430 protein-coding genes, 2 tRNA genes and 3 rRNA genes (2 of these 435 running past the window's edge) are annotated in these 449892 nt (G+C 69.7%); 268 read left to right on the forward strand and 167 right to left on the reverse strand.

The window, feature by feature from the left end:
- Positions 1–221: the end of a YaaA family protein gene (locus tag ACFPJ4_RS02965; protein ID WP_386738796.1), read on the forward strand. 541 nt of this gene lie to the left of the window's left edge; the window shows 221 of its 762 coding nt (coding positions 542–762); its start codon lies beyond the left edge, outside the window; it ends in the stop codon at positions 219–221.
- 6 nt (positions 222–227) lie between these two features.
- Here ACFPJ4_RS02965 and ACFPJ4_RS02970 read toward each other — a convergent pair whose 3' ends face one another.
- A complete protein-coding gene (locus ACFPJ4_RS02970) occupies positions 228–821 on the reverse strand; it encodes a DNA-3-methyladenine glycosylase I (RefSeq protein WP_386738797.1) in 594 nt (197 codons plus the stop codon).
- Positions 818–1372: a methylated-DNA--[protein]-cysteine S-methyltransferase gene (locus ACFPJ4_RS02975; protein ID WP_386738798.1), complete on the reverse strand. Its 555-nt coding sequence runs from the start codon at positions 1370–1372 to the stop codon at positions 818–820. The genes ACFPJ4_RS02970 and ACFPJ4_RS02975 overlap by 4 nt, the downstream gene beginning before the upstream one ends.
- 105 nt (positions 1373–1477) lie before the next feature.
- On the opposite strand from ACFPJ4_RS02975, the gene ACFPJ4_RS02980 reads away from it, so the two are divergent.
- Positions 1478–2431, forward strand: a complete 954-nt coding sequence (locus ACFPJ4_RS02980) for an aldo/keto reductase (protein WP_386738799.1) — start codon at positions 1478–1480, stop codon at positions 2429–2431.
- Here ACFPJ4_RS02980 and ACFPJ4_RS02985 read toward each other — a convergent pair whose 3' ends face one another.
- From ACFPJ4_RS02985 to ACFPJ4_RS03000, 4 genes are all read right to left on the reverse strand, one after another.
- Positions 2432–2989, reverse strand: a complete 558-nt coding sequence (locus ACFPJ4_RS02985; RefSeq protein WP_386738800.1) for a YceI family protein — start codon at positions 2987–2989, stop codon at positions 2432–2434. It lies immediately after the preceding gene.
- A 118-nt stretch (positions 2990–3107) separates the two neighbouring features.
- A complete protein-coding gene (locus ACFPJ4_RS02990; protein ID WP_386738801.1) occupies positions 3108–4577 on the reverse strand; it encodes an NAD(P)/FAD-dependent oxidoreductase in 1470 nt (489 codons plus the stop codon).
- A 44-nt stretch (positions 4578–4621) separates the two neighbouring features.
- A complete protein-coding gene (locus ACFPJ4_RS02995) occupies positions 4622–6022 on the reverse strand; it encodes an aspartate aminotransferase family protein (protein ID WP_386738802.1) in 1401 nt (466 codons plus the stop codon).
- A 6-nt stretch (positions 6023–6028) separates the two neighbouring features.
- Complete coding sequence (locus tag ACFPJ4_RS03000; protein ID WP_386738803.1) at positions 6029–6496, reverse strand: Lrp/AsnC family transcriptional regulator; 468 nt, start codon at positions 6494–6496, stop codon at positions 6029–6031.
- A gap of 124 nt (positions 6497–6620) precedes the next feature.
- On the opposite strand from ACFPJ4_RS03000, the gene ACFPJ4_RS03005 reads away from it, so the two are divergent.
- From ACFPJ4_RS03005 to ACFPJ4_RS03050, 10 genes are all read left to right on the forward strand, one after another.
- Complete coding sequence (locus ACFPJ4_RS03005) at positions 6621–8057, forward strand: gamma-aminobutyraldehyde dehydrogenase (protein ID WP_386738804.1); 1437 nt, start codon at positions 6621–6623, stop codon at positions 8055–8057.
- Between the two features lie 42 nt (positions 8058–8099).
- Positions 8100–8729: an FHA domain-containing protein gene (locus ACFPJ4_RS03010; RefSeq protein ID WP_386738805.1), complete on the forward strand. Its 630-nt coding sequence runs from the start codon at positions 8100–8102 to the stop codon at positions 8727–8729.
- Positions 8726–9616, forward strand: coding sequence for a PP2C family protein-serine/threonine phosphatase (locus tag ACFPJ4_RS03015; RefSeq protein WP_386738806.1), 891 nt, complete (start codon positions 8726–8728; stop codon positions 9614–9616). The genes ACFPJ4_RS03010 and ACFPJ4_RS03015 overlap by 4 nt, the downstream gene beginning before the upstream one ends.
- Before the next feature lie 64 nt (positions 9617–9680).
- On the forward strand, positions 9681–11108 hold the full coding sequence (locus ACFPJ4_RS03020; RefSeq protein ID WP_386738807.1) for a serine/threonine-protein kinase: 1428 nt from the start codon (positions 9681–9683) through the stop codon (positions 11106–11108).
- Between the two features lie 6 nt (positions 11109–11114).
- Positions 11115–17048, forward strand: coding sequence for an Ig-like domain-containing protein (locus tag ACFPJ4_RS03025; RefSeq protein WP_386738808.1), 5934 nt, complete (start codon positions 11115–11117; stop codon positions 17046–17048).
- Positions 17049–17088: 40 nt separating this feature from the next.
- Positions 17089–18060, forward strand: coding sequence for an AAA family ATPase (locus ACFPJ4_RS03030; protein WP_386738809.1), 972 nt, complete (start codon positions 17089–17091; stop codon positions 18058–18060).
- On the forward strand, positions 18057–19400 hold the full coding sequence (locus ACFPJ4_RS03035) for a DUF58 domain-containing protein (RefSeq protein WP_386738810.1): 1344 nt from the start codon (positions 18057–18059) through the stop codon (positions 19398–19400). Before ACFPJ4_RS03030 ends, ACFPJ4_RS03035 begins: the two co-directional genes overlap by 4 nt.
- A complete protein-coding gene (locus ACFPJ4_RS03040) occupies positions 19397–21745 on the forward strand; it encodes a transglutaminase-like domain-containing protein (protein ID WP_386738811.1) in 2349 nt (782 codons plus the stop codon). The genes ACFPJ4_RS03035 and ACFPJ4_RS03040 overlap by 4 nt, the downstream gene beginning before the upstream one ends.
- Positions 21742–22671 carry a zinc-ribbon domain-containing protein gene (locus ACFPJ4_RS03045; RefSeq protein WP_386738812.1) on the forward strand — a complete coding sequence of 310 codons (930 nt, stop codon included), beginning with the start codon at positions 21742–21744 and terminating at the stop codon, positions 22669–22671. Before ACFPJ4_RS03040 ends, ACFPJ4_RS03045 begins: the two co-directional genes overlap by 4 nt.
- A gap of 96 nt (positions 22672–22767) precedes the next feature.
- Positions 22768–25620 (forward strand): FtsK/SpoIIIE domain-containing protein, encoded by a 2853-nt coding sequence (locus tag ACFPJ4_RS03050; protein WP_386738813.1) that lies wholly within the window; start codon positions 22768–22770, stop codon positions 25618–25620.
- A gap of 38 nt (positions 25621–25658) precedes the next feature.
- Here the strand turns inward: ACFPJ4_RS03050 and ald are convergent, their stop codons facing one another.
- Positions 25659–26774: an alanine dehydrogenase gene (gene ald, locus ACFPJ4_RS03055; RefSeq protein ID WP_386738814.1), complete on the reverse strand. Its 1116-nt coding sequence runs from the start codon at positions 26772–26774 to the stop codon at positions 25659–25661.
- 183 nt (positions 26775–26957) lie between these two features.
- Here ald and ACFPJ4_RS03060 point away from each other — a divergent pair, with 183 nt between their 5' ends.
- The 5 genes from ACFPJ4_RS03060 to ACFPJ4_RS03080 are packed head-to-tail and all read left to right on the forward strand — an operon-like array spanning position 26958 to position 32550.
- Complete coding sequence (locus ACFPJ4_RS03060; protein ID WP_386738815.1) at positions 26958–28172, forward strand: ABC transporter substrate-binding protein; 1215 nt, start codon at positions 26958–26960, stop codon at positions 28170–28172.
- Positions 28172–29368 carry an ABC transporter ATP-binding protein gene (locus ACFPJ4_RS03065; RefSeq protein WP_386738816.1) on the forward strand — a complete coding sequence of 399 codons (1197 nt, stop codon included), beginning with the start codon at positions 28172–28174 and terminating at the stop codon, positions 29366–29368. Before ACFPJ4_RS03060 ends, ACFPJ4_RS03065 begins: the two co-directional genes overlap by 1 nt.
- Positions 29369–29396: 28 nt before the next feature.
- Entirely contained in the window at positions 29397–30314 is a 918-nt protein-coding gene (locus ACFPJ4_RS03070) for an ABC transporter permease (protein WP_386738817.1), read from the forward strand.
- Complete coding sequence (locus ACFPJ4_RS03075) at positions 30311–31174, forward strand: ABC transporter permease (protein ID WP_386738818.1); 864 nt, start codon at positions 30311–30313, stop codon at positions 31172–31174. The genes ACFPJ4_RS03070 and ACFPJ4_RS03075 overlap by 4 nt, the downstream gene beginning before the upstream one ends.
- 5 nt (positions 31175–31179) lie before the next feature.
- Positions 31180–32550 carry a transaminase gene (locus tag ACFPJ4_RS03080; protein ID WP_386738819.1) on the forward strand — a complete coding sequence of 457 codons (1371 nt, stop codon included), beginning with the start codon at positions 31180–31182 and terminating at the stop codon, positions 32548–32550.
- Positions 32551–32562: 12 nt separating this feature from the next.
- Here ACFPJ4_RS03080 and gabT (ACFPJ4_RS03085) read toward each other — a convergent pair whose 3' ends face one another.
- Positions 32563–33909: a 4-aminobutyrate--2-oxoglutarate transaminase gene (gene gabT, locus ACFPJ4_RS03085; RefSeq protein ID WP_386738820.1), complete on the reverse strand. Its 1347-nt coding sequence runs from the start codon at positions 33907–33909 to the stop codon at positions 32563–32565.
- An 80-nt stretch (positions 33910–33989) separates the two neighbouring features.
- Here gabT (ACFPJ4_RS03085) and ACFPJ4_RS03090 point away from each other — a divergent pair, with 80 nt between their 5' ends.
- From ACFPJ4_RS03090 to ACFPJ4_RS03100, 3 genes are all read left to right on the forward strand, one after another.
- The gene (locus tag ACFPJ4_RS03090) at positions 33990–34478 is read left to right on the forward strand and encodes an OsmC family protein (protein WP_386738821.1); all 489 of its coding nucleotides are present in this window, start codon (positions 33990–33992) and stop codon (positions 34476–34478) included.
- A gap of 98 nt (positions 34479–34576) precedes the next feature.
- A complete protein-coding gene (locus ACFPJ4_RS03095) occupies positions 34577–34912 on the forward strand; it encodes a helix-turn-helix domain-containing protein (RefSeq protein WP_386738822.1) in 336 nt (111 codons plus the stop codon).
- The gene (locus ACFPJ4_RS03100) at positions 34909–35052 is read left to right on the forward strand and encodes a hypothetical protein (RefSeq protein WP_386738823.1); all 144 of its coding nucleotides are present in this window, start codon (positions 34909–34911) and stop codon (positions 35050–35052) included. Before ACFPJ4_RS03095 ends, ACFPJ4_RS03100 begins: the two co-directional genes overlap by 4 nt.
- Before the next feature lie 43 nt (positions 35053–35095).
- Here the strand turns inward: ACFPJ4_RS03100 and gabT (ACFPJ4_RS03105) are convergent, their stop codons facing one another.
- Entirely contained in the window at positions 35096–36418 is a 1323-nt protein-coding gene (gene gabT / locus ACFPJ4_RS03105) for a 4-aminobutyrate--2-oxoglutarate transaminase (protein ID WP_386738824.1), read from the reverse strand.
- Positions 36419–36527: 109 nt separating this feature from the next.
- Between gabT (ACFPJ4_RS03105) and ACFPJ4_RS03110 the strand changes: the two genes are divergently transcribed.
- Together ACFPJ4_RS03110 and dxr are read left to right on the forward strand one after the other, a co-directional pair.
- Positions 36528–37535 (forward strand): FKBP-type peptidyl-prolyl cis-trans isomerase, encoded by a 1008-nt coding sequence (locus tag ACFPJ4_RS03110; RefSeq protein ID WP_386738825.1) that lies wholly within the window; start codon positions 36528–36530, stop codon positions 37533–37535.
- 29 nt (positions 37536–37564) lie between these two features.
- Positions 37565–38659 carry a 1-deoxy-D-xylulose-5-phosphate reductoisomerase gene (gene dxr, locus ACFPJ4_RS03115; RefSeq protein WP_386738826.1) on the forward strand — a complete coding sequence of 365 codons (1095 nt, stop codon included), beginning with the start codon at positions 37565–37567 and terminating at the stop codon, positions 38657–38659.
- Between the two features lie 42 nt (positions 38660–38701).
- Here dxr and ACFPJ4_RS03120 read toward each other — a convergent pair whose 3' ends face one another.
- Both ACFPJ4_RS03120 and ACFPJ4_RS03125 read right to left on the reverse strand, forming a co-directional pair.
- On the reverse strand, positions 38702–39133 hold the full coding sequence (locus tag ACFPJ4_RS03120; RefSeq protein ID WP_386738827.1) for a hypothetical protein: 432 nt from the start codon (positions 39131–39133) through the stop codon (positions 38702–38704).
- Positions 39130–40359, reverse strand: coding sequence for a serine/threonine-protein kinase (locus tag ACFPJ4_RS03125; protein WP_386739761.1), 1230 nt, complete (start codon positions 40357–40359; stop codon positions 39130–39132). Before ACFPJ4_RS03125 ends, ACFPJ4_RS03120 begins: the two co-directional genes overlap by 4 nt.
- Before the next feature lie 143 nt (positions 40360–40502).
- Between ACFPJ4_RS03125 and ACFPJ4_RS03130 the strand changes: the two genes are divergently transcribed.
- The gene (locus ACFPJ4_RS03130; RefSeq protein WP_386738828.1) at positions 40503–41834 is read left to right on the forward strand and encodes a M50 family metallopeptidase; all 1332 of its coding nucleotides are present in this window, start codon (positions 40503–40505) and stop codon (positions 41832–41834) included.
- Between the two features lie 35 nt (positions 41835–41869).
- On the opposite strand, the gene ACFPJ4_RS03135 is transcribed toward ACFPJ4_RS03130, so the two are convergent.
- Positions 41870–42787 carry a LysR family transcriptional regulator gene (locus tag ACFPJ4_RS03135; protein WP_386738829.1) on the reverse strand — a complete coding sequence of 306 codons (918 nt, stop codon included), beginning with the start codon at positions 42785–42787 and terminating at the stop codon, positions 41870–41872.
- Positions 42788–42870: 83 nt separating this feature from the next.
- On the opposite strand from ACFPJ4_RS03135, the gene ACFPJ4_RS03140 reads away from it, so the two are divergent.
- The 10 genes from ACFPJ4_RS03140 to rbfA all read left to right on the forward strand — a co-directional run bounded on the left by ACFPJ4_RS03140 (position 42871) and on the right by rbfA (position 54701).
- Positions 42871–43647, forward strand: coding sequence for a 3-hydroxybutyrate dehydrogenase (locus ACFPJ4_RS03140; protein WP_386738830.1), 777 nt, complete (start codon positions 42871–42873; stop codon positions 43645–43647).
- Complete coding sequence (locus ACFPJ4_RS03145; protein WP_386738831.1) at positions 43644–44546, forward strand: alpha/beta fold hydrolase; 903 nt, start codon at positions 43644–43646, stop codon at positions 44544–44546. Before ACFPJ4_RS03140 ends, ACFPJ4_RS03145 begins: the two co-directional genes overlap by 4 nt.
- A gap of 34 nt (positions 44547–44580) precedes the next feature.
- Positions 44581–45648 carry an alpha/beta fold hydrolase gene (locus tag ACFPJ4_RS03150; RefSeq protein ID WP_386738832.1) on the forward strand — a complete coding sequence of 356 codons (1068 nt, stop codon included), beginning with the start codon at positions 44581–44583 and terminating at the stop codon, positions 45646–45648.
- Between the two features lie 63 nt (positions 45649–45711).
- Positions 45712–46863, forward strand: a complete 1152-nt coding sequence (ispG, locus tag ACFPJ4_RS03155) for a flavodoxin-dependent (E)-4-hydroxy-3-methylbut-2-enyl-diphosphate synthase (protein ID WP_386738833.1) — start codon at positions 45712–45714, stop codon at positions 46861–46863.
- A gap of 287 nt (positions 46864–47150) precedes the next feature.
- The gene (locus ACFPJ4_RS03160; RefSeq protein ID WP_386738834.1) at positions 47151–48914 is read left to right on the forward strand and encodes a proline--tRNA ligase; all 1764 of its coding nucleotides are present in this window, start codon (positions 47151–47153) and stop codon (positions 48912–48914) included.
- Between the two features lie 60 nt (positions 48915–48974).
- Positions 48975–49484: a CarD family transcriptional regulator gene (locus ACFPJ4_RS03165; protein ID WP_386738835.1), complete on the forward strand. Its 510-nt coding sequence runs from the start codon at positions 48975–48977 to the stop codon at positions 49482–49484.
- Positions 49485–49823: 339 nt separating this feature from the next.
- Entirely contained in the window at positions 49824–50804 is a 981-nt protein-coding gene (gene nusA / locus ACFPJ4_RS03170; protein ID WP_386738836.1) for a transcription termination factor NusA, read from the forward strand.
- Between the two features lie 56 nt (positions 50805–50860).
- Positions 50861–51139: a YlxR family protein gene (locus tag ACFPJ4_RS03175; RefSeq protein ID WP_386738837.1), complete on the forward strand. Its 279-nt coding sequence runs from the start codon at positions 50861–50863 to the stop codon at positions 51137–51139.
- 73 nt (positions 51140–51212) lie between these two features.
- A complete protein-coding gene (gene infB, locus ACFPJ4_RS03180) occupies positions 51213–53972 on the forward strand; it encodes a translation initiation factor IF-2 (RefSeq protein WP_386738838.1) in 2760 nt (919 codons plus the stop codon).
- Positions 53973–54248: 276 nt separating this feature from the next.
- Positions 54249–54701 carry a 30S ribosome-binding factor RbfA gene (gene rbfA / locus ACFPJ4_RS03185; protein ID WP_386738839.1) on the forward strand — a complete coding sequence of 151 codons (453 nt, stop codon included), beginning with the start codon at positions 54249–54251 and terminating at the stop codon, positions 54699–54701.
- A gap of 41 nt (positions 54702–54742) precedes the next feature.
- Here rbfA and ACFPJ4_RS03190 read toward each other — a convergent pair whose 3' ends face one another.
- From ACFPJ4_RS03190 to ACFPJ4_RS03210, 5 genes are read right to left on the reverse strand one after another with little or no spacing between them, the layout of a single operon-like run.
- Positions 54743–54967 carry a hypothetical protein gene (locus ACFPJ4_RS03190; protein ID WP_386738840.1) on the reverse strand — a complete coding sequence of 75 codons (225 nt, stop codon included), beginning with the start codon at positions 54965–54967 and terminating at the stop codon, positions 54743–54745.
- 49 nt (positions 54968–55016) lie between these two features.
- Positions 55017–55895, reverse strand: a complete 879-nt coding sequence (locus ACFPJ4_RS03195; protein ID WP_386738841.1) for an Fpg/Nei family DNA glycosylase — start codon at positions 55893–55895, stop codon at positions 55017–55019.
- Positions 55896–55927: 32 nt separating this feature from the next.
- The gene (locus tag ACFPJ4_RS03200; protein WP_386738842.1) at positions 55928–57256 is read right to left on the reverse strand and encodes an MFS transporter; all 1329 of its coding nucleotides are present in this window, start codon (positions 57254–57256) and stop codon (positions 55928–55930) included.
- Positions 57253–58677, reverse strand: a complete 1425-nt coding sequence (locus tag ACFPJ4_RS03205; protein ID WP_386738843.1) for an RNB domain-containing ribonuclease — start codon at positions 58675–58677, stop codon at positions 57253–57255. Before ACFPJ4_RS03205 ends, ACFPJ4_RS03200 begins: the two co-directional genes overlap by 4 nt.
- A gap of 29 nt (positions 58678–58706) precedes the next feature.
- Positions 58707–59597: an HhH-GPD family protein gene (locus ACFPJ4_RS03210; RefSeq protein ID WP_386738844.1), complete on the reverse strand. Its 891-nt coding sequence runs from the start codon at positions 59595–59597 to the stop codon at positions 58707–58709.
- Positions 59598–59633: 36 nt separating this feature from the next.
- Between ACFPJ4_RS03210 and ACFPJ4_RS03215 the strand changes: the two genes are divergently transcribed.
- A complete protein-coding gene (locus tag ACFPJ4_RS03215; RefSeq protein WP_386738845.1) occupies positions 59634–60293 on the forward strand; it encodes a nucleoside/nucleotide kinase family protein in 660 nt (219 codons plus the stop codon).
- A 39-nt stretch (positions 60294–60332) separates the two neighbouring features.
- Here the strand turns inward: ACFPJ4_RS03215 and ACFPJ4_RS03220 are convergent, their stop codons facing one another.
- From ACFPJ4_RS03220 to ACFPJ4_RS03230, 3 genes are all read right to left on the reverse strand, one after another.
- On the reverse strand, positions 60333–60809 hold the full coding sequence (locus ACFPJ4_RS03220; protein ID WP_386738846.1) for a hypothetical protein: 477 nt from the start codon (positions 60807–60809) through the stop codon (positions 60333–60335).
- 118 nt (positions 60810–60927) lie between these two features.
- Positions 60928–61938 (reverse strand): ketopantoate reductase family protein, encoded by a 1011-nt coding sequence (locus tag ACFPJ4_RS03225; protein ID WP_386738847.1) that lies wholly within the window; start codon positions 61936–61938, stop codon positions 60928–60930.
- Positions 61939–62082: 144 nt separating this feature from the next.
- The gene (locus ACFPJ4_RS03230) at positions 62083–63546 is read right to left on the reverse strand and encodes a DHA2 family efflux MFS transporter permease subunit (RefSeq protein ID WP_386738848.1); all 1464 of its coding nucleotides are present in this window, start codon (positions 63544–63546) and stop codon (positions 62083–62085) included.
- Between the two features lie 82 nt (positions 63547–63628).
- Here ACFPJ4_RS03230 and ACFPJ4_RS03235 point away from each other — a divergent pair, with 82 nt between their 5' ends.
- The 6 genes from ACFPJ4_RS03235 (at position 63629) to ACFPJ4_RS03260 (ending at position 68272) form a co-directional block, all read left to right on the forward strand.
- Positions 63629–64258 (forward strand): TetR/AcrR family transcriptional regulator, encoded by a 630-nt coding sequence (locus tag ACFPJ4_RS03235; protein WP_386738849.1) that lies wholly within the window; start codon positions 63629–63631, stop codon positions 64256–64258.
- A complete protein-coding gene (gene truB, locus ACFPJ4_RS03240; RefSeq protein ID WP_386738850.1) occupies positions 64255–65169 on the forward strand; it encodes a tRNA pseudouridine(55) synthase TruB in 915 nt (304 codons plus the stop codon). Before ACFPJ4_RS03235 ends, truB begins: the two co-directional genes overlap by 4 nt.
- On the forward strand, positions 65166–65528 hold the full coding sequence (locus ACFPJ4_RS03245; protein WP_386738851.1) for a hypothetical protein: 363 nt from the start codon (positions 65166–65168) through the stop codon (positions 65526–65528). Before truB ends, ACFPJ4_RS03245 begins: the two co-directional genes overlap by 4 nt.
- A 61-nt stretch (positions 65529–65589) precedes the next feature.
- Positions 65590–66060 (forward strand): hypothetical protein, encoded by a 471-nt coding sequence (locus ACFPJ4_RS03250; RefSeq protein WP_386738852.1) that lies wholly within the window; start codon positions 65590–65592, stop codon positions 66058–66060.
- A 2-nt stretch (positions 66061–66062) separates the two neighbouring features.
- Positions 66063–67013: a bifunctional riboflavin kinase/FAD synthetase gene (locus ACFPJ4_RS03255; protein WP_386738853.1), complete on the forward strand. Its 951-nt coding sequence runs from the start codon at positions 66063–66065 to the stop codon at positions 67011–67013.
- Positions 67010–68272, forward strand: a complete 1263-nt coding sequence (locus ACFPJ4_RS03260) for an MFS transporter (RefSeq protein ID WP_386738854.1) — start codon at positions 67010–67012, stop codon at positions 68270–68272. The genes ACFPJ4_RS03255 and ACFPJ4_RS03260 overlap by 4 nt, the downstream gene beginning before the upstream one ends.
- Here ACFPJ4_RS03260 and ACFPJ4_RS03265 read toward each other — a convergent pair.
- Together ACFPJ4_RS03265 and ACFPJ4_RS03270 are read right to left on the reverse strand one after the other, a co-directional pair.
- On the reverse strand, positions 68269–69204 hold the full coding sequence (locus ACFPJ4_RS03265) for an ROK family protein (RefSeq protein ID WP_386738855.1): 936 nt from the start codon (positions 69202–69204) through the stop codon (positions 68269–68271). The genes ACFPJ4_RS03260 and ACFPJ4_RS03265 overlap by 4 nt on opposite strands.
- Positions 69201–69341, reverse strand: a complete 141-nt coding sequence (locus ACFPJ4_RS03270; protein WP_386738856.1) for a hypothetical protein — start codon at positions 69339–69341, stop codon at positions 69201–69203. Before ACFPJ4_RS03270 ends, ACFPJ4_RS03265 begins: the two co-directional genes overlap by 4 nt.
- A 64-nt stretch (positions 69342–69405) precedes the next feature.
- On the opposite strand from ACFPJ4_RS03270, the gene ACFPJ4_RS03275 reads away from it, so the two are divergent.
- The 4 genes from ACFPJ4_RS03275 to ACFPJ4_RS03290 are packed head-to-tail and all read left to right on the forward strand — an operon-like array spanning position 69406 to position 73222.
- Positions 69406–69837: an SRPBCC family protein gene (locus tag ACFPJ4_RS03275; protein ID WP_386738857.1), complete on the forward strand. Its 432-nt coding sequence runs from the start codon at positions 69406–69408 to the stop codon at positions 69835–69837.
- 9 nt (positions 69838–69846) lie between these two features.
- On the forward strand, positions 69847–70863 hold the full coding sequence (gene deoC, locus ACFPJ4_RS03280) for a deoxyribose-phosphate aldolase (protein WP_386738858.1): 1017 nt from the start codon (positions 69847–69849) through the stop codon (positions 70861–70863).
- Between the two features lie 11 nt (positions 70864–70874).
- Positions 70875–72368: an aldehyde dehydrogenase family protein gene (locus tag ACFPJ4_RS03285; RefSeq protein WP_386738859.1), complete on the forward strand. Its 1494-nt coding sequence runs from the start codon at positions 70875–70877 to the stop codon at positions 72366–72368.
- Positions 72365–73222 (forward strand): aldehyde dehydrogenase family protein, encoded by an 858-nt coding sequence (locus tag ACFPJ4_RS03290; protein WP_386738860.1) that lies wholly within the window; start codon positions 72365–72367, stop codon positions 73220–73222. Before ACFPJ4_RS03285 ends, ACFPJ4_RS03290 begins: the two co-directional genes overlap by 4 nt.
- Before the next feature lie 393 nt (positions 73223–73615).
- Here ACFPJ4_RS03290 and ACFPJ4_RS03295 read toward each other — a convergent pair whose 3' ends face one another.
- The gene (locus tag ACFPJ4_RS03295) at positions 73616–74968 is read right to left on the reverse strand and encodes a M20/M25/M40 family metallo-hydrolase (RefSeq protein ID WP_386738861.1); all 1353 of its coding nucleotides are present in this window, start codon (positions 74966–74968) and stop codon (positions 73616–73618) included.
- Between the two features lie 38 nt (positions 74969–75006).
- On the opposite strand from ACFPJ4_RS03295, the gene ACFPJ4_RS03300 reads away from it, so the two are divergent.
- Positions 75007–75426, forward strand: coding sequence for a DUF6804 family protein (locus tag ACFPJ4_RS03300; protein WP_386738862.1), 420 nt, complete (start codon positions 75007–75009; stop codon positions 75424–75426).
- Positions 75427–75645: 219 nt separating this feature from the next.
- The gene (locus ACFPJ4_RS03305; protein WP_386738863.1) at positions 75646–77826 is read left to right on the forward strand and encodes a DEAD/DEAH box helicase; all 2181 of its coding nucleotides are present in this window, start codon (positions 75646–75648) and stop codon (positions 77824–77826) included.
- 631 nt (positions 77827–78457) lie between these two features.
- Here the strand turns inward: ACFPJ4_RS03305 and ACFPJ4_RS03310 are convergent.
- The 3 genes from ACFPJ4_RS03310 to ACFPJ4_RS03320 all read right to left on the reverse strand — a co-directional run bounded on the left by ACFPJ4_RS03310 (position 78458) and on the right by ACFPJ4_RS03320 (position 79535).
- Entirely contained in the window at positions 78458–78619 is a 162-nt protein-coding gene (locus ACFPJ4_RS03310) for a hypothetical protein (RefSeq protein ID WP_386738864.1), read from the reverse strand.
- Complete coding sequence (locus tag ACFPJ4_RS03315; protein WP_386738865.1) at positions 78613–78918, reverse strand: pyridoxamine 5'-phosphate oxidase family protein; 306 nt, start codon at positions 78916–78918, stop codon at positions 78613–78615. Before ACFPJ4_RS03315 ends, ACFPJ4_RS03310 begins: the two co-directional genes overlap by 7 nt.
- A gap of 65 nt (positions 78919–78983) precedes the next feature.
- On the reverse strand, positions 78984–79535 hold the full coding sequence (locus ACFPJ4_RS03320) for a LysR family transcriptional regulator substrate-binding protein (protein WP_386738866.1): 552 nt from the start codon (positions 79533–79535) through the stop codon (positions 78984–78986).
- Between the two features lie 96 nt (positions 79536–79631).
- Between ACFPJ4_RS03320 and ACFPJ4_RS03325 the strand changes: the two genes are divergently transcribed.
- Positions 79632–79985 carry a DUF5997 family protein gene (locus ACFPJ4_RS03325; RefSeq protein WP_386738867.1) on the forward strand — a complete coding sequence of 118 codons (354 nt, stop codon included), beginning with the start codon at positions 79632–79634 and terminating at the stop codon, positions 79983–79985.
- A gap of 52 nt (positions 79986–80037) precedes the next feature.
- Here ACFPJ4_RS03325 and ACFPJ4_RS03330 read toward each other — a convergent pair whose 3' ends face one another.
- Both ACFPJ4_RS03330 and ACFPJ4_RS03335 read right to left on the reverse strand, forming a co-directional pair.
- The gene (locus tag ACFPJ4_RS03330; RefSeq protein ID WP_386738868.1) at positions 80038–80949 is read right to left on the reverse strand and encodes an aminodeoxychorismate lyase; all 912 of its coding nucleotides are present in this window, start codon (positions 80947–80949) and stop codon (positions 80038–80040) included.
- Positions 80946–81272: a tryptophan synthase subunit alpha gene (locus ACFPJ4_RS03335; RefSeq protein WP_386738869.1), complete on the reverse strand. Its 327-nt coding sequence runs from the start codon at positions 81270–81272 to the stop codon at positions 80946–80948. The genes ACFPJ4_RS03330 and ACFPJ4_RS03335 overlap by 4 nt, the downstream gene beginning before the upstream one ends.
- Before the next feature lie 109 nt (positions 81273–81381).
- Between ACFPJ4_RS03335 and ACFPJ4_RS03340 the strand changes: the two genes are divergently transcribed.
- The 6 genes from ACFPJ4_RS03340 (at position 81382) to ACFPJ4_RS03365 (ending at position 88551) form a co-directional block, all read left to right on the forward strand.
- Positions 81382–82359: a J domain-containing protein gene (locus tag ACFPJ4_RS03340; RefSeq protein WP_386738870.1), complete on the forward strand. Its 978-nt coding sequence runs from the start codon at positions 81382–81384 to the stop codon at positions 82357–82359.
- Between the two features lie 221 nt (positions 82360–82580).
- Positions 82581–83822 carry a GAF domain-containing protein gene (locus ACFPJ4_RS03345; protein ID WP_386738871.1) on the forward strand — a complete coding sequence of 414 codons (1242 nt, stop codon included), beginning with the start codon at positions 82581–82583 and terminating at the stop codon, positions 83820–83822.
- Between the two features lie 18 nt (positions 83823–83840).
- A complete protein-coding gene (locus ACFPJ4_RS03350; RefSeq protein WP_386738872.1) occupies positions 83841–85190 on the forward strand; it encodes a GNAT family N-acetyltransferase in 1350 nt (449 codons plus the stop codon).
- A gap of 37 nt (positions 85191–85227) precedes the next feature.
- Positions 85228–86010 (forward strand): DarT ssDNA thymidine ADP-ribosyltransferase family protein, encoded by a 783-nt coding sequence (locus ACFPJ4_RS03355; protein WP_386738873.1) that lies wholly within the window; start codon positions 85228–85230, stop codon positions 86008–86010.
- 134 nt (positions 86011–86144) lie between these two features.
- A complete protein-coding gene (locus tag ACFPJ4_RS03360) occupies positions 86145–86900 on the forward strand; it encodes an SDR family NAD(P)-dependent oxidoreductase (RefSeq protein ID WP_386738874.1) in 756 nt (251 codons plus the stop codon).
- A 76-nt stretch (positions 86901–86976) separates the two neighbouring features.
- Positions 86977–88551, forward strand: a complete 1575-nt coding sequence (locus ACFPJ4_RS03365) for an AMP-binding protein (protein WP_386738875.1) — start codon at positions 86977–86979, stop codon at positions 88549–88551.
- On the opposite strand, the gene ACFPJ4_RS03370 is transcribed toward ACFPJ4_RS03365, so the two are convergent.
- From ACFPJ4_RS03370 to ACFPJ4_RS03395, 6 genes are all read right to left on the reverse strand, one after another.
- On the reverse strand, positions 88538–89212 hold the full coding sequence (locus ACFPJ4_RS03370) for a histidine phosphatase family protein (protein ID WP_386738876.1): 675 nt from the start codon (positions 89210–89212) through the stop codon (positions 88538–88540). The genes ACFPJ4_RS03365 and ACFPJ4_RS03370 overlap by 14 nt on opposite strands.
- Before the next feature lie 36 nt (positions 89213–89248).
- On the reverse strand, positions 89249–91063 hold the full coding sequence (locus ACFPJ4_RS03375; protein ID WP_386738877.1) for a DUF2510 domain-containing protein: 1815 nt from the start codon (positions 91061–91063) through the stop codon (positions 89249–89251).
- Positions 91064–91176: 113 nt separating this feature from the next.
- Positions 91177–91485, reverse strand: a complete 309-nt coding sequence (locus tag ACFPJ4_RS03380; RefSeq protein ID WP_386738878.1) for a DUF2510 domain-containing protein — start codon at positions 91483–91485, stop codon at positions 91177–91179.
- A 105-nt stretch (positions 91486–91590) separates the two neighbouring features.
- Positions 91591–91875, reverse strand: coding sequence for a hypothetical protein (locus tag ACFPJ4_RS03385; RefSeq protein ID WP_386738879.1), 285 nt, complete (start codon positions 91873–91875; stop codon positions 91591–91593).
- A 96-nt stretch (positions 91876–91971) separates the two neighbouring features.
- Entirely contained in the window at positions 91972–92922 is a 951-nt protein-coding gene (locus ACFPJ4_RS03390) for a DUF2510 domain-containing protein (protein ID WP_386738880.1), read from the reverse strand.
- 145 nt (positions 92923–93067) lie between these two features.
- Positions 93068–94387: a DUF2510 domain-containing protein gene (locus ACFPJ4_RS03395; RefSeq protein ID WP_386738881.1), complete on the reverse strand. Its 1320-nt coding sequence runs from the start codon at positions 94385–94387 to the stop codon at positions 93068–93070.
- Between the two features lie 229 nt (positions 94388–94616).
- Between ACFPJ4_RS03395 and ACFPJ4_RS03400 the strand changes: the two genes are divergently transcribed.
- Positions 94617–97169, forward strand: a complete 2553-nt coding sequence (locus ACFPJ4_RS03400) for a DEAD/DEAH box helicase (protein WP_386738882.1) — start codon at positions 94617–94619, stop codon at positions 97167–97169.
- 237 nt (positions 97170–97406) lie between these two features.
- On the opposite strand, the gene ACFPJ4_RS03405 is transcribed toward ACFPJ4_RS03400, so the two are convergent.
- Complete coding sequence (locus ACFPJ4_RS03405; RefSeq protein WP_386738883.1) at positions 97407–97733, reverse strand: hypothetical protein; 327 nt, start codon at positions 97731–97733, stop codon at positions 97407–97409.
- A 191-nt stretch (positions 97734–97924) separates the two neighbouring features.
- Here ACFPJ4_RS03405 and ACFPJ4_RS03410 point away from each other — a divergent pair, with 191 nt between their 5' ends.
- Positions 97925–99505: an aspartate ammonia-lyase gene (locus tag ACFPJ4_RS03410; protein ID WP_386738884.1), complete on the forward strand. Its 1581-nt coding sequence runs from the start codon at positions 97925–97927 to the stop codon at positions 99503–99505.
- 27 nt (positions 99506–99532) lie between these two features.
- Here the strand turns inward: ACFPJ4_RS03410 and ACFPJ4_RS03415 are convergent, their stop codons facing one another.
- Positions 99533–102091 carry an ATP-dependent DNA ligase gene (locus ACFPJ4_RS03415; RefSeq protein ID WP_386738885.1) on the reverse strand — a complete coding sequence of 853 codons (2559 nt, stop codon included), beginning with the start codon at positions 102089–102091 and terminating at the stop codon, positions 99533–99535.
- A 58-nt stretch (positions 102092–102149) separates the two neighbouring features.
- On the opposite strand from ACFPJ4_RS03415, the gene ku reads away from it, so the two are divergent.
- Entirely contained in the window at positions 102150–102992 is an 843-nt protein-coding gene (gene ku, locus ACFPJ4_RS03420) for a non-homologous end joining protein Ku (RefSeq protein ID WP_386738886.1), read from the forward strand.
- Here ku and ACFPJ4_RS03425 read toward each other — a convergent pair.
- Positions 102989–103519 carry a DUF6328 family protein gene (locus ACFPJ4_RS03425; protein ID WP_386738887.1) on the reverse strand — a complete coding sequence of 177 codons (531 nt, stop codon included), beginning with the start codon at positions 103517–103519 and terminating at the stop codon, positions 102989–102991. The two genes, ku and ACFPJ4_RS03425, sit on opposite strands and share 4 nt — an antisense overlap.
- Positions 103520–103596: 77 nt before the next feature.
- Between ACFPJ4_RS03425 and ACFPJ4_RS03430 the strand changes: the two genes are divergently transcribed.
- Entirely contained in the window at positions 103597–104514 is a 918-nt protein-coding gene (locus tag ACFPJ4_RS03430) for an alpha/beta fold hydrolase (RefSeq protein WP_386738888.1), read from the forward strand.
- Positions 104515–104535: 21 nt separating this feature from the next.
- Here the strand turns inward: ACFPJ4_RS03430 and ACFPJ4_RS03435 are convergent, their stop codons facing one another.
- The 3 genes from ACFPJ4_RS03435 to ACFPJ4_RS03445 all read right to left on the reverse strand — a co-directional run bounded on the left by ACFPJ4_RS03435 (position 104536) and on the right by ACFPJ4_RS03445 (position 107907).
- Positions 104536–105498: an IS481 family transposase gene (locus tag ACFPJ4_RS03435; protein WP_386738889.1), complete on the reverse strand. Its 963-nt coding sequence runs from the start codon at positions 105496–105498 to the stop codon at positions 104536–104538.
- 94 nt (positions 105499–105592) lie between these two features.
- Complete coding sequence (locus ACFPJ4_RS03440) at positions 105593–106372, reverse strand: glycosyltransferase family 2 protein (RefSeq protein ID WP_386738890.1); 780 nt, start codon at positions 106370–106372, stop codon at positions 105593–105595.
- A 47-nt stretch (positions 106373–106419) separates the two neighbouring features.
- Positions 106420–107907 (reverse strand): DNA-3-methyladenine glycosylase 2 family protein, encoded by a 1488-nt coding sequence (locus tag ACFPJ4_RS03445; protein WP_386738891.1) that lies wholly within the window; start codon positions 107905–107907, stop codon positions 106420–106422.
- Between the two features lie 107 nt (positions 107908–108014).
- Between ACFPJ4_RS03445 and ACFPJ4_RS03450 the strand changes: the two genes are divergently transcribed.
- From ACFPJ4_RS03450 to ACFPJ4_RS03480, 7 genes are all read left to right on the forward strand, one after another.
- A complete protein-coding gene (locus ACFPJ4_RS03450) occupies positions 108015–109421 on the forward strand; it encodes an FAD-binding oxidoreductase (RefSeq protein WP_386739762.1) in 1407 nt (468 codons plus the stop codon).
- 104 nt (positions 109422–109525) lie between these two features.
- On the forward strand, positions 109526–110197 hold the full coding sequence (locus ACFPJ4_RS03455) for an MDR/zinc-dependent alcohol dehydrogenase-like family protein (RefSeq protein WP_386738892.1): 672 nt from the start codon (positions 109526–109528) through the stop codon (positions 110195–110197).
- Positions 110198–110253: 56 nt separating this feature from the next.
- A complete protein-coding gene (locus ACFPJ4_RS03460; RefSeq protein WP_386738893.1) occupies positions 110254–110757 on the forward strand; it encodes a hypothetical protein in 504 nt (167 codons plus the stop codon).
- A gap of 86 nt (positions 110758–110843) precedes the next feature.
- Positions 110844–111632 (forward strand): hypothetical protein, encoded by a 789-nt coding sequence (locus tag ACFPJ4_RS03465; protein ID WP_386738894.1) that lies wholly within the window; start codon positions 110844–110846, stop codon positions 111630–111632.
- A 26-nt stretch (positions 111633–111658) separates the two neighbouring features.
- Entirely contained in the window at positions 111659–112897 is a 1239-nt protein-coding gene (locus ACFPJ4_RS03470) for a PrsW family intramembrane metalloprotease (RefSeq protein ID WP_386738895.1), read from the forward strand.
- A 189-nt stretch (positions 112898–113086) separates the two neighbouring features.
- Positions 113087–114076 carry an NADP-dependent oxidoreductase gene (locus tag ACFPJ4_RS03475; RefSeq protein ID WP_386738896.1) on the forward strand — a complete coding sequence of 330 codons (990 nt, stop codon included), beginning with the start codon at positions 113087–113089 and terminating at the stop codon, positions 114074–114076.
- Positions 114077–114168: 92 nt separating this feature from the next.
- Entirely contained in the window at positions 114169–115449 is a 1281-nt protein-coding gene (locus ACFPJ4_RS03480; protein WP_386738897.1) for a S1C family serine protease, read from the forward strand.
- A 310-nt stretch (positions 115450–115759) separates the two neighbouring features.
- On the opposite strand, the gene ACFPJ4_RS03485 is transcribed toward ACFPJ4_RS03480, so the two are convergent.
- Positions 115760–115888 carry a hypothetical protein gene (locus ACFPJ4_RS03485; protein ID WP_386738898.1) on the reverse strand — a complete coding sequence of 43 codons (129 nt, stop codon included), beginning with the start codon at positions 115886–115888 and terminating at the stop codon, positions 115760–115762.
- 244 nt (positions 115889–116132) lie between these two features.
- Here ACFPJ4_RS03485 and ACFPJ4_RS03490 point away from each other — a divergent pair, with 244 nt between their 5' ends.
- Entirely contained in the window at positions 116133–116627 is a 495-nt protein-coding gene (locus tag ACFPJ4_RS03490; protein WP_386738899.1) for a zinc ribbon domain-containing protein, read from the forward strand.
- Between the two features lie 4 nt (positions 116628–116631).
- On the opposite strand, the gene ACFPJ4_RS03495 is transcribed toward ACFPJ4_RS03490, so the two are convergent.
- Positions 116632–117819 (reverse strand): MarP family serine protease, encoded by a 1188-nt coding sequence (locus tag ACFPJ4_RS03495; RefSeq protein ID WP_386738900.1) that lies wholly within the window; start codon positions 117817–117819, stop codon positions 116632–116634.
- 137 nt (positions 117820–117956) lie between these two features.
- Between ACFPJ4_RS03495 and ACFPJ4_RS03500 the strand changes: the two genes are divergently transcribed.
- A complete protein-coding gene (locus ACFPJ4_RS03500) occupies positions 117957–118478 on the forward strand; it encodes a VanZ family protein (RefSeq protein WP_386738901.1) in 522 nt (173 codons plus the stop codon).
- 168 nt (positions 118479–118646) lie between these two features.
- Positions 118647–119078: a hypothetical protein gene (locus tag ACFPJ4_RS03505; RefSeq protein ID WP_386738902.1), complete on the forward strand. Its 432-nt coding sequence runs from the start codon at positions 118647–118649 to the stop codon at positions 119076–119078.
- 17 nt (positions 119079–119095) lie between these two features.
- On the opposite strand, the gene ACFPJ4_RS03510 is transcribed toward ACFPJ4_RS03505, so the two are convergent.
- The 6 genes from ACFPJ4_RS03510 to ACFPJ4_RS03535 form a co-directional block, all read right to left on the reverse strand.
- Positions 119096–119269, reverse strand: a complete 174-nt coding sequence (locus ACFPJ4_RS03510; protein WP_386738903.1) for a hypothetical protein — start codon at positions 119267–119269, stop codon at positions 119096–119098.
- Between the two features lie 7 nt (positions 119270–119276).
- Positions 119277–120533, reverse strand: a complete 1257-nt coding sequence (locus ACFPJ4_RS03515) for an HNH endonuclease signature motif containing protein (RefSeq protein WP_386738904.1) — start codon at positions 120531–120533, stop codon at positions 119277–119279.
- A gap of 118 nt (positions 120534–120651) precedes the next feature.
- The gene (locus ACFPJ4_RS03520) at positions 120652–121119 is read right to left on the reverse strand and encodes a DUF805 domain-containing protein (RefSeq protein WP_386738905.1); all 468 of its coding nucleotides are present in this window, start codon (positions 121117–121119) and stop codon (positions 120652–120654) included.
- Positions 121120–121198: 79 nt separating this feature from the next.
- On the reverse strand, positions 121199–121726 hold the full coding sequence (locus tag ACFPJ4_RS03525) for a pyridoxamine 5'-phosphate oxidase family protein (RefSeq protein WP_386738906.1): 528 nt from the start codon (positions 121724–121726) through the stop codon (positions 121199–121201).
- 70 nt (positions 121727–121796) lie between these two features.
- A complete protein-coding gene (locus tag ACFPJ4_RS03530; RefSeq protein WP_386738907.1) occupies positions 121797–122639 on the reverse strand; it encodes an alpha/beta hydrolase in 843 nt (280 codons plus the stop codon).
- 110 nt (positions 122640–122749) lie between these two features.
- Positions 122750–122995: a DUF167 domain-containing protein gene (locus tag ACFPJ4_RS03535; protein WP_386738908.1), complete on the reverse strand. Its 246-nt coding sequence runs from the start codon at positions 122993–122995 to the stop codon at positions 122750–122752.
- Positions 122996–123049: 54 nt separating this feature from the next.
- On the opposite strand from ACFPJ4_RS03535, the gene ACFPJ4_RS03540 reads away from it, so the two are divergent.
- A complete protein-coding gene (locus tag ACFPJ4_RS03540) occupies positions 123050–123409 on the forward strand; it encodes a winged helix-turn-helix transcriptional regulator (RefSeq protein WP_386738909.1) in 360 nt (119 codons plus the stop codon).
- A 43-nt stretch (positions 123410–123452) separates the two neighbouring features.
- Complete coding sequence (locus ACFPJ4_RS03545; RefSeq protein ID WP_386738910.1) at positions 123453–125768, forward strand: LLM class flavin-dependent oxidoreductase; 2316 nt, start codon at positions 123453–123455, stop codon at positions 125766–125768.
- A gap of 10 nt (positions 125769–125778) precedes the next feature.
- Here ACFPJ4_RS03545 and ACFPJ4_RS03550 read toward each other — a convergent pair whose 3' ends face one another.
- Positions 125779–126696 carry a hypothetical protein gene (locus ACFPJ4_RS03550; RefSeq protein ID WP_386738911.1) on the reverse strand — a complete coding sequence of 306 codons (918 nt, stop codon included), beginning with the start codon at positions 126694–126696 and terminating at the stop codon, positions 125779–125781.
- A 77-nt stretch (positions 126697–126773) separates the two neighbouring features.
- On the opposite strand from ACFPJ4_RS03550, the gene ACFPJ4_RS03555 reads away from it, so the two are divergent.
- The 3 genes from ACFPJ4_RS03555 to ACFPJ4_RS03565 all read left to right on the forward strand — a co-directional run bounded on the left by ACFPJ4_RS03555 (position 126774) and on the right by ACFPJ4_RS03565 (position 129532).
- On the forward strand, positions 126774–127655 hold the full coding sequence (locus ACFPJ4_RS03555; protein WP_386738912.1) for an N-acyl homoserine lactonase family protein: 882 nt from the start codon (positions 126774–126776) through the stop codon (positions 127653–127655).
- On the forward strand, positions 127652–128128 hold the full coding sequence (locus tag ACFPJ4_RS03560) for a MarR family winged helix-turn-helix transcriptional regulator (protein WP_386738913.1): 477 nt from the start codon (positions 127652–127654) through the stop codon (positions 128126–128128). Before ACFPJ4_RS03555 ends, ACFPJ4_RS03560 begins: the two co-directional genes overlap by 4 nt.
- 180 nt (positions 128129–128308) lie before the next feature.
- Positions 128309–129532: a DNA methyltransferase gene (locus tag ACFPJ4_RS03565; RefSeq protein WP_386739763.1), complete on the forward strand. Its 1224-nt coding sequence runs from the start codon at positions 128309–128311 to the stop codon at positions 129530–129532.
- Here the strand turns inward: ACFPJ4_RS03565 and ACFPJ4_RS03570 are convergent.
- Genes ACFPJ4_RS03570 through ACFPJ4_RS03580 form a run of 3 tightly spaced genes read right to left on the reverse strand, consistent with a single transcriptional unit; the run spans position 129529 to position 132673 of the window.
- Positions 129529–130563: a hypothetical protein gene (locus ACFPJ4_RS03570; RefSeq protein WP_386738914.1), complete on the reverse strand. Its 1035-nt coding sequence runs from the start codon at positions 130561–130563 to the stop codon at positions 129529–129531. The genes ACFPJ4_RS03565 and ACFPJ4_RS03570 overlap by 4 nt on opposite strands.
- Positions 130564–131193 (reverse strand): hypothetical protein, encoded by a 630-nt coding sequence (locus ACFPJ4_RS03575; protein WP_386738915.1) that lies wholly within the window; start codon positions 131191–131193, stop codon positions 130564–130566.
- Entirely contained in the window at positions 131186–132673 is a 1488-nt protein-coding gene (locus ACFPJ4_RS03580) for a hypothetical protein (protein ID WP_386738916.1), read from the reverse strand. The genes ACFPJ4_RS03575 and ACFPJ4_RS03580 overlap by 8 nt, the downstream gene beginning before the upstream one ends.
- A gap of 673 nt (positions 132674–133346) precedes the next feature.
- Between ACFPJ4_RS03580 and rpsO the strand changes: the two genes are divergently transcribed.
- The 3 genes from rpsO to ACFPJ4_RS03595 all read left to right on the forward strand — a co-directional run bounded on the left by rpsO (position 133347) and on the right by ACFPJ4_RS03595 (position 134737).
- Positions 133347–133616 (forward strand): 30S ribosomal protein S15, encoded by a 270-nt coding sequence (gene rpsO / locus ACFPJ4_RS03585; protein ID WP_386738917.1) that lies wholly within the window; start codon positions 133347–133349, stop codon positions 133614–133616.
- 304 nt (positions 133617–133920) lie between these two features.
- Positions 133921–134412 carry an FBP domain-containing protein gene (locus ACFPJ4_RS03590; protein WP_386738918.1) on the forward strand — a complete coding sequence of 164 codons (492 nt, stop codon included), beginning with the start codon at positions 133921–133923 and terminating at the stop codon, positions 134410–134412.
- A gap of 103 nt (positions 134413–134515) precedes the next feature.
- Positions 134516–134737 (forward strand): hypothetical protein, encoded by a 222-nt coding sequence (locus ACFPJ4_RS03595; protein ID WP_386738919.1) that lies wholly within the window; start codon positions 134516–134518, stop codon positions 134735–134737.
- 106 nt (positions 134738–134843) lie between these two features.
- On the opposite strand, the gene ACFPJ4_RS03600 is transcribed toward ACFPJ4_RS03595, so the two are convergent.
- Complete coding sequence (locus ACFPJ4_RS03600; protein WP_386738920.1) at positions 134844–135422, reverse strand: TetR/AcrR family transcriptional regulator; 579 nt, start codon at positions 135420–135422, stop codon at positions 134844–134846.
- Positions 135423–135492: 70 nt separating this feature from the next.
- Between ACFPJ4_RS03600 and ACFPJ4_RS03605 the strand changes: the two genes are divergently transcribed.
- Complete coding sequence (locus ACFPJ4_RS03605) at positions 135493–136887, forward strand: MFS transporter (RefSeq protein ID WP_386738921.1); 1395 nt, start codon at positions 135493–135495, stop codon at positions 136885–136887.
- 23 nt (positions 136888–136910) lie between these two features.
- On the opposite strand, the gene ACFPJ4_RS03610 is transcribed toward ACFPJ4_RS03605, so the two are convergent.
- Positions 136911–137747, reverse strand: coding sequence for a helix-turn-helix transcriptional regulator (locus ACFPJ4_RS03610; RefSeq protein WP_386738922.1), 837 nt, complete (start codon positions 137745–137747; stop codon positions 136911–136913).
- 101 nt (positions 137748–137848) lie between these two features.
- Between ACFPJ4_RS03610 and ACFPJ4_RS03615 the strand changes: the two genes are divergently transcribed.
- The 4 genes from ACFPJ4_RS03615 (at position 137849) to ACFPJ4_RS03630 (ending at position 141617) form a co-directional block, all read left to right on the forward strand.
- A complete protein-coding gene (locus ACFPJ4_RS03615; protein ID WP_386738923.1) occupies positions 137849–138601 on the forward strand; it encodes an SDR family oxidoreductase in 753 nt (250 codons plus the stop codon).
- Positions 138602–138680: 79 nt separating this feature from the next.
- Entirely contained in the window at positions 138681–139127 is a 447-nt protein-coding gene (locus tag ACFPJ4_RS03620) for a hypothetical protein (RefSeq protein WP_386738924.1), read from the forward strand.
- A gap of 167 nt (positions 139128–139294) precedes the next feature.
- On the forward strand, positions 139295–139906 hold the full coding sequence (locus ACFPJ4_RS03625; RefSeq protein WP_386738925.1) for a hypothetical protein: 612 nt from the start codon (positions 139295–139297) through the stop codon (positions 139904–139906).
- Positions 139907–139934: 28 nt separating this feature from the next.
- Complete coding sequence (locus ACFPJ4_RS03630; RefSeq protein ID WP_386738926.1) at positions 139935–141617, forward strand: S26 family signal peptidase; 1683 nt, start codon at positions 139935–139937, stop codon at positions 141615–141617.
- Between the two features lie 199 nt (positions 141618–141816).
- Here ACFPJ4_RS03630 and ACFPJ4_RS03635 read toward each other — a convergent pair whose 3' ends face one another.
- Positions 141817–142164 (reverse strand): ArsR/SmtB family transcription factor, encoded by a 348-nt coding sequence (locus ACFPJ4_RS03635; RefSeq protein ID WP_386738927.1) that lies wholly within the window; start codon positions 142162–142164, stop codon positions 141817–141819.
- A 56-nt stretch (positions 142165–142220) separates the two neighbouring features.
- Between ACFPJ4_RS03635 and ACFPJ4_RS03640 the strand changes: the two genes are divergently transcribed.
- From ACFPJ4_RS03640 to ACFPJ4_RS03655, 4 genes are read left to right on the forward strand one after another with little or no spacing between them, the layout of a single operon-like run.
- A complete protein-coding gene (locus tag ACFPJ4_RS03640) occupies positions 142221–143453 on the forward strand; it encodes an MFS transporter (protein ID WP_386738928.1) in 1233 nt (410 codons plus the stop codon).
- On the forward strand, positions 143450–143887 hold the full coding sequence (locus ACFPJ4_RS03645) for a helix-turn-helix transcriptional regulator (RefSeq protein ID WP_386738929.1): 438 nt from the start codon (positions 143450–143452) through the stop codon (positions 143885–143887). Before ACFPJ4_RS03640 ends, ACFPJ4_RS03645 begins: the two co-directional genes overlap by 4 nt.
- Before the next feature lie 9 nt (positions 143888–143896).
- The gene (locus ACFPJ4_RS03650; protein WP_386738930.1) at positions 143897–144301 is read left to right on the forward strand and encodes a VOC family protein; all 405 of its coding nucleotides are present in this window, start codon (positions 143897–143899) and stop codon (positions 144299–144301) included.
- A 32-nt stretch (positions 144302–144333) separates the two neighbouring features.
- On the forward strand, positions 144334–144513 hold the full coding sequence (locus ACFPJ4_RS03655) for a hypothetical protein (RefSeq protein WP_386738931.1): 180 nt from the start codon (positions 144334–144336) through the stop codon (positions 144511–144513).
- Between the two features lie 11 nt (positions 144514–144524).
- Here the strand turns inward: ACFPJ4_RS03655 and ACFPJ4_RS03660 are convergent, their stop codons facing one another.
- Genes ACFPJ4_RS03660 through ACFPJ4_RS03670 form a run of 3 tightly spaced genes read right to left on the reverse strand, consistent with a single transcriptional unit; the run spans position 144525 to position 147366 of the window.
- Positions 144525–145583, reverse strand: a complete 1059-nt coding sequence (locus ACFPJ4_RS03660; protein WP_386738932.1) for a hypothetical protein — start codon at positions 145581–145583, stop codon at positions 144525–144527.
- Positions 145584–145614: 31 nt separating this feature from the next.
- Positions 145615–146349 carry a potassium channel family protein gene (locus ACFPJ4_RS03665; protein ID WP_386738933.1) on the reverse strand — a complete coding sequence of 245 codons (735 nt, stop codon included), beginning with the start codon at positions 146347–146349 and terminating at the stop codon, positions 145615–145617.
- Between the two features lie 21 nt (positions 146350–146370).
- Positions 146371–147366 (reverse strand): MBL fold metallo-hydrolase, encoded by a 996-nt coding sequence (locus tag ACFPJ4_RS03670; RefSeq protein ID WP_386738934.1) that lies wholly within the window; start codon positions 147364–147366, stop codon positions 146371–146373.
- 32 nt (positions 147367–147398) lie between these two features.
- Between ACFPJ4_RS03670 and ACFPJ4_RS03675 the strand changes: the two genes are divergently transcribed.
- Entirely contained in the window at positions 147399–148370 is a 972-nt protein-coding gene (locus ACFPJ4_RS03675) for an aldo/keto reductase (protein WP_386738935.1), read from the forward strand.
- Between the two features lie 11 nt (positions 148371–148381).
- On the forward strand, positions 148382–148813 hold the full coding sequence (locus tag ACFPJ4_RS03680) for a hypothetical protein (protein WP_386738936.1): 432 nt from the start codon (positions 148382–148384) through the stop codon (positions 148811–148813).
- Positions 148814–148844: 31 nt separating this feature from the next.
- Here ACFPJ4_RS03680 and ACFPJ4_RS03685 read toward each other — a convergent pair whose 3' ends face one another.
- From ACFPJ4_RS03685 to ACFPJ4_RS03695, 3 genes are all read right to left on the reverse strand, one after another.
- Positions 148845–149246, reverse strand: a complete 402-nt coding sequence (locus tag ACFPJ4_RS03685; RefSeq protein WP_386738937.1) for a hypothetical protein — start codon at positions 149244–149246, stop codon at positions 148845–148847.
- A gap of 41 nt (positions 149247–149287) precedes the next feature.
- Positions 149288–149695 carry a thioredoxin gene (trxA, locus tag ACFPJ4_RS03690; RefSeq protein WP_386738938.1) on the reverse strand — a complete coding sequence of 136 codons (408 nt, stop codon included), beginning with the start codon at positions 149693–149695 and terminating at the stop codon, positions 149288–149290.
- A 73-nt stretch (positions 149696–149768) separates the two neighbouring features.
- Positions 149769–150242, reverse strand: a complete 474-nt coding sequence (locus tag ACFPJ4_RS03695; protein WP_386738939.1) for an SRPBCC family protein — start codon at positions 150240–150242, stop codon at positions 149769–149771.
- A gap of 95 nt (positions 150243–150337) precedes the next feature.
- On the opposite strand from ACFPJ4_RS03695, the gene ACFPJ4_RS03700 reads away from it, so the two are divergent.
- Positions 150338–151447, forward strand: coding sequence for an LLM class flavin-dependent oxidoreductase (locus ACFPJ4_RS03700; RefSeq protein ID WP_386739764.1), 1110 nt, complete (start codon positions 150338–150340; stop codon positions 151445–151447).
- The gene (locus ACFPJ4_RS03705) at positions 151447–152079 is read left to right on the forward strand and encodes an FMN reductase (RefSeq protein ID WP_386738940.1); all 633 of its coding nucleotides are present in this window, start codon (positions 151447–151449) and stop codon (positions 152077–152079) included. The genes ACFPJ4_RS03700 and ACFPJ4_RS03705 overlap by 1 nt, the downstream gene beginning before the upstream one ends.
- A 49-nt stretch (positions 152080–152128) precedes the next feature.
- Here the strand turns inward: ACFPJ4_RS03705 and ACFPJ4_RS03710 are convergent, their stop codons facing one another.
- Positions 152129–153013: a LysR family transcriptional regulator gene (locus tag ACFPJ4_RS03710; protein ID WP_386738941.1), complete on the reverse strand. Its 885-nt coding sequence runs from the start codon at positions 153011–153013 to the stop codon at positions 152129–152131.
- A 79-nt stretch (positions 153014–153092) separates the two neighbouring features.
- Between ACFPJ4_RS03710 and ACFPJ4_RS03715 the strand changes: the two genes are divergently transcribed.
- The 6 genes from ACFPJ4_RS03715 (at position 153093) to ACFPJ4_RS03740 (ending at position 162046) form a co-directional block, all read left to right on the forward strand.
- Entirely contained in the window at positions 153093–154319 is a 1227-nt protein-coding gene (locus tag ACFPJ4_RS03715) for an MFS transporter (protein ID WP_386738942.1), read from the forward strand.
- A gap of 95 nt (positions 154320–154414) precedes the next feature.
- Positions 154415–155083, forward strand: a complete 669-nt coding sequence (locus ACFPJ4_RS03720; RefSeq protein WP_386738943.1) for a hypothetical protein — start codon at positions 154415–154417, stop codon at positions 155081–155083.
- The gene (locus ACFPJ4_RS03725; RefSeq protein ID WP_386738944.1) at positions 155080–155673 is read left to right on the forward strand and encodes a hypothetical protein; all 594 of its coding nucleotides are present in this window, start codon (positions 155080–155082) and stop codon (positions 155671–155673) included. Before ACFPJ4_RS03720 ends, ACFPJ4_RS03725 begins: the two co-directional genes overlap by 4 nt.
- Before the next feature lie 125 nt (positions 155674–155798).
- Positions 155799–157826, forward strand: a complete 2028-nt coding sequence (locus tag ACFPJ4_RS03730) for a GDSL-type esterase/lipase family protein (RefSeq protein ID WP_386738945.1) — start codon at positions 155799–155801, stop codon at positions 157824–157826.
- Positions 157827–158176: 350 nt separating this feature from the next.
- On the forward strand, positions 158177–160489 hold the full coding sequence (locus ACFPJ4_RS03735) for a polyribonucleotide nucleotidyltransferase (protein WP_386738946.1): 2313 nt from the start codon (positions 158177–158179) through the stop codon (positions 160487–160489).
- Between the two features lie 474 nt (positions 160490–160963).
- On the forward strand, positions 160964–162046 hold the full coding sequence (locus ACFPJ4_RS03740; protein WP_386738947.1) for an aldo/keto reductase: 1083 nt from the start codon (positions 160964–160966) through the stop codon (positions 162044–162046).
- Between the two features lie 28 nt (positions 162047–162074).
- Here the strand turns inward: ACFPJ4_RS03740 and ACFPJ4_RS03745 are convergent, their stop codons facing one another.
- Together ACFPJ4_RS03745 and ACFPJ4_RS03750 are read right to left on the reverse strand one after the other, a co-directional pair.
- Positions 162075–162410: a hypothetical protein gene (locus ACFPJ4_RS03745; protein ID WP_386738948.1), complete on the reverse strand. Its 336-nt coding sequence runs from the start codon at positions 162408–162410 to the stop codon at positions 162075–162077.
- Between the two features lie 103 nt (positions 162411–162513).
- Positions 162514–163107, reverse strand: a complete 594-nt coding sequence (locus ACFPJ4_RS03750) for a TetR/AcrR family transcriptional regulator (RefSeq protein WP_386738949.1) — start codon at positions 163105–163107, stop codon at positions 162514–162516.
- Between the two features lie 318 nt (positions 163108–163425).
- On the opposite strand from ACFPJ4_RS03750, the gene ACFPJ4_RS03755 reads away from it, so the two are divergent.
- Positions 163426–164781: a M16 family metallopeptidase gene (locus ACFPJ4_RS03755; RefSeq protein ID WP_386738950.1), complete on the forward strand. Its 1356-nt coding sequence runs from the start codon at positions 163426–163428 to the stop codon at positions 164779–164781.
- Between the two features lie 26 nt (positions 164782–164807).
- Positions 164808–165410, forward strand: a complete 603-nt coding sequence (locus tag ACFPJ4_RS03760) for a histidine phosphatase family protein (RefSeq protein ID WP_386738951.1) — start codon at positions 164808–164810, stop codon at positions 165408–165410.
- 78 nt (positions 165411–165488) lie between these two features.
- Here the strand turns inward: ACFPJ4_RS03760 and ACFPJ4_RS03765 are convergent, their stop codons facing one another.
- Positions 165489–165977: a GNAT family N-acetyltransferase gene (locus ACFPJ4_RS03765; RefSeq protein WP_386738952.1), complete on the reverse strand. Its 489-nt coding sequence runs from the start codon at positions 165975–165977 to the stop codon at positions 165489–165491.
- A 48-nt stretch (positions 165978–166025) separates the two neighbouring features.
- Here ACFPJ4_RS03765 and dapB point away from each other — a divergent pair, with 48 nt between their 5' ends.
- On the forward strand, positions 166026–166799 hold the full coding sequence (gene dapB, locus ACFPJ4_RS03770) for a 4-hydroxy-tetrahydrodipicolinate reductase (RefSeq protein WP_386738953.1): 774 nt from the start codon (positions 166026–166028) through the stop codon (positions 166797–166799).
- Complete coding sequence (locus tag ACFPJ4_RS03775; RefSeq protein WP_386738954.1) at positions 166796–167227, forward strand: tetratricopeptide repeat protein; 432 nt, start codon at positions 166796–166798, stop codon at positions 167225–167227. The genes dapB and ACFPJ4_RS03775 overlap by 4 nt, the downstream gene beginning before the upstream one ends.
- Here the strand turns inward: ACFPJ4_RS03775 and ACFPJ4_RS03780 are convergent.
- The 4 genes from ACFPJ4_RS03780 to ACFPJ4_RS03795 are packed head-to-tail and all read right to left on the reverse strand — an operon-like array spanning position 167214 to position 169480.
- The gene (locus ACFPJ4_RS03780; protein ID WP_386738955.1) at positions 167214–168119 is read right to left on the reverse strand and encodes a TIGR01777 family oxidoreductase; all 906 of its coding nucleotides are present in this window, start codon (positions 168117–168119) and stop codon (positions 167214–167216) included. The genes ACFPJ4_RS03775 and ACFPJ4_RS03780 overlap by 14 nt on opposite strands.
- A 2-nt stretch (positions 168120–168121) precedes the next feature.
- Positions 168122–168547 carry an OsmC family protein gene (locus ACFPJ4_RS03785; protein WP_386738956.1) on the reverse strand — a complete coding sequence of 142 codons (426 nt, stop codon included), beginning with the start codon at positions 168545–168547 and terminating at the stop codon, positions 168122–168124.
- A 19-nt stretch (positions 168548–168566) separates the two neighbouring features.
- Complete coding sequence (locus ACFPJ4_RS03790; protein WP_386738957.1) at positions 168567–169037, reverse strand: DUF4395 domain-containing protein; 471 nt, start codon at positions 169035–169037, stop codon at positions 168567–168569.
- A complete protein-coding gene (locus tag ACFPJ4_RS03795) occupies positions 169034–169480 on the reverse strand; it encodes a TlpA family protein disulfide reductase (protein WP_386738958.1) in 447 nt (148 codons plus the stop codon). The genes ACFPJ4_RS03790 and ACFPJ4_RS03795 overlap by 4 nt, the downstream gene beginning before the upstream one ends.
- A 128-nt stretch (positions 169481–169608) precedes the next feature.
- Between ACFPJ4_RS03795 and thyX the strand changes: the two genes are divergently transcribed.
- The 16 genes from thyX (at position 169609) to dapF (ending at position 186834) form a co-directional block, all read left to right on the forward strand.
- On the forward strand, positions 169609–170307 hold the full coding sequence (thyX, locus tag ACFPJ4_RS03800) for an FAD-dependent thymidylate synthase (protein ID WP_386739765.1): 699 nt from the start codon (positions 169609–169611) through the stop codon (positions 170305–170307).
- A gap of 75 nt (positions 170308–170382) precedes the next feature.
- Positions 170383–171360, forward strand: a complete 978-nt coding sequence (gene dapA, locus ACFPJ4_RS03805; RefSeq protein ID WP_386738959.1) for a 4-hydroxy-tetrahydrodipicolinate synthase — start codon at positions 170383–170385, stop codon at positions 171358–171360.
- 20 nt (positions 171361–171380) lie between these two features.
- Entirely contained in the window at positions 171381–173060 is a 1680-nt protein-coding gene (locus ACFPJ4_RS03810) for a ribonuclease J (protein ID WP_386738960.1), read from the forward strand.
- A gap of 72 nt (positions 173061–173132) precedes the next feature.
- A complete protein-coding gene (locus ACFPJ4_RS03815) occupies positions 173133–174143 on the forward strand; it encodes an efflux RND transporter periplasmic adaptor subunit (protein ID WP_386738961.1) in 1011 nt (336 codons plus the stop codon).
- Positions 174143–174883, forward strand: coding sequence for an ABC transporter ATP-binding protein (locus tag ACFPJ4_RS03820; protein WP_386738962.1), 741 nt, complete (start codon positions 174143–174145; stop codon positions 174881–174883). Before ACFPJ4_RS03815 ends, ACFPJ4_RS03820 begins: the two co-directional genes overlap by 1 nt.
- Positions 174880–176103, forward strand: a complete 1224-nt coding sequence (locus ACFPJ4_RS03825) for an ABC transporter permease (protein ID WP_386738963.1) — start codon at positions 174880–174882, stop codon at positions 176101–176103. Before ACFPJ4_RS03820 ends, ACFPJ4_RS03825 begins: the two co-directional genes overlap by 4 nt.
- 156 nt (positions 176104–176259) lie before the next feature.
- A complete protein-coding gene (locus ACFPJ4_RS03830) occupies positions 176260–179031 on the forward strand; it encodes a DNA translocase FtsK (protein ID WP_386738964.1) in 2772 nt (923 codons plus the stop codon).
- A 90-nt stretch (positions 179032–179121) separates the two neighbouring features.
- Positions 179122–179733, forward strand: coding sequence for a CDP-diacylglycerol--glycerol-3-phosphate 3-phosphatidyltransferase (pgsA, locus tag ACFPJ4_RS03835; protein WP_386739766.1), 612 nt, complete (start codon positions 179122–179124; stop codon positions 179731–179733).
- Positions 179730–180236 carry a CinA family protein gene (locus tag ACFPJ4_RS03840; RefSeq protein WP_386738965.1) on the forward strand — a complete coding sequence of 169 codons (507 nt, stop codon included), beginning with the start codon at positions 179730–179732 and terminating at the stop codon, positions 180234–180236. Before pgsA ends, ACFPJ4_RS03840 begins: the two co-directional genes overlap by 4 nt.
- 144 nt (positions 180237–180380) lie before the next feature.
- Positions 180381–180689 (forward strand): helix-turn-helix domain-containing protein, encoded by a 309-nt coding sequence (locus ACFPJ4_RS03845; RefSeq protein ID WP_386738966.1) that lies wholly within the window; start codon positions 180381–180383, stop codon positions 180687–180689.
- A gap of 189 nt (positions 180690–180878) precedes the next feature.
- A complete protein-coding gene (locus ACFPJ4_RS03850) occupies positions 180879–181103 on the forward strand; it encodes a DUF3046 domain-containing protein (RefSeq protein WP_386738967.1) in 225 nt (74 codons plus the stop codon).
- Positions 181104–181397: 294 nt separating this feature from the next.
- Positions 181398–182585, forward strand: a complete 1188-nt coding sequence (recA, locus tag ACFPJ4_RS03855) for a recombinase RecA (RefSeq protein ID WP_386738968.1) — start codon at positions 181398–181400, stop codon at positions 182583–182585.
- A 13-nt stretch (positions 182586–182598) separates the two neighbouring features.
- A complete protein-coding gene (locus tag ACFPJ4_RS03860) occupies positions 182599–183318 on the forward strand; it encodes a regulatory protein RecX (RefSeq protein WP_386738969.1) in 720 nt (239 codons plus the stop codon).
- Between the two features lie 80 nt (positions 183319–183398).
- Complete coding sequence (miaB, locus tag ACFPJ4_RS03865) at positions 183399–184940, forward strand: tRNA (N6-isopentenyl adenosine(37)-C2)-methylthiotransferase MiaB (protein WP_386738970.1); 1542 nt, start codon at positions 183399–183401, stop codon at positions 184938–184940.
- A gap of 67 nt (positions 184941–185007) precedes the next feature.
- On the forward strand, positions 185008–185946 hold the full coding sequence (gene miaA, locus ACFPJ4_RS03870; RefSeq protein ID WP_386739767.1) for a tRNA (adenosine(37)-N6)-dimethylallyltransferase MiaA: 939 nt from the start codon (positions 185008–185010) through the stop codon (positions 185944–185946).
- Between the two features lie 15 nt (positions 185947–185961).
- A complete protein-coding gene (gene dapF, locus ACFPJ4_RS03875) occupies positions 185962–186834 on the forward strand; it encodes a diaminopimelate epimerase (protein WP_386739768.1) in 873 nt (290 codons plus the stop codon).
- A 27-nt stretch (positions 186835–186861) separates the two neighbouring features.
- Here dapF and ACFPJ4_RS03880 read toward each other — a convergent pair whose 3' ends face one another.
- Positions 186862–187515 carry a class I SAM-dependent methyltransferase gene (locus ACFPJ4_RS03880; protein ID WP_386738971.1) on the reverse strand — a complete coding sequence of 218 codons (654 nt, stop codon included), beginning with the start codon at positions 187513–187515 and terminating at the stop codon, positions 186862–186864.
- Between the two features lie 42 nt (positions 187516–187557).
- On the opposite strand from ACFPJ4_RS03880, the gene hflX reads away from it, so the two are divergent.
- The 5 genes from hflX (at position 187558) to ACFPJ4_RS03905 (ending at position 194272) form a co-directional block, all read left to right on the forward strand.
- The gene (hflX, locus tag ACFPJ4_RS03885) at positions 187558–189093 is read left to right on the forward strand and encodes a GTPase HflX (protein ID WP_386738972.1); all 1536 of its coding nucleotides are present in this window, start codon (positions 187558–187560) and stop codon (positions 189091–189093) included.
- A gap of 193 nt (positions 189094–189286) precedes the next feature.
- Positions 189287–190273 (forward strand): methylenetetrahydrofolate reductase, encoded by a 987-nt coding sequence (locus ACFPJ4_RS03890; RefSeq protein WP_386738973.1) that lies wholly within the window; start codon positions 189287–189289, stop codon positions 190271–190273.
- Complete coding sequence (gene metE / locus ACFPJ4_RS03895; RefSeq protein ID WP_386738974.1) at positions 190270–192585, forward strand: 5-methyltetrahydropteroyltriglutamate--homocysteine S-methyltransferase; 2316 nt, start codon at positions 190270–190272, stop codon at positions 192583–192585. Before ACFPJ4_RS03890 ends, metE begins: the two co-directional genes overlap by 4 nt.
- Positions 192586–192695: 110 nt before the next feature.
- On the forward strand, positions 192696–193523 hold the full coding sequence (locus ACFPJ4_RS03900; protein WP_386738975.1) for a DUF4184 family protein: 828 nt from the start codon (positions 192696–192698) through the stop codon (positions 193521–193523).
- Positions 193520–194272, forward strand: a complete 753-nt coding sequence (locus ACFPJ4_RS03905; RefSeq protein ID WP_386738976.1) for an alpha/beta fold hydrolase — start codon at positions 193520–193522, stop codon at positions 194270–194272. Before ACFPJ4_RS03900 ends, ACFPJ4_RS03905 begins: the two co-directional genes overlap by 4 nt.
- A gap of 1 nt (position 194273) precedes the next feature.
- Here ACFPJ4_RS03905 and lexA read toward each other — a convergent pair whose 3' ends face one another.
- The gene (lexA, locus tag ACFPJ4_RS03910; protein ID WP_386738977.1) at positions 194274–194960 is read right to left on the reverse strand and encodes a transcriptional repressor LexA; all 687 of its coding nucleotides are present in this window, start codon (positions 194958–194960) and stop codon (positions 194274–194276) included.
- Between the two features lie 293 nt (positions 194961–195253).
- Between lexA and ACFPJ4_RS03915 the strand changes: the two genes are divergently transcribed.
- From ACFPJ4_RS03915 to ACFPJ4_RS03940, 6 genes are all read left to right on the forward strand, one after another.
- The gene (locus ACFPJ4_RS03915) at positions 195254–195598 is read left to right on the forward strand and encodes a LysM peptidoglycan-binding domain-containing protein (protein ID WP_386738978.1); all 345 of its coding nucleotides are present in this window, start codon (positions 195254–195256) and stop codon (positions 195596–195598) included.
- 110 nt (positions 195599–195708) lie between these two features.
- Entirely contained in the window at positions 195709–196797 is a 1089-nt protein-coding gene (locus ACFPJ4_RS03920) for a histidinol-phosphate transaminase (protein WP_386738979.1), read from the forward strand.
- A gap of 21 nt (positions 196798–196818) precedes the next feature.
- Positions 196819–197421, forward strand: a complete 603-nt coding sequence (gene hisB / locus ACFPJ4_RS03925; protein ID WP_386738980.1) for an imidazoleglycerol-phosphate dehydratase HisB — start codon at positions 196819–196821, stop codon at positions 197419–197421.
- A 1-nt stretch (position 197422) separates the two neighbouring features.
- Entirely contained in the window at positions 197423–198061 is a 639-nt protein-coding gene (hisH, locus tag ACFPJ4_RS03930; RefSeq protein WP_386738981.1) for an imidazole glycerol phosphate synthase subunit HisH, read from the forward strand.
- A gap of 66 nt (positions 198062–198127) precedes the next feature.
- Positions 198128–198874 (forward strand): bifunctional 1-(5-phosphoribosyl)-5-((5-phosphoribosylamino)methylideneamino)imidazole-4-carboxamide isomerase/phosphoribosylanthranilate isomerase PriA, encoded by a 747-nt coding sequence (priA, locus tag ACFPJ4_RS03935; protein WP_386738982.1) that lies wholly within the window; start codon positions 198128–198130, stop codon positions 198872–198874.
- Positions 198858–199625 carry an SseB family protein gene (locus ACFPJ4_RS03940; protein ID WP_386738983.1) on the forward strand — a complete coding sequence of 256 codons (768 nt, stop codon included), beginning with the start codon at positions 198858–198860 and terminating at the stop codon, positions 199623–199625. The genes priA and ACFPJ4_RS03940 overlap by 17 nt, the downstream gene beginning before the upstream one ends.
- 45 nt (positions 199626–199670) lie before the next feature.
- Here the strand turns inward: ACFPJ4_RS03940 and ACFPJ4_RS03945 are convergent, their stop codons facing one another.
- A complete protein-coding gene (locus ACFPJ4_RS03945; RefSeq protein ID WP_386739769.1) occupies positions 199671–200036 on the reverse strand; it encodes a DUF1844 domain-containing protein in 366 nt (121 codons plus the stop codon).
- A 314-nt stretch (positions 200037–200350) separates the two neighbouring features.
- Between ACFPJ4_RS03945 and infC the strand changes: the two genes are divergently transcribed.
- The 11 genes from infC to argF all read left to right on the forward strand — a co-directional run bounded on the left by infC (position 200351) and on the right by argF (position 211845).
- The gene (gene infC / locus ACFPJ4_RS03950) at positions 200351–201058 is read left to right on the forward strand and encodes a translation initiation factor IF-3 (protein ID WP_386739770.1); all 708 of its coding nucleotides are present in this window, start codon (positions 200351–200353) and stop codon (positions 201056–201058) included.
- The gene (gene rpmI / locus ACFPJ4_RS03955; RefSeq protein WP_386738984.1) at positions 201051–201245 is read left to right on the forward strand and encodes a 50S ribosomal protein L35; all 195 of its coding nucleotides are present in this window, start codon (positions 201051–201053) and stop codon (positions 201243–201245) included. Before infC ends, rpmI begins: the two co-directional genes overlap by 8 nt.
- A gap of 33 nt (positions 201246–201278) precedes the next feature.
- Complete coding sequence (gene rplT, locus ACFPJ4_RS03960; RefSeq protein WP_386738985.1) at positions 201279–201665, forward strand: 50S ribosomal protein L20; 387 nt, start codon at positions 201279–201281, stop codon at positions 201663–201665.
- A 104-nt stretch (positions 201666–201769) separates the two neighbouring features.
- Positions 201770–202564, forward strand: a complete 795-nt coding sequence (locus ACFPJ4_RS03965; RefSeq protein ID WP_386738986.1) for a TrmH family RNA methyltransferase — start codon at positions 201770–201772, stop codon at positions 202562–202564.
- A 231-nt stretch (positions 202565–202795) separates the two neighbouring features.
- The gene (pheS, locus tag ACFPJ4_RS03970) at positions 202796–203836 is read left to right on the forward strand and encodes a phenylalanine--tRNA ligase subunit alpha (RefSeq protein WP_386738987.1); all 1041 of its coding nucleotides are present in this window, start codon (positions 202796–202798) and stop codon (positions 203834–203836) included.
- Positions 203836–206340 carry a phenylalanine--tRNA ligase subunit beta gene (pheT, locus tag ACFPJ4_RS03975; RefSeq protein ID WP_386738988.1) on the forward strand — a complete coding sequence of 835 codons (2505 nt, stop codon included), beginning with the start codon at positions 203836–203838 and terminating at the stop codon, positions 206338–206340. The genes pheS and pheT overlap by 1 nt, the downstream gene beginning before the upstream one ends.
- Before the next feature lie 241 nt (positions 206341–206581).
- Positions 206582–207631 carry an N-acetyl-gamma-glutamyl-phosphate reductase gene (gene argC, locus ACFPJ4_RS03980; protein ID WP_386738989.1) on the forward strand — a complete coding sequence of 350 codons (1050 nt, stop codon included), beginning with the start codon at positions 206582–206584 and terminating at the stop codon, positions 207629–207631.
- On the forward strand, positions 207628–208779 hold the full coding sequence (gene argJ / locus ACFPJ4_RS03985) for a bifunctional glutamate N-acetyltransferase/amino-acid acetyltransferase ArgJ (RefSeq protein WP_386738990.1): 1152 nt from the start codon (positions 207628–207630) through the stop codon (positions 208777–208779). The genes argC and argJ overlap by 4 nt, the downstream gene beginning before the upstream one ends.
- Positions 208776–209687, forward strand: coding sequence for an acetylglutamate kinase (gene argB, locus ACFPJ4_RS03990; protein WP_386738991.1), 912 nt, complete (start codon positions 208776–208778; stop codon positions 209685–209687). Before argJ ends, argB begins: the two co-directional genes overlap by 4 nt.
- Entirely contained in the window at positions 209684–210922 is a 1239-nt protein-coding gene (locus ACFPJ4_RS03995; RefSeq protein ID WP_386738992.1) for an acetylornithine transaminase, read from the forward strand. Before argB ends, ACFPJ4_RS03995 begins: the two co-directional genes overlap by 4 nt.
- Complete coding sequence (gene argF, locus ACFPJ4_RS04000; RefSeq protein ID WP_386738993.1) at positions 210919–211845, forward strand: ornithine carbamoyltransferase; 927 nt, start codon at positions 210919–210921, stop codon at positions 211843–211845. Before ACFPJ4_RS03995 ends, argF begins: the two co-directional genes overlap by 4 nt.
- Before the next feature lie 4 nt (positions 211846–211849).
- Here the strand turns inward: argF and ACFPJ4_RS04005 are convergent, their stop codons facing one another.
- Positions 211850–212482, reverse strand: a complete 633-nt coding sequence (locus tag ACFPJ4_RS04005) for a DUF6264 family protein (protein ID WP_386738994.1) — start codon at positions 212480–212482, stop codon at positions 211850–211852.
- Between the two features lie 116 nt (positions 212483–212598).
- Here ACFPJ4_RS04005 and argH point away from each other — a divergent pair, with 116 nt between their 5' ends.
- The 3 genes from argH to ACFPJ4_RS04020 are packed head-to-tail and all read left to right on the forward strand — an operon-like array spanning position 212599 to position 214785.
- The gene (gene argH / locus ACFPJ4_RS04010; RefSeq protein WP_386738995.1) at positions 212599–214008 is read left to right on the forward strand and encodes an argininosuccinate lyase; all 1410 of its coding nucleotides are present in this window, start codon (positions 212599–212601) and stop codon (positions 214006–214008) included.
- Positions 214009–214018: 10 nt separating this feature from the next.
- A complete protein-coding gene (locus ACFPJ4_RS04015) occupies positions 214019–214198 on the forward strand; it encodes a hypothetical protein (protein ID WP_386738996.1) in 180 nt (59 codons plus the stop codon).
- A gap of 5 nt (positions 214199–214203) precedes the next feature.
- Positions 214204–214785 (forward strand): DNA-3-methyladenine glycosylase, encoded by a 582-nt coding sequence (locus ACFPJ4_RS04020; RefSeq protein ID WP_386739771.1) that lies wholly within the window; start codon positions 214204–214206, stop codon positions 214783–214785.
- 21 nt (positions 214786–214806) lie between these two features.
- Here the strand turns inward: ACFPJ4_RS04020 and ACFPJ4_RS04025 are convergent, their stop codons facing one another.
- The 3 genes from ACFPJ4_RS04025 to ACFPJ4_RS04035 all read right to left on the reverse strand — a co-directional run bounded on the left by ACFPJ4_RS04025 (position 214807) and on the right by ACFPJ4_RS04035 (position 217938).
- A complete protein-coding gene (locus tag ACFPJ4_RS04025; RefSeq protein WP_386738997.1) occupies positions 214807–215394 on the reverse strand; it encodes a hypothetical protein in 588 nt (195 codons plus the stop codon).
- Positions 215395–215423: 29 nt separating this feature from the next.
- Positions 215424–216029 (reverse strand): DNA-binding protein, encoded by a 606-nt coding sequence (locus ACFPJ4_RS04030; protein WP_386738998.1) that lies wholly within the window; start codon positions 216027–216029, stop codon positions 215424–215426.
- A 76-nt stretch (positions 216030–216105) separates the two neighbouring features.
- The gene (locus ACFPJ4_RS04035) at positions 216106–217938 is read right to left on the reverse strand and encodes a DUF2207 family protein (RefSeq protein WP_386738999.1); all 1833 of its coding nucleotides are present in this window, start codon (positions 217936–217938) and stop codon (positions 216106–216108) included.
- Positions 217939–218018: 80 nt separating this feature from the next.
- Here ACFPJ4_RS04035 and tyrS point away from each other — a divergent pair, with 80 nt between their 5' ends.
- The 22 genes from tyrS (at position 218019) to ACFPJ4_RS04145 (ending at position 242841) form a co-directional block, all read left to right on the forward strand.
- Positions 218019–219323 (forward strand): tyrosine--tRNA ligase, encoded by a 1305-nt coding sequence (tyrS, locus tag ACFPJ4_RS04040; RefSeq protein WP_386739000.1) that lies wholly within the window; start codon positions 218019–218021, stop codon positions 219321–219323.
- 74 nt (positions 219324–219397) lie between these two features.
- Positions 219398–220396 (forward strand): hypothetical protein, encoded by a 999-nt coding sequence (locus ACFPJ4_RS04045; RefSeq protein ID WP_386739001.1) that lies wholly within the window; start codon positions 219398–219400, stop codon positions 220394–220396.
- Positions 220397–220944: 548 nt separating this feature from the next.
- Positions 220945–222465 (forward strand): 16S ribosomal RNA (locus tag ACFPJ4_RS04050).
- Between the two features lie 494 nt (positions 222466–222959).
- Positions 222960–226074, forward strand: a 23S ribosomal RNA gene (locus ACFPJ4_RS04055).
- A gap of 117 nt (positions 226075–226191) precedes the next feature.
- Positions 226192–226308, forward strand: a 5S ribosomal RNA gene (gene rrf / locus ACFPJ4_RS04060).
- Together the 16S, 23S and 5S rRNA genes form the textbook arrangement of a ribosomal RNA operon.
- Before the next feature lie 565 nt (positions 226309–226873).
- Positions 226874–227665, forward strand: a complete 792-nt coding sequence (locus tag ACFPJ4_RS04065) for a hypothetical protein (protein ID WP_386739002.1) — start codon at positions 226874–226876, stop codon at positions 227663–227665.
- Positions 227649–228686, forward strand: a complete 1038-nt coding sequence (locus ACFPJ4_RS04070; RefSeq protein ID WP_386739003.1) for an HAD-IIA family hydrolase — start codon at positions 227649–227651, stop codon at positions 228684–228686. Before ACFPJ4_RS04065 ends, ACFPJ4_RS04070 begins: the two co-directional genes overlap by 17 nt.
- On the forward strand, positions 228686–228886 hold the full coding sequence (locus ACFPJ4_RS04075) for a hypothetical protein (RefSeq protein WP_386739004.1): 201 nt from the start codon (positions 228686–228688) through the stop codon (positions 228884–228886). The genes ACFPJ4_RS04070 and ACFPJ4_RS04075 overlap by 1 nt, the downstream gene beginning before the upstream one ends.
- Positions 228879–229685, forward strand: a complete 807-nt coding sequence (locus tag ACFPJ4_RS04080; RefSeq protein ID WP_386739005.1) for a TlyA family RNA methyltransferase — start codon at positions 228879–228881, stop codon at positions 229683–229685. The genes ACFPJ4_RS04075 and ACFPJ4_RS04080 overlap by 8 nt, the downstream gene beginning before the upstream one ends.
- Before the next feature lie 41 nt (positions 229686–229726).
- Entirely contained in the window at positions 229727–230683 is a 957-nt protein-coding gene (locus ACFPJ4_RS04085) for an NAD kinase (protein ID WP_386739006.1), read from the forward strand.
- Positions 230680–232386: a DNA repair protein RecN gene (recN, locus tag ACFPJ4_RS04090; protein ID WP_386739007.1), complete on the forward strand. Its 1707-nt coding sequence runs from the start codon at positions 230680–230682 to the stop codon at positions 232384–232386. Before ACFPJ4_RS04085 ends, recN begins: the two co-directional genes overlap by 4 nt.
- Before the next feature lie 63 nt (positions 232387–232449).
- The gene (locus tag ACFPJ4_RS04095; RefSeq protein WP_386739008.1) at positions 232450–234222 is read left to right on the forward strand and encodes a CTP synthase; all 1773 of its coding nucleotides are present in this window, start codon (positions 232450–232452) and stop codon (positions 234220–234222) included.
- Between the two features lie 2 nt (positions 234223–234224).
- Positions 234225–234821, forward strand: a complete 597-nt coding sequence (locus ACFPJ4_RS04100; protein WP_386739009.1) for an NUDIX domain-containing protein — start codon at positions 234225–234227, stop codon at positions 234819–234821.
- Positions 234805–235731: a site-specific tyrosine recombinase XerD gene (xerD, locus tag ACFPJ4_RS04105; RefSeq protein WP_386739010.1), complete on the forward strand. Its 927-nt coding sequence runs from the start codon at positions 234805–234807 to the stop codon at positions 235729–235731. Before ACFPJ4_RS04100 ends, xerD begins: the two co-directional genes overlap by 17 nt.
- Before the next feature lie 63 nt (positions 235732–235794).
- The gene (locus ACFPJ4_RS04110) at positions 235795–236682 is read left to right on the forward strand and encodes a ParA family protein (protein WP_386739011.1); all 888 of its coding nucleotides are present in this window, start codon (positions 235795–235797) and stop codon (positions 236680–236682) included.
- On the forward strand, positions 236666–237514 hold the full coding sequence (locus tag ACFPJ4_RS04115) for a segregation and condensation protein A (RefSeq protein ID WP_386739012.1): 849 nt from the start codon (positions 236666–236668) through the stop codon (positions 237512–237514). The genes ACFPJ4_RS04110 and ACFPJ4_RS04115 overlap by 17 nt, the downstream gene beginning before the upstream one ends.
- Entirely contained in the window at positions 237504–238148 is a 645-nt protein-coding gene (scpB, locus tag ACFPJ4_RS04120) for an SMC-Scp complex subunit ScpB (RefSeq protein WP_386739013.1), read from the forward strand. Before ACFPJ4_RS04115 ends, scpB begins: the two co-directional genes overlap by 11 nt.
- A gap of 10 nt (positions 238149–238158) precedes the next feature.
- Positions 238159–238980 carry a pseudouridine synthase gene (locus ACFPJ4_RS04125; RefSeq protein ID WP_386739014.1) on the forward strand — a complete coding sequence of 274 codons (822 nt, stop codon included), beginning with the start codon at positions 238159–238161 and terminating at the stop codon, positions 238978–238980.
- Positions 238977–240083, forward strand: a complete 1107-nt coding sequence (locus tag ACFPJ4_RS04130) for a prephenate dehydrogenase (RefSeq protein ID WP_386739015.1) — start codon at positions 238977–238979, stop codon at positions 240081–240083. The genes ACFPJ4_RS04125 and ACFPJ4_RS04130 overlap by 4 nt, the downstream gene beginning before the upstream one ends.
- A complete protein-coding gene (gene cmk / locus ACFPJ4_RS04135; protein WP_386739016.1) occupies positions 240080–240793 on the forward strand; it encodes a (d)CMP kinase in 714 nt (237 codons plus the stop codon). Before ACFPJ4_RS04130 ends, cmk begins: the two co-directional genes overlap by 4 nt.
- 14 nt (positions 240794–240807) lie before the next feature.
- Entirely contained in the window at positions 240808–242367 is a 1560-nt protein-coding gene (gene der / locus ACFPJ4_RS04140; RefSeq protein ID WP_386739017.1) for a ribosome biogenesis GTPase Der, read from the forward strand.
- 84 nt (positions 242368–242451) lie between these two features.
- A complete protein-coding gene (locus tag ACFPJ4_RS04145; RefSeq protein ID WP_386739018.1) occupies positions 242452–242841 on the forward strand; it encodes a YchJ family protein in 390 nt (129 codons plus the stop codon).
- A gap of 29 nt (positions 242842–242870) precedes the next feature.
- On the opposite strand, the gene ACFPJ4_RS04150 is transcribed toward ACFPJ4_RS04145, so the two are convergent.
- Both ACFPJ4_RS04150 and ACFPJ4_RS04155 read right to left on the reverse strand, forming a co-directional pair.
- Complete coding sequence (locus ACFPJ4_RS04150) at positions 242871–243596, reverse strand: DNA alkylation repair protein (RefSeq protein WP_386739019.1); 726 nt, start codon at positions 243594–243596, stop codon at positions 242871–242873.
- Positions 243597–243645: 49 nt separating this feature from the next.
- Positions 243646–244287, reverse strand: a complete 642-nt coding sequence (locus tag ACFPJ4_RS04155) for a TetR/AcrR family transcriptional regulator (protein WP_386739020.1) — start codon at positions 244285–244287, stop codon at positions 243646–243648.
- Positions 244288–244321: 34 nt separating this feature from the next.
- On the opposite strand from ACFPJ4_RS04155, the gene ACFPJ4_RS04160 reads away from it, so the two are divergent.
- From ACFPJ4_RS04160 to ACFPJ4_RS04175, 4 genes are all read left to right on the forward strand, one after another.
- Complete coding sequence (locus tag ACFPJ4_RS04160; RefSeq protein WP_386739021.1) at positions 244322–244882, forward strand: hypothetical protein; 561 nt, start codon at positions 244322–244324, stop codon at positions 244880–244882.
- A gap of 61 nt (positions 244883–244943) precedes the next feature.
- Positions 244944–245537, forward strand: a complete 594-nt coding sequence (locus tag ACFPJ4_RS04165; RefSeq protein ID WP_386739022.1) for an MOSC domain-containing protein — start codon at positions 244944–244946, stop codon at positions 245535–245537.
- A 10-nt stretch (positions 245538–245547) separates the two neighbouring features.
- The gene (locus ACFPJ4_RS04170) at positions 245548–246111 is read left to right on the forward strand and encodes a hypothetical protein (RefSeq protein WP_386739023.1); all 564 of its coding nucleotides are present in this window, start codon (positions 245548–245550) and stop codon (positions 246109–246111) included.
- Between the two features lie 35 nt (positions 246112–246146).
- Positions 246147–246220: transfer RNA gene (locus ACFPJ4_RS04175), tRNA-Pro, on the forward strand.
- Positions 246221–246734: 514 nt separating this feature from the next.
- On the opposite strand, the gene ACFPJ4_RS04180 is transcribed toward ACFPJ4_RS04175, so the two are convergent.
- On the reverse strand, positions 246735–247688 hold the full coding sequence (locus ACFPJ4_RS04180) for a CapA family protein (RefSeq protein ID WP_386739024.1): 954 nt from the start codon (positions 247686–247688) through the stop codon (positions 246735–246737).
- Entirely contained in the window at positions 247685–248377 is a 693-nt protein-coding gene (locus ACFPJ4_RS04185; RefSeq protein WP_386739025.1) for a dienelactone hydrolase family protein, read from the reverse strand. Before ACFPJ4_RS04185 ends, ACFPJ4_RS04180 begins: the two co-directional genes overlap by 4 nt.
- Before the next feature lie 104 nt (positions 248378–248481).
- On the opposite strand from ACFPJ4_RS04185, the gene ACFPJ4_RS04190 reads away from it, so the two are divergent.
- From ACFPJ4_RS04190 to ACFPJ4_RS04200, 3 genes are all read left to right on the forward strand, one after another.
- Positions 248482–248883 carry a hypothetical protein gene (locus tag ACFPJ4_RS04190; RefSeq protein ID WP_386739026.1) on the forward strand — a complete coding sequence of 134 codons (402 nt, stop codon included), beginning with the start codon at positions 248482–248484 and terminating at the stop codon, positions 248881–248883.
- 29 nt (positions 248884–248912) lie between these two features.
- A complete protein-coding gene (locus tag ACFPJ4_RS04195; protein WP_386739027.1) occupies positions 248913–249560 on the forward strand; it encodes a TetR/AcrR family transcriptional regulator in 648 nt (215 codons plus the stop codon).
- Positions 249561–249630: 70 nt separating this feature from the next.
- Positions 249631–250494 carry a 3-hydroxyacyl-CoA dehydrogenase gene (locus tag ACFPJ4_RS04200; RefSeq protein ID WP_386739028.1) on the forward strand — a complete coding sequence of 288 codons (864 nt, stop codon included), beginning with the start codon at positions 249631–249633 and terminating at the stop codon, positions 250492–250494.
- A gap of 2 nt (positions 250495–250496) precedes the next feature.
- On the opposite strand, the gene ACFPJ4_RS04205 is transcribed toward ACFPJ4_RS04200, so the two are convergent.
- Together ACFPJ4_RS04205 and ACFPJ4_RS04210 are read right to left on the reverse strand one after the other, a co-directional pair.
- A complete protein-coding gene (locus ACFPJ4_RS04205) occupies positions 250497–251498 on the reverse strand; it encodes a hypothetical protein (RefSeq protein WP_386739029.1) in 1002 nt (333 codons plus the stop codon).
- A 54-nt stretch (positions 251499–251552) separates the two neighbouring features.
- Complete coding sequence (locus ACFPJ4_RS04210) at positions 251553–252584, reverse strand: glycosyltransferase family 4 protein (RefSeq protein ID WP_386739030.1); 1032 nt, start codon at positions 252582–252584, stop codon at positions 251553–251555.
- 191 nt (positions 252585–252775) lie between these two features.
- Here ACFPJ4_RS04210 and ACFPJ4_RS04215 point away from each other — a divergent pair, with 191 nt between their 5' ends.
- Positions 252776–254929: an amylo-alpha-1,6-glucosidase gene (locus tag ACFPJ4_RS04215; protein ID WP_386739031.1), complete on the forward strand. Its 2154-nt coding sequence runs from the start codon at positions 252776–252778 to the stop codon at positions 254927–254929.
- Positions 254930–255092: 163 nt separating this feature from the next.
- Here the strand turns inward: ACFPJ4_RS04215 and ACFPJ4_RS04220 are convergent, their stop codons facing one another.
- The gene (locus tag ACFPJ4_RS04220; RefSeq protein WP_386739032.1) at positions 255093–255719 is read right to left on the reverse strand and encodes a hypothetical protein; all 627 of its coding nucleotides are present in this window, start codon (positions 255717–255719) and stop codon (positions 255093–255095) included.
- Between the two features lie 133 nt (positions 255720–255852).
- Here ACFPJ4_RS04220 and ACFPJ4_RS04225 point away from each other — a divergent pair, with 133 nt between their 5' ends.
- Positions 255853–256305: a universal stress protein gene (locus tag ACFPJ4_RS04225; RefSeq protein WP_386739033.1), complete on the forward strand. Its 453-nt coding sequence runs from the start codon at positions 255853–255855 to the stop codon at positions 256303–256305.
- Positions 256306–256308: 3 nt separating this feature from the next.
- Positions 256309–256668, forward strand: coding sequence for a VOC family protein (locus ACFPJ4_RS04230; protein WP_386739034.1), 360 nt, complete (start codon positions 256309–256311; stop codon positions 256666–256668).
- A gap of 1 nt (position 256669) precedes the next feature.
- Here ACFPJ4_RS04230 and ACFPJ4_RS04235 read toward each other — a convergent pair whose 3' ends face one another.
- Both ACFPJ4_RS04235 and ACFPJ4_RS04240 read right to left on the reverse strand, forming a co-directional pair.
- Entirely contained in the window at positions 256670–257362 is a 693-nt protein-coding gene (locus tag ACFPJ4_RS04235; protein ID WP_386739035.1) for a response regulator transcription factor, read from the reverse strand.
- A complete protein-coding gene (locus ACFPJ4_RS04240; protein WP_386739036.1) occupies positions 257359–258912 on the reverse strand; it encodes an ATP-binding protein in 1554 nt (517 codons plus the stop codon). The genes ACFPJ4_RS04235 and ACFPJ4_RS04240 overlap by 4 nt, the downstream gene beginning before the upstream one ends.
- Before the next feature lie 216 nt (positions 258913–259128).
- Between ACFPJ4_RS04240 and ACFPJ4_RS04245 the strand changes: the two genes are divergently transcribed.
- The 3 genes from ACFPJ4_RS04245 to ACFPJ4_RS04255 all read left to right on the forward strand — a co-directional run bounded on the left by ACFPJ4_RS04245 (position 259129) and on the right by ACFPJ4_RS04255 (position 262026).
- On the forward strand, positions 259129–259986 hold the full coding sequence (locus tag ACFPJ4_RS04245) for an ABC transporter ATP-binding protein (protein ID WP_386739037.1): 858 nt from the start codon (positions 259129–259131) through the stop codon (positions 259984–259986).
- Entirely contained in the window at positions 259983–260855 is an 873-nt protein-coding gene (locus ACFPJ4_RS04250; RefSeq protein ID WP_386739038.1) for an ABC transporter permease, read from the forward strand. Before ACFPJ4_RS04245 ends, ACFPJ4_RS04250 begins: the two co-directional genes overlap by 4 nt.
- 85 nt (positions 260856–260940) lie before the next feature.
- Positions 260941–262026 (forward strand): ABC transporter substrate-binding protein, encoded by a 1086-nt coding sequence (locus tag ACFPJ4_RS04255; RefSeq protein WP_386739039.1) that lies wholly within the window; start codon positions 260941–260943, stop codon positions 262024–262026.
- Positions 262027–262108: 82 nt separating this feature from the next.
- Here ACFPJ4_RS04255 and ppsA read toward each other — a convergent pair whose 3' ends face one another.
- From ppsA to ACFPJ4_RS04280, 5 genes are all read right to left on the reverse strand, one after another.
- A complete protein-coding gene (gene ppsA / locus ACFPJ4_RS04260) occupies positions 262109–264493 on the reverse strand; it encodes a phosphoenolpyruvate synthase (RefSeq protein WP_386739040.1) in 2385 nt (794 codons plus the stop codon).
- Between the two features lie 165 nt (positions 264494–264658).
- The gene (locus tag ACFPJ4_RS04265; protein ID WP_386739041.1) at positions 264659–266224 is read right to left on the reverse strand and encodes an alkaline phosphatase PhoX; all 1566 of its coding nucleotides are present in this window, start codon (positions 266222–266224) and stop codon (positions 264659–264661) included.
- 124 nt (positions 266225–266348) lie between these two features.
- Entirely contained in the window at positions 266349–268151 is a 1803-nt protein-coding gene (locus ACFPJ4_RS04270) for a glycoside hydrolase family 15 protein (protein WP_386739042.1), read from the reverse strand.
- Positions 268152–268212: 61 nt separating this feature from the next.
- The gene (locus tag ACFPJ4_RS04275; RefSeq protein WP_386739043.1) at positions 268213–268638 is read right to left on the reverse strand and encodes a MarR family winged helix-turn-helix transcriptional regulator; all 426 of its coding nucleotides are present in this window, start codon (positions 268636–268638) and stop codon (positions 268213–268215) included.
- Entirely contained in the window at positions 268631–270454 is a 1824-nt protein-coding gene (locus ACFPJ4_RS04280; protein ID WP_386739044.1) for an MFS transporter, read from the reverse strand. Before ACFPJ4_RS04280 ends, ACFPJ4_RS04275 begins: the two co-directional genes overlap by 8 nt.
- Before the next feature lie 101 nt (positions 270455–270555).
- Between ACFPJ4_RS04280 and ACFPJ4_RS04285 the strand changes: the two genes are divergently transcribed.
- Both ACFPJ4_RS04285 and ACFPJ4_RS04290 read left to right on the forward strand, forming a co-directional pair.
- Positions 270556–271314: a dienelactone hydrolase family protein gene (locus ACFPJ4_RS04285; protein ID WP_386739045.1), complete on the forward strand. Its 759-nt coding sequence runs from the start codon at positions 270556–270558 to the stop codon at positions 271312–271314.
- 218 nt (positions 271315–271532) lie between these two features.
- A complete protein-coding gene (locus ACFPJ4_RS04290; protein ID WP_386739046.1) occupies positions 271533–271859 on the forward strand; it encodes an NIPSNAP family protein in 327 nt (108 codons plus the stop codon).
- Positions 271860–271873: 14 nt separating this feature from the next.
- Here ACFPJ4_RS04290 and ACFPJ4_RS04295 read toward each other — a convergent pair whose 3' ends face one another.
- Positions 271874–272890, reverse strand: a complete 1017-nt coding sequence (locus ACFPJ4_RS04295; protein WP_386739047.1) for an LLM class flavin-dependent oxidoreductase — start codon at positions 272888–272890, stop codon at positions 271874–271876.
- A 143-nt stretch (positions 272891–273033) separates the two neighbouring features.
- Between ACFPJ4_RS04295 and ACFPJ4_RS04300 the strand changes: the two genes are divergently transcribed.
- The 5 genes from ACFPJ4_RS04300 to ACFPJ4_RS04320 are packed head-to-tail and all read left to right on the forward strand — an operon-like array spanning position 273034 to position 277994.
- Positions 273034–274308 carry a M20/M25/M40 family metallo-hydrolase gene (locus ACFPJ4_RS04300; RefSeq protein ID WP_386739048.1) on the forward strand — a complete coding sequence of 425 codons (1275 nt, stop codon included), beginning with the start codon at positions 273034–273036 and terminating at the stop codon, positions 274306–274308.
- Entirely contained in the window at positions 274305–275060 is a 756-nt protein-coding gene (locus tag ACFPJ4_RS04305) for a FadR/GntR family transcriptional regulator (protein WP_386739049.1), read from the forward strand. Before ACFPJ4_RS04300 ends, ACFPJ4_RS04305 begins: the two co-directional genes overlap by 4 nt.
- Before the next feature lie 10 nt (positions 275061–275070).
- Entirely contained in the window at positions 275071–275877 is an 807-nt protein-coding gene (locus tag ACFPJ4_RS04310; RefSeq protein ID WP_386739050.1) for an alpha/beta fold hydrolase, read from the forward strand.
- The gene (locus ACFPJ4_RS04315) at positions 275877–277343 is read left to right on the forward strand and encodes an APC family permease (RefSeq protein WP_386739051.1); all 1467 of its coding nucleotides are present in this window, start codon (positions 275877–275879) and stop codon (positions 277341–277343) included. Before ACFPJ4_RS04310 ends, ACFPJ4_RS04315 begins: the two co-directional genes overlap by 1 nt.
- 60 nt (positions 277344–277403) lie before the next feature.
- Positions 277404–277994 (forward strand): nitroreductase/quinone reductase family protein, encoded by a 591-nt coding sequence (locus ACFPJ4_RS04320; protein WP_386739052.1) that lies wholly within the window; start codon positions 277404–277406, stop codon positions 277992–277994.
- Here ACFPJ4_RS04320 and ACFPJ4_RS04325 read toward each other — a convergent pair.
- The gene (locus ACFPJ4_RS04325; protein WP_386739053.1) at positions 277918–278205 is read right to left on the reverse strand and encodes a GNAT family N-acetyltransferase; all 288 of its coding nucleotides are present in this window, start codon (positions 278203–278205) and stop codon (positions 277918–277920) included. The genes ACFPJ4_RS04320 and ACFPJ4_RS04325 overlap by 77 nt on opposite strands.
- A 135-nt stretch (positions 278206–278340) precedes the next feature.
- Here ACFPJ4_RS04325 and ACFPJ4_RS04330 point away from each other — a divergent pair, with 135 nt between their 5' ends.
- Positions 278341–278838 carry a glutathione peroxidase gene (locus tag ACFPJ4_RS04330; RefSeq protein WP_386739054.1) on the forward strand — a complete coding sequence of 166 codons (498 nt, stop codon included), beginning with the start codon at positions 278341–278343 and terminating at the stop codon, positions 278836–278838.
- 15 nt (positions 278839–278853) lie between these two features.
- On the opposite strand, the gene ACFPJ4_RS04335 is transcribed toward ACFPJ4_RS04330, so the two are convergent.
- Genes ACFPJ4_RS04335 through ACFPJ4_RS04345 form a run of 3 tightly spaced genes read right to left on the reverse strand, consistent with a single transcriptional unit; the run spans position 278854 to position 280592 of the window.
- Positions 278854–279231: an RNA-binding S4 domain-containing protein gene (locus ACFPJ4_RS04335; protein ID WP_386739055.1), complete on the reverse strand. Its 378-nt coding sequence runs from the start codon at positions 279229–279231 to the stop codon at positions 278854–278856.
- On the reverse strand, positions 279224–279556 hold the full coding sequence (locus ACFPJ4_RS04340; RefSeq protein ID WP_386739056.1) for a protealysin inhibitor emfourin: 333 nt from the start codon (positions 279554–279556) through the stop codon (positions 279224–279226). The genes ACFPJ4_RS04335 and ACFPJ4_RS04340 overlap by 8 nt, the downstream gene beginning before the upstream one ends.
- Positions 279534–280592, reverse strand: a complete 1059-nt coding sequence (locus ACFPJ4_RS04345) for a M4 family metallopeptidase (RefSeq protein WP_386739057.1) — start codon at positions 280590–280592, stop codon at positions 279534–279536. The genes ACFPJ4_RS04340 and ACFPJ4_RS04345 overlap by 23 nt, the downstream gene beginning before the upstream one ends.
- Before the next feature lie 71 nt (positions 280593–280663).
- Here ACFPJ4_RS04345 and ACFPJ4_RS04350 point away from each other — a divergent pair, with 71 nt between their 5' ends.
- Positions 280664–281167, forward strand: coding sequence for an NUDIX domain-containing protein (locus ACFPJ4_RS04350; RefSeq protein WP_386739058.1), 504 nt, complete (start codon positions 280664–280666; stop codon positions 281165–281167).
- Here ACFPJ4_RS04350 and ACFPJ4_RS04355 read toward each other — a convergent pair.
- Both ACFPJ4_RS04355 and ACFPJ4_RS04360 read right to left on the reverse strand, forming a co-directional pair.
- Positions 281164–281619, reverse strand: a complete 456-nt coding sequence (locus tag ACFPJ4_RS04355) for a hypothetical protein (protein ID WP_386739059.1) — start codon at positions 281617–281619, stop codon at positions 281164–281166. The two genes, ACFPJ4_RS04350 and ACFPJ4_RS04355, sit on opposite strands and share 4 nt — an antisense overlap.
- A 17-nt stretch (positions 281620–281636) precedes the next feature.
- A complete protein-coding gene (locus tag ACFPJ4_RS04360; protein WP_386739060.1) occupies positions 281637–282458 on the reverse strand; it encodes a DUF1295 domain-containing protein in 822 nt (273 codons plus the stop codon).
- 69 nt (positions 282459–282527) lie between these two features.
- Between ACFPJ4_RS04360 and ACFPJ4_RS04365 the strand changes: the two genes are divergently transcribed.
- The 4 genes from ACFPJ4_RS04365 to ACFPJ4_RS04380 all read left to right on the forward strand — a co-directional run bounded on the left by ACFPJ4_RS04365 (position 282528) and on the right by ACFPJ4_RS04380 (position 285031).
- Positions 282528–283130: a CDP-alcohol phosphatidyltransferase family protein gene (locus tag ACFPJ4_RS04365; protein WP_386739061.1), complete on the forward strand. Its 603-nt coding sequence runs from the start codon at positions 282528–282530 to the stop codon at positions 283128–283130.
- Positions 283131–283141: 11 nt separating this feature from the next.
- Positions 283142–283657 (forward strand): FHA domain-containing protein, encoded by a 516-nt coding sequence (locus ACFPJ4_RS04370; protein ID WP_386739062.1) that lies wholly within the window; start codon positions 283142–283144, stop codon positions 283655–283657.
- On the forward strand, positions 283657–284352 hold the full coding sequence (gene ftsR, locus ACFPJ4_RS04375) for a transcriptional regulator FtsR (RefSeq protein WP_386739063.1): 696 nt from the start codon (positions 283657–283659) through the stop codon (positions 284350–284352). Before ACFPJ4_RS04370 ends, ftsR begins: the two co-directional genes overlap by 1 nt.
- Positions 284353–284482: 130 nt before the next feature.
- Positions 284483–285031, forward strand: a complete 549-nt coding sequence (locus tag ACFPJ4_RS04380) for a MerR family transcriptional regulator (protein WP_386739064.1) — start codon at positions 284483–284485, stop codon at positions 285029–285031.
- 177 nt (positions 285032–285208) lie between these two features.
- Here ACFPJ4_RS04380 and ACFPJ4_RS04385 read toward each other — a convergent pair whose 3' ends face one another.
- Positions 285209–286009, reverse strand: coding sequence for a ParA family protein (locus ACFPJ4_RS04385; RefSeq protein ID WP_386739065.1), 801 nt, complete (start codon positions 286007–286009; stop codon positions 285209–285211).
- 122 nt (positions 286010–286131) lie between these two features.
- Between ACFPJ4_RS04385 and ACFPJ4_RS04390 the strand changes: the two genes are divergently transcribed.
- The 3 genes from ACFPJ4_RS04390 to ACFPJ4_RS04400 all read left to right on the forward strand — a co-directional run bounded on the left by ACFPJ4_RS04390 (position 286132) and on the right by ACFPJ4_RS04400 (position 291443).
- Positions 286132–289530, forward strand: coding sequence for a pyruvate carboxylase (locus tag ACFPJ4_RS04390; RefSeq protein ID WP_386739066.1), 3399 nt, complete (start codon positions 286132–286134; stop codon positions 289528–289530).
- Positions 289531–289633: 103 nt separating this feature from the next.
- Positions 289634–290938, forward strand: a complete 1305-nt coding sequence (locus ACFPJ4_RS04395) for a MinD/ParA family ATP-binding protein (protein ID WP_386739067.1) — start codon at positions 289634–289636, stop codon at positions 290936–290938.
- A 4-nt stretch (positions 290939–290942) separates the two neighbouring features.
- On the forward strand, positions 290943–291443 hold the full coding sequence (locus ACFPJ4_RS04400; RefSeq protein ID WP_386739068.1) for a peptide deformylase: 501 nt from the start codon (positions 290943–290945) through the stop codon (positions 291441–291443).
- A 24-nt stretch (positions 291444–291467) separates the two neighbouring features.
- Here ACFPJ4_RS04400 and ACFPJ4_RS04405 read toward each other — a convergent pair whose 3' ends face one another.
- The 4 genes from ACFPJ4_RS04405 to folE are packed head-to-tail and all read right to left on the reverse strand — an operon-like array spanning position 291468 to position 294872.
- Positions 291468–292193 carry a pyrimidine reductase family protein gene (locus ACFPJ4_RS04405; RefSeq protein WP_386739069.1) on the reverse strand — a complete coding sequence of 242 codons (726 nt, stop codon included), beginning with the start codon at positions 292191–292193 and terminating at the stop codon, positions 291468–291470.
- A complete protein-coding gene (gene folP, locus ACFPJ4_RS04410) occupies positions 292190–293068 on the reverse strand; it encodes a dihydropteroate synthase (protein ID WP_386739070.1) in 879 nt (292 codons plus the stop codon). Before folP ends, ACFPJ4_RS04405 begins: the two co-directional genes overlap by 4 nt.
- On the reverse strand, positions 293065–294288 hold the full coding sequence (locus ACFPJ4_RS04415) for an NAD(P)/FAD-dependent oxidoreductase (RefSeq protein WP_386739071.1): 1224 nt from the start codon (positions 294286–294288) through the stop codon (positions 293065–293067). The genes folP and ACFPJ4_RS04415 overlap by 4 nt, the downstream gene beginning before the upstream one ends.
- Positions 294285–294872, reverse strand: a complete 588-nt coding sequence (gene folE / locus ACFPJ4_RS04420) for a GTP cyclohydrolase I (protein WP_386739072.1) — start codon at positions 294870–294872, stop codon at positions 294285–294287. Before folE ends, ACFPJ4_RS04415 begins: the two co-directional genes overlap by 4 nt.
- 82 nt (positions 294873–294954) lie before the next feature.
- Between folE and ACFPJ4_RS04425 the strand changes: the two genes are divergently transcribed.
- Entirely contained in the window at positions 294955–295620 is a 666-nt protein-coding gene (locus ACFPJ4_RS04425; protein WP_386739073.1) for a helix-turn-helix transcriptional regulator, read from the forward strand.
- Between the two features lie 34 nt (positions 295621–295654).
- Here ACFPJ4_RS04425 and ACFPJ4_RS04430 read toward each other — a convergent pair whose 3' ends face one another.
- Entirely contained in the window at positions 295655–297478 is a 1824-nt protein-coding gene (locus tag ACFPJ4_RS04430; protein ID WP_386739074.1) for an AMP-dependent synthetase/ligase, read from the reverse strand.
- Positions 297479–297597: 119 nt separating this feature from the next.
- On the opposite strand from ACFPJ4_RS04430, the gene ACFPJ4_RS04435 reads away from it, so the two are divergent.
- The 3 genes from ACFPJ4_RS04435 (at position 297598) to ACFPJ4_RS04445 (ending at position 300768) form a co-directional block, all read left to right on the forward strand.
- A complete protein-coding gene (locus ACFPJ4_RS04435; protein ID WP_386739075.1) occupies positions 297598–298545 on the forward strand; it encodes an ROK family protein in 948 nt (315 codons plus the stop codon).
- A gap of 55 nt (positions 298546–298600) precedes the next feature.
- Positions 298601–299302 carry a lysophospholipid acyltransferase family protein gene (locus ACFPJ4_RS04440; protein ID WP_386739076.1) on the forward strand — a complete coding sequence of 234 codons (702 nt, stop codon included), beginning with the start codon at positions 298601–298603 and terminating at the stop codon, positions 299300–299302.
- A gap of 134 nt (positions 299303–299436) precedes the next feature.
- Positions 299437–300768, forward strand: a complete 1332-nt coding sequence (locus ACFPJ4_RS04445; protein ID WP_386739772.1) for a class II 3-deoxy-7-phosphoheptulonate synthase — start codon at positions 299437–299439, stop codon at positions 300766–300768.
- Positions 300769–300786: 18 nt separating this feature from the next.
- Here ACFPJ4_RS04445 and pknB read toward each other — a convergent pair whose 3' ends face one another.
- Positions 300787–302748 (reverse strand): Stk1 family PASTA domain-containing Ser/Thr kinase, encoded by a 1962-nt coding sequence (gene pknB / locus ACFPJ4_RS04450; protein WP_386739077.1) that lies wholly within the window; start codon positions 302746–302748, stop codon positions 300787–300789.
- A 68-nt stretch (positions 302749–302816) separates the two neighbouring features.
- Positions 302817–304142 carry a LysM peptidoglycan-binding domain-containing protein gene (locus ACFPJ4_RS04455; protein WP_386739078.1) on the reverse strand — a complete coding sequence of 442 codons (1326 nt, stop codon included), beginning with the start codon at positions 304140–304142 and terminating at the stop codon, positions 302817–302819.
- Between the two features lie 185 nt (positions 304143–304327).
- On the opposite strand from ACFPJ4_RS04455, the gene ACFPJ4_RS04460 reads away from it, so the two are divergent.
- Positions 304328–304669: an Rv2175c family DNA-binding protein gene (locus ACFPJ4_RS04460; RefSeq protein ID WP_386739079.1), complete on the forward strand. Its 342-nt coding sequence runs from the start codon at positions 304328–304330 to the stop codon at positions 304667–304669.
- 7 nt (positions 304670–304676) lie between these two features.
- Here ACFPJ4_RS04460 and ACFPJ4_RS04465 read toward each other — a convergent pair whose 3' ends face one another.
- Positions 304677–305795, reverse strand: a complete 1119-nt coding sequence (locus ACFPJ4_RS04465) for a polyprenyl synthetase family protein (protein ID WP_386739080.1) — start codon at positions 305793–305795, stop codon at positions 304677–304679.
- Between the two features lie 91 nt (positions 305796–305886).
- Between ACFPJ4_RS04465 and ACFPJ4_RS04470 the strand changes: the two genes are divergently transcribed.
- The 20 genes from ACFPJ4_RS04470 (at position 305887) to dnaE (ending at position 329475) form a co-directional block, all read left to right on the forward strand.
- The gene (locus ACFPJ4_RS04470) at positions 305887–306255 is read left to right on the forward strand and encodes a DUF3040 domain-containing protein (RefSeq protein ID WP_386739081.1); all 369 of its coding nucleotides are present in this window, start codon (positions 305887–305889) and stop codon (positions 306253–306255) included.
- Between the two features lie 286 nt (positions 306256–306541).
- Positions 306542–306976, forward strand: coding sequence for a division/cell wall cluster transcriptional repressor MraZ (mraZ, locus tag ACFPJ4_RS04475; RefSeq protein WP_386739082.1), 435 nt, complete (start codon positions 306542–306544; stop codon positions 306974–306976).
- Between the two features lie 101 nt (positions 306977–307077).
- Positions 307078–308043 carry a 16S rRNA (cytosine(1402)-N(4))-methyltransferase RsmH gene (gene rsmH / locus ACFPJ4_RS04480; protein WP_386739083.1) on the forward strand — a complete coding sequence of 322 codons (966 nt, stop codon included), beginning with the start codon at positions 307078–307080 and terminating at the stop codon, positions 308041–308043.
- Positions 308040–308603, forward strand: a complete 564-nt coding sequence (gene ftsL, locus ACFPJ4_RS04485) for a cell division protein FtsL (RefSeq protein WP_386739084.1) — start codon at positions 308040–308042, stop codon at positions 308601–308603. Before rsmH ends, ftsL begins: the two co-directional genes overlap by 4 nt.
- A gap of 18 nt (positions 308604–308621) precedes the next feature.
- On the forward strand, positions 308622–310394 hold the full coding sequence (locus ACFPJ4_RS04490) for a peptidoglycan D,D-transpeptidase FtsI family protein (RefSeq protein WP_386739085.1): 1773 nt from the start codon (positions 308622–308624) through the stop codon (positions 310392–310394).
- Positions 310395–310505: 111 nt separating this feature from the next.
- Entirely contained in the window at positions 310506–312008 is a 1503-nt protein-coding gene (locus ACFPJ4_RS04495) for a Mur ligase family protein (protein WP_386739773.1), read from the forward strand.
- Positions 312005–313456 carry a UDP-N-acetylmuramoyl-tripeptide--D-alanyl-D-alanine ligase gene (locus tag ACFPJ4_RS04500; RefSeq protein WP_386739086.1) on the forward strand — a complete coding sequence of 484 codons (1452 nt, stop codon included), beginning with the start codon at positions 312005–312007 and terminating at the stop codon, positions 313454–313456. The genes ACFPJ4_RS04495 and ACFPJ4_RS04500 overlap by 4 nt, the downstream gene beginning before the upstream one ends.
- Positions 313450–314565: a phospho-N-acetylmuramoyl-pentapeptide-transferase gene (gene mraY, locus ACFPJ4_RS04505; protein WP_386739087.1), complete on the forward strand. Its 1116-nt coding sequence runs from the start codon at positions 313450–313452 to the stop codon at positions 314563–314565. Before ACFPJ4_RS04500 ends, mraY begins: the two co-directional genes overlap by 7 nt.
- Positions 314550–316094: a UDP-N-acetylmuramoyl-L-alanine--D-glutamate ligase gene (murD, locus tag ACFPJ4_RS04510; RefSeq protein ID WP_386739088.1), complete on the forward strand. Its 1545-nt coding sequence runs from the start codon at positions 314550–314552 to the stop codon at positions 316092–316094. Before mraY ends, murD begins: the two co-directional genes overlap by 16 nt.
- A gap of 15 nt (positions 316095–316109) precedes the next feature.
- Positions 316110–317405: a putative lipid II flippase FtsW gene (ftsW, locus tag ACFPJ4_RS04515; protein ID WP_386739089.1), complete on the forward strand. Its 1296-nt coding sequence runs from the start codon at positions 316110–316112 to the stop codon at positions 317403–317405.
- Positions 317402–318508 (forward strand): UDP-N-acetylglucosamine--N-acetylmuramyl-(pentapeptide) pyrophosphoryl-undecaprenol N-acetylglucosamine transferase, encoded by a 1107-nt coding sequence (locus tag ACFPJ4_RS04520; RefSeq protein ID WP_386739090.1) that lies wholly within the window; start codon positions 317402–317404, stop codon positions 318506–318508. Before ftsW ends, ACFPJ4_RS04520 begins: the two co-directional genes overlap by 4 nt.
- A complete protein-coding gene (gene murC / locus ACFPJ4_RS04525; RefSeq protein ID WP_386739091.1) occupies positions 318505–319914 on the forward strand; it encodes a UDP-N-acetylmuramate--L-alanine ligase in 1410 nt (469 codons plus the stop codon). The genes ACFPJ4_RS04520 and murC overlap by 4 nt, the downstream gene beginning before the upstream one ends.
- Complete coding sequence (locus ACFPJ4_RS04530; RefSeq protein ID WP_386739092.1) at positions 319911–320918, forward strand: FtsQ-type POTRA domain-containing protein; 1008 nt, start codon at positions 319911–319913, stop codon at positions 320916–320918. The genes murC and ACFPJ4_RS04530 overlap by 4 nt, the downstream gene beginning before the upstream one ends.
- A 147-nt stretch (positions 320919–321065) precedes the next feature.
- Complete coding sequence (gene ftsZ / locus ACFPJ4_RS04535) at positions 321066–322217, forward strand: cell division protein FtsZ (protein ID WP_386739093.1); 1152 nt, start codon at positions 321066–321068, stop codon at positions 322215–322217.
- 6 nt (positions 322218–322223) lie between these two features.
- Positions 322224–322892 (forward strand): YggS family pyridoxal phosphate-dependent enzyme, encoded by a 669-nt coding sequence (locus ACFPJ4_RS04540; RefSeq protein WP_386739094.1) that lies wholly within the window; start codon positions 322224–322226, stop codon positions 322890–322892.
- Positions 322893–322926: 34 nt separating this feature from the next.
- The gene (locus ACFPJ4_RS04545) at positions 322927–323382 is read left to right on the forward strand and encodes a cell division protein SepF (RefSeq protein ID WP_386739774.1); all 456 of its coding nucleotides are present in this window, start codon (positions 322927–322929) and stop codon (positions 323380–323382) included.
- Between the two features lie 209 nt (positions 323383–323591).
- Positions 323592–324365: a DivIVA domain-containing protein gene (locus ACFPJ4_RS04550; RefSeq protein ID WP_386739095.1), complete on the forward strand. Its 774-nt coding sequence runs from the start codon at positions 323592–323594 to the stop codon at positions 324363–324365.
- Positions 324349–324984: a signal peptidase II gene (gene lspA, locus ACFPJ4_RS04555; RefSeq protein WP_386739096.1), complete on the forward strand. Its 636-nt coding sequence runs from the start codon at positions 324349–324351 to the stop codon at positions 324982–324984. The genes ACFPJ4_RS04550 and lspA overlap by 17 nt, the downstream gene beginning before the upstream one ends.
- Positions 324985–324987: 3 nt before the next feature.
- The gene (locus ACFPJ4_RS04560; RefSeq protein WP_386739097.1) at positions 324988–325908 is read left to right on the forward strand and encodes an RluA family pseudouridine synthase; all 921 of its coding nucleotides are present in this window, start codon (positions 324988–324990) and stop codon (positions 325906–325908) included.
- 42 nt (positions 325909–325950) lie between these two features.
- Positions 325951–329475, forward strand: coding sequence for a DNA polymerase III subunit alpha (gene dnaE / locus ACFPJ4_RS04565; RefSeq protein ID WP_386739098.1), 3525 nt, complete (start codon positions 325951–325953; stop codon positions 329473–329475).
- On the opposite strand, the gene ACFPJ4_RS04570 is transcribed toward dnaE, so the two are convergent.
- Positions 329472–329987 (reverse strand): flavin reductase family protein, encoded by a 516-nt coding sequence (locus ACFPJ4_RS04570; protein WP_386739099.1) that lies wholly within the window; start codon positions 329985–329987, stop codon positions 329472–329474. The genes dnaE and ACFPJ4_RS04570 overlap by 4 nt on opposite strands.
- 44 nt (positions 329988–330031) lie before the next feature.
- Between ACFPJ4_RS04570 and hisD the strand changes: the two genes are divergently transcribed.
- The 3 genes from hisD to ACFPJ4_RS04585 all read left to right on the forward strand — a co-directional run bounded on the left by hisD (position 330032) and on the right by ACFPJ4_RS04585 (position 332934).
- Complete coding sequence (hisD, locus tag ACFPJ4_RS04575; RefSeq protein ID WP_386739100.1) at positions 330032–331339, forward strand: histidinol dehydrogenase; 1308 nt, start codon at positions 330032–330034, stop codon at positions 331337–331339.
- Between the two features lie 68 nt (positions 331340–331407).
- Entirely contained in the window at positions 331408–331887 is a 480-nt protein-coding gene (gene nrdR / locus ACFPJ4_RS04580) for a transcriptional regulator NrdR (protein ID WP_386739101.1), read from the forward strand.
- 24 nt (positions 331888–331911) lie between these two features.
- Positions 331912–332934 (forward strand): quinone-dependent dihydroorotate dehydrogenase, encoded by a 1023-nt coding sequence (locus ACFPJ4_RS04585; RefSeq protein WP_386739102.1) that lies wholly within the window; start codon positions 331912–331914, stop codon positions 332932–332934.
- Positions 332935–332948: 14 nt separating this feature from the next.
- Here the strand turns inward: ACFPJ4_RS04585 and ACFPJ4_RS04590 are convergent, their stop codons facing one another.
- Complete coding sequence (locus tag ACFPJ4_RS04590) at positions 332949–333536, reverse strand: DUF3043 domain-containing protein (RefSeq protein WP_386739103.1); 588 nt, start codon at positions 333534–333536, stop codon at positions 332949–332951.
- Between the two features lie 41 nt (positions 333537–333577).
- Between ACFPJ4_RS04590 and ACFPJ4_RS04595 the strand changes: the two genes are divergently transcribed.
- The 6 genes from ACFPJ4_RS04595 to ACFPJ4_RS04620 all read left to right on the forward strand — a co-directional run bounded on the left by ACFPJ4_RS04595 (position 333578) and on the right by ACFPJ4_RS04620 (position 339060).
- On the forward strand, positions 333578–335008 hold the full coding sequence (locus tag ACFPJ4_RS04595; RefSeq protein WP_386739104.1) for a dipeptidase: 1431 nt from the start codon (positions 333578–333580) through the stop codon (positions 335006–335008).
- A gap of 38 nt (positions 335009–335046) precedes the next feature.
- Complete coding sequence (locus ACFPJ4_RS04600; RefSeq protein ID WP_386739105.1) at positions 335047–335415, forward strand: HesB/IscA family protein; 369 nt, start codon at positions 335047–335049, stop codon at positions 335413–335415.
- A gap of 169 nt (positions 335416–335584) precedes the next feature.
- A complete protein-coding gene (gene ctaC, locus ACFPJ4_RS04605) occupies positions 335585–336439 on the forward strand; it encodes an aa3-type cytochrome oxidase subunit II (protein ID WP_386739106.1) in 855 nt (284 codons plus the stop codon).
- Between the two features lie 2 nt (positions 336440–336441).
- Positions 336442–338184 (forward strand): aa3-type cytochrome oxidase subunit I, encoded by a 1743-nt coding sequence (gene ctaD / locus ACFPJ4_RS04610; protein WP_386739107.1) that lies wholly within the window; start codon positions 336442–336444, stop codon positions 338182–338184.
- Between the two features lie 4 nt (positions 338185–338188).
- The gene (gene ctaF / locus ACFPJ4_RS04615) at positions 338189–338611 is read left to right on the forward strand and encodes an aa3-type cytochrome oxidase subunit IV (protein WP_386739108.1); all 423 of its coding nucleotides are present in this window, start codon (positions 338189–338191) and stop codon (positions 338609–338611) included.
- A 14-nt stretch (positions 338612–338625) separates the two neighbouring features.
- Complete coding sequence (locus ACFPJ4_RS04620) at positions 338626–339060, forward strand: GNAT family N-acetyltransferase (RefSeq protein WP_386739109.1); 435 nt, start codon at positions 338626–338628, stop codon at positions 339058–339060.
- Positions 339061–339444: 384 nt separating this feature from the next.
- Here the strand turns inward: ACFPJ4_RS04620 and qcrB are convergent, their stop codons facing one another.
- The 4 genes from qcrB to ctaE form a co-directional block, all read right to left on the reverse strand.
- Positions 339445–341016 (reverse strand): cytochrome bc1 complex cytochrome b subunit, encoded by a 1572-nt coding sequence (gene qcrB / locus ACFPJ4_RS04625; protein ID WP_386739775.1) that lies wholly within the window; start codon positions 341014–341016, stop codon positions 339445–339447.
- Between the two features lie 68 nt (positions 341017–341084).
- On the reverse strand, positions 341085–342140 hold the full coding sequence (gene qcrA / locus ACFPJ4_RS04630) for a cytochrome bc1 complex Rieske iron-sulfur subunit (RefSeq protein WP_386739110.1): 1056 nt from the start codon (positions 342138–342140) through the stop codon (positions 341085–341087).
- Positions 342141–342195: 55 nt separating this feature from the next.
- Positions 342196–343005 (reverse strand): cytochrome bc1 complex diheme cytochrome c subunit, encoded by an 810-nt coding sequence (qcrC, locus tag ACFPJ4_RS04635; RefSeq protein ID WP_386739111.1) that lies wholly within the window; start codon positions 343003–343005, stop codon positions 342196–342198.
- 58 nt (positions 343006–343063) lie between these two features.
- Positions 343064–343699, reverse strand: coding sequence for an aa3-type cytochrome oxidase subunit III (gene ctaE / locus ACFPJ4_RS04640; protein WP_386739112.1), 636 nt, complete (start codon positions 343697–343699; stop codon positions 343064–343066).
- Positions 343700–343765: 66 nt separating this feature from the next.
- Between ctaE and trpD the strand changes: the two genes are divergently transcribed.
- Positions 343766–344818, forward strand: a complete 1053-nt coding sequence (gene trpD / locus ACFPJ4_RS04645; RefSeq protein ID WP_386739113.1) for an anthranilate phosphoribosyltransferase — start codon at positions 343766–343768, stop codon at positions 344816–344818.
- 21 nt (positions 344819–344839) lie between these two features.
- On the opposite strand, the gene glpK is transcribed toward trpD, so the two are convergent.
- From glpK to ACFPJ4_RS04660, 3 genes are all read right to left on the reverse strand, one after another.
- Positions 344840–346354 carry a glycerol kinase GlpK gene (gene glpK / locus ACFPJ4_RS04650; RefSeq protein ID WP_386739114.1) on the reverse strand — a complete coding sequence of 505 codons (1515 nt, stop codon included), beginning with the start codon at positions 346352–346354 and terminating at the stop codon, positions 344840–344842.
- Positions 346355–346364: 10 nt separating this feature from the next.
- Positions 346365–348065: a glycerol-3-phosphate dehydrogenase/oxidase gene (locus ACFPJ4_RS04655; protein ID WP_386739115.1), complete on the reverse strand. Its 1701-nt coding sequence runs from the start codon at positions 348063–348065 to the stop codon at positions 346365–346367.
- A 77-nt stretch (positions 348066–348142) separates the two neighbouring features.
- On the reverse strand, positions 348143–349420 hold the full coding sequence (locus tag ACFPJ4_RS04660; RefSeq protein WP_386739116.1) for an alpha-hydroxy-acid oxidizing protein: 1278 nt from the start codon (positions 349418–349420) through the stop codon (positions 348143–348145).
- Between the two features lie 81 nt (positions 349421–349501).
- Here ACFPJ4_RS04660 and ACFPJ4_RS04665 point away from each other — a divergent pair, with 81 nt between their 5' ends.
- Positions 349502–349873, forward strand: a complete 372-nt coding sequence (locus ACFPJ4_RS04665; RefSeq protein ID WP_386739117.1) for a TfoX/Sxy family protein — start codon at positions 349502–349504, stop codon at positions 349871–349873.
- Positions 349874–349957: 84 nt separating this feature from the next.
- Positions 349958–351400 (forward strand): argininosuccinate synthase, encoded by a 1443-nt coding sequence (argG, locus tag ACFPJ4_RS04670; protein WP_386739118.1) that lies wholly within the window; start codon positions 349958–349960, stop codon positions 351398–351400.
- 10 nt (positions 351401–351410) lie between these two features.
- On the opposite strand, the gene ACFPJ4_RS04675 is transcribed toward argG, so the two are convergent.
- On the reverse strand, positions 351411–352718 hold the full coding sequence (locus ACFPJ4_RS04675; protein WP_386739119.1) for a hypothetical protein: 1308 nt from the start codon (positions 352716–352718) through the stop codon (positions 351411–351413).
- A 136-nt stretch (positions 352719–352854) separates the two neighbouring features.
- Between ACFPJ4_RS04675 and ACFPJ4_RS04680 the strand changes: the two genes are divergently transcribed.
- From ACFPJ4_RS04680 to ACFPJ4_RS04690, 3 genes are read left to right on the forward strand one after another with little or no spacing between them, the layout of a single operon-like run.
- Positions 352855–353274: a YciI family protein gene (locus ACFPJ4_RS04680; protein WP_386739120.1), complete on the forward strand. Its 420-nt coding sequence runs from the start codon at positions 352855–352857 to the stop codon at positions 353272–353274.
- On the forward strand, positions 353271–354554 hold the full coding sequence (locus tag ACFPJ4_RS04685; RefSeq protein ID WP_386739121.1) for an RNA polymerase sigma factor: 1284 nt from the start codon (positions 353271–353273) through the stop codon (positions 354552–354554). The genes ACFPJ4_RS04680 and ACFPJ4_RS04685 overlap by 4 nt, the downstream gene beginning before the upstream one ends.
- Positions 354555–354593: 39 nt before the next feature.
- Positions 354594–354992: a RidA family protein gene (locus ACFPJ4_RS04690; RefSeq protein WP_386739122.1), complete on the forward strand. Its 399-nt coding sequence runs from the start codon at positions 354594–354596 to the stop codon at positions 354990–354992.
- Positions 354993–354995: 3 nt separating this feature from the next.
- Here ACFPJ4_RS04690 and ACFPJ4_RS04695 read toward each other — a convergent pair whose 3' ends face one another.
- Positions 354996–357344 (reverse strand): ATP-binding cassette domain-containing protein, encoded by a 2349-nt coding sequence (locus ACFPJ4_RS04695; RefSeq protein WP_386739776.1) that lies wholly within the window; start codon positions 357342–357344, stop codon positions 354996–354998.
- Positions 357345–357439: 95 nt separating this feature from the next.
- On the opposite strand from ACFPJ4_RS04695, the gene helR reads away from it, so the two are divergent.
- Positions 357440–359596 carry an RNA polymerase recycling motor ATPase HelR gene (gene helR, locus ACFPJ4_RS04700; protein ID WP_386739123.1) on the forward strand — a complete coding sequence of 719 codons (2157 nt, stop codon included), beginning with the start codon at positions 357440–357442 and terminating at the stop codon, positions 359594–359596.
- A gap of 3 nt (positions 359597–359599) precedes the next feature.
- Here the strand turns inward: helR and ACFPJ4_RS04705 are convergent, their stop codons facing one another.
- Both ACFPJ4_RS04705 and ACFPJ4_RS04710 read right to left on the reverse strand, forming a co-directional pair.
- Positions 359600–360034 (reverse strand): iron chaperone, encoded by a 435-nt coding sequence (locus ACFPJ4_RS04705; RefSeq protein WP_386739124.1) that lies wholly within the window; start codon positions 360032–360034, stop codon positions 359600–359602.
- Positions 360035–360159: 125 nt separating this feature from the next.
- Positions 360160–360645 (reverse strand): MarR family winged helix-turn-helix transcriptional regulator, encoded by a 486-nt coding sequence (locus tag ACFPJ4_RS04710; protein WP_386739125.1) that lies wholly within the window; start codon positions 360643–360645, stop codon positions 360160–360162.
- Positions 360646–360755: 110 nt separating this feature from the next.
- Here ACFPJ4_RS04710 and ACFPJ4_RS04715 point away from each other — a divergent pair, with 110 nt between their 5' ends.
- On the forward strand, positions 360756–361547 hold the full coding sequence (locus ACFPJ4_RS04715; protein ID WP_386739126.1) for an SDR family NAD(P)-dependent oxidoreductase: 792 nt from the start codon (positions 360756–360758) through the stop codon (positions 361545–361547).
- Positions 361548–361614: 67 nt separating this feature from the next.
- On the opposite strand, the gene ACFPJ4_RS04720 is transcribed toward ACFPJ4_RS04715, so the two are convergent.
- Positions 361615–362283 (reverse strand): SRPBCC domain-containing protein, encoded by a 669-nt coding sequence (locus ACFPJ4_RS04720; protein WP_386739127.1) that lies wholly within the window; start codon positions 362281–362283, stop codon positions 361615–361617.
- Positions 362283–362669, reverse strand: a complete 387-nt coding sequence (locus ACFPJ4_RS04725; RefSeq protein ID WP_386739128.1) for an ArsR/SmtB family transcription factor — start codon at positions 362667–362669, stop codon at positions 362283–362285. Before ACFPJ4_RS04725 ends, ACFPJ4_RS04720 begins: the two co-directional genes overlap by 1 nt.
- A gap of 513 nt (positions 362670–363182) precedes the next feature.
- Between ACFPJ4_RS04725 and ACFPJ4_RS04730 the strand changes: the two genes are divergently transcribed.
- Complete coding sequence (locus ACFPJ4_RS04730) at positions 363183–364391, forward strand: MFS transporter (RefSeq protein WP_386739129.1); 1209 nt, start codon at positions 363183–363185, stop codon at positions 364389–364391.
- Between the two features lie 757 nt (positions 364392–365148).
- Here ACFPJ4_RS04730 and ACFPJ4_RS04735 read toward each other — a convergent pair.
- The gene (locus ACFPJ4_RS04735) at positions 365149–366621 is read right to left on the reverse strand and encodes a helix-turn-helix transcriptional regulator (protein WP_386739130.1); all 1473 of its coding nucleotides are present in this window, start codon (positions 366619–366621) and stop codon (positions 365149–365151) included.
- A 463-nt stretch (positions 366622–367084) separates the two neighbouring features.
- Here ACFPJ4_RS04735 and ACFPJ4_RS04740 point away from each other — a divergent pair, with 463 nt between their 5' ends.
- The 4 genes from ACFPJ4_RS04740 (at position 367085) to ACFPJ4_RS04755 (ending at position 372930) form a co-directional block, all read left to right on the forward strand.
- Positions 367085–371203, forward strand: coding sequence for a DUF7507 domain-containing protein (locus tag ACFPJ4_RS04740; RefSeq protein ID WP_386739131.1), 4119 nt, complete (start codon positions 367085–367087; stop codon positions 371201–371203).
- Between the two features lie 64 nt (positions 371204–371267).
- Positions 371268–371708 (forward strand): hypothetical protein, encoded by a 441-nt coding sequence (locus ACFPJ4_RS04745; RefSeq protein ID WP_386739132.1) that lies wholly within the window; start codon positions 371268–371270, stop codon positions 371706–371708.
- Between the two features lie 43 nt (positions 371709–371751).
- Complete coding sequence (locus ACFPJ4_RS04750) at positions 371752–372156, forward strand: hypothetical protein (protein WP_386739133.1); 405 nt, start codon at positions 371752–371754, stop codon at positions 372154–372156.
- Positions 372157–372201: 45 nt separating this feature from the next.
- Complete coding sequence (locus tag ACFPJ4_RS04755) at positions 372202–372930, forward strand: alpha/beta fold hydrolase (RefSeq protein ID WP_386739134.1); 729 nt, start codon at positions 372202–372204, stop codon at positions 372928–372930.
- On the opposite strand, the gene ACFPJ4_RS04760 is transcribed toward ACFPJ4_RS04755, so the two are convergent.
- Entirely contained in the window at positions 372912–373862 is a 951-nt protein-coding gene (locus tag ACFPJ4_RS04760; RefSeq protein ID WP_386739135.1) for a heme-binding protein, read from the reverse strand. The genes ACFPJ4_RS04755 and ACFPJ4_RS04760 overlap by 19 nt on opposite strands.
- A gap of 10 nt (positions 373863–373872) precedes the next feature.
- Positions 373873–374643 carry an SDR family oxidoreductase gene (locus ACFPJ4_RS04765; RefSeq protein WP_386739136.1) on the reverse strand — a complete coding sequence of 257 codons (771 nt, stop codon included), beginning with the start codon at positions 374641–374643 and terminating at the stop codon, positions 373873–373875.
- A 43-nt stretch (positions 374644–374686) separates the two neighbouring features.
- Here ACFPJ4_RS04765 and ACFPJ4_RS04770 point away from each other — a divergent pair, with 43 nt between their 5' ends.
- The 4 genes from ACFPJ4_RS04770 to ACFPJ4_RS04785 all read left to right on the forward strand — a co-directional run bounded on the left by ACFPJ4_RS04770 (position 374687) and on the right by ACFPJ4_RS04785 (position 377551).
- A complete protein-coding gene (locus ACFPJ4_RS04770) occupies positions 374687–375181 on the forward strand; it encodes an NfeD family protein (protein ID WP_386739137.1) in 495 nt (164 codons plus the stop codon).
- The gene (locus tag ACFPJ4_RS04775; RefSeq protein WP_386739138.1) at positions 375181–376170 is read left to right on the forward strand and encodes an SPFH domain-containing protein; all 990 of its coding nucleotides are present in this window, start codon (positions 375181–375183) and stop codon (positions 376168–376170) included. The genes ACFPJ4_RS04770 and ACFPJ4_RS04775 overlap by 1 nt, the downstream gene beginning before the upstream one ends.
- 49 nt (positions 376171–376219) lie before the next feature.
- Complete coding sequence (locus ACFPJ4_RS04780) at positions 376220–376936, forward strand: glycerophosphodiester phosphodiesterase family protein (protein WP_386739139.1); 717 nt, start codon at positions 376220–376222, stop codon at positions 376934–376936.
- 231 nt (positions 376937–377167) lie between these two features.
- Entirely contained in the window at positions 377168–377551 is a 384-nt protein-coding gene (locus tag ACFPJ4_RS04785; protein WP_386739140.1) for an RNA polymerase-binding protein RbpA, read from the forward strand.
- Positions 377552–377592: 41 nt separating this feature from the next.
- Here ACFPJ4_RS04785 and lnt read toward each other — a convergent pair whose 3' ends face one another.
- The 9 genes from lnt to ACFPJ4_RS04830 form a co-directional block, all read right to left on the reverse strand.
- Positions 377593–379317, reverse strand: a complete 1725-nt coding sequence (gene lnt / locus ACFPJ4_RS04790; protein WP_386739141.1) for an apolipoprotein N-acyltransferase — start codon at positions 379315–379317, stop codon at positions 377593–377595.
- Positions 379318–379521: 204 nt separating this feature from the next.
- The gene (locus ACFPJ4_RS04795) at positions 379522–382035 is read right to left on the reverse strand and encodes a DEAD/DEAH box helicase (RefSeq protein WP_386739142.1); all 2514 of its coding nucleotides are present in this window, start codon (positions 382033–382035) and stop codon (positions 379522–379524) included.
- Complete coding sequence (gene tatC / locus ACFPJ4_RS04800) at positions 382032–382826, reverse strand: twin-arginine translocase subunit TatC (RefSeq protein ID WP_386739143.1); 795 nt, start codon at positions 382824–382826, stop codon at positions 382032–382034. Before tatC ends, ACFPJ4_RS04795 begins: the two co-directional genes overlap by 4 nt.
- 3 nt (positions 382827–382829) lie before the next feature.
- A complete protein-coding gene (locus ACFPJ4_RS04805) occupies positions 382830–383102 on the reverse strand; it encodes a twin-arginine translocase TatA/TatE family subunit (protein ID WP_386739144.1) in 273 nt (90 codons plus the stop codon).
- 92 nt (positions 383103–383194) lie between these two features.
- Positions 383195–384220 carry a helix-turn-helix transcriptional regulator gene (locus ACFPJ4_RS04810; protein WP_386739145.1) on the reverse strand — a complete coding sequence of 342 codons (1026 nt, stop codon included), beginning with the start codon at positions 384218–384220 and terminating at the stop codon, positions 383195–383197.
- A complete protein-coding gene (locus ACFPJ4_RS04815) occupies positions 384213–385250 on the reverse strand; it encodes a helix-turn-helix transcriptional regulator (protein WP_386739146.1) in 1038 nt (345 codons plus the stop codon). Before ACFPJ4_RS04815 ends, ACFPJ4_RS04810 begins: the two co-directional genes overlap by 8 nt.
- A 90-nt stretch (positions 385251–385340) precedes the next feature.
- Entirely contained in the window at positions 385341–386324 is a 984-nt protein-coding gene (locus ACFPJ4_RS04820) for an FKBP-type peptidyl-prolyl cis-trans isomerase (protein WP_386739147.1), read from the reverse strand.
- Positions 386325–386401: 77 nt separating this feature from the next.
- Positions 386402–387451 carry a tRNA (adenine-N1)-methyltransferase gene (locus ACFPJ4_RS04825; RefSeq protein WP_386739148.1) on the reverse strand — a complete coding sequence of 350 codons (1050 nt, stop codon included), beginning with the start codon at positions 387449–387451 and terminating at the stop codon, positions 386402–386404.
- Positions 387448–388086: an HAD family hydrolase gene (locus tag ACFPJ4_RS04830; protein WP_386739777.1), complete on the reverse strand. Its 639-nt coding sequence runs from the start codon at positions 388084–388086 to the stop codon at positions 387448–387450. The genes ACFPJ4_RS04825 and ACFPJ4_RS04830 overlap by 4 nt, the downstream gene beginning before the upstream one ends.
- Positions 388087–388291: 205 nt before the next feature.
- Here ACFPJ4_RS04830 and ACFPJ4_RS04835 point away from each other — a divergent pair, with 205 nt between their 5' ends.
- Positions 388292–389158 carry a proteasome assembly chaperone family protein gene (locus ACFPJ4_RS04835; RefSeq protein ID WP_386739149.1) on the forward strand — a complete coding sequence of 289 codons (867 nt, stop codon included), beginning with the start codon at positions 388292–388294 and terminating at the stop codon, positions 389156–389158.
- A 39-nt stretch (positions 389159–389197) separates the two neighbouring features.
- Here the strand turns inward: ACFPJ4_RS04835 and ACFPJ4_RS04840 are convergent, their stop codons facing one another.
- Together ACFPJ4_RS04840 and ACFPJ4_RS04845 are read right to left on the reverse strand one after the other, a co-directional pair.
- Positions 389198–390061, reverse strand: coding sequence for an undecaprenyl-diphosphate phosphatase (locus ACFPJ4_RS04840; protein ID WP_386739150.1), 864 nt, complete (start codon positions 390059–390061; stop codon positions 389198–389200).
- 57 nt (positions 390062–390118) lie between these two features.
- A complete protein-coding gene (locus tag ACFPJ4_RS04845) occupies positions 390119–391420 on the reverse strand; it encodes a M20/M25/M40 family metallo-hydrolase (protein WP_386739151.1) in 1302 nt (433 codons plus the stop codon).
- Between the two features lie 170 nt (positions 391421–391590).
- On the opposite strand from ACFPJ4_RS04845, the gene ACFPJ4_RS04850 reads away from it, so the two are divergent.
- Positions 391591–391673 (forward strand) — tRNA-Leu (locus tag ACFPJ4_RS04850).
- Positions 391674–391762: 89 nt separating this feature from the next.
- Complete coding sequence (locus ACFPJ4_RS04855) at positions 391763–392398, forward strand: DUF1294 domain-containing protein (RefSeq protein ID WP_386739152.1); 636 nt, start codon at positions 391763–391765, stop codon at positions 392396–392398.
- A gap of 16 nt (positions 392399–392414) precedes the next feature.
- Here the strand turns inward: ACFPJ4_RS04855 and ACFPJ4_RS04860 are convergent, their stop codons facing one another.
- Positions 392415–393182 (reverse strand): putative protein N(5)-glutamine methyltransferase, encoded by a 768-nt coding sequence (locus ACFPJ4_RS04860; RefSeq protein WP_386739153.1) that lies wholly within the window; start codon positions 393180–393182, stop codon positions 392415–392417.
- Positions 393183–393260: 78 nt separating this feature from the next.
- Here ACFPJ4_RS04860 and ACFPJ4_RS04865 point away from each other — a divergent pair, with 78 nt between their 5' ends.
- Positions 393261–395003: an aldehyde dehydrogenase family protein gene (locus tag ACFPJ4_RS04865; RefSeq protein ID WP_386739154.1), complete on the forward strand. Its 1743-nt coding sequence runs from the start codon at positions 393261–393263 to the stop codon at positions 395001–395003.
- A gap of 90 nt (positions 395004–395093) precedes the next feature.
- Entirely contained in the window at positions 395094–398807 is a 3714-nt protein-coding gene (locus ACFPJ4_RS04870) for an SCO7613 C-terminal domain-containing membrane protein (protein ID WP_386739155.1), read from the forward strand.
- Between the two features lie 22 nt (positions 398808–398829).
- On the opposite strand, the gene ACFPJ4_RS04875 is transcribed toward ACFPJ4_RS04870, so the two are convergent.
- Positions 398830–399276, reverse strand: a complete 447-nt coding sequence (locus tag ACFPJ4_RS04875) for a hypothetical protein (RefSeq protein ID WP_386739156.1) — start codon at positions 399274–399276, stop codon at positions 398830–398832.
- Between the two features lie 108 nt (positions 399277–399384).
- On the opposite strand from ACFPJ4_RS04875, the gene ACFPJ4_RS04880 reads away from it, so the two are divergent.
- Positions 399385–400197 carry a hypothetical protein gene (locus ACFPJ4_RS04880; protein ID WP_386739157.1) on the forward strand — a complete coding sequence of 271 codons (813 nt, stop codon included), beginning with the start codon at positions 399385–399387 and terminating at the stop codon, positions 400195–400197.
- 230 nt (positions 400198–400427) lie between these two features.
- A complete protein-coding gene (locus tag ACFPJ4_RS04885) occupies positions 400428–400724 on the forward strand; it encodes a DUF1905 domain-containing protein (RefSeq protein WP_386739158.1) in 297 nt (98 codons plus the stop codon).
- Positions 400725–400738: 14 nt separating this feature from the next.
- Here the strand turns inward: ACFPJ4_RS04885 and ACFPJ4_RS04890 are convergent, their stop codons facing one another.
- From ACFPJ4_RS04890 to ACFPJ4_RS04900, 3 genes are all read right to left on the reverse strand, one after another.
- Positions 400739–401200, reverse strand: coding sequence for a nucleoside deaminase (locus tag ACFPJ4_RS04890; RefSeq protein WP_386739159.1), 462 nt, complete (start codon positions 401198–401200; stop codon positions 400739–400741).
- Entirely contained in the window at positions 401197–402639 is a 1443-nt protein-coding gene (locus ACFPJ4_RS04895) for a purine-cytosine permease family protein (protein WP_386739160.1), read from the reverse strand. The genes ACFPJ4_RS04890 and ACFPJ4_RS04895 overlap by 4 nt, the downstream gene beginning before the upstream one ends.
- A gap of 106 nt (positions 402640–402745) precedes the next feature.
- Positions 402746–403192: a hypothetical protein gene (locus ACFPJ4_RS04900; protein WP_386739161.1), complete on the reverse strand. Its 447-nt coding sequence runs from the start codon at positions 403190–403192 to the stop codon at positions 402746–402748.
- Between the two features lie 117 nt (positions 403193–403309).
- Between ACFPJ4_RS04900 and ACFPJ4_RS04905 the strand changes: the two genes are divergently transcribed.
- Positions 403310–404986, forward strand: coding sequence for a DNA polymerase Y family protein (locus ACFPJ4_RS04905; RefSeq protein ID WP_386739162.1), 1677 nt, complete (start codon positions 403310–403312; stop codon positions 404984–404986).
- A gap of 19 nt (positions 404987–405005) precedes the next feature.
- On the opposite strand, the gene ACFPJ4_RS04910 is transcribed toward ACFPJ4_RS04905, so the two are convergent.
- Complete coding sequence (locus tag ACFPJ4_RS04910; RefSeq protein ID WP_386739163.1) at positions 405006–405572, reverse strand: GNAT family N-acetyltransferase; 567 nt, start codon at positions 405570–405572, stop codon at positions 405006–405008.
- Positions 405573–405647: 75 nt separating this feature from the next.
- Here ACFPJ4_RS04910 and ACFPJ4_RS04915 point away from each other — a divergent pair, with 75 nt between their 5' ends.
- The gene (locus ACFPJ4_RS04915) at positions 405648–409043 is read left to right on the forward strand and encodes an error-prone DNA polymerase (RefSeq protein WP_386739164.1); all 3396 of its coding nucleotides are present in this window, start codon (positions 405648–405650) and stop codon (positions 409041–409043) included.
- Between the two features lie 43 nt (positions 409044–409086).
- On the opposite strand, the gene ACFPJ4_RS04920 is transcribed toward ACFPJ4_RS04915, so the two are convergent.
- The 4 genes from ACFPJ4_RS04920 to ACFPJ4_RS04935 all read right to left on the reverse strand — a co-directional run bounded on the left by ACFPJ4_RS04920 (position 409087) and on the right by ACFPJ4_RS04935 (position 414009).
- Complete coding sequence (locus tag ACFPJ4_RS04920; RefSeq protein WP_386739165.1) at positions 409087–410376, reverse strand: aspartate aminotransferase type Ic; 1290 nt, start codon at positions 410374–410376, stop codon at positions 409087–409089.
- Between the two features lie 18 nt (positions 410377–410394).
- A complete protein-coding gene (locus ACFPJ4_RS04925) occupies positions 410395–412203 on the reverse strand; it encodes a DEAD/DEAH box helicase (RefSeq protein ID WP_386739778.1) in 1809 nt (602 codons plus the stop codon).
- Positions 412204–412307: 104 nt separating this feature from the next.
- The gene (dinB, locus tag ACFPJ4_RS04930) at positions 412308–413549 is read right to left on the reverse strand and encodes a DNA polymerase IV (RefSeq protein WP_386739166.1); all 1242 of its coding nucleotides are present in this window, start codon (positions 413547–413549) and stop codon (positions 412308–412310) included.
- Positions 413550–413748: 199 nt separating this feature from the next.
- The gene (locus ACFPJ4_RS04935) at positions 413749–414009 is read right to left on the reverse strand and encodes a GlsB/YeaQ/YmgE family stress response membrane protein (protein WP_386739167.1); all 261 of its coding nucleotides are present in this window, start codon (positions 414007–414009) and stop codon (positions 413749–413751) included.
- A 120-nt stretch (positions 414010–414129) separates the two neighbouring features.
- On the opposite strand from ACFPJ4_RS04935, the gene ACFPJ4_RS04940 reads away from it, so the two are divergent.
- Positions 414130–414912 (forward strand): SGNH/GDSL hydrolase family protein, encoded by a 783-nt coding sequence (locus ACFPJ4_RS04940; RefSeq protein WP_386739168.1) that lies wholly within the window; start codon positions 414130–414132, stop codon positions 414910–414912.
- A gap of 10 nt (positions 414913–414922) precedes the next feature.
- Here ACFPJ4_RS04940 and ACFPJ4_RS04945 read toward each other — a convergent pair whose 3' ends face one another.
- The gene (locus ACFPJ4_RS04945; RefSeq protein WP_386739169.1) at positions 414923–416158 is read right to left on the reverse strand and encodes a D-alanyl-D-alanine carboxypeptidase family protein; all 1236 of its coding nucleotides are present in this window, start codon (positions 416156–416158) and stop codon (positions 414923–414925) included.
- Positions 416159–416230: 72 nt separating this feature from the next.
- Positions 416231–417037, reverse strand: coding sequence for a TrmH family RNA methyltransferase (locus ACFPJ4_RS04950; protein ID WP_386739170.1), 807 nt, complete (start codon positions 417035–417037; stop codon positions 416231–416233).
- Positions 417038–417114: 77 nt separating this feature from the next.
- Between ACFPJ4_RS04950 and ACFPJ4_RS04955 the strand changes: the two genes are divergently transcribed.
- The 3 genes from ACFPJ4_RS04955 to ACFPJ4_RS04965 are packed head-to-tail and all read left to right on the forward strand — an operon-like array spanning position 417115 to position 419101.
- Positions 417115–417966, forward strand: coding sequence for an NAD-dependent protein deacetylase (locus ACFPJ4_RS04955; protein ID WP_386739171.1), 852 nt, complete (start codon positions 417115–417117; stop codon positions 417964–417966).
- Positions 417967–418004: 38 nt separating this feature from the next.
- On the forward strand, positions 418005–418640 hold the full coding sequence (locus ACFPJ4_RS04960) for a histidine phosphatase family protein (protein WP_386739172.1): 636 nt from the start codon (positions 418005–418007) through the stop codon (positions 418638–418640).
- The gene (locus tag ACFPJ4_RS04965) at positions 418637–419101 is read left to right on the forward strand and encodes a YbaK/EbsC family protein (RefSeq protein ID WP_386739173.1); all 465 of its coding nucleotides are present in this window, start codon (positions 418637–418639) and stop codon (positions 419099–419101) included. The genes ACFPJ4_RS04960 and ACFPJ4_RS04965 overlap by 4 nt, the downstream gene beginning before the upstream one ends.
- Before the next feature lie 33 nt (positions 419102–419134).
- On the opposite strand, the gene ACFPJ4_RS04970 is transcribed toward ACFPJ4_RS04965, so the two are convergent.
- Positions 419135–420211: a glycosyltransferase family 4 protein gene (locus ACFPJ4_RS04970; RefSeq protein WP_386739174.1), complete on the reverse strand. Its 1077-nt coding sequence runs from the start codon at positions 420209–420211 to the stop codon at positions 419135–419137.
- Positions 420208–421119, reverse strand: a complete 912-nt coding sequence (locus ACFPJ4_RS04975; protein WP_386739175.1) for an alpha/beta fold hydrolase — start codon at positions 421117–421119, stop codon at positions 420208–420210. The genes ACFPJ4_RS04970 and ACFPJ4_RS04975 overlap by 4 nt, the downstream gene beginning before the upstream one ends.
- A gap of 36 nt (positions 421120–421155) precedes the next feature.
- On the opposite strand from ACFPJ4_RS04975, the gene treS reads away from it, so the two are divergent.
- The 3 genes from treS (at position 421156) to ACFPJ4_RS04990 (ending at position 424970) form a co-directional block, all read left to right on the forward strand.
- Positions 421156–422880: a maltose alpha-D-glucosyltransferase gene (treS, locus tag ACFPJ4_RS04980; protein WP_386739176.1), complete on the forward strand. Its 1725-nt coding sequence runs from the start codon at positions 421156–421158 to the stop codon at positions 422878–422880.
- Positions 422877–423185 (forward strand): hypothetical protein, encoded by a 309-nt coding sequence (locus tag ACFPJ4_RS04985; RefSeq protein WP_386739177.1) that lies wholly within the window; start codon positions 422877–422879, stop codon positions 423183–423185. Before treS ends, ACFPJ4_RS04985 begins: the two co-directional genes overlap by 4 nt.
- Positions 423186–423263: 78 nt before the next feature.
- A complete protein-coding gene (locus tag ACFPJ4_RS04990; RefSeq protein ID WP_386739178.1) occupies positions 423264–424970 on the forward strand; it encodes an NUDIX domain-containing protein in 1707 nt (568 codons plus the stop codon).
- 22 nt (positions 424971–424992) lie between these two features.
- Here the strand turns inward: ACFPJ4_RS04990 and ACFPJ4_RS04995 are convergent, their stop codons facing one another.
- From ACFPJ4_RS04995 to glgA, 4 genes are all read right to left on the reverse strand, one after another.
- Complete coding sequence (locus ACFPJ4_RS04995) at positions 424993–426084, reverse strand: serine hydrolase domain-containing protein (RefSeq protein ID WP_386739179.1); 1092 nt, start codon at positions 426082–426084, stop codon at positions 424993–424995.
- A 110-nt stretch (positions 426085–426194) separates the two neighbouring features.
- Positions 426195–426443 carry a type B 50S ribosomal protein L31 gene (locus ACFPJ4_RS05000; RefSeq protein WP_386739180.1) on the reverse strand — a complete coding sequence of 83 codons (249 nt, stop codon included), beginning with the start codon at positions 426441–426443 and terminating at the stop codon, positions 426195–426197.
- A 69-nt stretch (positions 426444–426512) separates the two neighbouring features.
- The gene (locus tag ACFPJ4_RS05005; RefSeq protein ID WP_386739181.1) at positions 426513–427298 is read right to left on the reverse strand and encodes an ABC transporter ATP-binding protein; all 786 of its coding nucleotides are present in this window, start codon (positions 427296–427298) and stop codon (positions 426513–426515) included.
- Positions 427299–427310: 12 nt separating this feature from the next.
- Positions 427311–428495: a glycogen synthase gene (gene glgA, locus ACFPJ4_RS05010; protein WP_386739182.1), complete on the reverse strand. Its 1185-nt coding sequence runs from the start codon at positions 428493–428495 to the stop codon at positions 427311–427313.
- A 63-nt stretch (positions 428496–428558) separates the two neighbouring features.
- Here glgA and ACFPJ4_RS05015 point away from each other — a divergent pair, with 63 nt between their 5' ends.
- The 3 genes from ACFPJ4_RS05015 to ACFPJ4_RS05025 are packed head-to-tail and all read left to right on the forward strand — an operon-like array spanning position 428559 to position 431010.
- Entirely contained in the window at positions 428559–429797 is a 1239-nt protein-coding gene (locus ACFPJ4_RS05015; RefSeq protein ID WP_386739183.1) for a glucose-1-phosphate adenylyltransferase, read from the forward strand.
- A 34-nt stretch (positions 429798–429831) separates the two neighbouring features.
- Positions 429832–430473: a phosphoserine phosphatase SerB gene (gene serB / locus ACFPJ4_RS05020; RefSeq protein ID WP_386739184.1), complete on the forward strand. Its 642-nt coding sequence runs from the start codon at positions 429832–429834 to the stop codon at positions 430471–430473.
- Positions 430474–430524: 51 nt separating this feature from the next.
- Positions 430525–431010: a GNAT family N-acetyltransferase gene (locus tag ACFPJ4_RS05025; protein WP_386739185.1), complete on the forward strand. Its 486-nt coding sequence runs from the start codon at positions 430525–430527 to the stop codon at positions 431008–431010.
- Positions 431011–431040: 30 nt separating this feature from the next.
- On the opposite strand, the gene fabG is transcribed toward ACFPJ4_RS05025, so the two are convergent.
- Positions 431041–431751, reverse strand: a complete 711-nt coding sequence (gene fabG / locus ACFPJ4_RS05030; protein WP_386739186.1) for a 3-oxoacyl-ACP reductase FabG — start codon at positions 431749–431751, stop codon at positions 431041–431043.
- 61 nt (positions 431752–431812) lie between these two features.
- On the opposite strand from fabG, the gene ACFPJ4_RS05035 reads away from it, so the two are divergent.
- From ACFPJ4_RS05035 to ACFPJ4_RS05045, 3 genes are read left to right on the forward strand one after another with little or no spacing between them, the layout of a single operon-like run.
- Entirely contained in the window at positions 431813–432103 is a 291-nt protein-coding gene (locus tag ACFPJ4_RS05035; protein WP_386739187.1) for a DUF3099 domain-containing protein, read from the forward strand.
- The gene (locus ACFPJ4_RS05040) at positions 432100–432333 is read left to right on the forward strand and encodes a hypothetical protein (protein WP_386739188.1); all 234 of its coding nucleotides are present in this window, start codon (positions 432100–432102) and stop codon (positions 432331–432333) included. Before ACFPJ4_RS05035 ends, ACFPJ4_RS05040 begins: the two co-directional genes overlap by 4 nt.
- A complete protein-coding gene (locus ACFPJ4_RS05045) occupies positions 432330–433178 on the forward strand; it encodes an SURF1 family cytochrome oxidase biogenesis protein (protein WP_386739189.1) in 849 nt (282 codons plus the stop codon). The genes ACFPJ4_RS05040 and ACFPJ4_RS05045 overlap by 4 nt, the downstream gene beginning before the upstream one ends.
- A 34-nt stretch (positions 433179–433212) precedes the next feature.
- Here ACFPJ4_RS05045 and ACFPJ4_RS05050 read toward each other — a convergent pair whose 3' ends face one another.
- The 5 genes from ACFPJ4_RS05050 to ACFPJ4_RS05070 all read right to left on the reverse strand — a co-directional run bounded on the left by ACFPJ4_RS05050 (position 433213) and on the right by ACFPJ4_RS05070 (position 437186).
- Positions 433213–434811: an ABC-F family ATP-binding cassette domain-containing protein gene (locus ACFPJ4_RS05050; protein ID WP_386739190.1), complete on the reverse strand. Its 1599-nt coding sequence runs from the start codon at positions 434809–434811 to the stop codon at positions 433213–433215.
- Positions 434812–434879: 68 nt separating this feature from the next.
- Positions 434880–435242 (reverse strand): CHY zinc finger protein, encoded by a 363-nt coding sequence (locus ACFPJ4_RS05055; RefSeq protein ID WP_386739191.1) that lies wholly within the window; start codon positions 435240–435242, stop codon positions 434880–434882.
- On the reverse strand, positions 435239–435847 hold the full coding sequence (locus ACFPJ4_RS05060; RefSeq protein ID WP_386739192.1) for an energy-coupling factor transporter transmembrane component T family protein: 609 nt from the start codon (positions 435845–435847) through the stop codon (positions 435239–435241). Before ACFPJ4_RS05060 ends, ACFPJ4_RS05055 begins: the two co-directional genes overlap by 4 nt.
- Positions 435844–436560, reverse strand: a complete 717-nt coding sequence (locus tag ACFPJ4_RS05065; protein ID WP_386739193.1) for an energy-coupling factor ABC transporter ATP-binding protein — start codon at positions 436558–436560, stop codon at positions 435844–435846. Before ACFPJ4_RS05065 ends, ACFPJ4_RS05060 begins: the two co-directional genes overlap by 4 nt.
- Positions 436557–437186: a biotin transporter BioY gene (locus ACFPJ4_RS05070; RefSeq protein WP_386739194.1), complete on the reverse strand. Its 630-nt coding sequence runs from the start codon at positions 437184–437186 to the stop codon at positions 436557–436559. The genes ACFPJ4_RS05065 and ACFPJ4_RS05070 overlap by 4 nt, the downstream gene beginning before the upstream one ends.
- 74 nt (positions 437187–437260) lie before the next feature.
- Here ACFPJ4_RS05070 and ACFPJ4_RS05075 point away from each other — a divergent pair, with 74 nt between their 5' ends.
- Entirely contained in the window at positions 437261–437866 is a 606-nt protein-coding gene (locus ACFPJ4_RS05075) for a TetR family transcriptional regulator (RefSeq protein ID WP_386739195.1), read from the forward strand.
- Between the two features lie 28 nt (positions 437867–437894).
- On the opposite strand, the gene ACFPJ4_RS05080 is transcribed toward ACFPJ4_RS05075, so the two are convergent.
- From ACFPJ4_RS05080 to ACFPJ4_RS05115, 8 genes are all read right to left on the reverse strand, one after another.
- Entirely contained in the window at positions 437895–438479 is a 585-nt protein-coding gene (locus tag ACFPJ4_RS05080) for a cation efflux transmembrane domain-containing protein (RefSeq protein ID WP_386739196.1), read from the reverse strand.
- Positions 438479–438808, reverse strand: coding sequence for a metal-sulfur cluster assembly factor (locus ACFPJ4_RS05085; RefSeq protein ID WP_386739197.1), 330 nt, complete (start codon positions 438806–438808; stop codon positions 438479–438481). The genes ACFPJ4_RS05080 and ACFPJ4_RS05085 overlap by 1 nt, the downstream gene beginning before the upstream one ends.
- A 47-nt stretch (positions 438809–438855) precedes the next feature.
- Positions 438856–439614, reverse strand: a complete 759-nt coding sequence (gene sufC / locus ACFPJ4_RS05090) for a Fe-S cluster assembly ATPase SufC (protein ID WP_386739198.1) — start codon at positions 439612–439614, stop codon at positions 438856–438858.
- Between the two features lie 46 nt (positions 439615–439660).
- Complete coding sequence (locus tag ACFPJ4_RS05095; RefSeq protein WP_386739199.1) at positions 439661–439999, reverse strand: non-heme iron oxygenase ferredoxin subunit; 339 nt, start codon at positions 439997–439999, stop codon at positions 439661–439663.
- A complete protein-coding gene (sufD, locus tag ACFPJ4_RS05100) occupies positions 439996–441192 on the reverse strand; it encodes a Fe-S cluster assembly protein SufD (protein WP_386739200.1) in 1197 nt (398 codons plus the stop codon). Before sufD ends, ACFPJ4_RS05095 begins: the two co-directional genes overlap by 4 nt.
- Positions 441193–441226: 34 nt before the next feature.
- On the reverse strand, positions 441227–442645 hold the full coding sequence (sufB, locus tag ACFPJ4_RS05105) for a Fe-S cluster assembly protein SufB (RefSeq protein WP_386739201.1): 1419 nt from the start codon (positions 442643–442645) through the stop codon (positions 441227–441229).
- A gap of 86 nt (positions 442646–442731) precedes the next feature.
- Positions 442732–443724, reverse strand: a complete 993-nt coding sequence (locus ACFPJ4_RS05110) for a COX15/CtaA family protein (RefSeq protein WP_386739202.1) — start codon at positions 443722–443724, stop codon at positions 442732–442734.
- A 10-nt stretch (positions 443725–443734) separates the two neighbouring features.
- Positions 443735–444691 carry a heme o synthase gene (locus tag ACFPJ4_RS05115; RefSeq protein ID WP_386739203.1) on the reverse strand — a complete coding sequence of 319 codons (957 nt, stop codon included), beginning with the start codon at positions 444689–444691 and terminating at the stop codon, positions 443735–443737.
- Between the two features lie 283 nt (positions 444692–444974).
- On the opposite strand from ACFPJ4_RS05115, the gene tkt reads away from it, so the two are divergent.
- The 4 genes in view from tkt to zwf are tightly spaced (at most 35 nt apart) and all read left to right on the forward strand, a layout consistent with a single transcriptional unit that may run on beyond the window.
- Complete coding sequence (gene tkt / locus ACFPJ4_RS05120) at positions 444975–447074, forward strand: transketolase (RefSeq protein WP_386739204.1); 2100 nt, start codon at positions 444975–444977, stop codon at positions 447072–447074.
- 35 nt (positions 447075–447109) lie between these two features.
- Positions 447110–448219: a transaldolase gene (gene tal, locus ACFPJ4_RS05125; RefSeq protein WP_386739205.1), complete on the forward strand. Its 1110-nt coding sequence runs from the start codon at positions 447110–447112 to the stop codon at positions 448217–448219.
- Positions 448216–449823, forward strand: coding sequence for a glucose-6-phosphate isomerase (locus ACFPJ4_RS05130; RefSeq protein ID WP_386739206.1), 1608 nt, complete (start codon positions 448216–448218; stop codon positions 449821–449823). The genes tal and ACFPJ4_RS05130 overlap by 4 nt, the downstream gene beginning before the upstream one ends.
- A 33-nt stretch (positions 449824–449856) precedes the next feature.
- Positions 449857–449892, forward strand: partial view of a glucose-6-phosphate dehydrogenase gene (gene zwf / locus ACFPJ4_RS05135; protein WP_386739207.1) — the 5' end (the start) only. It continues 1503 nt past the right edge of the window; 36 of the gene's 1539 nt are visible here — the first part of the coding sequence; its start codon is at positions 449857–449859; its stop codon lies off the right edge, out of view.

A 449892-nucleotide genomic window follows, 5' to 3' on the forward strand; every position in this document is an offset into this window, starting at 1 on the left:
ACCTTCGGGTCGTCTCCGAGGGGGAGGACGGCCGCCGCCGGGCGCTCAACCACTTCAACAAGAAGGGCAAAGGCGAGTTCACCCGCGCCCTGCTGCTGGCCGGGATCGACCATCCGGACGCCGAGTCGCTGATCTCCTGGGCGGTGAGCATCGGCATCAGGCTCGAGCCGGGTGCGCCCGCGGCGGCGGGGCGGCCCGCGGAGCTCACCCTCGTCGTGTGAGTGCGGTCAGCCGGACGACGCGCGGAAGCACCCCGCCACGTGGTCGTCGACCATGCCCGACGACTGCATGAGCGCGTAGATCGTCGTCGGGCCGACGAAGCGATAGCCCAGCCGCTTGAGCGCCGTGCTCGCCGCCGTCGACTCGGCCGTCACCGCGAGCAGCTCGGACAGGGCGGCCGGGGCGTGGTCGCGTCGCGGCGGGGCGAAGCCCCAGAGCAGCTCGTCGAGCGCGCCCGGTCGGTCGCGCACCAGCTGTTGCGTCACCCGGGCGTTCGAGATCGTCGAGTCGACCTTGAGACGGTTGCGGATGATGCCCGGATCGGCCATGAGGCGCTCGACGTCGCCCGCGTCGAAGGCGGCGACGGCGTCGATGTCGAAGCCGGCGAAGGCGGTGCGGAAGGTGGGTCGACGACGCAGGATCGTGATCCACGACAGGCCCGCCTGAAAGCCCTCGAGACTGAGCTTCTCGAACAGGGGCTGGTCGCCGTGCAGCGGGGTGCCCCACTCCTCGTCGTGGTAGCGCTGGTACTCGGCATCGCTCCCGGCCCAGGCGCAGCGGGGTACACCGTCGTCGCCGACGATGACGGCGGGACGGCTCATGCGGCGGGGATGTCGAGTTCGAGCGTCACATCGACCGTCGCCGCGTCGGGTGCCTTGTGCGCGATGCCTTCGTGTCGGAGCAGCCACGACTTCGTGGGGATCCCCTCGCCGCCGCTGTAGCCCGTGATGCGCCCGTCGCTGCCCAGCACGCGGTGGCACGGCACGATGATCGGAATCGGATTCGACCCGACGGCGCCCCCGACGGCACGACCCGCCGTCTCACGGCCCGTGGCGCGGCCGAGCTCGCCGTAGGACACGACCTCGCCGAAGTCGAGCTCGACGAGCTGCTCCCACACGGACAGCTGGAACGCCGTGCCCGCGAGCGAGAGCGGGAGGTCGAAGTCCTTCCTGTGTCCCGCGAAGTACTGCTCGAGCTGCTCGACGGCTCGATCGAGCACGGGGTCGCTCTGTTCCGGCACCCCGTCCCAGGGGAGCCGGCCCTCGTGCTCGATGGACAGCGAGACGATCGCCTCGCCGTTGCCCACGACCTCGATGCGCCCGATGGGGCTCGCGAGACGACGCAGATGAGTGGGGGTGTCGATGGCGGTCATGGTTCGAGGGTAACCGCCGCCACCGACACATCCTGGCGGAAATCAGACACGGCGCAGAACCTCCGCGCGAAGCGACGGGGGAGGACGGGAGCCTACGCTGGAACCATGGAAACCCGTCAGCTCGGACCCTCGCCCCTGACCGTTTCGGTGGTCGGACTCGGCTGCAACAACTTCGGTCGGCCCATGACGGCGAGCGAGTCGAAGGAGGGCACGCGGGCGGTCGTCGACGCGGCGATCGAGGCGGGCGTGACGTTCTTCGACACCGCCGACATCTACGGGGCCGAGTACGGGCTCAGCGAGACCCGGCTCGGCGAGGTGCTCGGCCGCAACCGCGACCGGATCGTGCTGGCGACGAAGTTCGGGCACACCCAGGTGCCGAGCCCGATCCCCGGCCGTAAGGGGTCGCGGGCCTACATCCGGACCGCCGTCGAGGGGTCGCTGACCCGGCTCAAGACCGACCACATCGACCTGTACCAGCAGCACACGCCGGATCCGTCCGTTCCCATCGACGAGACGCTGGGTGCGCTCGACGAACTGGTGCGCGAGGGCAAGGTCGTCGCGATCGGCAACTCGAACTTCGACGCCGCGCAGCTGGCCGAGGCGGATGCCGCCGCCGAGCGCCTGGGCACTGCCCGGTTCGTCTCGGCGCAGAACGAGTACAACCTGCTCGCCCGCGGCGTCGAGGAGGACGTGCTGCCGGCGGTCCGGTCGGCCGGGCTCGGCTTCCTCCCGTTCTTCCCCCTGGCGGTCGGCCTCTTCACCGGCAAGTTCACCCGCACCGAGCGGCCCGCTGACACTCGGATCATGCGGTCGCGGCCGCAGGTGGTCGAGGACGCGCCCTGGGACGCGATGGAAGCCTATGCCGCGTTCTGCCGCGACCACGGCATCTCGATGCTCGAGGCGACGTTCGGCTGGTTGCTCTCCCGTGCCGGGCTGACGAGCGTGATCGCCGGAGCCACGACGGCTCAGCAGGTGACGCAGAACGCCTCGGCGGGCAACGGCTGGCGGCCGACGCCCGCCGAGGCGGAGGTCATCGAGGGATTCTTCCCTCGGAGCTGACTACTTCTGCAGCGTGAGCTCGAGGTCGAGCGAGATCGTCACATCGTCGCCGAGCGTGAATCCACCCGCCTCGAGAGCGGCGTTCCAGCTCACGCCGAAGTCCTGGCGGTTGATGGTCGTGGATGCCGTGGCGCCGGCCTTCGTGTTGCCGTAGTCGTCGGTGATGATGCCGCCGAACTCGCCTCGGAGAGTCACCGGCTGGGTGACGCCGCGCAGCGTCAGGTCACCGGTGAGGGTGAAGTCGTCGCCATCGGTGACGAGCCCGGTCGAGGTGAAGGTCATCGTCGGGTGCTGCTCGACGAGGAAGAAATCGCTCGAGCGAAGGTGCCCGTCGCGCTGCTCCTGCTTGGTGTTGACGGAGGCGACGTCGATCGTGGCCGTGACGCTGATCTCCGCCGGGTTCTCGGGGGTGACGACGGTGACGTCGAAGGTCTCGAAGGTGCCGCGCACCTTGCTGATCTTGAGGTGACGCACCGAGAAGGCGAGCTCGGAATGCGAGGGGTCGAGCTTCCAGGTGCCGACGAGGTAATCAGGACGGGTCGAGAGGTTTGTTGTCATGTCACCAATCAAGCACATCCGGACGCCCGCCATTCCCGATTTCGGTGAGATGTCACCAAAAATTCGGCGGATTGTCGGTGACGGTGCGCGACGACCGGTCGGGGTCCCGTGTTCGCGGTCAGTGGCCGACGAGCGGACCCATCACCCGCGCCGCGATCGAGGGCCTGCCCGTGACCCGCTCCTCGGCGTCGGCGGCCGACATCGCCAGCATCCCCGCGTTCGAGCCCAGGAAGCGCAGCGGCTCCGGCTCCCAGTCGGGGGAGCGGTGGTTCACCCAGGGCAGCCGGGTCAGCTCCGTGTCGGCACCCGTGAGGAGATCGGCGAGCGTCCGGCCGGCGAGATTGGTGGTGCTGAGGCCGTCGCCGACGTAGCCGCCGGCGGTGGCGATCCGGGTGGACGGGTCGTAGCTCGCGCTCGCGTGCCAGTCGCGCGGCACTCCGAGCGGGCCTCCCCAACGGTGGGTGATCTCGGCCTCGGCGACCGCGGGGAAGAGCTCGATCAGGGCGCGCCGCAGGTGCTCGAACACCCGGGGGTCCCGGTCGTAGCCCGGCCGGATCGCGCTGCCCCAGTGATAGCGCGCCCCCCGCCCGCCGAAGGCGAAGCGGTTGTCGGCCGTGCGTTGTCCGTAGATCAGCAGGTGCCGGAAGTCGGTGAAGGTCTGCCCGTGTGCGAGCCCGACCTCATTCCAGAACGAGTCGGGCAGCGGTTCGGTCGCGATCATGAGCGAGTAGAGGGGGAGCACGCGCCGGTGGGTGGCGCGGAAGGTGGCGCCGTATCCCTCGGTCGCGATCACGACGCGGTCGGCCGTGACCGTGCCGTGCGAGGTGGTCACCCGGCCGGGACCCCATTCGAGCACCTCGGTCTGCTCGGCGATCGTCGCGCCCGCGCGCTCGACGGCGGTCGCGAGGCCGCGCACGAGCTTGGCCGGATGCACGCGGGCGCAGGCGGGATCGAAGACGGCGCCGAGCGCGCCGGCGGCCCGCGCGCGATGCGCCCCCCAGAGCTCGATCCGGTCCACGCCGAAGCCACCCGCCTCGGCGAGTTCGGCGCGCGCGGCCGCGAGTTGCACGGCCGAACGGGCGTAGGCGACGGTCCCGCCCTTCACGTAGTCCGCGTCGACTCCGGCCTCGGATGCCGCTCGCCCGACCTCGTCGACCGTCTCGATCATCGCGCGCCGCATCGCGAGGGCGGCATCCCGCCCGTGTGCCCGCTCGAGCGAGGCGGTGGATCGCGGGAACAGCGCACTGCACCAGCCGCCGTTGCGCCCCGAGGCTCCGAAGCCGGCGATCTGCTTCTCGAGCACGACGACCCGGAGCCGCGGCTCGTGCCGCAGGAGGTACCAGGCGGTCCACAGCCCGGTCAGGCCGCCGCCGACGATGGCGACATCGGCATCCGCGTCGCCGGGGAGGGGTGCGCGCGGGGCGAGCGCGCCGTCCCCGAGCGAGTCGTGCCAGAACGACAGCGCGCGGTAGTCCGGCAGCCCCTCCGGCCGTCCACCCGTCGCCGCTTCAGGAGACACGCCGGTGCCTGTCTGCCGTGCCGGGTCCTGGCTCGGTGTGTCGGCTCCGGCATCCTGATCCGCGGACATCGGGCCGGGCTCCGGGACGGACATCGAGCCGGACACCGCCCGGCTCAGAGCCGGGACCAGGCCTCGGTCAGCACTCCGCGCAGGATGCTCTCGATCTCGTCGAACTCCTTCGGCCCGATCGTGAGCGGCGGGGCGAGCTGCACGACGGGGTCGCCGCGGTCATCGGCCCGGCAGTACAGCCCGGCGTCGAACAGCCCCTTCGACAGGAAGCCGCGCAGCAGGCGCTCCGACTCCGCGTCGTCGAAGGTCTCGCGGGTGGCCTTGTCTTTCACCAGCTCGATGCCGAAGAAGTAGCCGTCGCCGCGCACGTCGCCCACGATCGGCAGGTCGAGCAGCTTCTCGAGCGTCGCCCGGAAGATCGGCGAGTTCTCGCGCACCCGCTCGTTGAGCCTCTCCTCCTCGAAGATGTCGAGGTTCGCGAGCGCGACCGCCGCCGAGACCGGATGCCCGCCGAAGGTGTAGCCATGGTAGAAGCTCGTCGTGCCGTGCCGGAACGGCTCGTAGATGCGGTCGCTGATGATCGTGGCGCCGATCGGCGAGTAGCCGGACGTCATCCCCTTCGCGCAGGTGATCATGTCGGGCTGGAATCCGTAGGTGGTCGAGGCGAACCAGTTGCCGATGCGCCCGAAGCCCGTGATGACCTCGTCGGCGACGAGCAGCACGTCGTACTGGTCGCAGATCTCGCGTACCCGCTGGAAGTAGCCGGGCGGGGGAGGGAAGCACCCGCCGGAGTTCTGCACGGGCTCGAGGAAGACCGCGGCGACGGTCTCGGGGCCCTCGAACTGGATCATCTCCTCGATGCGGTTCGCGGCCCACAGCCCGAACTGCTCGAGGGAGCCGTCGAAGCCCATCTCCTTGGCGCGGTAGTAGTTGGTGTTCGGCACCCGGAATCCGCCGGGGGTGACGGGCTCGAACATCTCCTTCATGCCCGGGATGCCGGTGATCGCGAGCGCGCCCTGCGGCGTGCCGTGGTACGCGACCGCCCGCGAGATCACCTTGTGCTTGGTCGGGCGGCCCTGCAGCTTCCAGTAGTACTTGGCGAGCTTGAAGGCGGTCTCGACGGCTTCGCCGCCGCCGGTGGAGAAGAAGACCCGGTTGAGGTCGCCGGGCGCGTAGTGCGCGAGCCGGTCGGCCAGCTCGATGGCGTTCGGATGCGCGTACGACCAGATCGGGAAGAAGGCCAGCTCCTCGGCCTGCTTGGCCGCCACCTGCGCGAGCCGCTTGCGGCCGTGACCGGCGTTGACCACGAACAGGCCGGACAGCCCGTCGAAGTACTTGCGACCGGTCGAGTCCCAGATGTGGTGACCCTTGCCCTTGACGATGATCGGCGCGCCGTGCTCCTCGAGCACGGACTGACGTGAGAAGTGCATCCAGAGGTGGTCTTTGGCCTTCTGCTCCAGATCGGAGTGGTCGAAGGTGGTGACGGTCTGTTCTGTGGTTGTCATGATTCCCTACCTGGTTCCCCAGTTGTAGAACTGCTTGTGCAGTCGGAGGTAGACGAAGGTCTCGGTGGACTGCACGCCCTCGATCCCGCGGATGCGCTGGTTGAGCAGCTCGATCAGGTCGTCGTCGTTCTCGCAGACGACCTCGGCGAGGATGTCGAAGCTCCCCGCCGTGAGCACGACGTAGTCGACCGCGGGGATCTCGCCGAGCAGTCGCGCGACGCGCGTGGTGTCGCCCGTGACGCGGATGCCGATCATCGCCTGGCGGTAGAACCCCAGCTGCATGGGGTCGGTGACGGCGACGACCTGCATGACGCCCGACTCCTGCAGCTTCTGCACGCGCTGGCGCACCGCGGCCTCGCTGAGGCCGACCGCCTTGCCGATCTCGGCGTACGAGCGGCGACCATCGGTCTGCAGCTGCTCGATGATCGCCTTCGAGACGTCATCGAGAACGAGGGGCTTCGCACGGGCCGACATGTCTCGATTCTGTCAGTCGAGTGCGGGTCTTACAAGCGAATCCGTATCCCTGAGTGCCAGAAAGTGATGGAATCGGTCGAAATCGGCCTGGTTCGATCGGGCCTCGCCACCGTATCCTGGTGGCATGGCTGAACGAGTGCTGCGCAATTTCATCAACGGCGACTACGTGGAGGCGAAGGGCGACCACTCCTTCGAGGTCATCGACCCGGCGACCGAGAAGGGCTACGCGGTCTCGCCGGTCTCGGGCACCGCCGACATCGACGCCGCCTACACGGCGGCCGCCGACGCGTTCGAGCAGTGGGGCGAGACGACTCCGGCCGAACGCCAGCTGGCACTGTTCCGGATCGCCGATGCGATGGAGCAGCGCGCGGAGGAGTTCGCCGATCTGGAGTCTCAGGACACGGGCAAGCCCCGGGCGAGCCTCGTGACGGACGAGATCATGCTCTCGGTCGACCAGATCCGGTTCTTCGCCGGCGCGGCCCGCCTGCTCGAGGGCAAGAGCGCCGGCGAGTACATGGCGGATCACACGAGCATGATCCGGCGTGAGCCGATCGGCGTGGTCGGCCAGGTCACCCCCTGGAACTACCCGCTCAACATGGCCGTCTGGAAGTTCGCCCCGGCGATCGCGGCCGGCAACACCACGGTGCTGAAACCCTCGGACACCACGCCGTCGTCGACGCTGCTGCTCGCCGAGGTCGCCGCCGAGTTCCTGCCCAAGGGCGTGCTCAACGTCATCACGGGCGACCGCACGACCGGCGCCGGAATGGTCGATCACAAGACGCCGCAGATGGTGTCGATCACCGGCTCGGTGCGCGCGGGCATGGAGGTCGCGAAGGCGGCATCCGCCGATCTGAAGCGCGTGCATCTTGAGCTCGGCGGCAAGGCCCCCGTGATCGTGTTCGACGACGCGGACATCGAGAAGGCGGTGGAGGGCATCGCGATCGCCGGCTACTTCAACGCGGGACAGGACTGCACGGCCGCGACGCGCATCCTGGTGCAGCAGGGCGTCCACGACGCCTTCATGGCGGCGATGACCGCGTACGTGAAGGCCAACGTGACGACGGGCGACCCGCACGACGCGAACACCTTCTACGGACCGGTCAACAACGCCGGCCAGCTCGAGCGGGTGATGGGCGTCATCCAGGGTCTTCCGTCGAACGCCCGCATCGAGACCGGCGGCGTGCGCAAGGCGGGCGCGGGGTACTTCATCGAGCCCACGATCGTCTCCGGTCTGAAGCAGACGGATGACGCCATCCAGACCGAGATCTTCGGTCCGGTCGTGACCGTGCAGAGCTTCACCGACGAGTCGCAGGCGCTCGCCTGGGCGAACGGCGTGCAGTACGGCCTCTCCTCGAGCGTGTGGACGAAGGATCACGGCCGCGCGATGCGCTTCGCCAAGCACCTCGACTTCGGCTGCGTGTGGATCAACACCCACATCCCGCTCGTCGCCGAGATGCCGCACGGCGGGTTCAAGCACTCCGGCTACGGCAAGGACCTCTCGATGTACGGCTTCGAGGACTACACCCGCGTGAAGCACGTCATGAGCTACATCGGAGGCTGAGGTGCAGCGGGCCGGGGGCCGCGAGGGAGGACAATGTCCTTCATGACCCGAGATCTCGACGACACCGTCGCCCGCCCGCCGCGCGCGCACACCCGGGTCGTCGAGCTCGTGCCCGACCTGGAGGACACCGTCGAGGTGCGTCCGGGCGGTGCGGGGCGCGCCCGCCCCACGGCGCCTGCCGCGGCGATCGAGCGGCCGGTGCCGTTGGTCGAACCGCCCGGCGCGACGCCGGGCTCGGCGGCGGGCGCCGTCGCCGGCAACGTCTGGGCCGAGCCGGTCCCGCCGCCGCCGAGTCCGTTCCGGTTGCGCCTGGGCGACGGTACCGTGGTGCCGATCGATCACCCCGTCTACCTGGGTCGCCGGCCGAGCGTTCCCCGCATCCATCCCGGTGGCGCACCCGTGCTCATCACCCTGCAGTCCCCGGCACGCGAGGTCTCGTCGACCCACCTCGAGCTGACGGCGATCGGCGGCGTGGTCGTCGCGAGCGACATGCGCTCGACCAACGGATCGATCCTGCGCATCCCGGGAACCCGGGTGCGCACCCTCATCGCGGGCGAGTCGGCCGTCGTGACCCCGGGAACGAGGATCGAGCTCGGCGACGGCAACGTCGTGGAGCTGCTCGCGCCCGATCCGGACCCGGCCCCCCGCGTCGTCTCGGCGGTCGGCGCATGACCCGCTTCGGTGACGACGGCGTGGAAGTGCACGTGCCGGTCGCCGGACACGACCGGGATCTCGTGCTGAGCTGGGCGGCCCGCACCGAGGTCGGGCACCGTCGCGCGGCCAACGAGGACAGCGTGCTCGCGGGGCTCCCCATCTTCGCGGTGGCCGACGGGATGGGCGGCCACGCCGCCGGCGATCGCGCGAGCGCGGCGATCGCCCAGCGGCTCGCGCGCGAACCGGGTCCGTATGCCGAACTCGCCGCGCTCGAGCAGGCGTTCATCGACGCCGGGGCCGAGATCGACGCGCTCGCCGAGGGCATCCCGATCGGGGTCGGCACCACGATCACCGGCGCCGCCCTGGTGTTCGACGCTCCCGATCCCTCCTTCCTGGTGTTCAACATCGGCGACAGCCGGGTCTACCGCTACGAGCGCAACGAGCTCAGTCAGGTCACGATCGACCACTCGGTCGTGCAGGAACTCGTCGACGCCGGCCTGATCGCCGCGGAGGATGCCGAGAACCACCCCGAGAGCAACGTCATCACCCGCGCCCTCGGCTTTCACGACGAGCCGCTGCCCGACATCTGGCGGGTTCCCGTGCGCGCGGGGATGCGGCTGCTGGTCTGCTCGGACGGCCTGACCAAGGAGCTCGGCGACGACCGCATCCGCCTCCACCTGGCCGCGGGCATGCCGGCGGGCGAGACGGCGAGCGCCCTGATGGATGCCGCGCTCGCCGCGGGCGGGCGCGACAACGTCACCCTCATCGTGATCGACGTGATCGACGCACCCACCCCCCTCCCGGCCGCGCGGAGCATCGACTCCGAGACCCAACCCCTGGGTGCCGCGGCGTCCGACACGGGCGGCTCGCGGGGCGGCCCCCCTTCGGGGGGCATGCCGGGGTAGGGCCCCGCACCTCTGCCTAGAATGGAAGGTCCTACCGAGCTGAGGGGGTAGTGTGGCCCGGCGTTTGCCCTCGCAACCCCCTGTGCTGCCGGGGTTCTCGTACGTCCACGTGCTCGGCTCGGGCGGGTTCGCCGACGTGTTCCTCTACGAGCAGAACATGCCGCGCCGGCAGGTCGCGGTCAAGGTCATGCTCAGCGAGGTGGTCAACGAGCAGGTGCGCCAGATGTTCCAGGCCGAGGCGAATCTGATGGCCCAGCTGAGTGCGCATCCGGCGATCCTCACCGTCTATCAGGCGAGCGTGTCGGCCGACGGCCGGCCCTATCTCGTGATGGAGCTGTGCTCGGCGTCGCTCAGTGAACGCTATCGCCGCGAGCGGATCCCGGTGCCGGAGGTGCTGCGCATCGCGGTGAAGATCGGCAGCGCGATCGAGACGGCGCACCGGGCCGGTGTGCTGCACCGCGACATCAAGCCGTCGAACATCCTGCTCACCGCCTACGGGCATCCGGTGCTCTCGGACTTCGGCATCGCGTCGACCCTGGCGACCGCGCGCGAGGAGGACTCCGTCGGGCTGTCGATCCCGTGGTCGGCGCCCGAGGTGCTGCTCGACGAGGTCCCCGGCAGCATCGCCTCGGAGGTCTGGGCGTTCGCGGCGACCGTCTACTCGCTGCTGGCCGGCCGTTCGCCGTTCGAGGTGCCGGGCGGATCGAACTCCTCGAGCGATCTGATGTCGCGCATCGCGCGGGCCAAGCCGCAGCCGATCGGGCGCGCCGACGTCCCCGCGAGCCTCGAGGCGCTGCTGCGCCGGGCGATGTCGCGCCGCCCCGAGTTGCGCCCCGGAAGCGTGCTCGAGTTCATCCGCGAACTGCAGCTCATCGAGACCGAGCTCGGCGTCGCCCAGACCGCGATCGAGGTCGCGATGGACGACTGGGCGCTCGGCACGGTCGCCGACATGGAGGAGCGCACCCGCTTGCGCCCGCTCGCCGGCGGAGCGAAGGCCCCGGTCGGTCGCCGGCGTCGGCGGGTCACCGAGCAGGGCGTCGGCACTCCCTACGCGGGTGTCGGCACGCTGCGCGAGGCCAGCGCACCCGGTGCCCCGGCATCGCACAGCCGTGGCACACGCCCCCCGCGCGTGCCGCAGGCGCTCACCTGGGTCATCGTCGTCGCCTCCGTGCTGGTGGTCGCACTCGGTACGACGGCGCTCGTCGTGCTGCTGCGAGCGGGGAGCGCGTCCGGCGGGATTCCGACCGTCACCGACATCTCGGCCAGCCTCTCCGGCACCTCGGTGCATTTCAGCTGGACGGATCCCGGCCTCGCCGTCAACGACCGGTACCAGATCCAGGTGGTCGGCGGCACCTCGAGCATCCAGTCGAGCCCCAAGTTCGTCGTGGACGCCGCCCCCGGCGACACGGTGTGCATCACGGTCGCGGTCAACCGCGACGGCAAGACGGGCAGTCCCAGCTCCGAGAAGTGCGTCGACGTGACGAGTGGGTGACCGGACGTGATCGGACAGTGGATGGCGGCGCACCGCTCGCTCGTCGCCACGGCGACCAGCGGCACCGTGATCGCGGCCGTCGTGGCGACCCTGGCCGTCGTCTCGACCGGATTCACGGCCCAGAAGGTCGATCTCGGCGACGGCAGCGTCTGGGTGGGCAACAACTCCTCGCAGGTGATCGGGCGCGCGAATCCGCAGGTGCTCGAGCTGAACACCGTCGTGCGCAGCACGGGTGCCGAGCTGTCGGTCGTGCAGTCCACTGCGGAGGTTCTGCTCGTCGACCACACGGATGCGACGGTCTCGATCGTGAACCCGGCCACCTCGACGACGGGCGAGAGCATCGCCCTGCCGCCCCAGCAGCCGGAGGTGTTCCTCGCCGGTGACCGCGCGGTGATCTACGCGGCGGGAACGGGCGAGCTGTGGCTCGTCCCCCTCGCCCAGCTGCAGAGCTTCGATGCCACGACCCCGTCGACCCTGAGCCTGGGGGAGGGCACCGTCGTGCGGGTGTCTCCCGAGGGGACGCTCGTCGCCTACTCGCCGGGGCTCGGCGAGGTCTACCGCCTCGATGCCAGCAGCTCCGACCAGGTCGAGCAGCGCTGGAAGGTCGACCTGGGCGCCGCATCCGATCAGGTGCAGATCACGGCGGTCGGCTCGCAATGGGCGGTGCTGGACGTCACCACGCGCAAGCTGGCCACCGACGGCCACATCTCCGACCTCTCCGGCGTGATCGCATCCGGAGCGAGCCCCGTGCTCCAGCAGGCCGGCCCCGCCTCCTCGCGCGTGCTGCTCTCGACCAGGTCGGGGCTGTACGGCATCCCGTTCGACGGCGGTCAAGCCGAGCGGCTGGTGGACGGGCGCTCGGGCTCGGCGGCCGCGCCCGTGGTGTTGGGCAGTTGCCAGTACGCGGCCTGGACGTCGGGGACGGCCTGGCGGCACTGCGCGGGGGAGGCGTCGACCGGCACCGTGCTGAGGCTCGACTCGATGCCGGGCGGCGCGCAACTGACCTTCGCGGCGAACGGGCGACAGCTCGTGCTCAACGACGCGCGCAGCGGCGCCACCTGGGCCGTGCAGCAGCGCGGTGAGTTGATCGACAACTGGGACCAGCTGATCCCGAAGGACGACTCGCAGCAGGCCCAGCAGAACAACCAGGACGTGCCGCCCACCGTCGATCCCCAGCAGAAGCCGCCCGTGGCCGTCGACGACCAGCTGGGAGCGCGTCCGGGCAAGGCGACGATGCTGCCCGTGCTGCTGAACGACTACGACCCGAACGGTGACGTGCTCGTGATCACGCAAGTCGACACGATCGACGAGACGATCGGGCACATCGACATCGTGGCCCGCAACCAGGAGCTCCAGATCACGCTGGGGCCGACGGCGTCCGGGGTGATCAGCTTCGGCTACACGATCAGCGACGGGCGCGGTGGCACCGCGAGCGCGACCGTACACCTCACGGTGCGCACCCCCGACGAGAACTCCGCGCCGCAGCAGGTCAGGGTGACGAAGACGACCGTCGCCGGGGGCGGCCGGGTCTCGACGCAGGTCATCGGCGACTGGATCGACCCCGACGGCGACCCGTTCTTCCTGAGCTCGGCGACGACGTCCGGGACCGACCACCTGAGCTACCAGCCGGACGGGGTCGTGGTCTTCTCGGACTCCGGTGACGGGGGGCTGCAGAAGTCGGTCACCCTCACCATGAGCGACGGCCGCGCCGAGGGCAACGGCAGCCTCGCCGTCACCGTGAAGCCGCAGGGCCAGGTGCCGATCGTGATCGAACCGTGGGTCGCCCTTGCCACCGCGGGCGAGACGATCACGATCAGCCCGATGTCGCACGTGCGCGGCGGCAACGGCCCGCTGCGCCTGAATGCCGTTCCTGCGAAGGCCGGCACCACGATCGTGCCCAGCTTCGACGCGGGAACCTTCACCTTCACGAGCGAGGTGGTGGGAACCCACTACGTCGACATCACGATCACCGACGGCCAGCAGACGCAGACCGGGCTGGTGCGCGTGGACGTCTCGGCGCCGCCCAGCGCCGGCACCCGGCCCATCACGGTGCCGCAGACCATCTTCGTGTCGACGCTCGGCAGCAACACGATCGATCCGACCCAGACCGACATCGACCCGGCGGGCGGGGTGCTCGTCGTCACGGGACTGCTCGATGTGCCGCCGAACTCGGGCGTCGAGGCCGAGATCCTCGATCAGCACCAGGTGCGGGTCACGCTGAGCAAACCGTTGCAGGGTGCCAACGTGGTGTTCAACTACCGCATCAGCAACGGCCTGGCCGACGCGGTCGGCACGATCACGGTCGTCGAGATCCCTCGGCCGGCCCAGTTGCAGCCCCCGGTCGCGACCGACGACTCGGTGACGGTCCGGGTCGGCGACGCGATCGACATCCCCGTGCTCGCGAACGATCAGCAGCCGGACGGGCAGCCGATCCAGCTGCTGCCCCGCCTCGCCCAGCCCCTTCCGAGCGGTGCGGGACTGCTGTTCGTCTCGGGCGACCGGCTGAGCTACCTGGCACCGTCGACCGCCGGCAACTACTCGGCGGTCTACTCGATCGCGGGGCCGGACGGGCAGACCGCCCAGGCCCGCGTGAGCATCTCGGTGCGCGAGGTCGACCCGGCCACCAACAATCCGCCGGTTCCCCAGCAGGTCACGGCGCGCGTGCTCGCGGGCGAGACGGTCAGCATCCCGATCCCCTTGGCCGGCATCGACCCGGATGGCGACTCCGTGCAGCTGATCGGCGTCGGCAGCAACCCCGAGAAGGGCTCGGTGCTCTCGGTCGCGAACGGATCGATCGTGTACCAGGCCGGCGACTACTCCTCGGGCACCGACAGCTTCAGCTACACGGTCGTCGACGGACTCGGCGCGCGAGCGACCGGGACGGTCCGGGTGGGGATCAGTGCACGCCTCGGGGGCGCCCGCAACCCCGTGGCGAACGCCGACTCGGTCGAGGTGCGGCCGGGCCGCACCGTCTCGGTGCAGGTGCTTGCCAACGACTCCGACCCGGATGGTTCGCCGCTCACGGTGACCGCGGTCGCCCCGAACACCCCCGGCACCAAGGCCACGATCGTCGACAAGACCATCGTCGACATCACCCCGCCGAAGAGTCCGGGCACCTACTCGGTGATCTACACGATCCAGAACGAGTACGGCGGCACGAGCTCGAACTTCGTCACCGTGAAGGTCGACCCCAACGCGCCGCTCGCGTACCCGGTGGTGAACGACACCACGTTGTCGGTGACCGACGTCATCGGGCGGGATTCGGTGGATGTCGCGGTGCTCGACAACGTCTTCTTCGCCGACGGCAGTGTGAACTCCCTGGGCGTCGCCCTCCTGCAGGGCTACAGCGGCTCGGCACAGGTGCTCGCCGACAAGAAGATCCGCGTGCAGATCGGCAACAAGAGCCAGATCATCCCGTTCTCGGTGTCGCATCCCGACGACGACTCGGTCAAGTCGTACGGGTTCATCCGAGTGCCCGGCTACGACGACGCCCTTCCGCAGGTGAACCTCAAGGCGCCGCAGCTCAGGGTCAAGAGCGAGCAGCCGCTCACGATCGATCTGAACCAGTACGTCGTGGCTCTCGGCGGCTCGCGCGTGCACCTCACCGACACGGCCTCGGTCAAGGCAACCCACGCCAACGGCGATCCGCTCGTGGTCGACGACCACACGCTCAAGTACACCTCGGCGGATCGCTACTTCGGGCCCGCGTCGATCACCTTCGAGGTCACCGACGCCGGTTCGGCCGGCGATCCCAGCGCCCACACCGCGATCCTGACGCTGGCCATCGACGTGCAGCCGCGCGACAACCAGCCGCCCTCGTTCATCGGCGGCGTCGTCGACTTCGAACCGGGGCAGCAGAAGGAGCTCGATCTCGTCCGGCTCACGAACTACCCGTATCCGGACGTCAACGAGCTGAGCTACACCGTGCTCGCCCCCGATCCGCCCGGCTTCAGCTACACGCTCAACGGACAGCGCCTCGAGCTGACGGCCTCCGACGGCGCGCAGAAGGGCAGCACGACCTCGATCTCGATCGGCGTGCGCGATGCCGTCAACAACGGACTCGCGGGCACCATCCAGTTGCAGGTCGTGCCCTCGACCCGGCCCCTGGCCAAGCCGGTGCCCGACACCGCGGTCGCGCGCCGCGGGCAGACCACCACGGTCGACGTGCTGAGCAACGACCAGGCCAACAACCCGTTCCCCGGAACGCCGCTGCGCGTCATCGACATCCGGGGCATCGATGGCGCCTCGCTGCCCGACGGCGTGACCGTCGCACCGAGTGCCGACAAGTCGCAGGTCTCGGTGACGGTCAACGGCACGGCCGCGCCGGCCGATGTGAACATCCAGTACGAGGTCGCCGACGCGACAGGTGATCCGGATCGTTACGTCTGGGGCAACGCGACGGTCTCGATCCAGGACGTGCCCGACCCCGTGACGAACTTCCGCGTCACCGAGTTCGGCGATCGCTATCTCAAGCTCTCGTGGGTGCCCGGCCAGTTCAACAACTCGCCGATCACCGAGTACGACGTGACGATGACCACGGCCTCGAGCGGCGCCGTGCTCTCGACCACGGCGTGCACGACGACCGTCGGATGTCAGATCACCACCCCCGGCAACGGCCCGTCGAACGCGGTGCGGTTCTCGGTCGTCGCCGTCAACGCGATCGGACCGTCCAGCGCGCAGACCGCCGGGCCGATCTGGTCGGATGTCATCCCACCGCCGCCCGCGGGCCTCACCTCCCGGCCGCTCGACCACGGCCTTCGCGTCGGGTGGAAGAAGCCGGCCGACACCGGGGGCGGAAGCCCCATCGAGCAGTACGTGGTCGTCGTCGGCGGCATCACGCAGTTCGTCTCCGTGAGCAGTTCCGATCCGGTCGGCACCCAGTACTGGATCAACACCACCTCGGGGTCGATCGCCAACGGGGCCGCGGTCGGATTCTCGGTGAGCGCGCGCAACAGCGCACCGAACTCCCTCGCGACCTGGAACGAGTCCGACGGGACCGGAGTCCCGGCCGGGGTCCCCATCGTGGCGGGCAGCCCGAGCGCGACCGGATCGACGACCGACGGGACGACCGCGAGCGTGTCGTGGCCGGGGGCCTTCAGCGACAACGGCGCCGGCATCACGGACTACTACGTGGCGCTCTACACCGGATCGGCTCCGAGCTGCACGGTGACCGGCGTCGAGAGCGGCTCGCCGGTGCTGTCGGCACCGAGCGGTCCCGGGGTCCAGCACCTCGGCGGCGGGGCGAGCAGCACGAGCTACTCGGGGCTGTCGGCGAACCAGACCTACTCGATCACCGTGTACGCCTACAACGGCCAGGGCTGCACGGCGTCGCCCTCGGTGCAGGTCACTCCCAGGGCCGCGCCGGGCACGGTCACCGGGATCACCGCATCCGGGCCGGCATCGAGCGGGACCGGCACCTGGGACTACAGCATCGCCGGCCTGGCGATCGGCTCCGGCTCGACGGCCTACTCGGGCTACCAGTACCGATACGTCTCCGGCGCCGAGGGGTCGGAGCACGGCTACGTGACGACCGGAAGCGCCCTGCTGACCACCGACGGCTCCCAGTACGGCAACGCGGTGAGCGTCGAGGTCAAGGCCTGCAACGCCTACCCCGGTGGTGTCGTGCTGTGCAGCGCCGACTGGTCGGCGCCCTTCTCCTTGGGCACGCCCGTCGACAACAGTGTTCCCGGCGGGTTGACGGCCACCTCGACCGGCCCCCTCGGGGGCGACTGGACCTGGGGGTCGTCGCCGAGCGGGTCGTACGACTCCCTGCAGTACTCCTGCGACGGCGGCGCCACCTGGACCGATCTGGCCTTCGGCGCAGGCGGAAGCTGCCACACGCTCGGGGTGCCGCAGCCCGCCGATCTGCAGATCCGCATCCAGGCTGACGGGGTGAGCGGCGGCTTTGTGCGAAGTTACTCATGGACGGACTTCAACTGATGACCCGACCGCAGACCCGAAACGAGAGGATCACCCGGCGATGACCATGACCCCGGAACAGGCGTACGCCTTCCAGGAGACCTTCGGCCGCTTGGTCGCCAACGTCGAGCAGGTGCTGCTGGGGAAGACGTTCGTCGTGCGCCTGGGCTTCGTCGCCCTGTTCAGCGAGGGCCACCTGCTGCTCGAGGACTTCCCCGGTACGGGCAAGACCTCGCTCGCGCGCGCGATCGGCCAGAGCGTGTCGGGAACGAGCAACCGCATCCAGTTCACCCCCGATCTGCTCCCCGGAGACATCACGGGGGTGAGCGTCTACGACCAGCGCACGGGGCGGTTCGACTTCCACTCCGGTCCGGTGTTCGCCAACATCGTGCTGGCCGACGAGATCAACCGGGCCAGCCCCAAGACGCAGGCCGCTCTGCTCGAGGTCATGGAGGAGGGGCAGGTCACGGTCGACGGCGAGACGCACCCGGTGGACGCCCCGTTCATGGTCATCGCGACCCAGAACCCCATCGAGCAGGCCGGCACCTACCGGTTGCCCGAGGCCCAGCTCGACCGCTTCCTGCTCAAGGCCTCGATCGGGTACCCCGATCACGCCTCGACGCTGCGGATCCTCGAGGGCGCGGGCGTCAAGGCGCACGACACGACGGTGCCCTCCATCGTGACCGCGGATGCCGTGCTCGAGATGGCCCAGCTGGCCCGCACGGTGCACGTCGACCCGAGTGTCAACGACTACGTCTCGCGTCTCGTGGAGTCCACCCGCAGCGCCAGCGAGGTGCGTCTCGGAGTGAGCGTGCGCGGCGCGCTCGCACTCGTGCGCGCGGCGAAGACCCTGGCGGCGGCGAGCGGACGGCACTACGTCGTCCCGGATGACGTGAAGTCGCTCGCCGAGCCCGTGCTCTCGCATCGCCTGGTGCTCGATCCGGAGTCGGAGTTCGACGGGGTCACCGCCTCCAGCGTGATCGCCCAGTTGCTGCTTGAGACCGCACCGCCGAGTGATCGGCAAGCCGTGTGAGCACCCCCCAGTCCGAGCCGATCGGGCCGAGCAACACCCGCAGCCGGCTCGTGGGCACCCGCGAGGGCGTGCTCGCGGATGCCGTCGTCAACGTCGTCCGCGCCGCCGACGCGCTCCGAACGGCGGCGGCTCGGCTCGGTGCCCGGATCGCCTCCGTGATCACCCCGCTCGGCTGGGTCATGCTCGGGGTGATCCCGCTCGCGTTCGCGGCCGGGTACGTTCTGGGCTGGATGGAACTCGCCGCGGTCGCGTGGGCCGGACTCGTGCTCGCCCTGATCGCCGTGCTCTACCTGGTGGGTCGCTCGCCGTTCCACGTCGGCCTGGGACTGGAGCACCGTCGGGTGGTCGTCGGCGAGCCGGCGGGCGGGGTGGTCACCGTCGACAACCCGGGCCGTCGGCGCACGCTCGGCGTCAAGGTCGAGATCCCGGTCGGCGAGGGACTCGCGGAGCTCGCGATGCCGAGCCTTCGCCGCGACGCCCGGTTCCGTCAGCAGTTCGCCATTCCGACCCGCCGCCGCGGCGTCATCACGATCGGACCGGTCCGCACCGTGCGGGCCGACCCGATCGGGCTGGTGCGGCGCGAGCTGATCTGGACCGACACCGTCGAACTGGTCGTTCATCCTCGGACCATCGGGGTCCCCTCCACCAGCACCGGCCTGATCAGGGACCTGGAGGGGGCTGCCACCCGCGACCTCACCTCGAGCGATGTCGCTTTCCACGCGCTGCGCGAGTACCAGGCCGGCGACGAACGCCGGTACATCCACTGGAAGTCGACGGCGAAGACCGGAACCTACATGGTCCGTCAGTTCGAGCAGACCCGGCGCAGCCATCTGGTCGTCGCGCTGAGCCTCGCGGCACGGGACTACGCCAGCGACGAGCAGTTCGAACTGGCCGTCAGCGCCGCCGGCAGTCTGGGCGTGCGCGCCATCCACGACGGCCGCACCGTGTCCGTCGTGGTGAGCGCCGTGACCGCCGAGTTCGCCAAGCGCACCAACTACGCCGTGCGCTCGCTGGCCACCCACCTCCCGGCGCGCCTGCTCGACGATCTCGCCGTCGTCGAGTCGGCGGCATCGGCACTGCGCATCCGTGACGTCGCCCGGGTCGCGGCCGACGAGGTCGTCGGTATCTCGGTCGCCTTCCTGATCTGCGGTTCGACGCCGACCGCCGCCGAGCTGCGGGCGGCATCCGCCTCGTTCCCGTCCGACGTCGGCGTAGTGGCGATCGTCTGCAACCCGGATGCCCTTCCCGGCTTCCGACGGGTGGCCGGTCTCAGCGTGCTGACGATCGGATACCTCGACGACCTCCGCATCGCTCTCGCCCGCTCGGCGGCCGTGGCATGAGCACGCGTCCCCGTCGCCCTCGGCGCCCGACCCTCGGATTCCTGCTGATCGCGGTCCTGCTGTGCTGGGCGGCGATCGGCCTCGCCGCGGCATCGCTCTGGCCGATCTACCAGACCGAGCGCTTCGTCGTGCTCGTCGCCGTCGCCGCGGTGCTCGGAACCCTCATCGCGGTGCTCGGCGCCTGGTTCCGCTGGCCGTCCTGGGCCCTGCTGCTCGCCGGATTCGCGGCCTTCCTCGCCGTCGGGGTGCCCCTGGCCGTGCCCGATCAGGCCGTCTCGGGCCTGCTTCCCAGCCCCGCCGGCCTGCTCGAACTGCTCTCGGGGATCGCGCTCGGCTGGAAGCAGCTGGTCACCATCAGCCTCCCGGTCGGCGCGTACCAGGCCCTGCTCGTCCCGGCGCTTCTGCTCGTGCTCTCGGTGACGATCGTGAGCGTGAGCGTCTCGCTGCGGGCGACATGGGGCGAGCTCGGGGTCATCGCGCCGGTCGTGCTCTTCCTGGTCGGAATCGCCTTCGGCCCCGACCGCGCCAGCACCCCGATCTGGCTCGTGCTCGCGTTGCTCGCGGTGATCCTGGTCACGCTGAGTTGGCGCCGGTGGCGCCGCCGTCGGGCCTCGATCCGGGCGCTCGCGCGCGCCACGCCGGATGCCGAGGGCCGGCCCCTCGCGACGGCGGCCGACGGCGGGCTCGGGGTTCGCGGCATCCTGGCGGGCGCGGTCATCCTGGCGATCGCCGGTGCGGCCTCGATCGCCGCCTCGAGCGCCCTGCCGCCCACGGGCGACCGCAACGTGCTGCGCACGGCGGTCGTGCAGCCGTTCGACCCCCGCGACTACTCGAGCCCGCTATCGGGGTTCCGGCGCTACCTGCGCGACGACAAGGCGGACCAGGTGCAGTTCACGGTCGGCGGCCTGCCCGCCGGGGCCCGCATCCGCGTCGCCACGCTCGACAGCTACGACGGCGTGGTGTACGCCGTCGGCAGTTCGACCGTCGACAGCGCCTCGGGCACCTTCGTGCGCATCCCTTCCTCGGTCGATCAGTCATCCGTCTCCGGCAAGCAGGTGAAGCTCGGCGTGACGATCGAAGGGTATTCGGGCGTCTGGCTGCCGACGGTCGGCCGATTCGAGTCGGTCGCCTTCGACCCTGCGGACGCGGCCCGGCTGAGCGACGGGTTCTACTACAACAACGCGAGCGGTACCGCCGCGGTGCTCGGCGGCGTGCGCTCGGGGGAGAGCTACACCCTGCGCGCCGTCGTGCCGAACCAGCCGTCGACCGCGGAGCTGGCGAAGCTCACGCCCGGCGCGGCCGTCGTCCCGCGGATCGGCGTGCTGCCGGACGACCTCACGCAGCACCTCGACAGCTACACGGCGGGCAAGACCTCGTCGGGAGCGCGGTTGGTGGCGATGCTCGACGGGCTCAAGAAAGAGGGCTACATCAGCCACGGCCTCGACCCGGCACAGCCTGTCAGCAGATCGGGTCATGCCGCCGACCGCATCAGCGAGTTGTTCACCGACCCCCGCATGATCGGCGACGCCGAGCAGTACTCGGTGGCGGCCGCCCTGATGGCGCGTCAGCTGGGATTCCCGGCCCGAGTCGTGTTCGGCTTCGCCCCCCGGGTGTCCGGATCGACGACCCGGGTGACGGGCGCCGACGTCTCGGCGTGGATCGAGGTCGACACGGCCGAATACGGCTGGGTGACGATCGACCCGTCGCCCGCAGTGCGTCCGATCCCCGCGGAGCAGCCGCAGGATCCGACCAAGATCGCCCGCCCGCAGTCGGTCGTGCCGCCGCCCACCGACAAGGGCGACACCAACGTGAACCAGACGGCGCCCGAGAGCAGTCAGAGCCAGCCGGACGCCCTCGATCCGGTGCTCGCGGTCGTTCTGCAGGTGCTGCGGGTCGCGGGCGCCGTTGCGCTGGTCGTCGTGGTGTTCGCGGCGCCGTTCCTCGTGATCATCGCCGCCAAAGCGCGCCGACGCCGGCTCAGGCGGGCGTCGCCATCGCCCCTTCAGCGAATCCGCGGCGGCTGGGAGGAATTCGAGGATGCCGTGCTCGACCACGGCCTGCAGCCGCCCCCCGCGGCCACCCGCTCCGAGGTGGCTGGCGTCGTCGGCACGCTGCCCTCCCGCGTGCTCGCCGCGGTCGCCGACCGCGCGGTCTTCGCCCCCGACGACACGGACCCGGCGGACGCCGACCGGGTCTGGGATGCCGTCGGCGAACTGCGCGTGGCGCTCGGCGCGGGCCTGAACCGTCGTCAGCGGCTGCTGGCGCTCGTCTCGGTCCGCTCGCTCGGTGGCTATAGTGTTCGAGGTCTGTTCCGGCGCACCGCACGCAAGGAGGGCCGCCCATGATCTGCCGCTACTGTGGCACGGCCCTGCCCCAGGGGGCCATGTTCTGCGGCGAGTGCGGGCGGGCGGTCCACCCCGACGAGTCGCGGAGTGCTCCCGCGCCCACCTCAGGGCTGTCGATCGCAGATCTCGCGTTCAGCTCGCCCGGGGAGACCTCGCCCGCGGGCGATCCCGATGCCCGTGAACTCCCCGACGGGACGCCGGCTCATCCGGCGATCTCCGCGACCGCATGCGCGCAGTGCGGTGAGCCCATGGACGACGGCGATGTCTTCTGCGGAGAATGCGGCTTCGTCGCGCAGTCCGCGACATCCGTGCCTCCGGCGGAGGATCCGGAGTTCGAGGTCGACTCCGGCTCCCCGCCCGCTCCCGTCCTCGACCGGGACGGCACGACCGAGGTCGAACCCCTGAGCGCCGAGTTCGAGGAGTTCGACGCCGTGGCGCCCGCGCCCGACGCCGCGCCCGCGCCCGACGCCGTCGTGGCCCCCGCCCCGCACGGCGGACCCGTGCGGGCGAGGGCGATCCCCGATCCGTTCCCCTGGGGAGCCGCACGAACGGTTCCCGAAGACCACGAGGCGACCCGCCTGGTCGCCGGCGGCGGATCCGGCGCGCGCTTCGTGCTGCAGTTCAGCACGGGCGAGAGCGTGACGGTGACGGGATCCGGACTGATCGGGCGCAACCCATCCATGCAGCCGGGGGAATACGTCGACCAGCTGGTGCCGATCTTCGACGCGGGCAAGTCCGTCTCGAAGACCCATCTGGAGTTCGGACAGGAGGGCGGGCGGTTCTGGGTCAGCGACCGGTACTCGACGAACGGCTCGGTCGTCCGCCAGCCCGATGCCGCGCCGCGCCGATGCGACCCGGGCCGGCGCTACTTCGTGGGGCGGGGCACCCGAGTGGACGTCGGCGAGCAGTTCTTCGTCGTCAGCTGAGCCCCCGCGCTTCCTCCCCGCGCTGCTCGCGCGCCGGTTCTGCGCCGATCGCCGTCCGGCCGCCCGCTCGGCCCGTGCGGGACGTGGACTGGGCGGGTGATCCCGACCACCGCGCCCCGCCGTCTCACACTCCCCGCCTTCGCCCCGCCGCCGTCCCGCACCGGCTTCCCGCTGATGGCAACCCTGGCCCCGGTGGCGATGTCGCTCGCGATCTGGGCGGTGACCCGGTCCCCGTACTCGCTGCTCTTCGCCGCGCTGGGCCCGGTCGTCGCGCTCGGCGGTCTGCTCGACGGGCGGCGGCAGCGGCGACGTGCCGAGCGGCGGCAGACGGCGAAGGCGCTCGCGTCGATCGAACGCCTCTCACAGCGGGTGGCCGACACGCAGCGGGCCGAACGAGCGCGACTGGCCGCGCTGGCGCCCGCGCCGGCGGTGCTGGGCGATCCTGCGCTCGCGATGAAGCGGTGGACGCGCGAATCGGAGGACGCGGCGGACCGGGACGATCAGCTGCCGCTGCCCGTGCTGCTGGGTCGGGCGACCCTGCCCGCCGTGGTCGACCTCGAAGGGGAGCCCGAGGAGGATGAGCCGCCCCCGCCGCTCGCGCGGGCGCTCGAGCGCCTTCGCGCCGACGCCGAGGGCTTAGCTGGTGCTCCGTGGGTGGTCGACGCCCGTGACGGGGTCGCGGTGCTCGGACCGGAACGGCTGGCGCGGGCCGTGGCCCGCTCGCTCGCGCTGCAGCTCGCCGCCGGGCGGTCTCCCGCGACCACCCGCATCACGGCGCCGCGCGACGAACCGTGGACCGCGGGCCTTCCGCACGCCGTGACCTTCCACGACGAACGGTCCTACCGCTTCGAATGCGACGGCAACGAGGTCGCGGCCGTCGGCTGGGCGGACGACCCCAGGGAGCTGCCCGTGGCCGGTCGACTCGCCGTGCAGCTCGACCTGAGCGGGGAGCGGTTGCCGGTCGCTCTTCATGGAGCGACCGGGGAGCCGCAGTACGAGGCCCTCGGCGGCGCGCGCGCCGCCGAGCTGGCCGCCGCGGTGGATGCCATGGCCCGGGCGCGCGGGCTCGATGCCGCCGCGCGGTCCCTGCCCGAACTCGTCCTCCTGGCCGAGCTGCCGGAGCAGTCGTACGGCGAGCCCGACGGGAGCACCCTGCGCGCCGCCCTCGGGCGTGACGCCGACGGGGCCGTCGAGCTCGACCTGGTGCGCGACGGCCCGCACGCCATCGTCGCGGGAACGACCGGGACCGGCAAGAGCGAGCTGCTCGTGAGCTGGGTACTGGCGATGGCGGGACGGTATCCGGTCGAGGCCGTGACGTTTCTGCTCGTCGACTTCAAGGGTGGGGCGGCGTTCGCTCCGCTGGCTGGGCTTCCGCACGTCGTCGGTACCGTGAGCGACCTGGATGCCCGCAGAAGCCGCCGCGCGATCGAGAGCCTGCGGGCGGAGCTGCTGCGACGCGAGCGGCTGCTGGCCGAGCACGGGGCCCGAGCGATCGACGACCTCGATCCGGGGGTGCTCGCGCGTCTGGTGATCGTCGTCGACGAGTTCGCGGCCGTGGTCTCGGGGCAGCCCGAGTTGCACGAGGTCTTCGCCGACCTGGCCGGCCGCGGCCGCTCGCTCGGCCTGCACCTGATCCTGTGCACCCAGCGACCGTCGGGGGTCGTGCGCGACGCGGTGCTCGCGAACGTGACCCTGCGCCTGTCCCTTCGGGTGACCGATCGCGGTGACAGCCTCGCAATGCTCGGCAGCGACGCGGCTGCGCGCCTTCCCCCTGAACCGCGCGGGCGAGCGCTCATCGCCGACGGCTCGGGGCCGACCCGCGAGCTCCAGCTGGCCCTGGCCGACCGTGCGGATGCGGAGCGGGTGTGCGCCGCGTGGGCGGGTGCCGGGCGGGCGACCCGGGCCGCCGCGGTCTGGTGCGAGCCCCTGCCGACCCGGCTGCCGCTCGACTCGCTCCGGCCCGACGGGGCGGCCGAGGGCGACGACCCGGGCATCCCGTTCGGGCGCATCGATCTTCCCGCCGAGCAGCGGCAGCCGATCGCGCGCTACGACCCGGATCGCGACGGGCACCTCCTCGTGCTGGGCGCCGCGGGCAGCGGCAAGACGAGCCTCCTTGCCACGCTCGCGGCCGGATCGAACTGCAGGGTGCTTCCCGCCGATCCGGCCGACGCATGGGGCGCACTCGGCGAGATGCTTGGACCGCCGGCGACGGAGCCCGCGCCGAACGCGCGCACCCTCGTGCTCATCGACGACCTCGACGCGTTGATCGACCGGCTCGACCCCGAGCTGCGGCACGACTTCGTCGACATGATCGGCAGGATCGCACGGGAGGCCCGCACGGTCGCATTCGCCGCCACGGCCCAGCGGCTCTCCGGCGGCGTGCAGCGGCTCGCCGGTCTGTTCGACGAGCGCATCCTGCTGCGGCAGTCGAACCGCGATGAGCACGTTCTGGCAGGCGGCGACGGCCACTCCTTCGACCCCCGGATGCCACCCGGCGCCGGGCGGTGGCGCGGGGCCGACATCCAGGTGGCCATCGGGGCGGCCGCGCTGCCCGCGCCGTCGGGCCCGCGGATCCCGATCGTGCGCGCGTCGGCGGCGCCGCTGGCCGTCGTCGCGGCGCGTCCGCGGGAGGTGGGGCGGCGGCTGGAGTCGGCCGGCATCCGCGTCGTCAGGATCGGGGACGACCCGGCGCCCGACGAGAGCGAGCTGCGGGTCTCGCGAGGCGGCGGCGCGCTCGTGCTGCTCGGCGACCCGGATGCCTGGCAGGCCGAATGGGCGCTGCTGGGTCTGGTGCGCCGCGAGCTGCCCGTGCTGCTACTGGGCTGCACCGCGGCCGAGTTGCGGGCCGTCACGCGGGTGCGCGATGTTCCGCCTCCGCTGGGCAACGGTCTCGACGAGGGCTGGCTCGTCGACGGTGGATCGGTGCGGCGCGCTCGGGTCGAGCCGTGAGCGCACCCGGGGCGAACGGTCTCGAGCCGTGGTCGCGATCAGCCGAGGGCGGCGGCGACCGTTCCGGCCGCAAGCCCCTGCGCCGCGGCGACCGCGGCATTGACGACGGCGCCGCCGTGCACGTTGAGGCCGAGCGAGAGCGCGGGGTCGGCGCGCAGCGCGTCCCTCCAGCCGAGATTCGCGATCGAGCGGACGTACGGCAGTGTCGCGTTGGTCAGAGCGTAGGTCGAGGTGTGCGCCACCGCCCCCGGCATGTTCGCGACGCAGTAGAACAGCGAGCCGTGCACCGAATAGGTCGGGTCGGCGTGCGTCGTCGCGTGGCTGTCCTCGAAGCAGCCCCCCTGGTCGATCGCGATGTCGACGAGCACACTGCCCGGCTTCATGCGGGCCACGAGGGCGTTGGTCACGAGCTTCGGCGCCTTGGCACCCGGCACGAGCACCGAGCCGATCACGAGATCCGCGTCGAGCACGGCCTTCTCGATCTCGAAGCTGTTCGAGGCGATCGTCTGGATGCGACCGGCGTAGTCGGCATCCAGCTCGCGCAGCCGCTGGATGTTGGTGTCGAGCACGGTGACCCGCGCCCCCAGGCCGACGCTGACGCTGATCGCGTTGGTGCCGGCCACCCCGCCGCCGAGCACGACGACGTGGGCAGGATGCGTGCCGGGCACCCCCGGCACGAGCAGCCCCGGCCCGCCGTTCGGGCGCAGCATGACGTTCGCCCCGACGATCGGCGCGAGCCGGCCGGCCACCTCGCTCATCGGAGCCAGCAGAGGCAGGGCCCGATTCGGCAGCTGCACGGTCTCGTAGGCGATCGCGGTGATCCCGCTCGACACCAGGTGACGCGTGAGGGCCGCCTCGGCGGCCAGATGCAGGTAGGTGAACAGAACGAGATCGTCGCGAAAGTAGCCGTACTCGCTCTCGATCGGCTCCTTGACCTTGAGCAGCAGCTCGGCCGTGCTCCACACCTCGTCGGCGGTGTCGACGATCGTCGCCCCGGCGGCGCGGTAATCCTCGTCGCTGATCGACGAGCCAAGGCCCGCACCCGACTGCACCGTCACCTCGTGGCCGTGCGCCGACAGATCGTGCACTCCAGCCGGGGTGATCGCCACTCGGAACTCGTTGTTCTTGATCTCGCTGGGGACGCCGACCTTCATGGGGCCAGCGTAGCCCGGCAAGACCATGGATTCCGCACCGATTTTCGGCAATATGCGCTGATTTCGTGAAATCTATGTTTCGAAATGGGCCATTTGCCCCTCCAACGTTTCGTTCGGCGACGGCGTGTGCCAGGATCGACCAACGGCGGCGACGCCGGTCCGCCTGCGCTGAAGGAGTCCTCCATGCCCCGGTCCCTGCCAGAAGATCCGCTGATCCGCTCGCTCGTCGTTCAGGCGAGGAACGCGCAGCTGACCCGACGCGGCGTGCTCGCGGGAGCCACCGGCGGGGCCGCCGCTCTCGCCCTCGCAGCGTGCGCCCCGACCGGCTCGTCGAAGCCGGCGCCGGCGTCCGACATCTCGTCGAGCGACAAGCGCATGGTCTGGGCGAACTGGCCGCTGTACATGGACACCGTCGACGGCACGGGCGCCCACCCCACGCTCGACGCCTTCACCAAGGCGACCGGCATCAAGGTCGACTACCGGGAGGACGTCGACGACAACAACACCTACTACGCGAAGGTCAAGGACCAGCTCGCGCTCGGCAAGGACATCGGCGCCGACACCGTCTGCCTCACCGACTGGATGGTGAGCCGCTGGATCCGGCTTGGCTACACCCAGAAGCTCGACCACTCCAAGATCCCGAACATCAAGAACCTCAACCCCAACCTGTTGAACATCGACTACGACAAGGGCCGCAACTACTCCCTGCCGTGGCAGGGCGGATTCGCCGGCATCTGCTGGAACAAGGACAAGTTCCCCAAGGGGTTCACGAGCGTCAGCGAGATGTTCAAGGAGCCCGCGCTCAAGGGACGCATCGAGGTGCTCAGCGAGATGCGCGACACGATCGGGCTCATCATGCTCGAGCAGAACGTCGACATCTCGGCTCCGATCCAGAACTACCAGTTCCAGAACGGCCTCGACGAGCTGCAGAAGTACATCAGCGACGGGATCATCCGCAGCGTCAAGGGCAACTCCTACACCGAGGACCTGGTCAGCGGCGACGCGCTCGCCGCGATCTGCTGGTCGGGAGACATCACGGCGACCAACGCCTCGAACGGCGACCACTGGGAGTTCGCGATCCCGGACGCCGGGGGCACGCTCTGGAACGACAACTACCTGATCCCGATCGGCGCCCGTCACAAGGCCAACGCCGAGGCGGTCATGAACTGGTACTACGACCCCAAGATCGCGGCGGAGGTGGCGGCCTACGTCAACTACATCACGCCCGTGGTCGGCGCCAAGGAGGAGGCCGCCAAGATCGATCCGGCGCTCGCCGAGAACAACCTGATCTTCCCCGACGAGGCCACCCTCAAGAAGGCGCACGTCTTCCACACCCTGACGCCGGCGCAGGAGCAGTCGTTCACGTCCGGGTTCCAGAAAGTGCTGCTGGGCGCTTGATGGCCGTCACGCCCGAGGACTCGGGAGCCGATCTCGAGCTGGTGGGGATCACCAAGCGGTTCCCGGGTTTCACCGCGATCGAGAACCTCAACCTCACGATTCCGGCCGGCTCGTTCTTCGCACTGCTCGGGCCGTCCGGCTGCGGCAAGACCACGACCCTGCGGCTCGTCGCGGGGCTCGAGACGCCGACGGCCGGTCGCATCCTGATCGGCGGCAAGGACGTGACCGACACCAAGCCGCACCAGCGCCCGGTCAACACGGTGTTCCAGAGCTACGCGCTGTTCCCGCACATGACGGTGCTTCGCAACGTCGCCTTCGGGCTCTACCGCCGGGGGATCGCCAACCCCTTGGGGCTCGCGCACGAGGCTCTGCGGCTCGTCGAACTCGATCACCTGGCCGGTCGCCGCCCCGCGCAGCTGTCGGGCGGACAGCAGCAGCGCGTCGCGCTGGCCCGCGCGATCGTGAACAAGCCGGCCCTGCTGCTGCTCGATGAGCCACTCGGCGCGCTCGACCTCAAGCTGCGGCGTCAGATGCAGCTGGAGCTGAAGACGATCCAGGACGAGGTCGGCCTGACCTTCCTGCACGTCACCCACGACCAGGAGGAGGCCATGACGATGGCCGACACGGTCGCGGTGATGAACAAGGGCCGCATCGAGCAGATGGGCGCCCCCGAGGAGCTCTACGAGCTGCCGAGGACCGCCTTCGTGGCCAACTTCCTCGGGCAGTCGAACCTGTTCACGGGCCCGGTCGTGGCCTCCGGCGCCGACTCCATCGTGGTCGATGTCGCCGGCGCGAAGATCGAGGTTCCGCGCGAGCGTGCGCAGCGGCACACCGGCGTCGTCACGATCGGGGTCAGGCCCGAGAAGCTGTCGCTGCTCGTCGAGGAACCGGCCGCGGCATCCGGCGTCAACGTGCTCGGCCCCGGTGTCGTGACCGACGTGTCGTTCAGCGGCGTGAGCACCCAGTACCTCGTCGAGATGCCGGGGATCGGCACCGTGACGGTCTTCGCCCAGAACATGGTCTTCGGCCCCGTCGTGAACCGCGGCGCGGAGGTCTGGGTCAGCTGGACGGTCGACCACGGTTTCGGGCTGGCCGACGACGAGGAGCCCGAGCCGCGCTTCGCCCCGGACGACGACACGCGCTCGATCGCCGTGAAGCGACGCGAGGCGCTCGAGGCCGAGCTGGACGAGGCATGATGTCGCGCGATCCGGAGGGCGGCGACTGATGGCCTTCGGCGCGTTCTCGAACGTCGAAACCGCGGTCGCCGAACCGCCTCGTCGGCGCAGTCGCGCGGCGCTCTGGCTACTACTGCCCGGGGTGGTCTACCTCGGGGCGACCTACCTGGCGCCGCTCGTGTCGCTCGTGATCACGAGCCTCAAGACGCCCGACCTGGTCAACGTCGACATCGGGCGCTACCTCTACGCCTTCGACATCGGCAACTACGCCAACGTGCTCGGCGAGTACTGGCCGATCATCCTGCGCTCCTTCGGCTACTCGGCGCTCGCGACCGTCTTCGCCCTTCTGATCAGCTACCCGCTGGCGTACTTCATCGGCGTCGGGCTGCGCCGGTATCCGCTGTGGCAGGCCCTCGCGCTCATCCTCGTGATCGCGCCGTTCTTCATGAGCTTCCTGTTGCGCACCCTGGCCTGGAAGGCGATCTTCGCCGACGAGGGCCCGGTCGTGGGATTCCTGCAGACGCTCCACGTGCTGCCGGCCAACGCGCACCTGAACGGGACGGCGTTCATGGTGATCTTCGGACTCACCTACAACTTCATCCCGTTCATGGCGTTGCCCATCTACGCCTCGCTCGAACGGCTCGACCTGCGCTATCTCGAGGCGGGGGCGGATCTGTACGCCAACCCGGCGACGACCTTCCTGCGGATCACGGTGCCGCTGTCGCTGCCCGGGGTCGTCTCGGGCACGCTGCTGACCTTCATCCCCGCCACCGGCGACTACGTCAACGCGAGCCCCCAGTTCCTCGGCAGCACGCAGACCACGATGGTCGGCAACGTGATCTCGGACACCTACTTCAACCTGTCCGACTATCCGTCGTCGGCCGCGCTGTCGATCATCCTGATGGTGCTCATCCTGATCCCGGTGGCGATCTACCTCTCGCTGACGAAGACGGAGGAGCTGCTGTGAGCCTCCAAGAGGCCGACGTTCTCGGCGAGGTCGAGGCGACCCCGCGCCCGCCGAGGGCACCCCGTGCCCGGCGCGGCAACTGGGGCGTCGGGGTCTACTCGATCGCGATCCTGGGCATCCTGCTCATCCCGATCGTCTACACGATCGTGTTCTCGTTCAACATCCCGGCACGCACCAACGTCAGTTGGCGGGGGTTCTCGCTCGAGAACTGGCTCAACATCTGCAACGACCCGCGGGTCTGCGCGGCGTTCGGCAGCAGCATGCTGGTCGGCACGGTCGCGACGGTCGCGGCCTCCGCGCTCGGAACGGCGATCGCCATCGCGCTTGTCCGCTTCCGCTTCCGGTTCCGGACCGGACTGACGATCCTGTTGTTCCTGCCGATGGCCACCCCCGAGGTCGTGCTCGGTTCGGGCCTGGGATCGCAGTTCCTCAACATCGGCGTCGACAAGGGCATGACGACGACGATCATCGCCCACATCATGTTCTGCATCAGCTTCGTGGTGATCACCGTGCGCGCGCGGGTGGCCAGCCTCGACCCGGCCATCGAGGAGGCGGGCCGCGATCTCTACGCCACCCCGGCGCAGGTCTGGTGGCGGATCACCTTCCCGTTGCTGCTGCCCGGCATCGTCGCCGCCGCTCTGCTGTCGTTCGCGCTCAGTTTCGACGACTTCATCATCACCGCCTTCGTCTCGGGCAACTTCGAGACCCTGCCCAAGTACATCTACACCGCGGCGGTGCGTGCGATCCCGGCTCAGGCGAACGTGTTCGCCTCGATCATCTTCCTGCTCGCGATCGTCGTCGTCGTCGGCACCCAGCTGACCGCGGCGGTTCGACGCCGCAAGCTCGCGCGCGAAGGCTGAGCGCCGTGGCGTACGAGGATCGCGCGCGGCTGGCCGCGTTGTGGGATGCCGAGGTCGAGCTCTTCCGCGCCATGCGCCCCGAGTCCGAGCGGGCGTGGCGCGACGCGCTCGAGCACATGCCCGACGGCGTGCCCATGCTCTGGATGGCGAAGTGGCCGGGGCCGTGGCCGGTGTTCGTCGAGCGTGCGGCCGGGGCGCACTTCCGGTGCGTCGACGGGCTCGATCACGTGGACCTCTGCCTCGGCGACACGGGGGCGATGGTCGGGCACGCACCCGCGGCATCCGTCGCCGCGATCTCGGCGCAGTTGGCCCGTGGCGCGACCCACATGCTCCCGACCCGGGATGCGGCGCTCGCCGCCGGGCTGCTCGCGGAGCGCTTCGGCCTGCCCAGTTGGCAGTTCACCCTCTCGGCCACGGATGCCAACCGCCACGTGCTGCGCTACGCCCGGCAGGCGACCGGTCGCCACAAGGTGCTCGTGATCGACCGCTGCTACCACGGCACCGTCGACGAGGCGTACGCCGAACTCGATGCCTCCGGGCGGGTCGTGTCGCGGCGGGGCAACATCGGGGCGCCGGTGCCGCTCGACGAGACGACCGTCGTCGTGCCCTTCAACGACGTGCCCGCGCTCGACGCGGCGCTCGCCTCGCGCGAGGTGGCGGCGGTGCTCATCGAGCCCGCCATGACCAACATCGGCATCGTGCTGCCGGATGCAGGCTGGCACGACGCCGTGCGCGCGGCCTGCGACCGCACCGGCACGCTGCTCGTGATCGACGAGACGCACACCCTGTGTGCCGGTCCGGGCGGCATGACGGCGCGCGACGGGCTGAGGCCCGATGTCGTGGTCGTCGGCAAGACGATCGGCGGCGGCATCCCCGCCGGGGCCTGGGGGATGCGGCCTGAGCTGGTCGAGCGGGTGCGCGCCAGCCTGGACTGGGACGGTGAGGGCCTCGAAGACATCGACGTCGGGGGAGTGGGTGGAACCCTCGCCGGCAACGCGGTCTCGATGGCGGGGATCCGCGCGACGCTCTCCGAGGTGCTGACGCCCGAGGTCTACCCCGGGATGATCGCTCGGGCGCAGGAGTGGACGGCCGGCGTGCAGGCGGCGATCGACGAGTTCCACGCGCCCTGGCAGGTCACCCGGCTCGGGGCGCGGGCCGAGTACAGCTTCCGCGCGACGCCGCCGCGCGACGGCGCCGAGGCCGCGGCCGCCGACGACTTCGCCCTGCAGCAGTACCTGCACCTGCACGCGCTGAACCGCGGCATCCTGATGACGCCGTTCCACAACATGGCCCTCATGTCGCCCGCCACGAGCTCGCAGGACGTCGAGCAGCACACCGTCGCGTTCCGCGAGGCGGTCGCGTCGCTCTACGCGTAGGACGCGCCGGGCCTACAGGCTCGCGAGCGCGGCGTCGAGCACCGTCACGGCATCCGCCAGCTGCGCGTCGCTGATCGCGAGGCTCGGCAGGAAGCGGATGACGTTGCCGTAGGTGCCCGCGGTCAGCAGCAGCACACCCTGCTGCGCAGCGAACGCGGCGATCCGGCCCGGAACCTCGGCCAGCGGTGCCTGCGTCGCCGGGTCGGTGAACTCGATCGCGAGCATCGCGCCGATTCCCCGCACCTCGGCGATGATCGGGTACGCCTTCTGCAGCTCGAGCAGGGCCGACTTGAGGCTGCGCTCGATGCGGGTCGCCTCGGCCAGCAGTCCGTCGTGCTCGATGCGATCGAAGACCGCGATCGCCGCGGCGCAGGCGACCGGGTTGCCCCCGAAGGTGCCGCCGAGGCCGCCGGGCTGGGAAGCGTCCATGATCTCGGCGCGGCCCGTGACCCCCGCCAGCGGCAGTCCGCCCGCGATGCCCTTGGCGCTCAGCACGAGATCGGGCACGAGCCCGAAATGCTCGCTCGCGAAGTAGCGGCCGGTGCGCGCCATCCCGCTCTGGATCTCGTCGGCGATGAAGACGATGCCGTTCGCGGTGCACCACTCCTGCAGCGCGGGCAGATACCCCTCGGCGGGTACGACGAAGCCGCCCTCGCCCTGGATCGGCTCGACCACGAGGCAGGCAAGGTCGGACGCGCCGACCGTCTTCTCGAGGTACCCGATCGTGCGCGCGGCGGCCTGCGCCCCGGTGAGCCCGTCGTGCAGCGGGTACGAGTTCGGAGCCCGGTACACGTCGCCCGCGAACGGTCCGAAGCCGAGCGAGTAGGGCATGGCCTTGAAGTTCATCGCCATCGTGAGGTTGGTGCGGCCGTGGTAGGCGTGCTCGAGCACGGCGACCCCGTTGCGCCCCGTGTACTTGCGGGCGATCTTGACCCCGTTCTCGACCGCCTCGGCGCCCGAGTTGACGAGCACGCTCTTCTTGGCGAAGTCTCCGGGGGTGTGCTCGGCGAGCAGCTCGGCCACCCGCACGTACTCCTCGTAGGGCGTGATGGTGAAGAGCGTGTGCACGACGTCGCCGAGCTGCTCACGGGCGGCGGCGACGACGGCGTCGTCGGTGTGCCCGATCGTCGTGACGCCGATGCCGGCCCCGAGATCGAGGAAGGCGTTGTCGTCGACGTCGACCAGGATCGCGCCGTGCGCCCGGGTGATGTACACCGGGAGCGCGCTCGAGACGCCGGCGCTCACGACGGCCTGGCGACGCGCCTGCAGGGCGATCGACTTGGGCCCCGGAATGGCCGTGACGACCCGACGCTCGGTGGGAACGGGGGATAGCGTGGTGTCGGGCAGAACATCCGTCATGCTCGCGAGTCTAGCCGTGGGGCGCTGAGCGTGCGATGTGCGGAATCGCGCGAATCAGGTGATCAGATGAAGGGATTCCGATGAACCTCGATCATTCCTTCGCGGTATCCGTCGAATGGCAGGGCAATCGCGGCACCGGCACCTCGGGCTACAAGGACTTCTCCCGCGATCACGTCGTGCGCGTCGACGCCGTGCCGGGCAAGCACGAGATCGAGGGTTCGGCGGCCCGCCCCTTCCATGGCGACGCCGAGCGCTGGAACCCCGAGGAGCAGCTCATCGCCGCCCTCGCACAGTGCCACATGCTCAGCTATCTGCACGTCGCGACCCGGGCGGGCGTCGTCGTCGAGTCCTACACGGATGCCGCGACCGGCACCCTGCACGTCGAGGCCGACGACAGCGGGGCGCTCGTCGAGGTCGTGCTGCACCCGGTCGTGGCGATCTCGGCCGGAGACCCGGCGGTCGCCCAGGCGCTCCACGCGGAGGCGAACCGGCTGTGCTTCATCGCGAACTCGGTGAACTTCCCCGTGCGCCACGAGCCGCGGCTCCTGCTGCTCGATGACGAGCTGTGACGCTTCGCGAGCGTCGCGACGACGACAGGGGTTCCGCTTCCAGCGAATCCGGCCGCGGGACGAGTGACCGCGCCGACGCCCGCGACTAGCTTGGCCCCATGTTGCTGAGGCATGCCGTGGGCGCCGCGCTGCGCCGCATCCGACTGGAGGACGACCGCACGCTACGGGAGGTGGCCGGGGCCGCCAACATCTCGATGCCGTATCTCTCCGAGATCGAGCGGGGCCGCAAGGAGCCGTCGAGCGAGATCCTGGCGGGCATCTGCGCGGCACTCGGCCTCACCCTCGTCGACCTCCTGGGCGAGGCGGCCGACGAGCTGCGGGTGGATCGCACCCCGAATCTCGCCTCGATCGCCTCGTCGCATCCGGCGTCGCATTCGGGCTACCCGGTCGCGCCTCCTGTCCGCCCCGACGGTGCCGTCTTGGCCGCCGCATGACGACGGCCCGCAATCCGATCGCCGGGCTGCTCGGATTGCGACCGGCTGCCGAGTCGGGCTTCTTCCGGCGATGGGTCTCGTTGGGGCTCGTCCGCTTCTTCGGCGTCGCGCTCGAGCTCCTCGCGATCCCGCGCTCATGAGCGTTCCGGCGCTCGCCCGGGCGGCGGGCCGAGGGGCGGGCGGCTAGAGCTTGGCGAGGGCCTCTTCGAGCACGCTCGCGGCGTCGTCGATCAGCGCCTCGCTGATCACGACGCTCGGCATGATGCGCAGCACCGAGTCCCAGCTGCCGGCGTCGAGCGGGATCACCCCGTTGCTCGTCGCGTGCTTCAGCACGGCGGTGAGCGCCTCGGGGTTCGGGTCCTTCGTTCCGGGCCGCACCAGCTCCACGCCGAACATGGCGCCCTTGCCGCGCACCTCTCCGACCACCGGGAAGCGCTCCGCCCAGTCGCCGATCCGCGCCCGCAGGGCGGCCTCGACCCGCTGCGCCTCGGCGAGCAGGCCGTCGCGCTCGATCAGCTCGAAGACCGCGAGGGCCGCCGCGGTCGAGACCGGGTTGCCGCCGAAGGTGCCGCCGATGCCGCCGGGCTGCACGGCATCCATGATCTCGGCCCGGCCGGTGACGGCGGCCAGCGGAAGGCCGCCCGCGATGCCCTTGGCGCTCGTGATCAGGTCGGGCACGACGCCGTGGTGCTCGATCGAGTACCAGGTGCCCGTGCGCCCGATGCCGGCCTGGATCTCGTCGGCCACGAAGACGATGCCGTTCTTCTCGCAGAAGGCCTTGATCGCGGCGAAGTACCCCGGAGCCGGGATGATGATGCCGCCGTCGCCCTGGATCGGCTCGGCGAAGAAGGCGGCGACCTCGCTCGCGCCGATGTGGGTGACGATGTAGTCGATCGTCTTCGCGGCGGCCTCCTCGCCGCTCAGTCCGTCACGGTACGGATAACTGATCGGCACCGAGTACAGCTCGCCCGGGAACGGGCCCATCCCCGCCCGCTCCGGCCAGGGACGGTAGGTCATCGCCATCGTCAGGTTCGTGCGGCCGTGGAAGGCGTGGTCGAGGCTGACGATCGCGCGCCGGCCCGTGTACTTGCGGGCGATCTTGACCGCGTTCTCGACGGCCTCCGCGCCCGAGTTCACCAGGATGGAGTGCTTCTCGAAGTCGCCGGGCGTGATCTCGGCGAGCTTCTCGGCGACCCGCACGTAGTTCTCGTAGGGGGTCACGGTGAACAGGGTGTGGGTCAGCTTGGCGACCTGCGCGCTGACGGCGGCCGCGACATCCGGATGCGCGTGCCCGATCGTCGTGACGCCGATGCCGCAGCCGAGATCGATCAGCTGGTTGCCGTCGACGTCGACCAGCACGGCCCCGGCGCCGTGGTCCATGTAGATGTTGGCGAGCGTGCCGGCCCCGCGCGACACGCTCTTGACGCGCCGTTCCTGCAGGGCGAGGGACTTCGGTCCGGGCAGTTCGGTCACGAGCTTGCGCTCCTGCGGCACGCTGAATTCCATGCGGCCAGCCTAAAGGTCGGCGTTCGCCGGGCAGCGCGCGCCCACACCTCGCCCCAAGCTCGGGTGGGGGAGGATGGTCGCGTCCCCACCGCATCCCGAGGAGTCAGCCGTGCCCCGAATCCCGACCATCCGCCTGGCCGTCGCCGTGACCGCCGTCGCGCTGGGCGTCTCGCTCGCGGGGTGCACCTCGTCCGCCGGCTCGTCGAGCACGCCGAGTGCGTCGGCGTCGAGCGTCAGCGCGGCATGCGTCTCGAGCGGATCGGCCTCCGACTCGGTCAAGGTCAGCGGCGCCTTCGACACCGCCCCCACCGTCTCGTTCGCGGCTCCACTCAAGGTCAGCACGACCCAGCGCACCGTCGTGATCGACGGCAAGGGGGCCAAGGCCAAGCCGGGCAGCCTCGTCGACGTCAGCTTCACGCTCTACAACGGCACCGACGGCAAGACCGTGACCTCGACGGGGTACGGCGCCGGTCGTGCGAGCGCGATCACCGTCGACGCGAGCCAGGTCATCAGCGGGCTGGTCAAGACCCTCAACTGCGCCCAGGCCGGAACCCGGGTCGTCGGAGTGCTCCCCGCCTCCGAGGCCTTCGGCAGCGCCGGCTCGTCGAGCCTCGGAATCGCTCCCAACCAGGTCATCGTGATCGTCGCGGATGTCGTGAGCCTCGTTCCGACGAAGGCGTCCGGTCAGAAGCAGCCCGCCGTCGACGGCCTGCCGACGGTCAAGCTCGCGAGCGACGGCAAGCCGACCCTCGTCGTGCCGAAGGGGTACGCGCCGCCCGCCACGACGACGATCGCGACTCTGATCAAGGGAAAGGGCGCGGTCGTCGGCGCGACCGACACCGTCGTCATCCAGTACCAGGGCACCAACCTGAAGACCGGCAAGATCTTCGATCAGACCTGGGGTCGCAGCCCGTATTCCGGCGCCGTCAACGGCTTCGTGCCCGGGTTCACCAAGGCGATCGTGGGTCAGACCGTCGGCTCGCAGGTGCTGGTGCTGATCGCCCCGGCCGACGGCTACGGACCCCAGGGCGGCAACTCGGGCGCCGGGATCGGGAAGGACGACACGATCGCGTTCGTCGTCGACGTGCTCTCGACCGAGACGCCCGCGGCGGGCTAGCCCGGGCGGGGCGGCGCTACCCTGAGGGCATGCGACGCGTCATCGTTCTGGGTTCGACGGGATCGATCGGGGTGCAGGCCCTCGAGGTGATCGCGGCGAACCCGGACCGTTTCGAGCTCGTCGGGCTCGCGGCGGGCAGCAACCGCATGAAGCTCGCCGAACAGGTGATCGCGACGGGGGTGACCCGCACGGCGCTCGGCGTCGAGCAGGCGGTCGCCCTCGTGCGCGAGACCGAGGCGGATGTGGTGCTCAACGGCATCACGGGCTCCGTCGGCCTCGCCCCGACGCTCGCCGCGCTCGAGAGCGGAGCCACGCTCGCCCTCGCGAACAAGGAGAGCCTCATCGTGGGCGGCGAGCTCGTCACGGCGGCGGCGCGACCCGGGCAGATCGTGCCGGTCGACTCGGAGCATTCTGCGATCGCGCAGGCCCTGCGGGCGGGAGATCGCGGGGAGGTGCGGCGGCTCGTGCTCACGGCATCCGGTGGTCCGTTCCGCGGGCGAAGCCGCGACGAGCTGGCCGAGGTCACCCCCGAGGAGGCGCTCGCGCATCCGACCTGGAACATGGGCCCCGTCGTGACGACGAACTCGGCGACCCTGGTGAACAAGGGTCTCGAGGTCATCGAGGCGCACCTGCTGTTCGACGTGCCGTACGACCGGATCGAGGTGGTCGTGCATCCCCAATCGGTCGTGCACTCGATGGTGGAGTTCGTCGACGGATCGACGATCGCCCAGGCCTCGCCACCCGACATGCGCCTGCCGATCTCACTCGCACTGGACTGGCCGCATCGCGTGCCGGACGTCGGAGAGCCGATCGACTGGAGCCGCGCCCAGAGCTGGGACTTCGAACCGCTCGACGACGACGCGTTCCCGGCCGTTCGGCTCGCCAAGCGCGTGGGCGAGGCCGGCGGCACCTACCCGGCCGTGTTCAACGCGGCGAACGAGCAGGCGGTGCAGGCGTTCCACGCCAAGCGGATTCCGTACCTGAGCATCCTGGCCGTCATCGAGCGCGTGGTCGACGAGCACGAGCCCGCCGCCGGCGCGCTCACCCTCGAGGGCGTGCTCGACGCGGAGCGCTGGGCGCGGGATGCCGCGGACCGCGCGCTGGCGGGGTCGCTCGCCGAATAGCGCCGCAACGGGGGCCGGGTTGCGGCTCGTCGTCGCGCCCGCCTAGTGCTTCGGGCCCTTGCCGTGCCGTGGACCCTGCGGCGGCGTGGGCGTCGGTGTGGGCGTGGGCGTCGGGGTCGGGCTCGGCGAGGCCGCGGACTCGGCCGACTGCAGGTCGGCCCGCACCGCCGCGACGGCCGCGAGGATCGAGCTCAGCCGATCCGAGCTCAGCCGGCCGCGGTCCGCCGCCTGCTGGGCCGTGGCGGCGACGCGGTCGAGTTCGGCGGAGGCGGCCGCCCAGTCGCCGTTCGCGGAGGCCTGGCTGACCGCCAGCACCTCGGACTGGAGCTCGCTCGCGGTCGACGGGTCGTAGGAGGCGCTGCTGCATGCCGAGAGTGCGCCGACGATCGACAGAGCGACGAGGGCGGCGATCAGACGACGTGACCGAGCGGCGCTGCGGGATACGGCGGTGCGGGGCACGGTGCCACGGGTCACGGTGCCACGCTCCGCTGCAGCTCGGCGAGGTGGTCGCCGAGGCTCCCCGTGACCGTCGGATACGGGGTGCCTCCCCCGCTCGGCGCCACCGACGATGCTCCCGGAAGAGAGGACAGGGCCGAGATGCCGACGATCAGCGCGATCGTCGCCACCGCGGCGACGACGCCGAGAGTCAGCCGGCGTCGCGCAACGGCCGACATCGGGGCGCGAGTCGGCGGGGTCGGTCGGTCCGGACGCGAGGGTCGCGGCGTCGGCGATCGGAGCGGCTCGCGTCGGCTCGCCGACGGCATCAGCTCGGTCACCACGTCGGGCGCGGCGGGGGCAGCGCTCGCCGGGGAGGCGGCGGGCAGCAGCAGGGTCTTGGCGAGCTCGTCCTCGGCGGTCGGCGGCGGCACCGCCGCACCCGCGGTCGGCCGGGGGAGGGCGGCGAGCGTGTGGAACGCCTCGGCGGCCGTGAGCCGGTCGGCGGGGCTCTGTTCGGTCATCCCGGACAGCAGGGCCTGCCAGTCGCGCGAGAGATCCTGCGGGACGTCCGGTCGACGGGTCAACCTCGCCACCGCCGATTCGACGGCGCTCCCGGGGAACGGGGCGATCCCGCTCGCGCTCTCGATGAGCACCAGACCCAGGGAGTAGACGTCCGAGGCGGGGCCGGCCTCGTGCCCGCCGGCCTGCTCGGGGCTCAGGTAGGCGGCGGTGCCGATCACCGAGCCGACCGCCGTCATCCGGCTGCCGTCGACGAGCCTCGCGATTCCGAAGTCGCCGAGCTTGGCGAACGGCGCCGAGAGCGACCGTTCGCGCGGCAGCAGGATGTTGGCGGGTTTCACGTCGCGGTGCACGACCCCGCGCTCGTGCATGAAGGCGAGGGCATCGGCGACCGAGACGGCCAGCGAGTGGAGCTGATCGCCCGGCAGCGCCCCCGCCCGCAGCCGGGCCTGCAGGTCGCTGCCGTCGACGAACTCGGTGGTCAGATAGGCCGGGTCGACATCGAGCCGCGCGTCGAACAGGGTGACGAGAGTCGGATGCCCGAGCGCCGCGAGCACGCTGACCTCGCCCCGGCGGCGACTCTCGTCGTTGACGTCGACCATGGCGGGCCGGAACAGCTTGAGCGCCACCTCGCGCCCGAGCTGCTCGTCGTGGGCGCGATAGACGACCGACATCCCGCCCTCGCCGAGGCGGCTCATCACGCGATAGCGACCGTCGATGAGCGTTCCCGGTTCGATGCCCATGATGTCCACCCTGCGATCCTGCCCTCTTTCCGGCGCCGTGCTCGACCCGGTTGCCAGCTTCCTCCCAGCCTCCCGGCGCGTGTGCGGTCGGTGCGCACCTCACCGTCGGCCCTCTCCAAGGGTGGCTGCCGTAACCTGTGCGGGTGGAAACCGTGTTGCTCTACATCCTCGGCGTCGTGATCGTCGTCGTCGGCATCGCGGTGTCGATCGGGCTGCACGAGGTCGGCCACCTGGTGCCGGCGAAGAAGTTCGGCGTCAAGGTCGGGCAGTACATGATCGGCTTCGGCCCGACCCTGTGGTCGAAGAAGTTCGGCGAGACCGAGTACGGCGTCAAGGCCATCCCGCTCGGCGGCTACATCTCGATGGCGGGGATGTTCCCGCCCGGCAAGGTGAAGGACGCCGCCAAGCCCAGCATGGACAGCACCGGATTCTTCAGCGTGCTCGTGCAGGACGCGCGCGACGACAGCGCCGAGACCGTCGATGCCGACGGTGAGGACCGCGTCTTCTACAAGCTTCCGGCGTGGAAGCGCATCATCATCATGCTCGGCGGCCCGACCATGAACCTGCTCATCGCGGTGCTGCTCTACGGGGTCGTGCTGTGCGGCTTCGGCGTGCCGGTCGCGAGCACGACCATCGGCAGCGTCTCGCAGTGCATCTCGACCTCGTCGACCCAGACCAGCTGCACCTCGTCCGACCCGGCGGCCCCCGCGGCGGCGGCAGGCGTGAAGCCGGGCGACACCTTCGTGAGCATCGACGGCACGAAGATCACGAGCTGGAACCAGGCGACCTCGATCATCCGCAAGTCCGCGGGCGACACCCTGACGGTCGTCGTGCGACGCGACGGCAAGAACGTGACCCTCTCGCTCACGCCGAAGCTCACCACGCGGCCGGTCACCGATGCCGCGGGCGCCGTCGTCGTGGACTCCTCGGGCAAGACCGTCACCGAGAAGGTCGGCTTCGTCGGAATCGGCTACGCCACCGTGGTGCAGCAGCAGCCGGTCACCGCGGTGTTGCCGGCCGTCGGATCGAACATCTCGCAGGTCGCGAAGATCATCGTCACGCTGCCGCAGCGCCTCGTGCAGGTCGCGCAGGCCGCGTTCGGCGGGCAGAAGCGCGACCCCAACGGACCGATCAGCGTCGTCGGGGTCGGGCGTCTCGCGGGTGAGATCACGAGCATCAATTCGATCCCGATCGCGGATCGCATCTCGAGCCTGGTGAGCATCCTCGCCTCGCTCAATGTCGCCCTGTTCGTATTCAATCTCATCCCACTGCTGCCCCTCGACGGCGGTCATGTGCTCGGCGCGGTCTGGGAGGCGGTGCGGCGTCGGTTCGCCAAGTGGTTCAAGCGACCGGATCCCGGCCCGGTCGACATGGCGAAGCTCATTCCGCTGACCCTGGTCATCGTCACGATCCTGGGCGCCTCCAGCGCCCTGCTGATCTACGCCGACATCGTCAATCCGGTCACCTTCCAGTAGCCGCTCGGTCGACGCCGATCATCTCCTGAGCCGGGTCATCCCGACCGGCCGGCGAGCTGTTCCCGAACCTCGCGCAGCCGGGCGCGGAGCGCCTCGAGGTACGCCGTGATGAGCGGCTGGCGGAACGCCTCGGGGCGCCCGACCAACCAGTAGGGCAGTGTGCGACCGACCTGCCCGGGCAGCACCCGGACCAGATCCGGATGCCGGTCGGCCAAGAAGCAGGGCAGGAGGCCGAACCCCGCCCCCGCCCGTGTCGCCTCGACGTGGACGTAGACGTTGGTGCTGGTGACGGCGTCGAACATCTCGGGAACGGCCTGACGTGCGTCATCGAGAGCGTCGACGTGCAGCATCGACTCGATGAAGTACACGAGCGGGGCGCCGGCGAGCTCGGCGCGCGATGCCGGGGCGCCGTGCGCGGCGAGGAAGTCACGGCTCGCGTACAGCCCCAAGACGTACTCGGCGAGGTGCATCGCCTCGGCCTGACGCACCTGCGGGCGCCCGACGATCACCTCGAGGTCGGCGCCCGCCCGCTGCTGAGACGCCTGACGTGTGGTCGCCACGACCTCGAGGGACACTCCGGGATGCTCCCGCCGCAGGGCTGCCATCGCGGGCGCCGCCACGAAGCCGCTGAATCCGTCGGTGGCGGAGAGGCGGATCACTCCCGTCAGCCGCGACCCCGACGGGGAGTCACCCGCGGCGGCCACCGCCCGTTCGACGTCCTCCGCGGCGTCCGCCGCACGGCGGCCGAGCGGCGTCAGGGTCCAGCCGGCCGATGACCGCTCGAGCACCCGGCCGCCCAGCGCGGCTTCGAGCGCCGTGATGCGGCGGGCCACCGTGGTGTGGTTGAGCCCGAGTGCGGCTCCGGCAGCGGTGAAGCGCCCGGCGCGGGCGACGGCAAGGAGGACGAGCAGATCGTCGGCGCTCGGGGCCTCGGCGCGAAAGGGAGCATCCACCTGTGCAGTATTGCGCAGTCGAAGCGCATGACGTGGGCATGGCTCTGCAGTAGCGTGCAGTTCGACGTGGCGAGGAGGCGGCGATGGAACGCGGGGTCCAGACCCAGGGAGCAGGCGATGCGCTGGCGGGACGCCGCGCCGTCGTGACCGGCGCCGGCAGCGGGATCGGGGCGGCGTGCGCCTGGGCGCTGGCCGAGCGGGGGGCCCGCGTCGTCGTGGCAGACCGGGATGCCGACGCGGCGCGGGCGGTGGCCGACACGATCGGCGGCGAGGTCTGGTGCGTCGACCTGAGCGACCTCGACGCGCTCGCCGATGCCGCGGTGTCGGCGGACATCCTGGTGAACAACGCCGGGATCCAGACGGTCAGCCCGATCGAGGAGTTCGACCCGGGGCGCTTCCGGCTGATGATCGACCTGATGCTGGTCGCGCCGTTCCTGCTGGCACGTGCCGTGCTGCCGGGCATGTACCAGCGGGGCTGGGGCAGGATCGTCAACATCAGCTCGGTGCACGGACTGCGCGCCAGCCCGTACAAGTCCGCGTATGTGAGCGCCAAGCACGGCCTCGAAGGGCTGTCGAAGACGATCGCCCTGGAAGGGGCGGAGCGCGGAGTGACCAGCAACTGCGTGAACCCCGGCTATGTGCGCACGCCGCTCGTCGAGAAGCAGATCGCCGACCAGGCGCGGGTGCACGGCATCCCCGAGTCGGAGGTGGTGGAGAAGGTCCTGCTGACCGAGAGCGCGATCAAGCGCCTGCTCGAACCGGAGGAGGTCGCCGAACTGGTCGCGTTCCTCTGCGGGTCAAGCGCGGGGATGATCACGGGGGCCTCGTACCTGATGGACGGCGGATGGAGCGCACGATGAGCGACTCGGGGCTTGAACAGAACCTGGTGCGGGTGCCGGTCGACGGCGGTGAACTGGCGGTCGGGATCCTGGGCCCGTCCGATCCCTCGACGCCCACCCTCCTGGCGGCGCACGGCATCACGGCCCACCACCGCTCCTGGCTCGCGGTGGCCGAGCAACTGCCGGGGGTGCGGATCGTGGCGCCCGATCTGCGCGGCCGCGGCCGGAGCAACGCCCTGCCCGGCCCGTTCGGGATGCGCAGGCACGCCGACGACCTGGAGCGCGTGCTCGACCACCTCGGCATCGATCGCGCCCTCGGCGTCGGGCACTCGATGGGGGCCTTCGTCGTGACGACCCTCGCCGCTCGGGCGCCCGCGCGGGTGCCGGCTCTGGTGCTCGTGGACGGCGGGCTGCCGCTCCAGCCTCCCGACGGGATCGACCCCGAGGCGGTGCTCCCCGTGAGCCTGCTCGGCCCGGCCGCCGAGCGGCTCACGATGACCTTCGACAGCCGCGAGGAGTACCGGGCGTTCTGGGCGCAGCATCCCGCGTTCCCGGCGCCGCTCACCCCTGAGCTGCTCGACTACATCGACTACGACCTCGACGGCGAGCCGCCCGCACATCCCTCGGCGTCCGTTGAGGCCGTCGCCGCCGATCAGCCCGAGGTCTTCGGACCCCGCTGGTACCGGGACGCCCTCCGGGCGCTCCGCGTCCCCGTCACCGTGCTGCGCGCCCCGCTCGGCCTTCTCGCCGAGCCGCCCGGCCTGTATCCGCCCGGCGCGCTGGAGCAGGCGCGCGAGCTCGTACCGCAGCTGCGCATCGTCGAGGTCGACGATGTCAATCACTACACGATCCTGATGAGCCGGCACGGCGCGGAGGCGGTCGCCGCCGAGGTCCGTGCCGCGCTCGCCGAACTCCGTTGATGCCGTACACCCCTCTCGAGACGAAGGAGTCCCCGTGCCCAACCCCCTCTTCGACGGAGTCGTCGCGCATCGCGTGACGACCCCGCGCCTGACCGCCAACGTGCTCGAACGGCCCGCCGCCGACGGATCGACGACGGGAATACCCGTGGTCTTCATCCACGGCAATGTGTCCTCGTCGCTGTTCCATCAGCCGACGATGCTCGCGCTGCCGGCCGAGGTGCGCGCCCTGGCGATCGACCTGCGGGGCTTCGGCGACAGCGAGACCCTGCCCGTGGACGCCACCCGGGGCGTGCGCGACTTCTCGGACGACGTGGCGTCGGTGCTGCACGCTCTCGGAGTGGAGCGCGCTCACCTGGTGGGCTGGAGCATGGGCGGGGGCGTCGTGATGCAGCTCATGCTCGATCACCCGGAACTCATCGAGACCGTCACCCTGGAGGCGCCGGTCTCGCCCTATGGTTTCGGCGGCACGGCGGGTGCCGACGGGCACCGTCTCGACGAGGTCGGAGCGGGAACCGGAGGCGGCGCGGCGAACCCCGACTTCGTCGCGCGCATCGACGCCGGCGACACGAGCGACGAGAGCCCCACCTCGCCGCGCACGGTCTACCGCACCGCGTACGTGAAGGATCCGAGCCGCGACACCCACGAAGACATCTGGGTCGAGTCGATGCTCACCACCAAGACCGGCGTCGACAACTATCCGGGCGACTCGGTTCCCACGGACGCGTGGCCAGGGTTCGCCGCCGGTCGACGCGGGGTGCTCAACACCCTCGCCCCGACGAACTTCGACACCTCGGCGATCGCCGGGCTCGCGATCAAGCCGGCCGTGCTCTGGGTGCACGGCGTCGACGACGCGATCGTCAGCGACGGCTCGTTCTTCGACATCAACATGCTGGGCAAGATCGGGGCGATCCCCGGCTGGCCCGGCGACGAGATCGCGCCCCCTCAGCCGATGGTGACCCAGACGCGGGCGGTGCTGGAGCGCTACCGCGCCGCCGGCGGCGCCGTCACGGAGCTCGCGCTCGAGGACTGCGGTCACGCCCCCCATCTCGACCAGGCCGCCGCCTTCGACGCCGCCCTCGCGGCGCACATCGGCGCGGCCTGAGTCCGGCCGAGGACGCCGTGCGTGCCCGGGCGCGGCGGAGTGCTGCCGCGTAGGCTGATGGCCATGCCTGCTCTGAACATCGGGATGCCCAAGCCCCCTCCCGAGACTTTGGCCCCGCGACGCAAGTCCCGCCAGATCAAGGTGGGCAAGGTGCTGGTCGGCGGCGACGCCCCGGTCAGCGTGCAGTCGATGTGCACGACGCCGACCACGAACATCAACGCGACGCTGCAGCAGATCGCCGAGCTCACGGCATCCGGCTGCGACATCGTGCGGGTGGCAGTGCCGAGCCAGGACGACGCGGACGTGCTGCACATCATCGCGGGCAAGAGCCAGATCCCGGTCATCGCCGACATCCACTTCCAGCCGAAGTACGTGTTCCAGGCCATCGATGCCGGCTGCGCCGCCGTGCGGGTGAACCCGGGCAACATCCGCAAGTTCGACGACCAGGTCGGAAAGATCGCCGAGGCCGCCAAGGCGGCGGGCGTCAGCATCCGCATCGGGGTCAACGCCGGCTCGCTCGAACCGACGATCCTGCAGAAGTACGGCAAGGCGACCGCGGAGGCCCTCGTCGAGAGCGCCGTGTGGGAGGCGAGCCTGTTCGAGGAGCACGACTTCCACGACTTCAAGATCTCGGTCAAGCACAACGATCCGATCGTGATGGTCAAGGCCTATCGGCAGCTCGCGGCGCTCGGCGACTGGCCGCTGCACCTCGGGGTCACCGAGGCCGGCCCCGAGTTCCAGGGCACGATCAAGAGCGCGACCGCCTTCGGCATCCTGCTCAGCGAGGGCATCGGCGACACCATCCGGGTCTCGCTCTCGGCCCCGCCCGCCCAGGAGGTCAAGGTGGGTCTGCAGATCCTGCAGTCGCTCAACCTGCGCGAGCGCAAGCTCGAGATCGTCAGCTGCCCGAGCTGCGGGCGCGCCCAGGTCGACGTCTACACGCTCGCCAACGACGTCACGGCCGGGCTCGAGGGCATGACGGTCCCGCTCCGGGTCGCCGTCATGGGCTGCGTCGTGAACGGACCGGGGGAGGCCCGCGAGGCCGACCTGGGGGTGGCATCCGGCAATGGCAAGGGCCAGATCTTCGTCAAGGGCGAGGTCATCAAGACGGTGCCCGAGAGCGAGATCGTCGCCACCCTCATCGAGGAGGCCAACCGGCTCGCGGCCGAGATGCCGGCCGGCGCCGTGGGTGCCCCCGAGGTCGTCACCGCGTAGATCCGCGGCGTACTGCAGCCGTCGCGACGTGTCGTCGTCCCCCGAAAGGGGCGCCAAGACCCCGCGTCCGGGGGCTCACCCGCCGTTCACCCGGCTATTAGCGTCGGGAGTGCCGACCCCCACGTCGGCGTTCAGGCGCTGATCTCAGCGCGACGAGTCGAACGCGGTTCGCCTCGTCGGACCGGCGCCATGGACGAGCCCACGGATCGATCCTGCCCTCCACGATCGCATCCGTGGGCTCTCTCTCGAGGCAGGTCGCCGCCGTGCGCCTCGGTAGGCTGGAGGTCGTGCCCACCCGTCTCAGTCAGCTCTTCGTCCGCACGCTGCGCGAGGATCCGTCCGACGCGGAGGTGACCAGCCACCGGCTGCTCGTCCGCGCCGGATACATCCGCCGTCAGGCCCCCGGGATCTTCGCCTGGCTGCCGCTGGGTCTCAAGGTGCGTCGCAAGGTCGAGGCGATCATCCGCGAGGAGATGGCGGCGGCGGGCGCGCAGGAAGTGCACTTCCCCGCTCTGCTGCCCCGCGAACCGTACGAGGTCACCGGACGCTGGGACGAGTACGGCGACGGCATCTTCCGACTGCAGGACCGCAAGGGCGCCGACTACCTGCTCGCCCCCACCCACGAGGAGGTCTTCACTCTGCTGGTGAAGGACCTCTACAACTCGTACAAAGACCTGCCCCTGGCGATCTACCAGATCCAGGACAAGTACCGCGACGAGGCCCGCCCGCGCGCCGGGCTGCTGCGCGGCCGCGAGTTCTCGATGAAGGACGCCTACAGCTTCGACTACACGGATGCCGGACTCGACCTCAGCTATCAGGCGCAGCGCGACGCCTACGAGCGCATCTTCACCCGCCTCGGGCTGGAGTACGTCATCGTGCAGGCGGATGCCGGCGCGATGGGCGGATCGCGCTCCGAGGAGTTCCTGCACCCCACGCCCGTCGGCGAAGACACCTTCGTGCGCTCGGCCGGCGGCTACGCCGCCAACGTGGAGGCCTTCACGACCCTCGCCCCGCCGAGCCGCGGCTACGAGAAGCTCACGCCCGCCGAGGTGCTCGACACCCCGGGGACGCCGACGATCGCGACCCTCGTCGAGGTCGCCAACGAGAAGCACCCCCGGCCGGACGGCCGGGCCTGGACGGCCGCTGACACGCTCAAGAACGTCGTGCTGGCCCTGACTCACCTCGACGGCAGCCGCGAGGTCGTCGTCGTCGGGGTTCCGGGCGACCGCGAGGTCGACATGAAGCGCGCCGAGGTGGCCTTCGCCCCGGCCGAGGTCGAGACGGCGGGCGACCTCGACTTCGAGCGCACTCCGCTCCTGGTCAAGGGCTACATCGGGCCCTGGTCGCCCACCGGCGCGATCCTGGGCGAGGAGTCGGCCACCGGCATCCGGTATCTCGTCGACCCCCGCGTCGTCGACGGCTCGGGCTGGATCACGGGCGCCAACATCGAGGGCAAGCACGTCTTCGGGCTGGTCGCCGGCCGCGACTTCGGCAACGACGGGACGGCCGAGGTGGCCGAGGTCAAGGCGGGCGATCCGGCCCCGGACGGCTCCGGTCCCGTGGAGCTGGCCCGTGGCATGGAGATCGGCCACGTCTTCCAGCTCGGCCGCAAGTACGCCGAGGCGCTCGGACTGCAGGTGCTCGACGAGAACGGAAAGCTCGTCACGGTCACGATGGGCTCGTACGGCATCGGCGTGACGCGCCTGATCGCGGCCATCGCCGAGGAGTACTCCGACTACAAGGGCCTGCTCTGGCCCCGGGAGGTCGCGCCGTTCGACGTGCACGTCATCGCGACGGGACGGGAGGCGGTCGTCTACGACGTCGCCGAGACCGTCGTGGCGCAGCTGGAGGCCGCGGGCAAGGACGTGCTCTACGACGATCGGCCGAAGGTTTCACCCGGCGTGAAGTTCGGCGATGCGGAGCTGCTGGGGGTGCCGACGATCGTGATCGTGGGTCGCGGCGCTGCAGACGGTATCCTAGAGCTCTGGGACCGGCGCTCCGGCGAGCGCAGCGAGGTCCCGGCAACAGATCTGATCTCCCGCCTCGGCTGACGCCGGACGGATCCCATCGCCCTGTCAGAGGGCGCACCCTCGCAGAGAGCAGGACGCAACGTGGAGTTGTCCGTCGGCAAGACCCTCGTCTACCCCCATCACGGAGCCGTGACGATCACCGCGCTCTCCAAGCGCACCGTGGCCGGCGTCGAGAAGGAGTTCATGACGCTCAACGTCCACACGAGCGAGCTGACGATCATGCTCCCGACCGACAACGTCGAGCTCGTGGGTGTTCGCGACGTGATCGACGGCGACGGGGTGAAGGCCGTGCACCAGGTGCTGCGCGATCCCTTCGTCGAAGAGCCCGGCAACTGGTCGCGTCGCTACAAGGCCAACCAGGAGAAGATGGCGAGCGGCAGCGTGTACCGCGTCAGCGAGGTCGTGCGCGACCTGTGGCGCCGTGACCAGGACCACGGCGTCTCGGCCGGCGAGAAGCGGATGCTGGCCAAGGCGCGGCAGATCCTGATCTCGGAGCTCGCTCTCGCCCAGAAGCTCAGCGAGGAGGACGCGTCGAGCGCCCTCGACGTCGTGCTGGCGAGCGCCGTCCCCTCGGAGAGCCCCGCCGCCTAACGGATTCCGGGCGAGGGCCGCGCGTCCCCTCCGCCCTCAACCCTCCGAGAGTGGTGCGCAATGGCTCTTCCCGCGGCCGGGAGCAGCCATTGCGCACCACTCGTGGGTGGGGAGGCGCGGTGGGCGTGAGCGACCCACTGGCGGGTGGGGATGCTCCGCCCGCGCCGCCCACGGGCTCGGCCGCGGACGGCTCAGAGGGCCGGATGTCGCGCATCCGTTTCACGGAGCCAGCGCGGTCGACCCCGACCTCGGAGGACTGCGCGTGCCGCACCGGCCGGGCTAAGCTGGGCGGATGTCCGGCATCGACCGGACGTCCTATCTCAATATCGGAGGCCTGACGTGGACATCGACCTCACCATGCTGCGGCTCATGGAGCGTGAGCGCGAGATCCCCTTCGAGGAGCTCGTCGGCATCATCGAGCAGGCCATCCTGACGGCCTATCTCAAGCGCACCGACAAGACGCCGGATTCCGGTGCCCGAGTCGAACTCGATCGCAAGACCGGGCACGTGACCGTCTACGTGCCCGAGTTCGACGAGGAGGGCGAGAAGATCGGCGAAGCCGTCGACAGCCCCGACGACTTCGGGCGCATCTCGGCGTTCGCCGCCAAGCAGGTCATCAACCAGCGCCTGCGCGACATCGGCGACGACAAGGTGCTCGGCGAGTTCCGCGGTCGCGAGGGCGACATCGTCGCGGGCATCATCCAGCAGGGACCGAATCCCCGGATGGTGCACATCGACCTCGGCAGCGTCGAGGCGATCCTGCCTCCCGAGGAGCAGGTGCCGGGCGAGGACTACTCGCACGGCACGCGCATCCGCGTCTACGTCACGAGCGTGTCGAAGGGGCTCAAGGGTCCCTCGATCACGGTCAGCCGCACGCATCCGGGCCTGGTCCGCAAGCTGTTCGCGCTCGAGGTGCCCGAGATCGCCAGCGGCCTGGTCGAGATCGCCTCCCTCGCGCGGGAGGCCGGGCACCGCACGAAGATCGCGGTGCGCGCGACGCAGCCCGGCATCAACGCCAAGGGCGCCTGCATCGGCGAGCTCGGTCAGCGCGTGCGCGCCGTCACCGCCGAGCTGCACGACGAGAAGATCGACATCGTCGACTGGTCGGCCGACCTCGCCACCTTCGTGGCGAGCGCGCTGTCCCCGGCGAAGGTCACGAGCGCGTTCGTCGTCGACGAGTCCCTCAAGGCCGTTCGCGCGCTCGTGCCCGACTACCAGCTCTCGCTGGCGATCGGCAAAGAGGGCCAGAATGCGCGGCTCGCCGCCAAGCTGACCGGCGCACGCATCGACATCCAGCCCGATTCGGTGATGGAACAGTAGCGAGCCGAGCGCGGTCGCTTGGGCAGGTCGTACTGCCCGGGCACGAAGGGGGTACCATGGAACCCGTCAGAACCTGCCTGGGTTGTCGGCAGCGTGGTTCCCGTTCCTCACTCGTGAGGGTCGTCGCGCGCGACGGACGAGTCGTGGTGGATGCCGCGGCTCGGCATCCGGGCAGGGGCGCGTGGATTCATCCCACCGTCGAGTGCCTGACCTCCGCACTGAACCGCAAAGCCTTCGGCCGAGCGCTGCGTGGAGACCGGACGCTCGACACCGCCGACCTTCTGGCATTCAGAACAGTCCTCGAAGAACAGGCTGAACGGCACATGGACAACTAATGAGCGGCTCGAAATGAGTTCCGTCTTCAACTAACGTCCGCCCTGCCTGGGCGGACCCCAGACAGGAGAATTTGTGGCCAACCCACGCGTGCACGAGATCGCGAACGAACTCGGCATCGACAGCAAGATCGCCCTTGAGAAGCTCAAGGGCATGGGCGAGTTCGTCAAGAGCGCGTCCTCCAGCATCGCGCCGCCCGTCGCGCGCCGCCTGAAGGCAGCGCTCGAGGCGGACGGTTTCACCGCGCCCGCGGGCGGCTCCGCTCCGGCCGCGAGCGCCACCGCAACGGCCCCGCGCCCCGCGGCGGCTCGTCCGGCACCGGCGAACCCCGCGCCCGCTCCGGCGCCCGCCGCCGCGCCCGCCCCCGCCGCGGCGGCCCCCGCCAGTGCGCCCGCGGCGTCGGCTCCCGCCGCACCCGCTCCGTCGGCGAGCACGGCGCCCGCCGCAGCTCCCGCGCCGGCCGCCCCCGGCGCCGCCGCATCCGCGCCCGCCGCTCCGTCGGCGACCCCCGGCCCGGGCGTGCCCCGCCCCGGCAACAACCCGTATGCCAGCGCACAGGGGATGGCCCGTCCCGGAGCCCCCCGTCCCGGCAACAACCCGTTCGCGGGATCGCAGGGCATGCCGCGTCCCGGTGGAGCCGGTGGCGCCATCCCGCGTCCCGCCGCTCCCCGTCCCGGTGCGCCGCGCCCCGGCGCCCCGCGTCCCGGCGGCCCCGGCACCGGTCGTCCCGGTGCCCCCTTCCAGCAGCGTCCCGGCGGTCCGGGTCGTCCCGGCGGTGCCGGCGGCTTCCAGCGCCCCGGCGGTGCGCCCGGTGGCGCCCCGGCGGGCGGATTCGCCGGTCGTCCCGGCGGAGGCGGCGGCCGTGGCCGCGGTCCCGGCGGCGGCACGGCAGGAGCGTTCGGACGCGGTGGCGGCAAGAGCCGCGCCCGCAAGTCGAAGCGGACGAAGCGTGCCGAGTTCGAGATGCGGGATGCGCCGTCGCTCGGCGGCGTCGCGATCCCGCGTGGAGACGGCAACACCGTCATCCGGATGCGCCGCGGTGCCTCCATCAGCGATCTGGCCGACAAGCTCGAGGCCGTCACCAAGTACTCGGTGCAGCCGGGAGCCCTCGTCACGGCGCTGTTCCACCTCGGTGAGATGGCGACCGCGACCGAGTCGCTCGACGACGCCACCTTCGGCATCCTCGGCGACGAACTGGGCTACAAGATCCAGATCGTCAGCCCGGAGGACGAAGACAAGGAGCTGCTCGAAGGCTTCGACATCGACCTCGAGCAGGAGCTCGAGGACGAGGACGACGAAGACCTCGAGATCCGTCCGCCGGTCGTGACCGTCATGGGCCACGTCGACCACGGTAAGACCAAGCTGCTCGACGCGATCCGCGAGGCCAACGTCGTCGCGGGCGAGGCGGGCGGCATCACGCAGCACATCGGTGCGTACCAGGTCTGGACCGAGCACGACGGCCACGAGCGCGCCATCACCTTCATCGACACCCCGGGCCACGAGGCGTTCACCGCCATGCGCGCCCGTGGTGCGCAGGTGACCGACATCGCGATCCTCGTGGTGGCCGCCGACGACGGGATCATGCCCCAGACGGTGGAGGCGCTCAACCACGCCCAGGCCGCCGGTGTGCCGATCGTCGTCGCCGTCAACAAGGTCGACAAGGAGGGGGCGAACCCGGCCAAGGTGCGCCAGCAGCTCACCGAGTTCGGCCTCGTCGCCGAGGAGTTCGGTGGCGACACCATGTTCGTCGACGTCAGCGCCCTGCAGAAGAAGGGCATCGCCGAGCTGCTCGACGCCGTGCTCCTCACCGCGGATGCCGGCCTCGACCTGCGCGCGAACCCCAACAAGGACGCGCGCGGCGTGGCGATCGAAGCCAAGCTCGACAAGGGCCGCGGTGCGGTCGCGACGGTGCTCATCCAGTCCGGAACCCTCCGCGTCGGCGATCCGATCGTGGCGGGAACGGCGTACGGCCGCGTGCGTGCCATGCACGACGAGAACGGCGACATCGTCGAAGAGGCCTACCCCTCGCGTCCGGTGTCGGTGCAGGGCCTGTCGAGCGTGCCGCGCGCGGGCGACACCTTCCTGGTGACCGAGGACGACCGCACGGCCCGGCAGATCGCCGAGAAGCGCGAAGCCGTCGAGCGCAACGCCCAGCTGGCCAAGGCCCGCAAGCGCATCTCGCTCGAGGACTTCACCCGCTCGCTCGCCGAGGGCAAGGTCGACTCGCTCAACCTCATCATCAAGGGTGACGTCTCCGGTGCCGTCGAGGCACTCGAGGAGTCGCTGCTCAAGATCGAGGTCGACGAGAGCGTTCAGCTGCGCATCCTGCACCGCGGTGTGGGTGCGATCACCGAGTCGGACATCGACCTGGCGACGATCGACAACGCGATCGTCATCGGGTTCAACGTGCGGCCCGACGTCAAGGCGCGCGAGCGGGCAGCTCGCGAAGGCATCGACGTGCGCTTCTACTCCGTCATCTACGCCGCGCTCGAAGACATCGAGAACTCGCTCAAGGGCATGCTCAAGCCCGAGTTCGAAGAGGTGCAGTCGGGTGTGGCCGAGATCCGCGAGATCTTCCGCTCGTCGAAGGCCGGCAACATCGCCGGTGTCATCGTGCGCAGCGGAACGATCACGCGCAACGCCAAGGCGCGGGTCATCCGCGACGGAGTCGTGGTGGGGGACAACCTGCAGATCGACTCGCTGCGTCGCTTCAAGGACGACGTCACCGAGGTGCGGACGGACTTCGAGGCCGGTATCGGACTCGGCAAGTTCAACGACATCCAGATCGGCGACGAGATCGAGACGATCGAACTCAAGGAGAAGGTCCGCGCGTAGCGTGGGGACGCTGGGGACGGGCGGCTTCGCTGCCGAGCCGTCTCCGGCGCCCACCGCGAGCGGCGGTCGCTGCCAGGCCCACCAACGGCTCGGCAGCGAAGCCGCCCGTCACCGGCTGAGTCGGGCGTTTCACCAACGAACAACGAGAGGATTTCGACGGCGATTCTCTTCTCGAGTCATTGGCCGGGCCTGGCGACCGCGCGGCGCAGCCGTGCGGGGGAGATGACTCGAGAAGAGAATCGCCGTCGAGAATCCGAGCACGAGGAGTAGATCAGCATGGCGGGATCGGACAGACCGGCGAAGATGGGCGACCGGATTCGCGAGGTGATCGCGAAGCGGCTCGAGAAGGGGCTGCGCGATCCGCGGATGGGATTCGTGACCATCACCGACGTGCGCGTCACCGGCGATCTGCAGCATGCGAGCGTGTTCTACACGGTCTACGGCACCGACCAGGAGCGCGCCGACACCGCGGCGGCCCTCAAGGCGGCGACCGGGCTGCTGCGCACCGAGGTGGGCAAGAACATCACGACGCGGCTCACCCCGACGCTGGAGTTCATTCCGGATGCGATCCCCGAGAACGCCGCGATCATCGACTCGCTGCTGCGGGAGGCCCAGACCCGCGACCAGGAGGCGGCGGCGCTCGCCTCGCACGCCAACTACGCGGGTGACGCGGATCCGTACGTCAAGCCGCGCGAGATCGCCGAAGAGGACGCCGACGACGAGCTCTAGCCGAGCATCCCGGTCGTGGGGCCGCTGATTCCGGTGGGCGGCTAGCCTCGCGCGCGTCGCGTGAGCGCGCGCAGGCCGAACGCCACCCCGACCAGGCCGATCGCGGCGAAGACGATCCACAGCGCCGCGCGGCCGTCGTGATCGCTGAGCGAGAGCGCGGTCACGCCGCCGCCGCCGAGGGCCAGCACGCCGCCGGCGAGCATCACCATCCAGATGAAGGCCCGATCCGGGGCGGTCGAGCGCGGGGGACGGCGGGAGTCGGTCACGGCTTCAGTATTCGCACCCGAGCAGAGCGTCGGCTGTGCGGCGCGGAACTCATTTGAGAAGACGGCTCAGAACGCGGTCGGCGAGCGGCTTGCCGCCGGTCTGGCAGCTCGGGCAGTACTGGAAGGTCGAATCGGCGTAGATCACCTGTCGGATCGTGTCGCCGCAGACCGGGCAGGGTTGGCCCGTGCGGCCGTGCACCTGCAGGTGGGTCTTCTTCTCCGACTTGAGCTCCGAGGCCGCGACCCCGTCGGCGCGTTCGACCGCGGCGCGGAGGGTGGACTGGATGGCGGCGTACAGGCGAGCAGCGTCATCCGGCGCCATGTCGGCCGGTTTGAACGGCGACATCTTCGCGGCGTGCAGGATCTCGTCGGAGTAGGCGTTGCCGATGCCGGCGATCGTCGACTGATCGCGCAGCACGCCCTTGATCCGCGCGCGTCCGGCTCGGGCGAGGATGCCGGCGAGGACCTCTGGGGTGAACTCCGGCGCCAGCGGGTCGGGCCCCAGCCGGGCGACGCCCGGCACCTCGCGGGGGTCGCGTACGAGCGAGATCGACAGGCTCTTCTTGGTGCCCGCCTCGGTGATGTCGAGTCCGGATCCGTCGTCGAGCACGAGCCGGGCCGCGAGCGGGCTCTTGCCGGGACCGCGCGGCATCGGCGCCGGGGCGGTCGCGCGCCAGCGCAGCCAGCCCGCGCGTGCCAGGTGGATCAGCAGATGCAGCCGTTGCCCGCCGGTGGCGTCGACCGCGAGGTCGAGGAACTTGCCGTGCCGGACGACCTCGGCGATCGTGCCGCCGTGCAGGGCGGTGAGCGGTGGGTCGAAGGTCTTCAGCGCCGCGAAGGCCAGGATGTCGAGGCGGTCGAGCACGCGACCTCCCAGGCGCGCGCCCAGGTCGGTGACGAGCGCCTGGACCTCGGGGAGTTCCGGCACGGCACCAGTCTTGCGCAGACGGGCGGCAACGTTCAGGCGAGGGGGTCCGTGGGCCGGGCCGACTCCGGTTCGGCGCCCGGTTCGAAACTCGAGGCGGGAGGCTCGCCGGCACCCCCGACCCCGTTCGCCGTCGTGGGAAGGGTGCGCATCATCCAGAGGGCGGAGAACACCACGGGCATCGCTCCCAGGAGGTTGCCGACGACCCCGACCCAGACGGTCGGCACGACCCCGATCCAGACCGACAGGAGACCGGAGGCGAATCCGCCGAGCGGCATCACGCCCCAGACGATGAAGCGGATCGACGCGTTCATGCGTCCCAGCAGCTCCGGGGGGCAGATCCGCTGCCGAAAGCTCACCTGCGCGATGTTGTACACGAGCACGGCCGCGCTGAAGAAGAACTCGCTGCCGATCAGCACGGGGATGGCCGCGGGCGTCCAGACGGTGCTCAGGGGCAGCACGAGCATCGCGACTCCGCCCAGCAGGGCGGCGGCCGGGATGGCGTGACCTTCGCCGATCCGGCGGGAGATGCGGCTCGACATGGCAGCGCCGAGCAGCCCCCCAACGGCGCCCGCGGACCCGATCAGACCGTAGACCGCGGGACTGAGGTGCAGTTCGCGGAGGACGAGCACCGGCATCATCGTCAACGCGATCGTCCCGAACAGGTTGCTCAGCGCGGTGCAGAGCACGATACGCACCAGCAGCGGCTGGCGGAACACCCAGACCAGGCCCTCGCGGATCTCGATCGCGAGTGGTCGGCGCTCGGCGGCCGGCTTGGGGGTCTCGGTGTCGGCGATGGTGGTGAGCGCGAAGAAGGAGGCCAGGTAGGTGACGGCCGTGACGGCGAGCAGCAGGGGCGCGGCCAGGATCGTGAGCAGCCCACCGGCCGCAGCGGGTCCGGCGATCCGCGCGATCTGCGCGGTGGTCTCCAGCTTGCCGTTGGCCTCGGCGATCTGTTCCCTTCTCACCAGGGTGGGGATGAAGCTCTGGTAGCCCACATCGAAGAACACCGAGCAGATGCCGACGGCGGTGCCGATCACGAGCAGCTGCCAGAACGCGAGCACCTGCGTGAACCACAGCACGGGCACGAGGGCGAGCAGCACCGCGCGGACGAGGTCGGCCCGGAGCATGACGCGTCGTTTGATCCAGCGGTCGATCCAGGCTCCCGCGGGAAGACCGATCACCAGGAAGGCGAGGGTCTCCGCCGTGTTGAGCAGGCCGACCTCGAACGAACTCGCCCCCAGCACGCTGACGGCGATCACGGGGATGGCGAGATTGCCGAACTGCTCTCCGAACTGGCTCGCGGTCTCGCCCGCCCACAGTCGGAGGAATCCGGGATGCCGCCACAGGGTCGGGCTGCTCATGCGACCGGCTCGAACAGGAGGGTGGCGCTGTCGAGATCGGCCGTGACGAGGCGCACGCGCACCGCCGCGCCGTTCGCCGTGTGACCGGTGCACTCCGCCGTGACGGCGGGGTCGGCCAGCTGCACGACGCTGCCGGTCTTGTTCTGGGCGATGATCACACCGTCGAAGATCTCGCCTACCCGTGGGGCGAGCACGGCCGTCTCGACGGCGTCGAGGGCGCGCCGGTCGAGCTGCCCGGCGAGGTTGCTGCTGTGCGACATCTCGGCGGGCAGCTGCGGCAGCGCGGATCTCGCCCAGTCCGGCACCGGCGCGCCCGAACTGAGCGCCTCGCACACCACGAGACCGAAGCGGTCGACGAGGCGGCGCAGCGGAGCCGTGACGTGCGCGTACGGGGCGCCCACCGCCGACTGCATCGAGTCGGCCGGAACGGTGCCGTCGAAGGGCGTGTAGCCGGCGCCGCGGAACAGCGAGCCGGCCGCGTGCAGGATCGCCAGATGATGGGGGTTCGTGCCGTCGAGCCCGGCCAGGTACTCGCCGTACGGCTGATCCGCCGGCCACGGCGCACCGAGCGCCCGGGTCTGATGGCGGAATCGGTCGACCGACTCCGGGTCGGCGGGCGGCATGGTGCGCAGGATCCCGACCTTGCCCTCGAGCATGATCGTCGCGGCGGCCATGCCGGTGAGCAGCGACAGCTGGGCGTTCCAGTTCTCGACCGGGAGCTGCGCGCGCCGGATCGCGAGGTAGCGGCCGTTCTGCTTGTCGATGTCGACCTCGGGCAGGTTCAGGCTCGCCCCGCCGCGTGCGCGTTCGAGCGCGAGCCGGGCCAGGCCGATCTCCCTCAGCAGGGTCAGGGTCCCGTCGGCGCTCCCGCCGTCGATCGCGGCCTGCACGCCGCCGTAGTCGAGGCGCCGGCGGCTGCGGACGCGAGCCGTGGTCAGGCTCGACGAGGTCACCGCGGCGTTCGCGTCGAGGCCGAACTCCCAGACGAACGCCCCGCGGAGCTGATCGGGCAGCAACGACGCCGCCCCCTCGCTGAGCACGGTGGGGTGCAACGGGATGCGCCCGTCGGGCGCGTACATCGTCTGCCCGCGCTTGTGCGCCTCGGCGTCGATCAGGTGGCCGGGAGCCACGAAGGCGGGCACATCGGCGATCGCGTACCAGAACCGGTAGCCCGCGCCCTCGCGGACCAGCTGGAAGGCCTGATCCAGGTCGGCCGATCCGATCGGGTCGAGTGTCACGAGCTCGAGATCGGTGGCGTCGCGATCCGGCAGCGGTGCCGACCCGGCCGCGGCGGCGGCCTCCGCGAGCACGGCGGACGGGAAGTCCCGCTCGAGCTTGAGTTCGCCCGGCAGCGCGGCCAGCAGGCGCGCGAGCTCGTTGTCGGTGGCCAGCGGGGTCAGGCGCAGCGCCGTCGTGTGCACCGATCGAGCCTACGTCCGGGCTCGCCGGATCAGTGCAGCGGCAGGGTGAAGCCGGATGCCGCGTCGCCGTGGACCAGGCCGTCACGCAGCAGGCCGGTCATGGCCCGCTCGAGTTGGACGGCATCCGGCCAGAGACCCGACAGGGCGTCGATGGGAACGGCGACCTCGGATGCCCGCAGCTCGCGCAGGATCAGCCCCCGCACCTGGCGGTCGGAGCCCTCGTACCTCTTCTGCCGGACCGCGGCCGGCCCGTCGTAGGCGGGGTATCCCGTCACCCGCCAGGCGCAGAGCCGCGCGAGCGGGCAGACGTCGCAGCGGGGTGCGCGGGCGGTGCAGACGGTCTGGCCGAGCTCCATGATCCCGGCGTTGGTGAGCCGTGCGCGCGTCGGCGCGACGGGGAGGATCGCCTGCATCGCCTCGAGGTCGCGGCGGGTCGACGGCGGCCCCGCCTCGGCCTGCCCACCGATCGCCCGGGCCAGCACCCGTCGCGCGTTGGTGTCGACCACGGGGGTGCGCACCCCGTAGGCGAAGGCGGCGACCGCCCTCGCGGTGTACGGCCCGACGCCGGGCAGCTCGAGCAGCTCGTCCACCTCGCTCGGAACCCGGTTGCCGTGCCGCTCGGCGATCGCGACCGCGGCGCCGTGCAGGGCGAGAGCCCGGCGGGGGTAGCCGAGGCGGTCCCAGGCGCGCACGGCCTCACCCGGTGGCACGGCCGCGAGGTCGGCAGCGGACGGCCAGCGCTGCAGCCACTCGGCGAGGCGCGGGATCACGCGCGCCACCGGGGTCTGCTGCAGCATGAACTCGCTCATCAGGATGCCCCAGGCGGGATAGTCCGGATGCCGCCACGGCAGTTCCCGGTGCCCCGCGGCGTACCAGTCGGCGATCGTCTCGCCGACCGCGGTCTCCCGGCTCCCCACCACCCGTCAACCCTATGCGCCGACACTAGGCTGGGCGGCATGGCCAGGTGGGCACCCGAGCGGCGCGACACGATGCGGGCGCTCGCCGACGAACTGCTGCAGCACTACTCCCGCGGCCGTGTCGTGGTCGGTGTCGACGGCACCTCGGGTGCCGACGCCGGCGCGTTCGCCGATGACCTCGCGACCGAGCTTCGGCGTGCCGGTCACGAGGTCTTCCGGGCGTCGATGGACGACTTCCAGCGCCCGCGCGCGGTGCGCGACGCCCGCGGCGCGGACTCCGCCGAGGGTCTCTACCGCGACGGCTACGACGACGCCGGATTCCGACGCGTGCTGCTCGGTCCGTTCCGGCTCGCGGGCTCGACCGGTTTCTCGACGGCGCTGTTCGATCGGGAGCGCGACGTGCCCTTCGAATCGGCCTGGGAGACCGGGCCGGCCGACGCGATCCTCGTGGTGGACGGGCCGTACCTGCTCCGGCCCGAGCTGAGGGGCATCTGGAACTTCTCGGTCTGGCTCGAGGCGCCGGGTCGAGCGGCCGCCGAGCCGGGCGCTGCCTCGCCGACGTCCGAGACGCGCTCGCCGCGCGAGCTCGGCGCGGAGCAGCTCTACCTGCGCGATGCCGCCCCGCGCACCGCGGCATCCGCGATCGTCGACGCCTCCGACGTGGACCACCCGCGTCGTGTCTTCGCCGACAGCTGCTGAGCGACAGCGACGGTCGCGGAGCTACAGGAGCTACAGGAGCTACAGGGGATCCAACTCGAGCCACTCGGCGGCGAGGTAGTCGTCGGGCGGCACCGCGCGCACCCGCGAGCCGAGCAGGAGGTACGGGCCGCGGAACGGGAACTCCGACGCGATGGCCGCCTCGTGAAGCAGTCGCAACCATCGCCGGTCGCGCGAGGTCACCTCATCCGGTCCCGGACGCTCGAAGGTCAGCACCAGAGTCGACCCCTCGAAATCGAGGGCGAGGCAGCGCAGGAAGTCGCTCACGCCCAGCACGTCCTCGGGATCCGGTTCCGGAGGCACGTCGGTCGGCACGAGGATCGGCAAGGGGCGGAGCTCGTGATCGAGCAGCATCACCCACACCTGCCGGCGCAGGCCGTTCTCGAGCATCCGCTGCAGGTGGGGGATCAGCTCGGCGTCGCTCGGCAGCGGGACGTTCCGGATGTCGTGATCGTTCGGTGCCCCACCTGGCGGTCGTCGATTCCGCGGTCGTGTCATGCCCCGATCCTCGCCGTCCGGGCGAACGGGATCGCCGCATCGGCCCGGGTGGTGGAGAACCGAGGAGCGACGGCACCGGCTGCGGACTGGACGTCGTCCCGCTGGCGCCACCGCGCGGCTACAGCGGCAGCCGCCGCACCGTCTCCGCGGCCGTCAGGAAGACCCCGCTGCGCTCCACCTCGTACACGAGTGCCACGATGGCCGCGTTGACGGGGGCGGCGATCCCGTGCTCGGCGGCGGCGGCCACGACCGCACCGTTGAGGAAGTCGATCTCGGTCAGCTGACCCCGCCGGATGCTCTGCAGCGTCGACCCCGGATTCGGAACCTCGCCCATCCGCCGTGCCAGCAAGCGCGGAAGCGCCGATCCGAGCGCGAGCGGAAGCATCCCGACCGCGCCGAGCACCCGCCCGCTCACCCCCTGCACGGTCGCGAAGTGCACACCGATGCGCCGCGCGATCCGCACGGTCTCGCGCATGCTGGCCGTCATCGCCCGGCGCAGCCCGGGATCGGCGACGACCTCCTGCACGCTCAACCCGGTGATCGCGGGCAGCGCGTTGACGTGGTTGATGAGCAGCTTGGTCCACTGCGCGCCCTCGATGTCGTCGGTGACCTCGATCGGCAGGGCCGCCCGCAGCGTCGCGGCGACGCTCGTGAGCACCGTCGCCGCCGTGCCCGGGGCGGCGCCGACGATGAGCGGAAGCGGCGCCGTCACCGTGACCCGGCCGGGTTGGAGGTACGAGGCGGCGAAGAGGGCGAGGCCGCCGAGCAAGGGGGACTCCGGCAGCACGGAACGGGCGAGCTTCAGCCCGCCGAGCCCGTTCTGGGCGATGAGCATGGGCGCCGTGCCGAGGGCGGCGCGGTTGGCGCTCAGGGCGGCCGCGGCATCCTGCGCCTTGGTGGCGAGGATGACGAGCTCGGCTTCGCGTCCCGGCGGCGCGATCGGCAGGGTCTCGGCGGCGCGCACCCGCGCGACGTGCTCGCCGAAGCCGCCGTCGAGCCGCAGCCCGTCGGCCCGGATCGCCGCGAGGTTCTCGCCCCGCGCCGTCACCTCGACCTCGTGCCCGGCGCGATCGAGCAGGGCGGCCAGGGTCCCCCCGACCGCCCCCGCTCCGATCACCGCGATGCGCATGCAACGAGCCTAGGCGCGCGTCGCCGGACGGGATTCAGGATGCCGGGGCCGGCCCCGCCCTCGGGCGTCCTGATCCCGGGACACGGGCGGCACGTCATCCTGAATCCCGAACCCGTGGCGGAGGTAGTGCCGTGCGGCGCCGGCTCAGACGCCGACCGGCTCGACCGCGCCGGAACCCGGCTCGACCGCGGCGGGAGCCGGCTCGGATGCCCGGGTCGGGGCCGCCGCGGCGCGTCCGGCGGGCAGGAACAGCGCCACGATCGCGGTCGCCAGCAGCACGGCGCCTCCCACGAACACGGCGGGGATCGCGGCATCCACGTACCCGGTGGGGGTGAGCTGCCCGCCCGCGCCCGTGAAGACGGCGGTGAGCACCGCGATGCCCAGCGCGACGCCGATCTCGCGCAGGGTCGAGTTGGTGCCGCTGGCCTTCGCGGTGTCGTGCGGGGCGATGTGGGCCAGCACGGCGGTCGACGAGGGGGCGAAGACGAGCCCCATGCCGATGCCGGCCGCGATGAAGGCGGGCAGCAGCGTCGTGTACGGCACGTGGGCGCTCATGGTCGCCGCGACCCAGAACAATCCGAAGGCCTGGAAGAGCAGACCGGCGACGATCAGAGTGCGCGTTCCGATCCGGCCGGCGACGACGCCCGACAGCGGCGCCACGATCATCGGTGCCATGGTCCACGGGGTCGTCATGAGTGCCGCCTCGAGGGGGGTGTGGCCCTGCACGATCTGCAGGAACTGGATCAGGATGAAGACGGCGCCGAACATGCCGAAGCTGAAGCCGAATCCGACCAGGTTGGCCACCGCGAAGCTCCGATCACGGAACAGCCGCAACGGCAGCAGGGGCGAGGGGTGGCGCAGCTCCCAGACGACGAAGCCCGCGAGCAGCACTGCGCCGGCCGCGAGAGCGCCGATGACCTCGGCGCTGTCCCAGCCGACCGGGTTGCCGCGCACGATTCCGAAGACGATGCCGAGCACGCCGAGTCCCGCGAGCAGCACTCCCACGACGTCGGCGCGCACTCGCGCCCCGAAGGCGTTCGGCAGCACGGCGAGCAGGAGCGGGATCGCGACGAGGCCGACGGGCACGTTGATCCAGAAGATCCCCTGCCAGTTCCAGCCCTCGACGACCGCGCCGCCGATCAGGGGACCCGCCGCGACGCCGAGTCCGGCGATCCCGCCCCAGACGCCGATCGCGAGCGGACGGCGTCGCGGCTCGACCGATCCGGCGAGCAGCGAGAGCGACAGCGGCATGATGCCCGCACCGCCGAGCCCCTGGATCGCGCGGGCGACGATGAGCTGGGCGGGATCGGTGCTCAGCGCAGCCGCGGCCGAGGCGACGGTGAAGACGCCGATGCCGACGGCGAAGACGGTGCGTCGGCCGAATCGATCGCCGAGGGCGACCGCGAAGAGGATCAGGCTCGCGAAGACCAGCGTGTAGGCGTTGATGAACCACTGCAGTTGCTCGACCGAGGCGCCGAGGTCCTCGTGGAGAACGGGGAGGGCGTTGGTCATGACGAGGTTGTCGAGGGTCGCCATGAACATCGGGATGCCGGTGGCGAGCAGGACGAGCGCGAAGGGGACGCGCCGCGCGGTGGGGATGAGGGACATCACGGCTCCTGAGATGGCGAGGATAAGAAGTAATCGAATGATTACATCTGGAGAGTAGTAATCGATTGATACCATGTCAAGCATGACGATCCAGCCCCCGGAGACCGCGACCCGGATGCGTTCCGACGAGCGCCGCGAGCTCATCCTCGCGGCCGCCACCTCGGTCTTCGGCGAGCGCGGCTACGTCGGCACGACGACCGACGCGATCGCCCGGGCGGCGGGCGTCAGCCAGCCCTACGTCGTGCGGATGTTCGGCACCAAGGAGGCCCTGTTCCTCGAGGTGCTGCAGCGTGCCCTCGACCGCCTGCTGGCGACGTTCCGCGCGGCGATCGCCGACCCGACGCCGGTCGCCGGCCCCGACGACACCCTGGGCCACCGCATCGGGATGTCCTACGCGGAGCTGCTGCTCGACCGCGGGCTGCTGCTCAGCCTCATGCACTCCTTCCTGCTGGGCGCCGACCCCGTGATCGGGGCCGCGGCCCGGGCGGGGTTCCTGAGCGTGTACCGGCTGCTGCGCGAGGAGGCGGGCTTCTCGGCCGAGGAGACCGACCAGTTCCTGGCCCACGGCATGATGATGAACACGATGGTCGGATTGCGCATGGCGGACGAGTACGCCGACGGCGACCCCTGCGCGAAGGATCTGCTGGAGACCGCGATGCCCCAGAAGCTCGAACTGTTGCTGCGCACGACCGCCGAGAACACGCCCGCGTGAGCGAGGCGGTCGCGCCGGCCGGCGGCATCCTGCTCGTCGACAAGCCCGCGGGCATGACGAGCCACGACGTCGTCGCGCGCGCGCGTCGGGCCCTGGGCACCCGCAAGATCGGGCACGCCGGCACCCTCGATCCGATGGCCACCGGTCTGCTCGTGCTCGGGGTCGGCAGTTCGACCCGGCTGCTGAGCTACCTGGTGGGGCTCGGCAAGCAGTACACCGCGACCATCCGGCTCGGACAGGCCTCCACGACGGACGACGCCGAGGGCGAGCTCGCCGACCCCGTCGACGCGAGCGGTGTGACGCGGGTGGCCCTCGAGGCCGCGCTGGAGCGCCTGCGCGGCCCGATCGAGCAGGTGCCGTCGACGTTCAGCGCGATCAAGGTCGACGGCCGGCGCTCCTACGATCGGGCGCGCTCGGGTGAGGAGGTCGTGCTCGCGGCGCGCGCGGTGACGATCTCGCGCTTCGAGGTGCTGGATGAACGGCGCGTTCCGTCCGGCGCGGATTCCGAGTTCCACGATCTCGATGTGGTGATCGACTGCTCGTCCGGCACCTACGTGCGCGCGCTCGCCCGCGACCTCGGATCGGCCCTCGGGGTCGGGGGGCACCTGACCCGGCTGCGCCGCACTTCGGTCGGCCCGTTCCTGGTGGCGGATGCCGCGGCCCTCGACGGGCTGGGCCCCGACGACCTGCGCCCGCCGGCCGCGATCGCGCGCGAGCTGTTCCCCGCTGTGACCGTGGACCGGGAGCAGCTCGTCGCCCTCAGCCAGGGCAAACGGGTCGCCGTCTCGGCACCCGACGGCGAGGTGCTGGCCACGATCGCGCCCTCCGGCGCGCTCGCGGGCCTGGTGAGCGTGCACAATGGCGTAGCTCGGGTTCTCATCAACTTCCCGACGGAGGAGGCGCTCGCGTGATCTACGGGTTCACGATCGCGCAGGTGATCGTCGCCTGCGCCGCGGGAGTGCTCGCGGTCGTGCTCGGCCTGATCGGCCGCAGGCCGAACGACGTGACACTCGGCGCGCTGGTACTCATCGAGCTGCTGCTGGTCGCGCAGTTGGTGTCAGCGCTCGTCGCGCCCGGCGTCGGCAACCGTCCGACCGGCAGCGTCGCCGAGTTCTACGTCTATCTGGTGACCGCCCTGCTCATCCCTCCGCTCGCGGTGTTCTGGGGTCTCGTCGAGCGCACCCGGTGGAGCACCGTGGTGCTGGGCGTCGGAGCGTTCGCGATCGCGGTCATGGTGTTCCGGATGCAGCAGATCTGGACCGCGCACTGATCCGATCCGCGCGCCGCGGCCCCGGGCACGAGGTCGCACGCCTCGGATAGTCTGGACCGCGATGTCCCGCTCCGATCCTCCGCAGGCCGAGTCCCCCGTGGGCCCGGATGCCGCGCGCTCCGGCGGCGGCGTGGGCCGGGTTCTCGTCGCGGTGTACGCCGTCCTGGCGATCGCGGCGACCGGGCGATCGGTCTTCCAGATCATCGATCGCTTCTCAGAGGCGCCGCTGGCCTTCATCCTCTCGGCGGCGGCCGGGGCGATCTACCTCGTCGCGACCGTCGCGCTCGCCGCGCGGCTGCGTCGGCTGGCCCTCGTGACGATCAGCATCGAGCTGGCCGGCGTGCTGATCGTCGGCACGCTCAGCCTGCTCGCCCCCGGCATCCTCGGGCTGCACTCCCTCGATCCGTTCGGGCGCACCGCGACGGTCTGGAGCGCTTACGGCGCCGGGTACCTCCTGGTTCCGCTCGTGCTGCCGGTGCTCGGACTGCTGTACCTGCGACGCCGGCCGGCCGCGGCCGCCGTCAGAGCCTGACCGTGCGGTTCTTCGACGGCCTCGCCGCCGTGCCTCCGGGATTCGGACCCTCGGCCGTGACGGTCGGGAAGTTCGACGGGCTGCACCTCGGGCATCGTGACGTGCTGCGCCAGCTGCGCGAGCTCGCCGACCAGCGCGGACTGACCGTCACGGTGCTGACCTTCGACCGCAATCCGCTCAGCCTGCTCGCGCCCGAGGCGTGCCCCGAACCGCTCGTGAGCAACGCGCAGAAGCACGAGCTGCTCGCTGCGGCCGGGGTGGACGCCACGCTGATGCTGCGCTTCGACGCCGAGTTCGCGGCGTTGCCGCCCGAGCGCTTCGTCGACGACATCCTGGTGTCGGCGCTGCACGCGAAGCTCGTGCTGTGCGGCGAGGACTTCCGGTTCGGCGCGCGCGGCTCGGGCGACGTCGCCCTGCTGCGCCGCCTCGGGGCCGCGCACGGCTTCGAGGTGGCGATCCTCGACGACGTGCAGCTCGACGACGGGGGAGCGTCACGTCGCGCCTCCTCGACCTGGGTGCGCGAGCTGCTGTCGGCGGGGCGGGTGCGCGAGGCCGCGGCCCTGCTGGGACGGCTGCCGAGCATCCGCTCCCGGGTGGTGCACGGCGAGCAGCGCGGACGCGAGCTCGGCTACCCGACCGCGAATCTCGACGCGAACCTCGAGGGCTTCCTGCCGTTGGACGGCGTCTACGCCACCTGGGTCGTCGTCGATGGCGAGCGCTACGGCGCCGCGACCTCGATCGGCAACAATCCGACCTTCGAGGGCGTGCCGGCGCATCAGGTCGAGACCCATCTCTTCGACCAGCGCCTCGATCTGTACGACAAGCCGATCGAGGTGCAGTTCGTGGAGTACCTGCGGCCGATGAACCGCTTCGAGTCGGTCGACGCGCTGGTCACCCAGTTGCACCGTGACGACGAGCGCATCCGCGAGATCCTCGCGGTCGAGCCCGCGTGAGCGACGCCCGTCCGGGAGCCCGCTGGCGCGGGCGCCTGCTCGCGCTGGCCGGCGTGCTGCTCGTCGCCCTGAGCCTGCGCACGGCCGTCGCCGCGATCTCGCCGATCCTCGATCACATCTCACGCGACATCCCGCTCTCGGCCGTCGTCATCGGCGTGCTCGGCGCGGTTCCCCCCATCGCCTTCGCCGTGAGCGGGCTGTTCGCGCCGGCCATCTCGCGGCGGGTCGGGCTCGACCGCACGCTGCTGCTGGCGATCGGCGTCATGGTGCTCGGTCACCTCGGCCGCGCGCTCGCCCCCTCGGCCCCGGTGCTGCTACTGGCCACGGTCGCGACCCTGCTCGGGGTGGGCGTCGCCAACGTGCTCATGCCGCCGCTCGTGAAGCGCTACTTCCCCGACCGGATCGGGCTCGTCAGCGCCCTGTACATCACGGTGATGTCGGTCGGTTCGGCGATTCCACCCCTCATCGCCGTGCCGGTCGCCGACTCGGCGGGCTGGCGCGTCTCGCTCGCGATCTGGTTCGCGGTCGCCCTCACGGCGGCCGTGCCGTGGATCGGGATGCTGCGGCGCGAACGTCGGGCCCGCCTCGACGACGCGCCCTCGGCATCCGGGCGTGACGACGCCGAGCCGAAGCTCGCCGGACGGATGGCGCACTCGGCCATCGCGTGGGTGCTGGCCGGCGCCTTCGGGGCCGCGGCGTTCGTCGCCTACGCCTCGTTCGCGTGGCTGCCGACGATCCTCGCCGACACGGCGGGCACCAGCCGGGCCCAGGCCGGATCGCTACTGGCCCTGTGGTCGTTCATGGGACTTCCGAGCGGCGTGCTCGCGCCGATCCTCGCCGCGCGATTGCGTCGGGTCACCCCCCTGCTCGTGGCGGGTCTGGTCTTCGTCGTCGGCGGATACGGGGGACTGCTGCTCGCCCCCGCCGCAGCCCCGGTGCTGTGGACGCTCCTCGCGGGCCTCGGCCCCTTGTTCTTCCCCCTCGTACTCGCCCTCATCAACCTGCGCAGCCGGACCCACGCGGGCGCTGTGGGCCTCAGCGGCTTCGTGCAGGGCATCGGCTATGCGATCGGCGCGCTCGGGCCGATCGTCGTCGGCCTGCTCCGGGATGCGACCGGCTCGTGGTTCGTCCCTCTGCTGGTGATGTTGCTCGTCGGGGTGCTGCTTCCGCTTCCGGGCGTGTTCGTGCTGCGGCGGACGCGTTTCGTCGAGGACGAGCTGGCCGCGCGGGCGGAGCGCCGCGGCATCCGGGAGGGCTAGGCGCTCGGCACCAGCTCGGAGCGGTGCACGAGGGCCGCGGCGCCGAGCAGTGGCCCGTCGCCGGACAGCCCCGACGGGACGACGCGCACGGCCCGGATGTAGTCGAACTCGACGCGCTCGGCGATCGGCTCGCGGATGAAGTCGAACAGCTCGGGCGTGACGTGCGAGAAACCGCCCCCGATGGCGACGATCTCGAGATCGACGAGCGAGGTCGCCGAGGCGATCGCGCGACCGATCGCCAGGCCCGATCGCCGGACCGCGAGGATCGCGGCCTCCTCGCCCGCTGCGTAGGCGGCCGCGAGCTCCTCACCGGTCGTGCCGCGGAATCCGCGGGTGCGTGCCCAAGCGACGGTGTGCGGTCCCGAGGCGATCGCCTCGAGGCAGCCGTGACCGCCGCACGGGCAGGGGTCGTCGAAGCCGGCGACTTCGACGTGGCCGATGTGTCCGGCATTGCCGCTCGCGCCCGCGACCGTGCGACCGCCGAGGATGAGACCGCCGCCGACGCCCGTCGAGACGATCATCCCCATCACGTTGTCGACCCCGCGCGCCGCTCCGCGCCAGTGTTCGGCCAGCGTGATGCACAGGCCGTCCATCCGCAGCGTCACCGGCACGTCGGGCACGATCGACTCGAGCTGGGCGCGCAGCGGGTACCCCCGCCAGACCGCCAGGTTGAGCGGCGAGACGGTGCCCTCGCGCACGCCGATGGGGCCGGCGGCGCCGATCCCGACGCCGAGCAGCTCGGCATCGGGGGGAAGGGCGGCGAGCGCGTCGCGCGCCGCGGCATCCACCGAGGCGGCGAGCTCGTCCGAGCTGCGGCTCGGGCCCGTCGGCTGCCGGAAGCGGGTGCCGGGCAGGATCTCGCCGTCGGCGGTCACCAGGCCCGACTCGACCTTCGTTCCGCCGAGGTCGAGGGCGAGGGCGACGGCGCTCACGAGCCGGCCGTCCCGGCCGGGAGGGACCCCGCCGTCGAGCCGGCCGTCCCGGAGCAGCCGGCGGCGGCCAGAACGACCGCGGCCGTGATGTCGACGATCCGGTGCATGCGAGACCGGTCGGGGCGGGCCGTTGTCATACCCGTCAGCGTAGCGACGCCGCGGCAACCCGCCGGTCGCGGTGGCGGGTCCTAGGCTGGCGCCGTGGAATCGACGGTGCGGATTCAGCGGGTCATCGACCTGCCGCGCGTCATCGTGTGGGACGCGCTGATCGATCCCGTGCTCGTCGAGGGGTGGCTGCACCCGGTACTGCGCCTCGTCGGCGGGGAGCCGGAGGTGAGCGTGCGCGAACGCGTCGATCCCGCGCCGGCGGAGGTCGCGCGGCTGCACGTGCACGGCGAGGAGTTCGGCGAGCTGCGGATCTCGCTCGTCGAGATCCCGGGCGGAACCCGTGGCGCATCGACCGGGGTCACGGTCGAGCTGCTCGGAATCGCCGATGTCCGCTTCCGCGGGCCGCTGGTCACGGGGTGGCAGACCCGGCTCGACCAGCTGGAAGACCTGCTGCGCGGGCATCCGGTCTCGTGGACCGAGCTCGAACGACCGGCGAACCCGGCCCGGCGTTCGGGCGCGAACTAGACTCGTCGGATGGATGCGACCAAGCAGGGCGCGGCGCTGGCGCCCGCCGAACGGGCGGTCCGGCTGCTCGGCGGCGACCTCACCGAACGCAGCCTGCGCCTGCACCTCGAGGGCCTCAGCGGCGTCGACGCGGTCGGTCTCGAGCAGCGCGCGGCGGGCCTCGGGACACGCTCGATCAAGACCAGCTCGAAGGCCTGGGCGCTCGACAAGATCATCGAGCTGATCGATCTGACCACGCTCGAAGGCGCCGACACGCCCGGCAAGGTGCGGTCCCTGGTCGCCAAGGCGCTCACCCCCGACCCGTCGGATCTCAGCACACCCCGCGTCGCGGCGGTGTGCGTGTACGGCGATATGGTCCCGGATGCCGTCGCCGCCCTCGGCGCCGCGCACGGCGATCCGGACCTCGGCCAGGTCTCGGTCGCCGCCGTCGCCACCGCCTTCCCCAGCGGACGCGCCTCGCTGCGCGTCAAGCTCGCGGACACGGCCGATGCGGTCGCGAACGGCGCGGACGAGATCGACATGGTCATCGACCGCGGGGCCTTCCTCTCCGGGCGGTACGGCAAGGTCTTCGAAGAGATCGTCGCGGTCAAGCAGGCCTGCCGTCGCGACGACGGCTCGTTCGCGCACCTCAAGGTCATCCTCGAGACGGGCGAGCTGACCACCTACGACAACGTGCGGCGCGCCAGCTGGCTGGCGATCCTCGCGGGGGGCGACTTCATCAAGACCTCCACCGGCAAGGTGTCGCCCGCCGCGACCCTGCCCGTCACCCTGCTCATGCTCGAGGTCGTGCGCGACTGGCACCGCCTGACCGGCGAGCGCATCGGGGTGAAGCCGGCCGGCGGCATCCGCACCTCGAAAGACGCGATCAAGTACCTCGTGACCGTCGCCGAGACAGCGGGGGAGCAGTGGCTGCAGCCCCACCTGTTCCGCTTCGGCGCCTCGAGCCTGCTCAACGACGTGCTGCTGCAGCGGCAGAAGCTCACCTCCGGCCGGTACAGCGGCCCCGACTACGTCACGATCGACTGAAGGCTCCCGACATGAACGACATCGTTCCCGCCTCGACTGCCCCCGGCTTTCTCGACTACGCGCCGGCGCCCGAGTCGACGAGCATCCTGCACCTGCAGAAGAGCTACGGGCTGTTCATCGACGGCGCCTTCGTGAAGGGGCACGGCACCCCGTTCGCCTCGATCTCGCCGGCGACCGAACAGCACATCGCCGACATCGCCACGGCCACGCCGAAAGACGTCGACCTCGCCGTCGCGGCTGCTCGCCGCGCCTACGAGCGCACCTGGTCGAAGCTGAGCGGGGCGGATCGCGGCAAGTACCTGTTCCGCATCGCCCGGCTCGTGCAGGAGCGCGCTCGCGAGCTCGCGGTCGCCGAGAGCCTCGACAACGGCAAGCCGATCAAAGAGAGCCGCGACGTCGACGTCCCCCTCGTGGCCGCCTGGTTCTTCTACTACGCAGGCTGGGCCGACAAGCTCGACTACGCCGGGCTCGGCGCCAACCCGCGGGCCCTCGGCGTGGCCGCGCAGATCATCCCGTGGAACTTCCCGCTGCTCATGCTGGCCTGGAAGATCGCTCCGGCGCTCGCCGCCGGCAACACGGTCGTGCTCAAGCCCGCCGAGACCACCTCGCTGACGGCGCTGTTGTTCGCCGAGATCGTGCAGCAGGCCGAGCTTCCGGATGGCGTGGTCAACATCGTCACCGGCGCGGGCGAGACGGGCGCGACGCTGGTGCGGCATCCGGACGTCCACAAGGTCGCCTTCACGGGGTCGACCGCCGTGGGGCGCGAGATCGCGAAGGCGGTCGCGGGCACGGGCAAGAAGGTCACGCTCGAACTCGGCGGCAAGGCGGCCAACATCGTCTTCGACGACGCGCCGATCGATCAGGCCATCGAGGGCATCGTCAACGGGATCTTCTTCAACCAGGGTCACGTCTGCTGTGCCGGATCGCGGCTGCTCGTGCAGGAGAGCATCCACGAGGAGGTCGTCGAGCGGCTCAAGCAGCGGCTCGCGACGCTGCGCCTGGGGGATCCGCTCGACAAGAACACCGATATCGGGGCGATCAACTCCCGCGAGCAGCTCGAGCGCATCCGGATGCTCAGCGACGCCGGCGAGGCCGAGGGCGCCGATCGGTGGAGCGCGCCGTGCGTGCTGCCCGAGAACGGCTTCTGGTTCGCGCCGACCATCTTCGACAACGTCTCGACCTCGTCGCGGATCGCGCGGGAGGAGATCTTCGGCCCCGTGCTGTCGGTGCTGACCTTCCGCACGCCCGCCGAGGCGATCGCCAAGGCCAACAACACCCCGTACGGGCTGTCGGCCGGCATCTGGAGCGACAAGGGCAGCAAGATCCTCGCGGTGGCCGACAAGCTGCGCGCCGGAGTGATCTGGGCCAACACCTTCAACCGCTTCGATCCGGCGTCTCCGTTCGGCGGCTACAAGGAATCCGGCTACGGCCGTGAGGGTGGCAGGCAGGGGCTCGCCGCCTACCTGGCGAGCGCCGCATCGAGTGCGAAGGCGGTGTCGAAGTGAGTCGGCTCACGGTGCCCAAGACCTACAAGCTCTACATCGGCGGGGCCTTCCCGCGCAGCGAGAGCGGGCGCAGCTACGAGGTCACGACGGCGAAAGGCGCCTTCCTGGCCAACGCGGCGCAGGCCAGCCGCAAGGATGCCCGCGATGCCGTGGTCGCGGCCCGCGCCGCCCAGCCCGGCTGGGCCGGTGCGACGGCCTACAACCGCGCGCAGGTGCTGTACCGGATCGCGGAACTGCTCGAGGGCCGGCACGCGCAGTTCGTCGACGAGCTGCGCGCCGCGGAGGGCCTCTCGGCCGCGGCGGCCGCCCGGCAGGTGGACGAGGCGATCGACACCTGGGTCTGGTACGCGGGCTGGGCCGACAAGTACGTGCAGGTGGCCGGATCGGGCAACCCCGTCGCGGGTCCCTTCTTCAACCTCTCGGTACCCGAGCCGACCGGCGTCGTGGCGATCGTCGCCCCGCAGGGCGCGTCGAGCCTGCTCGGGCTGGTGAGCGTCGTCGCCCCCGCGCTGGTGGCGGGCAATGCGGTGGTCGTGGTCGCGGATCAGGCGCATCCGCTCAGCGCGATCAGCCTCTCCGAGGTGCTGGCCACGAGCGACGTGCCCGGAGGCGTGGTCAACGTGCTCACCGGTTCGCCCGCCGAGATCGTGCCCTGGCTCGCCTCCCACGCCGACGTCAACGCCCTCGACCTCGCCGGCGCCGGGGAGCTCGACTGGGTCGATCTCGCGATCGCGGCGGCCGACACCCTCAAGCGGGTGCTCGACCCGGAACCGGGCGTGCCCGCGCGCAGCCTCGACCGCATCCTGGCCTTCACCGAGACCAAGACGGTCTGGCACACGAAGGCGTTGATCTAGCCCCGCCTCGGCCCGGACACCTCGGCCCCGGCCATCCGGGCGCGGACACCTCCGCCCCGGCCACCTCCGCCCCGGCCACCCGGCCCCCACGTCCCGCCCGTCCGCACCTGCGTCCCACCGGTCTGACGATCAGGACTGCCGGCGCGACACGCCGACGGCGCAACCTGATCGGCGGACCGACACGGCGCGTCATCCTGATCCGCAACCGTGCCTGATCCGCGACCGTGCCTGATCCGCAACCGTGCCTGATCCGCAACCGTGCCTGATCCGCGACCGAGCCTGATCCGCAACCGTCGGGCCGCGTCCCGGATCGTGCATCTCGAGCCGCACCCGGCTCCCGTCCGCCGTACCGCGGCCGCCCCGGCCCTGGCCGCCAGCGCCCCGCCGCGCGGCTCAGAGCACCGCGAGCAGCCGCCGGTAGAACGCGATCCCGCGCAGGAACGTCGACACCCGGATGCTCTCGTCGATCGCATGCAGCGTCGCGCGCTCCGAGGCCCGCAGATCGAACGGCAGGAAGCGGTAGACCCCGTCGCTGATCCGGGTGAAGTGCCGGCTGTCGCTCGCCTGGAGCATCACGTAGGGGGTGACGATCGTGCCCGGGAAGGTGTCGGCGATCGCCTCCGAGAGCAGCTGCCAGGCGGGGCCCTCGCTCGGCGAGACGGCGGAGGGCTCCGAGCCGTAGACGACGCGCACCGCGACCGCCGGGTCGTTCACGGCGTCCCGGATGTCATCGGCCGCCTGCGCGACGCTCGATCCGACCGCGATGCGCACATTCACCATCGCGGTCGCCCGCTCGGCGATGACGTTGTCGCCGGCGCTGCCGCTCAACCGGGTGACGGCCCGCGTCGTGCGCACCATCGCCTCGGTCTCCGGCCCGAGTCGCGCGAACACCGCCGTCAGCAGCGGCCGGAACACGCCGGCCCTCCGGAAGAAGAACCCGAGCGGCTGCCGGGCGTGCGCTCCGAGCGTACGGACCATCGCCATCGTCGGCGCGGGGATCGCGGCCCGAGCCGGATGCCGCTCGAGTCGCAGGATCGCCCGCGCGAGCCGCGAGGTCGCCCCGTCGCGCACGGGGGTCGCCGCATGACCTCCCGGTCGCTCGACGACGAGCTCGATGCCGGCGATGCCCTTCTCGCTGACCCCGACGACCGCGATGGGCCCGTCGACGCCGGGGAAGACCCCCTCGACGACGGCGCCGCCCTCGTCGAGCACGAGGGCCGGGCGCACGCCGCGCGACGCGAGCAGCTCGACGACCGCGGCCGCGCCGTCTCCCGCGGTCTCCTCGTTGTGGCCGAAACTCAGGTAGACGTCGCCGGCGGGACGGTACCCGTCGGCGAGCGCCTCCTCGACGGCCTCCAGGATGACGACCAGCGCCCCCTTGTCGTCGATCGCCCCGCGGCCCCAGACCCGTTGCTCGTCCGCACCATCCGCGCCGTCCGCGTCGCCCACGAGCTCGGCCCCGAACGCCGGATGCCGCCAGCCCGGCTCATCCGCCGGCACGACGTCGTAGTGCGCCATCAGCACGCTCGGCGCGCGCTCGCCGCGCCCCGACCACCGGAACAGCTGGGTGCCGCCGGCGACGGTCTCGAGCTCGAGGCGGGAATGTGCGAGCGGATACGACTCGGCCAGCAGCGCGCGGAATCGCTCGAAGGCGCTCTCGTCGGCCACCTCGGGTGCCGACCGGGACACCGTCGGGATCCGCAGAAGCCCCTGCAACCGCTCGACCGCGGTCTCGGGATGCGCCATGGCTCGATGCTACGCGTGCCGCGATTAGGCTGAGGGCGATGAGCAGATCGCGGGGATCCACACCCGGTGGCCGGTCGGGCAAGCAGGTCCGGCCCGCAGACCGCGACCGCTACGGCGCGCCGAAGGTCCGGCGTACGGCGTTGGCGCCGGGTCTGATCGCGGTGATGGCCTTGCTCATCGGGTTCGCCCTGATCGGCAGCGGCGGATTCGTCGTCATCGAGTTCATCGTCGCGATCCTGGCGCTCATCGTCGCCTGGTTCGCCTTCCAGGCCGGGCAGTGGTGGTGGATCCCGCTGCTGCTCGCGATCGCCGTCGCCTGGAATCCGGTGGTCCCGTTCGACTTCCACGGAGCGCTCTGGTTCGGCGCGCAGTACGTGGCGATCCTCGTGTTCGTGCTCGTGGCCGTGTTCGTCAGAGTGCCGGTCGCCGACGAGCAGAAGCCCGGACGCGTCGGCTGACAGGACGAGGGCGCGTCGGCCGACAACGCGAGTAAGTAAGCTAGACTCGAAGTGCGCCTCTCCCACCGGCCAAGCCGGGATCTGGGAACAGTTCCAAGCACCACACCATCAGGGGCAGCAGTTCACCCGGGAAATCCCTTCCCACCGCTCTCGGCGAACCCGGTTCGCCTGGAGCACCAGACACAGCAGGCGGGGGCCAGCCTCCGCCCGAGGAGCACAATGGCCACATCCGGCCGCAATTCCGGCAGCGGTTCCGGCAACACGAAGTCGGGCAACTCCAGGTCCGGCGCGAGCCGTCAGGGTGCCCGTCGCGGCGCCTCGCCGCAGCGCCGTCGCCAGCATCAGGACGAGGCCGGCGTCATCCCCGTGCTCGCCCGCACGGTGCGTGCGATCGAGAACTCGGCCGAACGCGGCAAGGTCAACCCGTCCAACCGCACCCGATTCCGCGTCGTCGCGGTGCTGGTGCGCGAGGAACGCGCCCGCATCAAGGGCGACACGGCGCTCAGCGACGCCGAACGCACCAAGGAGCTGACCCGTCTCGACGGGATCGCGACGATCATGGCCAAGACGGCGGCGCGCGACACCAGCCTGATCCAGCTGCTCACCGATTCAGCCCCGCTCAGCACCGCCGCGCAGGAGATGCGCCGCTCGATGCTCATGGAGGCCGGAAGCGAGATGAGCCCCGACGACCTCATCGTGGTCACCGAGGCGCCCGTCAAGCCGGCCGATGAGGAGCGCCACGTCATCCCGCAGTCGGTCAAGCAGTACCAGATGTCGAATCCGTTCCTGGCGCCCGACTTCAGCGCGGTCGGTCCGGCGCCCGTGGCCCGCAGCAACCGTCTGGCCAACTGGGAGCTCATCGAGCCCTTGTTCCGTTCCTTCGAGGTCGGCGTCGGCGGCGCCGCGAGCATGGAATTGCCCGACGCGAAGTCGCTCGCGACCCCCGGCGGAACCGAGCTCATGCCGCACCAGGCGCGCTTCATCGAGAGCGCCCGGGCCGGCCACCGCAGCTATCTTCTCGCCGACGAGCCGGGCCTCGGCAAGACCGCCCAGGCCCTGCTGGCGGCCAACGCCACCAACTCGTACCCGCTGGTCGTCGTCGTGCCGAACGTCGTCAAGGTCAACTGGGCGCGCGAGGTCGAGAAGTGGACCCCGCAGCGGGTGTCGACGGTCGTGCACGGCGACGGCGCCGACATCGACGCCTTCGCGGATGTCGTGATCGTCAACTACGAGGTGCTCGACCGGCACGTCGCGTGGCTTTCGCGTCGCGGGTTCAAGGGGATGGTCGTCGATGAGGCGCACTTCATCAAGAACAAGGATTCGCAGCGCTCGAAGAACGTGCTTGCCCTGTCGCGCAGCATCCGGGCCGTGTCGCCGCGTGCCCTGTTCATCGCCCTGACCGGAACGCCGCTCATCAACCAGATCGAGGACTTCCGGATGATCTGGCAGTACCTCGGCTGGATCGACGACAAGAAGCCGCTGGCCGAGCTGATGGCACGACTCGAGGAGACCGAGCTGACCCCCGGTGACCCCGGCTTCTTCGCGGCCGCCCGCAACGCGGTCGTCGACATGGGCATCGTGCGCCGCAAGAAGGTGGATGTCGCCGCCGACATCCCCGCTCGTCGCATCGCCGACATCCCGGTCGAGCTCGACGGCGAGGCCGGTCGCTCGATCCGCGAGGCCGAGGCGGCACTGGTCGCTCGGCTCGTGGAGCGCTACCGCCGTGTGCTCGCCACACGCCCGGAGTCGGATCCGGCCGACCTCATCCGTCTCGTGGCCGCGGCCGAGCTCGAGGAGACCCGCCAGGCCGGGGGAGACGGCTCAGGAGACAACGTCTTCACGATGGTGCGCAGGATCGGCCAGGCCAAGGCCACGCCGGCCGCCGACTACACGGTCAACCTCGCGCGCAACGTGGGCAAGGTCGTCTTCTTCGCCAAGCACATCGACGTGATGGACACCGCCGAGAAGCACTTCGCCGCCGCGGGGCTCAAGACCGTCTCGCTGCGCGGGGATCAGACCTCGAAGGCCCGGCAGGCGGCGATCGACGCGTTCACCAACGATCCGGATGTCGCGGTCGCGGTCTGCTCGCTGACCGCCGCGGGCGTCGGGGTCAACCTGCAGGTCGCGTCGAACGTCGTGCTCGCGGAGCTGAGCTGGACCAACGCCGAGCAGACCCAGGCGATCGACCGCGTGCACCGCATCGGTCAGGAGCTGCCGGTCACGGCGTGGCGCATCATCGCGGCGGGGACCCTCGACGGCCGCATCTCGCAGCTCATCGACGCGAAGGCGGGCCTTGCAGCCCGCGCGCTCGACGGCGAGGCCGCGCTCGAGGCGGCGGAGGGCTCGGTGCAGCTCGAGGCGCTCGTCGCGGTGCTCACCGACGCGGTCGAGCAGCTCTAGCGCCGTGCCGTGGTGGAGGACGACGTGACGGCACGGTGAACGGTGCGCGAACTCTCAACTATCTAGCGAAACTTGACGGGTTGCCGGGCGCGCGCCGCTGAGTAATGTTGGGGTCGCTGGAAGGGTGATCCGCAAGGTGAAGTCGGAAGGCAACAGAAAGACCCTCGGGTCTCGACGAACCGCTCGTGCCGTCCCTTCGGGTGTCGGTGTCGGGTGGAACGCGGAACCGGGGGTCTTTCGTTTGCCCGGTCGCCGCGCGACCCTCGTGCTCCCGAGCGGTGTCCTGCCACCCGCGGAGGCCGGCTGCGGACGCGAACCTCTTCGAGCGATCTGTACCCCGATCTGTCCTCTTTAGCACGGACACCCCCACTGGGGACAGCGGGGACTGTGCCCCGACCCCTATCGTCAGAGGTGCACTAGTTGGGGGACTAGCGGCGGCGGTGGTCCTGTCGGATCGCGTTTCGGAATACGGGGGTAGACCGAAATCGCGGACGGACCGCCGCCGCCAGTATTTTTTAACTCAGGCCCCCATCCGATCGGATGAGCGCCTCGCGCCCCGGTCGGGCCGAGGGCCGGCGATCCCAACCGGTCGGCTCTCGTGTGAGCGCCGCCCATCCATCGGTCGCGTCGTTCAGGCGCGTGCGAGCCGGTGATAGCCGCGCGACGGATGCCACGACTCCACGACCAGGAGGGATGCCGCCTCGTCGACCGTGGTCAGCACGGCCTCGCGGACGTCGAGCTCGAAGCTGAATCCCGGGATCGTCAGCGCCGGATCGTCGAACTCGATCAGCACGCCCGACAGCTTGGCGTCGCCGCCGCCGAGCGAGCCCGGGGGGGCTCGAGCGTGGGGGAGTGGACGGCGACCCGCGGGTCCCGTCGCACGTCGGCCAGCTTGCGGGACTCGGGCATCATGCCGAGGGTCACGCGGACCCCGAGGGGACCGTCGGCGAAGCGCAGCTCGCTGCCGCTGATCCGCGGTGAGCCGTCGGAACGGATCGTGGCGAGCGTCTTGTTGGTGCCCGCGTCGAACGCGCCACGCACGCGCTCGGCGAAGTCGGGAGCGTCGGCGACGATCTCGGACCAGCTGCTCATGACTCCACGGTGACAGCGACGACCGACACCCGGCACCGGACACCCGGCACCCGGCTCACGCATGCTCAGCCCCTGCTGCTGTTCTCGGTGCGTCCGCGGACGATCCCGATGAAGGCCTGCACCTCGGGGGTCGTCCGATCGATCGGCCAGACCAGGCTGATCGTCGTCGGGGCGGTGTCGCGTAGTGGCCGGGCGATCACGTCACGGCGGCTGAGGGCGCGCGCGACCGACTGCGGCATGCGGGCCACGCCCACCCCTGCGGCGACCAGCTCGACGGCGGCGGCATCCTGCCCCTCGAGCACGTTCTCGCCGGCCAACTCCTCGGGCCCCACGCTCTCGCCGGTCCCGAGCGCCGAGAACAGGTGGTCGCGCGCCGCCACCACGACGGGCGCCTCCTCGTAGAGCCGGATGGCACTGAACTCGTCGTCCGCCGGCACGTCGCGCAGGAACGCCGCGCCTGCGCTGCCGTCGCGCAGTGCGGCGAGCGCCTCGGCCGTCGTCGCGGGTCGCAGCTCGAGGCGCTGGCGTCGCATCCGCTCGTTCCAGACGCGGGCCCACTTGCCGGGCGTCACCCCGGCGACGAAGAGCACGGTGAACGGCGGGAGGGGTGCGGGCACGGTGTCAGCGTACGGCCGCGGCGGCCGCCACGGGCTTCGGGCCGCGGTCAGGCTAGCCTTGGGGCCATGGCCGCGAAACCCCAGAAGGCTCAGTCCATGAAACCGGCGACCGCCGCCAAGAAGCTCGAGGTGCTGCTCACGGCGACCCCGGAGGCCTTCCGCGACCACGACATCACCCGGGATGAGTTGGCCGCACTGCAGGCGGACCCGCCGGAGTGGCTCGTCACCCTGCGGCGCGAGGGCCCGCATCCGCGCCCCGTGGTCGCGCAGCGCCTCGGCGTGTCGAACTCCGGCCTCGCCCGTGGCGGCGTCGACGAGCCGCTCACGACCGCCCAGATCGGCGCCCTGCTCGACGCGATGCCCGAGTGGCTGACGATCGAGCGCGAGCGGCAGCGGGCGGTGCGGGCCGAGGAGACGCGCATCCGCCGGGAGCGGGCCGGGCAGCAGTAACCCCGGCGCGACTCACGGGGTGCGTGCGCGACTCACGGGGTGCGTGCGCGACTCAGTGGGTGCGTGCGTGCAGCGCGGCGTTGACGCGCGCGGTGAGCTCGGCGTCCACCGGGCGCTCGCGACCGTCGATCGCGCGGACCGGCGCGGCGTGCCGTCCGCTCGAGACCAGCCACACGGCATCCGCCTCCTCGAGGTCCTGGGGCGTCAGCAGGGCGTACTCGGTGGCGTAGCCGACCGACTCGGCCCAGGCGAACATGTCGACCTGCGTGGTGCCCGCCAGAATGCCGAGGTCGGTGCGCGGGGTGCGCAACGTCTGGCCGCGTCGCAGGACCAGGTTCGAGACGGCGCCCTCGAGCAGGAACCCGTCCGTGCTGACGAACAGGGCGTCGTCGGCCCCGCGCCGGGCCGCCTCGCGGAAGACGCCCCGGTTGATCGCGTAACTGAGGGTCTTGGCTCCGGTCAGCAGCCATGGCGCGGTCTGTGCGATGTCGTGGCGGTAGCCGCGGTCCAGCAGCACGATCCGGATGCCGTCGCGCCGGGCTGCGCCGTGATCGGGGGCGACAGCGCCGAGCACCCACCCGGTGGGGACGAGGGCCCGCGGATCGAGCGAGCCCGAACCGCCCTCCACGCCGCGTGACATCACGATCTTGACGAATCCCTCGTCGACCGGGGCGCCGTCGGCGTCGACGACCAGAGCGGCCACCGCGCGGATCGCCGCCCGCCAGGCCTCGGGGTCGGGGGCGGGAAGGTCGAGCATCGCCGCCGAGTGGGCGAAACGGGCCAGGTGCGGCTCGAGAGCCTGCAGGTGGCCGTTGGCCAGCGAGATGGTCTCGAACACCCCGTCCCCGCGCGTCGCGGCGAGGTCGAGCACGCTGAGGTGCGGCTGGGTGACGTCGGCGAGGTGGTGACCGACGGCGCGCCCGGCGGCGTCGAAGTCGAGCAGGGCGAGGGCCGGCTCGGTCACGACGACCACCGCAGGCGGTCCAGGCGGGCCAGCATGCCGTCGATGGTGCCTCGAAGGCCGGGGTAGGCGTCGGCGATCTCGCCGAGCATCCGGCGATCGCGGGCGTAGTCGGTGCCCGGGCGGCGCCCGCCCTCCGCGTCGAAGAGGTCGGCGCGCAGCAGGAGCACGACGAGCTCGTCGATCGTGGGCAGTTCGTCCATGAACGCCCACGGGTCCTCGCCGCCGTGGAGGCGCTCAGTGACGACGGAGCCCAGCTCGTCCTGGGCTTCGGCGCGCAGCACCTCCAGGCTCGCGCGGCGCAGGGTATCGGCGTTCGACGTCACGATTTCGAGCCTACGCCAGCCCGGGCGCCTCCCTTCGTGGGGCCAGCGCGCCTCCTTTTGGGGGAGGGCGCCCGGGACCGTGCCGTCCGCGGCACGGCACAATGGATGGGTGCCGCCCAGTCCGCTCGCCTCGAGCCCCTACGGGGTGCTCGGCGTCGACGTCGACGCGAGCCAGCACGAGTTGCGCCGCGCCTATCGGCGACGGCTGCGCGAGACGCATCCCGACACCGGCGGCGCCGCCGAGGAGTTCGACCGCGTGCAGCGCGCCTGGGAGCAGGTCGGGACCCCCGAGGCGAGGCGAGCCTACGACGACGGCACCCAGAAGATCTGGAACGTCGACACCCCGGCGCGCACCTGGGCTCCGCCGGCTCCGAGCACGCGGGCCTCGTCCTCCCGCCCGCAGGCGCGCACCTACGGGCATCCCGGTGGGTGGTATCGGGAGCAGTACCTCGAACTGCTGCACGAGTGGGTCGGACGCGGTGTCGCGATCCCCGATCCGTACGACCTGAGCCTGGTCCGCTCGGCGCCGCGCGAGATCCAGCGACTGCTCGCGTCGGCGGTCGCCGAGGAGGATACGGCCGTCGTGCTCGCGAGCCTCGGCATCGGATTCACCGTCTGGAACGACGTGCGCACCGATCCCGTGCGTCGGGGCGTGCAGCAACCGAACGGCCTGACGGCGAGCCCGCAGGGGGCGGCGGGGAAGATCGACCACATCGTGCTCGGGCCGACCGGGCTGTGGGGCATGCTCAGCGAGGACTGGGGCGACTCGGTCATGGCCCGGCGCGGCGACGTGGTCGGTCCCGGTATCCACGCCGACGAGCACCCGATGCACGAACTCGCGTCGCGCGCGCGGTCGTTCTCGAGGCTGGCGAAGGTGAAGTTCTCGGCGCTCGCGATCGTGGTTCCCGATGACACGACTCCCGAGGGGGTCATCGCCCTTGGCGCTGTCCGCGGTGCCCAGACCCTGCTCGTGCAGCGCAGCAGACTGGCCAATCTGGTACGTATCGGCGTTCCGGGGGTGGGGGTCGGGGGGACCGATCTGTTCGAGGTGCGCACGCGGGTTCAGGCGGCGGCGCGCTTCGTGTGAGGGTACAAAGTCGGTCGTTTCCGGCGCGGATCGCCCCGGAAACTCGGTCATCATTCCGGCACGAAGGCAGATCCTGTCGGTAGGATGGGGGACATCCGGGGGGATACTCACCACGTCCTCTCGGCGGCGAAGGCAGGACGCCCCATGAGATGCACCAGAGTCGGCGCACGGCGCGGGCACGGGCGCGCCGAGCCTGCCTTGCTCAGCGCGCGAGGTGGATCATGACCGCCGCCGCCCGACTCGCCTACCGCCTCCGTCGCCCCCTGCTCGCGGCGCTCACCGACGCGTCGATCGAACGCCACGGGGTTCTGCCGCACCCGCCCGCGTCGTCGCACGTGCACGCCATGGGGTCGAATCCGTACCGCATTCTGCTGCTCGGCACGGCGGCCGCCTCGAGCATCGGGGTCGCCTCGCATGAGGTCGGGCTCGGAGGCCAGCTGGCGCGGCGCATGGCGGCGATCACGGGCCATGGTGTCGACCTCGACGTGCGAGCGCGTCAGACCTTGTCGGTGACCGAGGCCACGGCTCTGCTCCGCGGGCTCGACCTCTACCGCTACGACGCGGTCATCCTGATGCTCGGAGCCCGCGAGGCATCCGGATGGCAGCCACGTTCGCTCTGGAGCCGCGAGCTGGGCGAGCTGCTCGCCACGGTGTCACGCTCGGCGTCCTGCGCGACGCAGACCTTCGTGGTCCCGATCGTGAACCTGCCCGATTTCATCGACTACCCCGGCGTCCTCGCGCGTCGGGTGACGCACCAGGTGGGTCAGCTCAATGCGGTGAGCGAGCAGATCTGCCTCTCGCGCGCACGAACCACCTTTGTCCCGTTCTCCCCACCCCCCGCGCCCGGCGGGTTCACGACGACCCCGATCACCATGTTCGAGAGGTGGGCCGATGGGCTCGCGCCCGCCATCGCGGCCGGCCTGATGCTCGCGGGCGAGCGGCCGCATCCGGCGAACGGCGTCGACGAACAGGATCGGCAGCGGGCTCTCGACGAGCTCGGAATCGTGGGAAGCCCTGCGGACGATCGTTACGAGCGGATCGTCAGGATGGCCCGCTCCGCGTTCGGCGTCAGAGGCGCGGCGATCAACTTCATCGACCACGGCCGGCAGTGGACGAAGGCGGCGGTGCCGATGCGCTTCGACGACATCGACCGTATGAACGCCTTCTGCAACTCGACGATCGAGCGCGCCGAGCTTCTCGTCGTCGAAGACGCGACGACGGACCCCGAGTTCGCCGAGCTGCCCTGGGTGACCGGACCGGCGCAGTTGCGGTTCTATGCCGGCTACCCGCTCGAGGCTCCGGACGGGCACCGAGTGGGGGCCATCTGCATCGTCGACCCCAACCCGCGGGCGTTCTCGAAGACCGACGCCTCGATCCTGCGGGAGTTGGCGCTCCGGGCCCAGGAGCTGCTCTGGGAGGGGGCGCGGGTCTCGGCCGGCGAGGGCAAGGGGCAGTCGCGCTGACCGGGATACGCTGAACCGATGACCGGTTCTCCCCGCAGCGCCGACTTCACGACCGCCCCCGCGGATCCGACCTCCCGGGCCCGGCTCGCCGAGCGCGGCCTGCGCTACGCCCTGGTCGACACCGACGACCCGACCGCCTTCGCGGACTGGCTGCGGGCCGATGACCGCGGATTTCACCTCGCCACTCGCGACGACGAGAAGTACGAACGCGGCCGCGCCGGCATCGGCTATCGCCGCACGACCGGCGTCTACGACGACGGGCTGAGCGTCGACCCGCAGATCCCGGTGGCGACGGTCGGCTCCTGGCGCGGCGAGCTCACCGTGCCGGGCAGCACCGTCGAGCACCCGAGCACCCTCGCCGCCTGGGCGATCAGCTCGGTCACGGTGGCGTCGACGCATCGGCGCCGTGGAATCGCGCGCAATCTGCTCGAGGGGGAGCTGCGCACCGCCGCATCGCTGGGCGTGCCGATGGCGATGCTGACGGTGAGCGAGTCGACGATCTACGGCCGGTTCGGCTTCGCTCCGGCGGCCTTCGCCACGAATTGGACGATCGACACACGCCGTGCGAAGTGGAACGGCCCCGCGGTGCCCGGTGCGGTGGAGTTCGTGGGCATCGAGCGCTTCCGGCTCGAGGCGGCCGAGCTGCACGAGCGGGTCCGGTTGACGACTCCCGGCGACATCGACCTGTGGGGGCACCACTGGGACCAGCAGGTGGGCGCCACCGACCCCGATGAGGCGCGCACCAAGCAGTTGCGCGCGGTGCGCTACCGGGATGCCGAGGGGGTCACCCGGGGTCTCGCGCTCTATCGCGTCACGGGCGGCGAGCCCGACTTCAGCCAGCACGTCGTCGAGGTCGACCGGCTGATCAGCGAGACGCCGGATGCCGCATCCGCCCTCTGGCGGTACCTCCTGGAACTCGACCTGGTCACCGAGGTGCGGGCACAGCTTCGTCCCGTCGACGAGGTGCTCCGCTGGCAGATCGCCGACTATCGCGCCGCCAAGGTCGAGACCTGGGAGCATCAGTACCTGCGGGTGCTCGACGTGCCGACGGCCTTCGCGGCACGCAGCTACGCGGCGCCGGGTCGCCTCGCGCTCGAGGTGACCGATCCGCTCGGATTCGCCGCGGGATCCTGGTTGCTCACGGTGTCCGACGACGGTGCCGGAGCGGTGACGACGGCGTCCGCGGTCGACGGCGTGCCGGCCTTGCGTTTGACGGTGAATGAGCTGGCCGCCCTGTACCTGGGCGGGGTCGCCGCGACGACGCTGGTGGATGCCGGACGGGTCGTCGAGGGGACCGTCGGCGCGGCCTCGGCGGCCGATCGGATGCTGCGCACGGCGCGTGCGCCGTGGCTGAGCGTCTGGTACTGAGGCGGCGTGAGTCCCGTTCCGGGCCTACTCTGAACTAATGGCGACAGCAGAGTGCATCCACGGGTTCGAACCGGGCTTCTGCGATCAGTGCTTCCCGCGAGAGCAGGCGGCACCCGTGCGCACGACCCGCGTCGCCAATGCGAAGCTCAGCGCGACGCCGGGAAGCCGCACGCCTCCCTCGTCGCCGCGGAACCGGACGATCGCCCCCTCGGTGCTGCTGGGGGCGCAACGCATCTACCACGTGACCCACGTGCGCAACCTCGAGATGGTGGCGATCGACGGCGCCCTGCGCAGCGACGCGGTGCCCGAGGTGGACGTCAGCTCGGCCACGACGCGCGAACTGCGGCAGACCGTCGAGCTCACCTCCGCCGACGGCAGCACCTCGACCGTTGCCGATCACGTGCCGTTCTACCTCAGCCCGCACGCCAACCGCTGGTTCGAGCTGCGCACCGGTGCGGCGGGCAGCCACTGGTCCGCCGCGGCGCGGGCCTCGTCACCGCTGGAGTACGTGATCCTGGTGAGCGAAGCCGCCGCGGTGGGGCCCGGCATCGTGCTCGCCGACGGGGACGCCGCGGCGCCCGCGACCCGCTTCGCCGCGGGACTCGAGGCCGGAACGGTGCAGCTGCGCCGGATGCGTGCGGTCGACGACGAGTACCGGGATGCCGAGGTGCTCGCGTCGAGCCCCTTCCCGTTCGAGTCGATCAGCCTCATCGGTGTGGCCAACGAGCCGATGCGTGATCGGGTGAAGGCCGTGCTCGCGGAAGCCGGCGGGCACGCACCGCGTGTCGCGGTGTATCCGCCCTGGTTCTCGGGGGAGTGAGCGGCAGGGGCTGAACCGACGGGACCAACGACCCGTCCTCGTCCCGACCCGGCGGCGTAGCCTCGCAGCCGAGCCGACGGCCCCCGCTGCCCCGCGGCTCCCCAGGGATCCGGTGGCGGGGGAACGAGGACATCATGGCCAGCTACGACGTCGCGGGACGCTCGGCGATCGTCACCGGGGGCGCCTCCGGAATCGGCCGCGCCACCGCAGAGCTGCTGGGCGCCAACGGGGCCGCCGTCGTGGTCGTCGACCTGACGAAGGAGCCGGTGGATGCCGTGGTGGCCGGGATCACGGCCGCGGGCGGAACCGCGATCGGCCTGGTCGGCGACGTGACCGATCCCCGGCTCGCCGTCGCGGCGGTCGACGAGGCGAACGCCCTCGCCCCGCTGCGCATCGCGGTCAACAACGCCGGGATCGGCGGCGAGGCGGCCCTCATCGGCGACTACACGCTCGAGGGCTGGCGTCACGTGATCGAGGTCAACCTCAACGCCGTGATGTACGGCCTGAAGGCGCAGCTCCCCGCGATGGCAGAGAACGGGGGCGGCTCGATCATCAACATGGCATCGATCCTCGGATCGGTCGGATTCGCGATGTCGAGCGCCTATGTCACGGCCAAACACGGCCTGCTCGGGCTGACCCAGAACGCCGCGCTCGAGTACGCCGCCCACAAGGTGCGGGTCACCGCCGTCGGACCGGGATTCATCAACACCCCGCTCGTCGCGGGTGCGCTCGACGCCGACACGCGGGCCTTCCTCGCCGCGAAGCACGCGCTGGGCCGCTTCGGCAGCCCGGATGAGGTGGCGGCGCTCGTCGCCTTCCTCGCCAGCGATGCCGCGAGCTTCATCACGGGCAGCTACCACCTCGTCGACGGCGGTTACACGGCGCAGTGACCCCCGGGGCGCCGGGGTGGTCATCGGCCGCCCCGGATGCGAGGATTCACACAGCGTCCCGATCGAAGGAGATCGAATGTTCCGCAGCCCGTATCCCGACGAGGTCATCCCGAACGTCAGCGTCTACGACTTCCTGTTCCGGGATCTCAGCGCCGACGACGCGGCCCGAGTCGCCCTCATCGACGGGCCGACGGGAGATGAGACCAGCTACGGTGCCCTCAAGGCGCAGATCGACCTGCTCGCCGGAGCGCTCGCGGCGCGCGGGATCGGGATCGGCGATGTCGTCGCCCTGCACTCGCCCAACGTGCCGGCGTTCGCGACCGTCTTCCACGGCATCCTGCGCTCCGGGGCGACCGCGACGACGGTCAACGCGCTGTACACGGTCGAGGAGATGGCCCGGCAGCTGCAGGACTCCCGCGCCACGATGCTCTTCACGGTCAGCCCGCTGATCACGGTCGCGAGCGAATCGGCGGCCTTCGCCGGCATCCCCGACGAGCGCATCATCGTGCTCGACGGCCTCGACGGCTACACGGGACTGCGCGATCTGCTCGCCGAGGGCGCGCCGGCGCCCGAGGTGTCGTTCGATCCGGCGACCCACGTCGCCGTGATTCCGTACAGCTCGGGCACGACCGGATTCGCGAAAGGCGTGCAACTGAGCCACACCAACCTGGTCGCCAATGTGGCGCAGTGCGCGCCGGTGCTCGATGTCAGCGACGAGGACCGCATCCTCGCGTTCCTGCCGTTCTTCCACATCTACGGCATGACGATCCTGCTCAACCTTGCCCTCTCGCGGCACGCGGCGCTCATCACCCTGCCGCGCTTCGACCTCGCGCAATTCCTGCAGGTGATTCAGGACCAGAAGGTCAGCTTCGTGTTCATCGCCCCGCCGGTCGCGGTCGCGCTCGCGAAGCATCCGCTCGTCGACCAGTTCGACCTCTCGAGCGTGCGGGGCATGATGAGCGGGGCGGCCCCGATGGACGAGTCGCTCGCCAATGCGGTCACGGCCCGGCTCGGCGTGCACATGCAGCAGGGCTACGGCATGAGCGAGCTGAGCCCCGTCTCGCACGTCATCCCGCCGGATCGCGACGACCTCTCGCGCGGCACGATCGGGTTCCCGATCGCCAACATCGAGTGCAAGATCGTCGACGTCGAGACCGGCGCCGAGCTCGACATGCCCGCCGAGGGCTCCAGCCGGCCGGGCGAACTCTGGGTTCGCGGGCCGAACGTCATGCTCGGCTACCTCGGACAGGAGCAGGCCACGCACGAGACGGTCGACGACGACGGCTTCCTGCACACGGGCGACATCGCGCAGGTCAACCACGACGGCTCGTTCCAGATCGTGGATCGTCTCAAGGAGCTGATCAAGTACAAGGGGTACCAGGTCGCCCCCGCCGAGCTCGAGGCGCTGCTGCTGACGCATCCGGAGATCGCCGATGCCGCGGTCGTCGCCCAGCCGGACCCCGCCGCAGGCGAGATCCCGAAGGCCTTCGTCGTGCGGCGGGAGGGGTCGGCGCTCACCGAGGGTGACGTGATGACCTTCGTCGCCGAACACGTGGCGCCGCACAAGAAGGTGCGCGCGGTGGCCTTCATCGACGCGGTGCCGAAGTCGTCGGCCGGCAAGATCCTGCGCAAGGACCTCAGGGGCCGGTAAGGGGCTCTCCGGTCACGTCGCGGGCCGTCGGGTCTTCCAGCGCCAGACCGCCGAGCGGTTCGCCGGCCCAGCTGGTGACGATCCACCCGCGCGCCGGCGCACCCTCGAGCGCGACGACGCCGGTGTTCTCGAGGTGATTCCGTCCCGGGAACTCCGGAGGGATGTTGCTGGCCCGTGCCGCCGTCCAGACCCGGATCGCGGCGCCGTGGCTGAACGCGGCCACGGTCGCGTCCTCGGCCTGCTCGCCGGCGATCCGGGCGATGTCGGCGTCGAAGCGGCCGTAGAAGTCGTGACCGTCACCCGCGCCCGGCATGCGCGCGTCGAGCTCGCCCGAGCCCCAGGCCCAGACGACCTCGAGATAGCGCCGCACGGCGGCCTCGTCCGTGCGGCCCTCCAGCTCGCCCGCCTCGATCTCGTGGATGCCCGGCAGCACGACACGATGCATCTCGCCGCGCACCCGGGCGAGCGGCGCCGCGGTCTGCTGTGTGCGGACCAGCACCGAGGTGTAGATGCCGTCGATGTCCTCGTCGGCCAGCGCGCTCGGGATCGCGGCGGCCTGGGTGCGTCCCAGCTCGGTCAGCGACGGGCCGGGCGCGGCCGTGTCGAGGGAACCCCGGACGTTCGCGGGGGTCTGGCCGTGGCGGATCAGGAGCAGTCGCATCCCTGCAAGCCTAGGCATGCGCGCCGACGGAGCGACTCAGCTGGTCGTGCCCCCCGCGCTCGACACCCGGAAGGTCATGTTGCCCACCCAGTCGACAACGGTGACCTCGACGAGCGCGGACTGACCGCTGGTGGCGGCGACCGTGGAGGTCGCGGTGCAGGTGAAGACCGTGCCCGAGGCGAAGTTGGGCACGCTCGGGCAGTCCACCTTCACCGGCACCTTCTTGGCGGCGAACTGCTGCGCGATGACCGACTCGACGTGCGCGACGCGCTCCGGCGTCGCGGCGATCAACATCGTGAACGCGCTGACGGCGAAGATCGCGCTCGACAGCACGGCCGACACGAACCACAGCCCGACGGCGACCCCGCCGCCCTTGCCCTGCGAGCTCAGGCGGGAGGCGCGCACGGCGAGGTAGACGATCGGCGACAGCAGGATCCAGAACGGGGAGGCGAGGTCGAAGTACCCTCGTTTGGCGAGGGCGTTCCGGTCGAACTGCGCGGCCCCGATGCTGACGAACCAGACCGCGACGATGACGCCGGCCAGGATGAGATTCGGGCCGATGCCGATGCCTGTACTCGAGAGTTGGAACTGCAGGGCGTAGCCGGCCGCGATGAGCACGGGACCGAGCAGGATCATCCACAGCGCGGCGGTGTAGGTCGATCCGCTCGGACCGATCGGAGCCGAGCCGTACGAGCGCAGGCCCGGTCGTGCCGTGCTGGCCGCATTGAAGGGATCGCGGGAGCTGAACGGGATGATCGGCACCGGTTCGAGGTGCACGGCGTTCGGATCGAAGGGGACGTAGGCCCCCGGGTTCGGCTGGTACTGCGGGGCCGGCTGGTACTGCGGTGCCGGCTGGTACTGCGGCGCCGGCTCGTGCTGCTGCGCAGACCAGGATGCCGGCGACTGCGATGCCGGCGACTGCGGTTCCGAGGGAGGTGCCGACAGCTGCACGGGCTGCGGGATGGCCCGGGCGACGAGCGGCTCGTAGCCCGCCGTGCTCTGCGCGAAGGGTTGGAAATCCGGTGCGGCGGCGATGGGCGGGGCGACGCTGGGTGCCGCGGCGACGGGCGGGGCGACGGGCGGGGCGGGAACCGGAATCGGGGCGACGGGAACGGCCGGCGCCGACGCGGCGGGCTCGGCGGTCGGGACGAGCCCCGGGAACGACTCGCCACTGGGTTGCGGCACGACGGGCTGGGCGACGAGGTGCTGGGCGGCGACCGGCTGCGGCACCACGGGCGGCGGCGGAGGCACGGGCTGGGCGACGAACGCTGGGGCGACCACGGGCTGGACGACCACGGGCTGCGGAGCGACCGGCTCGGGAGCTTCCTCCGGGGCGGCGGGCGTCGCGGGGATCGCGCTCGGACCGGAGAGCGGGAAGAGCTGCTCGATCGGGGCCGCGAGGGGCGCCTCGACGGTCGAGGGCGGCACCGTGACCGGTGTGACCTGCTCCGGCCGCGCGGCGCCGGGAAGGGGGAAGGCATCCGCGGAGACGGGGATCGGAGGCTCCGAGGAGCCGGATTCGAGGGCGAGCTGCACAGGGACGCCGCTCAACGCGATCTCGGGCGTGATGTCGGCGAAACCGGACCACTCGGGAACGTAGGCCTGCTGCCCGGCGTTCTCGGCCATCCGGAACACCGAGTTCGGGGGAATGTACGGTTCGTCGACCGCGACCGTCGGCATCACCGCGATCGGGGTAGGCTCGGCGAACGCGGCGGCGACGGGTTCGACTCGGGCGACCGGCGCCGGCATGGTCTGCTGACTCCAGTTGGCGCCGTCCCACCAGCGCAATTGCGCAGCATCCATCGGGTCCGCGTACCAGCCCCCGGCCGGCGTCAGCGAAGCATTGGACACGTTTCCCCCCTCGAACGTTCCTGGCCCCACAGTAGGGGCGCGCGACGCCGCGGCGGAGGCCCCCGTTCGGGGTCACGCGTCACCCTGGTGCCGAGCGGGAGGATCGCCCGCGATCAGGCGTACGAGAGCGACTCGACCGTGCGCTCGTGCGCGCGTTCCGCGTGGGTCGCGGTCGGCGACGCGGCGTGCTCGGCGAGCCGGATCCGCGGACGGAAGCGCGGCGCCGACGGCGCCTGCCGAGGCACGGGGTGGTCACCCGCGGCGTGGCGGCCGATCGGGAGCGTCGCGGGCTCGGCGGCCACCGGCCGTGCCGGCGCCGACACGTGCTCGGTCCACTTCGTCCCATCCCACCAACGCACTTGGCCGGGCGACTGCGGGTCCGGGTACCAAGCGGCGGCAGGAGCCTCATTCGGGTGTGACATGTCGGATCTCCCCCTCCGTGGGTGCGCGGATCGGGTACCCGCGCGCTCCGACTTCACCCTAGCCAGGCGCCGAATCGCGAGTGAGCCCCCACTTCGGGGTAATCCTCACTCCATCTCGGTGCCGTCGCCCACCAGTCCGTGTTCCACGAGTGCGTCCGGCCGGGCCGGTGACGGGGGCGCGTCGGAAGTGCCCGGCGGCAGGACGTCGAAGTCCACGGTGACGTGGGTGTCCGCCGAGATCACGGCCTGGGCTTCGAGGGGATGGCCCTGCTGCTGCGGCGCCTCCGCCGCATGCCGCGGAGCTCCGGAATCGGCGGCTGCCGTCCTGGTCGCGTCCGCCTCGGCCGCATCGGCATCCGCTGCTGCTTCGTCGTCGACGTGTCGTCCCATCCGCCCACGGTAGTGCGCGCTCCCGCGGGGCCGCCACCCGCCCACAGCCCGCTCGTAGGCAGCACCCAGGCTCGGATGCCGCGGCGACTCAGGCGATCAGAGCGCCAGGGAGTAGGTGAACGAGCCGTCGGGCCCGTCGATGCTCACCCAGATCAGGTGGTGCACGCCCGTGGCCTGGGTCGAATCGCAGGTGTACAGCGTGCCCGGGGTCGTCGCGTCGACGAACGGCGGGCAGTTGACCGACACCGCCTTGCCGTGCGAGATGTAGTCGTTGCTGATGGTGCTCTGGATCTTCAGGGCGTTGCTGAGGGGCCTCAGCTGGCCGAGCGACGCGGCCAGGGGCAGGCTGCCGAAGCTGACGAGCGCCACGATGAGGAACATCGCGATCGGGCCCGTGCCGGGCACCTTGACGCGCCGCGCGATGAGGTATCCGATCGAGCCGAGCAGCGCCCAGGCGGCGCTCGGCGCATCGTAGCCACGCGACTGGAGGGCCCGGCGGTCGCCGACCGCCCACAACAGGCCGAGCAGCACGGGTACGGCGATCGCGGCCGCGAACACTAGCGGCATCGGAGAGATGTAGAAGTACACGTAGGCCGCGACGATGCCGAGTGCGAAGGCGAGCACGGGGGTCAGGGCGATCAGCCAGGCCGAACCGGTTGCCGTGCGGCCCGTGGTCCGTCGGCCCGCGTCGGCCCGCTGCGCGCGGGCGCGGTCGACGGGGTCGGCCTGCGCTTGCGCCGTGCGGTCGAACGCTGCGGTGCTCGCGATGATCTCGTTCTCGGCGGTGCCCATCCCGAACTCGCGCTCGAGCCGGCGAGCGGCGGCGATGCGCTCCTCGGCCGTCTCTTCGGTGGAGGAGTGGATCGACGCGCCCGAGGTGCCGGCGCCCGCGGCGGAGCCGCCCGTGGCCGAGATGGCCGGCTGCGTGGTGGGCTTGTCGCGCACGTGCTCGGTCCAACCGAGGCCGTTCCACCAGCGCACCTGCTCCGACGCCGCCGGGTCCTGATACCAGCCCGCCGGGACGACGCGCGTTGCTTGGTCGGTCACACGCATCCCTCCTGAGCGTTTGACGGGTGGAGCTGGGGCAGTGCGGTTGATGGTGCCTCTGTCAGTGTAGGAGCGGCCTCGCGGCGGTTCCTGACCCCGTTCGGGGTATGTCGCATGGCGGCGTCGCCCCGGGTGCGCCGCCGACTCAGCCCTGGGCCGAGAAGACTCCCCAGTCGTCGACGCGCCAATCGATCCATCCATTGGAGCGCTGCAGGCTGACGGTCACGTCGTAGGTGCCGCCGCCGGGCTTGTGGGCCTGGCAGACGAAGGACTGCTGGGGGATCAGGGGTGGCGTCGTCGGGCACGTCACCGTGAGCCGCGTGCCGAGCGACGACGCATCCTGCATGATGGAGGCCTCTGCCTGGTGGGCGAACGACGCCGGGGCGAGCTGGATGATCAACCCGGGCACCGCCACATTGGCCAACAGCGTCCCCACGCCGAGCACCAGGAAGGTGAGCAGCGGGCCGAAACCGGTGCCGGCTTCGCGGACCGTGCTGGTGAGGCGCGCGATCAGGTAGACCAGCACCGTGAGCACCGACCAGATCCAATGCGCCGGCTCCACGATGCCCGCGCGTTTGAGGGCGCGGTAGTCGAGGATCGAGAACACGATCCCGGCCACGTACGGCACGCCGAACATCAGCACGATCACGACCGGGGTCGGAGTCTGGGCGACCCCCGACAGCAGCAGCAGCAGACCGACGACGAGCGTGTAGAGCGGGATCAGGGTGAGCAGCCAGGCGGGACCGGTGCTCGTCGGCACATCGGTGATGACCCGGGTGCGGGCGAACTCGCCCTGCCACGGTTCGGCGGGGTGACCCGCACCGCGGCGATCGTCGAAACGGGTGTCGGCGAACGACTGATCCGCGGGCCCGCTCTGACGCGGATCGCCCTGACGGACGTCGGTCTGCTGAGGATCGGCACCCCAGCCATGCTCCGCCGGATTGACGGGAACGAAGGAGGTCGCCGACTCGCTGACGTGGGCGAACGCGGAACGCGGAACCGACGCCTCGCCGAGAAGATCGTCGAAACGGGTGTCGAGTTCGTAGGGGGCGCTGGTCGGCGCGTCCTCGAGCTGCCCGCTCGAGGCCAACTGGATGCCGGCCGCCGGGTCTTCGACCGGGATCCGGTCGCGCTCGGGAGCCTCGAGCGACCGCAGGGGGTCGGCGAATGCCGCAGCGGGAGCCGTCGGATCGCGGTCCGCGTCGCCGACCTCGCTGAGCCGCTCGCGCTCGCGGCGCTCGCGACGGCTCAGCTCGCGGTCGGCCTCATCGGCGAAGGGGAGGTCGTCGGCCGGATCGTCGTCGGCGTACGCCAGCTTCGAGGTGACCGTCTCGGTGGCCATCATCGGCTGGCGGGCGTCCGAGATGTGCTCCGTCCAGGCGTGGTTGTCCCACCAGCGCAACTGCGGAAGACCGAGCGGATCGGGGTACCAACCGGCAGGAACGCGAACGTCGTCGTCTGGCACGCCGCGCTCCTTTTGCTTCCGTCCCGGGTCGGATCCCGCTGTTTCCACCTGAATGTTACGGGCAAAGCGGGGCCGTGGGATACTACCCGGTCTCACCCCAACAAGGGGACAAGCCCCGGGAGTCGGGGTACAAACCCGGGGGTCGGTGTCCTCCATCGGGAGGACGAGCGCGCTCGGTTCCGGCTCCGAGGCGCGGACCACGGCCAGGCCGGTAAGGCAGACTCGACGCGTGCCCTCCGAGCTGCAGTTCCACCCCGGGGAGGCCTTCGACCCCGACGCCTTCCTGGGCGACTTCGACGGCTGGGTGCGCGAGCAGGGCATCCGGCTCTATCCGGCCCAGGAGGAAGCGGTGCTCGAGCTCGTCCTCGGGCGACACCTGGTGCTCTCGACCCCGACGGGAACCGGCAAGTCGCTCGTGGCGCTCGCGGCGCACGCGATCGCCCTCGCGCAGGGCAAGCGCAGCTGGTACACGGCGCCGATCAAAGCGCTCGTCAGCGAGAAGTTCTTCCAGCTGGTCGAGACGTTCGGTGCGGCGAACGTCGGCATGGTCACCGGCGACTCGAGCGTCAACCCGGATGCGCCGATCATCTGCTGCACGGCCGAGATCCTGGCGAACCTCGCGCTGCGGCAGGGGGCTGACGCGGCCGTGGACGTGGTGTGCATGGACGAGTTCCACTACTACGCCGACCCCGATCGTGGCTGGGCGTGGCAGGTGCCCCTCCTGCTGCTCGTGCGCACCCAGTTCCTGCTCATGTCGGCGACCCTCGGCGACGTCACCGAGCTCACGGCCGACCTCGAGCGCCGCACGGGTCGCGAGGTGGCGCAGGTCATGGGGGCAGAGCGCCCGGTTCCGCTCGACTACCGCTACGTCATGACCCCCGTGCACGAGACGGTCGAACAGCTGCTCGCCGACGGTCTCGCGCCGATCTACATCGTGCACTTCTCCCAGGCCGCCGCGGTCGAACGCGCGCAGGCGCTCTCGAGCGCGAAGGTCGCCAGCCGGGAGCAGCGAGACGCGATCGCGGAGGAGATCGGCGGATTCCGCTTCTCGGCTGGCTTCGGCGCCACGCTGTCGCGACTCATCCGGGCCGGGATCGGCGTACACCACGCGGGGATGCTGCCCAAGTACCGGCGGCTGGTCGAGCAGCTCGCGCAACGCGGACTGCTCCGGGTGATCTGCGGCACCGACACGCTCGGGGTCGGCATCAACGTGCCGATCCGCACGGTGCTGTTCACCGGGCTCACCAAGTTCGACGGCACGAAGATGCGCCAGCTCACCGCGCGCGAGTTCCATCAGATCGCCGGCCGGGCCGGACGCGCCGGGTACGACACGGCAGGCGAGGTCGTCGCCGAGGCGCCCGAGCACGAGATCGAGAACGCCCGCTCCACGGCGAAGGCCGAGGCGACGGCCGCCGCCGGGGGCAAGAAGAAGTCGGTGACGAAGAAGCGCGCCCCCGACGGCTTCGTCAGCTGGGGTCCACTGAGCTTCGAGCGGATGATCGCCGCGGCCCCCGAGACCCTGTCCAGTTCGATGCAGCTCACCGCCGCGATGCTCATCAACGTGATCGGACGCCCCGGCTCGGATGTGCCGGCCCGGGAACCCGGAAGCGCCTTCGAGAACGTGCGATCGCTCGTCTTCGACAACCACGAGGCACTCCCGCGGCAGCGGGCCCTTGCCCGACGGGCGATCGGGATCTACCGCACCCTGCGGGCGGCGGGAGTCGTGGAACAGCGCGGGGGAGGGTTCGACGGCAGTGCGTCGATCCGGCTCACGGTGCAGCTGCAGCCCAACTTCGCGCTCAACCAGCCGCTGTCGCCGTTCGCGCTCGCGGCCTTCGAGCTGCTCGACCCCGCGGCATCCGGCTATGCCCTCGACATGATCAGCGTGCTCGAGGCGACCCTCGACGACCCGCGACCGATCCTGTCGCAGCAGCAGTTCAAGGCCCGTGGCGAGGCCGTCGCCGCGATGAAGCAGGAGGGCATCGAGTACGAGCAGCGCATGGAGCTGCTCGAGGAGGTGACCTGGCCCAAGCCCCTCGACGAGCTGCTCGAGCACGCCTTCGAGACCTTCGCGTCGAGCCAGCCCTGGGTGCGCGACTTCGCGTTGTCGTCCAAGTCGGTCGTGCGCGACCTGTACGAACGCGCCATGACCTTCGGCGAGTTCGTCGCGTTCTACCAGCTCGGCCGCAGCGAGGGACTCGTGCTGCGCTACCTCTCGGACGCCTTCCGTGCGGCCCGGCAGACGATCCCCGACGACGCGAAGACCGAGGAGCTGCGCGACCTGATCGAGTGGCTCGGCGAGCTCGTGCGTCAGGTCGACTCGAGCCTGCTCGACGAGTGGGAGGCCCTGACCTCGGGGGTTCCCCACCCCGAGCTGTCGATCTCGGGACGCCCCGATGCGCCCGTGCTGCCGCCGGCGCCGCCGAGCGTGCTCACCAACCGGCGCGCCTTCCTCGTGCTCGTGCGCAACGAGCTGTGGCGACGGGTTCAGCTCGCCGCGCTCCAGCGCGACGACGAGCTCGAGGCCCTCGACCCCGACGCCGACTGGCCCACCGCGCTCGACGCGTACTTCGCCGAGCACGACGAAATCGGCACGGGACCGGATGCGCGCAGCTCGGCGCGGATCCTCATCGAGGAGGGCGCCGAGCGCTGGACGGTGCGCCAGATCATCGAGGATCCGGCAGGCGACCACGACTGGGGCATCCGTGCCGAGGTCGACCTCGCGGCCTCGGCCGAACAGGGGATCGCCGTCGTGCGGGTGCTCGGTCTCGATCGGCTCTGAGCCGTCGGCCGGCGCGGTCAGTGCCGGGCAGCGGGTCCCGGAGGCAGCACGGTCGCGACGGCCCGGCCATGGCGCCCGCTCGTGCGGCGGCGGTGGCGGCCGGATTCGCGCGAGACCGGTTCCGGACGCACGGGCTCGCCCGGCCGGTGCTCGCATCCGGTTCCCGTGCAGTGCTGTCCGCTCGCGCCGAGAGCGGTGTGGTCGGAGTGCGGTTTCACGCGGTCGGAGCCGTCGGCGTCAGAAGGCGTCGTCGCCAGCGAGGGCGCGGGTGCGGCGGCGGGCCAGCACGGCCTGCTCGATGTCGGCGTCGTGGCGGGAGGTGCGTCCGGCCTGGATCGCCTCGACGATCCACTGCACGGTCGGCAGGATGCTGACGAGCATGGCCAGGAACCCCAGCGCCGCGAAGCTGATCGCGACCGGCGGCACGTCGTGATCGGAGCACGCAGAGTTCGCCCCGACGCAGCCGTTGGCCCCGGCGATCGACACGTCGACGATCCCGAAGCTCACGGCCGCGACGACGATCGCGCCGAGTGCGACCACACCCAGCACGCGACGCGAGTGCACGATTCTGATCCCCCTGAGAAGCAGCCGAGACCTCGGCTGTGTCAGGTCAGCGTACGAGCGGCGCCGACACCGTCGCGACGCCCAGCTCGGGGGGTATTCGCGCCCGGGGCCCCGGCACGGGCGTGTCGCGCGTACCATCGTTGCGGCGCCCATGAGGCCCGCACGCAGATCGACGATCAAGGAGGATCACGATGCCCGACACGATCGGACTCGACATCTCAGCAACGCTCACGAACCCCGAACAACTGATCATCGGAGACGAGAACGTGACCACGACGGGGCCGGACGACACGCCCGAATACCTCACCGGCGACGGACCGACGCGCACCGAGAGCGACTCGCTGGGGTCGATGCAGATCCCGGCCGGCGCCTACTGGGGCATCCACACGGCGCGGGCCCTGGTGAACTTCCCGATCTCTCGGCGGGCGATCAGCAACTACCCCGATCTGGTGCGGGCGCTGGCCCGCGTGAAGCAGGCATCCGCTCGGGCCAACAAGGAGATCGGCGTGCTCGATCCCGCGAAGGCCGACGTCATCGACGCCGTGTGCGAGCGGATCGTGGCGGGAGAGCTGCACGACCAGTTCGTGGTGGGCGTGATCCAGGGCGGGGCCGGCACGAGCACGAACATGAACACGAACGAGGTGATCGCGAACGCGAGCCTGGAGGCGATGGGGCTGGCGTTCGGCGACTACGCGAGGCTGCATCCGATCGACGACGTCAACCGCAGTCAGTCCACCAACGACGTGTATCCCACGGCGATCAAGCTCGCGATGGTGTTCGGCGTGCAGCGCCTGCTCGAGGAGCACGCCAAGCTGACCAGGAGCTTCGCCGCCAAGGGCGTGGAGTTCGCGCACGTGCTCAAGGTGGGGCGCACCCAGCTGCAGGACGCGGTGCCGATGACCCTCGGCCAGGAGTTCACGGGATTCGCGCACACCCTGCAGGAGGACTACGACCGCCTCAGCGAGGTCGTGCACTGGCTCAACGAGATCAACATGGGGGCGACGGCGATCGGCACCGGCATCACCGCCGACCCGCGCTACGCCGAGGCGGTGCGTCGTCAGCTCGAGGAGCTCACCGGGATCCCGCAGGAGACGGCGCCCGACCTGATCGAGGCGACGGCCGACGCGGGCATCTTCATGACCCTGAGCGGCACGCTGAAGCGCGCCGCGGTCAAGCTGTCGAAGATCTGCAACGACCTGCGCCTGATCTCCTCGGGTCCGCAGGCCGGCTTCGGCGAGATCAACCTGCCGCCGCGTCAGGCGGGGTCGAGCATCATGCCGGGCAAGGTGAATCCGGTGATCCCCGAGGTGGTGAACCAGGTCGCCTTCAGCGTCATCGGCGCGGATGCCACCGTCACCGCCGCCGCGGAGGCCGGCCAGCTGCAGCTGAACGCCTTCGAGCCCGTGATCGCGCACAGCATCCTGCAGTCGCTCGCCTGGATGACGAATGCCTGCCGCACGCTGCGACTCAACTGCGTCGACGGGATCACGGCCAACACCGCCCGCCTGACCATGCAGGTCGAGTCGAGCGTGGGGGTCGTCACGGCGCTCACCCCGTACATCGGCTACGCCGCCTCGGCGGCCCTCGCGCACACCGCCCTGACCACGAGCGCCTCGATCGCCGAACTGGTGGTCAGCGCCGGCCTCATGACCGAGGAGGAGGTCGCGCGGGTGCTGTCGCCCGAACGGCTGAGCGGCGTCTCGCCGGTCACCGGGGTGATCGTGCTGCCGGGAGGCCCGGCGGCCGTGCCACCGGCCCCGCCCGAGGGGTGACCCCGGGGGCGGGCCGGGCGCGGGCCGCTACTGGCCCGGCGCCTCGCGAACGACCTCCGACGGGTCCTTGTCGGGGCGCCAGCCCCGCCACGACGGCGCCCGCAGTCGACCGTCGGCCGTGAGCTCGGCGAACTCGACCTCGCCGACCAGGCTCGGCGTCACCCAGTGCGCGTCGCGCGCGTCGGCGCTCGGCACGTCGAGCAGGGGCGGGGTGGCGCGGGTCATCCCGTCGAGGCGGGCGCGGATCTCGGCGAGCTGCCGGTCGGTGAAGCCCGTGCCGACCCGTCCGACGTAGCGCAGGCCGTCGGCATCCGGGATCCCCAGCAGCAGTGAGCCGATGCTGTCGGCGCGGCTGCCGTTTCCGGGGCGCCAGCCACCCACGACGACCTCCTGCGTCAGCGTGTGCTTGAGCTTGATCCAGTCGCGCGATCGCTTGCCCGCGCGGTACGGGCTGTCGCGGCGCTTGGCGATCACGCCCTCCAGGCCGAGCTTCTCGCTGGTGGCCAGGGCCGCCGCGAGGTCGTCGCCGGCGTCCGGCGGCACGGTGACGGCCCCGCGGTCCGTCACGAGCTCGGCCAGAAGCCCTCGGCGCGTCGCATAGGGGTCGTCGAGGTGCGAGATGCCCCCTGCTGACAACACGTCGAACACGAAGTAGTGCACCGGTGTCGCGAGCCGCCCCCGCTCGACGTCGCGCGGACTCGTCAGGCCCATCCGCTTCTGCAGGGTGCCGAAGCTCGGGCGACCCGCGCCGTCGAGGGCGACGATCTCGCCGTCGAGCACCGCGTCCCCGCGCACCGCCGCCGCGAGTTCGGCGAGTTCCGGGTAGCTCCCGGTCAGGTCGAGTCCGTTGCGGGAACGCAGGGTCACCTCGTCGCCGCGGATCGTCGCGATCGCCCGGATGCCGTCCCACTTCATCTCGTAGCTCCAGTCGGGCCCGCCCGCGAAGCGATCCACTCCGGTCGTCGCCCCGAGGGTCGCCAGCATCGGGTGCAGCGCCGTGCTGGGCACCCGGGATCCGACGATGGTCTTCGTCGGTGCACCGAGCCCCTTGCGCCCGCTCGACACGGTGCGGTGGCCGTGCCACTTCTCGCCCGTGACCCGGTTGACCGGGCCGCCCTCGGCGTCCCAGTCGACGGGATCTTGGCTCTTCATGAGGTGAAGCATCCAGTTCTTCGGGTTGTCGCCCTGCTTGGTCTGGATGAGCGCGAGCCGGTGCGAGCCGTGCTTCTCACCGTGGATCGTGAGGATCACCTCGCCGTCGCCCGGATCGTCGCGCCACTTCTCGAGCTCGTAGCGGCCGCGGTCCCAGATCGCGACCTCGCCCGCGCCGTATTCCCCTTTCGGAATGCTTCCCTCGAAGGTGCCGTAGTCGAAGGGGTGGTCCTCGACGTGCACGGCCAGGTGGTTCTGCGAGGGGTCGGTCGGCACGCCCTTGGGAACGGCCCAGCTCACCAGCACCCCGTCGCGTTCGAGGCGGAAGTCGTAGTGCAGCGAGCTGGCGTGGTGCTCCTGGATGACGAAGTGCGGGTTCTGCGGGTCGGGCTTCCAACTCGGATCGCTGCCGGGCACGTCGCCGAACGGCTCCGGCGTCTTGGACCTGTTCCGCATCCGCCGGTACTCGGCGAGCTCCTCGCCGCCGCGCTCATGCCCGCTGTCGAAATCACCGGATCGGCCCGCCGAGACATCGGCGAGCGGATCTCCTTTCGCCGCGAGCCGCTTCAGCACCTCGCCGAACTCGAGCTGCGCCAATCCCGGGGCGGCGAGCTCGCGCCACGTGCGTGGTGCCGCGACCGTGGGACGGGCCCGTCCGCGCAGCGAATACGGCACGACCGTCGTCTTGGAACCGTTGTTCTGGCTCCAGTCCAGCAGCACCTTGCCGCCCCGCACCGCCTTCTTCATGTCGCTCACGACCAGCTCGGGATGATCGGCCTCGAGCGCACGCGCCAGTTCGTGCGCGACGGCCGACACCTCGTCGCTCGACTGCGTCCCGTCGAGGGCGGCGTAGAGGTGGATGCCCTTGCTCCCGCTGGTCACCGGCATCGGGTCCAGCCCCATGCCCTGCAGGATCTGACGCACGAGTCTGGCGACCTCGGCGCACTCGGCCAGTCCGGCGCCCTCGCCCGGATCGAGGTCGAGCACCATGCGGTCCGGGTTCTTGCGGGCGCCGTTGCGACCGAAGCGCCACTGCGGCACGTGGATCTCGAGAGCCGCCTGCTGCGCGATCCAGACCAGGGTGGCGAGGTCGTTGACGAGCGGGTACTCGTTGACGTGATCGGAATGCTGGATCGGCCGGCGCAGGATCCAGTCCGGGGCGGAACTCGGCAGGTTCTTCTCGAAGAACACCTGGCCGGGCTTCTCGGCGGTGCCGACCCCCGAGACCCAGCGCTTGCGGGTCGCCGGGCGGTCGCGGGCGTGCGTGATGAGGGCGTCGGCCACCCGGCTGTAGTACTCGATGACCTCGGCCTTGGTCGTGCCGGTCTCGGGATAGAGCACCTTGTCGAGGTTGGTCAGCCGCAGCCGGTGGCCGCCGACCTCGACGTAGCTGTCCGGGCCGTCGCCGGCCGACCCTCCGGATGACCGTGCCATAGGGTCACGCTAACCAAGGGGGTGTACATCGTCCACATCTGCAGAGGAAAATGCCAGGATGCGGTCCATCTGGAAAGGCTCCCTCAGTTTCGGGCTCGTCAACGTGCCCGTGAAGCTCTACGCCGCGACCGAGGACCACGACGTGCCCCTGCATCAGGTGCACGACGCGGACGGCGGCCGCATCCGGTACCAGCGCCGTTGCGAGATCGACGGCGAGATCGTCGACTACGAGCACATCGCGAAGGCGTACGTCGACGGCGACGAGACGGTGATCCTCACCGACCAGGACCTGGCGTCGCTTCCGGCTGAGCGCAGCAAGGACATCGACGTGGTCGAGTTCGTGCCGAGCGACCAGGTCGACCCGATCATGTTCGAGAAGAGCTACTTCCTCGCGCCCGACTCCAAATCGACGAAGGCCTACGTGCTGCTGCTGCGCACCCTGCAAGAGACGGATCGCACGGCGATCGTGCAGTTCGCCCTGCGGCAGAAGACCCGCCTCGCCGCCCTGCGGGTCCACGACGACGTGCTCATGCTGCAGACCCTGCTGTGGGACGACGAGGTGCGCGAGGCCCGATTCCCCGAGCTCGACGAGGTCCCCAAGATCACGGATGCCGAACTGAAGATGTCGAAGCAGCTGGTCGAGAGCTTCGCCAGCGACTTCACTCCCGAGAAGTTCACCGACGAGTACCAGGCGCAGCTGCGCACCCTCATCGAGGCCAAGCTCGAGCAGGGGGACGCGCTCGACACCGAGGCGACCTTCGGGCGTGCCGAGGGCCAGGGCGGGGGAGAGGTGCTCGACCTCATGGAGGCCCTGCGGCGCAGCGTCGAGAACAAGCGCTCGGCCGCCGCGCCGAAGGCGGCCGCGAGCAAGAAGCCGGCCGCGAAGAAGAAGTCGGCCTAGCTCGGGGTGCCCGGCCCCTCGCCGGGGCGTTCGCCGGGCCGGGCGAACATCGGCAGCACAAGCCACGCCGCGAGCGACAGCACCGCGGTGGCGACGCCCGCGGCGATCCCGGCCGTCCGCCCGACGACGACGTCGAAGATCAGCAGCGCGGTTCCGCTCAGGGTGATCGCGACGACGACCAGGGCGACGCGCAGCAGCACGTTCGCGACGCCGACCAGGAAGCGCTTCTCGTGCCGATGGAAGAGCGCGCGATGCATCGCCACCGGGGTCAGGGCGAGCACGGTCGCGACGCTCGAGAACGACACGAGGGTGAGGTAGACGGCGAGCTGGGCCGGATCGAGCTGGGTGAACCGCGGCTGGAACGCGATGGCGAGCAGGAATCCGGTGAAGATCTGGGTGCCGGTCTGCAGCACGCGCAGCTCCTGCAACAGCTCCGTCCAGTTGCGGTCGAGGCGCTGCAGCTCGGTCTCGTGGCGGCCGTCGCCGGGCGGGGACTCCTGCTCGGGCAACGACTCGGCGCGACTCATGCCCCGATCGTACGGTCCGGAGGCGGCGCGCGCGCGGCGGCCTGCGTGGGCGGCTGCGCGGGTCATAGGCTTGGCCGGTGACGGTTCGCGAGCCGGAGAGTCTTGACGAGGCGCCCCTCGACGATGCGGCACGCCTGGATGCGGCCCTTCCGCACGACATCGACTGGACGAAGCCGGCGCCGGGCTCGATCGCCTCGCGCTTCGCGGCCCCGAGCGGAGAGATCGCCGTCGTGTCGGTGGGGAACCCGCTGCATCCCCGCGTCGTGCTCGTGCCGGGGGTGTCGGGCTCGAAGGAGGACTTCGTGCTCGTGATGCCGGTGCTCGCGGCATCCGGCTACTACGTGCAGAGCCTCGATCTCGCCGGTAACTACGAGTCGGCCTCCGCCGGCCCCGCCGCCGACCAGCACTACAGCTACGAGCTGTTCACCGCCGACCTGGTCGCCTTTCTCGAGGCCGGATCGCCCGCCCACCTGCTCGGCTACTCCTTCGCCGGCACGATCGCCCAGCTGACGCTCGTGCAGCGCCCGGAGCTCGTGCGCAGCCTCGCCCTGCTCGCGACCCCGCCCGAGCCGGGCAACGGCTTCCGCGGAGTCAAGATCCTCGGCCCCTTCACGTGGATGGCGACCGGCCGGGTCGGCGCGGCCCTGATGACCTGGGGCATCGTGACGAACAAGAACCGGGTTCCTCCTTCGCGTCTCGAGTTCGTGCGGATGCGCTTCGAGTACACGACCCGGCGCAGCATGGAGGACATCATCCGGCTCATGAAGCGCGCGCCCGAACTGCGCCCGCAGTTGCGCGCCGCGCCGATCCCGAAGCTCGTCGCCGTGGGCTCCCGCGACCTCTGGCCGTTGTCCTTGCACGCCGACTTCGCCGAGCGGATCCGCGCGGAGCTCGCGGTGTACGACACCGGGCACAGTCCGTGCGAGACCACCCCGCATCAGCTCGCCCGCGACCTGCTGCGGCTGTACTCCAAGGTCGACGGACCGCGCGGCTGACCGCCGGCGCGGCGGGTGCCGCTAGGTGTAGTTCCCCGTGAGGTTGTGAACGCGGGAGGCTGGTGTTGATCCGCCGATGCCGGTGTGGGGTCGGTGGTGATTGTAGTGATGCAGCCAGGCGGGGTAGTCGGCTGCGCGGGCTTCGTCGGTTGAGTAGGCGGCGGCGTAGGCCCATTCGGTGGCGAGGGTGCGGTTGAAGCGTTCGACTTTTCCGTTGGTTTGGGGTCGGTAGGGGCGTGTCCAGACGTGTTTGATCGGGCCGAGCGCGTTGGCGAAGTCGCGAGATCGGTAGCAGGCTCCGTTGTCGGTCATCACCGCGGTGACCTGGATGCCGGCGTCGGTGAAGAACTTGTTGGCGCGGAGCCAGAACCCTGCGGCGGTGCCTTTGCGTTCGTCGGACAGGATCTCGGAGTAGGCGAGTCGGGAGTGGTCGTCGACGGCGTGGTGCAGGAACGAGTAGCCGCGGCCGGCCTTCTTGTTGTTGTGGTTGCCGATCGTGCGACCGTGGATGCGGTGGCCGCCGCCGTCAGGGATGCGGCCGAGTTTCTTGATGTCGACGTGGACCAGCTCACCCGGTCTGGACTTCTCATAACGGACCGGACGGGGTCGTCTGACCGGCAGCCCGGTGGCCTGGTCGAGGTGCTGCAGCAACGGCATCGAATACCGCCCCAAGACCCGACCGACCGTGGATCGGGGAACCCCGAGGTGATAGCCGATGCGGTGCGGACCCCACCGCTTCACGAATCGCAAAGCGATGATCCGCCGCTCCAGCTGCCGCGAGCTCCGCTGCGGTGACCGGTGAGGCCGTGAGGACCGGTCCTGCATCGACTGGCCAGCGCGGAACCGAGCCGCCCATTTCGACGCCGTCGCAGGCGAGCACTGGAACCGTTCCGCAGCCCTACGAGCCGACCAACCCTGATCAACGATCAGTCTCGCAAGACGAAGCCGCCCCTCCGGGGCGAAGGGCGCATTAACGTGAGTCACGAAGACCTCCGGTTGACGAAGTGAGTGTGGTAACCCACATCGTTCCGGAGGTCTTCGCTAACTCAAACGATCACAACGTCCCGAGGAACTACAGCTAGGCGGCGTGCCCGGGACGGGAGCCCTCGCCCGTCTCGTGCTCCTCCCAGCGGCGCCGTGCCGCGCGCCGGTTCCAGGGGCTGTCGTCCGGCCAGTGATTGCGCAGGGTGGGAAGCACCCAGGAGAGCCGGCGGCGGAATCCGCTGAAGGTCGCGAAGGGGCGCGCCGAGATCTGCACGACGAAGTCGGGGTCGTAGCGCACGGTCATCCAGGGCTTGATGTGCAGGCTCAGATCGAGGTCGTCGTGGATCGTGCGCTGGCTCCGATGCACCTCGGCGCGCAGCTGCCGCCACACCTCGCTGCGCATCACGAAGTTTGACCCGAAGATCGGCGGATGCCCGAGATAGCCGGTCATCGACCAGTACATGCCCCCGAGGTACCAGGCCTTGCCGATGCGGTGCACCAGTTCGCTCGCCCCGTAGAACTCGCCGGTTCCGGTCAGCACCGAGAGCTCGTCGTCGTGGGCGAAGATCGCGATCGCGCGGGCGAGCCAGTCCGGCGGGCAGATCGAGTCGGCATCCACCCGGGCGATCAGCTCGCCCCGCGCGGCGTCGTAGCCCGCCGAGGCGGCACGCGGGATGCCAGCGATCGGCTCCTCGATGACGCGTGCCCCGGCCTCGCGGGCGACCGCGGCGGTCGCGTCCGTGCTGCCGTTGTCGACGACCACGATCTCGACCTCGAGGTCATCCGGAAGCCCGGTCTGCCGTCCGAGGGCGTCGAGACAGCGCGCCAGCATCGGGGCATCGTCCCGTGCCGGAATCACCACCGAGACGATCATCTGCCCACTCCAGAACGCGCGCCTCATGCGGTCGCGCAGTTGCGAGGTTACTCCGGGCCCGGCCGCCGCGGCGAACGTGCCGGGCGGTGCCTCCAGAGTTGCAGGCTCGCGTAGCTGCGCCACGGCGTCCAGGCGGCGGCGCGCTCGGCGAGGGCGCGCGCCGACCCCGGCAGGCCGAGCGCCTCGGCGCTCTGCCTGATCACCAGATCGCTCGCGAGAAAGACGTCCGGGTTGCCGAGCACGCGCAGCGCGAGGTAGTCGGCGGTCCACGGTCCGACGCCCGGCAGCGCGAGCAGCGCGGCGCGCAGCTCGGCGGCGGGCGTCTCGACATCGAGGCGCAGGGCGCCGTCGGCCAGGGCATCCGCGACCCGCAGGATCGTCGCGATCCGGTTCGCCGGTCCGCGCAGCACCTCCGCGCCGTGCTCGGCGATCGCGGCGGCCGTCGGGAACGACCGCGCTCCCGCCGGCCCCGCGCCCAGGGCCTCGACGAGCCGGCCGACCACCGTGCGCGCGGCAGCGACCGAGATCTGCTGCCCGATGAGGGTGCGGAACAGCGTCTCCGCCCCGTCGGCGCTGCCGGGAATCCGGATGCCGGGCGTCGCGGTCACGAGCGGCGCGAGCGCGGCATCCGCGGCGATGGCCTCGTCGATGGCCACGGAGTCGGCGTCGAGATCGAACATCCGCCGTACCCGCGCCGAGAGAGCGGGCACGTCGGAGAGGCGAGCCAGCCGCGCCGTGACGATCAGGCCCGCGCGGTCGGGATTGAGGCGCACCGTGACCTCGGCCCGCCCGCCCGGCAGCTCGAGGCCGCGCGAGAAGCTGTCGGCGTCGCCCCGTTCGAGGCCCACGACGGCGTGGTCGGCGAAGAAGCGCATCAGGCCGGCGCCGTCGAAGGGCGCGCGCGCCGGCAGATGCAGCACGAGCGGGGTCGCCGGGTCCGCGGCGATCGCGTCGCCCGCACGGCCGCGTCGCGCGATCGCCCGGAGTTGACTCGGCGTCGCCCGGTAGACCTCGGCGATCGTGTCGTTGAACTGCCGCAGGCTGCCGAAGCCGGCGGCGAAGGCGATGTCGGAGATCGGCAGCTCGGTCGCGGCGAGCAGGGAGCGGGCGGTCTGGGCGCGGTTCGCGCGGGCCAGCGCGAGCGGGCCGGCTCCCAGTTCGGCGCGCAGCACCCGCGTGACGTGGCGCGGCGTGTAGCCGAGCCGACGGGCGAGACCCTCGACGCCCTCCCGTTCGACGACGCCGTCGTGCACGAGCCGCATCGCGCGCGAGGCCAGGTCGTCGTGCAGATTCCAGTCCGGCGAGCCGGGCACGGCATCCGGTTGGCAGCGTTTGCAGGCGCGCAGCCCGGCCTCGTGCGCGGCCGCGGCCGTGCGGTAGAAGCTCACGTTGCCCGGCTTGGGCGTCATGGCGGGGCAGCTCGGCCGGCAGTAGATGCCCGTGCTGTGCACCCCCGCGATGAACTGCCCGTCGAATCGGGCGTCGCGCGAGGCGAGCGCGCCGTAGCGCTGGGCGAACTGCGGATCGTCGGGCATGGACCCACCCTCGCACGCGCCCACGACCTTGGCCAGCGGAAATCGGACACCACACGGGAGCACTCTCCGACGGCGGGGACGTCATCGGATAGCCTCGCCGGATGAGCATGGAGGCCGCCGACGGGCACGGGGCCGTCCTTCGCGCGCTGCGGTCCGAGCTCGGCGCCATCGTCCGCACCGACGCTGAGGCGCTCGACGGGGCGCGCGTCGACAAGTCCGGCCGACGCGCTCCCGGGCGGCCGCTCGCCGTCGTCGAGGCCACGACGGTCGAGCAGGTGCAGGCGACGATGCGGATCGCCACGGAGCACCGCATCCCCGTCGTCCCGCGCGGGGCCGGGACCGGGCTCGCGGGCGCGGCCATCGGCGGCGAGGGCGAGATCGTGCTGTCGACCCGCCGTATGGACCGGATCCTCGAGATCTCGGTCGACGACGAGATCGCGGTCGTCGAGCCCGGCGTGCTCAACGGCGAGCTGGATGCCGTGCTCGCCGAACGCGGGCTCTGGTGGCCGCCCGATCCGGCCAGCAAGGCCATCTCGACGATCGGCGGCAACATCGCCACGAACGCGGGCGGCCTGCTGTGCGCGAAGTACGGGGTGACCCGCGAGGCCGTGCTCGGGCTCACGGTCGTGCTCGCCGACGGCCGGCTGCTTCGGCTCGGGCGCCGCACCATCAAGGGCGTGACGGGATACGACCTGACCGCCCTGCTGATCGGATCGGAGGGCACCCTCGGGGTCATCGTCGAGGCGACGCTGCGGTTGCGCCCGCTGCCGAGCGGCACCGTCGCCACAATCAGCGCCTCGTTCGCGAGCGTCGAGCTGGCGGCCCGCGCCGCCGCGGCGATCGTCTCGAGCGGGGTCCGGCCGGCGGTCATGGAGCTGCTCGACGCCCACGCCCTCGAGGCGATCGGTGAGCACCTCGGCCTCGATCTGGGCGGTCGCGGCGCGCAACTGCTGGTGCAGACGGATGGTGCCGCAGCGGAGTCCGAGGCCGACGCCGCCGTCTCGGTCATCGCCGAGCTCGGCGGCGACTCCGAACTCTCCAACGACCCGGACGAGGGCGAGCGGCTGTTCGCGATCCGCCGGGCGTTCCATCCCGCCATGGAGGCGCGCGGAACGGTGCTCATCGAGGACGTGGCGGTGCCGCGCAGCGCCTTGGCCGCGATGTTCGACGCGATCGCCCGCATCGAGTCGAAGTACGGGATCTCGATCCCGACCGTGGCCCACGCGGGCGACGGGAACCTGCATCCGAACTTCATCATCGGGCCCCCGACCGCCGGACCGCGCGCGCTCGCCGACGAGCCCGTCGTCGTGCCCGATCACATCTGGGCGGCCGCCGACGAGCTCTTCGTGGAGTGCCTGCGCCTCGGCGGCACCCTGACCGGGGAGCACGGGGTGGGCGTGCTCAAGAAGCGGTGGCTGCGCGCCGAGCTCGGCGACGACTCCTATGCGCTGCAGCGGCAGCTCAAATCGGTGTTCGACCCGCTCGGCCTGCTGAATCCGGGCAAGGTGTTCTGAGCGCTCGAACGCTCGAGCGACCGCGGCTGAGGGTTCGCTGACAGGCGGCTCGACGGAATAGTCATGCATCCGCATCGGTTGTATCGGTCAAGGTGACTACTCAGATGACTACTGCGACGACCACTTCCTCTTCGAGCAACGCGTCCGCCAACGGCAGGCGCGCCGCCGGTGCGCCCCTGACCCGGGTGCCCGCGCTGCCGCGCGACACGCGGACCGGCCGCCCTCTCGTTCCGCGGCCGACCGTGGGCCGATTGCGCCTGCGCCCGACCCGGCGTGGCCGCGGGTTCATCGTCGGGACGGTGGATGCCGCCGGTCCCGACACCAACGGATTCGCCCCGCGAGACCGCGTCGCCTGGCGCGACTCGGGCGAGGAGCTCGAAGAGCTGCTGTTGATCGATCAGGACGACGTGCTCGGCGTCCCCTCCTGGATCAGCGACGAGCAGCTCGTCAGCTACCTCGGCCCCGGCCTGATCGCTCGCGCCCTGGTGCGCACGCGCCCCTTCGCCCGTGGCGACCAGGTGCGCGTCGTCTCGACCGACCCCGTGGTCGCCGAGTTGACGGCGGCCTGGGCCCGCTCGCTGGGCGCGCGGATCGTCGATCCCGCGGTCGAGTCGGCACGGGTGTCGATCCACGACGAGCCGAAGATCCGTCGCACCGTCCTGGGAAGCCACGGCAAGCTGGCACAGGCCGCGGTCGAGGTGTTCCAGGCGATCCGCGCCGGAGTGTTCGACAGCGTGCCCGTGATCGCGGGCGTCGCCCCGAGCATCGCGGCGTAACGAGAGGTGCGCACCGCGCGGTCCGCGGCGTGGTGCGCGCGTCTAGGCTGTGGGCCATGGGATTCCTGGCGCCGCTCGACGACGACGACCTGACTCCGGATGCGGCCGAGGCCGCCCGGCGGTTCCTCGCCGCCCACCCCGGCCCGCTCTCGCCGCTCGACCGCACCCTGCTGGGCTCCGCGGCGGCCTTCGACGCCTACCAGGGCTGGTTCACGCTGCGTGACGAGCTGGTGCCGTACCTCGGGGAGCGCGCCGTGACCCTGTTCAGCTTCGCCATCAGCGACGGCTACCCGGCGCCGTATCCCGCCGGGTTCTTCCGGCGCGAACTGGAGCTCAACGGCGACGACCCGGTCGACCCTCAGGTCACCGAGGCCGAGCGGTTGCTGATCGATTGGGGTCGCGGCCTCGGGGCGGGTGCGGCATCCGTCGCCCCCGGGCTCGCGGCACGCGTCGAGCAGACGTTCCAACCCAAGCTGCGGCTGCTGCTGACGGCCTTCGCAGGGCTCACCGTCGCGGTCTGCGTGTTCACCGTCGCGGGCGGCGTCGAACTCGAGCAGTAGGCGGTACGGCGCCACCCCGGCGCATCGCCCTCGACGCACCACCCTCGACGAAGAGATCGCCCCCGACGGCAGATACAGTCGCTGGTATGGACATCGCGGCCCTGCTCACGAGCGCCCTCTTCGTCGGCGGGGTCGTTCTCGCCCTGCAGATCGCGGATGCCGTCGGCGCGGTGCTCGACGCCCGTCGCCAGCGCCCCGGCCACGACGGCGAGCCGAGCGATCCGGACACCCTGACCCGGCGCCGCGTGCGCGAACTCTCGTGGACCGTCGTCGTCACAGCCGCGCTCGCCGTGCTCGTGGCCTTCGGCGTGGACTCGGCGGCCCGCCTGGTCTGGGACAGGGATCGCCCCGTGGTCGGCGCCCTCATCCTGCTGGGGCTCACCCTGCTGACCTTCGCGATCGGCATCGCGGCGATCGTCGCCGTGGTGCGCCGGGAGCGCCCGACCTACGCCCGGATCCGTCGCGACCTTCGCGACCGTGCCTCGATCACGCTCGATCGCGACGAACTCGCGGAGTTCGACGAGCGCGTCGAGCGCGCCGATCGGCTGCGCGTGCGCCGTTCTCAGGGGGCCAACGTGCTGCGGGCGTTCGGTGTCGCGATCCTGCTGGCGCTCGTGGTGCTCGCCGCCTATCTCTTCCCCGTGGGTGTCACCCTCGGCTTCGTCGCCGCCGCGCTGCTCGGGGTGGCGGCCTTCGTGGTCGCGCTGCGGTCGCACGCCGTTGCCGCGGCCGCCCTGGATGCGGTGCTCGAGGCGCAGCGGGCCGAGGTCATGGCGCTGCTGGAACGGGCCAGGATCCCGGCTCGCGGGCGGGTTCCGGGGCTGGGTAACCGGGTCGCCCGCGCCCTCGCCATCCTGCGCGAGCAGCAGAAGTAGTCAGGTCACTCGATATCGTGTGAGCCATGACGGCTCCGGATCCCGCTGACCTGCCCGCCGACTCGACGCCGGCGACGCTGGCCCCGGAGGCGCCCGCCGAGGTGCAGGCGAGCACGCGGCACCCGGCCCACCCCGCGCTGGGTCGCCCCGCGCCGCACCGCTCGGGGTTGCTGGCAGCGGGGATCGTGGGATACCTGATCGTCGGTGCCGCCGTCCTTCTGGTCGTGGTGTACTTCCTCTCCTTCCTCGGTCCCGGCCTGACCGTCGTGGGTGCGGTCCTCGCGCTCGTGCCGCTCGCGATCGTGCTGCTCGGCATCCGCTGGATCGATCGCTGGGAGCCGGAGCCCTTCGGCATCCTGCTGTTCGCGTTCCTCTGGGGCGCGGGTGTCTCGATCGTGCTGGCGCTGACCGTCGATGTCGGCGTGCAGCTCGCGCTCTCGGCGCGCGGCGGGCCGACCGACACCAGCCAACTGCTGCAGTCGGTCGTACAGGCGCCCATCGTCGAGGAGTCGGCGAAGGGCCTCGGCGTGCTGCTGATCTTCCTCGTCGCGCGGCGGTACTTCGACGGACCGGTCGACGGGGTCGTGTACGCGGCCACCGTCGCGGCGGGGTTCGCGTTCAGCGAGAACATCCAGTACTTCGGCGAGCAGATCTCGAGCGAGGGCGGATTCGACGGCTCGGTGGCGCAGATCTTCTTCATCCGCGGTCTGCTGTCGCCCTTCGCGCATGTGATGTTCACCGCGATGACGGGGTTGTTCATCGGCATGGCGGCCCGCCGGGGCGGCCGACTGGCCGGGGTCGGACTGTTCTTCGTCGGGCTGGTGCCTGCGATCCTGCTCCACGCGTTCTGGAACGGCTCCCTGGCCTTCGTCTCCGACTTCCTCGGGTACTACCTGCTCGTGCAGATGCCGCTGTTCGCGATCGGGCTCGTCGCGGTCGTGCTGCTGCGGCGGCGCGAGGTGCGGCTGACCCAGCTGAGGCTCGGCGAGTATGCGGCCGCCGGGTGGTTCAACGCCGGCGAGCTGCAGTCGCTCGCGACTCCCGTGGGGCGACGCCGTTCGATGAGCTGGGCGAAGTCGAATGGCGTGGGCAGGCTCATGCGGTCGTACATCCGGGATGCCACCCGCCTCGCCTTCACCCGCAACCGGATCGTCACCCAGCGTGACCACGTGGCGGCTCAGGCCGAGGAGGCCGCACTGCTCGCCCGGGTCAGCGCCGAGCGCGGCGCACTCGCCGCCGCCGTGAGCCGGGTTCCCGCGGGCTGAGGGCGACGAACTGCCCCTTAGACGGACGGCCCCTTAGACGAACTGCCCCTTAACAGACTCATCGCCCAGTGGCGGGTGCTAAGACTCCGGCTCTTCTGGGCGATGAGTTGTTCTTCACCCAGAGTGCACCCGTCTCGGCGGCAGGTCAACCCCCGGCCACGGTACGCCCCGGCGGAATACGATGCCGACATGAACCTCGTGGTGCGCTTCTCCCGTTTCGGCGGCCCGGAGGTGCTCGAACTCCTGGACGAGCCGATCGTCGAACCAGGGCCGGGCCAGGTGCGTGTGGCCCTGCGTGCCGCGGGCCTCAACCCCGCGGATGCGAAGCGCCGGGAGGGCGGCCCGCAGTATCCGGTCGCGCTGCCGACCGGGATCGGGCGGGAGCTCGCGGGCGTCGTCGAGGCCGTCGGGCCGACCGCAGTGGATGCCGTCGCGCAGCCGGGAAGGCCGCTCGCCGTCGGCGACGAGGTCTTCGGTACGGTTCCCGATGGCGCCTTCGCGCAGCATCTGGTCGCCGATGCCGGCTACTTCGCACCGAAGCCGTCCGCGTTGCCGTGGCCGGTCGCCGGGGGGCTCGCTCTGGTCGGCCAGACCGCCTGGGATGCTCTCGCCTCGCAACAGCTGACAGCCGGCGACACGATCGTGGTGAGCGCGGCCGCCGGGGGAGTCGGCGGCGTGCTCGCGCAGTTGGCGATCCTGCGCGGCGTGCGCGTGATCGGCAGCGCCTCGCCCGCGAACCACGCCTGGCTGCGCTCCCGGGGAGTCGAGCCGGTCGCCTACGGTCCGGATCTCGTGGCCGAGGTGCGCGCGCTCGCGCCGGACGGCGTCACCGCGGCCTTCGACCTGCACGGCGAGGACGCGGTGCGGCAGTTCCTCGAGCTCGGCATCCCGCCGCACCGCATCAACACCAACGCCACCGACCCGAGTCGCTTCGGCATCCGCCGCGTCGGTCGTGGAGCGACGAACCTCGCGACGCTGACCGCCCTCGCCGAACTGGTCGTCGCCGGCGATGTCGAGCTGCCGATCGAGGCGGAGTTCCCGTTCGACCGCGTCGCCGAGGCCTTCGCCCGGCTGGAGCTCGGGCACCTGCGCGGCAAGATCGTGATCGTCTCGGATGCCCCGCCGGTGCCGGCGATGGCGGCCGACGAGTCCCGAGCGACGCTGCCCGGTTCGGTGTAGCCCCGCCGATCTCAGCGAGCCCCGGGCTTTCTCGGCGCCGACCCGCAGCACGTTCATAGGATGCGCCGAGCATCCGGGTCTGGACTGTGGACATGGATGAGAACGACGCGCAGGGCCCCGAGAACGCCGAGCCGAAGGCCGGCCCCACCAGCACTCCCGCCGAAGCCATGGCAGACACATCGAGTCTCGCGCCGCGGCGGCGGCGTCGCGCGGCCCTGATCGGCGGCGCGACGGCGGTCGCCCTCGCGATCGGCGCCGGGGGCTTCGGTATCGGGACCGTGATCGCCGAGGCGAGGAACGGTTCCACCTCGGCCTCGGAGCAGAGCGGCTCCGGCGCACGGGGCGGGCAGTTCGGCGGCGCGGACGGGAGCGGCCAGGGCAGCAGCGGTCAGGGCGGCAGCGGCAGATATCCGAGTCCCCGCCTGGGCGGCACGGCGGCGCTGAACGCCACCGCCGCGACCAGCGCCCAGAAGGTGGGGGTCGTGACGATCGTCTCGACGCTGAACTACGACAGCCGCTCGCAGGCGGCCGGGACCGGCATCATCCTGAACTCGACGGGTGAGATCCTGACCAACAACCACGTCATCGAGGGCTCGACCGCGACGACCGTCACGGTCGAGTCGACGGGCACGAGCTACACGGCCAAGGTCGTCGGAACCGACGCGACCGACGACATCGCCGTGCTGCAGCTGGTCGACAGCTCGGGCGACGACGTGACGGGGCTCAGCAAGGCCAAGATCGATTCCCAGTCCCTCTCGGTCGGCGCGGCGGTCACCTCGATCGGCAACGCCGAGGGCACCGGCAACCTGGTGGCGGCATCCGGCACCGTGACCGCCCTCGAGCAGAGCATCCAGGTCGCCGACGACACGACGGGAGCGACCGAGAGCCTCTCCGGTCTCATCCAGACGAATGCGGATGTCGTGTCCGGCGACTCGGGCGGCCCGCTGATCGACTCGCAGGGCGAGGTCGCGGGCGTCGTGACGGCGGCATCCAGCGGTTCGCGCACGGTCGCCGGGTACGCCATCCCGATCGACGACGCCCTCTCGATCGCCAAGCGGATCATGGCGGGCGAGGCCAGCTCGACCGTCACGATCGGGCTGCCGGCCTTCCTCGGGGTCGAGCTGGCGACAGCGCAGACGGGTGCCGGGGTGCTGATCAGCGGCGTCGTGAGCGGCAGCGCGGCAGCGGGGTCCGCGCTGACCTCCGGCGACACCATCACGGCGCTCAACGGCAGCGCCGTCACGACCACCGACTCGCTGAGCGCGCTCGTGAAGAGCCACACACCGGGTGACACGGTCACGGTCACCTACACCGACGCGTCGGGGGCGTCGCACCAGGTGGCGGTGACCCTCGCGGGGGGTCCGGCCGCGTAGCGCCGCCCCCGTCAAACCCCCGGTCCGCAGGTGCAAGTGCGGACCGGGGGTTTCGCGTGCCGGCACCTGGTCCCGCCCGCGGGCACTTGTTGACCCGCGCGGTACTCGGCGTCGGGGCACGACGTGTCAGGGTGTCGCGGACGGGGTGTCGGGGAAGGGGTGTCGGGGACAGGGCGCCGGGACGTCAGGGGGGTCAGTGCATCAGGCCGCAGACGCTCGCGGCCGTCCGGCGCGGGTCGGCGGGTCGGCACAGCGGGTCGGCGACAGCGGGCGGCGACAGCGGGCGGCGACAGCGGGCGGCGACAGCGGATCAGATGCGCCCCGTCGACATCAGGACGACCGCGAATGCGGCGAGGATCGTCGCGGCAGCGCCGATGACGCTGGTGATGATCGCGAGAACGAGATCGCGGCGTTCGAAGCGGGAGTTGTAAGCGGACATCCGAGCCCCCTTTGCTCAGCCCGACCCTAGTTCGGGGGATAGACAGGAGCAACCGCCTCACCGGAACCGCTCAGGAGGCGTACAGGAAAGTCGCCACCAGGGCAGGCCTTCACGCGGCCCGCATCGTGACGCGCATCGTGACGCGCATCGTGAGGCGTCGGGTGACGGGCGTCGCGTCCGCGCCCCCTCGACGCTGGGCAAACTCCCACCCCGGCCCGAGCCGAATGTCCCTAGTATGGGGGACATGTCGGTCGCCCCCCACGCCGGCACGGTCATCCCCCTGACTGCTGTCGATACCCGTGTCTCCTGTCAGCTGTGCGGCTCCCGCGTCGCCCTGAGCGCTTCGTTCTGCCCGCACTGCGGTGTCGCGACCGCGATCCCCACCGATCGCAAGGGTCGACCCGTCGACCGTGCCGCGACCCGCAGCCTCCAACTCGCCGCGCTCGTCATCGTCGCGAACATCGTCGTCGGCGCGCTGGCGCTCGGCATCGTCGTCGTGAGCTCGGATGCCAAGAACCTCATCACGGCGGCGCTCGGCCTCGAGCTGTTGCATTTCGTCGTGGTCGGCGGGCTGGTGGCTGCCACGATCTCGTACGGCGTGCGCGGCATCCGGGAGACGAAGGACGGACGGCTCGGCCGCCGCAACTGGGCGGTGCTCAGCGTCGTCGTGGCGTCGCTGGTCGGGCTCGTGCTGGCGGTCTCGTTGTCGGCGACCCTCGCGATGTTCCTCGCGCGCTGAGCGCTCAGCCCTTGACGCAGGGGCCCGAGCTGATCGCGGCGCTGAGTCCCGGCGCCTGACGGACCAGGGGGCTCAGCAGGGTGTCGGTCATGGCGTAGCCGAGGGTGGCATCCGTCGAACTCTTCGCGAAGACGATGCCGGCGATCCGGCCGTTCTCGGCAAGCAGCGGACCACCCGAGTTGCCGGGTTCGATCTGCGCGGCGAGGGTGTACAGCTCGCGCACCGATCGCCCGGAGCTGTAGATGTTCTCGACGTTCTCGTTCGAGCGGGCCAGCACCTGGGCGGCGCCGCTGGTGAACGGTCCGCCGTAGGGGTAGCCGTCGACGACGCCCTTGTCTCCTGCGGCCAAGGGATCGCTCAGTGTGAGGGCCGGTTCGCCGAGTCCCGACACGGCGATCACCGCCAGGTCGTTGTTCGGATCGAAGTAGACGATGCGGCCGTCGAGGGTCTGGCCGTTCGAGGCCTGGACGACGGGCTGCTGCACCCCGGCGACGACGTGGGCGTTGGTCACGATGCGGTTGGGCGCGATCACGAATCCCGAGCCCGACTGGTTCTGGCCGCAGGCGTAGGCGGTGCCGTTGATCCGCACCACCGACTGCGATGCCGAGGCGAGCGCAGCCGTGTCCGTCTTGACCTGGGGGATTCCCGGCGACTTGGTGATGCCCGAGAACCCGCCCGAGATCACCGGCAGGCCCTGAGCGAGCACGGTGGATCGCAGGCGCGCGAGCGCGGCGGTGACCGGCTCGGGGGTGATCGTGTCGATCGTCTGCAGCACCCACGAGCCGCTCACGGCACGCGTCAGCACGGGAACGCCGAGGGAGGCGACGCTGCCGGCGATCAGGGCGGTGATCAGGGCGCCGACCACGAGGTTCGCGAAGGCTCCACCGACCCGATCGAGCGGGCGCAGCGCTGTGCGATCGATGCGGCCCCGGATCAGGCGGCCGATTCCCGCACCCGCCATGCTGCCCAGGATGATCAGGGCGACGGCGACCGAGACCACCAGGAAGGTGCGCCAGAACGGATCGGGCACGATCGTCCCGACCACGGGGATCGCGAAGAATGCGGCGACCGCGCCGACGACGAGACCGAGGATGGCACTGAGACTGCGGATGAAGCCGCTGCGCCAGCCTTCGCCCAGGTAGACGAGCAGGACGAGGACCAGCAGGACGTCCAGCAGTCGAGCAGGCAGCATTCGAACAGTCTGACGGATGATCTCGGGGAAACCGCTTCGAGACCCACCGGCGGGGGAGTCCGAGGCGGCGGTCCTCGTGGGGGAGAGGCTCAGGCGCCATTGGGCGTTCTCACCGGGGGTGGGGGCAGGCTTGAGGGATGTTCCGTCACCATCCCCTGCTCACCGTCATGACGGGGCTGTACCTGGCCGCCGTCGGATGGCTGACGCTCGGACCGCAGCCGCGCGCCCTGGAACGGGCCAGCGGACTCTGGCAGCTTCTCGCCTGGCTGCACCGTCATCCGAGCCTGGAGTGGATCCGTTTCTCGACTCTCGAGTTCTCGGCGAACGTGCTGATGTTCGTGCCGATCGGCGTGTTCCTGCTGCTCCTGCTGGGGCGTCGACGCTGGTGGTTGGCGGTGCTGCTGGGGGTGTTGCTGAGCTGCGGAATCGAGTTCACGCAGCTGTTCCTGCCCGGTCGAGTGAGCGATGTGCGTGACCTCGAATCCAACTCGATCGGTGCCTTCGCGGGCGTCGTCATCGCGCTCGTGCTCACCTGGCCGGCCGCGGTGCGTCGCCGCGCGCAGGCTCGCGTGGATGCGCAGGCTCGCGCGGATGCGCACCCGGTCGCCCGAGCCGGTACCGCTGTTCCTACGCGGTCAGCCTCAACCTCGACTTGGTAAGCGGTCTCCACCTCTGCTGCCGATCCACCCAGGGCGGGCTGAGCAGTTCGGGCAGGCCGCCGTTCATGCGCAACCGGTGCTCGCTCGAGTGCAGCAGATGGTGATGGAACGAGCAGAGCAGCGCCCCGTTAGGCGTGGCACTGTGGAGCTCATCGCTAAGCTTCAGCCATGGCCGGTGTCAAGGTGCCCGCCGCGACTGCGACTGCCGCGATCGCGACCCTCGTCGAAGGCACCGAGTATTTGGTTCGGTTCATTGGCCTGGTCGTGGCCTTTTCCGCGAGCGGGCGTCAGGCCGCTTTGCCTTTCTTGATTCCAGTCGTCGCGATCCCCCTCGCGATGTTCGTGCTGACGGCATTTCTCCTGAGACGCGGAACTCGGTGGGCAACGATCCCCGTAACGATTCTCAGCCTTTGGACCGGCACAAACGTTTTCTTTTACTATCACGACGCCTTGGCCTGGTTCGCCTTGGTCGTATCGACTGTCGCCATAGTCGCCTGCTGGCTTCCGTCAGCTCGGCAGTTCGCGCGCGAAGCAACGTTCCGTCGAAGCTCGTCAGCGGAGGTCCCAGCACCGAGGCCGACCGGGCGTACTAGCGACTAGCCCCGTTTGGCTTTCGCCTATGGCAGCCGCATTCGCCGGAGAATGACGGACCCAACGAGAAGTCCTGCTCCGAACACGAACCATGTCACCGTCGCAGGAGCGCGACCGGAGAGCACGTCGAGTAGCCCGACGAGCACGCAGAGCACGCCGCCGACCAGCAGCACGATCCAGTTGAACCGTCTTGTCCTCATCGGCCCATTATGACGCCGACAATGATGGGGCGTATTTGGAACTAGCGCCGTTGTCGACATCGGTCGGGCCGCCCTGTTCCCATTCCACAACGTGGTGGGCATGGCACCATGACGGCGGTGCCGTGCAGCCGGGCCAGATGCATCCGCCGTCTCGAACCGCCAAGGCGCGGCGCTGCGCGGGCGTGAAATAGCGTTCCCGGCGACCCAGCCAGAGGATCTCGCCCTTCGGCCCCTCGACCTGAACCCGGATGCCGCCATCGCAGACCAGCTCGCGCGCGGTCTCCGCCGAGATGGGCGAGGCGATGTCGTCGATCCAGGCGACTCCGGTGCCCTTCGCGAGGTCGTCGGCGCGGATCACCGCGGTCACCGTCGCGACGCCGTGCAACGAACCGACCACGGCGTTGTCGGCGCGGATGCCGGCCGTCAGCAGCCCGAAGACGACATCGAATGCGCGCTGCTCGCGGGTGCGGGGATCCGTGGGCACGTCGGCGTCGGCCCCCGCCTCGGAGATCGCGTCGGCCATCGCCTCGGAGTCGAGGAACCGCGGCTGCCGCGTCGGTGACGTGCGCTCGGCCAGGGCAGCGCGCAGGATCGCGGCGTGGGCCGGGTCGGCGAGACCGTGGAACGCCGTGAGCCCCGCCACCTCGCGGCCGAGCACGAATCGACGCCGCTCGCGGAGTTCCCGCTCGTGCGGTACGGCGCCGTCGGGATCGAGCACCGCGCACAGCACTCGCGCCTGGATGCCGACGACATCGGCCGTGCCGGTCTCGGCCTCGCCGACCAGGTGCTGCTCGGCCGCGCGCAACTGCTCGGGTGCGGCCGTGCGTGCTGCCTCGCCGAGATGACGGACGATGACGGCCGCGGCATCCAGCCCGATCCGGCCCGAATGCACGGCGGCCCCGACGAGCTCGAACTCGGCGGGAAGCAGTTCGCCGCCGAGGGCGACCCGCGGAGCCAGTGCGCGCCCCAGCCGGATGCGACGACTCGCCTCGCTCTGGGAGGTGCGGGTGATGAGCTCGACCAGGGTCGTGCCATTGGGGCGACCGAGACGTCTGCTGAGGCTCGCGTCGCCGAGTTCGCGCCGCGAACGCGCGTCGACCTCGGCCGCGGCCTGCACGCGGAGGGCGTCGACGAGTCGGCCCACCCGTTCCACATCGTCGAGGTGACGGCACAGCTCATCGTCGGACCAACTCGTGATCTCGGTCGGCGCACCGTCGTGGAGTGCATGCAGGATGCGCTCGAGGAGGTCGCTGATCGGGGTCACCAAGCCAGTCTGACAAGCAAGGGTGGAGAAGTAAATATGCTGATCAGAAGTGGTTTATAACTCGTCGACTTTGCGCCTGTGGAGGAGAGGACGGACCCCGCCCCGGGCCCGCGTCTCCCTACGCCGTGGGCGGAGTCGTCGGCGGAGCGGGCGGCGCGGGCGGCGTCGAAGCGGGCGGAGCCGCCTCTCCCGCGGCACCGGCCACCGGAGCCACCGGCACGCTCCTGTCGCACAGGTGCACGATGAGCACGATCACGCCGGCGATCGGGAGCAGCACCCAGAACAGCTCGGTCCACTTGCGTCCGGCATCCCGGAGCCGCCGCACGGTGACGGCAAGGCTCGGCAGCAGCACGGCGATGCTCCAGAACCCCGAGAGGCTGAACGAGCCGACGCCGTAGTCGTATCCATTGGTGCCCATTCCGTAGTCCCCGAACCGCATGATCCCCAGGGGGATGCTGAGCGCGTTGAGGGCGGAACTGACGAGGGTGCTGAACAGCACCCACCACCAGAACTCGGGACGCGTAGCCCGGCCGGTGAACTCGGCGTACTTGCGGAAGACGGTTTTGATCGATTCGAAGAAGGTCATGTCGGTCATCTTTCAGCTGGTCGGTGGTGTCGAGGGTCGAGGGTCGAGGGTCGGCAGGCTCAAGGGGTCGGCAGGGTCGCTAGAGCGGATATCGGTCGGGCTCCGGCGCCCGGGCGAATCGTCGCCCCGTGATGCTCGTGGGCGTGATGCGCACGTAGCGGTACTTGATGGTCGGAATCCAGGGCACGAGGGGCAGGGCGTCGGCCCGGTCGATGTCGTCCTGGCGATCGAGCTGTTCGGCGGTGCCCTTGACCACGACGCTCCAGGCGCCGTGCTCGGTCCATCCGTCGATCTCGAAAGCGACCGAGCTGCGCACCGTCAGCTCGATGAGCTTGGTGCCCGGCGCGGTCCGGAAGACCAGGGTCGACTCGTCGACGACGTAGTTGACCGGGAAGATGTCCAACTCACCGGCGGCGCTCACGGCCAGCCGGCCGAGCGTCGTCACCCGCAGCAGATCCCACGCCTCGTCCTCGGGCAGTTCGATGACGGGGGTGCCATCCATGTCCATTCCCTCCCGGATGCCGGTACGGCCTCCACTCCACCGCACCTCGGCACGCCCCGGCAGGGTCGAAGGGCCCGCGAGGCTGCTCTCTCCGGGAGGACTCATGGAGGACTCATGGCAGGGGCGCCCCCGGACGGCTCACATCCCGGCCGGGCGCCTCACACTCCGGCCGGCCTCACGGCAGGTACCGCTGCACGAACTCGAGCGCGGTATCCGCCACCTCGCGCCACCCCGAGTCGATCACCAGGGAGTGGCCGCGGCCGGGGATGATCGCCAGCTCGGTGTCGTTCGGGTTCTTCTTCTGGATCTTGTACTCGTTCTCGACGACCGATGGCGGAACGGTGTGGTCTTCGCCTCCGGCGATCAGCAGCAGCGGTCCGCGTTCGTGGTTCTCGGTGTCGACCTTCGTCTCGGCGAAGGGGTTGAAGTTGGCGGTCGCGGCCTGGAAGATCGGCACGCCTGAGGCGGGCACGTGGAACTTCTCGTAGAGCGCTTTGCCTTCGTCCTCGGGCAGCGCATTCGACCAGCCGTAGGCGAACTGCTCGTACGTGAGGGTGACGCCGTGCTTGGTGTGGTTGAACTTGAGCAGCGCGGGCGCGCCCGACTTGAGGGCGGAGACCGGCAGCGCCGTCACCCCCTGGAACTGCGCCGGATCGATCCCGACCGTGACCGCGTTGAGTCCGTCGCCCGCGAGCTTCTGGGCGATCAGCCCGCCGAAGCTGTGCCCGATGACGACGGGCGACTGGGTGAGCCGGCCGATCGCCTCGGCGTAGTGGTCGGTGACCTGCTTGACCATCTTGCCGGCGAAGGCATCGGGGTTGGCTTTCGCCTCCTCGACGGTCGCGGGGTCGTCGGGCCAGCTCGGAGCGAGGGTCGTGTACCCCTCGCCCTCGAAGAGCTCGCGCCAGGGCTGCCAGCTGCTCGACAACAGCCAGAGCCCGTGAATGAACACGACGGGCGTGAGCCCCGAGGCGTTCGCCCGTGCGACCTCGCTCAGTTCGGTCTCGGTCAGAGTCATGCTTCTCCTCGTTTCATCGTCTGCGGTGGATGCCGTGGAGGTGCTCGGCGGCACGAGCGCGCTTCCGAGTTCAGGATGCCCCCATCGGCCCGTGAGGGATAGTCCGGCTTTCAGTCGATGCGCACGGTCTTGATGCGAGCGGTGTGCCCGCGCACGACCCGGACCCGCGATGGGGCCCGCCCGAAGTGAGCCGCCAGGGCCCGCTCGACGGCCTCGTTGGCCTTGCCCTCGATCGCGCGCTCGCGCACGAACACCGTCAGCACCCCGTCGTCGCCCGGCTCGACGAGCGGCCCCTTGCGGCTGCCGGGCTTGACCCGCACCCGGACCTCGCGGGTGGCATCGCCGTGATCGGACATGTACTCAGGGTGGCATCCCGGCCCCTGCCGAAGAAACGGACTTACAATCGGTAAGTGACTTCACTCCCCGCGCAGGACGGATTCGAGCAGATCGACGATGAGGTCTGCCGCGGATTCCAGCGGCATCTCGAGGTGGTCGGCCGTCGGTGGAACTCGGCGATTCTGCTGGCCGGCGCCCGAGGGGCGACCCGCTTCACCGAGTACCGCGCGATGATCGCCGGCATCTCCGACCGACTGCTGACGCAGCGCCTCACCGAACTGCAGGCCGAGGGCCTGGTCGAACGCACCGTACTGCCGACGACTCCTGTGCTGGTGCAATATCGGCTCACTCCGATGGGCCGTGACCTGATGCGCCTGCTTCAGCCCCTGGTCGCATTCGACCGGCAGCACCGCTTACATTCAGTAAGCGACTAATCAGGCGCTTGGCGATCTGACATCCATCGCCGATGCTGGGACCATGCCCGACTATGGCCACGATCTGAGATTCGGCACCTTCATCACCCCGGGCAACAACCCGCCCGACGCGCCGGTGGCGCTGGCCCAGCTGAGCGAGCAGCTCGGCTTCGATCTGGTCACCTTCCAGGACCACCCGTACCAGCCGGCGTTCCTCGACACCTGGACCCTCCTGAGCTGGGTCGCCGCCGAGACCAGCACGATCCACGTGAGCGGCAACGTGCTCAACGCCCAGCTGCGACGGCCAGCCGTGCTCGCGCGCGCCGCCGCCAGCCTCGACCTGCTCAGCGGCGGGCGATTCGACCTCGGGCTCGGCGCGGGCGGCTTCGCGGATGCCGTCGCCTCGATGGGGCAGCCCAAGCTCACGCCCGGTCAGGCCCTCGAGGCGCTCGAGGAGTCGATCACGATCATCCGCGGCATCTGGGATGCCGACGACCGCAGCGTGTTCCGCGTCGACGGGCAGTATCACCGCGTCGACGGGGCGAAGCGAGGCCCGGCGCCGGCGCATGACATCCCGATCTGGATCGGGGCCCTGAAACCCCGGATGCTGCGCCTCGTCGGACGCGCCGCCGACGGCTGGCTGCCGTCATACGCCTACCTTCAGCCCGGTGAGCTGCAGGCGGGAAACGCGGCGATCGACGCGGCGGCGACGAAGGCCGGACGCGACCCGCGCGAGATCCGCCGCCTGCTCAACATCGGCGGTGCGTTCGCCACGGAGAGGCGCGGCTTCTTGCAGGGACCTCCGTCGTCATGGGTGGAGGACCTCCTTCCGCTGGTGGTCGACGATGGCGAGAGCACGTTCATCCTGGCCAGCGACGACCCGGGCGTGCTGCAGAACTTCGCTCTCGAGGTGATTCCGCTGCTCCGCGACGCTGTGGAGGAGGCGCGCGCCGCCGCCGAGACCGCCGGCACCGACATCGCCGGAACCGGCGCGGGCGGCGCCCCCCGCATCCGCAGCGCCGCCGCCCGCGCCAAGCGCCGCGACGGCATCGAGTACGACGCGCTGCCGCTGAACCTCCAAGAGGCCGCGATCGAGCCCGGCGACGCGAGGTACTCGCGGGTGCGCAACACCTACATGCGCGGCGGCAGCCCGGGCCTGGTGCTCCAACTCGGCAGCGCCGGCCAGCTCGCCGAAGCGCTGGCCTTCGCCCGAACGCAGCAGGCGCAGAACGGCGTGCCGCTCGGCCTGCGCAGCGGCGGCCACGGCATCAGCGGCCGGTCGACGAACGACGGCGGCATCATCCTCGACGTGTCGAAGCTGAACGGCATCGAGATCCTCGACGAGACGACCCGCCGGGTGCGGGTGGGCGCCGGCGCCAGATGGGTGGATGTCGCGGCCGCCCTGGCACCGCACGGCTGGGCGCTGACGAGCGGAGACTACGGGGGAGTGGGCGTCGGTGGCCTGGCGACCGCCGGCGGAATCGGCTGGTTCTCGCGCGGCCAGGGCCTGACGATCGACCACCTGCGGCGCGTGGAACTCGTCACGGTCGACGGGCGCGAGGTCGCGGCATCCGCGGAGGAGAACCCGGAGCTGTTCTGGGGCATGCGCGGCGCCGGCGCGAACTTCGGCGTCGCGACCGCCTTCGAGTTCGAGGTGCACGACGGCGGCGACGTGGGGTTTGCGCAGCTCGCCTTCGACGCGAGCGGCGGCGCAGGTGGCACCGCCGGCTTCCTCGAGCGCTTCGGCGCGGTGATCGAGGCCGCGCCGCGCGATCTGGTGGCGACCGTCTTCCTGGGCGGGCGGCGATCCGGTCAACCGCAGGTCGCGCAGGTGATGGCGGTGGTGCATTCCGACGATCCGGATGTCGTGATCGACCGCCTGCAACCCCTCGCCGAGATCGCGCCCCTGGTGCAGCAGTCGGTGCAGCTCATGCCCTACGCGCAGGTGATGGCGAACGCGCAGCCCGGCGACCAGCACGGACAGGGCGAGCCGTTCTCGCGCTCCGGCCTCGTCGATCACCTCTCGGCCGACGTCGGCGCCCTCTCGGCCGAGCTGCTCGACCGCGGCCTGTCGTACTTCTTCACCATCCGCTCGGTCGGCGGCGCCGTCGCCGACGTGCCGCAGGATGCCACGGCCTACTCGACCCGCTCCGCCAACTTCAACGTGGTCGCGTTGGGCTCTGAGCGCTCCGGCCTGAACGAGTACTGGGACGAGCGGATGAAGCCGCTCATGGACGGCCTCTACCTCTCGTTCGAGACCTCGCTGTCACCGGACCGCTTCGCGGACACGTGGAAGCCGGACGCGCTGGCGCGGCTGCGCGCCCTCAAGAAGGTGTGGGACCCGAAGGGGGTGCTGCGCGACAACTTCGGGCTGGTGTGAGCCGAGCCGATCAGCCGGGGTCCGCCGTCAACGGGTTCGATCGCGTGCTGATCACCCGGCGTGCGACCAGCCCGACCGCGGCGACGGCAACCGCAAGGCCCACGGTCGGCAGCCACAGCTCGGGCAGGACGAGCGCGCTGCGGAACACCCCCGCCGCCTGGTCCAGCATGTCAGCGGGATGGTGCGCGAGCACTCGCGATCCCAGCGCGTTGTTGACCGCGATGACGGCGGTCATCCCGACCCAGAGCAGCAGCAGGCTCGCGATCGCCGCGATCACTCGGCCGACGCTCCTGACGCCGCACCAGGCGATCGCGATCCCGATCAGCACTGCGGGGACGTAGCGCGTCGCTTGCGAGAGCAGAGACGTCAGGGGTGACGCCGTATAGACGGCGCCGGTGGGAAAGAACAGCCCGGTCAGCCACGAGCTGAAGGCGACCGCAGCGACGCTCAGGCCGATCAGTGCACCGGGTCTCGGGGCGCGAGCGATCAGGGCGACCAGAGCGACGCCCAAGACGATCGAGATGACGGCTCCGCCGACGACCACGACCAGGTACAGCGTCGACTGCGATCCACCGCGCAGCCCGTGCGACACGGTCGCCGCAGTCTGAATCAGTGCGATCAGCTGAACAAGCAGCACGCCGCCCATCAGCGCCAGCAAGGCGATTCCGGGATGCTGCGCCGGCACCGCGCGTCCCGCGATCCCCGCGGTGGCGGCCCCGATCAGCAGAAGGGCGATGAGCAGGATGAGCGTGTACTGGCTGAACGGAAGCAGCACGATCGGCATCTCGGCCGGCAGCGCGCCTGTCGCCCACAGGTTCTGCAGCGGCAGCCGCATCCCGGTGACCAGCCAGGGCAGCAAGCCGACGATCGCCGAGACGACTCCGATCGGGAGAAAGACGAGCGAGGGGAGCGGCCTTCGTTCGAGCATGTGTCACATCCTATGCGCGCTCGCCGACGCAAATGCATGTCGTGTAATCTAATGACACGACATATAGATTGGATGCTATGCCTGCCGCCATCACGAAGGTCTCGATGCTCAGCACCGGCAACGTCGCGATCCGCCCGCAGCACGTGCGCGGCAACGGCACCCCCATGCTCTGGTGGCTGCTGACCAGCCGCCGCTGGACCGCCCCGCGCCCGATCGACGTCTACGTGATCGAGCACCGCGACGGGCTGGTGCTCTTCGACACCGGGCAAGACCGTGCCTCGGTCACCGACCCGCACTTCTTTCCGCGCGGCATCGTCGGCTTCTTCTACCGCCGGCTGGCCCGCTTCGCGATCGGCGCCGGCGACACCCTCACGGCGCAGCTCGCGGCGCTCGGCTATCGGGCATCCGACGTGACGACCGCCGTGCTGTCGCACCTGCACCAGGACCACATCGGCGGCATCGCCGAGCTGCCCAACGCCGAGATCGTGGTCAGCGCAATCGACTGGGCCGAGATCGATCGACCCGGCGCCCTGCTCGAGGGAGTGATGGCCGACCACGTGCGGGTGCCGGGCGTGCGGTATCGGCCGGTCGACATCCCTCCCGTGACCGACGCCGCGATGGATGCCGCGATCGCCCCGTTCACGCACGCCCTCGATCTGCGCGGCGACGGCAGCCTGCTACTGCTGCCGACGCCCGGCCACTCACCAGGATCGATGTCGCTGCTGGTGCGTGCCGAGGGTCTGGCGCCCCTCCTGCTCGTCGGCGACCTCACCTACGACGTCAGCCTGCTGGCCGGCGAGCACGTGCCCGGAGTCAGCGAGAAGAAGGGGCTGCTCGCGTCGACCCGGGCGGTGCTGGGGCTGCGGGAGCGGCATCCGGATCTCGTCGTGCTCGCGGCGCACGACCCCGCCGCGTCCGGACTGCTCGCCGCCGCCGTCGCGTCTGCGAGCGCCCGGTGAGACCCGCCGAGCAGCTGCGCTGGCTCATCCTCGCCGCACAGCGCGAAGGCAACCGGATGCTCGCGGCCGCTCTGCGCTCGCTCGGCCTCACGCCGGCGCAGTCCGAGGTGCTGCGCCTGCTCGGCGACTACGCGCCCCTGACCCTCACCGGCCTGGGCGAGCTGCTGGTCTGCGAGAGCGGCACGAACCCGAGCCGCCTGGTCGACCGCGTCGTCGAGCTCGGCCTGGTCACGCGCGCGACCCCGGATGCCGGCGACCGCCGCCAGGTCATCCTGCAGCTGACCCCGAAGGGCCGTGAGCTCGAGAGCGCGGTGCGGGGGATCGAGGAGGTGATGTATGCCGAGCTGGACGGCATCGGGACGGATGCGGAGCTCGCGACCGTGATCGCGGTGCTCGAGCGCGTGGTCGCGGGGCGTCCGTCGGGGGATGCGATTGCGGCGCGGGTTGCGCGGGAGACCGCCGAGGACGGCTAAGCACAATGCGTGAACTGGCCGGCGGTCGTGCACAGCGGCCAGTAGAGCTTCGGCAAGTCAGTTCGGCGACATGGGTAACTGCCACTATCTTTTTCGGGACGAGGGGAACGTGTGACCGATTTGGGTGCCGAGGTCGTAGGTCAACAGAACTCCTACCTGGATTGGCTGGGGACTCGCTCGATGAGCACGTGGGGATCCAATCGAGACAGTCCTGAGCTGCCCTTCCAGGGTTGGCGCAGGTTCAAGGAGGCCTTCGCGCCGGAATTGGTTGCCCGGGCGATAGAGGAGTGCGAGCTTACAGTTCAAGCGGTTGTGGACCCCTTTTGCGGTTCTGGGACGACTGCCCTCACTGCGCAGTTCCTAGGGGCCCATCCAGTGTCGGTCGAAATCAATCCGTATTTGGCTGACTTGGCTGAGGCGAAGCTCGCGACGTACGACTTGGCTGCCGTCGAAGCGGACTTTAGGGAGGCGATTCGCGAGAGTGTGACCGCCGAAATCGAACGGGAGGCGGCCCGTCTTCCACCGACCTTCCGCGAGCCTGGCAAGAAGGGTCGATGGATTTTCAAGGCTGAAACGGCGGACCAGATCCTTGGTCTCAGAGTTGCGATAGAGCGCCTGGAGGAACCGTCTCATCGGCGGCTTTTCAAAGCTCTACTGGGTGGCGTTCTCGTCGACGTGAGCAACACCCGGATCAGCGGCAAGGGACGGCGCTACCGTCAAAATTGGGCTCATCGCCAGGCGTCCCCCGCTGAACTTCTGGCGGCGTTCGAAAGCAGAACCAGCCTGGCCCTCAGGGACCTTCGTCAGTTTGGACAGCGCCCGGGACGCTCCTACCAGTTAGTCCGGGATGACAGTCGGGCCGTCACCTACGAGCCGGACACTTTCGAACTGAGCGTGTTTTCGCCGCCGTATCCAAATTCCTTCGACTACACCGACGTATACAACATCGAGCTCTGGATGCTCGGCTATCTGGAGTCATTCGAGGACAACGGTCGTCTGCGACGATCCACCCTGTCGTCTCATGTGCAAGTCGGGCGAGCATTCGCCGCAGCTCCGGTGGGGTCAGATCATCTCTTGGAGACGCTCTCTGCCTTGAACGATCGGCGCGACGCCCTCTGGGATCCTCGTATCGCTGACATGGTCGGGGCCTATTTTTCGGACCTGCTTAGCGTGACCGACAACGTCGCCAAAGCCATGAAGCGGCGCGGGGAGATTTGGATGATCGTCGGCGACAGCAGATATGCCGGCGTTGACGTGCCAGTGGCCACGATCATGGCTGAATTGGCGCCAGCTATCGGGCTTTCGGTGCTCCGAATGGAGGCTTCCAGATCCATGCGCGCCTCACCCCAGCAAGGTGGCGCGGAGATCCTCCCGGAAACGCTGCTTGTGTTAAAACGGGACTAGGCCGCGGCCTGTCGAAGTTCCTTGGCCGATCTATAGAGCCGCCATCGCGCGAGAGCGACCTTGTTGCTCTTAGCCTTGGACGCGATCGCCGCGAAGCAATCCGCCTCCACTGTTCGCAGGTCGAAGCAACACAATGCCGCCCAATCAAAGTTGTCATCCTCTCGATAGTTGAGGACCTGGACATAGCCGTCGTGGACTGCTGCAAGGTTCACCTTTTCGGAAACGGCGGCCCCCGTGCGGTTTCGTGACTTCAATACCTTCAACTCGATGACACCGAGGTTCTTATTTCTGCCATCCGAGTCGTTGTAGAAGCTGATCGAAAGATCACAGCGACCGCTAGAAAGGGGTCGTTCGTGTTCGACTTTGCAAACGGGGAAATCAAACATTAGCGCCATCCGAAGCGCCAGCTGAATGACAGCTTCCGCATTGTCCGCGACCCAGCCGCTTGCGGGTTTCGCCCATGTGCTCGAGCGATTGACCTGGAGATGGGGGCTTGCCAAACTCAGACGGGTAGCGCGATCTATCGTTGCTTTCACTGCGGGCCAGTCGGCCGTGGCCTCTCCGAGGTTGCGAATCAGTACGTTGGTCAGATCGCCAAACCCCTTCGGGTAGTAGCGAAGCTCGATGCCATTTACGCGTGGATCGACGACGACCGTTGGGACGGTCCCGAACCCCAAGCTGACAACGAGCTCAACTAGCTCGTTGTCAACCGCGTCGTGGGTTCGGAAGAACGCCGCGTTCAACGACTCGTTCGCGATCCAAATCCGCCCGGCGAGGGGTTCCCGGCATTGGTCCAGGAAGGGCACTCGGGTCAAGTCGCTGGTCGCGGTTGAGTCAAGAGCAGTGGGCTGAAGCAAGAACACCGCAGGAATCGCGGGGTCGGTCGTTGAACTAGGCATCTGGCTTCTCTTGTGGGCCAGCTTCGCCGTCGTAGCAAAGAACCGAAGCTCGGGATCGACGCCAGAGTCGACCCCAACCCCGTGGTTCAGTTGAGCGGTCGAGGCAAGCAGTTCGTCGGAGAAGGCGTCCATCTACGCGCCCCGTGAGAGTCGGTGCATGTGGCGAACATAGAGTTGGATTTCCTCAGCTTTCGAGGGTCGAGCTTGACTTAGGTCACCGAACCGACGCGCGGCCCGCGCAGATCGATTCCCTTCACCCACCAACAGCAGCGAGCCGAAACTGAGGGTCGAGTCGTCGAAGGACGCGTCCCTATCAAAAGTTGGGTTGACGTCGTCGATGTCCAGAGATGAGGTGGCAAGCGCAATTTCCAGTATGAGTTCATATGAATCACGTTCGTCCGGAAAATCGAGGCAGGCCTCGAGAACCGGCCCACCCCGCTGCGGGTCGAAGCGGAAGGTAGCGTCGATTCTCCAGTGACCGTCATCGTTAGCCGAATATCCAATGTCTCGCACATTGGCGAGACCCCGGCCTACGAGTCGATCAAGATCTCGCTGAAGTTGCGGGTAATAGGGCCCGCCATGACTCTTGAGGAGATCTGGAGTCAGCGCTGGCAGGTCCCAGACAGGAGCCAACGCGTTCGAGAAGTAGGCGATGGAATGAAACAGTCGCGTGGAGACCTGACCGATTCCGGCCCTGTCGCATGCTCCGAGGATCAGGAGCGCACGTATCTGGCCGGTCAAGCCTTCTTCATGTTCACGCATCGCGGAGCAACCTTCTGACCGCGGCCTGATATTGCTTTCTATATCGATTAATAGCCGTCGTCGCACGGGCAACATCGAAGAGGTCCACCACGGCGACTCTGACTCGGGCTTTCTTCAGCAGTTCGATCAACCGCGGAATCAAGCTGCTGCCTGTCACGTTCGAGGCGATGACGAGGCCAATGCCCTTGCCTCGCACGAATGCCGCCAAAGCGTCTGCGGCGCGGTCAGCGAATACCGAGTCCAAAGAGGACTCCGGGGTGTCGACAAGAACCATGCCTCCGGACCCCTCGCTGGCGACGTCAATTAGTGCCATCCGAAACGCCAAGTCTATGAACTCCTTCTGGCTCTCAGAAACGTCTTCATCCCCGTTTCGAAGCGAAACGCTTCCACCATCGTTTCGAGCCATCTGTAGTTCAAAGGCTGGGAACATGGCGAAGTACGAGCTCTGTCCGATTCTTTCCTGCCGAGGAGACCAAGTCATCTCGCTCTGCTCCAACAGAAACGCCTTCGCGTACTTCTCGAAGCGTCGCTTGATCTCGTCTGCATTCGTCGCGATTCTTGCCGATTGCTTTTGGACATAGTTCTCAAAACGTCGTGCGTGGTCGCCCAACTCCACCGCGAGCCGTTCGAGCGTTAGTTGCATTCCCGAGAGCTCGGCGAGCATCCGGGCGTAGGCGGCATCGTCTTGAGGGAGTTTGGAACGAATCGCAGCGATGCGAGTCGTTCGAATCGCCCGCAAGAGTTCCAGCTCAGAAGCCAAAACCCTCTTGGCATCGAGTTCGGCTTGCAATACAACGACCTGACTATTCAACGACCTTGTAGATTCGCGTGCGCTCAATCGATCGTTTACGAGCCGGGCAAGACGTTCTTCGGATATATTGACCGTCCCGCCGCCCGACCCGTCCAAGGGAGATGCGCAGATTGGACACCGGCTTGTCGCCAGCCGTACGTCAATCTGACTCTGCAACCCCACATCGTGCGCGCCGCAGACCAGGCACTCATCCTCGGAGAGGAGTTGAGTCCAGACATAAAGCGCCGACTCAGACGCTGACGGAAAGTGTTGCGCAAGCCTTGCGAGTTTCGCGTGCTCGTATTCTTTGCCCAGTTCGTCTTCCGACAACTCGGCCCTTAAGGCTTCGAGACGACGTTTCGAGAGTTCTTCTTCGATTTCTCTGATCGAGTCGAGTAGTGTCGCGCCTTCCCTTGCGGCCTGCTCGTCTTCCTCCGAGAGTGTCGTGTACTCGGCGAGAAGCTCCTTGTGCTTGGCGGTCGACGGCGAGGCAAGAATCGAAATCTCTTGTGCACGGCGGCCTACTGCGTTTCGCCAGTTTCGGTGCTCGCTGTCAGCCCTCAATGCAAGTCGTTCGAGCCGCGTCCATTCAGCGGCCTCATCGAGGGGAAGAAACAACGACCGAAGCAACTGGCGCTGCGCGGATCGGTCCCAAAACAAGACTTGTCGATCATCGCGATAGAACGTCACGTACCGAAGGCAAAGGATCCAGTCCGAGAACGAAGACAGGTTGACTGAGACGGAAACCACCCTCTGAAATTCTGTTTCGCTGTTCTCTAGGGCAGTTCCGTCAAGACTCAACGAGACAAGCCGCAGGTCACTGAGTCGCCGGCAGATAGAAACCAGGTGGGACCCTAGCCGCACCTCGACTGTTGCCTCGGCTGTCGCAGCGCCGTCCGTTACGCGCGCGGCAAATTCTCGTCGATATCTCGGACCAAGGTTTTTGGTAGTCGATGTTCGCAAATCCGAGTTCGCCATCACCACTCGCCCCGGGGATGTCGAAGGGCCCGGTGAGCATCCGGAAAAGTATGGCTAGCAGTGTCGACTTGCCAAGGCCGTTTGCCCCGACGTACAGAGTTAGACCTGACGTTACGAACTCGTGGCCGAAGTCGCGACCCCCATCCGCCCCGGGGTAGAGATCGTATCCATCGATCTGCAGCGACTTGAAGACGGGGAAGTTGATCACTGGATCGCTGATCCTTAGTTCGGGAATTTGAAGAATGCTATCGGTGGGCGCGATAAGGTCAACGCTTCTCGAGCCTCTGCTACCATCTCAAGGTTGCCGTTATATCGGCCGCGGAGAAAGAGAGCCGCTCCATTCGGGAGCCGGCGCCGCGCAACAAGCAGAGAGGGGATCCCATCTATGGCACTCGAACAAGACGTCAAGAAGGCGATCATCGACGAGTACGCAACCCACCCCGGTGACACGGGTTCCCCTGAAGTGCAGGTCGCAATGCTGACCCGCCGCATCAAGGACCTCACCGAGCACCTCAAGGAGCACAAGCACGACCACCACTCACGTCGTGGTCTGCTGTTGCTCGTGGGACAGCGTCGTCGACTGCTCGGATACCTCCAGGACATCGATATCGCGCGTTACCGCAGCCTGATCGAACGCCTGGGACTCCGTCGCTAGTCGATTTCAGGGCTGAGATGCTCTGAGTCCCGCTGACAACGCGAACTCTTGCGAACGGGCCGTCATCCTTCGGGATGGCGGCCCGTTTCGATTGCGGGTCACCGCCACCGGAGCAAGCGCGACCGCTAGGCCGCCCGCATATGCTTGATCCCGTGCACATCTCCGGTTCGTACGCGATGCCCTCGGGGCGTCAGGAGGTCGTCGGCGGCTCGTCCGCCGGCGCGAGATAGTCCTCGTCTCGCTTCTTTCGTACGAATTGATCCACCCATGGCCTCGTCGCCGTGGGCTGCAGAGGAGAAAACGCATGCTCTCGCTGAACGAGAAAGACATCCGCGCGTCGTTCGTCAACGCGTCGCGCAAAGAAATCACCGACCTGAGTCTGCCCGCCGAGTTCGCCGAACTGGACTGGCAGAAGCTGGACTATCTCGGATGGCGCGACCGCAAGATCGCCCGCCGTGCCTACGTGGTCGTCCCGGTCGACGGGCAGCCGGTGGGCATCCTGTTGCGCCAGGCCGAAGCCGGGATGCGCTCGCGCGCCCAGTGCTCGTGGTGCCAAGACGTGCACCTGCCGAACGACGTCGCCTTCTACGGCGCGAAGCGTGCCGGTGCGGCCGGCCGGAACGGCAACACGGTGGGCACGCTGATCTGCGCCGACTTCGAGTGTTCGGCCAACGTGCGCAAGACGCCGCCGATGGCGTACATCGGGTTCGACGTCGAGGGGGCTCGCGCCGACAGGATCGCGAGCCTTCAGGAGCGGGCCGCTGCTTTCGCCGCCGTGGTGCGGCACGTGAGCTAAGCCGGCCCCTTGCGAACGGGCCGTCATCCTTCGGGGTGGCGGCCCGTTTCGGTTCGTAGGGTGCTCTGGCCTACTCTCCGAGTATGCGCGTGAGTGACGACCGATGATCGTCGTCATCCCGATCTGCGTGTTCGCGATCGTCTGGGGCCTGATCGTGATCATCTTCAACGATCGCCTGGCCGGTTGGTCGGTCCGGCATCCAAGTAGGTACAACTGGAATCAGATGCCCATCACCCCGCTCACCGTCCGCCTGCTGGGAGTAGGGTTCGTCGGCATTGGCGTTGTCGCGCTCGTCGTTGCCGTCATCGGTGCACCCGGAAGATAGTCCGATACGAGGTCTCGAGGCAGCATCGCTGAACTCTGGCTTCAGCAGCCGGGCAAACCTGCACTGAGTCCCGCTGGCAACGCCAGCTCTTGTCTTCGGTCGGGCATCAGGCCCGGTCGAGCGACACGATCGCGATGACCGCGACGGATGCCGCGTGCGCCGCGTCAGCGTCGGTCATCCGGCCGGCGCGCACCTGGGCGGCGGCCTCGTGCAGGATCGCCATGACGCATGCGGTCAGCCATTCGGCCGTGACGTCGGGCCGCATCCGGCCCTCGCTCTGGCCGCGTTCGATGAGCTGCTGCACCCGGGTCAGCGGCTTGCCGTGGTGCTCGCGGATCTGGTCGTTCGACAGCGCGGTCTCGGCGACACCGAGCAGCACGTGGAAGTTGTGCACGATGCGCCACGAACGGTCGACGAGTCGCTTGAGCGCCTCGACGGGGTCGCCGCTCAGGTCGGCGGTGGCGAGCTCGGCCTCGGAGCGCTCGATCGTGCGGATCATCGCGGCCTCGATCAGCTCATCGCGTGACGAGAAGTGGCCGTACAGGGTGACCCGGCCGAGGCCCGCCCGCGCGGCGATGTCGGTCATGCTCGTCCGCGGATCGTCGGCCAGGCCCTCGAGCGCGGCGTCAAGGATCGCGTCGCGGTTGCGCGCCGCATCCCCGCGGATGCCCCGGTCGATCGACATGGCTTGACTCTATCTCAAACAGTGCTGTATGAGTTAACCCAAACACCCCTGTTTGAGTTAGGAGCTCGCGATGTCGCATCCCGTTCCCGCTTCACCGACCGTCTCGGCGGCCACCCCACGGTCGGCGTGGTGGTCACTCGCCGTGCTCGCCGTCGCCCAGCTGATGCTTGTGCTCGACGTCACCGTCGTGAACGTCGCCCTGCCCCGGCTGAGCGCCGACCTCGGCCTGAGCGCCGACCTGGCGGGCTGGGCGATCGCCGCCTACGCGGTACCGTTCGGCGGATTGCTGCTGCTCGGCGGCCGACTCGCCGACGCGGTCGGTGCCCGGCGGATGCTGCTGATCGGCCTGGGTGTCTTCATCGTGGGCTCGCTGGCCGCCGGACTCTCGACCGGCGTCGCCGCCTACCTGGGCGCTCGCGCCCTGCAGGGAGCCGGCGGTGCTCTGCTCTCGCCCGCGGCCCTCTCGTCGTTGCTGCGCCGCTTCGAGGGCACGGCACGTCGCCGGGCCCTCGCGATCTGGGGCGCCGTCGGGGGCGGCGGCGCTGCGCTCGGCCTGCTCGTCGGGGGCCTGCTCACGGGCGGACCCGGGTGGCGCTGGATCTTCTTCATCAACGTGCCGATCGGCATCGTGGTGGCGATCCTGATCCCGAGGCTGCTCGCTGCGGTTCCGCCGGTGCGGGGCCGGCGCATCGGGGTCGTGCCGGCACTCCTCGCCACGGTCGGCCTGGCCGCCCTCATCGGGGCGGCATCGGTCGCGAGCCTGCAGGGCGGTCTCGTGTCGCTCGGGCTCGCCGTCGTCGGGGTGATCATGCTCGGCCTGTTCGTGATCGTCGAGCGGCGCTCGCCGCAACCGCTGATCCGCCCCGGGCTGCTGGTCCAGCGGGCGATGGCGACGGGATCGTTGCTCATGCTGGTGACCACCGGCCTGCTGGTCGGCAGCCTGCTGCTGCTCTCGTTCTTCGTGCAGGACGGCCTCGGCTGGTCGGCGACCGCCACCGGGCTCGCGTTCCTGCCCATCGCGGTCGCGCTGGTCGTGGGCGCCCAGGGTGGCGGCCACCTGCTCGGCCAGTTCGGCAGTCGCCGGCTCGCCCCCATCGCCGCAGTCATCTCGGCGGTCGGGCTGGGTCTTGCGGTCTGGGCGGTCGCATCCGAGCAGCCGGTCGGCGCCATCGCCGCGATCACCCTGGCGTCGATCGGATTCGGCATCAATCTGGTCACCGGGTCGACGACCGCGCTCGGCCAAGTCGACGACGAGGAATCGGGATCGGCGTCCGGTGCCGTGAACGCGGCGCACGAGGTGGGGTCGGCATCCGGAGCGGCGGTCTTCTCCATGCTCGGCGTGGCCCTCTCGACGGCGTCGGCCCTGGGCTGGGCGGCGGCGGTCGCGGTTGTGCTCGCGGCGCTCGCCGTGCTCGTGCTGCCGAACTTCGTTCCGGCGCCGGGGGAGGCCTGGGGCGGGCACTAGCCGCGGCCGGGGTGGGCGCGCGCCTACGCGGTGAACGTCGTGCCCACCACCTGCAGCAGCCGCAGCTTCTCGGCGGCGTCGGACCCCGCGCGCGGTGTCAGCACGAGCAGCGCCTGCGCCTGGTTCTCGGTGAAGAGCGGCTGGCAGTCCACCTCGATCTCGCCGAGCTCCGGATGCACGAGCGTCTTGTGATCGTCGAAGCGGCGCGCAACGAGGTGCTCGGCCCAGATCTCGGCGAACTCCGGACTGCGACGCAGCAGTTCGGCGACGATCGCCGTGGCTGTCGGATCGGCGCCGCCGGCGGAGAGCGCGGCGCGCAGTCCGGCCGCCTGTACCCGGCTCTGGTGGGCGTGGTCGCGTTCGGGGTAGCGGGCGCGAGCCGCGGCATCCGTGAACCAGCGGTAGTAGGTGCTGCGGGCGAGCCCGGTGTAGTTCGTCTCGTCGCCGATCAGGGCGGTGGCCATGGCGTTCTGGGCGAGGGTGAAGCCGAGGTCGGAGACGACGAGCGCCGGGGTGTCGTCGAGCCGGTCGAGCACGCGCAGCAGGGCCGGCGCCACGTGGTCGGAACGGTTCACGTGCGCGGGGGCGTGGTGGCCCGCGAGGCGGAAGAGGTGGTCGCGCTCGTCGAGGGTCAGCCGCAGCGCGCGGGCGATCGCGGTCAGCATCTGCTCGCTCGGCTGCGGACCGCGCTGCTGCTCGAGCCGGGCGTAGTAGTCGGTCGACATCCCGGCCAGCGAGGCGACCTCTTCGCGGCGCAGCCCGGGCGCACGGCGACGCTGTCCGGGGTTCATCCCGACGTCGGAGGGCTGCATCGACTCGCGGCGCGTCCGCAGGAAGTCGGCGAGTTCGGCGCGGTTCATTCCCCCATCCTCCCGCGGCGTCGGATGCGGAGCCAGGGATCGCCGATCCCTGGACAAGCGCTCTCTGCCGCCGCGGGCCGCCGGCGCGCAGAGTCGAACACATGAAGACCACCGGAAACACCCTGTTCATCCCCGGCGCCACCTCGGGCATCGGCCTCGGGCTCGCACTGCGATTCCAGGCGCTCGGCAACACCGTCATCATCGGCGGCCGCCGCACCGAGCTGCTCGAGCGGCTGGTCGCCGAGCATCCGGGACTGGATGCCGTCGAGATCGACACGAGCGACGCCGCCTCGATCGCGCGCGCCTTCGACACCGTGACGAGCCGGCATCCGGACCTCAACGTGCTCATCGCCATGGCGGGCATCATGCAGCCGGAGGATCTGCACGACCCGGGCTTCCTGGCGACCGCCGAGCGCACGATCACGACCAACCTGCTCGGCCCGCTGCGGCTGCTCGCCGCGTTCATCCCCTTCCTGTCGCGGGCGAAGGACCCCGTCGTCATGACGGTCTCGTCGGGCCTCGCCTTCGTGCCGCTGCCGAGCACGCCGAGCTACAACGCGACCAAGGCCGCCATCCACTCCTTCACCGAGAGCCTGCGCGTGCAGCTGGCCGACACCCCGATTCAGGTGCTCGAGCTCGTACCGCCGGCCGTGCGGACCGACCTCATGCCCGGCCAGGCGGAGTCGCCGCACGCGGTCCCGCTCGAGGACTTCCTCGACGAGGTGATGAGCATCATCGAGACGCAACCGGATGCCGACGAGATCCTGGTGAAGGCCGTCGGGTTCCTGCGCTTCGCCGAAGCGAACGGGAGCTACCCCCAGGTACTCGCGAACCTCAGCGGACGGGCGTTGTAGCGCGGGCGCTCCCCGGGGCCGTGCACGGAGGGACTTTCGCCCCCTGTGCACGGCCGCGCGGGCGTCGATGATCGCGGCTATGAACGGTCACCGCATCGCCCGCGTCTTCCTGCTGATCGCGCTCGGCTTCGTCGGCGTGACCGCGGTCGCCGGTGGCGCCGCGCTCGTGCTCGGCTCGGCGATCCCCGGCTTCGCGGCGGGCATCGCGATACCGTTGTCGTACCTGGATGGCTCGCCGTTCGACTCCTATGTGGGCCCGGGCGTCATCCTCGCCGTCGTGCTGGGCGGGGTGCACGTGCTCGCCTTCGTCTTGCTGTTGCGCCGGCATCCCTACGCGCTGTTCGCCGCCGCGGTGGCGGCTTTCGACACGCTGATCTGGATCTTCGTCGAGCTGGTGTTCATCCCGTTCAGCCTGCTGCAACTGATCTACTTCGCCGTGGGCCTGGCCGAGGCCGGCCTGATCATGCTCGGCCTCGGGTTGCTGAGCCCGTCGAGGAACGCGATCCCGAGCGACGATCGTTCCTGACGCGGGTGCCGGAGTCGCAGGAGGACCTTCGGCACTGTGGCCGATGCGCCGCGCGGGGGATGCTCAGTCATGTGGAGGTCGACAGCCCGGGGACGGGGCTGGTCCTTCACGCATCGGCCACGAACGGATGTCGATGCTCTTGCAAGTCCTCAAGGGGGAGATTTCTCATGCACAAGCCCACAGCTCGTACTCGGCGACTCGCGACGCTGATCGTCGGACCGACCGCCATCCTGGTTGCAGGCCTTCTGGTCTGGAACGGATCGAACGCCGCATTCACGGCGACCACCCGCAACACCGGTAACAACTGGGAGACCGGATCGGTGCTGCTCTCCGACGACGACCTCGGTGCCGCGGCGTTCCGCGTGTCGGGGGTCGTTCCCGGACAGACCGGATCGAGGTGCATCGTCGTCACCTCCGAGTCCACGGTTCCCGGTGAGGTGCGGATGTACGTCGACACCATCGGGGCGCAGGGCCTCGAGAACAACATCACGATCTCCATGGAGAGCGGATCCGGGGGCAGCTTCGCGAATTGCACCGGATTCGTTCCCGACGCTCCTCCCGTCGGGCCTGCACTGTCGCTCGCCGCCGCCGCCGCGTCGAGCAACAGCTACGCGACGGGCATCCTGCCCTGGGCCACCACCGGAACTCCGGGGGAAACCAAGACGTATCGTGCGACCTGGACCTTCGACGTCACCGGCTTGACCCAGACGCAGATCGACGCTCTGCAGGGCAAGTCGGCCAGCGCCGATGTCGTCTGGGAGCTGCAATCCACCCTGTAGCGCCGTAACGGCACGAGGGGGCAGGGCGATGACCGGGGAACCGATTCAGGAACCCCAGAGCCGGCGCGCGGTCGCGGCGGCCTGGGGGCTCCTCGTGCTGCGCCTTCTCGCACGCGGGTACCTGGTCTTCCTGGTCGCACTCGCGGCCTGCGCCGTCGGCCCGATGGCCTTCGGTCTCACCGGGACGGTGGTGCAGAGCGGATCGATGATGCCGCACATCGGGGTCGGCGATGTCGTTCTCTCGCGGCCGCTGCCGGCGGATGCCGCAACACCGCTCGGACGGGTCGTGACCTTCCCGGCTCCATCGGGATCGGCGGCCCCCGGAATCCGCCTGCACCGCATCGTCGGCGTCAATCCCGACGGCACGTTGATCACCGCGGGAGACGCCAACCGGGATGCCGACAGCGCTCCGCTTCCTCGCGCCGACATCATCGCGGTGGGCTGCCTGCTCGTTCCCTGGGTCGGTCTGCCCGCCTATTGGCTGCAGCACGGCCTCGCACTTCCGTTCGCGGCATGGCTCGCCGTCACCCTGCTCGCCCTGATCATCGAGTTCCTCGCATCGCGGGACGAGACCAAGGAACGACGGGAACGTCGATCGCGGCATGCGCGGCCGCCGCGCCGAGGCATCCCGGCACTGGTCGGCAGCATCGGGGTGGAGAGTGCCCTGTCGGTGCTGTCGCTGGTTCTTTGCGCTGCGATGGTGGCCATCGCCCCGATCACGCCGTCCGCGAGTTCGGCATTCACCGGTACGACCATCAACGCGGCGAACAACTGGGTCGCCGCCATCTTCGCGACCGCGGTCAAACTCCATTTCACGACGAATCCGTCGAATTCGACGGGCGGTGTCGCGTTCGCCGTTCAGCCCGCCGTGGCGATCCAGACTTCGAGCGGTGGCTCGACGACGAGCACCGCTCCGGTGACGCTGTCGATCAGCACGCCTCAAGGCGCCACGCTCCGCTGCACCGCCAACCCGGTGGCCGCCGTCGCCGGAACAGCCCGCTTCACGGGCTGCGCAGTCGACAAGGCGGGGACCTACACCCTGAGTGCGACCTCGCCGGGCCTGTCCTCGGCCATCAGCACGAACTTCACCGTCGCAGTCGGTCCGGCGAACAAGCTCGTGTTCTCGGTGTCGCCCACCGCCACCCAGGCGAACACCACGTTCGTGACCACCCCGGTGGTGACCGTGACCGACGCGGGCGGCAACACCGTCGCGAGCACCGCATCCATCAGCGTGTCGCTGACCACAGCTCAAGGGGCGACACTGACCTGCGGAACCAACCCGAAGAACGCGACCGCCGGTCAGGTGAGCTTCCCGGGATGCCGCATCAACAGGACGGGCACCTACACGCTCACCGCCAGTTCCAGCGGGCTGCTCGCGGGAGTCAGCAGTGGCTTCACGATCACCGGGCCGGTGCTGCCGCTGCTCAGCTGCTCCGACCAGACGTGGATCGCCACCTTCAGCTGGTCGCCGACCCCCTATGCGCCCACCGTGTACCGGCTCTATGTCAACGGGATCCAGGTGCCGGCCACCGGTGCCGATGGCTGGAACTCCTACGTGCAGCTCACGTCGAGCAACGTGCCCGTCTCGATCTTCCCGGCCGGCACCGCGACCCTCGAGGTGCGCAAGGTGGTGAGCGGGGGAGAAGTCGTCATCGGGGACGGCACCGTCCACCTCGGGACCGCGGCGATGCGTACCTACACCTGCGACTGATGGCTCGAGGCGGCTCGAGTCTCATCGTCTCCTGAACGCGGGACTTTCGACCCTGTCAGACCGGTCTGTCGACGGTCACACTGGGGTCAGCCGATCGAAAGCCACCGGGGGTACGTGGCATCGACGGCTCCGAGACCGGGGGGCTCGGAAGAGGAACACAGAACCGCCGCGGCGTGAGTGCTGCGGCGGTTTTGGTGCGTTACCGGGCCGGCACGTTCCCGGTGACGTCGGCGATCGCCGACGGGGACGTCAGGGCGGCGACCAACCCGGGGAATCGTGCGTTCAGCTCGGGCACTCGCAGCCGCACCTGGCAGCTGCGACCGGCGTAGAGCGTCTCGGTGAACCCCGCCTCCCGCAATGTCTTGAGGTGGTGCGACACTGTCGACTTGTGGAGGTCGAGCCCGAAGAAGTCGTCGGTGATCGAGTGGAACTCGCCGTCGGCGAGCGCCACGACGATGCGCACGCGGTTCTGGTCCGACAGGGCCCGCATGAGCTCGGCGAGGCGCAGCTCCGCGGCGGGGGGCATGGGCAACGTGTCGTCGGGCATTTCCCGCCTCCGTTGGTTAGTTTGACGGTCATCAAACAATGGGCTAGCGTCACCGTATGACGGATATCGAACAATCGTATGCCCCGATGCGCCAGGTGCTGATGAAGCTGGGCATCCTGGCGTTCGGATTGTTCATCGTGGGAACGAATGCCTTCGTCATCGCCGGACTGCTTCCTCAGATCGCCCGCGCACTGCGTGTGACCCCCGAGGTCGTCAGCTACTCGATCACCTTCTACGCGCTCGTGGTCGCCATCGTGGCGCCGACGATCTCGATCCTGCTGTCGCGCGTGTCGCGCACGATCCTCATGGCGAGCGGGCTGGGGCTCATCGCGGTGGGCACGGCATTGGCCGCGGCATCCACCGGTATCGAGGCGTTCACGATCGGCCGGATGATCGCCGGCATCGGGGGAGCGGCTCTGGTGCCCACCGCGACGGCGGCGGCGACCGCCCTCGTGCCTCCCGCTCGGCGGGGAACCGCGATCGCGTTCGTGAGCGCGGGCTTCACCCTCTCGACCGCGATCGGCGCGCCCCTCGGCACGGCGATCGGTGCCTCCGGAGGGTGGGAACTGCCGCTCTGGGCGCTCGCCGGCCTCTCGGCGCTGCTGGTGCCCGCGGTGCTGCTGGGGGTGCGCGACATCCCGCTCTCGGTTCCGGCCAGCCTGGGTCGACGGCTCGCCTCCCTGCGCGACGGCCGGCTGACGCTGACCCTGTTCGCGGGTCTCTTCATCTTCGCGGCGTTCAACAGCGTCTACATCTTCAGCTCCTCGGTGACCGGCACGGCGACCGACGGAGACGGCACCCTGCTCGCCGCGCTGCTGTTCGGCTACGGGTTGGCCGGCATCGTGGGCAACGTGTTCGCCGGACCGCTCACCGACCGGCTGGGTGCGCGCGTCTTCGGCACGATCGCCCTCGCGGTCCAGGTCGCTCTTCTGGCGCTTCTGCCCCTGCTCGACGGCAGCTTCCTCTGGACCATGGTGCTGTTCGTCGTCTGGGGGCTCACGGCTTTCGCCTCCGCCGTCCCCCTGCAGCACCGCCTGGTCGACATCGATCCCGCCAAGGCCGGGATCGCTCTCTCGTGGTGGGCCAGTGCGACCTACCTCGGGGTCGCCGTCGCGCCCCTGCTGGGAGCGAGCGCTCTCGCGATCGGCGTGCCGTTCGTTCCGGTCATCGGAGCCGTTCTCGCGGTCGTTTCGCTCGGGCTGTTCCAGTTCGGGTACCGAGCGCGGCGGGCGAGCCGGCCCGAGTCGGCCCCGGCCGCTGTCGACGGCGCGGTTACCCTGGAGGCATGACGCCGCAGGAGCTCGAGACGCTCGCCCTGCTTCGGCGCGCGCGCGACCACATCGATCGCGCCTACGCCGAACCGCTCGACGTCCCGACGATGGCGCAGACGGCGCTGATGTCGCCGGCGCACTTCTCGCGGCGGTTCCGCGCCGCCTACGGCGAGACCCCGTACGGCTACCTCATGACCCGGCGGATCGAACGGGCCATGACCCTGCTGCGCGGCGGGATGAGCGTGACGGATGCCTGCATGGCGGTCGGCTGTACCTCGCTCGGTTCGTTCAGCACGCGCTTCACCGAGCTCGTGGGCGAGACGCCGAGCGCGTACCGGGCTCGGGATCACGACGCACTGGAGGCGATGCCGCTGTGCATCGCGAAGGTGCTGGGGCGCCCGCAGCCGCGATCGAGCAGGATCAGAGAAGTCGCCGCGGCATCCGCTGTCTAGCCTGATCGCATGACGATCTCGCTTCAGTACACCCACATCACCGTCAACGACGTCGACGAGTCGGTCGCCTTCTATCGCGATGCGCTCGGGCTCGACGTGCTCAACGATGTCGCATCGGGTGGGCACCGCTGGCTGACCCTCGGATCGCCGGCGCAGCCGGGCCTCGGAATCGTGCTGAGCGATCCGCACGCCGGACGCTCCCAGGCCGATGGCGACGCCCTGCAGGAGTTGCTCACGAAGGGCGTGCTGCCCAACATCGTGTTCGCCGCCGACGACGTCGATGCGGCGTTCGAACGCGTGCGGGCTTCGGGTGCCGAGGTGCTGCAGGAGCCGGTCGCCCAGCCCTGGGGCCCCAAGGACTGCGCGTTCCGCGACCCCTCGGGCAACACCGTGCGGATCTCCCAGGCGGCATGACGCGTGCTGCTGGGCTGAGCTAGCCTCGAGTCATGCGTGGCGGTTGGGTGTGGACGATTGTCGGAGTCATCGTCGCGGTCGTGATCGCGTGGTTCCTGGTCGGGGCTCTGCTTCAGCTGGCCTGGCTGATCGTCCGGATCGGGATCGTGCTGGTCGTCGCGGTGATCGTGTTCTTCGCCCTGCGCGCCGTGTTCGCGCGGCCCCGCGCCTGAGGCCGCCCGTCTCAGCTGGTCGAACCGGGGGTGCGCAGGGCGGCCAGCTGCTGGGCTTCCGCGCTCACGAAGTCGCGGAATCGGGATTCCGTGATGGCGGCGTCCTCCACGTCGAGATAGGTGCGCACGACGAGATTGCCGCGCTGGAGATCGATCGTGTAGTACCGCCCGCCGGCCCAGCTCTCGTCCCAGCCGATCGCCGCCACGCTGGCGGGGAGCCTCTCGAGCTGCGGCGCCGGCGTGACGGCCGTGGTCACCCGATCCGCTCCGGTGCCGGAGCGATAGGAGTCGCAGGCGTCCACGTGGTGGGCGAGCTGCGCCAGGTAGGCGACCGCCTGGTCGGAGTTCTGGAACATCCGGATGGACTGCCCGAGGGTGTCGACCTTGTCCGAGTCGGTGTAGGTGCCGGTGTAGTCGATCGTGCTCACGTCGTCTCGTGGCCTCGCGCCGAGTGTCTCGGCGACGGGCGACTGGAAGTAGGTGAAGAAGCACGTCGCGGGGGTACCCTGCTGCTTCGTCCAGTTGTCGAGCGTCGAGTCGTATTCGCCGCCCGCGTCGCTCGAGGCGTAGTCGCCGTAGGCGTCGGTCTGATCGGTCAGTCCGAGCTTGCGGGTCGCGCTCGGCGGGGGCACGGTCGCGGTCGCGATGAAGTCGGCGAAGCAATCGGCGGCGCAGTTCAGGGGATCGCGCGCGAGAGGCGACTGCGGTGCCCCCGCGACAGGCGGCCCATCGCCGGCGTTCCGGAAGTTGGATGTCGCGTGCCCCAGGTGCTGGACGATCGACACGGCACCCCAGACCCCGCCGGCCACCAGCAGAAGCGACAGCACCACGATGCCGCTGACGATGCCCAGGGTTCGGCGGGGATGCGGAGCGCGTGCCGGCGGGGCGGCGAATCCGACGGGTGGCCCGCCGAGCGGGTACCCGGGCGGGTCCCCGGGCAGCGGCAGCCCGCGCGGCGGCGCGAGCACGGGGGGACCGGCGGGCGGGCTCAGGGGCGGCGGAACGGGCGGGCCGGCGGGCGGCGTACCGCCGGCCGACGGCGGCACGAACGGCGGAACCTGGTCCTCCACGGGCGCTCCTTCTCGGCGGGATCAGGTCACACTACCGGGAAGGATGCTCCGGATCCTCCTTGTTCGCGAAGTTTGCTCGCACCTCTTCACGCAGCGCGGCGACCTGGTCGGCGAGGTCCTGCAGATCGCTGCGGGTCTCCTGCTGTTCGTCGCGATCGGAGGCCGCGACGCGTTCGACGATCCACGAGGCGAGGGTCGCCGTGATCACGCCGATGAGGGCGATTCCGCCGATCATCACGCCGATCGCGACGAGCCGTCCGACGATCGTCACGGGCACGTAGTCGCCGTATCCGACGGTCGACATCGTGACGCAGGCCCACCAGATCGCGGCCGCGAAGTTCGTGATGGTGCCCTCGCTGCGCTCGGCATCGAGTTCGGCCAGGGCGGCGACGTAGATCAGGAGCAGCGAGGCGCCCGCCGCGTAGATGACGATCCGACCGCGGAAGAAGCGGTTGGTGGTGCGATGCAGCACCGCGAGCAGGGTCACGAGCCGCAGCAGGCGCAGCGGGCGCAGGGCAGGCAGCGCGACGACCGCGAGATCGAAGAGGTGGGTGCGGAACCATCGCCAGCGCCGTTCGGCCAGCACCAGCTGCACCAGGTAGTCGAGCACGAAGACCGCCCAGGTGACGTTGATGACCGTCTCGGCGATGACCGCGTGCGGCCCTTCGAGGTCGGCGATCACCTCCCACGAGTACGCGATCAGGAAGACGACCGCCACCGCGGCGAGGGGCCACTCGGTCTGCTTCCTCCAGCGGGCGAGCTTCATGCTGCGATCCTAGGGAGTCGTTCAGCCCGGGAAGTCGGCCGAGCGCCCGAACTCGACGTGCAGCTGAGTCTGGCCCAGGGCCGAGAACAGGTAGAAGTCGCGCAGGTTCTGCCATCCGGTGGTCCAACGCAGTCGACTCGCCACCTGCCAGATCGTCGCGTCCGGCTCGTCGCGCAGCACCGCCGCGGCCGCGCGCGATCGCGAGAGATGGTGCTCCGCGAGCACGGCGGTGCGCTCGGCCAGCCCGCGGAAGCGATATTGGTGCCCGGGAGCCACCTCGAGCTCGTCGTAGGCCTCGAGCGTGCGCAGCGAGGCCAGGTAGTCGGCGATCGGGTTCGTCTCGCCTGCATCGCCGAGCCCGAGGCCCGAGAAGATCCGGGGCAGCACGGTGTCGCCCGTGAAGACGAGGCCGGCCTCCGCGTCGACGAGGCTCGCCGAGCCCGCGGTATGGCCCGGCGTGGCGAGCGCCTCGATCGACCGGCCCGGCACGTCGATCAGTTCGCGCGGCTCGTACGCCCGGTCGACCGCCGGTGCCGCCTCGGCGACGAGGCCCGGACCGAGGGCGACGCGCAGCTCCGGCCAGCGGTCTTCGGGCACGCCCCAGGAGCCGAACCGGGCGTCGGTGGTGTCGATGCCGTGCGCCGCCAGCGCCGAGAGGGCGAGCTGCTCGCGCCGCAGCATCCCGAGACGGGCCCCGGATGCCGCGCGCAGGCGCTCGGCCATGCCCAGATGGTCGGGATGCAGGTGCGTCACGAAAACGGAGGCCACGTCGTCGATCGACAGCCCGAAGCGCGCGAGCCCCGCCACGAGCAGCTGCCAGTTGCGCTCGGTGTCGTAGCCGGTGTCGATCAGGTGCACCGAACCGTCGGAACCCTGCACCGCGTAACTCAACGAGAAGGGATTGCCCGGCTGACTCATCGGCAGGGGGATCGACCAGATGCCGTCGCGGATCTCGTCGGGCTCGGGCATCCGCCCCGCCATCGCGTCGTCGAACTGGGCCGGGTTGGTGGGCTGCACGGGCTCCATTCTCCGCGCGTTAGGGTCAGGACATGGACACTCTGCGACTCGGCAACAGCGGCCTCGAGGTTTCGAGGATCATCCTCGGCTGCATGAGCTACGGCGACCCGGCCCGGGGCAACCATGCCTGGAGCATGGGGCTCGACGAGAGCCGGCCGTTCTTCCGTCAGGCGATCGAGGCGGGCATCACGACCTTCGACACCGCGAACGTCTACTCGCTGGGCTCGAGCGAAGAGATCACGGGTGAGCTGCTGCGCGAGTTCGCGCGACGCGACGAGGTCGTCATCGCGACGAAGGTGCACGGCCGGATGTTCCCCGGGCCGAAGGGCGCCGGGCTGAGCCGCGCGGCGATCCTGACGGCGATCGACGACAGCCTGCGCCGGCTGGGCACCGACTACGTCGACCTCTACCAGATCCACCGCTGGGATCCGGAGGTGCCCATCGAAGAGACGATGCAGGCGCTCGACGATGTGGTGCGGGCCGGCAAGGCGCGCTACATCGGGGCCTCCTCGATGTGGGCGTGGCAGTTCGCCCAGGCCCAGTACACGGCCGACCTCGGCGGGTGGACCCGCTTCGTCTCGATGCAGGACCAGTACAACCTGCTGCAGCGCGAGGAGGAGCGGGAGATGCATCCCTTCTGCGTCGATCAGGGCGTCGGTGTCATCCCCTGGAGCCCGCTCGCGCGCGGCCGGCTGACCCGCCCGTGGGGTACCGAGACGAGTCGCACCGGGACCGACTCGTTCGGGGCGACCCTGTACGGGCAGCCCTCCGACGAGGCGATCGTGGATGCCGTCGCCGCCGTGGCCGCCGAGCGCGAGGTGCCGCCGGCCCAGGTCGCCCTGGCCTGGCTGCTGCTGCAGCCCGCGGTCACGGCCCCCATCGTCGGCGCCACCAAGCCGCAGCACCTGGTCGACGCCGTCGCGGCGGTCGATCTGCAGCTGAGCACGAGCGAGTTGGCGAGGCTCGAAGAGCACTACGCCCCCCGCTCACCCAACGGATTCTGAAGGAGCCCCCGATGGCACTGTTCGCGAGTCGGCGCGGAACCGACGAGTCACTGCCCCGCGACGATCGCGGCGTAGGGCATTTCAACGACTACAGCTACGGATTGGTCGCCCGCAACAAGCGGATCACGATCGTGCTCGCCGACAGCGATCCCCATCAGGAGGAGCTGCGCGCGATCCTGGATGCCGGTGACGAGCATCCCGAGACGGCGATCTCGCCGCGCACCCGGGAGCAGGAACGGGTGGATGCCCCGATCGTGGTCCGGCTCTTCACGGGGCGGCGGGTGAGCGGTCCGGTGGGCAGCGTGCCGCGCGGGCTCGAGTCGGTCGTCGACGACACCCTGCGTCGTCTCGACGACACGGTCGGCAAGGCGCGCATCCCGGCGCGCATCGTCACCAAGGGCGGAAAGCTGCGGGTCGAGCTGCTGATGGGGCTCGTGCGCTAGTCGGATCGCGGCGGAACGCCTCGCGGCGCCGCTAGTGGTGCGCGTTGGTGAGTACGGTCACCACGAGCAGGATGCGCGTGATCAGCACGAGGGCGCTCAGCACGATCGCGATCACGCCGAGGGTGCGGCCGCGGTTCCGCGCCACTGCGACGATGCCGAGAATGAGCGCGATCACGGCCAGCAGGGTGTCGAACGGCACCCCGATTACGACGGCGATGAACACCGAGCCGTAATCGCCGAACCCGGTGTTGCGTCCCGACACGAGTCCGAGCAGGTCGGACGTCACCGTGAACAACGAGGCGATGCCGATCAGGACCACGACGAGATCGCCGACGAAGCCCAGCAGGCCGAGCACGAAGGCGGTGACCCCGACGGCCCGGCGCGGCTTCAGCGGGGCAGGGGCGACGGACGGGGTGTTGGTCGATTCGGACATGCCTGAACCGTAGCGAGCACCGAGTGCCCCGCGACAGGACCTTAGGCCTGAGGGCTCTCGGGTGCCGCGGCGTCGGACCCGGCAGCTGCCGACTGCTGCGCCGCGATCTCGGCGCGGATCGCATCCATGTCGAGCGCTCGTACCTGCTCGATGAGGCTGTCGAGGGCGGGGCGGGGGAGTGCCCCGGCCTGCGAGAAGACGCCGATGCCGTCGCGGAACGCCATTAGGGTCGGGATCGCCTGGATGCCCATCGCTCCCGCGAGCCCCTCATTCGCCTCGGTGTCGACCTTGCCGAACACGATGTCGTCGTTGGCCTCGGAACTCGCGTCGTACACCGGTGCGAAGGCCTTGCACGGTCCGCACCAGTCCGCCCAGAAGTCGACGAGCACGATGCCCCCGTCGAGGACTGTGCTTTCGAAGGTCTGCTCGGTGAGTTCGACGGTTGCCATGCATCCACCCTAAGTCGGGCGCCGCGGAGCCCGCTGGCGCGCCCCGCCGACGGCCGATGCCGCGGCGGACTCGTCAGTCGAGCTCCGACTCGCGCAGCAGCATGTCGAGCACGTCGAAGAAGCTCTGCCAGCCCGCCTTGGCCTGAGCGAGTTGCTCGGGCGGCAGGGCCCCTCCGCCCTGCTGCATGGTCATGCGCGTGCGGCCGTCGAGGTCGTCGAACTGCACCGTGAGGTAGCCCCACCCGTCGTCCGGCGACCCGTCGGTGAAGGCGATCACGAGGCGGGAGGGCCGCTCGACCTCGACGAACTCGCCGATCCAGTCGATCTCGCGACGCTCGGGGCCGACGAACATCGTGGCCTTCCAGATGCCGCCGGGGCGCGCATCCAACTGCACGCCGTCCAGCGGGATGTCGCCGTTCTCGCCGCCGAACCAGACCGCGAACCGGCGCGGCGTCGTCCACGCGTCGAACACCTGCTCGACGGGAGCATCGAACTCGCGCACGATCGTGATGCCGTCGGTGGGGATGGGATCGGGATGCGTCGCCATCCGGCCATTCAAGCAGGGAATACCGGCGGTGGGGATGTGGTTGGATGGCATATCGATGCAAACGCATAAATAGAAGGAGCGTCACGATGACCGCCATGCAGTTCGGGATCTTCACGGTGAGCGACATCACGCAGGACCCGACAACCGGCCGCACTCCCAGCGAGGCGGAGCGTATCCAGGACGTGCTGACGATCGCGCAGCACGCCGAGGAGGTCGGGCTCGACGTCTTCGCACTGGGGGAGCACCACAACCCGCCGTTCTTCTCGTCCTCACCCACCACGACGCTCGCCTACCTGGCGGCGAAGACGACGACGCTGCAGCTCACCACGAGCACGACCCTCATCACCACCAACGACCCGGTCAAGATCGCCGAGGACTTCGCGATGCTCCAGCACCTCGCGGGCGGGCGCGTCGACCTCATGCTCGGGCGCGGCAACACCGGCCCGGTGTACCCGTGGTTCGGGCAGGACATCCGGCAAGGCATCCCGCTGGCGATCGAGAACTACGCGCTGCTGCACCGTCTGTGGCGGGAGGACGTCGTCGACTGGCAGGGCAAGTTCCGCACGCCGTTGCAGGGCTTCACCTCGACGCCGCGCCCGCTCGACGGGGTCGCGCCGTTCGTCTGGCACGGCAGCATCCGCAGCCCCGAGATCGCCGAGCAAGCCGCGTACTACGGTGACGGCTTCTTCGCGAACAACATCTTCTGGCCGGCCGAGCACTACCAGAAGCTGATCGGCTACTACCGGCAGCGCTTCGAGCACTACGGTCACGGCACCGCGCAACAGGCGATCGTCGGCCTCGGCGGGCAGGCGTTCATGCGCGCGAACTCGCAGGATGCCGTGGCGGAGTTCCGGCCGTACTTCGACAACGCCCCGGTCTACGGTCACGGCCCCTCGCTCGAGGACTTCAGCTCGATGACGCCGCTGACCGTCGGCAGCCCGCAGCAGGTCATCGACCGCTACGCGGGAATGCGGGACCTGTTCGGCGACTACCAGCGTCAGCTGTTCCTGATGGACCACGCGGGCCTGCCCCTGAAGACCGTGCTCGAGCAGCTCGACCTGCTCGGCGGCGAGGTCGTGCCGGTGCTGCGCCGGGAGCTCGCCGTGAACCGCCCGGCCGAGGTGCCCGACGCCCCCACGCACGCCTCGCTGCTCGCCGCCTCGCTGGCCGACGCCGTCGAGACCGACCTCACGGAGGTGAAGTGATGACCGAATCCCGGAAGATCGTCGTGATCTCGGCGGGCCTCAGCCAGCCCTCGTCCACGCGTCTGCTCGCCGACCGCCTGGCTCAGGCGACGGTGAAGCGGCTCGCCGACGACGGTGTCGCGGCCGAGGTGCAGGTGATCGAGCTGCGCGATCTGGCGCAGGACATCACCAACAACCTGCTCACCGGCTTCGCGGCGCCCAAGCTGGCGGCGGCGATCGAGCAGCTGACGGCATCCGATGGGGCGATCTTCGTCACCCCGATCTTCACCACCAGTTACAGCGGCCTGTTCAAGTCGTTCATCGACGTGCTCGACCCGGATGCGCTCAGCGGCCTGCCCGTGCTGCTCGGCGCGACCGGGGGCACCGAGCGGCACTCGCTGGCCCTGGAGTACGCCATGCGCCCGCTGTTCAGCTACCTGCACGCGGTCGTCGCGCCCACCACGGTGTACGCGGCGTCCAGCGACTGGGGGAGCACCGGGGATGCGTCCACCGGCGGGTTGCCCGAGCGGATCGACCGGGCGGCCGGTGAACTCGCCGCGCTGGTGCGCGAGCATGACCGATCGACGCGGGTGCGCGATCCCTTCGCCCTGCCGACCGGGTTCAGTCCCGTGGGCGGGTTCGGGGCCCAGTAACCGGGCCTAGCAAGCCGGGCCCCGCAGCCGGGGGCCCGGCCGGCCCGGCTCAGCTCTGCCGGCGCTCGCCGAACCGCTCCTCGAGCAGGGCGACGAGCGCCTCGGTCGCCGCGGACGGGTGCGGGCGGGTCACCAGGCGCAGCTGCCAGTCGACCCGCTCGCGCAGCGGGCGCACCACGGCGCCGGGGGCCGGGATGACCGTGAGCTCGGGCAGCGCTCCCACGCCGAGGCCGGCCGCCACGAAGCGCGGGATCTCGCCCAGGTCCGAGAGCTCGGTCGCCACGCGCCGGCTCAGGCCGCGCTGCGCGAGGGCGGCATCGAGCGTCGCGCGGTTGCCGAATCCCTCGCGGGCGTCGACGAAGCGCTCCGCCACCAACTCCGCGAGCGGCACCGAGGCCCGTTCGGCCAGGGGATGCCCGTCCGGCAGGATCGCGACGAACCGTGACGAGGCCAGGCGGTGCTCGCGCAGGCCGGCGGGGGCCTCGGGCAGGCCGAAGAGGGCGGCATCCAGTCGTCCGCTGCGCACGTCGTCGGCCAGTCCCGCCGATCCGGTGGGGGACGGCCCCAGCTGCAGGTCGACGCGCGGGTGTCGCCGGTGGAACTCGCCCAGGACGCCCGGCAGATCGATCGTCGATAGGTTCGTGAAGATGCCCACGCGCAGCCGGCCGCGGAGTCCGGCCGAGGTGTCGGCGAGGTCGGCGACCCGCTGGAGGGCTTCGAGCGCGGCACGGGCCGCGGGCACGAGTTCCTCGCCGAGAGGGGTGAGGGCGACCCCGTGCGGTCCTCGGTCGAAGAGGGTCGTGCCGAGTTCGCGTTCGAGCGAGCGGATGCCGGCGGACACCGTCGACTGCACGGCGTAGACGCTCTGCGCGGCCCGGGTGAAGTTGAGCTCGTCGGCGACGGCGAGGAAGTACTCGAGTTGTCGGCCGTCCATACGGCAATCGTACTATTCGATCGTCATGATCAAGCACGTTCGTTGGACTCGATGAGTCGGACGAGGGAGAGTTGGAGTCATGACCAGCACCGCAGACCTCGTCGTTCCGACCTCCCTTCCCGCGCACCGTCCCGCTCGCCGCGGCCACCTCGGTGGGCGTGCCGGCTTCTGGGTCATCGCGCTGGCGTTCCTCGCCGCGATGGCGTTCTCGACCGTCCCCACTCCGCTTTACGCGCTGTACGCGGCGCGCGACGGCTTCGCGACCTGGGTCGTCACGGTGATCTTCGCGGCCTACGCGCTCGGGGTGCTGCTCAGCCTCTTCCTGATCGGGCACATCAGCGACTGGGCAGGCCGTCGCCGCATGATCCTGGTGGCCATCGCCATCGAACTGCTGGCCGGCGTGCTGTTCCTGGTGTGGAACGACGTGGCCGGGCTGATCGTGGCGCGCTTCATCACCGGGATCGGCGTCGGCACCCTGACCGCCAGCGCGACGGCGCACCTCAGCGAGCTCGCGCCGCACGCCACCCGTCGCGCCGGGATCGTGTCGACGGTCGTGAACACGGGCGGTCTCGCCCTGGGCCCGCTGGTGGCCGGCGTCCTGGCGCAGTTCGCCCCGAGCCCGCTCGTGGTGCCGTACGCCGTCTTCCTTCTGGTGCTGGCCCTCGCCGTCGTCGCGGTCTCGCTCGTGCCCGAGACCGTGGAGCGCCGTGAGGAGCGGCCGGCGTATCGCCCGCAGCGGCTCGCCGTGCCCGGTGCCGACCGGGCGCGCTTCTTCGCCGCGGGGGTCGCCGCCTTCGCCGGCTTCGCCGTGCTCGGCCTCTACAGCGCCCTCGCGCCGACCGTGCTCGCCGTGAGCATGCACGAGACGTCCCGCCTGCTGGCCGGGGTGGCCTCCTTCCTGTCCTTCGCGGCATCGGCCGTGATCCAGGTGGTCGCGATCCGCGTCCCGGCACGGGTGCAGCTCGTGCTCGGCATCGTGCTCGCGGTCGCCGGACTCGCGTTCCTGTCGGTCTCGGCCCTGCTGGCGCTGCTGCCCCTGTTCCTGCTCGCCGCGGTCGTGGGCGGCGCCGGTGTCGGGCTGCTGTTCCGCGCGGCGATCGGCGTCGCGGCGGCGCTCGCGGCGCCCGATCGGCGCGGCGAGGTGCTGGCCGCGGTGTTCCTGTTCGCCTACGCGGGCCTCGCCGTGCCCGTGCTGCTGATCGGCGCCGCGCTCATGCTGGCGCCCCTTGTGCCCATCCTCGTGGTGTTCGCCGTGGTCGTAGCCGCCCTCGTGATCGTCGCGGGGCGGCGGATGCTGCGGCACTGAGCGCCTCGCACGCGGGAGCATCCGGGTGGGCCGTGAGCGCGAAGCCGGGCTGAGCCCACCCAGCCGGCCGGGCGATCCGGGCGTATCGTCGGACCATGGAGCGCCGGCGCTCGATCGGGATCGCCGCGGTCGTCGTGGCGGCGATCGTGGCTCTGCTGCTGACCGGATGCGCGACGACGCCGCGCGCGAGCTCCCGCCCCCTGCTGCTGCCGAGCGCGCTCGACACGGTCGTCTGGCGCGGCTGCATCGACGGGCTCGACGTCACCGGTCTGAACGTCTCGATCGGGGGCATCAGCGGCGAGATCCTGGTCGATGTCGGCCCGGGCGACATCTTCGACAGCTGGTACGTGCATGCCACCTCCCGCGCCGTCACCCTGGTCACGCCCCACGCCACCGCCCCGGCGGTCTCGGGCGATTCGGCCGGCCCGGCCTCGATGAGGCTCCTGGGCGCGGCCGAACGCGCCGCTCGATCCGTGCAGCGCTGCGCCTCGGCCTACCGTTTCGTCGACGCGAACGATCTGCCCCTGTCGCGCGGCGGGCTGCTGCAGCTGTATCGCTACGACGTCGCCGTGCTCTGGCCGTGCCTGCGCGCTCACGGCGTGATCGTCGCGGATCAGCCGAGCCGGGAGCTGTACCTGACGCCGGTGACCGCCGCGGCGATCGATCCCTACGGGAGCGCGAGTTGGACCCCGGGCAACGTCGAGACCGCGATCCGGGCCGCCCGGGAATGCCCCGATGTGCCGGCCTATCTGGTGAACCGATGAGGGGCCCCGGCGGGAGAGCCGCCCCTGCCGCGCTCGTGGTCGCCTCCCTCGCTCTGCTGTCCGGATGCGTCGCCACCGTCGGCCGCGGCGATGCGGGACCGCATCGGCTGCCGCTCGGAATCCCCGAACCGGCGGTGGCGCGCTGCGAGCAGGGCGCGGGCCTCGGCGAATCGACTCCCACCGTGGTGTGGCGGGACACCGTCGGCCTGCACGTGCGCCTCGGCGTCGGCTCTGCCCGATCGCCGAAGACCTCGGCGGTCGCCTCGACGACCGAGCAGGCCCTCGTCTCGTGCCTGATGGTCGCGACGGGAACGGTCGAACCGTATCCCGCGGATTCGGCGGGCCGGCTCCTGCTGTGGAAGTACTCGGTGGGCGTGCTCTGGCCGTGCCTGGCCCAGCACGGCGTCGACGCCGGATCCGTGCCCGATCGCGCGGCGTTCCTCGCGGGGGACCGGTTGCAGATCGACCCCTACGATCGCGTCGCGTCCCACCTTTCACGCTCCGCCCTGCAGGCGTTGAAGAAGGACTGCCCGGCGGTGCCCGACTACCTGCGTTCGGCGACCGGGCCGGGGCCAACGGCATCCGGGTGAACGCAAGGCAACCGGAGCGCGGCGTGCCGGCGGCAGATCGAACATCCGGTCGACGTCACGTGAATCCTCGGTGCATCCGGGCGCGCGCGGCGCCGTCGCCGCATCCGGTCGACGATCCTGGTCGCGTGAGAGTCGCACTGATCGCCGAATCGTCGCTCATCCACATGAACGGCGTCACCCATTCGCTCCTCCAGGTGCTGCGCCACCTGAGGGCGAACGGACACGAGACGCTCGTCATCGCCCCGCGTGCCGGCGACGACGATCCCGGCTCGGAACAGTTGCACGGCGCCGAGCTGTCGCTGCTGCGGTCCGTTCCCCTGCCCTCCTATCCCGAGGTGCGTCTCGTCTTCGCCCGGGCGCGTGCGCTCTCGGCGATCCTGCGCGAGTTCACGCCGGATGTCGTGCACCTGGCCTCGCCGTTCGTGCTCGGCTGGCAGGGCCTGCGGGCGGCCGAGCTGCTCGGCATCCCCACGGTGGCGATCTACCAGACCGACATCCCGGGCTATGCCCAGCGGTACGGGATGCCGGTGGCGACCCAAGCGCTCGCCCAGCACGTCGCCCGCATCCATCGCCGCGCGACCCTGACCCTCGCGCCCTCGTCGTCGGCCATCGCCGAGCTGAGCGACGCCGGCGTCGACCGGTTGCGGCACTGGGCCCGCGGCGTCGATGCCGAGCGCTTCCACCCCGGTCGCCGCGACGAGGCCCTGCGCCGCCGACTCGCCCCCGACGGTGAGGTCATCATCGGCTACGTCGGCCGTCTCGCCCCCGAGAAGCAGGTCGAAGACCTGCGCGCGATCGCCGCCCTGCCCGGGACGCGCCTGGTCATCGTGGGGGACGGTCCCAGCCGGCCCGCGCTGGAGCGCCTACTGCCGGGGGCGGCGTTCCTCGGGTTCCTCGGCGGCGACGGGCTCGCCGAGGCGGTCGCGAGCTTCGACCTGTTCGTGCATCCGGGCGAGAACGAGACCTTCTGCCAGACCGTGCAAGAGGCGCTCGCGAGCGGGGTGCCGACCGTCGCCGTCGGCCGCGGCGGACCGCTCGACCTCGTGCAGAACAGTCGCACCGGCTGGCTCTACCGCCCCGGCGACCTCGACGATCTGCGGGCCCGGGTGCTCGACCTGGTGGGCGACGCGGGCAAGCGCCGGGCGTTCTCGATCGCCGCCCGCGAATCCGTGGCGAATCGCAGCTGGGCCCGGCTGGGGGACGAGCTGATCGGGCACTACCGCGACGCGATCCGGATGCGGCGGGCCGGCGTCGATCGTCGCGACACCGCGCCCGCCCAGGTCGCCGATCGCCCGCTGCGCCCCAGGCTCGTCCCCAACGCGGCGCCCGGTGCGGTGGCCGGCTGGACCAGGTACGTGGCCGTCGGCGACTCGATCACCGAGGGCCTCGGCGACAGCTCCCGGCAGGCGCCCGGCCAGTTCCGCGGCTGGGCCGACCGGCTCGCGATGCTGCTCGCGCATCAGGAGGGGCGCACCTCCCCGCTGCTGTCGGCGAACCTGGCCGTGCGCAGCCGCACCGTCTCCGATGTGCTGAACCGGCAGATCCCGCGCGCCCTCGAGCTCAAGGCCGACCTGGTCTCGGTGCTCGTCGGCGGCAACGACCTGGCGCGCCACGGCGCCGATCCGCAGGCGCTCGCGGCCTCCCTCGCGACAGGCATCGCGCGGGTGCGCGAGAGCGGCGCCGAGGTGCTGCTGGTGACCCCGTTCATCCCGCCGTGGCCCATGCTGCGGCTGCTGCACGAGCGCACCGCGGCGATGTCGCGCGCCCTGCGGCAGGTGGCCGTCGACACCGACTCGCGACTGCTCGACCTGTCGATCGACCCCGACCGACTCGACGAGCGGATGTGGGCCGACGATCGCGTGCACCTCAGCTCGCACGGACATCGACTGCTGTCGTACCGGGCGGCCGAGACCCTCGGGGTCCCCGGCGTCGCCGAGCTGGGCGCGCTGGACCGCGCGCTGCATCACGACGAGGCCGACGAACCCGGATGCCGCATCTCGACCCCGGCCTGGGTCTGGCTGCACGTGCGACCGTGGGCCGGTCGTCGGCTGCGGGGTCGCACCGCCGGCGACGGGCTCGAGCCGAAGCGCCCCCTGCTGCTGCCGGTGCTCCCGGTCGACCCGAGCGGGCATCCGGCCCCGGCCGAGCCGTGATGCACCGCTCGGGGCGCCAGCTGGGCGTGGCGCGTCCGACTGCGCGACACGCCGTGCTGGTACCATGAGGCAACCGCCATTCGGCGGCCGCGCGCTCGCGACCATCGTGAGTGTGCAACATCCGGAGCAGGCCGGCACGAAGCTGGTCACCGGTGGTGGTCCTCCGAACCGATCCGAACGCACGAAACGGGTCGGGGTCGGCGCACTTCTACTGTTGGCCAGAGCAACGAACCGGCGCCCGCGCACCGTGGAAGTTCACGAAGCTGCGCCGTCGTTCTTCCTGCCCGCTCCTGCTCCTTCGTATGTCGGCGACCCGTATGGTCGCCAGCCAACAAAAGGAGAGACACCTCGTGGAGGGTCCCGAAATCAAGTTCGCCGAAGCCGTCTTGGACAACGGCAAGTTCGGCACGCGCACCGTCCGGTTCGAAACCGGTCGGCTCGCCCAGCAGGCTCAGGGCGCGGTCGCCGCGTACCTCGATGAAGACACCATGCTTCTCAGCGCCACCAGCGCGGGCAAGCACCCGCGTGACGGCTTCGACTTCTTCCCCCTGACGGTGGATGTCGAAGAGCGTTCCTACGCCGCGGGCAAGATCCCCGGCTCGTTCTTCCGTCGCGAGGGCCGCCCCTCGACCGAGGCGATCCTGGTCTGCCGTCTGATCGACCGCCCGCTGCGCCCGACCTTCGTCGAGGGTCTGCGCAACGAGGTCCAGATCGTCATCACGGTGCTGAGCATCGCGCCCGACGAGTTCTACGACGCGCTCGCGATCAACGCGGCCAGCCTGTCGACCCAGATCTCCGGTCTGCCGTTCTACGGTCCGGTCGGCGGCATCCGCCTCGCCCTCATGCCCGGCAACGGCAACGGGCCCGACCAGTGGATCGCGTTCCCGAAGTTCAGCCAGCTCGCGGAGGCCGTGTTCGACCTCACGGTCGCCGGCCGCATCGTGACCGACAAGGACGGCAATGAGGATGTCGCGATCATGATGGTCGAGGCCGAAGCGACCGAGGGCAGCTGGGAGCTGATCCGCAGCGGCGCCACCAAGCCCGACGAGACCGTCGTGGCCCAGGGTCTCGAGGCGTCCAAGCCGTTCCTGAAGCAGCTCATCAAGGCGCAGCAGTCGATCGCCGACCAGGCCGCCAAGGCCATCCAGGAGTTCCCGCTGTTCCCGCCGTACCAGCAGGCGACCTACGACGCCGTCGCCGGTCTCGCCTACGACGAGCTCAAGGGCGTGTACCAGATCGCCGACAAGCAGGAGCGTCAGAACGCCGACGACCTGCTCAAGGACCGCGTCAAGGGCCACATCGCCGCCGAGGTCGAGGCCGAGCGCCTTCCCGCCTCCGCGAACGCCGAGGTCAGCGCCGCCTACAAGTCGGTCTCGAAGAAGGTCATGCGCAGTCGCGTGCTGACCGAGGGCATCCGCATCGACGGCCGCGGCCTGACCGACATCCGGGCGCTCGACGCCGAGGTGCAGGTCATCCCGCGCGTTCACGGTTCGGCGATCTTCCAGCGCGGCGAGACCCAGATCCTGGGTGTCACCACGCTGAACATGCTCAAGATGGAGCAGCAGATCGACTCCCTCGCCCCGGTGAAGAAGAAGCGCTACCTGCACCACTACAACTTCCCGCCGTACTCGACCGGTGAGACCGGCCGCGTCGGCTCGCCGAAGCGTCGCGAGATCGGGCACGGCTTCCTCGCCGAGCGCGCCCTCGTGCCGGTGCTGCCGAGCCGCGAGGAGTTCCCGTACGCGATCCGTCAGGTGTCCGAGGCTCTCGGCTCCAACGGCTCGACGTCGATGGGCTCGGTCTGCGCGTCCACCCTCTCGCTGCTGAACGCCGGTGTGCCGTTGCGCGCGCCGGTCGCCGGCATCGCGATGGGCCTCATCTCGGACGAGGTGGATGGTGAGACCCGCTACGCGGCCCTCACCGACATCCTCGGTGCCGAGGACGCGCTCGGCGACATGGACTTCAAGGTCGCCGGAACCTCCGAGTTCGTCACCGCGATCCAGCTCGACACCAAGCTGGCGGGTCTGCCGTCCTCGGTGCTCGACGGCGCCCTGAAGCAGGCCAAGGAGGCCCGCACGGCGATCCTCGCGGTCATCAACCAGGCGATCGACGGACCGGACGAGATGGCGCCGACGGCGCCGCGCGTCATCAGCGTGCAGATCCCGACCGACAAGATCGGCGAGCTGATCGGCCCGAAGGGCAAGACGATCAACGCGATCCAGGACGAGACCGGCGCCGACATCTCAATCGAGGAGGACGGCACCGTCTACATCGGTGCGGTCGACGGCCCCTCGGCCGAAGCAGCCCGCGCGCAGGTGCTGGCGATCGGCAACCCGCTGAACCCGGAGGTGGGCGAGCGGTTCCTCGGAACCGTCGTCAAGCTGGCCGCGTTCGGCGCGTTCGTCTCGCTCATGCCCGGCAAGGACGGCCTGCTGCACATCAGCGAGGTCCGCAAGCTCGCCGGTGGGCGCCGCGTCGAGAACGTCGAAGACGTGCTCGCGGTCGGGCAGAAGGTCCAGGTCGAGATCACCAAGATCGACGACCGTGGAAAGCTCTCGCTCGCCCCGGTGGTCGACGAGTCGGAGGCCGCTGACGCCGAAGGCCGTCCGGCCGACGACAGCCACGTCGACACCTCGTCCGAGGGCGAGTCGGTCGACGCGTAGCCGCGCACCGCTGGTTCGACGAGCCCCATTCCGCTTCGGCGGGGTGGGGCTCGTTCGCGTCGTGGCGCGGAATCGCGCCGCGGGTCGTGTGCCGCGGCGGCCGAGTTGTTGGGCGAAGGGCCGGCCCCGCGAGACCGCGGGGCCGGGACCCTTCTCGTGCCGTCCGTTGGGCGGCGGTGTGATGGTGGCGCCGTACGCTGTGGACGACCCCGCCCGGATGCCCGAGGCATCCGCACGGACCCCACGCTAAGCCCCGGAGGGTGGCGACGCCAGACTCCACCACCGCGTGTTCGCTGTGTGTTCAACAGGTGATTGCCGAGGCCGGCCGGCACCCGCGTTCGGCTCGATCGTCACGATTCATAACGATCCGGCGATGCTGCCGGACCGGCGCGAAGCCGAGCGTTACTCTCGCAGGAAGAACGCGCCAGACCCCCGCCGGCTCGTTGGGTCAGCGTTCGATTCCAGGAGGCGGAGATGTCAGAGGCAGCAGGCGAGGCGGAGCGATCCGGCCCGTCGAGCGCCGTGCGCACCGGGCCGGTTCACACCGGTCGGCTTCGCACGGATGCTGCCCGGCACAGCGCCGTTCCCACGACCGCCGAGACGGCCGCGATCGTCGGCAGCGCCGCCGCCCCGCGCCGACGGGTCGGCCTCTCGGAGCTGAGGGTGTTCCCGCTCGCGATCAGCGGCAAGGTCTTCGGGTGGCGAACGGATCCGGTGACCACCGAGTCGATCCTGGACGTCTACGCGGCCCACGGGGGCAACTTCGTCGACACGGCCGACTCGTACGCCAGCGGGCGGAGCGAGTTCATGATCGGCAACTGGATGCGGGCGCGTCGCAATCGCGACGAGATCATCGTCGCGACCAAGGTCGGCAAGAGTGCGGAGTATCCGGGCGTGACGGCCCCGGCCATCACGGCCGCGGTCGAGGCCTCCCTGCGCCGGCTGCGCACGGACCGTCTCGATCTGCTCTACCTGCACATCGACGACCCCGAGGTGGCCTTCGAAGAAACGCTGCTCGCGGTCGACGAGCTGATCCGGGCCGGCAAGGTGCGCTACTTCGGGGGATCGGATCACACCGGCAACCGCCTGTTCGAGGCCCGGATCGCCTCGGCCCAGCTCGGCGTCGCGCCGATGGTCGCCCTGCAGAACCGTTACAACCTGATGGACCGCCGCGGCTACGAGGGTGAACTCGAGCACATCGCCGACCGGATCGGTCTCGGGGTGATGCCGCGTTTCGCGCTGGCGAACGGATTCCTGACCGGGCGCTACCGCGGCAAGGCCGATCTCGTACACGCTCAGCGCGCGGCGGATGTCGCCGGCTACCTGACGCGCCGAGGATTCAAGGTGCTCGCCGCTCTCGACCGGATCGCGGCCGCCCACGATGCCGCGGTGCCGACGATCGCCCTCGCCTGGCTGCTGAGCAAGCCGAACGTCGTCGCTCCCGTGGCCTCGGCGAGCAGCCCCGACCAGGTGTTCGATCTGGTCGCAGCCGCCGAAGTGCGTCTCACCCGCCACGAGCTCACCCTGCTCGACCGCGTGAGCGAATCGCGTCGCTGACGCGCGGTCCACTCCGCGGGCGCCGCCGCTAGTTGACGCCGGGGATGACCAGCCAGTGCTGGGCGAGCACGATCCAGATGGCGATGATCACGATCGCCGCGACGGTGATGGTGACGCCCGACCGACGGGTCGATCCGCGCAGCACGAGCTGCAGAACGAGCACGACCAGGGTCACGACGGCGAGCACGAGCGGGCCGAACGGGATCGCGGTGACGAAGAAGGCGAGCAGGAACAGCGCGGCGACGATGATCTGGATGACGGCGAGGATCGCCGTGCCACGTCCGCGAACCCGGATGATGCCGTCGATGAGCGCGAGCGCCCCACCGGCCAATGCGATGAGGAGGAGCCAGGAGAGCGTGATCATGAGGGTGATCCTTTCAGGTGGCTGAGGCGCGAGGCCCAAGGCGTCGCCCGGAGCGGCGCCGAACGTCACCCTCCCACAGATCGGGCTCCGGCGGGAACCGGATTCAGCGGTGCGCGTCGGCGAGGGCGCGATCGAAGGCGCGCGCGAGCGCCGCGCTCGCTGCGACCGGATCGCCCGCATAGCCGCCGGCCATCGCCCCGTCGCGCGCCAGCATCAGATCGTCGGCGGCGTCGCCGGCGAGCGGGTGGCCGACGGCGCGGAGCAACTGCTCGAGCACGGCGACGTACCAATCGCGGTGGGCGACCACGGCCCGGCGCACGGGGTGATCGGGGTCGAAGAATTCGGATGCGGCGTTGATGAACGGGCAGCCCCGGAAGTCCGGGGAGGAGATCGCGGTCGTGATCCCGGCCTGCACCGCCCGCAGCACCTCCTCGGGATCGTCGTGGCGCTCGACGAGATCGGCGAGTTCGTCGACAGCCACACGGTGGCGGTGATCGACGTAGTCGACGATCAGCCGGTCCTTCGATCCGTAGTGCTTGTAGAAGGTCGCCTTCGTGACGCTCGAGGCGCTGATCAGGCGGTCGACTCCGACCGCGCGGATCCCTTCGTCGTAGAAGAGCAGATCGGCGGTCTCGAGAATCCGCAGCTTCGCGGGGGCGAGGGCGCGCGGCGGTGCCGGTCGATCGATCTCGATCATGGTGGTCATCGTGTCCTCGGGGTGGGGGGTGAGGGGATGTGCGCCGTGACCGCCTGGGGGGAGACGGTCACGGCAGCACGGGCGCGAGTTCGGGCAACTCGCGAACAGCGACGCCGACCGAGATCGGCGCCGCAGGACGCGGGGGGACGTCCTGCTCTGGGATGCTGCTCCGGTCTAGGGTCCGAATCGCCATCCCGCAGAGCGAGCGTAGCACAAGAGGACAGACAGACTTGTCTGTTTGTCGGCATGGCTGTCCCCCAATTTGAGTGACAGGGATCGGACGGCCCGGCGCGAGGAGGATGACGTAGGCTCGATGAGATGAACGGCGCGGTGAATCTCCCGCTCGACTTGGGCGAGCTTCGTGTCACCGCATCCGGGGGCTCCCTTCTGCGCCGCAGCGTTCTGCCGAGCGGCGTCAGGATCCTGAGCGAGCAGGTGCCGGGATCGCAGAGCGCGACGGTCGGCTTCTGGGTCGCGGTCGGCTCGCGGGACGAGCAGCCCGAGACCTACGGCTCGACGCACTTCCTGGAGCATCTGCTGTTCAAGGGGACGCCCGAGCGCACTGCGCTCGACATCGCGGTCTCGTTCGACGCCGTCGGCGGCGAGCACAACGCGATGACGGCGAAGGAGTACACCTGCTACTACGCCAAGGTGCGCGACATCGATCTGCCGATGGCCGTCGCGGTGCTCGCCGACATGTTCACGTCCTCCGTGCTCGAGTCGACCGAGTTCGAGAGCGAGCGAGGGGTCATCCTCGAAGAGCTCGCCATGGCCGATGACGACCCCTCGGACGTCGTGAGCGAGCGCCTCTTCGAAGCCGTCTTCGGAGCGCACCCGCTGGCCCGTCCGATCGGCGGCAGTCCCGCCTCGATCGGCGCCGTCGGGCGCGACGCCGTCTGGGAGCACTACCGCGCGAACTACCGGCCCCAGGACCTGGTGGTGACCGTTGCGGGCGCCGTCGACCACGACGAACTCGTCGCCGGGATCACCGCGGCGCTCGGCACCGCGGGCTGGGATCTCTCGATCGCGGGGGCCCCCGTCGAACGCCGGCACGCGGCATCCGCGTTGATCGAGCGGGGGAGCGCTCGCACGATCGTCGACCGGCCGACCGAGCAGGCGAACCTGCTCCTCGGCGTGCAGGGGCTGGCCGCCTCCGACGAGCGCAGACCCGTCATCACGATCCTCAACTCCGTGCTCGGTGGAGGGATGTCGTCGCGACTCTTCCAGGAGGTGCGCGAGAAGCGCGGTCTGGCGTACTCCGTGTACTCCTTCGCCGCCGGATACTCCGACACGGGCATCATGGGGCTGTACGCCGGATGCTCGCCGAAGCGGGCCGCGGATGTGGCCGAACTCATGCTCGGCGAGTTCCGCCGCCTGGCCGCCGACGGTATCACCGACGAGGAACTCGACCGTGCCCGCGGTCAACTCGGGGGCAGCTCCGCCCTCGCGCTCGAGGACTCGGATGCCCGCATGACCCGGCTCGGTCGCAGCGAGCTCACCTTCGGAGAGTTCTCCGATCTCGACGAGACCCTCCGCCGTCTGGCGGCCGTCACGACGACCCAGGTGCAGGAGCTCGCCGCCGAGCTGGTGGCCCGTCCGCTCTCGGTGGCGGCTGTCGGCTCCCTCGACGAATCCATCTTCGACGGGCTCGACGACGAGCCCGCCGCGGCCTGAACCCCGAAACCACTGAAGGTCTCCGCATGTCGCGTTACCTCTACCTCGTGCGTCACGGTGAGCAGCAGGACGCCCAGTACGGGCTGCCGGACGGCCCTCTGAGCCCCCGCGGCGTGCGGCAGGCGAAGGCGATCGCGGAGCGGCTCGGCGGCGTGCCGTTCACGGGCGCCTGGACCTCTCCGCTGCAGCGCGCCCAGGAGACCGCCCGCATCATGACGGATCGGCTGCCGGCACTCGAACCGGAGCCCTCGGCCCTGCTGATGGACTGCGTCCCCTCCGGTCCCGGCGTCGACATGCCGCATGCGTTCGAGCCGTTCTTCGGCGGGGTCACCGAAGAGGAGATCGAAGCGGGACGCGCCCAGATGGCCGATGCGATCGCCGAGTGGATGACGCCCTCACGTGAGGACCGTCACGACCTGCTGATCACCCACAACTTCGTCATCGGGTGGTTCGTGCGCGAGACCTTCGGTTCGTCGGACTGGCGCTGGCTGGGAGTCAGCCAAGCCAACTGCGGTCTGACCATCATCCGGGTGCGGTCGGCGAAGCCCCCCGTGCTCGTGACGCACAACGATCTGGGGCACCTGCCCCCCGAGCTGCGCACGGGACTGCCGGTCGAGCAGCCGTACTGAGCGCTGGAGCTGGGAGCGGAGGCCATTTCTGGCCTCCGCCGCGACGCCAGCTCCGATGCCCGTCTCGGGCGTCGGCCGTCACAGCACTTGATCGTCATCGGTGTCGAAGCCCAGGCGCTTGGCGAACCAGTTCGTCGCGTTCGGGTTGTCGTTGTACGGCGGCACGTCGGCGTAACCGCTGGAGCGGTACAGGCCCTGGGCCGCCTCGAGGCTCGCGTTCGTGTCGAGCACGATCTCGCGGGCGCCGAGGCCGACGGCGCGCGCCTCCAGCTCGGCGAGCAGTTCGCGACCCCAGCCCCGGCCGCGAGCGCGGTCGCGCAGGTAGAGGTGCTTGATCTCGGCGCGATGGGGATCCAGCAGCCGCACCCCTCCGCATCCGACCGGCCCGTATTCGTCGTCGACGACGAGGAAGACGCCGGCGGGCGGCGTGAACTGCGCCGGATCCGGGAACACCGTGCGATACGCGCCCAGACCCTCGGGAAAGTCCGCGGTCCGCATCGAGAAGTAGTCGGTCAGCAGCTCGTGCGCGTCGTCGTCGGCGGGGGAGGCGGGGCGGTACACCGGCATGGATTCAGGCTAGCTCCCGGCCCGCGCGCGCGTGACTACGCTGGAGGGATGGTGACTTCGTCCGGGCCGTCGTGGGTGTCCTCCTCGATCACCTCGGTGGCGATCGTCGGCGCGAGTGGACGGATGGGGCGGCTCGCCACGCGCCTCATCGACGACAGCGACGACCTGCGGGTGCACATCGGGATCGGCTCGTCCGACCCGATCGAGCTGATCGAGGGCGCCGACCTCGTGCTCGACCTCACGGTTCCGGCCGTGTCGCAGGAGGTCGTCGGCGCGGCCCTGGACCGCGGCATCCCGGTGCTCGTCGGAACCTCGGGGTGGACGGCCGAGCGGATCGCCGTGCTGGCGCGCCGCATGGTCGGGCTGCCCGAGCTCGGCGTCATCATCGTGCCGAACTTCTCGCTCGGCTCGGTGCTCGCGACCCTCGCGTCGACCATGCTGGCGCCCTACTTCGACTCGATCGAGATCGTCGAGGCTCATCACGAGGGCAAGGTCGACTCGCCCTCGGGCACCGCGATCCGGACCGCCGAGCTGATCGGCGCCGCCCGGGCCGACGCCGGCCCCGTCGCCGCCCCGCACGCCGACCAGCGGGCCCGCGGGCAGCAGGTGGCGAGCGTCCCGATCCACAGCCTGCGGATGAGCGGGCTGCTGGCGCAGCAGGACGTGATCTTCGGAGGCGTGGGGGAGACGGTGCGGATCAGCCACGAGACCTTCAGCGACGACTCCTACGCCGCCGGGTTGCTGCTCGGGCTGCGGGCCGCGCCGGGCGCCCGCGGGGTCGTCGTCGGCCTGGACAAGCTCCTGGAGCTGAACCGCTCGTGAGGGTGCGCATCGCCGTCATCGTGATGGCAGGTCTGCTCGCGCTGTACCTCCTGTTCGCGGTGCGTTACGGCCTCATCCTCATCGGGGCCGGCGAGCCGCTCGCGGTCGCGATCGGCGTCGCCCTGCTGATCCTGCCGCTCGTCGGCGCGTGGGCGATGGTCAGCGAGATCCTCTTCGCGGTGCGCGCCGAACGGCTGGCCCGCCGGCTCGAGGCGGAGGGCGGCTTGCCGAGCGAGGAGGTCCCGGTCAGCCCGAGCGGGCGGGTCGACCGCGCCGCCGCCGACGCCCTGTTCCCGCAGTACCAGGCGGCCGTCGACGCCGACCCCGAGAACTGGCGCGCCTGGTATCGGCTTGCGCTCGCCTACGACGCCAGCGGCGACCGCCGGCGGGCGCGCTGGGCGACCCGCACCGCGATCAGGCTGGCGTGAAGACGGCGTCGATCGCGTCCTCGACGCGTCGATGCCGCCACTCGAATCCGTCGTCGCGCAGCTTGACGGGCTCGACCTTGGCGCTGTCCAGCAGCAGGCGCTCGCCGGCCTCGCCGAGCAGCTTCACGGCCGCCTCGGGCACGCGGAGCAGGTAGGGCCGCCGCATCCGGCGCGCGAAGCCGCGCGTGATCCGATCGCTCGTCGCAAGCGTCGGCCCGGTCAGATTCACCGGTCCGCTGAGCTTCGAGCGCAGCAGGTGCCGGATCGCGGCAGCCTCGTCGTGCAGGCTGATCCACGGCCAGTACTGGCCCCCGGTCGCGAACCGCGAACCCAGCCCGGCCGCCGTGAGCATGCGTACGGGAGCGAGCCCGCCACCGCGCGCCACCACGACGGCGGAGCGCAGGTGCACGACCCGGGTCTTCGCCGGCGCGAGCCGGGCCGCGGCCTCCCAATCGGTCACCAGCTCGGGGAAGAACCCTTCGCCGGCGCTCGACGCCTCGGTGAGGCGCTCGCCGGGACGGTCGCCGTAGAAGCCGACGGCGGATCCGCTCAGGAACACGGCGGGCGGGGTCGACACCTGGTTCATCGCCTCGGCCAGCGCCTGGGTGGGCTGCACCCGGGAGTCGCGCAGCACGCGACGGTACGCCGGCGTCCAGGGGATGCGCGCGACGGTCGCCCCCGACAGATTGACCACCGCATCGACCTCGCCGAGGATGCGGAAGTCCATCGTGCGGGCGCTCGGCGCCCAGTTGATCTCGTCGTCGGCGATCGGCCTGCGGCGCACGAGCTTGAGCACCTCGTGGCCGTCGTCGCGCAGCTGGCGGGTGAGTTCGGTGCCGATGAGTCCGGACGCGCCGGAGATGAGGACGCGCAGCGCCCCGCGAGTGGCCACCGTCAGGCCAGGTTCGCCTCGAGGGTGATCTTGACGCCCGCGAGGGCTTTGGAGACCGGGCAGTTCTCCTTGGCGCCCTCGGCGAACGCCTGGAACTCATCCTCGGTGATGCCGGGGATCTTCGCGCTGACCAGCAGATGACTGCCCGTGATGCCGTCGCCGGGCTGGAACGTGACGGCGGCGGTGACCTGCAGGCTCTCGGGGGCATGGCCCGCCTTGCCGAGTTCGTTCGAGAGGGCCATCGAGTAGCACGCGGAGTGGGCCGCGCCGAGCAGTTCCTCGGGGTTGGTCAGGCCGGCGACGCCTTCCGAGCGCGCCTGCCACGACACGGGGAACTCCGCCGCGTCGCTCGAGTCGAGGGATGTCGTTCCGGATCCGGTGACGAGATCGCCGAACCACAGGGTCGTTGCTTCGCTGGTGAGGGCCATGGCCCAACTCTATGTCGGGCTAGGCGGCTGTGGCGGAACCGTGTCGGCCGACGATGCCGAGACGCACGAGCAGCAGGTAGATCTGGCATCCGAGGCAGTAGCCGAACACCGAGTTCAGGAACGCCGCGATGAAGGCCGCCGCCGCCGCGACCGGGACCGCCGCGGGCACGCCGAGCAGCTCCAGCAGCACACCGACGAGCGCGATCACGAACCCGACACCCTGTGCGAAGGTCGGCGGCGCCGGATTCTCCAGCTCGTTCGGCGGGGCCAGGCGCGGTCGGATCAGGGCCTTGAACAGCAGGCCGTACGGATGCCGCGCGATGCCCGCGAAGGCACCCCAGGCGAACAGGGCCGTGATCGCGACGAACAGCAGAAGGGCCGCGAGACCCGTTCCCAGAAGCGACAGGGCGATCACGATGAGCAGCAGCACGGCCGTGATGCCGGCGCCGAATCGGGGACCCCGCGGATCGATGGCCGCCTTGGCGCTCATGCGGCCAGCACCGGGCCCGCCAGAACGCGGTCGAGTTCGGCGACGAGCAGCTCGCGCCGCACCGCTCCGCCGATACGGGCGCGGACCGCACCGGTGCCGTCGAGGATGAGCGTCGTCGGGGTCTGCATCACCCGGAAGCGGGCGGCCAGCTCCGGACGCTCCGCGACATCGAGATCGATGTGAGCCACGGAGTCGGTGGCGCGTGCGATGTCGCCCAGCACCCGCGCGGTGGCGACGCACGGGGTGCAGACCTCGCTCGAGAACTGCAGCAGGGTCGCGCGGCCGCCGAGCGCGACGCCGCGGATGTCGACGGCCCCGTCGATGCCCGGGGAACGGTGGTTCGCGATCCGCACGCGTCCGCTCAGAGAGCGCTGCAGCACCCCGATGACCGTGGCCGCGAGCACGAGGCTCGCCAGCACGATGACGACGGTTCCGATCTGCATGACGTCACGATAGCCAGGCCTCAGCGCGTCGCGGCCGAGTGTGACGGACTATGACTATCGTGAAGGCCGTGCCTTCCGCCGATGCCTCCGCCGACGCCCTTGCTCCCGAGATCACGTTCCGGTCGGACATGACCGTCGAGCTGGTGCGGTCGAGCGCCAACGACTCCGACGTGCTGTTCGCGGCTCGCGTGTCGACGCAGGGCGAGCAGACCCTGCAGAAGGCCGCCGCGGGCACCGAGGCCTCCGATCGCGACCGTGGCCTGATCAACTTCCTGATGCGCGATCGCCACGGCTCGCCGTTCGAGCACAACTCGATGACCTTCTACGTGCAGGCCCCGATCTTCGTGTTCCGCGAGTTCATGCGTCACCGGATCGCCTCGTACAACGAAGAGAGCGGCCGGTACCGCGAGCTCAACGCCGTGTTCTACGTGCCCGGTCCCGAGCGCCGCCTCATCCAGCAGGGCAAGCCGGGCGCCTACGAGTTCGTCGAGGGCACTCCCGAGCAGACCGAGCTCGCGGTGACGGAGGGGCGCCGGATCGCGACCGCCGCGTACGAGTCCTACCAGCGGATGCTGGACGCCGGCATCGCCCGTGAGGTCGCCCGCACGGTGCTCCCGCTGTCGCTGTACTCGTCGATGTACGTGACGATGAACGCCCGTTCCCTGATGAACTTCCTGTCCCTGCGCACCAAGCGCGACGACGCACACTTCCCGTCGTTCCCCCAGCGCGAGATCGAGATGGTCGCCGAGCTGATGGAGACGGCATGGGCCGAGCTCATGCCCCTGACCTACGCCGCCTTCGAGGCGAACGGCCGCGTCGCGCCATAACGCGTGGCGGCGAGCGGAAAGCTCCCAGCGGCCGGGGGAGAGCGCGGCCCCCGTCGGGCCGGTAGCCTGGAGCGCGTGTCGACGCCAGAGAATCCCTTCGGACAGGTGCTCGTCGCGCTCGTGACCCCGTTCACGGCCGACGGCGAAGTGCATTGGGGTGACGTCGAGAAGCACATCGACGACGTCATCACCGCCGGGGCCGACGGCATCGTCGTCACCGGGACCACGGGCGAGACCAGCACCCTCACCGACCCCGAGAAGATCAAGCTCGTCGAGGTCGCCAAGTCGGTCGCCAACGGCCGCGCCAAGGTCATCACGGGCGGCGGATCCAACGAGACGGCGCACGCCATCGAGCTGTACAAGCACAGCGAGAAGGCCGGTGCCGACGGCGTCATGATCGTGACGCCCTACTACAACAAGCCCACCCAGGCGGGTGTGCTCACCCACTTCCGGATGATCGCCGATGCGACGAACCTGCCGGTGATCCTCTACGACATCCCCGGGCGTACCGGCATCGAGATCGCCTACGAGACGATCCTCCGCGCCGCCAAGCACCCCAACATCCGGGCGGTCAAGGATGCCAAGGGCAACCTCAGCGAGGTCAGCCGGGTGCTCAACAACACCGACCTGATCTACTTCGCGGGCGACGACGCCATGACGCTGCCGACCCTCGCGATCGGCGGCACCGGCGTCATCGGCGTCACGGCCAACATCGCGGCCGCGCCCTATCGCGCGATCATCGACGCGGTCAATCGCAACGACCTCGCCACGGCGACGGCCGAGCACAAGGCGCTCGAACCGCTCGTCCGCGCCGTCATGACGCACGTGCCCGGCACCGTGGCCGCGAAGTACATCCTGCACGGCCTCGGGCGCATCTCGAGCCCGCGCGTGCGCCTCCCGCTGGTCGGCCCGGAAGAGTCCGAGGCCGCCCTCATCGAAGACGAGCTCGCGCTCGTCGGCGACATTCCCGGAGTCGACTTCTCCAACTTCCGTCCCGACCGCAATGCCGCCGCCGGCGGAGCGTTGCCGAAGGTCGCGGGCACCACGCGCTGAATCGGCGCAGCAAGGACCACATGCCAGGCACCGACGTCTTCGATCCGCCAGCCCTTTCGTCGGGGGCACTCCGCGTGACCCCCCTCGGCGGGCTCGCCGAGATCGGCCGCAACATGACCGTCTACGAGTTCGACGGGCAGCTTCTCATCGTCGACGCCGGCGTGCTCTTCCCCGAGGAGCACCAGCCGGGCGTCGACCTGATCCTCCCCGACTTCACGCCGATCCGCGATCGGCTCGGCGACATCCTCGGCGTGGTGCTCACGCACGGTCACGAGGACCACATCGGGGCGGTCCCGTACCTGCTCAAGCTGCGCCAGGACATCCCGCTGATCGGATCGCAGCTGACCCTCGCCCTCGTCGAGGCGAAGCTCAAGGAGCATCGGATCACGCCGTACTCGCTCACGGTGAAAGAGGGGCAGGTCGAGAAGCTCGGCTCGTTCGAGCTGGAGTTCATCGCGGTCAACCACTCGATCCCCGACGCGCTCGCCGTCGCCATCCGCACCCCCGCCGGGCTCGTGCTGCACACCGGCGACTTCAAGATGGACCAGCTCCCGCTCGACGGGCGCATCACCGATCTGCGCGCCTTCGCGCGGCTCGGCGAGGAGGGCGTCGATCTCTTCCTGCCGGATTCGACCAACGCCGACGTGCCGGGGTTCACGGCGCTCGAGCGCGACATCGGTCCGGTGATCGAGAGCGTGATCGCCAAGGCGAAGCGCCGCGTCATCGTCGCGAGCTTCTCGAGCCACGTGCACCGCGTGCAGCAGGTGCTGGATGCCGCCGCCGCCAACGGCCGCCAGGTCGCCCTGGTCGGGCGCTCGATGGTGCGCAACATGGGGATCGCGGCCGAGCTCGGCTACCTGAGGGTTCCCGACGGCGTGCTCATCGAGCTCAAGAAGGCGCTCGAGCTGCCCGACGACCGGATCGTGTACATGAGCACCGGATCCCAGGGCGAGCCGATGGCGGTGCTCGCGCGCATGGCCAACCAGGAGCACCAGATCGAGGTCGCCGAGGGCGACACGGTGATCCTGGCATCCAGCCTGATCCCCGGGAACGAGAACGCGGTCTACCGCGTCATCAACGGCCTCACCAAGCTCGGCGCGAAGGTCGTGCACAAGGGCAACGCCAAGGTGCACGTCTCGGGTCACGCGGCCGCCGGCGAGCTGCTCTACTGCTACAACATCATCAAGCCGAAGAACGTCATGCCGGTGCACGGCGAGTACCGTCACCTGACGGCGAGCGCGGCGCTGGCGATCGAGACCGGCGTGCCCGAGCAGAACACCGTCATCGGCGAGAACGGCATCGTCGTCGACCTGCAGAACGGCATCGCCCGCGTCGTCGGGCAGCTCGACCTCGGCTACGTCTACGTCGACGGGTCGACGGTCGGCGAGATCACCGAGGCCGACCTGAAGGACCGCCGCATCCTCGCCGAGGAGGGCTTCATCTCGATCTTCGTGGCGATCGATGTGCAGACCGGGCGGGTGATCGTGGGGCCCGAGATCCAAGCCCGTGGTTTCGCCGAAGACGAATCCGTCTTCGACGACGTGCTGCCGCAGGTGGTCAAGGCCCTCAGCGACGCCGCGCGCAACGGAACGAGCGACACCCAGGGGTTCAGCCAGGTGGTGCGCCGCACGGTCGGACGCTGGGTCAACACCCAGCACCGTCGTCGCCCGATGATCATCCCGGTGGTGATCGAGGCGTAGCTCACGACTTCGGTCGGGATCTCACCCGAAAGGATGATCCGCGAGGCTCACTCGTCTTCCTAAGATGAGCGGGTGTCCATTTCACGCAAGTGGGTCTTCCCCATCCTCCGCCTCGTGATCCTCGCCGTGATCGCCGCCGCCCTCGTGAAGCTCGCCTTCCTCGGGGGCTTCGGCGGCGGTGCCTCGGATGCCGCCGTGCCCACCGGCGCGGTGAGCGATCCGACCATCCAGGTCGAGGAGGGCAGCATCGCCAACGATGTGGTGCTCGACGCCACGATCGAGGCGGACCCTGCCGTACCGGTGCGCGCGACGCTCGACGGCGTGGTCCGAAAGGTCATGGTCAGCGCCGGGCAGGCGGTCGCGCCCACGACGCCGGTTCTGACGATCCGCTCCGAGACCCCCAACCCCGACGGCACGACCTCGATCCGCACGATCACGGTCACCGCGGGAGCCGCCGGCACCCTGTCGGCCCTGCCGGTGCTCGTCGGACAGACCGTGTCGATCGGCGACGCGATCGCCCAGGTCGCACCCTCGTCGTTCAGCGTCGCCGCCTCCATCCCGGCGGCGCAGCAGTACCGACTGCTCAACAAACCCACCGACGGCAGCACGGCGATCACGGGGGGCCCGGCTCCATTCACCTGCACGGGGCTCACGATCTCGACGCCGCTCGCCGGCGCGGACGCGACCACCACGGGCGGCTCCGCCGGCTCCGGACCCGGCACCGGCGGGGCGACGGGATCGTCGGGGGGAACGGCGACCGTGCGCTGCGCGGTTCCGGCCGGCGTGACCGTCTTCGCGGGACTCGCGGCGAAGCTCACGATCGACGGAGGCAAGGCCGAGAACGTGCTGGTCGTGCCGACCACGGCGGTCGACGGCGCGGCGGGCAGCGGCACGGTCTACCTGCCGGGTGTGGGCGGGGCCTCGCCCGCGAAGCAGGCGGTGACGCTCGGACTCACCGACGGCGTCAGGGTGCAGATCACGGGCGGGCTCAAGAAGGGCGACACGATCCTGCAGTTCGTGCCGGGGGCACCCGCCCCCGGCCCCACGGACGGCGCGGTCGTCATGGGCGGGGTCGGCGGCTGATGCCGCTGCTCGCGCTCGAAGGCGTCACCCGCACGATCGAGATCGCGGATGCCGACTCCCTGCAGATCCTGCGCGGCGTCGATCTCGAGGTCGAGGTCGGCGATCACGTCAGCATCGTCGGACGCTCCGGCAGCGGAAAGTCGACCCTGCTCAACATCCTCGGCCTGCTGGACGAGCCCACCACCGGGCGCCTGGTGTTCGACGACATCCCGCTCGAACGGATGCGCGCGGGCGAGCGGGACCGTCGGCGCGGACGCGACGTCGGCTTCATCTTCCAGCAGTTCAACCTGCTGCCGGGTCGGACGGCGCTCGACAACGTGCTCACCCCGCTGCTCTACGCGACGGGTCGCGGCTTCTGGCGCCGTCGCGCGATCGCGGCCGACATGCTCGGCCGGGTCGGCCTCGGCGATCGGCTCGAGGCCCTTCCCTCGCAGCTCTCGGGCGGCGAGCAGCAGCGCGTCGCGATCGCGCGGGCGCTCGTGCGCGGACCTCGGTTGATCCTCGCCGACGAGCCGACGGGAGCCCTCGACGTCGACACCGGCGCGAGCGTGATGGCGCTGCTCGACGAGGTCGCGGAGGGGTCGGGGGCCGCCCTCATCACCATCACCCACGATGTCAACGTGGCGGCTCTTGCTCGACGCCACTACCGGCTCGACGCGGGGGTGCTGACCCCCGTGGTCGCGGGCGGCCCCTCGGCGTCGCACTCCAACCCCGTCGACGCGAGGGAAGCGATCCGATGAACCTCATCACGGGCCTGTTCGGCGCGATCGTCGAGGCCTGGTCGGAACTGCGCGTGCACCGCACCCGAGTGCTTCTGAGCCTGATCGGAGTCGCCGTCGCGGTGGCCGCCATCACCGGCGTCGTCGCGGTCGGAGGCGTGCTGGAGCAGGCGCAGACCGAGTCCTCCGAGCGGTACGGGGGGCGGCCGGCGCTGTTGTCGGTGAATGTCTCCGACTCGACGGGATCGCGCACACCCGACGCCGCTGCGCTGGATGCGGCGTACGGCCGCCTCGCGGACCGCTACGACATCCGCTACCGCTCGCGCGTGCTGCAGGGGCCGCAGCTGTCTCTGAACTCACCGCGTGGAGTCGTGCAGGCGAGTGTGCTCGCGGTGGATCCCGACTACGCGACCATGCATCGGCTGCGCCCGACGACGGGACGGATGCCCGATGCCTCGGATGAGGACCACCTCGCCCCTTCGGTCGTCATCGACGTCAACACCTGGCAGCTGCTCGGCTCGCCGGCGCTGACGAGTCACCCCACGGTGACGATCGCGGGCGCCCAGCCGGTCACGGCGGTCGTCGTCGGCATCCAACGCGCCGACTGCGACCAGTGCTTCTCGGTCACGATGCTCTACGACCAGTACCAGCGGATCGCCTCGTCGACGTCCCCGGCCCAGGGCATCGTGCCCACGTGGGAGGCCTGGGTTCCGCCGGAGGACTCCGCGGCACTGCGCGAGCGCATCGGCACCGATGTCTCGGCCGAGGTCGGCAGCGGGTGGAACGTGAGAGTCGACCGCACCGACTACCAATCCGGCGGCGGAGGCGATCAGCTGCTCGGGGTCAAGCTCGCGGTCGGCGGGATCGCCGGCCTCGTGCTGCTGCTCGGCGCCCTCGGACTGCTCAACATCTCGCTGGTCACGGTGCGCTATCGCATCCGCGAGATCGGCATCCGCCGCAGCTTCGGTGCGACGGCCGGGCGGGTGTTCTTCTCCGTGATGATGGAGAGCGTGGTCGCAACCGTCGTCGCCGGCTTCATCGGGGTCGTGGTCGCGGTCGTCGCGCTCAAGAATCCGTTGAGCGCCTCGCTCGTCGCCCGCGCGGTGCAGGACGTGCCGCCGTTCCCCGTGTCGGCGGCGATCCTCGGCCTCGTGGTCTCGACGATCGTCGGCGCGCTCGCGGGGTTGCTGCCCGCGATCGTGGCCGTGCGGGTCAAGCCGATCGACGCGATCCGGTACTGAGCCGCCGTCGGCGTTGCGCCCGCCCCGGGCACCCGTCATGGCGCGCGTGGTGCGAAATGGCGCCTCGCCGCTCGATGAAGCGCCATTTCGTACCACTCGCGCCGTGCCCGCGCGCGCCTTCGTGGCGAGACCACCCCTCGCCGGTACCGTGACGGCATGGCCACCAGCACCCGGTCGTCGTCTCCGCGCGCCCGCACCAGCAGCTCTCGTGGATCGACCGCGCGCGGCCGGGCGCGCAGCCCCCAAGCGACCAAGAAGCTGCCGGCCAACAAGGTCGTGCCCAGCGACGAGCCGGGTCTGCTGAGCAGCGCATGGCTCGGTCTCGCCCACATCGTCGGGGGCGCCGCCCGGCTGTTCGGCCGCGAGACGCTCGCCAAGGACGAGCGCCGTGACGGGGTGCCGTTCTTCTTCGTCCTGCTCGCCGTCATCGGCGCCGTCGTCGAGTGGTTCAATCCCAGCAACGAGGTCGCGATCGCCCTCGACGCGTACACCTTCGGCGGGCTGTTCGGACGGGTCGCCTTCGCACTGCCGGTCATCCTGCTGGTGTTCGCGGTGTGGCTGTTCCGGCATCCGGCGTCGGTGCACGACAACACGCGGATCGGCATCGGCCTCGCCCTGCTGCTCACGACCATCAGTGGGCTGAGTCACGTCTTCGGCGGGCATCCGCAGCCCTCGCAGGGGGCCGTCGCGCTCGCGCACGGCGGTGGGGTGGTCGGCTGGATCGTGGGCCAGCCGTTCATCCAGGTGCACGCCGATTGGCTCGCCGTCGTCGTGATCGGCGGATTCCTGCTGCTCTCGTTGTTCATCATCACCAAGACGCCGCCCAACAAGGTCGGCTGGCGGCTGCGCGAGCTGTACGCCTACCTGTTCGGCGCCCAGGCGCCGGAGCCCCGCGTGCGGCCGGCCGACTCGACCGACTCGCAGGAATTCGGCTCGCTGAGCGACCTCGGCCTCGAGCTCGACGACCCGGCATCGATGCCGTGGTGGCGTCGCGGCAAGACCAAGAGCGCCGAGCCCGCGTTCGACACGCCGGTCGTCGGCGCCGATCAGCCGACCGAGATCATCGACCACACCAAGAGCGAGTTCGACATCGAGCTGCTCGAAGAGCTCGTGCGCGCCGAGGATGCCGTGAAGCGCTTCACGGGCGAGGTCGAGACGGGTGCGACCAGCATCCGCGAAGACGCACCCTCCGCCCTTCCGGGATTCGGCAGCGCGGGGGAGCGGGGCGCGGCCGGCGAGTTCGACTCCGTCGCGCCGGTGGCACCGAACGCGCGGGCGAGCAGCCCGGCGCGGCGGCCGTACCGTCTGCCCGCGGCATCCGTGCTGTCGGCGGGCACGCCGCCCAAGGCCAAGACGCCGGCCAACGACGAGGCGATCGCGGCCATCACGAGCGTCATGAGTCAGTTCCAGGTGGATGCCCGCGTCACGGGCTTCAGCCGCGGCCCGAGCGTGACGCGCTACGAGATCGAACTCGGGCACGGCGTGAAGGTCGAGCGCGTCACGGCGCTGGCCAAGAACATCGCCTACGCGGTCGCCTCGAACGAGGTCAACATCCTGTCGCCGATCCCGGGCAAGAGCGCGATCGGCATCGAGATCCCGAACAAGGATCGCGAGATCGTCTCGCTCGGCGACGTGCTGCGCTCGGGGGCGGCGTCGAAGAGCGTGCATCCCATGACGATCGGGCTCGGCAAGGACGTCGAGGGCGGCTTCGTCGTCGCGAACATGGCGAAGATGCCCCACCTGCTCGTGGCCGGCGCGACCGGCTCGGGAAAGTCGAGCTTCATCAACTCGATGATCACGAGCGTGCTGATGCGCGCCAAGCCCGCCGAGGTGCGCATGGTGCTGATCGACCCGAAGCGGGTCGAGCTGGCCGCCTACCAGGGCGTACCGCACCTCATCACGCCCATCATCACGAACCCCAAGAAGGCCGCCGAAGCGCTGCAGTGGGTCGTGAAGGAGATGGACATGCGGTACGACGACCTCGCGTCGTTCGGGTTCCGCCACATCGACGACTTCAACCGCGCCGTGCTCGCCGACGAGATCGTGCTGCCGGCGGGATCCGAGCGGCGGCTTCAGCCGTACCCGTACCTGCTCGTCGTCGTCGACGAGCTCGCCGACCTCATGATGGTCGCCCCGCGCGACGTCGAGGACTCGATCGTGCGCATCACCCAGCTGGCGCGCGCCTCGGGCATCCACCTCGTGCTCGCCACCCAGCGTCCGAGTGTGGACGTCGTCACGGGCCTCATCAAAGCCAACGTGCCCAGCCGCCTGGCCTTCGCGGTGTCGAGCATGACCGACAGCCGCGTCATCCTGGATCAGCCCGGCGCCGACAAGCTCATCGGCCAGGGCGACGGCCTGTTCCTGCCGATGGGCGCGTCGAAGGCGATCCGGGTGCAGGGCGCCTGGGTCACCGAGGATGAGATCGCCGCGGTCGTGAAGCACGTGACCGATCAGGCGCGACCGGAGTACCGCGAGGATGTCGCGGCCGTGATCGAGAAGCGCGAGGTCGACGGCGACATCGGCGACGATCTCGACGTGCTGCTGCAGGCCGCCGAGCTCATCATCGGCACGCAGTTCGGCTCGACCTCGATGCTGCAGCGCAAGCTGCGGGTCGGTTTCGCCAAGGCCGGTCGGCTGATGGACCTGCTCGAGTCCCGCGAGATCGTCGGGCCGAGCGAGGGGTCCAAGGCGCGCGACGTACTGGTGACCCCCGAGCAGCTCCCCGAGGTGCTCGCGCGCCTGCGGGGCGGCGACGACCCCGCCGGTGCCGGTGCGCCCCGGCCGTCCGCTCCGTCGGGTTCCCCCCAGTCCGCGGGGCAGCAGGCTGGAGGTTTGGCCAGCGATCCCGTTGCCGACATGACGAGCGGATATCCTGAGGAGGAGGGCTCCTCGGACGAGGACGCCTGGCGGCTGACCGGCAGGGAGTAGCGCATGGCGGTCCCCGAGCCGGACGAGAGCCGGCCGCGGCCAGGCCAGCCGACAGCAGGGCCGACGACCCCGTCCGGGCGCGTCAATCCCATGCGCGGTCGGGTCGTCTCGACGGGCGAGACGCCGGCCAGCGCCGGCAACATCGCCAACATCGTCACGGTCATCCGCATCCTGCTCGCTCCCGTCTTCATCTGGCTGCTGCTCGACGACGCGGGGCACGACGGGTACGTCCGCTACATCGCGGCGGTGTTGTTCGTGCTGGCGATCACGACCGACTCGGTCGACGGGCTGCTGGCCCGCCAGCGCAATCTGGTCACCGACCTCGGCAAGCTGATCGACCCGATCGCCGACAAGGTGCTGACCGGCGGCGCCCTGGTCGGGCTGTCGATCCTCGGGGAGATCCCGTGGTGGATCACGGTCGTCATCCTGGTGCGCGAGATCGGCATCACGGTGTTCCGTTTCATCGCCCTGCGCGACCGGGTGATCGCCGCATCCTGGCTCGGCAAGGTCAAGACGGTCGTGCAGGCCGTCGCGATCTCGTTCGCGCTGTTCCCGCTCTGGCAGTTCCTCGGGGCCTGGGTCAACTGGGTCAACGCCGTGCTGATCGTGCTGGCGGTCGTGCTCACCGTGGGGAGCGGGATCGAGTACCTCTGGCAGGCATGGCGGCTGGGCCGGGTGCGGCGGGTCGAGGCGCCCGAGTGACGGCGCCGTCGGTTACCGGGGCATCGGTCGCGCAGCGGGTGATCGCCGAGTTGACGGCACGCCGGATGACGATCGCCGTCGCCGAATCGCTGACCGGCGGCCTCCTGGTCGCCGAGTTGGTGTCGGTGCCGGGAGCGTCGGCCGTGCTGCGCGGCGGAGTCGTGGCGTACGCGACCGACCTCAAGTCGAGCCTGCTCGGCGTCGACGCCGAGCTCCTCGCCCGGACCGGCCCGATCGACGCCGAGGTGGCCCGGCAGATGGCCGAGGGGGTTCGCTGGCGGCTCGGCCGGGACGGGGTGCCCGCCGACATCGGTCTGGCCACGACGGGCGTCGCCGGTCCGGATCTGCAGGACGGCCACGCGCCGGGCGAGGTGTGGATCGGACTCGCGGTCGGCGACACCGTGGAGGCGTACGGCCTCAGCTTGGGGGGTGACCGAGCGGGCATCCGGTCGGCTACTGTCGCGGCATCACTGCAACGCGTGCTGGATCGCCTCGCGGAATAGCGGGCGTTTCGATCTCGTTACATGTGGTGTCGTCACAGGGAACTCCGTGGTGGCACGATTTAGAGTTTGCGTATCGATCGGGGTAGTGTGAGCGCCCCGGTCGGAGACACCGATCCGATTGGTCGGAGTGAGAAGGAGGACACCATGGTTCTGGTACGTCAGGAAATCGGCGATGTTCTCCGTGACTTCCGCCTGCAGAAGGCGATGACCCTGCGTCAGGTGGCGAGCCGCGCGAGCGTGGCACTCGGCTACCTGAGCGAGGTGGAGCGCGGCCAGAAGGAGGCGAGCTCCGAGATCTTGGCGTCGGTCGCCGACGCCCTCGACACCCCGATCTCGACGATCATGCGCGAAGTGGGCGACCGCCTCGCGTTGATCGAGGGCGTGACGAGCGTTCCAGACACGCTTCCGGATGAGTTGGTCGCGGAGTTCGACGCGGATCTCGCGGTCCGTTAGTCGTTCGATTTCCACGAAGGCCCCGGCTCACGCCGGGGCCTTCGTCGTCGTGCCGTCCCTCCTGCCGCCGTCCGGTCTGTCGAGCGCTGCGGCATCTCTCCGCGCGGTCACGAGAATGGCGCGCGCTCGTGATGCCGTGGCGTGGCCGGTCGGTCGGCGTGACGCGTTCGGGCGGGGGAGGATGGTCGCATGAAGCTCTCGGAGTTCGAACGCGCGATCGCCGACGAGTTCGGCGCGCACGGCCGGGTGCTGCGACGCGACACCGTCGTGGTCGCCCTGGGCAATCGGACGCCGGATGAGGCGCTCGCCGCCGGCGTGCCCGCCCGCGAGGTGTGGTTCGCGTTGTGCGCGGCGCAGGAGGTCCCGCCGGATCGTTGGCACGGCGCGGGTCGCCCGAAGCCACCGCGCGGCTGAGCCGGCCGGCAGCGCGAGCTCGGTTCGACACGCCGCGTGCCTCTCGAACATCCGTTCGGATGTGGGTAGTCTCCTCAACAAGGTCGTTCGAAGACGAGTTGTGCACGAGATGCCCGTCGGTCCGGAGAAATGTCGGGCCTCGGGCATAGCGTCGCAACTACCGAGCAACACCAGCCCTGTCGTGAAAGCGCAGACCTTGCTTCATCGGTCCGCACCGAAACGGCAGCCTATGGGCGCATCACCACGGCAGCTCCGCCACCCGGCGGCGGCCGACGACAACGAAGGAGACGGGCCATGCCCTCACCAGCAGACCGCGAGAAAGCCCTCGAGACGGCACTCGCTCAGATCGACCGCCAGTTCGGCAAAGGTTCCGTCATGCGCCTCGGCAGTGACGAGCGGGCTCCGGTCGCCGTCATTCCCACCGGCTCCATCGCCTTGGATGTCGCGCTCGGCATCGGCGGGCTGCCGCGCGGCCGCATCGTCGAGATCTACGGTCCCGAGTCCTCGGGCAAGACCACGCTCACGCTGCACGCGATCGCCAACGCGCAGAAGGGCGGCGGCATCGCCGCCTTCATCGATGCGGAGCACGCTCTCGACCCGGAGTACGCCAAGAAGCTCGGGGTCGACATCGACTCGCTGCTGGTGTCGCAGCCCGACACGGGGGAGCAGGCCCTCGAGATCGCCGACATGCTCGTGCGGTCCGGCTCGATCGACCTGATCGTCATCGACTCGGTGGCGGCACTCGTTCCGCGCGCCGAGATCGAGGGCGAGATGGGCGACACGCACGTCGGATTGCAGGCCCGCCTGATGTCCCAGGCGCTGCGCAAGCTTACCGGCGGGCTCAGCCAGACCGGCACCACGATGATCTTCATCAACCAGCTTCGCGAGAAGGTCGGCGTGTTCTTCGGCAGCCCCGAGACCACCTCGGGCGGCAAGGCGCTCAAGTTCTACGCTTCGGTGCGCCTCGATATCCGCCGCATCGAGACGCTGAAGGACGGTACGGATGCCGTGGGCAACCGCACGCGGGTCAAGGTCGTCAAGAACAAGATGGCGCCGCCCTTCAAGCAGGCGGAGTTCGACATCCTCTACGGCACGGGCATCTCCCGCGAGGGCAGCCTGATCGATTACGGGGTCGAGCACGAGATCGTGCGCAAGTCGGGCGCCTGGTACACCTACGACGGCGACCAGCTCGGCCAGGGCAAGGAGAACGCCCGCAACTTCCTGCTCGAGAACCCCGCGACAGCGACCGAGATCGAGAACAAGATCCTGGTCAAGCTCGGAATCGGTGAGATCGGCAAGGCGGCTGCGGCGGCTGCAGCCGCTGCGGCGGCGGTCGCGCCCGTCGACCTCGCAACAGGTGGTCGCCCGCCGGCCGGTCGCACCGCGGCTGCCAAGGGCGGCCCGGCCAAGGCGGCTGCGGGGCAGTCCTTCCCGGAGTCGATCGACGACGAGCTCGTGGCCCGAATGGCCTCGGGCGAATAGTCGAGCGACAGCGATGAACGTGGAACGGTCCGGCGGCGCCCGAGCGGGTGCCGCACGAGGCGACGGCCTCGCCCCGGTGACGTACCTGCCGGGGGTGCAGCCCCCGGCGCCGTCGGACCCGCCCACGACCGAGTTGCCGACCCTCGCGAGCGTGTTCGGCGAGCTGGAATCGCAGATCGCGACCACCCTGGCCGAGCGTCGAGCCGCGGATGAGTATCGGGAGTCGCCCGAGGCTCGCGCCGACGCCAAGGCCAAGGAGCGCGCCGAGCGCGTCTCGATGCACGCTCTCACCCGCCGCGGCATGTCCAAGCGGGAGGTCGAACGCAGCCTTCGGGCGCGCGAACTCGACGACGAGACGGTCGCGTCGGAGCTCGACCGTTTGGAGGGCGTCGGCCTGATCGACGACATGGCGCTCGCGCAGAACCTGGTGGGCATCCTGCAGGAGCGCAAGGGTCTCGGTCGCTCGGCTGTCGCGGCGGAGCTCACCCGACGCCTGCTCGCCCCGGCCGCGATCGAGTACGCGCTCGATCTCATCGAGACGAGCGACGAGCTCGGCCGGGCCAAAGAGATCGCCGTGAAGCGGGCGGGGCAGTTGCGCTCCTACGATCGCGAGACGGCCCTCCGTCGATTGAGTGCTTTTCTCGCGAGGCGGGGGTACTCCGGGTCGACGATCCGCTCGGCGGTGGAGCACGCTCTTCCGGCGACGCCGACGAGCACGGTCCGCTTCCGTTGAGTCCAGCTGGATCGGGGGTCGATGGTGGCAGCCCCGTCGGCCCGACGACCGCGGTCGCGCCGACGTAGGCTTGGGGGATCATGACCCTCCCGGACTCCCGCTCCGAGACCGGCGGCGCCGCTGAGGCCCCCCGTACCTACGAGGTGCGCACCTTCGGATGCCAGATGAACGTGCACGACTCCGAGCGGCTGAGCGGATCGCTCGAGGCGGCCGGCTACGTCCGCGCCGACGGCACTCCAGCCGACATCGTCGTGATCAACACGTGCGCCGTGCGCGAGAACGCCGACAACAAGCTCTACGGAACCCTCGGGCACCTGGCCAGCATCAAACGGGAGCACGAGGGGATGCAGATCGCCGTCGGCGGCTGCCTCGCCCAGAAGGACAAAGACGTCATCCTCCAGAAGGCGCCGTGGGTCGACGTCGTGTTCGGTACTCACAACATGGGTTCGCTGCCGGTGCTGCTGGAGCGATCACGCCACAACGGCGAGGCGCAGCTCGAGATCCTCGAATCCCTCGAGGTCTTCCCCTCGACGCTGCCGACGCGGCGCGAGTCGACGCACAGCGGCTGGGTGTCCATCTCGGTCGGGTGCAACAACACCTGCACCTTCTGCATCGTGCCCGCGCTGCGCGGCAAGGAGAAGGACCGGCGCCCCGGCGACATCCTGAGCGAGATCGAGCTGCTCGTCGCCGACGGCGCGATCGAGGTCACTCTGCTGGGCCAGAACGTCAACTCCTACGGTGTCGAGTTCGGCGATCGCCTCGCCTTCGGCAAGCTGCTGCGTGCCGCGGGCTCGATCGAGGGGCTCGAGCGGGTGCGCTTCACGAGTCCGCATCCTGCCGCCTTCACCGACGACGTGATCGACGCCATGGCCGAGACCCCCAACGTCATGCCGCAGCTGCACATGCCGCTGCAGTCCGGCTCCGACCGCATTCTCAAGGCGATGCGACGCTCCTACCGCTCCGAGAAGTTCCTCGGCATCCTCGAGCGCGTGCGGGCGCGCATTCCGAACGCCGCGATCACGACCGACATCATCGTGGGGTTCCCGGGGGAGACGGAGGACGACTTTGCCGACACGCTCCGCGTCGTCGAAGAGGCGCGCTTCGCGTCGGCCTACACCTTCCAGTACTCGATCCGGCCCGGGACGCCCGCGGCGACCCTCCCGGACCAGGTGCCGAAGTCGGTCGTGCAGGAGCGCTACGAGCGACTCACCGAGCTGCAGGAGCGCATCTCGGGCGAAGAGAACGCCGCACTCGTCGGCACGTCGATCGAGGTGCTCGTCTCGTCGGTCGAGGGACGTCGCGACGGCAGCAACGCCCGGATGTCGGGTCGCGCCGAAGACAACCGTCTCGTCCACTTCGACGTGCCGGCGGGAAGCGCGCTGCCCCGTCCGGGAGACGTCGTCAGCGTCGTGGTGACCCGGTCCGCGCCGCACTTCCTCATCGCGGCGCCGGCGGGTGACGTGCTCCCGGTGCGACGCACCCGTGCGGGTGACGCCTTCGACCGCGCCGAGGCGGAGTCGTGCGCGATCCCGTCGCACGGCTCGGCCCTCACCGCTGCGGGCGGCGGATCGGGCACGACGGTGAACATCGGCCTTCCGACGCGACGGCCCGGTGGAGCGTAACCCGGGAGCCGGTTCCGACCTCCGCGGCGCTCGTGGCGCGGGCGTCGCCCAGGGCGTGGCCGCGGGCATGAGCACCGGCTCGATCACCCAGCCGATCGTCGCGATCGTGGGCGCCACCGGCACGGGCAAGTCCGCACTTGCTCTCGACCTCGCCGAGCGGTGGCAGGACGAGGGCCACCGGGTCGAGATCGTCAACGCCGATGCGATGCAGCTGTACCGGGGCATGGACATCGGCACGGCGAAGCTGCCCGAGGGCGAGCGTCGCGGCATCCGGCATCACCTGCTCGACGTGCTCGACCCGCCCGAGGAGGCCAGCGTCGCGCGGTACCAACAGGACGCGCGCGCGGTCATCGACGAGATCCAGGCCCGAGGAGCCATCCCGATCCTGGTCGGGGGCAGCGGACTCTACGTGTCGAGCGTGCTCTACGACTTCCGCTTTCCTGGCACCGATCCGGTGATCCGCGAGCGACTCGAGGCCGAGCTCGCCGACGGCGGTCCCGGGCTGCTGCATCGGCGGCTGCACGAGGTCGACCCCGCCGCGGCGCAGGCGATCGGGCCGCACAACGGCCGGAGGCTCGTCCGGGCGCTCGAAGTCGTCACGATCACGGGAGAACCGTTCGGTTCGGGCCTACCGAGCCAGTCCCGGCGGTGGCGGCCCGCGGTGACGATCGGTCTGCGTGCCGAGCGCGCGACCCTCGTCGAACGACTCGGCGCCCGGGCGCGAGGGATGTGGCGCGACGGGCTGCTCGACGAGGTGACGGCACTTCGGCCGGGCGGGTTCGGGGTCACCGCGGCCCGCGCCATCGGATACGCGCAGGCGATCGCCCAGCTCGACGGCCTCCTCGACGAGGAGCAGGCCATCGAGCAGACCGCCGTGCTGACCCGGCGCTACGCCCGTCGGCAGGTCGCCTGGTTCGCCCGTTCGCCCGAGACGCACTGGATCGAGTCCGACGACCCGGCCCGCGTCGACGTCGGTCGCGCAGCGGTCGATCGGGCGTCCGGCTAGCCTGGCTCCGTGAGCATCGAACTCCGTTTCACCAAGGGGCACGGCACCGGCAACGACTTCGTGCTGTTCTCCGACCCCGACGGAGCGATCGAACTCGACGCGGACGACATCGCGGGTATCGCCGATCGACACTTCGGGGTGGGGGCCGACGGCGTCATCCGGGCGGTCCGCTCGGCCCGTCTTCCGGCCGGGGCCGATGCCCTGGCCGAGGATGCCGCGGCCGAGTGGTTCATGGACTACCACAACGCCGACGGAAGCCCTGCCGAGATGTGCGGCAACGGCATCCGGGTCTATGGCAGCTACCTCATCGAGAACGGGCTCATCGAACTCGCCGAGGGCGAATCCGTCGCGATCGGCACCCGCGGGGGAGTGCGGCGGCTCACGAGGACGGCCGAAGGATTCGAGGTCGACCTCGGCCCGTTCGTGGTGCTCGACGGCGACGTCACCGTCTCGGCCAGGCACCTCGAGGTGGCACGTCCCGGGCTCCCGGTGGGAGTCGGTAATCCCCACGTCGTCGTGGCCCTCGCCGACGACGCAGAACTCGATGCCATCGACCTGAGTGAGGCTCCCGGCGTCTCTCCTGCGCCTCCCGACGGCGCCAACGTCGAGTTCGTGGTGCCGGCCGACCCGCTCGTCCTCGACGGCGTCGGCCGCATCCGGATGCGGGTGCACGAGCGCGGCAGCGGGGAGACGCTCTCCTGCGGCACCGGTGCCGCGGCGGCAGCCCTCGCCATCCGGCACTGGGCCGGAGCGAACGCTCCGGACGCCTGGCGGGTCGAGGTGCCGGGCGGCGTCCTGGGCGTGCGGGTGCTGGCCACCCCCGAGGGTGATCACGTCGCCCTGAGCGGGCCTGCGGAGCTCGTCTTCGAGGGCACCCTCGAGATCTGAGCCGCGCCCGACCGCGGGGTCCGGCGCCTAGGCGCCGACGACCCCGATCGGCTCCGTCATCTCGGTACCCGAGCGGCGCCGTGCCCTGAGCACCCGGTAGCCCTTGTTGGTCGCGGCGCGGGTGACGTTGAGCTCGGTGGGGAACTCCGCCTGCAGCCAGCGGTGCAGTGAGTCCGAGCCGAGGTTGCGCTGCACGACGAGCCAGGCATCCGAGCCGAGTTCGAGGCGGGGCAGCCAGTGCACGAGCATGGAGTGCAGCTCGTTCTTGCCGACCCGGATCGGCGGGTTCGACCAGATCGCCGTGAACAGCGCGTCGTCGGGAACATCCTCGGGCGTCACGGCGTTGATGTTGTCGAGGCCGAGCGCGTCGGCATTCCGGCGCACGAGGTCGAGAGCGCGGTGATTGACATCCACCGCCCAGACGGTGGCGCGTGGGGATTCCAGGGCGAGCGTGAGGGCGATCGGCCCCCAACCGCAACCGAGGTCGAGCAGATTGCCCCCGGGCGGCGGGCTCGGCGCATGACCGAGCAGCACCTGGGTGCCGGTATCCACCCGCTCGGGGCTGAAGATCCCGTTGGCGGTGGTCACGTCGAGGTGGCGCCCCGCCAGCTGAACCGAGATCGTGCGAAGCACCAACTCGCCTCCCGGCGTCGCCGAGAAGTAGTGCTCGGGGGGAACCATGCAGAGAACCTATCGAAAACAAGGAACTAGGGTTAAACGATCATGAGCGCGAACGACGATCAGATGCTCGACCGCGTACTGGCCAGCAACGACGCCAAGGCCGCGGGCGTGAGCCGTTTCGGCGCCGACGGCGAGCCGCGTACGGCGATCACGCAGGCGCAGGCGCTGAGCACCGACGCCGATGTCGACTTCCTCCCCGAGGCCGACGGCGATCAGTTCGATCGCGACGCCCGCGCCTCGCTGCGTCGGGTGGGTGGGCTCTCGACCGAGCTCGAGGACGTCACCGAGGTCGAGTACCGCCAGCTGCGGCTCGAGAACGTCGTGCTGATCGGCGTCTACTCCGGCCAGGGGCTCGAGGATGCCGAGAATTCGATGCGCGAACTCGCCGCCCTCGCCGAGACCGCCGGTGCCGTCGTGCTCGACGGGCTGCTGCAACGGCGACCGCACCCGGATCCGGCGACGTACTTCGGGCGCGGCAAGGTCGAGGAGCTCGCCGCGGTCGTCCAGGCACTCGGCGCCGACACCGTGATCGCCGACACCGAACTCGCTCCCAGCCAGCGCCGCGCGCTCGAGGACGCGGTCAAGGTGAAGGTCATCGACCGCACGGCCGTGATCCTCGACATCTTCAGCCAGCACGCCAAGAGCCGAGAGGGCAAGGCCCAGGTCGAACTCGCCCAGCTCGAGTACCTGCTCCCGCGACTGCGCGGATGGGGCGAGTCGATGTCGCGTCAGGCCGGCGGTCAGGTGGGCGCGGGCAACGGCATGGGCAGCCGCGGTCCCGGTGAGACGAAGATCGAACTGGACCGCCGCCGCATCCACACCCGCATGGCCCGTCTGCGCAAGCAGATCAAGGGGTTCGCGCCGGCCCGCGATGCGAAACGCGCGAACCGCGATCGCTTCGAGGTGCCCAGCGTCGCCATCGTCGGCTACACCAATGCCGGAAAGTCGAGCCTGCTCAACCGGCTCACCCGGGCCGGGGTGCTCGTCGAGAACGCTCTGTTCGCGACCCTTGACCCGACGGTGCGACGCACCCGCACCCCCGACGGTCGGGTCTACACGCTCTCGGACACCGTGGGGTTCGTGCGCAACCTGCCGCACCAACTGGTCGAGGCGTTCCGCTCGACGCTCGAAGAGCTCGGCAACTCGGATGTCATCGTGCACGTCGTCGATGGCGCCCACCCCGATCCGGCCGCCCAGCTGGCCACGGTGCGCGACGTGATCGGCGAGGTCGGGGCGCGTGATCTGCCGGAGATCGTCGTCTTCAACAAGAGCGACCTCGTGGATGACGACCAGCGCCTGCTGCTGCGCGGGCTCGAACCGAACGCCGTGTTCGTCTCGGCGCGCAGTGGTGAGGGCATCGACGAGTTGCTGGCCCGCATCGCGGACGAGCTGCCGCATCCGGATGTCGAACTCGAGATGCTGGTTCCGTTCGATCGCGGCGACCTGGTCGCGCTCGCTCACGCCCGGGCACGCGTGACCGACACGAGCTATGACGAGCGAGGCACTCGGCTCACCGTGATGGCCACCGAGCGCGTGGCGGAGCAGCTCAAGGCGGCACTGGGGGCGGCGAAGGTCTGATCTGCCTGACCCGTCCACCGGCCCCGCCCGGTGAACCGGTCGCCTCGTCGCCGTCGGCAATATGACCGCCGGGCGGCTACGCTGTCCTGAGCGCCGCGATCGGCGGCGCGGTGCGACAGCCGAGCCCGGCACCCGCTCCAGGAAGCAGCCGTGCGTTCGCGCGGCGCTCACGGACGGTTGAGGCGGAGAGCTCGTGGCGGCATTCGGGATCGGAGACGATTCGCTCGATGCCGCGCCCCCGGCGGCTGACGCGATCGCCGACGGCCCCACCTTCTCCTTCGAGCTCTATCCGCCGCGCAACGACGCCGCCGCGGCCGCCTTGCAGGTCTCGCTCGGTCCCCTCGTCGCCGCCGGCCCGGAGTTCATCTCGGTGACGTACGGCGCCAACGGCTCCTCGCGCGGGGTCTCGCTCGACGTGCTGCGGCACCTGCTGCGCAACACGGATGTCAAGCCCATGGCGCACCTCACCTGCGTCGGCTCGTCCTATGCCGAGGCGTCCCGGCTGATCCGCGAGTTCCTGGATGCCGGGGTCACCAGCTTCCTCGCCCTGCGGGGCGACCCGCCAGCCGGGGTCGAGGAGGGCGACGTCTTCCTCGGCGACCTGCGCAGCGCGGGAGAGCTGGTTCAGCTCATCCACCGGGTCCAGGCCGAGCGCGTGCCGTTCGTCCAGGTGCCCATACCGGGGTTCCCCGGCGCGCGGCGGCTGGCCAGCGGCGAGAAGGTGACGATCGCGGTCGCGGCGTTCCCGAACGGGCATCCGCGATCACGCTCGATCGAGCAGGATCTCGACACTCTGCTCGCCAAGGAGGCCGCCGGGGCCAACCTGGCGATCTCGCAGTTGTTCTTCGAGGCGGACGAGTTCCTCGGCTTCGTCGATCGCGCGCGCGCCGCCGGCGTGACCATGCGCATCCTGCCGGGGATCATGCCCGTGCTGAGCGCAGCGCGCCTGCACCGTATCGTTGAACTCAGCGGGGAGACCCTCCCCGCCATGCTTCTGCGCGATCTGGAGGCGGCCGACGATCCGGCCACCGTCGGGATCGAGCACGCCAGCCGCCTTGCCGCCCGTCTGCTCGACGGGGGCGCTTCCGGACTCCACCTGTACACCTTCAACCGCCACGAGGCCCCGCTCGCCGTTCTCGGCGCCGTGGGCCTGCTCGATCCAGCAAGGACCCCCGCATGACGATCTCCCCCTTCCCGACCGGCACGATCCTGGGCTACCCGCGCATCGGTCCCCGTCGCGAGCTCAAGCGCGCCGTCGAGGCCTTCTGGGCGGGCAAGACCACCGCCGAGCAGCTGGAGGCGACCGCCGCGGGTCTGCGCGCCGCCACGCGCGACCGCCTGGCCGCTCTCGGGCTCGGCAAGACCGACTCGTCGATCCCCGAGTCGTTCTCGTACTACGACCAGATGCTCGACGCGGCCGTGACCGTGGGCGCCGTGCCGAGCCGCTTCGCCGACCTCGTCGACGGCGACGGTGCGCTCGACCTGGCCGACGTCTTCACGCTGGCGCGGGGGGAGGGCGACCGCGCCCCGCTCGAGATGACCAAGTGGTTCGACTCCAACTACCACTACCTGGTGCCCGAGATCGGGCCCGACACCGCGTTCCACCTCGCGAGCGAGCGCCTCGTGCGCGAGGTCGAGGAGGCCAGGGCCGACGGCTTCACGACCCGTCCGGTCATCGTCGGCCCCGTCACGTTCCTGCTGCTGAGCAAGGCCGCCGAGTCGGCGCCGGAGGGCTTCCGCCCGCTGTCGAAGCTCGAGGAGCTGCTTCCCGTCTACGCCGAGCTGCTGCAGAAGCTCGCCGCGGCCGGAGCGGAATGGGTTCAGCTCGACGAGCCCGCGCTCGTCAGCGAGTCGGTTCCTGCTGCACGCGGCGAGGTGCTCGCAGCGGCGCAGACGGCGTACGAGGCCCTCGGCGGGGAACGCCCGCTCGGCATCCTGGTCGCGGCGCCCTACGGCTCGCTCGACGACGCCCTGCCCGTGCTGGAGGCCGCGCCGATCGACGCGATCGCCCTCGACCTGGTGAAGGGCGCGGTCCCGACCGCTCCCGCCACCGACAAGGTGCTCGTGGGCGGTGTGATCGACGGTCACAACATCTGGCGCGGCGACCTCGCCGCAGCCTTCGACAAGCTCGAGGCCCTGCGTCTGGTGAGCCCCAACGTCGCGGTCGGCACCTCGACGAGCCTGTTCCACACGCCGCACACGGTCGCCGACGAGCCCGGGCTCCCGGCGCAGCTGAAGAGCTGGCTCGCCTTCGCCGACGAGAAGGTGGCCCAGGTCGCGGTGCTCGCGCGCGGTCTGCGCGACGGCCGCGCCGCGATCCAGAGCGAGTTGGATGCCGCATCCGCCGCTCTCGAAGACCGTCGCCACGCTCCCGGCGTGCGCGACGGAGCCGTGCGGGAGCGCGCGGCGAAGCTCGACGAGAGCGCCTTCCACCGGAGCCCGTATCCCGTCCGCGAGGCCGCTCAGGAGGCGGCGCTCCACCTGCCCGCGCTCACGACGACGACGATCGGCTCCTTCCCGCAGACCGGCGAGATCCGCGCCGCTCGTGCACGTTTCGCGAAGGGCGAGATCGATCAGGCCGCCTACGAGGGCTTCCTCGAGCAGGAGATCCGTGACGTGGTCGAGCTGCAGGAGCGCATCGGACTCGACGTGCTCGTGCACGGCGAACCCGAGCGCAACGACATGGTGCAGTACTTCGCCGAGAACCTCGACGGGTTCGCCGTCACCCAGAACGGCTGGGTGCAGTCGTACGGTTCGCGCGCGACCCGCCCGTCGATCCTCTGGGGTGACGTCTCACGGCCCGCCCCGATCACGGTGCGCTGGTCGACCTTCACCCAGAGCCTGACCGACAAGCCCGTCAAGGGCATGCTGACCGGGCCCGTCACGATCCTGGCCTGGTCGTTCGTGCGCGACGACCAGCCGCTCGGCGAGACCGCGAACCAGGTGGCACTGGCCCTGCGCGACGAGATCTCCGACCTGCAGGCCGCGGGCATCGGCATCATCCAGGTCGACGAGCCGGCGCTGCGCGAGCTCCTGCCGCTCAAGACCCGCGATCAGGCCGCCTACCTGGACTGGTCGGTGAAGTCGTTCCGGCTCGCGACCTCGGGGGTGAAGGACGCGACGCAGATCCACACCCACCTCTGCTACTCGGAGTTCGGCGTGGTGCTCGACGCGATCGACGGTCTGGATGCCGACGTCACCTCGATCGAGTCCGCCCGCTCGAAGATGGAGGTCGTTCCCGAGCTCGAGCGCAGCCACTTCGGCCGCGGCATCGGACCGGGCGTCTACGACATCCACTCGCCGCGCGTTCCGAGCGTCGACGAGGTCACCGAACTGCTCGACATCGCCCTCGCGTCGATCCCGGAACGGCAGGTCTGGGTCAACCCGGACTGCGGGCTGAAGACCCGCGGCTACGCCGAGACCGTCGCCTCGCTCGAGAACATGCTCGCGGCCACCCGCGCCGAGCGCGCCAAGCTCTCGGTGAGCCAGTAGCCCTCATCCCGTGACCCGAGGCGGTCGCACCCCGTTGCCCGGCGACGTGCCGTGACGACGGGGTGCGACCTCTCGGCGCGGGGCCGCCGTGCGGTCGGTAACGTCGAGGAATGCCGTTCACCCCGAGCCATGTGGCAGCCGCCATACCGCTGCTGCGGACTCCGTTGCTGCCCGCCGCGCTTGTCGTTGGCACGACGGCGCCCGACATCCCCTACTACGTTCCGTTGTTCGTGCCACGGGCGTTGTCACACAGCCTGCTTGGTCTGGTGTCGGTCGACCTGGTTCTCGGGGTCATCGGTGCGCTGCTGTGGTGGTTCCTGCTGCGGGAGCCGATCATCGACCTCCTGCCACGAAGCATCGGCCGTCGAATCCCGTTCCAGCAGCGAACGGCATGGCGTCCACCGGGATGGGGCTGGCCTCTGACCGTCGCGGTTCTCCTGCTCTCGGTGCTGGTCGGCGCTGCCACCCATCTGATCTGGGATTCGTTCACGCACCCGGGCTGGCTCGTCGACCACGTGAACGTTTTGCGCGTTCGCGTCGGCCCGCTGCCCGTGGCGAAATGGTTGCAGCACGTCAGCTCGGTCGGCGGACTTGGTGTGGTCGGCGTGTGGGCGATCGTCATGCTGCGTCGCGCCTCACCGGATCCCGCTCGCCCGACCCGCCTGCGCTCCGCCGTTCGCGTCCTGGCCCAGTCAGCGGTCGTCGTGGCTGGACTCGCCGCCGGACTTGTCACCTGGGTCCACGGGATCATGGGCGGAGACGCCCCGTTCGACCCGAACCTGGTCTTTCTCGTTGCGCGCCTGACCATCGGGGTGGCGGGGGCCGCGGTGGGCGTGCTCGTTCTCTTCTGGTTCTCGGCGCGGGCCCGCGGCCTCACGGCGGGCACCGGGCTGGGACAGGGCAAGCGCACAGCGGAGCGACCTACCCTGGGGGCATGAAGCTTGCGGTGCACGAGACGGGAACCGGTCCGCGAACCGCGCTGCTCATCCACGGGATCATGTCCGACCACCGCGCGTGGCACCGGGTGACCGACGAGCTGGTCGCCAAGGGATTCCGGGTGATCGCCGTCGACCTCGCCGGCCACGGCGGCAGTCCGCGCGCCCCGCGGTATTCGCCGTCGAAATGGGCGGACGATGTCGTCGAGACGGTGTCGCCGCTGCTGACCACGCGCCCGGACGTCGTGATGGGGCACTCGCTCGGCGGCCTCGTGGCCAGTCTCGTGGCCGACCGTCTCGCGCCCCGGGCGGCGATCTACGTCGACCCGGCCTTCGCGTTCCCGCGCGGCATCCGGGGCCTCGCGATGAAGCTCGTGTTCGCCCTCGCCCCGCGCCCGCGCCGGTCCGCTCTGGTGCGATGGAATCCCAAGTGGGAGGCCGCCGACGTCGACATCGAGCTGGCGACCCTCGCCGACTGGGACAAGCGCACCGTCCTCGGCATGGCCGACACCCGTCTACTCGTACCGCCGGTGCGCGTGGTGATGCCGAGCCTCGTCGTGCTCGCCGAGAAGAGCCTGCTGGTGTCGGATGCCGTGGCGACCCGGCTGCGTCACCTCGGCATGACGGTCGAGACGGTGTCCGGCGCCGGCCACACCGTGTTCCGCGACGAGCACGTGCGGTTCATGGCGGTCGTGGAGCGCTGGCTCGACGAGCAGTCGTCGCGTCGGCTCGAGGCGCTCTCGGCCGTCTAGCTCAGACCGAGCGCAGCACCGCGACGACTCTTCCGAGCACCTCGGCGTCGTCGCCCATGATCGGTTCGAAGGCCGAGTTGCGGGGCAGCAGCCAGGTGTGGCCGTCGCGCTGACGCAGCACCTTGACGGTCGCCTCGCCGTCGAGCATGGCGGCGACGATCTCGCCGTTCTCGGCCGTCTTCTGCTGGCGCACGACCACCCAGTCGCCATCGCAGATCGCCGCGTCGATCATCGACTCGCCGATCACCTTGAGCATGAAGAGGTCGCCCTTGCCGACGAGCTGGCGGGGGAGCGGGAACACCTCGTCGATCTGCTGCTCGGCCGTGATCGGGATGCCCGCGGCGATGCGGCCCACCAGAGGCACCATCGCGGCATCCGCCACCGAGGGACCGGCGTTGTCGGCGTCCGGCGTCTCGAGTTCGATCAGCACTTCGAGCGCCCGGGGGCGGTTGGGGTCACGGCGCAGGTAGCCGCTGAGCTCGAGCTGGTTGAGTTGATGGGTCACGCTCGAGAGCGACGCGAGACCGACGGCGTCGCCGATCTCGCGCATGCTCGGCGGGTAGCCCCGCGACGAGACCGAGCGCTGGATGACCTCGAGGATCGCCAACTGCTTGTCGCTCAGGCTGGTGCGCCTGCGGGTGGTCGCGCGCTCCGGTGAAGCCGGTCGCCCGGCGGTCTCGTCGCTCATCGTCTGCTCCCTCGGTTCGCGCCCGTCGAGTCGGCGTGCGGCGGATGTCGGTGGTCGGTGGTCGAATCGTCCCCGACGATCGAAACTGTATCCGCTTCGGCTGGATGCGGCAAACATCTGTTCGAGTGTGTCGTGACATTGTCGGCGAATGACCGACGACGGGCTTGAACATATGTTCGATCGAAGGTATGTTCGGAACACAGGTTCGCATCTGAGCCTCCGGCCGAGGCCCGGATGCGCAACCTGTCCAAGTTTCGCCCGCACGGCACCGTGCACCACGTGGAGGAGTCGACATGAGCGCCATGAGTTACCACAGCGGCTACACCGTCCCGCGTCTGCGCATCACCCGGCGCGGGCGCGTCGTAGTGGCGATCATGATCGCTCTCCTTCTCGCGGTGACAGCGGCGGCATTCGGGGTGGGCGCGTTCGGCGCGGCCGCGGGCACGCAGAGCGGCTCGGCGACCTTCCAGTACGTGAGCGTCGAGCCCGGCGAGTCGCTGTGGCAGCTCGCCGTGTCGATCGCGCCGCACGCCGATCCGCGCGATGTGGTCGCCGAGATCGTCGATCTCAACAACCTGTCGACCGCCGAGGTGCAGCCGGGGCAACGCCTCGCCATCCCCTCGAAGTACAACAGCTAACGACTACCGGCCAAGGCGCAGTCTTGGCTCGAATGCCCGTCGCTCCAGGTGGCCGCCGACCCCCCTCGGCGTCCACCTGGAGCAGTGCGGATGCTCGGTAGGATCGGGCGGTGGCCTCGCTCTCCGACCTTCCGATCCGCGACGACCTGCGAGGGCAGCACCCGTACGGCGCGCCGCAGCAACCGGTGCGCTACGCCCTGAACGTGAACGAGAACACGCACCCGATCCCCGAGGGGGTCGCGCGGCACATCGTGGAGTCGCTCGCCCGCGCGGTGCTGACCGTGAACCGCTATCCGGATCGCGAGTTCACCGAGCTCCGCGAGGAGCTCGCCCGCTACCTGGGACACGAGATGACGCCCGAGCAGATCTGGGCGGCGAACGGGTCGAACGAGATCATCCAGCAGACGCTGCAGGCCTTCGGAGGGCCGGGGCGCAGCGTGCTGGGGTTCCCGCCCAGCTACTCGATGCATCCGATCATCGCCGCAGGCACGGGCACCCGATGGCTGATGGCCGAGCGCGATGCCGACTACGCGATCTCGCCCGAGACCGCCGTCGCCGCGATCGAGGCGCAGCGCCCCGACCTCGTCTTCTTCTGCGCACCCAACAACCCGACCGGTACGCCGGTGGCGCTCGAGACGATCGAGGCCGCGTACGAGGCGAGCGACGGCATCGTCTTCGTCGATGAGGCCTACGCCGAGTTCATGCCGGCGGGTGCACCCAGCGCGCTGACCCTGCTGCCCGGTCGCGAACGCCTGCTCGTCTCCCGCACCATGAGCAAGGCGTTCGCGTTCGCGGGGGCCCGGCTCGGGTATCTGGCAGCGGATCCCGCCGTCACCGATGCCCTGCGCCTGGTGCGGCTGCCGTATCACCTGTCCGCATTCACCCAGGCGGCATCGGTCGCGGCGCTGCAGCACGCGCCCGAGATGCTGGCCATGGTCGACGACATCGCCGGCCAGCGCGACCGTTTGCTGGCCGAGCTGCCGAAGCTCGGCTTCCGCGCCTTCGACAGCTGGGCGAACTTCGTGCTGTTCGACGGGGTCGACGACCCGCACGCGACCTTCCTCGCCCTGCTGGAGCGCGACATCCTGATCCGCGATGTCGGCCTGCCCGGGGCGCTGCGCGTGACCGCGGGAACCGCGGCCGAGACGAGCTACTTCCTCGAGGCGCTGGCCGAGTTGGGACCCGGCGGCGCGCACTGAAGCTGCCGGTAGTCTTGGCACATGGCACCTAGGACTGCGGCGCTGACGCGCGAGACGAGCGAGTCGAGCATCGACCTCGCGATCGACCTCGACGGCGTGGGCAGGTCCGAGATCCACACGACCGTCCCGTTCTTCGACCACCTCCTCACCGCCTTCGCCAAGCACTCGCTGGTCGACCTGACCGTCCGGGCCCAGGGTGATACCGAGATCGACGTGCACCACACCGTCGAAGACACCGGCATCGTGCTGGGCACGGCCATCAAGCAGGCGCTGGGCGACAAGGCGGGCATCGCGCGATTCGGCGACGCGCTCGTCCCGCTCGACGAGGCCCTCGCGCAGGCGGTCGTCGACATCTCGGGACGGCCGTACCTGGTGCACTCCGGCGAGCCCGCGGGCTTCGAATACCACCTCATCGGCGGCCACTTCACGGGATCGATGGTGCGCCACGTGCTCGAGGCGATCACATTCCACTCCGGCCTGACCGTGCACCTGACCTTGCTCGCCGGTCGCGATCCGCATCACATCGCCGAGGCGCAGTTCAAGGCGCTCGCCCGCGCGTTCCGTCAGGCCGTGGCGCTCGACTCGCGGGTCGACGGCGTTCCGTCGACGAAGGGCGCGCTCTGAGATGAGTGCGGTCGATCCCACCGTGGTCGTGCTCGACTACGGCTCGGGCAACGTGCACTCGGCAGCCAAGGCGCTCGAGGCGGCGGGAGCCCGGGTCGAGGTCACGGCGGATCGTGCCAAGGTCGGCGCGGCTGACGGTCTCGTCGTGCCCGGAGTCGGCGCCTTCGCGGCGGTGATGGCCGGGCTCGCGGCGGTTCGCGGCGGTGAGCTGATCGAGCGGCGGTTGGCGGGCGGCCGCCCCGTGCTGGGAATCTGCGTCGGTATGCAGGTGCTGTTCGAGCGCGGAATCGAACGTGGCACCGACACCGAGGGCCTCGGCGAGTGGCCGGGGCTTGTGGACGAACTCGACGCTCCGGTGCTTCCGCACATGGGCTGGAACACGGTGGAGGCTCCCGACGACTCGGTGCTGTTCGAGGGGATCGCCGACGAGCGCTTCTACTTCGTGCACTCCTACGCGGCGCGCAGCTGGACGCTGGATCCGATCGGGGCCTTCGCCCACCCGAAGGTCACCTGGGCCCGCCACGGCGACCGCTTCGTGGCGGCGGCCGAGAACGGGCCCCTGTCGGCCACCCAGTTCCACCCCGAGAAGTCGGGCGAGCCGGGCATCCGCCTGCTCGGCAACTGGCTCACGACCCTGTGACCCCGACCCGCTGACCCCTGGCCCGTTGCGCGCCGCGCGTTCGCATCCATCGACCTGCGAGAGACCATGACCGACACCCGCACCACCGCCCTGACCCTCCTTCCCGCCGTGGATGTCGCCGACGGCCAGGCCGTGCGCCTCACCCAAGGCGAGGCGGGCAGCGAGACGAGCTACGGCGAGCCGATCGACGCGGCCGCCGCCTGGATCGAGCAGGGCGCCGAGTGGATCCACCTCGTCGACCTCGACGCCGCCTTCGGTCGCGGCGACAACCGTGCCGTGATCAAGGGCGTCATCGACGCGACTCCGGCGACCGTCCGGATCGAGCTGTCGGGCGGCATCCGCGACGACGCGAGCCTCGAGGCGGCCCTCGCCACCGGCGCGGCGCGCATCAACCTGGGCACGGCAGCCCTCGAGAATCCGGAGTGGGCGGCCAAGGTGATCGCCTCGCATGGCGACGCGATCGCGGTCGGACTCGACGTGCGCGGCACGACGCTCGCCGCACGCGGCTGGACCAAGGAGGGCGGCGACCTCTGGGAGGTGCTCGCGCGCCTCGAGGACGCGGGCTGCGCGCGCTACGTCGTGACCGACGTCACCAAGGACGGCACTCTCAAGGGCCCGAACCTGGAGCTGCTGCGCGAGGTGATGAGCCGTACGGCGCGCCCGGTGGTCGCCTCGGGAGGCATCTCGAGCCTCGACGACATCGCGGCCCTGCGTGCGCTCGTGCCGCTCGGACTCGAGGGTGCCATCGTCGGCAAGGCGCTCTACGCGGGCGCCTTCACGCTCATCGAAGCTCTGGATGTCGCCGGCCGCTGATTCGGCGGGCGTCCCCTTCGAGGGGCGGTCGTTCCACGAGAATCCGGGCGCGGACGACGACGGGTCCGCGCCGCCGCGACTGCTCGAGGCGCTCAGGCGATTCCGCGCTCACGAGGTGAGCGTGGCCGAGGTGGTGGCGGCGCTGCACGGGGAGCGGCTGCTGATCCCGCTCGTCGCGGTGCGCGGCGACGAGGGCATCGGCGCGCACGGTCAGCTCGTCGACAAGACGCAGGAGCTGTCGATCGTGACGGTCGCCGGCCCCGATGGGCGGCCGGTGCTGCCCGCCTTCACCTCGGTCGCGGCGCTCTCGGTGTGGGATGCGATGGCCCGACCGATCCCGATCGAGGCGGCGCGCGTGGCCCTGGCCGCGGCATCCGAGGGGACGCCGCTCATCGTGCTCGACCCCGCATCGTCGACCGAGTTCGTGGTCCGCGAGCCCGCGTTCGAGGCGATCGCGACCGGCGCGAGCTGGACTCCGTGCTTCGCCGACGAGAGTGTGCTCGACGCCTTCCTCGCCGCGGGGGTGGGGGAGGAGCCGCTGCGGGCGATCCAGCTGGCACCGGGAGATCCGGATGCACGCCTGGCCGGCCCCGAGCTGATCGTCCAGCTGTCCGTGCGCTCGGGTCTCGAACGGGACGAGCTGGATGCCATGCTCGCCCGGCTGCAGGCCGCGTGGGCGGTGGATCCGGTGATCACGACCCGGGTCGACTCGATCGCGGTGCGGCTCGATCGGGTGCCGGACGACGCCTGACCGGGGGCCGGCCGGCTCAGTTCGGCTCGATGACGAGCGCCGAACTCAGTTGACGGCGCCCGTCCACTTCTCGCCGGGACCCTTGCCGATCGGGTCGGGGATCGGCGAGGCCTCGCGGAAGGCGAGCTGTACCGTACGCAATCCGTCGCGCAGGGCGCGGGCGTGGTGGTCGCCGACGTTCGGCGCGGCCGCCGTGACGAGACCGGCCAGGGCATCGATGAGCTTGCGGGCCTCGTCGAGATCGAGCTGAGTGGCGGGATCGTCGGCGAGGCCGACCTTGACGGCCGCCGCGCTCAGCAGGTGCACCGCGACCGTGTTGATGATCTCGACGGCGGGAACCTCCGCGATGTCCCGCGCTTCGGCTCCGGCCTGATCGGCCTCGACGGCAGCCTCGGCTGCGGTCTCCTGAATGACGGACTCTTCGGCCACGCGCGTTCCTCTGCTAGTCTTGTTCGGGCTCCGGGGCCAGATCCCCGGAATGGCAGCAATGCCGAACGAAAGTGGAGAAATCCCACCCGTCGACCGCTTCTTCAGGTTAGTCGGGTCAGTTGCACTCCGCCGCACGGACGCTCTCTCGAGAGCCGAAGTGCGGTAGCCAGGGTGCAGGCGGCGAGTTTTCTCGCCGTGGATTCTCTTGACTTTCGTGCCTGGAAGCCCTGGAAACGGGGCAGTACATCCCATGACGAAAGGAATTTCGCATCAGCGATCCCAGAACGAACGACCGGATCCGTGTTCCCGAGGTCCGCCTCGTTGGACCCAACGGGGAACAGGTCGGCGTTGTCCGCATCGAAGACGCCCTGCGCCTCGCGCAGGAAGCCGACTTGGACCTGGTCGAGGTCTCTCCCGACTCCAAGCCGCCCGTCGTCAAGATCATGGACTACGGAAAGTTCAAGTACGAGCAGGCCCAGAAGGTCAAAGAGGCTCGACGCAATCAGGCGAACACCATCCTCAAGGAGGTCCGGTTCCGCCTCAAGATCGACAAGCACGACTATGAGACGAAGCGCAAGCGCGCCGAGGGCTTCCTGCAGGCCGGCGACAAGGTCAAGGCCATGATCCTGTTCCGCGGCCGTGAGCAGTCCCGTCCCGAGCAGGGTGTGCGTCTGCTGCAGAAGTTCGCCGAGGACGTCTCCGAGTTCGGCAGCGTCGAGTCCACCCCGACCATCGACGGTCGCAACATGGTCATGGTCATCGGCCCGCACAAGAACAAGGCGGATGCCAAGGCCGAGGCCAACGCGAAGCGCGCGCAGAACCGCGTGCGCAACGCTCCGGCGCCCACCGAGTCGGCATCCGAGCCCGCGCCCGCAGCAACCACCAAGCCCGCCACGGCGACCACGCCGGCACCCGCCGCGAAGCCCGTGACCGCACCCAAGCCCGCAACGGCTACCAAGCCGGCAACGGCGACCACGACAAAGACAGAGGAAGAACATGCCTAAGCAGAAGACGCACTCCGGTGCCAAGAAGCGCTTCAAGATCACCGGTTCCGGCAAGGTCATGAAGCAGGGCGCGGGCATGCGCCACAACCTGGAGAAGAAGTCCTCCAAGCTGACCCGCCGTCTCAACGGCGAGGTCGTGCTGGCGCCTTCCGACGCCAAGGTCATCAAGCGCCTCCTCGGCAAGTAACCCCGCACACTTCGAGAACAAGGACGAACTGAAATGGCACGTGTCAAGAGAGCGGTCAACGCCGCCAAGAAGCGCCGCACCACACTCGAGCGCGCCGAGGGCTACCGCGGACAGCGGTCGCGCCTGTACCGCAAGGCCAAGGAGCAGGTCACTCACTCGCTCGTCTACGCCTACCGCGACCGTCGCGCCAAGAAGGGCGAGTTCCGTCGCCTGTGGATCCAGCGCATCAACGCCGCCGCCCGCGCGAACGGCATGACGTACAACCGCCTCATCCAGGGTCTCGGCATCGCCGGGATCGAGGTGGACCGTCGCATCCTCGCCGACCTCGCCGTCAACGAGCCGGCGACCTTCGCCGGCCTGGTGGCCGCGGCCAAGGCCGCCCTGCCCGAGGACGTCAACGCGAAGAGCTCCGCCGCGTAAGCAGCAACAAGACCGCGCCCGGCGCGGATGCCGACGAACGCTCGGCATCCGCGCCGTCGCCGTTTCAGCACGGAACGTTCACTCGTGCGCCCTACCCTTTGAGGGTGATCGACAACCCTCGTTCTCCGCGCGTGCGCGCCGTGGCGAAGCTCGCCAAGCGCAGCGCGCGCGCCGAGACGGGTCTGTTCCTGGTCGAGGGGCCGCAGGCGGTGTCCGAGGCGCTGGCGTTCAGCGCCGCCCTGCTGGTCGACCTGTTCATGACGCGGGCCGCACTCGACCGCTACGGCGAGCTCGCCCGGGTGGCCGCGGCATCCGGTGTCGAAGCCGAGACGGTCACCGAGCACGTGCTCGAGACGATGGCCGACACGGTCACGCCCCAGGGGGTCGTCGCGGTGTGCCGCGAGTTCCCGGTCTCGGTCGACGAGCTGCTGGCGCGCGGCGCGAAGCTGGTGGCGATCCTCGACGAGGTGCGTGACCCGGGCAACGCCGGCACGATCATCCGAGCAGCGGATGCCGCGGGCGCTGACGGCGTGATCCTCACCGGACGCAGCGTCGACGCCTACAACCCCAAGGTCGTGCGCTCGACGACCGGCTCGCTGTTTCACGTGGCGGTCGCGCAGGGCGGAACCCTGGATGACGCGATCGCCGCCGTCAAGGGCGCCGGTCTGCAGGTGCTCGCGGCCGACATCGCGGGCGACGACCTGCCGACGGTCCGGGATCGGCTTGCCGCCCCTACTGCCTGGCTGTTCGGCAACGAGGCCCACGGTCTGACCGACGAGTCGCTCGCGCTGGCCGACCACGTCGTCCGGGTGCCGATCTACGGTCACGCCGAGTCGATGAACCTCGCCACCGCCGCCTCGGTGTGCCTCTACGAGAGCGCCTTCGCCCAGCGCGCCTAGCCCGCCCCGGTACCCGCCTGCTTGCCCCCTCCCGCCCCTGCCCGACCCTGCCCGACCCTGCCCGACCCGCCCGGTAGGCCCGACCCGAAGCAGGATGACACGCCGCTCTCGTCCGCTGATCAGGACCAGCTGCCGGCGCGTCGGCCCGCCGCTCCTGATCCGCGCACGACGCCCGGTCGCGGCCGAGCCCGCGTCCTGCCGCGCCCGGGCCCGCCGGTAAGCTTGTGATTCGTGTCCGACGCTCCCCAGATCACCGAATCCGCGGTCGAGGCGGCCGTCGCGGCGGCCCTCGCCGCGATCGCAGCGGCGGGCGATTCCGCCGCGCTGAAGGCCGCGCGTGCCGCGCATTCCGCCGAGGGCTCGCCGCTGGCCGACTTCAACGCCGGCATCCGGGATCTGCCGGGAGACCAGAAGGCGGCCGCCGGCAAGCTGGTGGGCGGCGCCCGCGCGCGCGTGAACGAGGCGTTCGCGGCGCAGGAGTCGGTGATCCTCGCCGCCGAGGAGGCGGCGCAGCTCGCGACCGAAGCCATCGACGTGACCGCCGTGCCGACGCGCTGGCGGCCGGGGGCGCGGCATCCGCTCAGTCTGCTGATGGAGCAGATGGGCGACCTGTTCACCTCGATGGGCTGGGAGATCGGCGAGGGGCCCGAGCTCGAGCACGAGTGGTTCAACTTCGACGCGCTCAACTTCGACGAGGATCACCCCGCCCGCGCCATGCAGGACACCTTCTTCGTCGAGCCGGTCGACCGGCACCTCGTGCTGCGCACGCACACCAGCCCCGTGCAGATCCGCTCGCTGCTGTCGCGCCCGTTGCCGGTCTACGTCGCCGCCCTCGGGCAGGTGTACCGCACCGACGAACTGGATGCCACGCACACCCCGGTCTTCCACCAGATCGAGGGCATCGCCGTCGACCGCGGCATCACGATGGCGAACCTGCGCGGAACCCTCGAGCACATGGCGCGTTCGCTGTTCGGCGAGGGCGCGCAGATCCGCTTGCGCCCGAACTTCTTCCCCTTCACCGAGCCGAGCGCCGAGATGGACGTCTGGCAGCCGAACGCCAAGGGCGGCGCGCGCTGGGTGGAGTGGGGCGGCTGCGGCATGGTCAACCCCAACGTGCTGCGTTCGGCGGGCATCGACCCCGACGAGTACCAGGGCTTCGCCTTCGGCATGGGGGTCGAGCGCACGCTGCAGTTCCGCAACGAGCTCAACGACATGCGCGACATGGTCGAGGGCGACGTCCGCTTCTCGCGACAGTTCGGGATGGTGGTCTGATGCGCGTCCCGCTGAGCTGGCTGGGTGAGTGGGTCGACCTGCCCGACGACGTGTCGCTCGAGAGCGTGCACGAGGCGCTGGTGAAGGTCGGCTTCGAGGAGGAGGACGTTCACCTCTTCGAGGTGACGGGTCCCGTCGTCGTCGGTCGGGTGCTCTCGGTGCAGCCCGAGCCGCAGAGCAACGGCAAGACGATCAACTGGTGCCAGGTGGATGTCGGCGAGGCCGAGCCGCGCGGCATCGTCTGCGGCGCCCACAACTTCGCCGCCGGCGACAAGGTCGTCGTGACGCTTCCGGGCGCCGTGCTGCCGGGTCCATTCCCGATCGCCGCGCGCAAGACCTACGGGCACACCTCCGACGGCATGATCGCCTCCGCGCGGGAGCTGGGCCTCGGCGACGAGCATGACGGAATCCTGCGACTCGCCGCGCTGGGGCTCGACGACGCCCCGGTCGGCGCCGACGCGATCCAGCTGCTGGGACTGGATGACGCGGCCGTCGAAATCAACGTGACGCCCGATCGCGGCTACGCATTCTCGATCCGCGGGGTGGCGCGCGAGTATTCGCACTCGACCGGAGCGGCGTTCCGCGACCCCGCGCTCGCCGTCGACATCGTCGACGGCTCGGGTTTCGACGTGACGATCGACGATCGCGCGCCGATCCGCGGCGTGCCCGGCTCGCGGGCCTTCGCGACCCGCGTGGTGCGCGGAATCGACCCGACCCGGCCCACGCCGCCGTGGATGGTGGCGCGTCTCAAACTGGCGGGGGTGCGATCCATCTCCTTGCCGGTCGACATCACCAACTACGTCATGTTCGAGCTCGGTCAACCGACCCACGGCTACGACCTCGGCAAGCTCCAGGGCGGCCTCGTGGTCCGGCGCGCGACCCCGGGCGAGAAGCTCGAGACACTCGACGGCGTCGTGCGCACCCTCTCGACCGAAGACCTGCTGATCACCGACGGCTCCGGCCCGATCGGTCTCGCCGGCGTCATGGGCGGGGCCACGACCGAGATCTCGGATGCCACGACCGATGTGCTCGTCGAGGCCGCCAACTTCGACCCGGTGTCGATCGCGCGCACGGCGCGCCGTCACAAGCTGCCGAGCGAGGCGTCGCGACGGTTCGAGCGCGGCGTGGATCCGCAGCTGGCGCGGGCGGCGGCGCAGCGCGTCGTCGACCTGCTCGTCGGGCTGGCGGGCGGCACGGCCGATCCGCTGGGGTCGGTGTTCAACGAGTTCCCGGCTCCCGCCCCGATCTCGATCGCGGCGGGCAAGGCCGCGGCGGTCATGGGGGTGGACTACACCGAAGCCGAGGTGCGCGGCTCGCTCGGGCTGATCGGTGCCACGATCGCCGACGGGGCAGCCGACTCCGCAGCCGACGCCGGTCGCTGGCTGGTGACCCCGCCGAGCTGGCGTCCCGATCTGATCGACGATGTCTCGCTCGTCGAGGAGGTCGCCCGCATCGTCGGCTACGACCGCATCCCCTCGGTGCTGCCGATCGCCCCGCCCGGGCGCGGACTCACCCGCGCGCAGTCGGCCCGGCGCCGGGCCGCCGCGACTCTGGCCGCGGCCGGGGCCACCGAAGTGCTCGCCTACCCCTTCCTCTCGGAGGCGACGAGCGAGCTCTTCGAGCCCGGCGCGACCGCCGAGCGGCTCGCGAATCCGCTCGACCCGCACACGCCGCTGCTGCGTCGCACCCTCCTTCCCGGACTGATCGAGATCGCGCGCCGCAACCTCTCGCGCGGGCTCACCGACCTCGCCCTTTTCGAACTCGGCATGGTGTTCCTGCCCGAGCCCGGCGCCGTCTACGGCACGGACTTCATCCCGGTCGGAGCCTCCCAGCCGGACGCTGCGACGATCGAGAAGCTGCAGGCGAGCATCCCCCCGCAGCACTGGCACGTCGGCGCGTTGTTCCTGGGCGACGCCCTTCCGAAGCAGCCGGGCTCGGCCGTCGTCACCGCCGGATTGACCGACGCGCTGGATACCGTGCGCCAACTCGCGCTTGCCCTCGCCGTCGACATCCGGGTGACGACCGGATCGCATCCGGCTCTGCACCCCGGACGCACCGCCTCCCTGACGGTCGGCGATCGCGTCGTCGGCGTCGCCGGCGAGCTGCTGCCCTCGCTGGCCCGCGAGTTCGATCTGCCGCGGGTCGTCGCGCTCGTCGAGCTCGATCTCGACGCGCTGATCGAGCTGGGCGCGACCCAGATCAACGCGAGCCCGATCGGCACCCTGCCTGCGGCTACCCAGGACCTCTCACTCGTCGTCCCGCTCGAGACTCCCGCGGGCGAGGTGCTGGCCGCCGTCGTCGTGGGCGCGGGCGAGCTGCTCGAAGACGCCCGTCTCGTCGACGACTACCGCGGCAGCGGACTCCCGGAGGGCCGCAAGTCGCTCACCTTCGCGCTGCGGTTCCGCGCCCCGGATCGCACGCTCACCGCGGCCGAGGCGAGCGCGGCGAAGCTCGCCGGCGCCGCCCGTGCGGGCGAGCTCTTCGGCGCGACCGTCCGCGACTGACCCGTGGACCGGTGCCCGTGGATTGGTGCCCGCGGATTGGTGCCCGCGGATTGGCGCTCGGGGGCGACGCGGCAGTAGGGTCGACGCGTGGCCATGACGACGATCGAGCTCCGGAGCGCAGCGCTCCGTCGAGTCCGTCGTGCGCGCCGACTCGGGGCGACGCCGCGCCGCTGATCTCGTTCAGCCGTTTCGCGTGACGTCGCCGCTCCGACTCCGTCCCGCCGAACCCTAAGGTTGAACCATGTCGCTGTCCGTAGCCGTTGCCGGCGCGAGCGGATACGCCGGAGGCGAGCTGCTCAGGCTGCTCGCCGCGCATCCGGATCTCGAGATCACCACCGTCACCGCGTTCCAGAACGCGGGCCAACCGCTCGTCGCCACGCAGCCCCATCTGCGCTCGCTCGCGCACCTCACGCTGCAGGAGACCACCCCCGAGGTGCTCTCGGGCGCCGATGTCGTGTTCCTGGCGCTTCCGCACGGCAAGTCGGGGGAGGTGACCGCGCAGCTTCCGGATGACGTGCTCGTCGTCGACTGCGGCGCCGATCACCGCCTCAGCGACCCGACCGCCTGGGACGAGTTCTACGGCGGCGAGTACTTCGGAGCCTGGACCTACGGGCTTCCCGAACTGCTTCTCGCGAACGGCGCGGCCCGCCAGCGCGACAACCTCGTCGAGGCCAGCAGGATCGCGGTGCCCGGCTGCAACGTCACCGCGATCACGCTCGGTCTCGCCCCCGGCATCGCGGCGGGCGTCGTCGAGAGCCACGACCTCGTCTCGGTGCTCGCGGTCGGCACCTCGGGGGCGGGCAAGAGCCTCAAGGCCGAGCTGCTGGCGAGCGAGATCGCCGGGTCGGCATCCGCCTACCAGGTGGGCGGGGTGCACCGGCACAATCCCGAGATCGTGCAGAACCTCACGGCGGCCGGCGGACGGGGCGTGAGCATCTCGTTCACGCCGGTGCTCGTGCCGATGTCGCGGGGCATCCTGGCCACCTCGACGGCGAAGCTCGCCCCCGGGGTGAGTCGCCATGACGTCCGCGAGGCGTGGGAGTCGGCGTATTCGGGGGAGCCCTTCGTGCAGTTGCTGCCGGACGGTCAGTTCCCGAAGTCCGGCGACACGATCGGTGCGAACACGGCGCTCATCGGCGTCACCGTCGACGAGCGGGCCGGCCGCGTCGTCGTGGTCAGCGCGCTCGACAACCTCGTCAAGGGCACCGCGGGTGCCGCCATCCAGTCGGCCAACCTCGCTCTCGGCTTCGCCGAGACGACCGGCCTGCCCCTGAACGGAGTCGCCCCGTGAGCGTCACAGCATCCGCCGGATTCGAGGCCGCGGGCGTGCGCGCCGGGCTCAAGGCCTCGGGCAATCCCGATCTCGCGCTCGTCGTCAACCGTGGCCCGCTCGACAGCGCAGCGGTGGTGTTCACGAGCAACCGCTCCCAGGCCAATCCGATCATCTGGTCGAAGCAGGTCATCGCCGACGGCGCGGTCAGCGCGATCGTGCTCAACTCGGGCGGCGCGAACTGCTTCACCGGTGCGCAGGGCTTCCAGACCACGCATGCGACGGCGGAGGCGGTCGCGCGGGCGCTCGACGTGTCGGCCGGCGACGTGCTGGTCTGTTCGACGGGGCTCATCGGCGAGCAGCTGCCGCTCGACAAGCTCGTCGCGGGGGTCGCCACCGCGGCCGACTCGCTGTCGACCGAGGGTGGGCCGGATGCCGCTGCCGCCATCATCACGACCGACAGCCGCCCCAAGACGGCGGTCGTGACGGGCGACGGCTGGAGCGTCGGCGGCATGGCCAAGGGCGCGGGAATGCTCGCCCCCGGGCTCGCCACGATGCTCGTCGTGATCACGACGGATGCCGTGCTCGATTCGCCCGCGCTCGATTCCGCGCTGCGCGCCGCGACCCGCGTGAGCTTCGACCGGCTCGACAGCGACGGCTGCATGTCGACCAACGACCAGGTGTCGCTGCTGGCGAGCGGGGCATCCGGTATCGCGCCCGGCATCGACGCCTTCACCGCGGCGCTCACCGAGCTGTGCCTCGACCTGGCCCGGCAGCTTCAGTCCGACGCCGAGGGCGCGAGCCACGACATCGCGATCGAGGTGGTGAACGCCGCGACCGAGGACGACGCGGTCGAGGTCGCCCGCTCGGTCGCGCGCAACAACCTGTTCAAGGCGGCCGTGTTCGGCAACGACCCCAACTGGGGCCGGGTGCTGGCCGCGATCGGCACGACGCGCGCGCCCTTCGACCCCTACGCGGTCGACGTGACGATGAACGGGGTGCGGGTCTGCTCGAACGGCGCCCCGGACCGCCCCCGCGACGAGGTCGATCTGGCTCCGCGCGCCGTGCACGTGCTGATCGACCTGAAGGCCGGCGACGCGACCGCCACGGTGCTCACGAACGATCTCACCCACGACTACGTGCACGAGAACTCGGCGTACGCGTCATGAGCGGGCAGGAGCCCCTGGTCAGCGACCCGCGTCTGAAGGATGCGGAGAGCAAGGCCAGCACGCTGATCGAGAGCCTGCCCTGGTTGCAGGAGTTCGCCGGCCGGATCGTCGTGGTCAAGTTCGGCGGCAATGCGATGGTCGACGAGGCGCTGCAGCGGGCGTTCGCCGAGGACATGGTCTACCTGCGACGCGTCGGCCTCAAACCCGTCGTGGTGCACGGCGGCGGCCCGCAGATCACGGCCATGCTCGAGCGGCTGGGCATCGCGAGTCGATTCGTCGGTGGCTACCGGGTCACGACGCCCGAGATCATGGATGTCGTGCGCATGGTCCTGACCGGCCAGGTCAGTCGCGAGCTGGTGAGCCTCATCAACGAGCACGGCCCGCTCGCCTCCGCGATCTCGGGGGAGGATGCGGGTCTGTTCCGCGGCGCGCGGCGGGGTGCGGTCGTCGACGGCGAACCGGTCGACATCGGTCTCGTCGGCGACGTGGTCGAGGTGGATCCGACGGCGGTGCTCGCCGAGGTCGACGCCGGCCGCATCCCGGTGGTCTCCTCGATCGCACCCGACATCGACGTGCCCGGCCAGTCGCTCAACGTCAACGCAGACTCGGCCGCGGCGGCGCTCGCCGTCGCGCTGGGCGCGGCCAAGCTCGTGGTGCTGACCGATGTCGAGGGCCTGTACCGCGACTGGCCGAATCGCGATTCGCTCGTCTCGAAGATCGACACGGCCGAGCTCATCGCGATGCTGCCGCACCTCGAGAGCGGCATGATCCCCAAGATGACCGCGTGTCTCGAGGCGGTCAGCGGCGGGGTGCCGAAGGCGGCCATCATCGACGGCAGACGGCCGCACTCGATCCTGCTCGAGATCTTCACGGATGCCGGAATCGGCACGGAGGTGGTGTCGGCGTGACCGCGCAGACGAAGACCCTGACCCAGGACTACACCGAGCGGCTCGCCGCCGTCGGCATGAAGTCCATCCCGCGCCCGCTCGCCGTGCTCGCCCGCGGCGAGGGGGCCCGGGTGTGGGACGTCGAGGGCCGCGAGTACCTCGACTTCCTCGCGGGCATCGCCGTCAACTCGCTCGGGCATGCGCATCCGGCATTCGTGTCGACGGTGGCGCAGCAGGCGGCGACGCTCGCCCACGTCTCGAACTACTTCGCGACCCGCCCCGAGGTCGAACTGGCCGAGCGGTTGACGAGGCTCAGCGGGGGAACGCGGGTCGTGTTCGGCAACTCCGGAGCCGAGGCGATCGAGGCCGCGCTCAAGCTCGCGCGCCTCACGGGTCGACCGCGCATTCTGGCGCTGCAGAACTCATTCCACGGCCGCACCACGGGATCGATGGCCCTCACCGGCAAGCCCGCGATGAGCGCGCCGTTCCAGCCTCTTCTGCCAGGCATCGAGCATCTGCCGACGACCATCGAGGCGCTCGAGGCGGCGATGGGCGACGACGTGGCGGCTCTCTTCGTCGAGCCGATCAAGGGCGAGGCCGGGGTGGTCGACCTCCCGGAGGGCTACCTCGCCGCGGCCCGGCGGCTCACGGCCGAGCACGGCGCCCTCTTGATCCTGGACGAGATCCAGACGGGGGCCGGGCGCACGGGCGACTGGTTCGCCTTCCAGCACGCCGGTGAACTGCCCGAAGGGGTGCTCCCGGATGCCATCACGGTCGCGAAGGGGATCGGCGGCGGCTTCCCGATCGGCGCGCTCGTGACCTTCGGAGCCGCCAGCGAGCTCATCCAGCCGGGACAGCACGGCACGACCTTCGGCGGGAACCCGCTGGCGACCGCGACCGCGGATGCCGTGCTCGGCGAGATCGAGCGCGCCGGCCTGGTCGCCAACGCCCGCGTCCGCGGGGAGCAACTGCGCGCCGGCATCGCGGGCATCGGTTCGCCCCTCGTCACCGACATCCAAGGCCGAGGCCTGCTGCTCGGGGTCGGACTCGCGGCACCCGTGGCCGGAGCCGTCGCGACCCGGGCCCTGTCGCTGGGGCTCATCGTCAACGCGGCGAGCGTCGACCGCATCCGGCTCGCGCCCCCGCTCATCATCGGCGACGCCGAGATCGCCGACTTCCTCCGCCTGTTCGCGGCGGCGCTGGACCTGCCCACCGACCCGACGTCCACCCCTCCCGAGACCGGAGCAACCTCATGACCCGCCACTTCCTCCGCGACGACGACCTCAGTCCGGCCGAACAGGCCGAGGTGCTCGATCTCGCCGAGAAGATCAAGGCCGACCGCTGGGGGGCGAAGCCGCTGGCGGGTCCGCAGACGGTCGCGGTGATCTTCGACAAGTCGTCGACCCGGACCCGGGTGAGCTTCGCCGTGGGGATCGCCGACCTCGGCGGCAGCCCCCTGATCATCTCGACCGCCAACAGCCAGCTCGGCGGCAAGGAGAGCCCGTCCGACACCGCCCGCGTGCTGGAGCGGCAGGTCGCCGCGATCGTCTGGCGCACCTACGCGCAGTCCGGCCTGGAGCAGATGGCGGCGGGCACCCGGGTGCCGGTGGTCAACGCGCTGAGCGACGACTTCCACCCCTGTCAGCTGCTCGCCGACCTGCTCACCATTCGCGAGCACAAGGGCCGCCTGGCCGGCCTGACCTTGACCTTCGTCGGCGACGGTTCCGACAACATGGTGCACAGCTACCTCCTCGCGGGAGCGACCGCGGGCATGCACGTGCGGCTCGCCTCCCCCGACGAGTTCAGCCCGATCGCCTCTGTGGTGGCCGATGCCGATCGCATCGCGGCCGAGACCGGCGGGTCGATCACCCTGTTCTCCGACCCGAACGAGGCGGTCGCCGGCGCGGATGTGGTCGTCACCGACACCTGGGTCTCGATGGGCAAGGAGGAGGAGAAGGCGCACCGGGTCGCCGTGCTGGGCGGATACCAGGTCACCACCGAGCTGATGTCCCTCGCGAAGCCCGATGCGCTGTTCCTGCACTGCCTCCCCGCCGACCGCGGCTATGAAGTGGCGGCAGAGGTCATCGACGGCCCTCAGAGCGTCATCTGGGACGAGGCCGAGAACCGGCTGCACGCCCAGAAGGCGCTGCTGGTCTGGCTGTTGGAGCGGGCCGCCTGAGGCGTCAGCCGCCGTAGCGCTGCATGAATCCCGGGTCGGAGGTGAGCACCGAGAAGATCACGGCCAAGAAGATGATCGCGGCGATCACCCCGGTGGTGAGCGGGATCCAGAAGACCACGATCCTGCCGCGGATCAACAGCGGGATGCTGAGGCCGATCGCCAGCAGGTAGAGGGCGATGTGGCTGATCACCAGCACGGCCGGGCCCGCCCCGGCGTTCCCGCTGAACCCGCCGTACCCCTGGCTCTTCATGGTCGAACTCAGCAGTGCCGGGTCGGAGAAGATCGCCGCGTAGAGCAGGCCGGCCCCCATGCCGAACAATCCGAGCACGAGAAGGATGCAGGTGAGAACGATGTCCCAGACCCTGCGTTTCGGTTTGGCGGGAGCGTACGCCGGAGCGCCGTACGCCGGCACCCCGTATCCGGGAGCACCGTACGCGGGTGCGGCCGGAGCCGACGCCGTCGGTACTCCGTACGGGTTGGCGGGAGCCACGGGAGCGTATTCGCCGTACTGCGGCACGGGCGGCAGCTCGGGCGAAGGCGGAGCCGGGGGAGCGGGTGGCGCGGCGGGTGGCGTCGGCGGAGCGGTCGGCGGCACCGGCGGGTCGAACGGGCGGGGTTCTGAGTTCTGCTCCGACATGGTCCAACACTACCGGCGTGATTCCCGAGGGGGGCTCCGCCCGCCGCCGATCCGGCCGCGGGTCGCCGTGCGCCTCGCCTCTAGACTGAAGCCCGGAACTCGAGGAGACACCGACCATGACTGACGCACCGGGCAGCCTCTGGGGCGGTCGATTCTCTGACGGCCCCGCGCCCGAGCTCGCCGCCCTCAGCCGCTCCACCCACTTCGACTGGGAACTGGCCCCGTACGACCTGGCCGGCTCACGAGCGCACGCCCGTGCCCTCGCGGCCGCGGGGTACCTCGATGACGACGAGCTCGTCCGGATGCTGGCCGGCCTCGACGCGATCGACGCCGGGGTGCGCGACGGCTCGATCGTCGCCCTCGACTCCGACGAAGACGTGCACTTCGCCCTCGAACGCGAGCTGGTCGCGGCGGTAGGCGCCGAGCTCGGGGGCAAGCTGCGGGCCGGCCGCAGCCGCAACGACCAGATCGCCACCCTCATCCGGCTCTATCTGCTCGACCATGCCGAGCGGATCGTGCACCTGACCGTGCATCTGATCGACGCGATCGCGGCCCAGGCGAGCGCGCATCCCGATGCCACCATGCCCGGCCGCACGCATCTGCAGCACGCGCAGCCGATCCTGCTGGCGCACCACCTGCTCGCGCACGCCTGGCCGCTCGTGCGCGACCTGGAGCGACTGCGCGACTGGCGGGTGCGCGCGACGGCCTCGCCCTATGGCGCGGGGGCCCTGGCGGGCGGGTCGCTCGGCCTCGACCCGGATGCCGTGGCCGCCGATCTCGGGCTCGGTGCCCCGATGCCCAACTCGATCGATGCCACCGCGAGCCGGGATGTCGTGGCCGAGTTCGCCTACGTGACCGCGCAGCTGGGAATCGACCTGTCGCGCTTCGCCGAGGATGTCATCCTGTGGGCGACCCGCGAGTTCGGCTTCGTACGGCTCGCCGACGCGTACTCGACCGGATCGTCGATCATGCCGCAGAAGAAGAACCCCGACATCGCCGAGCTGGCCCGCGGCAAGTCCGGTCGCCTGATCGGCAACCTCACCGGTCTGCTGGCGACGTTCAAGGGCCTGCCGCTCGCCTACAACCGCGACCTGCAGGAGGACAAGGAGCCGGTTTTCGACTCGGTGCGCACCCTCGAGGTGCTGCTGCCGGCGTTCACGGGGATGATCGCGACGCTCGAGTTCGACGAGGAGCGGATGGCCGAGCTGGCGCCCCAGGGGTTCTCTCTCGCGACCGACGTCGCCGACTGGCTGGTGCGCCGCAACGTCCCCTTCCGGGAGGCCCACGAGATCGCCGGCAAGCTCGTGCAGTTCTGCGAGCGAGCCGGTCTCGAGCTCGACCAGCCGACGGATGCCGACTACGCCGGGATCGACCCCCGTCTCACCGGTGAGGTGCGGTCCGTGCTGACCGTCGCAGGGTCGATCGCCAGTCGCCGCGGAACCGGCGGAACCGCCCCCGACCGCGTCGCCGAACAGCTTGCGGAGCTGACCGCCGCCGTCCGCCCGCTCGTCCCGTCGACCCTCTGAGGAGCCCGTCATGACCCTGTCCGGCAGCAACCGCCGCGCTCGCGGAGAGCAGCTCAAGCAGGAGCGACTCGAACGCACCGCCCGCACCTCGAAGCGATTCCCGTGGCTCATGCCGGCGATCGTGGTGCTCGCGGTGGTCGTGGTCGTGACCGGTGTGGCGATCGCGATCGCCCTCGGGAAGTTCTTCTGACCGAACTGCTCCCTCTCCTCGCCGGCTCCGCGGTCGAGGTCGCTCCGCGACTGCTCGGCGGACTGCTGCGAGGTCGGGGCGTCACGGTCCGACTGACCGAGGTCGAGGCCTATCGCGGCGAGACCGATCCCGGATCCCATGCCTTCCGCGGTCCCACGCCGCGCACCGCGATCATGTTCGGCCGTCCCGGCACGCTCTACGTGTACTTCTCGTACGGCATGCACGTCTGCGCCAACGTGGTGTGCTCGCCCGAGGGCGAGGCCTCGGCGATCCTGTTGCGGGCGGGCGAGGTGGTCGACGGTCTCGAACTCGCCCGTTCGCGCCGGGTGACGAGTCGTTCCGATGCCGATCTCGCCCGTGGCCCAGCGCGGCTCTGCGTGGCGCTCGGCATCACGCTCGCCGACCTCGGCGACGACCTCGCGACGGGAGAGATCCAGCTCGATCCGCCGGACGATCCGCCGGATCAGGTCGCCAGCGGTCCGCGCACCGGGGTGTCGGGCCTCGGGGGATCCGAGGCGTTTCCCTGGCGGTTCTGGATCCCGGGCGACCCTACGGTGTCGCCCTACAAGGCGAGCGTTCGACGGTGACGCCCGCCCGTCCGCGCCACGCTAGCTCAGAGCGCCGCCCGGCAGCACGATGATCGCGGCGCAGACCGCCGCCCAGATCATGCTCGTCAAGGTGCCGATGATGAACCGTTCGCGCGCCGGGGCGCTGTCGAGCTCGCTGAAGCGGCCGAGCCCCTTGACCGCGATGACCCCCGCGATCGCTTCCGGATGTCCGACCGCGATGGCCGCGACGATCGCGAGTCGTTCGAGGTATCCGATCCACGCCCCGCCGCGGAGCACCTCGCGAGGGGTGCGCTCGCCGTTCTCGGTGATCAGGATGCCGCCGAATCGGCCGTCCTCGGCCTGCCCGTTCGAGGCGAGCCTCAGCACGAGCGCCGTGAGCGGGCTTCCGGCGACGACCCCGAGGCCGGCGAAGCCGAGCGCAAGCAGCACGTGCAGCGCGTGCGCCGGCGCCGGCAGTCCGATCCCGAAGGCGATGGCCAGCACGGCCACCACGACGGGGAGCGCGGCGACGGTGGCGAGCAGGGGCTGGCGGATGCGGCGCGCGACGATCGACATCGCGAGCGCACCGAACACCAGCGCGATCGCGGTGACCCAGGCGCCGACGCTGAGGGAGCTGACGACGGACATGCGGTCGATCCTGCCTCAGACGCCGTCGTTCACGCGGGAGGCGAGCCGGTCTCGGCGAGCAGCGTGACGAGAGCGGTTCGTGCGGCCGCGTCGAGGCGCAACTGTGCCGACTGTGCCCGCAGACTGACTGCCTGGGGGGTGATCCCGAGCTTCTCGGCCGCCTGCGTCTGTGTGTCTCCGCCGTCGAGCAGCGCGGCGAGCTGCCAGCCCTCGGGGGTGCGGCGGGCGCGCAGCGCGAGCAGCAGCTCCATGAGGGGCTGAAGCGTCGCGGCATCCGGATGCCGACCCGCCTCGATCTCGAGTGCGAACCGCAGCGGCCGTTTCTTGGCCGCGTCGACGGCGGTGCGAGCGAGTTCGAGCGCGGAGCCGGCAAGTGCTCGGGTCGTCGTCGGCAGCGGATGCCGTACCTCACCCACGGCCAGGCCGACGCTCCACTGCGCGCCGCGGGTGAGATGCAGCACCGCCTCGAGAGCGGTCGTCGCGTCGGCGGTGACGAGTTGCAGTTCGTCTCCGGCGGTGCGATCGGGGGGGAGCAGCAGGCGGGATCCCCCCAGCCTGCTCAGTTCGACGAGTTCGCCGTCGACGAGGTCGTCGGCGTGTCTGCTGCCGACCTGGTCGGCCGTGATCGCGAACATCTTGGCTCCTGCCTTGATCCGTCGTGAATCAAGCCTAATAGCTTAATATCGGAACAATCAAGCCGTGAAGCTGAGGTCAGCGTCCGCCGCCGCCCCCGCCGCCGAAGCCGCCACCCGAGAATCCGCCTCCGAATGAACCGCCGCCGAAGCTGCTGCCCCCGGACGAGCCCCACGATCCGCCCGACGAGGTGGGCGGTGGGGTCCGCGCGAACGACCCGGGTTGCATGGAGTGGCTGAATGCGTCGAGGCCGAGGAGGAAGCCCGTGCTGGCGAACTGCACCCCCGTCGTCTGCACCGGGGTCGTCGCATAGTGCGCTCCGAGCACCTTCGCCCACTGCGCCTCGATGCCCCAGACCATGGCCCAGGGGAGCAGCCGCTCGTAGAGCTTGACGACCTCGACCTCGTTGCTCGGATCGATCGAGGTGCGTTCCGCCCCGGTCGGGCTCTGGAGCATCCGCAGCCGATCCGCCTCGGCCAGCTGCAGGTAGTCCCGGATGCCGAGCAGCTGATCGCGCGCCTCGGCGCCCTGCGCCGTCAGCCGTTCGGGCGCCCCGGCGAAGCCGATCGCGATGAGCGAGCCGACGATCAGCACGACCATCTGCCAGAAGAACAGCGCACCGGCGACGCTGGCCGAGCCTCCCCAGATCGCGTCGTAGACCGAGGCGCCGAGCACCACGACGAGCAGCAGCCGCAGAGCGACGGTGATCGCGCTCCTGCGGCCCACCAGGTACTTGCGCGTGCGCAGGCTCGCCCGTACCTCGCCCTGGAGTTTCGCGATCGCGTCGCCGAGCTTCTCGTCGGACCGATCGAGGGTGAGCACGTCCGCCCGATCCGCCAGCGCGAAGAGGGCATCGAACGCCCGCCGGTCGTCGTCGACCTTGAGGACCTCGCGGTCGAGCTTCTGCAGCCGATAGCGCCGATCCGGATCCTCCTCCGGCTCCTCGAGCAGATGCGCGGCCCCGAGCACGGCGAAGTTCACGAACTCGGCGGGCAGTCCGGCGTTGCCGCGGTGAAGCAACTCGGCCGACTGCATCACGCCGATCCCGTCGGGCGCCTCGTAGCGCGCGACGATGATCCCGCGTCCCGGATGGTCGCGCCAGACGAACAGTCGCATGCACACGATCAGCAGGGCGATCGCGGCGAGCAGCGCGAGCAGCACCCACGGAAGCACCGCCGCGCGCGCGTCGTCGTTCGCCGTCGGACCGGGGCGGAAGGTGTGCGGGGCGAAGCCGATCGCGAAGGTCGCCGTCTGGTACGCGCCGACGTTCTGCACCGAAAGTGCATAGCCGTCCGCGGTGCGATCGATCGTGCACGAGCCCGTATCGCCGTACGCGCCGACGTAGCAACTGGCGTGGCCGGTGAGCTTCGCACCGATCCCGTTCTCGAGGTGGATCCTCGCCGTGACCTGGCCGAACGTCTGCGCCCACCCGTTGCCGTTCACATCCCAGTAGAACTCGTCGTCCTTGGTGTCGGTGAAGTAGTGCGCGGCGTACTTCTGGGTGTACTCGATCACGTAGCGCGTGCGCCCGTGCACATAGGCGTCCGTTCCGAGCGAGACATCGAGGAAGTCGCCGTCCCGGCTGGTCTCGTAGTGCACGGGTGCGCCGTTCCCGTCCGTGACCTTGACGATCTGGACGTCCTCCTCGACGCGCGTGGTCGTGTCGAAGGTCGGGATCGCGCGCACGATCCCCCGGTTCTGGTCGTAGTCGGGAAAGAGCGCCACGATCGTCTCGACCGTGCGCAGGGTCGAGTACCCCGCGGCGTCGCGGCCGAGATAGTAGTCGGCGGTGAGCGATTCGAAGCTGAAATCGTCGACGCCGGCTCGGGCCGGCGCGGGGGCGGAGCCGACGCCAAGAGCAAGGCCCAGGAGGGCGGCCAGTGCAGCGAAAGAGAGCAGTCGTCGGATCACGCAGCGAGCCTAGCGGCGAGGTGCCCGGAGCCGGGAGGGTGGGGCGCGGGGCGGTCGCACGCCGCTGATAATCTGTGCCGGTGCCAGAAACCCCGAGCGTTCTCGACCGGCAGCGCAACGATCCGTCCTTCTCCGGAGTCTGGGACGAACTCGTCTGGCGCGGTCTCGTGCAGGTGTCGACGGACGCCGCCGCGCTCGAGGCGGTCCTCGCGGGCCCGCCGATCACCTACTACTGCGGCTTCGACCCGACGGCGCCCAGCCTGCACCTGGGCAACCTGGTGCAACTGCTCACGCTGCGTCGCATCCAGCTGGCCGGCCACAAGCCGCTCGGCCTCATCGGTGGATCCACCGGCCTGATCGGCGATCCGCGCCCCACGGCCGAGCGCACCTTGAACACCAAGGACACGGTGGCCGAGTGGGTCGGCTACCTCCGCGCCCAGGTCGAGCGGTTCCTGAGCTTCGAGGGCGACAATGCCGCCCGCATCGTCAACAACCTCGACTGGACGGCAGGGCTCAGCGCCATCGACTTCCTGCGCGACGTCGGCAAGTACTTCCGGGTCGGCACCATGATCAAGAAGGATGCCGTGAGCGCCCGCCTGAACAGCGACGCCGGAATCAGCTACACCGAGTTCAGCTACCAGATCCTGCAGGGTTTCGACTTCCTCGAGCTCTACCGGCAGTACGGCTGCGTGCTGCAGACCGGCGGCAGCGACCAGTGGGGCAACCTCACGAGCGGCACCGATCTCATCCATCGAGCTGAAGGCGTCTCGGTGCACGCGATCGGCACGCCGCTCATCACGAACTCCGATGGCACCAAGTTCGGCAAGAGCGAGGGCAACGCGATCTGGCTTGATGACACGCTCACCAGCCCGTACGCGTTCTACCAGTTCTGGCTCAATACCGACGACGCCGACGTGATCGCGCGCCTCAAGATCTTCACCTTCCTGCCCCGCGCCGAGATCGAGCGGCTCGAGCAGGCGGTGGCGACCGAGGCGTTCCGGCGCGAGGCGCAACATGCGCTCGCCTCGGAGGTGACCGAGCTGGTGCACGGCCGCGCCGCCCTGGAGGCGGTCATCGCGGCGTCCGAGGCGCTCTTCGGGCAGGGCGACCTGGCGGGGCTGGATGCCGCGACTCTCCGATCGGCGATCGCCGAGCTGCCCCGCGCGAGCGGTGGTCCCGCGACGCCGGTCGCCCAACTCCTCGTGGACGCCGGGCTGACGTCCAGCCTGGGGGAGTCGCGGCGCGCGATCGAGCAGGGCGGGGTCTACCTCAACAACGCCCGAGTCGACGACACCGGGGCCGTCCTGGGCGACAACCTGCTCGCGGGCGGCATCGCGGTGCTGCGCCGCGGCAAGCGCACCCTGGCGGGGATCCTGGCCGCTTGACGCCGATGTGCACTCTCGAGGATTCGTAACATCACCGATATCCGCGTGTCCTATGCTCAGCTTCGGGAGGCGCCATGGCGGACGAGGCACGCGGTGAGGACGACGAGTTCGCGCGGCTGCTCGGCGAGCTGAACCGCCCTATCGCGGGCCCGGCACACGCATTCCCCGCTCAGCCCTCCGCGCCTCCCGAGCTGATGGGCGCCGACCAGCTCGCCGCGCCGCCGCGACCGGTCGCCCCGGCCCCCTACGCCTTCGCTCCCGCGCCGTCCGTCGCCTCCCTGGCTCCGTCCGCCCCGCCCCCGCCCGGGGCGGCACAGGTCGCCCCGTCCTCGCCCGCGCCCTCCGCGAGGGTCTCCGCGCCGCCCGCGACGGCAGCGGCGGCGCCTCCACGAGCGGACGCGCCCCTCGACTTCGCCGCCGTCCTGGCGACTCCCGTCGCCGATGGCACCCCGAGCGGACCGGCATCGGCGCTGTGGTTCGGAACGGGTGCTCCCGACGCCGACGAGGTCGACCTGGAGCGATCGACGGTGGGGGAGAAGCTCGTCCTGATCCTCGCGATCGTGCTCGCTCCTCTCGGGCTGATCGCGGGGCTCATCGCCGCGGGTACGAGCGTCCGCCGCCGCGGGTGGGTCGTGGGGGTGGTCGGGGCCTCGATCGCGGTCGGCGCCGTCATGACGGTCGTCCTGGGCGTCGGCGGCTACCTCGGCTACACGGTCTGGCAGCAGCAGGTGCAGCACGCGAGCGTCGCCCGTGCGAGTGCGGCCTTCTGCGCGACCTTGAAGGCGGACCCGACCATGCTGCAGTCGCCGACGTTCGGCTGGCCGGCCGTCGCGGGATCCATCCCGGACTCTCTGGCGGCGATGCAGGCCTACGAGGATCGCTGGGCGGCACTGGCGAAGAAGTCGCCCGCCGGGATCAGGCCGGAGGTGAGCAAGATCGCCGATGCGGCCAAGCAGATCATCGCGCAGGTGACGATCGCGCGCACGGTCAACGACGCGGCGAACGTCCAGGTGATGACCTCGGTGGCGTCCGCGTCGAAGGTGCCGACATGGCACGCCGAATACTGCACCTGACCGGTCGCGATCACCGGGATACGGCGCGACACGCCCGGGATACCGCCGGGATTTGGCAAGAGCCCCGGCTTCCCGTAACGTAATCCCTCGTCACCCCAAAGGTGCGGGAAAGCCGAAGAGCTTCCCGGCCTCAAGCGGGACACCATCTCCGGTAACTCACACGGATTCGGTTGAGAATCTGATTCTCGACGAAGTCCATGGAGCGTGCCTAAGATGGAGCCCACCACGGGCGCAGGAAACAATGTTTCCAGCAAGTGTCACAGACACGTCCGGTTGGTGGTAGGTTAGAGCAGTTGCCCTGAATCAGACCCGAAAGAGTTGCGATTCTGGCGCGCCCGATCCTTGAGAACTCAACAGCGTGCACTATGTCAAATGCCAAATATTACCTCGGCGATCGATCTTCGGATCGGTCGTTTGAGATTCCTTTGGATTGACGGATTGTCAGTAGACAATCCTTTAGTCAGATCAAACTCGTCGCAGCCCACCGGTTTTCCCCGGCAGCTGTGACACAGATGTGCCGCCGACTTCGGTCGACGTGCAATCAAACATTTACGGAGAGTTTGATCCTGGCTCAGGATGAACGCTGGCGGCGTGCTTAACACATGCAAGTCGAACGGTGAAAGAGGAGCTTGCTCCTCTGGATCAGTGGCGAACGGGTGAGTAACACGTGAGCAATCTGCCCTGGACTCTGGGATAAGCGTTGGAAACGACGTCTAATACCGGATACGCGACGCGAAGGCATCTTCAGCGTCGGGAAAGAACTTCGGTCCAGGATGAGCTCGCGGCCTATCAGCTAGTTGGTGAGGTAACGGCCCACCAAGGCGACGACGGGTAGCCGGCCTGAGAGGGTGACCGGCCACACTGGGACTGAGACACGGCCCAGACTCCTACGGGAGGCAGCAGTGGGGAATATTGCACAATGGGCGCAAGCCTGATGCAGCAACGCCGCGTGAGGGACGACGGCCTTCGGGTTGTAAACCTCTTTTAGTAGGGAAGAAGCGAAAGTGACGGTACCTGCAGAAAAAGCACCGGCTAACTACGTGCCAGCAGCCGCGGTAATACGTAGGGTGCAAGCGTTATCCGGAATTATTGGGCGTAAAGAGCTCGTAGGCGGTTTGTCGCGTCTGCTGTGAAAACTGGAGGCTCAACCTCCAGCCTGCAGTGGGTACGGGCAAACTAGAGTGCGGTAGGGGAGATTGGAATTCCTGGTGTAGCGGTGGAATGCGCAGATATCAGGAGGAACACCGATGGCGAAGGCAGATCTCTGGGCCGTAACTGACGCTGAGGAGCGAAAGCATGGGGAGCGAACAGGATTAGATACCCTGGTAGTCCATGCCGTAAACGTTGGGCGCTAGATGTGGGGACCATTCCACGGTTTCCGTGTCGCAGCTAACGCATTAAGCGCCCCGCCTGGGGAGTACGGCCGCAAGGCTAAAACTCAAAGGAATTGACGGGGGCCCGCACAAGCGGCGGAGCATGCGGATTAATTCGATGCAACGCGAAGAACCTTACCAAGGCTTGACATATACCTGAAAAGGCTGGAAACAGTCTCCCCGCAAGGCAGGTATACAGGTGGTGCATGGTTGTCGTCAGCTCGTGTCGTGAGATGTTGGGTTAAGTCCCGCAACGAGCGCAACCCTCGTTCTATGTTGCCAGCACGTAATGGTGGGAACTCATAGGAGACTGCCGGGGTCAACTCGGAGGAAGGTGGGGATGACGTCAAATCATCATGCCCCTTATGTCTTGGGCTTCACGCATGCTACAATGGCCGGTACAAAGGGCTGCAATACCGTAAGGTGGAGCGAATCCCAAAAAGCCGGTCTCAGTTCGGATTGAGGTCTGCAACTCGACCTCATGAAGTCGGAGTCGCTAGTAATCGTGGATCAGCAACGCCACGGTGAATACGTTCCCGGGCCTTGTACACACCGCCCGTCAAGTCATGAAAGTCGGTAACACCCGAAGCCAGTGGCCCAACCGCAAGGAGGGAGCTGTCGAAGGTGGGATCGGTGATTAGGACTAAGTCGTAACAAGGTAGCCGTACCGGAAGGTGCGGCTGGATCACCTCCTTTCTAAGGAGCTTCTGCTGCAACTCCCGAGGGAGTTGTTAGCCAGAGCCACACCATCGCCACAACGGTGATGGGTGGTTGCTCATGGGTGGAACATTGACATAGAGCTCGAGTCGAACCTCGAGATCCCAGTACGTCGGCTTGCCGACAGGAACGGATCGAAAGTCGACGCTCGGGCTATGCACGTTGTTGGGTCCTGAGGGACCGGGCCGGCGATCGCGCCTCCTTTGCGGGAGAACGCGGCGTCGTGACCTTACCTCTGGACTTCGATCGTCCTGGCCAGCGGCCAGAGCGACGGAGTACCGCCCGTATTTTGAGAACTACACAGTGGACGCGAGCATCTTAGATTCGTGACCTTCGGGTCACGTGATCTACAAGATGATCAAATAGGAGGCTCCTTCGGGAGTCTTCCGATAGATCATTGGTCAATCTGCAGCTGACGGAACGTGCCTTCGGGCTCAGTACGCCGGCTGTCGATCGATTCTAAAAACTCATGTAGTCAAGTTTCTAAGAGCAGACGGTGGATGCCTTGGCATCTGGAGCCGAAGAAGGACGTAGCAATCTGCGATAAGCCTCGGGGAGCTGATAAGCGAGCTTTGATCCGAGGATGTCCGAATGGGGAAACCCCGCTGGGCGTACTTGTACGACCCAGTGACTCCCGCCTGAATATATAGGGCGGGTAGAGGGAACGTGGGGAAGTGAAACATCTCAGTACCCACAGGAAGAGAAAGCAACCGCGATTCCGTTAGTAGTGGCGAGCGAAACCGGAACAGGCCAAACCGATCATGTGTGATAGCCGGCAGGCGTTGCATGGTCGGGGTAGCGGGACCTTCAGGTACTTCTGCCGAAGTACACGTTGACATGCGCGTTATAGATGAACGACTTTGAAAGGTCGACCACAGAGGGTGCCAGTCCCGTAATCGAAATGACGCGCAGCGGCGGAAGGGATCCCAAGTAGCACGGGGCCCGAGAAATCCCGTGTGAATCAGCCAGGACCACCTGGTAAGCCTAAATACTCCCAGATGACCGATAGCGGACAAGTACCGTGAGGGAAAGGTGAAAAGTACCCCGGGAGGGGAGTGAAATAGTACCTGAAACCGTCTGCTTACAAACCGTTGGAGCCTCCTTAGTAGGGGTGACAGCGTGCCTTTTGAAGAATGAGCCTGCGAGTTAGTGGTATGTGGCGAGGTTAACCCGTGAGGGGCAGCCGTAGCGAAAGCGAGTTCGAATAGAGCGATTCAGTCGCATGCCCTAGACCCGAAGCGAAGTGATCTATCCATGGCCAGGTTGAAGCGACGGTAAGACGTCGTGGAGGACCGAACCCACTTGGGTTGAAAACCGAGGGGATGAGCTGTGGATAGGGGTGAAAGGCCAATCAAACTTCGTGATAGCTGGTTCTCTCCGAAATGCATTTAGGTGCAGCGTTGCGTGTTTCTTGCCGGAGGTAGAGCTACTGGATGGCCGATGGGCCCTACAAGGTTACTGACGTCAGCCAAACTCCGAATGCCGGTAAGTGAGAGCGCAGCAGTGAGACGGTGGGGGATAAGCTTCATCGTCGAGAGGGAAACAACCCAGACTACCGACTAAGGCCCCTAAGCGTGTGCTAAGTGGGAAAGGATGTGGAGTTGCATAGACAACCAGGAGGTTGGCTTAGAAGCAGCCACCCTTGAAAGAGTGCGTAATAGCTCACTGGTCAAGTGATTCCGCGCCGACAATGTAACGGGGCTCAAGCACACCGCCGAAGTCGTAGGATTCGCATTATAGGTAGGCCTTCGTGGTCCAGCCGTGCGGATCGGTAGGAGAGCGTCGTGTGGCGAGTGAAGCGGCGGGGTGACCCAGCCGTGGACGCCACACGAGTGAGAATGCAGGCATGAGTAGCGAAAGACATGTGAGAAACATGTCCTCCGAAAGACCAAGGGTTCCAGGGTCAAGCTAATCTTCCCTGGGTAAGTCGGGACCTAAGGCGAGGCCGACAGGCGTAGTCGATGGACAACGGGTTGATATTCCCGTACCGGCGAAGAACCGCCCAAGCTAATCCAGTAGTGCTAAGAGTCCTAATCCGGCAGACGGATCCCTTCGGGGTGAAGCAGCCGGCCTAACGCTCGACCCCATTCTGGTGCGGTTAGCGTATTAACAGGTGTGACGCAGGAAGGTAGCTGAGCCGGGCGATGGTTGTCCCGGTGTAAGGACGTAGGGCGAGAGATAGGCAAATCCGTCTCTCACATAGCCTGAGATCCGATGCGTACCCCTCACGGGGGAAATCAGTGATCCTATGCTGCCAAGAAAAGCATCGACGCGAGGTTCTAGCCGCCCGTACCCCAAACCGACTCAGGTGGTCAGGTAGAGAATACCAAGGAGATCGAGAGAATCGTGGTTAAGGAACTCGGCAAAATGCCCCCGTAACTTCGGGAGAAGGGGGGCCGAATTGGTGAATGGACTTGCTCCAGGAAGCCAAGGAGGCCGCAGAGACCAGTGGGAAGCGACTGTTTACTAAAAACACAGGTCCGTGCGAAGTCGCAAGACGATGTATACGGACTGACGCCTGCCCGGTGCTGGAAGGTTAAGAGGAAGGGTTAGCTTCGGCAAAGCTCTGAATTTAAGCCCCAGTAAACGGCGGTGGTAACTATAACCATCCTAAGGTAGCGAAATTCCTTGTCGGGTAAGTTCCGACCTGCACGAATGGCGTAACGACTTCCCAGCTGTCTCAACCGCGAACTCGGCGAAATTGCACTACGAGTAAAGATGCTCGTTACGCGCAGCAGGACGGAAAGACCCCGTGACCTTTACTACAGCTTGGTATTGGTGTTCGGTGTGGCTTGTGTAGGATAGGTGGGAGACTGTGAAGCTGGCACGCTAGTGTCGGTGGAGTCATTGTTGAAATACCACTCTGGTCACTCTGGATGTCTAACTACGAACCGTAATCCGGTTCTGGGACAGTGCCTGGTGGGTAGTTTAACTGGGGCGGTTGCCTCCCAAAAAGTAACGGAGGCGCCCAAAGGTTCCCTCAACCTGGTTGGCAATCAGGTGTCGAGTGTAAGTGCACAAGGGAGCTTGACTGTGAGAGTGACGGCTCGAGCAGGGACGAAAGTCGGGACTAGTGATCCGGCAGTGGCTTGTGGAAGCGCTGTCGCTCAACGGATAAAAGGTACCTCGGGGATAACAGGCTGATCTTGCCCAAGAGTCCATATCGACGGCATGGTTTGGCACCTCGATGTCGGCTCGTCGCATCCTGGGGCTGGAGTAGGTCCCAAGGGTTGGGCTGTTCGCCCATTAAAGCGGTACGCGAGCTGGGTTTAGAACGTCGTGAGACAGTTCGGTCCCTATCCGCTGCGCGCGTAGGAAATTTGAGAAGATCTATCCCTAGTACGAGAGGACCGGGATGGACGAACCTCTGGTGTGTCAGTTGTTCCGCCAGGAGCACCGCTGATTAGCTACGTTCGGAATGGATAACCGCTGAAAGCATCTAAGCGGGAAGCCAGCTTCAAGATGAGATTTCCATCCCTTCGGGGGAGAGGCTCCCAGCTAGACGACTGGGTTGATAGGCCGGATGTGGAAGTGGGGACTAAAGACCCATGGAGCTGACCGGTACTAATAAGCCGATAACTTGATAACACCATGTTTTTTTAGACATGCTGCTCGCGTCCACTTTGTGGTTCCCGATTTACGGTCGGGTACTGCAGTACAGATCCAATCGATCTGTCCGCAAACTGATTGAGAAATCAATAGTGTTTCGGCGGCCATAGCGAAGGGGAAACGCCCGGTTACATTCCGAACCCGGAAGCTAAGACCTTCTGCGCCGATGGTACTGCAAGGGTGACCTTGTGGGAGAGTAGGACACCGCCGGACTTCTTTGTGAAATGGCCACCCGCCCAGCGGGTGGCCATTTCGCGTTAACGCACCGCGTCGTTCGCGACGCATCACCGCACTATCTGGAGTCGAGATGACCGATCCGTCGGAAGAGTCCGATCGCCCGCGCAGGGCGGATGGACCGAAGGGCCGCGCTGGATCCGGCGGAGGCCAGCGGGGGGGAGCTCCCCGCGGCGGTTCGCGCGATCGTGCGACGGGCCGTGAGGGCGCTGGGACTCCCGAGCGCCGTCCCGCACCGCGTCGTGATGGTGGTCCCGCACCGCGTCGTGATGGTGGCTTCGCGCCACGTCGAGACGGTGGTGCCGCGCCTCGACGCGACAGTGGTGCCGCACCGCGTCGTGAAGGCGCCCCTCGTCGTGATGGTGGCGCGGCGGCGCCCCGTTCTGGCGCGCCGAAGCGCGAGGGGTGGACCCCGCGCGTGGGTGGCGCAGGGGCTGGTGCGCCGCGCACTGGTGCGCCACGTACTGGAGCGCCGCGCCGAGACGGGGCTCCCGGGCGGGTGCCTCCGCGCCGCGATGGAGCTCCTGCTCGTGCGGGTGCGCCGGTGCGGTCGGGGCGTCCTCCGGCCGGTAGCGATCGACGACCTCCGCGCGCGCTCGATGACGACTCGCGTCCGAGGCATGACGATCCCGAGATCCCCGAGGACATCGAGGCGAAGCAGCTCGACAAGGTCGCGCGTGCCGAGCTGAAGACGCTCAGCAAGGAGAACGCCGATTGGGTTGCTCGCCATCTCGTGATGGCCGGTCGCCTGATCGACGACGACCCTCAACTGGCCCACAAGCATGCTCTGGCCGCCGGTCGACGGGCGGGCCGTGTCGGGGTCGTGCGCGAGACGGTCGCGATCACGGCATACGCGACCGGGGACTTCGCGCTGGCCCTGCGGGAGTTGCGCACCTACCGGCGTCTGACCGGCAAGAACGACCAGCTGCCGTTGATGGTCGACAGCGAGCGGGGGGTCGGCCGGCCGGATCGCGCGCTCGAGCTCGGGCGCTCGGTGCCCAAGGCCGAGCTCGACGTTCCGGTGCAGGTCGAATTGGCGATCGCGATGTCCGGAGCACGTCTGGATCTGGAGCAGCCGGAGGCGGCTCTCGCGGAACTGCAGATCCCGCAGTTGGATCCTGAGCGCGCCTTCGCCTGGAGCCCGGCGTTGTTCGATGCCTACGCGACCGTGCTCGAGGAGCTCGGTCACGACGAGGAGGCGGAGCAGTGGTGGCAGCGCTCCGACCGCGCCACGATCGCTCTCGAGCAGGCCGCGATCCCGGAGGGCGAAGACACGGTGGAGATCATCGAGGAGCTGAGCGCCGACGACGGAAGCACGGATGGCGCGCCGGTCTGATCCGGCGCCGGCCCCGCTCGACGGGGTCGACGTTCTCCTGGCCGACCTCGACGGCGTCGTCTATGCCGGCCCGCACGCGTTGCCATATGCCGTTGAGAGCATCAATCGCGCTCAGGCCGACATCCGCGTCGGGTATCTGACCAACAATGCCTCGCGTACCGCGGCTTCGGTGGCGGCTCATCTCACCGAACTCGGGCTGCGCGTCGTCGCCGACGACGTCGTGACCTCACCGCAGGCGGCGGCAGTCCTGCTGGCCGGCTTGGTTCCGGTCGGCTCGCGGATCCTGGTGGTCGGCGGCGACGGGCTCGTCGACGAGGTGCAGAAGGCCGGATTCACGGTGACACGCTCGGCCGACGACGATCCCGCGGCCGTGGTGCAGGGTTTCGCCCCCGAGGTCGGTTGGGTCCATCTCGCCGAGGCCGCCTATGCGCTGCAGGCGGGCAACGGCCACGCCGATCGGCCCTGGGTGGCGACCAACACCGACTGGACCATCCCGCAGGCGCGCGGGATCGCCCCGGGCAACGGGACCCTGGTGTCGGCGGTGCACACCGTCATCGGACGGCTGCCCCTCGTCGCGGGCAAGCCGGAGCGCGCCATCTTCGACGCGGCGGTCGCGCGCTTCGGGGCGCGGCATCCGCTGTTCATCGGAGACCGCCTCGACACCGACATCCTCGGCGCCAACCGCGCGGGGATGCCGTCCGCCCTGGTCATGACCGGCATCGACCGGGCCAAACAGGTGCTGGCCGCGGGCGTGGAGTCCCGTCCGCAGTTCCTGCTCGGCGACCTGCGGGAGCTGTTCGAGCCGTATCCGCCTGCCGTGACCACCACCGAGCGGCGCTCGGGCGACACCCTCGTGACGGTCAAGGACGCCGTCGTGCGCATCCACGGCAACGCGGTCCGAATCGAGCGTCCGGGCTCCCGATCGATCGACCTGCTTCGGGCCGGTGCCGCCGCGATCTGGGGTACCGGGTCGGCGATCTATGCGCTCGAGGTCGACCCCGGCCTCTATTCTGAGTCGTGATGATTGACGAACAGGATGCCGCGGGCGCGGTCGGCGACACGGCCGAGACCGTGGTCGACGACGAGCCCAGTGCACTGTTGACCCGGCTTCGCGTGATCGAGGACCAGCCGCTCGACACCCGCGCCGAGGCGCTCGCCCAGTTGCACGACGAGTTGCGCGCGCAACTCGAAGCGGGGGACGCGGCGCGACCGCATGCCTGACTTTCCCGAGCTGCCCCGGCTCGACGCCGAGCTCGTGCGCCGCGGTCTCGCCCGCTCGCGCGCCCTCGCCGTCGAGGCCGTGGCAGGCGGACGGGTGACGGTCGACGGAAAGGCGGCGCTGAAGGCCTCGCTGCGCATCTCGCCGGATGCCGAACTCGGGCTGGTCGGCGACGACGGCTATGTGAGTCGGTCGGCGCACAAGCTCGCAGCCGCGTTCGACGCGTTCGACGTCACGGTGCGCGGCCGTCTGGCGCTCGACGTCGGGGCGTCGACGGGGGGTTTCACGCAGGTGCTGCTGGAACGCGGAGCGCGTGAGGTGATCGCCCTCGACGTGGGGCACGCGCAACTCGCCCCCCTCGTGCGTGAGGACCCGCGGGTGCGGGTCGTCGAGGGCGTCAACGCCCGCTCGCTCACGGCGGAGGGGCTGGCGCGTGAGGCGGGGACCGAGTCCAGGCCCGAGCTCGTGGTGGCCGACGTGTCGTTCATCTCGCTCACGACGATCCTGCCGGCGTTGCGCGACACGGCGGACCCCGATGCCGACTTCGTGCTGCTGATCAAGCCGCAGTTCGAGGTCGGCCGCACCGGCATCCGGGAGGGCCTCGTGCGGGATCGCGCGCGGCGCCAGGATGCGGCATCCGCGGTGCTCTGGGCGGCCTGGGATCTGGGCCTGCCGACGGCCGGCATCATCTCCTCCCCATTGCCGGGGAGCAGTGGAAACCAGGAGTATCTGGTCTGGTTCAGCCGCGCCGTCGGAGGCAATCCGACAGAATGGGCAGGGGCGGTCGCCGCACTGCTCTAGCACGATCGCTCGTTTCCCGGGCCCGACGGAAGGATCCGCGCATGCCGCACGCGCGCCACCTGCTGGTCGTCGCCCACACGGGCCGCGAGGATTCACTGCGCGCCGGCGTGCAGGTCTGCCGCCAGCTCATCGAGGCGGGTCTCGTCCCCGTGGTCTCCGACGACGAACGGTCGGACCTGCTCGAAGCGGCGCCCGATCTCGCGCCGCTGCATCTGCTCGGCATCGATGTCGCGACCACCGAGCTCGAACTGGTCATCGTGCTCGGTGGCGACGGAACGATCCTGCGCGCCGCCGAGCTCGCCCGCGGCTGCAACGCGCCGCTGCTGGGCGTCAACCTCGGTCACGTCGGGTTCCTCGCCGAAGCCGAACGCGAAGACCTCACCGAGACGGTCGACCGGGCCCTCGCACGGGACTACGAGGTCGAGGAGCGCATGGCGCTCTCCGTGCGGGTGAAGCACGACGGAGAGGTCATCTGGGAGAGCTGGGCCCTCAACGACGCCTCGGTCGAGAAGGCGAGCCGGGAGCGGTCCCTCGAGGTCGCGATCGAGGTCGACGGCCGTCCGCTCTCGACCTTCGGCTGCGACGGCGTCGTCATGTCGACCCCCACCGGGTCCACGGCGTACTCCTTCTCGGCGGGCGGGCCCGTCGTCTGGCCGACCGTCGAAGCCCTGCTGATGGTCCCGCTCTCGGCGCACGCGCTGTTCGCGCGACCGCTCGTCGTGGGGCCGGAGTCCGCTCTCGCGGTCGAGCTGCTCGAACGGTCGGTGGGCAGCGGGGTCGTCTGGTGCGACGGTCGTCGCGCGTTCGACCTGCCGAGCGGGTCGCGCGTGATCGTGCGCCGATCCCCGATCCCGGTGCGCCTCGCTCGGTTGAGCCTCGGCCCGTTCACCGATCGGCTCGTCAACAAGTTCGCGCTTCCCGTCGCAGGCTGGCGCGGGCCGGCCGCCGAGGGCCGGGTCGCCGACGACGGGGCCGCCGACGAGGCCGGTCGGCCGTGATCGAAGAGATCTTCATCCGCGACCTCGGGGTGATCGGCGAGGCCCGGCTGCCGCTTGGAGCGGGGTTCACCGCGCTGACCGGTGAGACCGGCGCGGGCAAGACGATGGTGGTGACCGCCCTCGGCCTCGTGCTCGGGGAGCGCGCCGACGCCGGCGCCGTGCGGCTGGGCAGCGCTCAGGCCGTCGTCGAAGGGCATTGGGAGGTCGACGCGGCCGGTCCCGTGGCCGATCGCGTGCGCGACGCCGGGGGAGACCTCGATGCGGTGTCCCACGGTCGCGCCCAGCTCATCCTGAGCCGGTCGGTCTCGAGCGAGGGGCGCAGTCGCGCCACGGTCGGCGGGCGTGCGGCGCCCGTCGGCGTGCTGAGCGAGATCGGCGCGAATCTGGTGGTCGTGCACGGCCAGTCCGAGCAGATCCGCCTGCGGTCGTCGACCGCGCAGCGCGAGGCGCTCGATCGCTTCGCGGGTTCGGAGCTCTCCACCCTGCTCGGCGACTATCAGGAGGTCTTCCGCCGCTGGCAGATCCAGCAGGGCGAACTCGACGTGCTGGTCGCCGAGCGCGACCGGCGGGCCCGCGAGGCCGAGGAGCTGCGGCTGGCGATGGACGAGATCGAGGCGGTGTCTCCCCAGCGCGGAGAGGACGCCGAACTCGCCGAGCGTGCCGAGCGTCTTAGCAATCTCGAAGACCTTCGGCGGGCCGCGGTCGAGGCGCAGGAGGCCGTGTCGGCCCAGTTCGTCGACGACACCGGCGACGCGCTGGCCCGCGTGGACGGTGCGCGCCGCGCCCTCGACCGGGTGGCGGGCCATGACGCAGCCCTCGCGCCGATCGTCTCGGCCCTGGCCGAGGCGTCGTTCGCGCTCAGTGAGATCTCGGGTCAGCTCGCCAGCTATCTCGGATCGCTCGACGCGGACGGCGGGCGGGAGCTGGAGATCATCCAGGAGCGGCGGGCCGCTTTGACCGCCCTGGCCCGACGGTACGGGCCGACCGTCGACGAGGTCATCGACTATCTCGAGAGCGGCAGCAGCCGACTGCTCGAGCTCGACAGCGACGCCGACCGCATCCTCGAGCTCGGCGATCAGGTGGCCGCCGACCGCCGCCGCGTCGACGAGCTCGCCGCCGAACTGACCGCCGTGCGGCAGGTCGCCGCCGGGCGTCTCGCCGCCGAGGTGACCGCCGAGCTCGGCGCCCTCGCGATGCCCGACGCCCGGCTCGCCATCGAGGTGACCGAGCGCGAACTCGGCCTCACCGGTCGCGACCAGGTCGCCATCCTGCTGCAGCCCCACGCCGGCAGCGAGCCGCGGCCGATCGGGCGCGGTGCCTCGGGCGGCGAACTGTCGCGCGTCATGCTGGCCATCGAAGTCGTGCTCGCGGCGACCGATCCCGTGCCGACCTTCGTCTTCGACGAGGTGGATGCGGGCGTCGGCGGGGCGAGCGCCACCGAGATCGGTCGACGGCTCGCCCGCCTCGCGCAGACCTCGCAGGTCATCGTGGTCACGCACCTCGCCCAGGTGGCGGCCTTCTCGACCAACCACCTCGTGGTCGAGAAGGGCAGCGACGGCTCCGTGACGGCGAGCAATGTGCGCCTCGTGCACGGCGAGGAGCGCGCCGCCGAGATGGCACGCCTGCTGAGCGGGTCGCCCGACTCGGAGTCGGCGCTGGCCCACGCGCGGGAACTGCTCGACAATGCCCACCGGGTCGGTTGATCGCGCCCGGCTGCGCGGCGAGTCCCGGCACGCGCCCCCGCTGCTGGGATAAGCTGTAACCCCGTGGTGGTCAATCCCGGAACAGTCGTAACCAAGCACATCTTCGTGACCGGGGGCGTCGTCTCGTCGCTCGGCAAAGGCCTCACGGCCGCGAGCTTGGGCAACCTCCTCACCGCTCGAGGACTGCGCGTCGTCATGCAGAAGCTCGACCCGTATCTGAACGTCGACCCGGGCACGATGAACCCGTTCCAGCACGGCGAGGTCTTCGTCACCGACGACGGAGCCGAGACCGACCTCGACATCGGGCACTACGAGCGCTTTCTCGACATCAATCTCGACCAGGCCGCGAACGTCACGACCGGCCAGATCTACTCGCGGGTGATCCAGCGCGAGCGTCGCGGCGAATACCTCGGCGACACGGTGCAGGTGATCCCGCACATCACCGACGAGATCAAGCGCCGGATGCGGCTGCAGGCCCAGCCACCGGCCGACGGCTCGCCCGTGCCCGACGTCATCATCACCGAGATCGGCGGAACCGTCGGCGACATCGAGAGCCAGCCGTTCATCGAATCGGCGCGCCAGGTGCGTCACGAGCTCGGACGCCACAACGTGTTCTTCGTGCACGTCTCCCTCGTTCCCTACATGGGGGCGTCGGGGGAGCAGAAGACGAAGCCCACCCAGCATTCCGTCGCCGCCCTGCGTTCGATCGGCATCCAGCCCGATGCGCTCGTGCTGCGCAGCGACCGGCTCGTCTCCGAAGCGAACAAGCGCAAGATCGCGCTGATGTGCGACGTCGACGAGCGCGCCGTGGTGAACGCGATCGACGTGCCGAGCATCTACGACATCCCGACGATGCTCAATCAGCAGGGGCTCGACGCGTACATCATCGAGCAGCTCGGACTGGATCACGCGCACGACGTCGAGTGGGACGGCTGGCAGGACCTGCTCAAGGCCGTGCACGAGCCCAAGCACGAGGTCACGATCGCCCTGGTCGGCAAGTACATCGACCTGCCCGACGCCTATCTCTCGGTGACCGAGGCCCTCAAAGCCGGCGGCTTCGCGGCCGAGGCGAAGGTCGTCATCCGCTGGGTTCCGTCCGACGAGTGCGAGACACCCGAGGGGGCGGCCAAGCAGCTCGCCGAGGTCGACGGCATCTGCGTACCGGGTGGTTTCGGCGTGCGCGGCATCGAGGGCAAGCTCGGCGCCCTGCGCTTCGCACGGGAGAACAGGATTCCGGCCCTCGGGCTCTGCTTGGGGCTGCAGTGCATGGTCATCGAGTACTCGCGGTCCGTGGCGGGTCTGCCGGGCGCCTCATCGAGCGAGTTCGACCCCGACACCGAGTTCCCGGTGATCGCGACCATGGCCGAGCAGGTCGACATCATCGATCACGGCGATCTGGGCGGCACCATGCGGCTCGGTCTCTACGAGGCGGCCCTCGAGCCGGGATCGATCGTGAGCGAGCTGTACGACGCTCCGACGGCATCGGAGCGGCACCGCCACCGGTACGAGGTCAACAACCACTACCGCGACCGGATCTCGGCCGCGGGCATGGTGTTCTCGGGCGTTTCGCCCGACCGCTCGCTCGTCGAGTACGTCGAGCTGCCGCGTGAGGTGCATCCCTTCTACGTGGGCACCCAGGCCCATCCCGAGCTGCGGTCGAGACCGAACCGCTCCCACCCGCTGTTCCGCGGGTTGATCGGGGCCGCGCTCGAGCGCAACCGGGCCTCGCGCCTCTTCGAGGTCGCCGAGCCGGGCGTGCTCGCCGACGCCGAGCCCGAGGCGGTCGTCGTCGACTCCGACGCGGCGGCCGACCTGGCCGAGCCGGCGGAGGTGTGAGCGTGAACGACGACGCCGACGACCTGTTCGTGCTCGGACGCGGCCCGATACGCGATCTGAGCGATCCCGCGACGGTGACCGCCTCCGAGGTGGTCTACGACGGCCGCGTCTGGGACGTGCGGCGCGACTCGTTCGTGTTCGCCGACCACTCGTTGACCCGCGAGTACGTCGATCACCCGGGAGCGGCGGCCGTGCTGGCCATCGATGCCGAGGATCGGGTGCTGCTGATCAATCAGTACCGGCATCCGGTCGGGCTGCGTGACTGGGAGCTGCCCGCCGGACTGCTCGACGTCGAGGGCGAGCCGCCGATCGACGCCGCCCGTCGTGAGCTGGCGGAGGAGGCGGATCTGGCCGCGGAGCACTGGTCCGAGCTGGTCACCTTCCACACCTCGCCGGGCGGCAGCAACGAGACCCTGCACGTCTTCGAGGCCCGTGGGCTGACCCCGACCCATGCCCCGTATCCGCGCACGGAGGAGGAGTCCGAGATCGTGACCCGCTGGGTCCCGCTCGCCGAGGCGGTCGACGCGGTGCTCGAGGGACGGCTGAGCAACTCGATCCTGATCATCGCGGTGCTCGCCGCCCATGCCACCCGACGCTGACCTCGCGCGGCATCTTGAGCGCTACCTGCGCCACGTCGGCATCGAACGCGGGCGCTCGGCGAACACCGTGGCGGCGTATCGACGCGACCTCGACGGGTTCTTGGCCTTCCTCGCTGAGAGAGGCATCGTCGATCCCACCGGGCTGACCGCAGCGGTCGTGACGGACTTCCTGCGCGGCCTGCGCGAGCGGTCGCAGCCTCTGGCGGCATCCTCGATGGCGCGTGCGCTGTCGTCCGTGCGCGGGTTCACGCGGTTTCTCGTGGAGGAGGGCGTGATCGAGGCGGACCCCGCCGTCGACCTCGACCCTCCGAAGCTGCCGAGCCGGCTGCCGAAGGCCCTCACGATCGAGCAGGTGGAACGCCTGCTGGCGGCCACCGACGGTGAGGAGCTGGACCGCCTGCGCGACAAGGCGCTGCTCGAGCTGCTCTACGCCACGGGCGCCCGCGTCTCGGAGGCGGTCGGTCTCAACGTCGACGACCTGATCGGCGACGAGGGGACGAGTGAGGTCGTCCGGCTGTTCGGCAAGGGCGGGAAGCAGCGCATCGTCCCGGTGGGGAGCTACGCGCGGGCGGCGCTCGACCGGTATCTCGTGCGCGCGCGTCCGGTGCTGTCGATGCGCGGGCGCGCGACCCCCGCGCTCTTCCTCGGGATGCGGGGAGCCCGGCTCTCCCGGCAGAGCGCGTGGCTCGTCATCCGGGCGGCGGGGGAGCGCGCCGAGCTCGGAATCGAGCTGTCGCCGCACAGCATGCGCCACTCCTTCGCGACTCACCTGCTGCAGGGCGGCGCCGATGTGCGGGTGGTTCAGGAGCTGCTCGGACACGCGAGCGTCGCCACGACGCAGATCTACACGCGGGTCACCGCGGATGCCCTGCGCGACGTGTACGTCACGGCTCACCCCCGGGCGCGCTAACCTTCAACCTCCACTCGAAGCGCGCCGCCAGGGCACCGAAAATCGCCGCCGTAGACTCGACACATGACGGCGCAACGCGAGGGTGTCACCGAGTTGACGGGGCTGGAAGCCCCTGTGCTCGGTCCGACAGGCCGACCGCTGCGCAAGTTCCCGGAGCCGAAGAAGCTGAAGTCGCACGGCCCCGCTCGCATCATCGCCCTGTGCAACCAGAAGGGCGGCGTGGGAAAGACCACGACGGCCATCAACCTCGGGGCGTCGCTTGCCGGGGACGGGCGCAGGGTGCTCGCGATCGACTTCGATCCGCAGGGCGCGCTGACCGCGGGTCTCGGGGTGCAGAGCCACGACGTGACGACGATCTACGATCTGCTGCTGGGCACTGTGAAGGATGCCGCGAGCGCGATCCTGCCGACCGGCACGCCGGGCCTCGACGTGATCCCGGCCAACATCGACCTGTCGGCCGCAGAGGTGCACCTCGTCAACGAGGTCGCGCGCGAGCAGATCCTGGCGCGGGTGCTGCGCCAGGTCGCCGACCGCTACGACGTCATCCTGATCGACTGCCAGCCGTCGCTCGGCCTGCTGACCGTCAACGCGCTGACCGCGGCGCACGGCGTGCTGATCCCGCTCGAGTGCGAGTACTTCGCGCTGCGCGGAGTCGCCCTGCTGGTCGAGACGGTCGAGAAGGTGCGCGATCGGCTGAACCCGGCGATCTCGCTCGACGGCATCCTGGCGACCATGTACGACTCGCGCACGCTGCATTCGCGCGAGGTGCTCGAGCGGGTCGTCGACGCCTTCGGCGACCGCGTGCTCGAGACCGTCGTCGGCCGCACCGTGAAGTTTCCGGATGCCTCGGTCGCGGGTGCGCCGCTGGCCACCTTCGCGCCGGAGCACGCTGCCGCGGAGGCCTATCGCCAGGTCGCACGAGAGCTGATCGCCCGTGGCGCCATCGCCTAGCGTGGCGAGCGCGGAAGAGGTCGTCGACGCAGTCTCCGCGGACCCTGATGCCGGCGGATTCTCGCTCACCCTCAGCAACTTCAGCGGGCCGTTCGATCTGCTGCTCACGCTCATCGCCAAGCACGAGCTCGACATCACCGAGGTGTCGCTCAGCGCCGTGACCGACGAGTTCATCTCGTACCTGCGCGGCCTCGACTCCGAGAAGGAGCTCGATCAGGCCAGCGAGTTCCTCGTGGTCGCCGCCACCCTGCTCGACCTCAAGGTCGCCGGGCTGCTGCCGCAGGGCGAGCTCGTGGATGCCGAAGACGTCGCGCTGCTCGAAGCCCGCGACCTTCTCTTCGCCCGGCTGCTGCAGTACCGGGCGTTCAAAGAGGCCGCGGCCTGGTTCGCCCGGGGCCTCGAGGCGGAGTCGACGCGCCACGTGCGCTCAGTGCGGCTCGAGGAGAAGTACCGCAACCAGACCCCCGAGCTGGTCTGGACCCTCAGTGTCGACGACTTCGCGGCGCTCGCTGCGCTGGCCCTCGCGCCGCGCGAGATCCCCGTCATCGGACTGGACCATCTGCACGCTCCGCTGGTCAGCATCCGCGAGCAGGCTGCTCACGTCGTCGCCCTGCTGCGTCAGGGCGGACCGGTGAACTTCCGCCAGCTGATCGCCGGCGCCGATGCCAAGGGCGTCGTGATCGCGCGATTCCTCGCCGTGCTCGAGTTGTATCGCCACGCCGCGATCTCGTTCGAGCAACTCGAGCCGCTCGGCGAGCTCACGCTGCGGTGGACCGCGCAGCACTGGACCGACGACAGCCTCGCCACACTGGGAGCCGACTATGACAGCTGACACGACGGCGAGCGACACGGTCGCGGCCGAAACGGACGATGCGGCGGGTACCCAGGGCGATGCCCGGCCGGCGGTCACGGATCTGGCGCGCAGCCTCGAGGCCGTCTTCATGGTCGCCGACGAGCCGCAGTCGCTGGTCTCGCTCGCCACGGCCCTCAACGCTCCCGTGCCGGCCGTGCGGCAGAGCATCGAGCGGCTCGTCGCCGACTACGACGGCGAGTCGGGCGGACCGCGCCGTGGCTTCGAGCTGCGCGAGGTCGGCGGCGGCTGGCGGCTGTACGTGCGGGCGGAGCACGACGACACGGTGCGCGACTTCGTGCTCACCCAGAACCCGAGCAAGCTCTCGCAGGCCGCGCTCGAGACCCTGGCCGTGATCGCCTACAAGCAGCCGATCAGCCGCGGCTCGATCGCGTCGATCCGTGCGGTCAACGTCGACTCGGTCGTGCGCACCCTGCTCGGGCGGGGACTGATCACCGAGGCGTTCACCGACAACGAGACGGGCGCGATCCATTACGCGACGACCGAGCTGCTGCTGACCCAGCTCGGCATCAACTCGCTCGACGAGCTGCCGCTCATCTCTCCGTTGCTTGAAGACGGCGCCGACGGCTTCGACGACGCCTTCTCGGCGCGCTGACGGTGACGCGATGACCGAGTTGTCCCACGAGGGCGAGCGCCTGCAGAAGGTGCTCGCCGCGGCCGGCGTCGCCTCGCGCCGGGTGAGCGAGCAGCTGATCGCCGCCGGACGGGTGACCGTCAACGGTGTCGTCGTGACGGAACTCGGGTCGCGCGTCGACCCCCTGGTCGACAAGGTCGCCGTCGACGGGTCGGCCGTGCAACTGGACCCCGACAAGCGCTACGTGATGCTCAACAAGCCCACCGGGGTGCTCAGCTCGATGTCGGACGAGCGCGGTCGCCCCGACCTGCGCGCCTTCACCGCCGAGTACCCCGAGCGGCTCTTCAACGTCGGGCGGCTGGACTCCGACACGAGCGGCCTGCTGCTGCTGACCAACGACGGCGAACTCGCCCACGTGCTCGCGCATCCCTCGTTCGGCGTGACCAAGACCTACATCGCGACCGTGACGGGCACCGCGACTCCGGCGACGATGCGTCGCCTCGAGGCCGGTCTCGAATTGGATGACGGTCCCATCGCGGCCGACCGCGCGCGGGTGGTCGGCGAGCCCTCCCGCGGTAGGAGCATCGTCGAGGTCACCCTGCACTCCGGCCGCAACCGGATCGTGCGCAGGATGCTCGACGCCGTCGGCCTCCCCGTGGTCGAGCTGGTGCGCCGCCAGTTCGGCCCCCTGCACCTGGGCACCCTCGGCGTCGGCCGCACCCGCGACCTCACTAGGGTGGAACTCGGCCAGCTGCTCACGCTCTCGCGCGAGCCGGGCCGCCCCAGGAGCGGTATCGGTGCGCCGGATGCCGCGGGCACCGCCATGGACGACGACGAGAGCGACAGCGAATGACCCGCCGACGACCGGGCGCGAGCCGCGTGAGCGGTCAGGTGCGGATCGTCGGGGCCGGTCTGCTCGGCGCGAGCATCGGTCTCGCGCTGCGGGAGCACGGCGTCGACGTGATCCTCGCCGACACCTCGCGGGCCAACCTGCGCCTCGCCGTGGACTACGGCGCCGGCCGGCTCGCCCAGGCCGGCGACGAACCGGGGCTCGTGATCGTCGCGGTTCCGCCGGATCTCGTCGCCGAGGTGGTCGCGGCCGAGCTCGCGGCGCACCCGACCGCGCTGGTGACGGATGTCGCGAGCGTCAAGGGCGGCATCCTCGCCGAGTTGATCGCGACCGGGGCCGAGGTCGGGCGCTACCTCGGTTCGCACCCGATGGCCGGACGCGAGCGCGGCGGCGCGGTCGCGGCCCGCGCCGACCTGTTCCTCGGCCGTCCCTGGGTGATCACGCCGCACGACGCCACGACGTCCGAGCAGTTCCACGCGCTCGAAGACCTGGCACTCGATCTCGGCGCGACCCCGATCCGCATGAGCCCGGCCGAGCACGACGAGGGCGTGGCCCTCGTCTCGCACGTGCCGCAGCTCGTCTCCTCGCTGCTCGCCGCGCGGCTGCGCACGGCGTCGAACGCCGAGGTCGGTCTGGCCGGTCAGGGGCTGCGCGACACGACACGAATCGCGGGCAGCAACCCCGAGCTGTGGGTGCAGATCCTGGGGGCCAACGCCGGACCGGTCGCCCGCGTGCTGCACGACTATCGGGACGACCTCGACGCGCTCATCGCGGCATTGGACCAGCCCGCGGCATCCGGATCGCCCCGTCGCATCGCCGAGACCCTCGCCGCCGGCAACGCGGGCGTCGCCCGGATCCCCGGAAAGCACGGCCGCGACGACCGCTTCACGACGATCGTGGTCAAGGTCGACGACCGGCCGGGACAGCTGGCACGCCTGCTCACCGAGATCGGTGAGGAGGGCGTCAACATGGAGGACCTGCGGCTCGAGCACTCGCCGGGCGCCCAGGTGGGGTTCGCCGAGATCGCCGTGCTGCCCGAGGCGGCGCACCGCCTGGCCGAGGCACTCGAGGCCCGGGGCTGGACCCTCGCCGAGGGCGAGCGATGAGTGCGGACGAGGCTCTCTCGCCCGCGCGCACCCCGGTCGTGGTCGCGATCGACGGCCCCGCGGGCAGCGGCAAGTCGAGCGTGAGCAAGGCCGCGGCCGTCGCGCTCGGTTACGCCTTTCTCGACACCGGCGCCGCCTACCGGGCTCTCACCTGGCTGGCGCTCGAGCGCGGCGTGCCGCCGACGGATGCCGCCGCGATCGTCGGTCTGCTGCACGACTTCCACTACACGACCGAGGTGCACGGCGACACGACCATCGTGCGGGTCGCCGACGGCGCGCGGGCGAGCGTCGACGTGACCGAGGCCATCCGGGAACCCCGGGTGACCGCCGCGGTGAGCGATATCGCCCGCATCGCCGAGGTCCGCATCGCGCTCAACGAGGTGTTCCGCCGCCTGATCCGGCGCACCGATCGGCCCGGCATCGTGGTCGAGGGGCGGGACATCACGACCGTCGTCGCTCCGGATGCCGAGGTGCGGATCCTGTTGACGGCCGCAGAAGAGGTTAGGATTGCCAGGCGCTCCGCCGAACTCTCGCCGGGCGCCGCCTCCACGGCCTCGCAGTTGCGCGAGCGGGACCGACGGGATGCCCAAGTGGTCGACTTCTTGACCGCGGCCCCCGGGGTGACGACGATCGATTCGACCGAACTGGATTTCGGGCAGACCGTTCAGGCCGTCGTCGAGTTGGTGCGCGCCACGACCTCCCCGCACTGAAAGAGACCGAAGCGATGACCGACGACCGCGAGCCGATCGACGGCAGCACAGACCCCGAGATCGGCACCGAGCCGCAGAGCGACGAGGTCGCCGAGCTCGACCCGGCCGTCATCGAGCGACTGGCCGAACTCGACGACGACGTCGCCGAGGCCCGGGCCGTCTCGCTGCGCGCCGGACTGACCGACTACGACCTCGACGAGGAGGACCTCGAGATCCTCGACGCCTCCGCGGAGGGGATCGACGGGATCTATTACCTCCCCGCGCTCCCCGTGCTCGCGATCGTCGGACGCCCGAATGTGGGCAAGTCGGCCCTCGTCAACCGCATCATCGGCCGCCGCGAGGCGGTCGTCGAGGACACCCCCGGCGTCACGCGCGACCGCGTCTCGTACAAGGCTGAGTGGCTCGGCCGGCGGTTCACCGTCGTCGACACCGGCGGCTGGGAGCCCGACGCGAAGGGCATCAACGCCTCCGTCGCGGCGCAGGCCGAGGTCGCGGTGGATCTCGCGGATGCCGTGCTCTTCGTCGTCGACATCACCGTCGGCGCGACCGCGACCGACGAGCACGTGGTGCGGATGCTGCGCGCGAGCAAGCGCCCCGTCATCCTGGTGGCCAACAAGGCCGACGACGCGATCCGCGACCCGCAGGCCGCAGAGCTCTGGAGCCTCGGACTCGGCGAGCCGTGGCCCGTGTCGGCCGTGCACGGCCGCGGGGTCGCCGATCTGCTCGATCACGTCATGACGGTGCTGCCCGAGGTGTCGGCGGTCGCCAAGGAGGAGGTCGGCGGTCCCCGCCGGGTCGCGATCCTGGGTCGGCCGAACGTGGGCAAGTCGAGCCTGCTCAACAAGGCCGCGGGCGAGGAGCGGGTCGTCGTCAACGAGCTCGCCGGTACCACCCGCGACCCCGTCGACGAGCAGATCGAGCTGGCCGGCAAGATCTGGCGCTTCGTCGACACCGCCGGCATCCGCCGTCGCGTGCACCTGCAGCAGGGCGCCGACTTCTACGCGAGCCTGCGCACGAGCGCGGCGCTCGAGAAGGCCGAGGTCGCGGTCGTGCTGCTCGACGTGAGCGAGCCGGTCAGCGAGCAGGACGTGCGCATCATCGACCTCGTGCTCGAGTCGGGCCGCGCGCTCGTGCTCGCCTTCAACAAGTGGGACCTGCTCGACGACGACCGCCGGCGCTACCTGGAACGCGAGATCGAGCAGGACCTCGCGCACGTCAGCTGGGCTCCTCGCGTCAACATCTCGGCGCGCACCGGTCGTCACCTCGAGAAGCTGGTTCCGGCCCTGGAGGTCGCCCTCGACTCGTGGGACACGCGCATCCCGACCGGCAAGTTCAACGCGCTGCTCGCCGAGCTCACGGCCGAGCATCCGCACCCGGTGCGCGGAGGCAAGCAGCCGCGCATCCTGTTCGGCACGCAGGCATCGACGCGACCGCCGACCTTCGTGCTGTTCACGACCGGATTCCTCGACCCGCAGTACCGCCGCTTCATCACGCGCCGGCTGCGCGAGGTGTACGGCTTCGAGGGCACGCCCATCGTCGTCAACATGCGTGTGCGTGAGAAGCGAAGCCGTTAGGGCTTCGCTTCTCGGCGAGGTCATTTCTGACCCTGTCGCCGCACACGCCGATGGCCTCCGGCCATCGGGTCACGTGAGAAGCCGATGACCTCGAACGACTGCCCCTGCGGCTCCGGGCTCTCGTACTCCGCCTGCTGCCGGCCTCTCCACCTCGGCGCCCCGGCGCCGACCGCCGAGGCGCTCATGCGCTCGCGCTACAGCGCCTTCGCCCTCGGGCTGGAGGCGTATCTGCTGTCGAGCTGGCATCCATCGACCCGGCCGGCGCGTCTCGAGCTCGACGACGCAACGGTGTGGCGCCGACTGCAGATCGTCGACACGGTCGCGGGCGGCCCGGGCGAGCAGACCGGCGTGGTCGAGTTCCGGGCGTCGTTCCGCGACGCGGACGGCGCGACCGGCCTGCTGCACGAACGCAGCCGCTTCGCCCGCGAGGCCGGTCGTTGGACGTATGTCGACGGGGACATGCTGTCCGACTGAGCGCACGACCCTCGTAGGCCACCCGCTCGTCAGGGGCGCGCGCCGAGCCGTTCGGCGAGGACGCGCCGCAGTCGCGCCTTCTTCGCGTTGCTGGCCACGATCCAGGCGACATCCGGATCGTCGGATGTCTCGAGCTCGCTGAACGCGGAGATCCCGGCCACCGGGGAGGCCGCGATCGCGACGCTCCAGCAGTAGCCCAGGGCCTGTCGCAGCACGCGGAGAGCGGCATCCCGACGAGTCGGAAGCGGCTGTCGCGACAACCAGCGGGTCGTCGACGCGCAGGCCGCGAGGGCGGCGGCCCGAGTGGGATCGTCGGAGAGCAGCCGGGGCTCGCAGATCGCGGCGATCGCAGCGCGCTGCACGAGCGCGTCGTCGGCCTCCACCCACTCCGCGACGATTCGACGCAGCAGCCCGCGATCGGCGTCGCCGACGATCTGCAGGGCGCGTGCCGCGGCCTCGCGGACCCGCCAGCGTTCGTCACCGGCGCGCCAGCGGATCGTCTCGAGCAGCGCGGCGTCGTGCGGATGCTCCCGGATGAGCCGGCCGATCGCCTCGGTTCCGCAGAATCGCAGGTACTCGTCGTCGGAGTCGGCGAGCTCGAGGATCACCTCGGCGGGGGCCCACTCGGCGAACGCATCGGCGAGCTCGAGGTTGCCGCGCGGGCCCGGGAGCCCCGAGTTACGGGTCAGGAAGTCGGCGATCCCGTCGGCCGGGACGGTCGACAGTTGCTCGGTCCACTCGGTTCGTGCGGTCACGCGACGAGCCTGCTCCGGGGGAGGAGGGGCGGCCAGGGGCCAAGGTCCCTCAGGCGGCGGGAACCGGGGGAGCCGTCTGAGCGTTCGGCGCTGCGGTCGACGGCTCGTCGAGCGCCTGCAGGTAGCTCACCAGGGCGCGGCGCACCTCGGGCACGCTGGCCGAGCGGTCGGGGTCGATCGAGCGTGGCACCATGTAGAGCCCGAGCGAGAGATGGATGAGCATGGCCGCCGCGGTGCGCCGCTGCGGTCGCGGCATCCCGGGCAGGCGACGCGCGAGCAGCTGCTCGAGACCCTGCTGCACGGCGTCGCGCGTCGACATGATCTGCCGGGACCGCGCGTGGGTGGTCAGCAGCACGGCAAGCAGGCCCGGTTGTTCGCGATCCAGCCGGGACTGCACGGCGAGCACGTCGTCGACGATCTCATGGGCCGGTCGATCATGGCCGGCGTCGAGGCTGGCCCGGAGTGCGCCGGCGAGCCGTTCGCCCCACTCGGCCTGCAGGGCGTCGAGGATCGCGTGCTTGTCGCCGAAGAACTGGTAGAGCGACCCGACCGAGACACCCGCGGCGGCCGCGATCCCGTTCGTGGTCGTCTGTTCGTAGCCCTCGGCGGCGAAGAGCTCGCCGGCCGCCTGCAGCACGCGAGCGACGAGCGCGCGCGAGCGCTCCTGTTGCGGAACCCGGACCGTCGGCATCATCCGATTTTATCCGCCGCCGTAGACTCGGCCCGTGGATCTCAGCACCTGGCTCGTGGACGAACTGGACGACACCGTGTTGCGGCTGAGCACGCAGGTGCTCGAGATCGTGCCCGCCGAGGTGCGCCGCGAGCGGTTCCCCGGCGGCAACTCGATCGACTGGGCGGTCTTTCACGTCGCGAGGCACGCCGCCCTTGCCCTTCGTGTGGCCGGGCACGATCCGGCCATGTCGGACTCCCTGCTCGCGGGGCTGGACCCGTCGGTCACGGCGCCCGCCTCCGGATTGCACGAGGTGCAGCAGCCCTTTCTCGAGTTCATCGAGACGCCCCTGCTCGAGGCCTACGCGCTCTCGGTGCTGGATGAGGTGCGCGCCTACCTCTCGCACCTCGACGAGGCGACCCTCGAGGTCGCCCCCGATGTGGCGGGCGGACTGCGTTCCGCGGGGATCGACGAGGGCGAGTTCGGCTGGCTGTACTCCATGTGGTCCGCGTCGCGCGGCTTCCTCGTCCGCTGGCCGATGATCGGACACGTCACCAACCACGTCGGCGAGATGATCGCGACCCGCAACCAGCTGGGGCTGAGCCCCTTCCGTTGAGCGGACGCGGTGGATGCGCCGCGAGTCGGGTGACCCGCCCCGGTCGCCTAACATCGACAGCGTGCCCCAGCTTCTCGCCGTCTGCGTCGTGCACGCGCTGCGGCCCGACGACGGCGTCGTCGGGGTGACCGCGATCGACAAGCGCCCGGCATCCGGTCCGGTGAAGATCGGGCCGTACGGCGCGCGGTCGGACGTGCAGGCGGATCGCAAGAGCCACGGAGGCCTCGCCCAGGCGCTCTACGCATACTCCACGATGGACGCCGACTGGTGGGGCGGCGAGCTCGGTCACGAGCTGGCACCCGGCTGGTTCGGCGAGAACCTACGGGTCGACGGACTCGACCTGAGCGGGGCCCGCATCGGCGAGCGCTGGCGGGTCGGGGCAGGGGCGGACGCGGTCGAGCTCGAGGTGACTGCGCCGCGCCGGCCGTGTCAGACCTTCGCGCGCTGGGCCGACAGCCAGCTCGGCGGGGGACTCGAGCGGGGATGGGTCAAGCGCTTCCAGCTGGCCGGTCGCCCCGGTGCCTACCTGCGGGTGATCAGGAACGGCCGGATCGCGGCCGGCGACGAGATCGAGATCCTCAGCCGCCCGGATGACGCACCCACGATCGCCGAGGTGTTCCGCGACGGCGAGCTCTCGCGGACGATCAAGGACTGAGGTCGACTCCGTGGGTTTCGTCGAGGGCGTCAACCGCCTGCTGCGTCCGTTCGAACCGCTGTTCCGCTTCGTCGACCGGGTGGGCGGTGGGCGCCTCGCGGGGCGGACGATCCACGAAGACCTGCGCGATCATCCGCGTACCCGCCGGTACTTCATCGGCATCCTGTGGATCCTGGCTGCCGAGATCGTCGTCGGGGTGGCCGCCGTCGTTGTCGCGTTCGCTCTCGCGGCTCACGGCGAGCCGATCACGTGGGCCGTCTGGTTCCGCAGCATCGCCGTGCTGGCCATCACCCTGACCCTGCTCTACTTCGCCTGGCGCGCATCGCTCGGCTACTACTGGGCGTATTCGCGATTGCGGCTGTTCAGCAGGATCTTTCCGATCGTCACCCTGGTGATCGCGGCGATCCCGGGGCTGTATCCGCTCTGGATGACGATCGAGCAGATCGTCTTCAGCCTGCTCATGATCGGCATCGGCGACATCCTGACGACGGACCACATGCGTGAGGCGTTCCCGCGCCCGAGCAAGCCCGGGGGCGGCGCCGAAGCGGATGCCGCACCCGCCGGAGACCGCTAAGCTAGAGCACCGTGCCGGTCTTCCGGTGCAGGCCACGGGCTGTGGCGCAGCTTGGTAGCGCACCTGACTGGGGGTCAGGGGGTCGCAAGTTCAAATCTTGTCAGCCCGACCGAGAGAAGCCCCGGAATCACGCGGAAGACGCGGGTTCTGGGGCTTCTTCCATTTCCGTCACCCCCCTCGTGTGTGCAATGTGTGCAGCAGGAGGGATGCCTTTCGGCGCCGTCGCGAGTCATGCGTACGAGGCAGCGATCACCGTTGGATGGGCCTGGCCGGTCGTCCTCCATGCCCATCGAGATCGTGTGAGGAGGTCGCTCCCTTTTTGGTTGTCGCGCGATGTTCGGCGGGGAGTGGAGTCACTCGAGTCACATTGCTCACATGTGCACCAAGGGCATGAACTTGGTGGGGTTTCATGTCCCACTATTGGGGCGGTCTGTCCTCCTTAATGCGGACATTCTTGGCCTATATTGGTGGTTGATCGCTTACCCACGACGTCGCCCCCCACGACGTCAAAGCCATCGCCTGTGGATCCCCCCGTCCGCAGGAGTGCGTGGTGGCACCCAGGAGTCAAACCCTGTTGATGTGCCACCACGCAACAACGCCTCGCTGTTTCGGCCTCTGCTCGGTCAGGGCCACTCGATGACAAGCCGATCGCCCACGAGCGAAGCGGCGGTGCCGAGATCCGCACAGGCTCGACGGAACCGGTCGGCGATCCACTCCGTCTCGTCCCGACGCGCGAGCCGGGTGCGGCAGTAGTCGAGCGCGAGCGGGACTCCTTCGACACGTCGTGGCACGCCGTCCTCGATGGTGACGAGGAAGAGCAACCCGAGGTCGTTGCGAAGTTCGGGGTGGGTGGCGTAGTCGTCGATGAAGTCGCCGAGGTCGAACAGCACCCGGTGGGCGGCTCCCTGGAAGACGTGCGCGGAATGCCCGGCGACCAGCGTCGCGCCGGCGGTGCGCAGACCCGTGGCGGCCTCGCGGACGAAGGCGAGCGGGGCGCCGATCATGTTCGGTCCCCAATGCGGCGTCACGAGCACGACGTCGGCGTCGATGCCGGCGATCGTCGCGCGAAGCCGTTCCGGGATGCCATGGCGCAGGTCGGCGTAGGCCACACCCGGACGACCGGTTGCGGCGGCGAACTCGGCGGGATGATCGGTCACGCCGACGATCCCGATGCGGATGCCGTCGCGTTCGCACACGACCGGGGTCCACGCGGCGACATCGTCGGCGCCCGCGCCCACCGTGGCGATCCCGGCGGCGTGGAGATGATCCAGGGTGTCGAGCAGCGCCTCCGCTCCGAAGTCCAGTGCGTGGTTGTTCGCGAGCGTCACGCAGTCGGCACCGAGCAGGCGAAGCACCTCGACCGCACGCGGCGGTGCCCGGAAGAAGAAGGGTTTACGCGGATCGGGCCAGGGGCTGCCGCGATCCGAGATCACGCACTCGAGATTCAGCACGAACAACTCGGCTTCACCCAGCACCGCGAGCACGTCATCGGCGATGAGCGACCCGGGTCCGTCCTCGGCGATGCGTTGGGCGACCCCTCTGCCCAGCATCGTGTCTCCGGCCAGCGCGAGGATCACGGCTCCGGATGCCCTCCTGCCAGGTAACGCAGGAACCAGTCCCGGGCCGCCTCGCCCGCAGCGCGCAGCGTTCCCGGTTCCTCGAACAGGTGCGTCGCGCCGGGAACGACGACGAGCTGGTGCTCGCCACCCAGCGCCGCCGCGGCTTCGCGATTGAGGTCGAGCACGACCGGATCGTTGCCGCCGACCACCAAGAGGGTCGGCGCGGTGACGGCGGGAAGGCGGGCGCCGGCCAGATCGGGCCGTCCACCGCGTGACACGACCGCCGCCACGTTCGAGCTCGGATCCGCGGCCGCCCACAGTGCGGCCCCGGCCCCCGTGCTGGCTCCGAAGAAGCCGAGGGGAAGACCAGCCAGGTCGGCCCGACCGCGCAGCCAGCGCGTCGCCGCGAGGAGGCGCTCGCCGAGCAAAGGGATGTCGAACACGTTCGCGCGATCCAGCTCCTCGTCGGTGGTGAGCAGGTCGAAGAGGAGGGTCGCCAGACCTGCTCGGCTCAGCAGCTCGGCGACGTAGTGGTTGCGCGGGCTGTGCCGACTGCTGCCGCTCCCGTGCGCGAAGACCACCAGCCCCTTGGCATCGTCGGGCAGCGTGAGCGATCCGCCCAGGCGGACCGGGCCGGCATCGATGACGACGTCCTCGGCCGCCGGCTGGGGTGTGGCGCGGGATGATCCGTCCGGGATGATCGACACGGGAGCCTCCTCTGATCTCCAGCATCGTTTCTCCCGGGCGGCCGGCCGACCAGTGCCGATGGTCCCGTGCTGACGTCCGCCGACCGAAGGGCTACGCTGCGCGCATGGACGAGACACCCGGGGCCGAGCCCGATTCCGCCGAAGCGGGGTACCAGGCCGTTGTCGAGGTCGGGAACCTGACCGGCGGGATGATGGGCGGAACCTTCGACGGCCCACGAAGTCAGCGCCGTCGCGGCTCGAGAGGCGGCCCGCCCAGCCGGTCGCGTTCGGGCTCGGTGATCAGCCGGCGGGTGAAGGTGATCGCCCTCATCGTCGCGGTCGTCGGATTCGCCCTGGCGGTGATCTCTCTGTTCGTGCCCGGCGCGGGAGTGGTCTCTGCCGTGCTGCGCTGGGCGTGGATCGGGGCCGTTCTCGGTGCTGGGACTTTCGTCGGCGCGATCCTCGCTGAACGGGGAAGCGGTCATTCGGAGGAGGGCGTCGCAAAAACGGAGTATATTCAGAAATGAACGTAGTCAGTTAAGAGAATCGACCGATCATGGCGAGCACCGAGTCCGGTGGCCGACGACATCGCAACATGCGAGAGAAGCATCGCCGCATCTTCGTCGCCGCCGCCGAGCTCTTCGCCGAACGAGGCTTCGAGGGCGTCACTGCTCAAGAGATCGCGGACCGGGCCGATGTCGCCACCGGGACCCTGTTCCGGTATGCGGCATCCAAGAGCGAGTTGTTGCTCATGGTCTACAACGAGCAATTTCGGGCCGCTCTCGACGAAGGGGAACGTTCCTCGCGCGGACTGGCGGACACCGTCGATGCCGTCGTCGCGATGGTCACGCCGACCGTCGTCCTGGCCGGCCGCACCGAAGAGAACGGCGTCAGGTATCAGCGCGAACTCATGTTCGGCTCGGCAACCGAGCAGTACCGCGGCGAAGGGCTCGCGCTCGTGGCACGGCTCGAACAGATGATCGCGCGACGGTTGTCGGCCGATTCCCACCAGGGTGGACGAGACGCAGACCAGAGCTCGACCGAGGCGGTGCTCGCGGGGCGCACCGCGTTCGCGATCGTGCACTTGGCGGCGGTGCGGGCATCCACGAGCACCGATCCGGGCCTGGACTCCGCCGCCGAGCTCCGGCAACAGCTCAGACAGGTGATCCTCGGTTATCGCGAGTCGCGAACCCAGAAGCAGTGAACGGCGCATACACCGGGTCGCGCCGCCCGCGAAGCGAATTCAACCGCCCGGCACCCACAAGGAGAACATCATGAGCGACATCAAGAAGGTGACGGTGCTGGGCACCGGCGTCCTCGGCTCCCAGATCGCCTATCAGACCGCGTACCGCGGATTCGAGGTCTCGGCATACGACATCAGCGATGAGGCGCTCGAGCAGGCGAAGTCGCGGTCCGCCGCGCTCGCCGCGACCTATCTGAAGGAGGTGCCAGGAGCGACAGCGAGCACAACGGATGCCGCACTCGGGCGCATCGCATTCTTCTCCGACCTGGGCGCCGCAGTCGCCGACGCCGATCTCGTGATCGAGGCGGTGCCCGAAGTGCTGTCGATCAAGCAGCAGACCTACGAGCGCCTGGGCGATCTCGCGCCCGAGAAGACCATCTTCGCCACGAACTCGTCGACCCTGCTGCCCAGCGACATGAAGGCGTTCACCGGACGCCCGGCGAAGTTCCTCGCCCTGCACTTCGCCAACCGGGTCTGGAAGTTCAACACCGCCGAGGTGATGGGGACCACCGAAACCGATCCCGCGGTCTTCGACACCGTCGTCCGGTTCGCCGCCGCGATCGGGATGGTGCCCATCCCGATTCACAAGGAGAAGGCCGGCTACGTTCTCAACTCGCTGCTTGCGCCGTTCTTGGAGGGGGCGGCAAGCCTGGCAGCGGGTGGGTATGCCGAGCCGCACGACATCGACAACGTGTGGCGCATCGCGACCGGATCGCCCCTGGGACCCTTCCAGTTCTACGACATCATCGGCATGACCACCCCGTACAACATCATGGCCAACGGCGGTGCGGAGCAGCGCAAGCTTGCGGCCTGGCTCAAAGAGAACTACATCGACAAGGGCAAGCTCGGCATGGCCTCGGGTGAAGGGTTCTACCGGTACCCCGCCGCTGAATGAGCTCAGTCGGCGGGTTCACGGTCGGCCGAATCGGGATCACGCCCGCCCTTCGGCGGCTCGGCACGGCCGAGGTAGGCCTTCCGGAACCCGCTGAAGATGTCGGCCACGGCGCCGACGACGACCAGGACCGCGACGACGCTGACCGCGGCGTGGATGATCGGTTCCACGGGCCGGAAGGTCGTCGTGAACTGCTTACTCAGGATGCTTCCGCTCGAGAGGAGCCCGACCGCCGGCACCGCGAATGCGAGATTGAGGGCGACGTTCACCCAGGCCAGGGTCCAGGTCCACCGTCCGATCGCGAATGCGATCAGTGCGAACGCGATCTCGAGCGCGGCGAGTACGAGGAACCAGGGGATCCAGAAGTCCCACAACGTCGGATTCAGAACCGGGAGGGGCGTGCCACCTGCCGTCTCGACGGCCCAGATGTTGCGCTGCCAGATGACGAGTCCGATGAACAGCAGGTAGGCCAGCACTGCGGCGATCGTCTCGGCCAGGCCGACCCTCGTCGTGGGGATCGCGGGCAGGTTCGAGACATCCCACTCTCGCGAATGCGGGCGGCGCCCCCGGGTCACGCGCTCGATCACGGCGAAGGCGACCGTGATCCAGAATCCCACCTGCACCGTCACCGAGAAGGCCACCGAGAACGCGGTCGACAGCATCGGCCACAGGCTCTGGCCGGCGAGCACCTCGACCAGGACGAGCGCCCCGAAGACGCTCGCCGCCACCGCCGAGAGCACGATGATCATGAGCCGTCGGTAGTCGAAGTACAGCTCTGGCCCGATCAGGTAGTTCGGCCGCCCCTCGGTGTTCGCCGCCCGGCGTTCCGGATCGCCGAGCTCCGCGATCACTGCGGTCTCGGCGTCACCCGGGTCGGCGCCGGCCGCGACCTTCGCCGCGACGGCTGCAGCGATCTCGGTCTGCAATCGCTCAGCGACGACGGCACGTCGACCAGGGGGAACATGGCGCGTGACAGCCCAGACATAGCGATCAGTCAGGGTTGTCATTTGCACACGGTAGAACCCCGCAGCCACCGCACGGCGGGGCTTTGGTCCCGCCTTCTAGCCGTTCGCGGCGGCAGAGCGCGCGATCGAGTTGAGATAGATCGCCTCATACCCCGCAGCCAGATTCGGAAGGTCGAAGTGGGTTTCGACGTGTCGACGGCAATCGATCGGCTTCAGCGTCGCCGCGCGCTCGATGGCCGCCGGGATCTGCTCCGGCCGGTCGACCAGGATGCCGGTGAGGTCGTCCACGATGACCTCGGGCACGCTACCCCGGCGAACTGCGATGACCGGCGTGCCGCAGGCCATCGCCTCGATCATCACCATGCCGAACGGCTCTTCCCATTGGATCGGAAAGAGGAGACACGCGGCCTGGGCGAACAGCTCGCGTTTGAGCGAAGCGCTCGCTTCGCCCGCGTAGTCGACGTCGGCCCCGAGGCGGGGCGTGATGTACTCGGCGAAGTACCGCTTCTCGACCTCCTCGTTGAGCTTGCCGGCCAGCACGATCGGTCGTCCGGCCTGCCTCGCGGCGTCGATCGCGAGATGTGCGCCCTTGTCGGGGCTGAACCGTCCGATCCACAGCACGCGATTGCTCTTGTTCGGCTCGAACCGGTAGCTCGCGACGTCGATGGCGTTCGGCACCGTTCCACACCAGTTGAGCCATGGAGCGGCCGCACGCTGGGCCTGCGAGATCGACACCATGGCCACGCTGGTCCCCAACCTCGTGAAGTAGTCCAGATTCGATCCGCTGACCGGTGCGTGGATGGTCATGACGGTGGGGATCCGTCGGCCTCGCGCGAGGAGCGGCCCGACCAGCGAGTGATCGTGGACGAGATCGAGATCCAGGGTTTCGAGCACCCGTGCCGCCTCGGCGGCGTGGATCACCTCGGGCATGGCGTCGTTGCCGAGCAGGGAGGTCGGCGGTGTCGAGAAGGCGCCGAACTGACGGACGGCTTTGGTCTTGGCGGCACCGGATGCGATCAGGGTCACCTCGTGACCGCGTCGGACGAGTCCGTCGACGAGTCCGGCGACGACCTCTTCTGTGCCGCCGTATGCGCTCGGCGGCACTTCGAACCAGGGCGGGGCCACCATCCCGATCCGAAGGGGCGCAGGGGGTGGCGCGAGGCTCTCGGCGGAGAGAGCGGGCGGGACGGCGGTCACGTTCTACCTCGGGCGGCGAGTTCGGGAATACGATGACAACCGGGCCGCAGTTCCTGGGTCCGGACGGTCAGAGGTCGGCGCTCGAACGCAGCGGACCCGGCGAGCTGCGAGGCGGTGGAGATGTGACCGAGCCGGCGAAGACGAGTGCCATTCCCCAGGGAACGCCAGGCCACATCTCGATCGTGAACTTCCCGGAGCTGTCGCTCACCCTGGTCGAGGGCACGACATTCTGCGTGTCGGATTCGGCCGGCGACATCGAGCCGGCGGCGGCGAACGGCCTGTTCGTGCGTGACACCCGGGTGGTCTCGAAGTGGCGTCTGCAAATCGATGGCGCTCCCGTCGAGCCTCTGAGTTCGTTCGCCCGAGAGCCTTTCCACGGCCAACTCGTCGGTCGCGGGATGGTGAGGGCGGGACAACCCGAGGCGACCCTCGTCGTGGAACGCGATCGCTATGTCGGAGCGGGCATGCGGGAGGATCTCACGATCCGCAACTACGGCATCGATGCGGTCGGCATCGACGTGCTTCTCGAGATCGAGGCCGACTTCGCCGACATCTTCGCGGTGAAGGATCGTCGCGCCGCGATCACCGGCCCCGTGACCCGGGCGCACACCGGCGAGGCCCTGGTGTTCCAGACCGAGGACGGCTCCCGCGGCGCTCGTGTGCTGGCGGCGGGGGCTCAGGTCATCGGGGACGCGCTGATGTTCAGGCCCGTGATCCCCGCGGGCGGAACGTGGTCGGTGACCCTGCGCGTAGTCCCGATCATCGACGGGCAGGCGATGGGCGAGCCCTATCCGGTCGATCGGCCGCTCACCGAAGCCGGCCCGTCTCGTCGGCTCCGCGCCTGGCGAGAAGCCGCGCCCTCGTTCCTGGTCGGCAACGCCGTGCTCGGGCGAGCCCTCCTCCGCAGCCAGCGCGACCTCGGCGCGCTGCGCATCGAGGACCCGGCGCATCCGGCCGATGACGTCGTCGCCGCGGGAGCCCCGTGGTTCATGGCACTCTTCGGCCGGGACTCGATACTGACGAGCCAGATGATGGTGCCGTTCGCTCCGGAGCTCGCGATGGGCACTCTGCGGACCCTCGCGCGCTTCCAGGGCACCTCGGTCGACCTCCGCACCGACGAGGAGCCGGGACGCATTCTGCACGAGGTGCGCCTCGGGGCGGACTTCTCGTTCGTTCCCGGCGGCTCGGGAATCTACTACGGGTCGATCGATTCGACCCCCCTGTTCGTCATGCTGTGTGGTCGAGCCCTGCGCTGGGGAGCGCCGGCCGATCGGCTCGCCGAGCTGAGACCGGCCGTCGAGAAGGCGCTGAACTGGATCGTCGAGTTCGGCGACCGGGACGGCGACGGTTTCGTGGAGTACCAACGGGGATCGGACCGCGGCCTGGTGAACCAGTGCTGGAAGGACAGCATCGACTCCATGTCGTTCTCGGGCGGACGGCTGGCGAGCACTCCGATCGCCGCGGCCGAGGTCCAGGGCTACGTCTACGCCGCCTACCTCGCCGCGGCCGAGCTGTTCCGGGCCTGGGGCGACGCGAAGACCGGCGCCGAATGGACGGCGCGCGCCGCGCTCCTCAAGAAGCGATTCCACGAGGCATTCTGGATGCCTGAGCACGACTTCTACGCGATGGCCCTCGACGGCGAGAAGGCCCAGCTCGACGTGGTGTCGTCCAACATCGGCCACGTGCTGTGGAGCGGCCTGGCCGACGAGGGTGTCGCGTCGAAGGTGGTCGATCGACTGCTCGCGCCCGAGATGTTCACGGGATTCGGCATCCGCACCCTGTCGTCCGAGGCCGCGCGATACAACCCGACCAGCTACCACAACGGGTCCATCTGGCCGCACGACACCGCGATCGTCGCCGCCGGGATGGCGGCGGTCGGGCGTCGGGATGGGGCCGAGGCGGTCATCTGCGCGCTGATCGACAGCATCGAGGCCTTCGACGGGCGGCTTCCCGAGCTGTTCTGCGGCTTCGATCGCGTCGCTCGACCGGTTCCCGTCCCGTACCCCGCCGCGTGCCGGCCTCAGGCGTGGGCCGCGGCCGTGCCGTTCGAACTGTTCCGAATCTCGCTGGACCTCGACATCGACCTCCTGGACGGCCGGCTTCAGAGCGGCGCGGCCCCCTCGTTCCTCGGCGAGGTGGTGGCCGACGGTCTTCGAGCCGGTGACCGGCGGTTTCGGGTGCACGCGGACCGCTCGGGAAGCCGGATCGAGGGGCTCGACTCGGGCGGCGCCGCGACGGCCGATGCCGCTCGCGCGGAGAGCGTGCCGCAACATTGAGTCTCCCTCGTGGCCGGTGGTCGGACGGATGCGCGGTCCGGCGTTGCCGGCACGATCCAGAGCCGCTGTGCAACATCGTGCGCGGCGTCCCGCTGGTCCGGCTAGGGCAATAAGTCCCCCCGGCGGGAGGGGCGGCGCGTGCTCGGCGCGTCGAACGAGTCGGTCAGGCGCAGGCTGCGACTGCTGCCTGATGGGTCACGAGGCGCGCGGGGGATGCGAGCGGTTCGACCGGTCGCGGCGGCCCGACGAAGGTGCTGCGAACCGTCACGACATCGACGGCGACGCGGGAGTAGCGTGCACAGAGCCGCAGGCGTTCGGCGGCGTCGTCGCGATGCGGGGTCTCGCGGACGCCGTCGACGCGAAGGCTGTCGGGGCCGATCGTCACGAGCACCGTGGCGGGTGCCCCGAGCCGGGGCGACCCGTGTTCCCCGGCGATCCGGACCCGCTCGGCACTCACCCGGCTCACGGCCGCGGCGACGAGGTCCTGCGCGCCGTTGAGGGGCGAGAGCACGATCGAGTTGCCCATGAGGAGAGCGGCCGCGACGTGCCGCACGTACAGCTCGGTCGCGACCGTGGGAAGGGCGAGCACCGCGACCGTTCCGATGGGGATCGTCTCGGTGACTTCGAGTCGGGTGGAGTCGACGCGGGCCAGGCGCGACGCGAACTCCGGCAGAACGTCGTCGAAGGCACTGAGCTCCGCCGCGGCGCGGCTCAGCGGCGGATGCGCGAATTGCGCAACCAGAGAGGCGAGCACCGGCATCGCGGCGGCTGGGGGGGACGCTCCGAACATGGAACCGAGGATGGCCAACGCCGGACGCCGCGGGGAAGGTCGAAGGTCCCGCGAGGATCTGTCGGATCGACGGCGCGGGGCGGTGTGACCTTCGGCCTATCCTCCGACGGTCGCCCGGCGTCAGGCTGAACGCATGGATGATCAAGAGAACTCGGAGCGGATCCTCGTCGGCGTCGACGGGTCGCCCTCATCGATCGAGGCGCTGCGCCGCGGGGCCAGGATCGCGAAGGCGTTCGACGCGCCCCTGGAGGCCGTGACCACGTGGGAGTTCCCCACGGCGCTGGACGGCTTCTACTATCCGGCCCCCGAGTGGTCGCCCGAGAGCGATGCGCACCAGATCCTCTCGACGGCGGTCGAGCAGGCGTTCCCGGACGGGCCGCCCGACAAGTTCACCACGACGACGCTGCAGGGTGCGCCTGCGCGAGTGCTCATCACCGAGAGCGAGCACGCCGGGATGCTCGTGCTGGGCAGCCGAGGGCACGGCGGCTTCGCCGGCCTGCTGCTCGGTTCGGTCAGCGGCGCGTGCGCCGAGCACGCGCACTGCCCGGTGCTGATCATGCATTCGAAGGATGCCAAGCCGGAGTAGGCGATGACATCGCGAGCGCTGCACTTCGAGATCCCGATCGACGACCCGGACCGCGCGACCGCGTTCTATCGCGCGCTCTTCGGCTGGGAGCCGCACCAGTGGGGCGAGAGCCCGTACTGGAACGTCGCCGACGATCCGGCGCAGCCGGGCATCGCGGGCGCCCTTGCTCCCCGTGCCGAGGGCGGCGATGGGGTGCTGATCTACGTCGGCGTCGACGACATCGACGCCGCGCTCGAGCGGGCGTCGGCCGCCGGCGGAGGCGTCGCGTCGCCCAAGTCCGAGGTTCCGGGTGTGGGCTGGGTTGCGCGCGTCCGCGATACCGAGGGCAACGTCGTCGGTCTCCTTCAGCCCGCGATGGGCTGACTCACCGGGCGAGCGAGTAGCGGTTCTCGGGACGACCCGTCGAGCCGTAGCGCAACTCGAGCTTGACGGCCTTGGTCTGCTCGAGCCGGGTGAGGTACCGCTGGGCGGTTGCTCGGCTGATCCCGACGATCGCGGCGACCTCCGACGCCGACAGGCTGCGGTCGCTGTGGGCCACCGCGTCGTAGATGAGCTGCAGGGTCGGGGCCAGGCGTCCGCCCGCCTCGCCCGAGGCCGCGGCGGGGACGGGCCTGAGCAGGTCGAACATGCGGTTCACCTCGTCTTGCGTCGCGTCATCCGGCCACTCGGAGATCAGCTGGTTCGCATGGCGGAAGGCCTCGAGTCGCTCCGCGAGCGCGGCGAATCCGAACGGCTTGACCAGGTAATGCATCGCCCCGAGCTGAACCGCCTGGCGCACCGTCGCGACGTCGCTCGCCGCCGAGATCACGATGACGGCGGGGGAGGAGGGGGTGCTGTGCAGGGTCCGGGCCACCTGGATGCCGTCGCCGTCGGGGAGGTAGATGTCCAGGAGGATGAGGTCGGGGTGCAGGCTGCCCGCCAGGCTGACGGCATCGGCCGCCGTGTGGGCCGTGCCGACCACGCGGAATCCGGGCACCCGCTCCACGAAGCCGACGTGCACGGCGGCGACCCGGTAGTCGTCGTCGACCACCAGGACGGTGAGCGCGTCGTCGTTCACTGCGGCGGTCCAGGGGTCAGCACGGTCGTGCGTGGAAGCAGCACCGAGAAGGTGGCACCGGGCCCCTCCGAGACCGTGACGGTTCCCCCGAGTTTGCTGACCGTGCCCTGGACGAGCGAGAGCCCCAGTCCGCTGTGACGCACGAGGGTGCCGCGCTTGGTCGTGTAGCCGTTCTGGAAGATGTGCGGGGCGGCTCCCCGCGCGACGCCGGGCCCGTTGTCGGTGACACGCACCGTCATCTCGCCCGCCGTTTCGACGACGCTGACCTCGACGCGGCGGGGCGACGGCGCCCCGACCAGCGCGTCGAAAGCATTGTCGATGAGGTTGCCGAGCACGGTCGTGAGGGCTTGCACGCGGTCGGGTGCGTCACCGAGTCGGGTGTCATCGGAGATGACGAACTCGATCCCGCGCTCGTTGGCCTCCGCGGCCTTGCCGAGCATGAGTCCGACGATCTGGGGCGCGCCGATGTGCGTGCGCAGGGTCTGGTCCAGGTCGGCGGCGGTTCCCCGGATCTCGTTGAGGTACTGCAGCGCCTCGGCCGGACGATCGAGCTCCAGCAGGCCGGCGATCGCATGCATGCGATTCGAGAACTCGTGCTGCTGCGCCCGCATCGACTCGGTGAGGCTGCGTTCCCCGTCGAGCTCGCGGGTGAGGCCCTCGATGTCGGTGCGGTCGCGCAGCGTGATCACGGTGCCGTGCGGGCGATTGCCCAGGCTGACCGGCATTCGGTTGATGATCAGGCAGTGGTCGTCGGTGATGACGACATCGTCGCTGACGACCGTCGTTCCGGTGAGCGCGTCGCGCAGCTGACCGGGAGCCAGAACATCGCGAAGGCGGTGACCGGTCGCGTTCGACGGCAGGCGCAGCAGGCGCTGGGCCTCGTCGTTCACGACGCTGATCCGACCGACCGGGTCGACGGCGATCACCCCTTCGCGGATGCCGTGCAGCGTCGCTTCGCGTTCCTGCAGTAGTCGGGCGATCTCGTCAAGCTCGAGCCCGAAGGTCCGGCGCTTCATGAGGCTGGCGAGACCCCAGGCGGCGAGGGCGCCGATGCCGAGCATGACCGCGAACCAGATGCCGTAGGAGGGCAGCTGATCGAGCAGCTCGGCCGAGACGGAGCTCTCGAGGATGCCGACCGACACCTCGCCGACGAGCGCGCCGCTGGGTCCGTACAGGGGCGCTCGCGCGCTGGCGTTCGTACCCTCGGTGTCGTTGTTGATGCCGAGGTGCACATTGCCGTCGCTCACCAGGATCGGCTCGCCGACCTTCTTGCCGATCAGCTGTGGGTTGGGATGGGAGTGCCGAACCCGGTTCATGTCGATGAGCACGACGTATGACGCGCCGGTGCGCACCGCGGTGGAGTTCGCGAGGTCCTGTTCCTGGGCGGCGCAGCCCGGGTCATTGCCCGCCATGCACTGCCGGATGACCGGGTTTAGCGCGAAGGTCTCGGCGATCGCCGCGGCCCGGGTCTGATAGTCGTGGTCGAGGTGATCGCGAGCGGTCTGGGCGAACAACGCGAAACCGACCGCCAACGAGACGACGAGGATCACCAATTGAGCCAGGAATATCTGGCTCGAGAGTTTTCTGATCCGCCGTCGCATCGTGCTGATTGTGACAGTTCCCCGGGCGGATTGCATGAGCGCAGAATGCGCAGAACCTCCGTCAAGGCGCACAACGGAGTTGATGGCGCACAAGCGAGACGGGGGCCCGAGGGCCCCCACACACTGTGTCTGCACCCGTACCGAAAGACAGAGAGGTCTTCGCTCATGGCTGACATCAGTCCCGGCCGTCCACCCGGCATCGCCGATTCCCCCGCCGACGCGGCGCGGATCGACATCGTCGGCCTGACCAAGCGCTACCTGACGCCGAAGGGTGAGACCTTCACGGCCATCCACGACGTGAGCATGACCGTCGAGGCCGGGCAGTTCTGCGCGATCGTGGGCCCGACCGGCTGCGGCAAGTCGACGACCCTGGCCCAGGTCTCCGGACTGGAGCGGCCCAGCGGCGGCTCGGTGAGCGTCGGCGGCAAGCTCGTCGAGGGCATCACCAAGGGCGTCAGCTACATGTTCCAGGCCGACGCGCTCTTCCCGTGGAAGACCGTGCTCGACAACGTGATGGTCGGGCCGATCCTGATGGGCACCTCCCCGCGGGAGGCCACCGCGCTGGCTCGCGACTGGCTTCGCCGGGTCGGCCTTGCCGGCTTCGAAGACCGCTACCCGCATCAGCTCTCCGGAGGCATGCGCAAGCGCGTCGCCATGGCCGCGGCTCTGATCAACAACCCGCGGATCCTGCTGATGGACGAGCCGTTCGGCGCGCTCGACGTGCAGACCAAGGCGATCATGCAGACCGAGTTGTTGCAGCTCTGGGAGGAGCTCCGCCCCTCCGTGCTCTTCATCACCCACGATCTCGACGAAGCGGTCGCCCTCGCCGACAAGGTCGTGATCATGACCAGCAGCCCGGGATCGGTCAAGAACGTCTTCGACATCAACCTTCCCCGTCCGCGTGGCGATGTGCAGGAGATCCGCCACGAGGAGCGCTTCCTCGAACTGCAGGGGCAGATCTGGCAGTCACTGAAAGAAGAAGTCACTCGCGCCTACGCGCAGACGGCGGGGGCGGCAGCATGACCACGGCGAGCTACGGCACGTACGTCGCGCCGGATCAGGAAGTCGAACTCCAGCTCTCGGCCCGGCGGGCCCGCTCGCGCCGCACGGCGTGGATCCGCGTCGGTCAGGCGCTCGTGGCCGTGGTGGTGCTCGGTGGCTGGCAGTGGTTCACCGCGGTCGGCTGGGTCGACAAGTTCTTCTACGGGCAGCCATCCGGGATCTGGAACAGCCTGGTGCACCTCTTCACGGTGGGGACGGCCTTCGGCACCATCTGGGAGAACCTCTGGATCACGGTGCAGGAGGCGCTGTTCGGCTTCCTGCTCGGAACCCTGTTCGGCGTCGTCGTCGGGATCCTGCTCGGATCGAACCGCTACCTCGCCGCGGTCTTCGGACCGTACATCAAGATCGTCAACTCGATTCCCCGCATCATCCTGGGGTCGATCTTCATCGTGGCGTTCGGGCTCGGGGTGTTCCCGAAGGTCCTGCTCGCGGCGGTCCTCGTCTTCTTCGTGGTCTTCTTCAACGCCTTCCAGGGCGTGCGCGAGGTGGATCAGAACCTCGTCGCCAACGTGCGCGTGCTGGGGGCGTCGCCCCTGCAGGTCGCCCGCCACGTGACGATCCCGTCGGCCATGACCTGGATCATCGCGAGCCTGCACACGGCGTTCGGGTTCGCCATCATCGGTGCCCTCGTCGCCGAGGTGCTCGGCGCCCAGCACGGTATCGGGCTGATCATCAGTCAGGCGCAGGGCAGCTTCGATCCGGACACCGTGTTCGCCTGCATGGTGATCACGGCGGTGTTCACCCTCACCGCGGAGTACCTCATCACCCTGCTCGAGCGTTCGCTGCTGAAGTGGCGGCCGCCGAACCGCTCCGAGTCTCAAGCCATCTGAGCATCACCCTCCCTCGTCGCGCCGCGCTCGGCCGCGACCGCAGACCCCCGAACCCTTCGGGGCCATCGAAAGGAACACCACAACCATGATGAAACACAGCATCGTCGCTGTTGCCGTCACCGGAGTGATCGCACTCAGCCTCGCGGCCTGCAGCACGTCGGGAGGCGGCACGGGAGGCACCAGCGCGACCGCCATCCCGACCGTCAAGCTGATGGTCGGCGGCATCGACAAGCAGATCTACCTGCCCTACCAGCTCGCCCAGAACCTCGGTTTCTACAAGAAGTACGGCGTGAACGTCGAGCTCTCGACCGAGCAGAACGGCGGCGTCGGCGCCGAGGACGCGATGGCGTCGGGTCAGGTCGACATGGCGGGTGCCTGGTACGTGCACACGGTCGACTTCCAGACCAAGGGCAAGGACGTGATCGACATCGTGCAGCTCTCGGGCGCCCCCGGCGAGCGCGAGATGTGCAGCAACAAGAGCGGGGTGCACTCCGCGGGCGACTTCAAGGGCAAGACGCTCGGGGTCACCGACCTCGGATCGGGAACCGACACGCTCACGCAGTTCCTCGCGTCGCAGAAGGGGATCGCGCACAGCGGCTACCACACCCTCGCGGTGGGGGCCGGAACGACGGCCATCGCGGCGATCCAGACCGGCACCGCCGACTGCGTCATGACGACGCAGCCCACGGTCGGCGCCCTGACGAGCAAGGGGCTGGCCTACACGGCCGTCGACCTGGCCACCGCATCCGGCGCCACGAAGGCGCTCGGCGGCGACTGGCCCGCGGCGAGTGTTCTGGCGCAGGCGGATTGGGTGAAGTCCCATCAGGGCGCCGTTCAGAGCGTGGTCGATGCACTGGTCGCCACCTTGCACTGGATCAACACCCACTCGGCCACGGACATCGCCAACAAGCTGCCGGCCGACTTCGTGCAGAACGCCACCATCACCAAGGCGCAGTACATCGCCGGCCTGACCACCGACAAGGGTCAGTTCCTGCCCGACGGCATCATGCCCGCGGGCGGCCCGAAGGTGATCTTCTCGATGGAGAAGGCGCTCGGAGTCGACACCTCGAAGATCAGCATCGCGGGAACCTTCACCAACAAGTACACGCTCGCGGCCAACAAGCTCGAGGGCTTCACGGTCACGTCGACGCCGGCCGGTGCCGACGGGTAGTCATCCGCATATGCCGAGGCGGCCATGCCGGTACCGCCTCGCCGACGGCCCGCGTGGACATCCACGCGGGCCGTCGTGCGCGTCAGCTCGTGGCCGCCTCGGCCTCGGCGATCCTGCCGACGGTCTTGAGGAAGCTGTCGGGATTGAGCGAGATCGAGTCGATGCCCTTCTCGACCAGGAACGCGGCGAAGTCCGGATAGTTGCTGGGGGCCTGCCCGCAGATGCCGATCTTGATGCCCGCGGCGTGGGCCTTCTCGATCGCCTCGGCGATCATGTGCTCGACCGCCTCATCGCGTTCGTCGAACAGTTCGGCGAGTTCGCCCGAGTCCCGGTCGACGCCCAGGACGAGCTGGGTCAGGTCGTTGGAGCCGATCGAGAAGCCGTCGAAGCGGGTCGCGAACTCGCCCGCCCGGATCACGTTCGCCGGGATCTCGCACATCATGTAGACCTGCAACCCGTTCTCCCCGCGCACGAGCCCGTTCTGCGCCATCACCTCGAGCACCAGATCGGCTTCTCGCGGGGTGCGGCAGAACGGGATCATCACGATCACGTTCCGGAAGCCCGTGCGTTCCCGTACCCGCTTGATGGCCCGGCACTCGAGAGCGAAGCCCTCCCGGAAGCGCTCGTGGTAGTACCGCGAGGCTCCGCGCAGGCCGAGCATCGGGTTCTCTTCGACCTTCTCGAAGTCGCGGCCGCCGATCAGGTGGGCGTATTCGTTGGTCTTGAAGTCGCTCATCCGCACGATCACGTCGTGGGGATGGTACGGGGCCGCGAGCTTGGCGATACCCAGGGCCAGGGTCTGCACGAAGAACTCCTGGGGGTCGTCGAATCCGGCCGTGAGCTGGTGGATCTGGCGGCGGTCGCCCTCGTCGGTCACCCGATCCGGATGCACGAGCGCCATCGGGTGGATCTTGATCAGGTTGTTGATGATGAACTCCATCCGGGCGAGACCGACACCTGCGGTGGGCAGCCGCCACCACTGGAACGCCGCCGCCGGACTGGCGATGTTGACCATGACTTTGGTGCGCGTCTCGGGCACCGTGCCCAGGTCGATGTCCTCGGTCTCGAACGCAAGCGTTCCCTCGTAGACGTGCCCGATGTCGCCCTCGGCGCACGACAGGGTGACGGCCTGGCCGTTCTTGAGCACCTCGGTCGCGTTGCCCGTGCCGACCACGGCCGGGATTCCGAGTTCGCGGCTGACGATGGCGGCGTGACTCGTCGATCCACCGTGGTCCGTGATGATCCCCGATGCCCGCGTCATGATCGACACCCAGTCGGGGTCGGTCATCTCGGTCACCAGGATCCCGCCGTCGACGAAGTCGTCGATCTGTGAGGGATCCCGCACCACCGAGGCGGTTCCGGTGGCGATGGAGTCGCCGATCGCGGCTCCCGACACCAGCAGCGGCCCCTCCTCGGTGAGGTGATGCACCGTGAAGTTGGTCGTGCTGCGCAGGGCCTGCACGGTCTCGGGACGGGCTTGGACCATGAACAACTCGCCCGTGACCCCGTCGCGAGCCCACTCCATGTCCATCGGGCGCCCGTAGTGCTCCTCGACCAGCACCGCCCAGCGGGCGAGCTGAAGGATGTCGGCCTCGCCGAGCACGAAAGCCCGCCGCTCCCTGGCCGGGGTGTCGACCACGCGGGTGCGGGCATCCCCGCGGCTGCTGTAGACCATCTTGCGCGCCTTGGCGCCGAGGACCATGTCGATGATGGGGGTGGTGGCGGAGTCGGCGAGCAGGGGCTTGTAGACGAGGTAGCGGTCGGGATCGACGGCTCCTTGCACGACCATCTCGCCGAGGCCCCAGGCGGCGCTGATGACGGCGACGCGGGGGAATCCGGTGTCGGTGTCGATCGAGAACATGACCCCCGACCCGCCGAGGTCGGAGCGCACCATCTGCTGCACCCCGATCGAGAGGGCGACGTCCATGTGGTCGAAGTGCTGGGCCTCCCGATAGCTGATCGCCCGGTCGGTGAAGAGGGAGGCGTAGCAGCGCCGACATGCCTCGAGCAACTGGCGTTCGCCGACGACGTTGAGGAAGGTCTCCTGGGCGCCGGCGAAGCTGGCCTCGGGGAGGTCTTCTGCGGTGGCGCTGCTGCGCACGGCGACGGCGAGCTTCTCGACGCCCAGGCGCTTCGCGAGGGCGCGATAGTCGGCTCGGATGGTCTCGGCGATGTCGGCGGGGAACTCGCACGAGAGGAACAGCTCCCGCAACGCCTCGCCGGTCTCGTGCAGGGAGGCGGCGCCCGAACGATGCTGCTCGAGCAGGGCGCGCACCGCGGGCTCCACGTCGTTCGCCTTGACGAAGGCGCGATAGGCGTGCGCCGTGGTGGCGAATCCGTCCGGAACCCGCACCCCCTGGTCGCCGAGTGTGCGGAACATCTCGCCGAGCGAGGCGTTCTTGCCTCCGACCTGCGGGACGTCGGCGATCCCGACCTCGTCGAAGCGGACTGTGTACCGATCATCCATCGGGAGCTCCCTCGTACTCGGCGTCGACCTGGGCGACGCCGTCTCTGCGGCTACCGTACGTTCGGGGGGACCGGCCCCGATAGGGACTTCCGACCCGTCCGCAGACAGCGAGGTGCCCCGACCAGATCGACTGGTCGGGGCACCGGTGCGGCGAACTCCCGAGGGCTAGTGGCCTCCGCGAGAGCCGTCGCCGAACGTCAGCTCCCAGGTGATGTTGTCACCGTGCTGCTGCGTCCAGAACGCGCGCCATCCGCCCGAACCGAGCCGGGGGAGCTGGGCGCCAAGGATCCCCGCGGTCGAGGGGTCGCCGTTGGAGACGTGGATGCCGGTGATCTCGTTGTCACCGTCGTTGTATCCCGGGCTGGTGTAGTGGTCGTACGTCGCCGACCCGTCGCGTCCTTCGCCGAGCCAGCGGACGATCGCGGGGGCCTTGTTGCTGCGGTCGTTCAGGGCGATCACATAGCCGGAATCGAGCAGATTGCGCTGCGTGTGCAGGCCGTCTCCGGCGTCTTCGACGACGAGCAGCTGGTCTTTCGACGCGAACGAGATGTTGTCGAGGCCGGTGTGCTGCACGTCGCCGAGGTACACCGGCGAGAGCGTGCCGGTGCTCGCGGTCGACGACTTCTGGCTCAGCTTGAAGACGCCGCCGAACGCGCCAGGCAGCTTGCTCGTCGCGCTGGTGTCGCCGGTCTCGGTGAAGTAGAACTCGCCGAAGTTGCTGCCGGGGCGGAACACGCCGTTCTCGGGCCGCTTGAACGGCGTCGCACCCGCTGCCGCAGCCGCGGCGGTCGAGGCGTTGCTCGTTCCGAGGGTGAGGGTCACCCATTTGGTCGAGAACGAGGCGCCGTAGCGGTGCAGCGCCGTGATGAACGGATCGGACGGGTTCGCGGCCAGCTGCTGCGCCGTCACGGGCGAGCCGTTCGACCCGATGACCTGCAGCGCCTGCAGGGTGCCGCTCGACAGATCCGTGTTCTTGGTGGGCGTGAAGCGGTAGAGGTAGCTGTTGGGCACCTTGCCGCCCGAGGCGCCGGCGCCGCCGATGTCTTCGACCAGCCAGATGTTGCCCGCCGCATCGTTCTGGATTCCCTCATAGCCACCGGATCCGAGCGCCGTGAGCGGGGCCAGCTTGCCGTCGACCGCGTTCCCGCTGGCGTCGAGGGTGAGGGCGAAGACGCCGCCCTTGGGCGCGGAGGACTCGGCCGTCAGCAGGAGCTGGTGGGTGAAGGGGTCCCAGGTGATGCCGTCGAAGGTCGGAACCGCGGCGCCGTCGGTACGCGAATCCGCCATCAAGGTGACCCGCTTGCTGAGGTCGGGCTGGTCGAGGTCGATCCGGGTCACGTAGCCGCCGGGGCCGCCCTCGTGTCCCTGGAAGAGGTAGTGCTTGGCGCCGAAGACCAGGTAGACGTTCTTGTCGGGCTCGGTCTTGAAGGCCTCCTTCGGGTCCTGCGTCAGCGGGCCGCCCTGCGAGGTGTCGAAGCCGTAGTGGCTGACCCCTCCGTCGGCGTTGACGAGCGGAAGCTGGCCGTACGCGACCGGGGTCTCCGAGATCCCCGTCGCGAGCACGTTCTGCTGGATGCCATAGGCGGGGTTCGCCGCCACGCCGACGACGTCGAACGCGTTGGATCGGTGCGGGAGGTCGGCCGTCGCCGGCATGGATGCCGCGACCACCGCCGTCAATCCGAGTCCGAGCCCGACCGCTCCGGCAAGCCCGAATCTCATGGACTTCTTCATGGTTCCTCTTTCCCTCGAGTGAGCAGGGCGGATTCCGCCCCCCACGAGGGAAGCAGGCTCCCGTGTCGTCGAGGTGGGCTGAGGGTGAACGGCGGGTCAACAGGGCGCCGGACGGATGAGTCCGCTACCCGGAGGTCGCGTTCCGGGCGCGCTCGATCGCGTCGGCGGCGCGCACCAGGGTCAGATGCGACAGGGCCTGCGGGGTGTTGCCGACGTGCCGCCGATCGTCGACGTCGTATTCCTCCGAGAGCATGCCCACGTCGTTGCACAGGCCCACGAGCCGGTCCATCAGGGCGACGGCGTCGTCGAGCCGGCCCGAAGCGGCGTACTGCTGCGCGAGCCAGAAGGAGCAGGCCAGAAAGGGATGCTCGTCGCCGACGAGCCCGTCGACGCCCGTCGACACCTCGTAGCGCATCACCAGGCCGTCGCGGATCAGGCCGCGCTCGATCGCGGCGACGGTTCCGAGCATCCGCGGGTCGTCGGCCGCGACGAACCCGATCTGCGGGAGCGCGAGCAGCGAGGCGTCGATGGCGGTGCTGCCGTAGTACTGCACGAAGCTGTTCAGCGCCGGGTCGAAACCGTTGCTCTCGATCTCGTTCCGCAGCTGATCGCGCACCGCGATCCAGCGATCGACGGGGCCATCGAGGCCGTGCTCGTGCACCGCGCGGATGCCGCAGTCGAAGGCCGCCCAGATCATCGCCCGGGAGTGGGTGAAGCGGTGCTCGGGCCCGCGGATCTCCCAGATGCCGTGGTCGTCGCGGTCGAGCACCTGCTCGGCACGGTCAAGCAGCGCCAGTTGCAGCGACCACGAGAACCTGTCCTCGACGATGCCGCTCTCTCGGGTCTGCTGCAGGGCGAGCATGACCTCGCCGAAGATGTCGCCCTGGAACTGCAGCACGGCTCCGTTGCCCACGCGCACGGGCGATGCGCCGCGGTAGCCGGGCAACGAGTCGAGCTCCCACTCGGGCAGGCGCCGTTCGCCGGCTACGCCGTACATGATCTGCACATCGGCGGGGTCACCCGCGATCGCCCGGAGCAGCCAGTTGCGCCAGGCGTGGGCCTCGTTGTCGAAGCCGTGCTCAAGCAGGGCCTGCAGGGTCAGCGAGGCGTCGCGCAGCCAGACGTAGCGGTAGTCCCAGTTGCGAGCGCCGCCGAACGCCTCCGGCAGGCTCGTGGTCGCGGCGGCCACGATGCCGCCGGTCTCTTCGTGCGTGAGCGCCCGCAGCATGAGCAGCGATCGACGCACCTGCTCCGAATACGGTCCACTCGCCTCGATGCTCTTCGCCCAGCCTCTCCACCAGGCCTCGGTGGCGCGGATCCGGTCGTTGACGTCGATCGGAGCCGGGGGCTCCCGGTGGGAGGGGTACCAGGTGAGCACGACGTCGACGGTCTCGCCCGCCGAGACGGTGAAACGCGAACGGTGCACCATCCCGTCGGCCTCGAGTTTCGGTCCGCGTACGACCACCGAGTCCGGGCCGGCGACCGCGAGGAGGGCGTGCGAGTCGGGGCCGGGGCCGTCGTGCTCGGGGGCCTGGCGGATCCACGGGACGGCGGACGCGTAGTCGAAGCGGATGCGGAGCACCTGCTCCATCTGCACCGAGCCGCGCACGCCGCGCACCCGGCGCACGACATCCGCTCGTCGATCGCCGCGCGGCATCAGATCGACGACCTCGACCTCGCCGTCGTCGGTGACCCAGCGGGTCGCCAGCACGAAGGTGTCGTCGTGGTACGCCCGCGAGGTGGCGAGCGCCGCGCCGAGGGGCGCGATTCGCCAATGCCCCTGCTCCTCATCCCCGAGCAGGGCTGCGAAGGCGGAGGCGGAATCGAAGCGGGGCAGGCACAGCCAGTCGATGCTGCCGTCCATCCCGACGAGCGCCGCGGTGTGGCAGTCCCCGATGACTGCGTAGTCTTCGATCGCGAGGGGCACGCAGGTATCCTCCCAGCCCGCCGGACCTGACGAGCCGTGACGCTCGCGCGTCGGGCATCTCTCAGCGAACGTCGGTCAGGTGCTCCAGTGCGGGAAGGGCACCCGAGATCGCCGCGAGTTCGGCGGGCGCGAGTCGCTCGAGCAGCTCCGAGACTACGGCGGCCCGGGTGGCGCGCGCCGCCAGGATCGCATCGGTGCCGTCGTCGGTGATCGCGACCAGCACGGCGCGGCCGTCCTCGGGGTCGGCGCTGCGCTCCACGAGCCGGCGGGACTCGAGTTCGGCGACCGTCCGCGTCATGGTCGGGGCCGAGACGCTCTCGAGCTGGGCGAGATCCGAGAGACGCAGCGGCCCGTGTCGGGCGATCATCGCCAGCGCCGAGAGCAGGCCGTGACTCAGGCCCCCGGTCGCTGCCTGCATCCGCCGGTTGAGCCGGCCCACCACGAGGGCGAGCCGCTCAGCGCCGGATGCGGTCGGCGCGTCAGACATCGCTGAGGGCGTCCGCGGCCTGGATGTCGCCCGACGACGCTACGCCGGCGGACGTCGCGGTCGTGCCCGTCGCCGCAGCCCCCGCCGTCGCCACCGCCGCGGTGTCGGCGTGCACGTACTTGCCGCCCATGACCACCGAGGCGATCGCCCCGATGACCGACATCAGGGCCGCCGCGACGAAGACGATCACGAGACCGGCGTGGAACGGGTCCGAGATCAGCTGCGGGAAGAACGACTTCCCGGTGAGGACGGCCAGGTCGTGCGCGGGGATCGCATCCGTCACCTTGAGCTGCTCGAGCAGAGACTTGATGGGGTTGTAGCCCAGGAAGGCCGCGAAGAGGTTGCTGACCGGCGGGATCTGCGCCGCCGCCTGCACCGCCGCGTCGGGCACGTGATGTACAGCGAGCCCGGTGCTCAAGGCCTTCGGCAGGGTGTTCGCCAGTCCCGCGATCATCAGCGAGAAGAAGATGCCGATCGAGAGGGAGTTGCCGGCGTTCTGGAAGGTGCCGGTCATTCCGGATGCCGCGCCGCGCTGGTCGGCGGGAACGCTGTTCATGATCGCCGTCCGGTTCGGTGCCGCGAACATCCCGGAACCGATCCCGTTGAGGAAGGTGATGATCGCGAACACCCAGTATTCGAAGTTCACGGGGATCAGCAGCAGGGCCACGAAGGTCACCGCGACGAGGAGCAGGCCCGCCGTCGCGAAGGTGCGGGCGCCGAAGCGGTCGGAGAGGGTTCCCGAGAGGGGGCCCGACACCAGGAAGCCGACGGTCAGGGGCAGCAGGTAGATGCCCGCCCAGAACGGGGTCGACTCGTAGCTGTAGCCGTGCAGCGGCAGCCAGATCCCCTGCAACCAGATGATGAGCATGAACTGCAGGCCGCCTCGACCGACCGAGGCGAGCAGACCGGCCAGGTTGCCGAAGACGAATGCCCGGATGCGGAACAGCTTCAGGTTGAACATCGGCTGTTCGACGCGGCTCTCGATCAGCACGAAGATCGCGAGCAGGGCGATGCCGCCGATGATCCCCGCGAGCACCCAGGGGTTCGTCCAGCCGGTCGAGCTGTCGCCGTAGGGCTGGATGCCGTAGGTGATCCCGGCCAGCAGTGCCGTGAGCCCGACCGCGAACACGATGTTGCCCGGCCAGTCGACCTTGCCCGCCCCGCGGGCCGACACCTCGTGCAGCGACTTGTACGACCAGATCGTGCCCAGCACGCCGAACGGCACGCTCACGACGAAGATGGCGTGCCAGTCGATCGACGCGAGAAGGCCGCCGAGGATGAGGCCGAAGAAGGTGCCCGCGATGGCCGCGATCTGGTTGACGCCGATCGCGAATCCGCGGCGGTTGACCGGGAACGCGTCGGTGAGGATCGCGGTCGAGTTCGCGAAGAGCATGGAACCGCCGACCGCCTGTAGCACGCGCCAGCCGATCAGCCAGAGGGCGCCGCCGCCGCCGGTCAGCGGGTCGAAGACCAGGGCGATCGCCGCGACCGTGAAGAGGACGAAGCCCAGGTTGTAGATCCGCACGCGCCCGTAGATGTCGCCGAGGCGACCGAAGCTCACCACGAGAACGGCGGTGACCAGGATGTAGCCCATCAGCATCCAGAGCAGGTAGCTGACGTTGCTGGCCTCAAGCGGGTCGAGCTTGATCCCGGTGAAGATCGCAGGCAACGAGATGAGCACGATCGAGCCGTTGATGGTGGCCATCAGCATGCCGAGGGTGGTGTTGCTCAGCGCGATCCACTTGTAGTTCGGGTGGTCGCGGTGGAACATTCCGGTGCGCTCGCGCGCGGTGACGTCGGTCTTCTTCTCGGACACGCTGCTCCTGGGGGATGCACGGAGGCGGTCGCCGTCGACCGTCGCGGATAGTTAGTTGTTGAGTGACAAGCATATGACCCTCCTGGGAATACGATGCAGACATGCCCGTCACCGTCTCTGAGATCCGACTCCCCGAGGTGGCCGGGGGAAGCGACGGGCTGACCGGGGTGCTCGCCGTGCCCGAGGGGCCAGGACGGTGGCCCGGGGTAGTACTGGTGCACGAGGCGTACGGCATCACCGACGTGATGCGACGCCAGGTCGCGCGCATCGCCGAGGCGGGCTACCTGGCGCTCATGCCCGATCTGTTCGCGCAGGGCGGCGCCCGTCGGTGCCTCGTCGCCACCTTCCGGGCGCTGCGCACGGGGGAGGGGCGGGCCTTCGTCGACATCGACACCGCGCGGAACGTGCTGGCCGCCCGTCCCGACTCGACCGGGCGCGTCGGGGTGCTCGGCTTCTGCATGGGCGGCGGGTTCGCGCTGGTGGCGGCATCCGGACACGACTTCGCGGCGGCATCCGTGAACTACGGGATGCTGCCGCGCGAGCTCGACGAAGCGATCGAGCACGCCTGCCCGATCGTCGGCAGCTACGGCGGACGCGATCGTTCGCTCGCCGGAGCGGCGGCGCGCCTCGAGACCGTGCTCACGGCGCACGGGATTGCGCACGACGTCAAGGAGTATCCGGATGCCGGCCACTCCTTCCTCAATGACGCGGAGTCGGGACCGTTCGCCGTGCGGCTGCTCACGAAGCCGATCCTCGGCGCGGGACCGAACCCGGAGGCGGCGGCCGACGCCTGGCACCGCATCGAGGCGTTCTTCGGCGAGCACCTGGGTCGGGCCGCTCGTTCCGACGGCTCGGCCTGAGCTTCCTGCCCGCTCGGGCAGGAACACCGGTTACTCGGCGCCCCCATCAGCTCACGGCGGTCGTGTCTTCCTGATCGCCCGACGGGATGCCGAGCCGGCTGCGGGCGTGTGTCGAGCCGGCTGCGGTCGGATGCTCGGCCCGACCCTCCCGGGCCCCGCCTCGGGCCGCAGTTTCGCGCCTGGATCCTGCCGACCCGGACTGCTGGGAGGATGAGTGCATGATCTACGAATCCCGCGTCTACACCACCCTGCCCGGCCGCATGCCCGCCCTGCTCGCCCGCTTCGAGAACGTGACGCTCGGGTTCTGGGAGAAGTACGGCATCCGGCAGGTCGCGTTCTTCACGACCGTGATCGGCGAGTCGAGCCAGGACCTGAGCTACCTGCTCGCCTGGGAGTCGATGGCCGAGCGCGAGCAGAAGTGGACGGCGTTCCAGTCCGACCCCGAGTGGGTCGCCGCGCGCGCGGCCAGCGAGGCCGATGGGCAGATCGTGGCCAACATCGCGAGCTCGTTCCTCACGCCGACGAAGTTCTCGGCGCTGCGGTAGGGCGGCCGGCGACCTCAGCCCATCGACGGTTTGACGTCGCGGACGATCGACTCCAGGATGCGGGCGTTGAACTCGACGCCGAGTTGGTTCGGGACCGTGACGAGCACCGTATCCGCCAACTGGACGGCGGCATCTTGGGCGAGTTCGGCGGCGATCACGTCGGGCTCGCCGATGTAGCTGCGGCCGAAGCGCGCGTTCCCGCCGTCGAGCCAGCCGACCTGGTCCTGCGAGTCGGCTTGGGCCCGGACGCCGAAGTAGTGCCGGGTCTCGTCGTCGATGAGGGGCAGGATGCTGCGGCTCACCGACACCCGAGGCTCGCGGGTGTGCCCCGCCGCCTGCCAGGCATCACGGAACATGACGATCTGCTCGGCCTGAAGCTCGTCGAACGGAACCCCGGTGTCTTCCGTGAGCAGGGTCGAGCTCATCAGGTTCATGCCCTGCTCGGCCGTCCAGACCGCGGTCGCACGGGTACCCGCACCCCACCAGATGCGGTCGGGCAGGCCGGGCGAGCGCGGCTCGATCGCGAGGGGGCGGCTCTGTCCCGTCATCTGCGGGTTCGACATCGCGACCCCCGCGCCGGCGATCGCGGCGCGGAACACCTCGGTGTGGCTGCGGGCCATGTCGGCATCCGTCTCGCCCTCGCCGGGGAGGTAGCCGAATGAGTGCGATCCGTTCAACGCGGTCTCGGGCGAACCGCGACTCACGCCGAGCTGCAGCCGTCCACCGCTGATCAGGTCGGCCGCCGCGGCGTCCTCCGCCATGTACAGCGGGTTCTCGTACCGCATGTCGATCACCGCGGTGCCGAGTTCGATCGTGCGCGTGCGGGCACCCATCGCGGCGAGCAGGGGGAAGGGGGAGGCGAGCTGGCGGGCGAAATGATGCACGCGCACGTAGGCGCCCTCGACGCCGACCTCCTCGGCCGCGACGGCGAGCTCGATGCTCTGCTGCAGGGCGTCCGCGGCCGTGCGCACCTGCGAACCGGGAACGTCCTGCCAGTGCCCGAATGAGAGGAAGCCGATCTTGGTGACCATATGCCCCCGAACGTATCGGAGGCGCGCGCGATTCCCGTCGTGTTTCGGCCGAGTTACATCTTGCGGTCGGCTCTTCCCGTCCGGTGAGCGCGGGAGTACCTTCCAAACACACAATCAATGGTTGTTTAGAAGTTAGGAGCGATGTGCTCGAGGAAGAGCTGGATCGCGCGGTCACCGAACTCGCGCCGCGTGCCTTCGAGCTGCTGAGTCGCTTGGTCGCCGAGCCGAGCACGGTCGGGCAGGAGCAAGGGGCTGAGCGGATACTCGCCGAGGCCATGATGAGCGCGGGATTCGCCGTCACCGAGCTGCCGATCCCCGCCGGGATCCGGGACGATCCGGCGGCCGGCGTTCCCAGCCGCTCCTACGATGGCCGATTCGATCTGATCGGGCATCGCGGCGACTCGACGGCCGCTCGCACCCTGCTTCTCAACGGGCACATCGACGTCGTGCCGGCCGACGAGCCGGATCGCTGGTCGTCTCCGCCGTTCGTCCCGACCGTCCGCGACGGCTGGCTCGTCGGCCGCGGCGCCGGCGACATGAAGGGCGGATTCGCCGCGGGTCTGCTCGCACTCTGGGCGCTCGATCGTGTGATCCCGGGATGGATGACCGGCGGCCTGACCTTCGTGGCGGCGATCGAAGAGGAATACACCGGCAACGGCACCCTCGCCGCGGCACGGGCGGGCCACCTCGCCGAGGCGGCTCTGCTGCTGGAACCGACCGATCTCGACATCCTGCTCTCGGGGATCGGCATCATCTGGGTCGGCATCGAGGTCGACGGCTACGCGGCGCACGCGGAGGCCGCCGAAGCGGCCGTCAACCCGATCCTGGCCGCGGCGCCGGTCATCCGAGGTCTTCAGGCTCTCGAACGCGAGATGAACGAAGGGCACGCCGACGGCTCGGACACCGACCCCGCGTTCGCGACGATCGCCCACCCCTACAACGTCAACATCGGCACGTTCCACGCGGGGGACTGGGACTCGAGCGTGCCGTCGATCGCCCGGATCGGGGTGCGAGTCGGGCATCCGGGTGGCTGGACCAGCGAGCAGGCCCTCGCTCGGGTGAAGTCGGCCATCGATACCGAGACGGCGGGCGACGCCTGGCTGAGCACTCATCCACCGCGACTCGCCCTCACCGGGTTCCGCGCCGAACGCTATTCGCAGGCTGCGGACGTCGAACTCGTGCGTGCGCTCGCCGCCGCCCACCACGACGTCCACGGCACCGAACCGTCACGGGTGAGTCTCGGATCCACCACCGACGCGCGGTTCTACGTCAACCAGTTCGGGCTCCCCACGGCGGCATACGGCCCCCGCACCCGGAACATCCACGGCACCGACGAGGCCGTCGAACTCGCCAGCATCGTCGATTGCGCTCGCGCGGTCGCCCGCTTCCTGCGCGACTGGTACGGGGAGGCGTCATGAGTCAGCTCCCGAGCGAACCAGTCGGCGCCCTGCGGCCCCTGCTGGCCGAGACAGCGGCGGCACGCATCGCCGACAGGTTCGTCACCGCGATCGCGCTCGGTCATTTCGTCGTGGGCCAGAAGCTGCCCTCCATTCCGGAGCTCGCGGGGATGCTCGAGGTCAGCCCGACCACGGTCAGGGAGGCGCTGAGTCGGCTCTCCGCCCTCGGCTACGTCACGGTCAATCGGGGCCGCCACGGCGGGACTGTCGTGGTGTCGCAGTGGGGGCCGGCATCCGACTCGATGGTGCGGCGGGCCTTGGAACCCGAGTGGCAGCAACTCGAGGTCACCCTCGACTTCCGCTCGCTCATCGAGCAGCAGATCGCCCGCACGGCGGCCGAGCGGCATTCACCCGCCGACATCCGGCGCATCGAGCGCGCCGTCCGCGCATACGAGACGGCCGACCACGACCGGGACGCGTCGCGGTTGGCCGACCTCGAGGTGCATCAGGCGATCGCGGCCGCGACCCAGAACCCGCAACTGGCCGAACTGAGCCTGCGAATCCGACACCAGGTGAGTCTCGGTTTCGAAGCGGAGCCCTACAACCCGACGGTGCGGGCCGCGGCGGTGCAGCAGCACGCGGAGTTGGCACGAGCGGTGATCGAGGGGCGCGGAGACGACGCGGCCGAGATCGCCGACACGCACTTCTCACTGACGGCAGACATCCTTCGCGAGCTTCACGCACGCACCCACCACACCGAACTCGACAACTGAGGAGCCTCCCATGTCCACGGCGCACGTCAACGGGATCGACATCAACTACGAACTGGACGGGGATGGGCCTGAGACGGTCGTCCTCATCAACGGGCTCGCCGACGAACTCGAGACGTGGGCGTACCAGATGCCGGCGCTGCTCGACGCCGGCTACCGGGTTCTGCGATTCGACAATCGCGGCATCGGGCGCAGCGAGAAGCCCGCGGGCCCCTACAGTTCGCAACTCATGGCCGACGACGCCAAGGCTCTGGTGGACTCGCTCGGGCTCAGGGACTTCCACCTCATGGGGGTCTCGATGGGCGGCATGATCGCCCAGAGCTATGCGCTGAGCTATCCGGGCGATCTGAGATCGTTGACGCTCGCGTGCACCTACGCGGCGCCCGGCCCCTTCTGCTCCCGCATGTTCTCCATGTGGGCCGACACCGCGCGCGTCATGGGGGTTCCCATGGTGATGCGCGACGTCACCCTCTGGGCGTTCACCCTCGACTTCTTCCGGGAGCGCGAGAGCGAGCTCATCGAGTTCGAGACGGCGATGCGTTTCATGGATCAACCGGTGCACGCCTACTTGGCGCAGCTGGCCGTGATCCAGGAGCACGACGCCACGGTCTCGCTTCCGGCGCTGTCTGCGGTGCCGACCCTCGTGCTCGCGGGGGAGGAGGACATCCTCATCCCGACCCGGTTGTCGCGCGAGCTCGCCGATCTCATCCCCGGTTCCACCTTCGTCACCACCCCCGGAGGCCATGGCTGCATCTGGGAACACCCCGACGATTTCAACTCCGCCTTCGTCGGTTTCCTGCTCGAGAACGGACAGCACTGATGACCCAAATCGCCCCACCCAGCGACACCCTCGATGTGCCGAAGAAGCTCGGCCTGCTCGGCGTCATCATGCCGGGCCTCGCCCAGGTCGCCCCCGCATTCAACCTCTTCTTCACCACGGGGGTGATCGCCTCGCTCGCGGGCGCCTCCGTTCCGCTGGTGTTCCTGATCTCCACGGTCGGGTTCCTCGCAACCGGTCTCAGCCTCGCCCAGTTCTCGAGCGTGTATCCGAGTGCCGGATCGTTCGTGACCTACATCAGCCGCACCTTCGGGTCGGCGGTCGGGACGGCGACCGGGGTGATCACCGTTTTGGGCTACATGATCACCTTCGCCGGCATCTACATCTTCGTCGGCGACTACATCGTGACGAACGTGTTCCTGGTGACCGGCAGCCATGTGGCGCTGACCATCATCACGACGATCGTCTACGGCGCGATCGTCACGGTTCCGGTGATCCTCGGCCTTCAGTTCGGCGTGCGCGTCACGATCGTGCTGTACCTGATCGAGGTCGTGGTGCTGCTCGTCATCAGCTTCTCGGTGCTCTTCCAAGGAGGCTCGAATGGCCTCTCCGGCGCCGCCTTCTCCTGGCCGGCGGGCGCGGGTGCCACCAACATCTTCCTGGCGTTCAGCCTCGCCGTCGTCGCCTTCGGAGGTTTCGAGGCCTCGGCTCCCTTGGCCGAAGAGACCGCCAACCCGCGCCGCAACGTTCCGATCGCACTGGTCGGCTCGGTGCTGATCAGCGGGATCGTCTACGTACTCGGGTCGTGGGCGGTAGTGAGCGCGTTCGGCAACGACGGGGCCAAGGTGGCCAAGGACGGCAACCCGTTCGCCACGGCGGCATCCGGCTTTCTGCACATCGCGATGCCGATCATGGTGCCGATCCTCGCTGCGGTGTTCCTGGTCAGTGTGACGAGCTCCTACATCGCCGCGAACACCCAGACCTCGCGGGTCATCTTCGCGGGGGCCCGTGGTGGGCTCTGGCCGCGAGCACTGAGCTCGACCCAGCCGCGCTTCAAGACTCCGTGGGCGGCGGCGATCGCGTTCGTGGCGCCGAGCATCGTCGTCGGCGTGCTGTCGACCATCGTGACCGACCCCGGAACGACGGTCGGCTTCCTGTCGACCTTCGGCATCTTCGGGGTCGTCGTGATGTACACGGTGACCAACGTGGCGCTCTTCGTGCAGTGGTTCCACTTCCGCAAGCGCGGCGTCGCCAAGAACCCCTTCCTCTGGCTCGTCGTACCCGTGATCGGGGTGGCCGTGCTGGCGATCCCGCTCTGGGGCAATCTGCGGCCCGGACAAGGCGGCGCCTTCGACTGGCTCCCGCTCTGGTCGATCGGTCTCGTGGTCGTCGGGATCGTCTACACGGTGGTCCTCGCGATCACCCGTCCGAAGGTGCTTGCCGCGGCGCCGGCCCTCCTCGAGGGTGCCGAGTCGCTTGAGACGGACCCGCTACCCCCGGCTTCCTGACGGTCGGACGCGGTCATGCCCGGGTGGATGTCATCGGCTCCACCCGGGCATGATCGACTCATGGCCCTCCCGCGCTTCCTCAGACCAGCGGTCGCGTGGTGCTCGCGCACACGCCTCTTCCGCGCCGTGGGGCCGACGATCTTGCCACCCCTGGAACGGATGATGGCGCGGCTCACCCGTGGACGCGTGCAGCTGAGCGGACTGCTGCTGCCGTCGCTCGTGCTGCACACGATCGGCGCGAGGTCAGGCCTCGAGCGCGACGTCACCCTGATGTACTGCCCCGAACCGACCGCTCACGGGGAGCAGCTGCTCGTGACCGGGAGCAACTTCGCCCGGCCGCAGCATCCGGGCTGGACCTTCAACCTGATGAAGGCGCCGGATGCCGCGGTCAGCGTGCACGGCCTGCGGATCCCGGTGCGCGCCACCCTCGTCGCGTTCGACGAGCGCGAAGCCGTCTGGCGCGTGCTCGAGGAGAACTGGCCCGGCTACCGCGGCTACGAGCGTCAGTCGGGGCACGTGTTGCGGATCTTCCGGCTGGTGCCGACCGTGACCGGCCGCGAGCTGCGGGAGGCGACTACCGTGCTGCGAGCAGCGCGGAACGCTCCGGATGCCGCTCGAACCACTCGGCGACGTACCAGCAGCTCGGGATGATCGGACCTCGACCTCGGGTCTCCACGTCGTCGACGGCGAAGCCGACGAGTTCGGCCGCGTAACCCTTGCCGCGGAATCGGGGAAGCGTCACCGTGTGGTGCATGACCGTGCCGACGCCGTGATCCTGGTACTCGAGGATGCTGACGACGTCGCCGCCCACCCGCATCGTGTAGCGGTGCGCGTCGGGTTCATGGGCGAACTCGGTGGTCATGTCCGAAACGCTACGCCTCGCGAGCACGGGGCGCAGGACGCCCGCCGGACCGGGATCACGCCGGGTCGATGACGCGTCATGTTTTCCGAGCGCGTTCCCAGGGTCCCGGTCAGCGCCCGGCGTAGAGTCCGAACCATGGAAATCCGCGACATCGAACTCACGACCATCGACGGCGCTCCGACGTCGCTCGCCGACTACGCCGACAAGGTCGTGCTCGTGGTGAACGTGGCGTCCAAGTGCGGTCTGACGCCGCAGTACGAGAAGCTCGAGCAGCTGCAGAAGGAGTACGAGGACCGGGGATTCACCGTGCTCGGTTTCCCGTGCAACCAGTTCCTCGGCCAGGAGCCCGGCTCGACCGACGAGATCAAGGAGTTCTGCTCCACGACCTACGGCGTGACCTTCCCGCTGATGGACAAGGTCAAGGTGAATGGGCGCGACAAGCATCCTCTCTACGCCGAGCTGACCCAGGTCAAGGACGAGAACGGCAAGGCCGGCAAGGTCAAGTGGAACTTCGAGAAGTTCGTCATCACGCCGCAGGGCCAGGTGTCGCGCTTCCGCCCGCAGACCCAGCCCGACGCCCCCGAGGTCATCGCCGCCATCGAGAGCGCGCTGCCGAAGGCCGCCGCGGCCTGACCCGTCGGGCGCGGCTCACTCCCGCCCGAGCAGCTTCTCGATCTCGCGGCGGTCGCGCTTCGTCGGCCGCCCGGCGCCGCGGTCGCGGACACCGAGGAACAGCCGCTCCTCCTTCGGAGGCGGGGGCGGGCTGTTGTCGTCGTACGCCGCGATCGCGAGCGGAGCCCCGACCCGTTTGACGTAGAGCGCGCGCACGACCACGACCCTCGGCGGGCCGCCCTCCGAGCGGAACTGCACCTCGTCGCCGGCCTTCAGGTGCTGGGCCGGCTTGGCGCGCTCGCCGTTGATGCGCACGTGCCCGGCTCGGCACAGGGCCGTCGCCGCCGAACGGGTCTTCACCAGCCGCACCGCCCACATCCAGGAGTCGACGCGAGCGACCCCGGTCTCAGCCATGGGTTCCGTGTTCCTTCACTCGATCGACGAGGGTCCGCCAGGGGCCGACGAGGTCGCGTTCGGGAACGGATGCCGCGTGCCGCTCCGGAGGAGTCGTCGCCTCGATGCGCCACACGAAGCGATCGCGCGACTCCGGATCGGGCCGCACCGCCCCCCACGGGCATGCTTGCACCAGCTCGAGCCATTCGCCCGCCTCGCCGGGGGAGTCCACGACCCACTGCTGCCGGAGGCCGGCGATGCCGCCGCTGCGCACGACCAGGATGCGGAAACCCTCGGCGTCACCCGGGCTCTCGCCCTCGTCGTCACCCTGCGTGCCCGGCACCATCGCTCGCAACTCCCACTCCGGCCCATCCGGCCCGCACCGCGGCGACCTCGGCCGATGAGCCACCGTAGCGTTTCCCGGCGGCGGCGACCGTCGCGGCGGCGAACCCCGCGAAGTCGGTCGTGGGGCGCAACCCCGAGAGCAGGGTGTCGTACCAGATGCGGCCCGCGCGCTCCCAGGCGTGGCCGCCGAGCCCGTGCGCGACGAGGTAGAAGGCCCGGTTCGGGATGCCGGAGTTCAGGTGCACGCCGCCCTCGTCATCCGTCGTCTCGACGTAGTGCGCGAAGTCCGCCGGCTGCGGGTCCTTGCCCAGCCGAGGGTCGTCGTACGCCGTGCCGGGCGCTTTCATGGAGCGCAGGGCGACTCCGTGCACCTGCTTCGTGAAGAGTCCCGCGCCGATCAGCCAGCTCGCCGTCGCCTCGGTCTGCTTCTCGGCGTACTGCTCGACGAGGCAGCCGAAGACGTCCGAGATCGACTCGTTGAGCGCGCCCGACTGCCCGCGGTAGACGAGCCCCGCGGTGTACTGCGTCACCCCGTGCGTGAGTTCGTGGCCGATGACCGTCATCGACGAGGTGAAGCGCCCGAAGACCTGCCCGTCGCCGTCGCCGAACACCATGCGGTCGCCGTTCCAGAAGGCGTTGTCGTAGTCGGTCCCGTAGTGCACCGTGCCGTCGAGGGGCATGCCCTTGCCGTCGATCGAGTTGCGACCGTAGACCTCGGAGTACAGCGCGAAGGTCGCGCCGAGCCCGTCGTACGCTTCGTTGACCGCGACATCCGGGGCGGGAGCGTCGCCCTCGCGCCGCACGACGCGGCCCGGGAGGGTCTCGGTACCCGCCGCATCGCTGATGGTGCGGTCCGGGGCGTCGCTCAGCTCGGCGACGAGGGTGCCGCCGCGGATGCTCAGGGTGAGCCTCGCGGCGCGGAGCTCGCGATCCCGCCCCAGAGTGCGTCGCGCGGCCGCCGCCGCCTGCTGGAACTCGACGGCGCCCAGGCCGGCGATGCGGTCGAGCAGATACGGAGGGACGATCCCGAACGTCATGTCGTCGAGGGTACGCCGGGCCACCGGGATCCCTTCGGGCGGGCGGTGAACGGCCCGATTAGGCTGACGGAATGGAGCGCCCCAGCCACGACCCGACGGCTCGCCGTCCGCACGGGCTGGGCGACGCCTGGGTCGACGGGCCGCATGGCCGGTTCTGGGGCACGTTCGGCGCCGCGGGGCTGCTGATCGCGCATCCGGATGCCGGCGTGCTCCTGCAGCATCGCGCGGTCTGGAGCCACTTCGGCGACACCTGGGGGCTCCCGGGCGGTGCGCGCAAGCAGAACGAGTCGGCCGAGGACGCCGCGATCCGCGAGGCCGACGAGGAGGCGGGGGTCCCGCCCGAGCTCGTGCGCGTGCTGGCGACCTCGGTCAACGACCTCGGTTACTGGTCGTACACCACGGTCCTGGCACGGGCGATCGAGCTGTTCGAACCGTACGTGGGAGACGCCGAGAGCATCGCCCTGAGCTGGGTCCCACTCGATGATGTCGCCGGCTTGCCCCTGCATCCCGGTCTCGAGCGCGGCTGGCTCGAGCTGCGGGCACGGCTCATCGAGCTCGACCCGACGCTCGGTTAGCCGGCGAGCTCCCGTTCCGCGAGCGCGGCCTTCCACGAGACGAGCGACCGCACCGTCGCACTGGGATCGTCGGCGAGGCCGGCCATCACGTCGTCGGGCACGAAGAAGTTGACCGCCACCCAACCGCGCACCGTCTCATCGGCGTCGTGGGCGAGCGCGCGCAGCACGTCGCAGGGAGCCGCCTCGTTGCGGGCGACGCAGCCGCGAACCCCCGCATCGGGGTCGCGTGACAGGCGCTCGAACAGGTCGACAGGCGTGTGGTAGCTGCTGGCCACGCTCTCGCGGATCTTCGGATTCGCGTGCTCGGCGAGCAGCCGCAAGCGGCGAATCTTGCTCTCGGTCACGGGAGGAGCGGGATGCCGTGCGGCCGCCTCCTCGGGCGTGAGCATCGACGGGGCGGCGGCCCGCAGCTGCGCTCGCTGGGCCGGTGTGTTGAACCGGATGCACGACATGCGGAGAGGCTACCGATTCACCTGGACGCGGTCTTGGCGCCCCGCCGCGGGAACCAGGGGATGACGGCCGAGGTGGACTTCTGGAACTCGGCGTACTCGGGATACTTCGATTTCGAGATCGCCTCGGTGAAGTTCGTCGAGCCGATGAAGATCGCCAGCAGCAACGCGATGCCGGCGACCGTCCACTGCAGAAGCGAGCCCGCGGCGAGCGCACCGAACAGGAAGATCGTCCACCACTGCGCGTTCTCGAAGAAGAAGTTCGGGTGCCGCGACCACCGCCATAGGCCGGTCTGCACGAAACGCGGCGAGGGTTCGCGGCCGGCGGCGATCTCGGCGTGCTTCCAGGCCTGGAAGCGCCACTGCTGCTGATCCGCGATCGTCTCGCCGAGCAGGAACCCGAGGAACAGGATCGTGAGCAGCAGGTCGGCCAGGCCGAACGGCGTGCTGCGGTGCTGGTAGGCGGTGAACGCCGGCAGCGCGATCAGCACGAGGACGGCGTTCTGGAAGATCACGATGAACAGCAGGTTGAACACCTGGAACTGCGGGGGCGACATCCGTTCGCGCAGCACGGCCCAGCGGTAGTCCTCCACGCCCGAGTAGCCGCCCTTGCGGGCGAAGTTGAACGTGAGGCGAGCGCCCCAGGCGGTGACCAGGGCCGTCATCACGTCCAGCCGGGGGTCGGAGAATCCCGCGGCGCCGGCGAAGATCCACACGTAGACGACGGGCACGATCGACCAGATCCGGTCGACCCATGAGGTGTCCCTCGTGATCAGGGAGGCGATCCAGCAGAAGAAGGCGACGGCCGCCGCGACGATCAGGACGACGAGGAGCGGGGACATGATCCGATGCTAGGGCCCGGGGACCTCGCGCGGCGGATGGATAGACTCTCGCGAGAAGGGAGGGCCGGAGTGACCATTGTCAGTTCCCGGATCGTGACGATCCCGAACGTGTTGAGTCTGTTCCGCCTCCTCCTCATCCCGGTCTTCCTGATCTTCCTGCTCACCCATGAGTACCTGATGGCGCTCATCACGCTCGTGGTCTCGAGTGCTACGGACTTCGTCGACGGCTTCGTCGCGCGCCGGTTCAACCAGGTCAGCCGGGTCGGTCAGCTGCTCGACCCCGCAGCCGACCGGCTGTTCATCTTCTCGACCCTGATCGGACTGGCCTGGGGCGGATTCGTGCCGTGGTGGCTGACCGGGGTGATCATCGCGCGCGACGTTCTGCTGCTCGTGCTGGGCATCGTGCTCGCCAACCACGGCTTCGGCCCCCTGCCGGTGCACCACCTCGGCAAGATGGGAACGTTCGCGCTGCTGTTCGCGATGCCGGTACTGGTGCTCGGCGCCGCCTTCCCCGCGATCGATCAGATCGCCAACCCGGTGGGCTGGGCGGCAGCCCTGTGGGGCGTTTTCCTGTACTGGTGGGCCGGCGTCATCTACGCTCTGCAAGCGGGCCGCATCATCCGCGAACCACAGGATCCGCCGGTCGGCGCATCCGATACTCTGGACAGCTAAAGGAGGGCACGATGGCCGACGACGTTCCGGGGGATTCCGCCTCGGTCAGCCCTGACCCGAATGCGCAGCAGTCGGGCGCTCACGACGCGCAGCGAGGCCCGTCGAACGACACGACGGCGCACTTCACCGACGAGTTCGTGGCGCAGTTGGCGGCGATGGAAGCCGGCGTCACGCCCGAGGAGCAGGACGCGATCGCGGCGCTGCCGTCCGGCTCGGCGCTGCTCATCGTGCGGCGCGGCCCCAACGTCGGCGCGCGCTTCCTGCTCGACGCCGACTCGACGGTGGCGGGGCGGCATCCGGATGCCGACATCTTCCTCGACGACGTAACGGTCTCGCGTCGTCATGCCGAGTTCACGCGCGTGGGCAACACCTTCCAGGTGCGCGACCTCGGCTCGCTCAACGGCACGTACTTCGACGGCGTGCGCATCGAGTCCGCTCTGCTCACCGACGGGGCCGAGGTGCAGGTGGGCAAGTTCCGGTTGACGTTCTACGCCTCGCGGCTCGATCTCGCGCACGCGAGTCGTTGATGGCGGGCGTTTCCTCCCCGGCCCGCGCGGTCACGGGGCCGCAACTGCTCAGCATCGGCCAGGTGCTGGCGCGTCTCAGCCCGGAGTTCCCCGACCTGTCTCCGTCGAAACTGCGGTTCCTCGAGGAGCGTCGCCTGGTGACGCCGTCGCGCACCGAGTCGGGCTACCGCAAGTTCTCGCCGACCGATCTCGAGCGACTGCGTCTGGTGCTCACGATGCAGCGGGACTACTACCTTCCGCTCAAGGTGATCCGCGGCTACCTCGACGATCTGGATGCCGGACGTGAGCCCGTTCTGCCCGGTGGCGTGACGGTCAGCGGCCCGTCGATGCTGCCGAGCGATCGACGGCTCAGCCGGGAGGAGCTCATCAAGGAGGCCGGTGCCACCCCGATGCTGTTGGGGGATGCGATCACCGCGTCGCTCATCGTCGCGGCCGAACACTACGGCGACGACGAGTTGTCGGTGCTCAAGGCGCTCGTCGAGCTCCAGCGGTCGGGGATCGAACCGCGTCACCTGCGCGGATTCCGCGCCGCCGCCGAGCGGGAACTCGGCCTGATCGAGAGCGCGCTCATCCCGGTCGCGCGCCGCAAGGACTCGTCGAGTCGCGCGCGGGCGCTCGAGATGGCGCGCGAGATCGCCGGGCAGCTCGAGGTCGTCCGGTCGAATCTGATCCGTTCGGCGCTGAGCAAGCTGTAGTCGTCCGGGGCATTTCGTCGCGCTCACGTGCGACACGCCCGGGCGCTCGTTGTCGCAGACAGCCGGCATGGGTAGCGTGGGGTCATACGAGAAAGTTGAGCTTCAAGTTCAACTTGAGGGTGAGGACACCATGGTCGACGTGAACCGCAGCGAGGAGTCTCGCTACGATCTCGGACTGCTCTTCACCGACGGGCTGCCCGACCTGGATGACGGTTCGGGGTACCGCGGAAGCATCGCGGCACGCGCCGCCGGAATCAGCTACCGCCAGTTGGACTACTGGGCCCGCACGCAGCTCGTCGAGCCCACGGTGCGGGGAGCGGCCGGCTCCGGCTCGTCGCGGCTCTACGGCTTCCGCGACATCCTCGTTCTCAAGCTCGTCAAGCGCCTGCTCGACACCGGCATCTCGCTCCAGCAGATCCGGGTCGCCGTCGAACAGCTGCGCGAGTCCGGAGTCTACGACCTGGCCCAGATCACCCTCATGAGCGACGGAGCCAGCGTCTACCTGTGCACCTCGAACGACGAGGTGATCGACCTGGTCAGCCGCGGGCAGGGAGTGTTCGGCATCGCGGTCGGCAAGGTTCTGCGTGAAGTGGAGTCCAGCCTCATCGAACTCGACTCGACCCCCGGCGAAGACCCGGCCGATGAACTGGCTGCGCGCAGGGCACAAAAATCTGCCTAGAGCGGATGCGTCGCATTCGCGCGATTCTTGTGGCGTGAGCTCAAGGGTGTTGTGCGCGGAGTGAGCGCCGTGCGGCCCGCCCGGTCGACGGCCGTGCGGCGGACGGCTATTCGCCGTGCGCGTCTGCTCACGCCGTGAACATCGCGCGGATGCGATGCATCCGCTCCTAGCGAATGTTCACGCCGGCGTGCCGCTGAGCTGGGCGGTGCGCATCACCCGGTCGAGCAGCTGATCGAAGTTGCGTGCCATCTCCTGGGCGCTCTCGCCCGGCCAGATGTGCAACGGCTTCGCCGCTCCCTGCGCCTGCTGCAGGGAGGTGCGCTCGGGCAGCTGCGGGGCGAGCACGAGCGGCCCGAACATGTCGCGCAGCTCCTTGATCCTGAACTGGTGCTCGAGCGACTGCACCCGCGCACGGTTGACGATGATGCCGAGCGGCTGCAGCCGGGGCGAGAGACCGCGGCGGATCTCCTCGATCGCCCGCAGCGCCCGATCGGCGGCGGCGACCGAGAACAGACCCGGCTCGGTGACGACGGCGACGCGATCGCTGGCGGCCCAGGCGGTGCGCGTGAGCGCGTTGAGCGAGGGGGCGCAGTCGATGAGCACGAGCTCGTAGTCCTTCTCGACGTGCGCGAGGGCCTCTTCGAGCTTCCAGATGTCGCGGATGCTCGGGTGCGGTCCGTCGAAGTTGATGGCAGAGGGCGACCCGATCAGCACGTCGACCGTGCCGGGGCGGCCCTTGGTCCAGCCGGATGGGGCGATCGCGGCACGCACGATCTTGTCCTTCGGCGAGGCAAGCACATCGGCGACGTTGAGGTGGCCGGCGACCGCGATGTCCATGCCGGTGGACACATCCGATTGGGGGTCGAGATCGACCACGAGGGTCGAGACGCCCTTCGCGAAAGCGGCCGAGGCCAGCCCGAGCGTCACCGTGGTCTTTCCCACGCCTCCTTTGAGGGAGCTGACGCTGAGCACATGCACGATTAGGGAGCCTACCTTCACTAATCTGAAAGAACCCAGTTCTTGACCCCCGCGTGCCCTCGCCGCTCGCGCGCGGCGTTCGGCGGCCGCCCTAGGCTGAGAGATCCATCGAGAGGACCGAATTGTTTACGAAGATCCTGGTGGCCAACCGCGGCGAGATCGCCATCCGTGCATTCCGCGCCGCTTACGAGTTGGGCGCGAAGACCGTGGCGGTCTACCCCTTGGAGGATCGCAACTCGCTGCATCGGCTCAAGGCCGACGAGGCGTATCTGATCGGCGAGGAGGGGCATCCGGTCCGCGCCTACCTCGATGTGAAAGAGATCATCCGGGTCGCGACCCAGTGCGGTGCCGACGCCATCTACCCCGGCTACGGCTTCCTCTCCGAGAACCCCGATCTCGCCCAGGCCGCGGCAGAGGCCGGCATCACCTTCATCGGGCCCGGCAGCCACGTGCTCGAGATGGCCGGGAACAAGGTCACGGCCAAGGAGCACGCGATCGCGGCCGGGGTGCCGGTACTCGCGTCGACGCCTGCGTCGAAAGACATCGACGAGCTGCTGGCCGGCGCCGAGAAGATCGGCTTCCCGATCTTCGCGAAGGCGGTCGCGGGCGGCGGCGGGCGCGGCATGCGCAGGGTCGAGACCCAGGCCGAGCTGCGCGGCGCCCTCGAGGCGGCGATGCGGGAGGCCGACAGCGCCTTCGGCGATCCGACGATGTTCCTCGAGCAGGCGGTGCTGCGGCCGCGTCACATCGAGGTCCAGATCCTGGCCGACGGTGCGGGCGAGACCGTGCACCTGTTCGAGCGAGACTGCTCGGTGCAGCGCCGCAACCAGAAGGTCGTCGAGATCGCGCCGGCGCCGAACCTCGACGAGAACATCCGGCAGTCGCTGTACCGGGATGCCGTGGCCTTCGCGAAGTCGATCGGCTACGTCAACGCCGGCACCGTCGAGTTCCTGCTCGACACGGTCGGCGAGCGCGCGGGGCAGCACGTGTTCATCGAGATGAACCCGCGCATCCAGGTCGAGCACACGGTGACCGAGGAGGTCACCGACGTCGACCTCGTGCAGGCCCAGATGCGGATCGCGGCGGGCGAGAGCCTGGGCGACCTCGGCCTGCATCAGGACGACATCCACCTGCGCGGGGCGGCGCTGCAGTGCCGCATCACGACGGAGGACCCGTCGGCGGGCTTCCGGCCCGACACCGGCAAGATCACGACCTACCGCTCGCCGGGCGGCGCGGGGATCCGCCTCGACGGCGGCACGATCAACCCGGGCGCGCAGATCAGCCCGCACTTCGACTCGATGCTCGCCAAGATGACGGCCCGCGGCCGGGACTTCCCGGCCGCCGTCGCGCGTGCCCGCCGCGGCCTGGCGGAGTTCCGGATCCGCGGTGTGGCGACCAACATCCCCTTCCTGCAGGCGGTGCTCGAAGACCCGTCGTTCATCGCGGGCGACCTCAGCACCTCGTTCATCGAGGAACGCCCGCAGCTGCTACGGGGGCGCGAGTCACGCGATCGGGGCACCAAGATCCTCAACTGGCTGGCCGATGTCACGGTCAACCACCCCAACGGCGACGGCAGGGGACTGGTCGAGCCGTCGATCAAGCTCCCGGTGGTCGACCTCGACGCGACCCCGCCCGCCGGGTCGCGGCAGCGCCTGCTCCAGCTCGGTCCGGTGAGCTTCTCGGCCGGCCTGCGGGCGCAGACCGCTCTCGCGGTCACCGACACGACCTTCCGCGACGCTCACCAGTCGTTGTTGGCCACCCGGGTGCGCACGAAGGACCTGGTCGCGGTGCTGCCTGCCGTGGCGCGCATGACGCCGGGCCTGCTGTCGGTCGAAGCCTGGGGCGGAGCGACCTACGACGTCGCGTTGCGGTTCCTCGGCGAAGACCCGTGGGAGCGTCTCGCTGCGATGCGCGAGGCGCTGCCCAACGTCGCCATCCAGATGCTGCTGCGCGGTCGCAACACGGTCGGCTACACGCCGTACCCGACCGAGGTGACCGAGGCGTTCGTGCGCGAGGCGGCCGCGACGGGGGTCGACATCTTCCGCATCTTCGACGCCCTCAACGACGTCGAGCAGATGAAGCCGGCGATCGAGGCGGTGCTCGCGACGGGGACGACCTTGGCCGAGGTCGCCCTCTGCTACACGGGAGACCTGCTCGACCCGGCGGAGAACCTGTACACCCTCGACTATTACCTGCGCCTCGCCGATCAGATCGTCGATTCGGGTGCGCACGTGCTGGCGATCAAGGACATGGCGGGCCTGCTCCGCGCCGGAGCCGCTGAGAAGCTCGTCACGGCGCTGCGTGAGCGCTTCGACCTCCCGGTGCACGTGCACACCCACGACACCGCAGGCGGTCAACTGGCGACCCTGCTGGCCGCCAGCCGCGCCGGGGCCGACGCCGTGGACGCCGCCAGCGCCCCGATGGCCGGGACGACCAGCCAGCCGTCACTGTCGGCGCTGGTGGCGGCGACAGCCCACACCGAGCGCGACACCGGCATCTCGCTCGACGCCGTCAGCGATCTCGAGCCGTACTGGGAAGCGGTGCGCAAGGTATACCGGCCCTTCGAGTCGGGGCTTCCCGGCCCGACCGGCCGGGTGTACCGGCACGAGATCCCGGGGGGCCAGCTCTCCAACCTGCGCCAGCAGGCGATCGCCCTCGGGCTCGGCGACCAGTTCGAGAAGGTGGAGGACTGGTACGCGGCGGCCAACCGCATCCTGGGCCGGCCGCCCAAGGTCACGCCGTCGTCGAAGGTGGTCGGCGACCTGGCGCTGCAGCTGGCCGCGTCGGACGCCGACCCCGCCGACTTCGAGAAGAACCCCGACAAGTACGACATCCCCGACTCGGTGATCGGCTTCATGGCCGGCGAGCTCGGCGATCTTCCGGGCGGATGGCCGGAGCCGTTCCGCAGCAAAGTCCTTGCCGGCCGTGACATCAAGATCGGTGTCGAGGAGGTCTCCGACGAGGATCGCGCGGCGCTCGACGGCACCTCGGCCCAACGGCAGGCGGCGCTGAACCGCCTGCTGTTCCCGGGGCCGACCAAGCAGTTCCTGCAGCTTCGCGAGCAGTACGGCGACCTGTCGCCGCTCGACACGGTCGACTACCTCTACGGCTTGCAGACGGGCGTCGAGCACGCGGTCGAGATCGAGAAGGGCGTCGACCTGCTGCTGACTCTCGAGGCGATCAGCGAGGCCGACGACGGCGGCATCCGCACGGTGATGACCACGATCAACGGTCAGCTGCGTCCGGTGTTCACGCGCGACCGGAGCATCAAGGTGGATGTCGAGGTCGCCGAGAAGGCCGATCCGGCCAAGCCGGGCCACGTCGCGGCGCCGTTCTCGGGAGTCGTCACGCTCAAGGTCTCGCACGGTGACGTCGTCGCGGCGGGACAGCCGGTGGCGTCGATCGAGGCCATGAAGATGGAGGCGGCGATCACCAGCCCGGTCGCGGGCAAGGTCGTGCAGTTGGCCATCCCGGTCACGCAGCAGGTCGAGGCCGGAGACCTGCTGATCGTCGTCGAATAGCGTCGCGGGCGGCGCCGGCCGACGAAGTGGAGCCGGTCGCGGGGGTCCGGTTCGCCTAAACTGGAACGTCCGCGGAACACCGAGGGCGGAAGGAGGGCGATTCGTGGCGACTCGCAACACAGACGACACCGATCGGGCGTCAGCCGTTCTGCACGAACCTCTCGGCTCGTCGGCGGATCTCGCGGTGTCAGTGCCCGAGAGCCTGACGATCAACATCGACCTGCCCGCGATCGTTGCGACCACCCCCGACGACGAGGCCCACGTCGCGATCGACGATGTCGCGATCACGCCGATCTTCAGCACAGGCCTGACGACCACGTCGATCGACGTCGTCGCCGACCCGGTGCTGGTCGCCTCGCAGGATGAGGCGGTCGACGAGGTCGCCCCCGAGGTGCCTCCGCTGCCCGACCACGACGCGGGTCCGACTCGGCGCGAACGTCAGCGCGGGGACACGCCACGGGCCGCCGAGTCCGCATCGATGCTCACCGCCGAGCGGCTGCTGGACCCGAGCCGCAATCGCAAGATCGCTCCCGAGGGGTTCTGGCAGAAGGGTGTGTTCACGGCGACCTTCCACCAGGTGAATCTGGGCGACTCGGCGAAGGTGCGCGAGCGCAAGGCCGTCGATGCGCGCATCTCGAAGCGACTCGAGGGCGGCACCCGATTCGTGCCGATCCTGACCCGCAAGGGCGGCGTCGGCAAGACCACGATCTCGACCCTCCTGGGCATGGCTCTCGCCGATGTGCGCGACGACCGCGTGATCGCGATCGACGCCAATCCCGACCGTGGAACGCTCTCCGAGCGCGTCAACAAGCAGACGCGGTCGACGGTGCGCGACCTCGTGACGCATGCGCCGTCGATCCGTGACTTCACCGAACTCTCGGCGCACGTCTCGCGCGACGTGACCCGCCTGGATGTGCTCGCCTCGGATACCGACCCGCTGCTGTCGGAGGCCTTCGACGAGAACGATTACAACGTCGTCGCGGATGTCGCCGCTCGCTACTACTCGCTCGTCCTGACCGACTGCGGCACGGGCATCGTGCACTCGGTGATGCGCGCCACCCTGCAGCGGGCCGACTCGGTGGTGATCGTGTCGGGGGGAAGCGTCGACGAGGCGCGCCTGGCATCCGAGACACTGACCTGGCTCGAGGCGAACAACTACGGGCACCTGGTCAAGAACGCGATCGTCGCCCTCAACACGGCGACCCAGGGAACCAACCTGGTCAAGCTCAACGAGATCGAGGCGCACTTCCGTTCGCGGGTGCGCGCCATCGTGCGCATCCCGTACGACGCGGAACTCGCCGCCGGCTCGGTCGTGCGCTACGCGGCTCTCAAGCCGTTCACCCGCGCCTCGGCCCGCGAACTGGCGGCGCTGGTCATGGACGGGCTGCCCACCCGCCGCGACGCCTGATCCGATGACGGAACGACAGATCCGCCTCTTCGGCGACCCCGTCCTGCGGTCGGTGGCAGACCCGATCACGGTCGCCGACGGTGATGCCCGCACCAAAGCACTCGTCGAGGATCTCATCGACACCGTCGCGACGCCGGGGCGTGCCGGGGTCGCCGCGCCGCAGATCGGCGTCGGGCTGCGGGCGTTCAGCTACAACGTCGACGGCGAGATCGGGTACGTGCTCAACCCGGTGCTCGAGGTGTCGGGCGACCCGGAACTGGTCGACGAGGGCTGCTTGTCCGTTCCGGGCTTCTACTTCCCCCGGATGCGCTACCCCTTCGCACGCGTGACCGGAGTGGATGCCGCGGGCCGCCCCGTCGAGCTCAGCGGTGAGGGCCTGATGGCTCAGGCTCTGCAACACGAAACCGACCACCTCGACGGCAAGCTCTACATCGAGGGCCTCGAACCCGAGACCAAGCGTGAGGCGATGCGGGCGATCCGCTCGGCGGACTGGTTCCGCGCCTGACCCGCGCGCGGCGACCGCACGGGCTCAGCCTCGGCGTCGATAGCGCAGGAGCAGCTCGTCGCCGGAGCGCAGCACGTGGACCAGCTCCATGCTGCGAGACGCCGCCGACGGTCCGTGGGCGATGCGGACCGCATTCCCGGCCTCGAGCGTCGGCGAGATGGTGAGGAAGAGATCGTCGACGAGATCCGCCTCGAGCATCGAGCCGAACAGCGAGGGCCCTCCCTCGCACAGCACGCGAGTGAGCCCGCGGTCGCGGAGGGCGGACAGGGCCAGGCCGAGATCGACCCGCTCCTCGCCGGCGACGACGAGATCCGCAGCGCGCGAGAACGCGTCTCGGCCGGGTGCGCTCGAACTCGTGATCACGATCGGGCGCCGCGGAGCATCCGTGAAGAGGGACGACGCGGGATCGAGGTCGAGTCGTTCCGTCACCATTGCGAGAACCGGATGCTCGAACAGCCCGTTCTCGAGCCGCCACCGAGCGGAGGCGGGGGAGACCCGCATCGCTCCGTATCCTTCGACGCGCACCGTTCCTGCGCCGACGAGCACGACGTCGCAGCTGCGGCGCAGCAGTTCGAAGTGCCGTCGGTCGGCGTCGCTCGACAGTCCGCCGGATCGGGCGTCCCGCGTGGCGGCGCCGTCGATGCTCGACACGAAGTTGACGTGAACCCCGGGGCCGAGCCCGGCGAGCACCTCCTCGTCGGAGAGGTCCTCGGCGGCGTCGGGCCAGAGGCGATCGATGCGGTCGCTCATACGTTGTGGGTCGGGTGCAGGTTGTGCACCTCGTACGCGGGCTCGCGGAAGCCCAGGATGGCCTCGGTCATGCGCACGGCGGCCACGGTCGCCGCGACATCGTGCATCCGCACGATGCGGGCACCCTTCAGGATGCAGACGACCATCGCGGCCAGCGAGCCCTCCAGCCGTTCGCCCTGCTCGCGGCCGATGGCCTCGCCGATGAAGTCCTTGTTCGAGACCGCGGCGAGGGTGGGAAGCCCGATCGCCGCCACCTCCTCGAATCGGCGGGTGAGCTCCAGCGAGTGCCGGGTGGTCTTGTTGAGGTCGTGACCCGGGTCGACGACGAGCCGCTCGAGAGGCACTCCGCCGGCGACGGCCCGCGAAACCCGGTCGGCGAGCAGCTCGATCACCTCCGTGACGACGTCGCCGTACACCGGTCTCGGCTTCTCGACGCGCGGCGGGTTCAAGCTGTGGGTGAGCACGAGCGTCGCCGAGGACGCCGCGATCACGTCGACCATCTGCGGATCCCACAGGCCGCTCGTGTCGTTGACGACCGAGGCGCCGGCCGCGATCGCGTGCCGAGCGACCTCGGCCCGGTAGGTGTCGACCGAGACGACGACATCGGATGCCGAGGCGATCCGCTCGACGACCGGCACCACCCGCTCGATCTCCTCGTCGACGCCGACCGCCGGCCCGCGTCCGAACGGGACCCCTCCGATGTCCACCCAATCGGCACCGTCGTCGGCGGCGCGCACGGCGGCGGCGACCGCCCGGTCGAGCGCGAAGGTCGCCCCCTTGTCGTAGAAGGAGTCCGGGGTGCGGTTGACGACCGCCATCACCGCCACCTGACGGTCGAAGTCGAAGGTGCGGCGGCCGATGACGCGCGGCGTCACAGGGCCGACAGCTCGACGGAGGGATCGGCGAGCGCCGTCGGGTCGACCAGCCTCTGCGAGCGGATGAGTTCGCGGATCGTGTCGTGTACGTCCCAGACGTTGACGTTCATGCCCGCCACCACCTTGCCCCTTGAGGTCCAGAATGCGATGAACTCGCGCGTCGTTCGATCACCACGCACGACCAGCTCGGCGTCGCGCGCGAGCGTCGGATACCCGGAGTACTCCATGCCGAGGTCGTACTGGTCAGTGTAGAAGTAGGGGATCTCGTCGAACACCGCCGACTGCCCGAGCATCGAGCGTGCGGCGATCTTGCCGGTTCCGATGGCGTTGGCCCAGTGCTCGTTGCGCATCCGCTGTCGGATGACGGGGTGGAATGCATTGGCGACGTCGCCGGCGACGTAGACGTCCGGCGCGCTCGACAGCAGGTGCTCATCGGCGAGGACCCCGTTGTCGCATTCCAGTCCGGAGGCCGCGGCCAGCTGAATATTCGGAATCGCCCCGACTCCGACCACCACCAGCTCGGTGGGAACGATCCGGTCGGTCAGGGCGATGCCCGTCACGACGCCGCCCTGCTCGGTGAAGCGCTCCACCTCTGCCGAAAGCACGAACTCGACCCCGTGGGACTCGTGCAGCTCGCGGAACATGGTCCCCATCTCGTCCCCGAGCGGCCCGGCGAGCGGGATCTGCTCCCGTCCGATCACGGTCACCCGGTTGCCGTAGCCGCGCGCGGCCGCGGCGACTTCGAGGCCGATCCAGCCGGCTCCGACGATGACCACCTGCCGGTCGCCGTGGGCGAACGCTGCCTTGAGCCCCTCCGAATCCTCCACCGTGCGCAGGGAATGGATGCCGGTGGCCGTCGCTCCGGGGGCGTCGACGCGGCGCGGGGAGGCGCCGGTGGCCATCAGGAGACGGTCATAGCCGAGGATGCGACCGTCGGCGAGGGTGACCGTGTGCGCCCCGTGATCCAGCGCGGCCGCGGTGGTGCCGGTCTCGATCTCGATGGCGTGGTCGGCATACCATTCCGTGGGATGGATGACGATGCCGGCCCGGTCTCCGGCTCCGGTGAGGTACTCCTTCGAGAGCGGCGGACGCAGGTACGGGTGGTGCGCTTCCGCCGCGATCATCCGGATCGTTCCATCGAATCCCTGCTCACGCAGGGTCTCCGCCGCAGTCGCCGCGGCGAGGCCGCCTCCCACGAGGACGAATGTCGCCCGTGTCACGATGTGCCTGCCTCGAATTGAGCGCGCAGCGGACCGGCATCGGCCAGCACCCCGCGGAACGCGCTCGTCATCGTCCGTGTGGCAGGAGTGCCCACGCCGCGCAGGGACATGCACAACTGCTCCGCCTCGATGACGACGCCGACTCCGCGCGGCTGCACCTGCGCCTGCATCCAGTCGGCGACGTTCACCGTGAGCCTCTCCTGCAGTTGCAGGTCTCTCGAGAAGTGTTCGACGATGCGCGGCATGGTCGACAACCCGACGATTCGAGCGCCGGGGACGTAGCCGATGTGCGCCACCCCGCGAAACGGCATCATGTGGTGCTCGCAGAGCGAGTGGAACGGGATGTCGCGCACCAGTACGAGGCCCGAGTACTCGTCGTCGTTCGGGAAGGTGGTCAACGGCACATCCCGCGCCGTGAGCAGGTCGAGGAGGCTCTCGGCCACGCGCCGGGGGGTGTCCCTGAGCCGCTCGTCGGTGACGTCCTGCCCGACCGCGGTCAAGAGCGCCGACACGGCCCGCTCGGCGCGATCGAGACCGTCTGGCCGGACTCCGCCGACGGCGTGCAACTGGCCCATCGCGTCCATCTCGGCTCCTTGCCTCGTCGTCGACTGTAGATTCGTCCCGGGATAAAGTCAAGAAAGTGGATTTTAGAGATAGAGTGCCGACATGATCGAGTCATCTCGAGCGCAACGGCTGGCCGCTATCGCATCCATCAGCGACCCGTCGCGACGGGCACTCTTCGAGTGGGTCGTGCGCAATCCCGCGCCTGTCGGCCGCGACGAGGTCGCCGAAGCCACGGGAATGGCGCGGACCACGGTCGCCTTCCACCTGGACCGACTCGTCGAAGCCGGACTGCTGACGTCGCGGTTCCAGCGTCGCAACGGCAGGACGGGACCGGGGGCCGGGCGCCCGGCGAAGCTGTACACGCCGACCGCCGACGAGGTGGTCGTCGCGATCCCGGAGCGCCACTACGACGTCGTCGGCGAGCTGCTGGCCGCGGCGATCGAGGAGTCGGATCGGAGCGGTGCCCCGGCGCGCACGACGCTCGCGGCAGTCGCTCGCGAAACGGGACACCGGATGGGCGCCGCGTCGGCGTCGCTTCTGCCGGCACTCGAGAACGCGGGCTACGAACCGCGGGCAGCCGGGAACGGCCGCATCGTGTTGGAGAACTGCCCGTTTCACCGCCTGGCGGCCAACCACACGGCGCTGATCTGTCACGCCAACCTGTGCCTGCTGCAGGGCATGCTGGACGGAACCGCGGAGGGGGTCTTCGAGGTCGAGTTCGATCCCGGCGAAGGCCATTGCTGCGTCACCGTCACCATGAACGGCTGACCGCGCGACGACGATCGGGACCGACGGCGCCGCCTCAGTGCACCAGCGACTCGCCTCGCGTCGGTGCCGAGGAATACAGTCCCTCGATCACGTCGGCGAAGTCGTAGAGGATCGGCCCGCGCTTGATGCTCATCTTGGGCGTCAGGTGGCCGCTGTCCTCGGTGAACTCGGTCGGCAGGATCACGAACTTGCGGATCGACTCGGCGCGGGAGACGCGCGAGTTCGCCAGGTCGACGGCGCGCTGGATCTCGGCGACGACCTTGGGGTTCACGCAGGCCTCAGCGAGCGTCATGTCCGCCGCCTCGCCGTTGTTGTGCAGCCAGACCGGCAACATCTCGGGGTCGAGGGTGACGAGTGCCGCGATGAACGGCTTCTGGTCGCCGACGACCACGACCTGGCCGACCAGGCTGTTGGCCCGGATCGGGTCCTCAAGCGCGGCGGGGGCGACGTTCTTGCCGCCGGCCGTCACGATGATCTCCTTCTTGCGACCCGTGACCGTGAGGTAGCCGTCCTCGTCGAGGGCGCCGACGTCGCCGGTGTGGAACCACTCACCCTGCATGACCTCCGCGGTCGCCTCGGGGTTGTTCCAGTATCCGGCGAAGACGTCGATGCCCTTCACGAGGATCTCGCCGTCGTCCGCGATCTTGATGCCGACTCCTGGAAGGGCGGGGCCGACCGTTCCGATCTTGAACTTGGAGACCAGGTTGACGGTGGCCGGTGCGGTCGTCTCGGTGAGCCCGTAACCCTCGAGGATCTTGACGCCGAGGCTGCGGAAGAAGTGCCCGAGCCGAGTACCGAGCGGTGCGGACCCCGACACCGCGAACTGGATGTTGCCCCCCATCGCGGCGCGCAGCTTGCTGTAGACCAGTCGGTCGAAGAGGGCGAACTTGAGCTTCAGGCCGGTGGGAACCTGGCCGGCGTCCAGGGCCATCGAGTGGTCGATCGCGACCTGCGCCGCCGTGCGGAAGATGCGGCCGCGCCCCCCGCTCTCGGCCTTCTGCTCCGCCGAGTTGTACACCTTCTCGAACACCCGGGGGACCGCGAGGAGGAAGGTCGGCTTGAAGCTGCCGAGGGCCGACAGCAGCTGCTTGGTGTCGGCCTGGTGTCCGACCTTGACCCCCGTATGCACGCCCAGGATCGAGATGAACCGCGCGAACACATGCGCCGTCGTGATGAAGAGGAGGGTCGATGATCCCGGCGCGACGACTTCGCCCATGGCGACGGCGGCGTTGCGGCTGAGCTCGACGAAGTTGGAGTGCGTGATGATGCACCCCTTCGGCCGGCCGGTCGAGCCCGAGGTGTAGATGATCGTCGCGAGATCGGATCCCTTCGCGGCGCTGCGGCGGGCCTCCACCTCGGCATCGCTGACGTTCACACCGCCGGCGACCAGCTTGTCGAGGTCGTCGAGACCCAACTGCCAGACCTTGTCGACCTGCGGCAGCTCACTGCGCACCTCGTCGAACTTGGCGAACTGCTCGGCGGTCTCGACGATCAGGGCGCGTGCGCCCGAGTCGCTGAGGTTGAACTGGATCTGCGCGGGGGCCGAGGTCTCGTAGACAGGAACGAGCACCGCGCCGGCGAACCAGGTGGCGAAGTCGATCAGGGTCCACTCGTAGCGGGTCTTGCAGATGAAGCCGATCTTGTCGCCCGCCTGGATGCCCGCGGCGATCAAGCCCTTGGCCAGGGCCACCACCTGACGATGGAACTCGGCGGTCGAGATGTCGCTCCAGCCGCCGTCGGCGGTGGGGAGGGCGAACAGCGGGGCGTCGGGCGAGATCGCGAGGCGCCCCAGAAGCAGATCCGTCGTGTTCGCGTCGGGGTCTGCCTTGACGATTGCAGGGGTGAAGTATTCGTTCACGGCAACTCCTTCGGTACCGGTGTGATTCGTTGGCCCCAGCCTAGGTTGTTCACTTGCGAGCCTACCCCGGGGTCAGGCGCGGGCGCCGACGGGCGAGGGCGACGGTAAAGTCGAGACCCGTGCATGCCATCGGAATCGACATCGGCGGAACCAAGATCGCCGGCGCCCTGGTCAGCGAGACCGGCGAGATCGTGCGATCGGCGCGCACGCCGACACCGGCCGGCGATCCCGTCGCGATCGTCGAGAACGTCGTCGAGCTGATCCGCACCCTGAGCGACGGCGAAGACATCGTGGCGGCAGGCGTCGCCGCCGCCGGATTCGTCGACGTCACGCAGTCGATCGTCTACTACGCACCCAACATCAACTGGCGAAGCGAACCGTTCCGCGACCGCCTGGCCGAACTGCTGCCAGGGCTCGACATCACGATCGACAACGACGCGAACGCGGCGGGGTGGGCCGAGTACCGCTTCGGCGCGGGCCGCGGCGCCACCGACATGACCATGCTGACGATCGGCACGGGGGTCGGCGGCGCGGTCATCGTCGACAGCAAGCTGCTACGCGGCGGCTTCGGTGCGGCGGGGGAGGTGGGTCACCTGCGGGTCGTGCCCGGCGGTCTTCCCTGCGGATGCGGGCAGCGCGGCTGCATCGAGCAGTACGGGTCCGGGCGCGCGCTGCTGCGCTTCGCCAACGAGATCGCGGATGCCGGCGGTATCGGTCTCTCGCTCGCCGACGCCCGCGCGACCTCCGGCCGTCTCGACGGCGACATCGTCGGCGCACTCATCGCGGATCACGATCCCGGCGCCCTTGCCGCGCTTCGCGAGCTCGGCTCCTGGCTCGGCCAGGCCTGCGCATCGCTCGGCGCGGTGCTCGACCCTCAGCGGTTCGTCTTCGGCGGCGGCGTCGCCGCGGCCGGCGAGCTGCTGCTCGAGCCGATCCGCGAGGCCTACCTCGCTCATCTGCCCGCTCGGGGCTTCCATCCGGAGCCGACTTTCGCGGTCGCCGAACTGGTGAACGACGCGGGCGTGGTCGGCGCCGCGGATCTCGCCCGGCTGCACGCCGCTCGCTAGGGCTCCGTCGCTAGGGCTCCATGGTGGCTAGACTCGGTATCCGCTGGGAGGTCTCGTGCTCTATTGGTTCCTGAAGACCTTCATCGTCGGTCCGTTCGCGATGTCGGTGTTCCGACCCTGGATCCGGGGGATCGAGAACGTGCCCGAGTCGGGTGCCGTGATCTTCGCCAGCAACCACCTGTCGTTCATCGACTCGGTGTTCCTGCCGCTCGCCGTGCCGCGGCCGATCAGCTTCCTGGCGAAGAGCGAGTACTTCACGGGCAAGGGCCTCAGCGGCTGGCTGACGAAGCACTTCTTCCTCGGGATCAACCAGCTGCCGATCGACCGCTCCGGCGGCAAGGCGTCCGAGGCATCGCTGAACTCGGGTCTCGAGCACCTGGCCAAGGGCGGTCAGCTCGGCATCTACCCCGAGGGCACGCGCAGCCCCGACGGCCGGCTCTACCGGGGGCGCACCGGAGTGGCGCGCATGATCCTCGAAGCCGGGGTCACGGTGGTGCCTGTCGCCATGATCGACACCGAGAAGGTCATGCCGGTGGGCTCGAAGTTCCCCCGGGTGCGCCGCGTCGGAGTCGTATTCGGCGAGCCGCTCGACTTCTCGCGTTTCGAGGGCATGGAGGGCGACCGTTTCGTGCTGCGCTCGATCACCGACGAGATCATGTACGAGCTGTCGCGGATCAGCGGCCAGGAATACGTCGACGTCTATGCCTCATCGGTGAAGCGCCGGGCGAGCAGCGTCGACGCGCGCGCCGCGCGATAGGCCAGGGTCGTCCGCCGGTCAGCACCGCGCGGCGCCCTCTTATAGGCTGAACGGCTGGGGCGTTCCCGTTCCCCCACAGCAGAAGGAACCCCGTGTCAGACCCCTCAGAGACCGTCGTGCAGGCCGACCCTCAGGTGATCGCAGGCCTCGACCATTGGCGTCAGCTGCCGATCCGGCAGCAGCCGCAATGGCCGGATGCCGCCGCAGTCGCCGCCGCATCCGCCGAGATCTCGACGCTCCCGCCGCTGATCTTCGCGGGCGAGGTCGACATCCTTCGCGAACGGCTGGCGCGCGCCGCCCGGGGCGAGTCCTTCCTGCTCCAGGGCGGGGACTGCGCCGAGACCTTCGCCGGCGCGACCGCCGATCAGATCCGCAACCGCCTCAAGACGCTGCTGCAGATGGCGGTCGTGCTGACCTACGGCGCGTCCATGCCCATCGTGAAGATGGGCAGGATGGCCGGGCAGTTCGCCAAGCCACGCTCGAGCGACACCGAGACCCGCGGAGACGTGACGCTGCCCGCCTACCGCGGCGACATCGTCAACGGTTACGACTTCACGCCCGAGGCGCGAGCCGCCGATCCCCGCCGGCTCGTGCAGGGGTACCACACCTCGGCCTCGACGCTGAATCTGATCCGTGCCTTCACCCAGGGCGGCTTCGCCGATCTGCGTGAGGTGCACAGCTGGAACCGCGGGTTCGCGGCCAACCCGGCGAACCAGCGCTACCAGGGTCTCGCCTCGGAGATCGACCGCGCCGTCAAGTTCATGGAGGCGGCGGGGGCCGACTTCGACGAGTTGAAGCGCGTGGAGTTCTACACGAGCCACGAGGGCCTCCTGATGGACTACGAGCGCCCCATGACGCGGATCGACTCGCGCAACGGCACTCCCGTCAACACGAGCGCGCACTTCCTGTGGATCGGCGAGCGCACGCGGGGTCTCGACGACGCCCACGTCGACTACTTCTCGCGCATCCGCAACCCCATCGGCGTCAAGCTCGGGCCGTCGACCACGGCCGACGACATGGAGCGCCTGATCGACAAGCTCGACCCGGAGCGCGAGCCCGGTCGCTTGACGTTCATCACGCGCATGGGCGCCGGCAAGGTGCGCGATGCGCTTCCGCCGCTGCTCGACGCGATCAAGGGCTTCGACGCGATGCCGCTGTGGGTCACGGATCCGATGCACGGCAACGGACTCACCACGCCGACCGGCTACAAGACCCGCCGCTTCGACGATGTCGTGGACGAGGTGCGGGGCTTCTTCGAGTCGCATCGCGAGGCCGGAACGCACCCGGGCGGCATCCACATCGAGCTGACCGGCGACGACGTCACCGAATGCCTGGGCGGATCGGAGCAGATCGACGAGGCGACTCTCGCGACGAAGTACGAGTCGCTCTGCGACCCGCGCCTCAACCACATGCAGTCGCTCGAGCTGGCCTTCCTCGTGGCCGAGGAGCTCACGATCGCGCGCTGAGCGAGCCGGGCGAACGGATCAGAATCCGTTGAAGTTGACCTTGATGGTCGACCCCTTGTCGACCGTGGTCCCCGCCGGCGGGTTGGTCTTGCTGACCGTGATCGAGCTGGGGGCGATGTCAGCCAGCTTGTTGTAGCTGAGCTGGAATCCGGCATCCGTCAGCATCTGCTTCGCGGTCGCCCAGGTCTTGCCCGTGACGTCGGGCACGGGCACCTGCTCCGGGCCCTTCGAGGTCTGAAGTTGCACCTTGTCGCCGACGCGGATCGGGATGGCCTTGCCTGCCGAATCGGTGGTGACCAGCCCGACGACCGCGCCCTTGGGGACGGTCTGGCTGAAGACATCCACGTTGCCGCTCACCGTCAGCTTGTAGGGATCGGCGGCGAGCTCGGCGGTGGCCTCGGACATGCTCTTGCCGCTGAGGTCGGAGGGGAGCGGACCGGCCGAGACCACCAGGACGATCTTCTGCTGGTCCCCGTACTGCCCGACGCCCTTCAACGACTTGCCGGACGCGTCGAGTGCGTCCAGCACCGTGCCCGAGGCGACCGTGCCGTCGAATTGCCGGATGCTGTCGCCGGCCTTCCAGTGCGTCGAGACGAGGTCGAGGGCGTCCTTCTCCGTCTGGCCGACCAGGGTCGGCAGCGGGAAGGGCTGCGGCCCCTTCGAGAGGAGCAGTTGAACCATCCCGCCCTTGACCACGGATTGCCCCATGGCCGGAGCAGTCTCGGCGACCGCACCCGCAGCCACGGTCGTCGAGAACGCCTCGCCGGGGGACGGGTTCACCTTCAGGCCGAGCTTGGTCAGCTGCTCCGTGGCCGCCGCGGTCGAGAGTCCGGCGAGCGTACGCGGGATCGTGACCTTCGACCCCGGGCCCGCGCCGAAGTACCAGCCGGCGGCACCCGCCGCCGCGGCGAGCAGCAGGATGACGAGGAACAACGCCAGCCCGCGTCCACGCCGCTTCTGCGACACCCGGGCGAGGGCAGAGGTCGAGTCGGACACCTCGACAGGGGCCGCCGGCGCGCGGGGCGTGATGATCTGGGTCTCGGCCTCGGCTCGCGTGCCCATGAACGTCGTCTCCGCCGGGGCGGAGGGCAGCACCATCGTGCGCTGCGCTGCGGTGGCTCCGGTGGGGAGCGCCGTGCGCAACAGCGACTCGGTGTCATGAAGCTGATCGAGCATGACACGGGCGTCCCGTGGGCGCTCCTCGGGATCCCGGGCGGTGGCCCACACGACCAGCTCGTCCAGCTCGGCCGGCACCTTCGAGTTCTTGGCGCTCGGGGTCGGCACGGTGTCGTTGGCGTGCTGGTACGCGATCTGCATCGGCTGCTCGCCCTTGAAGGGCTGCTCGCCGGTGAGCATCTCGTACATCATGATGCCGACCGCGTAGATGTCGCTGCGCGCATCCGCCACGCCGCGAGTGACGAGTTCGGGGGAGAGGTAGGCGATCGTGCCCAGAAGGGCCGCGCCGGTCGCGGTGTTGGCCGAGGCGGCGCGCGCCAGGCCGAAGTCGCCGATCTTGATGCGGCCGTCGTCGGCCAGCAGCACGTTCTCGGGCTTGAGGTCGCGGTGCACGATGCCCGCCTTGTGCGCGGCGGCGAGCCCCGAGAGAACTGCCTCGGTGATGTCGATCGTCTGCTGGGGGGTCAGGGAGCCGTATTCCTGCAGCAGATCGCGCAGGGTGATGCCGGGCAGGTACTCCATGACGAGGTAGGCGCTGTCGCTGTCCTGGCCCTGATCGAAGACGTTCACGACGTTCGGATGCGCCAGCCGTGCCGCCGACCGCGCCTCCTGGATGAAGCGCTGCTTGAACTGGCTGTCGTCGGCGAGATGCCCGTGCATCACCTTGACGGCGACTCTGCGCTCGAGGCGCAGATCGGTCGCGAGGTAGACGGTCGCCATGCCGCCGCGGGCGATTCGTGAGCGCACCTGATACCGGCCGTCGATGAGACGACCGATCATCGGGTCGGAGGTATTGACACTCACCGTTCGAGTGTAGGCAGAGGCATCCTGAACGGTCGGCTGCCACACGGTGAAGGAGTCCTCAGCTGTGCTCAGCGATAGTTCGCGAGCCAGGCCCACGCGCTGGATTCCCACTTGGCGTAGGCCTCCGGGTAGGCCGAGATCTGGACCTTCTGGGCGGCCTGGGTGATCGTCATCGACTGCCACCCCGCGATGTCGAGCAGTCCGCGGGTGCGCCCGGCGTTGGGGTTGCTCGGTCCGCCGTAGAACAGCTCGGCGGCGTGGACCGGGTCGAGCAATTGCGCGCGCGCGCCCCACCCCGTGCTCGGCCGCTGCTGGAACAGGCCAAGCGAGTCGCGGTCGCCGTAGTTGAGATTGCGCAGCCCGGATTCCTGCATGGCGGCGGCCAAGGCGACGACGATGCCGCGGTCCGGGACCCCCAGTCGCTGTCCGACCTGGATGATGATGCGCGCGTTCGCCGCCATCTCCTCGGTCAGCGGGGTGCCGGTACTCGCGGGCTGCGCAGCGGAGCCGCCGCCGGGGATCACGAGGGTGCGTCCGGAGTAGATGATGCTCGAGCTGCCGAGTCCGTTCGCGGCGAGGATCGACGAGACGGTCACGCCGAACCGCTGGGCGATCGACGAGATGGTGTCGCCGGAACGGATCGTGTACGAGGTACCCGCGGGGGCGGCCGGAGTCGAGGGCGCCGTCGACGGCGCGACCGGGGTCACATTGGCGACGGTCTGGATGGCGAGGGTCGATCCCGACGGGATGGCGATGGTCTGCCCTGCGTGGATGATGCTCGACCATCCCAGGCCGTTCGCGGTGAGCACGGACTGGGTCGACACGCCGAATCGCGCCGCGATGCCGCTGATCGTGTCGCCCTTCTGGATCGTGTAGCGCCCGCCCGCCGTCGTGACGGACGCAGCAGGCGCGGCGGGCGCCGTGGGCGCGGCAGCGGTCGACGTCGAGAGCTTGAGCACCTGTCCGGGGAAGATCAGCGACTTCCAGCTGAGGCCGTTGAGAGCGAGGACGGACGCCGTCGACAGGCCGAAACGCCCGGCGATCGACGAGACGGTGTCGCCCGGGGCCACACGGTAGGTGGTCGGTGCCGCGGCGGCGCTGCTCTTGGACGCGGTGAGTATCTCGCGCAGCGTCTTGCCGAGTTCGCTCTTGGCCTTGGCGGGCCGCTTCGGTGCCGCCGAGGCGGAGTCCAACGGTCCGGTCAGGTTCATGCTCACAGTCATGGCCCCGGCCAGCACGATCGGCATGGTCGCCATGACGCCCTTGCCCAAGCGGCTGGAGCGGAGTCCGCCACTCGCGCCGTCCGTCACGCGGTGGTTCGAGGATGACGGGGTCAGCCGCGCGAAGACCGAGCGGGCAAACGCGCCCGAGTCGGTCGTGGGAGTGTCGGTCATCGCCGTCCTGCCTTCCCCCGCCCCCGGGATTCGTGATCGCTCGACGGTTCCGACGCGATCTCGCGTTCCACGTTGTCACAGAAGATTAACAGAGTCAATCACCGTGGCTGGTGGGGCGGGAGTTTACCTGTTCGTAACATTTGCCTGGTCGAACGACACCCCCCGCGACATGGCACTCTTGAACAGTGAGCGACACCGCCGGCACGACGTGGCTGACCCTTCCCGACCTCGTCGACAGGCTCGGCCTTCCGCTGAGCCGGGTGCGGCGTCTCATCGAGGACCGGGCGCTGCTCGCGACCCGGGTCGACGGGGTGCTGAAGGTGCCGGCCGACTTCCTGGTCGACCGCGAGCCGATGACCGAGCTGCGCGGCACCTTCATCGTGCTCGGCGACGCCGGCTTCAGCGACGACGAGGCGATCCACTGGCTGCTCACTCCCGAGGAGAGCCTCGGTGTCGCGCCTGTCGACGCCCTGCGCGCCGGACGAAAGGCCGAGGTGCGGCGGGTCGCCCAGGCTCTGGGCTTCTAGCCCGGCGTCAGGCGCTGCGGCGCGAGACGGTCTCGGCCAGGGCGCCGAGCTGCTCGCGGGCCGACCGGGTGAGCGGGGCGTCCGCCAGGGCCTGGGTCGCCAGTCCCACGTTGTGCGCGATGAGCCTCTCGATCTGTTCGACCGCTCCGCTGTCGCGAACGGCGGTCTGCAGCATCGACACCTGTTGGTCGTCCAGTTCCCGGTCACCGAGCAGTTCGTCGAACACGCGACCCGCCGACGCCGGGAGCTTCTGCCGGGCCAGGGTCACGAGTACGGTGCGCTTGCCCTCCCGCAGGTCGTCGCCGGCCGGCTTGCCGGTGACGACCGGATCTCCGAAGACCCCCAGAAGGTCGTCGCGCAGCTGGAAGGCGATCCCCAACGGCAGGCCGAAGGCGCGGAGGGCCGCGAGCTGGGCCAGCGACGCGTCGGCGAGGGAGGCGCCGATCACGAGCGGCGCCTCCACCGTGTACTTCGCCGACTTGTAGACGATGACCCGATGGGCGCGGGGGAGCAGCTCCGTCTCGGGGCGTGACCGCCATGAGGTCTCTTCGAGCATGTCGAGGTACTGCCCGAGCGTCACCTCGGCCCGCATGAGCGAGAACTGATCGCGGGCGGCAGAGGCGGCATCCGAAGATCGGATCTGGCGCACCCCCGAGTCGAACAGCTCGTCGCTCCACGCCAGCAGCAGATCGCCGAGCAGGAGGGCGCTCGCTTCGCCGTAGTCGCGAGCGGAGCCCGACCACCCCTGCTCGCGGTGCCAGGCCTCGAAGCGACGGTGGGCGCTCGGTCGTCCGCGGCGGGTGTCGGAGTTGTCCATGATGTCGTCGTGAACCAGCGCGGCGGCGTGGAACACCTCGAGCGCCGACGCCACCGAGACGACCGCCGGGAGTTCGGCGGGTTCGCTGTCGTCGAGCAGCTCGCCGTCGGGGGCGAACCCCGCGACCGCTCGCCAGCCCCAGTAGCAGAACAGGGCGCGGAAGCGCTTTCCCCCTGCCAGAATCTGACGTGCCGAGTCCTCGATGACGCCGAGGTCGGGGGAGATGCCGGCCATGGTCGTGCCGTGTTCGGACACGAACTCATCGAGTCGGGACTGGACGAGATCGACTAAGCGCGTACTCCCAGCCACGTACCTATGCTATCGACGGCAAGCGGGCCTAGAATGTTGCCTGATCAACGAGTCGCTGCCAACGGATGGCCCGACCGTGAGGGAGCCGGAAATGCCGCTTTCTGAACAGGAGCAGCGCCTCCTCGACGAGATGGAGCGCAGCCTCTACCACAACGATGCCGACGACGTCACGACCGTCGGCGCGCGTCGAGGCCGCCCCAACTACACCGCCATCGTGCTCGGAGTGCTTGCGGGGGCCGTCGGCTTGATCCTGCTCGTGGTCGGGGTGAGCATCCACCAGCCGCTGGTCGGCATCCTCGGCTTCGCGATCATGTTCTCCGGGGCGCTCGTCGCCATCGCGCCGCCGCGCCGCCTCACCGTCGTCGGCTCGGCCCGCCGCGCGTCCAACGCCAAGCGCCCGAGCTTCATGGACTCGCTCAACGAGCGCTGGGAACGGCGCAACGACGATCACGAGCACTGAGCTAGAGCACTGAGCTACTCGTACTGACTTCTCCCGAAAGGACCGGCGATCGCCGGTCCTTTCGTCGTTAACGGGCGCGTCGCTCCCCGCGGCCGCCGAGCGTCGCATCGGCGCCTCATTCCCCTCCACTGCGCTCCACCGGCGCTCTTCCGCGTATCTGCGGGGATGTCCCCACCTTCTGGGGGTGCGAACGGCCGCATTTGGTGAGGAATGTGGTTGAAAGTGGAAGGAAGTGGAGTAAAGTGGGGAATGTCCTTCTGTCTGGCCGGAGAGTGAGGGGGGTCGCATGCTGCTCGGCACGTTCGTCCCCAAACTCGACGAGAAGGGGCGCATCATCCTTCCCGCGAAGTTCCGCGACGACTTCTCGAGCGGCGTCGTCATGGCCCGCGGCCAGGAGCACGCGATCTACGTGTACAGCCAGCGCGAGTTCGAGGATCTGGTCGAGCGGATGCAGAAGCAGGCGCCGTCGCTCGGCAAGAAGGGTCGCGACTACCTCCGCCTGTTCCTCAGCGGAGCAACCCAGGAGATCCCGGACAAGCAGCACCGGGTGACGATCCCCGCCGTGCTGCGCGAGTACGCGGGACTCGACCGCGACCTCACCGTCATCGGAGCGGGCAGCCGCGCAGAGATCTGGGACACCGCGGCCTGGAACGAGTACTACGCCAATGCCGAGTCCGGCTTCGCCGATGCCGACGAGGAGGTGATCTCGGGACTCTTCTAGCGCCTCGGGCCCGACCCTCAGCCGCGCACCCTGACTTCACTTCCCCGGAGCCAGGTCGCAGCGGATGGGGATCCGGTCCGAGGGGCTCGGCCCCGTACCTCATGACCGAGAACCGTTTTCACACCCCCGTCCTCCTCGAGCGGACGATCGAGTTGCTCGCCCCGGCGCTCGCGCGCCCCGGTGCCGTGCTCGTCGACGCGACCCTCGGCCTGGGCGGTCATGCCGAGGCGTTCTTGGAGCGCTTCCCCGAAATCGAGTTCGTCGGGCTCGATCGGGACCAGCAGGCACTGGCCCTGTCGGCCGAGCGCCTCGCCCGGTTCGGCTCGCGGGTGCATCTGGTGCACACGGTCTACGACCGGATCCGCGAGGTGCTCGCCGAGCTCGGCATCCCGGCCGTGGCCGGCATCCTCTTCGATCTCGGCGTCTCGTCGATGCAGCTCGACCGGGTCGAACGCGGCTTCTCGTACTCGAAGGATGCCCCGCTCGACATGCGCATGGACGACACCGCAGAGCTGACCGCGGCCCGCATCCTCGCGGAATACGACGAGGCGAGCCTGCGCCGGATCTTCTACGAGTACGGCGAGGAGAAGCTCGCTCCCCGTTACGCCAGCCGCATCGTCCAGCAGCGCGAGATCACGCCGCTCGAGACCTCCGCCCAGCTCGTCGAGCTGCTCATCGCCGCGACCCCCGCGGCATTGCAGCGCGCGGGGCATCCAGCCAAGCGGGTCTTCCAGGCCCTGCGAATCGAAGTCAACCAGGAGCTCGCCGTGCTCGAACGTGCAATCCCCGCCGCCCTCGACGCGCTCGAAGTCGGTGGGCGGATCGTGGTGCTGGCCTATCAATCGCTCGAAGACCGCATCGTCAAACGCGAGCTGGCGGCGCGATCCGCGTCGACCGCCCCGCGTGGACTGCCGGTCGAGCTGCCCGAGCACCGCCCGGAGTTCGCCCTCCTGGTGCGTGGCGCCGAGCTCGCGAGCGACGAGGAGAAGGCCAGCAACTCCCGTTCCACGCCCGTCCGGCTGCGTGCGGCCGAGCGCCTGCGGCCCGTCGCGAGGAGGGCGGCATGAGCGCGCTCCCCGTCGCGGCACCTCCGCGCCCGCGCCGCGGACCCGCTCCGGAACCGCGGCGCCGTCTCGAGGTCGCACCCAGCCGCGCCCAGCGGCGGGCCCGTCCCCGGCTGCTCCCCGCGCTGGTCACCATCGGGGGGATCGGCGTGATTCTTCTGGCGCAGTTGCTGCTGAGCATCGTGCTGGCCAACGGCGCGTATCAGATCTCCACCCTGCAGTCCCAGAAGCACGACGCCGTCCTCCAGCAGCACGCGCTGTCGGAGACCCTCGACCTCTACGCCTCGCCGCAGCACCTCGCGGCGAATGCGGAAGCCCTCGGTATGGTCGCGAGCGGGAGCGCCCTCTACCTGGATGCCAAGTCCGGCGCCGTGGCGGGGACGGCGAGCACTCCGGGCGGAAGCCTGCTGGGCTCGGGCGACCACGTCGGCAATGTGCTCCTGAGCGGCACCTCGATCGTGACACCGACCGGCACGACCACCACGACCCCCGACGCGGGGACGGGAGGGACGGGATCCTCCCCCCAGGATCCCGGACTCCTCCCGTCCCCCACCACTCACTGACCCAGGAGGAGACCAGCCGTGCACACGTTCCGGGTCTCGCGACGGCGTCTCGCACTCACTCTCTTCGCGGTGTTCGCGATCGTGACGGTGTTCGGGGTGCGTCTGGTCGACATCCAACTGGTGCAGGCCGACGAGCTCACCAAGCAGGCCCAGGACCGTCAGGTCCGCACGGTGACGACCTACGGGACAAGGGGCAACATCGTCGATTCCAATGGCGTTGTGCTGGCTGACAGCGTCGACCGTTTCGACATCACGGCCTCTCCGAAGAGCGCGTCACCCGACGGGTACGACCACCGGAACGCCGACGGCACGAAGACCCATGTCTCGTTGGCGGATGCGATCTCGCGGATCGCCCAGGTGACGGGAGCCGCCCCTCAGACGCTCTACAGCGCCCTGACCGCCAAGCCGGACTCCGACTTCGCCTACCTGGTCAAGGGCGTGAAGCTCGACGTGTTCAACAAGGTCAAGGCGCTCAAGATCCCGTGGGTGTACAGCGAGCCGCATCCGGCGCGCACCTATCCCAACGGCGCGGTCGCGGGAAACCTCGTCGGCTTCGTCGGCACCGACGGCCCGCAGGCGGGGACCGAGCTGAAGCAGAACGCGTGCCTGGCCGGCACCAACGGCTCGTCGAGCTACGAGACCAGCGCCGACGGCGTTCGTCTGCCGGGCAGCACGGTCGTGACGAAGGCCGCGAAGGACGGCGGCACGATCACCCTCACGATCGACTCCAACCTGCAGTGGTTCGCCCAGCAGACCCTCGCGCAACAGGCGCAGGCCACGGGCGCCCAATGGGGCACGGCGATGATCGTGCGCGTGAGCGACGGGCACATCATGGCCGCCGCGGACTATCCCTCGGTCGACCCCAACGACCGCAATTCGGTGAGCCCCGACTCGCTCGGAGCACGCAGCTTCACCAGCCCCTACGAACCCGGATCGATCATGAAGCCCGCGACGGTCGCCGGGCTGGTCGACAAGGGCCTCGTCACCGCGTCGACCCCCGTCGTGGTGCCGAGCCGGTTCACCGACGGACTGCCCAAGGGCAGCTACATCAAAGACGCGTTCGCGCACCCCACCGAGCACTGGACGGTCGCGGGCGTCATCATGAACTCGTCGAACATCGGCATCGCCGAGCTGACCAAGCTCGAGAGCGAGAAGGATCGCTACGCGAACCTGCGCGCCTTCGGGCTCGGGTCGAAGACGGCCGCCGACTTCCTGGGCGAGGACCCGGGTGACCTGATCCCGCCCGACAAGGTCGACTCGATCACCACGGTGACCCAGCAGTTCGGGCAGGGAATGACCGCGACCTCGGCGCAGATCGCGAGTCTGTACCAGACCCTCGGCAACGACGGGCTGCGCCTTCCCCTCACCCTCATCGACAGCTGCACGGCGGCCGACGGCACCGTGACGCACCCGACGAGCGGCACCCCGACCCGGGCGGTCTCGGCCTCGGCGGCCCAGGAGGTGCGGCAGATGATGGAGACCGTGACCACGATGGGGTCGCTGCGCAACATCATCAACATCCCGGGCTATCGCATCGCCTCCAAGTCGGGCACCGCGCAGGTCGCCGACGCGAACGGCCGGTACGGAAGCGACTACATCGTGTCGGTCGCGGGTCTGGTGCCGGCCGACAGGCCGCAGTACGCCGTGATCGTCACCCTGGCGAAGCCCGCTACGATAAAGACTTCCGCCGCCGCGGCGCCTGCATACGCGACGCTCATGAAGCAGGTCATCAAGACCTACCGCATCACCCCGTCGACCACGCCGGCGCCGAACGTCCCCGTCGTCTGGTAGGCGGATCGGCTCGGACGAGCACCGGACAGCGAAGGACAGGAGGCGGGTAGCGTGAAGACCCGGATCCCCCCGGTCCTGCGTCCTGAGCATCCCGCTCCGCGATCACTGGCCATGCTGGTGCAGGAGTTCGGGCTCGAGCACCGCGGTTCGCTCGACGGCGTCGAAGTCACGGGCGTCACGCTCGGCACGGGCGACCTGCACCCCGGCGACCTCTTCGTGGGCATCCAGGGCGCCAACAGCCACGGTGCCTCGTACGCCGAGCAGGCCAAGGAGGGCGGCGCCGTCGCGCTCCTGACGGATGCCGCCGGGGCCGAGATCGCGACCGATGCGGGACTGCCCATCGTCATCGTCGACGACCCGCGCGCGGCTCTCGGAGAGCTGTCGGCGTGGGTGTATCGCACCGGTGAGTCCGCTCCGCTGCTGTTCGGCACCACGGGAACGAACGGCAAGACCTCGACCTCCTACCTGCTCGAGGCGATCCTGCGGCAGCTCGGCCTCGTGACCGGCCTCAGCTCGACGGCCGAACGGCACATCGGCGACATGACGGTCGTCAGCCGGCTGACGACACCCGAGGCCAGCGAGATGCACGCCCTGCTCGCCCGGATGCGCGAGGCGGGCGTTCGCGCCGTCGCCGTCGAGGTGAGCGCGCAGGCCCTCTCGCGTCGTCGCGTCGACGGTCTGGTGTTCGATGTCGTCGCCTTCACGAACCTCAGCCACGACCACCTCGACGACTACGCCGACATGGAGGAGTACTTCCAGGCGAAGCTCGCCCTCTTCGAGCCGGACCGCGGCAAGCGCGGCGTGGTCTGCCTCGACTCGTCGTGGGGCGCGCGCGTCGTCGCCGAGTCGCGCATCCCCGTGACGACCATCGCGACGATCGGGCACGCGTCGGCCGAGGACGTCGAGAGCGCGGCCTGGGTGGTCGAGGTGCTCGAGGAGACCGCGGCCTACACCGAGTTCCGGCTCACCGGCCGCGACGGGCGTTCGCTCGTGACGCGCGAGCCGCTGATCGGCTGGCACATGGCGGCGAACGCGGCGCTCGCCATCGTCATGCTCGTCGAGGCCGGCTTCGAGCTCGAGGCGATCGGGGCGGCGCTCGACGCCGAGGGCGGCATCCAGGCGTATCTGCCGGGGCGCACCGAGCGGGTGTCGGGTGAACGCGGGCCCAGCGTGTACGTCGACTTCGGGCACAGCCCCGATGCCTTCGAGAACACCCTCGCGGCCGTGCGGCACTTCACGAGCGGACGCACGATCATGGTCTTCGGCGCGGACGGCGACCGGGATGCCACCAAGCGCCACGAGATGGCGCGCGTCGCCGCCGAGGGCAGCGACATCCTCGTGATCACCGATCACCACCCGCGCTTCGAAGACCCGGCGTCGATTCGCGCGACCCTGCTCGAGGGCGCGAAGCTCGCCGAGCACCAGCCCGAGACCTATGAGGTGAGTCCGCCGGAGGCGGCGATCCGCAAGGCCGTGTCGCTCGCCAAGGAGGGCGACTCGATCCTGTGGGCCGGGCCCGGTCACCAAGATTACCGCGACATCCGCGGCGTGCGCACGCCGTACTCGGCGCGTGAGGAGGCCCGCGCGGCCCTCCGTGAGGCGGGGTGGGCGTGATCGCCCTCACCCTCGCCGAGCTGGAAGAGACCCTCGGCGGCCGCCTGCTCCTGCCGGAGAACGTACTCCGTGAGGAGCTGGTCTCCGGTTCGGTGCAGACCAACTCGACCTTGGTGACCCCGGGCGCGATCTTCTTCGCGCTTCCTGGCACGGTCACCGACGGGCACCTGTTCGCCTCCGACGCGGTCGACCGCGGTGCCGCGCTCGTCGTGGCGGAGCGCCCGCTTCCGTTGCCGGTCCCAGTGCTCGTCGTCGAGAACGGCGTCGATGCCCTCGCCGCCCTCGCGCGGCTCGTGGTGGCGCGCGTGCGATCCGCCGGGGTCATGACGGTCATCGGCATCACGGGGTCGAACGGCAAGACCACGACCAAGAACCTGCTCCGGGCGGTGCTCGAGACCGAGGGCCCGACCGTCGCGCCGGCCGGATCGTTCAACAATCAGGTCGGGGCGCCCATCACGATGCTCCAGGTCGACGAGTCGACCCGGTTCCTGATCGTCGAGATGGGGGCGAGCGGCGAGGGCGAGATCGCTCGGCTGGTCGGCATCGCGATGCCCGACATCTCGGTCGTGCTCAAAGTGGGGCTGGCCCACGCGGGAGCGTTCGGCGGCATCGAGGCGACCCAGCGGGCCAAGTCCGAGATCGTCCGCGAGCTGCCGCCGTCGGCGGTGGCCGTGCTCAATGCCGATGACGGCCGGGTGGCCGAGATGGCCGAGATGACGTCGGCACGGGCGGTCTGGTTCGGCCTCTCGGCGGGTGCCGACGTGCGCGCCGAGGACGTCCGCGCGGACTCGACCGGAACCCGGTTCACGCTCATCTCCGACGGGGAGCGCCGCGACGTCAGCCTGCGGATCCTCGGCGAACACCACGTGTCGAACGCGCTGGCCGCTCTCACCGTGGCCCGTGAGCTCGGGGTGCCGAGCGATCGCGCGATCGCGGCGATCGAGGCGGTTCCGCGCGCCGAGCGCTGGCGCATGGAGGTGCTGCAGCCCGGCGGAGGAATCACGGTCATCAACGACGCGTACAACGCGAGTCCGGATTCCACAGCGGCCGCCCTGAAGACGCTCGCGCAGATCGTCGAGCCGGGGCAGCGCTCGGTGGCTGTGCTCGGGGAGATGGCCGAGCTCGGGGAGTACGCCCGCGAGGAGCACGACCGGCTGGGCCGCCTCGTCGTGCGACTCAACATCGGCAAGCTGGTGGTGGTCGGAGACGGGGCCCGCCACATCCACGCGGCGGCCGGTCTCGAGGGCTCGTGGGACGGGGAGTCGGTGTTCGTCGCCGACCTCGACGCGGCATACGATCTTCTTCGTGAGGAACTCCGGGACGGTGATGTCGTGCTCGTGAAGTCGTCGAAATCGGCGGGCCTGCGATTCCTCGGCGACCGGCTCGGTGGCGTCGACATCGCGTCGGGCGGCTCCGCAGCGACCGCGGTCGAGGGCCGCACGTGGTAGCCCTCCTCGTCGGTGCCGGCTTCTCTCTCGCGTTCACGCTCTTTCTCACGCCGCTCTTCATCCGCCTGTTCAAGCGGCTCGGCTGGGGGCAGTTCATCCGCGATGACGGTCCCAAGTCGCACCACGCCAAGCGCGGCACGCCGACGATGGGCGGCATCGTCTTCATCCTGGGTTCGATCTTCGGCTACCTGATGGGTCACCTCGTCGCGGACGTGCCGTGGACGATGGTCGGCGTGCTGGTGCTCTGCATGATGGCGGGGCTCGGCCTGGTCGGATTCGTCGACGACCTGCTCAAGACCCGCAAGCAGCGCAGCCTGGGCCTGGGGGGCTGGGCGAAGGTCTTCGGTCAGCTCGTGATCGGCACGGTCTTCGCGCTCGTCGCGATCTCGCGGTTGTTCCTCGATGAGAACCACCTGACTCCGGCGTCGACCTACATCTCAGGGGTGCGGGAGATCTCCTGGCTGAACCTCTATGCGTTCGGACCCGTGGTCGGCATCCTGCTGTTCGTCGTCTGGGTCAACATCATCACGGTCAGCGCCTCGAACGGCGTGAACGTCGCCGACGGTCTCGACGGGCTCGCGACGGGCGCCTCGATCTTCGCGGTGTCGGCGTACCTCTTCATCGGCTTCTGGCAGAACAATCAGTCGTGCTTCAGCGCGCGCGCTCAGGTGGTCGAGTACAAGTGCTACGACGCGCGCGATCCGATCGACATCGCGGTCGTCGCGGCGGCGATCGTCGGCAGCCTCGTGGGCTTCCTCTGGTGGAACACGTCCCCTGCGCAGATCTTCATGGGTGACACCGGGTCGCTCGGCCTCGGCGGCGCGCTGGCCGCGCTGGCGATCGTCAGCCGCACCGAGCTGCTCCTCGTGCTCATCGGCGGCCTGTTCCTGATCGTCACCGGTTCGGTGATCGTGCAACGGGCGTACTTCAAGGTCACCAAGTGGCGATTCGGTCAGGGCAGACGCGTCTTCCTGATGAGCCCGCTTCAACATCATTTCGAGCTCAAGGGCTGGGCCGAGATCACCATCGTCGTGCGGTTCTGGATCATCGCCGCCCTCTTCGTCGCGGCGGGCGTCGGCCTGTTCTATCTCGAATGGGTCAGCCGCTGACCGTGGCCGACTCCGCCTCTCGACCCGGTGACGCACGACGCGATCCCGCGGACCTCAGCAGCTGGCGCGCCGACTGGGCGGGGCTTCGGGTCGCCGTGCTCGGGTTAGGGGTGACCGGGTTCTCGGTCGCCGACACGCTGGTCGAGCTCGGGGCCTCGGTGCTCGTCGTCGCTCGCGAGGGGAGCGAGGAGCACCGCGAGCTGCTCGAGGTCATCGGGGCGTCGTTCGTGAGCGCCGACCGCGAGACGCCCCCGGAGCTCATCGGGTTCGACCCCGAGCTGGTGGTCGTGTCTCCCGGGTACCGCCCGGATCACCCGTTGCTGGCCTGGGCGGGTGAGCACGAGATCCCGGTCTGGGGCGACATCGAGCTCGCCTGGCGGCTGCGCGACAAGGTCCTGCGCCCCGACGGCACTCCCGCCGAGTGGGTGTGCATCACCGGGACCAACGGCAAGACCACGACGACTCAGCTGACCGCGACGATGCTGGTCGCGGGGGGGCTCCGCGCGGCCCCGGCCGGCAACATCGGAGTTCCGGTGCTGGACGCCATCCGCGATCCGCAGGGTTTCGACGTGCTGGCGATCGAGCTGTCGAGCCATCAGCTGCACTGGGTGAACCGCAATGAGGGCGGGATGCTGGCGCCGCTGGCATCCGTCTGTCTCAATCTGGCCGACGACCATCTCGAATGGCACGGTTCCCGCGAGGCGTATCGCGACGCGAAGGCCCGGGTCTACGACAACGTGCGGGTCGCCTGCATCTACAACCTGGCGGACCACGCGACCCGCGAGATGGTCGAGCAGGCGGAAGTGCAGGACGGCTGCCGGGCGATCGGCTTCGGCCTCGGCGTTCCCGGACCGAGCGACCTGGGTCTGGTCGACGGCATCCTGGTCGACCGGGCCTTCCTCGACGAGCGGCACCGATCCGCCCTCGAACTCGCCACGATGGCCGACCTGCGGCCCGGCGGCCTCGACACTCCGCACCTGACCGCCGACGTGCTCGCCGCTGCGGCGCTCGCGCGCGCGGTCGGAGTCTCACCCGCCGAGGTCCGCGAGGCGATCCGCGGCTTCCGGATGGCGCACCACCGCACCGAGGTCGTGGCCGAGAGCGAGGGGGTCGTCTGGGTCGACGACTCCAAGGCCACCAACGCGCACGCCGCCGACGCAGCGCTCTCGGGATTCGCGTCCGTGGTGTGGATCGCCGGCGGCCTGCTCAAGGGCGTCGATCCCGCTCCCGTTGTGCGCAAGCACGCGGGAAGGCTGAGGGCCGCCGTGCTGATCGGTGCGGACCGTTCGGTGCTGCGCGAGGCGTTCCAGCGACACGCGCCCGGCGTCACGGTCGTCGAGGTCACCGGCGACGAGACTGGGGGAGTGATGGCTGCGGTCGTCCGCACCGCGGCATCCCTCGCTCGACCGGGTGATGTGGTGCTGCTCGCGCCGGCCGCCGCATCGATGGACCAGTTCACGGACTACGCGGACCGGGGCAAGAGATTCGCGGACGCGGTGCGCGAGCACCTCGGGGTGCAGGAGCAGTAACAAGGAGGAGGGTGCGTGACCACGACTCGGCCTCCCCGTCGGCATTCGCCGAATCCGGCCCAGGGTCCGTCGTCCGAAACGCCTGCGCCGCCGCGGGCTGCCGTCGTCGCGGTGCGGCGCCTGTTCGCCGCCGAGACGCCCGAGTACTTCCTGCTGCTCGGTACGACCCTGTTCCTCGTGGTCTTCGGGCTCGTCATGGTGCTCTCGTCATCGTCGATCGAGTCGTACGTCAACGACAAGGACTTCTTCGCGACTGCGACCCGGCAGGGGCTCTACGCCCTGATCGGCGTGCCGGTGATGCTGATCGCCGCCCGTGCCCCGCTCTCGTTCTGGAAGCGCTGGGCCCGGATCGCGGTGTTCGTGGGGATCGGACTGCAGCTGCTGGTGTTCACGCCGCTCGGCTACGCCTATGGGGGCAACCGCAACTGGATCCACCTCGGGTCGTTCAATGCTCAGCCCTCCGAGCTGGTGAAGCTGGCGTTCATCGTCTGGCTGGGGTGGATCCTGACGACCCGGCGCGAGATCCTCGACGACTGGCGTCGGGTGCTGTTCACGATCGGGCCGCTGGTCGGCGCCGCGGTCGGACTCGTCCTGGTCGGCAGCGACCTGGGAACCGCGGTGATCCTGGTGTCGATCGTGCTCGGCGCGCTCTTCTACGCCGGCATCCGGCTGCGGGTGATCGCCGCGGCGATCGCGATGATCTCGGTGATCGGGCTCGTCTTCGTCTCGATCAGCCTGTCGCGCAGGAGCCGCATCGAGGCGTGGCTGGGTGGTTGCACCGACCCCAGCAAGGCCGAGTCGGACTGCTACCAGACCACGCACGGCTGGCAGTCGCTCGCGCACGGAGGCCTTTTCGGCGTGGGTCTGGGCAATTCGACCGGCAAGTGGTCGTGGGTCCCGGAGGCCGACAACGACTTCATCTTCGCGATCATCGGCGAAGAACTCGGTCTGGTCGGGGCGATCCTCGTGCTCGCCCTGTTCGTGGTGCTCACGATCTGCTTCGTCCGTATCATCCGGATGTCGCAGGATCCATTCGCGAAGATCGCGACCAGCGCGGCGATGGTCTGGATCATCGGTCAGGCCCTCGTCAACATTGCCGTCGTGCTCGGACTTCTTCCCGTGCTGGGAGTGCCATTGCCCCTGGTCTCGGCCGGAGGTTCCGCCCTCATCACGACCCTCGCCGCCATCGGCGTGGTGCTGTCGTTCGCGCGCACGCGCCCCGCCGAACGCGCGGGAGTGCCGCCGCCGGCCGGCGGGCAGCGACGCGGGACGTCTCGGCCCTCGACTCGCGTTGGTACCGTCGAGCAGTGACCACCTACCTGTTCGCCGGCGGGGGCACCGCCGGGCATGTCAATCCGCTGATCGCGACGGCCGATCGGCTCAGGGAGCGCGAGAGCGACGCGGTCGTGCTGGTGCTCGGCACGGCCGAGGGGCTCGAGGCGCGTCTGGTGCCCGAGCGCGGCTACGAGCTGCTGACCGTCCCGCGGCTGCCGTTCCCGCGACGGCTCAACCGGGACGCGCTGCGCTTCCCGGGGCGCTGGCGCGCGGCGGTGGCGCAGGTCCGCGCGATCATCCGTGACCGACAGGTCGACGTGGTCGTCGGATTCGGCGGGTACGCCGCAGCGCCCGCCTACCTGGCGGCGCGTCGAGAGAAGGTGCCGTTCGCGATCCACGAGCAGAACGCGAAACCGGGGATCGCGAACCGTTTCGGCGCTCGGCTCACCCGATTCGTCGGCGTGACCTTCGCCTCGACCCGCCTCGCCCACGCGACCGTCGTCGGCATGCCGCTGCGCCACGAGATCGAGCAGCTCGAGCTGGCACCTGCCCGCGCCGAGGCCCGCGCACTGTTCGATCTCGACCATCGCAAGCCGACCCTGCTCGTGACGGGCGGATCGATCGGCGCTCGTCGGCTCAACGACAGCGTGTCGGCGTCGGTCGCGGCCATCCTCGGCAGCGGCTGGCAGGTGCTGCACATCACGGGGTCGCGCTCGCCCGTCGACGATCCCGGCCTGGCCGGTTACCACCTGCTGGAGTACTGCGACCGCATGGATCTGGCTCTGGCGGTCACCGACCTCGCCGTATCCCGCTCCGGGGCGGGGATCGTCTCCGAGCTGGCGGCGCTCGGAATCCCCGCCGTGCTCGTGCCCTACGCGGTCGGCAACGGTGAGCAGGCGTACAACGCACGCGACGCCGTGCAGGCCGGGGGCGCGATCGTCGTCACCGACGACTCCTTCAGCCCCGACTACGTGCACGACCTGCTGCCCGCCCTTCTGCAGGATCGGGCGAGGATCGCCGACATGGCCGCCCGGATGACCTCGATCGGTGTGCGCAACGGAGCCGACCGGATGGTCGACCTGGTGCTCTCGGCGCGCGACAGCGTGCCGCGGCCCGGAACGGTAGCGTGGTCCGGATGATCAAGCCCGACCTCGACCTCGATCTGCCCACCGAGCTCGGCGCCGTGCACTTCGTGGGCATCGGCGGCTCGGGCATGAGCGGCATCGCACGCCTCTTTCTCGAGGCGGGGCATCGCGTCACGGGCTCGGATCTGCGCGACACGGATGCCGTGCGCGAGTTGCGGGCGCTCGGCGCCACGATCGCGATCGGGCACGACGCGTCCCACCTCGGCGACGCGGACACCCTCGTCGTGACGGGTGCGCTCTGGCAGGACAATCCGGAGTATCAGGCGGCCCTGCAGCGCGGCATCCCCGTGCTGCACCGCTCGCAGGCGCTCGCCTGGCTGATCGGCGGTCACCGCCTGGTGTCGATCGCCGGCGCCCATGGCAAGTCGACGTCGACGGGGATGCTCGTGACGGCCCTCCGAGAGCTGGGCGCCGATCCGAGCTTCGTCAACGGCGGCGTCATCGCCGCCTACGGACTCAGCTCGTCCTACGGCGCCGACGACCTCTTCGTGGTCGAGGCCGACGAGTCGGACGGCTCGTTCCTGCTCTACGACACCGCGATCGCCCTGATCACGAACGTCGACGCCGATCACCTCGACCACTACGGAACGCAGGAGGCCTTCGAAGACGCCTTCGTGCGATTCGCGCAGGGCGCCTCGGAGTTCGTGGTGGCCTCGAGCGATGACGCGGGCACCATCGCGGTGACCCGACGGCTGGTCGACAAGAAGCTCGTGACCTTCGGGTTCGCCGACACCGCGGACGTGCGCCTGCGCACCGTCACGGCCGAGGGCCCGGTGTCGTTCACGCTCGAATATCGCGGCGAGGGCTACGCGGCGAGGCTGGCGATCCCCGGCGCGCACAATGCGCTCAACGCGACGGGTGTCTTCGCGGTGCTCGTCGAACTCGGCTACGAGCCGGATGCCGTGCTCCGCGCCCTCGAGACCTTCCAGGGCACCGGTCGTCGCTTCGAGTTCCGCGGCTCGGTTCGCGGCGTGCGGGTGTACGACGACTACGCGCATCATCCGACCGAGGTCGCCGCAGCGCTGGCGACGGCACGTTCGGTGGTCGGCACGGGCCGGGTCATCGCGGTGCACCAGCCGCACCTCTACAGCCGCACCCAGATGATGGCAGGGGAGTTCGCGGCGACCTACGAGCACCTCGCCGACCACACCGTCGTGCTCGACGTGTTCGGGGCGCGCGAAGATCCGATTCCCGGGGTGACCGGCAACCTGGTGGCCGAGCGCTTCGACGATGCCTCCCGCGTGGACTACCTCCCCGACTGGCAGGAGGCTGCAGACCGGGTCGCGGCGATCGCCCGAGAGGGCGACCTGGTCATGACTCTCAGTTGCGGAGACGTCTACCGGATCGTTCCGCAGATCCTCGATGCGCTCGAGGCGACGCCGGAGCCGACGTTCGCGTGAAGCGTCCCGAGGGGGTCTCGGGCCCCGCGTCCACGCCGCCCGCGATGTCGCCGACGCCCCCGGCGAGAGCCGATAGAGCGGCGAAGGCGCGCAAGCCGGCGCCCGCTTCGCCCGCCACACGCACTCCCGCGCCGCCGCCGGTCGCCCCGAAGCGGGCGGCGCCCGATCCCGTCTCTCCGCCTCGTGACTCCTCGACCCGAACCGCTCCGGGAGCATCGCGCGACCGTTCGGCCAAGGCCGAGTTCCGCGCCGCGGAACGCGCGCGCAAGCGCTTCGAGCGCGCCGAGGTCAAGCGTTTCACGCGCCGGGCGAGGCGTCGGCGCGCGGGCTGGTTCGCGGCGGCGCTCATCGCCCTCGGACTGATGGGGCTCGTTCTGGCCGCCGTGTTCTCGCCCCTGCTCGCGCTGCGCACCATCACGGTCGACGGCACGTCCCGACTCGACTCGGCGAAGCTCGAGAAGGCCGTCGACGGGCAGCTCGGCACTCCTCTGGCTCTGCTGGACTACGGCAGGATCACGCGCGAGCTCTCGGCGTTCCGTCTGATCCGCAGCTACTCCACCGAGGTCCTGCCCCCCGACACCCTCGTCATCCACGTCGTCGAGCGCGCGCCGGTCGGCGCGATCCAGTCGGCGACGGCCTTCGACCTGGTGGATCCGGCGGGCGTCGTGGTCGACTCCTCGGCGACGCGGCCCGCGGGGTACCCGCTGATCCAGCTGGGCAATGGACGTCTCGACGGGCCGGGTTTCGCGTCGATGACGCAGGTGCTCCGTGCCCTGCCCGCGGCGCTGCTCGCGAAGGTCGACACGATCACGGCGCAGACGCGCGACGACGTCACACTGTCTCTGGTCGGGTCGAATCAACGCGTGGTCTGGGGCAGTTCCGACGACTCGGATGCCAAGGCGCAGGTGCTCGCCGATCTGATCGTCCTGCATGGTGGGGACGGTCCGGGGGAGTACGACGTCTCCGCCCCGGGCACGGCGGTCTTCCACCGCGACGGTTCCTGAGAACGTCGCACGCATTCGCACGACACGCGCGCTGTTGCCGCCTTCGGAGTGGCGGCGACCGTACCGTGTGAGCAGAACATGGTAGTGAGAAAGACTCTGAACTTCAAGTAGAGGTTGAGACTTTCCCTTTCCGCTCGGAGGCCGGACGTGACATCGAATCAGAACTATCTCGCGGTGATCAAGGTCGTCGGCATCGGCGGCGGCGGGGTCAACGCAGTCAATCGCATGATCGAACTCGGGCTTCGCGGCGTCGAGTTCATCGCCATCAACACGGATGCTCAGGCCCTGCTGATGAGCGACGCCGACGTCAAGCTCGACGTGGGTCGTGAGCTCACACGCGGACTCGGCGCCGGCGCCGACCCGGAGGTGGGCCGTCGCGCCGCCGAAGACCACGCCGAAGAGATCGAGGAGGCCCTCGCCGGGGCCGACATGGTCTTCGTCACGGCCGGGGAGGGCGGCGGGACCGGCACCGGAGGGGCCCCAGTGGTCGCCCGCATCGCCAAGTCGATCGGCGCGCTCACGATCGGTGTCGTGACCAAGCCGTTCGGGTTCGAGGGCAAGCGCCGTTCCTCGCAGGCCGAGGTCGGGGTCGCGTCGCTCAAGAACGAGGTCGACACCCTCATCGTCGTACCGAACGATCGCCTGCTCGAGATCAGCGACCGCGGCATCAGCATGCTCGAGGCCTTCGCCACCGCCGACCAGGTGCTGCTGGCGGGCGTTCAGGGCATCACCGACCTCATCACGACTCCGGGGCTCATCAACCTCGACTTCGCCGACGTCAAGTCGGTCATGTCGGGCGCAGGCTCGGCTCTGATGGGGATCGGCGCCAGCCGGGGAGCCGATCGGGCGATCAAGGCCGCCGAACTCGCCGTCGCCTCTCCGCTGCTCGAGGCCAGCATCGACGGTGCGCACGGCGTTCTGCTGTCGATCCAGGGCGGCTCGAACCTCGGCATCTTCGAGATCAACGACGCGGCCCGGCTCGTGCAGGAGGCCGTGCATCCCGAGGCCAACATCATCTTCGGCGCCGTCATCGACGACACCCTGGGCGACGAGGTACGGGTCACGGTCATCGCGGCGGGCTTCGATGGCGGAGAGCCCGTACTGCGTCCCGCGCACGAGCGTCGCACCAACTTCGTCGAGGCCGCAGTGCCCGTCGGGGTCGGCGCCGAGAGCGCCGGCGCGACCGGGACCGTGTCGACGGGCGGGTGGGGAGCGGAACCGGACTCGCCCCTCCCGGTGCCGCGCGACCGCGACTTCGACGACGACGACGACCTGGACGTTCCCGACTTCCTGAAGTAGCCGCCCATGTCGGAGCTCGGCGATCGGCTCGCCGCCGTCGATGATGCGATCGCGGATGCGGCGCGTGCCGCGGGGCGCGATCCCGGCGAGTTGACCAGGATCGTCGTGACGAAGTTCCATCCGGCGTCCCTCGTGCGCGAGCTGGCTGCGCTGGGCGTGCGCGACGTGGGAGAGAACCGCCACCAGGAGGCCGCGGCGAAGGCGGCCGAGTTGAGCGACCTCGCACTGCGGTGGCACTTCGTCGGACAGCTGCAGAGCAACAAGGCGCGCCAGGTGCGGCGGTACGCGTCCGCCGTGCATTCCGTCGATCGCGGAACGCTCGTGGACGCCCTGGCGGCGCCGCAGCCGCTCGACGTCTTCCTCGAACTCGACCTCACCGGCGATCCCGGCCGGGGCGGGGTCGCACCCGCGGAACTCGGGCCGCTGGCCGAGCGTGTGATGGCGACGGAAGGGCTCGTGCTGCGCGGGGTCATGGCCGTCGCCCCGCTCGACGAGGAGCCGCGCCGAGCGTTCGCTCGCGTGCGAGAGGCTTCCGAACGGCTGCGACGGATCGCCCCGACCGCCGATGCGATCTCGGCGGGGATGTCGGGCGACTTCCGTGAGGCGATCCTGGAGGGCGCGACACACCTGCGCATCGGGACGGCAATCACCGGAAAGCGACCGCCCCCCGGTTAATGTCGGAGTGAAGCACGATCCTCCGGAGGATGACATGGCGAACCCGCTGCGCAAGACGATGGTCTACCTGGGCCTGGCCGACGAAGAGTACGACGACGCGGTCCCTCAGGCCCCCGTCGCGCCGGTTGTCAGCGCGCCGCCGGGCACGCGTGCACCGGTGACCCCGCTGCGCCGCCCCGTGGCGACCAGGCATACCGCACCGGCCGGGATGAACGAGATCCTCACGGTGCATCCGCGGCAGTATCGCGATGCGCAGACGATCGCCGAGAGCTTCCGCGAGGGCGTTCCGGTCATCATGAACCTGTCGCAGATGAGCGAGCCGGATGCGCGCCGCCTCATCGACTTCGCCAGCGGCCTCTCGCAGGGTCTCTACGGCAAGATCGAGCGGGTCACCAACAAGGTCTTCCTGCTCTCGCCCGAGCACGTCGCGGTCAGTGGCGATCAGGCCGAGGTCGAGACCGACGTCGACGCCGGATTCTTCGGCCAGTAGGACCTCCCGACCCGCCCCCGGCCGGGTACGGGCGCGCCCTCGATCTCCTCGAATGACCCTGGGGGGATTCAGCCAGCCGCGTGTACTCTGGGACTCTCACTCTCAAGGTGAGCCGAAACGTGCACGTGACTTCACGTGCGACCCGAGGTGCCGAGCCTGCAGAGGCGACGCTCCCTGAACACATGATGGAAATCGACGAGGTGACTCAGATGGCCCTGACTCCGGAAGACGTTGTCAACAAGCGGTTCAATCCGACGAAGTTCCGCGAGGGCTACGACCAGGATGAGGTCGACGACTTCCTCGATGAGGTCGTCGTCGAGTTGCGCCGACTGAACCAGGAGAACGAGGAGCTCCGCCAGCGCCTCGTCGCCGGGGAGGCCCGGATCAACGAGCTCCAGCGTGGCGCGGCCGCGGCCCCGGTGGCCGCTGCTGAGCCGGCGCCGGTCGTGGCTCCCGAGCCTGCCTTCGCCCCTGCGGCAGTGGCAGCTCCCGAGGTCAACCAGCTCGACCCGGGCAACACCAACAACCTGCTCCAGCTCGCACGTCGGCTGCACGAGGAGCACGTGCGCGAGGGCATGGAGAAGCGCGACGCGCTCATCGCCGAGGGGCACGCCACGGCCGCCCGCGTCGTCTCCGAGGCGCAGCAGGCCCAGCAGGCCCAGCTGGCTGGATTCGAGAAGCAGAAGCAGAAGCTCGAGACCGAGATCGACGAGCTGCGCTCCTTCGAGAAGGAGTACCGCGAGAAGCTGCGCAGCTACATCGAGGGCCAGCTGCAGGAGCTCGAGAGCTCGCACTCCCTCGACTCCGGTTCCCCGTCGTCCGGCCAGGTCTCGATCGAGAGCGCTCCGGTCGCCGACGCGTCGACGGAATACGTGCCGGCACAGCAGGCCGCCGCTCCCGCCGGATACAGCGGACCGCAGTCGCCCGACTACGGCACGTACCCGCAGCCCACCGACTACCCGGGTTTTGCCGCAGGCAACTGAGCAGGCCGCGCCGAACAGCGCGCCAGGGCGTGGACGCGTCAGCGTCCGCGCCCTGCTGCTGCTCGCCGCCGTCGCGCTCGCGCTCTACGGTCTCGATCAGTTCACCAAGTACCTGATCGTCTCGAACATCGCGCCCGGCGAGACGGTCCCCGTGCTCGGTGAGGTGCTGCAGCTGCACTTCGTCACGAACTCGGGTGCCGCCTTCTCGCTGGCGACCGGGTTCACCTGGATCCTGTCGATCATCGCCGTCGGCGTCAGCGTCGTCATCATCTGGTTCGCCCGTCGCATCCGGTCGTTCACCTGGGCGGTCGTCTTCGGCCTGGTGCTGGGCGGCGCAGTCGGCAACCTGACGGACCGCCTGTTCCGCCCGCCGGGGTTCGGCAGCGGCCACGTCGTCGACTTCATCCAGGTCTGGGGATTCCCGGCCATCTTCAACATCGCCGACTCGGCGCTCGTCTGCGCCGTGGGCCTGTTCATCATCCTGTCCCTGCGGGGAATCGGCTTGGACGGCAGGAAGGCCGTCTACGTGCGCCGCGCCCGCTCGGCCGACGATCCCGACGTGGTGCCCGAGATCTCGAAGGGCACGCCGCCGAAGTCGTCCGCGCCCACGAAGGACTAGCCCGTGGAGACGCGCAGCCTCCCGGTACCCGACGGTCTGGCGGGGGAGCGGGCGGATGCCGCGCTCGCGCGCCTGCTCGGATTCTCGCGGACCTTCGCGGCGGAGGTCGTCGAGGCCGGAGGTGCGACCCTCGACGGCACCCCGCTGGGCAAGTCGGACCGTCTCGTGGCGGGCGGGTGGCTCGAGGTCTCGTGGACTCCGAGGTCCGAGCCCGCGATCGTGCCCACCCTCGTGCCGGGCTTCGCGGTCGTGTTCGACGACGACGACCTGATCGTGATCGACAAGCCGGTCGGCGTCGCCGCCCATCCCGCGGTCGGGTGGGAGGGGCCGACGGTCCTGGGTGCTCTCGCCGGCGCGGGGTTCCGGCTCAGCACCTCGGGCGCCGCGGAACGCGCCGGGATCGTGCACCGGCTCGACGTGGGCACCAGCGGGCTCATGGTGGTCGCCAAGAGCGAGCGCGCCTACACGGAGCTCAAGCGCCAGTTCCACGATCGCGAGGTCGACAAGATCTACCACGCGGCGGTGCAGGGTCACCCCGATCCGTTCTCGGGCACGATCGACGCACCGATCGGGCGGCATCCGAGTTCCAGCTGGAAGTTCGCGGTCACCGCCGGCGGCAAGCCGAGCGTCACGCACTACGAGACTCTCGAGGCGATGCGCTCCGCGACCCTGCTCGAAGTGCATCTCGAGACGGGACGCACCCACCAGATCCGCGTGCACATGGCGGCTCAGCGGCACCCCTGTGTCGGTGACCTGCTCTACGGAGCCGACCCGGTGCTCGCGACCAGGCTCGGTCTCGAGCGGCAGTGGCTGCACGCGATGCGGCTCGGATTCCGGCACCCGGCGTCGGGCGAACGGGTCGATTTCGCGAGCCGATACCCACCCGACCTCCAACACGCGCTGGACGTGCTGCGGGAGGACTGAGGTCGCGGTTAGGGTGGGGATCTACCTCCTGAGGCGACGACCGTGGCGAACGATTCCTTCGTGCATCTGCACGTGCATACCGAGTACTCCATGCTCGACGGTGCGGCGCGCGTCACCGACCTGATGAAGGCCGCCGCCGAGCAGGGGATGCCGGCGATCGCGATCACCGACCACGGCAACAACTTCGGTGCCTACGACTTCTGGAAGCAGGCGACCGCCGCCGGGATCAAGCCGATCATCGGCACCGAGGCCTACATCACGCCGGGGACGCATCGCGGCGATCGCAGCCGGGTGCGCTGGGGCAACGGCGGCGAGGACGACGTCTCGGGCGCCGGCGCCTACACGCACATGACCCTGCTCGCCGAGAACACGGCGGGCATGCACAACCTGTTCCGGCTCTCGTCGCTCGCCTCGATCGAGGGCTACTACTACAAGCCGCGCATGGACCGCGAGCTGCTGAGCCGCTACGCGTCGGGGCTCATCGGCACCACCGGCTGCGCGAGCGGCGAGGTGCAGACCCGGCTGCGCCTCGGGCAGTACGACGAGGCCAAGCGGGCGGCATCCGAACTGCGCGACATCTTCGGCAAAGACAACTACTTCGCCGAGATCATGGACCACGGCATCGGCATCGAGCGACGCGTGATGGGTGACCTCATCCGGCTCGCGAAAGACCTCGACCTGCCGCTGGTCGCGACCAACGACCTGCACTACACGCACGCGCACGACTCGAGTGCGCACGAGATCCTGCTCTGCGTGCAGTCCGGGTCGACGATGGAGGATCCCAACCGGTTCCGCCTCGAGGGCAACGAGTACTACCTCAAGTCGGCGGCGCAGATGCGGCAGCTGTTCTCGGATCATCCCGACTCCTGTGACAACACCCTGCTGATCGCCGAACGCTGCGAGATCGGCTTCGAGAAGCGCGACCTCATGCCGCGCTTCCCGGTGCCCGAGGGCGAGACCGAGGCGACCTGGTTCGAGAAAGAGGTCGAGACCGGTCTGGCTCGGCGCTTTCCGGGCGGGGTCGACGCGGAGCATCGCGCTCGAGCGCAATACGAGGTCGACGTCATCAAGCAGATGGGGTTCCCCGGCTACTTCCTGGTCGTGGCGGACTTCATCGGCTGGGCCAAGAGCCAGGGCATCCGGGTGGGGCCGGGCCGCGGCTCGGCGGCCGGCTCGCTCGTGGCCTACGCGATGGGGATCACCGAGCTCGACCCCATGAAGTACGGCCTCATCTTCGAGCGCTTCCTCAACCCCGAGCGCGTGTCGATGCCCGACGTCGACGTCGACTTCGACGATCGCCGCCGTCCCGAGGTGATCCGTTACGTCACCGAGAAGTACGGCGACGACCGCGTCGCGCAGATCGTCACCTACGGAACGATCAAGGCGAAGCAGGCCCTCAAGGACTCGGCCCGCGTGCTCGGCATGCCGTTCTCGGTCGGTGAGAAGCTCACCAAGGCGATGCCGCCCGCGATCATGGGCAAAGACATCTCGCTCGGCGACATGGTGAACCCCGCGGCCGAGCGGTACAAGGAGGCGGGCGACTTCCGCGCGCTGGTCGCGGCCGACGGCGAGGCGGCCAAGGTCTTCGAAACGGCGCGCGGCATCGAGAACCTCAAGCGCCAGTGGGGGGTGCACGCCGCCGGGGTCATCATGTCGGCGGAGCCCCTGATCGACGTGCTGCCCCTCATGAAGCGGGAGGACGACGGGGCGATCATCACCCAGTTCGACCAGCCGCCGCTCGAAGACCTCGGCCTGCTCAAGATGGACTTCCTGGGCCTGCGCAACCTGACGGTCATCCAGGATGCCCTGAACGCGATCGAGAAGAACACGGGCACGGCCCTCGAGATCGAGAATCTCGATCTCGACCTCGACAAGCCCACCTACGAGCTGCTGTCCCGCGGCGACACTCTCGGCGTCTTCCAGCTCGACGGCGGCGCCATGCGCGCCCTGCTGCGGCAGCTGAAGCCCACCAACTTCGAAGACATCTCGGCCGTCATCGCCCTCTACCGTCCGGGTCCGATGGGCATGAACTCGCACACCAACTACGCGCTGCGCAAGAACGGGCTGCAGCAGATCGACGCGATCCACCCGGAGCTCGAGGAGCCGCTGCGCGAGATCCTCGGCATGACCTTCGGGCTCATCGTGTACCAGGAGCAGGTGATGTCGGTCGCCCAGAAGGTGGCCGGGTTCGCCCTCGGACAGGCCGACGTGCTCCGTCGGGCGATGGGCAAGAAGAAGAAGAGCGAGCTCGACAAGCAGTTCGCCGACTTCGAGGCCGGGATGCTCGGCAACGGCTACAGCAAGCAGGCCGTGCAGGTGCTGTGGGACACCCTGATGCCCTTCGCCGACTACGCCTTCAACAAGGCGCACAGCGCCGGCTACGGCGTGCTGAGCTACTGGACCGCGTACCTCAAGGCGAACCACCCTGCCGAGTACATGGCGGCTCTGCTGACGAGCGTCGGCGACTCCAAGGACAAGCTCGGCATGTACCTCAACGAGTGCCGGAGGATGGGCATCCGGGTGCTCCCGCCCGACGTCAACGAGTCGTGGGTCGACTTCACCGCCGTTCCGAACATCGAGGGCCCCGGCGACATCCGCTTCGGCCTGGGCGCGGTGCGCAACGTGGGCGCCGGCGTCGTCGAGGGCATCCGCTTGGCCCGCGAGCAGAAGGGGCGCTTCACGACGTTCCACGACTTCCTGCGCAAGGTGCCGATCCCGGTCGCCAACAAGCGCACCGTGGAGTCGCTCATCAAGGCCGGAGCCTTCGATTCGCTGGGGGCGACTCGTCGGGCGCTCATGGAGATCCACGAGGAGGCCGTCGAAGCCGCCGTGAGCGTGAAGCGCAACGAGGCGAACGGTCAGGTCGGCTTCGACTTCGACAGCCTGTGGGACGAACCCGAGGCGGTCGACCACATCCCGCCGCGCCCCGAGTGGGCCAAGCGCGACAAGCTCGCCTTCGAGCGCGAGATGCTGGGGCTCTACGTCAGCGATCATCCCCTCGCCGGGCTCGAGCTGCAGCTCGCCAAGCACGCCACGATCACGATCGGCGAGCTGCTCGACGGGGATTCCGTCGGCGACGGCGAGACCGTCACCCTGGCCGGCCTGATCACGAGCGTGCAGCACCGCACCGCGCGCAACTCGGGCAACCAGTACGGGATCGTGCAGCTCGAGGACTTCGGCGGTGAGATCGCCGTGATGTTCCTCGGCAAGACCTATCAGGAGTTCTCGCCGGCGCTGGCGAGCGATGCCATCGCCGTGATCCGGGGACGGGTCAGCCTGCGCGACGACGGGATGAACATCCACGCCGCCAGCATGTTCCTGCCCGACACGGGCCAGAGCCTCGGCTCGGGTCCGCTCGTCATCTCGGTGCCGGAGCAGCGCGCGACCACCGAGATCGTCACCGCCCTCAACGACGTGCTGATCCGGCACTCCGGCGACAACGAGGTGCGGCTGCGCCTGGTGCGCGGCGACACCGCGCGGATGTTCGAGATCCCCTACCCGGTCTCGGTGACCGCCGACCTCTACGGCGAGCTGAAGCGCCTGCTGGGACCCAACTGCGTCGTCTAGACCCGGTCGCCCGGCTTCCAGTACTGCCGCTCGTGGTACAGCAGCGGCACGTCCGGCTCGCCGAGGGCGCCGTCCTCGATGCGCACGACGATCGCGGCGCTCTGCTCGACGGGGTAACGGCCGATGATGCGGCAGAGCATCCAGGCCGGCACGTCCCTGAGCAGGGGCAGACCGAGCGGCCCGGGTGCCCAGTGCTCGCCCTCGAAGCGCTGGGAGGCATCCAGAGAGAGCTGCTCGGCGGCGGCGCGGTTGCGGATGCCCAGCAGATGCACGATGACGTGATCGGTCTGCTCGATCGCGGGCCAGGCGCTCGCTTTGCGCGCCATGTTGAAAGTGGCCATCGGCGGATCCGCGGCCAGCGACGCCAAGGAGGTCGCCGTGAACCCGGCGGGACGCCCGTCAGGGCCGAGCGCCGTGATGACCGACACTCCTGCCGCGAGGCGGCGGAAGGCGAGCTTGAAGGCGGAGACGTCATCGGTGATCTGCGGTTCGGAGTTGTCGACGGCGTCCATGCTCCGATCGTGCCATGATCGGCGACCGCTAACATGGTGACGCCATGATCCAGACGCTCGACCTCCGCGGACGCCGCCCCAGCCGAGCCGAACTGATCGCTCTCGTGCCGCGCGCGCAGGTCGACGTCACGGTCGCGGCCGGCACCGCTGCCGAACTGATCGCCGAGGTGCGGGCGACGGGTGAGGACGCCCTCCGCTCCCAGGCGGAGCGCTTGGACCGGGTACGTCCGGATGCCATCCGAGTCGCCCCTGCCGACATCGCTGCCGCGGTCGCCGGCCTCGACCCGGTCGTGCGGGCCGCGCTGCACGAGGCGATCCGCCGGGTGCGCCTGGCGAGCGAGGCGCAGGTGCCGCAGCCGGCCGTGATCGCCATGGGGCCCGGCGCCGAGGTCGTGCAGCGCTGGCAGCCGATCGAGAGGGTCGGGTTCTACGTTCCCGGTGGCAAGGCCGTGTATCCCTCGAGTGTCGTGATGAACGTCGTGCCCGCGCAGGTCGCCGGTGTGGCCTCGGTCGTGCTCGCCTCGCCTCCGCAGGCCGCATTCGGCGGGGGAGTGCACCCCACGATCCTGGGCGCCGCGGGCATCCTCGGGGTCGACGAGGTGTACGCCATGGGCGGGGCGGGAGCGATCGGCGCGCTCGCCTACGGGGTTCCCGGCCTCGGGCTCGACCCCGTCGACCTCATCACGGGACCGGGCAACGTGTACGTCGCCGCGGCCAAGCGTCTGGTGCGCGGCGTGGTGGGGATCGACTCGGAGGCGGGCCCCACCGAGATCCTGGTCATCGCGGATGCCACGGCCGAGCCCGCGCTCATCGCCGCTGACCTGGTCAGCCAGGCCGAGCACGACGAGATGGCCGCCGCCGTTCTGGTGACCGACTCGCCGGAGCTGGTCGCCGCACTCCTGCCGCACCTCGAGCGGCTCGCGGCGAGCACCGCGCACCACGAGCGGGTCCGTGTCGCGCTGGGCGCCCGTCAGTCCGCCGTCGTGCTCGTCGACGACCTGACCGCGGCGGCGGCGTTCAGCAACGCCTACGGCCCCGAGCACCTCGAACTTCAGACCGCCGACCCCGAGCGCACCCTCGAGCTGATCACCAACGCGGGTGCCGTGTTCCTCGGGCGCGATGCGCCGGTGAGCCTGGGGGACTACCTGGCCGGGTCCAACCACGTCCTTCCGACCGGCGGGCAGTCGCGGTTCTCATCCGGTCTCGGTGCCGTGACCTTCCTGAGGTCGCAGCAGCTGATCCGCTACGACCGCGAGGGGCTGACCGGGGTGCGCGACGGCATCCGTGCGCTCAGCGATGCCGAGCAGCTCCCGGCGCACGGCGACGCGGTCGACGCCCGATTCGACGGTTAGCGCCCCCGGCATCCGAACCCTCCGGCATCCCGGCGTTCGACGCCCGGCCGCCGTATCCTGGTCGCACCATGTTCTGCCCCTTCTGCCGCTTTCCGGACAGCCGCGTCATCGATTCGCGCACCTCGGACGACGGCCTCGCGATCCGGCGACGCCGGCAGTGCCCGCAGTGCGGTCGGCGCTTCTCGACGACCGAGACCGCGAGCCTCAGCGTCATCAAACGCAGCGGGATCGTCGAGCCGTTCAGCCGCGAGAAGATCGTGTCGGGCGTGCGCAAGGCGTGCCAGGGGCGCCCCGTGAGCGACGCCGACCTCGCACTGCTCGCGCAGAAGGTCGAGGAGTCGATCCGCGCGACCGGCGTCTCGCAGATCGAGGCGAACGACATCGGCCTATCGATCCTTCCGCCGTTGCGGGAGCTCGACGAGGTGGCGTACCTCCGCTTCGCGAGCGTCTACCAGGGCTTCGACTCCCTCGAGGACTTCGAAGCCGCGATCACCCTGCTGCGGGTCGAGCACACGACCGCCGTCGACGAGGTGCCGAGCGAGGGCTGAGCGGTTCGATAGCCTGATCCAGGTATGTACCGCCTCTTCTTCCGACTCGTCCTCTCGCGCCTCGACCCCGAGTTCGCGCACCACCTGGCCTTCGTGGTCATCAGGGTGCTCCCGGTAGTCGGCATCGGCTCGCTCCTTCGGCGGTGGGCTCGCCCGGATCCGCGTCGGGCCGTGCACACCCTGGGCCTGACCTTCCCGTCACCGTTCGGGCTCGCCGCCGGCTTCGACAAGGATGCGCGCGGCGTCCGCGGCCTCGGTCAACTCGGATTCGGTCATGTCGAGATCGGCACCGTGACCGCGCGAGCGCAGCCGGGCAACCCGAAGCCGCGACTGTTCCGGCTCATCCGCGACCGTGCGGTGATCAATCGGATGGGCTTCAACAATGCGGGGGCCGCGGCGGCAGTGCCGCGACTGGAGCGCGAGGCGGGTCGAAGGATCCGCCCGGTCATCGGCGTCAACATCGGCAAGAGCCGCGTCGTCGAGGTGGATGACGCGATCCCCGACTACCTCGAGAGCACCCGGCTGCTTGCTCCGCACGCCGACTACCTCGTGGTCAACGTGAGCTCGCCGAACACGCCGGGCCTGCGCGGACTGCAGGAGCTCGACAAGCTCGCGCCCCTGCTGGAAGCGGTGCGCGACGCGGCGGCGGGCGTGCCCGTTCTGGTCAAGATCGCCCCGGACCTGCGCGACGAGGAGGTGCTGCGCATCGCCGAGCTGACGGTGCGACTGCGGCTCGCCGGCATCGTCGCGACCAACACGACCCTGTCACGCGAGGGGCTGATCACCCCGGCTGCCGAGGTCGAGGCGATCGGGGCCGGCGGACTCTCCGGCGCCCCGCTCGCGGCGCGATCGCTCGAGGTGCTGCGACTGCTGCGCGGTGCCGTTCCGCCCGAGCTCTGCCTGATCTCGGTCGGCGGGGTCGAGACGGCGGCGGATGTCGCGCAGCGCCTGGCGGCTGGGGCCACCCTCGTGCAGGGCTACACCGCGTTCCTGTACCGCGGACCGCTCTGGGCGGCCTCGATCAACCGGGGGCTACGGCAGGGCTGACGCCCCGCGGGACGTCAGCTCGGGTACTGCCCGCGCTTGACCTGCGGCTTCGGCAGCCGCATCGGCCTCAGCTGGATGGCGCGCATGAAGGCGTACCAGCGCACGCCCCGCTCGACCTTGTCTTTGCCGAACTTGTCGCCGAGCTTGCGATTGACGCTCGCGCCCAGGTAGAGCCCGTCGGCGACGACGATGATCAGAACGCCCCACACCGCGATCAGCGCGATGCTCGAGTACTGCACCGGCAGGAAGTAGGTGAGGATCACGAGCACCAGGATCGGCAAGAGCACCTCGCCGAGGCTGAAGCGCGCGTCGACGAAGTCGCGCACGTAGCGCTTCTGCGGGCCCTTGTCGCGCAGCGGCAGGTACTTGTCGTTGCCCTGGGCCATGCCGATCCGCGCCTTCTCGCGCTGCAGCGCGGCCTGATCGCGCGACTGGCGCGCGGCCAGCCGACGATCGCTCGGCACGAGCGGCTGCTTGCGCGCCGCCTCCTGCTCCTTGCGGGTCGGGGTGGGGCGGCCCTTCGTCACGGGCGCGTCGACGCCGGCCTCATCCGCCGGCTCGGCGGCCGTCGCGTCGCGGTCGGTCTTGGGGGTCTTGGCCACGGTGTGGGTCCTTGCTCTCGTGTGGTGTTTAGATTACCCGCATGGCTTCGCACCACGCTTCCGAGTCCTCGTCGTCCGCGTCCGGTATCACCGAGGGGGCGGATGCCCTACGTGAACTCGTACAGGCCGGTCTGCCGAGAGCGATCGCCGAACTCTCGACGCTCGTGCGCATCCCCTCGGTGTCGTGGGACGGATTCGATCACGGGCACGTGGTCGCCAGCGCGGAGAAGGTGGCCGAGCTGGCCCGTGAGACCGGCGTCTTCGACGAGGTCGAGATCATCCAGGTGCCGATCGCCGAGACCGGCCGGCTCGGCCTCCCGGCGGTGCTCGCCCGTCGTGCGGCGCGGAACGGCCGCCCGACCGTGCTCCTGTACGCGCACCACGACGTGCAGCCCGAGGGCGACGAGGGGCACTGGGACTCCAAGCCCTTCGAGCCGACCCTGCGTGGCGATCGCCTGTACGGACGAGGGACGGCGGATGACAAGGCCGGCGTCGTCACGCACCTGGCGGCTATCCGCGCGCTCACGAGCGCACTCGGCGCGGAACCCGAACTCGGCATCGTGTTGTTCGTCGAGGGGGAGGAGGAGTTCCTCTCCCGCTCGCTCCCGACGATCCTGGAACGCCATCACCAGCAGCTCGCGGCCGACACGATCATCGTGGCGGATTCGGGCAACTGGGACCTCGAGACCCCGGCGCTGACCGTCGGCCTGCGCGGTGCGGTGGCGTTCAACCTGCGCATCAGCACCCTGAGCCACGCCGTGCACTCCGGGCAGTACGGGGGAGCGGTGCCCGACGCGATGCTCGCCGCGATCGAACTGCTCGCCACCCTGTGGAAGAAAGACGGCTCGGTCGCGGTGAAGGGGCTGACCGCCCACGTCGCCGAGACGCCCGAGTACGACGAAGCCAAGCTCCGCGACGAGACCGGGCTGCTGGACGGCGCGGAGCCGATCGGCTCGGGCGACATCCTCTCCCGGTCGTGGTACCAGCCCTCGATCACGGTCACCGGCATCGACGCCCCGAGCGTCAAGAACGCCTCGAACACGCTCGTGCCGAGTGTGCGGGTGCGCATCAGCGGGCGGGTTGCCCCGGGGCAGGACGCCCGCGAGTTCTACGAGAAGCTCGAGGCGCACCTGCTCGAGCACGCGCCGTTCGGGGCGCAGTTGAGCATCGAGGACCTCGACCTGGGCGAGGCGTTCCTCGTCGACACCAGCGGCTGGGCCGCAGCCGATGCCCTCGACACCATGCACGAAGCCTGGGGCGTCCCCCCGGTGTCGATGGGATCGGGCGGCTCGATCCCGTTCATCGCCGACCTGGTGAGCCGCTACCCGGCGGCGCAGATCCTGATCACGGGGGTCGAAGATCCGGACGCGCGGGCGCACAGCCCGAACGAGTCGCTGCACCTGCCGACCCTGCAGCGCGCCATCCTGTCGGAGGCCCTGCTGTTGGCCCGGATGAACTCGCGTTCGCTGTAGCCCGCGAAGCCGGCCGCTCCCGACGTACACTGTCTGACATGTCCGACACCATGACTGCACCCACTGGGACCGAGCCCGCCACTCACGGCGTGAAACTCTCCGATGTCGCCGCCGACAAGGTGCGCAGCCTGCTCGAGCAGGAGGGTCGCGACGATCTGCGCCTGCGGGTCGCCGTGCAGCCCGGGGGCTGCTCCGGCCTGATCTACCAGCTGTACTTCGACGAGCGCCTGCTCGACGGTGACGCCACGGCCGATTTCGGCGGCGTGGAAGTGGTCGTCGACCAGATGAGCGTGCCCTATCTCGACGGCGCGTCGATCGACTTCGAAGACACCATCCAGAAGCAGGGTTTCACCATCGACAACCCCAACGCCTCGGGCAGCTGCGCCTGCGGAGACTCGTTCCACTGACTCGATGACGAGGGGCGTCTGACACGCCTCGCCGAGAGCGTCCACCGGGAGGTGGGCGCTCTTCTGCGTTGTAGAGTGGTGACGAACCAGCCCCACGCTCGAGAGGTTACAGGTGCGCCCCAAACGCCCGCAGAATCGGACCACAGCGATCCGACCCCGCCGATCCCGTTTGGCTCGCTGGGCCCTTGCGCCCATCGGCGTCGTCGTCGCGGTCGTGCTGGCTGGATGCTCGCAGCAGCAGCTGGACGGCTTCCTCCCCGGAGGCCCCGGCGTCACCAACCACACGCAGATGGTCACGAGCCTGTGGGTCAACTCGTGGATCGTGCTGCTCGGCGTGGGCGTGGTCACCTGGGGTCTCATCATCTGGGCCGCCGTGGTCTACCGCCGCCGCAAGGGCCAGACCGGCCTTCCCGTGCAGCTGCGGTACAACATGCCGATCGAGATCTTCTACACGATCGTCCCGCTGATCCTCGTGCTCGGTTTCTTCGCCTTCACGGCGCGTGACCAGGCGACGATCGAGGCCAACCCGGGCAATCCCGACGTCAAGGTCGAGGTCTTCGGCAAGCGCTGGTCGTGGGACTTCAACTACCTCGATGAGAAGGTCTACTCGCCCGGCGTTCAGGTGCAGAACCGGCTCAACGCCGACGGCAGCGTCGACCTCAGCAAGCTGCCCACGCTCTACCTGCCGGTCAACAAGAAGGTGCAGATCGACATCGAGTCGCGCGACGTCGCGCACTCGTTCTGGGTCATCGACTTCCTGTACAAGAAGGACCTGATCCCGGGTCAGACCAACCACATGTACTTCATCCCCGAGAAGCTCGGCACCTACCAGGGCAAGTGCGCCGAGCTGTGTGGTGAGTACCACGCCGACATGCTCTTCCAGGTCAAGGTCGTCTCCCAAGCGGAGTACGACCAGCAGATCCAGGACCTGAAGGATCTCGGTCAGGTCGGTCGACTCGGCCCCGAGTACAACACCAACTCCAACCTGCCGGGAACCGGCGCCACGACGACGACAGAGGGCTAGGCATGAGCACCGCAACCGCACCCGCCAATCTGAGCCCGGCACCCACGACCACGTCGGCCGGCTCGAGCAAGGTCGAACGCAAGGGCAACGTCGTCGTCAAGTGGATCACGACGACCGACCACAAGACGATCGGCTATCTCTACCTGATCAGCTCGTTCATCTACTTCTGCATCGGTGGCATCCTCGCCCTCGTGATCCGTGCCGAGCTGTTCACCCCCGGACTCGACGTCGTGGGCTCCAACGAGCAGTACAACCAGTTGTTCACGATGCACGGCACGATCATGCTGCTGCTGTTCGCGACCCCGCTCTTCGCAGGATTCGCGAACGTCGCGATGCCCCTGCAGATCGGGGCACCCGACGTGGCGTTCCCCCGCCTGAACGCCTTCGCCTACTGGCTCTATCTCTTCGGCGGCCTGGTCGCCGCAGGCGGATTCTTCACGCCGCAGGGCGCGGCCGCCTTCGGCTGGACCGCCTACGCGCCGCTCTCGAGCACGACGTTCACGCCGGGTCTCGGTGGCAACCTCTGGGTGTTCGGCCTCGCACTCGCCGGTTTCGGCACGATCCTCGGTGCGGTCAACTTCATCACCACGATCATCACGATGCGCGCTCCCGGCATGACGATGTTCCGGATGCCGATCTTCACCTGGAACGTCCTGGTCACCTCGATCCTGGTGCTCGTCGCGTTCCCGGTTCTGGCCGTCGCACTCTTCGCCCTCGGTGCGGACCGGGTCTTCGGGTCGCACCTGCTGGATCCCGCCAACGGCGGCACGATCCTCTGGCAGCACATGTTCTGGTTCTTCGGGCACCCCGAGGTCTACATCATCGCGCTGCCGTTCTTCGGCATCGTGTCCGAGATCATCCCGGTGTTCAGCCGCAAGCCGATCTTCGGCTACAAGACCCTGATCTACGCGACGATCTCGATCGCCGCCCTGTCGGTGACGGTCTGGGCGCACCACATGTACGTCACCGGATCGGTGCTGCTGCCGTTCTTCTCGCTCATGACGATGCTCATCGCCGTGCCCACCGGCGTGAAGATCTTCAACTGGATCGGCACGATGTGGCGCGGTTCGGTGACCTTCGAGACGCCGATGCTGTGGACGATCGGCTTCCTCATCACCTTCACCTTCGGCGGTCTCACCGGCGTCATCCTGGCGTCGCCGCCGCTCGACTTCCACGTGTCGGACTCGTACTTCGTCGTGGCGCACTTCCACTACGTGGTCTTCGGTACGGTCGTCTTCGCGATGTTCGCGGGCTTCTACTTCTGGTGGCCCAAGTGGACCGGCAAGATGCTCAACGAGCGGCTCGGCAAGATCCACTTCTGGCTGCTGTTCATCGGCTTCCACACGACGTTCTTGATCCAGCACTGGCTCGGTGTGATCGGGATGCCGCGCCGCTACGCGAGCTACCTCCCGACCGACGGATTCACCTGGATGAACCAGCTGTCGACCATCGGCGCAGCGATCCTGGGCGTGTCGATGCTGCCCTTCCTGATCAATGTGTATCTGACGGCGCGGCGGGCTCCCAAGGTCACCGTCGACGACCCGTGGGGCACCGCACGCTCGCTCGAGTGGGCGACCTCGTGCCCCCCGCCGCGACACAACTTCACCTCGATCCCGCGCATCCGCTCGGAGTCGCCGGCGTTCGACCTGCATCACCCCGAGGTGGGGATCCCGGTCGGGGTCGGAGCGCTCAAGGACGCCCCCGACGAGCCCGTGATCGATCAGACCACCGGAGAGGTGAGGTAGGGCCGTGCGCACCAATACGAATCTGTTCTGGATCCTCGGCGCGTTCTTCTGGTTGGGCGATCTCACCTACATCCTCTGGTCGCTGTTCTTCTCGGAGTTCGCGAAGGTCGAGTGGGTCGGCGCCATCGCGATGGGCCTGTCGGGAGTCTTCTCCTTCTTCATGGCCTTCTATCTCGGTCGCACCCATGCAGGCCAGGGGGGCGAGATCCCCGCTGACCTGAACGACGCGAACATCGACGACGGCGACCCGGAGATGGGGCATTTCAGCCCGTGGAGCTGGTGGCCGTTCCTGCTGTCGTTCGCGCTGGCGCTGATGTTCCTGGGCCTCGCGGTCGGCGTCTGGATCACCTTCCTCGGTGCGCCGATCGTCATCGTGGCCCTGCTCGGGTGGTACTACGAGTACTACCGCGGCAACTTCGCCCGCTGAGTCTCGACGACGCGATGATCCGCGAAGCACGCGCCGGTGACGAGGACGGGCTCTTCGCCCTGGTCGGTCAGCTGGGTCACTCGTTTCCGCCGATCCGTGCGGCCTTCGACACGACGATCGCCGCTTACTTCGCGGGGCAGCACCCCAGCGTGTTGCTGTATGTCTCGCAGGGCGACGACGGCGTCCTGCAAGGCTACGCCCTCACGACGATCGTTCCGTTGCTGGCGACGAACGGTCCCTCCGCACAGCTCCAGGAGCTCGTCGTCGACGCGGCCGCTCGTGGTCTCGACGTGGGCACCCAGTTGGTGCGCGCGGTCGAGGCCGAATGCGAACGACGCGGTGTCACTCAGCTGACGGTGGCCAGCCGGCGTGCCGGCGGCTTCTACGATCGTCTCGGTTTCCACGAGAGCGCCGAATACATGCGCCGCTTCTTCCCGACGTCGTCGTAGTCGGTTCCGTCACATTCACGTCGACCCCGCGCGGCCTCCTAGGCTGGGCGCATGCCGTCGTCCGCCGTGGTCTCGATTGCGCCGGACGTCCCACCCTCGTCTGCGGTACGAGCGGAGTGGCGCGGGGCACCGAGACGACGCGCGGGAACTGATCCAGCGAGTCCTCGCACCGAGTCCGTCGTGATGCCCGTCGAGCGGCCGGATCCGGACTTCTCGGTGACATCACCGGGCAGCTCGCGGCGAGCGACGCTCTGCCGGAGTGTTCCGCGAAGCCAACCGCGGTCCCGACGTCTGGTTCGTCCGCGATCGTCAGCAACTCGAGCAGCGACCCCCGTTAACGACGAAACGCCCGGGTCGACCGGGCGTTTCGTCGTGACAAGCGGGTCAGTGGCCTCCGTGATGCGACTGTTCGATCTCGGCGCGGGTGACCGGGGCGATGCGGTCCTGGAAGAACCATGACGACATCCGCGCCCGCAGCCGGGCCCGCAGCGTGATCACGCCGTCCTTGTTGGGACGGAGCATGAGCGGCTGGTAGTCGTCGAAGCTGACGAGCGTCCAGCGCTCGTAGTCGGACAACTGCTCGTGCACCTCGACGTACTCTCCACCGGGGAGGCGGACGATCCGTCCGGACTCGAAGCCGTGCAGGGCGATCTCGCGATCCTTCTTCTGCAGGGCGATGCAGATGCGCTTCGTGACGAAGTAGGCGATGAACGGCCCGAGGATCGCCATGGCCTGGACGGCGTGGATGACGCCCTCGATGGTGAGCCCGAAGTGCGTGGCGATCAGGTCGGAGCTGGCTGCCGCCCACAGGGCTGCGTAGAAGGTCACGCCGGCGGCGCCGATCGCGGTGCGGGTCGCCGCATTGCGCGGCCGGTCGGCCATGTGATGCTCGCGCTGATCGCCGGTCACCCACGCCTCGATGAACGGGTAGATCGCGACGACCACGAGGAACACAACGAGCACGAGAATCGGGATGATGATGTTCATCGAGACCGTGTACGGCCCGATCATGAACTCCCAGCCCGGCGGGATCAGTCGCAGGGCGCCGTCGGCGAATCCGATATACCAGTCCGGCTGGGTTCCCGCGGACACCGGGGAGGGGTCGTACGGCCCGTAGGTCCAGATCGGGTTGATCGTCACGAATGAGGCGGTCAGCATGATCACGCCGAAGATGATGAAGAAGAAGCCACCCGCCTTCGCCGCGAACACGGGCATGATCGGCACGCCGACCACGTTGCCCTCGGTGCGGCCGGGGCCGGCGAACTGGGTGTGCTTGTTGACGATCAGCAGCACCATGTGCACGCCGAGTGCGGCCACCAGGATGGCCGGCAGCAGCAGGATGTGCAGGCTGTACAGCCGGCCGACGATCGCCTCGCCGGGGAACTCGCCGCCGAACAGCAGGTACGAGATCCAGGTGCCGACGACCGGGATGCCCTTCACCATGCCGTCGATGATGCGAAGGCCGTTGCCCGAGAGCAGGTCGTCGGGGAGCGAGTAGCCCGTGAAGCCCTCGGCGAGCGCGAGCACGAAGAGCGTGAAGCCGATGAGCCAGTTGATCTCACGCGGCTTGCGGAACGCTCCGGTGAAGTAGATGCGCAGCATGTGCAGCCCGATGGACGCCACGAAGAGCAGTGCCGCCCAGTGATGCACCTGACGCAGCAGCAGCCCGCCACGGATGTCGAAGCTGATGTTGAGGGTCGACGACATCGCCGCCGACATCTGGATGCCCTTGAGCGGCGCATAGGAGCCGTCGTAGGTGACGACCGCCATCGACGGCTGGAAGAAGAACGTCAGGAACGTGCCGCTGAGCAGAATCACGATGAAGCTGTACAGCGCGACTTCGCCGAGCATGAACGACCAGTGGTCCGGGAAGATCTTGCGGCCGAGCTCCTTGACGAGGCCCGACATGCTCGTGCGCTCGTCGATGTAGTTCGCCGCCCAGTTGGTGAACTTCATCCCGTTGCCCGGGGGGAGCTCGCTCTCGGTCGTGGCCGGGGCCGCGGCGGTGGCTGTGGTGTCGACGGTCAATGTTCCCGCTCCCAGAAGCTCGGGCCGACGGGCTCGTGGAAGTCGCTCTGCGCGATCAGGTAGCCCTCGGAGTCGATGGTGATGGGCAGCTGCGGCAACGGACGCTTCGCCGGGCCGAAGATGACCTCGGCCTCGCGCGTGATGTCGAACTGCGACTGGTGGCAGGGGCACAGCAGGTGGTGGGTCTGCTGCTCGTAGAGAGCGACCGGGCATCCGACGTGCGTGCAGATCTTGGAGTAGGCGACGATGCCCTGGTAGTTCCAGCTCTCGCGGCCCTTCGAGACGTGAAGGTCTTCGGGCTTGAGCCGCATGAGCAGCACGGCGGCCTTGGCCTTCTGCTCGAGCTTGTCTTCGAGTTCGTTGAGGCCGTCGGGGATGACGTGGAACACGGAACCCAGGGTGACCTCGGATGCTTTGATCGGGGTCCCGCTCGGGTCCTTCGTGAGCCGGGTGCCCTTCTTCCACATCGTGTGCTTCAGCAGATCGTTGGGGTCCGCGGCCGGCGCCAGATCGCGGAAGACCACGATGCCGGGCAGTGGGAAGAGCACGAGCGCGCCGATGAGCGAGTTGCGGATCAGCTTGCGGCGGGTGAAGCCCGACTCCTTGTTGCCGAGGTGGAACACCTCGATGGCCTTGGCCCGCGTCGCGTCGGAGCCGCGTGTGCCGTGCCGGTACTCGACGAGGTCGTGGCCCTCCATGAGCGACTTCGACCAGTGAACGGCGCCGAAGCCGATGCCGAACAGGCCGAGCGCGAGGCCCAGGCCGAGCAGGAAGGTGTTGGTGCGCACCGATCCGGTGTCGCCCGGCACGATCGGGAAGATGATGTACGCGGCGATCGCGAAGACGCTTCCGATGATGGAGGCGAAGAACATCAGGGCGACACGGCGCTCGTTGCCCTTGGCCTTCTTCGGGTCGAGATCGGAGACGCGCGGCCGGAAGGGCGGGAATCCGGGGTTCTCGACCCGGTCCGACGTCACGACGGCGGTGCCGGGAGAGACGCTCGCGTCGTACTTCTCGACATCGGTGCCGTGATCGGCGCCCTTGTCTGCCATTGCTTTCCCTTCAGATGGTGCGTTGCGTCGCCGCGCACGGCGATCGGGCGTGAGGTCAGTTGGACTTCGCGGTCAGCCAGACGGTGATCGCGACCACCGAGCCGAGGGCGAAGATCCAGACGAACAAGCCCTCGGAAACCGGACCCAGGTTGCCGAGGTCGAGGCCACCCGGCGACGGGTGCTTGTCGAGGTACTTGAGGTAGCTGATGATGTTGGCCTTGTCGGCCGGCGTGATGTTCAGGTCGTTGAACACCGGCATGTTCTGCGGGCCGGTGACCATGGCCTCGTAGATGTGCTTGGCCGAGACGCCGGAGAGCGACGGGGCGTACTTGCCCTCGGTGAGGGCTCCGCCCGCGCCGGCCACGTTGTGGCACATGGCGCAGTTGATGCGGAACAGTTCGGCGCCGGAGGCGACATCCCCGTTGCCCTGGAGGTAGTCGGAGGCCGGAATCGCGGGGCCGGGGCCCAGCGAGGCGACATAGCTCGCGAGCGCCGCGATCTGTGAGTCGGTGAACTGCACCGGCTTCTGCTCGGCCTGCGGGCCCGATGCCGCGGCGGGCATGCGGCCGGTGCCGACCTGGAAGTCGACGGATGCGGCACCGACTCCGACCAGGCTGGGCGCGACGCCCGATCCCTGGGCATTCAGTCCGTGGCAGCTCGCGCAGTTCGCGGCGAACAGCTTCTGGCCGTCGGCCACCAGGGAGGTGGTCTGAGACTGGGTCTCAGCGGTCGCGCTCGTGGTGAAGGCGGCGTAGGCGCCCCCGGTGGCCAGGAGTCCGATCACCAGCAGCGAGACGGAGGCGAGCGGCGAGCGACGTCCCGTGGCACGAGTCTTGCGGGGTGAGGGTGATGCGGGAGTCGCCATGTGCGGGGATTGATCCGTTCTGGGTGCCAGGTGTTGCGGGTTGCGAGTCGAGTTGCAGCTATCGCAGCACGTAGATGACGAGGAACAGGCCGATCCAGACCACGTCGACGAAGTGCCAGTAGTACGAGACGACGATCGCGGTCGTCGCCTCCTTGTGGGTGAAGGTCTTGACGGCGAAGATGCGACCGATGAGGAGCAGGAAGGCGATGAGGCCGCCCGTGACGTGCATGGCGTGGAAGCCGGTCGTGAGGTAGAACGCCGAGCCGTAGGAGTCGGTCGAGAACCCGACGTGCTCGCTGACGAGGGTCGCGTACTCGTAGATCTGGCCGGTGACGAACACGGCGCCGAGCGCGAACGTCAGGTAGAACCACTCGACGACGCCCCACTTCCAGAACTGGAGGAGCGTGCCGGTGCGGTGGCGCTGCAGGCGCTCGGCCGCGAAGACACCCCACTGGCAGGTGAACGACGACGACACGAGCACGAGAGTGTTGACCAACGCATAGGGCACGTTCAGGTGAGCGGACTGCTCGACCCACAGCCCCGGCGAGGTGGACCGGAGGGTGAAGTACACCGCGAACAGGCCCGCGAAGAACATGACCTCGCTGCCGAGCCAGACGATGACGCCGACCTGAACGACGTTGGGCCGATTAATGACCGCAGTGCCAGGACCGCTGCTAATGGAGGTGGAGGTCACGATCCCATTATGGTCGAAATCGCGCCCCGCTGATTCCCATCCGGGCGGGTCGCTACGATCGAGCCCATGTCGACCGAACTGAGCTGGCCCGCGATCCTGACGCAACTGCTCGCGGGAGGTGATCTGTCGATCTCGGAGGCCTCCTGGGCGATGGAGGAGGTCATGGCCGGCCGCGCGACTCCGTCGCAGCTGGGCGGATTCCTCCTCGCCCTGCGGGCAAAGGGCGAGACCGTCGATGAGATCGTCGGGTTCCGGGATGCGGTGCTCGCGAACGCGCGGCCACTGACCGTCGATCCGATGGCGCTCGACATCGTGGGCACGGGCGGCGACCGGTTCGGAACCGTCAACGTCTCGACCATGTCGTCGATCGTCGCCGCGGCCGCCGGCGCGCGGGTCGTCAAGCACGGCAACCGGGCGGCGTCGTCGGCGGCGGGCTCCTCCGACGTGCTCGCGGAACTCGGAATCGACCTCGCCCTGCCCGCCGAGCGGGTCGCTGCCGTGCTCGACGAGGTGGGCATCACCTTCGCCTTCGCGGCCCTCTTCCACCCGGGGTTCAAGAACGCCGGGCCGACTCGGGCCGAGCTGGGCGTTCCGACCGTCTTCAACTTCCTCGGGCCCCTGTGCAACCCGGCCAGGCCCGAGGCGTCGGCGGTCGGCGTCGCGAGCCTCGACAAGGTCCCGCTGTTCGTCGGGGTCTTTCAGACCCGCGGGGCCACGGCTCTGGTGTTCCGCGGCGACGATGGGCTCGACGAGCTGTCGACCACGGGTCACAGCCGCCTCTGGCAGGTGTCACGCGGCTCGGTGACCGAGCACGACCTCGACCCGGCGGATCTCGGCCTCGCGCGTGCCACGATCGACGACCTCCGCGGGGGAGACCCTGCGCACAACGCCGACATCGCGCGCCGGGTGTTCGCGGGAGAGAAAGGTGCCGTGCGCGACATCGTGCTGCTCAACACGGCCGCGGGGTTGGTCTCGTGGGAGCTCGCCCACGACCACGCGCGCAGCGAGGAGGACATCCGCTCGCGCTTCCGCGACAAGATCGCCGTCGCAGCGGAGACGATCGACTCGGGCGCCGCGTCGGAGAAACTCGACGCCTGGGTGGCCGCGACGCGGCGTTAGCGACGGTGGGTCGAGAACCGCTCACCTCACATCGTCGTCGACCCAGTCGTAGCTGCGGGTGACCGCCTTCTTCCAGAGGCGCAGTTGGCGAGAGCGCTCGGCCGCGTCGATCCGGGGAAGCCATCGGGTGTCTTCGTGCCAGTTGGCCGAGAGCTCGCCGAGACTGCTCCAGAAACCCACGGCGAGTCCAGCAGCGTAGGCGGCCCCGAGCGCGGTCGTCTCGGTGACCACGGGACGAACGACCGGCACCCCGAGGACGTCGGCCTGGAACTGCATGAGGGTGGCATTGGCGACCATTCCGCCGTCGACCTTGAGCTCGGCGAGCGCGACGCCCGAGTCGGCGTTGACGGCCTCGATCACCTCCGCGGTCTGGAAGGCCGTCGCCTCGAGGGCGGCGCGAGCGAGATGGCCCCGGTTGACGAAACCGGTGAGGCCCACGATGACGCCCCGGGCATCCGGTCGCCAGTGCGGAGCGAACAGGCCCGAGAACGCGGGAACGAAGTACACGCCGCCGTTGTCGGCGACCGTCGCGGCGAGCGTCTCGATCTCGGCCGCCGTCGCGATGAGGCCGAGATTGTCGCGCAGCCACTGCACGAGCGACCCCGTGACGGCGATCGATCCCTCGAGCGCGTAGTGCGGCGCCGCGTCGCCGAGGCGGTAGCCGACGGTCGTCAGGAGGCCGTTCGTGGAGTGCACGATCCGCTCGCCCGTGTTGAAGATCAGGAAGTTGCCGGTTCCGTAGGTGTTCTTCGACTCGCCGGCGTCGAAGGCGGCCTGACCGAAGGTCGCGGCCTGCTGGTCTCCGAGGATGCCTGCGACCGGCACCCGTCGGAGCAGGCTCGAATCCTCGACCACTCCGTACACCTCGGATGAGCTTCGGATCTCGGGCAGCATCGATCGGGGAACGTCGAACGTGGAGAGGATCTCGTCGTCCCAGCGACAGGTCTCGAGGTCCATGAAGAGGGTGCGGCTGGCGTTCGTGACGTCCGTGGCGTGCACGCCGCCGTCCGGGCCGCCCGTCAGGTTCCACAGCACCCAGGTGTCGATGGTTCCGAACAGCAGTTCGCCCGCCTCGGCCGCCGCTCGGGCCCCTTCGACGTTCTCGAGGATCCAGACGAGCTTGGTGCCGGCGAAGTAGGTGGCCAGCGGCAATCCGACCCTGAGTGAGAACCGCTCGATGCCGCCATCCTTCGCGAGACGATCGACGATCGGCTGGGTGCGGGTGTCCTGCCAGACGATCGCGTTGTACACCGGTTCGCCCGTCGACCTGTTCCAGACCACCGTGGTCTCGCGCTGATTGGTGATCCCGACGGCGGCGATGTCGTGGCGTGTCACGTCGGCCTTGGAGAGCGCCTGCCCGATGACCTCGCGCACGTTTCGCCAGATCTCGAGCGGGTCGTGCTCGACCCACCCGGGTCGCGGAAGGATCTGGCGGTGCTCGAGCTGCCCCGACGACACGACGAGCCCGTCGTGATCGAACAGGATCGCGCGAGAGCTGGTGGTGCCTTGATCGATCGCGAGAACGTACTCGGCCATGCTGCCGAGGCTAGCGAACGCTGGATGCCGGGTCGGCGACCAGCAGCACCTGGTGCCGTTCGGCCAGGTCGGTGATCAGCGAGGCGACCTCCTCCACCTGGCGAGCTGCGTTCCAGCCGAGCTCGCCGCCGGCGAGTTCCGCGAACTCGGCCAGGAGCGGCACGCTGAGCATTCCTGTGAAGGCCAGGCTCGTGCGTCGGTAGACCAGGTCGGCGAGATGGACGACGCCTTCCTGAACGACGAGGCAGCGCACCTCGTCGCGCGAATATCCCGGCAACTGCGTCAGGGGCGCATCCTCCGCCGTCAAGGAGCCGATGATCTCGGCCGCCCGCGTGCCGTATCGCTCCAGCAGGAGTTCGGCTCGGTCGGCGCCGACCGTTGCCGAGTGCTCGGCGATCCAGGCGGCGCGCGCATCCGCGGTCCGCGGGAATCCGCGGCCTCCGCCGATCGCGAGGTTCTCGGTGGTGACCGAGCGCTCGACTCCGAGACGGCTCAGCACCTCATCGGCCATGTGCTCGCCGAGCGCGCGGAAAGTCGTCCACTTGCCGCCGACGAGGCTGAGCAGCCATCCGTCATCGGGCAGGCGGGTCGGCTCGATGCGGTAGTCCCGGGAGACGAAGCCCGGCGATTCGTCGTCGTGGCGAGGAAGCGGGCGGATGCCCGCGAAGCGGTAGACGATCTGCGAGCGGTCGAGCCGGATCTGCGGAAGCACGTGGTGCACCAGGCCGAAGAAGTAGTCGACCTCCTCCTCGGTGCAGACCACGGGCTCGCGAGGGTCCGCGTCGATATCGGTCGTGCCGACCATCACGCGCCCCTTGAGCGGGTAGATCAGCACGATGCGCCCGTCGTCGTTCTCGAAGAACAACTCGCGCCCCCTCGTCGCCTCGAGCAGCTCGGGGTGATCGAGCACGATGTGCGAGCCCTTCGTGCCGCCCATGTAGCGCGTGGGCACTCCGAGGGCGTCGTTGGTCAGGTCGGTCCACGGCCCCGTGGTGTTGACGATGATCTTCGCGGTCATCGTCACGACCTCATCGGTCTGTCGGTCGCGCAGGAGGATCGCGCCGTCCCGCCTGCCCACGACCTCGGTGTAGTTGGCCGCGCGGCCGTGGCCCGTGGCGACGCCGTCGAGCAGCACGTCGAGGGCGAGTCGTTCTGGATTGTGCATCGACGCGTCGAAGTAGGTCGCCGTGTATTTGACCGAGGGGTTGAGATGCGGCAGCGCCGCCAGCGACTTCTTGCGCCCGACGAAGCGGTGCCGGGGCACGGATCCGCGCTGTCGCGAGAACGAGTCGTAGATGACGAGACCGACCTTGATCAGCAGCGCGCCGCGCTCGACGGTGCTGCGCTGTCGATGCGTGAAGAAGCGCAGGGGCGCGGCGAGGATGCCCGAGAAGGTGCGGAAGATCGGAATGGTGGTCTCGAGCGGCCGGACGTAGTGCGGCGCGTTGCCGAGCAGCCGGTTGCGCTCCTGCACCGCCTCCTTGACCAGCCGGAACTCGCCGTTCTCGAGGTACCGCACCCCGCCGTGCACCATGTGCGACGACGCGGACGAGGCTCCCGAGACGAAGTCGTCGCGCTCGACCAGGGCCACATCGACGCCTTGCAGGGCGAGCTCCCGGAAGGTGGCGATGCCGTTGATCCCTCCGCCCAGGATCAGGACGTCGGCGTGCGGACGCTCGGCGAGCTGACGGACGGCGGTTCGGGATGTCATGGCCCGTCAATCCTCCCATCCCGGCCCCGGCGGCGCCCGTGAACACTCGGTGCCGGTACCCGGGATCCGCCGCGAACTCAGTCGCGCACGAGTGCGTCGCTGCTCAGCTCGGCGACCGAACGGTGCCCGCTCAGGGCGAGGGTCAGATCGAACTCGGCGATGAGGTTGCGCAGGGCCTCGCGGGCCCCGCCCTCGCCGGCGATCGACATGCCGTAGACCCAGGGGCGTCCGACGCACACCGCGGCGGCGCCGAGGGCCATGGCGCGGAACACGTCGGCACCCCCGCGCACGCCGCTGTCGAACAACACCGGCGCTCGACCGTCGACGGCCGCGACGACACCGGGGAGGGCGTCGAGGGAGGCGATCGCGCCATCCAGTTGACGTCCCGCGTGATTGGAGACGATCAGGCCGTCCATGCCGGCGTCGAGAGCGCGTCGCGCGTCATCCGGGTGCTGGATGCCCTTCAGCACGATCGGCAGCGAGGTGAGGGACCGGAGTGCGGGCAGATCCTCCCAGTTGAGGTCGGAGCGGGAGAAGACATCGAGGAAGGTCTCGACGGCGACGCGTGGTTCGCCGGAGCGGAGGTTGGCCGCGAAGCGACCGGGGTAGCGGCGGGTCATGCCGATCAGGGTGCGGAGGGCGGCAGGGGTCACCCGCGGCCGCGGCGCGCCGGGAGCGGGTGCAGCCGCCATCCGTTCGGCCACCAGACGTCGGAACACCGGGTCGCTCGTGTACTGCGCGATGCCCATTCCGTGGATGAACGGCAGGTAGGCCTGGTCGAGGTCGCGGGGCCGCCATCCCAGCAGCTGGGTGTCGAGGGTGACCACGAGGGCATCGACGCCGATGCCCTCGGCGCGCGCGACGAGGCTCGCGACGAGTTCGTCCGAACTGCTCCAGTAGAGCTGGAACCAGCGCGGGCCGCCGCCGCCCTCGGCCGCCACGCGCTCCATCGGGATCGACGCCTGATTGGACAGGATGACGGGCACACCCCACGACGCGGCGGCGCGCGCGATCGCGAGATCGGCATCCCGGTCGACCAGCTCGAGCACACCGACGGGGGACGCCAGCAGGGGAGTGGGGTAGCGGTGACCGAACAGCGTCACCCCGAGCTCGCGGTCCGAGACGTCCCGCAGCACCCGCGGCACGATGCGCCAGCGGGCGAAGGCCTCGGCATTGGCGTCGGCCGTGGATTCCAGGCCGCTCGACCCGTGGACATACGCCCAGGCCTCGGGCGACATCGCGCGTTCGGCGGCGGCGAGCAGCGAAGGCCACCGGGTCGGGATCCGCGGCGCCGTTCCCGACGCGCCCGCCCGGAAGATCTCGGTCTGCGTGCGCCGCGCGAATGCCTGCGTCATCGTGCCGCTCCTCCCGCTTCATCGCCGGTCGGCCTCACCCTAGTCTGCGGTTCTCGCGCCGAGACGGTCCATACTGGGCGCATGCCGACCACCAAGCTGCTCGATCGCGTGCGGGCTCAGCTGGAGACGATGGATGCCGCCGCCGGCTTCACCGAGAAGCAGATCGTCGGCGGGACGGGCTTCCTGATCCGCGGGAACCTGGTCTGCGGTGAGGTCGGGGGAGCGCTGCTGGTGCGTCTGGGCAAGGAGGGCGGCGCCTTCGTGCGATTCGCCAAGGCCGAGGCGGGGCAGGCCAGGACCGGCGAGGCGCCGAGCGTCCGCCGGATGATGATGGGCGGGCGCGAGAGCAAGAACTGGTTCCTCGTCGACGCCGACCTCGTGCGCACGAAGAAGCCGCTGCGGGAGTGGCTCGATCGCGCCATGGAGCACACCGCCACGCTTCCCGACGCCTGAGGGCCGACGCGCGTCGGCACCGGGTACGGCGCGGATGTCGGTCGCCGTCTGAGCGGCATCCTCGCTCCCCATAGGCTTGTCGGCATGTCCAAGGTTCTGAGCAGGCTCCCCGTCGGCGAGCGCGTCGGCATCGCATTCTCGGGAGGACTCGACACCTCCTGTGCGGTTGCCTGGATGCGCGAGAAGGGCGCGCTGCCCTGCACCTACACCGCCGACATCGGCCAGTACGACGAGCCCGACATCGCCTCGGTTCCCGGGCGCGCCACGGAGTACGGCGCCGAGATCGCCCGCCTGGTGGATGCGCGCGGCGCCCTCGTCGAGGAGGGTCTCGTCGCCTTGCAGTGCGGCGCGTTCCACATCCGTTCGGGGGGCAAGACCTACTTCAACACGACTCCTCTCGGCCGCGCGGTCACGGGCACGATGCTCGTGCGCGCCATGAAGGAGGACGGCGTCGACATCTGGGGCGACGGGTCCACCTACAAGGGCAACGACATCGAGCGTTTCTACCGTTACGGCCTGCTGGCCAACCCGCGGCTGCGCATCTACAAGCCGTGGCTCGACACCGAGTTCGTGGGAGAGCTCGGCGGACGCACCGAGATGAGCGAATGGCTGGTCGCGCGCGGATTCCCGTACCGCGACTCGACAGAGAAGGCGTACAGCACGGATGCGAACATCTGGGGGGCCACCCACGAGGCGAAGCTGCTCGAAGAACTGAGTTCGAGTCTCGACCTCGTCGAGCCGATCATGGGCGTCGCGGCCTGGCGCGAGGACGTCGAGGTCGTCACCGAGGAGGTCTCGGTGCGCTTCGAGGCGGGCCGTCCCGTCGCGATCAACGGAACCGAGTTCGCGGATGCCGTCGCGCTGGTGCTCGAGGCGAACGCGATCGGAGGCCGGCACGGACTCGGGGTCTCGGATCAGATCGAGAACCGCATCATCGAGGCCAAGAGCCGCGGCATCTACGAGGCGCCGGGCATGGCGCTGCTCCACATCGCCTATGAGCGACTGCTGAACGCGATCCACAACGAGGACACCCTCGCCAACTATCACGCCGAGGGCCGCCGCCTCGGCCGACTCATGTACGAGGGACGTTGGCTCGACCCGCAGTCGCTCATGCTGCGCGAGTCGATCCAGCGTTGGGTCGGGTCGGCGGTGACGGGCGAGGTGACCCTGCGCCTGCGTCGCGGTGACGACTACACGATCCTCGACACGACGGGGCCGCTGCTCAGCTACCACCCCGACAAGCTCTCGATGGAGCGCGTCGGGGATGCCGCCTTCGGTCCGGATGACCGGATCGGGCAGCTCACGATGCGCAACCTCGATATCGCCGATTCGCGGGCGCGGCTGGAGCAGTACGCGGCATCCGGTCTGATCGGGGGAGCGACCGCCGAGCTGCTGGGCCGCCTGGAATCGGGTGCCGCGGGCGAGATCCTGGATGCCGCCGCGGGCGTCGATCCCGTCGCCGAGACGCTCGAGCGCGCCACCGACGCGGCCAACGAGGGCTCGGCCTTCGACTCGGGAACCGATTGAGGATCGGCCGCTACTGAGCCGGGCTCTGATCGCACGTCCGGGCTGAGGCAGGGACGGACGCGGGGTGATACCACCCCTGCTTCACCCAGTACTGCAAGTCCCTGACGGTCACGTCGGGTGCCCACTGCGGGGACGGACGGTCGTCGGGGCGGAGGCAGGAGGGGTTCGCGCGCACTAGCCTCGCGGTCTCGGCGAGCTCGACCCGCGTGCTGTCCACTCGATGGACGCGCTCGATCAACGCCAACGCCGTTCCTCCCATGTTCCACGCCGCAACGACGAGCACGATCGCCACCGCAGGCGCAATCGGTCGGGTTCGAACGAGCCGATCGAACCCCAGCGCCATCAGTGGAGTGATGGCGATCACCACGACATAGACGTAGCGCGACGAGGTCGCGGTGCCGAGGCCGTTGCCGACGCGGGCATATCCCGTGAGAAGGGCGAACACGGGAGCGGCCAGAAACAGCAGGAAGGGCAGCAGAGCGGTCTTCTCCACCCGGCCGATGCTGAAGACCCACCAGACGCCCAGCGCGGCGAAGAGCAGACCGCCGAGCATCACCAGCGGGAACATGCGCCCCAAGCCGTCCGTCAGCATCGACACGGCGAACTGGGGGACGGTGAGGAGCTGGTTGAGTCCCCGCGCACCACCTGATGAGGGGGCGCCGCGACCCTGAAGGACGAACCAGACGGCGTACGCGGAGGCAGGGACGACGAAGATCGCTGCCGTGCGCAGTACCCCGAACCGGATCCAGGCGAGCGTGACAGCGACCAGGATGAAGGGGATGGCGACACCCGAACTGGCCAGTGACAGCAGTGTCAGCGCCCCGGCCGCGACCCCGCGCCAGACCGTGAGTCGAGGATGGTCGAGCAGCAGGATGACGGCGAGCATGCCGGTGAGGGCTCCGACGAATCCGATCTGAACGGCCCAGGCCAGGGCCTCGGCACCGGCCCCCAGGAAGGTCAGGAGCACGGAGAACGCCGTCGCGAGCCAGGGCCGTACCTTCGCGCGGAGAGCGATCCTCCAGACCAGGTGGACGGCTCCGAGGTGAACGAGGATCGCCGGGATCGCGAACGGCAGGTAGTGGTCCATGCCGAACAGCGATCGGATCGCGAGGAACACCAGAGCCGGCACCGTGCTCCAGTGACCGACGTGGGGTGCCCACACGATGTCGGGGTTCGAGGTGAGGAAGTACCAGTCGTCGTAGAAGAACCAGCTGCGACTCGCCACGAGCGCGAAGGTCACGAAGCCCAGCACGAGCACGAGAACGTGAGCGGTACGCGGAGCGTTTTCCGCATCGAGAAGGCGACGCACGGGCTGCATGTGCGATCACTCTGCCACACTCGCCCGTGGCGCAATTTCACGAGGTTCGGCGCGTTCCGTGTCGATCCGGGACTCTCCCATTCGACCTTGGGATGAGAGGGTCGACAGAGCACCCTCCCCGATGAAGGAGAACACCGTGGCGAAATACATGTTGATCTGGCGCTCGACCGACGAGGCCAACGCGAAGATGGCGAACACCGACTTCGGCGAGATGCTCGAGAAGGTCGGCCGATTCAACGACGAACTCATCCGTGCCGGCGTCCTTCTCGCCGCCGAGGGGCTGGATGATGCCTCGCAGGGCGTGGTCGTCGACTTCACCGGCGAGGCCCCGGTCGTCACCGACGGGCCGTACGGAGAGACCAAGGAGCTGTTCAACGGCTTCTACGTGGTCGACGTCGCCTCGAAGGAGGAGGCCGTGGAATGGGCCAAGCGCGCGCCGAGCGCGGAGGGCACGAAGATCGAGATCCGCCGCATCCCGACCATCGACGAGTTCCCGCAGGACAACGAGTGGATCAAGAAGGAGCGCGCGTGGCGCGAGGAGACCGGCCAGCTGTGACCGAGCCGCGGCGCGTCGTGGTGCCTGCCGCCACGGCGCGCCGCGCGGTCGAGGCGGTGTGGCGCATCGAATCCGCCCGGATCGTCGGCGCTCTCGCCCGCTACACGCGCGACTTCAGCCTGGCGGAAGATCTCGCGCAGGAGGCTCTGGCCGAGGCGCTCGTGGCATGGCAGACCGCAGGTGTGCCCGACGATCCGACGGCGTGGCTGCTGACGGTCGGCAGGCGCCGGGCGATCGACGTGTTCCGGCGCCGCGCCGCTGCCGACGAACGCTACGCGACGCTCGCGCGGGACCTCGTCGAGACGGCTCCCGGGGCCGACGCCCTCTTCGATCCCGAGGCCCTCGATGACGACGTGCTCGGTCTGATGTTCACCGCCTGCCACCCCGTGCTGTCGAACGAGGGCCGGATCGCCCTCACGCTCCGGGTGGTCGGCGGCCTCACGAGCGACGAGATCGCGGCCGCGTTCCTCATTCCGGTCGCAACCGTGCAGGCGCGCATCACCCGGGCCAAGAAGACCTTGGCGGCGGCCGGCATCCCGTTCGGCGTGCCCGATTCGAACGAACGCAGGAAACGCCTCGGTTCGGTGTTGAGCGTCATCTATCTGATCTTCACCGAGGGGTCATCGGCGTCCCGCGGTGAGACGTGGATGCGAACCGATCTCGCGCAGGAGGCTCGACGGCTCGTCCGCGTACTGGCGCGGTTGGCCCCCGAGCCGGAGGTGTTCGGCCTGCTCGCCCTGCTGGAACTGACGGCGGCGCGGTTTCCCGCCCGCATCGCGCTCGACGGCGAACCCGTGCTCCTGGAGGATCAGGACCGCGGCCGCTGGGATCGTTCCGCGATCCGGCGCGGGCGGGCAGCACTGGCGCGACAGCTGGCATTCGGGCGAGGGCTCGGACCCTACGGCCTGCAGGCGGCCATCGCCGAATGCCACGCGCTCGCGAGTTCGGTTGACGAGACGGATTGGGACCGGATCGTCGTGCTCTACGAAGCCCTCGGTCGGGTCTCGCCGTCGCCGATCGTCGAACTGAATCAGGCTGTCGCCGTGGCGATGGCCTCGGGTCCGGCGTCCGGACTTCGGCTGGTCGACGAGATGATCGCGCGCGACGAGCTGAAGGGCTCGCATCTGCTTCCGGCCGTGCGAGCGGGACTGCTGGACCGTCTCGGTCGTCACGCGGAAGCCCACGACGAATACCTGCGCGCCGCCGAGTCGTGCGGGAATGCCGCCGAGCGCGGCGTGCTGGAGCGCAAGGCACTCGCGGCGGGCGCGCAATCGGAGTGAGCCTGCCGATCGTCGGAGGCCGCTGCCACGATGGATGTCATGCAGATCACACGCATTCAGCCCGCCGGTCTGGTGGTCAGCCCCGCCTTCAGCCACGTCGCGGTGGTGCCGCCCGGCGCGACCACGATCTACGTCGGCGGCCAGAACGGCGTCGGCGTCGACGGGGCCGTGGTGTCGACGGATGTCGCGGAGCAGGCGCGCCGCGCGCTCGACAACGCGCGCATCGCACTCGAGGCGGCCGGGGCGACGCTCGGCGATGTCATCCAGTGGTCGGTACTGATCGCCGGCGACGCCGACATCGGCGCCGCCTACGGTGCCATCGCTCCGCAGCTGGCGGGGCCCGGCGCACCCCCCTTGGTCACGGCCGCTCGCGTCGTGGGGCTCGGCGTTCCGGGCGCCCTGATCGAGATCAGCGCGGTCGCAGCCACGCTGCCCTGACGGTCAGCCGCCGACGTACGCTGCCAGGTGCTCGCCGGTGAGGGTGGACCTTGCGGCCACCAGCTGAGCGGGGGTTCCCTCGAAGACGACTCGGCCGCCGTCGTGCCCGGCGCCGGGACCGAGGTCGATGATCCAGTCCGCGTGCGCCATCACGGCCTGGTGATGCTCGATGACGATGACCGACTTGCCGGACTCGATCAGCCGATCGAGCAGCGCGAGCAGCTTGTCGACATCGGCCAGGTGCAGGCCCGAGGTCGGTTCGTCGAGCACATAGACGACGCCCTTCTCCCCGAGGTGGGTGGCGAGCTTCAGGCGCTGCCGCTCGCCACCGGAGAGGGTGGTCAGCGGCTGGCCGATGGTGAGGTAGCCGAGCCCGACATCGGCGAGGCGCTGCAGGATCGCGTGCGCGGCGGGAACCTTGGCGTCGCCTGCCGCGAAGAAGGTCTCGGCCTCCTCCACCGGCATCGCGAGCACCTCGCTGATGTTGCGGGCTCCGAGCCGGTAGTCGAGAACCGGAGCCTGGAATCCGGTCCCCTCGCACTCCTCGCAGGTGGTGGCGACGCCCGCCATGGGTCCGAGATCGGTGAAGATCTGGCCCGCGCCGTTGCACACGGGGCACGCCCCCTCCGAGTTCGCGCTGAACAGCGATGCCTTCACGCCGTTGACCTTGGCGAACGCGGAGCGGATCGGGTCGAGCAGGCCGGTGTACGTCGCCGGACTGCTGCGCCGCGAGCCGCGGATGGCGCTCTGATCCACGGTCACCACCGTGTCCCGCCGCGACACCGAGCCGTGGATCAATGAGCTCTTTCCCGACCCGGCCACCCCGGTGACGACCGTCAGCACGCCGAGCGGGATGTCGACGTCGACGTTCTGCAGGTTGTGTTCGCGCGCGCCCCGCACCTCGAGGGTTCCCGTGGGGGTGCGCACGGCATCCTTCAGCCGGGCCCGGTCGCCCAGATGGCGGCCGGTGAGGGTCCCGCTCGAGCGCAGCCCCTCCACCGTGCCCTCGAAGGTCACCGTTCCGCCTGCGGAGCCCGCACCGGGGCCCAGGTCGACGACGTGGTCGGCGATCGCGATCGCCTCGGGCTTGTGCTCCACCATCAGCACGGTGTTGCCCTTGTCGCGCAGCCGGAGCAGCAGCACGTTCATCCGCTGGATGTCGTGCGGGTGCAGTCCGATCGTCGGCTCGTCGAAGACGTAGGTGACGTCGGTGAGCGAGGAGCCGAGATGGCGGATCATCTTGGTGCGCTGCGCCTCGCCACCCGACAGGGTGCCCGACGGCCGGTCGAGCGAGAGGTAGCCCAGCCCGATCTCGACGAAGGAGTCGAGGGTCTGCGCCAGGGCCGTGGCCAGGGGAGCGACCGACGGCTCGTCGAGGCCTCGCACCCAGTCCGCCAGGTCGCTGATCTGCATCGCGCAGGCGTCGGCGATGCTGTTCCCCGCGATCCGGGAGGATCGCGCGCTCTCGTTGAGCCGGGTTCCGCCGCATTCGGGGCAGACGCTGAACGTCACCGCCCGCTCGACGAACGCGCGGATGTGCGGCTGCAGGGCGTCCACGGACTTGGACAGCATGGACTTCTGGATCTTCGGGATCAGACCCTCGTACGTCAGGTTGATTCCGTTGATCCTGACCTTGGTCGGCTCCTTGTGGAGGAAGTCGGCGAGCTCCTGCTTCGTGTAGCTCTTGATCGGCTTGCCCGGATCGAGGAACCCCGACTCGGCGTAGATCCGCACCGCCCAGCCGTCCGCCGTGTAGCCGGGGATCGTGATGGCACCCTGCGCGAGCGACTTGTGGTCGTCGTAGAGCTGCGCCAGGTCGATGTCGGTCACGCTGCCCATGCCCTCGCAGCGCGGGCACATGCCGCCGAGGTAGGTCTCGTTCTCGATGACGGTTCGTTCGCCGGTCGCCGTGGTGCGAACCCCGCTGGTTCGGCTGGTGGCGATGTTGAACGAGAAGGCGTTCGGCGAGCCGATGTGCGGCTGTCCCAGACGGCTGAACAGGATGCGCAGCAGCGCGTTGGCGTCGGTCGCGGTTCCGACGGTGGACCGCGCGTTGGCGCCCATCCGTTCCTGGTCGACGATGATCGCGGTCGTCAGCCCGTCGAGCACGTCGACGTCGGGACGGTCGAGCGTGGGCATGAAGCCCTGCACGAAGGCGCTGTACGTCTCGTTGATCATCCGCTGCGACTCCGCGGCGATCGTGCCGAACACGAGGGAGCTCTTGCCCGAGCCGGAGACGCCCGTGAATGCGGTCAGACGTCGCTTCGGGATCTCGACGTCGACGTTCTTGAGATTGTTGACCCGCGCGCCCTGCACTCGGATCAGATCGTGCCCATCGGCCGGATGCGTCACCGCGGATCGAAGCCGAGCATCCCTTTCCACTTTCAATTTATAGAAGACAGGGGGGCTTGCCGCAAGCCCCCGGTCATGCTCGAGAATCGTCGACCGTGACCGCCACCACTACTGCCTTCGACCTTCCCGATCGACTCGCTTCCAAGGGGGCCGAGGCTCTCATCGCCGACGACGAACGGCGGTTCGCCGCGATCGCGGAGAGCCTCGATCGCTCGATCGCCGAGCTCTCCGTCCGCCTCGATGCCGAACGCAGATCACCGGGGCGCGCCGGCCAGCAGGCGCTGGAACGCGATCTGGAGATCCATCGGTTGACCGCTCGTCTGCGCGCGCTGCGTCGCTACGGTCTGGATCTGTGCCTGGGACGCACGGTGGGCATCGACGACCCGCACCCGGTGTACATCGGACGATTCGGCCTCACCGACGCTGACGGTGAGCGACTGCTGATCGACTGGCGTTCGCCCGCCGCCGAGCCGTTCTTCGCGGCGACGCACGCCCACCCGATGGGCCTGGCGAGTCGGCGGCGGTACCGCTGGACTCGCGGCCGCATCACGGACTACTGGGACGAGGTGTTCACCCCGGACGGCCTCGAGTCGCGTGTCGCGCTCGACGACCAGTCCGCCTTCATCGCCAGTCTCGGCGCCAGCCGCTCGGCGCGGATGCGTGACGTGCTCGGCACCATTCAAGCCGACCAGGATGCGATCATCCGTGCGGGATCCCGGGGTGCCCTGGTCGTCGACGGCGGCCCGGGGACCGGCAAGACCGTGGTCGCGCTGCACCGCACCGCCTATCTGCTGTACTCCGATCCGCGGCTCGCGCGCCAGCACGGCGGCGTCCTGGTGCTCGGCCCCAGCCGCGCCTATCTCGCGTACGTGGATGAGGTTCTGCCCCGCCTGGGGGAGGAGAGCGTGCAGATCTGCACTCTGCGCGACCTGGTCGCCGAAGGGGCGACAGCCGCCGCCGAGCCGGATGCCCGCGTCGCCCGGCTGAAGTCGTCGAAGGAGCTGGTGGGAGCGATCGAGGCTGCCGTCGCGCACTACGAGCGGCCGCCGGCGAAGGGCATGACCGTCGAGACCGAGTGGGTCGACATCGAGCTGGATGCCGACGACTGGGCCGACGCCTTCGACGCGGTCGCGCCCGGAACCCCGCACAACGAGGCGCGCGACCAGATGCGCGAGGCGCTGTTCGACATCCTGGTCGATCGCGTCGACGAGCAGGTCCCGCGGGAGCTGGTGCGTCGCGAGCTGTCGCGGAGCGAGGAGCTCGCGCGGGCCGTGGCCAGGGCGTGGCCGCTGCTCGACCCCGTCGGGGTCGTCTCCGATCTGTGGTCGGTGCCTGCGTACCTCCGCGAGTGCGCGCCCTGGCTGACCGCCGATGAGCTCGGATGCCTGCAGCGCCCCGATCCGCGCGCCTGGACGGTCTCCGATCTTCCCTTCCTGGATCTCGCGCGGCAGCGAGTGGGCGATCCCGATGCCGCGCGCAGGTCACGGCAGCGCGAGGTCGCCCTCGCCGCCCAGCAGGAGCAGATGGCCCGCGTCGTGGAGCACCTCATCGAATCCGACGACAGCGAGCTGAAGCTGATGTCGATGCTGCGGGGGCAGGATCTGAAGAACACGCTCGTCGACGAGAGCGACCTGCCGACGATCGCGCCCGACCTGCTGGCCGGCCCGTTCGCGCACATCGTCGTGGACGAGGCCCAGGAACTGACGGACGCCGAGTGGCAGATGCTGCTGGCGCGCTGTCCGTCGCGCAGCTTCACGATCGTGGGCGACCGCGCTCAGGCTCGCCACGGGCTCGCGGAATCGTGGGAGGAGCGGCTGACGCGGGTCGGCCTCGACCGTGTCGAGCTCGCTGCGCTCACGATCAACTACCGCACGCCGCGCGAGATCATGTCCGAAGCCGAGCCGGTGATCCGCCAAGCCATTCCGAACGCCAACGTGCCGACATCGGTGCGCGCGAGCGGGGTTCCGGTCGTGCACGGTTCCGCGGCGGATCTCGGGTCGATTCTCGAGAGCTGGCTCGCCGACCACGACGAGGGGATCGCCTGCGTGATCGGCGATCCCGACTTCGTGCCCGTGCCGCGCGTGCAGTCGCTGACCCCGGAACTGTCGAAGGGCCTCGAGTTCGATCTCGTGGTACTCGTCGATCCCCAGGACTTCGGCACCGAGATCTCGGGATCGGTCGACCGCTATGTCGCGATGACCAGGGCGACGCAGCAGCTCGTCATCCTGACGGGTGCGTCGCGCCCGGCGTGACGGCTAGCCGGCGGCCTTCGCCACGAGTTCGGCGATCTTCTTCTCCTCGGCGGGGGAGAGGGCCGTGATGGCGAAGGCCACCGGCCAGACCTCGCCGTCGTCGAGCTGAGCCGAAGTCTCGAACCCGAGGGTGGCGTAGCGATCCTTGAACTTCGCGGCGTCCTTGAAGAAGACCACGATCTTGCCCTCGGCGTTCGCGTATGCCGGGAAGCCGTACCAGGTGCGCGGCGTCAGCTGCGGCGCGGCCTCGGTGATGATCGCGTGGATGCGCTCGGCCAGAACGCGGTCGGCTTCCGCGAGTTCGGCGATCCGGTCGAGCACCGCCTGGGTCGACTCCTCGCGCGACTGCTGCAGCTTCAACTCCTTGGCGCGCTGCTTCATGGCGGCGCGCTCGGCGGCGCTGAATCCGGACTTGGTGGGGCTCTGCGTGTCGGTCATGGCATCCATTCTGGAACGGCCGTGGCCCGGCGACTTCTTCGAAACTGCTCGATCCACACCTGCGCAGGGCAGTCGGTCGTGGACATGATGGGGGAGCGGGGTCAGAACCTGCAGCGTCGCGCCGCTCACGACGGCTTCCACCCCTCCTCATCGCGGACTGCCCGCATGATGCGCCCGCTGATCTCGCGCAGTTGGCTGCGTTGGGACAGCGTCAACCGGTCGAGAACCAATCGGCGCACCGTGCGCACATGGCCAGGGGAGGCCTGCTCATAGTGTGCGAACCCCCGATCGGTCAGAACGGCAAGGGTCGATCGTCCGTCATCCGGATCGGCGATGCGGCGCACCCACCCCTTCGTTTCGAGCCGGGACGCCGCGCGTGACAGCCTCGACAGCGAACTGTTCGCATAGCCGGCGAGGATGCTCATGCGGAGTGAACGGCCAGGGGCGTCGGCCAGCGCGAAGAGCACTCCGTATTCGAAATGCGTCAACCCGGAGTCCCGGAACAACTGGGCGTCGAGGGCGGGCGGCAACCACTCCAGGATGGTGGCAAGAGCCGCCCAGGTGTCGAGGTCGTCGCCGGTGAGCGCGGCGGGGGACTCATCGTCTGCCATGTCGACAGGGTACGGGCAGTTACTTGACCAAGCAAGTAAAGACTCCTATCGTTTACTTGCTTGAGCAACTAATCGCCGTTCAGTGCGACACACCGGAGAGGTCGATGGACATGGACTTGGGACTGACGGGGATGACGGCATTCGTGAGCGGGTCGACGCAGGGAATCGGCTTCGCGATCGCGAAAGCGCTTCTCGGCGAGGGGTCCTCGGTGGTCATCAACGGACGAACCGAGGACCGAGTCGAGGATGCTGTGCAGGCTCTCGAAGTCGCCGTTCCCGGAGCGGAGGTCTCGGGCATCGCGGCGGACTTAAGCGACACCGCGCAGGTGCAGCGTCTGCTGGAGTCCTTGGGCGACGTCGACATCCTGGTGAACAACGTCGGCCTGTTCGAGGTCGTGCCATTCGGCGACATCGTCGACGACGCCTGGCTGCGGTACTTCGAGGTGAACGTCATGAGCGGCGTGCGACTCTCGCGTTGGCTGCTGCCCGGGATGCTCGCGAGGAACCGCGGTCGCATCATCTTCGTCGGGAGCGAGTCTGGTGTGAACATCCCTGCAGACATGGTGCACTACGGCGTCACCAAGGCCGGGATGCTCGCACTCGGCAACGGCCTCGCCAAGCTCACGCGCGGCACCGAGGTGACGGTGAACACGATCCTCGGCGGACCCACCTATTCCGGCGGTGTCGCCCAGGCGATCGACCAGATCTCGCACGCCCAGATGATGGCACCCGACGAGCTCAAAGCGGCCATCATCGGCGGCAACCGCACAACGCTTCTCAAGCGGTTCATCGAACCCGCCGAGATCGCGAATCTCGCGCTCTACCTGGCGAGCCCCATGTCGTCCGCGACGAACGGCGCTGCCGTGCGGGCGGACGGGGGAGTGCTGACGGCGGTGCTGTAAGGCACGGTATGTCGCGTTCGCACGTCTCGCGCGTTCAACTTGGTAAAGACCGTTCTCCGTCTTCACACTAAACGGCTGGCGGGAGCTCCCCGGTGTACATGCCATACGTAGTTGTTGCGGCTGCGTTGGCGACCTGGGGATCTGCGCCGTCCGCGATATGCTCCCGGGCCCATGCGTCGGCGGAGCCGCGCAGGAAGGACCTGCCTTCGTCGGTCGCGAGCCATGCCTGGCCCTCTTCAGGTGAGATGCCCCCACCTCCACTTCCGAAGTAGGAGGCGAGGCCGAGCAGTCCCGAGTCCCAGCCCATGCCGGTTGCCGAGGGGCCGAGCTGCTCCCAAAGGCCTTCGGGGATCGAGTCGACCGCGACGACGTTCTCGAGTTCGAAGCGGGTGGATGCCGCATCCACCGCGGTGAGCCGCACATGCACGATGGCCGGCTCACCCGTCCCCATACCCCAGGTCACCGTGTAGCCGGCGGAGCCTGCGCTCGGCGGATCGCAGCGGCGGATCTCGCCGCCGGCGTTGCCCTCGAACTGGAAGTGACCGCCGAGTCGCAGGTCGCCGCTCACCGGCAGGAACCACCGGGGGATGCGCTCAATAGTTGTCACGGCATCCCACACGTCGTCGATCGGCGACGGGTAGGTCTGGGCGAGTTTTTGCACATGTGACAGCACGCCGTCCACCTCCTTCGTCTCGATACCGCGCGCAACAGCCTTGAGCTGGGCTTTCACATCCATCAGTCGTCTCCTTCGTGGGCCTCGGCGGTGGCCGTGTCGTGGGTGGGCGCTGCATCGGCTTTCCGTTGTGCAAGCTGTCCGCGCGCGAGCTCGGTGCCGAGCGCGTCGAGCCTCGGCTCCCAGAACCTTCGGAATGTGTCGAACCACGCATCCGCCTGGGCGAGGGAAGTCGGATCGACCGCGTACAGTCGCCGCGCGCCATCCGGGCGCACGGTTGCGAACCCGGATCCGCGGAGCACGCGAAGGTGCTGCGATACTGCGGGCTGCGAGATCCCGAACTCCGACTGGATGATCCGGCCGAGCTCACCCGCGGACTCCTCGCCATCAGCGAGCAGCTCAAGAATGCGTCGTCGCACCGGATCGCCGAGGACGTCGAGCGCGTGCATGATCCGAGATTTGCACCTGCGCTTATATAAGTCAACTCTTACAATCGTTGCGTTTGGCTCTGAGCATCGCTTGCGGCGGGGAGGTACGCGACGTTTCCCGATCCGCGCCGCAGGATGTCGACACTGTGCACTCGCGATTGGTCGGCTTCTCTGAGAGAGATCTCTGATCAGACGGACAGGGGGAGTGGCTCCGGTGTTACCCCACTTCCACTCCGATTGCGGAAAATGCAATCAGAGTGACTCTTACTGGTGGAAGACCGTCATCCGTTTTCACGCTAAAGGGCAGCCCGGATCGTGCCTGTTCCCTCATGTGCTATCTGGGCTCTTGTTGCGCGGTGCAGCGCGGCGACAAATATGCTCGCCTAGTGCACATCGTGATGTTCATCTGACGGGGCTGCCTACCACCTGCGCAGCACTGGTCCCGGCGAGGGTGCGTTCGTCGCGCCCCCGAGACCTCTCCCACCCGTCAGATCGGGCGCATTCGCGCCGAGCACACATTTCTGGAGCATCTCTATGTTCACCGTACTTCGCCTCCCTGGGGCAACCCGCGCGTTCCTCCCTTCCTTGCTTGGCCGACTCGCCTTGGCGATGGGCGGCCTGGCGATTGTGCTTGCCGTGCAATCGCACACTGGATCCTTCGCCGCCGCCGGTATCGCGGCGGGAGCGTTCGGATTCGCCAACGTCTTCGCCGCCCCGCTTCGAGCTCGCGCCATCGACCAGTGGGGCCAGCGACGCGCGCTGACGCCACTGGGTTTGGCGCAAGCGGCGGTATTCCTCGGCTTCGCTTTCGCAACGAACACGCGAGGGACATCGGCGCTCGGCTTTGTTGCACTGAGCGCCGGCGCCGGTCTTGTAGCACCACCGCTCGGCGCGTCAATGCGAACCATCTGGACCACTTTGACGACGGCCGGACCCCAGCGCACCCACGCCCTCAGCCTCGACGCCACCGCCGACGAGCTCGTCTTCATCGTCGGGCCACTTGTCGCTGCCGCGCTAGCCACGGCATTCTCTCCCGCATACGCCCTGCTGGCTGCCGCCACTGCGGTGCTGGCGGGAACTCTCGGGTTGATTAGCAGCCGAGCCTCGGGCAGCCTTCGCGGTGCGCCTGCTGTAGCGGGACGCGCCGAGCGTCCGCTACGCCGGCCAGGCTTCATCCGCGTCCTCGTCGTACTACTAGGCGTGGGGGGAGTGCTCGGAACGATCGAGATCACCGCACCCGCGGTTGCCGTGGCCGCCCACGATGCAGCCATCTCCGGCTGGCTGCTAGCAGCCCTGTCCGCCGGGAGCGCTGCGGGAGGTCTGATCTACGGGCACATCTCCTGGCGAGGCACTCTAGGGTCGCGCATGCGGGTGCTCGCCATAGCTATCGGGGTGCTCGCGTGTGGCATCGGACTGGTCAACTCGGTCCCGGGATTCGCAATCGGTGTTGCGGCAACCGGGCTCTTTCTCGCACCGTCCATCATCACCGGCTACCTAGCCGCCGAGCATCTCGTGCCCCAGCACACTCTGACCGAGGCATCCGTCTGGACCAATACCGCCCTCAATCTTGGTGCGTCCATCGCCAACGCCATCGCCGGTGCGATCGTGGCCGGACCGGGAGTCGCCTGGGCCATGCTCGCCGCCGGACTGTTTGCCATCCTCACGGCCACGGCCACACCCCGGGCGCGACTGCACACCGGCGGCGGCCAGCCCGCACCATCGCCAAGTGACCCCCATTTGTGAGCAACGCGGTCAGCGTAGTCGCCCAAGAAACTCCGGGTCAGATGAACAACCGGGGTGTGGCCGCAGCCTTGTCAGCTCCTACTCTGACTGCATAAGCTGCGATCCAGTAGTCACTGATGGGGAAACCCGTTATCCGTTTTCCCACTGTTCGACTCCCGCCGCTCGTTGGTCGCCGTGTCAGAGTGGAGGCACGCTCGGGAAATCTTGGGGATGGATCACCGCGGGGATCGGCGCCGTCATGCTGGCGCTCCTCGTCGCTTACGGCACCGCATCGGGGACATGGGTCGATGAGCACGGCAGTTTGCTCATCGACGAAGCCGGCCACAGCGTCCGCCGTCGATCGTCGGGCTCCTGATCGTCACCGTGTTGGCACTCGTCTTGCTGATCGGGGGAGTGGTCATCGGAACCGCCAGCCGATCCCCTCGAGGCGCGGCGTCGCCGCCGGCGGCCGAGATCGCGGAGTAGCCGCGAGGTCAGCGTGCGTCGGACGCGGCCAGAGCCCGAACGTCCATGCCGTGCAGCCTAGTTGTACTGCGCGGACGCGGCGCCGTTGTGGACGAAGAACCGCAGCCACTCGTTGTAGGTGCCGATGCCGCCGTAGCCGTTCCAGGTCACGCCACCTTCCGCAGTGAGGGCTGGTCGCAGGTACCCGTGACGTGCAGGTACGGCGAGGAGCACGTGCCGAAATAGAACAATTGCTAACTGACATAATGAAGCTTATCGGAGGCCATGTCCGCGCGAAGCGGACATCGTCCGGCTAGATGAGCCCCGCCTGCCGCGCGGTGTCGACAGCCGCGGCGCGAGAGTTGACGTCGAGCTTGCGGTAGAGCCTGCGTATGGTCGCTTTCAGCGTGTTGGGACTGATGTAGAGCTCAGCGGAAAGCTCCAACATCGACTTGGGCAGCGCGAGCATCGTGAGCACTTCGTGCTCGCGTCTGGTAAGGGCTGACGAATGTTCGGCTGCGCGACGAAATGGTGAACTGACGTCGGGCAACTCGCGCGAGGTGAGATCGGCGAGTTTGCGCAGATCGTCTGAGGGAATGCTCTCGTACGCGGAGTAGAGACGCTCGTCCTCGATGAGTGCATGAGCCTGGATGAAGGCCTGCTTGGCGCTCTCGATGAGATCGAGGTTGAGGGCGGCGGCCGCGGTGATGAGGAGTGCGGTCGACCGGATCCGGGTCGGCTCCTCAGGCGCAATCGCAGGCCGGACGATCTCGAGGGCCCTGTGGCGGCTTCCTCCACCGTTCGCAAGAGCGGCTGCGATGACCTTGTCGGTGGAGGAGGCCGCGGGGTTCACGTTCGGCGTTCGGCTGACCTGGCTGCGGAGCACCGCCAGTCGAGCCCGTGCGGCGCGGACGTAGCGGCCGTTGGCACCGCTGCTGGACACCGTCTCCGGGTGGCGGCTCATCTCGTGTGCGAGCTGGGCGTCGGCGATGGCACCGCTGGCACGATCATGGGCGTGCATGGACTGAACCCAGAGCGCCGCCGCCCAATGCTCTCCGTCTCCCAGGCCTCTGACCCGGGCCAGTTCGCGGGTCGCACCGGCGTGGTCTCCCCGATCCAGCCGCAGGAGGGCAGTGGTGAGGAACAGGATGGCGTCGTACCTCCCATTGGCGGCGGGCTGGTCGAGCGCTCGCGCGAGCCAGAGCTCTGCCGCACGCAGATAGCCGCGTTCGGCATTCATCCACGCACGGTGAGCGGCTGCTCGTCGGCCGACGGTCATCTGGTCGGTGAGGATGGCAAGCTCATAGGCCTCCTCGTACTCCGACTCGGCCCCGCTCGCGTCAGCCATCTCGAAAGCCCGACCCCATTGCAGTCGGAAGTGTGGAAGCGATGCTCTGATCGAGGAACGCTCCGCCTCGGATGCCCGCTCGAACGCGCTTCGCGCCCGTTCCGCCGCTTGCCGAGCCTGTGCCAGCTTCCCCGACGTGCGCGCGCCGGCAGATCTGCCGGTGAGAAGTCCAAGGGTGTCCATGAGGCCGAGATCGGATCCGGTCATGGTGGCGTCGAGCCAGCCGTTGTCGTTGAATCGGCTGGTGTCGCCGCCGGTCATGACGTGTTGCAGGTAGTTCGCAGCGACAAGGAAGGTCGGACGGTCGACGAACGCGTCGCCGGGTAGTGCCCGGATGGCTGCGAGCAGATGCTGAGGCGCCGTAGTCGCCAGACGGTCCCAATGCGCTTCGAGGACGGCGGCCGCAGCTTCCCAGCCGTCCTGAGCTGCGATGTCCATGACAGCGGTCGCAAGCTCGCTGGGCTCGATGTGATCGGTGTCCCCTGTCGATGGCTTGGCGGTGGTTCGAGCGTGCGGTCGACGATTCATCGCTTCTAGATTGCCAGTGGCGACGGAACTGTCGGATTCGAAGCGCCCGCAGTTTTGCCCCCGAACGGGGGTCAAAATGGGTGTATTGGGGGCTCGGCAGGGTTAAAGATGCCTCTCATGAGGTTGTCTCGTTCCGATCTTCGGTTTAGCTGTGAGATGACCGAGCGTCCTTGAACGCGACGTTGAGTGTGGGGGAACACTCGTTCGAGTGCGGTAGCAGCAGAACGCAGATCCCCTGCGTTGAGGGGCCCTTGCTCAGCGTTGTCAGCTGACCAGCATGGGAAAGTTCGCAGTCGCGCTAAGGTGCGTTGCCGTAACGCCAGGGGGAACTGTGCGTCGTGCCAATTCGAATTCAGTTGACGAGGATCGCGCGGTGCGCCGGCCATCCCGCTTCCTGTCGCTCGTGCTGAGTGGATTGCTGGCCGTCTCGGGCATCGCGGTGACCGGTATGGTGGCCGCGGCACCCGCTCAGGCCGCAGCTGGCGACCCGTTCCCGGCTGCGGACCCGTACGTGTTCATCGCACAGAACGCCCCGACTGGGCTGTTCAAGTCGTTGACCGGCCCGTCCGGCAGTGTGACCTTCTCCCCCGAGGGGCCGACGTCGACGATCTCGTACAACGCGATCGCGTACAACACCGCCAACAACTACATCTACGCGTTCGTCAACACGGGCGACTCGACGACCCCGTCGAATTCGCTGATCAGGATCGGGCAGGGCGGTGTCTACACCCGGGTCGGCACCGGGACGTACACCCCGACCGTTGCGGGAACATTCGGATCCGACGGCCTCTACTACAGCGTTGCCAATGTGAATGGCGTCGTGTCGCTTCAGGTGATCAATGTCACGACGGGCGCGCTCGTGAGGAACACGGCGATCACCGGCGACGCGCTCACAGCGAACGACATCACCTTCAAGAACGGCTTTCTCTGGATGATGGGCGCGGGTTTCATCTCCCGGATCAACCCCACGACCGGCGCGACGGTGCGTTGGGCCATTCCCTTCAGCACGGACACCGCCGACCAGGCGGGTGCGGCATGGACGTTCGGCAATGGAAACCTGGGCTTCGGGTACAACGTCTCCGGCACCGTCTATCAGGTGGCGGTGACGAACCCCTCGGCTGCCACACCGACCTTCACCCTCGTTTCCACCAACCCGGGTCCGGCGAGCGGAAGCAATGACGGAACGGCTTCTCCGGGTCAGCCGACCGACCTGGCGGTCACCAAGACCGGACCTGCGGCGCTCATCCCCGGAGGTACGGCGAGCTACACGATCACGGTGACGAACAACGGACCCGGAAACTCGAGTGGGTTCTCGGTGCGCGACGTGGTGCCCGCCCCCCTCACGAACGTGGCAAGCGCCTCGGCGGGGTGCACGGTCAGCGGCAATACGGTGACGTGTCTCGGGGGCAGGCTCGTGGCCGGGAACTCCGTGACCTACACCGTCACCGCCAGTGTCCCCGCGAACATCGCCAACAACCCCGTGACCAACACGGCGACGGTGACCCCGAACGAGACCGACCCCAACTCGGCGAACAACACCTCGTCCACGACGGGCAACCCGGCGCGGATTGCCGTCGTCAAGCACGCAGGGTCGCCGGTGGATGTCAATGGTGACGGGATCGTCGACGCCGGCGACACCGTCGGCTACACCTTCACGGTCACCAACACGGGCGCGGTCGCGCTCGATCCGATCAGCGTCAGCGACCCGAAGGTGGGCGCGGTCACCTGTCCGGCTGGAACGCTCGCGCCCGCCGCATCCACGACGTGTACCGCCGCGGCTTCGTACACGATCACCGCTGCCGACGTGACAGCCGGTGGGGTCGACAACTCCGCCACCGCGTCGGGAACCGCGACGGGGACCACGACGACGGTCACGTCCTCCCCCTCGACCACCCACACGCCCACGACGGCGCCGGCTCCGGGGCTGTCGATCGTGAAGTCGGCAAGCCCCTCAAGCAGTGCCACCTTCACAGTCGGGCAGCTGATCACCTACACCTTCGTGGTGACGAACACCGGAAATGTCCCGTTGAGCGGTGTCTCGATCAACGACTCCGATTTCTCGGGGACAGGGACTCTCTCCGCTCTGAGTTGCCCGACGGGTTCCGACACGCTCGCGGCTGGTACGCAGGTGACGTGTACGGCGACCTACACGTTGACTCAGGCGGATGTGGACGCGGGCCTGGTGCGGAACTCGGCGACGGCGACCGGGACGCCTCCGGGTGGCACGACGATCACCACTCCCCCGTCGCAGGTGCAGATCCCGGTCGATCCGGCGCCGGCGATCGGTCTGGTGAAGAGTGCGAATCCGGCGACCGCGAATGCGGCAGGGGACGTCATCACCTACTCGTTCCGAGTCACGAACACGGGCAACGTGACGTTGACCGACCCGTCGATCGACGAGACGGCCTTCTCGGGCACCGGCACGGCTCCGGCCGTGACCTGTCCCACGGGTCCTGTTGTGCCCGGTCAGGCGGTCGTCTGCACCGCCACGTACACGGTCACGCAGGCGGATGTCGATGCCGGGTCGGTGACGAACACCGCGACCGCGACCGCCACGCCGCCGAGCGGGGCCGCTCCGGTCTCCGACTCGTCGTCGGCAGCGGTCACGATCGCACCGGCCTCCGGTCTCACGATCGTGAAGACCGCGACCCCGGACACAGTGGGGGCGGCCGGTGACACCGTGACGTACTCGTTCGTGGCGACCAACACCGGCAACGTCACCCTCGGCAACGTCACCGTGGAGGAGGGTGCGTTCTCGGGTACGGGAACGCTCGGCCCGGTGGTGTGCCCGCCGGGTGCAGCCTCGCTGGCCCCGGGCGCGTCGGTGACGTGCACCGCGTCGTACACCTTCACGCAGGCTGATATCGACGCGGGCAAGGTGACCAACAGCGCGACCGCGACCGGTACTCCGCCCGGCGGCGGCACTCCCGCGGTCTCCCCGCCGTCGGAGACGATCGTCAACGTCGACGGAGCTCCCGCGATCACCGTGGTGAAGTCGGCCACTCCGACCACGATCGGTGCAGCCGGTGACAGCGTCACCTATTCGTTCTTGGTGACGAACACGGGCAACGTGACGTTGACCGACCCCACGATCGACGAGACCGCGTTCTCCGGCACAGGTGCGGCACCGGTGGCCACCTGCCCGACCGGTCCGGTCGCGCCCGGCGCCTCGGTGACCTGCACCGCCGCCTACACCGCCACCCAGGCGGACATGGATGCCGGGTCGGTGACGAACACCGCGACGGCGACCGCGGTTCCGCCGACCGGGCTCACCCCGCCGGTGTCCGGCCAGTCGAGCGCGACGGTCACGGCTGACGCGACCGCATCGCTGACCGTGCTGAAGTCCGCGGACGTGACCTCGATCACCACGGTCGGCCAGAAGGTGACCTACTCGTTCCTGGTGACGAACACCGGCAACGTGACGCTCCACAACATCGCGGTCGACGAGGGGACGTTCACCGGGTCCGGCACGCTGCCACCCGCGGTGTGTCCCCAGCCGTCGCTCGCGCCGGCTGCGAACGAGATCTGCACCACCAGCTACACCGTGACGCAGGCCGACCTCAACCGCGGGGGCACGCTCAGCAACACAGCCACCGCGACCGGCACCCCACCGGGATCGAACACGTCGATTCCCTCGACCCCGTCGACCAAGGACGTCCCCGTCGCGCAAAGCCCGGCGTTGAGCCTGGTGAAATCGGCGTCGCCGTCCTCGCCGGACAGTTTCCGCGCCGGGCAGGACATCACCTACTCGTTCGTGGTCACCAACACCGGCAACGTGACGATCGACGACGTGTCGATCCAGGAAGGCCCGTTCACCGGCACGGGCACGCTCCCTGCACCGAACTGCCCGCCTGGGGCGCTGGCTCCGGGCGCCCAGTCGGTGTGCACCACCGTGTACACGGTGACCCAGGCCGACGTCGATGCGGGGAAGATCACCAACTCGGCCAACGCCACCGGAACCCCGCCGGGTGGGGGCACCCCTCCGGTGTCCCCGCCGTCGGAGGTGACCGTGCCGACCCCGCCCGCTCCGGCGGTGACCATGGTCAAGACCGCTGACCTGCAGAGCATCAGTCGCGCAGGACAGACGATCACCTACACCTTCACGGTCACCAACACGGGCAATGTCACCGTCACCGACCCGACGATCACGGAAGGCACGTTCACGGGTCATGGCACTCTGAGCGCTCCGGACTGCCCCGCCGTGACATCCGGGCTCGCTCCGGGGCAGGTGCTGGTGTGCCACGCCACCTACACCGTGGTGGCCACCGACCTCACCGGGGGCACGGTGGCCAACACGGCGACCGCGACCGTGACACCGCCCGGCGGCGACCCGATCACCTCGACACCATCGACCGCCACGGTGCAGGATCCGCCGGCAGCGCTGGCTGCCACGGGCTCTGCGATTGCGGGGGGTCTCGGAGCGATCACTGCGCTCCTCGGGACGGGCGGCATCCTCCTGTTCCTCCGTCGTCGTCGATTGACCGCCAACTAGCAGGAAGCGGATGTGTGGTGCCGGCCCCGGGCGGTCGGCACCACACAGTTCGCCGAGGTGAACCATGCGCGCAAGGTATCCGGTGGCAGCGGTCGGCGTTGTCTCGGCACTCCTGCTGACGGGATGCACGGCGGGGGCCACATCGTCGTCGCGCACCCCGACTGCCGCCGCCGCAGCGTCGGCTCCCGCCCTGCCCGCCGGGGTCACCCAGGCGACCGCTGTCCCCACCGACGTGCCCAACGACACCGCGGCGCGCAAGAACGTCACCATCACCAGCTGTGCCGCGAACGACGGAGGGTGGGCTGCGAAAGGCACCGTCGCCAACCTCGGTGACGGCCCCAAGACCTACACGATCACGGTGTTCTTCACCACGTCCACCGCGACGGTCCTTCACACGGATGCGGTGACCGTCAGCGTGAAGCCGGGTCAGACCGCCGACTGGACGATCGACGGCAAGTTCGTCGCCCCGGCAGGGACGCGGTGCGTCCTCCGCGGGGTCGGCTGACCCCTCAGGGCTCAGGATCCAGAAGAGGGCGCACGCCGAGCCGATGGAACTGACAGAGCAGCTTCGGCAGCAGACGATCCTGGCCGTCATCCGCGCCTCCGCTCGGGTGGAGCGGGAGGCACAGGGCCCCGATCGGCGACGCGTCTTTCGCAACACCCGCTACCTTCTCGCCGCCGCGGTCGCCCTCGGCGTCTCCAGGTCGCTCATCGCCGCTGAACTCGGCGTGCGTGCCGAGACCGTACGCACTCGAGCCGGTCTGCACGGCCCGATCTCGACGACCGACTTCGCAGAACTCACCGGGCTTCCTCTCGCCCGGATCCACAGCTGGACGCTCCCCTCCTCCCCCGAGGACCCAGCGAGCCACACCGCCACCCACCTGCTCAAAGCGTTGCTGCACGACACCGCGACCCACCAACCAGAAGCCACAGAGCCGGCACCGGGCCGCTAGCGGAATGGCGCCCCGAGTGTCGGTCGGGCCGCGTACGGTCGGCTCGTGGACAGCGCACCGATCATCCTGATTCCCGGATTCTGGCTCGGGGCGTGGGCATGGGACGAGGTCGCCGCCACGTTGCGCGCCGACGGACACGACGTGACGGCGTTGACGCTCCCGGGGCTCGACGAGGTCGCCACAGATCGTTCGACGATCCGCTTGGCAGATCACGTCGACGCGATCTGCCGCGCCGTCACGGCGGTTGGCGCGTCAGCCGGACGCCCGGTCGTGCTCGCCGTCCACAGCGGCGCAGGGCTGTCGGGGTACGCGGCGAGCGACCGGATCCCCGAACAGATCGCGACGATGGTCTACGTCGATTCCGGCCCGGCCACCGCGCCGCTCGATCCCGAGCTGACCGGTGACGAGCTGCCCATGCCGTCGCTCGCCCAGTTGGCCGACGATGAGAACCTCGACGGCCTCAGCGACGAGCAGTTGAGCGAGTTCGCGCGCCGAGCCGTGCCCGAGCCGGCCGGCGCCGTCCGGGACGCGCCCGAGTTGATCCATGACGAGCGTCTCGACGTTCCCACCACGGTGATCTGCACGGGCTTCCCGTCCGAGCAGGTCCAAGAGGCCGCCCTCAAGGGGTGCGCCTGGGTTGGCGGACTCGCCGAGCTGCGCGATGTGAGCTACATCGACCTGCCGACGAGCCATTGGCCGATGTGGTCGAGACCGACCGATCTCGCGCGGATCCTGGGTGAGATCGCGAGCAGAAATCAGCGACCGGCGAGGTAGCGGCGCACCGCCTCAGCGGTCGTCGCGTGGTCGACGACGTCCGGCTCCCCCGACGTCGTGATGGTGCCCACGAGCTCGCCATCCACCCGGATCGGCATCGAACCGCCGTAGGCCTTCATCGTGTCGTGGTCGACGTCCGTGCGGTCTTCGAATGCGGATCCGGACTCGAGGTGACGGAGTCTGACCAGGAGTGACGATTCACCGAAGCGCTCGACGACGGCGGCCTTCCCCGCGAGCCATAGATCGTTGTCCGGCCCGGTTCCCTTGAGCTTCGCCTGGAACACGGCGTCGCCGCGCAGAACCACGCGCACAGCCAGGTTCCGACCCGTCTCTCGGATGAGGTCGACGGCGATCAGACCGAGGTCGACGGCATCGTCATTGTCGAAGCTCGGAAGGTCGAGCTGCGGCTCGGCCTCGAGCTGCGGGATCGTGAAGACGGGCAGATCGCTGGGCATGTCGTGCTCCTCCGGTGCGGTGGTCAGGGTGGTGAGGCGTTCGCGAAGCAGGGCGGGCAGATGGGCCGGTTCCACCTCGAACTCGTCGGCGGCGAGCTCGTCGGGCGTCATCCAGCGCCATTCGAGGACGTCGCTGAGCTCCTCCTCGGTCCAGCCGTCCCGCACCGGCTCGAAGCGGTCCACGCGCAGTTCGTACCAGGCCCAGTGACCGCTCTGATACGGATGCCAGCGCTGATCCGGCTCGAAATCCTCCTCGAAGAAGGCGGCGGGCACCGTGTCGAGCACCAAGCCGGTCTCTTCGAACAGCTCGCGGATCGCCGCCTCGTCGTGCCCCTCCCCCGGGTCCACCCCTCCCCCAGGCGTGATCCAGCGAGGAGCGACGGCGCGATCCTTGCCGTACTGCAAGAACATGAGCACAGCTCCGTTCGGGTCGATCAGCAGCACACGCGATGTCGCGCGGAACCCGTTCTCGGCCACGGACGGCGTCTCAGCTCGTGGCGGGAAGGAAACTGCTGACGTCGCCCACGTATCGGGTGTGATCGGCCGGGACCGGGTCGACCGCGGCCTGCGCGACCTCGGCCGCGAACTCGTTGACCGTGTAGAGCTTGCCGGCCTCGTCGCGACGTGAGGCGATGGCGCCCGGGCGTGCGCGCTCGAGCAGCGTGGCCGTGATGGTGCCCTCGATCATGTCGCCCGAGACCACGACGAACCCGATGCCCTTCGCGTCGAACTCGGGGATGCGGGCCCGCAGGGCGTCCTCGCCCGCGCGCTTGCTGAGGGCGACCGGAAGGTACTCGGGCATCGTCTCGGCGGTCGCGACGAAGTGGGCCTGGTGGCTGGTGACGAAGACGACCCGCGATCCGGATGCCATCAGCGGCAGGGCGGCGTCGAGCACGTTGATCTGCGCATCGCGGTTGAGCTTCATGGCGTAGTCGTCGCCCATCCCGCTCTCCATGCCGCCAGAGGCATTCAATACGAGCAGGTCGAGCCCGCCCCATTCCTGCTCGACCTTCGCGAACATCTCTGCCACGGAAGCCGGATCGGTCAGGTCGCCGCCGAGGGCGATGGCCTCTCCCCCGGCCTCCTCGATCGCCGCGACCACCTTGAGGGCGCGCGCCTCCTTGTTGCGATAGTTGATGGCCACGCGCGCTCCCGCCGCGGCGAGCATCGACGCCGTGTCGGCTCCGATGCCGCGCGACGAACCGGTGACGAGGGCGCGGATGCCGTGGAGCGATCCGGGGGTCAGCACGTTGTTCACGGTTCCCGACCCTATCAATCGCCGTGGGTGGTAGTTTCGGACCATGCAGCCGGACGTGCTCACGAGCTGGGCCTGGGTGTTCTGGCTGGCGCTCATCCTGGTGTTCCTCGTCATCGAGGTGCTGAGCCTCTCGTTCGTGTTCCTGATGCTCGCCGTCGGAAGCCTCGGCGGGCTGATCGCGGGCCTGCTGGGTGTGCCCTGGTACTTCGAGTTCGTGGTCGCTGCCGTGTTGTCGCTGCTGCTGCTGTTCTTCGTACGGCCGCCGCTGTTGCGGCTGACCCATCGGGGTGCCGACCCGACGCGCAGCAACATCCCCGCGCTGATCGGCACGAGCGCGACGGTCGTCATCGCCTTCGACGAAGGCCGCGGACAGGTCAAGCTCGCCAACGGCGAGACCTGGACCGCGCGGCTCGCCGACGGTGTCTCCGCCGCGCCCATCGAGGGCGATCGCCTGCAGGTCGACGCCATCGACGGGGCCACCGCCGTGGTCTCGCCGCCATCCGCCCCCTCCACGTCAACAGAGAAGAGTGCTCCCTGATGGACGCCCAGGTCTTCGGCAACGTGATCCTCGTGATCGTGATCGCGATCATCGTGATCTTCGTGATCACCGTGCTGTTCCGGTCGATCCGGATCATTCCGCAGGCTTACGCGGGCATCGTCGAGCGGCTCGGCAAGTACCACAAGACCCTCATGCCGGGGTTGAACCTTCTCGTGCCCTTCGTCGACCGGCTCCGACCGCTCGTCGACTTGCGCGAGCAGGTCGTGTCGTTCCCGCCGCAGCCCGTGATCACCGAAGACAACCTGGTCGTGTCGATCGACACCGTCGTCTACTTCCAGGTCACGGATGCCCGGGCCGCCACCTACGAGATCGCCAACTATCTCGGAGCGGTCGAGCAGTTGACCACGACCACCCTCCGCAACGTGGTCGGCGGCCTCAACCTCGAAGAGGCGCTCACCAGCCGCGACAACATCAACGGTCAGCTGCGCATCGTGCTCGATGAGGCGACCGGCAAGTGGGGCATCCGCGTGAGTCGCGTCGAGCTCAAGGCGATCGACCCGCCCATCTCGATTCAGGACTCGATGGAGAAGCAGATGCGCGCCGAGCGCGATCGGCGTGCCGTCATCCTGACCGCCGAGGGCACCAAGCAGTCGCAGATCCTCGAGGCGGAAGGCGCCCGGCAGTCGGCGATCCTGCAGGCCGAGGGCGACGCGAAGGCAGCGATTCTTCGCGCCGAGGGCGAGGCGAAGGCCATCGAGACCGTGTTCGGCGCCATCCACGCGGGCGACGCCGATCCGAAACTTCTGGCCTACCAGTACCTGTTGACGCTGCCCAAACTGGCCGAAGGCAGTGCGAACAAGCTCTGGATCATCCCGAGCGAGTTCACCGAGGCGCTCAAGGGCGTCGGCGCCGGCTTCTTCCCGACGCGCGACCCCAGCGTCGCCGCCGCGTTCGGGGCGGCCACACCACCGACCGCGCCGCCGGCCGCCTCGTCCGACGCGGCCCCGACCCCGAAGAGCGATTCCTAGGAGGGACGCCGCCGTCGAGCGGGGGTACTTCTCCCCCGCTCCCCCGCGTGTGCTCGCGCATCGGGGGCTGGCGGTCGGTGCGCCCGAGAACACCCTGCTCGCGTTCGCCAAGGCGCTCGGCGCAGGTGCGACCCACCTCGAGACGGATGTCCACGCCTCGGCGGACGGGGTCGCGATTCTGAGCCACGATCCCGACCTGACACGTCTGGCACGACGCGGCGTGCGGATCGATCAGCTGACGGCGGCCGAACTGGGCCGCGTCGATCTCGGCGAAGGGCAGAGCTACACGACGCTCGCCGCCGCGCTCGACACCTTTCCCGAGGCGCGCTTCAACATCGACGTGAAGGCGGCGGCGGCCGTCGCTCCGACCATCAAGGCGATCCGGGACGCCCGCGCCGAGGGGCGGGTGCTGATCGGGTCCTTCAGCGCCTCGCGTCGGCTCGCGGTGGTCCGCGCCGTGCCCGGGGTGTCGACCTCGGTCTCGGCACGTGGCGCCGTCATCGCGACCTGGGCGGCCACCGTCGGGATGGCGTGGATCACTCGCCGCGTGCTGCGCTCGGTCCACGCCGTGCAGCTTCCGGAGCGGATCCTCGGCGCCTCCACGACCTCGCGCCGGGTCGTGGCCGCGTTCCATTCGGCCGAGGTCGAGGTGCACATCTGGACCGTCAACGATCCGGCGACGATGCGGCGGCTCGTGGCTGCGGGAGTCGACGGCATCGTGACCGATCGAGCCGACATCGCGCTCGAGGTGCTGGCGAGCCGGTGAGCGCGCGCCGGGTGCGCCGCAGCGCCGCCCGCCTCCAATCCGTCCCAAATCACCTGGGAAAGCTCTGAAAAGAGTCGCGACAGGGCATTCTCCCGGCCACGGTGTCGTTATACCTGTTCTGGACTTGTGGGCGGTCCGGCCAGAGCTTCGCGTTCTCGCGTCGAGTCGCCCGTCAAGATTACGCACCACCGGCGCCGACCACGGCGCTCAGCGCATGAGGGAGGCCACACAATGGCAGATCGCAGTCTGCGCGGGATGCGACTCGGATCACAGAGCCTACAGAGCGAAGTGGGCGTCGAGTTCTCGCCGCGCAAGAAGACCGTTTACCGCACCGACGAGGGCATCGATTTCGAGGTGACGTTCGCGGCGGATGCCGAGGTCCCCGAGACCTGGGACTCGCCGCGTACCGGCCAGGAAGGCCGCCTCGTCGGCGAAGACGGCGGGCTCGTGAAGACCGCGGTGGTCGAGACGAAGGCGCCGCGCACCCACTGGGACATGCTGCTCGAGCGCCGCACCCGCGCCGAGCTCGAGGAACTGCTCCAGGAGCGTCTCGAGTTGCTGCGCGCGCGTCGCGGGCAGAGCAAGCCGAGGAAGACGACCGCCAAGACGGCGTGAACCGTCGGCTTCGAACGCGGTGATGCTCGGGTCGGCCGTGACTAGGCCCGGGTGCGCCGTCGGAGCATTCCCGCCCTGAGCGTGCCGGCCGCGAGCAGCGCACCGATCCCGATTCCGCACACCAGCCACTCGATCTGGCGCCCGCCTCCCATGGCGGGGGTGACGGTCGTCGCGATCGGCACGTCGTCGACGATCACCCCGGGCGTGTAGGTCGGGAGCTGATCGCGCACCGTGCCATCCGGAAGGATCACGGCGCTCGTCCCCACCGTCGAGATGTTGACGACGCTCCGGCCCATCTCCATGGCGCGGATGCGGGCGATCGCGAGCTGCTGCACGCTCTCGTCGGTCGTGCCGAAGTCGGCGTTGTTCGTCTGGGCGAGCACCACATCAGCGCCCTGCGCGATCATGTCGTGCATCAGCTGGTCGTCGACGATGTCGAAGCAGATGGCGATGCCGGCCAGTGCATCGGAGATGCCCGACTTCGTCGTGCCCAGGTGCAGCACCTCACCCGTCGTGCCCGGGGTGTACTCGCGCTGGATCAGGTCGATCAGCTCGGGGGCGAACATCCGCCAGAACGAGCGGTCGGGAACGTACTCGCCGAAGGGCACCGGGTGCTTCTTGTCGTAGTACCCGAGGGCGCCCTTGCCCGCCTCCCACAGCAGCGAGGTGTTGAAGTACCGCGTCGTCGTCGAGCCGTCGGCGTTCGTCGTGGTGCGGGTCGTGATCGTTCCGCCGACCAGTGGGGCACCGGCTCGACGCGACACCTGGTCCCAGAGGTCCGCGGCCGACGGATCCTCGAGGGGGTCGAGGTCGGAGGCGCCTTCGGGCCAGACGACGACGTCGACGTTCTTGTCGTAGACCGGTGACGTCGCCGCGATCTGGCCGAGCAGGTTGTCGCCGACCTGGGCCGGCGGATCGAAGTATCCGGCCTTGGTGTCGCCCTGCACGGCACCGACGCGCAGCACCCCGTGGGTGGGCGTCGGCCACGCGGGGATCAGCACGACGACCACGAGCAGCCCCAGCACGGTGACGGCTCGCACGGTCCAGTCGACGCCGGCTCGAGCGCCTCCGGCCGTTCCCTTGGTCGAGAATGCGGGGGTCGACGCTCCCGAGGCGACGCGGGCGGCCGTCATCCCGTTGCCGCCGTCGACCCAGGGGCGGTCCCAGGCGGCGCTCCGACCGGACCGGATGCGAAGTCCTTCCTGCACGCCGGCGATCGTCGCCGCGACCAGGAACACCATCAGGAAGCTCACGCCCGAGACGCCGATCCAGGCGAACAGCGACGACAGGGGGCTGTCGGACTGCGAGAACGCGACCCGGCCCCACGAGAAGCCGCCGTACGGCCAGACGCTCGCCACGGCCTCGCGCAGGGTCCAGAGCCCCGCGACGACCACGGGCAGGAAGAGCAGGCGGCTCCAGGCCGTCGGGAACGCCGACGGCACCCAGCGGTAGGCCAGCGTGATGAGCATGCCGCCGAGCCCGCACCACAGCGCCATGAGGGTCGACAGCGCCGACCAGGGAACCGGCCCGAGGAAGACCGCCGCCCACTGGATGTCGACGAAATAGAACGTCGCCCCGAAGACGAAGCCGACCAGGAACGCCGAGCCGAGGCGGCGTCCCTGCAGGGTCAGCAGCTGCAGGCCGATTGCGAGAAAGGCGAGCGGCCACCAGCCGAGGTCGGGGAACGCGCCGTCGAGCACGGGACCCGCGCCCGCCGCGACCAGAACGGCCACCCACAGCGGCAGCGTCGGGCGGGCGGATGTCACTCAGTGAGCCTAAGAGATCGCTCCGCCCCCTCATGCCAAATGAAGGAGATTCGCTGCGTGTTGACGGATCGATCGAGCGGATCGGCGATCCGGGGCGGGGTCTCCTTCATTTGGCACGGGGCGGGGCGGGCGGTGGCGGAGCAGGCACGTGGCGGGGCGGGCACGGGGCGGCCGCGACGCGGGGGCGGACGGCGGGGCGGCGGGTCAGGCGACGGAGCTGTAGGCCACGATTCCGCGACGGATGCCGTCGATCGCCGTGCGCGCGGTGCGCCCGAGCGGGCCCTCGGCCACGATCGAGATCTGGTCGAGCAGGTCGACGGCCTGCTTCATCCAGCGCACGAAGTCGCCGGCGGCCAGGTCGGCTTCGCGCAGCACCGCATCGAGCTGCCCGCCGCGGGCCCACAGCTGCGTCGCGAGTGCCAGCCCGGTCGACGGCGGATTGCTCTCCGGCAGCCGGTGCTCGGCCTCGATGTCGCTCAGTTGCGCCCAGATCTCGCCCGTGGCCTCCATGGCGGCGCGGAAGGGGCCTCGGGGCAGCCCGCGCTCCCCCGCGGCCTCCTCGCGGCGCGGCTCGAAGATCAGGGTGCTCGCGATCGCGGCGAGCGAGGCGGCATCGAGCCCATCCCAGGTGCCACGACGAAGGCACTCGGCGACCAGCAGGTCGCGTTCTCCGTAGATGCGACGCAGGGAACGACCGGATGCCGCCACCGTCACGACGCCCTCGGTCCGGTCCAGATAGCCCAGCTCGAGCAGCACATCGGTGACCCGATCGAAGAGCTGCGCGACGGCCCCGGTGCGCCCGCGGATCTGCGAGCTCAGCTGTTCGGTCTCGCGCTTGAGACGCCACCACCGCTCGGCCCAGCGCGAATGCGCCTCGCGCTCGCTGCAGCTGTGGCAGGGATGCTGCTTCATCTGACGTCGCAGCTCGGCGATCCGACGCTGGCGGCGGTCGCGATCGCTGCGGCTCTCGCCGCTCGGCGCCCCACCGCGACCCTCGGCGCGCGCGTTCTTCTTCTCGAGGTCGGTCAGCTCGCGGCGCAGCCCGGAGTACTCGCGGAAGTCGCCGAGGTGGCACTGCATGGCCTCCGCGTACTTCGCGAGCGAGGCCTCCTGTTCGCGGACGCGACGTGCCAGGTCGACGACCGCGCGATCCGCCTGGAACTGCGCGAACGAGCTCTCGAGGATCTCGCGGGTGCGCTCGCGTCCGAACTGCTCGATCAGGTTGACCGCCATGTTGTAGGTGGGGCGGAAGCTCGAGATGAGCGGGTAGCTGCGGCGCGAGGCGAGCGACGCGACCGCGGCCGGGTCGAGCCCTCCGGCCCATTGGATGACCGCGTGCCCCTCGACGTCGATGCCACGGCGTCCGGCGCGGCCCGTCAGCTGCGTGTACTCCCCCGGCGTGATCGGGACCCTCGCCTCGCCGTTGAACTTCTCGAGCTTCTCGAGCACGACCGTGCGGGCCGGCATGTTGACGCCGAGCGCCAGCGTCTCGGTCGCGAAGACCACCTTGACCAGTTTGCGCTGGAAGAGCTCCTCGACGACCTCCTTGAATGCCGGAAGCATGCCCGCGTGGTGCGCCGCGATGCCGCGTTCCAGCCCCTCGAGCCACTCCCAGTAGCCGAGCACGCTCAGGTCGGAGTCCGGGATGCTGCGGCAACGCTCCTCGGCGATCGCGCGGATCTCGGCGCGCTCCGCCTTCTCGGTGAGCCGGATGTCGGATCGCACGACCTGCCGCACCGCGGCATCGCAGCCGATCCGGCTGAACACGAAGAAGATGGCGGGCAGCAGGTTCTTGGATTCGAGCATCCGGACGAACTCGGGGCGCTCCACGCGGTCGGCGCGATCGAAGCCGCCCCCCGTCGAGCCGAGGCCGGAGCCGCGGGTGCCCTCGGATCCGGACCCTCCCTGCCCCTTGCGATGATGCCGCCCGGGATGCCCGCCACGGTAGGTGCCGGCCGCGCGCCCTCCCGAGGCGGCGAGGCGCGCGAGTTCGGGGTTCACCCGGTTGGTGGCCGCGGACCCCAGGTTGATCACGGCCGAGCTGTCGAACAGGTCGAGCAGCTTGCTGCGCACCAGCACGTGCTGCTCGAGCGGCACCGGTCGCTCCTCCGAGACGATCACGTCGGTGTCGCCGCGCACGGCCTGCAGCCAATCGCCGAACTCCTCGGCGTTCGACACGGTCGCGCTCAGCGACACGAGCCGCACGCTCTGCGGGAGGTGGATGATGACCTCCTCCCAGACCGCGCCGCGGAAGCGATCGGCCAGGTAGTGCACCTCGTCCATGACGACGTAGGCGAGGTCCTTGAGAAGCGGCGAGTCGGCGTAGAGCATGTTGCGCAGCACCTCGGTCGTCATGACGACGACCCGAGCCGAGCTGTTCACGTTGCTGTCGCCGGTCAGCAGGCCGACCGACTTGGCTCCGTGCTCCGCGGCCAGCTCGGAGTACTTCTGGTTGCTCAGCGCCTTCATCGGCGTCGTGTAGAACACCTTGGCCCGCGGATCATCGAGGGCCAGGTGCACCGCGAACTCGGCGACGATCGTCTTGCCGGCGCCGGTCGGGGCGGCGACGAGCACGCTGCGCCCCTGCTCGAGCACACGGCAGGCTTCGAGCTGGAAGGGGTCGAGATCGAACTCCTGATTGCGGCGGAACTCCTCCAGCTGCGGGGCGTCGCGGCGGATGCGCGCAGCCGCGTAGCGCTCCGCCGGCGAGAGCGTCACGCGCGAGCGAGCCCGGCCGACATGGCGTCGGCCCTGCGGGCGGCAGAGCGGTCGTGGAGGGCGGCGACGCCGAAGGCGGCGAAGTAGAGCAACACCATCGGCAGGGCGAGCAGGAGCATCGACAGCGGGTCGGCGGCCGGAGTGGCGATCGCCGTGAAGACGACGATCGCGAGAACGGCCCACCGCCATCCCTTCAGGATCGTCTTCGCCGAGAGGATGCCGATGAAGTTCAGCAGCACGAGGAACACCGGGAGCACGAACGCGATGCCGGTCGCCAGGATGAGCTTGATCGTGAAGTCGAGGTAGTAGCTCGCGTCGATGATGCTGGTGTCCTGTCCCGGCACGAAGCTCACCATGAGGTTCACGAGTCGCGGAAGCACGAGCCAGCCCACCACCGCACCGCCGAGGAACAGCGGCACCGCCGTGAAGAAGAAGCCGAAGATGTACCTACGCTCGCGGCCGGTCAGGCCCGGCGCCAGGAACGCGAAGATCTGGTACAGCCAGATCGGGCTGGAGACCAGGATGCCGAGCATGATCGCGACCTGGAAGCGCACGTCCCAGGCGCTCGTGATGCTCGGGTAGTTGATGGAGGCCTCATGGTGCGCCGCCGCCAGCTCGAGGATCGGGGCGCGCAGCCCGTCCCACACCAAGGCGGAGAGGAACCAGCCGCCGATCGTGCCCAGGACGACGCCCAGGCCGGCGATCATCAAGCGTTTGCGGAGTTCGACCAGGTGCTGGCCGAGCGACATCTTGCCTTCGGGGTCGGTCTTCCGCCGGGTGCGGACGGCCATGGACTACGACTTCGCGGGCTTGACCGGTTCGCCCGACTCGGCGGGCTTCGTCGGGGCGGCGCCGGGAGTGGTCGGTTCCGCCGCGAGGGTCGGGGCGGCCTTGTCGGCTTCTGTGGAGCCGGCGGCCGTCTTGTCGGTCTTGATCTCTTCGCGGAAGATCTTCGTCGACTGACCGATGCTGCGGGCCAGGGCCGGAAGCCGAGTCGCTCCGAACAGGAGCAGGACGACTGCGAGCACGACCCAGATTCCAGGCCCCTCGAAAAGTCCTCTGAGCATGGCGGCGTCCTCACTGATCGGAACTGATGGCACGAGCTTACCGCCAGATGCCCGGCCCCGCCGAAAAAGCCGACGGGTGTCCGCGTCGCGGGTCAGGTGGTCGAGCGGTAGCGCGCCACTCCGGCCTGCGCCCATGCCTGCACGGCGGCGCGGGCACTCGGCGGGGCGACCACCACGGCGACGCCGGGCATGCTCGCGATCAGCCGCTTGAGGCCGTGATAGTGCGAGACCCGAAGCGTCGTGCGGATGCGGCCCTCGTGCTCGGTCGTGTTGGCGCCATCCGGGATGTAATCGGACACCAGCGGCATCGCCGAGGGCACGACCTCGATGGTGACCTCGAGATCCTCGGGCGACGGCTCGAACAGCACGTCCGGCAGTCGCACGTCGGAGTCCGAGGCCCGGTGCTCGATCGGCTGTTCCGTGATGATCGCGTTCGAGATGCGATCGAGGCGGAAGGTGCGTACCGCCTCGCGCAGGTGGCACCATCCGCGCAGGTACCAGTCGGCGTCGATCGACTCGACGCGCAGCGGGTCGATACGGCGCCGCTCGCGCTGCCCCTGGGAGTTCTGGTAGTCGAGCTCGAGCTGCACGCCGCGCTCGACCGATTCACGGATCAGCGCGAGCGTCGGCGCGAGCGGGTCCGGTGCGATCGTGTCGATGGCTCCGGTGGTCACGGCACCCTCGACGCCGACCTGACTGGGCTGCGCGGAGGCCCCCCTCGAGAGCTTGCTCATGAGCGAGGCGATCGCGGCGCGATCCGCGTTCTCCGGTAGCGCCGAGAGGTACTGGAGCCCGGCGATGAGCGCGGCCGCCTCGCGCGCCGAGAATCGCGGGGAGTCGTCGATCGCGACGAGGTTGGTGAGCACGATCTCGTCGCGCTCCTCGAACGCGTCCCAGTTGATGTCGAAGAGGTCACCGTGCTGGTACGAGTCCGTCTCTCCCGGAACCCCGCTCACCGCGATGAGCTCGACGGCCTCGCGGATCTGCTCCGGGGTCACGCCGAAATGCGCCGCCGCCTCGGAGACGCTCGCCCCGTCGTGGTCCATGAGCCACGGCACGAGTGAGAGCAGGAAGGCGAGCTTGTCGCGGGCCTGCAGCGGTTGGGCGCGTTCAGCCATGATCCCGGACCGTTCTCTCGAGGCGGGCGATGACGGCCTCCCGCAGCTCGGGCGGGCTGAGCACGAGCACTTCGGGCCCGAAGCCGGCGAGCTCGTCAGCCAGGATGTTGACGTCCACGTAGTGCAGCTGCAGGCGGGCCTCGGCGGCGCCCGAATCGGGGTCGAGGCGCTCGGTGCCGCGGCGATTCGCCAGACGGGTGGCGGCATCCGAATCGCAGACCACCGAGACCTCGGCGATGCCGCGCTCCCAGACCTCGTCGAGGGCGGCGAGGGCGGCGGAGGCGTGGTCGCCCGGGCGTGGCGGCGCGGCCTTGCCCGCCGCGATGGGGCCCACGATGCGGCGCAGCAGGTAGGTCTTGTAGGCACCGCGGGTGTCGGCGGCGGGCGCCGGGACCTCCTCGGCCGACAGGTGCCAGCGCCCCTGGTACTGCACGAGAGCGAGCGGGATGACCTCGCGCTCGCGCGCGCTGTCCTCCCCCGGCGTGAGGTAGGGGAAGCGCACGATGAGACGCTTCTCGAGAGCCGCGCTGAGGGGCTCGAACGCCGCGTCGCGGAGGCGCACCCGCGGCGCGTAGCCGAGCACCGGCTCGTCGGCCGCGACGCCGAGCGAGCGAAGCTTGAGCAGCGCGCGCCGCGACTCCCCCGACAGCGATCCCTCGCGCCAGACCATCGCGGCCAGGTTCAGCAGGGTGGTCTCGTCGCTCGAGAACGAGATGTCGCGCGGCAGCTCGTAGCTTCCGCGCGGGATGCGGTAGCGCAGGGTCTGGTTGTTGCCCGCCTCGCCCGGGGTGTCGATCGTCTCGAGCGGCACGCCCAGGTCGCGGATGTCGTCCTTGTCGCGCTCGAACTGCCTCTCGAGATTCGCGTTGTCGCCCCCGGCCTTGTACTTCTGGCGGTAGCCCTGGACCGTCGACAGGATCTCGTTCTTCGTCAACCCCGACTCGGTCGCCAGCAGTGCGAGCACGAGGCTGAACAGGCGCTCCTCGACGGGCACGCGCAAGGTCGCCTGAGATGCGGAGGAAGGGGGCACGAGAGGAATCCTAGAGACAGCACGGCCGCAACGCAGTCGCGACGCTCGCGGTTTCGCTGCGGGCGTCGCGTCGGCGTGCGACCGGGACTGCTACTTGATGCCGAGGACGTCGACGACCATGATCAGAGTCGCGTTCGCGTCGACGCCGAGCGAGCTCGAGCCCGCTCCGAAGCCGGCCTTGGGCGGCATCACGACGAGCACCTGCGATCCGACCTTCGCTCCGACCAGAGCCTTGTAGAGACCGACGGGGAGGGATTTCGAGTCCACGGTCAGGTCCACGGCCTGATCGTTGGTCCACGATGCCTGCCCGTCGCCGCCCGAGCTGCTGCCGGGCCAGATCACGGGCTTGTCGGACGAGGTCGTCGGCCAGCTCCAGCCGGAGTACTTCACGTGCACGGTCGCGCCCTTCTCGACCGTCGCGCCGGCGCCGGCCTTGATGGTCGAGATGCGAAGGTCCTTGGGCTTGCCGATCTCTTGGATGACGATGCCCGGCTGGCCGTCGACGGCCGTGATCACGGCGGGCATCCCGTCTTGCGGGAGCACGTTGATGCCGTTCGCCTTGCCGAGGAAGTGGTCGACGACGTCGACGACGACCACGAGGGTCGCGTCGTCGGGGTAGCTCGAGCCGCCGGCACCGGCGCCGAAGCCCTCCTTCACGGTCGTGACCAGCGCGTAGCGCTCACCCGTGGTGGCGCAGCGCAGCGACTTCTGCACCGCAGTCGCCTTCGCGGTGTCGAGGGCGCCGGACCGTGCCGTCGCGGTGTTCGAGCTGGACGAGGTGGCGATCTGTTTCCCGGTCGCGCCGTCGTAGAGGCTGTACGTGTAGTCGACCTGGTCGCCGGACTGCACCGGCGATCCCTTGCCCGCCTTGAGCTGCGACACCTGACTGCTCTTGACCACGAGCGGCGTGGGGAAGGACGCCGTGCTCGATGTCGCCTTCACCACCTTCGAGGAGTCGCCGGCCGAGAACACCGGGGTGCACGCCGCGGAGGCGCTCGACGAGCAGCCCACGAGCGAGGTGACGACGACCGCGGCGACCGCGAGGGCGGAGAGGAGCGCGGGTGTTCTGCGCACGAGGCCTTCTTCCTGGAGTTCCGCCGAGCGGTGGCGGGTGAACGAGCGGGACAACTCTACTGGCAGATCAGGCGGGCCTAGCTGGGAGCATCGGGAGCCGAATCGGGCTCCCGCGTCGCGTCGTTCCCGGCATCCAGCTCGATGCCGGTCTCGGCGGCGAGGGCGCGCGCCTCGCGCACGACCTTGCGCACGCGCTTGTCGCTCTTGACCGCGTCGCCGAGCGCGCCGGGCGTCCACAACTCGACGTCGTCGTCGCCGTACTCGGTCTTGGAGGCGCGTCGCACCGGTTGCGGAAGCACCGTCCCGGGTGCCAGCCGCCGCGCGGTGATCAGGAATCCGGTGTGGCCGACCATGCGGTGATCGGGACGCACCGCGAGGCCCTCGACGTGCCAGCCGCGCACGATCGTCTCGCTGGCATCCGGATCGGTGAAGTCACCGGTGGCCCGGATCGCCTCGGCGACGCGCGAGAGCTGGGTCACCGTGGCGACGTAGCAGAGCAGCACTCCCCCGGGAGTCAGGGCACCGGATGCCGCCTCGAGGCACTCCCACGGCGCGAGCATATCGAGCACGATCCGGTCGACGCGACCGGCGAGCTGGGTCATGCGCGGCAGTTCATCGGCGACGTCGCCGATCGTGATGCTCCAGTTCGGGGGCTCGACCCCCAGGAACGCGGCGACGTTCGCGCGCGCCACGACGGCGAACTCCTCCCGCCGCTCGAAGGAGAGCAGTGTGCCCTCCGGCCCGACGGCACGCAGCAGCCACAGGGACAGGGCGCCGGATCCGACGCCGGCCTCGACCACCGTCGCCCCGGGGAAGATATCGGCGAGGGCGCCGATCTGGGCTGCATCCTTCGGGTAGACGATCGCGGCGCCGCGCGGCATCGACATCACGAAGTCCGACAGCAGCGGGCGCAGAGCCAGATAGGCATCCCCGTTCGAGGCCCTGACGACGCTGCCGTCGGGCTCGCCGATGATCGAGTCGTGCGAGACGAGGCCGCGGTGGGTGTGGAAGGTGCCGCCGGCCTGCAGCGTGATCGTGTTGAGCCGACCGCGCGGACCTGTGAGCTGCACGCGATCGCCCGCCGCGAAGGGCCCGGAACGCTTGGGCACGGACCCGCCGTCGCTCATCGGGACACCCGGCTGTGCACGTCGAAGAGCTCCTCGAGCCCGCGACCCTCGAGGGACGGCCACAGCGTGTACGCCGGACTCGGCGGCAGCGGCACGTGCAGCGGCACCGCGATCGTCGTCGCGCCGCTCGCGACGGCGGCCGCGACGCCGAACTCCGAGTCCTCCACCGCGATGCAGTCGGCGGCGTTCACGCCGAGCGCCATCGCGGCTCGGAGGTACGGCTCGGGGTGCGGCTTGCCTTGGGTGACCTCGTCACCGGCGACGACGATGTCGAACGCGGGAAAGCCCGCCGCCTCGGCGATGTGATCGGCCATCCGCCGGATCGACATGGTCACGAGGGCGGTCGGGACCTCGGCGTCGCGCAGCGCCTCGAGCAGCTCGCGGGCGCCCGGGCGCCACGGCACCGCATCCCGGAGCAGGGTCAGCACCCGGTCGGTCAGCACGTCGATGATCTCGTCGGTCGGCAGATCGACCCCCCGCGACTGCAGGATCAGCGACGAGCGCTCGAGCGACGATCCGACCAGCTGCAGCCCGTCGGCATGACTCCACTGGCCGCCCCAGGCGTGAACCAGTTCGGTCTCGGCGGTCAGCCAGTACGGCTCGGTGTCGACGAGCGTGCCGTCCATGTCCCACATGACGGCGGCCGGCCGGGGCGGAGAGAGGCGGATGTCGTCGGTCACGTCGCATGAGTCTACGAGGCTTCGCCACGGGATCCGTTGCGCGGTGCGCTGATGGCGAACGCCGCGAGCCCGGCGGTTCGCGGGGAGGGGTCCTATTCTGGGATGACGCCCCGGAAGCACGTTCCGGGGCCGACGCCGGCTCTCCGGCGAGAGGAATGACGTGGCGGACACAACCGGATTCGGCGAGAACAACCTTCTCGTCGTCGCCTTCGAGGGCTGGAACGACGCGGGCGAGGCCGCGAGCGGGGCCGCCGGTGCGCTCCGCGACCAGCTCGAGCTGGTGCCGGTGGCCGAGTTGGAGCCCGAGGACTACTTCGACTACCAGTTCAACCGTCCGACCTCGACCCTCGACGAGAACGGCGACCGGGTGCTCGAGTGGCCCGGCGTGACGCTGTGGGGTCCGCTGGATGGCGGCGACGGCATCCACGTGCTCCTCGGAACCGAGCCCTCCCGGGGATGGAAGACCTTCTCGGCCGAGGTGATCGACGCCCTCACCGCCGTCGACATCGACGGCATCGTCTTCTTGGGGGCGATGCTCGCCGACGTGCCGCACACCCGCCCGATCTCGATCTTCGCCACGAGCGAGAACGCCGGGGTGCGCGACCGCTTCGAACTCGAGAAGAGCACCTACGAGGGGCCGGTCGGCATCCTCTCGGTGCTCGCGGAGGCGGCCGAGAAAGCGGGGATCCCCACCCTGTCGATCTGGGCGTCGGTTCCGCACTACGTGCACAACGCGCCCTCCCCGAAGGCCACGCTCGCGCTCATCGAGCGTCTCGAGGAGTTCGTCGACGTCGCCGTGGATCGCGGCTCGCTCGTCGAGGACTCGGCGGCCTGGGAGAGCGGCATCGATGCCCTCGCGAACGACGACGATGACATGGCGGCCTACATCGCCCAGCTCGAGCAGGCCCGCGACACCGTGGACTCCCCCGAGGCCAGCGGCGACGCGATCGCCGAGGAGTTCGAGCGCTACCTGCGCCGTCGCGAGGGGCGCGCGGGCGACGACCGCTCGGGCCCCGGCCCCGCGTAGACCGGCCCTGCTCCCCGCGGAAGCCTCGGGAGGTGGCGCCTACGCCTGCAGCACGCCCGTCGAGAGCAGCACGATGAGCGCGACGCCGAGCACCAGGCGGTAGATCACGAACGGCAGGAACGAGCCCTTCGAGATGTAGCGCATGAGGAACGCGATCACGACGAATCCGACGACTCCGGCGACCAGGGTCGCGGCGATCGTCTCGGGCATCGTGAAGACCTCGACCGCGCAACCGGTCGCCTTCGCGGCCGCCGCATCGCAGGGATCCTTGAGCGTCTTGTAGAGCTCGTAGAGGCCGCTGCCGAACACGGCGGGAAGAGCAAGAAGGAATGAGTACCGCGCGGCCGCGCGCCGTTCGTAGCCGAGGGCGCGACCGGCGCCGATCGTGGCCCCCGAGCGCGAGACGCCCGGGATGAGGGCGAGCGACTGCGCGAGTCCGAGCAGCAGCGCGTGCCTCCACGACATCTCCCGCAGGCGCAGCGTCTTCGCACCCAGGTAGTCGGCGAGGCCCAGCAGGATGCCGAACACGATCATCGTCGCCGCCACGATCCAGAGCGAACGCAGCACCGTCTCGATCTGGTGCTGGAAGAGCAGGCCCAGCACCACGATCGGAATCGACCCCACGATGATGAACCAGCCCAGGCGGGCGTTCGGGTCGGTGCGCGGAATGCGGCCGACGAGCGCCTTGAACCACGACGACACGATGTGCGCGATATCCGGCAGGAAGTAGACCAGCACGGCGGTCTCGGTGCCGAGCTGGATGATCGCGGTGAACGCGGCTCCGGGATCGGCGCCCGTGCCGAGGAACTCGCCGGCGATGCGCAGGTGCGCGCTCGACGAGATGGGCAGGAACTCGGTCAGCCCCTGAACGAGACCGAGAATGATCGCTTCGAACCAACCCACGAAGGTCGATTGTCGCAGACCGGTCCGCTGTGGCGGGCTCCGCTCGGCGGCTGGGGGTCAGCAGTCCCGGAGGAAGTCCGCGAGAACGCGCCGACCGAACGCCAGGGCCTCGAGCGGCACGCGCTCGTCCACGCCGTGGAACATCGCCGGGAAGTCGAGCCCGGGGCCCAGTTGAAGCGGGGCGAATCCGTAGCCGGCGATGCCGAGCTTCGCGAGGGCCTTGTTGTCGGTGCCGCCGCTCATCAGGTACGGGAGCACAGGCGCACCGGGGTCGTGGCGGCCGAGGGCGGCCACCATCTTGTCGACCAGAGGACCCTCGAAGGGCAGCTCGAGCCCGATGTCGTGATGCACGATCTCGAGGTCGATATCGGGACCGATCAGCTCGCGGATGCGATCGAGCACCTCGTCCTCCTGGCCGGCGAAGGGGCGCAGATCGACGAGCGCCTCGGCGCGGTCCGGGATGACGTTGTGCTTGTATCCGGCGGTGAGCACCGTCGGGTTGCTCGTGACGCGGACGGTGGCGCGCAGAAAGCCGGCGGCGGTGCCGGTCGCCTCGATCAGGGCATCCGGGGCAGTGTCCTCTGCCGACCCCAGGATCGCCTTCAGCCGTGTCAGGAGGTCGGTCGTCGTCGGGGTCAGCCGCAGCGGCCACTGCTCCTGCCCGATCGCGGCGACGGCGAGGGCGAGCTTGACGATCGCGTTGTCGTGGATGACGCGCGAGCCGTGCGCCGCGGCGCCGTGCGCGATCAGCCGGATCCAGACCAGGGCCTTCTCGCCGGTCTGCAGCAGGTAGGCCCGGCGGCCGTCGAGGTCGATGGAGTAGCCGCCGACCTCGCTGATCGCCTCGCTCGCCCCGGCGAACAGTTCCGGGTGCTCGTCCACGAGGTAGTGCGAGCCGTACACGCCCCCGTTCTCCTCGTCGGCGAAGTAGGCGATCACGAGGTCGCGGGCCGGCTGCTCGCCGCCCTCGAGCAGGTCGCCGAGCGCGGTCAGGATCATGGCATCCATGTCTTTCATGTCGACGGCGCCGCGACCCCACAGCAGACCATCGCGGATCTCGCCGCCGAAGGGATCGACGGTCCAGTCGGCCGCAACGGCCGGCACGACGTCGAGATGACCGTGCACCACGAGCGCCGGGCGGTCGCGATCCCGGCCGGGAACCCGAGCCACGAGACTCGTGCGCCTCGGCGCCGCGTCGAAGAGCCGGGGCGCGAGCCCCAAGCGCTGCAGCTCGGCCTCGACGTACTGCGCGGCCTCGGTCTCGCCCTCGGACTTGCCCCCGCCCCAGTTGACCGTCTCGAAGCGGATGAGGTCGCGCGCGATGCGCGCGGTCGACTCGAGCTCAACGGGGGGCACCATGCCCCCACGCTACCCGCGGGGTGTGTCGACGACGTTTCCGATGCGTCCGTGCGGTCACGACCCGGCCGCATGGTCGAGGGATGGCTGCCGCGGGTCGGCCCGAGCGCGGAGAAGGCGATCACCGCCGTGCTAGTGTCTATCCTCGGTCGTCCTCCGCGGCGGCCGGTCTCGCGCGGGTGGCGGAATGGCAGACGCGCTAGCTTGAGGTGCTAGTGCCCGTAAGGGCGTGGGGGTTCAAGTCCCCCTCCGCGCACGAGATGACGAAGGCCCCCGGATCTGCTGGTCCGGGGGCCTTCGCCGCGTCCAGGGTGGTCGCGGGGATGCGTCGCTTAGCATCGGAGGATGGCTGACCGCGCTGCGCACCGACTCGGCGGCGTGGTGACCACCTGGAACGACGAGCGAGGGTTCGGCTTCCTCAAGCCGGACGACGGCGGCCACGATGTGTTCCTGCACTTCACGGCCGTGCCGCGCGGAACGGCACGTCCCTACCTCGGCCAGCGCCTCACCTTCGAGATCGAGCCCGACGAGAAGGGCAAGGTGCAGGCGGTCCGCGCCGAACCCGTCATCGCCGCCGAGCGGGCGGAGCCGACGACGAGGCCGACATCGATCATCGTGGGTGTGGGAGCGCTGCTCGCCTTCCTCGCCGTGTACCTGGTCGCGATGTGGCGCTGGGGCATCCCGTATTCGGTCGGCGGGTTCTATCTCGCGTTGAGCATCCTGACCTTCGTGCTCTACGCGGCCGACAAGAGGGCGGCGCAGAACGGGCGGTGGCGCACGCCCGAGAACACCCTTCTGATCGTGGGGCTCGTCGGCGGATGGCCGGGCGCCGTGGTGGCTCAGCAGGTGCTGCGGCACAAGACCAAGAAGCTCAGCTTCCGCTCGCGCTTCTGGTTCACGGTGATCCTCAACGTGGTCGGGTTCGTGCTGCTGGTCTGGTACTTCAGCGCTCATCCGATCCCGGGCCTCCGCCTGTTCTGAGCCGGTCGGCGGTTCCTCAGCCGGTACGGGTTCCGATCACGACGATCGACTCGTCGTCCTCGTCGGGAACGATCCGTGCCCGCAGGCCCGCCGCGGTCATCAGAGCGGCCGCGACCGCGGCCTGGCCGACGCCGGCCTCGATGAGCAGATGCCCGCCGGGCGCGAGCCAGGCGGGCGCCTCCGCGATCACCCGGCGGTGCACGTCGAGACCGTCGCCCCCGCCGTCCAGGGCCACCGGATGCTCGTGCTCGCGCGCCTCGGACGGCAAGTGCACGATCTCGGCGCTGGGGACGTAGGGCGCGTTGGCGAGCAGGAGTTCGATGCGCCCGCGCAGCTTCGCGGGGAGGGGGGCGAAGAGGTCACCCTCGTACACGCGACCGGAGGCGCCCACGTTGATCGTGGCGCAGCGGACCGCGGCGGGGTCGACATCCGCCGCATGCAGTTCCGTTGCCCCGAGGCGAGCACCGGTCGCGACGCCGAGCGCCCCGACTCCGCAGCACAGATCGAGCACGACGGCGCCGGTGCGACCGAGCGCGGCGGCCTGCTGGACGAGGAACTCGGTGCGGTGACGCGGCACGAACACTCCGGGCTCGACGACGAAGCGCAGCCCGTCGAACTCGGCCCAGCCCACGATCTGCTCGATCGGCAGGCCCTCGACGCGCTGGGCGATCATCGCCTCGAGGCGCTCGGGGCTCGGCGCCTCATTCGCGAGAAGGGCGGCCTCCTCCTCCGCGAACACCGAGCCCGCGGCGCGCAGCCGCCGGACCATCTCCGATTCCGTCACGCGGACGACCTTGCCATGAACCGCCGCACGAGCGCCAAAAGGGGTGAGACTATCCCCTAGCGAATCGAAGGAGCTCCCATGACGATCTCAGATCAGGCCGCGTCGGCCACGCCGGCCCTCTCGGCCTCCGACAAGGCCCGCTTCGACTCGGACATCGCCGAGCTCGGCGCGGGCGCCGCACGGTGGTCCGCCACGCCGCTGGCGGCGCGAGCGACGCTGCTGCGCGAGGTGCACGCGACGCTGTCGCAGCAGGCCGATGCCTGGGTCCGCGCCGCCGTCGAGGTCAAGGGCCTTGATCCCGCGTCGTCGCTCGTGGGCGAGGAATGGATGTCGGGACCATACGCGACGCTCTCGGGCGTCGCCGCCCTCGCCGAGACCGTCGAAGCGCTCGCCGCGGGCCGCTCGCCGATCGACGGGCTGAAGCTCGGGTCCGCCCCCGGCGGGCGCGTCACGGTGCCGGTGCTCCCCCGCAACTCGTACGAGGCCCTGCTGCTGCACGGCTTCCGCGGCGAGGTCTGGCTCGCGCCGGGTGTCACCGCGACGCAGGCGCGAGGCGAGGCGGGTCTGGGCGAGCTGGCCCCGAGCGTCTCGGGAGGAGTCGGTCTCGTGCTCGGCGCCGGCAACATCACCTCGATCCCCCCGCTCGACGTGCTCTACGAGGTCGTTGCGCACAACCGCGCGGTGCTGCTCAAGCTCAACCCGATCATGCAGGGCATGCTGCCGGTGTATCAGGCTGCACTTCGTCCGCTCGTCGATGCCGGGATGCTCCGGATCGTGCAGGGCGGCGGCGTCGAGGGCTCGTATCTGGCCCATCACCCGAACATCGGACACGTGCACATCACCGGCAGCGCGGCGACGCACGACGTGATCGTCTGGGGTTCCGGGGCGGAGGTCGCCGCGCGCAAGCAGGCCGCCACCCCCCTGCTGCAGAAGCCGATCACGAGCGAGCTCGGCGGCGTGTCGCCGATCATCCTGGTTCCCGGCACGTGGACGACGCGCGACCTGCGCTACCAGGCCGAGCACGTGGCGACGCAGCGCCTGCACAACGGCGGGTACAACTGCATCGCCGGGCAGATCGTCGTGCTGAGCGCCGACTGGCCGCAGAAGGCGGCGTTCCTCGATGAGCTGCGCGCCGCGATCGAGCGCACGCCGGGCCGCCGGGCGTGGTACCCGGGCAGCGACAGCCGGGTGGCGGATGCCGCGACCGCGTACCCGAAGGCGCAGCGACTGGCCGATGGCGCACGACTGCTCGTCGACATCCAGGCCGATGAGGACGCGTCGACCCTGGAGACGACCGAGTACTTCTCGCCCGTGCTCGGCGTGATCGAGCTGCCGGGAACCGGCCAGGCCTTCCTGAACACCGCGGTCGCGACCGTCAACGCCGACTTCCTCGGAACCCTGGGCGCGAACGTGCTCATCGACCCGGCCGAGCGCAAGCGCCTCGGTACCGGTTTCGACGAGGCCATTGCCGATCTGAAGTACGGGTCGATCGCGATCAACAGCTGGACCGGGGTCGGCTTTCTCAGCGCGGCGGCCTCCTGGGGGGCGTTCCCCGGGCACACCCTCGAGAACGTGCAGTCCGGCATCGGGGTCGTGCACAACGCGCTCCTGTTGGATCACGTCGAGCGCTCCGTCATCACGGGACCGTTCCGGCCGTTCCCGCGTTCGGTGCTCCACGGCGAGTTCGCCCTCTTCCCGAAGCCCCCGTGGTTCGTGACCGCGCGTTCGGCGGCGCGGACCGGCGAGCTGCTCACCCGTTTCGCCCAGAAGCCGAGCTGGTTGAAGATGCCGGGGATCTTCGTGTCGGCGTTCCGCGCCTAGCGGCGGCGGTCGTCCCCCGCGGACGAGGTGGATTCCACATCATCCTGAAGACTGAGGTTTCATCGCAACCGACTGCCTAGACTGAGCCGCATGACGCAGGCCTGGACCCACGACGTCGCCGGATACTTGCTCGACGAGGGCTACTGCCCCCGGTGCGGGGCACGCCTCGCCGGGCGGACCTCGTGCCCCACGTGCCTCGCCGACCTCAGCACGCCCGAGGCGATCGAGATCCGCGACCACTCCCGCGTCGCGGTCGACGCCCTGACGAAACGGCAGCAGTCCATCGACCGGCTGCCCAGCGTGCGCCAGGCCGCGCCGGCGGTGGCTCAGGCATCGCCGGCGTCCCGAACGGGCGGGTCCGCCTCGGGAGCTGCAGCCGGGCCGGCAGCCGCGCCGGCTGGAACCCCGGCCACCGCCGCGACGCCCTCCGCCCGGAGCTCGGTCTCGGTGCAGTCGGTCATGGCGGTCGCGGGAGCCGGTCTCGTCGCGGTCGCCGCGATCGTGTTCACCTTCCTCAACCCCGATCTCACCGACTTCGGCACGCGCACGCTGATCGTCGGAATCGTCACGGCTGTCTTCCTCGGCAGCGCCTGGGGCCTCGGCCGCGCGGGCCTGCAGTTCTCGGCGGAGGCGGTCGGTGCGCTCGGCATGGTTTTCGTCGTGCTCGACATCTGGGCGTTCTCGACCCTCGCGCACGGCATCAGCGGATGGTACTTCGGCGCCCTCGGCACCCTGTTCGCCTCGGGGGTGATGATCCTCATCGCAGCGCTGGCCAGGATCCGCACCTGGCTGTGGACCGGTCTGGTCGGGCTCACGCTCGTGCCCGCCTTCGTGGGCTACGCGACGGCCGATCCCTGGCTCATCCTGCTCGGGTACCTGGGGGCCGGAGTGGTCGCCCTCCTGCTCCACGACGCGGCTCGGCGACTCGCCCCGCGCTTCGGTGCGGCCCTCCTCCCGGAGCGCGTCACGGCGACGCTCGTCGAGCTCCTCGCCGTCGGGCTCGCGCTGCTGCAGCTGTTCGCGCTCCCCTACCCGCAGGTGTTCCCGGATGTCGTCGGCGTCTCCGCGGTCATCCTGGGCCTCGCCGTGCTTGCCATGGCCAGCACGCGCACGATCATCCGCAAAGCATGGAGCTACTTGACGGGGGCGTTGATCGCCCTCGCCTTCGCCGTGCTGCCCTTCGCGATCGCCGGGATGTCCAGCGTCTGGCTGCTCTGCCTCCTCCCGGCGGCTGCGGCCGTCGCGGTGCTGCTCGTGAGTGCTCTGCCCTTCCCGCGCACGGTGGATCGGCGCCTCCTCCTGCCCGGGGTCTGGAGCGTCGCGCTCGCATTCGCCGTTCCCGCGCTGGTGACCGTGATCGCGCGCGTCGTGCTCCCCTCGCAGTGGTGGCTCGCGGGCGGCGTGACCCGCGACGACCCGGAACTGTCCGCCCTGCTGGGGGTGTCGGCGGTGACCGCGGGATGCGGCATCCTCTGGTTCTTCGCCCGCCGTTCCGTCTCGACGGCGGCTCTCGCCCAGGGCTCTCTCGTCACCGGACTCTGGCTGGGGATGCTGGGCCTGCTCGACCTCGTCGACGGGCGCGTGCTGCCCGCAACCGCGCGTGCTGTGCTGGGACTGCTGATCGCCGTCGCCCTGGCTCTCGCGGTGGCCCTCATCCCCCGCGTGCGCGAGGCGCGGCTGCGGATGCGCGTGCCGATCGCCGTCGGCGCCCACGTGATCCTCGTCGCGGCGGCGGCCATCGGCTGGACCGACTCGAACCTGACGGTCGCGATCGGTGCGGCGGCGGTCGCGGCGCTCGTCGCGCTGGCCCGCGCCGTTCCGCACGGAGTGCGCCCGCTCCACCTGGCAGTGGGCTATGCCTATGCCCTCGTGGTCTTCGCCGCCGGACTGAACCTCGTGCATGTCGAGACGATCGCCGTTCTGTGCCTCACCACGACGCTCGCCTCGGTCGCGGCGCTCGCATCGACCCTGATCCGGCGCATCGACGCCCGATCGTGGTACGCGGTGCTGATCGTGACGATCGTGCCGTTCCTCATCGGGATCGGATCGGTGCTCGCGGTACGCAGCGGCTGGACCGCGCTGTCGACCGGCGTCACCTTCCTGTTGGCCCTGACTCTCCTGCTCACCCGCCGCCCCGGCCTCAACAGGATCGTGCGCGCGATGGCGGCCTCCCTTCTGGTGCCCACGCTCGCCGTCGTCGTGATCTGCCTGGGGGCGCAGTTCCTCGCCACCAGCGGCTCGCCCGTCACCCTGCCGATCATCGCCGTGATCGTCGCCTGCACGCTCCCCAGCGTCGGGCTCATCGGCGCCGCCCTCGAACGTCACGGCATCCCGGCCGTCCAGGCGGCCTCCGCACGGCTCTGGATCGAGCTCTCGAGCTGGCTCACCGCGGCCCTCGCCGTCGTGCTCGCCCTCGTCCGCGTGGCGGCCGGGCTCGGCACGACCTTCCTGGTGCTGCTCATCATCGGCCTCGGGGCGGCGGCGATGGCGCGCTACGCCCGGCGGCGGTACGGCTGGATTCTCGCCTACGCGAGCTGGACCGGCGCGCTGTGGTGCCTGTGGGCCCTCGCCGGGGTCGCGGTGGCGGAGCCGTACATCCTGCCCCCCGCCCTGATCGCGGCGGCGATCGGCGCGGTGCTGGTGGCGCGCGGCCGGCCGGGTGTCGGCATCCCGGCGATCGGGTTGTTCTCGGTGGCCCTGGCCAGCGCGATCGTGCCCTCGCTCGTGATCTTCGCCGTCGTGGGCGACGGAACGGGCGGTCAGCAGACCTGGCGATGCCTCGCCCTCGTGGCTGCGTCCGTCGTGCTGCTGGTGCTCGGCGCGCTCGTGAGACGGATCCCGTCGGGCTCGCGTGCCGTCCTGCTCGGACGGCTTCGGGCGCCCCTGCTCGTGATGGCGATGGTGGCGGCCGCGGCGGGCCCCGTGCAGGCGGTGCGCTGGGGCCTCCGGCTCGATCCGGTCGGTCTCGCCGACCCGACCCTGCTCATGCTGCCCTCGCTGGGGGTCAGCGCGGCGACGGCTGGGCTCGTCGCCGTCGCCGCCCGTCTGCTGCCGGCCGCTGACGGCTCGGGCGCAGTGCCGTCGACCGCCGCGCGCCGCTGGCGGTACGCGCCTGCGTTGGTGTTCCTGGTCGCGGGCCCCATCGCATCGATCCGCGACGGAGCGGTCGCCATCCTGACCCTCTACGGCCTCGGGTTCGCTCTGCTCGCCCTGGTGATCGTGACGGTGCTGCGCGCCCGCACCCGGGCGGTGTCACTGCCGCCGGTCTGGTTCACGTTCCTGCTCGCCTGGTGCGTGATGGTCGCCAGCTGGAGCGCGCGCGAGATCCTGCGCGTCGAGGCCTATTCGCTGCCGATGGGTCTCGCGGTGCTCGCGGCGGGTGTCATCGCGATGCGGGGCCCGACCGTCGAGGGGCGGGCGGATGCCACGAGCTGGCCGGTCGGGTTCCACGGTTCGTGGCGCCTGCTCACGCCGGGCCTCGTCGTGGCGCTGCTGCCGTCGATGCTCGCCACCGGAACCGACCCGCAGACCTGGCGTGCCATCCTCGTACTCGGTCTCGCCCTCGTGGCGATCCTGATCGGTTCGCTGCGCAAGCTGGGAGCGCCGTTCGTGATCGGGCTGGTCGTGCTGCCGATCGAGAACATCATCGTGTTCTCGGTGCAGGTGGGCCGCTCGATCGGCGCGACGCCGTGGTGGATCACGCTCGCGACGGCCGGGGCGGTGCTGCTCGTGATCGCCGTGACCTCCGAGCGTCGTTCGGCCGGGCAGAAGGGCGTCGGGGCGCGGCTGCGCGACCTGCGCTGACCCGTCGGCGTCGCCGTGCGGCTCAGGCGGGCGGGAGGTTCGCCGACATGGCGACGAAGAACGCGATCAGCGAGACGACGGGTGCGGTGCCCGCCACGACGATCGCCGCGATCCCGGCTCGACGGCCGCGATTCGCCGCCGTCGCCACGATGCCCTGGATGAGCGCCCACAGGCCGAGCCCGGTGCCGAGCAGCACGTGGAGGAGCATCGCGATCGCGAGGGCGTTGATCGTGGGGTTCGGGTCTCCGACGTTGAACTGGAAGCGGAACCCAGCGGCATCGCGTACGGAGTACGGTCCGGCGGCCGTTCCGAGGGTGATCGCCAGCGTCATCGAGATGACGAAGACGAGAATCGCCACGATCATGGCCACCCGTCCCAGTCGTTTCGATCTCGGCGGGTCGGCCCAGAAGACGGAGCCCAAGCGGGGCGCGGCGGTCTCATCCGGCAATGGGCTGGCGGCGTCGCTCATCGGGCTCCTCGACTCGGGTTTGGTAGCCCCACGCTAGTGCCGCGCATGCGGAAGAAGCGAGATATCCACGCGGTTGACACACTCGAACATGTGTTCGAAACTGGGGTGATGGCCCCGTCGTCGTCGCTCGCCGCCTCCGTGGCCCTGCGCGTGGAGGCGGAGGCCTTCGGAGTGCCGAGCGACGGGCTGCCGAGCGACGGGGTCACCGAGGGCGACGGCGGGCAGGCGAACCAGGTGGTCCGCGAGTTGCAGGCGCGCATCCGGAGCATGCAGCGCACAACGCTCGACAGCCGGGCGCTGCCGACGCATCCGGCGCTCGCCGAGCTGCTGCCCGGCGGGGCCCTCGCGGCGGGCGGCGTCTACGCGGTCGACAAATCCACAACGCTCGCGCTCGGTCTTCTGCAGGGTCCGAGCGCGGCGGGGGCCTGGTGCGCGGTCGTCGGCGTTCCCGACCTGGGGGTCGAGGCCGCCGCGGGTCTCGGCATCGATCTCGAGCGTCTCGTGCTCGTGCCGCATCCCGGCGAGCAGTGGCTTTCGGTGGTCTCGGCTTTGGTCGACGTGGTCTCGGTAGTGCTCGTCAAACCGCCCGCCGTCGGGGTGGACGGCCGGGTGCGCCTCGGTGAGGCTGCCGCCAGCCGACTCGCCTCGCGGCTGCGACAGCGCGAGGCCGTGCTCGTGAGCCTGGGCGACTGGCCGCACACGGATGCCCGCCTCGCCGTCACCGAGAGCAACTGGGCCGGCATCGGGGCCGGCTTCGGGCGCCTCACGGCCCGGCAGGTCACCGTGAGCTCGGTGTCCCGATCCTGGGCGGGCCGTGCCCGGTCACGTCGTCTCTGGCTGCCCGGCCCGGACGAGCAGCTCGAGACCGTCGCTCCCCGGGCCTCCGAGGTCGCCCCCGCGCTGCGCAGTATCGCGGGCTGACGAGACCGTCAGCCACGAGTGCGACCCGCAAGGCTCGTATCCGGGAGCCGGATCAGGAGATTCGTCGATTCTGGGCATCCTGAAGGTCGGCGATCGGACTTCTTCCTGAATGCGCTCCGGGCTGCGCGAACCCCTGGAGTCCGCGCACATCGGCGCACGAGGGAGGAGTCAACTCACGGACATTCACATCGACAACCGGTTCCCGCGTGCCGGACCCTAAGGTGGGCGACATGGCAGCACGATATGCGTTCACGGCACCCCTCTGGCAGTGGAAAGCACGCCGCGACGAGTGGTTCTTCGTGACCGTGCCCGCCGAGATCTCCGCCGAGATCCGCGATATCGCCGACGGCATGACGGGCGGCTTCAACTCGGTGCGGGTGCGGGTGCGGGTCGGCGATTCGCGCTGGGGCACCTCGATCTTCCCGGGCGAGGGCGGCTACGCGCTGCCCATGAAGAAGTCGGTGCGGACGGCCGAGGGCATCCTCCGCGACGCGCTCGTCGACATCGAACTCGAGCTGGACCTCTAGCGAGCCCTCGCCGGTCAGTCCTCCCCGATGTCCTCGTTCCACAGCTCGGGGTTGGCCGCGATGAAGTCGGTCATGATCCGGATGAGTTCGGGATCGTTGACCGTGGTCACCTCGGTGCCGTTCTCGGCCAGCCAGTCCTGACCTCCGAAGAAGTTCTCGTTCTCGCCGACGATCACCCGCCCGATGTTGAACTGCCGCACCAGACCCGAGCAGTACCAGCACGGCGACAGGGTCGTGGCCATCGTGGTACGGCGGTAGCTCCGCTGCCGCCCGGCGTTGAGGAACGCCGCCGTCTCGCCGTGCAGCGCGGGGTTGCCGCCCTGCACCCGCTGGTTGTGCCCGCTGCCGAGCAGGCGGCCCTCCTCGTCGAACAGGGCGGCACCGATCGGGATGCCGCCCTCGGCGAGGCCCTTCTTGGCCTCCGCCGTGGCGACCGCGAGCTTCTCGGCGTCGGTCAGGTAGCGCGGCTCGGTCACGCCGCGTCGTCCGCCGCGTCGACGCCGACGATCACCTCGGGCTCGTCGGTCAACGGTCCGCCGAGCTCCGGCTTGAAGGCTTGGAACAGGAGGAAGTAGAGCACCCCGGCGAGCACGAAACCGACCAGCGGGGTCAGGTCGCCGATGGGCGAGGCGAAGCCGCCCGTCGCCTGCACGACCAGTCCGAGGTAGAAGCTCTGGTTCGAGAACAACAGCACCGAGAGCACTCCGGCGATGATCAGCGAGATGATGCCGGCCGGGTTGCGGTACTTCGCCTTGTCGGGGATGAACGCCGAGATCGAGGTGCCGCGACGCAGCACGCGGTCGACGAGCACGATCCCGAGCCACGGCGCGATCCAGTAGGCGATCACGAGCAGGAAGTTCTCGTAGTTGGTCGCGATGCTCGAGTTGAGGATCGACACCAGCGCGATGACGAACCCCACGACACCGAAGCCCAGGGCGATGATCGCGCGGCGCAGGCTGAACGGGATCTTGATTCCGGCAGCCAGGAACGACATCGCACCCGAGTAGACGTTCAGGGCGTTGGCGGCGATGGCACCGACGGCGATCGCGACCAGGGTCAGGTCGGCCACCCAGACCGGCATGCTGTGCACGAAGGCATCGGTCGGGGTCGCGTCCTTGGGCGCGAGGATCAGCGCGGAGGCGGCCCCGGCTGCCATCAACACGGTGCAGGAGACGAAGTTGCCGAGTCCCGCGGCCCAGGCGATCTTCGCCGAGCTGGTGCTCCTGGGCAGGTAGCGGCTGTAGTCCGAGGCGTACGGGTTCCATCCCGCCGCATAGCCGAACGCGGCGGCGACGGTGAGAGCGAAGCCGGCGAAGCTGAACCCGCCGCCCTTCACCGCTGTGTTGACATCCGCGTGAAGGAAGATCGCGACGGTCGCGATCAGGAAGATGGCGCCGAGCACGATGCTCGCGTAACGCTCGAAGACCTGGACGAGGTCGTGCCCGACGAAGGCCAGAGCGACCTCGAGCACCACGACGATGATGAGCGCCAGCCACGGCGGCATCCCGGTCAAGGTGGCCAACGCGAAGGCGCCGCTGACCGAGTTGACGGCGAACCAGCCGAGCCCGGCCATGACCGTGTTGATCGCGGCCGGAAGGATGTTGCCGCGGCTGCCGAAGGCGGTGCGGCTCAGCACGAGCTGGGCCAGTCCCTCACGCGGGCCCCAGGTCGACAGCACGCCCTGAGTTGCTGCACCGAGCGCGTTGCCGAGCACGACTGCGGCCAGGCCCTGCCAGAAGCCGAGGCCGAAGACTCCGACGGCGAGGAAGCCGACGAAGACCGTGGCGAACTCGAGGTTCGGGGCGGTCCAGGTGGCGAAGAGCTGCCACGGCGAGCCGTGGCGCTTGGCGGTCGGGATGGCTTCGATGCCCCCCGATTCGACGGAGGTGGGGCGCCCGGGGGCGGTAGCAGTCATGGCGACACTGTAGGGAGTCCGCGGGCCGCCGGGCGCATCGCCACGGTCAGTATTTACACAGGGTTAACACGTGCGCAGAGGGTGCCGGGTTCCGGGCCGGGACACCTCACATCGCGTAGACGAAATCCGACAGCTTCGTCCAGCCCTGAGGCGTGGTCGCGGTGGTCATCGGAAGGTATTTGACCACGGCGCCGTCGGGGAGTTGCGAGGTCACGATCTCGTCGCCGTCTCCGCAGCCGGTGACCCAGCTGCCGGGTTCGGCGGGGATGCCGGTCACGAGGCAGACGGTGCTCGTCCCCTTGAGCGCGAGGAACACGTCGCGCTCATCCCAGCTGCCCTGCAGCCGGGAACTGTCGTCGTCGAGGTCGAGGCGGGTGGCGATCCCGTCGGGCAGCCGGTCGGTGCCGAGCTGCGCCGCGGCCAGGAACGGGGGCGGCGACGCGCTCGGGTCGGGGCTCGCGCTGGGCGTGTTGGGTGCGGCCGCCGACGGGGCGCAGCTGCTGAGGAGCAGCACGGCGGCGAACGCCGTCGCGAGAGCGCTGATCCGGGGCATACCGACAGGCTAGGTCCGCCGTTCGGGGGACGGTAAGCGCTCGTTCGGGTGCCAGGGCTCTCGCGGGGGCCGCGGATCGGTCATTGACACACTCGAACATGTGTTCGAATATGGGATATGGATGCGATCGGTGCCGTGCCACCCCGGCTGCTGGTGCTGTGGGCGCCCGACTGGCCGGTGCTCGCCCATGCCCGGGCGCTGCGACTGTCGGAGGATGCCCCCGTCGCCCTCGTCGACAAGGGTCTCGTCTTCGCCTGCTCGGCATCCGCTCGGGCGGAGGGGGTCGTGCGCGGTCAGCGGATCCGGGAGGCGCAGGCGCTCTGCGTCCGGCTCCACGTGCTGCGCTACGACCCGGCTCTCGACGCGCGGGCCTTCGAGCCCGTGCTGGCCGGGCTCGAGCAGGCGTTGCCGGGGCTGCATCCGCTGCGGCCGGGAACCCTCGCGGTGCGTGCCCGCGGCCCGGCGCGGTACTACGGCGGCGAGCCGGCCGCCGCGCTGACCGTGCTGGGGTCGGTCGCCGAGTTCGGGGTGGAGCGGGCCAGGGTGGGGATCGCCGACGGGCTGTTCGCGGCGGAGCGGGCGGCGCGCGCGCGCTCGGCGTCGCCCGATCAGGAGACACGCCCGACCGTGTCCCCGAATCAGGACGGGGGGCGGCGTGTTCAGCCGGGCATCCTGAATCAGCGACAGGAGCATCGCGTCACGATCGTCCCGCCGGGCTCCACGGCGACCGCCGCGTTCCTCGCACCCCTGCCGATCACCCTGCTGGAGCAGCCGGAGCTGGTGGGTCTGCTCCCCCGGCTCGGCATCCGAACGCTCGGCGAGTTCGCCGCCCTCGACGCGTACGACGTCGTGACCCGCTTCGGCCCGCTGGGGGCACGGTTGCACGCCCTCGCGGGCGGACGGGATCCGAGGCCGGCGACCCCTCGTCAGCCGCCCCGTGACGCCGAGGTCGTGGTCGACTTCGAGCCTCCCCTCGACCGGGTCGACCAGCTCGCCTTCGGGGTGCGGTCCGCCTCCGACGACTTCGTCACCGCGCTGCTGAGCCAGCGGCTGGTCTGCACGGCGCTCCGGATCGAGCTGTTCGGCGACCGGGGCGAGGTGAGCGAGCGGGTGTGGCTGCATCCGCGTTCCTTCACCGCGGCCGAGGTGGTCGATCGGATCAGGTGGCAGCTGTCGGGTGCGCTGCAGCCGGGAGCGGAGTCCAGTTCCGGCCGGCTGGTCTCCCCCGTCACCCGCGTGCGTCTCAGCCCCGAGACCGTCGACCCGGTCGGTGCGCACGAGCGCGGGCTGTGGGGCGGCGGCCCCGACGAGAACGTGCACTCCGGGCTCTCCCGGGTGCAGGGCATGGTCGGACACCGCGGCGTGCTGACCGCGACCGCCTCGGGCGGGCGTACACCGGCCGAGCGGCAGGCGCTCGTGCCGTGGGGGGATCGCCCCCTGGTGGCCCGTGATCCGAAGAAGCCGTGGCCGGGCGCTCTGCCACCCCCGGCGCCGGCGACGGTCTACGAGCTGCCGCGCCCGATCGCGGTGCAGGATGCGCGGGGCCGCCCCGTCGCGGTCGACGAGCGCGGCGAGCTCAGCGCCGCTCCGGCCGCCATCGTCTCGTCGGGCACCGGGGCGCGGGCCCGGCGCACGATCACGGCCTGGGCCGGCCCGTGGCCGCTCGAGCAGCGCTGGTGGGATGCCGCGGCGGCCCGCAGCATGCAGCGCTTCCAGGCGGTCGATGGCGAGGGGGTCGCCTGGCTGCTCGTGCTCGACCACGAGGGCTGGTGGGCGGAGGGACGTTATGACTGAGGCGCCCGCTCTCGGCGGGTCACGCCAGTTCGCGTCGCATGATCCAGCGCACGCGGCCACCGCTGTGCGCGGTGGTCTCGGCGACGCGCTCGAAGCCGGCCCGCTCGAACAGCCGGGTGGTTCCGACATAGCCCGAGATGACATCCACCTTGCCCGGGGAGTCCGACTCGATCGGGTAGCCCTCGATGACCTCGGCACCGTGGGCTCGGGCGTGTTCGACGGCCCCGTCGAGCAGCGCGTGCATGAGTCCCCGACCACGGAATCCGGGGCGCACCACGAAGCACACCGCCACCCAGGCATCGCGTTCGTCGAGGAACGGGATGGTGCGCGAGTTCATCAGGCGTCGATAGCTCGAACGCGGGGCGATCGAGCACCAGCCGGCCGGTGTGCCGTCGACGTAGGCGAGCACCCCCGGCCCCGGCTCACGAGAGCACTCGTCGCGCATGTAGAGCGGGCGCTCCAGATTGTTCAGGCGACTGTCGCGGTAGCTCATGCACCAGCAGCCCCCGCCGCCGGGCTTCTTGACGCCGACCACCTCGAAGAAGCCGTCGTAACGCCCGACCGCGCTGAGCACCTCCACCGTCATGGCGAGAGACTAGACGCCGACACCGACACAGACACCGCCCCCTCGGTCGTCGACGCCGCGGGGAGCGTGAGCTGAGTGGGCTGGAACAATCCGCCGATCCCGTGGTCGGAGTTCGAGCGCGCCCTGAGCGATCGCCGGCGTCCGCGGCAGATGCCGGCCGGTGTGGACGGCGGCGACAGCCCGGCCTGGTCGCTCAAGCGCGGGCCGTACGTCGCGCCGCGCGACATCGTGCGGGATCCGGATGCCCTGCCCTATGCCGAGCTGCACGCGCACTCCAGCTACAGCTTCCTCGACGGGGCCTCCTCCCCCGAGGAGCTGCTCGAAGAGGCGGAGCGACTCGGCCTGCACGCCCTCGCCATCACCGACCACGACGGCTTCTACGGGATCGTGCGCTTCGCCGAGGCGGCCGAGACGGCATCCGTCAAGACCGTGTTCGGCGCGGAGCTGTCGCTCGGCTTGAGCGGACCGCAGAACGGCGAGCCCGACCCCGAGGGCAGCCACCTGCTCGTGCTCGCCCGGCAGGAGGAGGGCTACCACCGGCTCGCCAAGGCGATCACCGAGGCCCAGCTGCGCGGTGGCGAGAAGGGCCGCCCGGTGTATGAGCTCGACGAGCTGGCCGAGCTCGCGGACGGGCACTGGGTGATCCTGACCGGATGCCGCAAGGGCGCCGTGCGCCGATCGCTCGACCACGGCGATCCCGGGGCGGAGCTCGACCGCCTCGTGCGGCTCTTCGGCCGCGACAACGTCTACGTCGAGCTCATCGACCACGGCGATCCGCTCGACGGCGAGCACAACGACGCGCTGGCCGAACTGGCCGCCGCCCGCGCGCTTCCGGTGATCGCGAGCGGCAACGTGCACTACGCGAGTCCGCGGCAGAAGCACCTGGCGACGGCGGTCGCCGCGGTGCGGGCGCAGCGCAGCCTCGACGAGCTCGACGGCTGGCTTCCCGGGGCGGGCACGGCGCATCTGCGCTCGGGGCGTGAGATGCGCGCCCGCTTCGCCCGCTATCCGGGTGCGGTCGAGCGCACCGTCGAGCTGGCCGACGAACTCGCCTTCCCCCTGCGGCGCGCCAAGCCCGCACTGCCCCGGCAGGAGGTTCCCCCCGGTCACACGCCGATGTCGTACCTGCGCGAGTTGGTGTGGAACGCGGTGCCGCGCAAGTATCCCGACCTCGCCGAGGCGGACCGCACGCGCATCGAGGCGGAACTCGCGGTCATCGAGCAGAAGGACTTCCCCGGCTACTTCCTGATCGTGCACGACATCGTGCAGTTCGCGCGCAGCCGCGGCATCCTCTGCCAGGGCCGTGGTTCGGCGGCCAACTCGGCGGTCTGCTTCCTGCTCGACATCACCGCGGTCGACTCGATCTTCTACCGGTTGCCGTTCGAGCGCTTCCTCTCGAGCCTGCGCGACGAGGAGCCCGACATCGATGTCGACTTCGACTCCGACCGGCGCGAGGAGGTCATCCAGTGGGTGTTCGAGAAGTACGGGCGGCGCAACGCGGCGCAGGTGGCCAACGTGATCCAGTACCGGCCGAAGAACGCCGTGCGCGACATGGCGAAGGCGCTCGGGCACAGTCCCGGACGGCAGGATGCCTGGAGCAAGCAGGTGGAGCGCTGGGGCGGGCAGCTGTCGACGGGCGATGACCACGACATCCCGGATGAGGTGGTCACCCTCGCGATGGAGCTGCTGAAGGCGCCGCGACATCTGGGCATCCACTCGGGCGGAATGGTGCTCACCGACCGCCCGGTCGGCGAGGTGGTGCCGATCGAGCACGCCCGCATGGACAAGCGCACCGTCATCCAATGGGACAAGGACGACGCGGCCTGGATGGGGCTGGTCAAGTTCGATCTGCTGGGCCTGGGCATGCTGGCGGCGCTGCAGCACTGCTTCGACCTCATCGCGGCGTCCACCGGCGAGCGGTGGGAGCTCGCGACCATCCCCCGGGAGGAGGCGGCGGTCTACGACATGCTGTGCCGGGCCGACTCGATCGGGGTGTTCCAGGTCGAGAGCCGCGCCCAGATGGGGCTGCTGCCCCGCTTGCAGCCACGGCGGTTCTACGACCTCGTGGTGCAGATCGCCCTGGTGCGGCCCGGTCCGATCCAGGGCGGGGCGGTGCATCCCTTCGTGCGCCGCAAGCTCGGGCAGGAGGAGGTGACGTACCTGCACCCCAAGCTGATCCCGCCGCTGGAGCGCACGCTCGGCATCCCGGTGTTCCAGGAGCAGCTCATGCAGATGGCGATGGCGGTCGGCGAGTGCTCGGGTGAGGATGCCGATCTGCTGCGGCGCGCGATGGGCAGCAAACGGGGGCTGGAGCGGATCGAGTCGCTGCGCGAGAAGCTCTATGCGGGCATGGCCTCGAACGGGCTGGTCGGCGAGGTCGCGGACGACATCTACGGTCGCATCCAGGCCTTCGCCAACTTCGGCTTCGCCGAGAGTCACAGCCTGAGCTTCTCGCTGCTGGTCTACGCGAGCTCGTGGCTCAAGCTGCACTACCCGGGGGTGTTCCTCGCCGGTCTGCTGCGGGCGCAGCCGATGGGCTTCTACTCCCCCGCGACGCTCACCGGGGATGCCCGTCGTCACGGCGTCGAGGTGCGTCGCCCCGATCTGCAGCTCTCGGGGGTCGAGGCGGGGTTGGAACCGATGCGGTCCGACTCGAAGCCCGGCGTGACGGGATCGCACTCCTGCACCGACCGGGTGCAGCCTCCCGTCGGGCCGTTCGACCGCTCCGCGCCCGTGCGCGACGCCGAGCACCGCCGCGACGGCGACTGGGCGGTGCGACTCGGGCTCGCGGGGGTCACCCGGATCGGCACGAAGGTCGCGGAGCGGATCGTGGCCGAGCGCGAGGCGTCCGGCGCGTACCGCTCGATGGAGGATCTGGTGCGCCGCGTCGGGCTCAGCACCGCGCAGCTCGAGTCGCTCGCGACCGCGGGCGCGTTCGACGGTTTCGGGCTGAGCCGCCGTGAGGCGCTCTGGCGGGCGGGGTCGGCGGCCGACGACCGGGAGGAGTTCCTGGCCGGGTCGATCGTCACCGTGCAGCCGCCGCTGTTCGCCGACCCGAGCGCTTTCGAGACGATGGCGGCCGATCTGTGGGCCACCGGCATCTCGACCGACGACCATCCGCTGCGGCACTTCCGGGCGGCCCTCGACGGTCGAGGCGCCCTGTCATCGCACGCCATGCGCACGGCCGAGAGCGGCCGACGCATCGAGGTGGGCGGACTCGTGACCCACCGGCAGCGGCCGGCCACCGCATCCGGGATCACCTTCCTCAATCTCGAAGACGAGTTCGGGCTGGTGAACGTCATCTGCTCGGCCGGGGTCTGGGGTCGCTACCGCCGCATCGTGCGCGAGTCGCCCGCGCTCATCGTGCGCGGCATCCTGGAACGCTCGGCCGAGGGCGTCGTGAACCTGCTGGCGGATCGCTTCGAGCCCCTGCGTGTGCCGGTCGCCCATCGCTCGCGCGACTTCCAATAGCCGCGCCCCGGTCGTCGTCCGGGCTGCGACGCGGCAACGATCGTCAGTGCTCGCCGGCCGCCTCAGCCGCAGCCTCGACCGCCGCCTCGGCCTCGGCGAGCAGAACGCAGTCGCACAATCCCGAGATGGCGGCCTCGAGTTCGTCGAGCGAGGGGAAGCTCGGCGCGATGCGGATGACGGCGTCGTCGGGGTCGTCGCCATAGGGGAAGGCGGCGCCCGCCGGCGTCACGGCGATCCCGGCCGCCTTCGCGAGGTCGACGGCGCGGGTCGCGGTACCGCGAGGAGCAGTCAGCGTCACGAAGTAGCCGCCCAGGGGCTGGGTCCAGCGCGCGTGACCGGTCAGGCGCGACGCCAGGATCTGCTCGACCATGGCGAACTTGGGCGCGAGCAGTTCGCGGTGCTTGCGCATGTGCGCGCGGACGCCGTCCGCCGACTGCAGGAAGCGCGCATGCCGCAGCTGGTTGACCTTGTCGGGGCCGATCGTCTGCACCGCGGCGTGGGTGCGGTACCAGGCGATGTTGGCGGTCGAGGCGCCGAAGAACGAGACCCCGGCGCCGGCGAAGGTCACCTTCGAGGTCGAGGCGAAGACGAGCGGGCGGTCGGGATGGCCGGCGGCCGCCGCGAGGCCGAGCACATCGAGCGCGCCTGGCTCGTCATCGCTGAGGTGGTGCACGGCGTAGGCGTTGTCCCAGAAGATGCGGAAGTCGGGCGCGGCGGCCGGCAGCGACATCAGCTGCTCGGCCTCCTCGAGCGTCACCGTGGCACCGGTCGGGTTGGCGTACATCGGAACCAGCCACATGCCGCGCACGTCCGGGTCCTGGAGGTGCGTCGCGATCGCGGCGAGATCCAGTGAGCCGTCGGGCAGATACGGCACCCGGATGTTGCGGATCCCGAGCGCCTCCGTGATGGCGAAGTGCCGGTCGTACCCGGGCGAGGGGCAGATGAACGCGATCTGCTCGTTGTGCCAGGGCACCGTGTTGCCCGGAACACCGTGCAGCAACGCGTGCACGACCACGTCGTGCATCACGGCGAGGCTCGCGTTGCCGAGCGCGAGCAGCTGCGGCACCGGGATTCCGAGCAGCTCGCTGTAGATCGTCCGCAGCTCGACGAGTCCGTCGGTGCCGCCGTAGTTGCGGGTGTCGACGCCGTCCGCGCTCGTGAACGAGCCGGAGAGGTCGAGGTCGAGAAGCGCCGCCGAGAGATCCAGCTGCTCGGGCGATGGCTTGCCGCGCGTGAGATCCAGGCTCAGGTTCTTGGCTTTGAGGGCGAGGTATGCGGCCTTCGACTCCTCGAGCGGGACGGAGACGGGAGCGGATGCGGTGCTTCTTGCCATGGCCTCAACGCTAGCCGTTCAATCGGCGAGGCGGCCCCGTAACCAGTCGATTCTCGACTGCAACTGGGCGACGGTCGCCTTGGCGACCTCGGGACCTCCGCACGCGCGCCGAACCTCGGCGTGCACGAGCGCGTGGCTCTGCCCCGACGCCCGCGCGCGGATCGACACGAGGCTGTTGAGCAGCTTCCGCTGCTCCGCGAGGGTGCGATGCAGCGGGGCGGGTTCCGGGTCCGGCTCCTCCCCCGCGTCGATCGCGGCCTGCCGGCGCTCGCCGGCGTGTCGCGCCTGCCGGCGCTGGCGGGCCTTCAGCAGCTCGCTCACCTGATCCGGTTCGAGGATGCCCGGCAACCCGATGAAGTCCCACTCCTCGGCGCTGCCCGGCTCGGCCAGGGAGCCGAACTCCTCCCCGTCGAAGAGCACCTTCTCGAAGGTCGCCACGGAACCGAGCGCCTGCCACTCGAACTCGTCCAGCAGTTCGGCCGAGGCCGAGTCCCCCTGCTCGGCCCGCTCCATCGCCTCGTCGTCGAGCAGCTGATCGTCGGGGGTCTCGCGGTCGAGCGCGTGGTCGCGTTCGCGTTCCATCTCGGAGGCGAGGCCGAGCAGGATTGGCACGCTCGGCACGAAGATCGACGCGAGCTCGCCGCGCCGGCGGGCGCGCACGAAGCGTCCGATCGCCTGGGCGAAGAACAGCGGCGTCGCGGCGCTCGTGGCGTAGACGCCGACCGAGAGGCGGGGAACGTCGACGCCCTCCGACACCATCCGGACCGCGACCATCCAGCGCTGGGTCCCCTCGGCGAAGGTCTGGATGCGGTCGCTCGCCTCCTTCTCGTCGCTCAAGACGATCGTCGGCTCGTGTCCCGTCAGCCCGGTCAGGATCGCGGCGTACGCCCGCGCGGTCGCCTGATCGGTCGCGATGACGAGCCCGCCCGCATCGGGAACGGACTGGCGCACCTCGCTGAGGCGACGATCGGCGGCGGCGAGCACCGCGGTCATCCAGTCGCCGCCCGGATCGAGGGCGGCCCGCCAGGCCTGGGCGGTGACGTCGTTCGTGTCGGGCTGGCCGAGGCTGGCCTCGAACTCCTCGCCCTGGCGTGTGCGCCACCGCATCGACCCGGCGTAGGAGAGGAAGATCACGGGGCGCACGACGCCGTCGCGCAGGGCGCGGCCGTAGCCGTAGGCGTAGTCGGTCTGCGAGAGCCGAATGCCCTTCTCGTTGCGCAGGTACTGCACGAACGGGATGGGCGCGGTGTCGCTGCGGAACGGGGTGCCCGTGAGGGACAGCCGCCGGGTGGCGCCTCCGAACGCCTCGCGGATCGCGTCGCCCCAGCTCAGGGCATCACCGCCGTGATGCACCTCGTCGAGGATGACGAGGGTGCGCTTCGAGTCGGTGAGCTCACGATGCAGGCTCGCGCGCACCGCGACCTGGGCATAGGTCACGACCACCCCGTGGAACTGCCGCGACTCCCGCCCGTGCCGGTTGCTGAACTTCGGATCGAGCCGGATTCCCGCGCGATGCGCCGCATCCGCCCATTGCGTCTTGAGGTGCTCGGTCGGTGCCACGACGGTGACCCGGTCGACGACGCGGCGCTTGAGCAGCTCGCTCGCGAGGCGCAGCGCGAACGTCGTCTTGCCGGCGCCCGGCGTCGCCGACACCAGGAAGTCGCGGTGCTCGCCCTCGAAATAGCGGTCGAGCGCCTCCTGCTGCCAGGTGCGCAGCTTGTCGGCCGTGCCGCGCGGCGCGCGCTCCGGGAATGCCGGAGGGAGGTGCTCGGCGGCGGCGGTCGCGCGGAAGGCGCGCGCTCGCTCAGAGAGGAGATCATCGCTGATCTCCTCTGCGGCGCCGGCGCTGATGGCCGTCCCGGCCGTCAGGTCACTCGAGTGCGTCACTTGATCCACCGTAACCGAGTGGACCGACGGCGCTCACCGAGAAGCTAGTCGTCCCCACCCGAGATGCGGCGGCGTTGGGCCTGCCCGAGCAGGGCGGCCGGGCGCACGACGCCGGCGCCGAAGCGCGACCCGATCGCGTCGACGGTGCCTTCGACCTCACGCCACTGCTCGTCGTCGTCCCACAGGCCGAGGCTCGCGACGGCGCCGACGAGGCCCTCCCCCCGAACGCCGATGAGGCGCACGGCTCGACCGTTCTGCGCGGCGGCATCGTAGAGCGAGCGCGCCTCCTGGTAGATGCGCTTGCCCAGGTCGGTCGGCTCTCCCAGGGTGCGGGAACGGCTGATCGTCGTGAAGTCCTCGAAGCGCAGCTTGAGGGCCACCGTGCGGGCCTGGACTCCGGCCCGGCGCAGTCGAGCGCCGACCGCGTCCGAGAGGCGGAGCAGCTCGCGGTGCAGGGTCACGGCATCCGTGACGTCGGTCTCGAAGGTCGTCTCGTGGCCGATGCTCTTCTCGTCGCGCCCCAACTCGATGACCCGCGGATCGCGGCCCCAGGCCAACTCGTGCAGCCGGGTCGCCGTGGCGGGGCCGACGGCGCGGGTGAGCGCGTCGAGCGGCACCTCGGCGACGTCTCCGATCGTGCGCAGGCCGAGCCGGGTCAGCTGCTCCTCGGACTTGCCGCCGACTCCCCAGAGCGCGGTCACGGGCTGCGGATGCAGGAACGCGATCGTCTCGGTCGCCGGGACGACGAGCAGTCCGTCGGGCTTCGCCCGGCTCGAGGCGAGCTTGGCGACGAACTTGGTGGATGCGGCGCCCACCGAGCAGTGCAGCCCGGTCTGGGCGAACACCCGCTCGCGCAGCCGCGTGCCGATCTGCCACGGGGTGCCGAGGAGGCGCAGGGCCCCCGCGATGTCGAGGAAGGCCTCGTCGATGCTGAGCGGTTCGACCATCGGGGTGATCTCGCCGAGCAGCGTCATCACCCGCTTCGAGTAGTGCGCGTAGCGCTCGAAGTGCGGCTCGAGCACGATGGCCTGTGGGCACCGGCGCAGGGCGACCGCCATCGGCATCGCGGAGTTGACCCCGTACTTGCGCGCCTCGTAGGTCGCCGCCGTCACGACGGAACGCGACGATCGGTGCCCGACGATCACGGGTTTGCCCGCGAGTTCCGGCCGTTCGAGCAGCTCGACGGAGGCGTAGAAGGCGTCCATGTCGACGTGCAGGATCGTCGCGCTCGTGTCGGCGAGCGGCTCGGCGGTGACGTGGCGACCGCTGCCGTCCTGCTTGCTCATCGCCTCATCCTGTCACCGACGGATGACTCCGGCCGGGTCGCACCCGGCCCCTGCCGCCCGGGCGCCGGGTCGGGTCGCGTGCGACCCCGCGTGCCGGCCGGGCGTCACGTCGAGATCCCACGAATCGTCGGTATGGACACGTCAGAACGACCGATTCTGGCATCTCGGCGATCGGGCGCGCGCCCCGGCCTCGCGACGGTCAGGCGCGCCGGCGGAACAGCGCGTTGAAGACGAGCGTCACGATGAGGGCGCCGGCGATGGCCGCGATCCAGGCGGCGAGTGAGAAGAAGCTGGCATAGGCGTCGGCGACGAAGAAGCCGGCGATCCAGCCTCCGAGCATCGCTCCGACGATGCCGAGGATGATCGTGAGGAGCCAGCCGCCCCGCTGCTTGCCCGGAAGGATCAGCTTGGCGATGATGCCGGCGATGATGCCGAGGATCAGGAACGAGAAAAAGCCCATGAGGAGCCTCACTTCGGTGTGATCTGCATCCCGGCGTTCGGGACGCCCCCAGTAAAGCAGCCCGATTCACGGCCGGCAGGCTCCCGAGCGGTGGTTCGACCTTTGCTGCAGACTGGTGGCATGGCCGCTCAGCATCCGTGGTCGCGTTACGTGGCGATCGGCGATTCCTTCACCGAGGGCATCGGCGACCCCGAGCCGCGCTCCCCCGGCGGACACCGCGGCTGGGCCGATCGGGTCGCCGAGGTGCTCAGCGACCAGACCGACGATTTCGCCTACGCGAACCTCGCGATCCGGGGTCGGCTGCTCGAGCAGATCCTCGACGAGCAGCTGGAGCCGGCGATGGAGCTGCGCCCCGATCTGGTGACGATCTCGGCCGGCGGCAACGACATCCTGCGCCCGGGAACGGACCCGGATGACGTGGCCGCGCGATTCGAACGTGGCCTGATGCGCCTGACCAGCGAGGGCGCGACCGTCGTGATGTTCAACGGACCCGACATCGGCCGTACGCCGGTGCTGGGCCGCATCCGGGGCAAGGTCGCGATCTACAACGAGAATCTGCGGGCGCTCGCGCAGAAGTACGACGCCGTGGTGGCCGACATGTGGGCGCTGCGCGAGCTGTCCGATCCGCGCATGTGGGCCCCCGATCGCCTGCACTTCTCGCCGATCGGGCATCACACGATCGCCCGGATGGTGCTGGGCGCCCTCAACGTCGAGAACGACCTCGAGCCGTTCAAGCCGGAGCCGCTTCCCCCGGTCTCGTGGCGGCAGGCTCGCCGGGACGACATCGGGTGGGCCCGCGAGCACTTCGCTCCGTGGATTTTGCGTCGGCTGCGCCACCAGTCGTCGGGGGACGGCGTGACCGCGAAACGCCCGACCGCCGGTGGCGTGCGCGACGACCGCTAGTGGGTGCGGGTCACGGGCTGCCGAGGATGAGGCCCGGATGACTCAGCCGCCAGCCCGGCCCGGGATCGGTCAGCGCCTCTGCGAGCCCGATCGGCACGGTGACCGTTCGCGGACCGGCGGTGAACACCGCGGAGCCGACATCGTCGCCCGCCTTGCCCGTCGTCACCGGTTTGGCCGAGATCCGGGAGGTGACCGGCGTGTCGCTCCAGACCACGAGGCGTGCCGACCTCTCGGCCACCGCGTCGACCTTCTGGCCCCAGTCGGTCGAATAGCTCGCGAGCTTCTGGCCCTTGGTCGCGACCGTCACCTCGTGGAATCCGGCCTTGACCGCCGTCAGCAGGCTCTTGATGTCGCCGTCGAGCTGCCGGTGGTTCGCGCCTCCCAGTACGACTCCCACGACGGTGACCTTCGACGACCCGACCGGGTAGTCGGCGGCGAACAGCAGGTTCGACCCGAAGGTGTTGAGGGTACCGGTCTTGATCCCGTCGACGCCCAGGGTGCCGAGCAGATCGTTGGTGTTGGTGATCGCTCCGACGTCGTGGATCGTGACGGACTTGGTGGCCACGATCGCGGCGACCACCGGGTTGGCCAGGGCGAGCCTGCCGAGCTGCACGAGGTCGCTCGTGCCGGCGACGTTCGCCGGGTCGATCCCGGTGGGGTCGGCGATCGTGATGCTGTTCAGCTTCTGCGACGCCAGCCAGGTCTTCGCCGCCGTGACATAGGCCTGTTCCGAGCCGAAGGCCCAGATCGCGAGGCTCGCCGCGTAGTTGTTGGCCGAGCGCACGAGGGCGAGCTGCATCAGCTCGTGTTCCGTGAAGACGAGTCCCGCGCGCACGGGGGCGACCTCGCCGTCCAGCGAGACGTAATGGTGGTAGAGGTCGACATCGGCCGCTGACATCGTCACCTTCGGGCCCTCGTCGCCGACCGAGAGCGGCTTGGCCTGCAGCACAACGAGGGTCGTGATGATCTTCGTGATGCTCGCCATCGGCATCGGCGCGCTCGATCCGCCGCGGGCCAGCACCCCGTCGTAGCCGACCGCGCCGATCGCGCTTCCCCCGTAGCCGGGCCAGTCGAGCTTCGCCGCGGCTTCGGGCAGCACCGCGTGCGAGCCGACGACCGCGTCGGCCGCCTGCAGCGGCGCGAGCAGGGTCATCGGCAGGTAGAACGCCACGCCGAGGGCGATCGCGATCGATCCGAAAACGGTGATGCGACGACGGTGGTAGATCTGTCGGCGGGTCAGCGTCACCCATCGAGGATACGGGGACCCTGCTGGGAAGCCCCCGGACCGCGCGGCGGGTCGGGCGGGGCGGCGGGCGGCTTAGGGGGTGGGGCGCAGCGCCCAGAGGGCGACGGCGGAGGCGGCGGCGACGTTGAGCGAATCGACACCGCGCGACATGGGGATCGTGACCACGAGATCGGATCCGGCCAGCGCGCCGTGCGAGAGCCCGTCTCCCTCCGTGCCGAGCAGCAACGCGAGACGCTCGGGCGGATCCGCGGCGAAGGCGTCGAGAGCGATCGCGGTCTCGTCGAGGGCGAGCGCCGCGATCGCGAAACCCGCGTCGTGCAGTTGGGACGCGCCATCCGGCCAGTCCGCGAGCCGGGTCCACGGCACCTGGAGCACCGTTCCCATGCTCACCCGCACCGAGCGGCGGTACAGCGGGTCCGCGCAGCGCGGGGTGACGAGCACGGCGTCGGCCCCGAGCCCCGCGACGGCGCGGAAGATCGCCCCGACGTTGGTGTGATCGACGATGTCTTCGAGCACCACCACGCGCCGCGCGCCGTGCAGGAGTTCCGCCACGGAGGGCAGCGTCGGCCGATGCATCGATGCCAGCGCCCCACGATGCATGTCGAACCCGGTGATCCTTTTCAGCACGGCGGGCTCGGCCTGGAACACCGGGATGTCGTACTCCGCGAGCAGGGGCGCCAGCTCGTCGAGCCACTTGGCCTGCAGCAGCACCGAGCGCGGACGGTGCCCGGCGGCCAGGGCACGGGTGATGACCTTGGTCGACTCGGCGAGGTAGAGCCCGCCCGCGGGTTCCGACAGCCGGCGCAGCACGACATCGGTCAGCGACACGTAGTCGCGCAGCGCGGGATCCGCCGGGTCGTCGATGGGCACGATGTGCATTGGCGTTCCTCCCCCAGCCGTCGGAAACATATCGGAAAACTCCGTTGTCTAGTCTGGCCTGAGCGGGAGGAGGCGCCATGACCGCGGTGACATCGAACACGGTCTCCGATGCGCGCCTGGAACCCCTGATCGATCAGGCCGTCGAACTGCTCGAGGGACGCACCGTCGCGGTGCTGACCGGCGCCGGCGTGAGCACCGACTCGGGCATCCCCGACTATCGCGGCGAGGGCGCGCCCGTACGCACGCCCATGACCTTCGACCACTTCCTGGCCGACGAACGCGGCCGGCAGCGCTACTGGGCCGGCAGCCACCTCGGCTGGCGGCACTTCTCGGACGCCGAGCCGAATGCCGGCCATCGGGCGCTCGCGGCGCTCGAACTGAGCGGCGTCGTGAACGGCATCGTCACGCAGAACGTCGACGGGCTGCACCTGCGTGCCGGCTCGCGGCGCGTCGTCGACATCCACGGATCGCTCGACCGGGTGCGCTGCCTGCACTGCGGTCAGACCTTCGCCCGCGCCGACATCGCCGAGCGGATGTCGCGCGACAACCCGTGGCTCGACGCACCGGAGGGCGTGCAACTCGCCCCGGACGGGGATGTGGATGTCGCGGCATCCGATCGCATGGTCGTTCCGGCCTGCACGGTCTGCGGCGGCATCCTCAAGCCGGAGGTCGTGTTCTTCGGCGAGTTCGTGCCGACCGAGAAGTTCGAGGAGGCCCGCGCCCTGCTGCGCGCGGCCGACGCCCTGCTGATCGCCGGGTCGTCGCTCGTCGTGAACTCCGGCATCCGGCTGCTCGATCAGGCCGCCAAGCGCCGGCTGCCGGTCGTCATCGTCAATCGCGGGGTCACGAAGGGCGACCCGCGCGCGAGCCTTAAGATCGATGCGGGAACCTCCGAGGTGCTCGTCTCGCTGCACGAGCGCCTGGGCTGACCGTCCGGTCGACGGCTCCCGCGAGGAGGCCCGACGCGATGACCGAGCTCTATCTGGTGCGCCACGGCGAGACCGACTGGAATCGGCAGCGCCGCATCCAGGGGCTCACCGACATCCCGCTCAACGACACGGGTCGTGAGCAGGCGCGTGCGACGGGGAAGCTCCTGGCCCGGCGCCGCTGGGACGGGGTGTTCGCCAGCCCGCTCTCGCGCGCCCGCGAGACGGCGGCCATCATCGCCGCGGAGCTGGGCCTGCCCGCGCCCACGCCCATCGACGCGCTCGTGGAACGCAACTACGGTGCGGCCGAGGGCCTGGACTGGATGCAGGTCGAGACCCGCTTCCCCGCCGGTACCCGCGTTCCCGGCCGGGAGTCGCGCGAACAGGTCGGAGCCCGGGTGGTGCCCGCCCTCGTCGAACTCGCCGAGCTGCATCTCGGGGAATCGCTCGTGGTCGTGAGCCACGGCGGCGCGATCCGCTCGGTCCTGAACGCCGTGGAGCCCGACGCGAGCCACGGAATGATCACGAACGGTTCGGTGCACAGCTTCCGCCTCGAAGACGGGGCGCTCAGACTCATCGCCTTCGACGATCCGATCGAGCTGGAGTCGATCGGCGAGGGCTGCGGCGACCTCGACGAGCAGAACGCCATCGAAGCCATCGAGGATGCGCGGCGATGAGTTCGGCGGGGGTCGCTCGGTTTCTCGACGCCGTGGGCCCGCTCGGGATCTCGCCGCAGGTGCGGGAGTTCGACGAGTCCACCCATACGGCCGCCGACGCGGCCGCGGCGATCGGCTGCCCGGTGGAGGCGATCGTGAAGAGCCTGGTCTTCGAAGCCGACGGCGAGCCGCTGCTCGTGCTGGCCTCCGGGCCGAATCGCGTCGATACCGGGGCGCTCGGGGCCCGACTCGGGGTCGCGATCGGCAAGGCCGACGCGAATCGGGTGAAGGCGGCATCCGGGTACAGCATCGGGGGCGTCCCTCCCCTCGGGCTGCTCACCCCGATGCGCACGGTCTGCGACGAGACCCTGCTCACGCTGTCGACGGTGTGGGCCGCGGCGGGGAGCGCGACCGCGGTCTTCGCCATCGACCCCGCCGAGCTGGTGCGGCTGAGCGGCGCCGAGGTGCTCCCGATCGCCTGAGGCCGGGGGCTCGGTTGCTGCGGCTCAGGCCGCTCAGCGCCGTGGGCCCGGCAGCTGCTCGATGGCCGTCAGCAGGGCGTCGGCCGAGCGGTCCCAGTCGAAGGTCGCGGCCTGGGCGAACGCGGCGACAGATCGCGCCTCCCACTCGGCCGGGTCGTCCAGGCGCCGGATCGCGGCGGCCACCGCCGACGCATCCGTGGGCGGGACGTAGAGCGCCGCATCGCCGCCGATCTCACGGAAGATCGGGATGTCGCTGACGACCACGGGCGTGCCCACCGACATCGCCTCGACGAGCGGCAATCCGAAGCCCTCGTCGAGCGAGGTGGTGACGAGCGCGGTGGCGGTCTGCAGCAGGGCGAAGTAGTCGACCTCGCTTGTGCCGTCGTGGATGACGAGAGCATCGGCCGGCGCGAGCGCCAGCAGGCGCGCGCGGTCCGCCGGCGAGATCCGGCTCAACAGGTGCAGCCGGTAGCCCGGCAGCTGCCGCATCGCGATCGCCAGGGTCTCGACATTCTTGTACGGCATGAACGAGCCCATGTAGACGAGTTCGCGGCCGGTGGGGGCCGTGCGGTGGGTCGGGGCCCCGGCCGGAACCGGATCGGGCGCGTTGCCGACGATCACGATCGGCCGGCGGGTGAGGCGATGCTGCAGCATGAGCTGCTTCGTCGTGGCCGAGACCGTGGCCACGAGGTCCGCGCGATTCAGCAGCAGACGCTGCGGCCACCACCCCAGGTGGTAGAGCCGCCAGAGCAGCCGGATGACGGGGTTGAGATCGCGTGGAGGGGTGCGATTGCGGTAGTAGATCAGGTCGTGCAGAGTCTTGACGAGCGTGTAGCGGCGCCCCAGGGAGCCCATCGTCTGCATCGGCGTGAAGACGACGTCCGGGGCGAGCTTGTTGACCTGCGATGCGACGAAGAGCTCCCGCACGCTCGTCGGGCTCGAGGCCAGGGCCCACGGCAACTCGGGAAGCATCGCCAGCTGGCGCTGGTCGCTAATGAGCATGGTGACCGGATGCCGCTTCGCCAGTGCCGTGACGATCCCCACGGTGTACCGGCTGATTCCGTCGTGATGGCCGATCCGCACGTAGCGGCAGTCCACGACGATCTTCACGCGCGGCCGGGCGTCGCGTCGAGCTCGGCGAGGAAGCCCGTGATGGCGTCGGCCGCCCCCTGCGCCGCCTCGTAGTGGATCAGGTGGCCGACCGCGGGCAGGACGACCAGCCGGGCATCCGGGAACTTCGCGACCGTGGTCTTCTGGCCTGCCAGCGGCGTGATGCGATCGATGTCGCCCGCGATCATCAGCACCGGGATCGTGACGCGTTCGGCCGCCTCGCCGACCTCGGTGCTCAGCGAGGCGTCGAACCCGTCGGCGACGGTCTGCGGGTCCGAGAAGCCGCTGAAGTAGCGGTGGTGCTCCTCGTGGATCCACTTGCGCAGCGTCGGGTCCTTGGTCGTCACGATCGACATGCTCATGAACTGCACGATGAGCCAGTTGCCGAGCAGCGCGCGGCCGAGCCGGCGCGGAAGGCGACGGGCGAGGTCGTAGTAGAGCTTGGTGAGGCGCGTGATGCCGACGCCGGCGCCGATGCGCGGGTCGGTCGAGATCGGATTCACCAGGATGAGCGCTGCCGTGCGGTATCCGTCGGCGACCGCGTGCGAGGTGATCATCGATCCGAAGGAGTGCCCGAGCAGGATCGCCTCGTCCGGGATCCCGACGGCGGCGGCGAAGCCGCTGAGCCAGCGCTCGTAGCCCGCGATCGAATGCGGGGCCTCGGTCATGCGGGTCGAGAGCCCGAATCCGGGCAGATCGGGGCTGATGAAGTGGATGCCGGGCAAGCGCGCGATGACCGGCTCGAGTCCGTGGTGATCGCCCCGGTAGCCGTGCACCAGCAGCACGGTGTGCCGGGCGTCGCGCGGACCGTACTCCCAGTACTTCGTGGTGCTGCCGAGCACGGTGACCTCGCCCGTGCGCACCGGGATCTCGGCGAGGGCGGCGGCGTGGGGTGTCGGGACGGTCATCCCGTTCAGTCTAGAAGCGATTACTAGACTCGACCGGTGACCTTCACCGCCCCGATCACGTTGCCCGGACTGACCCTCGATCCGCATTGGTATCGACGGTCGGTCTTCTATGAGGTCATGGTGCGGTCGTTCGTCGACAGCAACGGTGACGGCTCCGGTGACCTCGGCGGCCTGATCTCGAAACTCGACTACCTGCAGTGGCTCGGGGTCGACGCCCTCTGGATCCCGCCGATCTTCTCGTCCCCGCTGCGCGACGGCGGGTACGACGTGGCCGACTACCGCTCGATCCTGCCGGAGTTCGGCACGCTCGAGGAGTTCAAAGACCTGGTCACGAAGGCGCACGAGCGCAACATGCGCATCATCATCGACCTTCCGCTGAACCACACCTCCGACGCGCACGACTGGTTCCAGCAGTCGCGTGCCGATCCCGACGGGCCCTACGGCGACTTCTACGTGTGGAGCGACACCGACGAGAAGTACGAGAACATCCGGATCATCTTCACCGACAGCGAGGACTCCAACTGGGCCTTCGACTCGATGCGGCGGCAGTTCTACTTCCACCGCTTCTTCTCGCACCAGCCCGACCTGAACTTCGACAACCCGGCCGTCCACGACGCGGTGTTCGACATCATCCGCTTCTGGATGGACATGGGCGTCGACGGCTTCCGGCTCGACGCGATCCCGTACCTGTACGAGTCCGACGGGGGCACGGGCGAGGGCGAGCCGCCCACCCACGAGTTCCTCAAGAAGGTGCGCCGGATGATGGACGCCGAGTACCCGGGGCGCGTCATGGTGGCCGAGGCCAACCAGTGGCCGGCCGAGGTCGTCGAGTTCATGGGAACCGAGGAGGAGCCGCAGTGCCACATGGCCTTCGACTTCCCGGTGATGCCCCGCATCTTCTACTCGCTGCGCTCGCAGTCGGCGCAGGAGCTGACCCGCGTGCTGGCCGAGACCACCGAGACGCCGCCGGGCGCGGGCTGGGGTGTCTTCCTGCGCAACCACGACGAGTTGACGCTCGAGATGGTCAGCGAGGAGTACCGGCAGGCGATGTACGGCTGGTACGCCTACGACCCGCGGATGCGCGTCAACGTGGGAATCCGGCGGCGCCTTGCTCCCCTGCTCGACAACTCGCGCGCCGAGCTGGAGCTCGCCCACGCGCTGCTGTTCTCCCTGCCGGGTTCGCCCTTCCTGTACTACGGCGACGAGATCGGGATGGGCGACAACATCTGGCTGCCCGACCGCGACGCCTCCCGCACCCCCATGCAGTGGACGCCCGACCGCAACGCCGGGTTCTCGACCGCCGATCCGGGCAAGCTCTATCTGCCGGTCGTGCAGTCGCTCGTCTACAACTACACGCTCGTCAACGTGGAGTCCCAGCTCGCGCAGTCGCGCTCGCTGCTGCACTGGGTGCGCAACGTCATCCACGTGCGCAAGGGGCATCCCACCTTCGGACTCGGCACCATCCGCGTGCTGCCGACCAACCACGAATCGGTGCTCGCCTTCGTGCGCGAGTACGAGGGGACCGGGCACCAGTTCGGCGATGCGCCGGAGCGGATCCTGTGCGTGTTCTCGTTCGCGCACAACCCGGTCTCGGCGCGGATCCAGGTCGGCGAGCCGGGGTCGGCCCTGTACGACCTGTTCGGCGGCAGCGAGTTCCCCACGATCGGAGAGGACGGCACGGTGACGCTCACGCTCGGAACCCAGAGCTTCTACTGGCTGCATGTCGGCGAAGTACGCTTCACCCCGGGACGGCTGTCGTGAGCGCCGCGGATGCCGCGGGGCCGGTCGAGCTCTGCGTGCTGCTGTGGGCGCATCCGGGGCACGACGCCGAGCTCGTCGCCTACGAGGATCGCGTGCTCGCCCTCGTGCCGGCGCACGGCGGTCGGGTGCTGCAGCGCGCTCGCAGCTCGGGCGAGTCGGGGCATCCGCTCGAGGTCCAGTTCTACAGCTTCCCCTCCGAAGCGGCCCTGCAGGCCTATCTCGCGGATGACCGTCGGGTCGCCCTGGCGGCCGAGCGCGACCGGGTCGTCGCGCGCACGGAGTTCATCCGGGTGTCGTTCAGCTGACGACGCGGCCGAACGGGGTTTCTGCTTCACCCGAGCGTCCTCCCGCATCGTGTCGCCGGGAGCGAATACGGTGAGGGCATGAGCACGTGGGGCGATCGTCTCGGGGTCTTCGACCTCGAGACGACAGGAGTCGACGTCGACACGAGTCGGATCGTCTCCGCCTGCATCGCGGTCCTCGATGATGCCGGCGGAGTCGTGTCGCGCTGGAACTGGCTCGCCGATCCCGGCATCGACATCCCGGAGGGTGCGAGCGCCGTACACGGCATCACCACCGAGCGGGCGCAGCGCGAGGGGCGTTCTGCGACCCTGGTCGTGGCCGAGATCGTGCAGACGCTCCGGGTGCTGTTCGACTCCGGCATCCCGGTGACGGTCTACAACGCGCCCTACGATCTGAGCCTGCTCGACCGCGAATGCCGAAGGCATGGCCTCGATCCGCTCGACGTGCCGCTTCCCGTCATCGACCCTCTGGTGATCGACAAGGCGCTCGACCGCTATCGCAAGGGCAAGCGCACCCTCGAGATCACCGCGCGACTCTACGAGGTCCCGCTCGACGACGCCCACGATGCGGGAGCGGATGCGATCGCCGCCGGGCGCGTCGCGCTCGCCCTGCTGCACCGGTACCCCGACGACCTCGACATCGACCTCGCCGATCTGCATGGGCGTCAGGAGGTCTGGCACGCGGAGCAGGCGGCCAGCTTCCAGGAGTACCTGCGTGCCAAGCGCGGCGACGACAGCTACGTCGCCGACCCGTCCTGGCCGCTCAAGCCGGCCGGCGATCCCTCGAGCTTCGTGGACACGCAGCCGATCCCGCCCTTGCCTCCGCGGCCCAGCGGCAACGTCCCGGTGCTCGACTTCTCGGCCACCGGCGTGCTCGCGCTCGAGGTATCCCGCGGCGAAGAGACGAGCCGGGAGCCGTCAACGCGCTTCAGCCCCGACGTCTACCGCAACGCCCCGATGCCGTCGATCCACGAGCGCGTCGACGAGTCGTTCGTCGCCCCGCCGTCGATCGACGAGCCGTTCGTGAGCGGAGACGACGACGAGCCGGCGTGGATCGTCGAGCCGAGCGAGGTTCCGTCGGTGTCGGTGTCGGCGGCCGAGTCGCTGTCGGTCGTCGAACTCGTCGGCACCTTCCCTCCGAACGAGCGCGATGAGCCCGACCGCGATGAGCCGGATGCCGTGGTCGACGAGGTCGATGCGGGCGTTTCCGAGGGCTTCGCCGGCGTGGGCTTCTCCGATGAGGAGTTCCCCGGCGAGGAGTTCGCCGACGAGGACTCCCTCGAGTCGAGCGAGACGGAACCGGTGTCGGCGAACGACGCCGAGGTCGAGTCCGGCACGGAGCCGACCTCGGCGGTCGAATCAGGCCCGCCGCCGACCGTGCTGCGCATCGCGGCCGCGATCGTGACCGACCCCCAGGGCCGCTGCCTGCTCGTTCGCAAGGCCGGCAGCTCGGTCTTCATGCAGGCCGGTGGCAAGCTCGAGCCGGGCGAGTCGGCGCTCGACGCGCTCAGCCGCGAGTTGCGGGAGGAGCTCGACCTCGAGCTCGACGAATCGACGGCCGAGTACCTCGGGGTGTTCCGTGCCGAGGCCGCTCACGAACCGAACACGGTCGTCTCGGCCGCGGTCTTCGCGCTCGAGACCGACGCGCCTCTCGAGCCGGCCGGCGAGATCGAGGAGCTGCTCTGGATCGATCGACTCGACGGCATCGGCGCCGAGCTCGCGCCGCTGACCCGCGACGAGCTGCTGCCGCTGTGGGCATCGCGCCGGGCGGGCGCCACCCTGTTCTGACCCGACCGCGGTCGGGCACAGCTCAGTCGCGAACCGCGGCGATGATGGCGTCCGACACACGGGCGTGCTGCCGGATGCCCGCGGGCTGCCGCGGGACGCGATCCGTCAGGTAGGCCACGACCAGCTCCCGCCGGGGATCCGCCCATCCCATGCAGCAGTTGCTGCCGTTGTGCCCGAAGGTCGTCGGGCTCGAGGTGCGGCCCATCGGCCCGCTCCTCGCACCCAACCGCGGGCCTCCGAGTTGGAATCCCGCGGACCAGCGGATCGGCGCGCGCGCGAACAGGTCCGTCTGCCGGTCGCTCGACGGCACGAGTGCTTCGGCCAGGGTCTCGCGGCGCAGGATCCCGGGTCCCTCGCCGGCGCGATCGCGCAGCAACGCCTGGTAGAACCGGGCGAGATCCCGGCTCGTCGACGAGATCCCGGCGGCGGGGATGACGGCCGCGCGGGTCGCCCGCCGATTCAAGACCGACTGGGTGATCCCGCCACCGGGGCCGTCGACGTGCAGGCGCACATGGCGGGGCCAGGCCTCTTCCGGAAGTCCCAGGAAGGTGTCGCGCAGCTCGAGCGGGTCGAGCACCTCGCGCTGAAGCACCGCCTCGACGGCGTCGCCGGTGACCCGGCTCACGAGCTCGCCCAGCACGAAGCCGTAGATCAGGAACTGGTACGCCGGCCCGCGCGCCGGGTCGAACTGCGGGGCCGAGCGTTCGATCCGCCCGATGCTCTGCCGCCAGTTCGACATCGCGAGGGCGTCGCCCAGAGCGGAACCGGCCGTCGGCATCCCGGTGCGATGCTGCAGCACCTGGCGCACCGTGATGCGGTCCTTGCCGTTCTCGGCGAACTCGGGCCAGTAGCGCGCGACGGGATCGTCCCAGCCGATCAGGCCGCGCTCGATCAGGCGCAGCACCAGCACGGCGATGAACGGCTTGCTCGCCGAGAACAACCAGAACAGCGCGTCGTGATCGCAGCCGAAGGCGACGTCGAGGGCGAGCCGGCCACGATGGAGGACGGTCAGCTGCCCCCGAGTGCTCCATGCCTCGGCGAGGTCGACCGCGTGTCGAAGCGCGTCGGAGTCCATCCCGGCCGCGGCCGGATCGGGCAGGCCGGCATCGGACACGGCGTCGACGCTAGCAGGAGCAGGTGAACGGCAGCCCGCGAGCGGCCGCGAGCTGTCCGGGCAGCGAAAAGGGCGACCGGCCGAAGCCGATCGCCCTTGTCGAAGCTCTGCTACTTGCCGAAGCCCTTGTAGCGCGAGTTGAACTTCTCGACGCGGCCGGCGCTGTCGAGGATGCGCTGCTTGCCCGTGTAGAACGGGTGCGAGGCCGACGAGATCTCGACGTCGATCACGGGATAGCTCGCGCCGTCCAACTCGATCGTCTTGTCGCTCGTCGCCGTCGACCGGGTGAGGAAGGTCTCACCGCTGGCCAGATCGCGGAACACGATCGGCGCGTATGCGGGATGGATCTCGGACTTCATGGTGAACCTCGGTGAATGTCGATGGAAGCGTGTGAGGCCGGAGGGCCAACGAGCAACTATATCAGGCCGTCAGCGCGCGCGGGCCGAGTATCGCCCGTTCTCGCTCGTGGCGACCACGAGTTCGAGCCCGAAGACCTCGCTGAGCTTCTCGCCCGTGATGACCTCGGCGATCGGCCCCTCCGAATGGATACTGCCGTCGCTGAGCAGAAGGGCGTGCGTGAATCCCGGCGCGATCTCCTCCACGTGGTGGGTGACCATCACCATGGCCGGCGACGTCGCCGAGCTCGCATAGGCGCCGAGCAGCTGGAGCAGCTCCTCGCGGGCGCCCAGGTCGAGGCTCGCGGCCGGCTCGTCGAGCAGCAGCAGCTCCGGGTCGGTCATGACCGAGCGGGCGATCTGCACGCGCTTCTGCTCACCGTCGCTCAGGGTTCCGAACAACCGGCCTTCGAGTTCGGTGAGCCTCCACTCGTCGAGCACGCGCCGCGCGCGGCGGACGTCGATGTCGTCGTACTGCTCGTTCCAGCGACCGGTGACCGAGTACGCGGCGGTCATCACGGCATCCAGCACCGTCTCGTTGGCGGGGATGCGGCGGCCGAGTGCCGTCGACGCGAAGCCGATCCGCGGGCGCAGCTCGAACACGTCGACCTTGCCTAGTCGCTCCCCGAGCACGATCGCCGTTCCCGAGCTGGGGTGGATCGACGCCGAAGCGAGCTGCAACAGGGTCGTCTTGCCCGCGCCGTTGGGACCGAGGACCACCCAGCGCTCGTCCGGCTGGACGCTCCAGGTGATCGAGTCGAGAATGCGAGTGCCGCCCCGCACGACGGAGAGGTCAGAGAATTCGAGCACGCCGGACATGATGGGACCAGCCTACGCGAGCAGTTCCTCATAGATCGCGCGTGTGCGCGCGGCGATGCTGTGCCAGCTGAACTCGGAGCGGGCGCGCCGTCGTCCGGCCTCCCCCATCAGCCGTGCGGTGCTCGGGTCGGCGACGACCTCGGTCAGTGCGGCCGCGAGGTCGGCGATGAACCGCTCGGGGTCGACCGGCGTCCCCGTCCCGTCGTCGAGCTGCTCGATCGGGACGAGCCTTCCGGTGAGGTGGTCGGCGACGACCTCGGGGATCCCTCCCGTCGCGGTCCCGACCACGGGAGCCCCGCACGCCATCGCCTCGAGGTTGACGATGCCGAGCGGCTCGTACACCGAAGGGCAGACGAAGGTCGTCGCATTCGAGAGCACGGCCGACAGCTCGTGCTGGCTGAGCAGACGGTCGATCCACACGACCCCGGTGCGCTCGGCCTGCAGCTCCTCGACGCCGGCCTGCACCTCGGCCAGGATCTCCGGGGTGTCGGGCGCCCCGGCGCACAGCACCAGTTGCACCTCGGGGGGCAGCCGCTTGGCCGCGGCGAGCAGGTAGGGCAGCCCCTTCTGGCGCGTGATGCGCCCGACGAAGACCACGCTGGGACGGTCGGGGTCGATGCCGAGGGCGCGGACGACATCCGGCTCGTCGATGCGCTGCCAGCGGTCCAGGTCGATGCCGTTGTGCACGACCCGGACGCGAGCCGGGTCGATCGCGGGATAGCAGCGCAGGATGTCGGCGGCCATGCCGGCGCTGACGGCGATGACCGCATCCGCCGCTTCGAACGCCGTCTTCTCGATCCACGACGAGACCCGGTATCCGCCGCCGAGCTGCTCGGCCTTCCACGGACGCAGCGGCTCGAGGCTGTGCGCCGTCACGATGTGCGGGATGCCGTGCAGCAGCTTCGCGAGATGTCCGGCGCCGTTGGCGTACCAGGTGTGCGAGTGCACGAGGTCGGCCCCGGCGACGTCCTCGGCCATCTGGAGGTCGACGCCGAGCGTCGCCAGTGCCGGATTGGCGGTCGTCAACTGCGCCGGGACCAGGTAGGAGTGCACCTCGGGCTCGTCTCGCGGCAGCCCGAAGGCCCGCACCACGACATCGACCTCGGGCCGAAGCGCGTGCACCAGTTCGGCCACATGGACTCCCGCGCCGCCGTAGACCTCGGGCGGATACTCTCGGCTCAGAATGTCGACTCGCATTCTGCGACGTTAGCCCAGCGCGGCTGCTGGTACAGCCCCCGTCGGCTCGCCTACTGTTGCCGTATGGCATCGAAGAAGATCTTCGGAATCGTCCTCGCGGGCGGCGAGGGCAAGCGTTTGATGCCGTTGACCGCGGACCGGGCCAAGCCCGCTGTCCCGTTCGGAGGCGTGTACCGCCTCATCGACTTCGCCCTCTCGAACCTCGTGAACTCGGGTCTGCGGCAGATCGTCGTGCTCACGCAGTACAAGTCCCACTCGCTCGATCGGCACGTCTCGACGACCTGGCGTCTGTCGGGGATGCTCGGATCGTACGTCGCGTCGGTGCCCGCCCAGCAGCGGCTCGGCAAGCGCTGGTTCAGCGGCTCGGCCGATGCGATCCTGCAGAGCCTGAACCTGTTGCGCGACGAGAAGCCCGACATCGTCGTGGTGGTCGGAGCCGACCACGTGTACCGCATGGACTTCAACGACATGATCGAGGCCCACATCGCCTCGGGCCTCGGGGTCACCGTCGCCGCGATCCGGCAGCCCATCGCGCTCGCCGACCAGTTCGGGGTCATCGAACTCGACGCCAAGAACCCGCAGAAGATCGGGGCCTTCCGCGAGAAGCCGAAGGATGCCGTCGGGCTCGGCGACTCCCCCGGCGAGATCCTCGCGTCGATGGGCAACTACGTCTTCGACGCCGACGTGCTCATCGACGCGGTGCAACGGGATGGCGCGCGGGCCGACTCGAACCACGACATGGGCGGCGACATCGTTCCCGATTTCGTGGCCCGCGGTCAGGCCGGCGTCTACGACCTCAACCGCAACGACGTTCCCGGTGCCACCGAGCGCGATCGCTTCTACTGGCGCGACGTCGGCACGATCGACTCGTTCTTCGACGCCCACCAGGACCTGATCGCGGCCCTGCCCGTGTTCAACCTCTACAACCGGGAATGGCCGATCTTCAGTCAGCAGCTCAACTCCCCGCCGGCGAAGTTCGTGCGCGACGGCCGGAACGCGGTCGGCACCGCGATCGACTCGATCGTCTCGCTGGGCTGCGTCATCTCGGGCGGTCACCTCGAGCGCAGTGTTCTCGGCCCCTGGAACACGATCGATTCGGGCGCCCGGGTGGTCGATTCCGTCGTGTTCGAGCGGGTTCACGTCGGCGAGAACGCCATCGTGCAGCGCGCTATCCTCGACAAGGATGTGGTGGTCTCGCCCGGAGCGACCGTCGGCGTCGACCACGACGCGGACCGTGCCCGCGGTTTCACCGTGACCGACTCCGGCATCACGGTGGTCGGCAAGGGCGAGATCGTCAGCTAGTCCTCTGCACCCGACGGAAGGTCCGCACCGAACCATGGCCGCCTTCCTGGTCGTCCTCGACGTCGATTCGACCCTCATCGAGGACGAGGTGATCGAGCTTCTCGCCGACGAGGCCGGATCACGCGATCGCGTCGCCGAGATCACCTTGCGCGCCATGAACGGCGAGCTCGACTTCGCCGAGAGCCTGCGCGAGCGGGTCGCCGCGCTGGCGGGGCTTCCGGCTTCGGTGTTCGACACCGTCCGTGCGCAGGTGACGGTGACCCGGGGCGTGCCCGAGCTCGTCGCGGGCGTGCACGCCGCGGGCGGGCGGGTCGCCGTCGTATCGGGCGGATTCCACGAGGTCATCGACCCGATCGCCGCCGAACTCGGACTCGACGAGTGGCGGGCCAACCGCCTCGAGGTCGTCGGCGGAGTGCTGACCGGGCGCGTCATCCCCCCGATCATCGATGCGGCGGCGAAGGCATCGGCATTGCGCGAGTGGGCGGCGGATGCCGGACTCCCCCTCTCGCAGACCCTCGCCGTCGGCGACGGGGCCAACGACCTGCCGATGATGGCGGTCTGCGGACTCGCCGTCGGGTTCGACGCCAAGGCCCCCGTGCGGGACCTTGCCCACGTCCTGCTCGACGAGCGCGACCTGTCGATGCTGCTGCCCCTGATGGGCCTCCGCCGTGTCTAGGGACCTCGTCGTGGCCGGATCTCGACGCGCACCGCAGGCGGCGGAGCGGCCATGAGCGGGGTCGAGGTGCGGCCGGCGACCGTCGCGGATGCCGCGGGGATCGCGCGCGTGCACGTCCAGTCCTGGCGCGAGACCTACACGCACCTCGTCGAGCCGGGTGAGCTGGACGCCCTCGACATCGAGGCCCGCGAACGTCGGTGGGCAGGATTGATCGCGGGCGACGAGGTGCAGGTCTGGGTGGCTGCTCTCGATAGCGCGGTCGTCGGCTGGGCCTCGACGGGACGGGGCCGGGGTGGGGACGCGCCCCGGCCGCTCGAGTTGGAGGGGATCTACCTTCTCGCGGCTCAGCATGGGTCATCGGCCGGTCAGGAGCTGCTCGATGCGGCGATCGGCGATGTTCCTGCCTTCCTCTGGGTCGCAGACCATAACCCGCGGGCGACCGCGTTCTACCGGCGCAACCGCTTCGAGTTCGATGGGGCACGGCAGACGCATCCGCTCGTCCGGACGCCGATCGTGGTCCGCCGGATGGTTCGCTGAGCTCGTGCCGACCGACGGCGGAGCGCGGGGTTAGTGGCCCATGCCGAGGCCGCCGTCGACCGGGATGACCGCGCCCGAGATGTAGCCGGCGTCGTCGCCCGCGAGCCAGACGATGACCTTCGCGACCTCGCTCGGGGCGGCGAAGCGCCCGGCCGGGATCGACTTCTTGTACTCGAGCTGCTGCGCCTCCGGCAATTCGGCCGTCATGTCGGTCTCGATGAAGCCGGGCGCCACGACATTCGCGGTGATCCCGCGGCCGCCCAGCTCGCGCGTGATCGATCGGGCCATGCCGACGAGGCCCGCCTTCGAGGAGGAGTAGTTCACCTGCCCGGCGCCGCCGAGCAGACCGACGACGCTCGAGACCAGGATGATGCGGCCGAAACGGGCCTTCAGCATCCCTTTCGAGGCGCGTTTGACGACGCGGAAGGCCCCGCCGAGGTTGGTGTCGACGACCGCATCGAAGTCGTCATCCGACATGCGCATCAGCAGCATGTCGCGGGTGATCCCGGCGTTCGCCACGACGACCTCGACCGCACCGAGCTTCTGCTCCACCTCGGAGAAGGCGGCGTCGAGCGCGGCGCTGTCGGTCACATCCGCGCGGACCGTGAGGCTGCCGGCCGGCCCCTCGCCGGATCGCGCGGTCACCGCGACCCGGTGCCCCGCCGTCACGAATTCCTCCGCGATCGCGTAGCCGATGCCACGGTTTCCGCCGGTGATCAGAACGGTGCGGGGGGTGCTCATGGTCGACCAGCCTACCGATGACGGCAACTCTCGGCCGCGCGGACGTAAGGTGGAAGCTGCCATGCGCGCCAAGCCCGTTTCGATCACCGAGCTGCCCCCGTCTCCCGACGTCGAGCGGCACTCGCGCATGATCAAGTACGCCATCGCGCAAGCCATCCGGGTCGTCTGCATCGTGGCGTGCCTGTTCGTTCCCGGATGGTGGATGCTGCTTCCCGCCGCCGGCGCGGTGTTCCTTCCCTACTTCGCGGTCGTGATCGCCAACAACGTGCAGCATCCGCGCATGAGCGTCCGTCGTCCCGGTGCGATCGTGCCCGTGACGGTGGCCGAACACGGCCCGGGGCATTCGGCATGATCGGCTTCGGTGAGGCGCCTGTGCGCTGCTCCGCGGCGGGCTGCACCGACTCTGCGGTGTGGCGGATCAACTGGCGCAACCCCCGCATCCACGCACCGGAGCGGGTGAAGGTCTGGCTGGCCTGCCAGGCGCACCGCGATCATCTCACCGGGTACCTCGGATCGCGCGGCTTCCCCGTGCTCGTCACGGCAGCGGATGTCGTGGCCGAGAGCGTGCCGGATCCGGCGTGAGTGCGCCGAGCTCCGAGTCCGCCGCCCCCGCGACCGGTGTGCGTCGCTGGGGGGCGTATCTCGCCCTCGTGATCGCCTTCGCGATCGCCTGCGCGCTGCTCTCCTGGTGGCAGTGGGCGCGCCGCGCCGAGACGGTCGCCGAGGGGCAGCTCGTCACCTCGAACTACGAGGCGGCCCCTGTCGCCCTCGACAGCCTGCTGAGCGGGTACGGCGCCTGGCATGCGGGCGAGGAGTGGCGCCCGGTCACCCTGCACGGCCGCTACCTGAACGATCAGCAGCTGCTCGTGCGCAACCGGCCGTACAACGCGAATCCGGGCTTCGAGCAGCTCGTCCCGTTCCGGCTCGATGACGGCAGCATCTTCATCGTCGACCGCGGCTGGCTGTCGATCGGCTCGACCCGCGACACGCCCGACGTCGTCCCCGCGGCGCCGAGCGGCGCGGTCACGGTCGTCGCGCGTCTGCAGCAGAGCGAACCCGAGCTGCCCGGGCGCGACGCTCCGCGCGGACAGGTGGCGTCGATCCATCTGCCCTCGATCGCGAAGCTCCTCGGCTCCCACGCGACTTACACCGGGGCGTACGGTCTGCTCGCCTCCGAGACTCCTGCGCCGGCGACGCGGCCCCGGGCGGCGCAGGAGCCCGCCCCCGACGAAGGACCGCACCTCTCGTACGCGATCCAGTGGATCGCCTTCGGGCTGCTGGCCTTCGTGGGACTGATCTGGGCCTATCGTCGCGAGCGACGGATCCTGGCGCTGCCGCGGGAGCAGCAGACCGAAGCCCGCGCTCCTCGGCTGCGCTCGACCGACTCCGACGTCGAGGACGCCATCCTCGACGAGGTGCGGCGCTGATCCGGTCCTGAGCCGTTCCGTTCCGCAACTCGGCTCAGGCGAGCGAGATGAGATCCGAGTAGTCGGGGTTCCAGTGGTCTTCGACGCCGTCGGGCAGGATCAGCACGCGCTCCGGGTTCAGGGCCTCGACGGCCCCCTCGTCGTGCGAGACCAGCACCACAGCGCCCTGGTAGCCCGCCAGAGCCCCCAGGATCTCTTCGCGGCTCGCGGGGTCGAGGTTGTTGGTCGGCTCGTCCAGGAGCAGCACGTTGGCTCCCGAGACGACGATCATCGCGAGGGCGAGCCGGGTCTTCTCTCCGCCGGAGAGCACGCCGGCGAGCTTGTGGCCGTCGTCGCCGGTGAACAGGAAGGAGCCAAGCACCTTGCGGGCCTCGGTCTCGTTGAGCTGCGGCGAGGCGCTCAGCATGTTCTGCAGCACGGTGCGCTTGACGTCGATCGTCTCGTGCTCCTGGGCGTAGTAGCCGACCCGCAGGCCGTGCCCTGGCTCGACCTGGCCGGTGTCGGGTTTGTCAACCCCGGCCAGGATGCGCAGCAGCGTCGTCTTGCCCGCGCCGTTGAGGCCCAGCACGACGACCTTCGACCCGCGATCGATCGCGAGGTCGACCGCCGTGAAGATCTCGAGCGAGCCGTAGCTCTTACTGAGTCCGGATGCCGCCAGCGGCGTGCGCCCGCAGGTCACCGGATCCGGGAATCGCAGCTTGGCCACCCGGTCAGCCACGCGTACCTCGTCGAGCCCGGCGAGCATCTTCTCGGCTCGGGCGACCATCTGGTGCGCGGCGGCGGCCTTGGATGCCTTCGCGCCGAACCGGGCGGCCTGCAGCTGCAGCGTGGTGGCCTTCTTCTCGACGTTGACACGCTCCTTCTTGCGGCGGTCCTCATCGGCCTCGCGCTGGCGGAGGTAGTGCTTCCAGCCCATGTTGTAGATGTCGATCACCTGGCGGTTGGCATCCAGGTAGAAGACCTTGTTGACGGTCTCCTCGACGAGGTCGACGTCGTGGCTGATCACGATGACGCCGCCCGAGTAACCCTTGAGGAACTCGCGCAACCAGACCACCGAGTCGGCGTCGAGGTGGTTGGTCGGCTCGTCGAGGATCATCGTGTCGGCGCCCGAGAACAGGATGCGCGCCAGCTCGATGCGGCGGCGCTGGCCGCCCGACAGGGTCTTCAGCTCCTGGTCGAGAATGCGATCGGGCAGCGCGAGGTTCGACGCGATGGAGGCGGCTTCGGCCTCCGCGGCGTAGCCGCCCAGCGCGAGGAACTGGTCTTCGAGCCGCGAGTAGGTGGACATCGCGGCCTCGCTGGTGGCGGCATCCGGGCTGGCCATGTCGAGCGTCGCCTGCCGGATGCCGGTGACCAGCCGGCCGAGACCGCGGGCGTCGAGGATGCGGGTGCGCGCCGTGTCCTCCGGGTTGCCGGAGCGCGGGTCCTGCGGCAGGTACCCGATCTCGCCCGTGCGGTCGATGCGCCCGCCGCTCGGGACGAGCTCGCCGGCCAGGGTCTTGGTCAGGGTCGTCTTGCCCGCCCCGTTGCGCCCGACGAGACCGATCTTGTCGCCCTTGTCGACGCGGAAGGTGACGTCCTCCATGAGCAGGCGCGCGCCGACTCGGATCTCGAGGTCATGCACGGCGAGCACGGCGAAAGTCCGTTTCTAAGGAGGGGGGAAGGGGTGGTCGGCGGCGGAAGAGCCTGGGTCAGTCTAGTTCAGGCGAAGTAGAGGTGCCGGTGCAGGCGGCATCCGGGGTTGAATGACGCGCCGCAGGCCGGACAGGCATCGCTCGAGAGGTACTCCTCGATCGAGAACAGCGCGGTGCATTCGCCGCACAGGATGACCTGCGAGTCCTGCTCGTCGAGGGGCCAGAGCTTCGCGGGATGATCGGCGACCGCGTCGTGGCAGTCGCGGCACGGGTAGATCCGGCCGCAGCAGCGGAAGCCGATGGCGATCACGTCGTGCGGTCCGCTCCAGTGCACGCAGCGACTCTGCGCATCCACCGGGAGGCCGTGGACGCGAACCGGGCCGATCGGGATGGACGACTCCGCTCCCCCGTCGGTGAGCGCGCTGCTCATTCGACCCCCCGCGCCGTCAGCGCGTCCGCGACGTCATCGGCATGCCGCAGCGACAGCACGAGCATCGGCACGATCGCTCGGACTCCGAGGCGGGCGCCACGTGCCTGCTGCGCCTCGCGAACGCGTTCCGCGATCGAGGCGATCACCGGCAGCATGGCGATGGTGAGAGACAGCGTGAGGCCGACCCGACGAGGGTCGACGCCGAAGCGGGTGAGCGGGCGAAGCGCCGTCTGAAGCGCGTCGAGCAGGTCCTCGCTGCGTGTCGTGAGGGTCAGCAGTGCGGCGAGCAGCAGGATCGCCACCACACGCACGGTGCTGACGGCAGCATCCCAGGGGGTGAGGAAGATCAGCTGGGTGACGACCATCACCACGACGATCCATCGCGTGGTCCAGAGCTGTCGCAGCAGGATCCCGGGGGCGAGTCTCGCCGAGGCGTAGCCTGCGACGACGAGGAGTGCTGCCGCGGCCAGCAGCACCACGGTGAGCGCGGTCCGATCACGCGGGATGAAGGAGACGGCGAGGCCGAGGATCACGAGACCGAGCAGTTTGGCCCCCGCGGGGGCGCGGTGCAGCAGGCTGCGTCCCGGCCGATAGAGCGAGATCACGCGTTCACCGCCCGGTATTCGGCGATCACGTGCGCCGGTTCTCCGACCGACACGAGCCGGCCGTCCTCGAACCTGAGCGCGACGTCGCAGCGCGCAGCCAGGTCCAGATCGTGGGTGACGATCACCGTCTGGGCGGCCAGTTCGTCGATGAGCAGACCCGCGACCCGTCGAGCGTTGCCCAGGTCGAGCAGCGTCGTCGGCTCGTCGGCCACGACCAGGGCCGGCTCGCCGACCAGCACGGAGGCAAGCGCCAACAGCTGCTTCTGACCTCCCGAGAGAGAATGCGCGGGCGCCTCGCCGAGGTCGCTCAAGCCGTAGGCGCCGAGAACCTCCTCGGTCCGCCGGGTGACCTCGGAGCGGCTGAGGCCCCGCCCGCGCAAAGAGAAGGCGACATCCTCGGCCACCGTCGGCATGATGATCTGCGCGTCGGGGTTCGTGAACACGAAGCCGACCATCCGACGGACCCGCTTCGGCTCGCGTGCCACGTCCAGGCCGTGAACCCTCACCTCGCCCCGCGAGGGCGACACGAGTCCGTTCAGGAGGCGGGCGAACGTGGACTTGCCCGAGCCGTTGGCTCCGATCACCGCGATGCGACGCTGGTCGAGTCGCACGTCGATCCCGCGCAGCACCGGCTTGCCGCCGAGGTCGACGGAAACGCCGCTCAGCTCGATGACCTGCGCCGCGGAAGAAGCGGGGCCGTCGGCAACGGTCACCGGGGTGTCGTCTCCACGACGGCAGGGGCCTCGAGGTCGGCCGCCGGCCTCGAGCGTGCCGCACGCGCCCCGAACACGGGCGGATAGGCGCGCCACAGTGCGACCGTCAGCAGCGTGACGACGGCGATCTTGATCAGGTCGCCCGGCAGGAACACGATGCTGGTCAGGATGGTCTGCCCGAGGGGCAGACCCGTCACGGCCGACTGCACGGGGATGCCGAAGAAGTAGATGACCAGGATGCCGCCGACGAGACCGCCCAGGGCGACTCGCCACCAGGCCACGGGGCCGCGGCCGCTGTAGGCGATCAGTCCGACCACGAACGCCCCGGGAATCCAGCCGATCAGGTACCCCGCCGTCACGCCGGCGAAGACGGCAGCTCCGCCGTGACCGCCGGAGAGCAGGGGAAGCCCGATGAACACGAGCAGCAGGAAGACGGTCACCGCGGCCGCGCCCCGCCGCGGACCGAGCACGGCTCCCGCGAGCACGATGCCGAGGGTCTGGGCGGTGATCGGCACGAGCCCGGGCACCGGGATGGGACCGATCAGACCGAGAGAAGCGATGATTGCGGCGAACACCGCGATGCGGGCGATGTCGCGGGTGTCGAAACGTGATGCGGGAGTCGGCATTGTGAGTTCCTTTGGGATGCTGGGGTGGCGCCCTGAACAGCGTTCACCTGAACGCTGTTCACTATAGTGGTCCCATGAGCGCCGCCCGCAACACGTCCCGCCACGATCGTGAGGCGGTCGTCGACACGGCGCTGCGCCTCCTCGACGAGGTCGGGCTCCCCGACCTGACGATGCGCCGTCTGGGGGCGGAGCTCGACGTCCAGCCGAGTGCGCTGTACTGGCACATCGAGAACAAGCAGGCGCTGCTCGCGGCGGTCGCCGATCGCATCCAGGCTGCTGCGCGACCGAGTCCCCCCGCCGAGCTCGGCTGGCGCGATGCGACGGCCGCCGAGGCAGCGGCGATCCGGGATGCTCTGCTGGCCTACCGCGACGGCGCCGAGGTGGTGCTCAGCACCCGCGCCCTCGGACTCGGTGGCGATGAGGCGCACCGTCGGCTGGTGCGCGCGCTCGAGCGCGGTCACGACTCGGCCACGGCCCGCGTCGTCGCGACCGCGCTGCTTCACCTGGTCTTCGGCGACGCGGCTCTGGTGCAACAGCGGCTCCAAGCCGACGTGCTGGGTGTGACCAGCGACGCGGTCGGCATGAGGCCCGAGCTCACGCCGGACGACGATGAGGCGTTTCGGACCGGGGTCGACCTCCTGCTGGCGGGCCTCGAGCAGCGCGCCTCGATCGCGGACTGAGACCGCCCGGCGCGGGCCTTGGGCGGCGCTAGGGCTGAGGGCGGCGCAGCAGTTCCCGCGCCTCGCGCACGGCATAGCCCACGATGACGAGGGTCGCGATCGCGTCGGACCACCACCATCCGAACGCGGCGTTGAGCACGAGGCCGACGAGCACGGATGCCGCGAGCACCCCGTCGACGAAGGTGACGCGTCCCTCGCTCACCAGCACGGGATTGTCCAGTGCCCGACCGGTGCGAGACTTGGCGGCCGAGAGCGCGAACATGGCGATCGCGGTCACGGCGGTCCAGGCGATCCCGAGCGGGCTCGTGCTCGCGTGCGCGCCCGTCGCCAGCGCGATGGAGGCCTGCACCAGCAGGTAGGCGGCGAGGGCGACGAAGGCGATGCCGATCAGCTGCAGCGCGCGATGCCGGCGGCGTTCGTCGGTGCCCGAGAGCTCCCAGATGACGACGATGCTCGCGCCGATCTCGATGAGGCTGTCGAGCCCGAAGCCCAGCAGGGCCACCGAGCCGGCCGCGAAGGCCGCGATGCCGAGTACGCCCACGCCGACGACGTTCCAGGCGAGGGTGATGCCCTCGAGGACGAATCCGCGGCGCCGCAGTGCGGCGTCGCTCATCAGATGCTGAAGCCGATGGCGCGCATCATGTCGCGCCCATCGTCGGTGATCCGGTCGGGACCCCACGGCGGCATCCAGACCCAGTTCAGGCGGAAGCGCTCCACGACGCCGTCGAGGGCCTGCGCGATCTGCTCCTCGATGACGTCGGTCAGCGGGCAGCCGGCCGAGGTGAGGGTCATCGAGATGACCAGGGCGTCGTTCTCGTCGTCCCAGGCCAGGTCGTAGATCAGCCCGAGGTCGACGACGTTGACGCCGAGTTCGGGGTCGACGACGTCTTTCAGCGCCTCTTCGACCTTGTCGAAGAGCTGCGGTTCGAGTGCGACGGGCATGTTCTCAGGGTACGCGGGTCGTGGTCGGTTCGCCGGAATCCGGGGGCCTAGACCTGCTCGACGAGGTAGCGGTCGTAGCCCTCGTTCTCGAGGCGCTCGGCGAGCTCGGGGCCGCCTTCCTCGGCCACGCGGCCGTCGACGAAGACGTGCACGAAGTCGGGGTGGATGTAGCGCAGGATCCGCGTGTAGTGCGTGATCAGCAGGATTCCGAGGCCCGTCGTCTCGTGCGCGCGGTTGACGCCCTCCGAGACGATCTTCAGGGCGTCGACGTCGAGCCCGGAGTCGGTCTCGTCGAGCACCGCGAACTTGGGCTTGAGCAGCTCGAGCTGGAGGATCTCGTGGCGCTTCTTCTCGCCGCCCGAGAACCCCTCGTTGACGTTGCGCGAGGCGAACGACGAGTCCATGCGCAGCTTCTTCATGGAGTCCTTGACGGTGGCTCCCCAGCCGCGGATCGCCGGAGCCTCGCCGTCGATCGCGGTCTTGGCGGTCCGCAGGAAGTTCGACACCGTCACACCCGGGATCTCGACCGGGTACTGCATCGCGAGGAACAGGCCGGCGCGGGCGCGGGCGTCGACGCTCATCGCGAGCACGTCCTCGCCGTCGAGCGTGATCGAGCCGCCCTCGACCTTGTAGCGCGGGTGCCCGGCGATCGTGTAGGCCAGCGTCGACTTGCCGGAGCCGTTCGGGCCCATGACCGCGTGGATCTCGCCCTCCTCGATCGTCAGATCGACGCCCTTGAGGATGTGCTTGGTGCCCTGGTCGGTCTCGATGCTGACCCGGAGGTCGGAGATCTTGAGTGTGCTCATGTCGTTGTGTCGATTCGTCGGAGCGTCGCGCGGCGACGCAGGTGGATCAGACCGCGAGCCGGGTGCTCGGGTCGACGTAGATGTCGCCGTCGATGACCTCGACCGCGAAGACCGGAACCGGCTCATAGGCCGGAAGGGTGCGGGGCTTGCCGTCGGCGAGGCCGAACGCCGAGCCGTGGGCCCAGCACTCGATCGAATCCTCTTCGACGAATCCCTCGCTGAGCGAGATGTCGCCGTGCGTGCAGGTGTCGCCGATGGCGTGCACCTGACCACCGGAATCCCGCACGACCGCGATGGCGATGCCGTCGAGCACGACCTTCTTGGCGGTGCCGGGATCGAGTTCGGTCAGCGCGAAGACGCGTGTGCCGGAGGTGGTCTCGCTCATCGCGCTCCCCCCAGTTCGACTTCGAGGGCGGCCTGCAGCCGGGCCTCGAGGGCGGGCTCGCCGATCTTCTGCACGATCTCGCTGAGGAACCCGAGCACGACCAGGCGGCGGGCCTCCTCTTCGCTGATCCCGCGGGACTGCAGGTAGAAGAGGTGCTCGTCGTCGAAACGGCCCGTGGCGCTGGCGTGCCCGGCCCCCAGGATGTCGCCGGTCTGGATCTCGAGGTTGGGGATCGAGTCGGCGCGCGTGCCGTCGCTCAGCACCAGGTTGCGGTTCTGCTCGTAGCTGTCGGTGCCCGGGGCGGTCGGCGCGATCAGCACGTCGCCGACCCAGACCGTGCGTGCCCCCTCGCCGTTGAGCGCGCCCTTGTAGCTGACCCGTGAGCGGGAATGCGGGGCGTCGTGGTGCACGAAGACCCGCTGTTCGAGGTGCTGACCGGCGTCGGCGAAGTAGACGCCGAACAGCTCGGCATCGGCGCCCTCGGCGGCCAGATGAGCCGAGGGGTCGATCCGTACGACGCTGCCGCCGAGCGAGACGACGAAGTGTCGCAGCCGGGCGTTGCGGCCGACCTTCGCGAAGTGGCTGGCCAGATGCAGGGCGTCGGCGTCCCACTCCTGCAGGCTCACCACCGTGAGCTGCGCCTGGTCGCCCAGCACGATCTCGACGTTCTCGGTGAGCGAGGCCCCGCCGCGGCTGTCGAGCACGACCAGGCCGCTGCTTTGCGGCTGCGCCGTGATGAGGGTGTGCGCGGCGCGGGGGGTGTCGCCCAGGCTGCCGCGCGTGATGGTCAGCGCCGTCGTCACCTCGCCCGCGACGTCGATGTGCAGGGCCTTCTCGAAGTGGGTCCAGGCGTTGGCGGCGGCCCGCTCCTCCGGCGTGCCGGCCGAGCCGATCCGGGCATCCGTGCGGTCGATCCACTCGACCGTGGTGCCCTCGACCTCGGGGAAGAGGATCGCGTAGGGCGCGCCGTCGAGTTCACCGTCGATGAGCGGGCGCAGGCGATCGACCGGCGAGAGCTTCCACTCCGCCTCGAATCCCGTGACGGCCGGGAAGTCGGCGTGGTTCACCGAGGCGAAACGCTCGGATCGGGTCTGCACGGGAGCCGTGCCGATGTGAACCGGTGCGCCATCGCTGTGCGCGCGGATGCCGAGACGCTCGGCGGTGGTGTCGGGAGCGTCGAGTGACGTGGCCACTAGCGTGCTGGTCCTTTCGGCGCGCGGCGGGCGGTCATCCGACGCTGCCTTCCATGCTCATCTCGATGAGCTTGTTGAGTTCGAGGGCGTATTCCATCGGCAGCTCGCGCGCGATCGGCTCGATGAAGCCGCGGACGATCATGGCCATGGCCTCGTCCTCGGGCATGCCGCGCGACATCAGGTAGAACAGCTGCTCCTCGCTGACGCGCGAGACGGTCGCCTCGTGACCCAGCTGCACGTCGTCGACGCGGATGTCGATCGATGGATAGGTGTCGGACCGCGAGATCGTGTCGACCAGGAGGGCGTCGCAGCGCACGGTGTTCGCCGAGTGGTGCGCGTTCTCGGCGACCCGCACCTCGCCGCGGTAGCCGGCACGGCCTCCGCCGCGGGCGATCGACTTGGAGACGATCGACGACGTCGTGTACGGCGCCATGTGGATCATCTTGGCGCCGGCATCCTGGTGCTGACCGGGGCCGGCGAAGGCGACCGAGAGCGTCTCGCCCTTGGCGTGCTCGCCGACGAGGTAGATCGACGGGTACTTCATCGTGACCTTGGAGCCGATGTTGCCGTCGATCCACTCCATGGTCGCGCCCTCGTGGGCGATCGCCCGCTTGGTGACCAGGTTGTAGACGTTGTTCGACCAGTTCTGGATCGTCGTGTAGCGCACGCGGGCGTTCTTCTTGACGATGATCTCGACGACCGCCGAGTGCAGGGAGTCCGACTTGTAGATCGGGGCGGTGCAGCCCTCGATGTAGTGCACGTAGGAGCCCTCGTCGGCGATGATCAGCGTCCGCTCGAACTGGCCCATGTTCTCGGTGTTGATGCGGAAGTAGGCCTGCAGCGGGATCTCGACCCGCACGCCCTTCGGCACGTAGACGAACGAGCCGCCCGACCAGACCGCCGTGTTGAGGGCGGCGAACTTGTTGTCGCCGGACGGGATGACGGTGCCGAAGTACTCCTGGAAGATCTCGGGGTGCTCGCGCAGCGCCGTGTCGGTGTCCATGAAGATGACGCCCTGCGCCTCGAGGTCTTCGCGGATCTGGTGGTACACGACCTCGGACTCGTACTGGGCCGCGACCCCGGCCACGAGCCGCTGACGCTCCGCCTCGGGGATGCCGAGCTTCTCGTAGGTGTTCTTGATCTCTTCCGGCAGCTCCTCCCACGAGGTCGCCTGCTTCTCGGTCGAGCGCACGAAGTACTTGATGTTGTCGAAGTCGATGCCGGTGAGGTCGGCGCCCCAGGTCGGCATCGGCTTCATGCCGAAGATCTTGAGGGCCTTGAGCCGGTTCTTGAGCATCCACTCCGGCTCGCTCTTGAGCGCGGAGATGTCGGAGACGACCTGCTCGGAGAGCCCGCGTCGAGCCGAGGAGCCGGCCGCGTCGGAGTCGGACCAGCCGAACTCGTATTGGCCGAGGCCGGAGAGCTCGGGACGATCGATCAGCACGTCGGACATGGGCTACCTTCTCTCTGCCGCTGCGAACCATTCCGCTCGGACCGGCATTCTGGCACGCGCCGTTGCGTGAAAATCTGCTGTCGAGTCTACAGGCGCGGGGCGAGGCTCGCCGAAGGACGTGCGTCGTTCGAGGCGGTCCGCCCCGCGAACAGGCGCGGTTCGACGTCGAGGAGGACCCGGATCGCGCCCACCCAGACCAGGGCGGCGCCCAGCAGGTGCAGGGCGACCAGCACGGCGGGGATCCCGATCAGCGACTGCACACCGCCCACCACGCCCTGGGCCAGCAGCACCGCGAGGAACACCAGCGTGGTGCGGCGGGCGAGGGCGGCATCCGGATCGCGGCGCAGTACGAGCAGCAGGCCGACCGCGAGGAGGATCACGACGATCGCCAGGGCGGCGTGCGCGAGCACGACGGCCGTCCAGTCGAGGCCCATCCGCGGCACGTCGGCGCTGTCGCCCGAGTGCGGTCCGGAACCCGAGACGAGGGTCCCGATCACGACGAGGGCCGCCGTCCCGGCGAGCAGTAGCCATGCCAACCGCCGCGGTCCCGGGGCGGTGACGTGCCCCGGCCGGCCCTGCCAGCGAGCCCGGTGCCAGGTCAGCGTCGCCGTCGCGAGCAGCGCCATCGCGAGCACGAAGTGCAGCGCGACGACCCAGGGGTTGAGCTTGACCAGAACGGTGATCCCGCCGGCCACCGCGTTGAGCACGACGAGCCAGAACATCGACCAGGCCAGACGGGTCAGCATCCGGTCGTCGGTGCGAGCGGCGCCCGCGCGCTGCGGGCCGCCCTGCAGTCGCGCGGCGACGATCGCCCAGCCGACCGCGAAGATCAGCACCGTGGTCAGCATCCGATTGCTGAACTCGATCACCCCGTGGATTCCGAGGGCCGGGACCGGAGCGATCGACGACCCCTCGCAGTTCGGCCAGCTCGGGCAGCCGAGCCCGGACCCGGTGACGCGCACCACTCCCCCGCCGAGCACGATCAGGACGCTCACGACGAGCGCCGCCGTGGTGCCCCAGCGCAGCGCGCGCGGGCTCAGCGTCACGCGCTGGGAGAGCCAACCGAAAGGTGTCGTCATGGCCTTCTCGTCAGAACGGGATGGGCAGATGCAGCAGCGGGTCGAGCCCGACCGCGAGGAAGACGAGCGTGAGGTAGGTGATGCTCGCGTGGAACACCCGCATCGGCTTCACCTCGCCGGCTCGGATGGCGTGCGAGTACAGCCGGTGCGATTCGAGCAGGAACCAGGCGCCCCCGAGCACCGCGACCACCGCATACAGCACGCCCATCGGGGCCACGGGGATGAGCAGCAGCGAGCACGCGACCGTGGCCCAGGCGTAGAGCACCACCTGGAGGCCGACCGTCTGACGCCCCTTGACGACGGCGAGCATCGGCACGTTGACCGAGGCGTAGTCGTCTTTGTAGCGCATGGAGAGCGGCCAGTAGTGCGGTGGAGTCCAGAGGAACACGATGCCGAACAGGATGACGGGCGCCCAGCTGAGGGACCCGGTCACCGCCGCCCAGCCGATCAGCACCGGCATGCAGCCCGCGGCGCCGCCCCACACGATGTTCTGCGGGGTGCGGCGCTTGAGGATCAGCGTGTAGACGAGCACGTAGAAGGCGATCGCAAGCAGCGACAGCACCGCGGCGAGCGGCGTCGTCAAGAACCACAGCCACGCGATCGAGACCGCGCCGGTGATCCACGCGAAGGCGAGCGCCTCGCCGTCCTTCAGCGCGCCGGTGACCAGCGGGCGGTTCTGCGTGCGCTTCATGACCCGGTCGATGTCGCGGTCGATGTAGCAGTTGAACGCGTTGGCCGAGGCGGCGCTGAAGCTGCCGCCGACCAGGGTGGCGAGCACGAGCCACAGGTTGGGGATGCCGTGGGCGGCCAGGACCATCACGGGCGCCGTCGTGACCAGGAGCAGTTCGATCACGCGGGGCTTCGTCAGCGCGATGTAGGCGGCCGACTTGCGAAGGAAGCGACCACCGAGGCCCGGCGACCGTTGCGGAACTGCGCGTTCGGCGGGGATCGAGACGGCTCCCTGCATGGCTCCTCAGACTGTTCGGGGTACCCGTCGAGTCTAGGCGACGGTCGGCGGGCGGTCGTCCTCCGACCGGAGTACCGCGTTGCCACCAGGCCCGCGCACGATCGCGCGGGGTGAAGACCGTCATCGCTATGCTGGTGGTGCTCGCCGACCGCGGCCGCATTCCCCCTCATCGTCCCCTTGACGATTTCGGGCTGCCCGCGGTGAGCCGATGACGTCGCATCGGTGAGCAGCTTCCTGCCGGGGCCGTCTCTGTCCCGCCAAGCATCGAAAGGGCGACACGCACGTGGCAACACTTTCCTGGGATGACCTGGACGACAAGGCCGTGGACACGGCTCGGATCCTCGCGGCGGATGCCGTCGAGAAAGTCGGGAACGGGCATCCGGGAACCGCGATGAGCCTCGCCCCTCTCGCCTATCTGCTGTTCCAGAAGGTCATGCGGCGCGATCCGCACGACAACGACTGGATCGGCCGGGACCGCTTCGTGCTCTCGGTGGGTCACAGCTCGCTGACGCAGTACATCCAGCTCTACTTCGGCGGCTACGGTCTCGAACTGGGCGACCTCGAGGCGCTGCGCACCTGGGGGTCGCTGACCCCCGGCCACCCCGAGTACGGCCACACCGCCGGCGTCGAGATCACGACCGGCCCGCTCGGGCAGGGCCTCTCCTCGGCGGTCGGATTCGCCTACGCCCAACGGTTCGAGCGCGGCCTGTTCGACCCGGATGCCGCCCCCGGCACGAGCCCGTTCGACCACTACATCTACGCGATCGCCGGCGACGGCGACATCGAGGAGGGCGTGACGAGCGAGGCCAGCTCGCTGGCCGGGCACCAGAAGCTCGGCAACCTGATCGCGTTCTACGACAGCAACCAGATCTCGATCGAGGACGACACCAACATCGCCCTGAGCGAGGATGTCGCGGCCCGTTACGAGGCGTACGGCTGGCATGTGCAGACGGTCGACTTCAAGAAGACCGGCGTGTACGTCGAAGACAAGCAGGGCCTGTTCGATGCGATCGAGGCGGCCAAGGCGGTCAGCGACAAGCCGTCGCTCATCATCGTGAAGACCATCATCGGATGGCCGTCGCCGAAGAAGCAGAACACCGGCAAGATCCACGGTTCGGCCCTCGGCGCCGACGAGCTGGCCGCCGTGAAGGAGGTGCTGGGATTCGACCCGGCGCAGAACTTCGTGGTCGCGCCCGAGGTCATCGAGCACACCCGCAAGGCCGTCGAACGCGGAGCCGAAGCGCACGCCGCCTGGCAGAAGGAGTTCGACGCCTGGGCCGCCGCCAACCCCGAGAAGAAGGCCCTCTTCGACCGGCTCGAGACCGGCGCACTGCCGGACGGGGTCGAGGCGGCTCTCCCCGTGTTCGAGGCGGGCAAGGACCTCTCGACGCGCGCCGCGAGCGGTAAGGTCCTCAACGCGCTCGGCCCGGTGATCCCGGAGCTGTGGGGCGGATCGGCCGACCTCGCCGAGTCGAACAACACCACGATCGAGGGCGCGCAGTCGTTCATCCCGAGCGAGCACTCCACTCACGAGTGGACCGGCAACCCGTACGGGCGCACCCTGCACTTCGGCATCCGCGAGCACGCGATGGGCGCGATCCTCAACGGGATCGTGCTGCACGGCAAGACCCGTGCCTACGGTGGAACCTTCCTCATCTTCAGCGACTACATGCGTCCCGCGGTCCGCCTCGCGGCGCTCATGAAGGTGCCGTCGATCTTCGTCTGGACTCACGACTCCGTCGCTCTCGGCGAAGACGGCCCGACGCACCAGCCGGTCGAGCAGCTGACGGCTCTGCGGGCGATCCCCCAGCTCGACATCGTGCGTCCCGCCGATGCCAACGAGACGGCTTACGCCTGGCTGAACATCCTGCAGCGCCGGGGAGGCCCCGCCGGCATCGCCCTGAGCCGTCAGAACCTCCCGGTGTTCGAACGCGGCACGGGAGACGCGTCGGGTGACATCTTCGCGTCGGCCAGCAATGTGGCCAAGGGGGCCTACGTGCTCGCCGAGGCGCCGAGCGGAACGCCCGACGTGATCCTGCTGTCGTCGGGTTCCGAGGTGCAGATCGCCGTCGACGCCCGCGAGAGGCTCAAGGCCGAGGGGATCAACGCGCGCGTCGTGTCGGTGCCGTGCCAGGAGTGGTTCGAGGAGCAGTCGGCCGAGTACCACGAGTCGGTCCTCCCGGCGGCGATCAAGGCCCGCGTGTCGATCGAGGCGGGCCTCGCGCTCACCTGGAGGCCGTTCGTCGGCGACGCCGGGCGCAGCATCTCGATCGAGCACTTCGGTGCGTCGGCCGACTACAAGACCCTGTACAGCAAGTTCGGCATCACGACGGAGGCGACCATCGCCGCCGTGAAAGACACCATCGCCGCGGCCGCGGCCTGAGCTTCAGCCACCACGACAGACCAGGAACCAAGATCATGGCAGACAGCAGAACCGCAGAACTCTCCGCGATCGGCGTGAGCATCTGGCTCGACGACCTCTCCCGGGAGCGCATCGAGTCGGGCTCCCTCCAGAAGCTCATCGACGAGAGGAACGTGGTCGGCGTGACCACGAACCCGACCATCTTCGCCTCGGCCCTCGCCAAGGGGAACGCCTACGACGCGGTGGTCGCCGAACTCGCGGCCAAGGGCACGAGCGTGCACGACGCCGTCTTCGAGATCACGACGAGCGACGTCGCCGACGGATGCGACATCTTCGCCCCCGTCTATGCCGCATCGAACGGCGTCGACGGTCGCGTCTCGATCGAGGTCGAGCCGGGACTGGCGCACGACGCCGCGGGCACGATCGCCCAGGCCGAGCAGCTCTGGGCGAAGGTCTCCAAGCCCAACGCGATGATCAAGATCCCCGCGACGGTCGAGGGCCTCGAGGCCATCACGGCCACGATCGCCAAGGGGATCAGCGTCAACGTGACCCTGATCTTCAGCCTCGATCGCCACAAGGCGGTCATCGACGCCTACCTGAGCGGACTCGAGCAGGCGCAGGCCGCCGGCATCGATCTGTCGACCATCGAGTCGGTCGCCTCGTTCTTCGTGTCGCGGGTCGACACCGAGATCGACAAGCGGCTCGAGGTCATCGGAACGGATGCCGCGCTGGCGCTGAAGAGCCGCGCCGGCATCGCGAACGCCCAGCTGGCCTACCAGCTGTTCGAGCAGGAGTTCGCGAGCGATCGCGCGCAGGCGCTGCTCGCCGCCGGCGCCAACAAGCAGCGCCCGCTGTGGGCGTCGACCGGCGTCAAGGACCCGGCCCTGCCCGACACGCTCTACGTCACCGAGTTGGCCGTCGCCGGCGTCGTCAACACGATGCCCGAGAAGACGCTCGAGGCGACCTTCGACCACGCCCCGCTGCACGGCGACGCCGTGACGGGCTCGTACGCCGACGCGCAGAAGGTGCTCGACGAGCTCGCCGCCGTTGGCGTCGACTACGACGACGTGACGGCGCTGCTCGAGAAGGAGGGCGTCGAGAAGTTCATCGTCTCGTGGGGCGAGCTGCTCGACACGGTCGCGGCGGCGCTGGAGGCGGCGAAGTGACCGTACGCGTGCACGCGACCGGCGCGGCCGGCGAGGCCGTCGCCCGCCTGGTCCCGCAGCTCGTGGCCGACGGGGTGGCGAGCGGGATCACCACCCTCGACCCCAGCCTGTGGGGACCCGCCGCCGAGGAGGAGTCGGCGAAGCGCCTCGGGTGGACCGAGGCCGTCGCGATCTCGGACGCGCTCGTGGAGCCGATCCTCGCTCTGCGCGACACGCTCCACGCCCGCGGAGTGAAGCACATCGTGCTCGGGGGGATGGGCGGCTCCTCGCTCGCACCCGAGGTCATCACCCAGACCTACGGCGTCGCTCTGACCGTGCTCGACTCGACGGATCCCGGCCAGGTACGTGCGGCGCTCGAGGACCGGCTGGCGCAGACCGCGGTCGTCATCTCGTCGAAGTCCGGTTCCACGGTCGAGACCGACAGCCAGAAGCGCGTCTACGAGAAGGCCTTCCGCGACGCGGGGATCGACCCGATCGAGCGCATCGTGGTCGTCACCGACCCCGGATCGCCGCTCGACGTGTCGGCCCGGGCGGACGGTTACACGGTGTTCAACGCCGATCCGAACGTCGGGGGGCGCTATTCGGCGCTGACCGCCTTCGGGCTCGTGCCGAGCGGGCTCGCGGGCGTCGACATCCGCAACCTGCTCGACGAGGCGCAGTCCATGGAGCTGACGCTGGCGCTCGACACCCCCGACAACCCGGGCCTGGTGCTCGGCGCGGCGATCGCCGGAACCGTGCCGCTGAAGGACAAGCTCGGAATCGTCGCGGACGGCACCTACATCGTCGGCTTCGCCGACTGGGCCGAGCAGCTCATCGCCGAGTCCACCGGTAAGGATGGCAAAGGCATTCTGCCGGTCGTGCTCGACACCGACTCCCCCGAGCTCGGTCTGAACCTGCCCGATCTGCAGATCATCCGTCTCGTCGGGGACGAGGACGACACCCGCGAGGTGCGCGAGGGCGAGATCGAGATCTCCGGCAGCCTCGGTGGCCAGATGCTGGTGTGGGAGTACGCCACCGCGGTCGCCGGTCGCCTGCTCGGCATCAACCCCTTCGACCAGCCCGACGTCGAGTCCGCCAAGATCGCGGCCCGCGGCCTGCTGGACGCCCGTCCGGAGCCGACGGAGCCGCTCTTCGTCGACGACAGCGGTGTGGAGGTGCGCGTCGCGGGCGGCCTCGAGCTCGCCGAGCACACCCTCTCGGGAGCGATCGGCGCCCTGCTGGCGCAGCTCGGACCCGATGGTTACGTCTCGCTGCAGGCCTACCTCGACCGGGTGCACCACCCCGAGTTCGCCGCCCTACGGGACGTCTTCGCGGCGAAGTCCGCCCGGCCCGTGACCTTCGGCTGGGGTCCGCGCTTCCTGCACTCCACCGGTCAGTACCACAAGGGCGGGCCCGCGGTCGGGGTGTTCCTGCAGATCACGGCGCAGCCGGACGAGACGCACGATCTCGCGATCCCGGACCGCCCGTTCACCTTCGGTCAGCTCATCCAGGCCCAGGCGGCGGGCGATGCGAGCGTGCTCGCGGAGCACGGTCGCCCGGTTCTGACCCTCACCCTGCGCGACGTCGCCGCCGGCGCCGCCGCGATCACCGCCGCGATCGGCTGAACCACACCGGCACGCGAACGGTCGAGGAGAACCATGCCCGTCCAGATCACCCAGGATTTCAACCCGCTG

The organism is Lysinimonas soli (assembly GCF_042655435.1).
In the GTDB taxonomy this organism is placed as follows: Bacteria; Actinomycetota; Actinomycetes; order Actinomycetales; family Microbacteriaceae; genus Lysinimonas; species Lysinimonas soli.

Bases quoted from the DNA above. Each gene is read 5' to 3' on its own strand.
- ACFPJ4_RS02970 (WP_386738797.1), bottom strand. From the start codon at position 821: ATGAGCCGTCCCGCCGTCATCGTCGGCGACGACGGTGTACCCCGCTGC.
- ACFPJ4_RS02975 (WP_386738798.1), bottom strand. From the start codon at position 1,372: ATGACCGCCATCGACACCCCCACTCATCTGCGTCGTCTCGCGAGCCCC.
- ACFPJ4_RS02980 (WP_386738799.1), top strand. From the start codon at position 1,478: ATGGAAACCCGTCAGCTCGGACCCTCGCCCCTGACCGTTTCGGTGGTC.
- ACFPJ4_RS02985 (WP_386738800.1), bottom strand. From the start codon at position 2,989: ATGACAACAAACCTCTCGACCCGTCCTGATTACCTCGTCGGCACCTGG.
- ACFPJ4_RS02990 (WP_386738801.1), bottom strand. From the start codon at position 4,577: ATGTCCGCGGATCAGGATGCCGGAGCCGACACACCGAGCCAGGACCCG.
- ACFPJ4_RS02995 (WP_386738802.1), bottom strand. From the start codon at position 6,022: ATGACAACCACAGAACAGACCGTCACCACCTTCGACCACTCCGATCTG.
- ACFPJ4_RS03000 (WP_386738803.1), bottom strand. From the start codon at position 6,496: ATGTCGGCCCGTGCGAAGCCCCTCGTTCTCGATGACGTCTCGAAGGCG.
- ACFPJ4_RS03005 (WP_386738804.1), top strand. From the start codon at position 6,621: ATGGCTGAACGAGTGCTGCGCAATTTCATCAACGGCGACTACGTGGAG.
- ACFPJ4_RS03010 (WP_386738805.1), top strand. From the start codon at position 8,100: ATGACCCGAGATCTCGACGACACCGTCGCCCGCCCGCCGCGCGCGCAC.
- ACFPJ4_RS03015 (WP_386738806.1), top strand. From the start codon at position 8,726: ATGACCCGCTTCGGTGACGACGGCGTGGAAGTGCACGTGCCGGTCGCC.
- ACFPJ4_RS03030 (WP_386738809.1), top strand. From the start codon at position 17,089: ATGACCATGACCCCGGAACAGGCGTACGCCTTCCAGGAGACCTTCGGC.
- ACFPJ4_RS03040 (WP_386738811.1), top strand. From the start codon at position 19,397: ATGAGCACGCGTCCCCGTCGCCCTCGGCGCCCGACCCTCGGATTCCTG.
- ACFPJ4_RS03045 (WP_386738812.1), top strand. From the start codon at position 21,742: ATGATCTGCCGCTACTGTGGCACGGCCCTGCCCCAGGGGGCCATGTTC.
- ald (WP_386738814.1), bottom strand. From the start codon at position 26,774: ATGAAGGTCGGCGTCCCCAGCGAGATCAAGAACAACGAGTTCCGAGTG.
- ACFPJ4_RS03060 (WP_386738815.1), top strand. From the start codon at position 26,958: ATGCCCCGGTCCCTGCCAGAAGATCCGCTGATCCGCTCGCTCGTCGTT.
- ACFPJ4_RS03065 (WP_386738816.1), top strand. From the start codon at position 28,172: ATGGCCGTCACGCCCGAGGACTCGGGAGCCGATCTCGAGCTGGTGGGG.
- ACFPJ4_RS03070 (WP_386738817.1), top strand. From the start codon at position 29,397: ATGGCCTTCGGCGCGTTCTCGAACGTCGAAACCGCGGTCGCCGAACCG.
- gabT (WP_386738820.1), bottom strand. From the start codon at position 33,909: ATGACGGATGTTCTGCCCGACACCACGCTATCCCCCGTTCCCACCGAG.
- ACFPJ4_RS03090 (WP_386738821.1), top strand. From the start codon at position 33,990: ATGAACCTCGATCATTCCTTCGCGGTATCCGTCGAATGGCAGGGCAAT.
- ACFPJ4_RS03095 (WP_386738822.1), top strand. From the start codon at position 34,577: ATGTTGCTGAGGCATGCCGTGGGCGCCGCGCTGCGCCGCATCCGACTG.
- ACFPJ4_RS03100 (WP_386738823.1), top strand. From the start codon at position 34,909: ATGACGACGGCCCGCAATCCGATCGCCGGGCTGCTCGGATTGCGACCG.
- gabT (WP_386738824.1), bottom strand. From the start codon at position 36,418: ATGGAATTCAGCGTGCCGCAGGAGCGCAAGCTCGTGACCGAACTGCCC.
- dxr (WP_386738826.1), top strand. From the start codon at position 37,565: ATGCGACGCGTCATCGTTCTGGGTTCGACGGGATCGATCGGGGTGCAG.
- ACFPJ4_RS03125 (WP_386739761.1), bottom strand. From the start codon at position 40,359: ATGGGCATCGAACCGGGAACGCTCATCGACGGTCGCTATCGCGTGATG.
- ACFPJ4_RS03140 (WP_386738830.1), top strand. From the start codon at position 42,871: ATGGAACGCGGGGTCCAGACCCAGGGAGCAGGCGATGCGCTGGCGGGA.
- ACFPJ4_RS03145 (WP_386738831.1), top strand. From the start codon at position 43,644: ATGAGCGACTCGGGGCTTGAACAGAACCTGGTGCGGGTGCCGGTCGAC.
- ispG (WP_386738833.1), top strand. From the start codon at position 45,712: ATGCCTGCTCTGAACATCGGGATGCCCAAGCCCCCTCCCGAGACTTTG.
- ACFPJ4_RS03175 (WP_386738837.1), top strand. From the start codon at position 50,861: ATGGAACCCGTCAGAACCTGCCTGGGTTGTCGGCAGCGTGGTTCCCGT.
- rbfA (WP_386738839.1), top strand. From the start codon at position 54,249: ATGGCGGGATCGGACAGACCGGCGAAGATGGGCGACCGGATTCGCGAG.
- ACFPJ4_RS03200 (WP_386738842.1), bottom strand. From the start codon at position 57,256: ATGAGCAGCCCGACCCTGTGGCGGCATCCCGGATTCCTCCGACTGTGG.
- ACFPJ4_RS03215 (WP_386738845.1), top strand. From the start codon at position 59,634: ATGGCCAGGTGGGCACCCGAGCGGCGCGACACGATGCGGGCGCTCGCC.
- ACFPJ4_RS03220 (WP_386738846.1), bottom strand. From the start codon at position 60,809: ATGACACGACCGCGGAATCGACGACCGCCAGGTGGGGCACCGAACGAT.
- ACFPJ4_RS03225 (WP_386738847.1), bottom strand. From the start codon at position 61,938: ATGCGCATCGCGGTGATCGGAGCGGGGGCGGTCGGGGGGACCCTGGCC.
- ACFPJ4_RS03230 (WP_386738848.1), bottom strand. From the start codon at position 63,546: ATGTCCCTCATCCCCACCGCGCGGCGCGTCCCCTTCGCGCTCGTCCTG.
- ACFPJ4_RS03235 (WP_386738849.1), top strand. From the start codon at position 63,629: ATGACGATCCAGCCCCCGGAGACCGCGACCCGGATGCGTTCCGACGAG.
- ACFPJ4_RS03250 (WP_386738852.1), top strand. From the start codon at position 65,590: ATGTCCCGCTCCGATCCTCCGCAGGCCGAGTCCCCCGTGGGCCCGGAT.
- ACFPJ4_RS03270 (WP_386738856.1), bottom strand. From the start codon at position 69,341: ATGACAACGGCCCGCCCCGACCGGTCTCGCATGCACCGGATCGTCGAC.
- deoC (WP_386738858.1), top strand. From the start codon at position 69,847: ATGGATGCGACCAAGCAGGGCGCGGCGCTGGCGCCCGCCGAACGGGCG.
- ACFPJ4_RS03285 (WP_386738859.1), top strand. From the start codon at position 70,875: ATGAACGACATCGTTCCCGCCTCGACTGCCCCCGGCTTTCTCGACTAC.
- ACFPJ4_RS03295 (WP_386738861.1), bottom strand. From the start codon at position 74,968: ATGGCGCATCCCGAGACCGCGGTCGAGCGGTTGCAGGGGCTTCTGCGG.
- ACFPJ4_RS03300 (WP_386738862.1), top strand. From the start codon at position 75,007: ATGAGCAGATCGCGGGGATCCACACCCGGTGGCCGGTCGGGCAAGCAG.
- ACFPJ4_RS03305 (WP_386738863.1), top strand. From the start codon at position 75,646: ATGGCCACATCCGGCCGCAATTCCGGCAGCGGTTCCGGCAACACGAAG.
- ACFPJ4_RS03315 (WP_386738865.1), bottom strand. From the start codon at position 78,918: ATGAGCAGCTGGTCCGAGATCGTCGCCGACGCTCCCGACTTCGCCGAG.
- ACFPJ4_RS03325 (WP_386738867.1), top strand. From the start codon at position 79,632: ATGAAACCGGCGACCGCCGCCAAGAAGCTCGAGGTGCTGCTCACGGCG.
- ACFPJ4_RS03345 (WP_386738871.1), top strand. From the start codon at position 82,581: ATGACCGCCGCCGCCCGACTCGCCTACCGCCTCCGTCGCCCCCTGCTC.
- ACFPJ4_RS03350 (WP_386738872.1), top strand. From the start codon at position 83,841: ATGACCGGTTCTCCCCGCAGCGCCGACTTCACGACCGCCCCCGCGGAT.
- ACFPJ4_RS03355 (WP_386738873.1), top strand. From the start codon at position 85,228: ATGGCGACAGCAGAGTGCATCCACGGGTTCGAACCGGGCTTCTGCGAT.
- ACFPJ4_RS03360 (WP_386738874.1), top strand. From the start codon at position 86,145: ATGGCCAGCTACGACGTCGCGGGACGCTCGGCGATCGTCACCGGGGGC.
- ACFPJ4_RS03365 (WP_386738875.1), top strand. From the start codon at position 86,977: ATGTTCCGCAGCCCGTATCCCGACGAGGTCATCCCGAACGTCAGCGTC.
- ACFPJ4_RS03370 (WP_386738876.1), bottom strand. From the start codon at position 89,212: ATGCGACTGCTCCTGATCCGCCACGGCCAGACCCCCGCGAACGTCCGG.
- ACFPJ4_RS03380 (WP_386738878.1), bottom strand. From the start codon at position 91,485: ATGTCACACCCGAATGAGGCTCCTGCCGCCGCTTGGTACCCGGACCCG.
- ACFPJ4_RS03385 (WP_386738879.1), bottom strand. From the start codon at position 91,875: ATGGGACGACACGTCGACGACGAAGCAGCAGCGGATGCCGATGCGGCC.
- ACFPJ4_RS03410 (WP_386738884.1), top strand. From the start codon at position 97,925: ATGCCCGACACGATCGGACTCGACATCTCAGCAACGCTCACGAACCCC.
- ACFPJ4_RS03415 (WP_386738885.1), bottom strand. From the start codon at position 102,091: ATGGCACGGTCATCCGGAGGGTCGGCCGGCGACGGCCCGGACAGCTAC.
- ku (WP_386738886.1), top strand. From the start codon at position 102,150: ATGCGGTCCATCTGGAAAGGCTCCCTCAGTTTCGGGCTCGTCAACGTG.
- ACFPJ4_RS03425 (WP_386738887.1), bottom strand. From the start codon at position 103,519: ATGAGTCGCGCCGAGTCGTTGCCCGAGCAGGAGTCCCCGCCCGGCGAC.
- ACFPJ4_RS03440 (WP_386738890.1), bottom strand. From the start codon at position 106,372: ATGATCGTCTCGGTGGTGATTCCGGCACGGGACGATGCCCCGATGCTG.
- ACFPJ4_RS03445 (WP_386738891.1), bottom strand. From the start codon at position 107,907: ATGCCCGACGATCCGCAGTTCGCCCAGCGCTACGGCGCGCTCGCCTCG.
- ACFPJ4_RS03450 (WP_386739762.1), top strand. From the start codon at position 108,015: ATGGAGGCCGCCGACGGGCACGGGGCCGTCCTTCGCGCGCTGCGGTCC.
- ACFPJ4_RS03455 (WP_386738892.1), top strand. From the start codon at position 109,526: ATGACTACTGCGACGACCACTTCCTCTTCGAGCAACGCGTCCGCCAAC.
- ACFPJ4_RS03460 (WP_386738893.1), top strand. From the start codon at position 110,254: ATGGGATTCCTGGCGCCGCTCGACGACGACGACCTGACTCCGGATGCG.
- ACFPJ4_RS03465 (WP_386738894.1), top strand. From the start codon at position 110,844: ATGGACATCGCGGCCCTGCTCACGAGCGCCCTCTTCGTCGGCGGGGTC.
- ACFPJ4_RS03470 (WP_386738895.1), top strand. From the start codon at position 111,659: ATGACGGCTCCGGATCCCGCTGACCTGCCCGCCGACTCGACGCCGGCG.
- ACFPJ4_RS03475 (WP_386738896.1), top strand. From the start codon at position 113,087: ATGAACCTCGTGGTGCGCTTCTCCCGTTTCGGCGGCCCGGAGGTGCTC.
- ACFPJ4_RS03480 (WP_386738897.1), top strand. From the start codon at position 114,169: ATGGATGAGAACGACGCGCAGGGCCCCGAGAACGCCGAGCCGAAGGCC.
- ACFPJ4_RS03485 (WP_386738898.1), bottom strand. From the start codon at position 115,888: ATGTCCGCTTACAACTCCCGCTTCGAACGCCGCGATCTCGTTCTCGCG.
- ACFPJ4_RS03490 (WP_386738899.1), top strand. From the start codon at position 116,133: ATGTCGGTCGCCCCCCACGCCGGCACGGTCATCCCCCTGACTGCTGTC.
- ACFPJ4_RS03495 (WP_386738900.1), bottom strand. From the start codon at position 117,819: ATGCTGCCTGCTCGACTGCTGGACGTCCTGCTGGTCCTCGTCCTGCTC.
- ACFPJ4_RS03500 (WP_386738901.1), top strand. From the start codon at position 117,957: ATGTTCCGTCACCATCCCCTGCTCACCGTCATGACGGGGCTGTACCTG.
- ACFPJ4_RS03505 (WP_386738902.1), top strand. From the start codon at position 118,647: ATGGCCGGTGTCAAGGTGCCCGCCGCGACTGCGACTGCCGCGATCGCG.
- ACFPJ4_RS03510 (WP_386738903.1), bottom strand. From the start codon at position 119,269: ATGAGGACAAGACGGTTCAACTGGATCGTGCTGCTGGTCGGCGGCGTG.
- ACFPJ4_RS03520 (WP_386738905.1), bottom strand. From the start codon at position 121,119: ATGACCTTCTTCGAATCGATCAAAACCGTCTTCCGCAAGTACGCCGAG.
- ACFPJ4_RS03525 (WP_386738906.1), bottom strand. From the start codon at position 121,726: ATGAGTCCTCCCGGAGAGAGCAGCCTCGCGGGCCCTTCGACCCTGCCG.
- ACFPJ4_RS03530 (WP_386738907.1), bottom strand. From the start codon at position 122,639: ATGACTCTGACCGAGACCGAACTGAGCGAGGTCGCACGGGCGAACGCC.
- ACFPJ4_RS03535 (WP_386738908.1), bottom strand. From the start codon at position 122,995: ATGTCCGATCACGGCGATGCCACCCGCGAGGTCCGGGTGCGGGTCAAG.
- ACFPJ4_RS03545 (WP_386738910.1), top strand. From the start codon at position 123,453: ATGCCCGACTATGGCCACGATCTGAGATTCGGCACCTTCATCACCCCG.
- ACFPJ4_RS03550 (WP_386738911.1), bottom strand. From the start codon at position 126,696: ATGCTCGAACGAAGGCCGCTCCCCTCGCTCGTCTTTCTCCCGATCGGA.
- ACFPJ4_RS03555 (WP_386738912.1), top strand. From the start codon at position 126,774: ATGCCTGCCGCCATCACGAAGGTCTCGATGCTCAGCACCGGCAACGTC.
- ACFPJ4_RS03565 (WP_386739763.1), top strand. From the start codon at position 128,309: ATGAGCACGTGGGGATCCAATCGAGACAGTCCTGAGCTGCCCTTCCAG.
- ACFPJ4_RS03570 (WP_386738914.1), bottom strand. From the start codon at position 130,563: ATGGACGCCTTCTCCGACGAACTGCTTGCCTCGACCGCTCAACTGAAC.
- ACFPJ4_RS03575 (WP_386738915.1), bottom strand. From the start codon at position 131,193: ATGCGTGAACATGAAGAAGGCTTGACCGGCCAGATACGTGCGCTCCTG.
- rpsO (WP_386738917.1), top strand. From the start codon at position 133,347: ATGGCACTCGAACAAGACGTCAAGAAGGCGATCATCGACGAGTACGCA.
- ACFPJ4_RS03590 (WP_386738918.1), top strand. From the start codon at position 133,921: ATGCTCTCGCTGAACGAGAAAGACATCCGCGCGTCGTTCGTCAACGCG.
- ACFPJ4_RS03595 (WP_386738919.1), top strand. From the start codon at position 134,516: ATGATCGTCGTCATCCCGATCTGCGTGTTCGCGATCGTCTGGGGCCTG.
- ACFPJ4_RS03600 (WP_386738920.1), bottom strand. From the start codon at position 135,422: ATGTCGATCGACCGGGGCATCCGCGGGGATGCGGCGCGCAACCGCGAC.
- ACFPJ4_RS03605 (WP_386738921.1), top strand. From the start codon at position 135,493: ATGTCGCATCCCGTTCCCGCTTCACCGACCGTCTCGGCGGCCACCCCA.
- ACFPJ4_RS03610 (WP_386738922.1), bottom strand. From the start codon at position 137,747: ATGAACCGCGCCGAACTCGCCGACTTCCTGCGGACGCGCCGCGAGTCG.
- ACFPJ4_RS03615 (WP_386738923.1), top strand. From the start codon at position 137,849: ATGAAGACCACCGGAAACACCCTGTTCATCCCCGGCGCCACCTCGGGC.
- ACFPJ4_RS03620 (WP_386738924.1), top strand. From the start codon at position 138,681: ATGAACGGTCACCGCATCGCCCGCGTCTTCCTGCTGATCGCGCTCGGC.
- ACFPJ4_RS03625 (WP_386738925.1), top strand. From the start codon at position 139,295: ATGCACAAGCCCACAGCTCGTACTCGGCGACTCGCGACGCTGATCGTC.
- ACFPJ4_RS03630 (WP_386738926.1), top strand. From the start codon at position 139,935: ATGACCGGGGAACCGATTCAGGAACCCCAGAGCCGGCGCGCGGTCGCG.
- ACFPJ4_RS03635 (WP_386738927.1), bottom strand. From the start codon at position 142,164: ATGCCCGACGACACGTTGCCCATGCCCCCCGCCGCGGAGCTGCGCCTC.
- ACFPJ4_RS03640 (WP_386738928.1), top strand. From the start codon at position 142,221: ATGACGGATATCGAACAATCGTATGCCCCGATGCGCCAGGTGCTGATG.
- ACFPJ4_RS03645 (WP_386738929.1), top strand. From the start codon at position 143,450: ATGACGCCGCAGGAGCTCGAGACGCTCGCCCTGCTTCGGCGCGCGCGC.
- ACFPJ4_RS03650 (WP_386738930.1), top strand. From the start codon at position 143,897: ATGACGATCTCGCTTCAGTACACCCACATCACCGTCAACGACGTCGAC.
- ACFPJ4_RS03655 (WP_386738931.1), top strand. From the start codon at position 144,334: ATGCGTGGCGGTTGGGTGTGGACGATTGTCGGAGTCATCGTCGCGGTC.
- ACFPJ4_RS03665 (WP_386738933.1), bottom strand. From the start codon at position 146,349: ATGAAGCTCGCCCGCTGGAGGAAGCAGACCGAGTGGCCCCTCGCCGCG.
- ACFPJ4_RS03675 (WP_386738935.1), top strand. From the start codon at position 147,399: ATGGACACTCTGCGACTCGGCAACAGCGGCCTCGAGGTTTCGAGGATC.
- ACFPJ4_RS03680 (WP_386738936.1), top strand. From the start codon at position 148,382: ATGGCACTGTTCGCGAGTCGGCGCGGAACCGACGAGTCACTGCCCCGC.
- ACFPJ4_RS03685 (WP_386738937.1), bottom strand. From the start codon at position 149,246: ATGTCCGAATCGACCAACACCCCGTCCGTCGCCCCTGCCCCGCTGAAG.
- trxA (WP_386738938.1), bottom strand. From the start codon at position 149,695: ATGGCAACCGTCGAACTCACCGAGCAGACCTTCGAAAGCACAGTCCTC.
- ACFPJ4_RS03695 (WP_386738939.1), bottom strand. From the start codon at position 150,242: ATGGCGACGCATCCCGATCCCATCCCCACCGACGGCATCACGATCGTG.
- ACFPJ4_RS03700 (WP_386739764.1), top strand. From the start codon at position 150,338: ATGCAGTTCGGGATCTTCACGGTGAGCGACATCACGCAGGACCCGACA.
- ACFPJ4_RS03705 (WP_386738940.1), top strand. From the start codon at position 151,447: ATGACCGAATCCCGGAAGATCGTCGTGATCTCGGCGGGCCTCAGCCAG.
- ACFPJ4_RS03710 (WP_386738941.1), bottom strand. From the start codon at position 153,013: ATGGACGGCCGACAACTCGAGTACTTCCTCGCCGTCGCCGACGAGCTC.
- ACFPJ4_RS03715 (WP_386738942.1), top strand. From the start codon at position 153,093: ATGACCAGCACCGCAGACCTCGTCGTTCCGACCTCCCTTCCCGCGCAC.
- ACFPJ4_RS03720 (WP_386738943.1), top strand. From the start codon at position 154,415: ATGGAGCGCCGGCGCTCGATCGGGATCGCCGCGGTCGTCGTGGCGGCG.
- ACFPJ4_RS03725 (WP_386738944.1), top strand. From the start codon at position 155,080: ATGAGGGGCCCCGGCGGGAGAGCCGCCCCTGCCGCGCTCGTGGTCGCC.
- ACFPJ4_RS03740 (WP_386738947.1), top strand. From the start codon at position 160,964: ATGTCAGAGGCAGCAGGCGAGGCGGAGCGATCCGGCCCGTCGAGCGCC.
- ACFPJ4_RS03745 (WP_386738948.1), bottom strand. From the start codon at position 162,410: ATGATCACGCTCTCCTGGCTCCTCCTCATCGCATTGGCCGGTGGGGCG.
- ACFPJ4_RS03750 (WP_386738949.1), bottom strand. From the start codon at position 163,107: ATGATCGAGATCGATCGACCGGCACCGCCGCGCGCCCTCGCCCCCGCG.
- ACFPJ4_RS03755 (WP_386738950.1), top strand. From the start codon at position 163,426: ATGAACGGCGCGGTGAATCTCCCGCTCGACTTGGGCGAGCTTCGTGTC.
- ACFPJ4_RS03760 (WP_386738951.1), top strand. From the start codon at position 164,808: ATGTCGCGTTACCTCTACCTCGTGCGTCACGGTGAGCAGCAGGACGCC.
- ACFPJ4_RS03765 (WP_386738952.1), bottom strand. From the start codon at position 165,977: ATGCCGGTGTACCGCCCCGCCTCCCCCGCCGACGACGACGCGCACGAG.
- dapB (WP_386738953.1), top strand. From the start codon at position 166,026: ATGGTGACTTCGTCCGGGCCGTCGTGGGTGTCCTCCTCGATCACCTCG.
- ACFPJ4_RS03785 (WP_386738956.1), bottom strand. From the start codon at position 168,547: ATGGCCCTCACCAGCGAAGCAACGACCCTGTGGTTCGGCGATCTCGTC.
- ACFPJ4_RS03790 (WP_386738957.1), bottom strand. From the start codon at position 169,037: ATGAGCGCCAAGGCGGCCATCGATCCGCGGGGTCCCCGATTCGGCGCC.
- ACFPJ4_RS03795 (WP_386738958.1), bottom strand. From the start codon at position 169,480: ATGCAGATCGGAACCGTCGTCATCGTGCTGGCGAGCCTCGTGCTCGCG.
- thyX (WP_386739765.1), top strand. From the start codon at position 169,609: ATGACCGTCGAGCTGGTGCGGTCGAGCGCCAACGACTCCGACGTGCTG.
- ACFPJ4_RS03810 (WP_386738960.1), top strand. From the start codon at position 171,381: ATGCCAGGCACCGACGTCTTCGATCCGCCAGCCCTTTCGTCGGGGGCA.
- ACFPJ4_RS03820 (WP_386738962.1), top strand. From the start codon at position 174,143: ATGCCGCTGCTCGCGCTCGAAGGCGTCACCCGCACGATCGAGATCGCG.
- ACFPJ4_RS03825 (WP_386738963.1), top strand. From the start codon at position 174,880: ATGAACCTCATCACGGGCCTGTTCGGCGCGATCGTCGAGGCCTGGTCG.
- ACFPJ4_RS03830 (WP_386738964.1), top strand. From the start codon at position 176,260: ATGGCCACCAGCACCCGGTCGTCGTCTCCGCGCGCCCGCACCAGCAGC.
- pgsA (WP_386739766.1), top strand. From the start codon at position 179,122: ATGCGCGGTCGGGTCGTCTCGACGGGCGAGACGCCGGCCAGCGCCGGC.
- ACFPJ4_RS03845 (WP_386738966.1), top strand. From the start codon at position 180,381: ATGGTTCTGGTACGTCAGGAAATCGGCGATGTTCTCCGTGACTTCCGC.
- ACFPJ4_RS03850 (WP_386738967.1), top strand. From the start codon at position 180,879: ATGAAGCTCTCGGAGTTCGAACGCGCGATCGCCGACGAGTTCGGCGCG.
- recA (WP_386738968.1), top strand. From the start codon at position 181,398: ATGCCCTCACCAGCAGACCGCGAGAAAGCCCTCGAGACGGCACTCGCT.
- ACFPJ4_RS03860 (WP_386738969.1), top strand. From the start codon at position 182,599: ATGAACGTGGAACGGTCCGGCGGCGCCCGAGCGGGTGCCGCACGAGGC.
- miaB (WP_386738970.1), top strand. From the start codon at position 183,399: ATGACCCTCCCGGACTCCCGCTCCGAGACCGGCGGCGCCGCTGAGGCC.
- miaA (WP_386739767.1), top strand. From the start codon at position 185,008: ATGAGCACCGGCTCGATCACCCAGCCGATCGTCGCGATCGTGGGCGCC.
- ACFPJ4_RS03880 (WP_386738971.1), bottom strand. From the start codon at position 187,515: ATGGTTCCCCCCGAGCACTACTTCTCGGCGACGCCGGGAGGCGAGTTG.
- hflX (WP_386738972.1), top strand. From the start codon at position 187,558: ATGAGCGCGAACGACGATCAGATGCTCGACCGCGTACTGGCCAGCAAC.
- metE (WP_386738974.1), top strand. From the start codon at position 190,270: ATGACGATCTCCCCCTTCCCGACCGGCACGATCCTGGGCTACCCGCGC.
- ACFPJ4_RS03900 (WP_386738975.1), top strand. From the start codon at position 192,696: ATGCCGTTCACCCCGAGCCATGTGGCAGCCGCCATACCGCTGCTGCGG.
- ACFPJ4_RS03905 (WP_386738976.1), top strand. From the start codon at position 193,520: ATGAAGCTTGCGGTGCACGAGACGGGAACCGGTCCGCGAACCGCGCTG.
- lexA (WP_386738977.1), bottom strand. From the start codon at position 194,960: ATGAGCGACGAGACCGCCGGGCGACCGGCTTCACCGGAGCGCGCGACC.
- ACFPJ4_RS03915 (WP_386738978.1), top strand. From the start codon at position 195,254: ATGAGCGCCATGAGTTACCACAGCGGCTACACCGTCCCGCGTCTGCGC.
- hisB (WP_386738980.1), top strand. From the start codon at position 196,819: ATGGCACCTAGGACTGCGGCGCTGACGCGCGAGACGAGCGAGTCGAGC.
- hisH (WP_386738981.1), top strand. From the start codon at position 197,423: ATGAGTGCGGTCGATCCCACCGTGGTCGTGCTCGACTACGGCTCGGGC.
- priA (WP_386738982.1), top strand. From the start codon at position 198,128: ATGACCGACACCCGCACCACCGCCCTGACCCTCCTTCCCGCCGTGGAT.
- ACFPJ4_RS03940 (WP_386738983.1), top strand. From the start codon at position 198,858: ATGTCGCCGGCCGCTGATTCGGCGGGCGTCCCCTTCGAGGGGCGGTCG.
- rpmI (WP_386738984.1), top strand. From the start codon at position 201,051: ATGCCTAAGCAGAAGACGCACTCCGGTGCCAAGAAGCGCTTCAAGATC.
- rplT (WP_386738985.1), top strand. From the start codon at position 201,279: ATGGCACGTGTCAAGAGAGCGGTCAACGCCGCCAAGAAGCGCCGCACC.
- pheT (WP_386738988.1), top strand. From the start codon at position 203,836: ATGCGCGTCCCGCTGAGCTGGCTGGGTGAGTGGGTCGACCTGCCCGAC.
- argC (WP_386738989.1), top strand. From the start codon at position 206,582: ATGTCGCTGTCCGTAGCCGTTGCCGGCGCGAGCGGATACGCCGGAGGC.
- argB (WP_386738991.1), top strand. From the start codon at position 208,776: ATGAGCGGGCAGGAGCCCCTGGTCAGCGACCCGCGTCTGAAGGATGCG.
- argF (WP_386738993.1), top strand. From the start codon at position 210,919: ATGACCCGCCACTTCCTCCGCGACGACGACCTCAGTCCGGCCGAACAG.
- ACFPJ4_RS04005 (WP_386738994.1), bottom strand. From the start codon at position 212,482: ATGTCGGAGCAGAACTCAGAACCCCGCCCGTTCGACCCGCCGGTGCCG.
- argH (WP_386738995.1), top strand. From the start codon at position 212,599: ATGACTGACGCACCGGGCAGCCTCTGGGGCGGTCGATTCTCTGACGGC.
- ACFPJ4_RS04015 (WP_386738996.1), top strand. From the start codon at position 214,019: ATGACCCTGTCCGGCAGCAACCGCCGCGCTCGCGGAGAGCAGCTCAAG.
- ACFPJ4_RS04025 (WP_386738997.1), bottom strand. From the start codon at position 215,394: ATGTCCGTCGTCAGCTCCCTCAGCGTCGGCGCCTGGGTCACCGCGATC.
- ACFPJ4_RS04030 (WP_386738998.1), bottom strand. From the start codon at position 216,029: ATGTTCGCGATCACGGCCGACCAGGTCGGCAGCAGACACGCCGACGAC.
- ACFPJ4_RS04045 (WP_386739001.1), top strand. From the start codon at position 219,398: ATGGCGGACGAGGCACGCGGTGAGGACGACGAGTTCGCGCGGCTGCTC.
- ACFPJ4_RS04070 (WP_386739003.1), top strand. From the start codon at position 227,649: ATGGCGCGCCGGTCTGATCCGGCGCCGGCCCCGCTCGACGGGGTCGAC.
- ACFPJ4_RS04075 (WP_386739004.1), top strand. From the start codon at position 228,686: ATGATTGACGAACAGGATGCCGCGGGCGCGGTCGGCGACACGGCCGAG.
- ACFPJ4_RS04080 (WP_386739005.1), top strand. From the start codon at position 228,879: ATGCCTGACTTTCCCGAGCTGCCCCGGCTCGACGCCGAGCTCGTGCGC.
- ACFPJ4_RS04085 (WP_386739006.1), top strand. From the start codon at position 229,727: ATGCCGCACGCGCGCCACCTGCTGGTCGTCGCCCACACGGGCCGCGAG.
- xerD (WP_386739010.1), top strand. From the start codon at position 234,805: ATGCCACCCGACGCTGACCTCGCGCGGCATCTTGAGCGCTACCTGCGC.
- ACFPJ4_RS04110 (WP_386739011.1), top strand. From the start codon at position 235,795: ATGACGGCGCAACGCGAGGGTGTCACCGAGTTGACGGGGCTGGAAGCC.
- scpB (WP_386739013.1), top strand. From the start codon at position 237,504: ATGACAGCTGACACGACGGCGAGCGACACGGTCGCGGCCGAAACGGAC.
- ACFPJ4_RS04125 (WP_386739014.1), top strand. From the start codon at position 238,159: ATGACCGAGTTGTCCCACGAGGGCGAGCGCCTGCAGAAGGTGCTCGCC.
- ACFPJ4_RS04130 (WP_386739015.1), top strand. From the start codon at position 238,977: ATGACCCGCCGACGACCGGGCGCGAGCCGCGTGAGCGGTCAGGTGCGG.
- cmk (WP_386739016.1), top strand. From the start codon at position 240,080: ATGAGTGCGGACGAGGCTCTCTCGCCCGCGCGCACCCCGGTCGTGGTC.
- der (WP_386739017.1), top strand. From the start codon at position 240,808: ATGACCGACGACCGCGAGCCGATCGACGGCAGCACAGACCCCGAGATC.
- ACFPJ4_RS04145 (WP_386739018.1), top strand. From the start codon at position 242,452: ATGACCTCGAACGACTGCCCCTGCGGCTCCGGGCTCTCGTACTCCGCC.
- ACFPJ4_RS04155 (WP_386739020.1), bottom strand. From the start codon at position 244,287: ATGCCGACGGTCCGGGTTCCGCAACAGGAGCGCTCGCGCGCGCTCGTC.
- ACFPJ4_RS04190 (WP_386739026.1), top strand. From the start codon at position 248,482: ATGGACGAGACACCCGGGGCCGAGCCCGATTCCGCCGAAGCGGGGTAC.
- ACFPJ4_RS04195 (WP_386739027.1), top strand. From the start codon at position 248,913: ATGGCGAGCACCGAGTCCGGTGGCCGACGACATCGCAACATGCGAGAG.
- ACFPJ4_RS04200 (WP_386739028.1), top strand. From the start codon at position 249,631: ATGAGCGACATCAAGAAGGTGACGGTGCTGGGCACCGGCGTCCTCGGC.
- ACFPJ4_RS04205 (WP_386739029.1), bottom strand. From the start codon at position 251,498: ATGACAACCCTGACTGATCGCTATGTCTGGGCTGTCACGCGCCATGTT.
- ACFPJ4_RS04210 (WP_386739030.1), bottom strand. From the start codon at position 252,584: ATGGTGGCCCCGCCCTGGTTCGAAGTGCCGCCGAGCGCATACGGCGGC.
- ACFPJ4_RS04220 (WP_386739032.1), bottom strand. From the start codon at position 255,719: ATGTTCGGAGCGTCCCCCCCAGCCGCCGCGATGCCGGTGCTCGCCTCT.
- ACFPJ4_RS04225 (WP_386739033.1), top strand. From the start codon at position 255,853: ATGGATGATCAAGAGAACTCGGAGCGGATCCTCGTCGGCGTCGACGGG.
- ACFPJ4_RS04230 (WP_386739034.1), top strand. From the start codon at position 256,309: ATGACATCGCGAGCGCTGCACTTCGAGATCCCGATCGACGACCCGGAC.
- ACFPJ4_RS04245 (WP_386739037.1), top strand. From the start codon at position 259,129: ATGGCTGACATCAGTCCCGGCCGTCCACCCGGCATCGCCGATTCCCCC.
- ACFPJ4_RS04250 (WP_386739038.1), top strand. From the start codon at position 259,983: ATGACCACGGCGAGCTACGGCACGTACGTCGCGCCGGATCAGGAAGTC.
- ACFPJ4_RS04255 (WP_386739039.1), top strand. From the start codon at position 260,941: ATGATGAAACACAGCATCGTCGCTGTTGCCGTCACCGGAGTGATCGCA.
- ppsA (WP_386739040.1), bottom strand. From the start codon at position 264,493: ATGGATGATCGGTACACAGTCCGCTTCGACGAGGTCGGGATCGCCGAC.
- ACFPJ4_RS04265 (WP_386739041.1), bottom strand. From the start codon at position 266,224: ATGAAGAAGTCCATGAGATTCGGGCTTGCCGGAGCGGTCGGGCTCGGA.
- ACFPJ4_RS04275 (WP_386739043.1), bottom strand. From the start codon at position 268,638: ATGTCTGACGCGCCGACCGCATCCGGCGCTGAGCGGCTCGCCCTCGTG.
- ACFPJ4_RS04285 (WP_386739045.1), top strand. From the start codon at position 270,556: ATGCCCGTCACCGTCTCTGAGATCCGACTCCCCGAGGTGGCCGGGGGA.
- ACFPJ4_RS04290 (WP_386739046.1), top strand. From the start codon at position 271,533: ATGATCTACGAATCCCGCGTCTACACCACCCTGCCCGGCCGCATGCCC.
- ACFPJ4_RS04295 (WP_386739047.1), bottom strand. From the start codon at position 272,890: ATGGTCACCAAGATCGGCTTCCTCTCATTCGGGCACTGGCAGGACGTT.
- ACFPJ4_RS04305 (WP_386739049.1), top strand. From the start codon at position 274,305: ATGAGTCAGCTCCCGAGCGAACCAGTCGGCGCCCTGCGGCCCCTGCTG.
- ACFPJ4_RS04310 (WP_386739050.1), top strand. From the start codon at position 275,071: ATGTCCACGGCGCACGTCAACGGGATCGACATCAACTACGAACTGGAC.
- ACFPJ4_RS04315 (WP_386739051.1), top strand. From the start codon at position 275,877: ATGACCCAAATCGCCCCACCCAGCGACACCCTCGATGTGCCGAAGAAG.
- ACFPJ4_RS04320 (WP_386739052.1), top strand. From the start codon at position 277,404: ATGGCCCTCCCGCGCTTCCTCAGACCAGCGGTCGCGTGGTGCTCGCGC.
- ACFPJ4_RS04325 (WP_386739053.1), bottom strand. From the start codon at position 278,205: ATGACCACCGAGTTCGCCCATGAACCCGACGCGCACCGCTACACGATG.
- ACFPJ4_RS04330 (WP_386739054.1), top strand. From the start codon at position 278,341: ATGGAAATCCGCGACATCGAACTCACGACCATCGACGGCGCTCCGACG.
- ACFPJ4_RS04335 (WP_386739055.1), bottom strand. From the start codon at position 279,231: ATGGCTGAGACCGGGGTCGCTCGCGTCGACTCCTGGATGTGGGCGGTG.
- ACFPJ4_RS04340 (WP_386739056.1), bottom strand. From the start codon at position 279,556: ATGGTGCCGGGCACGCAGGGTGACGACGAGGGCGAGAGCCCGGGTGAC.
- ACFPJ4_RS04345 (WP_386739057.1), bottom strand. From the start codon at position 280,592: ATGACGTTCGGGATCGTCCCTCCGTATCTGCTCGACCGCATCGCCGGC.
- ACFPJ4_RS04350 (WP_386739058.1), top strand. From the start codon at position 280,664: ATGGAGCGCCCCAGCCACGACCCGACGGCTCGCCGTCCGCACGGGCTG.
- ACFPJ4_RS04355 (WP_386739059.1), bottom strand. From the start codon at position 281,619: ATGTCGTGCATCCGGTTCAACACACCGGCCCAGCGAGCGCAGCTGCGG.
- ACFPJ4_RS04360 (WP_386739060.1), bottom strand. From the start codon at position 282,458: ATGTCCCCGCTCCTCGTCGTCCTGATCGTCGCGGCGGCCGTCGCCTTC.
- ACFPJ4_RS04370 (WP_386739062.1), top strand. From the start codon at position 283,142: ATGGCCGACGACGTTCCGGGGGATTCCGCCTCGGTCAGCCCTGACCCG.
- ftsR (WP_386739063.1), top strand. From the start codon at position 283,657: ATGGCGGGCGTTTCCTCCCCGGCCCGCGCGGTCACGGGGCCGCAACTG.
- ACFPJ4_RS04380 (WP_386739064.1), top strand. From the start codon at position 284,483: ATGGTCGACGTGAACCGCAGCGAGGAGTCTCGCTACGATCTCGGACTG.
- ACFPJ4_RS04400 (WP_386739068.1), top strand. From the start codon at position 290,943: ATGACGGAACGACAGATCCGCCTCTTCGGCGACCCCGTCCTGCGGTCG.
- ACFPJ4_RS04405 (WP_386739069.1), bottom strand. From the start codon at position 292,193: ATGAGCGACCGCATCGATCGCCTCTGGCCCGACGCCGCCGAGGACCTC.
- folE (WP_386739072.1), bottom strand. From the start codon at position 294,872: ATGGACGCGATGGGCCAGTTGCACGCCGTCGGCGGAGTCCGGCCAGAC.
- ACFPJ4_RS04425 (WP_386739073.1), top strand. From the start codon at position 294,955: ATGATCGAGTCATCTCGAGCGCAACGGCTGGCCGCTATCGCATCCATC.
- ACFPJ4_RS04455 (WP_386739078.1), bottom strand. From the start codon at position 304,142: ATGACCGACACTCCCACGACCGACTCGGGCGCGTTTGCCCGCTCGGTC.
- ACFPJ4_RS04470 (WP_386739081.1), top strand. From the start codon at position 305,887: ATGCCGCTTTCTGAACAGGAGCAGCGCCTCCTCGACGAGATGGAGCGC.
- mraZ (WP_386739082.1), top strand. From the start codon at position 306,542: ATGCTGCTCGGCACGTTCGTCCCCAAACTCGACGAGAAGGGGCGCATC.
- rsmH (WP_386739083.1), top strand. From the start codon at position 307,078: ATGACCGAGAACCGTTTTCACACCCCCGTCCTCCTCGAGCGGACGATC.
- ftsL (WP_386739084.1), top strand. From the start codon at position 308,040: ATGAGCGCGCTCCCCGTCGCGGCACCTCCGCGCCCGCGCCGCGGACCC.
- ACFPJ4_RS04495 (WP_386739773.1), top strand. From the start codon at position 310,506: ATGCTGGTGCAGGAGTTCGGGCTCGAGCACCGCGGTTCGCTCGACGGC.
- murD (WP_386739088.1), top strand. From the start codon at position 314,550: ATGGGTCAGCCGCTGACCGTGGCCGACTCCGCCTCTCGACCCGGTGAC.
- murC (WP_386739091.1), top strand. From the start codon at position 318,505: ATGATCAAGCCCGACCTCGACCTCGATCTGCCCACCGAGCTCGGCGCC.
- ACFPJ4_RS04540 (WP_386739094.1), top strand. From the start codon at position 322,224: ATGTCGGAGCTCGGCGATCGGCTCGCCGCCGTCGATGATGCGATCGCG.
- ACFPJ4_RS04545 (WP_386739774.1), top strand. From the start codon at position 322,927: ATGGCGAACCCGCTGCGCAAGACGATGGTCTACCTGGGCCTGGCCGAC.
- ACFPJ4_RS04550 (WP_386739095.1), top strand. From the start codon at position 323,592: ATGGCCCTGACTCCGGAAGACGTTGTCAACAAGCGGTTCAATCCGACG.
- ACFPJ4_RS04570 (WP_386739099.1), bottom strand. From the start codon at position 329,987: ATGGACGCCGTCGACAACTCCGAACCGCAGATCACCGATGACGTCTCC.
- hisD (WP_386739100.1), top strand. From the start codon at position 330,032: ATGATCCAGACGCTCGACCTCCGCGGACGCCGCCCCAGCCGAGCCGAA.
- nrdR (WP_386739101.1), top strand. From the start codon at position 331,408: ATGTTCTGCCCCTTCTGCCGCTTTCCGGACAGCCGCGTCATCGATTCG.
- ACFPJ4_RS04585 (WP_386739102.1), top strand. From the start codon at position 331,912: ATGTACCGCCTCTTCTTCCGACTCGTCCTCTCGCGCCTCGACCCCGAG.
- ACFPJ4_RS04595 (WP_386739104.1), top strand. From the start codon at position 333,578: ATGGCTTCGCACCACGCTTCCGAGTCCTCGTCGTCCGCGTCCGGTATC.
- ACFPJ4_RS04600 (WP_386739105.1), top strand. From the start codon at position 335,047: ATGTCCGACACCATGACTGCACCCACTGGGACCGAGCCCGCCACTCAC.
- ctaD (WP_386739107.1), top strand. From the start codon at position 336,442: ATGAGCACCGCAACCGCACCCGCCAATCTGAGCCCGGCACCCACGACC.
- ACFPJ4_RS04620 (WP_386739109.1), top strand. From the start codon at position 338,626: ATGATCCGCGAAGCACGCGCCGGTGACGAGGACGGGCTCTTCGCCCTG.
- qcrB (WP_386739775.1), bottom strand. From the start codon at position 341,016: ATGAAGTTCACCAACTGGGCGGCGAACTACATCGACGAGCGCACGAGC.
- qcrA (WP_386739110.1), bottom strand. From the start codon at position 342,140: ATGGCAGACAAGGGCGCCGATCACGGCACCGATGTCGAGAAGTACGAC.
- qcrC (WP_386739111.1), bottom strand. From the start codon at position 343,005: ATGGCGACTCCCGCATCACCCTCACCCCGCAAGACTCGTGCCACGGGA.
- trpD (WP_386739113.1), top strand. From the start codon at position 343,766: ATGTCGACCGAACTGAGCTGGCCCGCGATCCTGACGCAACTGCTCGCG.
- glpK (WP_386739114.1), bottom strand. From the start codon at position 346,354: ATGGCCGAGTACGTTCTCGCGATCGATCAAGGCACCACCAGCTCTCGC.
- ACFPJ4_RS04655 (WP_386739115.1), bottom strand. From the start codon at position 348,065: ATGACATCCCGAACCGCCGTCCGTCAGCTCGCCGAGCGTCCGCACGCC.
- ACFPJ4_RS04660 (WP_386739116.1), bottom strand. From the start codon at position 349,420: ATGACGCAGGCATTCGCGCGGCGCACGCAGACCGAGATCTTCCGGGCG.
- ACFPJ4_RS04665 (WP_386739117.1), top strand. From the start codon at position 349,502: ATGCCGACCACCAAGCTGCTCGATCGCGTGCGGGCTCAGCTGGAGACG.
- argG (WP_386739118.1), top strand. From the start codon at position 349,958: ATGTCCAAGGTTCTGAGCAGGCTCCCCGTCGGCGAGCGCGTCGGCATC.
- ACFPJ4_RS04675 (WP_386739119.1), bottom strand. From the start codon at position 352,718: ATGCAGCCCGTGCGTCGCCTTCTCGATGCGGAAAACGCTCCGCGTACC.
- ACFPJ4_RS04690 (WP_386739122.1), top strand. From the start codon at position 354,594: ATGCAGATCACACGCATTCAGCCCGCCGGTCTGGTGGTCAGCCCCGCC.
- ACFPJ4_RS04705 (WP_386739124.1), bottom strand. From the start codon at position 360,034: ATGACCGACACGCAGAGCCCCACCAAGTCCGGATTCAGCGCCGCCGAG.
- ACFPJ4_RS04710 (WP_386739125.1), bottom strand. From the start codon at position 360,645: ATGGCAGACGATGAGTCCCCCGCCGCGCTCACCGGCGACGACCTCGAC.
- ACFPJ4_RS04715 (WP_386739126.1), top strand. From the start codon at position 360,756: ATGGACTTGGGACTGACGGGGATGACGGCATTCGTGAGCGGGTCGACG.
- ACFPJ4_RS04720 (WP_386739127.1), bottom strand. From the start codon at position 362,283: ATGGATGTGAAAGCCCAGCTCAAGGCTGTTGCGCGCGGTATCGAGACG.
- ACFPJ4_RS04725 (WP_386739128.1), bottom strand. From the start codon at position 362,669: ATGCACGCGCTCGACGTCCTCGGCGATCCGGTGCGACGACGCATTCTT.
- ACFPJ4_RS04730 (WP_386739129.1), top strand. From the start codon at position 363,183: ATGTTCACCGTACTTCGCCTCCCTGGGGCAACCCGCGCGTTCCTCCCT.
- ACFPJ4_RS04735 (WP_386739130.1), bottom strand. From the start codon at position 366,621: ATGGACATCGCAGCTCAGGACGGCTGGGAAGCTGCGGCCGCCGTCCTC.
- ACFPJ4_RS04745 (WP_386739132.1), top strand. From the start codon at position 371,268: ATGCGCGCAAGGTATCCGGTGGCAGCGGTCGGCGTTGTCTCGGCACTC.
- ACFPJ4_RS04750 (WP_386739133.1), top strand. From the start codon at position 371,752: ATGGAACTGACAGAGCAGCTTCGGCAGCAGACGATCCTGGCCGTCATC.
- ACFPJ4_RS04770 (WP_386739137.1), top strand. From the start codon at position 374,687: ATGCAGCCGGACGTGCTCACGAGCTGGGCCTGGGTGTTCTGGCTGGCG.
- ACFPJ4_RS04775 (WP_386739138.1), top strand. From the start codon at position 375,181: ATGGACGCCCAGGTCTTCGGCAACGTGATCCTCGTGATCGTGATCGCG.
- ACFPJ4_RS04785 (WP_386739140.1), top strand. From the start codon at position 377,168: ATGGCAGATCGCAGTCTGCGCGGGATGCGACTCGGATCACAGAGCCTA.
- tatC (WP_386739143.1), bottom strand. From the start codon at position 382,826: ATGGCCGTCCGCACCCGGCGGAAGACCGACCCCGAAGGCAAGATGTCG.
- ACFPJ4_RS04805 (WP_386739144.1), bottom strand. From the start codon at position 383,102: ATGCTCAGAGGACTTTTCGAGGGGCCTGGAATCTGGGTCGTGCTCGCA.
- ACFPJ4_RS04810 (WP_386739145.1), bottom strand. From the start codon at position 384,220: ATGGCTGAACGCGCCCAACCGCTGCAGGCCCGCGACAAGCTCGCCTTC.
- ACFPJ4_RS04825 (WP_386739148.1), bottom strand. From the start codon at position 387,451: ATGAGCGACGGCGGGTCCGTGCCCAAGCGTTCCGGGCCCTTCGCGGCG.
- ACFPJ4_RS04830 (WP_386739777.1), bottom strand. From the start codon at position 388,086: ATGTGGGACATGGACGGCACGCTCGTCGACACCGAGCCGTACTGGCTG.
- ACFPJ4_RS04845 (WP_386739151.1), bottom strand. From the start codon at position 391,420: ATGGTGCCCCCCGTTGAGCTCGAGTCGACCGCGCGCATCGCGCGCGAC.
- ACFPJ4_RS04855 (WP_386739152.1), top strand. From the start codon at position 391,763: ATGGCTGACCGCGCTGCGCACCGACTCGGCGGCGTGGTGACCACCTGG.
- ACFPJ4_RS04865 (WP_386739154.1), top strand. From the start codon at position 393,261: ATGACGATCTCAGATCAGGCCGCGTCGGCCACGCCGGCCCTCTCGGCC.
- ACFPJ4_RS04870 (WP_386739155.1), top strand. From the start codon at position 395,094: ATGACGCAGGCCTGGACCCACGACGTCGCCGGATACTTGCTCGACGAG.
- ACFPJ4_RS04875 (WP_386739156.1), bottom strand. From the start codon at position 399,276: ATGAGCGACGCCGCCAGCCCATTGCCGGATGAGACCGCCGCGCCCCGC.
- ACFPJ4_RS04880 (WP_386739157.1), top strand. From the start codon at position 399,385: ATGGCCCCGTCGTCGTCGCTCGCCGCCTCCGTGGCCCTGCGCGTGGAG.
- ACFPJ4_RS04885 (WP_386739158.1), top strand. From the start codon at position 400,428: ATGGCAGCACGATATGCGTTCACGGCACCCCTCTGGCAGTGGAAAGCA.
- ACFPJ4_RS04895 (WP_386739160.1), bottom strand. From the start codon at position 402,639: ATGACTGCTACCGCCCCCGGGCGCCCCACCTCCGTCGAATCGGGGGGC.
- ACFPJ4_RS04900 (WP_386739161.1), bottom strand. From the start codon at position 403,192: ATGCCCCGGATCAGCGCTCTCGCGACGGCGTTCGCCGCCGTGCTGCTC.
- ACFPJ4_RS04905 (WP_386739162.1), top strand. From the start codon at position 403,310: ATGGATGCGATCGGTGCCGTGCCACCCCGGCTGCTGGTGCTGTGGGCG.
- ACFPJ4_RS04910 (WP_386739163.1), bottom strand. From the start codon at position 405,572: ATGACGGTGGAGGTGCTCAGCGCGGTCGGGCGTTACGACGGCTTCTTC.
- ACFPJ4_RS04920 (WP_386739165.1), bottom strand. From the start codon at position 410,376: ATGGCAAGAAGCACCGCATCCGCTCCCGTCTCCGTCCCGCTCGAGGAG.
- dinB (WP_386739166.1), bottom strand. From the start codon at position 413,549: ATGAGCAAGCAGGACGGCAGCGGTCGCCACGTCACCGCCGAGCCGCTC.
- ACFPJ4_RS04935 (WP_386739167.1), bottom strand. From the start codon at position 414,009: ATGGGCTTTTTCTCGTTCCTGATCCTCGGCATCATCGCCGGCATCATC.
- ACFPJ4_RS04940 (WP_386739168.1), top strand. From the start codon at position 414,130: ATGGCCGCTCAGCATCCGTGGTCGCGTTACGTGGCGATCGGCGATTCC.
- ACFPJ4_RS04950 (WP_386739170.1), bottom strand. From the start codon at position 417,037: ATGCACATCGTGCCCATCGACGACCCGGCGGATCCCGCGCTGCGCGAC.
- ACFPJ4_RS04955 (WP_386739171.1), top strand. From the start codon at position 417,115: ATGACCGCGGTGACATCGAACACGGTCTCCGATGCGCGCCTGGAACCC.
- ACFPJ4_RS04960 (WP_386739172.1), top strand. From the start codon at position 418,005: ATGACCGAGCTCTATCTGGTGCGCCACGGCGAGACCGACTGGAATCGG.
- ACFPJ4_RS04965 (WP_386739173.1), top strand. From the start codon at position 418,637: ATGAGTTCGGCGGGGGTCGCTCGGTTTCTCGACGCCGTGGGCCCGCTC.
- ACFPJ4_RS04975 (WP_386739175.1), bottom strand. From the start codon at position 421,119: ATGACCGTCCCGACACCCCACGCCGCCGCCCTCGCCGAGATCCCGGTG.
- ACFPJ4_RS04990 (WP_386739178.1), top strand. From the start codon at position 423,264: ATGAGCACGTGGGGCGATCGTCTCGGGGTCTTCGACCTCGAGACGACA.
- ACFPJ4_RS05000 (WP_386739180.1), bottom strand. From the start codon at position 426,443: ATGAAGTCCGAGATCCATCCCGCATACGCGCCGATCGTGTTCCGCGAT.
- ACFPJ4_RS05005 (WP_386739181.1), bottom strand. From the start codon at position 427,298: ATGTCCGGCGTGCTCGAATTCTCTGACCTCTCCGTCGTGCGGGGCGGC.
- glgA (WP_386739182.1), bottom strand. From the start codon at position 428,495: ATGCGAGTCGACATTCTGAGCCGAGAGTATCCGCCCGAGGTCTACGGC.
- ACFPJ4_RS05015 (WP_386739183.1), top strand. From the start codon at position 428,559: ATGGCATCGAAGAAGATCTTCGGAATCGTCCTCGCGGGCGGCGAGGGC.
- serB (WP_386739184.1), top strand. From the start codon at position 429,832: ATGGCCGCCTTCCTGGTCGTCCTCGACGTCGATTCGACCCTCATCGAG.
- ACFPJ4_RS05025 (WP_386739185.1), top strand. From the start codon at position 430,525: ATGAGCGGGGTCGAGGTGCGGCCGGCGACCGTCGCGGATGCCGCGGGG.
- fabG (WP_386739186.1), bottom strand. From the start codon at position 431,751: ATGAGCACCCCCCGCACCGTTCTGATCACCGGCGGAAACCGTGGCATC.
- ACFPJ4_RS05035 (WP_386739187.1), top strand. From the start codon at position 431,813: ATGCGCGCCAAGCCCGTTTCGATCACCGAGCTGCCCCCGTCTCCCGAC.
- ACFPJ4_RS05040 (WP_386739188.1), top strand. From the start codon at position 432,100: ATGATCGGCTTCGGTGAGGCGCCTGTGCGCTGCTCCGCGGCGGGCTGC.
- ACFPJ4_RS05055 (WP_386739191.1), bottom strand. From the start codon at position 435,242: ATGAGCAGCGCGCTCACCGACGGGGGAGCGGAGTCGTCCATCCCGATC.
- ACFPJ4_RS05070 (WP_386739194.1), bottom strand. From the start codon at position 437,186: ATGCCGACTCCCGCATCACGTTTCGACACCCGCGACATCGCCCGCATC.
- ACFPJ4_RS05075 (WP_386739195.1), top strand. From the start codon at position 437,261: ATGAGCGCCGCCCGCAACACGTCCCGCCACGATCGTGAGGCGGTCGTC.
- ACFPJ4_RS05080 (WP_386739196.1), bottom strand. From the start codon at position 438,479: ATGAGCGACGCCGCACTGCGGCGCCGCGGATTCGTCCTCGAGGGCATC.
- ACFPJ4_RS05085 (WP_386739197.1), bottom strand. From the start codon at position 438,808: ATGCCCGTCGCACTCGAACCGCAGCTCTTCGACAAGGTCGAAGAGGCG.
- sufC (WP_386739198.1), bottom strand. From the start codon at position 439,614: ATGAGCACACTCAAGATCTCCGACCTCCGGGTCAGCATCGAGACCGAC.
- ACFPJ4_RS05095 (WP_386739199.1), bottom strand. From the start codon at position 439,999: ATGAGCGAGACCACCTCCGGCACACGCGTCTTCGCGCTGACCGAACTC.
- sufB (WP_386739201.1), bottom strand. From the start codon at position 442,645: ATGTCCGACGTGCTGATCGATCGTCCCGAGCTCTCCGGCCTCGGCCAA.
- ACFPJ4_RS05110 (WP_386739202.1), bottom strand. From the start codon at position 443,724: ATGACGACACCTTTCGGTTGGCTCTCCCAGCGCGTGACGCTGAGCCCG.
- ACFPJ4_RS05115 (WP_386739203.1), bottom strand. From the start codon at position 444,691: ATGCAGGGAGCCGTCTCGATCCCCGCCGAACGCGCAGTTCCGCAACGG.
- tal (WP_386739205.1), top strand. From the start codon at position 447,110: ATGGCAGACAGCAGAACCGCAGAACTCTCCGCGATCGGCGTGAGCATC.